The 454,734-nt window shown below is 48.0% G+C and carries 360 protein-coding genes, 1 tRNA gene, 1 other RNA gene and 1 riboswitch (1 of these 363 running past the window's edge); of the genes, 233 read left to right on the top strand and 129 right to left on the bottom strand.

From position 1 onward, the window contains the following. Positions 1-1,462, top strand: partial view of an IPT/TIG domain-containing protein gene (locus KWJ01_RS22410; protein ID WP_224999362.1) — the 3' portion only. Its footprint begins 560 nt before the window's first position; the window shows 1,462 of its 2,022 coding nt (coding positions 561-2,022); the start codon falls outside the window, past its left edge; it ends in the stop codon at positions 1,460-1,462. A gap of 559 nt (positions 1,463-2,021) precedes the next feature. On the opposite strand, the gene KWJ01_RS22415 is transcribed toward KWJ01_RS22410, so the two are convergent. The 4 genes from KWJ01_RS22415 to KWJ01_RS22430 all read right to left on the bottom strand — a co-directional run bounded on the left by KWJ01_RS22415 (position 2,022) and on the right by KWJ01_RS22430 (position 6,491). Then, entirely contained in the window at positions 2,022-2,873 is an 852-nt protein-coding gene (locus KWJ01_RS22415) for a transglutaminase family protein (RefSeq protein WP_224999711.1), read from the bottom strand. Between the two features lie 111 nt (positions 2,874-2,984). Then, positions 2,985-4,634, bottom strand: coding sequence for an acyl-CoA carboxylase subunit beta (locus KWJ01_RS22420; RefSeq protein WP_224999363.1), 1,650 nt, complete (start codon positions 4,632-4,634; stop codon positions 2,985-2,987). 87 nt (positions 4,635-4,721) lie between these two features. Next, positions 4,722-5,663, bottom strand: coding sequence for an MlaD family protein (locus KWJ01_RS22425; RefSeq protein ID WP_224999364.1), 942 nt, complete (start codon positions 5,661-5,663; stop codon positions 4,722-4,724). 15 nt (positions 5,664-5,678) lie between these two features. Further along, the gene (locus KWJ01_RS22430) at positions 5,679-6,491 is read right to left on the bottom strand and encodes an N-acetylmuramoyl-L-alanine amidase (protein ID WP_255651174.1); all 813 of its coding nucleotides are present in this window, start codon (positions 6,489-6,491) and stop codon (positions 5,679-5,681) included. A 16-nt stretch (positions 6,492-6,507) separates the two neighbouring features. On the opposite strand from KWJ01_RS22430, the gene KWJ01_RS22435 reads away from it, so the two are divergent. The 5 genes from KWJ01_RS22435 to KWJ01_RS22455 all read left to right on the top strand — a co-directional run bounded on the left by KWJ01_RS22435 (position 6,508) and on the right by KWJ01_RS22455 (position 14,257). Then, positions 6,508-9,318, top strand: a complete 2,811-nt coding sequence (locus KWJ01_RS22435) for a putative LPS assembly protein LptD (protein WP_224999366.1) — start codon at positions 6,508-6,510, stop codon at positions 9,316-9,318. Between the two features lie 386 nt (positions 9,319-9,704). Further along, positions 9,705-11,765 (top strand): PAS domain S-box protein, encoded by a 2,061-nt coding sequence (locus KWJ01_RS22440; RefSeq protein WP_224999367.1) that lies wholly within the window; start codon positions 9,705-9,707, stop codon positions 11,763-11,765. Positions 11,766-11,811: 46 nt separating this feature from the next. Next, positions 11,812-12,216, top strand: a complete 405-nt coding sequence (locus KWJ01_RS22445; RefSeq protein WP_224999368.1) for a response regulator — start codon at positions 11,812-11,814, stop codon at positions 12,214-12,216. Between the two features lie 122 nt (positions 12,217-12,338). Further along, complete coding sequence (locus KWJ01_RS22450; protein WP_224999369.1) at positions 12,339-13,673, top strand: dipeptidase; 1,335 nt, start codon at positions 12,339-12,341, stop codon at positions 13,671-13,673. A 92-nt stretch (positions 13,674-13,765) separates the two neighbouring features. Next, entirely contained in the window at positions 13,766-14,257 is a 492-nt protein-coding gene (locus tag KWJ01_RS22455; protein ID WP_224999370.1) for an RDD family protein, read from the top strand. Between the two features lie 145 nt (positions 14,258-14,402). On the opposite strand, the gene KWJ01_RS22460 is transcribed toward KWJ01_RS22455, so the two are convergent. Then, positions 14,403-16,583, bottom strand: a complete 2,181-nt coding sequence (locus KWJ01_RS22460) for a carboxypeptidase-like regulatory domain-containing protein (RefSeq protein WP_224999371.1) — start codon at positions 16,581-16,583, stop codon at positions 14,403-14,405. A 261-nt stretch (positions 16,584-16,844) separates the two neighbouring features. On the opposite strand from KWJ01_RS22460, the gene KWJ01_RS22465 reads away from it, so the two are divergent. Then, positions 16,845-17,033, top strand: a complete 189-nt coding sequence (locus KWJ01_RS22465; protein ID WP_224999372.1) for a hypothetical protein — start codon at positions 16,845-16,847, stop codon at positions 17,031-17,033. 82 nt (positions 17,034-17,115) lie between these two features. On the opposite strand, the gene lysS is transcribed toward KWJ01_RS22465, so the two are convergent. Both lysS and KWJ01_RS22475 read right to left on the bottom strand, forming a co-directional pair. Then, positions 17,116-18,852, bottom strand: a complete 1,737-nt coding sequence (lysS, locus tag KWJ01_RS22470; RefSeq protein ID WP_224999373.1) for a lysine--tRNA ligase — start codon at positions 18,850-18,852, stop codon at positions 17,116-17,118. Between the two features lie 257 nt (positions 18,853-19,109). Beyond that, positions 19,110-26,699 carry a choice-of-anchor D domain-containing protein gene (locus KWJ01_RS22475; protein ID WP_224999374.1) on the bottom strand — a complete coding sequence of 2,530 codons (7,590 nt, stop codon included), beginning with the start codon at positions 26,697-26,699 and terminating at the stop codon, positions 19,110-19,112. Positions 26,700-27,721: 1,022 nt separating this feature from the next. Between KWJ01_RS22475 and KWJ01_RS22480 the strand changes: the two genes are divergently transcribed. Then, entirely contained in the window at positions 27,722-28,630 is a 909-nt protein-coding gene (locus KWJ01_RS22480) for a hypothetical protein (protein WP_224999375.1), read from the top strand. A 130-nt stretch (positions 28,631-28,760) separates the two neighbouring features. Here the strand turns inward: KWJ01_RS22480 and KWJ01_RS22485 are convergent, their stop codons facing one another. Then, the gene (locus KWJ01_RS22485) at positions 28,761-29,963 is read right to left on the bottom strand and encodes a proline dehydrogenase family protein (RefSeq protein ID WP_224999376.1); all 1,203 of its coding nucleotides are present in this window, start codon (positions 29,961-29,963) and stop codon (positions 28,761-28,763) included. A 217-nt stretch (positions 29,964-30,180) separates the two neighbouring features. On the opposite strand from KWJ01_RS22485, the gene KWJ01_RS22490 reads away from it, so the two are divergent. Further along, positions 30,181-31,104, top strand: coding sequence for a hypothetical protein (locus KWJ01_RS22490; protein ID WP_224999377.1), 924 nt, complete (start codon positions 30,181-30,183; stop codon positions 31,102-31,104). A gap of 434 nt (positions 31,105-31,538) precedes the next feature. Then, on the top strand, positions 31,539-32,471 hold the full coding sequence (locus KWJ01_RS22495) for a hypothetical protein (protein WP_224999378.1): 933 nt from the start codon (positions 31,539-31,541) through the stop codon (positions 32,469-32,471). Positions 32,472-32,513: 42 nt separating this feature from the next. Here the strand turns inward: KWJ01_RS22495 and KWJ01_RS22500 are convergent, their stop codons facing one another. Both KWJ01_RS22500 and dxs read right to left on the bottom strand, forming a co-directional pair. Then, positions 32,514-33,311 carry an alpha/beta fold hydrolase gene (locus KWJ01_RS22500; protein ID WP_224999379.1) on the bottom strand — a complete coding sequence of 266 codons (798 nt, stop codon included), beginning with the start codon at positions 33,309-33,311 and terminating at the stop codon, positions 32,514-32,516. Between the two features lie 9 nt (positions 33,312-33,320). Then, the gene (gene dxs / locus KWJ01_RS22505; RefSeq protein ID WP_224999380.1) at positions 33,321-35,255 is read right to left on the bottom strand and encodes a 1-deoxy-D-xylulose-5-phosphate synthase; all 1,935 of its coding nucleotides are present in this window, start codon (positions 35,253-35,255) and stop codon (positions 33,321-33,323) included. 302 nt (positions 35,256-35,557) lie between these two features. On the opposite strand from dxs, the gene KWJ01_RS22510 reads away from it, so the two are divergent. Continuing rightward, complete coding sequence (locus KWJ01_RS22510; RefSeq protein WP_224999381.1) at positions 35,558-36,331, top strand: segregation/condensation protein A; 774 nt, start codon at positions 35,558-35,560, stop codon at positions 36,329-36,331. Then, positions 36,332-37,396, top strand: coding sequence for a lysylphosphatidylglycerol synthase transmembrane domain-containing protein (locus tag KWJ01_RS22515; RefSeq protein ID WP_224999382.1), 1,065 nt, complete (start codon positions 36,332-36,334; stop codon positions 37,394-37,396). It abuts the gene before it with no gap. A 121-nt stretch (positions 37,397-37,517) separates the two neighbouring features. On the opposite strand, the gene KWJ01_RS22520 is transcribed toward KWJ01_RS22515, so the two are convergent. Beyond that, entirely contained in the window at positions 37,518-37,940 is a 423-nt protein-coding gene (locus KWJ01_RS22520; protein ID WP_224999383.1) for a nucleoside-diphosphate kinase, read from the bottom strand. Between the two features lie 260 nt (positions 37,941-38,200). On the opposite strand from KWJ01_RS22520, the gene KWJ01_RS22525 reads away from it, so the two are divergent. From KWJ01_RS22525 to KWJ01_RS22580, 12 genes are all read left to right on the top strand, one after another. After that, complete coding sequence (locus KWJ01_RS22525) at positions 38,201-39,232, top strand: bifunctional oligoribonuclease/PAP phosphatase NrnA (protein WP_224999384.1); 1,032 nt, start codon at positions 38,201-38,203, stop codon at positions 39,230-39,232. 3 nt (positions 39,233-39,235) lie between these two features. Further along, on the top strand, positions 39,236-40,159 hold the full coding sequence (locus tag KWJ01_RS22530) for an FKBP-type peptidyl-prolyl cis-trans isomerase (RefSeq protein ID WP_224999385.1): 924 nt from the start codon (positions 39,236-39,238) through the stop codon (positions 40,157-40,159). 71 nt (positions 40,160-40,230) lie between these two features. Then, a complete protein-coding gene (locus tag KWJ01_RS22535; RefSeq protein WP_224999386.1) occupies positions 40,231-41,226 on the top strand; it encodes an FKBP-type peptidyl-prolyl cis-trans isomerase in 996 nt (331 codons plus the stop codon). Further along, entirely contained in the window at positions 41,223-41,804 is a 582-nt protein-coding gene (locus tag KWJ01_RS22540; RefSeq protein WP_224999387.1) for a non-canonical purine NTP diphosphatase, read from the top strand. The genes KWJ01_RS22535 and KWJ01_RS22540 overlap by 4 nt, the downstream gene beginning before the upstream one ends. 15 nt (positions 41,805-41,819) lie before the next feature. After that, entirely contained in the window at positions 41,820-42,437 is a 618-nt protein-coding gene (gene udk / locus KWJ01_RS22545) for a uridine kinase (RefSeq protein ID WP_224999388.1), read from the top strand. Further along, positions 42,434-43,126 (top strand): TrkA family potassium uptake protein, encoded by a 693-nt coding sequence (locus KWJ01_RS22550; protein ID WP_224999389.1) that lies wholly within the window; start codon positions 42,434-42,436, stop codon positions 43,124-43,126. Before udk ends, KWJ01_RS22550 begins: the two co-directional genes overlap by 4 nt. 76 nt (positions 43,127-43,202) lie before the next feature. Beyond that, positions 43,203-43,568 carry a hypothetical protein gene (locus KWJ01_RS22555; RefSeq protein ID WP_224999390.1) on the top strand — a complete coding sequence of 122 codons (366 nt, stop codon included), beginning with the start codon at positions 43,203-43,205 and terminating at the stop codon, positions 43,566-43,568. A gap of 129 nt (positions 43,569-43,697) precedes the next feature. Further along, positions 43,698-46,742: a protein translocase subunit SecDF gene (gene secDF, locus KWJ01_RS22560; protein ID WP_224999391.1), complete on the top strand. Its 3,045-nt coding sequence runs from the start codon at positions 43,698-43,700 to the stop codon at positions 46,740-46,742. Positions 46,743-46,937: 195 nt separating this feature from the next. Next, positions 46,938-49,883: an FAD-binding and (Fe-S)-binding domain-containing protein gene (locus KWJ01_RS22565; RefSeq protein ID WP_224999392.1), complete on the top strand. Its 2,946-nt coding sequence runs from the start codon at positions 46,938-46,940 to the stop codon at positions 49,881-49,883. Positions 49,884-50,227: 344 nt separating this feature from the next. Then, positions 50,228-53,320 carry a SusC/RagA family TonB-linked outer membrane protein gene (locus KWJ01_RS22570; RefSeq protein WP_224999393.1) on the top strand — a complete coding sequence of 1,031 codons (3,093 nt, stop codon included), beginning with the start codon at positions 50,228-50,230 and terminating at the stop codon, positions 53,318-53,320. Positions 53,321-53,338: 18 nt separating this feature from the next. Next, complete coding sequence (locus KWJ01_RS22575) at positions 53,339-54,841, top strand: SusD/RagB family nutrient-binding outer membrane lipoprotein (RefSeq protein WP_224999394.1); 1,503 nt, start codon at positions 53,339-53,341, stop codon at positions 54,839-54,841. 31 nt (positions 54,842-54,872) lie between these two features. Continuing rightward, a complete protein-coding gene (locus tag KWJ01_RS22580; protein WP_224999395.1) occupies positions 54,873-55,403 on the top strand; it encodes a hypothetical protein in 531 nt (176 codons plus the stop codon). A 568-nt stretch (positions 55,404-55,971) separates the two neighbouring features. Here the strand turns inward: KWJ01_RS22580 and KWJ01_RS22585 are convergent. Beyond that, entirely contained in the window at positions 55,972-58,584 is a 2,613-nt protein-coding gene (locus KWJ01_RS22585) for a zinc-dependent metalloprotease (RefSeq protein WP_224999396.1), read from the bottom strand. A gap of 437 nt (positions 58,585-59,021) precedes the next feature. On the opposite strand from KWJ01_RS22585, the gene KWJ01_RS22590 reads away from it, so the two are divergent. Continuing rightward, a complete protein-coding gene (locus KWJ01_RS22590; protein ID WP_224999397.1) occupies positions 59,022-59,966 on the top strand; it encodes a site-specific DNA-methyltransferase in 945 nt (314 codons plus the stop codon). A gap of 20 nt (positions 59,967-59,986) precedes the next feature. Here KWJ01_RS22590 and KWJ01_RS22595 read toward each other — a convergent pair whose 3' ends face one another. Next, positions 59,987-60,970: a hypothetical protein gene (locus KWJ01_RS22595; protein WP_224999398.1), complete on the bottom strand. Its 984-nt coding sequence runs from the start codon at positions 60,968-60,970 to the stop codon at positions 59,987-59,989. Positions 60,971-61,248: 278 nt separating this feature from the next. On the opposite strand from KWJ01_RS22595, the gene KWJ01_RS22600 reads away from it, so the two are divergent. From KWJ01_RS22600 to KWJ01_RS22620, 5 genes are all read left to right on the top strand, one after another. Then, positions 61,249-62,397, top strand: a complete 1,149-nt coding sequence (locus tag KWJ01_RS22600; RefSeq protein WP_224999399.1) for a galactokinase — start codon at positions 61,249-61,251, stop codon at positions 62,395-62,397. Between the two features lie 36 nt (positions 62,398-62,433). Beyond that, a complete protein-coding gene (locus tag KWJ01_RS22605) occupies positions 62,434-63,495 on the top strand; it encodes a UDP-glucose--hexose-1-phosphate uridylyltransferase (protein ID WP_224999400.1) in 1,062 nt (353 codons plus the stop codon). A 152-nt stretch (positions 63,496-63,647) separates the two neighbouring features. After that, positions 63,648-65,522, top strand: coding sequence for a choice-of-anchor I family protein (locus KWJ01_RS22610; protein ID WP_224999401.1), 1,875 nt, complete (start codon positions 63,648-63,650; stop codon positions 65,520-65,522). Positions 65,523-65,732: 210 nt separating this feature from the next. Further along, positions 65,733-67,592, top strand: coding sequence for a DUF3857 domain-containing protein (locus tag KWJ01_RS22615; RefSeq protein WP_224999402.1), 1,860 nt, complete (start codon positions 65,733-65,735; stop codon positions 67,590-67,592). 1 nt (position 67,593) lies between these two features. Next, a complete protein-coding gene (locus KWJ01_RS22620; protein ID WP_224999403.1) occupies positions 67,594-69,591 on the top strand; it encodes a DUF3857 domain-containing protein in 1,998 nt (665 codons plus the stop codon). Positions 69,592-69,620: 29 nt separating this feature from the next. Here the strand turns inward: KWJ01_RS22620 and KWJ01_RS22625 are convergent, their stop codons facing one another. Genes KWJ01_RS22625 through KWJ01_RS22640 form a run of 4 tightly spaced genes read right to left on the bottom strand, consistent with a single transcriptional unit; the run spans position 69,621 to position 72,566 of the window. Further along, complete coding sequence (locus KWJ01_RS22625) at positions 69,621-70,487, bottom strand: EamA family transporter (protein WP_224999404.1); 867 nt, start codon at positions 70,485-70,487, stop codon at positions 69,621-69,623. 20 nt (positions 70,488-70,507) lie between these two features. After that, on the bottom strand, positions 70,508-70,981 hold the full coding sequence (locus KWJ01_RS22630; protein ID WP_224999405.1) for a DUF2721 domain-containing protein: 474 nt from the start codon (positions 70,979-70,981) through the stop codon (positions 70,508-70,510). Between the two features lie 20 nt (positions 70,982-71,001). Beyond that, positions 71,002-71,382 (bottom strand): sensory rhodopsin transducer, encoded by a 381-nt coding sequence (locus tag KWJ01_RS22635; protein ID WP_224999406.1) that lies wholly within the window; start codon positions 71,380-71,382, stop codon positions 71,002-71,004. Then, the gene (locus KWJ01_RS22640) at positions 71,379-72,566 is read right to left on the bottom strand and encodes a D-arabinono-1,4-lactone oxidase (RefSeq protein WP_224999407.1); all 1,188 of its coding nucleotides are present in this window, start codon (positions 72,564-72,566) and stop codon (positions 71,379-71,381) included. Before KWJ01_RS22640 ends, KWJ01_RS22635 begins: the two co-directional genes overlap by 4 nt. A 265-nt stretch (positions 72,567-72,831) precedes the next feature. Here KWJ01_RS22640 and KWJ01_RS22645 point away from each other — a divergent pair, with 265 nt between their 5' ends. The 5 genes from KWJ01_RS22645 to KWJ01_RS22665 all read left to right on the top strand — a co-directional run bounded on the left by KWJ01_RS22645 (position 72,832) and on the right by KWJ01_RS22665 (position 78,850). Further along, entirely contained in the window at positions 72,832-74,304 is a 1,473-nt protein-coding gene (locus KWJ01_RS22645; RefSeq protein ID WP_224999408.1) for an Nramp family divalent metal transporter, read from the top strand. 157 nt (positions 74,305-74,461) lie between these two features. Beyond that, entirely contained in the window at positions 74,462-76,330 is a 1,869-nt protein-coding gene (locus tag KWJ01_RS22650) for a gamma-glutamyltransferase family protein (protein WP_224999409.1), read from the top strand. A 112-nt stretch (positions 76,331-76,442) separates the two neighbouring features. Next, positions 76,443-78,080 (top strand): carboxylesterase/lipase family protein, encoded by a 1,638-nt coding sequence (locus tag KWJ01_RS22655; RefSeq protein WP_224999410.1) that lies wholly within the window; start codon positions 76,443-76,445, stop codon positions 78,078-78,080. 81 nt (positions 78,081-78,161) lie between these two features. Further along, on the top strand, positions 78,162-78,419 hold the full coding sequence (locus KWJ01_RS22660) for a carboxylesterase family protein (RefSeq protein WP_224999411.1): 258 nt from the start codon (positions 78,162-78,164) through the stop codon (positions 78,417-78,419). A gap of 182 nt (positions 78,420-78,601) precedes the next feature. Further along, positions 78,602-78,850, top strand: a complete 249-nt coding sequence (locus KWJ01_RS22665) for a hypothetical protein (protein ID WP_224999412.1) — start codon at positions 78,602-78,604, stop codon at positions 78,848-78,850. 55 nt (positions 78,851-78,905) lie between these two features. Here the strand turns inward: KWJ01_RS22665 and KWJ01_RS22670 are convergent, their stop codons facing one another. Further along, positions 78,906-79,103: a hypothetical protein gene (locus KWJ01_RS22670; RefSeq protein ID WP_224999413.1), complete on the bottom strand. Its 198-nt coding sequence runs from the start codon at positions 79,101-79,103 to the stop codon at positions 78,906-78,908. 3 nt (positions 79,104-79,106) lie between these two features. Beyond that, a complete protein-coding gene (locus KWJ01_RS22675; RefSeq protein WP_224999414.1) occupies positions 79,107-79,418 on the bottom strand; it encodes a DUF4242 domain-containing protein in 312 nt (103 codons plus the stop codon). A 955-nt stretch (positions 79,419-80,373) separates the two neighbouring features. Between KWJ01_RS22675 and KWJ01_RS22680 the strand changes: the two genes are divergently transcribed. Then, positions 80,374-80,940 (top strand): hypothetical protein, encoded by a 567-nt coding sequence (locus KWJ01_RS22680; protein ID WP_224999415.1) that lies wholly within the window; start codon positions 80,374-80,376, stop codon positions 80,938-80,940. Positions 80,941-81,194: 254 nt separating this feature from the next. On the opposite strand, the gene KWJ01_RS22685 is transcribed toward KWJ01_RS22680, so the two are convergent. Further along, on the bottom strand, positions 81,195-81,761 hold the full coding sequence (locus KWJ01_RS22685) for an RNA polymerase sigma factor (protein ID WP_224999416.1): 567 nt from the start codon (positions 81,759-81,761) through the stop codon (positions 81,195-81,197). A 596-nt stretch (positions 81,762-82,357) separates the two neighbouring features. Between KWJ01_RS22685 and KWJ01_RS22690 the strand changes: the two genes are divergently transcribed. Then, positions 82,358-83,647: an ectonucleotide pyrophosphatase/phosphodiesterase gene (locus tag KWJ01_RS22690; protein ID WP_224999417.1), complete on the top strand. Its 1,290-nt coding sequence runs from the start codon at positions 82,358-82,360 to the stop codon at positions 83,645-83,647. An 80-nt stretch (positions 83,648-83,727) separates the two neighbouring features. On the opposite strand, the gene KWJ01_RS22695 is transcribed toward KWJ01_RS22690, so the two are convergent. Next, a complete protein-coding gene (locus KWJ01_RS22695; protein WP_224999418.1) occupies positions 83,728-83,919 on the bottom strand; it encodes a hypothetical protein in 192 nt (63 codons plus the stop codon). Between the two features lie 25 nt (positions 83,920-83,944). Between KWJ01_RS22695 and katG the strand changes: the two genes are divergently transcribed. The 8 genes from katG (at position 83,945) to KWJ01_RS22735 (ending at position 94,400) form a co-directional block, all read left to right on the top strand. Beyond that, on the top strand, positions 83,945-86,251 hold the full coding sequence (gene katG, locus KWJ01_RS22700; protein WP_224999419.1) for a catalase/peroxidase HPI: 2,307 nt from the start codon (positions 83,945-83,947) through the stop codon (positions 86,249-86,251). A gap of 698 nt (positions 86,252-86,949) precedes the next feature. Continuing rightward, entirely contained in the window at positions 86,950-88,212 is a 1,263-nt protein-coding gene (locus KWJ01_RS22705) for a site-specific integrase (RefSeq protein ID WP_224999420.1), read from the top strand. Next, entirely contained in the window at positions 88,209-89,036 is an 828-nt protein-coding gene (locus KWJ01_RS22710; RefSeq protein WP_224999421.1) for a hypothetical protein, read from the top strand. Before KWJ01_RS22705 ends, KWJ01_RS22710 begins: the two co-directional genes overlap by 4 nt. Positions 89,037-89,099: 63 nt before the next feature. Further along, the gene (locus KWJ01_RS22715) at positions 89,100-89,384 is read left to right on the top strand and encodes a helix-turn-helix domain-containing protein (RefSeq protein WP_224999422.1); all 285 of its coding nucleotides are present in this window, start codon (positions 89,100-89,102) and stop codon (positions 89,382-89,384) included. Beyond that, positions 89,381-90,895 (top strand): phage/plasmid primase, P4 family, encoded by a 1,515-nt coding sequence (locus tag KWJ01_RS22720; protein ID WP_224999423.1) that lies wholly within the window; start codon positions 89,381-89,383, stop codon positions 90,893-90,895. Before KWJ01_RS22715 ends, KWJ01_RS22720 begins: the two co-directional genes overlap by 4 nt. Before the next feature lie 100 nt (positions 90,896-90,995). Then, positions 90,996-91,979, top strand: coding sequence for a DUF6371 domain-containing protein (locus KWJ01_RS22725; RefSeq protein WP_224999712.1), 984 nt, complete (start codon positions 90,996-90,998; stop codon positions 91,977-91,979). A gap of 148 nt (positions 91,980-92,127) precedes the next feature. After that, positions 92,128-92,676, top strand: coding sequence for a hypothetical protein (locus KWJ01_RS22730; protein WP_224999424.1), 549 nt, complete (start codon positions 92,128-92,130; stop codon positions 92,674-92,676). A 44-nt stretch (positions 92,677-92,720) separates the two neighbouring features. Further along, on the top strand, positions 92,721-94,400 hold the full coding sequence (locus KWJ01_RS22735; protein ID WP_224999425.1) for a hypothetical protein: 1,680 nt from the start codon (positions 92,721-92,723) through the stop codon (positions 94,398-94,400). A gap of 237 nt (positions 94,401-94,637) precedes the next feature. Here the strand turns inward: KWJ01_RS22735 and KWJ01_RS22740 are convergent, their stop codons facing one another. The 6 genes from KWJ01_RS22740 to KWJ01_RS22765 form a co-directional block, all read right to left on the bottom strand. Beyond that, positions 94,638-94,904, bottom strand: coding sequence for a hypothetical protein (locus tag KWJ01_RS22740; protein WP_224999426.1), 267 nt, complete (start codon positions 94,902-94,904; stop codon positions 94,638-94,640). A 17-nt stretch (positions 94,905-94,921) separates the two neighbouring features. Continuing rightward, a complete protein-coding gene (locus KWJ01_RS22745) occupies positions 94,922-95,503 on the bottom strand; it encodes a DUF6642 family protein (protein WP_224999427.1) in 582 nt (193 codons plus the stop codon). A 38-nt stretch (positions 95,504-95,541) separates the two neighbouring features. Next, positions 95,542-98,748 (bottom strand): type I restriction endonuclease subunit R, encoded by a 3,207-nt coding sequence (locus tag KWJ01_RS22750; RefSeq protein ID WP_224999428.1) that lies wholly within the window; start codon positions 98,746-98,748, stop codon positions 95,542-95,544. Continuing rightward, positions 98,745-99,812, bottom strand: a complete 1,068-nt coding sequence (locus KWJ01_RS22755; RefSeq protein ID WP_224999429.1) for a restriction endonuclease subunit S — start codon at positions 99,810-99,812, stop codon at positions 98,745-98,747. Before KWJ01_RS22755 ends, KWJ01_RS22750 begins: the two co-directional genes overlap by 4 nt. Beyond that, a complete protein-coding gene (locus KWJ01_RS22760; RefSeq protein ID WP_224999430.1) occupies positions 99,809-101,902 on the bottom strand; it encodes a type I restriction-modification system subunit M in 2,094 nt (697 codons plus the stop codon). Before KWJ01_RS22760 ends, KWJ01_RS22755 begins: the two co-directional genes overlap by 4 nt. A gap of 129 nt (positions 101,903-102,031) precedes the next feature. Continuing rightward, entirely contained in the window at positions 102,032-102,508 is a 477-nt protein-coding gene (locus tag KWJ01_RS22765; RefSeq protein WP_224999431.1) for a hypothetical protein, read from the bottom strand. Positions 102,509-102,740: 232 nt separating this feature from the next. On the opposite strand from KWJ01_RS22765, the gene KWJ01_RS22770 reads away from it, so the two are divergent. Next, positions 102,741-102,926 carry a hypothetical protein gene (locus tag KWJ01_RS22770; protein WP_224999432.1) on the top strand — a complete coding sequence of 62 codons (186 nt, stop codon included), beginning with the start codon at positions 102,741-102,743 and terminating at the stop codon, positions 102,924-102,926. Between the two features lie 12 nt (positions 102,927-102,938). Continuing rightward, positions 102,939-103,775 carry a hypothetical protein gene (locus KWJ01_RS22775; protein ID WP_224999433.1) on the top strand — a complete coding sequence of 279 codons (837 nt, stop codon included), beginning with the start codon at positions 102,939-102,941 and terminating at the stop codon, positions 103,773-103,775. A 194-nt stretch (positions 103,776-103,969) separates the two neighbouring features. Here the strand turns inward: KWJ01_RS22775 and KWJ01_RS22780 are convergent, their stop codons facing one another. The 3 genes from KWJ01_RS22780 to KWJ01_RS22790 form a co-directional block, all read right to left on the bottom strand. After that, the gene (locus KWJ01_RS22780; RefSeq protein WP_224999434.1) at positions 103,970-104,707 is read right to left on the bottom strand and encodes a hypothetical protein; all 738 of its coding nucleotides are present in this window, start codon (positions 104,705-104,707) and stop codon (positions 103,970-103,972) included. 119 nt (positions 104,708-104,826) lie between these two features. Further along, positions 104,827-105,000 carry a hypothetical protein gene (locus KWJ01_RS22785; protein WP_224999435.1) on the bottom strand — a complete coding sequence of 58 codons (174 nt, stop codon included), beginning with the start codon at positions 104,998-105,000 and terminating at the stop codon, positions 104,827-104,829. A gap of 203 nt (positions 105,001-105,203) precedes the next feature. Further along, positions 105,204-105,276 (bottom strand) — tRNA-Met (locus KWJ01_RS22790). Between the two features lie 159 nt (positions 105,277-105,435). On the opposite strand from KWJ01_RS22790, the gene era reads away from it, so the two are divergent. From era to KWJ01_RS22830, 8 genes are all read left to right on the top strand, one after another. Beyond that, the gene (era, locus tag KWJ01_RS22795; RefSeq protein ID WP_224999436.1) at positions 105,436-106,401 is read left to right on the top strand and encodes a GTPase Era; all 966 of its coding nucleotides are present in this window, start codon (positions 105,436-105,438) and stop codon (positions 106,399-106,401) included. 160 nt (positions 106,402-106,561) lie between these two features. Continuing rightward, entirely contained in the window at positions 106,562-107,869 is a 1,308-nt protein-coding gene (gene der, locus KWJ01_RS22800) for a ribosome biogenesis GTPase Der (RefSeq protein ID WP_224999437.1), read from the top strand. 257 nt (positions 107,870-108,126) lie between these two features. Then, entirely contained in the window at positions 108,127-108,333 is a 207-nt protein-coding gene (locus KWJ01_RS22805; RefSeq protein WP_224999438.1) for a hypothetical protein, read from the top strand. Positions 108,334-108,395: 62 nt separating this feature from the next. Next, positions 108,396-108,602 (top strand): hypothetical protein, encoded by a 207-nt coding sequence (locus KWJ01_RS22810; protein WP_224999439.1) that lies wholly within the window; start codon positions 108,396-108,398, stop codon positions 108,600-108,602. 420 nt (positions 108,603-109,022) lie between these two features. Next, on the top strand, positions 109,023-109,658 hold the full coding sequence (locus KWJ01_RS22815) for a SprT-like domain-containing protein (RefSeq protein ID WP_224999440.1): 636 nt from the start codon (positions 109,023-109,025) through the stop codon (positions 109,656-109,658). Between the two features lie 75 nt (positions 109,659-109,733). After that, entirely contained in the window at positions 109,734-111,296 is a 1,563-nt protein-coding gene (gene bshC / locus KWJ01_RS22820; RefSeq protein WP_224999441.1) for a bacillithiol biosynthesis cysteine-adding enzyme BshC, read from the top strand. Continuing rightward, positions 111,286-111,867, top strand: coding sequence for a 5-formyltetrahydrofolate cyclo-ligase (locus KWJ01_RS22825; RefSeq protein ID WP_224999442.1), 582 nt, complete (start codon positions 111,286-111,288; stop codon positions 111,865-111,867). The genes bshC and KWJ01_RS22825 overlap by 11 nt, the downstream gene beginning before the upstream one ends. Positions 111,868-111,926: 59 nt before the next feature. Then, on the top strand, positions 111,927-112,526 hold the full coding sequence (locus KWJ01_RS22830; RefSeq protein WP_224999443.1) for a uracil-DNA glycosylase family protein: 600 nt from the start codon (positions 111,927-111,929) through the stop codon (positions 112,524-112,526). Positions 112,527-112,633: 107 nt separating this feature from the next. On the opposite strand, the gene KWJ01_RS22835 is transcribed toward KWJ01_RS22830, so the two are convergent. The 4 genes from KWJ01_RS22835 to KWJ01_RS22850 form a co-directional block, all read right to left on the bottom strand. Then, complete coding sequence (locus KWJ01_RS22835) at positions 112,634-113,194, bottom strand: DinB family protein (protein WP_370634752.1); 561 nt, start codon at positions 113,192-113,194, stop codon at positions 112,634-112,636. A gap of 268 nt (positions 113,195-113,462) precedes the next feature. Beyond that, positions 113,463-114,155, bottom strand: a complete 693-nt coding sequence (gene mnmD, locus KWJ01_RS22840) for a tRNA (5-methylaminomethyl-2-thiouridine)(34)-methyltransferase MnmD (protein ID WP_224999444.1) — start codon at positions 114,153-114,155, stop codon at positions 113,463-113,465. Then, entirely contained in the window at positions 114,155-114,697 is a 543-nt protein-coding gene (gene ispF / locus KWJ01_RS22845; RefSeq protein ID WP_224999445.1) for a 2-C-methyl-D-erythritol 2,4-cyclodiphosphate synthase, read from the bottom strand. The genes mnmD and ispF overlap by 1 nt, the downstream gene beginning before the upstream one ends. Continuing rightward, positions 114,698-115,939 carry a pitrilysin family protein gene (locus tag KWJ01_RS22850; RefSeq protein ID WP_224999446.1) on the bottom strand — a complete coding sequence of 414 codons (1,242 nt, stop codon included), beginning with the start codon at positions 115,937-115,939 and terminating at the stop codon, positions 114,698-114,700. A gap of 296 nt (positions 115,940-116,235) precedes the next feature. Between KWJ01_RS22850 and KWJ01_RS22855 the strand changes: the two genes are divergently transcribed. The 3 genes from KWJ01_RS22855 to ytxJ are packed head-to-tail and all read left to right on the top strand — an operon-like array spanning position 116,236 to position 119,876. Further along, positions 116,236-118,212, top strand: a complete 1,977-nt coding sequence (locus tag KWJ01_RS22855) for a thiamine pyrophosphate-dependent enzyme (RefSeq protein WP_224999447.1) — start codon at positions 116,236-116,238, stop codon at positions 118,210-118,212. A 52-nt stretch (positions 118,213-118,264) separates the two neighbouring features. After that, positions 118,265-119,530: a hypothetical protein gene (locus KWJ01_RS22860; protein WP_224999448.1), complete on the top strand. Its 1,266-nt coding sequence runs from the start codon at positions 118,265-118,267 to the stop codon at positions 119,528-119,530. A gap of 1 nt (position 119,531) precedes the next feature. Further along, positions 119,532-119,876 (top strand): bacillithiol system redox-active protein YtxJ, encoded by a 345-nt coding sequence (gene ytxJ / locus KWJ01_RS22865; protein WP_224999449.1) that lies wholly within the window; start codon positions 119,532-119,534, stop codon positions 119,874-119,876. Here the strand turns inward: ytxJ and KWJ01_RS22870 are convergent, their stop codons facing one another. Continuing rightward, a complete protein-coding gene (locus KWJ01_RS22870; RefSeq protein ID WP_224999450.1) occupies positions 119,877-120,287 on the bottom strand; it encodes an OsmC family protein in 411 nt (136 codons plus the stop codon). A 73-nt stretch (positions 120,288-120,360) separates the two neighbouring features. Between KWJ01_RS22870 and KWJ01_RS22875 the strand changes: the two genes are divergently transcribed. The 4 genes from KWJ01_RS22875 to KWJ01_RS22890 all read left to right on the top strand — a co-directional run bounded on the left by KWJ01_RS22875 (position 120,361) and on the right by KWJ01_RS22890 (position 124,252). After that, entirely contained in the window at positions 120,361-121,092 is a 732-nt protein-coding gene (locus tag KWJ01_RS22875) for a hypothetical protein (protein ID WP_224999451.1), read from the top strand. 85 nt (positions 121,093-121,177) lie between these two features. Then, the gene (gene lipA, locus KWJ01_RS22880; RefSeq protein WP_224999452.1) at positions 121,178-122,056 is read left to right on the top strand and encodes a lipoyl synthase; all 879 of its coding nucleotides are present in this window, start codon (positions 121,178-121,180) and stop codon (positions 122,054-122,056) included. A 234-nt stretch (positions 122,057-122,290) separates the two neighbouring features. After that, the gene (locus KWJ01_RS22885; RefSeq protein ID WP_224999453.1) at positions 122,291-122,878 is read left to right on the top strand and encodes a hypothetical protein; all 588 of its coding nucleotides are present in this window, start codon (positions 122,291-122,293) and stop codon (positions 122,876-122,878) included. A 507-nt stretch (positions 122,879-123,385) separates the two neighbouring features. Beyond that, entirely contained in the window at positions 123,386-124,252 is an 867-nt protein-coding gene (locus KWJ01_RS22890; protein WP_224999454.1) for an alpha/beta hydrolase, read from the top strand. A 19-nt stretch (positions 124,253-124,271) separates the two neighbouring features. Here KWJ01_RS22890 and KWJ01_RS22895 read toward each other — a convergent pair whose 3' ends face one another. Next, complete coding sequence (locus tag KWJ01_RS22895) at positions 124,272-124,790, bottom strand: gamma carbonic anhydrase family protein (RefSeq protein WP_224999455.1); 519 nt, start codon at positions 124,788-124,790, stop codon at positions 124,272-124,274. A 271-nt stretch (positions 124,791-125,061) separates the two neighbouring features. On the opposite strand from KWJ01_RS22895, the gene KWJ01_RS22900 reads away from it, so the two are divergent. Continuing rightward, entirely contained in the window at positions 125,062-125,604 is a 543-nt protein-coding gene (locus KWJ01_RS22900; RefSeq protein ID WP_224999456.1) for a hypothetical protein, read from the top strand. A gap of 190 nt (positions 125,605-125,794) precedes the next feature. On the opposite strand, the gene KWJ01_RS22905 is transcribed toward KWJ01_RS22900, so the two are convergent. From KWJ01_RS22905 to KWJ01_RS22920, 4 genes are all read right to left on the bottom strand, one after another. Beyond that, positions 125,795-126,352 (bottom strand): porin family protein, encoded by a 558-nt coding sequence (locus KWJ01_RS22905; protein ID WP_224999457.1) that lies wholly within the window; start codon positions 126,350-126,352, stop codon positions 125,795-125,797. 543 nt (positions 126,353-126,895) lie between these two features. Next, positions 126,896-129,805 (bottom strand): aminomethyl-transferring glycine dehydrogenase, encoded by a 2,910-nt coding sequence (gene gcvP / locus KWJ01_RS22910; protein WP_224999458.1) that lies wholly within the window; start codon positions 129,803-129,805, stop codon positions 126,896-126,898. Positions 129,806-129,989: 184 nt separating this feature from the next. Next, a complete protein-coding gene (locus KWJ01_RS22915) occupies positions 129,990-130,244 on the bottom strand; it encodes a hypothetical protein (protein ID WP_224999459.1) in 255 nt (84 codons plus the stop codon). A 157-nt stretch (positions 130,245-130,401) separates the two neighbouring features. Next, the gene (locus KWJ01_RS22920; protein WP_224999460.1) at positions 130,402-131,784 is read right to left on the bottom strand and encodes a DEAD/DEAH box helicase; all 1,383 of its coding nucleotides are present in this window, start codon (positions 131,782-131,784) and stop codon (positions 130,402-130,404) included. Positions 131,785-132,054: 270 nt separating this feature from the next. On the opposite strand from KWJ01_RS22920, the gene KWJ01_RS22925 reads away from it, so the two are divergent. The 10 genes from KWJ01_RS22925 to KWJ01_RS22970 all read left to right on the top strand — a co-directional run bounded on the left by KWJ01_RS22925 (position 132,055) and on the right by KWJ01_RS22970 (position 145,099). Then, complete coding sequence (locus tag KWJ01_RS22925) at positions 132,055-134,214, top strand: cation:proton antiporter (protein WP_224999461.1); 2,160 nt, start codon at positions 132,055-132,057, stop codon at positions 134,212-134,214. Between the two features lie 262 nt (positions 134,215-134,476). Next, entirely contained in the window at positions 134,477-136,528 is a 2,052-nt protein-coding gene (locus KWJ01_RS22930) for a cation:proton antiporter (protein WP_224999462.1), read from the top strand. Between the two features lie 162 nt (positions 136,529-136,690). Then, positions 136,691-138,511 (top strand): sodium:proton antiporter, encoded by a 1,821-nt coding sequence (locus KWJ01_RS22935; RefSeq protein WP_224999463.1) that lies wholly within the window; start codon positions 136,691-136,693, stop codon positions 138,509-138,511. 208 nt (positions 138,512-138,719) lie between these two features. Next, on the top strand, positions 138,720-140,156 hold the full coding sequence (locus KWJ01_RS22940; RefSeq protein WP_224999464.1) for a YkvA family protein: 1,437 nt from the start codon (positions 138,720-138,722) through the stop codon (positions 140,154-140,156). Positions 140,157-140,310: 154 nt separating this feature from the next. After that, the gene (locus tag KWJ01_RS22945; RefSeq protein ID WP_224999465.1) at positions 140,311-140,709 is read left to right on the top strand and encodes a hypothetical protein; all 399 of its coding nucleotides are present in this window, start codon (positions 140,311-140,313) and stop codon (positions 140,707-140,709) included. A gap of 92 nt (positions 140,710-140,801) precedes the next feature. Continuing rightward, on the top strand, positions 140,802-141,497 hold the full coding sequence (gene deoC, locus KWJ01_RS22950) for a deoxyribose-phosphate aldolase (protein WP_224999466.1): 696 nt from the start codon (positions 140,802-140,804) through the stop codon (positions 141,495-141,497). 94 nt (positions 141,498-141,591) lie between these two features. After that, a complete protein-coding gene (locus KWJ01_RS22955) occupies positions 141,592-141,858 on the top strand; it encodes an acylphosphatase (protein ID WP_224999467.1) in 267 nt (88 codons plus the stop codon). Between the two features lie 229 nt (positions 141,859-142,087). Next, positions 142,088-143,431, top strand: a complete 1,344-nt coding sequence (locus KWJ01_RS22960) for a cytochrome ubiquinol oxidase subunit I (protein WP_224999468.1) — start codon at positions 142,088-142,090, stop codon at positions 143,429-143,431. A 6-nt stretch (positions 143,432-143,437) separates the two neighbouring features. Further along, positions 143,438-144,439: a cytochrome d ubiquinol oxidase subunit II gene (locus KWJ01_RS22965; RefSeq protein WP_224999469.1), complete on the top strand. Its 1,002-nt coding sequence runs from the start codon at positions 143,438-143,440 to the stop codon at positions 144,437-144,439. A 60-nt stretch (positions 144,440-144,499) separates the two neighbouring features. After that, positions 144,500-145,099, top strand: coding sequence for an SRPBCC family protein (locus tag KWJ01_RS22970; RefSeq protein ID WP_224999470.1), 600 nt, complete (start codon positions 144,500-144,502; stop codon positions 145,097-145,099). 118 nt (positions 145,100-145,217) lie between these two features. On the opposite strand, the gene KWJ01_RS22975 is transcribed toward KWJ01_RS22970, so the two are convergent. The 11 genes from KWJ01_RS22975 to KWJ01_RS23025 all read right to left on the bottom strand — a co-directional run bounded on the left by KWJ01_RS22975 (position 145,218) and on the right by KWJ01_RS23025 (position 161,520). Further along, entirely contained in the window at positions 145,218-146,189 is a 972-nt protein-coding gene (locus KWJ01_RS22975; protein ID WP_224999471.1) for a fasciclin domain-containing protein, read from the bottom strand. Positions 146,190-146,301: 112 nt separating this feature from the next. Further along, positions 146,302-146,838, bottom strand: coding sequence for a PRC-barrel domain-containing protein (locus tag KWJ01_RS22980; RefSeq protein WP_224999472.1), 537 nt, complete (start codon positions 146,836-146,838; stop codon positions 146,302-146,304). 102 nt (positions 146,839-146,940) lie between these two features. Beyond that, positions 146,941-148,302, bottom strand: coding sequence for a PhoH family protein (locus KWJ01_RS22985; RefSeq protein WP_224999473.1), 1,362 nt, complete (start codon positions 148,300-148,302; stop codon positions 146,941-146,943). A gap of 29 nt (positions 148,303-148,331) precedes the next feature. Beyond that, complete coding sequence (locus KWJ01_RS22990; RefSeq protein WP_224999474.1) at positions 148,332-152,087, bottom strand: PAS domain S-box protein; 3,756 nt, start codon at positions 152,085-152,087, stop codon at positions 148,332-148,334. A gap of 112 nt (positions 152,088-152,199) precedes the next feature. Beyond that, positions 152,200-152,910, bottom strand: a complete 711-nt coding sequence (locus KWJ01_RS22995) for a helix-turn-helix domain-containing protein (RefSeq protein WP_224999475.1) — start codon at positions 152,908-152,910, stop codon at positions 152,200-152,202. Between the two features lie 142 nt (positions 152,911-153,052). Then, positions 153,053-154,600 carry a magnesium chelatase gene (locus tag KWJ01_RS23000; protein ID WP_224999476.1) on the bottom strand — a complete coding sequence of 516 codons (1,548 nt, stop codon included), beginning with the start codon at positions 154,598-154,600 and terminating at the stop codon, positions 153,053-153,055. 5 nt (positions 154,601-154,605) lie between these two features. Further along, entirely contained in the window at positions 154,606-155,703 is a 1,098-nt protein-coding gene (locus KWJ01_RS23005; RefSeq protein WP_224999477.1) for a VWA domain-containing protein, read from the bottom strand. A gap of 98 nt (positions 155,704-155,801) precedes the next feature. Beyond that, entirely contained in the window at positions 155,802-156,626 is an 825-nt protein-coding gene (locus KWJ01_RS23010; RefSeq protein WP_224999478.1) for an NAD-dependent epimerase/dehydratase family protein, read from the bottom strand. Between the two features lie 59 nt (positions 156,627-156,685). After that, positions 156,686-157,297 (bottom strand): sterol desaturase family protein, encoded by a 612-nt coding sequence (locus KWJ01_RS23015; RefSeq protein ID WP_224999479.1) that lies wholly within the window; start codon positions 157,295-157,297, stop codon positions 156,686-156,688. A gap of 95 nt (positions 157,298-157,392) precedes the next feature. Next, a complete protein-coding gene (gene bshA, locus KWJ01_RS23020) occupies positions 157,393-158,544 on the bottom strand; it encodes an N-acetyl-alpha-D-glucosaminyl L-malate synthase BshA (protein ID WP_224999480.1) in 1,152 nt (383 codons plus the stop codon). A gap of 3 nt (positions 158,545-158,547) precedes the next feature. Beyond that, complete coding sequence (locus KWJ01_RS23025; RefSeq protein ID WP_224999481.1) at positions 158,548-161,520, bottom strand: glycoside hydrolase family 3 N-terminal domain-containing protein; 2,973 nt, start codon at positions 161,518-161,520, stop codon at positions 158,548-158,550. Between the two features lie 59 nt (positions 161,521-161,579). Between KWJ01_RS23025 and KWJ01_RS23030 the strand changes: the two genes are divergently transcribed. The 4 genes from KWJ01_RS23030 to KWJ01_RS23045 all read left to right on the top strand — a co-directional run bounded on the left by KWJ01_RS23030 (position 161,580) and on the right by KWJ01_RS23045 (position 165,692). Continuing rightward, the gene (locus tag KWJ01_RS23030) at positions 161,580-161,942 is read left to right on the top strand and encodes a hypothetical protein (RefSeq protein WP_224999482.1); all 363 of its coding nucleotides are present in this window, start codon (positions 161,580-161,582) and stop codon (positions 161,940-161,942) included. A gap of 111 nt (positions 161,943-162,053) precedes the next feature. Next, the gene (gene mutL / locus KWJ01_RS23035; RefSeq protein WP_224999483.1) at positions 162,054-163,946 is read left to right on the top strand and encodes a DNA mismatch repair endonuclease MutL; all 1,893 of its coding nucleotides are present in this window, start codon (positions 162,054-162,056) and stop codon (positions 163,944-163,946) included. A 6-nt stretch (positions 163,947-163,952) separates the two neighbouring features. After that, positions 163,953-164,759 carry a rhomboid family intramembrane serine protease gene (locus KWJ01_RS23040; protein WP_224999484.1) on the top strand — a complete coding sequence of 269 codons (807 nt, stop codon included), beginning with the start codon at positions 163,953-163,955 and terminating at the stop codon, positions 164,757-164,759. A 12-nt stretch (positions 164,760-164,771) separates the two neighbouring features. Continuing rightward, complete coding sequence (locus KWJ01_RS23045; RefSeq protein WP_224999485.1) at positions 164,772-165,692, top strand: rhomboid family intramembrane serine protease; 921 nt, start codon at positions 164,772-164,774, stop codon at positions 165,690-165,692. A gap of 179 nt (positions 165,693-165,871) precedes the next feature. On the opposite strand, the gene rlmN is transcribed toward KWJ01_RS23045, so the two are convergent. The 3 genes from rlmN to KWJ01_RS23060 form a co-directional block, all read right to left on the bottom strand. Beyond that, positions 165,872-166,972, bottom strand: coding sequence for a 23S rRNA (adenine(2503)-C(2))-methyltransferase RlmN (rlmN, locus tag KWJ01_RS23050; RefSeq protein WP_224999486.1), 1,101 nt, complete (start codon positions 166,970-166,972; stop codon positions 165,872-165,874). Between the two features lie 65 nt (positions 166,973-167,037). After that, positions 167,038-168,243: a J domain-containing protein gene (locus KWJ01_RS23055; RefSeq protein ID WP_224999487.1), complete on the bottom strand. Its 1,206-nt coding sequence runs from the start codon at positions 168,241-168,243 to the stop codon at positions 167,038-167,040. Between the two features lie 123 nt (positions 168,244-168,366). Beyond that, positions 168,367-169,503 (bottom strand): serine hydrolase, encoded by a 1,137-nt coding sequence (locus KWJ01_RS23060; RefSeq protein ID WP_224999488.1) that lies wholly within the window; start codon positions 169,501-169,503, stop codon positions 168,367-168,369. Between the two features lie 153 nt (positions 169,504-169,656). Between KWJ01_RS23060 and KWJ01_RS23065 the strand changes: the two genes are divergently transcribed. After that, a complete protein-coding gene (locus KWJ01_RS23065) occupies positions 169,657-170,460 on the top strand; it encodes a PIG-L family deacetylase (RefSeq protein WP_224999489.1) in 804 nt (267 codons plus the stop codon). Positions 170,461-170,694: 234 nt separating this feature from the next. On the opposite strand, the gene radC is transcribed toward KWJ01_RS23065, so the two are convergent. Together radC and rpsT are read right to left on the bottom strand one after the other, a co-directional pair. Then, positions 170,695-171,402, bottom strand: coding sequence for a DNA repair protein RadC (radC, locus tag KWJ01_RS23070; RefSeq protein WP_224999490.1), 708 nt, complete (start codon positions 171,400-171,402; stop codon positions 170,695-170,697). 116 nt (positions 171,403-171,518) lie between these two features. Continuing rightward, on the bottom strand, positions 171,519-171,770 hold the full coding sequence (gene rpsT, locus KWJ01_RS23075; protein WP_224999491.1) for a 30S ribosomal protein S20: 252 nt from the start codon (positions 171,768-171,770) through the stop codon (positions 171,519-171,521). Between the two features lie 246 nt (positions 171,771-172,016). On the opposite strand from rpsT, the gene KWJ01_RS23080 reads away from it, so the two are divergent. After that, positions 172,017-172,988 (top strand): zinc dependent phospholipase C family protein, encoded by a 972-nt coding sequence (locus KWJ01_RS23080; protein ID WP_255651193.1) that lies wholly within the window; start codon positions 172,017-172,019, stop codon positions 172,986-172,988. A 160-nt stretch (positions 172,989-173,148) separates the two neighbouring features. Here the strand turns inward: KWJ01_RS23080 and KWJ01_RS23085 are convergent, their stop codons facing one another. From KWJ01_RS23085 to ettA, 3 genes are all read right to left on the bottom strand, one after another. Then, positions 173,149-173,832 (bottom strand): hypothetical protein, encoded by a 684-nt coding sequence (locus KWJ01_RS23085; protein ID WP_224999493.1) that lies wholly within the window; start codon positions 173,830-173,832, stop codon positions 173,149-173,151. 90 nt (positions 173,833-173,922) lie between these two features. Continuing rightward, positions 173,923-174,231: a divalent cation tolerance protein CutA gene (gene cutA, locus KWJ01_RS23090; RefSeq protein ID WP_224999494.1), complete on the bottom strand. Its 309-nt coding sequence runs from the start codon at positions 174,229-174,231 to the stop codon at positions 173,923-173,925. A 183-nt stretch (positions 174,232-174,414) separates the two neighbouring features. Further along, positions 174,415-176,097, bottom strand: coding sequence for an energy-dependent translational throttle protein EttA (gene ettA, locus KWJ01_RS23095; RefSeq protein WP_224999495.1), 1,683 nt, complete (start codon positions 176,095-176,097; stop codon positions 174,415-174,417). Positions 176,098-176,251: 154 nt separating this feature from the next. Here ettA and KWJ01_RS23100 point away from each other — a divergent pair, with 154 nt between their 5' ends. Then, on the top strand, positions 176,252-177,721 hold the full coding sequence (locus KWJ01_RS23100; RefSeq protein WP_224999496.1) for a DUF349 domain-containing protein: 1,470 nt from the start codon (positions 176,252-176,254) through the stop codon (positions 177,719-177,721). A 269-nt stretch (positions 177,722-177,990) separates the two neighbouring features. Continuing rightward, positions 177,991-178,212: a DUF2795 domain-containing protein gene (locus KWJ01_RS23105; RefSeq protein WP_009196519.1), complete on the top strand. Its 222-nt coding sequence runs from the start codon at positions 177,991-177,993 to the stop codon at positions 178,210-178,212. A 54-nt stretch (positions 178,213-178,266) separates the two neighbouring features. On the opposite strand, the gene KWJ01_RS23110 is transcribed toward KWJ01_RS23105, so the two are convergent. Beyond that, positions 178,267-178,986, bottom strand: coding sequence for a 2-C-methyl-D-erythritol 4-phosphate cytidylyltransferase (locus KWJ01_RS23110; protein WP_224999497.1), 720 nt, complete (start codon positions 178,984-178,986; stop codon positions 178,267-178,269). Positions 178,987-179,057: 71 nt separating this feature from the next. Further along, complete coding sequence (gene queA, locus KWJ01_RS23115; protein ID WP_224999498.1) at positions 179,058-180,104, bottom strand: tRNA preQ1(34) S-adenosylmethionine ribosyltransferase-isomerase QueA; 1,047 nt, start codon at positions 180,102-180,104, stop codon at positions 179,058-179,060. Between the two features lie 125 nt (positions 180,105-180,229). Between queA and KWJ01_RS23120 the strand changes: the two genes are divergently transcribed. The 4 genes from KWJ01_RS23120 to KWJ01_RS23135 all read left to right on the top strand — a co-directional run bounded on the left by KWJ01_RS23120 (position 180,230) and on the right by KWJ01_RS23135 (position 184,798). Continuing rightward, positions 180,230-181,492, top strand: coding sequence for an ABC transporter permease (locus tag KWJ01_RS23120; protein WP_224999499.1), 1,263 nt, complete (start codon positions 180,230-180,232; stop codon positions 181,490-181,492). Positions 181,493-181,685: 193 nt separating this feature from the next. Then, positions 181,686-182,627: a serine hydrolase gene (locus KWJ01_RS23125; protein ID WP_224999500.1), complete on the top strand. Its 942-nt coding sequence runs from the start codon at positions 181,686-181,688 to the stop codon at positions 182,625-182,627. Between the two features lie 606 nt (positions 182,628-183,233). Beyond that, positions 183,234-184,286, top strand: coding sequence for a hypothetical protein (locus KWJ01_RS23130; RefSeq protein WP_224999501.1), 1,053 nt, complete (start codon positions 183,234-183,236; stop codon positions 184,284-184,286). A gap of 50 nt (positions 184,287-184,336) precedes the next feature. Then, positions 184,337-184,798, top strand: coding sequence for a hypothetical protein (locus tag KWJ01_RS23135; protein WP_224999502.1), 462 nt, complete (start codon positions 184,337-184,339; stop codon positions 184,796-184,798). Positions 184,799-184,915: 117 nt separating this feature from the next. Here the strand turns inward: KWJ01_RS23135 and recA are convergent, their stop codons facing one another. Further along, positions 184,916-185,944, bottom strand: coding sequence for a recombinase RecA (gene recA, locus KWJ01_RS23140; protein ID WP_224999503.1), 1,029 nt, complete (start codon positions 185,942-185,944; stop codon positions 184,916-184,918). A gap of 236 nt (positions 185,945-186,180) precedes the next feature. On the opposite strand from recA, the gene KWJ01_RS23145 reads away from it, so the two are divergent. The 7 genes from KWJ01_RS23145 (at position 186,181) to KWJ01_RS23175 (ending at position 193,162) form a co-directional block, all read left to right on the top strand. Next, the gene (locus KWJ01_RS23145; RefSeq protein ID WP_224999504.1) at positions 186,181-187,305 is read left to right on the top strand and encodes a hypothetical protein; all 1,125 of its coding nucleotides are present in this window, start codon (positions 186,181-186,183) and stop codon (positions 187,303-187,305) included. A gap of 6 nt (positions 187,306-187,311) precedes the next feature. Then, positions 187,312-188,337 (top strand): aminopeptidase, encoded by a 1,026-nt coding sequence (locus KWJ01_RS23150; RefSeq protein WP_224999505.1) that lies wholly within the window; start codon positions 187,312-187,314, stop codon positions 188,335-188,337. Between the two features lie 43 nt (positions 188,338-188,380). Then, the gene (locus tag KWJ01_RS23155; protein ID WP_224999506.1) at positions 188,381-189,175 is read left to right on the top strand and encodes a DUF3108 domain-containing protein; all 795 of its coding nucleotides are present in this window, start codon (positions 188,381-188,383) and stop codon (positions 189,173-189,175) included. A gap of 114 nt (positions 189,176-189,289) precedes the next feature. Continuing rightward, on the top strand, positions 189,290-189,973 hold the full coding sequence (locus KWJ01_RS23160; RefSeq protein WP_224999507.1) for a response regulator transcription factor: 684 nt from the start codon (positions 189,290-189,292) through the stop codon (positions 189,971-189,973). 82 nt (positions 189,974-190,055) lie between these two features. Next, positions 190,056-191,138: a cell wall metabolism sensor histidine kinase WalK gene (locus tag KWJ01_RS23165; protein WP_224999508.1), complete on the top strand. Its 1,083-nt coding sequence runs from the start codon at positions 190,056-190,058 to the stop codon at positions 191,136-191,138. A 177-nt stretch (positions 191,139-191,315) separates the two neighbouring features. Beyond that, a complete protein-coding gene (locus tag KWJ01_RS23170; protein ID WP_224999509.1) occupies positions 191,316-192,221 on the top strand; it encodes a zinc-dependent peptidase in 906 nt (301 codons plus the stop codon). Between the two features lie 89 nt (positions 192,222-192,310). Beyond that, on the top strand, positions 192,311-193,162 hold the full coding sequence (locus KWJ01_RS23175; protein WP_224999510.1) for a phosphatase PAP2 family protein: 852 nt from the start codon (positions 192,311-192,313) through the stop codon (positions 193,160-193,162). 248 nt (positions 193,163-193,410) lie between these two features. On the opposite strand, the gene KWJ01_RS23180 is transcribed toward KWJ01_RS23175, so the two are convergent. Continuing rightward, positions 193,411-194,076: a 2OG-Fe(II) oxygenase gene (locus KWJ01_RS23180; RefSeq protein WP_224999511.1), complete on the bottom strand. Its 666-nt coding sequence runs from the start codon at positions 194,074-194,076 to the stop codon at positions 193,411-193,413. A gap of 288 nt (positions 194,077-194,364) precedes the next feature. Here KWJ01_RS23180 and KWJ01_RS23185 point away from each other — a divergent pair, with 288 nt between their 5' ends. From KWJ01_RS23185 to KWJ01_RS23210, 6 genes are all read left to right on the top strand, one after another. Beyond that, the gene (locus KWJ01_RS23185) at positions 194,365-195,078 is read left to right on the top strand and encodes an RluA family pseudouridine synthase (RefSeq protein WP_224999512.1); all 714 of its coding nucleotides are present in this window, start codon (positions 194,365-194,367) and stop codon (positions 195,076-195,078) included. Between the two features lie 119 nt (positions 195,079-195,197). Beyond that, complete coding sequence (gene rplM / locus KWJ01_RS23190) at positions 195,198-195,653, top strand: 50S ribosomal protein L13 (protein ID WP_224999513.1); 456 nt, start codon at positions 195,198-195,200, stop codon at positions 195,651-195,653. After that, the gene (gene rpsI, locus KWJ01_RS23195) at positions 195,650-196,030 is read left to right on the top strand and encodes a 30S ribosomal protein S9 (protein WP_224999514.1); all 381 of its coding nucleotides are present in this window, start codon (positions 195,650-195,652) and stop codon (positions 196,028-196,030) included. Before rplM ends, rpsI begins: the two co-directional genes overlap by 4 nt. 29 nt (positions 196,031-196,059) lie before the next feature. Then, a complete protein-coding gene (rpsB, locus tag KWJ01_RS23200) occupies positions 196,060-196,836 on the top strand; it encodes a 30S ribosomal protein S2 (protein ID WP_224999515.1) in 777 nt (258 codons plus the stop codon). 198 nt (positions 196,837-197,034) lie between these two features. Then, the gene (tsf, locus tag KWJ01_RS23205; protein WP_224999516.1) at positions 197,035-197,865 is read left to right on the top strand and encodes a translation elongation factor Ts; all 831 of its coding nucleotides are present in this window, start codon (positions 197,035-197,037) and stop codon (positions 197,863-197,865) included. A gap of 140 nt (positions 197,866-198,005) precedes the next feature. Beyond that, positions 198,006-198,170 carry a DUF1328 family protein gene (locus KWJ01_RS23210; RefSeq protein WP_081786944.1) on the top strand — a complete coding sequence of 55 codons (165 nt, stop codon included), beginning with the start codon at positions 198,006-198,008 and terminating at the stop codon, positions 198,168-198,170. Positions 198,171-198,305: 135 nt separating this feature from the next. Here the strand turns inward: KWJ01_RS23210 and KWJ01_RS23215 are convergent, their stop codons facing one another. From KWJ01_RS23215 to KWJ01_RS23225, 3 genes are all read right to left on the bottom strand, one after another. Further along, positions 198,306-199,061, bottom strand: coding sequence for a hypothetical protein (locus KWJ01_RS23215; protein WP_224999517.1), 756 nt, complete (start codon positions 199,059-199,061; stop codon positions 198,306-198,308). 101 nt (positions 199,062-199,162) lie between these two features. Continuing rightward, complete coding sequence (locus KWJ01_RS23220; RefSeq protein ID WP_224999518.1) at positions 199,163-200,098, bottom strand: hypothetical protein; 936 nt, start codon at positions 200,096-200,098, stop codon at positions 199,163-199,165. A gap of 259 nt (positions 200,099-200,357) precedes the next feature. Next, entirely contained in the window at positions 200,358-201,647 is a 1,290-nt protein-coding gene (locus KWJ01_RS23225; RefSeq protein ID WP_224999519.1) for an aminopeptidase P family protein, read from the bottom strand. Between the two features lie 220 nt (positions 201,648-201,867). Between KWJ01_RS23225 and KWJ01_RS23230 the strand changes: the two genes are divergently transcribed. Further along, positions 201,868-202,719, top strand: a complete 852-nt coding sequence (locus KWJ01_RS23230; protein ID WP_224999520.1) for a DUF1206 domain-containing protein — start codon at positions 201,868-201,870, stop codon at positions 202,717-202,719. 191 nt (positions 202,720-202,910) lie between these two features. On the opposite strand, the gene KWJ01_RS23235 is transcribed toward KWJ01_RS23230, so the two are convergent. Continuing rightward, a complete protein-coding gene (locus tag KWJ01_RS23235) occupies positions 202,911-204,053 on the bottom strand; it encodes a glycosyltransferase family 1 protein (protein ID WP_224999521.1) in 1,143 nt (380 codons plus the stop codon). 233 nt (positions 204,054-204,286) lie between these two features. Between KWJ01_RS23235 and KWJ01_RS23240 the strand changes: the two genes are divergently transcribed. The 5 genes from KWJ01_RS23240 to KWJ01_RS23260 all read left to right on the top strand — a co-directional run bounded on the left by KWJ01_RS23240 (position 204,287) and on the right by KWJ01_RS23260 (position 210,475). Continuing rightward, positions 204,287-205,522, top strand: a complete 1,236-nt coding sequence (locus KWJ01_RS23240; protein WP_224999714.1) for a pitrilysin family protein — start codon at positions 204,287-204,289, stop codon at positions 205,520-205,522. Positions 205,523-205,732: 210 nt separating this feature from the next. After that, positions 205,733-206,371, top strand: a complete 639-nt coding sequence (locus tag KWJ01_RS23245; protein WP_224999522.1) for an O-methyltransferase — start codon at positions 205,733-205,735, stop codon at positions 206,369-206,371. After that, on the top strand, positions 206,368-208,863 hold the full coding sequence (locus KWJ01_RS23250; RefSeq protein ID WP_224999523.1) for a LysM peptidoglycan-binding domain-containing protein: 2,496 nt from the start codon (positions 206,368-206,370) through the stop codon (positions 208,861-208,863). Before KWJ01_RS23245 ends, KWJ01_RS23250 begins: the two co-directional genes overlap by 4 nt. A gap of 211 nt (positions 208,864-209,074) precedes the next feature. Beyond that, complete coding sequence (locus KWJ01_RS23255; RefSeq protein WP_224999524.1) at positions 209,075-209,491, top strand: response regulator; 417 nt, start codon at positions 209,075-209,077, stop codon at positions 209,489-209,491. Positions 209,492-209,554: 63 nt separating this feature from the next. Continuing rightward, entirely contained in the window at positions 209,555-210,475 is a 921-nt protein-coding gene (locus KWJ01_RS23260) for a DUF3078 domain-containing protein (protein WP_224999525.1), read from the top strand. Between the two features lie 317 nt (positions 210,476-210,792). Here KWJ01_RS23260 and KWJ01_RS23265 read toward each other — a convergent pair whose 3' ends face one another. After that, positions 210,793-211,497, bottom strand: coding sequence for a hypothetical protein (locus tag KWJ01_RS23265; RefSeq protein ID WP_224999526.1), 705 nt, complete (start codon positions 211,495-211,497; stop codon positions 210,793-210,795). A 29-nt stretch (positions 211,498-211,526) separates the two neighbouring features. Continuing rightward, on the bottom strand, positions 211,527-212,684 hold the full coding sequence (locus tag KWJ01_RS23270; protein WP_224999527.1) for a DNA polymerase III subunit gamma/tau: 1,158 nt from the start codon (positions 212,682-212,684) through the stop codon (positions 211,527-211,529). Positions 212,685-212,686: 2 nt separating this feature from the next. Here KWJ01_RS23270 and KWJ01_RS23275 point away from each other — a divergent pair, with 2 nt between their 5' ends. After that, a complete protein-coding gene (locus tag KWJ01_RS23275; RefSeq protein ID WP_224999528.1) occupies positions 212,687-212,878 on the top strand; it encodes a hypothetical protein in 192 nt (63 codons plus the stop codon). Between the two features lie 25 nt (positions 212,879-212,903). On the opposite strand, the gene KWJ01_RS23280 is transcribed toward KWJ01_RS23275, so the two are convergent. Then, entirely contained in the window at positions 212,904-213,695 is a 792-nt protein-coding gene (locus tag KWJ01_RS23280) for a DUF481 domain-containing protein (RefSeq protein ID WP_224999529.1), read from the bottom strand. A gap of 121 nt (positions 213,696-213,816) precedes the next feature. On the opposite strand from KWJ01_RS23280, the gene ssrA reads away from it, so the two are divergent. Continuing rightward, positions 213,817-214,189, top strand: a transfer-messenger RNA (tmRNA) gene (ssrA, locus tag KWJ01_RS23285). 278 nt (positions 214,190-214,467) lie between these two features. On the opposite strand, the gene KWJ01_RS23290 is transcribed toward ssrA, so the two are convergent. Continuing rightward, positions 214,468-214,776, bottom strand: coding sequence for a hypothetical protein (locus KWJ01_RS23290; RefSeq protein WP_224999530.1), 309 nt, complete (start codon positions 214,774-214,776; stop codon positions 214,468-214,470). Between the two features lie 247 nt (positions 214,777-215,023). Here KWJ01_RS23290 and KWJ01_RS23295 point away from each other — a divergent pair, with 247 nt between their 5' ends. Both KWJ01_RS23295 and KWJ01_RS23300 read left to right on the top strand, forming a co-directional pair. Then, the gene (locus KWJ01_RS23295; protein ID WP_224999531.1) at positions 215,024-216,199 is read left to right on the top strand and encodes a sensor histidine kinase; all 1,176 of its coding nucleotides are present in this window, start codon (positions 215,024-215,026) and stop codon (positions 216,197-216,199) included. Further along, positions 216,192-216,920: a LytTR family DNA-binding domain-containing protein gene (locus tag KWJ01_RS23300; protein WP_224999532.1), complete on the top strand. Its 729-nt coding sequence runs from the start codon at positions 216,192-216,194 to the stop codon at positions 216,918-216,920. Before KWJ01_RS23295 ends, KWJ01_RS23300 begins: the two co-directional genes overlap by 8 nt. A gap of 38 nt (positions 216,921-216,958) precedes the next feature. Here KWJ01_RS23300 and cobA read toward each other — a convergent pair whose 3' ends face one another. Beyond that, positions 216,959-217,708, bottom strand: coding sequence for a uroporphyrinogen-III C-methyltransferase (gene cobA, locus KWJ01_RS23305; protein WP_224999533.1), 750 nt, complete (start codon positions 217,706-217,708; stop codon positions 216,959-216,961). Between the two features lie 652 nt (positions 217,709-218,360). Between cobA and nirB the strand changes: the two genes are divergently transcribed. From nirB to KWJ01_RS23375, 14 genes are all read left to right on the top strand, one after another. Next, entirely contained in the window at positions 218,361-220,883 is a 2,523-nt protein-coding gene (gene nirB / locus KWJ01_RS23310; RefSeq protein WP_224999715.1) for a nitrite reductase large subunit NirB, read from the top strand. Between the two features lie 70 nt (positions 220,884-220,953). Further along, positions 220,954-221,322 (top strand): nitrite reductase small subunit NirD, encoded by a 369-nt coding sequence (nirD, locus tag KWJ01_RS23315; protein WP_224999534.1) that lies wholly within the window; start codon positions 220,954-220,956, stop codon positions 221,320-221,322. 406 nt (positions 221,323-221,728) lie between these two features. After that, positions 221,729-222,967 carry a molybdopterin molybdotransferase MoeA gene (locus KWJ01_RS23320; RefSeq protein ID WP_224999535.1) on the top strand — a complete coding sequence of 413 codons (1,239 nt, stop codon included), beginning with the start codon at positions 221,729-221,731 and terminating at the stop codon, positions 222,965-222,967. 152 nt (positions 222,968-223,119) lie between these two features. After that, the gene (locus tag KWJ01_RS23325) at positions 223,120-224,424 is read left to right on the top strand and encodes an alginate export family protein (RefSeq protein ID WP_224999536.1); all 1,305 of its coding nucleotides are present in this window, start codon (positions 223,120-223,122) and stop codon (positions 224,422-224,424) included. 74 nt (positions 224,425-224,498) lie between these two features. Continuing rightward, positions 224,499-225,857 (top strand): MFS transporter, encoded by a 1,359-nt coding sequence (locus KWJ01_RS23330; RefSeq protein ID WP_224999537.1) that lies wholly within the window; start codon positions 224,499-224,501, stop codon positions 225,855-225,857. 160 nt (positions 225,858-226,017) lie between these two features. Continuing rightward, positions 226,018-229,545: a nitrate reductase gene (locus KWJ01_RS23335; RefSeq protein ID WP_224999538.1), complete on the top strand. Its 3,528-nt coding sequence runs from the start codon at positions 226,018-226,020 to the stop codon at positions 229,543-229,545. A gap of 186 nt (positions 229,546-229,731) precedes the next feature. After that, positions 229,732-231,228: a rubredoxin domain-containing protein gene (locus tag KWJ01_RS23340; protein ID WP_224999539.1), complete on the top strand. Its 1,497-nt coding sequence runs from the start codon at positions 229,732-229,734 to the stop codon at positions 231,226-231,228. Further along, positions 231,218-231,952: a sulfite exporter TauE/SafE family protein gene (locus tag KWJ01_RS23345; RefSeq protein ID WP_224999540.1), complete on the top strand. Its 735-nt coding sequence runs from the start codon at positions 231,218-231,220 to the stop codon at positions 231,950-231,952. The genes KWJ01_RS23340 and KWJ01_RS23345 overlap by 11 nt, the downstream gene beginning before the upstream one ends. Next, entirely contained in the window at positions 231,952-232,899 is a 948-nt protein-coding gene (locus KWJ01_RS23350; RefSeq protein WP_224999716.1) for a GTP 3',8-cyclase MoaA, read from the top strand. The genes KWJ01_RS23345 and KWJ01_RS23350 overlap by 1 nt, the downstream gene beginning before the upstream one ends. Before the next feature lie 84 nt (positions 232,900-232,983). Beyond that, complete coding sequence (locus tag KWJ01_RS23355; RefSeq protein ID WP_224999541.1) at positions 232,984-233,217, top strand: MoaD/ThiS family protein; 234 nt, start codon at positions 232,984-232,986, stop codon at positions 233,215-233,217. Positions 233,218-233,256: 39 nt separating this feature from the next. Continuing rightward, positions 233,257-233,766, top strand: a complete 510-nt coding sequence (locus tag KWJ01_RS23360) for a molybdenum cofactor biosynthesis protein MoaE (RefSeq protein WP_224999542.1) — start codon at positions 233,257-233,259, stop codon at positions 233,764-233,766. Between the two features lie 14 nt (positions 233,767-233,780). Further along, positions 233,781-234,059, top strand: coding sequence for a SelT/SelW/SelH family protein (locus tag KWJ01_RS23365; RefSeq protein ID WP_224999543.1), 279 nt, complete (start codon positions 233,781-233,783; stop codon positions 234,057-234,059). A 142-nt stretch (positions 234,060-234,201) separates the two neighbouring features. Further along, complete coding sequence (locus KWJ01_RS23370; RefSeq protein ID WP_224999544.1) at positions 234,202-234,783, top strand: molybdenum cofactor guanylyltransferase; 582 nt, start codon at positions 234,202-234,204, stop codon at positions 234,781-234,783. A gap of 388 nt (positions 234,784-235,171) precedes the next feature. Beyond that, positions 235,172-235,546 carry a MerC domain-containing protein gene (locus KWJ01_RS23375; RefSeq protein WP_224999545.1) on the top strand — a complete coding sequence of 125 codons (375 nt, stop codon included), beginning with the start codon at positions 235,172-235,174 and terminating at the stop codon, positions 235,544-235,546. Between the two features lie 19 nt (positions 235,547-235,565). On the opposite strand, the gene KWJ01_RS23380 is transcribed toward KWJ01_RS23375, so the two are convergent. The 6 genes from KWJ01_RS23380 to KWJ01_RS23405 form a co-directional block, all read right to left on the bottom strand. Then, complete coding sequence (locus tag KWJ01_RS23380; protein WP_224999546.1) at positions 235,566-235,763, bottom strand: hypothetical protein; 198 nt, start codon at positions 235,761-235,763, stop codon at positions 235,566-235,568. Beyond that, positions 235,760-236,569 (bottom strand): sterol desaturase family protein, encoded by an 810-nt coding sequence (locus KWJ01_RS23385; RefSeq protein WP_224999547.1) that lies wholly within the window; start codon positions 236,567-236,569, stop codon positions 235,760-235,762. Before KWJ01_RS23385 ends, KWJ01_RS23380 begins: the two co-directional genes overlap by 4 nt. A gap of 91 nt (positions 236,570-236,660) precedes the next feature. Next, complete coding sequence (locus tag KWJ01_RS23390) at positions 236,661-238,340, bottom strand: murein L,D-transpeptidase (protein ID WP_224999548.1); 1,680 nt, start codon at positions 238,338-238,340, stop codon at positions 236,661-236,663. 135 nt (positions 238,341-238,475) lie between these two features. Continuing rightward, positions 238,476-239,474: an SDR family oxidoreductase gene (locus tag KWJ01_RS23395; protein WP_224999549.1), complete on the bottom strand. Its 999-nt coding sequence runs from the start codon at positions 239,472-239,474 to the stop codon at positions 238,476-238,478. 14 nt (positions 239,475-239,488) lie between these two features. Further along, positions 239,489-240,067, bottom strand: coding sequence for a hypothetical protein (locus KWJ01_RS23400; RefSeq protein WP_224999550.1), 579 nt, complete (start codon positions 240,065-240,067; stop codon positions 239,489-239,491). Positions 240,068-240,409: 342 nt separating this feature from the next. Beyond that, positions 240,410-242,158 (bottom strand): glycoside hydrolase family 15 protein, encoded by a 1,749-nt coding sequence (locus KWJ01_RS23405; protein WP_224999551.1) that lies wholly within the window; start codon positions 242,156-242,158, stop codon positions 240,410-240,412. A 324-nt stretch (positions 242,159-242,482) separates the two neighbouring features. Between KWJ01_RS23405 and KWJ01_RS23410 the strand changes: the two genes are divergently transcribed. Next, positions 242,483-243,067, top strand: coding sequence for a hypothetical protein (locus KWJ01_RS23410; RefSeq protein ID WP_224999552.1), 585 nt, complete (start codon positions 242,483-242,485; stop codon positions 243,065-243,067). Between the two features lie 202 nt (positions 243,068-243,269). Further along, positions 243,270-244,631 (top strand): sigma-54 dependent transcriptional regulator, encoded by a 1,362-nt coding sequence (locus tag KWJ01_RS23415; protein ID WP_224999553.1) that lies wholly within the window; start codon positions 243,270-243,272, stop codon positions 244,629-244,631. A 183-nt stretch (positions 244,632-244,814) separates the two neighbouring features. On the opposite strand, the gene KWJ01_RS23420 is transcribed toward KWJ01_RS23415, so the two are convergent. From KWJ01_RS23420 to KWJ01_RS23430, 3 genes are all read right to left on the bottom strand, one after another. After that, on the bottom strand, positions 244,815-247,427 hold the full coding sequence (locus KWJ01_RS23420; protein ID WP_224999554.1) for a response regulator: 2,613 nt from the start codon (positions 247,425-247,427) through the stop codon (positions 244,815-244,817). A gap of 154 nt (positions 247,428-247,581) precedes the next feature. Beyond that, positions 247,582-249,060, bottom strand: coding sequence for a M28 family peptidase (locus tag KWJ01_RS23425; RefSeq protein ID WP_224999555.1), 1,479 nt, complete (start codon positions 249,058-249,060; stop codon positions 247,582-247,584). Positions 249,061-249,225: 165 nt separating this feature from the next. Then, on the bottom strand, positions 249,226-251,046 hold the full coding sequence (locus KWJ01_RS23430; RefSeq protein WP_224999556.1) for a M2 family metallopeptidase: 1,821 nt from the start codon (positions 251,044-251,046) through the stop codon (positions 249,226-249,228). A 135-nt stretch (positions 251,047-251,181) separates the two neighbouring features. Here KWJ01_RS23430 and KWJ01_RS23435 point away from each other — a divergent pair, with 135 nt between their 5' ends. From KWJ01_RS23435 to KWJ01_RS23445, 3 genes are all read left to right on the top strand, one after another. After that, entirely contained in the window at positions 251,182-252,186 is a 1,005-nt protein-coding gene (locus KWJ01_RS23435; RefSeq protein WP_224999557.1) for an amidoligase family protein, read from the top strand. Then, positions 252,174-253,109, top strand: coding sequence for a gamma-glutamyl-gamma-aminobutyrate hydrolase family protein (locus KWJ01_RS23440; protein ID WP_224999558.1), 936 nt, complete (start codon positions 252,174-252,176; stop codon positions 253,107-253,109). Before KWJ01_RS23435 ends, KWJ01_RS23440 begins: the two co-directional genes overlap by 13 nt. Before the next feature lie 172 nt (positions 253,110-253,281). Beyond that, entirely contained in the window at positions 253,282-255,921 is a 2,640-nt protein-coding gene (locus KWJ01_RS23445; RefSeq protein WP_224999559.1) for a glycogen debranching protein, read from the top strand. A gap of 132 nt (positions 255,922-256,053) precedes the next feature. On the opposite strand, the gene KWJ01_RS23450 is transcribed toward KWJ01_RS23445, so the two are convergent. From KWJ01_RS23450 to uvsE, 4 genes are all read right to left on the bottom strand, one after another. Continuing rightward, positions 256,054-259,797 (bottom strand): PAS domain S-box protein, encoded by a 3,744-nt coding sequence (locus tag KWJ01_RS23450; RefSeq protein WP_224999560.1) that lies wholly within the window; start codon positions 259,795-259,797, stop codon positions 256,054-256,056. 341 nt (positions 259,798-260,138) lie between these two features. Next, positions 260,139-261,473: a sigma-54 dependent transcriptional regulator gene (locus KWJ01_RS23455; protein ID WP_224999561.1), complete on the bottom strand. Its 1,335-nt coding sequence runs from the start codon at positions 261,471-261,473 to the stop codon at positions 260,139-260,141. Positions 261,474-261,512: 39 nt separating this feature from the next. After that, positions 261,513-262,022: a peroxiredoxin-like family protein gene (locus KWJ01_RS23460; protein ID WP_224999562.1), complete on the bottom strand. Its 510-nt coding sequence runs from the start codon at positions 262,020-262,022 to the stop codon at positions 261,513-261,515. 209 nt (positions 262,023-262,231) lie between these two features. Continuing rightward, positions 262,232-263,188 (bottom strand): UV DNA damage repair endonuclease UvsE, encoded by a 957-nt coding sequence (gene uvsE, locus KWJ01_RS23465; RefSeq protein ID WP_224999563.1) that lies wholly within the window; start codon positions 263,186-263,188, stop codon positions 262,232-262,234. Between the two features lie 450 nt (positions 263,189-263,638). On the opposite strand from uvsE, the gene KWJ01_RS23470 reads away from it, so the two are divergent. Next, the gene (locus tag KWJ01_RS23470) at positions 263,639-264,178 is read left to right on the top strand and encodes a flavin reductase family protein (RefSeq protein ID WP_224999564.1); all 540 of its coding nucleotides are present in this window, start codon (positions 263,639-263,641) and stop codon (positions 264,176-264,178) included. Positions 264,179-264,180: 2 nt separating this feature from the next. On the opposite strand, the gene KWJ01_RS23475 is transcribed toward KWJ01_RS23470, so the two are convergent. Further along, on the bottom strand, positions 264,181-264,573 hold the full coding sequence (locus KWJ01_RS23475) for a DUF5056 domain-containing protein (protein ID WP_224999565.1): 393 nt from the start codon (positions 264,571-264,573) through the stop codon (positions 264,181-264,183). After that, positions 264,570-265,133 (bottom strand): RNA polymerase sigma factor, encoded by a 564-nt coding sequence (locus tag KWJ01_RS23480; RefSeq protein ID WP_224999566.1) that lies wholly within the window; start codon positions 265,131-265,133, stop codon positions 264,570-264,572. Before KWJ01_RS23480 ends, KWJ01_RS23475 begins: the two co-directional genes overlap by 4 nt. Before the next feature lie 155 nt (positions 265,134-265,288). Between KWJ01_RS23480 and KWJ01_RS23485 the strand changes: the two genes are divergently transcribed. The 7 genes from KWJ01_RS23485 to KWJ01_RS23515 all read left to right on the top strand — a co-directional run bounded on the left by KWJ01_RS23485 (position 265,289) and on the right by KWJ01_RS23515 (position 271,124). Beyond that, positions 265,289-265,744 (top strand): hypothetical protein, encoded by a 456-nt coding sequence (locus tag KWJ01_RS23485; protein WP_224999567.1) that lies wholly within the window; start codon positions 265,289-265,291, stop codon positions 265,742-265,744. A 93-nt stretch (positions 265,745-265,837) separates the two neighbouring features. Further along, on the top strand, positions 265,838-266,173 hold the full coding sequence (locus KWJ01_RS23490) for a DUF6249 domain-containing protein (RefSeq protein WP_224999568.1): 336 nt from the start codon (positions 265,838-265,840) through the stop codon (positions 266,171-266,173). A gap of 82 nt (positions 266,174-266,255) precedes the next feature. Beyond that, complete coding sequence (locus tag KWJ01_RS23495) at positions 266,256-267,920, top strand: FAD-dependent oxidoreductase (protein WP_224999569.1); 1,665 nt, start codon at positions 266,256-266,258, stop codon at positions 267,918-267,920. Positions 267,921-268,069: 149 nt separating this feature from the next. After that, the gene (locus KWJ01_RS23500; RefSeq protein ID WP_224999570.1) at positions 268,070-268,627 is read left to right on the top strand and encodes a hypothetical protein; all 558 of its coding nucleotides are present in this window, start codon (positions 268,070-268,072) and stop codon (positions 268,625-268,627) included. 54 nt (positions 268,628-268,681) lie between these two features. Next, positions 268,682-269,236, top strand: coding sequence for a hypothetical protein (locus KWJ01_RS23505; protein WP_224999571.1), 555 nt, complete (start codon positions 268,682-268,684; stop codon positions 269,234-269,236). Positions 269,237-269,283: 47 nt separating this feature from the next. Further along, positions 269,284-269,856 carry a CAP domain-containing protein gene (locus KWJ01_RS23510; protein WP_224999572.1) on the top strand — a complete coding sequence of 191 codons (573 nt, stop codon included), beginning with the start codon at positions 269,284-269,286 and terminating at the stop codon, positions 269,854-269,856. Between the two features lie 326 nt (positions 269,857-270,182). Then, positions 270,183-271,124 (top strand): ribose-phosphate pyrophosphokinase, encoded by a 942-nt coding sequence (locus tag KWJ01_RS23515; protein WP_224999573.1) that lies wholly within the window; start codon positions 270,183-270,185, stop codon positions 271,122-271,124. Positions 271,125-271,179: 55 nt separating this feature from the next. Here KWJ01_RS23515 and KWJ01_RS23520 read toward each other — a convergent pair whose 3' ends face one another. Beyond that, entirely contained in the window at positions 271,180-272,193 is a 1,014-nt protein-coding gene (locus tag KWJ01_RS23520) for a metal-dependent hydrolase (RefSeq protein ID WP_224999574.1), read from the bottom strand. 147 nt (positions 272,194-272,340) lie between these two features. Beyond that, positions 272,341-273,702 (bottom strand): M20/M25/M40 family metallo-hydrolase, encoded by a 1,362-nt coding sequence (locus KWJ01_RS23525; protein ID WP_224999575.1) that lies wholly within the window; start codon positions 273,700-273,702, stop codon positions 272,341-272,343. 346 nt (positions 273,703-274,048) lie between these two features. Here KWJ01_RS23525 and KWJ01_RS23530 point away from each other — a divergent pair, with 346 nt between their 5' ends. Continuing rightward, positions 274,049-274,615 carry a helix-turn-helix domain-containing protein gene (locus KWJ01_RS23530; protein ID WP_224999576.1) on the top strand — a complete coding sequence of 189 codons (567 nt, stop codon included), beginning with the start codon at positions 274,049-274,051 and terminating at the stop codon, positions 274,613-274,615. Continuing rightward, on the top strand, positions 274,612-275,118 hold the full coding sequence (locus KWJ01_RS23535; RefSeq protein ID WP_224999577.1) for a hypothetical protein: 507 nt from the start codon (positions 274,612-274,614) through the stop codon (positions 275,116-275,118). The genes KWJ01_RS23530 and KWJ01_RS23535 overlap by 4 nt, the downstream gene beginning before the upstream one ends. A gap of 153 nt (positions 275,119-275,271) precedes the next feature. Here the strand turns inward: KWJ01_RS23535 and KWJ01_RS23540 are convergent, their stop codons facing one another. The 3 genes from KWJ01_RS23540 to KWJ01_RS23550 are packed head-to-tail and all read right to left on the bottom strand — an operon-like array spanning position 275,272 to position 276,971. Beyond that, the gene (locus KWJ01_RS23540; protein ID WP_224999578.1) at positions 275,272-275,760 is read right to left on the bottom strand and encodes a cytochrome c; all 489 of its coding nucleotides are present in this window, start codon (positions 275,758-275,760) and stop codon (positions 275,272-275,274) included. Positions 275,761-275,814: 54 nt separating this feature from the next. Further along, positions 275,815-276,429, bottom strand: coding sequence for an SCO family protein (locus KWJ01_RS23545; RefSeq protein ID WP_224999579.1), 615 nt, complete (start codon positions 276,427-276,429; stop codon positions 275,815-275,817). Then, the gene (locus KWJ01_RS23550) at positions 276,426-276,971 is read right to left on the bottom strand and encodes a CopD family protein (protein WP_224999580.1); all 546 of its coding nucleotides are present in this window, start codon (positions 276,969-276,971) and stop codon (positions 276,426-276,428) included. The genes KWJ01_RS23545 and KWJ01_RS23550 overlap by 4 nt, the downstream gene beginning before the upstream one ends. Positions 276,972-277,221: 250 nt before the next feature. Between KWJ01_RS23550 and KWJ01_RS23555 the strand changes: the two genes are divergently transcribed. From KWJ01_RS23555 to KWJ01_RS23580, 6 genes are all read left to right on the top strand, one after another. Beyond that, entirely contained in the window at positions 277,222-278,655 is a 1,434-nt protein-coding gene (locus KWJ01_RS23555) for a trypsin-like peptidase domain-containing protein (protein WP_224999581.1), read from the top strand. Between the two features lie 264 nt (positions 278,656-278,919). Further along, positions 278,920-281,358, top strand: a complete 2,439-nt coding sequence (locus tag KWJ01_RS23560; RefSeq protein WP_224999582.1) for a TonB-dependent receptor — start codon at positions 278,920-278,922, stop codon at positions 281,356-281,358. Between the two features lie 90 nt (positions 281,359-281,448). Further along, entirely contained in the window at positions 281,449-282,621 is a 1,173-nt protein-coding gene (locus KWJ01_RS23565) for a PepSY domain-containing protein (protein ID WP_224999583.1), read from the top strand. Between the two features lie 234 nt (positions 282,622-282,855). Further along, positions 282,856-283,929, top strand: a complete 1,074-nt coding sequence (gene namA, locus KWJ01_RS23570; protein ID WP_224999584.1) for an NADPH dehydrogenase NamA — start codon at positions 282,856-282,858, stop codon at positions 283,927-283,929. Positions 283,930-284,070: 141 nt separating this feature from the next. After that, a complete protein-coding gene (locus KWJ01_RS23575; protein WP_224999585.1) occupies positions 284,071-286,299 on the top strand; it encodes an FUSC family membrane protein in 2,229 nt (742 codons plus the stop codon). 99 nt (positions 286,300-286,398) lie between these two features. Then, positions 286,399-286,650 carry a hypothetical protein gene (locus KWJ01_RS23580; RefSeq protein WP_224999586.1) on the top strand — a complete coding sequence of 84 codons (252 nt, stop codon included), beginning with the start codon at positions 286,399-286,401 and terminating at the stop codon, positions 286,648-286,650. Between the two features lie 68 nt (positions 286,651-286,718). Here the strand turns inward: KWJ01_RS23580 and KWJ01_RS23585 are convergent, their stop codons facing one another. Then, positions 286,719-287,276 carry an SPW repeat protein gene (locus KWJ01_RS23585; RefSeq protein ID WP_224999587.1) on the bottom strand — a complete coding sequence of 186 codons (558 nt, stop codon included), beginning with the start codon at positions 287,274-287,276 and terminating at the stop codon, positions 286,719-286,721. Between the two features lie 629 nt (positions 287,277-287,905). Here KWJ01_RS23585 and KWJ01_RS23590 point away from each other — a divergent pair. Beyond that, positions 287,906-288,223, top strand: a complete 318-nt coding sequence (locus KWJ01_RS23590) for an RNA-binding protein (RefSeq protein ID WP_224999588.1) — start codon at positions 287,906-287,908, stop codon at positions 288,221-288,223. Between the two features lie 318 nt (positions 288,224-288,541). Here KWJ01_RS23590 and pheA read toward each other — a convergent pair whose 3' ends face one another. The 5 genes from pheA to KWJ01_RS23615 form a co-directional block, all read right to left on the bottom strand. Next, positions 288,542-289,618: a prephenate dehydratase gene (pheA, locus tag KWJ01_RS23595; RefSeq protein ID WP_224999589.1), complete on the bottom strand. Its 1,077-nt coding sequence runs from the start codon at positions 289,616-289,618 to the stop codon at positions 288,542-288,544. A 163-nt stretch (positions 289,619-289,781) separates the two neighbouring features. Continuing rightward, positions 289,782-290,189 carry an SPW repeat protein gene (locus KWJ01_RS23600; RefSeq protein ID WP_224999590.1) on the bottom strand — a complete coding sequence of 136 codons (408 nt, stop codon included), beginning with the start codon at positions 290,187-290,189 and terminating at the stop codon, positions 289,782-289,784. 173 nt (positions 290,190-290,362) lie between these two features. After that, positions 290,363-291,799 (bottom strand): chromosomal replication initiator protein DnaA, encoded by a 1,437-nt coding sequence (gene dnaA, locus KWJ01_RS23605; protein ID WP_224999591.1) that lies wholly within the window; start codon positions 291,797-291,799, stop codon positions 290,363-290,365. A gap of 149 nt (positions 291,800-291,948) precedes the next feature. Then, positions 291,949-292,872, bottom strand: coding sequence for a bifunctional UDP-sugar hydrolase/5'-nucleotidase (locus KWJ01_RS23610; RefSeq protein WP_224999592.1), 924 nt, complete (start codon positions 292,870-292,872; stop codon positions 291,949-291,951). Positions 292,873-292,904: 32 nt separating this feature from the next. Then, on the bottom strand, positions 292,905-293,690 hold the full coding sequence (locus KWJ01_RS23615; RefSeq protein WP_224999593.1) for a 5'-nucleotidase C-terminal domain-containing protein: 786 nt from the start codon (positions 293,688-293,690) through the stop codon (positions 292,905-292,907). Positions 293,691-293,762: 72 nt separating this feature from the next. Here KWJ01_RS23615 and KWJ01_RS23620 point away from each other — a divergent pair, with 72 nt between their 5' ends. The 11 genes from KWJ01_RS23620 to KWJ01_RS23670 all read left to right on the top strand — a co-directional run bounded on the left by KWJ01_RS23620 (position 293,763) and on the right by KWJ01_RS23670 (position 309,883). Beyond that, positions 293,763-295,601, top strand: coding sequence for a methylmalonyl-CoA mutase family protein (locus tag KWJ01_RS23620; RefSeq protein WP_224999594.1), 1,839 nt, complete (start codon positions 293,763-293,765; stop codon positions 295,599-295,601). Then, positions 295,591-297,747 carry a methylmalonyl-CoA mutase gene (gene scpA, locus KWJ01_RS23625; protein WP_224999595.1) on the top strand — a complete coding sequence of 719 codons (2,157 nt, stop codon included), beginning with the start codon at positions 295,591-295,593 and terminating at the stop codon, positions 297,745-297,747. Before KWJ01_RS23620 ends, scpA begins: the two co-directional genes overlap by 11 nt. Before the next feature lie 171 nt (positions 297,748-297,918). Then, complete coding sequence (locus KWJ01_RS23630) at positions 297,919-298,356, top strand: hypothetical protein (protein ID WP_224999596.1); 438 nt, start codon at positions 297,919-297,921, stop codon at positions 298,354-298,356. Between the two features lie 247 nt (positions 298,357-298,603). Beyond that, positions 298,604-301,204 (top strand): thiol protease/hemagglutinin PrtT, encoded by a 2,601-nt coding sequence (locus tag KWJ01_RS23635; protein WP_224999597.1) that lies wholly within the window; start codon positions 298,604-298,606, stop codon positions 301,202-301,204. Further along, the gene (locus tag KWJ01_RS23640) at positions 301,201-301,731 is read left to right on the top strand and encodes a hypothetical protein (protein WP_224999598.1); all 531 of its coding nucleotides are present in this window, start codon (positions 301,201-301,203) and stop codon (positions 301,729-301,731) included. Before KWJ01_RS23635 ends, KWJ01_RS23640 begins: the two co-directional genes overlap by 4 nt. 100 nt (positions 301,732-301,831) lie before the next feature. Further along, positions 301,832-302,635 (top strand): ABC transporter permease, encoded by an 804-nt coding sequence (locus tag KWJ01_RS23645; protein ID WP_224999599.1) that lies wholly within the window; start codon positions 301,832-301,834, stop codon positions 302,633-302,635. Further along, positions 302,625-303,407 (top strand): ATP-binding cassette domain-containing protein, encoded by a 783-nt coding sequence (locus KWJ01_RS23650; protein WP_224999600.1) that lies wholly within the window; start codon positions 302,625-302,627, stop codon positions 303,405-303,407. Before KWJ01_RS23645 ends, KWJ01_RS23650 begins: the two co-directional genes overlap by 11 nt. Beyond that, positions 303,391-304,398 carry an MlaD family protein gene (locus tag KWJ01_RS23655; RefSeq protein WP_224999601.1) on the top strand — a complete coding sequence of 336 codons (1,008 nt, stop codon included), beginning with the start codon at positions 303,391-303,393 and terminating at the stop codon, positions 304,396-304,398. Before KWJ01_RS23650 ends, KWJ01_RS23655 begins: the two co-directional genes overlap by 17 nt. A gap of 169 nt (positions 304,399-304,567) precedes the next feature. Continuing rightward, positions 304,568-304,778, top strand: a riboswitch (cobalamin riboswitch). 113 nt (positions 304,779-304,891) lie between these two features. Continuing rightward, on the top strand, positions 304,892-306,802 hold the full coding sequence (locus KWJ01_RS23660; RefSeq protein WP_224999602.1) for a TonB-dependent receptor domain-containing protein: 1,911 nt from the start codon (positions 304,892-304,894) through the stop codon (positions 306,800-306,802). Positions 306,803-306,806: 4 nt separating this feature from the next. Then, entirely contained in the window at positions 306,807-307,865 is a 1,059-nt protein-coding gene (locus KWJ01_RS23665) for a DUF5074 domain-containing protein (RefSeq protein WP_224999603.1), read from the top strand. A gap of 461 nt (positions 307,866-308,326) precedes the next feature. Next, on the top strand, positions 308,327-309,883 hold the full coding sequence (locus KWJ01_RS23670; RefSeq protein WP_224999604.1) for a PAS domain-containing sensor histidine kinase: 1,557 nt from the start codon (positions 308,327-308,329) through the stop codon (positions 309,881-309,883). 21 nt (positions 309,884-309,904) lie between these two features. On the opposite strand, the gene KWJ01_RS23675 is transcribed toward KWJ01_RS23670, so the two are convergent. Together KWJ01_RS23675 and meaB are read right to left on the bottom strand one after the other, a co-directional pair. Beyond that, on the bottom strand, positions 309,905-310,555 hold the full coding sequence (locus KWJ01_RS23675) for a PliI family lysozyme inhibitor of I-type lysozyme (RefSeq protein WP_224999605.1): 651 nt from the start codon (positions 310,553-310,555) through the stop codon (positions 309,905-309,907). A gap of 57 nt (positions 310,556-310,612) precedes the next feature. Then, positions 310,613-311,641 (bottom strand): methylmalonyl Co-A mutase-associated GTPase MeaB, encoded by a 1,029-nt coding sequence (gene meaB / locus KWJ01_RS23680; RefSeq protein ID WP_224999606.1) that lies wholly within the window; start codon positions 311,639-311,641, stop codon positions 310,613-310,615. An 80-nt stretch (positions 311,642-311,721) separates the two neighbouring features. On the opposite strand from meaB, the gene KWJ01_RS23685 reads away from it, so the two are divergent. From KWJ01_RS23685 to rseP, 15 genes are all read left to right on the top strand, one after another. Beyond that, on the top strand, positions 311,722-312,915 hold the full coding sequence (locus KWJ01_RS23685) for an ABC transporter substrate-binding protein (protein ID WP_224999607.1): 1,194 nt from the start codon (positions 311,722-311,724) through the stop codon (positions 312,913-312,915). 103 nt (positions 312,916-313,018) lie between these two features. Beyond that, entirely contained in the window at positions 313,019-314,074 is a 1,056-nt protein-coding gene (locus KWJ01_RS23690; RefSeq protein WP_224999608.1) for an iron ABC transporter permease, read from the top strand. Between the two features lies 1 nt (position 314,075). Then, positions 314,076-315,140: an ABC transporter ATP-binding protein gene (locus KWJ01_RS23695; RefSeq protein WP_224999609.1), complete on the top strand. Its 1,065-nt coding sequence runs from the start codon at positions 314,076-314,078 to the stop codon at positions 315,138-315,140. 57 nt (positions 315,141-315,197) lie between these two features. Then, complete coding sequence (locus tag KWJ01_RS23700) at positions 315,198-316,523, top strand: NAD(P)/FAD-dependent oxidoreductase (RefSeq protein ID WP_224999610.1); 1,326 nt, start codon at positions 315,198-315,200, stop codon at positions 316,521-316,523. A gap of 245 nt (positions 316,524-316,768) precedes the next feature. Further along, positions 316,769-318,325: a 4Fe-4S dicluster domain-containing protein gene (locus tag KWJ01_RS23705; RefSeq protein WP_224999611.1), complete on the top strand. Its 1,557-nt coding sequence runs from the start codon at positions 316,769-316,771 to the stop codon at positions 318,323-318,325. Positions 318,326-318,349: 24 nt separating this feature from the next. Further along, positions 318,350-319,153 (top strand): glycosyltransferase family 2 protein, encoded by an 804-nt coding sequence (locus KWJ01_RS23710; RefSeq protein ID WP_224999612.1) that lies wholly within the window; start codon positions 318,350-318,352, stop codon positions 319,151-319,153. Then, positions 319,150-320,601 carry a cellulose synthase family protein gene (locus KWJ01_RS23715; RefSeq protein ID WP_224999613.1) on the top strand — a complete coding sequence of 484 codons (1,452 nt, stop codon included), beginning with the start codon at positions 319,150-319,152 and terminating at the stop codon, positions 320,599-320,601. Before KWJ01_RS23710 ends, KWJ01_RS23715 begins: the two co-directional genes overlap by 4 nt. A 147-nt stretch (positions 320,602-320,748) precedes the next feature. Further along, positions 320,749-322,221 carry a hypothetical protein gene (locus KWJ01_RS23720; RefSeq protein ID WP_224999614.1) on the top strand — a complete coding sequence of 491 codons (1,473 nt, stop codon included), beginning with the start codon at positions 320,749-320,751 and terminating at the stop codon, positions 322,219-322,221. A 13-nt stretch (positions 322,222-322,234) separates the two neighbouring features. Continuing rightward, complete coding sequence (locus KWJ01_RS23725) at positions 322,235-322,570, top strand: arsenosugar biosynthesis-associated peroxidase-like protein (protein WP_224999615.1); 336 nt, start codon at positions 322,235-322,237, stop codon at positions 322,568-322,570. 110 nt (positions 322,571-322,680) lie between these two features. Continuing rightward, positions 322,681-323,742, top strand: coding sequence for an arsenosugar biosynthesis radical SAM (seleno)protein ArsS (gene arsS, locus KWJ01_RS23730; RefSeq protein WP_224999616.1), 1,062 nt, complete (start codon positions 322,681-322,683; stop codon positions 323,740-323,742). A gap of 155 nt (positions 323,743-323,897) precedes the next feature. Continuing rightward, positions 323,898-324,509, top strand: coding sequence for a TIGR04282 family arsenosugar biosynthesis glycosyltransferase (locus KWJ01_RS23735; RefSeq protein WP_224999617.1), 612 nt, complete (start codon positions 323,898-323,900; stop codon positions 324,507-324,509). A gap of 131 nt (positions 324,510-324,640) precedes the next feature. Beyond that, complete coding sequence (locus KWJ01_RS23740; RefSeq protein WP_224999618.1) at positions 324,641-325,522, top strand: MOSC domain-containing protein; 882 nt, start codon at positions 324,641-324,643, stop codon at positions 325,520-325,522. A gap of 109 nt (positions 325,523-325,631) precedes the next feature. Then, positions 325,632-327,146, top strand: coding sequence for a GH3 auxin-responsive promoter family protein (locus KWJ01_RS23745; RefSeq protein ID WP_224999619.1), 1,515 nt, complete (start codon positions 325,632-325,634; stop codon positions 327,144-327,146). A gap of 160 nt (positions 327,147-327,306) precedes the next feature. Continuing rightward, the gene (locus KWJ01_RS23750; protein ID WP_224999620.1) at positions 327,307-328,485 is read left to right on the top strand and encodes a 1-deoxy-D-xylulose-5-phosphate reductoisomerase; all 1,179 of its coding nucleotides are present in this window, start codon (positions 327,307-327,309) and stop codon (positions 328,483-328,485) included. A gap of 8 nt (positions 328,486-328,493) precedes the next feature. After that, on the top strand, positions 328,494-329,870 hold the full coding sequence (rseP, locus tag KWJ01_RS23755; RefSeq protein WP_224999621.1) for an RIP metalloprotease RseP: 1,377 nt from the start codon (positions 328,494-328,496) through the stop codon (positions 329,868-329,870). 120 nt (positions 329,871-329,990) lie between these two features. Here rseP and KWJ01_RS23760 read toward each other — a convergent pair whose 3' ends face one another. From KWJ01_RS23760 to KWJ01_RS23775, 4 genes are all read right to left on the bottom strand, one after another. Further along, entirely contained in the window at positions 329,991-330,515 is a 525-nt protein-coding gene (locus KWJ01_RS23760; RefSeq protein ID WP_224999622.1) for a cupin domain-containing protein, read from the bottom strand. A gap of 65 nt (positions 330,516-330,580) precedes the next feature. Further along, positions 330,581-330,793 (bottom strand): hypothetical protein, encoded by a 213-nt coding sequence (locus tag KWJ01_RS23765; protein ID WP_224999623.1) that lies wholly within the window; start codon positions 330,791-330,793, stop codon positions 330,581-330,583. Further along, on the bottom strand, positions 330,774-331,277 hold the full coding sequence (locus KWJ01_RS23770) for a hypothetical protein (protein ID WP_224999624.1): 504 nt from the start codon (positions 331,275-331,277) through the stop codon (positions 330,774-330,776). The genes KWJ01_RS23765 and KWJ01_RS23770 overlap by 20 nt, the downstream gene beginning before the upstream one ends. Positions 331,278-331,303: 26 nt before the next feature. Continuing rightward, positions 331,304-333,286 (bottom strand): OmpA family protein, encoded by a 1,983-nt coding sequence (locus KWJ01_RS23775; RefSeq protein WP_224999625.1) that lies wholly within the window; start codon positions 333,284-333,286, stop codon positions 331,304-331,306. A gap of 185 nt (positions 333,287-333,471) precedes the next feature. Here KWJ01_RS23775 and lon point away from each other — a divergent pair, with 185 nt between their 5' ends. The 5 genes from lon to KWJ01_RS23800 all read left to right on the top strand — a co-directional run bounded on the left by lon (position 333,472) and on the right by KWJ01_RS23800 (position 340,496). Then, complete coding sequence (gene lon / locus KWJ01_RS23780) at positions 333,472-335,952, top strand: endopeptidase La (RefSeq protein WP_224999626.1); 2,481 nt, start codon at positions 333,472-333,474, stop codon at positions 335,950-335,952. Positions 335,953-336,015: 63 nt separating this feature from the next. Continuing rightward, complete coding sequence (gene porQ / locus KWJ01_RS23785; RefSeq protein WP_224999627.1) at positions 336,016-337,002, top strand: type IX secretion system protein PorQ; 987 nt, start codon at positions 336,016-336,018, stop codon at positions 337,000-337,002. Between the two features lie 42 nt (positions 337,003-337,044). Further along, positions 337,045-338,460 carry an ATP-dependent protease ATPase subunit HslU gene (gene hslU, locus KWJ01_RS23790; RefSeq protein WP_224999628.1) on the top strand — a complete coding sequence of 472 codons (1,416 nt, stop codon included), beginning with the start codon at positions 337,045-337,047 and terminating at the stop codon, positions 338,458-338,460. A 203-nt stretch (positions 338,461-338,663) separates the two neighbouring features. Then, positions 338,664-339,380, top strand: a complete 717-nt coding sequence (locus tag KWJ01_RS23795; RefSeq protein WP_224999629.1) for an SDR family NAD(P)-dependent oxidoreductase — start codon at positions 338,664-338,666, stop codon at positions 339,378-339,380. A gap of 39 nt (positions 339,381-339,419) precedes the next feature. Beyond that, a complete protein-coding gene (locus KWJ01_RS23800) occupies positions 339,420-340,496 on the top strand; it encodes a DUF4421 family protein (protein ID WP_224999630.1) in 1,077 nt (358 codons plus the stop codon). 185 nt (positions 340,497-340,681) lie between these two features. Here the strand turns inward: KWJ01_RS23800 and KWJ01_RS23805 are convergent, their stop codons facing one another. The 4 genes from KWJ01_RS23805 to KWJ01_RS23820 all read right to left on the bottom strand — a co-directional run bounded on the left by KWJ01_RS23805 (position 340,682) and on the right by KWJ01_RS23820 (position 344,750). Then, entirely contained in the window at positions 340,682-341,176 is a 495-nt protein-coding gene (locus tag KWJ01_RS23805; protein ID WP_224999631.1) for a histidine phosphatase family protein, read from the bottom strand. A gap of 121 nt (positions 341,177-341,297) precedes the next feature. Then, a complete protein-coding gene (locus KWJ01_RS23810) occupies positions 341,298-341,876 on the bottom strand; it encodes an AP2 domain-containing protein (RefSeq protein WP_224999632.1) in 579 nt (192 codons plus the stop codon). 154 nt (positions 341,877-342,030) lie between these two features. After that, positions 342,031-343,038, bottom strand: a complete 1,008-nt coding sequence (locus KWJ01_RS23815) for a glycosyltransferase family 9 protein (RefSeq protein ID WP_224999633.1) — start codon at positions 343,036-343,038, stop codon at positions 342,031-342,033. Next, positions 343,035-344,750, bottom strand: a complete 1,716-nt coding sequence (locus tag KWJ01_RS23820; RefSeq protein WP_224999634.1) for a helix-hairpin-helix domain-containing protein — start codon at positions 344,748-344,750, stop codon at positions 343,035-343,037. The genes KWJ01_RS23815 and KWJ01_RS23820 overlap by 4 nt, the downstream gene beginning before the upstream one ends. Positions 344,751-344,962: 212 nt before the next feature. On the opposite strand from KWJ01_RS23820, the gene KWJ01_RS23825 reads away from it, so the two are divergent. From KWJ01_RS23825 to KWJ01_RS23835, 3 genes are all read left to right on the top strand, one after another. Next, the gene (locus KWJ01_RS23825) at positions 344,963-346,552 is read left to right on the top strand and encodes a hypothetical protein (RefSeq protein WP_224999635.1); all 1,590 of its coding nucleotides are present in this window, start codon (positions 344,963-344,965) and stop codon (positions 346,550-346,552) included. A gap of 90 nt (positions 346,553-346,642) precedes the next feature. Then, the gene (gene pyrR / locus KWJ01_RS23830; protein ID WP_224999636.1) at positions 346,643-347,200 is read left to right on the top strand and encodes a bifunctional pyr operon transcriptional regulator/uracil phosphoribosyltransferase PyrR; all 558 of its coding nucleotides are present in this window, start codon (positions 346,643-346,645) and stop codon (positions 347,198-347,200) included. Positions 347,201-347,202: 2 nt separating this feature from the next. Then, the gene (locus KWJ01_RS23835) at positions 347,203-348,129 is read left to right on the top strand and encodes an aspartate carbamoyltransferase catalytic subunit (RefSeq protein WP_224999637.1); all 927 of its coding nucleotides are present in this window, start codon (positions 347,203-347,205) and stop codon (positions 348,127-348,129) included. A gap of 35 nt (positions 348,130-348,164) precedes the next feature. Here KWJ01_RS23835 and KWJ01_RS23840 read toward each other — a convergent pair whose 3' ends face one another. Continuing rightward, positions 348,165-348,515, bottom strand: a complete 351-nt coding sequence (locus KWJ01_RS23840) for a hypothetical protein (protein ID WP_224999638.1) — start codon at positions 348,513-348,515, stop codon at positions 348,165-348,167. 189 nt (positions 348,516-348,704) lie between these two features. On the opposite strand from KWJ01_RS23840, the gene KWJ01_RS23845 reads away from it, so the two are divergent. The 8 genes from KWJ01_RS23845 to KWJ01_RS23880 all read left to right on the top strand — a co-directional run bounded on the left by KWJ01_RS23845 (position 348,705) and on the right by KWJ01_RS23880 (position 365,432). Next, complete coding sequence (locus KWJ01_RS23845; protein WP_224999639.1) at positions 348,705-350,078, top strand: cystathionine beta-synthase; 1,374 nt, start codon at positions 348,705-348,707, stop codon at positions 350,076-350,078. Between the two features lie 398 nt (positions 350,079-350,476). Then, positions 350,477-352,276, top strand: a complete 1,800-nt coding sequence (locus tag KWJ01_RS23850; RefSeq protein WP_224999640.1) for a HAMP domain-containing sensor histidine kinase — start codon at positions 350,477-350,479, stop codon at positions 352,274-352,276. Positions 352,277-352,279: 3 nt separating this feature from the next. After that, entirely contained in the window at positions 352,280-357,247 is a 4,968-nt protein-coding gene (locus KWJ01_RS23855; RefSeq protein ID WP_224999641.1) for a LamG-like jellyroll fold domain-containing protein, read from the top strand. A gap of 3 nt (positions 357,248-357,250) precedes the next feature. Then, a complete protein-coding gene (locus KWJ01_RS23860; protein WP_224999642.1) occupies positions 357,251-358,165 on the top strand; it encodes a PorP/SprF family type IX secretion system membrane protein in 915 nt (304 codons plus the stop codon). Between the two features lie 15 nt (positions 358,166-358,180). Next, positions 358,181-360,196 carry a carboxypeptidase regulatory-like domain-containing protein gene (locus KWJ01_RS23865; RefSeq protein ID WP_224999643.1) on the top strand — a complete coding sequence of 672 codons (2,016 nt, stop codon included), beginning with the start codon at positions 358,181-358,183 and terminating at the stop codon, positions 360,194-360,196. Positions 360,197-360,574: 378 nt separating this feature from the next. Next, positions 360,575-360,964 carry a hypothetical protein gene (locus KWJ01_RS23870; protein WP_224999644.1) on the top strand — a complete coding sequence of 130 codons (390 nt, stop codon included), beginning with the start codon at positions 360,575-360,577 and terminating at the stop codon, positions 360,962-360,964. A gap of 126 nt (positions 360,965-361,090) precedes the next feature. Next, positions 361,091-361,840, top strand: coding sequence for a hypothetical protein (locus tag KWJ01_RS23875; protein ID WP_224999645.1), 750 nt, complete (start codon positions 361,091-361,093; stop codon positions 361,838-361,840). A 142-nt stretch (positions 361,841-361,982) separates the two neighbouring features. Further along, positions 361,983-365,432 carry a pyruvate carboxylase gene (locus tag KWJ01_RS23880; RefSeq protein ID WP_224999646.1) on the top strand — a complete coding sequence of 1,150 codons (3,450 nt, stop codon included), beginning with the start codon at positions 361,983-361,985 and terminating at the stop codon, positions 365,430-365,432. Positions 365,433-365,498: 66 nt separating this feature from the next. Here the strand turns inward: KWJ01_RS23880 and KWJ01_RS23885 are convergent, their stop codons facing one another. After that, positions 365,499-366,203 carry a 1-acyl-sn-glycerol-3-phosphate acyltransferase gene (locus tag KWJ01_RS23885; protein WP_224999647.1) on the bottom strand — a complete coding sequence of 235 codons (705 nt, stop codon included), beginning with the start codon at positions 366,201-366,203 and terminating at the stop codon, positions 365,499-365,501. Positions 366,204-366,377: 174 nt separating this feature from the next. On the opposite strand from KWJ01_RS23885, the gene KWJ01_RS23890 reads away from it, so the two are divergent. Next, positions 366,378-366,584, top strand: coding sequence for a hypothetical protein (locus KWJ01_RS23890; RefSeq protein ID WP_061990656.1), 207 nt, complete (start codon positions 366,378-366,380; stop codon positions 366,582-366,584). 54 nt (positions 366,585-366,638) lie between these two features. Here the strand turns inward: KWJ01_RS23890 and KWJ01_RS23895 are convergent, their stop codons facing one another. Next, complete coding sequence (locus KWJ01_RS23895) at positions 366,639-367,535, bottom strand: diacylglycerol kinase family protein (RefSeq protein WP_224999648.1); 897 nt, start codon at positions 367,533-367,535, stop codon at positions 366,639-366,641. A gap of 341 nt (positions 367,536-367,876) precedes the next feature. Beyond that, entirely contained in the window at positions 367,877-368,842 is a 966-nt protein-coding gene (locus tag KWJ01_RS23900) for an SUMF1/EgtB/PvdO family nonheme iron enzyme (protein ID WP_224999649.1), read from the bottom strand. Positions 368,843-368,968: 126 nt separating this feature from the next. Between KWJ01_RS23900 and KWJ01_RS23905 the strand changes: the two genes are divergently transcribed. Further along, the gene (locus tag KWJ01_RS23905; RefSeq protein ID WP_224999650.1) at positions 368,969-369,685 is read left to right on the top strand and encodes a YebC/PmpR family DNA-binding transcriptional regulator; all 717 of its coding nucleotides are present in this window, start codon (positions 368,969-368,971) and stop codon (positions 369,683-369,685) included. A gap of 353 nt (positions 369,686-370,038) precedes the next feature. On the opposite strand, the gene KWJ01_RS23910 is transcribed toward KWJ01_RS23905, so the two are convergent. The 3 genes from KWJ01_RS23910 to KWJ01_RS23920 all read right to left on the bottom strand — a co-directional run bounded on the left by KWJ01_RS23910 (position 370,039) and on the right by KWJ01_RS23920 (position 371,903). After that, positions 370,039-370,386 (bottom strand): MmcQ/YjbR family DNA-binding protein, encoded by a 348-nt coding sequence (locus KWJ01_RS23910; RefSeq protein ID WP_224999651.1) that lies wholly within the window; start codon positions 370,384-370,386, stop codon positions 370,039-370,041. An 8-nt stretch (positions 370,387-370,394) separates the two neighbouring features. Next, entirely contained in the window at positions 370,395-370,805 is a 411-nt protein-coding gene (locus KWJ01_RS23915) for a VOC family protein (RefSeq protein WP_224999652.1), read from the bottom strand. 102 nt (positions 370,806-370,907) lie between these two features. Next, on the bottom strand, positions 370,908-371,903 hold the full coding sequence (locus KWJ01_RS23920; RefSeq protein ID WP_224999653.1) for a helix-turn-helix transcriptional regulator: 996 nt from the start codon (positions 371,901-371,903) through the stop codon (positions 370,908-370,910). Between the two features lie 95 nt (positions 371,904-371,998). Between KWJ01_RS23920 and KWJ01_RS23925 the strand changes: the two genes are divergently transcribed. The 5 genes from KWJ01_RS23925 (at position 371,999) to KWJ01_RS23945 (ending at position 376,516) form a co-directional block, all read left to right on the top strand. Continuing rightward, positions 371,999-372,874 carry a cytochrome c gene (locus tag KWJ01_RS23925; RefSeq protein WP_224999654.1) on the top strand — a complete coding sequence of 292 codons (876 nt, stop codon included), beginning with the start codon at positions 371,999-372,001 and terminating at the stop codon, positions 372,872-372,874. 20 nt (positions 372,875-372,894) lie between these two features. Next, positions 372,895-373,524, top strand: coding sequence for a cupin domain-containing protein (locus KWJ01_RS23930; protein ID WP_224999655.1), 630 nt, complete (start codon positions 372,895-372,897; stop codon positions 373,522-373,524). A gap of 35 nt (positions 373,525-373,559) precedes the next feature. Further along, positions 373,560-373,964, top strand: coding sequence for a hypothetical protein (locus KWJ01_RS23935; RefSeq protein ID WP_224999656.1), 405 nt, complete (start codon positions 373,560-373,562; stop codon positions 373,962-373,964). A gap of 457 nt (positions 373,965-374,421) precedes the next feature. Then, a complete protein-coding gene (locus KWJ01_RS23940; protein WP_224999657.1) occupies positions 374,422-375,624 on the top strand; it encodes a right-handed parallel beta-helix repeat-containing protein in 1,203 nt (400 codons plus the stop codon). An 82-nt stretch (positions 375,625-375,706) separates the two neighbouring features. Further along, the gene (locus KWJ01_RS23945) at positions 375,707-376,516 is read left to right on the top strand and encodes a carboxypeptidase-like regulatory domain-containing protein (RefSeq protein ID WP_224999658.1); all 810 of its coding nucleotides are present in this window, start codon (positions 375,707-375,709) and stop codon (positions 376,514-376,516) included. 585 nt (positions 376,517-377,101) lie between these two features. Here KWJ01_RS23945 and KWJ01_RS23950 read toward each other — a convergent pair. Then, a complete protein-coding gene (locus tag KWJ01_RS23950) occupies positions 377,102-377,548 on the bottom strand; it encodes a hypothetical protein (protein ID WP_224999659.1) in 447 nt (148 codons plus the stop codon). 114 nt (positions 377,549-377,662) lie between these two features. After that, positions 377,663-380,455 carry a TonB-dependent receptor gene (locus tag KWJ01_RS23955; protein ID WP_224999660.1) on the bottom strand — a complete coding sequence of 931 codons (2,793 nt, stop codon included), beginning with the start codon at positions 380,453-380,455 and terminating at the stop codon, positions 377,663-377,665. Between the two features lie 567 nt (positions 380,456-381,022). On the opposite strand from KWJ01_RS23955, the gene KWJ01_RS23960 reads away from it, so the two are divergent. From KWJ01_RS23960 to nth, 10 genes are all read left to right on the top strand, one after another. Continuing rightward, the gene (locus KWJ01_RS23960; protein WP_224999661.1) at positions 381,023-382,312 is read left to right on the top strand and encodes a carboxypeptidase-like regulatory domain-containing protein; all 1,290 of its coding nucleotides are present in this window, start codon (positions 381,023-381,025) and stop codon (positions 382,310-382,312) included. Between the two features lie 120 nt (positions 382,313-382,432). After that, positions 382,433-383,539, top strand: a complete 1,107-nt coding sequence (locus KWJ01_RS23965; RefSeq protein ID WP_224999662.1) for a complex I subunit 1 family protein — start codon at positions 382,433-382,435, stop codon at positions 383,537-383,539. Positions 383,540-383,767: 228 nt separating this feature from the next. Next, positions 383,768-385,600, top strand: a complete 1,833-nt coding sequence (locus KWJ01_RS23970) for an NADH-quinone oxidoreductase subunit I (RefSeq protein WP_224999663.1) — start codon at positions 383,768-383,770, stop codon at positions 385,598-385,600. Between the two features lie 61 nt (positions 385,601-385,661). After that, positions 385,662-386,228: an NADH-quinone oxidoreductase subunit J gene (locus tag KWJ01_RS23975; protein WP_224999664.1), complete on the top strand. Its 567-nt coding sequence runs from the start codon at positions 385,662-385,664 to the stop codon at positions 386,226-386,228. After that, positions 386,225-386,530, top strand: a complete 306-nt coding sequence (gene nuoK, locus KWJ01_RS23980; protein WP_255651183.1) for an NADH-quinone oxidoreductase subunit NuoK — start codon at positions 386,225-386,227, stop codon at positions 386,528-386,530. The genes KWJ01_RS23975 and nuoK overlap by 4 nt, the downstream gene beginning before the upstream one ends. Positions 386,531-386,539: 9 nt before the next feature. After that, a complete protein-coding gene (locus tag KWJ01_RS23985) occupies positions 386,540-388,711 on the top strand; it encodes an NADH-quinone oxidoreductase subunit L (protein ID WP_224999665.1) in 2,172 nt (723 codons plus the stop codon). A 207-nt stretch (positions 388,712-388,918) separates the two neighbouring features. Then, a complete protein-coding gene (locus tag KWJ01_RS23990; RefSeq protein ID WP_224999666.1) occupies positions 388,919-390,649 on the top strand; it encodes a NuoM family protein in 1,731 nt (576 codons plus the stop codon). Between the two features lie 16 nt (positions 390,650-390,665). Next, a complete protein-coding gene (locus KWJ01_RS23995; RefSeq protein ID WP_224999667.1) occupies positions 390,666-392,192 on the top strand; it encodes an NADH-quinone oxidoreductase subunit N in 1,527 nt (508 codons plus the stop codon). Between the two features lie 6 nt (positions 392,193-392,198). Then, the gene (locus KWJ01_RS24000) at positions 392,199-394,088 is read left to right on the top strand and encodes an amidophosphoribosyltransferase (RefSeq protein ID WP_224999668.1); all 1,890 of its coding nucleotides are present in this window, start codon (positions 392,199-392,201) and stop codon (positions 394,086-394,088) included. 202 nt (positions 394,089-394,290) lie between these two features. Next, entirely contained in the window at positions 394,291-395,016 is a 726-nt protein-coding gene (gene nth / locus KWJ01_RS24005; protein ID WP_224999669.1) for an endonuclease III, read from the top strand. A gap of 139 nt (positions 395,017-395,155) precedes the next feature. Here nth and KWJ01_RS24010 read toward each other — a convergent pair whose 3' ends face one another. Further along, positions 395,156-395,482, bottom strand: coding sequence for an iron-sulfur cluster assembly accessory protein (locus KWJ01_RS24010; protein ID WP_224999718.1), 327 nt, complete (start codon positions 395,480-395,482; stop codon positions 395,156-395,158). A 181-nt stretch (positions 395,483-395,663) separates the two neighbouring features. Here KWJ01_RS24010 and mce point away from each other — a divergent pair, with 181 nt between their 5' ends. Further along, the gene (mce, locus tag KWJ01_RS24015) at positions 395,664-396,071 is read left to right on the top strand and encodes a methylmalonyl-CoA epimerase (protein ID WP_224999670.1); all 408 of its coding nucleotides are present in this window, start codon (positions 395,664-395,666) and stop codon (positions 396,069-396,071) included. 24 nt (positions 396,072-396,095) lie between these two features. On the opposite strand, the gene KWJ01_RS24020 is transcribed toward mce, so the two are convergent. After that, positions 396,096-396,248 carry a hypothetical protein gene (locus KWJ01_RS24020; protein WP_224999671.1) on the bottom strand — a complete coding sequence of 51 codons (153 nt, stop codon included), beginning with the start codon at positions 396,246-396,248 and terminating at the stop codon, positions 396,096-396,098. Positions 396,249-396,649: 401 nt separating this feature from the next. Here KWJ01_RS24020 and KWJ01_RS24025 point away from each other — a divergent pair, with 401 nt between their 5' ends. The 3 genes from KWJ01_RS24025 to KWJ01_RS24035 all read left to right on the top strand — a co-directional run bounded on the left by KWJ01_RS24025 (position 396,650) and on the right by KWJ01_RS24035 (position 400,258). After that, positions 396,650-397,594: a 3-oxoacyl-ACP synthase III family protein gene (locus tag KWJ01_RS24025; protein ID WP_224999672.1), complete on the top strand. Its 945-nt coding sequence runs from the start codon at positions 396,650-396,652 to the stop codon at positions 397,592-397,594. Positions 397,595-397,738: 144 nt separating this feature from the next. Further along, the gene (gene thiL, locus KWJ01_RS24030) at positions 397,739-398,776 is read left to right on the top strand and encodes a thiamine-phosphate kinase (protein WP_224999673.1); all 1,038 of its coding nucleotides are present in this window, start codon (positions 397,739-397,741) and stop codon (positions 398,774-398,776) included. Between the two features lie 3 nt (positions 398,777-398,779). Further along, positions 398,780-400,258 carry a lipopolysaccharide assembly protein LapB gene (locus tag KWJ01_RS24035; protein ID WP_224999674.1) on the top strand — a complete coding sequence of 493 codons (1,479 nt, stop codon included), beginning with the start codon at positions 398,780-398,782 and terminating at the stop codon, positions 400,256-400,258. Between the two features lie 63 nt (positions 400,259-400,321). Here KWJ01_RS24035 and KWJ01_RS24040 read toward each other — a convergent pair whose 3' ends face one another. Further along, a complete protein-coding gene (locus KWJ01_RS24040) occupies positions 400,322-400,690 on the bottom strand; it encodes a hypothetical protein (RefSeq protein ID WP_224999675.1) in 369 nt (122 codons plus the stop codon). A gap of 188 nt (positions 400,691-400,878) precedes the next feature. Continuing rightward, a complete protein-coding gene (locus KWJ01_RS24045; protein WP_224999676.1) occupies positions 400,879-402,273 on the bottom strand; it encodes a DUF1080 domain-containing protein in 1,395 nt (464 codons plus the stop codon). Between the two features lie 291 nt (positions 402,274-402,564). Between KWJ01_RS24045 and KWJ01_RS24050 the strand changes: the two genes are divergently transcribed. The 3 genes from KWJ01_RS24050 to KWJ01_RS24060 all read left to right on the top strand — a co-directional run bounded on the left by KWJ01_RS24050 (position 402,565) and on the right by KWJ01_RS24060 (position 406,687). Then, on the top strand, positions 402,565-403,914 hold the full coding sequence (locus KWJ01_RS24050; RefSeq protein WP_224999677.1) for a Gfo/Idh/MocA family protein: 1,350 nt from the start codon (positions 402,565-402,567) through the stop codon (positions 403,912-403,914). 112 nt (positions 403,915-404,026) lie between these two features. Then, positions 404,027-405,079 carry a PmoA family protein gene (locus KWJ01_RS24055; protein WP_224999678.1) on the top strand — a complete coding sequence of 351 codons (1,053 nt, stop codon included), beginning with the start codon at positions 404,027-404,029 and terminating at the stop codon, positions 405,077-405,079. Positions 405,080-405,277: 198 nt separating this feature from the next. After that, entirely contained in the window at positions 405,278-406,687 is a 1,410-nt protein-coding gene (locus tag KWJ01_RS24060) for a Gfo/Idh/MocA family oxidoreductase (protein WP_224999679.1), read from the top strand. A 55-nt stretch (positions 406,688-406,742) separates the two neighbouring features. On the opposite strand, the gene KWJ01_RS24065 is transcribed toward KWJ01_RS24060, so the two are convergent. Beyond that, positions 406,743-407,762 carry a dipeptide epimerase gene (locus tag KWJ01_RS24065; RefSeq protein WP_224999680.1) on the bottom strand — a complete coding sequence of 340 codons (1,020 nt, stop codon included), beginning with the start codon at positions 407,760-407,762 and terminating at the stop codon, positions 406,743-406,745. Between the two features lie 103 nt (positions 407,763-407,865). Next, a complete protein-coding gene (locus KWJ01_RS24070; RefSeq protein WP_224999681.1) occupies positions 407,866-409,428 on the bottom strand; it encodes an amidohydrolase family protein in 1,563 nt (520 codons plus the stop codon). Positions 409,429-409,727: 299 nt separating this feature from the next. Between KWJ01_RS24070 and KWJ01_RS24075 the strand changes: the two genes are divergently transcribed. Beyond that, positions 409,728-411,392: an amidohydrolase family protein gene (locus tag KWJ01_RS24075; protein ID WP_224999682.1), complete on the top strand. Its 1,665-nt coding sequence runs from the start codon at positions 409,728-409,730 to the stop codon at positions 411,390-411,392. 28 nt (positions 411,393-411,420) lie between these two features. Here the strand turns inward: KWJ01_RS24075 and KWJ01_RS24080 are convergent, their stop codons facing one another. The 4 genes from KWJ01_RS24080 to KWJ01_RS24095 form a co-directional block, all read right to left on the bottom strand. Further along, a complete protein-coding gene (locus tag KWJ01_RS24080) occupies positions 411,421-412,374 on the bottom strand; it encodes an N-acetylmuramoyl-L-alanine amidase (RefSeq protein ID WP_224999683.1) in 954 nt (317 codons plus the stop codon). Between the two features lie 48 nt (positions 412,375-412,422). Beyond that, a complete protein-coding gene (locus tag KWJ01_RS24085) occupies positions 412,423-413,334 on the bottom strand; it encodes a serine hydrolase (protein ID WP_224999684.1) in 912 nt (303 codons plus the stop codon). Positions 413,335-413,473: 139 nt separating this feature from the next. After that, positions 413,474-414,886, bottom strand: coding sequence for a SusD/RagB family nutrient-binding outer membrane lipoprotein (locus KWJ01_RS24090; RefSeq protein ID WP_224999685.1), 1,413 nt, complete (start codon positions 414,884-414,886; stop codon positions 413,474-413,476). 15 nt (positions 414,887-414,901) lie between these two features. Beyond that, on the bottom strand, positions 414,902-418,006 hold the full coding sequence (locus KWJ01_RS24095; protein WP_224999686.1) for a SusC/RagA family TonB-linked outer membrane protein: 3,105 nt from the start codon (positions 418,004-418,006) through the stop codon (positions 414,902-414,904). Positions 418,007-418,500: 494 nt separating this feature from the next. On the opposite strand from KWJ01_RS24095, the gene KWJ01_RS24100 reads away from it, so the two are divergent. Further along, positions 418,501-419,712: an NlpC/P60 family protein gene (locus KWJ01_RS24100; protein ID WP_224999687.1), complete on the top strand. Its 1,212-nt coding sequence runs from the start codon at positions 418,501-418,503 to the stop codon at positions 419,710-419,712. A gap of 167 nt (positions 419,713-419,879) precedes the next feature. Here KWJ01_RS24100 and KWJ01_RS24105 read toward each other — a convergent pair whose 3' ends face one another. Both KWJ01_RS24105 and KWJ01_RS24110 read right to left on the bottom strand, forming a co-directional pair. Then, positions 419,880-421,181 (bottom strand): D-alanyl-D-alanine carboxypeptidase/D-alanyl-D-alanine-endopeptidase, encoded by a 1,302-nt coding sequence (locus KWJ01_RS24105; RefSeq protein ID WP_224999688.1) that lies wholly within the window; start codon positions 421,179-421,181, stop codon positions 419,880-419,882. A gap of 246 nt (positions 421,182-421,427) precedes the next feature. Next, a complete protein-coding gene (locus KWJ01_RS24110) occupies positions 421,428-421,583 on the bottom strand; it encodes a hypothetical protein (RefSeq protein WP_224999689.1) in 156 nt (51 codons plus the stop codon). A 1,340-nt stretch (positions 421,584-422,923) separates the two neighbouring features. Between KWJ01_RS24110 and KWJ01_RS24115 the strand changes: the two genes are divergently transcribed. The 21 genes from KWJ01_RS24115 to KWJ01_RS24215 all read left to right on the top strand — a co-directional run. Then, positions 422,924-423,457 (top strand): UpxY family transcription antiterminator, encoded by a 534-nt coding sequence (locus KWJ01_RS24115; RefSeq protein WP_224999690.1) that lies wholly within the window; start codon positions 422,924-422,926, stop codon positions 423,455-423,457. 268 nt (positions 423,458-423,725) lie between these two features. Then, entirely contained in the window at positions 423,726-424,514 is a 789-nt protein-coding gene (locus KWJ01_RS24120; RefSeq protein ID WP_224999691.1) for a polysaccharide biosynthesis/export family protein, read from the top strand. A gap of 10 nt (positions 424,515-424,524) precedes the next feature. Continuing rightward, on the top strand, positions 424,525-426,912 hold the full coding sequence (locus KWJ01_RS24125; protein ID WP_224999692.1) for a tyrosine-protein kinase: 2,388 nt from the start codon (positions 424,525-424,527) through the stop codon (positions 426,910-426,912). 68 nt (positions 426,913-426,980) lie between these two features. Continuing rightward, positions 426,981-428,378, top strand: coding sequence for a lipopolysaccharide biosynthesis protein (locus KWJ01_RS24130; RefSeq protein ID WP_224999693.1), 1,398 nt, complete (start codon positions 426,981-426,983; stop codon positions 428,376-428,378). 17 nt (positions 428,379-428,395) lie between these two features. Next, positions 428,396-429,553, top strand: coding sequence for a glycosyltransferase family 4 protein (locus tag KWJ01_RS24135; protein ID WP_224999694.1), 1,158 nt, complete (start codon positions 428,396-428,398; stop codon positions 429,551-429,553). Positions 429,554-429,655: 102 nt separating this feature from the next. Beyond that, complete coding sequence (locus tag KWJ01_RS24140) at positions 429,656-430,684, top strand: glycosyltransferase (RefSeq protein ID WP_224999695.1); 1,029 nt, start codon at positions 429,656-429,658, stop codon at positions 430,682-430,684. Positions 430,685-430,887: 203 nt separating this feature from the next. Continuing rightward, positions 430,888-432,405: a hypothetical protein gene (locus KWJ01_RS24145; protein ID WP_224999696.1), complete on the top strand. Its 1,518-nt coding sequence runs from the start codon at positions 430,888-430,890 to the stop codon at positions 432,403-432,405. Between the two features lie 43 nt (positions 432,406-432,448). Next, positions 432,449-433,555, top strand: coding sequence for a glycosyltransferase (locus KWJ01_RS24150; RefSeq protein ID WP_224999697.1), 1,107 nt, complete (start codon positions 432,449-432,451; stop codon positions 433,553-433,555). Next, on the top strand, positions 433,527-434,720 hold the full coding sequence (locus tag KWJ01_RS24155; protein WP_224999698.1) for a glycosyltransferase: 1,194 nt from the start codon (positions 433,527-433,529) through the stop codon (positions 434,718-434,720). Before KWJ01_RS24150 ends, KWJ01_RS24155 begins: the two co-directional genes overlap by 29 nt. Before the next feature lie 49 nt (positions 434,721-434,769). Then, on the top strand, positions 434,770-435,945 hold the full coding sequence (locus KWJ01_RS24160; protein WP_224999699.1) for a glycosyltransferase: 1,176 nt from the start codon (positions 434,770-434,772) through the stop codon (positions 435,943-435,945). Next, a complete protein-coding gene (locus KWJ01_RS24165; protein WP_224999700.1) occupies positions 435,942-437,162 on the top strand; it encodes a glycosyltransferase in 1,221 nt (406 codons plus the stop codon). Before KWJ01_RS24160 ends, KWJ01_RS24165 begins: the two co-directional genes overlap by 4 nt. 102 nt (positions 437,163-437,264) lie before the next feature. Beyond that, positions 437,265-438,947, top strand: coding sequence for a GMC oxidoreductase (locus KWJ01_RS24170; RefSeq protein ID WP_224999701.1), 1,683 nt, complete (start codon positions 437,265-437,267; stop codon positions 438,945-438,947). Positions 438,948-439,036: 89 nt separating this feature from the next. Then, entirely contained in the window at positions 439,037-440,173 is a 1,137-nt protein-coding gene (locus tag KWJ01_RS24175; protein ID WP_224999702.1) for a glycosyltransferase family 4 protein, read from the top strand. Then, the gene (locus tag KWJ01_RS24180; RefSeq protein WP_224999703.1) at positions 440,170-440,742 is read left to right on the top strand and encodes a DapH/DapD/GlmU-related protein; all 573 of its coding nucleotides are present in this window, start codon (positions 440,170-440,172) and stop codon (positions 440,740-440,742) included. Before KWJ01_RS24175 ends, KWJ01_RS24180 begins: the two co-directional genes overlap by 4 nt. Then, positions 440,732-441,823: a DUF563 domain-containing protein gene (locus KWJ01_RS24185; RefSeq protein WP_224999704.1), complete on the top strand. Its 1,092-nt coding sequence runs from the start codon at positions 440,732-440,734 to the stop codon at positions 441,821-441,823. The genes KWJ01_RS24180 and KWJ01_RS24185 overlap by 11 nt, the downstream gene beginning before the upstream one ends. A 13-nt stretch (positions 441,824-441,836) precedes the next feature. Continuing rightward, positions 441,837-442,937, top strand: a complete 1,101-nt coding sequence (locus KWJ01_RS24190; protein ID WP_224999705.1) for a DUF563 domain-containing protein — start codon at positions 441,837-441,839, stop codon at positions 442,935-442,937. Positions 442,938-442,949: 12 nt separating this feature from the next. Further along, on the top strand, positions 442,950-443,822 hold the full coding sequence (locus KWJ01_RS24195; RefSeq protein WP_224999706.1) for a glycosyltransferase family 2 protein: 873 nt from the start codon (positions 442,950-442,952) through the stop codon (positions 443,820-443,822). A 463-nt stretch (positions 443,823-444,285) separates the two neighbouring features. Then, on the top strand, positions 444,286-445,668 hold the full coding sequence (locus KWJ01_RS24200) for a WcaI family glycosyltransferase (RefSeq protein ID WP_224999707.1): 1,383 nt from the start codon (positions 444,286-444,288) through the stop codon (positions 445,666-445,668). A gap of 173 nt (positions 445,669-445,841) precedes the next feature. Next, positions 445,842-446,798 (top strand): hypothetical protein, encoded by a 957-nt coding sequence (locus KWJ01_RS24205; protein ID WP_224999708.1) that lies wholly within the window; start codon positions 445,842-445,844, stop codon positions 446,796-446,798. Positions 446,799-447,158: 360 nt separating this feature from the next. Continuing rightward, a complete protein-coding gene (locus KWJ01_RS24210) occupies positions 447,159-448,556 on the top strand; it encodes an undecaprenyl-phosphate glucose phosphotransferase (protein ID WP_224999709.1) in 1,398 nt (465 codons plus the stop codon). A gap of 224 nt (positions 448,557-448,780) precedes the next feature. After that, on the top strand, positions 448,781-454,734 hold a 5,954-nt coding region (locus KWJ01_RS24215; RefSeq protein WP_224999710.1), incomplete at its 3' end, for a malectin domain-containing carbohydrate-binding protein.

A 454,734-nucleotide genomic window follows, 5' to 3' on the forward strand; every position in this document is an offset into this window, starting at 1 on the left:
TATTGTACCTCACGGCATATCCCAAAATACCGTACCTGTCTCCGTTAAAGTGGCAGGCAACACAACCACGGCAGCAAATGCATTAACTATGCTTGTGCCTAAAATAGATAGTTTTAGTCCGGCGGAAGGAACTTTTGGTACAATAGTTACCCTAAACGGAGCTAATTTCAGCACGAAAAGTGCTGAAAATATTGTAAAGTTTGGAGAACATGAAGCACAGGTAATAGAAGCCTCTGCCACTCGGCTAAAGGTAGTTGTGCCCGCCACCGTTAGCAGTAAAGGACCTGTTATCACTGTAACTGTTCACCTTATGACAGGGGCAGCAACAGAGCCATTCAATATGCTTCCTCCAAACATAACTTCTGTATCATCAGAAAAGGGTTTTACTGGCAATAGTATTACACTTAGGGGAAATAATTTTAATCCTATACCGGAGGGTAATAAAGTGTTGTTCGGGTATTTGTATGGTACTGTTACCAATGCCAGTGCCACTGAGCTGGAGGTAACTATTCCGGAGGGTATGTATGTTAGCAGATCGTTCTACCTGGATGTGGAGGTGGCTGAACAACATACCTTAAGTACCAAAGAATTCACGCTTTTGGATCCTTGGATAAAGAAAGAAGATGTACCTCATGGGCCATATGGCAGGTATTGGGCAATTGGGTTTGCTGTTTCGGGCCATGGGTATGCAGGGATTGGGCGGGGAAATGATCTTAATTCAGCAAACAGAGATTTCTGGAAGTATACACCCCAGACTAACAAGTGGGAGAAGATGGCTGATTTTGGAGGTGGAGAGCGGTTTGGAGCAACAAGTTTTACCATTGGCAATTATGCATATGTGGGTGGGGGATATTCAGAAAGCGGTTTATCAGAGCCGGCTACTGATTTCTGGCGCTATGATCCTGCTACGAATACCTGGCAGCAAATAGCGAGTATTGAGGAGACTTCTCTTCGTTCTGTAGGCTTATCTGCAAATGGGAAGGGCTATGTAATTAATATTGGTGGAAGCATATATGAGTATGATCCCACGTCAGACAGCTGGTCATACTTTTCCAGTATTGCTTCTGGCTTAGGCTACAGGGGAAGAGTAAGCGCAGGATTTGTGATAGGGAATAAAATGTATCTGCTTTCTTCCCAGTCTACAACAGCTCCGCATGAGCTGTTCGAACTTGACTTAAATACCAGACAATGGACCAGTAAAGCCAGTTTAAGGGAGTATTTCAGCAAATGGAATAACAATGGTTTTGAAATCAATGGCAAGGGGTACTTGATGACAAGCTATTCATTTTATGAATATGATCCTGCCCGTGATAGTTTCACAGAAATTAGCTCCAGGCAAAAATATGACAGGGAAGGAGGCATTTCTTTCGTAGTCGATAACAAAGCATACTATGGTGGCGGCACTATTAATGGTTCTTACAGCGTTGTAGATTTTTGGGAGTTTGATCCGACTTATAAATAACCCACTGAACCTGGTTTTCTGGTTTAAGGACATTAATGATATTTGATTTTGATGTGAGACAAGGCGAAGCCACCTCTGTTGGGGTGGCTTCGCTTTGTGCAGTAGCTGGCTGGGGGCTCTTGTGGTGGAAGTTCTGTCCTGGAGGGTGGAATCTAATGCTAAATGAAATCCGGGGCTGAATAAATCTGCTACTAAACATTACAAAGTCAACCTTGGTTAGCCCCGGATTTCAGTCAGGGGTGCCTTAAAAAGCTTTTTCCTAGAGCCATACATCTCCATCTCTGTGCTGTCACCCCTGACTAGTAGTCTCGTGGAAAAACCTGTGCAGCAGCTTATTTACCTTGCCAGCCTGTTCCCACTGGATAAAGTGGCCACAGTTGCTAATTAATTCAACCTGTGCCTGTGGAATATGAGCGGCAGCTTCCTGTACGAGGCTATTCAGAGAAAGCTGTGGGTGCAGCAGGGGCTGGGTGTGTAGCTGTCCTGCCGGCCAAATAGTACCAGCACAGGCAGTTGTAGCTGTGAGAGCGATGAAAGAACAGCAAAAAACAGCTTTTTATTAAAACTTAGGATCTCCCGGATCGGAGATTTCGTACAGCAGCATGCGTATTTCCTCCACTTTTTCGTGGTCGCCGCCTTTTTCGTAAGAGCCGGCCAGGTTGCGCATTACACGCTTAATGATGGTGAGGTTGTCGCAGGGCTCAAAGTATTTATCCTGTGGTACCAGGTGCAAATGGCTGATGTAATTTTCTATATCCTGCCGGGTAAAGATAAGCCCGCGGTTAAAGGCATTGATGTAAAACTGCACATCGTTTACCTTATAGGTACAGATAAACAGGTTGGGCAGGTTTACGCCCCACACCGGCATATCCAGCTTTTGCGCCACCAGCATGTACAACACACAGAGGCCTATGGGGTTACCCTTTTTGGTCTCCAGCAGGCAGTTGATAAAGGAGTTGTTGGGCGAATGGAAATTACGGGTGTTGGCTGAAAAGCGCAACTTGCCGAAGAGTACGCTGTTGAGCAGTTTTATCTGGTCAAAAGGGTGCAGGTCGGGCTTCATCTCCAGCCAGGCATCGTAATAGATCTGCTCCAGGTCCTGGCGCAGCTTCTGCAGGCTTAGGTCGGGGTACTGGTAGGTAGCTACCAGCCACATGCCCTCCAGCAGGTCCTGGGCACCATTATCTTTATAGGAGATAAGCCGCTTTTTGAGCAGCTCGTATTGCAGCGTATGGATCATATCCTCCAGACGCCGCTGCACTACGGGATTAAAATTTTCCTCCCAGTACTTTTCTAAATAGGGTATTGCCTCATCACCAAGGGCCATGATACGCTCTTCCACATGCCTTAGTACCTCCTGGTCCTCATCGTCCAGCAGCGATACAAGGGCTTTTAGCTCACTATCGGTCATCTGCTCTTTCTTCACACGGTGCGTTTAATTAAAAATCAGCCGCTCTAGGGGCGGCTGGTGGATGGGGCAAGTTACTAAAATTTAGGCTGCCTGTTTACAGGCAGTTTGGTTTTAGGTTTGTATTACTCCCACATTGTAACGCTCAGTAATGGGTGCATGGTTCGCTGCTTCTATGCCCATGCTGATAACTTTTCTGGTTTCCTGCGGATCAATAATACCATCTACCCACAGGCGGGCTGCTGCATAGTAGGGGCTCAGTTGTTCGTTATAGCTATCTTCTATTTCTTTTAAGAGCTGTTGCTCCTCTTCCTTACTAATTTCCCTGCCCTGACCTTTTAATGTTGCCACCCGTATCTGCAGCAGGGTTTTTGCGGCAGAGGCGCCACTCATTACCGCCATCTGGGCTGTTGGCCAGGCGTAAATAAGCCGCGGATCATAGGCTTTGCCACACATGGCGTAGTTACCGGCACCGTAGCTGTTGCCCAGTATAAAGGTAAACTTAGGCACCACAGAATTGGCCATGGCATTTACCATTTTTGCGCCATCTTTAATAATGCCGCCATGTTCGGCACGGCTGCCTACCATAAAGCCGCTTACATCCTGCAGAAATACCAGCGGTATTTTACGCTGGTTGCAGTTCATGATAAAACGGGCAGCTTTATCGGCGGAGTCGGAGTAAATAACGCCGCCCATCTGAATTTCGGTAGACTGGCCGCCGCTCTTTTTAGCCTTTACAATCTGGCGCTGGTTGGCCACAATGCCTACTGCCCAGCCATCGATGCGGGCATGTCCGCAGAGAATGGTTTGGCCGTAGTGCTCTTTGTATTCATCGAACTCCGAGTTATCTACCAGGCGGTGAATAATCTCACGCATGTCGTAAGGCTTGGCCCTGTCGTCGGGGAAAATGCCATAGATCTCTTCGGGGCTTTTGGCCGGGGGAGCGGGGGTAGCGCGGTCGAAGCCGGCAGTATCATATTTGCCAATCTTATCCATCATGCGGCGGATAGCATCCAGGGCAGCCTCGTCGTTGGGGTATTTATTGTCGGTAACGCCGCTGATCTCGGAATGGGTGCTGGCGCCACCAAGGGTTTCGTTGTCTACATCTTCGCCTATGGCAGCTTTTACCAGGTAAGAGCCGGCCAGGAATATGGAGCCGGTGCCATCCACAATCAGGGCCTCATCACTCATAATAGGCAGATAGGCACCACCCGCCACACAGGAGCCCATAATGGCAGCTATTTGAATAATGCCCATGCTGCTCATGCGGGCGTTATTGCGAAACTGGCGGCCAAAATGTTCCTTGTCTGGGAAGATTTCGTCCTGCATGGGCAGGAATACACCGGCACTGTCTACCAGGTAAATAATGGGCAGGCGGTTTTCCATGGCAATCTCCTGCGCGCGCATGTTCTTTTTGGCCGTAATGGGGAACCAGGCACCTGCCTTAACGGTAGCATCGTTGGCTACAATTACACACTGGCGCTTGCTTACATAGCCGATGCCCACCACTACACCACCACTGGGGCAGCCGCCTACATCCTGGTACATGCCTTCTCCGGCAAAGGCACCTACTTCCAGAAAAGGGGAACCCTTGTCAGTAAGATAGGCAATGCGCTCGCGGGCGGTGAGTTTTCCTTTTTGATGCTGGGCAGCTATTTTTTTATCGCCGCCGCCTTTTTGTACTTTATTAAGTCTGGTTTTTAGCTGATAGAGCTTTTGCCTGAGGAGGTCTTCATTTTTATTGAAGGCAAGATCTTGCTGCATGAAAAAATATTTTTTTGGAATGCACCAAATATAATAAAAAAGCGGCACCTGTTTGGGGTGCCGCTCTGTATAAACAAACGTTTGAAATTATTTTTTCCCGCCACCGCCAATCAGCGAAAAGCGCAGATCGATGTAGCGGCCGGGATTTTCCTGAACATCCATCAGCAGCCTGTTAAGGCTTTCGCTGCTCTGGTTAAGGTTGGTGTACAGTGAGTCGTCGTACATAAGCTTGCCCAGGCTGCCCTGCCCCTGCTGCAGGTTTTGGGTAATGGCCTGCAGGTTTTGCATGGCTTCATTGGCCCTGGCTACGGTTTGCTGCAGCTCCAGGTCGTTGAGCGAATCGGCCAGCTGGTTCATTTTTACCATAAAAGGTGCAATGCCGCTGTTAGGATCATTAAGGGTGGCGGTGAGCAGCCTTAGGTTAGAGGCAATGGCATTAATATCGCGACGGTTTTCCACCACAATGTATTTAAGTTCATTGGCAGTAGCCTGAAAATCGCCCAGGGCACCATCTACCTTGCCGCCGCTGCCGGAAAGGTCGTTCAGAATATTATTTACTTTGGTAAGGGTGGTATCTACGCTGGCTATCAGGGGGTCTGCTTTATCCTTCAGCATTTCGCCCAGGGCCTGGTCTACGGAGCCCCGCAGGGTATCTTCTTCATTCAATACACTGCCGGCCTGCCTGATGTTGAGCACAATGGCTTTGCCACCCAAAACAGGATTTTCATCAACCAGCAAAGCCTCGGTACCCTCATAGAGTACCAGGTCGTCGTTAATGTCAAGGCCTACCAGCATGCGGGTTCTTTCACCCTCCTGCAACAGCTGTATGTTGCTGACCCGCCCTACGCGGAACCCATTCACCGATACCGGGTTAGATACGGTTAGGCCGTCTACATTTTCATACACTACATAATAAGTATTGGAGGGATCAAAGAAATCAATACCCTTCAAAAACTTGAAACCCACAAAAAGAATTGCCAGCGCAGCAACGGTGAGCAACCCTACTTTAACTTCCTTAGATAATTTCACAGACTCTTTTTTAAGTTAATTCATTGCCTCCAGCTCATCCTTATAATCCCTGAACGCCCTGTAGAGGCCCGAGGCAATATAAGTTCTGCCCAATTCGTCGTTCAGGTATTTTTCTTCGGTTTTATTAGAGATAAAACCAAGCTCTACCAGCACGCTGGGCATAGTAGTTTGCCAAAGCACCAGAAAACCAGCCTGTTTCACACCACGGCTTGGCCTGCCAACTCTTTTGGTAAACTGGTGGTCTATATTTTCTGCAAGCTGCAGACTGTTTTGCAGGTATGCATTCTGCATCAGGGAAAACATGATGTACGATTCGGGAGACTTCGGATCGAAACCTTCATACTTTTCCTCATAGTTCTCTTCCAGCAAGATAACAGAGTTTTCCCGTTTGGCAACCGACAAGTTTTGTTCATTGACGTGTAAACCCATGATAAAGGTTTCAGTGCCAATAGCCTCGGGGTTGGCTGCGGAGTTCAGGTGAATGCTGATAAACACATCGGCACCAGCTTTATTGGCGATTGCAGCCCTGTTTTCCAGCGGTATAAATGTATCGTCCTTACGGGTATAAATAACCTCTACCTCCGGAAGATTTTTTTTGATAAGTGCTCCCAGTTCAAGCGCCACCGCAAGGGCAACATCTTTTTCTTTCGAAACGCTGCCCAGCGCCCCGGAATCCTTGCCGCCATGCCCGGCATCGATCACTATTTTACGGATTTTATAGTCTGCTCTCCCTGCTGGTGTAAATGAGCCCAACAACAAAAGGAGAGCAGCGCCTGCACAAAAGACAATATTTCTCACGGTCCTTCGGTTGTTATATAGATAAGCCATACCTTTGTACAAAATTGTGAATTTTTCGCAAAATCTGAAAGCGCTGGTGTTTCGTAAGTACGTACTCTTACAGCTATTATTTTGTGTATTTTCTCTTAGCCTCTGGGCGCAGGAGCAGCCAAGACAGGCTCAGCCTGCTCTGCCCACTCAGGAGAATGATACCACAAATCTCCCTCAAGCGGATACTCTGCAAACAGATACCCTGAGGGTTAACCTGCCTGCTACTCCCCAGGCACAGGGAGATATTACCACCACTATCAACTACAATGCCAAAGACAGCATTTTATTTGATGCAGCCAATCGTATTGTTTACCTGTATGGTAATGCAAAGATAGATTATGGCGATATAAAACTGGAGGCTGCACAGATTACCATTGACTGGAACCAGAGTACACTTACTGCTGTGGGTGTAAAAGACAGCCTGGGGCAGGAAACTGGTAAGCCTGTGTTTACCCAGGGTGCCGAAACCTTTGTAACCGATAATATCCGCTACAATTTTAAGAACCGCAAGGCTGTAATTCGCGGGGTGGTAACCCAGCAGCAGGAAGCCTATATTCACGGCAATGTAGTAAAAAAAGATGCGGATAACCAGCTTTACATTCGCGGAGCCCGCTACACCACCTGTAACCTGGAGCATCCACACTTCTATATAGAGGCAGGCAAACTTAAAATGCTGCCGAAAGATAAAATTATTGCTGGCCCCTTCCATTTGCGCATTGCAGATGTACCTACGCCCTTTGGCTTCCTGTTTGGTATGTTCCCGGTGCCGCGTAAGCGGGTATCAGGGGTGCTGATCCCTACCTATGGCGAAGAAAGGCTGCGGGGCTTTTTTCTGCGTGATGGTGGCTACTACTTTGCCATTAACGAGAATATAGACCTGGCCCTTACCGGAGAAATATACACCAAGGGCAGCCGTGGTTTTCAGATTGCCTCTAACTACCGCCAGCGGTACCAGTATGGGGGTAACTTCAGCCTGCGCTTTAACCGGCAAAATGCCGGCAGCGAGAGCAACGACGACATCAGGCGTGACTTTTGGGTTAACTGGAGCCATAATCCCGAAAGCAGGGGCCGCAACAGCCGCTTTTCTGCTTCTGTTAACTTTGGTACCTCCTCCTTTACGCAAAACAACCCTTCCATCAATAACTTTGAGCGGAACCTTAACCAGCAGTTCAGCTCCAGTATTAACTACAGCAACTCACTGCCCGGCACCCCTTTTAACATCAGTGCAAGGGCCAGCATGGTTCAGGATATTGTACAAAGAACTGCCGACATACTTTTGCCCGATATTGGCCTGAACATGCAGCGCCAGTACCCCTTCAGGAGCCTGGGTAAAACCGGCAGAAGCTGGTGGGAGCAAATAAACTTTTCTTACACCGGTGCGGCTACCAACCGCATTACCAACAGGCCACAAACCGCTACCGTTGGTAATGGCGTAACCGTTACCAATGCAGTAGTAAATGAGGATGTAACGCCCCTGAACCTGGATAACGCATCTTACCTGCTGCGCAATGCCAACAATGGCATCAGGCACTCTATTCCGGTTAGTACCACGGTTAACCTGTTTAAGTATTTTGCTTTTTCGCCCTCTTTTAATTACCAGGAGGTATGGTATTTCCGCAAGCTGCAGTACTCCGACTATGACCCGGCTACAAAAGGAATACGGGTAGATACTGTTGATGGTTTTAGCCGCGCAGGCAGCTGGAACTTAAGCGCAGGGCTAAACACCAAAATCTATGGTTTCTTCTATTTTAACAAGAAGAACCCGGAGCCCAAAATACAGGCCATACGCCACCTGATGATCCCAAGCATATCCTTTGGTTATGCACCAGACTTCAGTGACCCGCGCTACGGTAATTTTCAGGATGTAGTTGTTAGGGTGGATGAGAATGGCAACGAGACCAGGCAGGCACTTTCGGTTTACCAGGGCTTTGCCTATGGTGCGCCACAGGCCGGCCGGCAGGGTTCTATCGGCTTTAGCCTTACCAATAACTTCGAGATGAAGGTGCGGGAGAAAAACGATACAGCTGTTACTTATAAAAAGGTGCCCCTGCTGGAAAGGCTAAGCCTAAGCACCAGCTACAATACACTGGCCGATAGCCTAAAACTGCAGCCTATTTCAATTTCAGGTAATACCAGCATCCTCAACAACCTGATCATGATCAACTTTGGGGGCCGGTTAAATCCATACGTTTACCGCAAAGATTCTGTTAATGCCAATAATGAAGTAATACGCCAATCCAGGGTAGACCAGTTTGCCATTGCAACTGGCAGGGGGTTGGGTACCCTGGAGCAGGCATCGATTGGTTTTAGTACATCTTTAAGTTCGCAGGGTCTGAAGGGTAATCCTAACCGCGAAGATGCCGCTACTACTGCCGCTACTGCCAACCGCAGAGGCATGAACGAGGAATTATTAGGACAGGGTGATCCCATTGGGGAGGATCTGGGGCAGCAGGGGCTGGCCTACCGCTATTCAGATCCAAACGAGTATGTAGATTTTACCCTGCCGTGGTCGCTGCGCCTGAACTATACCCTCAGCTATCAGAAAACAGGTTACTTTGCAAGTAATATTACCCAGTCGGCAAACTTTAGCGGCGACCTTAAAATTACCGATAACTGGAAAATAGGCTACTCCAGTGGTTACGACTTCCGCGCACATGAGTTTACTGCTACCCGCCTGAGCATATACCGTGACTTGCACTGCTGGCAAATGAACGTAAACTGGGTGCCTTTTGGCCGTTACCAGAGCTTTTCGCTTGATATAAGGGTAAAAGCTTCCATTCTGCAAGACCTTAAGCTAAGCCGCCGCCGCAATTTCTGGGATAATTAAGAAGCGTCAGGCTCCGGATAAAAGAGGAGCTAAATTTTATATACAACAGGACGAGCCTACCCAACTGATGTTAAAAATACAGCAGGGTAGGCTCGCCCTGTTAACAGCCAAATGCGGATTTATAAAAACAGTGATTATTAAAAGGCCGTTCTTTAACTATCAAAGAAGGCTTCAGCCCCTGTAGACCTGATTCTGACTTAAAATTATTGCCTCAATTAAGGAGAAAGTAGTTTAATTTACATGTATTTTAATGTGGTTTTATGCGCGGTGTACTGGTTTCTCCGGTATAATCAGAGTGGCCAGGCAGCCCGCACAGGATTGTTTCTGTTTGAATTTCCCCCTTCCCGTTGTTAATAAACTTTGTAACTAGACCCTCTGGCCTTTTTATGGATACCCCATCTAGCAAAACTCCTCCGATTGACAAACGGCTAAAGCTACTTTCGGACTTAACTGTTGCCGTAAACCTTAACAACACACTGGAAGGTAAACTGCAAATTATCACCGAAAAGGTGAGGGAGATTATTGGCTGCCACCAGTCAATTACAAGTATGACGAACAATGAGAACCTGGGGCAGGCAATTAATGCAGTTTCACTTTCTGATAAATATGCAAAATGGCGGGATTATAACAACCAGACGGACGGGTCTGGCATCTATTCCCTGATATGCAAATTTAATAAGCCCATGCGCCTTACCCAGGAAGCCCTGGAGACGCATCCTGCCTGGAAGGGGTTTGGCAAAGACAGTACGGTGCATCCGCCCATGCGTGGCTGGCTGGCTGCGCCTTTGGTAGATAAAAGCGGCAAAAACCTGGGTCTGATACAGCTTTCTGATAAATATGAGGGAGAGTTTAGCCAGGAGGATGAACTGATCCTGGTGCAGCTTTCACAGATTGCCTCTATTGCCATAGAAAACTCCCAGTTGCTCCTGAAGCTGCAGGAGGCGCTAGAAGAAAAGGACAAGGTAATCAAGCTCAACAAAACTATTACCGATAATGCTACCTCTGCCCTTTTTATGATGAATGATCAGGGTTACTGCACCTTTATGAATCCGGCCGGTGAAAAGATGTTTGGGTACACTTTTGAGGAAATCAAGCAAAAGGAACTCCATTACATGATTCACCACCACCACCCCGATGGCCGTTTTTACCCGATGGAAACCTGCCCCATAGACAGGGCACTGCCGGAAAATTTCGACATCAGGGCACATGAAGATGTGTTCATTCGCAAGGATGGCAGTTTGGTTCAGGTATCCTGCGCGGCCAGTCCTATTTTTGAGAATGGTATACCGGTTTCTACCGTTATTGAGGTACGGGATGTTACGCAGGAAAAAGCAGCACGGCAGGAAATCCTGGAGAATATGGAGCGGATTCATTTTCTGCTGAATGCCATGCCACAAAAAGTGTGGACTACCACAGCCCATGGAAAGGCCGATTATTTTAACAGGAACTGGGTGGAGTATACGGGTATTCCTTATGAAGAATCGCTTCAGTGGGGCTGGCTGAAGGCTGTACACCCCGAAGACCAGGAGCAAACACGGCTGGCATGGAATGAGTCGGTACGTACGGGTGAGATCTTTCAGCTGGAGTATCGCTTTTTGAAGCACAACGGCGAGTACCGCTGGCACCTGAGCCGTGCCCTGGCCTACAAAGATGCCGAAGACCGTACCATTATGTGGGTAGGCACCACCACCGATATCCATGACCACAAAATAGCACTCGAGAACCTGGCTAAGAGCAATACAGAGCTAAAGAAGATCAATAACGACCTCGATAATTTTGTGTATACGGCCTCTCATGATCTTAAAGCGCCGGTATTGAATATTGAAGGGCTTATGTATGCCCTGCAGCGGGAACTCTCTCCTGAAGCAGCAGAAAGCAAAGATGTTTCCACCATCATGAGCATGATCATGCAGTCCATCAACAGGTTTAAAGGCACTATTGAAAATCTTACGGAAATATCTAAAATCCAGAAAAGCCTGGCCGAAGATGTGGAACAGGTGCCTATTGCCGAGGTGATTGAAGATGTAGTGCTTAGCATCAGCGAGCTTGCCAAAGCCGCAGGTGCCCGTATAAAGGTAGATACTGCTGCCTGTGAATACGTCCGCTATTCAAGAAAAGATCTGCACAGCATACTGTATAACCTTATTTCCAATGCCATCAAGTACCGGTCGCCGGAGCGCCCCCCAGAAGTAGAGGTAACATCATACTGCAATGATGGGGAAATTCGGATTTCGGTAAAAGACAATGGACTGGGCATTAAAAAAGAACAACAGGAAAAGGCATTTGTGATGTTCAAAAGGTTGCACACCCATGTAGAGGGAAGCGGTGTGGGCCTGTATATTGTAAAAAAAATAGTTGAAAATACAGAAGGAAGTATTGTGCTGGAGAGCGAGGCAGGAAAAGGTTCTGTATTTACTGTGTGCCTGAAAAACACAGAGGCTAAATAGCCAGACTCATTATGTTTTCCTTGATTCTACCTTAACAGGTGCAAACATGCATACTATTAGCTGTATTCTTCTGGTTGATGATGACATCATTAATAATTTTATTAACCAGCAGTTGATCGAAGACCTGGAGATTACCGGGCAATTATCAGTGGTAAATAATGGCCTGGAGGCAATCAGGTACCTGGAAAAAAATGCAGGGGAAACTGCAGGACGCCCGGACCTGGTTTTACTCGATATTAATATGCCGGTGATGGACGGCTTTGAGTTCTTAAAGGAATTCCACAGCATGCAGTTTCCAGACAAGGAAAAAGTAAAGATTGTGATGCTTACCACCTCTACAAGCGATAAAGATGTACAGAGGCTTAAGGAGATCCGGGTGGATGGTTACATTCATAAACCGCTTACCGAAGAGAAGATGATGGGCATTGTAAATGAATTCTTTACAAAATAGCATGTGTGGCTTGCTGCCAGGCCAGAAACAGTTTGTTGCCCCCGGGCAGTTGTGGGTAAAGGAGAGTTTTTTAGATTTATAAATTGTACATCAATTTTTCTGGAACTGAATATTTTTCACGCATGAAGCACCACCTGCATTTTGCCTCTAGAAGGAATATTTTATCACTGTTAAGCCTGCTGCTGACCCTTGTCCTCATCAGTTGCCAGCAGGAGACAAAGTCTGGCGCCGGCGAGGAGGCAGTTTCTGTAGCAGATAGCCTTGCTGGTAACAGTATGCCTGCGCAGGAGCCTGATTACACCCCCGCTCAGCGAGATTCTGTATTGCGGGTTAGAGCACAGGCGCTGGCACAAACCTTTATTATTGTGGATGGGCATGTTGATTTACCCTATCGCCTGCAAAATAAAAAGGCAGATATCTCTAAGCGTACAGAAGGTGGCGATTTTGACTGGGAACGGGCCAGAGAGGGTGGCTTGGATGCACCTTTTATGTCTATATACATACCGGCTGCTTATGAAGAAAGGGGTGGTGGCCGGGAGCTGGCCGACAGGCTAATTAGCATGGTAGAGCAAATAGCAAGCGAAAATCCAGACAAGTTTGCCCTGGCTAACTCGCCGGAAGATGTGCGCAGAAATTTTGAAAAAGGCCTTATATCGCTGCCAATGGGTATGGAGAACGGTACCCCTGTGGGCGGTAAGCTGGAAAATCTGGATTATTTCTATAAAAAAGGCATTCGTTACATAACGCTTGCCCACAGCAAAAGCAATCATATCAGCGACTCTTCTTACGACCCGGAAAAGCGCTGGGGAGGTCTTAGTCCCTTTGGCCGCGAGGTGGTGAGGCGCATGAATAGCCTGGGCATTATGGTAGATGTATCGCATATTTCCGATAGTGCCTTTTACCAGGTGTTGCAGATAACAAAGGCACCTGTGGTGGCTACCCATTCATCTGCCCGTCATTTTACCCCTGGCTTCGAAAGAAACATGTCGGACGAGATGATTAAGGCGCTAGCACGCAACAAAGGAGTGATGATGGTTAACTTTGGCTCTGCTTTTATTTCTGATGAGTCCAGAAAGCTGTGGGATAGCGCTAAGACTGTAGCAGACCGCTGGGCGCAGGAGCAGGGGCTTTCGGCGCAGGATGATAGGGTTTCTAAATACAGGGAACAGTATTTTCATGAACAGGGTGGCCGCACAAACGTACAGGCTGTTGCAGATCATATAGACCATGTGGTAAAGCTGGTTGGCATTGAGCACGTAGGCCTTGGTTCTGATTTTGATGGTGTGGGCGATACCCTTCCGGAAGGTTTAACGGATGTTTCTGACTATCCGAACCTGATTTACGAGCTGCTGAAAAGAGGCTACAGCGAAGATGACATCCGGAAGATAGCCTCCGACAATATTTTTCGTGTGTGGCGGGAGGTGGAAAAAGCAGCCGGAAACACCGCTGTTCAGTAGTGATGTAATATATCCTTCGTTTGTGTTTTGTTGCCCAAGAAGCTTTGCCCTAACTTGAGTATGAAAGTTTCTCTCATCAATCCCTCAACCAAATGGAGCCACAAAACATTGATCAGGAATCCTATGTAGCGCCCTATCCACTTACAGATACGCTGGTGCCTGCCTCTGGCGGAAAGCGGTTTGCAAACTTTGTTATAGACTATATAGCCGCTCTCGTATTTGTAATGATCATTTCTGCCAGCATAGGGGTATTTGTTAGCCTGCTGGGCTTTGATGTATTCGAAGAAGAATATCCTCTTGTGGAGAACCTACTGGGCTTCTTCTGGTACTTTGGCTATTATATCTTCTTTGAATATGCCCTGAATGGAAGAACCATAGGAAAAATGATTACCAGAACCCGCGTACTTGACGAAAAGGGCGGTAAGCCTGGTTTTGGCCAGGTGGTAGGCCGTACGTTTGCCAGAATGATTCCTTTCGAAGCGTTTTCTTTTCTTGGCGATAGTTCTATAGGCTGGCACGACAGCCTTCCCGGAACTCTTGTAATCGACGAGAAGAAATCTGTTCTCCGCTCAGACTGGGTGTAGCAGAAGCTGATGGAACAGATGTTCCCGAACCTCATCCAATGCAAATGGAGCTGCAGACAGTTTTCGCTGACAACAGCATAAAATCAAAAAAAGCGACGCAGAGACTTATCTGCGCCGCTTTTTTGTTTCTGTTTGCCAGTAGTAGTTACATACAAAATCCCCGGCACTCCAGGCCGCTGAAATCGAAATACCTGACTCCGGAAAACTTTCCATCTGTAATGGTTACGGTACTTCCGTTGTCTCCTACAAAGGTGCCCGTGAAGGTGCCTTCAATCAAACCACCTACTGTATCATAGCGGGTAATGGTAATATCTACATTAGTATCGCTCATGCCATAGCCGGCCCAGTAATTAATGGTTTTGTTTCCAGACTTCATCCAGATAACAGCACCGGTTTCATCATTTTTTCCGGCCACTCCCGGGGTAGTGCCCAGGAAAGAGAGGGTAACACCAATGGCATCAGATGCATCCACCACAGATAGTTTGGTGGTGGCTTCGTCTCTGTTGAAGTAAACGTAGCTGTCGGGGTAGGGCTTAATGCTTAATGCTTTTTTCACCTGCTGATAGCCATCTCCATTGATTAAGAAGCTGTTTTCTCCTGTAGCTGTTTGGGAGGCACAGAGGTCAACTGGCCCCATGTTAAAGTCTCCGCTGGCCGGGGACTGAAATGTTTTTGTGGCAGCGCCTCTTGTGTGCGTGATACTAGCAGTACCGGATGTGCCAACCGGCATGGAAATGGCAAACAGGCCGAGGTTATCCGTAGTGGCGCTGGCAGAGCCTCCTGCCCATGATACTGTAACGGCTGCATTTTCCAGTGGTGTATTCTGGCAAATGGCCATGCCTGATATCGTTACCAGCTGAGGTCCGGTAAGGTCAATTACTCCTAAGTCTACTGTTTCGCCGGCTGCGTTTGTCTGAAACACTTTGGTTACCACCAGGCCTGATTCGGTAGTTATCGTCATAGAATAGGTAACATCAGCAGCGAGGAAATTCATGGAAAAGTTAGTGCCGGAATAAGGCACAGGAGTGCTGCCTTTATACAGGTTGTTGTTGGTGCCGCCGCTCAAAACTTTTACATTCAAAGACTTTACGGCATCTCCTGTTTTTAACTTAAAACTACCGGAAGCAACAGAAGGGCAGGGGTGAGGCCTGATATCACCTACATCATAGACCTGCTCTGCTGCCAGGGGAGGTACTGGCACCATTACCCAGTGAGGCCGTTCTGTTGAAGCGGTAATGGGAACAGCAGGCGGTGGTACTACGACCATCAGGGCCATTCCGACAGGCACTCTCATGCTAAAGCGGCCTTCCGCTGCTCCATTGTCAGGATTTTGGAGCACCACACCATTATTCAGGTCGTTGGACGACTGACCAATGAATACTTCACCACGTGTAATGTGCCCGCCATTACAATCCACTACCCTTCCAATAACTGTTGCAAATTCCTTGGGGTCATCGCAGTTCCAGTCTGTAAAATGGCTAACGGTGCCAATGTACTTATCTCCCTGGCGTGTAGCAACGCCTTCTTCTATCCAAACTCCTTCCGCTTCATCAAAATACCAGAGTGGTATGGTCTGCGGGGCAGTAGTTAGCTGGCTTTGCGGAATGGCTACCGTAAGGGTAGAGGCTTTGCCTGTGGCCAGCTGCAGCTTTTCTCCGGCACTGCCGCTCAGCAGTACCCGTAATATGCCGTACGAGTAAAGAATGCTGGTGCTTTCGTCGGTTCTGCGGGCCAGCATATCGCCACCTGCTACCAGGGCACCAAAACTAATGGCAGAGGGATCGAGGTAGCGCACGCTCATGTTTACTTCTCCTGTATAGGAAGCTCCCGATTCTGTTACCAGGCCATTGGCCGGAATTTCAACTTTAGAGCCATTGCTTAAGGTTGCAGTGCCCCCGCTGGCTGCATCTATGGTGTGGGTGGTGGCGCTGCTCATTAAGCGAATGCGTACAGAGGTTACAGCATTCCTGAGCGGAATTTCGGCGCGTGTGCCTGTAAAGTAGTTTTCTTTCTCGCAGCTAATTACACAGCGGTTGCCGGGTACCTGTATGTTCTCCAGCTCAAACAAGCCCTCGGCAGAGGTTGTGGTGGTTTCGCCATGAGCCGTAACGGTAACCCCTGCCAGGGGATTTCCTTCTTCATCCAGCACAATGCCGGATAGGGTAGTACGTACATCGGGAGCCGGGCTGAGCGGATCTTCAACATCTCCGCCAACAGGGGCAACGTCTTCTTCATCGGGTTTGCAGCCTGTAAAAATTGTGCAAAAGAACAGAATAAGCAGGTAGGCCATAGACCTGCTGATGAGACTTCTTGAAAAGCTATACATTTGATTTGAGAGATAAACCTTTGTACAAACTCCCCTGTATAGTTGCAAGCAGCATGAGCTACCCTCACACCATACTGAACAGGAGAGGCTGGTGTGTATGTTCTTAAAAAATTGAATGGGAAGACAACAGAAAAGACAGGGCTGTAACTACACTGCACATACCATGACTTTTATAAATATAAGTTTATGGCAAAATATTAGCCTTTTAATAAGGTATGTGATGGCTGGTTAAAATATTATTTCAGCGTAATTAATGTTAGGTTGACTGGTAGAGTAACAAAACAAGGCAGCTTTAGCGCATTGCCAGGAGAAGAAGGCTGCGGCCTGATATTCTTTCTGCAGGTTCGCTGGCTTAGTGATTTCAGAGAGGTACGCCTGCCCCGGGATAATGTGCAGCTTATCAAACTGCTGCTGATTATGCAACACAATAAAAAAGCAGCTTTAGAGTAAATCCAAAGCTGCTTCTATAGTGGATGAATCATGTATTTCTTCCGGCAAGAAGAAAATGAATTTCAAGATTAGGCTGCTAAATCTATTTTCTGATCCAGCTTTCTACTTCTTCCAGGCTAGGGTTTTTCACATCATTGAGCTTCATTTTTTTGCGGGTGCCACAAACATCATTGAAGAGTTTTGTGGGCACGCTGTTCTTCAGTTGCTCAACTGTAAGCACCTTTAGCTCACGCAATACCGGAATCAATTCTGCACGAACGCCACGGTCCAGGTACTCCTGGTCGGTAGCAAACTGTACCTTTTTCTCAGGGCGCATCTGCGGGAAGAAGAGCACATCCTGTATGGAGTTGCTGTTGGTCATGATCATGCTCAGGCGGTCTATGCCAATGCCCAGACCAGCCGTTGGCGGCATGCCAAACTCCAGCGAACGCAAAAAGTCCTCATCCAGCACCATGGCTTCCTCATCGCCACGCTTGCCCAGCTCCAGCTGTTCCTCAAAGCGTCTGCGCTGATCGAGGGGGTCGTTCAGTTCAGAGAAGGCATTGCAGATCTCTTTACCGTTGCAGATGGCTTCGAAACGCTCTACCAGCCCTTCTTTATCGCGGTGGCGTTTAGCCAGCGGGCTCATCTCTACGGGGTAATCGGTAATAAAGGTTGGCTGAATAAGATTTGCCTCGCACTTCTCACCAAAGATCTCATCTATAAGCTTGCCTTTGCCCATGCTTTCATCTACCGGTACGTGCAACTGCTTACACACATCGCGCAGCCCGGCCTCATCCATTTCAGAAATATCGATGCCGGTGAAATGTTCAATGGCCTCAAACATGGTAAAGCGCTTCCAGGGGCGCTGGAAGTCAATCACATTCTGGCCTACCTGTACTTTGGTGTCGCCGTGCAGGTCCAGGGCAATGCGCTCTACCATTTCCTCTACCAGGTCCATCATCCAGGCATAGTCTTTATAAGCTACGTACAGCTCCATCTGGGTGAATTCCGGGTTGTGGAAGCGGCTCATGCCTTCGTTGCGGAAGTCTTTGGCAAACTCGTAAACGGCATCAAAGCCACCAACAATCAGGCGCTTGAGGTACAACTCATTGGCAATACGCAGGTACAGGGTCATGTCCAGCGTATTGTGGTGTGTTTTGAATGGTCTTGCAGCCGCACCACCATACAGGGGCTGCAGTATAGGAGTTTCTACCTCCAGATAGCCGCGGCTGTTCAGGAAGTTTCGCATAGACTGCACCAGCTGTGTGCGCTTGCGGAAGGTTTCACGTACGTGCGGGTTCACGATCAGGTCTACATAACGCATGCGGTAGCGCTGCTCCGGATCATCAAAAGCATCGTGTACGTGCTCCACGCCCTGCTCATCTACCTCACGCTTTACAATAGGCAAGGGGCGCAGCGATTTTGAAAGCAGCCTGAACTCACGTACGTGAATAGAGATTTCGCCGGTTTGGGTGGTGAATACATGGCCCTTTACACCAATGATATCGCCAATGTCCAGCATTTTCTTGAATACAGTGTTATAGAGCGTTTTATCCTCACCGGGACAAATATCATCGCGGCGAATATAAAACTGCACACGGCCGGTGGAGTCCTGAATTTCGCCAAAAGAGGCAGAACCCATAATACGGGTGCTCATCAGGCGGCCGGCAATAGAAATATCTTTATAGTCGGTTTTACGCTTTTCGTAGTTTTCGTGGATATCCTGCGCCGTAACATTTACTTCAAACCCTTCGGCAGGATAGGGCTCTATTCCCAATTTGCGGAGCTCCTCCATTTCGTGGCGGCGCCTTATTTCCTGTTCGCTTAACTGATGCATAGCTTAAGCCTCTGTTTCTATATATAGTGTAATAAGAACTGCAAAGGTAACAAAATAGCAGGAGAAATTGGCGGGTGTAGATGAAGGTTTTGGAAACCAGTGCCCCTGTAAACAGCCTGCCTGCAGGGAAGGCTGGCATTTAACCGGGGTACCAATATCGATGGATGCAAAGCTACAGCTATTTACAGCCATGCCTGCTGAAAATAAAAAAGGCTTTCAGCTATAGCTGAAAGCCCTTTTTGCTTTAGAGAACAGGTTTATTTAACAACCATTCGTTTAGTGGTTACCTTATCTGCTACCTGCAGCCTGTACAGGTAAATGCCTGCGGGAAGCTGAGAAGCATCAAAGGTAAACTGGTGCCGGCCAGCATGCTGTACACCCTCCGCCAGGGTGGTAACCGGTATGCCCAATATGGTAAGTACCTGCAGTTTTACCTGTGCAGCCTCCTCCAGCTGGTAGGAAATGGTGGTTTCCCCCCTGAATGGGTTAGGATAATTTACCAGTTCGCCGCTGTTTAGCAATGTTACCCTGCTGGTATCATCATCAGCAGCAACAGCAGCTGTAGCTGAGCTTTTCTTGACCTTCTTGCCACCTGTTACTTTTACCTGGAATGAAGATGCCGTTGAGCCACCCTTACCATCGCTCACATTAACGGTTACAAAAGTATTGCCAGCACTTAAACCAGTTAGCTGCAGCATGTTACCGGAAACAGCCAGCCCTACTATGCCAGGGTTGCTTGCATTTGCTGTGAAAGTAAGCGGATCATTATCGGGATCCCTGAAGTAGTTGCCCAGGTTTACCGTTTCCGATTTGCCTGCTTTCAGGTTTTTAGACTTGATCTGCGAAGTAATGTATGGTGCCCTGTTTTGATCCGTTACGCGAACCACTACTTTCACCTGGTTCACTTCTCCCAGGTCGTCAGTTGCTTCTACTGTAAAAGTGTAAATGCCACTCTGGTCGTATGCCGGTTTAAAGCTGACTCTGGCAGCGGCAGCGGTATAGCTGAAGTTTACATTATCATAGCTTTCCTGTAAGTTGTACTCCATGATCTGGCCATCTGTATCCGCAGCTTTTACCTCAAACACCAGCTGGCTGCCTTCATTCACCCTTAAGGTATCTGCAGGGTAATCTACAAACTGTGGCAGGCTGTTTATGCGTACCCTTACCGGTATACTGGTATTGCGGTTAAAGGGATCGTTCGAGCTGAAATTCACCCTTGCAAAGTATTCGCCGGCATCCAGCTGAGTGGCGTCCATGATTACGCGCACTTCATCTGTGCTGCCTGCTGCAAGGGTTCCGCTTTCAGGATCGAGGCTTATCCATTCCCTGCTGCTCTGCAGGGCTCTTACTTTAGCTGCAGTATTTGGCAAGTCGCCATCAAATGGAGCCCATGAAAGGCCCTGATCACCGCTGTACCAGAAGATACCTTCAACACCTGTTACATCAAAGTTAACTCCCTGGCTGAAGATCATGCTCGTAGGATAGAAGAAGACTACCCAGAAGGTTTCGCCCGGTGCAAAGGCAATGGGTTCATTCAGGCTGATCAGTTCAAAATCACCTTCTGCAGAACCTCCGCTTACTTCCTGTGATGCTATTTCCGTAGCCGTAGCCGGATCGGTGCCTCCAGCATAAACAGACATGATAATTGACTCTGTGCTGCCTTCTGTTCTATAGAAGTTTCTGACATGCGATAGCGTAAAGCCAGCTTCAGGACTTACAAACCTGGTTGCAGATGCAAAAGGAATGCTGGGATCAGGAATGCCCACAAAATCATCAGCAATATTGCCAGTATCATAAGAAATGGAGTCTGTAAAATCAATATCACTGGCAGGTACTTTGCTAACGCCTGCCCTTACCGCTTTAACGCCTGCACGTGCAACCGGTGCACTGGAAGGCCTGGCAAGTGGTTTTACAGATGCCTGCACATTACTGTTGCTAAAGCCACCTAACAGGTACGATACACGGGCGCTGTACTCCAGCAGGCTGTTACCACTGTTGGAAATATTAATGATATCTACGCCTGTTTCGGTGCTTTTGAGTACAGCCGTAATGGTGTCTCCGGCTGTTGAGGCAGTAAATACTGGCGGTTCTACACCTTCACCCATCAGTGATATGGTGTATTGCTCATCGCTGGCATCATCACTTTCAAAGACCAGCCCGGCCTCCAGGATACCCAGTGTTGTTGGCGCAAAGGTTACATCCAAAGCTGCTTCCTCATTGGGTGCTATTACCAGTGGTGCTTCAAACGCTACGGTAAAGGCATCGGGATTGGTGGTGTAAACGGCAGAAACAGTCAGTGCTTTATAGCCTGTGTTCTTCACCATTACCTGCTGTGTGGCAGTGAATACGGAGTCCTGGTGCACATAAACAGAGCCAAACTCAAGTGTAGCCGGGCTCACTTCAATTTCTGGCATGCCGGAAGTAACCAGTGTAACAGGGATAATTATTAGCGGGTTTACAACATCGTTGCTGTTTACTGTTACCTCATCTGTATAAGTACCATCTGGCAGGCTGCGTGCATCCAGCACAATGGGTACTTTTACACTCTGGCCGGGGGCCACAGAGCCTGTTGCTGGGGCTGTAAATTCAATTGCCAGCCCGTTAACAATGTAGGCACTGTTGAATACAACCTCAATACCATCGGTGCCCGCTGCATTTTCTATACCTACTGTGGAAGCGTTCAGGAAGTTAGCGGTTTCAACATCCTGGTACAGCATTCTGATTTTACCATCAGCATAAAGGATTATCTGGAAAGTAACAGATCCTTCACGGTCGGAGCCATAAGCGCCAACATTTGTAAACTGCACCACAAAATGTTCTGCATTTGCCTTGTAATGCACAGTGCCGCTTACGGTGCCAGGTTCCAGGTCATCCCAGAATCCGGCAATCAGGTTATTGATTCCTTCTGAAACAGGTATACGTTCGTTTGTAAAGGTACTGCCGGGCTGCTCGCCGAAATAGAGTATACCACTTGCCGAAACAAATACAGTTTGGTGGCGACTGCCATAGAAGTTAAAGCCAAAACCAATGGGCACTTCTACAGCACCGTCGGCAAAAGAACCATTGTTCAGGCTTTCTGTTATATCGGTTCCGCTGCCAGTAATATCAGTCCATTCAAAATCTGGTCCGCCACGGTCTTTGTTATCTTCCCAGGTGTAGCCAAATGCTTCGTCGTTGCCTCCGACATAACGTACAGGGGTGCCCTTTCTAAGGTCGGGCTCTCCTTTAGCTGGTAAGCTTTCAGAAGCAGCCAGTGTTTCGGCACTGGTCACAACGGCATCTTTGGGCTTAAACCAGTAAGTGCCTGCAATGGTGTAATCAAGCCTGTAGCTGCCAGAGTTTGAGATCAGGAGCGTATCGTAGGCAAGTTCTCCGGAAGCAGCCTGTGCATTTATTTCCTCGGGCATTACACTGATTACCGGCGGATCTACACCAATGCCTGTCAGCGCTACTTCAACAGGGCTGTCAGAGCCGTCGCTTACAATAATCAGCACAGCTTCTGCTGCTCCGGCACTGGCTGGTGTAAAGGTTACGGGCACTCTTATGCTACTTTCAGGTTCTATGGTTACGGGACCATCAAAATCTACTGTAAAAGCACCGCCGGCAGCTGAAATACTGCTCACTGTCATTTCTTTGGATCCGGTATTCTGAATAGAGATTCCAAGTGTTTTATCCAGACCAACAAACAGGCTGTCGAATGCCAGGGAGCCAGGATTTACAGCAATTTCAGGTGTGCCTATCACTGTTAAGGTAAAAGGTACAGCCAGGGCTGAGTTTACAGGGTCGTTGCTTTCAATGATCAGGTCCTGGCGGTAGGTTCCGTCAAACAGCTCGCGGGCATCGAGTGTTACAGTTACCGTTGTATTGCCTCCTACCGGAACAATGCCTGATAGCCTGGAAACACTGGATATGAACTCCGGGGCAGGGGGCATTATTACTACAGCCAGGTTATCTTTTACATAGCTGTTATTGTAAACCACCTGTGCGCCATCGGTGCCTGCAGCATTTTCAATACCAATGGTGGCACTGCTGCTGCTGGCCAGGGTGCTCATTTCCTTATAGTAGAAATAGATTCTGCCGCTGGGCTGCACTTTTACCTGGAAGGTAGCAGTGCCTGCGTCGGCATAGCTGCCTACCTCATGATACTGAACGGTTAAGCCCTCGGTGTTAAGGGTATAGAAGACCTTACCTGTGTTGCCAAATGGACGCAAATCGTCCCAGTAAGGCGCAATCAGATCGTTAGGTTCCGATGCATCTGGCAGCTGGCTGTTCATCCAGCTGTTACCATCTGTTCCGAAGGTAAGGTATCCGTTGGCGGTAATCAGTATGCTGTTTTTTGTTTCGCCGTAAAACTTCAGGTTAAAGGGCAGGTCAATTTCAACAGCGCCATCGTCGCTGTCGGGTAGTATCTCTGTGCCGGTTTCTGAAATATCTTCCCAGATAAAGGCAGGGCCTCCTTCGGTGTCGCTGTCAATCCAGGTATAGCCAAAGTCAAGATCGGCGCCAGCACCTAATACAACAGGGTGCCCCATGGGCTCCGGACCGCCTTTTTCCTGAGTCTGGCTTTGCTTGGGCAAATCCAGGGGAGAGGTGTTGTTTTTCTTAACAGCAGGATTGGTCAGCAGGCTTTGTGCAGCAAAATCGGGGAAAGAAAACTGCAGCGGATAATTGCCGGTATTAGATATTGTAATTGTTTCTGTGCCTGTTTCCCCGGCATCCAGCGTAGTGCTGATCTGCTCAGGATTTACGCCAATAACAGGAGGTGCAGTGCCGGTGCCGACCAGTGCCACCTGTACAGAAGTATAGTCTGGATCGTTGGTAATGAGGTTAAGCGTTGCATTGATGTTGCCAAGATCATTTGGCGCAAAGATAACCATAAGCGTTGCCTCCTCACCCGGAGCCAGGTTAAGGCTGCTCAGGTCAGTTGTGTAAGCAGGGTGGGATGTGTTGATCTCCTCAATCACCAGCGCACCCAGGCCCTCATTTTTGATGAGTACAGGTAAAGCTTTCTGAGCCCCAACAAACACACTTCCAAACTCGAGCAACTCACTGTCTACAGCAATACCCGGCAGCTGACCACTTACTTCTACAGCAGCAGGTACGCTTACAGTAGGTGTGTTGGGGTCGTCGCTGTTTACCAGAATGTTGAAGAGGTAGTTGCCATTGGCTACATTTTGGGCATCGAAGCTTACAGTTACGTCAACCGTCTGGCCAGATTCCACACTGCCGGATGCAGGATCGAAACTAAGCCAGTCGGCACTGGCACCGGAGGCACTAAGGGCTCTTACTTTAAATACAAAGCCGGATGGGCTGAAGGAGAAGCCTCCATCGCCGCTGAAGAAAAAGGTGTTAGGGCGCTGAGCAATATCAGTGTCTACTCCCTGTGGAAATTCAATATCCAGCGGATATTTGTTTACTACCCAGAAAACATCTCCGGCTGTAAAATTCTGTGCCTGCTCCAGCGGTATTATAAAGAATTCGCCTTCGGTGCTTTCCAGCTGCACCTCCTGCGAGAGCAGCAGCTCGGCAGCAGCTATGTCGCTTCCCCTGTATACTTCTACAATGATGGTGGGACTGCTGCTGAATTCTGTACGCAAAAAATTACGCACATGGGTAAGGCTGAAGCTGGGCTGCTCTACCTCAAAGCGAACGGCACTGGTGTAACCTCCGCCAATTAAGCCCGAAAAGTCTTCGGCTGTAGCGTCTCCGGCATCATAATAAATGGAGTCGCTGGCGTTTAAAAAAGTACTCACCCCGCCCACACTTTTCTTCAGGCCTTTATTTGCCAGCTGCTCGCTGGCATTGGCCTTGCTACCTTTGCCGTATTTAGTAAGATCTACCGATTGCAGGCCATTGCCAGGAAAGAGCAGCCTGGTCTGGCTCTGGCTCACCAGGTTGGAGCTTAGGTTAAAATCAAGGGCAGCACCTGTGCCCTCATTGGTGATGCTCAGCGTTCTGGTGGCCACAGGGTTAGTGGCAGCATCAATGGTTACTTCAAAAGATCCCGGCGTTACGCTAATAACCGGGGCATTTTCTGTTGTGCCGCTGGCAGTGTTGGAAATGGGGGAAGCGTTGCCAAAAAAATCTATGGCTTTCAGCGCAAAGTAATAGGTGGTGGTTGGCGCCAGCCCTGTAACGGTGTGGCTCTGCACTTCGCCAGCACCGGCGGCAGGAGGCATGTCGCTTACCAGCATTGCCTCGTTGAAATTGGCAGCGGTGATTGGCTCAGTAGCGTAACGCATTTCGTAGGAGCTGGCTTTGCCGTTACCAGGGTCTGCGGGGGCAGTCCAGCTTAACTGCAGGGCTGTCTGAAAAGCATCTGTAACGGCAAGATCGGTAATGGCTTCGGGTGCCTGGCCGTCATCTTCCTGCAGCGCATTAAATGCATTTAGCCTGCCGGAGCCAAAGCCATCCGGCATGGTGGCTACTTTATCGGTGGTTTCTACCAGGCGGTCCCACACCTGCTGGGGTGTAATATTGCCTGCAAACTTGGAGATGATGAGGGCCGCTACACCAGATACGTGGGGGCAGGCCATGGAGGTACCGTTAAAGCTTGCGTAGCTATTGCCAGGCACTGTGCTTACTACCCCAACAGCGGGAGCGGTAATTTCAACCCAGGGGCCAAAGTTGGAGCTGGTGTAGCGTGTATCGTTGCGGTCGCTGCCGGCTACTGCCAGTACAGGCTCATAAAAGCCCGGATACCAGTTGTTGTTAGATCCACTGTTGCCAGCTGCAAAAATTACTATGCCACCCTGCATTGGTCCACGGGGGTTGCCATTTTCGTCGTAGCCAGCTTCTGCAATAAAATAGTCAATGGCATCCAGTACAGATTGTTCAAATACACCGGGATTGGTATAGCCCCAGCTGTTCTGCGAGATAACAGCGCCGTTGTCTGCAGCATAGATGTAGGTTTCATCAAAGCCGCCAACACCAACCGCACCAAAGGCAGAGAGCGACATCAGGCGGGCACCATCGGTGCCGTTGCCACTGCCACCGGCTACACCGGCCACGCCAACACCATTGTTTGTTACGCCTGCTACTGTGCCACCTACGTGTGTGCCGTGGTCATCTGCAGGGATGTTGCCGTTGTTATCACCAAAGTTATAGCCATACACATCGTCAACAAAACCGTTGTTGTCGTCGTCGAGGCCGTTACCCGGGATTTCACCAGTATTGATCCACATGTTTGCCGTAATGTCGGAGTGGCTTACATCAATACCGCCATCGGTAACAGCAACAATAACACCGGGATCGCCTGTTTCGCTCTGCCAGGCATCAAACAGGCTTATGTCTGCCCCTGGCGTACCGCCACCCTGGCCGGTATTGTTATAGTGCCATTGTGTGTTAAGCTGAGGGTCGTTGGGCGGGTTGGGCAGCGGGTCGAAAACAGCAGCGGTGGCTTCCTTATGCACCATTGATTCTACACCAATGGTTTTTTCATAAACACCCTCTGCCTGTTCTACATCTGCAAGTTTTGCAAAAGACTTTATGGCATCAAGGGTAGAGGTTCCTTCTGCCAGCTGAAGCTCGTACCACTGGTGCAGACCCCATTTGCGGTGTTTGGCTTCGAACTTGCCTGCAGGCCTGAATACGCGCTTTAAAGAAGTTACTTTATGCTGTTTATTAAGTTTGTCTACAGGTGATAAACCTGTTTGTACAAAGCCCTCTGCTGTTTTCTGTTTTTTACTCTTTTCTATTTTGTCAGCAAAGTTTTTCTTGAATTTAACCCTTAGTACTTGCTGTTGAACTCCATTGACATTTTGGGCATGTACCTGAAGTGTATGGAAGAAAATCAGGCATAGAATTATAGCCCAGGAAGCAAAAGCTTCATAGTAAATTTTTTTCATATGGGAACGCTGGAAAAATTAGAGAAACAAAAAGTGGTAGTAGAAATTGGATCCTGAAAGCAGGTGTTTCAGTAAAAAAAGCACAATGCGAAGCTTGACAGCCAAAATAATGGCTGTAGTAAAACCGGATCAGCTGCCTGCACCCAAAAAAGGTGGGTGTTATTATAAATAATATGGAAAAGCGGCCCTGGTGCTCCCTTGCAGGGAGTATAATGTCGTATTTAAAGGTAGGTTATAACATTACTTATAACAAGTAATTTTAATTATATTATTTTAATATATGAATAATCTAATTAAAGCTTGCTTGGTACTACAGGCTTAAGCTGTTTCTGCAGCATGTTAGGAGGCATGTAAATTTGTTTCAGGTGCAGTAATCGTAGCATAAATATCCTCACAGATGCGGAATTGGCATGCTTTGAAGAAGAAAGAGGTTCAGTTCTGTTGATAGCATGCCTGGTACATAGCTGGTATGTGCTCATGCTATGCTGCATTTTTAAAATTGACTACAATTTATTGTATTGGAAACATTATATTTACAATGTTCAATCATTGAATTGTACTATAAAGCTATGTTGAGCATTATGAGCACTTTCTGTATAAAAGCTGAACGGGAATCAATGATCCGCTCCTCCAGTATGCCGCCAGCAGATGCCAAACATCAAAAGCAGGGTTTAGGTTATTCTGCTGCTCTACATCCTGCACGATGTTGTTGTAATGCAGGCTGATGCTTAACTTTGGGACTCTAGCCAGGATGGGCCGCATGCCAGGTGCTTCAACTTTTCCTGCAGCCCCGAATTAATAAGAAGCTAGGCTGCATAGATGATGAGGGCATGCTGCAGCAGAGGGCCTAGGGGCTGTATCAACAAGCCACCGAATATTTTTGTGTTTCTTACGGAAGTAGAAACAATTTTTAATGAAAACAGTATACAGAAGGTGCAGGGAAACAGTAGGCTGAGCGTGAAAGGTAAAATTCCCTTCAGACCCGTTAACGTAAGCTTTCTATCTTTTTATTTTATCTTTTAATGAACAGATTTTCTTTCTCCTACCTAACAGTGCTGGTTTCGGCGCTAATTTTTGTTGCCACCGGCTGTAAAAAAGATGATGAGGTTAGTGTTGATCCCTCTATGAGTTTTCAAGGGGCGCAGGGCGAATCTATTACGGTAGATCCTGGCCATGAAGTTTCTTTTAATGTGCTAACTAACATGCCTGCCGGCTTCTCTTCGTTGAAGATTTCCAAGGAAGGCGGTATCACAGAAGAGCCAGTGTTAATTACCGGCAGTGACAACCAAACAAGCCACACCTATTCGTTCGCATTCTCACCCTCCATAGAGGAAGCCGGTGAAACCATCGTATTTAAATTTGAGGCAGCAGACAAAGATGCCAGGGAGGTTTCTAAAACCTACAGCATTACTGTAAATACCCCTGTTATAAGCCTGTACAATAATGTTGTAATAGGCGGCAGGTTTAACAAGCACCTTGGCCACTTCTACAGCATGCTGGACAACCAGGTGTATTTTTACGAGGATGCAGTTGAACACCCAGATCGGGCTGACTTTATGTTCTATTATAATCAACATATGGCCTTTACCATGACGGCGCCTTCAGACGAGTACGCCCGAATGGTGTATGGCGACATAGAACTTGAAGGGCTGGACAACAAGACCTACTTTGCCCGCAGCAGCGCGGATTTTAGCGCCATTACTGAGCCAGAGCATATCGTAGATGCCTGGAACAATACAGCTACTGAAGAACCCAAGACTGCAATCCATTTTATAGAAGTGGGCGATGTGATAGTTTTCAAACTGGACCCTACCAGAGGCTCCCGCTATGGTATTGCAGAGGTGGTAGATTTATTCAATGACCCTGCAGATCCTAAAACAAGAAAAGTAACCCTGCGGATTAAAATTACAATGGAGGATCAGAATGGATAGTGCTGCGCCTTTTTAATAAAAGCTGTTTTTGCACTTATGCTATAATTAAAAGCCATGGAACATGCCATGGCTTTTTACTTTTGCAGCTTATTACAGCCCCCTTTATGAAGGTCCATTGCATTTAGGGTTGTTACACCAGCTTAATGCCCCTGCGCTTCATTTCAGTCTGGATGAGAGAAAACTCACGGCTGCTCTGGCCTGCAACGGAAGTATTCTCCTGCGCACGACGAAAGAGGTAAGGCATTACTTTCTCTACCGGCCCGTAGGGTACGTACTTCACCACATTATATCCTGCAGCGGCCAGGGTAAAAGAAAGGTTGTCGCTCATGCCGTATAGCTGGGCAAAATACACCCGATCGTCAGTTCGCTTCAGTCCGTGCTTTTGCATCAGTATGGTAAGCAACTGGTTGCTGTACTCATTATGGGAGCCGGAGCAAAGAGCAATGCGCTGTTTGTTGTCCATGCAATACTTGAGTGCCTGGTTGTAGAGATCGTCTGTAGCCTGTTTGCCGGGATTTATAGGGTCTGGGTAGTTCATCTCTTCGGCACGGGCTCTTTCTTTTTCCATATAAGCCCCCCTTACCAGCTTAGCTCCCAGGTGTATGTTATGCATGGTGGCCATGTGCATGGCATCCTGTAGTAGCTTCAGGCCATCGCGCCGGTAGAGCTGGTAGGTGTTGTAAACAACCGCCCGCTGCTGGTTGAACTTCAGCATCATTTCATAAGCCAGGGCATCAATGGTATTCTGGATCCAGGTTTCTTCTCCATCAATAAACACACGAACACCGGCATCGGCAGTAGCTTTACAGATGCGCTCCACCCGTTCGCGTACACGTTCAAAGGCAGCTTCTTCCTGGGGGTTGAGGGCATCGCCGCGCTGAATTTTCTCCAGCAGGTCAAAAGGGGCTATGCCGGTTACCTTAAATACACATACTGGGAGGTGTGGTGAGTTTTTTGCCTTTGCAATCGTGCGCAGCGTTTCTTCGGTGGTAGCATCAAAAGCCTGCTCTGTTTTCTCTCCTTCTACTGAATAGTCGAGAATGGTTTTGATGTTGTACTCGGCCAGCTTCTGAATAGTTTGCTCACTTTCCTTAATGGTTTCGCCACCGCAAAACTGCTCGAAAACAGTATGTTTTACCACTCCTTTTATAGGCAGCCTTAGCCTGAAAGCCGACTTTAGAAGTGTAGTGCCAGCTCTAGTAAGCAGGTTGTTGTTAATTGATGCAAATATCAAATATTTCTTACGTAGTGCATTATCTGAGAGGGGAGCAAATGCAGTTTTGGTATCGTTAAAGTCAAGCTGCTGTGAGTGTGCTGGTGCTGCTAAATCCATTGATGCAATCGTTTTTCGGAGCAAATATAAGTAGTCTACGGGTGTACCTTATATTAAGCTGTAAAAACTTATGCAACATTAAAATTAGCTTAAAATCATACAATTTCCTTTGTTATATTCTTACATGCTCCACTCCCTTACTGCCGTTTTTGCTGTTTGTTCCATATGTTTTGTACAAATACATTTGTTGCAAATCTCTCAAACAAGTAACCCTTATATGAACAAACTACTGTATTCATTCTGGAGCCTGTTATTTATGGCTTCTATTGTATTAACTACCAGTTGTGGTACTGAAGAAGAAGATGTAACTCCTGCTGCTCCCAGCATTACAGTTACAGGTATTGCAGATCCTGCTGCGGCAACTGCAAATGTTGGTCAGGCTGTAAGCTTTACAGTAAGTGTGGTAGCTCCAGGTGGTTTCAATGTGATTCGTGTAGATAAAACAGTGGGTACAGGCGCAACTGCTGATTATGACGAAAAAGCAAAAGATCCAGGCCAGACTATAACAGCGTATTCTTATTCCTTTACCTATACACCAACTGCTGATGTGGCAGGTCAGGATGTTACCTTTGATTTTGTAATAGTAGACGATAATGGCAAGCAGGTACAACACACATTTGTGCTTACCGTAAATGAGCCTGAAATGCTCAATCGCACTGCTGTATTATTAGGTGGACAGAAGAATACTACACAAGGTAGTTTCTACAATACCATTGACAATGCCATTTATTTGATGGCGGCGGCTAAGAGCAACAAGGAAAAAGTAGACTTCGTGTACTACTACGGTGCAACTAACAAAGCTACTATTGCAGCACCAACCAGCCAGGGTGCAAAAGAAATATACACTGCCACTGACCTGACAGGTATGACAAATACTACGGACCTTGTAAAAGTTACAACAAACTTCGATGCGATTACCAAATCTAGCCACATTACTGGTGTTTGGGCAGAAAAAGTAAATACCAGTGTTGCTGACCAGGTAACTGATTTGAAAGTAGGCGATGTTTTCGCTTTCCAACTGGCAAGTACCAGAGGTTACCGCATTGGTGTAGCTAAAGTGACTACCATCGAGGGTGCAGACTACAACAGCACTGCTCAAAAAATCACCTTGCATATTAAAATGCAGTCAGTAGATAACTAAGCGTTTACGCCACAGAAAATTTGAGCCCCTGAGTGATCAGGGGCTTTTTTGGTTTTAAAAGGGTTAGGTGTAAAAAAAATCGTATCCGGCAATGAGCACTCCCTCCCTAAATGCTCCTTGGCTCCAGAGGCTTTTACTGTAAGTGTACAGTACAATGGGTGGCAGGTGGAGCAGATTATAACGTTGTCGGTATAAAATAAATATTGTTGTTATAGAGCCGTAAAGACTACTTGCCTGCTTATAAAACACTTTTATGCCGGCATAAACAAAGGAGATTGCCTGTTGCGGTGCTGCATGATGTTATGCCAGTCAATTTAAAAACCACCTGTAAGTACAATTTTTTGAGCTAATTTCTAAATAACCTTATTGCTGTTAAACCAGTATGTAATACAGGACCTGTAAATTTTTGTTGTACTACACCCAAATTTTTTATTATGAACAAACTACTCTATCCATTATTCAGCTTCTTGCTGATTGCGTCAGTTGTGCTTACCACCAGTTGCGGAACCGACGACGACGAGGTAACAGCTAACCGACCCTCCTTTACCATTACTGGAATTGATGATGTAACAGGTACCACCGCTGATGTAGGTGAACCAGTAACTTTTACTGTTAATGTTACTGCTCCCGGGGGATTCAATGTTCTCAGGGTTTACAAAACTGTTGGTGAAGACGGAAATCGCGAGATGATCGCTGAAGAATCCCGTACCGCTGGTCAGACCACACAAAACCATGTGTATAGCTTTACTTACACCCCAATAGCTGCAGAAGCAGGGCAGATGGTGTACTTTGATTTTGAGGCGGTAGATGATGCCGGACTCGATAATACCTATGAGTACATTGTAACTGTAAATGAGCAGCCACTGGTAGCGTATGAGCAGGAACTCCTGTATGCACCGCTGGAGTCTGGTGCTTCTGAAACCTGGTTTAGCACCACTAACGGCGAAACCTACACCAGCAATGAAGTAAACAACACTCAGCAAGCTATTTCTAACCTGATAGATTTTGGTTATTTCTATGGCGTAACAAGGGAGGCAACCCTGGCATCGCCAGAAAACTTCCCTACCGCTGCAGGGCAGGCTAGCTGGAATGTGCGTAACAACACTAAGCTGAAGAAAACAGAATTGGCTTCATCAGCCTTTTTTGAGGCTACTTCAGCAGCTACGATTCAGCAGGCCTATGAAAATGCTACTTTTGGTACAAATGAAGAGCAGGCTACTAACCTGGAGGTTGGCGATGTGATTGTATTCATGACTGATCCTGATAATACCGGTGGGAGCAGAATGGGCATGATCCATGTAGCTGATATTGTTGAAGGCGCAGGAAATACAGGCAGAATTATGCTAAATGTTAAAGTGATGCCTTAACGAACCTTCAGCAAGTAAGGCAACAAAAAAACTCCTGAGTAATCAGGAGTTTTTTTGTTGCCTTACTTCCTGTATAAAATCTTTTACAATCTGAATAGATTGTTCCTCCTGCTCCAGCATGCCCATATGGCCGGTATCGTGTAGTATGTGGGCGTCTGCCTGGGGCAGGCTTTCCAGTTGTTGCAGGCTATCCTCCAGCGATACGGAGGTGTCTTTTTCGCCGATGATGTAAAGCGTTGGGCCTCCCCACTTTTCCAGCACTGGCAGTCGGTTGGGGCGCTGTTGCATGGCACGGGTGTAGCTGATTAGTGTATGTTCCGGTGTTGCTGCAGCATCGGCTACTACTACCTCAATCTGCTCTTTAAGCTGCTTCCGGTTAGTATGGTAAAACAGCTGGGGCACAAAGGAGGTGGCAAAAACCTCCACCCCGTGTTTTTCCACAAAATCTATTACATTGTTGCGCGAGCGCCGCTTTTGTGGGCTGTCGGCGTAGGCTGTGGAATGAAAAAGCCCAATGCCAGCTACCAGCTGAGGGTGGTGCTCCAGCATAGCCAGGGCCACATAACCACCCAGGGAGTGGCCTATCAGTATACATTTTGAAATTTGGAGTTGCTCCAGCCAGCCAGCCAGGCGGTGTGCCACCTCACTTAAAGTAAAACCGGCAGGCAGTGAAGTGCTCCGGCCAAAGCCGGGTAAATCGGGACACAGTATCCAGGTTTCCTCACCTAATGCCTGCCTGAACTGATCCCACAGCCTATGGGTTTCGCAAAAACCATGTAGCAGGACCAGGGGCAGGTTATCCGGTTTGTTCCCGCTTTCGGCATAGAACGGATCAGTCATGCAAAGGGGTTATGCCAGGCTTTTGCTTTTTGGGGCTGTTTGCAGGGCAGCCATTTCACGAACAGCCTGTGCTATGCCTTCAGGATCAAAACCACATTCGCGGTGCAGTTCCAGCTGCTCACCATGTTCTATTACCTGGTCGGGTATGCCCAGGCGCTTAATGCGGGCGCTGTAGCCCTGGTCCAGCATCCATTCGGCAACCGCACTGCCAAAGCCGCCCATCAGGCAGCCATCTTCTACGGTAATAACCTTCCTGAATTTTTTGAACACCTGGTGCAGCATGGCTTCGTCAAGTGGCTTGGCAAAGCGCATGTCGTAATGGGCGGGCTGCAGGCCTTCCTCTTCCAGCATCTGGCAGGCTTCTACAGCATAATTGCCAATGTGGCCTATGGTCAGAATGGCCACTTCTTCGCCCTCGGTAATGATGCGGCCGGTGCCATCTTCAATCTTCTGGAAAGGGGTGCGCCAGTTTGGCATTACACCCTGGCCGCGGGGGTAGCGAATGCAGTAGGCGCCTTCGCGGGGCAGCTGTGCGCTGTACATCATGTTGCGCAGCTCTTCTTCGTTCATAGGGGCAGCCACCACTATGTTGGGAATGCAGCGCATAAAGGCAATATCGTAGGCACCATGGTGTGTGGGGCCATCGGCACCGGCAAAACCGGCACGGTCCAGGCAAAGCACTACATGCAGGTTCTGAATGCAGATATCGTGCACTACCTGGTCGTAGGCACGCTGCATAAAGGTGCTGTAAATATTACAGAAGGGTACCAGGCCCTGGGTAGCCAAGCCAGCCGAAAAGGTAACGGCATGCTGCTCGGCAATGCCTACGTCAAAGGCACGCTCAGGCATGGCCTTCATCATAATATTAAGGCTGGAGCCAGAGGGCATGGCTGGCGTAATACCCATTATCTTGGGGTTCTGCTCGGCAAGCTCTACCAGCGTATGGCCAAATACATCCTGATACCTGGGAGCCTGTGGTGTGTCGTATACTTTTTTATAGATCTCGCCGGTAATTTTATCGAAAGTACCGGGGGCATGCCATTTGGTCTGGTCTTTTTCGGCCAGTGCAAAGCCCTTGCCCTTGGTGGTAATGCAGTGCAGTATTTTAGGGCCTGGTATGTGCTGCAGGTCCTTGAAAATATGCACCAGGTGATCCACATCGTGGCCATCTACCGGGCCAAAGTAGCGCAGGTTAAGGCTCTCGAACAGGTTGCTGTGCTTGAGCAGGAAAGACTTAAAGCTGGCTTCTACCTTGCTTACAATGTCCTGGGCAGAGGTGCCAAATTTGCTGAACTTACCCAGCAGCTTCCAGACTTCTTCCTTAGCTTTATTATAAGTAATGGAAGTGGTGATATCTGTAAGGTAGTCTTTCAGTGCGCCAACATTGGGATCAATGCTCATGCAGTTGTCGTTGAGCACGATCAGCAGGTTAGAGTTGCTCACACCTGCATGGTTCATGGCCTCAAAGGCCATACCACCGGTAAGGGCGCCATCGCCAATAACGGCAATATGCTGGCGGTCGCCTTCCTGCTTATAGTAAGAAGCAACTGCCATGCCCAGTGCGGCAGAAATTGAGGTAGAGCTGTGGCCAACGCCAAATGTATCGTAGGGACTTTCTTTTCTTTTAGGGAATCCTGAAAGCCCGCCATATTTACGGTTTGTATGAAACTCTTTGAGGCGGCCGGTTAAGATCTTGTGGCCGTAGGCCTGGTGGCCCACATCCCACACCAGCTGGTCGTAGGGGGTATTGAAAGCGTAGTGCAGGGCGACTGTTAGCTCAACCACACCCAGGCTGGCCCCAAAATGCCCGCCATACACCGATACATTGTCGATTATGAACTGCCTTAACTCTGCGCTAAGCTGCACCAGTTGGGTCTGATCAAGCTTTCGTAGGTCGGCGGGGCTGTCTATGTTGGCCAGCAATTCTCCTGGTTTTATCAGCATTTCCCTGTTTTGTAAAATATTAGAACGCACAAATTTAACAAAAGTTTGTGAAAAGGTATGGGGTGTGGAGCATGAGGTATGGGCTTTTGCACTGTCTCATTTGATATTTTAACTTCACTGGTGTGCTAAAGTAAATTTAATATAGAATAAACTAAAATAATGCAGCGGCCTGGCCTATACTGCAGCGGCAGACCTCCTCATGCTTCATCGCTAACACCTCGTACCCTCCTCAAGAAAGATGCCATAAGGTAGAGAAATATCCGGTATTTCTGCATAATTTTAGGGTTCAGAAATGCCGGTAAGTGAGTTTCGAGATAAAATTACCTCTTTTTGAAGGCCCCTTCGACCTGCTGCTTTTCTTTATAGAGCGGGATGAGCTGGACATACACGACATTCCCATTGCAAAGATCACCCATGATTTTTTGCTCTATATGCGGCAGCTGGAGGGCTTAAACATTGAGGTGGGCAGTGAGTTTATGCTCGTAGCAGCAACACTCATGCGCATCAAGGCAAAAATGCTATTACCCCGGCCCCAGCTCAACGAAGAAGGAGAAGAAATTGACCCCCGCGAGGAGCTGGTGCGTCACCTGCTGGAATATAAAAAGTATAAATCGGTAGTACAGCAGCTCTCCGATATGGAAGAACTGCAGCAGCAAAAGGAAAAGCGGGGCAATGTTGGCAGGGAGTACCAGCACATTGCCAGCCTGCACGATGCCGACCTGGAACTCCAGCAGCTCGATCTGTACAAGCTGATGCAGGTATTTCAGCGGGTAATGCGGCGTTACGAAAGCGCCAGCCAGCAGCCCGTGCACCAGATAGTACCTTACCCTTACACCATTGGCGGGCAGCGCGCTTATGTAATGAGGTTGCTGGAAGATAAAGAGCGGCTTTCCTTTACAGAAATTATTGAGGCAAAGCCTGAAAAGATCACAGTTATTTATAATTTTCTGGCCATTTTGGAGCTGCTGCAGCTAAATGAGGTGCAACTGCGGCTCGGAGAAGGCTTTAATAATTTCTGGATTTATAAACCAGAGGTGTCACCGGCAGAAACCCCTGCTGTTACCGCTGCCAGCTAAATGAATGTAGATACCCAGAAAGTTCTCAAAACGCTAAATCCGCGTAAGGTGTGGATACCTGTGCTACTGGGCATAGGTATCGTGGTGGCCATGATGCTGTTCGACGATAACCTTACTGCCGATAAGTTACTCCTGATCTCCCATGCCGGCGGCGGCTCTATGCTGGCTGCCCTGCTCATTATTCTTTGCCGCGACCTGGGCTATATTTATCGCATTCGCATGCTCACAGGCAAACAGCTGAGCTGGATGAGCAGCGTCTATGTGATTATCCTTTGGGAGTTTTCTTCGGCTGTAACGCCCTCTGTGGTGGGAGGAACAGCAGTAGCCATCTTTATTCTGTATAAAGAAGGGATAAAGCTGGGGCAGTCCATTGCCTATGCCATGCTCTCGGCCATACTGGATAATATGTTTTTTGTGGTGGCGGCCCCAATTGCCCTGTTTCTTTCCGGTGGCCAGGCCTTTCCGCGGCTGGAGGCTGCTAACCTGCAGTTCGGAGGCAGCCTGGAGGTGCTCTTCTACATCAGCTACGGACTTATTACGGTTTATACCCTTGTAATGGGCCTGGCGCTTTTCAGTAAACCCAGGGCTTTTAAGTGGTTGCTTATAAAGTTAACATCCATAGGGTTCTTGCGCCGCTGGCGCCATGGTGCTGTTAACAGGGGCAACGAAATTATTATGGCCTCACGTCAGCTGAAAGGCCGGGGCTGGGAGTACTGGGTAAAGATAAGTGTAGCAACCCTTTTTGTCTGGATTGCCCGCTATTTTACCCTTAATGCTGTAATCAGTGCGTTTGCCGATATGACGGTAAGCCAGCACCTGCTGATATTTGGCCGGCAAATTGTAATGTGGATCACCATGCTGATTTCCCCAACTCCCGGCAGCAGTGGCTTTGCCGAGGGCCTATTCCCCCAGTTCTTCAGTGTTTTCCTGGGCGATTACACCCTTATTGCCAACATTCTCTGGCGCATGGTTACCTATTATCCTTACCTGATCCTGGGTGCCCTGGTACTGCCCCGCTGGTTGCAGCGTGCGTTCTTAACCAAAAAGCCGGTAGAGGAAGCTTAATCCATGTGCTAATTAGCACATTGTACTCCCATCACCGCTGCAGCAGGTTGCCGGATTAAAAAAAAAGAGCCAGCTTTTCAGCAGGCTCTTCATGTTCAGTAAGCTCGATCAGCAGGGCTGTTTAAACAAACATTTCTGTGCCGGCAAAAAAGAAGCTGCCTTCTATCTGGGCGTTCTCGTCAGAATCAGAACCGTGAACGGCATTTGCTTCAATAGACTTTGCAAACTTCTTGCGGATGGTGCCTTCTTCGGCCTGGGCAGGATTGGTGGCACCAATCAGTTTACGGAAGTCAGCCACGGCATTATCTTTTTCCAGAACAGCTGCAACTATTTTGCCACCGCTCATATAGCGCTTCAGGTCGTTGTAGAAGGGGCGCTCTTTGTGTACTTCATAAAACTGGCCCGCACGCTCTTCAGTCAGCTTGGTCAGCTTCATGGCAACGATTTTAAAGCCAGCGTCTTCAATCATTTTAAGTATGGCACCGGTGTTGTTATCAGCAACGGCATCGGGCTTAATCATGGTAAATGTTCTGTTTCCAGCCATGGAGGTCTTTGTTTTCAGTTAGCAGTATGGATTAAATTGCCCGCAAAAATAACAGTTTCTTCCTAAAAGGTACCTGATTTTAAAAATTTGTCAGCGGCAGTATGGCCTGCCAAAATTGTACCTGCCATTTTGTTAACTCATCTGTTATTTAGGCGGCTACTGTTTAAAGCCCGCACCAGCCAATTTTGTTTTCCGGTAAAATATATGCAGTTTTGCAGCTTATCTGAACAGTAGAGAAGGCTGACGTATATTGCCCAGTCATGCAGCAAGTTTTAAATGCATTTAGGGAAGCCCTCAGCCTGCCAAGGCGGGTGGTTATCACAACTCACCATAAGCCAGATGCCGATGCGTTGGGTTCATCGCTTGGGCTAGCCGGCTATCTGAAAAAGAAAGGGCACCATGTCTCGGTGATTTCCCCCACCGATTATCCTGCTTTTTTGGCCTGGATGAAAGGCAATGATGAGGTAATCATTTTCAATGAGGGAAATGAAGCCCGCTCGGCCCAGCTGGTTGCCGATGCAGAGCTTATCTTTTGCCTTGATTTCTCCTCATTAGCCCGGATTAACGAACTCGGTGAACTTGTTCGCCAGTCGCCGGCAGAAAAGGTGCTGATTGACCATCACCTGGAACCGGAAGATTTTGCCAAATATTCTTTCTGGACCACTGAGGCAGCCTCCACGGCAGAGCTGGTTTTCCAGCTTATCCTGGACCTGGGCGATAAAGACCTTATTGATGCTGAAATAGCCGAGGCGCTGTATTCGGGCATCATGACAGATACCGGTTCCTTTAAACACCCCAGCACCACTGCGCGTACCCACGAAATAGTGGCAGACCTCATTAGGGCCGGTGCCAATGTACATAAGGTAAGCAAGCTTGTTTATGATACCAACTCTCTGGAGCGCCTGCGCTTCCTGGGTTTTGCCTTGAGTGAAAAGCTTCAGGTCCTCACCGAGTACAACACTGCCTATATGGCCATATCAGCAGAAGAGCTTCAGCAGTACCAGTCTAAGACCGGCGATACGGAAGGTCTGGTAAATTATGCGCTCTCTGTACAAGGTGTGGTGATGGCAGCGTTAATAGTAGAAAGGCAGGAGGCAATCAAGATTTCTTTCCGCTCTATCGGTGAGTTTTCGGTAAATGCTTTTGCCAGGAATCATTTTGAGGGGGGCGGGCACAAAAACGCGGCGGGCGGTGTTTCATACCAGTCGCTGGAAGAAACAGTGAATAAATTTGTATCGCTCCTGCCGCAGTACAAAGATCAATTACAAGCAAAAGTTTTAATTTACGAATAACCAATGTACAAATCTTTCTTAAAGGCCGGGCTGCTGTTAGCAGTTGCTGGTCTTGCAACTGCCTGTGGAGGCAACAAAGAACGTGAAGTTAGTGATGACTTAAAAACTCGTGAAAGCGGATTACAGTATAAGTTTTTCCGTGTAGGAGAAGAGGCAAATCCTGATAGCACCAAGTTCCTGGTAATGAACATCAGGGCAACAACCGGCAAAGACTCTGTGTTTTTTGATACCCAGGAGAGGGGCATGGATGAGATAATGCCTGTTAACAACCCGCAGTTTAAAGGCATGCTTGCCGAAGGCATTAAAATGCTGCACCAGGGCGATAGCGCACTGATTGTAGTACCGGCAAATAACTTTTTCATTCAGACCATGGGCGCTCCTGTGCCTGCCGGTATCGATGAAAACAGTAAAATGAACTTCTACATTGGTGTAAAAGACGTTGTAGATGAGCAGGTTGCACAGCAAATTCAGATGGAAAGCATCCAGAAAATGCAGGCGAAAGCTGCCGGCCGTCAGAAAGAGCAGTTGCTGAAAGATGTACAGACCATTGATAAATACCTGGCAGAACACAGCATTGTGGCCGATACCACTGCTTCCGGTGTTCGTATTCAGGTAACAGAGCGTGGATCTGGCGATAAGCCACAGCGCGGCGATAACCTGGTGGTGCACTACCGTGGCAAGGTGCTGGAAGGCGAGCAGTTTGATGCTTCTTACGACAGGAATGAGCCTTTTACCTTTGCCGTAGGACAGGGCATGGTAATTCCAGGCTGGGACGAAAGCCTGCTGGAGCTTCCAAAAGGCAGCAAGGCAACCATATTTATCCCTTCGCCACTGGCTTATGGTGAGCAGCAGCGCAGCGAGGTAATTAAGCCTAACTCTATTCTTGTTTTTGAGGTAGAGGTTTTAGATGTTCAGAAAAAGCAATAAGCTTTTATTTAAATACGTTAATCCGGTGCAGCAAAAACTGCATCGGATTTTTTATATCATTATAATTGTATATGAAAAAGAGTTGGATAATCTGGAGCCTGCTGGGGCTCATGACTTTATTTGTGGCAGCCTGCAAGGATGATGATGAAGGACCAACAGAAATAGAAATTGCACAGGCTCGCCTGGAACAGCAGATCGTTGAAATTGAGTCCTTCCTGGCAGCCCAAAACATTAGTGCCGAAAAAGATTCCAGAGGCATTTTTCACCAGCCCCTGACCCTGAATCCCGAAGGTGAGCTTATTGAGGAGGGCGATGTGGCACTGGTAAATTATAAAATCAGCAGGCTGGATGGCACCCTTATCGGGCAGTCGGAGCCGGGTAACCCCGAGCTTATTACCTACTCTCCAAACAGAAGGTATTTCCCTATTGCCATTCGCTATGGTCTGGAAGATGTGCGGGTGGGAGAAACCCACCGCTACTATGTGCCCTCCGGATTCGGCTACACTTCTATCAACAAGAGTTATACCGATGGGGAGCGTTACCTGGAGTTTAGCAACCTTATACTGGAAATGGAAATTGTGGGTGTGTACCACTCGCTGCAGGAGATTTACGATGCAGAGCAGGCCGATATACAAGCATGGCTGCAGGCAGAAGGCAGAACGGCCGAAGAACTGGCAGGCGGCCTGCACAAAATAGTGCTAACAGAAGGTACTGGAGAAGCACCTGTTAACGGCGACAGTGTATTCGTTTACTACAAAGGGTATTTTCTTGATGGACAGGTATTTGATGAGAATACAAGCGGTGCAGGATTTGATGTTAAGCTGGGTACAACTTCCCTGGTAACAGGCTTTACACAGGCGCTTAGAACCATGGTGGTAGGCGAAAAGTCACTCTTTATTCTGCCATCATCCCTTGCGTATGGTACCGGCCAAACAACCGGAGGTGCTTTTGTTTTGCCACGCCAGGATCTGGCCAGCTTTAAAGAGAAAGGCTTTTTGAAAGACGCTAGCGCTGTACCACCATTTAGTACGCTTATTTTCGAAATTGAAATGCTGAGCAAGAAATGAGAATCTGCTTCGCTACCAATAACAAAAAGAAACTGGAGGAAATAAAGAGCTGGCTGGGCCCTGAGTGGGAGGTGCTAAGCCTGGAAGCCATAGGCTGTCAGGAAGAGCTGCCCGAAACCGGCGAAACCCTTGAAGCCAACTCTGCACAAAAAGCCGTATATGTGTGGGAGCATTATGGCATACCCTGCTTTGCCGACGATACAGGCCTGGAAGTAGAAGCCCTGGGTGGTGAGCCCGGGGTATACTCTGCCCGCTATGCCGGCGACCACCGCAGCAACGAAGATAATATGCAGCTGCTGTTGCAAAAGCTGCAGTGGCAGCAAAACAGGGCTGCGCGCTTTCGTACTGTGCTTACCTATATTTCTGAAAAGGGGCAGCATCAGTTTGAGGGAGAAGTGCGTGGTACTATCATAGAAAAGGCAAGGGGAGAGAGGGGCTTTGGCTACGATCCGCTCTTTGTGCCCGATGGACATAACAGAACCTTTGCTGAAATGCCGCTGGAAGAAAAAAATACGATGAGCCACAGGGCCAGGGCTATGAAAAAACTGGTTGATTTTCTGAAGCAGAACACTAATTAGGTTAATTTTGCCCGAATGAAAAAGCCGTACATAGTAGGAATAACAGGAGGTAGTGCTTCGGGTAAAACCTATTTCTTGCGTGAGTTGCTCCAGAATTTCACTCCCTCGGAGGTTTGTCTTGTTTCGCAGGATAACTACTACAGGCCACGCCACGAGCAGCCTGTTGATGAAAACGGTATCAAGAACTTCGATACTCCCTATTCTATAGACCACGAACTGTACGCACAGGACCTTATTGCCCTAAAGGAAGGACGCAGCGTTGTTCGCCAGGAATATACTTTCAATAACCCCAATGCGGTACCCAAGCAGCTGGAGTTTCATCCGGCGCCGGTAATTGTGGTAGAGGGGATCTTTGTTTTTTATTTTCCGGAGCTTACCCGCCACCTCGATCTGAAGGTTTTTATTGAGGCAGAGGAGCATATAAAGCTAAGCAGGCGTATTGTGCGCGATAAAGTGGAGCGGGGCTACGACCTGGAAGATGTGCTCTACCGCTATGAGCGGCATGTTGCCCCTACCTACAACAAATATATAAAGCCCTTCAGGAGCGATGCCGACCTGGTTGTGCCCAATAACCACGGTTTTGATAATGCCCTTGAGGTGATCACTACATTTATAAAGTCTAAGCTGCCATGATTAACCGCTTTGCCGTAATAGGCCTGGGCCAGTTTGGTATGTCTATAGCCCGCACCCTGGCTGCCCGGGGTGCCGAGGTACTGGCCATTGATCTGCTGCTGGATAAAGTAGAGTTTGTGAAAGATGAGGTAGCCCATGCCGTAGCCATGGACACTACGGATGTTAAGGCCCTGATGGCACAAAATATTCAGGATATGGATGCGGTGGTGGTGGCCATAGGTGAGAATTTTGAAGGCCTGCTTCTTACTACGGTGCTGCTGCAGGACCTGGGGGTTAAACGCATTATTGCCCGTGCCGCTTCAACGCAGCAGCGCATGATCCTGGAAAAAATGGGGGTAAGCGAAATACTATCGCCGGAAGAAACAGTAGGCAAAACAGTAGCTGAAACGCTGCTGCACCCCAACATGAAATCGTTCCTGCCCCTTGCCGACGATTACGAGATTGTAGAGATACAAACGCCCAAGCGTGTGGTGAACAGAACCGTGCGCGAAATTGGCCTGCGGCAAAAATACAACCTTAACCTCATTACCGTTAAGCGTGTTTTTGAAGAAGAACGCGATGGCCGGGTTACCGAGGTAGAACACATCATTGGCGTGCCCCAGGGCGATACGGTTTTGTACGATTCTGACATTATGATCTTGCTTGGAAAAGAGCAGGACGTAAATAAATTTATGGAAGTGAACAAATAAGCCTGCTTTAGGTGTTCTTTCTCAAAATTCTTATACTTTTGTAATTGATTTGCGCCAAAGATTAGCGAAGAAGGGCATGATAAGCTGGTTTTGTAAACATAAAACATTCGTACACCGCCTGCCGGTGTTGATGGCCTTGCTGGCAGGGCTTATGTTTACGGCTATGCCTGCCGGTAAAACACTGGCCTTTGGTGCTGCACCCCTGCAGAAAGAGCAGGTGCAAAAGTCAGCAACAGGCGAAGAACTTCCTGTGTTCGAACCGGGCTTTTCTGCCCTGGCCCAGGTAGCGCCGCTGCAGATCTTCTTCTATCAGCCGGCCATTGTACCGGTTATCATTCCTCTTGTAGAAATAGTTGAGCAGGCACCGGCCAATGTTCCGGACCTGGTAAATAGCTATCGTCGTACGCTCTTTAGGCGAATTATCTCGCCCAACGCCCCCTAAGTACTTGTTTGCCTGCCCCAGAGGCTTACCCGGATGCACCGTTTCCGGCGTAGGTGCCGGATCTGTTGTTCCCGGCCTGTGTGCTCTATATTCTAAAATGTAACCCTTACTATTTCTATACTTTAATTCATGAAAAACAAAGGTTTAATAGTGGTGCTTACCGTTGTGGTAACGCTGCTATGCTTGTACTATCTTTCATTTACCTACGTTTCGCGTCAGGTACAGCAGAAAGCCACGGCCTATGCCACCCTGCCCGATGGTAGCATCAGTTATAGCAAAAAGCAGAACTATCTCGATTCGGTTTGGCATGAGCCTGTTTACAACTTCCTGGGTATGGAGTATACCTATCAGGAGGTAAAACAAACCGAACTTAACCTGGGCCTCGACTTACAGGGCGGTATGAACGTTACCCTGGAGATTTCTCCGGTTGAGGTAATCAAAGGCCTGGCTGCAAACCCTAATGATCCTGCCCTGGTGCAGTCCATTAACTATGCCCGCGAAAGGCAAAGAGACAGCCAGGAGAGCTTTGTGGAGCTGTTCCGCCAGGGATGGCAGCAGCATGCTGCAGGCCGTCCGTTAAGAGACGCTTTCTTCACTGCCGCTAACCGTAACGTAATTACTTCGCAGACTTCTGATGATGCCGTTGTTAACTACCTGAATGAAAAGGTAGAAAACGCCATCAATACTTCTTTTGAAATTCTTCGTACCCGTGTTGACCGCTTTGGTACCTCACAGCCTAACATTCAGCGCCTGCAGGGTTCCGGCCGCATTCTGGTAGAATTACCAGGTGTAGACAACCCCGAGCGTGTGCGCAAGCTGTTACAGGGTACTGCCAAGCTGGAGTTCCTGGAAGTAGTAGAAATACAGGAGTACTACCAGACCCTTGCCGAAATCAACAGCCTTATTGTAGAGGAAAACCGTGCTAATGCTGCCACTGCGGGCAACACCCAGCAGCCGGCTGCTACCACTGCTACAGATACTGCTGCTACTGCTGCAACAGATACCGTTGGCGGCAATGACCTTGCCTCTCAGCTGGCTACTGCCGATACTACTGCAACAGCAGATTCGCTGTCCCTGCAGATGTCTCCGCTGTTTTCTCTGAACCGTTCCCAGGCATCGCTGCTGTACAGTGTGCGTGACACTGCCCAGATCAACAGAATCCTGAACCGCCCGGATGTACAGAGCCTGATCCCTTCCAACTTAAGCTTTGTGTGGGATGTGAAAGGCTTCAGGCCTGAAGGTGGCGGAGACCCGATGCTGTCTCTGTATGCGGTACAGCGCGAGCGTGGTGGTCGTGCACCTTTAACCGGTGAGGTTATTGAGCGTGCCCGCCAGGACTTCAACGAGCGTGGCCAGCCAGAAGTGGTAATGGTGATGAACAGCGATGGTGCCCGTACCTGGAAAAGAATAACTGCCAACAACATTGGCCAGCGTATCGCCATTGTTCTTGATAACTATGTATACTCTGCACCGGTGGTTCAGTCTGAGATACCTGGTGGTGTGTCTTCTATTTCAGTATCTGGCGACAGAAACGATCCTACTGCAGCCATACAGGAAGCACAGGACCTTGCCAACATCCTGGAAGCCGGTGCCCTGCCAGCCCCTGCCCGTATTGTAGAGGAGGCCATTGTAGGTCCTACACTGGGAGAAATGGCCCGTAACCAGGGTATTCTATCTATTGTAGCTGGTTTGGGTATGGTGGTGATCTTTATTGTAGCGTACTACTCTAAAGGTGGTCTGGTTGCTAACATTGCCCTGCTGTTCAACATCTTCTTTATCTTTGGTATACTGGCAAACCTGGGCGCAGCCCTAACCCTGCCTGGTATTGCAGGTATCGTGCTTACCATTGGTATGTCTATTGACGCCAACGTACTGATCTTTGAGCGTATACGTGAAGAATTACGCGGCGGCCTTAGCCTGAAAGCAGCAATCAACAAAGGCTATCAGAAGGCTTACAGCTCTATTATAGATGCCAACGTAACAACCCTGCTTGTTGCCATTGTACTGTACGTAATGGGACAGGGTCCGGTTAAAGGTTTTGCCATTACCCTGATCATTGGTATTCTTTGCTCCCTGTTCTCAGCCGTACTGATTACCCGCGTGATCATCGACTGGATGACAGCCAAAGGCGATGCAAGCAAAATGTCTTTCGATACTGCTTTCTCCCGTAACCTGTTTAAGGGTGGCGACATCAACTTTATGGGTATGCGCAAAAAGGCGTATATTTTATCAGGTGTTGTAATTGCTGTTGGTCTGGTTGCGCTGGTGCTGAATAACGGCCTCAACATGGGTGTTGACTTTACCGGTGGCCGTACCTACGTAGTAAACTTCGATGAGCCGGTTTCTCCAACGCAGCTTAAGCTTGACCTTAGCGATAACTTTGCAGGTGCAGGTACAGAGGTGAAAACCTATGGAGCCAACAACGTACTTAAAGTAACCACCAGCTACCTGATTGATGTAGAAGAGGAAGCCTCTGATGCCCAGGTACAGTCTGCACTTGTGCAGGGTATTGAGGAAGCTACAGGCAAACGCTTTGTTCAGGATGGTGCCAGCGTTTCACAGGGTCAGTTCTCCATTGTGAGCTCATCAAAAGTAGGCGCTACCATTGCCGACGACATCAAGGAAGCATCATGGGAAGCTGGTTTGTTCTCACTGATCATTATGTTCCTTTACATCCTGATCCGTTTCCGTGGCTGGCAGTTTAGTGCCGGTGCCATCCTGGCCCTGGTACACGACGTAGCCATTACCCTGGGTGCCTTTGCCATTGCCGGTGCGCTGGGCATGACCTACGAGGTTGACCAGGTGTTCGTAGCTGCGATTCTGACTGTAATTGGTTACTCCATCAACGATACCGTGGTTGTGTTTGACCGTATTCGCGAGGAAGTGGGCAACCGCTACAACAAAGTTACCCTGCTGAATACCTTTAACAGCGCTATTAACAGCACGCTAAACCGTACCCTGATGACTTCACTTACCACCCTGGTGGTAGTACTCATCCTGTTCCTGTTTGGTGGTGAGGTACTAAGAGGTTTCTCTTTTGCCCTGCTGGTAGGTATTCTGGTAGGTACATATTCTTCTATCTTCGTTGCTTCTCCGATTGCCGCAGATTTGCTGGCACGTCAGAAAGACGAAGCAGAAGTAGCCAAGCCTACTACTGTGCGTCAGAAAGCATAATAGTAATTTAAGTACACAAGCATATTTGAAAAGCTGCTCCTGCCAGGGGCAGCTTTTTTGTTTTGGCACCATATTGTTCACAGCATAGAAAAAACTATAATAATCGTGCAGTGCAGGATATTATTCCGGCTTTTTTTTCCAAACATCACAATATTCCTGCAGGCATCTGTTAAATTCATGGCGTGATTTGAAGTTATGATGGAACAAGCTCTGCAACAGCTGTCTACTAAGTTAGAAGGCAGCCTTTTTTATAATGAAACCATGCGGAGGCTCTATGCTACAGATGCCTCTGCTTTCAGGGAAATGCCGCTGGCAGTAGCATTTCCCAAAACCGAAGGAGACATACAACAACTGGTGCAGTTTGCTGCCAATAACAGCAGCTCCCTGATTCCGCGCACCGCCGGTACCTCACTGGCAGGGCAGGTGGTGGGTGGCGGCATTGTGGTAGATGTTTCCAAGCACTTTACCAGTATACTGGAGGTAAACGCAGAAGAACGCTGGGTACGCATACAGCCCGGGGTGGTGCGCGATGAGCTAAACCTTTTTCTGAAGCCTTACGGCCTTATGTTTGCGCCTGAAACCTCCACTGCCAACCGCTGTATGGTGGGGGGGATGGTAGGCAATAATAGTTGCGGCTCAAACTCTCTGGTATATGGCAGCACCCGTGAACACCTGCTGGAGGTAAGAGGCTTTTTGGCCGATGGCAGCGAAGCTGTCTTTGGCGCCTTAACACCTGAGCAGTTCGAGGCAAAACGTAATGGCGAAGGGGTAAACAGCCCGCTGGAGATCAGCATTTATCAGACGGTTGCACGCCTGCTGAGCAATCAGCAAAATGCAGAGGAGATCCGCAAAGAATTTCCAAAGCCCAGCATACCCCGGCGCAACACCGGCTATGCACTTGATATGCTGCTGAACAGCCAGCCATTTACACCCGATGGTGAACCCTTTAACTTCTGTAAACTGATTGCTGGTTCGGAAGGTACGCTCTTGTTCATGACAGAGCTTAAGCTTAACCTGGTGCCCCTGCCGCCACCTGTGAGTGGACTCCTGTGCGTACACTGCAATTCAGTAGATGAATCGCTGCGTGCTAACCTGGTAGCACTTAAATATGATCCCTTTGCCAGTGAGCTGATCGATAGCTATATACTGGAGTGTACCAAGGCTAATATAGAGCAGCGTCAGAACCGCTTTTTCATCAAGGGCGATCCTGGGGCACTGCTGGTGGTTGAGCTAACCGGCCAGTCTGATGTGGAGGTACAGACCCAAGCTGCTGCCCTGGAGGCCGATCTGCGCAGGGAGGGCTACGGCCATCACTATCCGCTGGTTACAGGCGAAGACATTAAGCGCGTGTGGACCCTGCGTAAAGCCGGTCTGGGATTGCTCTCTAACATTAAGGGAGATGCCAAACCTGTGCCTGTAATTGAAGATACCGCAGTAGATGTACAGGAGCTGCCGGAGTATATTGCCGAGTTCAATGAAATTTTGAAGAGCTACGGCCTCTTTTGTGTGCACTATGCCCATGCCGGCAGCGGCGAGCTGCACCTGCGCCCCATCCTTAACCTCAAAACAGAGGAAGGAAACCGCATGTTCCGCACCATTGCCGAAGAAATAGCCCGGCTGGTAAAAAAATACAAAGGTTCTTTGAGCGGCGAGCATGGCGATGGCCGTCTGCGTGGCGAGTTTATCCGCTTTATGATAGGCGAGCACAACTATGGCCTGCTGAAGGAGCTGAAGAAGACCTGGGATCCGCAAAATATCTTTAACCCCGGTAAAATAGTAGATACTCCCTCCATGAACGATAGCCTGCGCTATTGGCCTAACCAGGAGGTGCCTGAATTCAATACTATCTTTGACTGGAGTGAGACAGATGGTATCATTCGGGCGGCGGAGCTTTGCAACGGCTCCGGCGACTGCCGCAAAAGCCATCTGATGGGCGGCACCATGTGTCCCAGCTTTATGGCCACCCGTAACGAAAAAGATACCACCCGTGGCCGGGCCAACATGCTGCGCGAAATGCTGCAAAATTCCACCAAGCCCAATCGCTTTAATCACGAGGAGATTAAGGATGTAATGGAGCTTTGTATTAGCTGCAAAGGCTGCAAAGCCGAGTGCCCCAGCAATGTTGATGTAGCCAAATTAAAAGCCGAGTGGCAGCAGCATTATTACGATGCCAACGGAGTGCCTGCCCGTACCAGGCTTATTGCCAACTTCAATAAAAGCAATGCTCTGGCATCCTTAGCGCCCTTTGCCTATAATGCTTTTACCGGTAAACACTTTGCAGGCAAGCTTATGCGCAAGGCAATGGGCTTTGCACCTGAGCGCAGTCTGCCCAGGCTGCACAAAACCACCTGGCGCAAATGGTTTGAAAAGAATGCGGCAATGCTTAATGCCAGCCTAAATGGTAATCGTAAAGGAAAGGTAATGCTTTTTTGCGATGAGTTTACCAACTACAACGATACGCCTATTGGCCAGACTCTCTGCAAGCTGCTAAGCAAACTGGGGTATGAGCTGATCATGCCCGAGCATGAAGAAAGTGGCCGTACCTGGCTAAGCAAAGGTCTGCTGCGCGATGCACAGCAGATTGCACAGCAGAACATAGATATGCTGGTGCCTCAGCTGCAGGAGGGAGTGTACCTGATAGGCGTAGAGCCCTCGGCTATTCTTACCCTGCGTGATGAGTACCTTAGTCTGTGCCGCCCCGATCAGCGTGAAGCAGCACAAAAGCTCGCAGATGCTGCCCTGCTGGCAGATGAGTTCCTGGCAAAGGAAAAAGAAGCAGGACGTATTACGGCAGCACGGTTCAGCAAAGAAAAGCGAACCATTCGCCTGCATGGCCATTGCCACCAGAAGGCACTTTCCTCTGTGATCTTTACCAAGAAAATGCTCACCCTGCCTGCTAACTACGAGGTGTTGCTCATCCCCAGTGGCTGCTGCGGCATGGCGGGCTCTTTTGGATATGAGGCAGAGCATTACGAGGTAAGCATGCAAATAGGTGAGCTGGTGCTTTTTCCCACTGTGCGTCAGCAGCCTGCTGAAGTGTTGATTGCTGCTCCCGGTACCAGCTGCCGCCACCAGATCCTGGATGGCACCGGTCGCCGGGCACAGCACCCGGTAGAGATCCTTTGGGAGGCTTTGGTTTAGGAGATTCTGCGTTTATATAATTTGAAAGGAGAGCTGGTTTATAAAGCCGGCTCTCCTTTTTTCTTGATTCCATAACAATAATCATATCATGGAAATAGTAGCTACACCGTTTGAAATACGTAAGCAATATACATATGTAATCTCACAACAATAAAGCTACTATGTTGGGGTACTTTTCAAAATAGTCAGGGTGTACAAGAAAAATCATGTAATATATTAAAACAAATAAGGGCTAAAATTAAAATTTCATTAAAAGCTGTTTAATTGAAATTTAATGTGGTTTTTATTGAATAAGGTGCAATTTTCGATTTTTATTTACTGTATTAAATGTACTTTTATTCTGTATGAAGAGATTACTACTTGTGTTTATTTTGTTGGGCTTGGTTGCCGAGGCAGCCTGGGCTCAGCGAACGGTTACCGGTACGGTAACATCTGCCACCGATGGAATTGGAGTGCCCGGCGCTTCGGTTCTTGTTAAAGGAAGCTCCCTGGGTGTAGTTACCGATGTAGATGGTAAGTACAAAATTGAGGTTCCTTCCAATGAAGCTGTACTAGTTATTTCTTTCGTAGGCTATATGACTACGGAAGAAAAAGTGGGAAACCGCTCTGTGATCAATGTTGCGCTGAAAGAGGATGTTGAGCAGCTATCGGAAGTTGTTATTACGGCTATTGGTATTGAAAGGGACAAAAGATCCCTTGGATATGCCACCCAGGAAGTTAAGGGTGAAGCTCTTGCCAACAAATCTACTACAGATGCTGTAAGAGGTTTGGAAGGTAAGATTGCAGGTGTAAACATTACTGGTTCCAGTGGATCTCCCGGTGCTTCTACTAACATCAACATCAGGGGAATTTCTTCTTTTACCGGTAGCAACCAGCCACTGTTTATTGTAGATGGTATTCCTATCAGCAATAACGTAGACAATACCCAAAATACCCTGTTTGGTACACAGCCTGCAAACAGAGCTGCTGATATTGATCCGAATAATATCGAATCGATTACAGTTCTGAAAGGCCCTGCGGCGGCTGTGCTTTATGGTTCACGTGCATCTGCCGGTGCCATTATCATCACTACCAAATCTGGCAGGAATACACAAGGTAAGACCGAGGTTGTTGTAAACTCATCTTACAACATGCAGCAGGTATCCAGCCTGCCTAAGTTCCAGAATCAATACGGCCAGGGTAGCTTAAACGAATATGTTGCTAACTCTACCAACTCCTGGGGACCAAGTTTTGGCACTCCGGGTTATGATTCTGTTACAACCACCTGGGGGCAAAGGGTGCCATACCAGGCCTATCCTGATAACATCAAGGATTTTTATCAGACCGGACAGTTTTTATCGAATAACGTTAGCATTACTTCCGGAAATGAAGTTGCGAACTACCTCTTGTCTTTTGGTAATACCACACAAAAAGGTATCATTCCTAATTCAGGCTATGACAGAACCAACGTTCAGCTGAAAGGAAGCACAACGCTTAATAATGGTTTGATTGCCGGAGGATCTATCAACTACATCAGGAGCAGCCAGGAGGGCATTCCCGGAGGTAACGGCGCCAGTGCGTTTGGTCAGATCACCAGGATTCCGCGTAGCTATGACCTGACAGGCCTTCCTTATTCCAATGCTGCTGGTAACAGCCAGTATTACTCTTTGTCGGCCAACCACCCTTTGTGGAGTGCTAACAATGAGTTGTTTGAGAGCAAGAATGACAGGATCCTGGGTAATATCGATCTTGGCTATAAAATTACAGACTGGTTAAAGGTTGACTACCGACTTGGTCTTGACACCTATTCTGACAGAAGAAAATTAACACTTGCCATCAACTCTGGCAGGGTTCCTTCTGGTGAAATACGTGACGAATCGTGGTTCCGCAGTGAGCTGAACTCTGATCTTTTGGTTACAGCTACAAAAAAAGGACTTCTGCTTGAAGGACTGAATGCTTCGGTTTTGGTTGGTAACAACATTAACCAAAGAAATTCTCAGTCAGTAGGTGTTGTAGGGCAGGGCCTTTCTTTCCCCGGCTTCTTTAACCAAAGCGGCGCATCTTCTTTCACCAACAGCTTCGAAACTTCTTCAATCAGAAGACTGGTTGGCTTTTATGGTCAGGTTAGCTTCGACTATGAAAACTTTGCGTTCCTGGAATTTACCGGCAGAACGGATCAGTCCTCTACGCTTCCTAAAGAAAACAATATGTTCTTCTATCCTTCAGTTACTGCCAGTTTAGTGGTTACTGACATGCTTAAGCTTGATTCTGATATCTTGTCTTATGGAAAAATAAGAGGAAACATTGCTAAGGTGGGTAGAGATGCAGATCCATACTCTACGGAAACTTACTTTGTAAGCCCTTCATTCGGTAATAACGTAGCAAGCGTTAACTTCCCATATTTAGGCCTGCCTGGTTTTGCTTACAGCAGCCAGATTGGTAGCAACACACTCACGCCAGAGTTTACAACTTCTTATGAGGTAGGCGCTAACCTAGGCTTCTTCAGGAACAGTGTAACAGTAGATGTTACTTACTTCTCTTCTGAAAGCAGTGATCAGATTATGCCGGTAGCGGTTGCTAACGCATCTGGTTTCAACTCAAGGTATGCCAACGTAGGTTTGATGACGAACAAAGGTATTGAAGCATTGGTGAATGCTACAGTATTAAGGCGCGGAGATTTTAAATGGGATGTGACAGCCAACTACAGCAGAATCAGAAACATGGTAGTTGAGATCACAGAAGGCGTTAAGGACTTCCCAATTCCTGGTAACGGCTTTGGTGGTATTACACCATCTATTGCAGAAGGACATCCTTACGGTGTGATCATAAGCTCTGCCTTTCCAAGAAACGATGCAGGACAGTTGTTGATCAACCCTTCCACTGGTCTCTTCCAGCCTTCTGTTGCCGGACAGGTAATAGCAGATCCGAACCCGGACTGGTTAGGTGGTATCACCAACACACTTTCTTACAAGGGTATTAACTTCTCTGTGCTGGTAGATACACGCCAGGGTGGTGATCTTTACTCTTTCTCTGCCCAGGATTTGAAAAGCTTAGGTGCCATAGAAATGACTGCAGTAGAAAGAGATCAGCCAAGAATTCTGCCTGGTGTAATTGAGGGAGCAGATGGTACATTTACGCCTAATAACATTCAGATCAGTGCCCAGCAGTACTGGCAGGCGCTGGGTGGCCTGGCTTCTGAGGCTGCTGTGTACGATGCAACAGTATACAGGCTAAGAGAAGTGTCTTTAGGCTACAGCATACCTAAAAACCTGATTTCAAAGTCTCCATTTGGTGATATTTTCATTTCAGTAAGCGGACGTAACCTGCTTTACTACGCGCCAAACTTCTTCATGGATCCTGAAATAAACACCCAGGGTGCAGGTAACATCAGAGGAATGGACCTGAATGGTGCGCCAAACACCAGGTCTTATGGCGTCAACCTTAGATTCACACTATAATATAACTGATCGATGAAAATGCGAATATTTTCTAAATATACACTAGTAGTTGCTGCTGTTGCATTTGCTTCCAGTGGCTGCGAAGACTTCTTAGACGTAAATGAGTCTCCAAACAGTCCGGTAGAGGTAACCAATAAAGTTTTACTTCCGCCTGCGCAGGTAGGTACAGCCTGGGCCAGCCATAATGAGCTCAACAGGTTAACCTCGCCCATTATGCAGCAAATGGCTGGTGCTGCCGGTGCTCCCCTGAGCTATGATGTTTACACTATCACAGCATCAGAAACTGGTCTCACCAATGCCTGGAGGTTTGATTTCTATGGTAGCATGGTAAACCTGCAGGAAATGATCAGAGTTGCAAATGAGACAAATTCTCCTGCATACGCTGGTGTAGCCAAGATCCTGAAAGCCTATAACTTTGCTGTGCTAACCGATGTATGGGGCGCTGTACCTTATTCCGAAGCGCTGGCGGGATCAGACAAAACTACGCCAAGGTTAGATGCACAGCGGGATATTTATCTTGGTAACCAGGCAGAGGGAATTCAGAGCCTTTTTGACCTGGTAAGAGAAGGTCTTGCTGATCTGGACCAGACAACCAATGTTTTTACGCCTGGCGGCGAAGACCTGATCTATGGTGGTAACATCGCAAACTGGAAGCGTTTTGGTAATACGCTGCTGCTCAAGCTGGCGATGCAGATCAGTAATAATCCTGAAGGCGAACCAGTTGCCAAAGCAGTGATTGCAGAGGTACTGGCCAAGGGTGCCGATGCTTACATTACCTCAAATGCCCAGAATGCTCAGGTTAAATTTGGTTCTGCTACTGGTACTCAAAACCCAGTTCACCAGTGGACCAACGTTGGCTCATTTAGCAACGACCTGATTGCTTCTACCCGTTATCTGAATCGTCTGCAGGCTTTAAATGATCCTAGGTTACCCTACCTGATCACCAAGCCTACAGCAAGCTATGTTACAATCGACAATGGCCAGGCAGGATCAAGGCCTACTCCAACCACGAGCTGGTCAAGATTCGGATCATATGTAACCGGGCAATTAACACCCAACACATCTGCCGGTGGAGATGCTCCTATCAAGCTAATCACCAACTTTCAGCGGGCGTTTATTCTGGCAGAAGCCAAGTTGCGCTGGGATATTGGTGATAAATCTGCACAGGAGCTGTATACAGAAGGTGTGATGGCTTCAATGGCAGCAGTGGGTGTTTCAAGTGCAGAAGTTACTGCCTATCTGGCGCAGGAGTCTGTAGGTACACTATCAGCAGATCCTACGGAAGCCCTCAAGCAAATTTTGTTGCAGAAGTATATTGCCTGGACGGGTAATGGTTATGAGCTGTGGAATGACTGGAGAAGAACAGGTTACCCCGAACTACCGCTTGCCCAGAATGCAGCTGGTATAGACGGTACTATTCCTGTAAGATTGCCTTATCCTTCTACAGAGATTTCAAGAAACCCTAACATGCCTAACCCGGGTCCGCAGACAAACGAGCGCGTATGGTGGGATGCGCAATAATTATTACAACACTTTAAAGAACATTCAGATAATGAAAAGAAGTATATTAAATATAACACTTCTGCTCTGCCTTGTGATAGCCTGTTTTTCCTGCGAGGATGATCTGGACTATGGGCAGTTTAGCAGAGATAACCAGCCGGCTATACCTGTGACTTACCAGGGAGCCACCACTTACGGCCATGCTCCTTTCTATACGGTGTCAAAAACGTCAGAAAGTGATATCAGCTTTACCCTTGAAATTCCCGAAAGTTCCGGACGTACCATCAGGGAGATAACAAGAGTAGTAGGTGGAACTACGGCAATCAATGCAGCTACGGTAACTACTGGTGCTACTGCAGCAAATACCATACAGGCAAGCATTGCAGGTTCTGGCACCACTGCTACTTTCACGACCAGCCTTCCTGCCCTGAAAGCTAAGTTTCCTACAGGTGCTGCAAACACTGCGCTGAATGGCCCTACCGGCACAGCAACTTATTCAGAGTTTGCCTTTATGTTTCTTGTTACCCTGGATGATAACCAAACTATTGTTCCGGTGCAGTTGAGACTTAGGATTGCCCCCTGATAACGCTGCTTTCCGTTTTAAAGCGCAGCAATTACTTATCTGTTAGGTGAACCCAAAATCTTAGTTGTAGCTCTGGGGCCGAGCAAAAACTAAAATTTAAGTTGAGCAGGCTCTTTTTCCCTGGATTTAGTGCCAAAACTGATGAGTAGTTGAGAAAACGTGCAGCGCTGTAAAACCTATACAAGCCTCTTTATTTAATTAGTATAACTAAAAAGGTGCAGGAATTTTCTGCACCTTTTTTTGTGGCTTCTTCAATAAATACCAGCTGTACCATCGGTGTGGCATTGGCAAACAGCCTAATTGTTTATTTTTTGGGTGGTAGAGGAAGGAGAGGCTATTTGCTTACCTAAATAAAGCATCTGCAACTGTTGTGCAATAACAGTGGAAACTGATCCTAATCCGGGCAAAAGCTAATTTTAGCAGTTGCTTTACATCCACCAGATGTGTAAGTAATGCCTGATCGTGTGCAGGGTGGTTTTTAATAGTCGATACGACTGTAAACAGCTAAAAGCAAAAAAGACGCTACCGGTGGGGCAGCGTCTTTTTTGTTACAAATTATTTCAACTCCTTAAGACTTTTTCTCAAAAGCCTGGCTGATTTTGTGCTGGAGGTGATCTTTGTGTGCACGGGTAGAAGCATCCGGAGCACCGCTGTTGCGCAGCATGGTCTGGATTGACTTCAGCTGGCTGTGGGCAGCACTCTTGGCAACATGGCTGTAATTAGCCTTGTCTTCCAGGATGTTCACCAGCCTGTCAACATACTCCTGCTGCAGGTTTTGGCGCATGCTGTTTACAGATTTGCCCAGGTCTTCTTTAAAGATAGAATTGGTCAGATCTCCGGCAAAGCTGGTAAGGCCGTACTCGTTACCATACAGTTCAGAGTCGGTAATGCGCTGCCATACGTTCTGGTGCATCAGGTGGTTCAGCACATCGCGCTGAATGTTCAGCACGCGGGCGTGTACCTGCGGATCTTCGTTATTACCGAAGTGATTAAAGCCACGGCGCTGCGACTGCAGGTAAGGGTAAATGTTCTCTGGCATATCAAATGCCTTAGGGCTGAAACCATACTGGGCAATGGCCTTCATGGCACGCTTCTGCTCAGCAGCAGGCACCGGCGTAAATGGCTGGGTTGCACCTTCCTGCTTGTTAAAAGCGCGGTCAACATACACACCGCCAATGTAGCGGCTCATTACCCGAAGGCTGGTTGCATGCTCGCCTGTCAATACAAAGTAAGCGTTGCGCAGCTCCTGGAACGACTGATCATCGGTTACCAGGCGGTCTTTCAGGTTTGGATAAGCCTTTTTCACCATCTCCATGCGTTCAATGGCATAAGATACAGCATCGCCAGACATATCACCGATCATTACGCGCGGATCAATACCTTTACCGGCAGAACGCATGTCGTCGGCATCATTACCAAATGTAAGTGCAGGCTCTGTGGAACGGGCCAGAATTTTATTCAGGCGAGCTTTTTCTGCTCCATCCAGCTGCAGGGCAGGAGAATAACCGAATTCAATGGCCCACAGGTCGTAAGGACCAGGGGTGGTGGTGTAGTACATGCCCTGCTTTTCGCGGTCGGCGCTGTAGTTTACAGCAGGATAGTCCATTACTGAACCGGTCAGGCCGGTCTGTTCGGCTTTAGCGCGGTCATGAATCTCTTTGTGAGAGATCATTTGGCTGGCCTTCATGTTGTGGTTAAGACCAAGGGTGTGGCCTACTTCGTGCAGCACCAGGTAGTAGAGCGACTGCTTGATCAGCTCATCTTTCTCTACCTCTATGCCGGAGCCTAAGGCATCCAGCATCTGCATGCCAAACAGGTTGTTCAGGTGCATTTTATGACCCAGGCTGCAGAAATGCTCATCAGAAGGCAGGGCGGCGGTTTCCTCATCCAGGCCCAGTGCAGCAGTGCTGAATATGCCGCCGGTTTGCAGGCGGTTGGTTACAAACACATACTCCAGCATAATATCGGCACCTAGGATCTGGCCTGTGCGTGGGTTGGTAAAGCTTGGGCCATAGCCACCAAAAGGAGGAATTGGCGAAGAAGTCCAGCGTAGTACGTTATAGCGGATATCACCGGCATCCCAGTCGGCAGAGTCGGGTTGTTCTTTCACAACCACTGCATTTTTGAAACCTGCTTTTTCAAAAGCTTTGTTCCACTCCAGGGTGGCGGCCTTGATAGTAGCCCTGAATTCGCGTGGGGTAGTATTTTCAATCCACCACACAATTGGCTCTACCGGTTCCGATACGGCAGCATCAGGATTTTTCTTTACCAGGTGCCAGCGGTTAATAACATCGCGGTAGGGTGTTACGCTTGCGCTGGTCATGTCGGTAACCTCTTGTGTAAAGAAACCAACACGTGGGTCGTCGAAGCGGGCCTTGAAGTCGTTATTAGGAACTTCGATAAAGCTATGCTGAATTTTTACAGATACGTTGCGGCTATCGGTTACAGCCTGTGAGCCGTAACGGATCGGGTACTGGTTTTCAAATACATACTCTACTACCACATCGGTATTCTGTGGGTAGTTGCGAACAGCAGCGTACTTGCTCTTGTCTTTGCTCTGGCGGCCAAGATCGAACAGCTGGCCGGGGCGGGCCATTGGGTTGGGAGAAGGTTTAACCTGGCCCAGGGCTTCAGTCAGGAAAATGTCATCGGCCTTGATCAGCCATGCAGTTTTATCGTCATTGATTGCCTCTATTTTCTGGCTCACCAGCACAGGGCGGTTAATGTTGGCCTGCTCTGCTTTTTTCAGGGCGTTGCTGCCATCAAAATAGAAAGAAGTGTTTTCGCCAACCAGCTCTATGCGGTCAAAGTACTGGCGAACAGAAAAAACACCTTCGTTACGATAAGCACCACGGAAGAAACCTGCCTCCAGTACACCATCGGCAATCTGGCTGAAGTAGATAAATTCTTTATCAATCTGATCTTTGCGGATCAGCAGATAGGCAGTACCATTGGTGGTATCCTGGTACATGGTAAAGAGGCCGGGGTATTCCTTACACTTTTTAGTGAGTTCGGAAATAGATTTCAGGTCCTCTTTTTTCTGCGGGGCAGCAGCAGCGGCGGCTTCCTTGTCCTTGTCTTTTTTCTTGCGTTTCTGCGCATGGGTATCTGTAACGGGTGCTGCTAATAAAAAAGCAGCCAGAGCAGCCGAACAAAACCCTGTCTTTACGGTAAAATGCATAAAAGGTAGCTTAACGTAATACTGGATGGTTAAATGATGTATTAAATTAAAAACTCATTCTCATTTATCAAACCCGAAGTTATGAGCGGTCTTGTAAAGTGTTGAATGGTAATAATTATTCGTGCTGAAATATAATCCTGAAGATTCAGTGAAAGAATCTTTTCTTTCGATAATTAGTTCGTAGGGCAAAAAACATTTTTTGGTAGGCTAATTTAGCCGGAGATCAGGTGCATCTGTAAATTGTTGGGAGTTGTACCGTGTTTTTTGAAAGAAGGTCATGTGCTGCCCTTGCCATAAATGGTAGCATAGCCGGCTGCTGTGCTAAAGAAGTGGCTGCTAATAAAGATCCTTTTTCTGTTTCATGATCCTGGGCAGTGCCGTATTTTTAGCGATTCATAAACTGGAATTTTTGCCGCTAACCTAAGATATATAAGTTTATGCAGTTTGATCAGATGCTGAACGCCGTAACAGAGGGAGATTGCCTGGAGGTAATGAAGCAGATTCCCGGCGGATCGGTAGATATGATTCTGTGCGACCTTCCCTATGGCACTACCCAAAACCAGTGGGATTCGGTAATTAACCTTGAGGAGCTCTGGAAAGAATACGAGCGGCTTATTAAACCAAACGGCGCTATAGTGCTCACCTCGCAGGGCATCTTCACAGCTAAACTGATACTTAGCAACGAAAAGCTTTTTAAATACAAGATCGTTTGGGAGAAATCAAAGCCAACCAACTTCCTGAACGCTAAAAAGCAGCCCCTGCGCAAGCATGAGGATATCTGTGTGTTCTATAAAAAGCAACCCACTTACACCCCCCAGATGACTGCCGGTGAGCCCTACAACAAGGGGGTGCGCAAAAATCAGCTATCGGGCAGCTACGGCGATTTTGGTCCTGTAGAAGTGAAAAGCGAAGGCGAACGCTACCCAACCGATATCATCTATTTTAAAACAGCAGAATCGGAAGGAGAGGTATACCATCCTACCCAAAAGCCTGTAGCCCTGGGTCGCTACCTGGTCAGGACCTTTACAAAAGAAGGAGACCTGGTGCTTGATAATACCTGTGGCAGCGGCAGCTTTCTGGTAGCAGCCCTGCTGGAGAACCGCCGCTTTATTGGCATCGAAAAAAACCAGGAGTCGCTGTTGTTCAAAAAAGAAGGTATTGACCTGATAGCAGTGTGTAACACCAGGCTGGAGGAGGCACGTAAAAGCATGCTGCTGGAAAATATAGCAACAGTTATCAGGGATAACTACAGTGGCAAGCCCCTGAGCAGAAAAGCCATGGAACAACTACAGCAAAAGCTGCTGGATACCTGCTATGCTGCTCCGGAGGGCTCCTCGGAGCATTTTATTCTGCAGGCCGTTCAGCAGGAGCTGGCCTCCTGATCTGCTAATGTACTGTGGGATCAGTGACTAAACTGCTGATGGTGATAAGCAATAGCACGCTGCAGCAGCTCCGTTACTTTTTCAAATTCTTCCGCTGATCTTTTTCCGGGAAGCTCAAAATTTCTGGCTGCCAGTGTACGAAGCTCCCCATAGGCTCCCTGCAGCAGTTCAATTCTGCCTTTGGTGGCTTCTGGCTTTGTTGGGTAATAGATAATAATGAAGGGGATGTGCTGCTCTCCGCTGCGGCGGGCCAGGTACTGTTGCAGCACTGCCAGCCGGTTGTATTTTCTGCCGTCGGGGTAGGGGTAGTAGTTCTCAAGCTTTTGCTCTGATATGGGGCTGAGGAGGTTATGTTTTTTGAATTCTATGATAGCAGCAGGCTTTCTACGCTCATCCAGCAAAAGCATGTCTACATCTCCGGGATAGAGGCTGTCTGTAGCAGATAAATAACACTCCAGGTTAGAAGTGCCCCAGAAAAGGCCTTTTTGGCCTATTTTTACCTTTCCGCCGGAGTGCATGCGGATAAGGTCCTGTAGCAGCCCTATGGATATTTCACTGCCACTGATGGAAATTTCGCCCCCAACATTCTCCAGGGTGCAAAGCAGCAGCGTACTGCCGGTACTGGCCCAATCATGGTCGTCCCTGAATATCAGCACCTGCAGCTCCATTCCAAAGGCCTGCGCAAAATCTGTGTATAGCTGCAGATAGGGAGCCCCAAGCTCACTCAATAAAAACTCCGGAAGCTTGTTAAGCAGCTGTGCGTAGCTGTGTGATGCTTTTAATATTTTTTTGACCCAGATAAGAGGTGTTAGGGCTGGGGGTACTGTATTCCATTGAACAAAGAAATCAAAAGTAAGGCCTTTGTACCCTTTTTTTGCCAGTAGCTCCGGGCTGAACCATTCTGTTGGCTGACCGCTGCGGGGATGAACAGCTGGCTGTTGCGTGCGCTGGCCACACCTGGCCAGCCGTGGTTCCAGCAGCATCCGCTCATTAGATTGTAACATAGCCCTTAGCAAAACAGGTTTCTACTAAATCAATCAGCAAAGGCAGCTTTTTGTTAATCTGATGTTTATAATTGCTTTGGCTGAACGCTTGTAGTGGGCGTAAGGCAGGAGGAAAATCGCTTCTGGTTTTAAATATCTGGCAGCTGTAATCAATGAAAAGGCCTTTTTATAAGCCAGCACAGCAATTATTGGGTTGGCAATTTTGATATATGCCATTGTAGCGCTAATATACCCGCTGAACTGCTAGATTTGTGTAAGAACTTTATTTTTTAAGGATAATGAACTACAAGTTGATTGAAGATAAGTTCAGGGAGCTGTATGGCAGTAAGCCCATGCTGGTACGCTCTCCGGGTAGAATAAACCTGATTGGCGAACACACCGATTACAACAACGGATTTGTGCTGCCAGCGGCCATTGATAAGGAAATGGTACTGGCAGTAGCTAAGAACGAATCAGAAACCTGCCGCCTCTATTCTTTAGATTATGACGAAGCAGTGGCTTTTAACCTGCAGGACCTGCAGCCTTCTGATAAAGGCTGGCCCAACTATATTTTGGGTGTGGTAGATCAGCTGCAAAAAGGAGGTTACCAGTTAGGTGGTTTCGACTGTGTTTTTGGCGGCGATATCCCTATCGGGGCCGGTTTGTCTTCATCTGCAGCGCTTGAGTGTGGAGCTGCCTATGCACTTAGCCAGCTTTTTGACCTAAACGTAGAAAAGCTGCAGCTTATAAAATATGCACAAAAGGCAGAACATACCTTTGCCGGTGTGCAGTGTGGCATTATGGATCAGTTTGCCTCTGTTATGGGCAAGGAGGCTCATGCCATTCGCCTTGACTGCCGCTCGCTCGATTTCAGCTACTTTCCACTGGAGCTGGGGGCCTACCAGATTGTGCTGCTGGATACCCAGGTAAAGCACTCGCTGGCAAGCTCTGAGTACAATACCCGCCGCCAGGAATGTGAGCAGGGCGTGGCAAAGGTAAAGGAAAAGCACCCCGAGGTAAACAGCCTGCGCGATGTTACCCTGGAGATGCTCGACGAAGTAAAGTCAGCAATTAGCCCGGTTATCTACAAAAGATGCCGCTATGTAATAGAAGAAAATGATCGCCTGCTAAAAGGATGCGATCTACTGGAGCAGGGCAACATCAAAGCTTTTGGCCAGAAAATGTACGGATCTCACCAGGGCCTTTCGGAACAATACGAGGTGAGCTGCCCCGAACTTGACTTTTTAGTAGGGTTGGCCAAAAACAATTCTAATGTAGTAGGGGCCCGCATGATGGGCGGTGGTTTTGGTGGCTGTACCATTAACCTGGTAAAGTCAGATCAGAAAGAGGCTTTTATAGAAGAGGCAAAACAGGCCTATAAGCAGCAATTTGGCATTGAAATGAAAACCTACGAGGTAAAGGTAACGGACGGTACCGGCCGGCGCTGATATACCCCAGTCAAACTGCACAACTTATAAGAGAACATGAGCCAGTTTAATTTTGAAGATCACTCTCACAGAAGATATAATCCCTTAACAGGGGAATGGCTGCAGGTATCGCCCCACCGGGCCAAGCGGCCCTGGCAGGGACAGCAGGAAAAAACTGCCCAGGCCAAACGCCCTGCCTATGACCCCAGCTGTTACCTCTGCCCGGGCAATACCCGTGCAAACGGGGAGGTTAACCCCAATTATACAGGCACCTATGCTTTCAGGAACGATTTTGCTGCTATTACGGATGATGTGCCCGGCGGCGTTATGCAGGAGGGCGAACTGTTTCTGGCAAAGAGCGAGCGCGGCATATGCAAAGTAATCTGCTTCTCGCCCCGCCACGATCTTACCATTCCCGAAATGGAGGTAGAAGCCATTAAAGAGGTGGTGGAACTCTGGAAGCGGGAGTACCTGGAGCTGGGCAGCAAGGACTTTATCAACCACGTACAGATTTTTGAGAACAAAGGCGAGGTGATGGGCGCCTCTAACCCGCACCCCCACGGCCAGATCTGGGCGCAGGAGTCTGTACCCGATGAGCCGGCAAAGAAACAGCAGCACCTTAGCAACTACTACCAGAAGCATGGCAGAACCCTGCTGCAGGATTATATAGAGATAGAACTGCAGAAAGGGGAGCGCATTTTGTTTGAAAACGAGCATTTTGTAGCCCTGGTGCCATTTTGGGCCGTATGGCCTTTCGAGGCCATGATTGTAGCCAAACGCCCGGTACCCAGTGTGGATAAGCTAACAGAAGAGGAGATGCTTGGGCTGGCCGATGCTTATAAGCAGCTTACCATTCGCTACGACAATCTTTTTGAAATTTCCTTCCCCTACTCGGCAGGCCTCCACCAGGCACCAACCGATGGAGCGGAGCACCCCGAGTGGCACCTGCACATGGTGTTTTACCCGCCCCTGCTGCGCTCTGCAACGGTTAAAAAGTTTATGGTAGGCTACGAAATGCTGGGCAACCCCCAGCGCGATATTACACCCGAAACAGCTGCTGCCATGCTAAGAAAGCTTCCTGCAGTACATTACAAGCAGCGTGATGCTGAACAGGGTTAGCCTGCCCCAACAATTGCATAATACTATTTTAATCAATAAAGTAACACAGGCACCTATCGCTAACTTATCCTTAACGTCAACATCACGATAGAGTAACAGGGTGTTTCCAAATTTGGGTTTTAAGCTAAATTTTTAATTTTAAAACCCATTTCATGAAACACTTTTTCCAGTATCTGCTGGCGGGCATGTTTGTTTCTCCACTGGTACCGGTGTATGCCCAACAGGCCGGTGCTTTTAAAGCTGCGGCTGCTCCACAGCAGGAGCTAGAGCTGGCAGTGCTCGATTCTTACCAGGCTGCAGGCAGGGAGTATGCCGGGGGCGCTGCAGAGATTGCAGCCTTTGACCCAAAGACCAGCCAGGTGTTTATAACCAATTTTCAGACCAATGCGCTGGATATCATCAAGATCAGCACGGCCGGTAAACTCACTTTTGTTAAAAGCATTGATCTTTCTGGCTGGGGTGCCGGGCCAAACAGCGTAGCCGTTAGCAAAGACCTGGTTGTGGTGGTGGTAGATGGCTACTACAACGAAGATGCTACCTACAATCCCGGAACAGCCGTTTTTTTTGATGCACATGGAAATTACCTGCAGCAGGTGCAGGTGGGGCATATTCCCGATATGGTTACCTTTACTCCAAACGGGCAGTATGCTGTTGTAGCCAACGAAGCAGAACCTAACGACGACTACACCTTCGATCCCGAAGGCTCTGTGAGCATCATCGATGTAAGCAATTTCTCAGTCAGAACCGCAGATTTCAGGGGCTTCAACCAAAACATCCAGCCCGGGGTACGCATTTTTGGCCCGGGGGCTACGGTAGCCCAGGACCTGGAACCGGAGTACATTACCATCTCACACGATTCGAGAACTGCCTATGTTACCCTGCAGGAAAACAATGCCATGGCAGTGGTAGAACTTAAGTCGGCTATGGTGCGGGAGGTATATCCGCTTGGTACCAAAGACCATTCCCTGGTAGAAAATGCACTGGATGTAAGCGATCGCGATGGTGGCATTCAGCTCAATACCTGGCCTGTAAAAGGGTTCTATTTGCCCGATGCCATTGCATCTTACAAGCATAAAGGCCAAACTTTTCTGGTTACGGCAAACGAAGGCGATGCCCGTGATTATGACGGCTACTCTGAAGAAGAAAGGGTAAAAGACCTTGCCCTGGATCCTGCTGTTTTTCCGGATGCCAAATGGCTCCAAAAGAATGAAAACCTGGGCAGGCTTAAAACCACCACCGCACAGGGAGATGCAGATGGTGACGGACTCTACGAAGAAATCTATACCTATGGCGGGCGCTCTTTCTCTATCTGGAGCGAGCAGGGCGAGCTTATCTGGGACAGCAAAGATGCGTTTGAACGCATACTGGCCGATCTGCTACCCGATGACTTTGGTAGCTCCAACGACGAGAGCCCCTCTTTTGATGGCAGGAGTGATGACAAAGGCCCTGAGCCGGAGGGTGTAACCCTGGGAAAAATCGGCAGCAGCACCTTTGCCTTTATAGGCCTGGAGCGAATAGGAGGGGTAATGGTGTACGACATCAGCAATCCCTACGCACCAGTATTTGTAACCTACACAAACAACCGGAACTTTAGTGCCCAGTTTGATGAAGACAGCCCCGAGGGCTTTCTGCAGGCAAAAGACCTGGGTCCGGAAGGCCTGGTGTTTATTGCAGCCCACAGCAGCCCCACAAAGTCAAACCTGCTCCTGTTAACCAATGAAGTGAGCGGCACCACCACTTTGTTTGAGGTTAAAGCAAGCAAGCCATCAATTGTAAAAGCAGGCATACAGTTTTACCCCAACCCGGTAACAGACAGGCTTACTGTAAACGTAGCAGCACTACAGGAAGAGAGCATTAGCATAGAAATTGCCAGCATGCTCAGTGGTAAAGTTTACCTGTCGGAACACTACCAGCTGGAAGGAGCCTCAACCATAGAGATTCCGCTTCGTCACCTGCCCAGCCAGTTATATGTAGTGAAGGTAAAAGGAGCAACGATTAGTCAGCAGCACCGTTTGCTGAAGAAATGAGAAAATCCAAGATGATGTGTTTATACAACAGCAGAGCCTGAATTCAGGCTCTGTTGTTTTTTTGTGCCTGATTCAGTTCGTTACAATTAACAGGCAGGAGAACAGCTTTGAGTTGCAACTGGTTAACAGCCGCAATAATGCTAATGTAGCCAGCCCGTTTGGAAAATACTGCAGCTACTAATATATTGTTACGGTTATTCCGGAACAGCAATGCTTATACAAAAGCAGTATTCTATTACCATTTTTCTTTTTTTAGCACTGGTTTCGGCTGCTTTTGGGCAGCCTGGTAACGAAGTCATTGAGTACAACACTTTTATCAAAGCAGCCCCGGGAAAGCTAACTGTTGAAACATCCTGCCTGATTCAGGTCAATAATAAGCAGTCGGACTGGATTACGGCCATAGAGATACCCTACAGAGCCGGAGATAAATTAGATGTTCTTGAGGCTACCGTTCTTGATAGAAATGGAAAGGTGGTCAGAAGCCTGAAAAAGAAAGAAATTGTTAGCAGAAGCTTTATTTCTCAGGGTACCTTTTTCGAAGATAGCTATGTCAGTGAATTCGATCTTAAATGGCATGAGTATCCTTACAGGGTAAAATACAGCTACAGGAAAGTAATGGATCAGTTTCTGCATGTGGCCAGCTGGTACCCTGTGTTATATACAAACGTTCCTACCAGAAAAGCATCTCTCGAGGTTCAGCTACCGCTCGATTACAAGGTAAACATACGCTTCCCGGATGCCTTCACCTATAAGGCCGATACCCTGGAGAATAGCTGCGCCCTCAGCTGGCAGATCCTGGGGGTGGAGCCTGTTGCGTCAGAAGTTTTTGCGCCCCCGGTTCAGGAGGGCATTCCACATGTAAAGATCGTTCCCGAAGAATTTAACTACGAGCTTAAAGGTAGCTTTAAAAGCTGGGCCTCCTATGGAGACTGGCTGAACAGGATCAATACAGGACTGGATGTTCTTCCCCAGTCAGAACAATTTGTGGTGGAAAGGCTCACCCGGGGTATCACCGATAAAAGAGAGCTTATCAAAATTCTTTACCACCACCTGCAGGACCATACCAGGTACATCAATGTGTCTATAGATGCTGGAGGCCTGAAGCCCTACCCGGCCTCTTATGTATGCACCAATAAATACGGCGATTGCAAGGCTTTAACCATTTACATGAAGGCGCTCCTGAAACAGGTGGGCATTGAGTCATTCTATACCATTATTCATGCAGATGCAAATCCTGTTCAGTTTGAGCCGGAATTTCCCAGCCACCAGTTTAACCACGTTGTGCTTTGTGTGCCACTGGATGGAGATACCCTCTGGCTGGAAAATACCACCAGCCACCTTCCCTACAATTACCTGGGAACCTTTACCCAGAACCGCTACGCCTTAGCAGTGGGTAATAGTGGCAGCAAACTTGTTAAAACCCCCTCTTTATCGCTTGAGGATGTACTGGAAAATACCACCTATACCTATGCATTAAACCAGGAGGGAGAAGGCACACTGAACATATTGGCAAATTTAAGAGGGGAGGCGTTCGAAAACCTTAGGTACCTGCAACACGAGTACAGCGAAAAGGATCAGCAAAGGGCAATAAGTGAAAGCATTAATGTTACTTATGCTGAAATGCTAAGCTGGCAGATAAACCAGGAGGACCGTGATTTGCCCCTGCTGCAGCTTCAGATGGCCCTTAAGGTAAACAGCCAGCTAAGAAGGCTGGGCAACAGCCTGGTACTTTCACCTAATGCTTTAAAATTGCCCAGGCTGGAAAGCGCCGGCAGCAGAACTGCACCGCTCCGGATAAATTATCCTGTAAATAAACAGGATTCTATCACCTACCTGCTGCCCTTTGCCAACCAGTACAAAACCAAGCTGCCCCTGGATGTAGCCATAGAATCAAAATTTGGCCGATACCGGGAGCAATATCAGGAGGCAGACGGCCGGATTAGTGTAAAGAGAAGTTTTCAGCTTTTTGCCGGTAACTATCCCATAGAAGAGTATCCTCATTTTTATGACTTTATCGAATCTGTAAAGGAGTCGCAGAAGAAATCAGCCATAGTATTAAACCCCAACTAAAATGCGCAGCACTATCGTTACAGTTGCTATTATTTTTTTATTTATCCAGCCGGTTTTAGCCCAGGAATTATCGAGAGAGTTCGGAGTTATCAGCAACAACGAATTTGAATTCAAGGTGTATGAGAAAGATCCTGAAGCAGAGGCAGTAGTGTTGTTCGATATAGGAAAATCTGTGTTTTTTGATACGGAAAGGGGGTACGATATACGGTTTACCCGCAGCCGAAGGGTTAAAGTATTAAGCAGGGCCGGCACTAACCAGGCCGAGGTGTCAATTCCGTTTTATGTAGATGGCTTCGGTAAAACTGAAAAGATTGTTTCCATTGAAGCCTATAGCTATAACTTTGAACAGGGCCAGTTATTCAGGAAAGCAGTAGACCAAAGCGCGGTTTATGAAGAAAAGATTAATGATCGCTGGAAGGCTAAAAAGTTTGTTTTCCCGGATGTAAAAGAGGGTACCATCATTGAGTACAAATACGTGCTGGAAACACCCTTTCACTTTAACCTACCCGACTGGCAGTTTCAGGATAAAATTCCTACACTCTACAGTGAGTATACAGCAAACCTGATTCCCTTTTATGAGTATGTGTTTTTGGCCCAGGGCATCAGCAAATTTGACTTCCAGGAGAGTAAGCCTTCTACTGTGGTCCGTGAATTTGGCAGTGTCAATAAATCTTACGGGCAAAATGTTGGCAGCGGGTTTGAGTTCAAAGATATGATCCACACCTATGTACTGAAGGATGTGCCAGCCTTTAAGGACGAAAGCTATATCACTTCTCGTGAAGATTACCTGATAAAACTGGATTTTCAGCTTGCCAAGTTTCACAGCCCGCGGGGTGGCACTACCAGTATTATCTCTACCTGGCCGGAGCTTACCAAAGAACTGCTCAAAAACGACAACTTTGGCAAGTACACCAAAACTGCAGAAAGGCTGGCTAAAAAGCTGCTGGAGCAGGAAATAGCAGCAGACCAGGCTAATAAGCTGGAAAAGAGCAGGCAGATTATCGAGTATGTGAAAAACAGCTTTAGCTGGAATGGGTACTACTCGAAGTTTTCATCCAAAAGCCCCAAAGATTTTGTAAATCAGAAAACCGGCAACGCTGCCGATATAAATCTTTTTTTAACTGCTATGCTAAGGGCTGCCGGTATTGATGCCCAGCCTGTAATTTTAAGCACCCGCAACCATGGAAAAATCAAGTCTGATTATCCCTTCGAACATTTTTTCAACTATGTAATTGTGCTGGTAAATGCAGGAGATCATGTGTTCCTGACAGATGGAACAGAGGCACTGGTTGCTTACAACAGAATACCACCCCGCTGCATTAATGAAAGAGGGCTGGTAGTAAAAGAAGATGAAGTACCCTGGGTTGACCTATACAGCAGTATCCAGTCGATGGATAATAAAACCATAGGGTTGAGCCTGGATCCGGAAAACCTGACAGCCAAAGCAATGGTAACGGTGCAAAGCACAGAGTTTGAGGCGCTGGGTTATAGAAACCTGTTCAAAAACGACTCTGTAAAGATCAGGGAGAAACTCTTAGAGAGCGGGTTCAGTGATGTCTCCAGGATAAGGACGTTTAACTTCGAGAAAACCAGTTTGCCCTATACCATAGCCTACGAAGGTGTAACGGCACTTGAGCGAATTGATAATAAGATTATAGTATCACCCTTCCTGAATTACCCGATAAAGGAAAATTCCCTTACACAAAAAAAACGTTCCTACCCCGTAGATTTCATCTATCCGAAAAAGGAACTGCTCATCTCCAGGCTGGAAATTCCCGCTGGTTATAAGCTGGTAGGGGTGCCTGAAGCCTTTGCGGTGGATAATGATCTGGCAGAAATAAACCTGAAGTACACCATAACAGATAATGTAGTAGAGGCCAGTGCCCAGTATCACTTTAAAAAGGGGGTGTATGTGTCTGGAGAGTACGCCAGGGTAAAGTACTATATAGATATGATCGTGAAGAAATTTAACGAGCAACTGGTGCTTGAAAAGATCTAAGCAGAACAGTGCAGCATAAATTACATAGTTTAGGAAACAGCAATCAGCACCAGGCCCAGGGTAATAATTAGCAGGCCGATCAGTCTTGTTTTAAAGTACTGTTTCTCGTTCAGGTAAAAGAAAGCATAGAGGATAATCAGCAGCGCACTGGCTCTTTTTATGGCAATAACATAGGCCACCAGTATCAGCTGAATGGCAAACATCTGGCTTAGCACACTCATGGTTCTGAATAAGCCTACCCCAAAGAGAGGCAGAGCCCTGCTCCTGAGCTGCTGCAAAGGCTGCTTTGATTTAATGAACATGATGGGGATCAGGTAGAGCATGATGATGAAATCTTTGGAGAAGGCCCAGAAGACTGGCGATGTTTCTTCTACCCCTATTTTATCGATGTTGGCAGTAATGCTCCAGATAAAGGCTACCATCAGCATGTATCTGGAGCCCTGGTTGGTAATAAGGCTTGCAAAAGGAGCCAGGAAATTACCCCGGCTGCCCCCTATGTTTAAAATATAGGTGCCTGCTACGATGAGGCAAATACCGGCAATGCCTGTTGCATTGGGAAACTGGCCAATCAGCAGCGGCGAGCTGATGAGCATGAAAAGGGGCGTGAGCGTTACCAGGGGTACCGTAACAGAAAGCTCCGACCGTTTAATAGCCTTCATGTAAAGCAGTATTACAGCCAGCTGCAAAATGGTGGAGGCTAAAAGTGCTACTAGAAAGCGGCCGGAAAGCGGTCTGATGCCCATAAAAATAACCACAGGTGCCAGCAGCACAGAAATAGCCAGGTGCATGGAAAAAGAAGCCGTATACTCATCTACATGCCGAAGGTTGTGCTTGCTGAAAATATCTTTGAGCGCCTCGGATAAGGCGGTGATGGAGGCTAAAAAGAATCCAAACATCCTTTCTGTTTCTGTTGCTACTACATTTGCCGGCCGTAGTGCTGGGTGAGATAATCCATTTCTTTTTCAACTGCACCCAGGGCAATTCTGGTTTCGAGAATGAGCAAAACTGTTGCGTACAGGAGCAGGCCTGCACCTGCAAGACCTAAGGCTACGGGTAGCCAGAAAGCCTGCAGGTCCAGGGCTTCCAGCAGGCCTATGGCTACACTGGTACCTACAAATAATGATAAAGCCACGTAGAGCAGGCTCATGGCTTGCTGCAGCTTACGGGAACGGGAGGCTGCCCTTAGCAGGAGCTGGTACAAAAAAGCTTTCTTTTCAGATACTGCGTCATCGGCTGGCTTTTTTGTCAGTTCTTCAAACTGATCGGATAGCTTTCTGGCGCGTTCAATGCTTCTGGCCAGCCGTTGCGAGGTGGTGAGAATGAGCTGTCCGGTGGCTAAAATAAGCACCACCGGTGTAATCATGGCAGATAGTATGTTCAATTCAGACATCGCTTCTATTCTTCTGGGCTTTAGTCTAGCGGAAAGGCCATTGTTCCCATCAGGGCCAGCTTACTTTGCGCTGTGTTTTGTTTGGTGAACTGCACTACTACCGGCACGTTGCTTTCTATAACTCCGGCATAGGCAACACCAAGCGGAATGGCCTGTGGGTCTATGAGATCGTTGATGCGGAATTTCCGTACCCGTTCTGCCTTTACCTCAATCTTAAATTCTCCTACCGGCTCACCATCGGTAAAATAAAGTGTTATATTGATAGTAGCATCTTCTTTGGTGGTATTCAGTACCGATAGTTTATCACTGCTTACAAAATCGGGTTCATGGCCGGTGCTTTGTACAGGAATGTACCCGTCTGAAAATGCCCATTTTTTCATTCCTACTGCCTTGTTGCTCATACGCCCAAAATCTCCTTTAAATATTCATTCAGAAAAACTCCCTCCGGGTCCATTTCCTTTCTGATCTGCAGAAACTCATCCCACTTCGGGTAGAGGGGCCTGAGCTCCTCTGCTTTCAGGCTAAACTTCTTGCCCCAGTGGGGCCTTCCGCCATAGGCCCTGAAAATAGGTTCTATGTCATTGAAGTAGCGCTCATGCTCCAGTACATTGTTTTGTAACACGGCAATTGTAACAGAATCGCGTTTGTGAAAGGGGCTTAAGTAACCTTCATCGGCAGCAATAGTGCGGTAAAATAAGCGCCATGCCACATATTGCCGGTGCTTTTCTTTTACCCTTTTCCTTATCTCCTGAAAACAGGCAGGTCCTGCTTCATAAGGAATGGCATACTCCATTTCATCAAACTTTAGCTTTCGATCACGGGGAAGAATCTGGTACAGCCATCCCTCTTCATGCTTGATCTTATGAGCAAACGACAGCTTATTCATGCCTTCGCCTTCTGGATTACAGAGCCTGAGCTTAACAAGATCGTTGCGGGGATACCAGTAAAAATCGAACATCATGTTTTTATTGATCAGCTCATCCAGGTGTTCCATGCAGGTGTCGATGTGTGTGCAATACTCTTCCCTGGTAAACTTCCTGGCTGTTTCGGTCTGTATGGTAAGCTCTGTGAAAAATCCTAAAGCACCCAGCGACACCCGCAGGGCATTCATCATCTCGGGATTGTTTTCCTGGGTGAATTCCCTGATTCTGCCCCTGCCATCTACCAGGCGGCAGCCTGTGAGCATGCCTGGCAAATTCTGGAGCTTTATTCCAGAGCCGTGCGTGCCTGTGCCAAATGCACCAGCCAGGCGCTGAAAATCAACATCGCCGGTGTTGTGCATGCTTAGGCCCCTGCGGACCAACGCTTCCCCTATTTCCGCAATATGAATGCCCGGCAGTACTTTTACGCGTCTGGTTTCCTCATCATGTGCAATAACACCATTCATTTTTCCCTGCTCAACAAGAATCTGGTCTGTTTTCACCAAGGGAACCGAGGAGTGCCCGGCACCGGCAATTCTTATCTTCTTTTTTTGTTCCAGTGCCTGTGTAACCAGCTGCCTTACTGCTTCTTCATTGTTTGGTCTTTCCACTACTCCCGGGGTGAATCTTAAGCTACCAGACCAGTTAACCCATTCTTCTGCCATTTATGCCTTCTTACTAAGTTGTTCTATGCATAACCCAAAAAGATATGCCTGGTTTGGAGGAGGCATAGTGCAAGAGTGTGCTTAAAGAATCGGGCTTAGGTGTTACGGGTTTATATTTAATGGTGCTGCCCTGCCCATCAGCCGCAGTTTAATGTTCCTTTTTCCTTCTCTTAACAAAACTTTGTGCAACAATACAGGTAAGTAATAGTGGAAGTTATTGTATGTGGCCTTTTGCTGCCACTTTTACTGCGTTTGTGTTAGAATTATGTCTGTTAAAGAGAAAGCAAGAAGAAAAGACTCACCGAAAGCACCTAAAGGATTTGATAGATTAAAATGGTATGGCCCGGGCCTGTTGTGGATGGTATCTGCTGTAGGGTCAGGCTCTGTACTGTTCACGCCACGGGTTGGCTCACGCTATGGCTATGAATTTTTGTGGATGGCCCTGATTTTTATGTTTTTCATGTGGGTGATGATTCGGGAGGTGGGACGCTACACCGTTGTAACCGGAAAAACCATTTTTGAGGGTTACCGCGATATTTCCGGCAGCACTAACTGGCCCCTCTACTTTATTATTATTCCACAGTTTTTAGCTGCTGTGGTTACCATTGCAGGAATAGCAGCCCTGGCCGGAAGTGCCATGATGATTGCCTATCCCTGGCAATACGAGTATTATGCCACCGGGCTTATTCTGCTGTGTCTGCTGCTGGTGGTAACGGGCAAATATGCCACCATTGAAAGGGTAACTTCAATTCTGGGAGGTGTGCTGGTGCTGGTGGTAATTGTAAGCGCTATTGTGGTGCTGCCAGATATAGGAAAGCTGGCACAGGGAGCTGTTCCGTCCATTCCTTCTGATATTGATGTGGATTTTGTAATACCCTGGGTCGGGTTTATTCTGGCAGGTGCATCGGGCATAATGTGGTTCTCTTACTGGGTTGCAGCAAGAGCTTATGGCGGGGAGCTTACTTCTCTGGAGGAGGTTAAAACTTTTAGTTATGAAGATGAAAAGCATGATATCACAGAGCATAAAGGAACCTACAGCCAACTGCGCAGGTGGCTCCGTACCATGACGGTTACGGCCCTGGTGGGAGTAGTGGGCGGTGGCCTTATCCTGATCTCTTTTCTTATTCTGGGAGCGGAGCTGCTCCAGCCCGAGGGGCTTATTCCGGAGGGTATAGATGTGGCAAAAGACCTTACCAAGCTACTCTCAGGCGTTTGGGGCGAGGTAGGCCGCTGGTCACTTATAGTGGGCATCCTAATCGCACTGGTAGGCACCATTCTATCTAACCAGGATGGCTACGGACGCATGTTTGCAGATGGTACCGTTATTCTGGCACTGCCTTATCTTCAGAAGAAAAAACTGGTAGACCCGGAGCTTCCCTTAGCGGCCGAGAACAAAGCCAAACCCACAGATGATTTAAGCGGCAGGAAGAAAAAATTCACCTCTTTTATCTTAAACAAGGAGCTGCTGCGCATTATATATGCAGTTGCCCTGGGAGCTATAGTGCCTATTATTGTATTTTTTATTGTGAAAGATCCTGTAGAGATTCTTTCTGTTGCAGGCACTGTGGCAGCCGTTCATACACCTGTGGTGGTTTTTCTAACCCTTTACCTAAACCGCACCCGCTTGCCGGCACCCCTAAGGCCCGGTAAATTCATTACGGCGGCCATGTGGCTCTCGGGCTTTGCCTATGGAGCTTTTGCAGTTTTCCACTTCGCTACCCTGGGTGGGGGCGGCTAAACTGCATTACAAAGTTGTAAAGCAGCTTACCGGAGAGCAGCTGCGCTCATTGGATCTGCTCCCACTAATTTTCAGCTTTAAGGCATTTGCCGTTTTAAAAAGCACTACCTAAACAAGATTTCACTTATTTTTAGTGGAGAGACCTAATGCCTCCACTATGAGAAAAATATTTATGCTGGTTTGCAGCATTATGGCGTGTGCCCAGCTAAGCCATGCACAGTCGTTTAATAACTTTCCTGTAAGCACCCAGAAGCCGCCTTTGCATGGGCGCCACTGGATGGCTATTACAGGAAAACCATTGGCTGCAACAGCCGGTGCCATGATCTTTCAGCAGGGTGGTAATGCAGTAGATGCTTCCTGTGCCATGTTGGCAGCCACCTGCACCATGTGGGATGTGCTCAGCTGGGGTGGCGAAACGCAGGCACTGATCTACAATCCAAAAACAAAAAAGGTAATTGCCATTAACGCACTGGGCGTGGCACCAACAGGCGCTACACCAGAGTTCTTTAAACGTAAGGGCATGCAGTATCCGCCAGAATGGGGACCGCTGGCAGCCGTAACGCCGGGCACTCCGGGTGGCCTGCTTACCATGCTGGCCGAATGGGGCACCATGAGCCTGAAAGACGTGCTCGCACCTGCCATGCAAATGGCCGAAGGCTATCCCATAGAAGCACAAACAGCAAACAGCATTGAGCGGGGCAAAGAGCGCATCAAAGAGTGGCCCTACTCCAAAAAAGTATTCCTGACACACCTGGGCGAAAGCCGCGAAGCACCAAATGCAGGTGAGATCTTTGTGCAGAAAGACCTGCTGGAAACTCTTCGTAAAATGGTGGAAGCCGAGCAGCAGGCCCTGAAGAAGGGAAAGAGCAGGAAGGAAGCCATCTATGCCGCATACGACCGCTTCTATAAAGGAGACATTGCAAAGGAGTTTGTTCGCGGCTCAAAGGAGCAGGGGGGGCTTATTACCGAGCAGGACCTTGCCCGGTGGCAGGTAAAGATTGAAGAACCCCTGATGACCAGCTACCGGGGCATAGATGTATACAAGCTGCAGACCTGGACACAGGGTCCGGCCATGCTGCAAACCCTGAACATCCTGGAAAACTTTGATCTGAAGAGCATGGGGTACAACTCCACCCGCTACATTCACACACTTTACCAGGCCATGAACCTGGCCTTTGCCGACCGCGATTTCTATTATGGAGATCCTGCTTTTGCCCCGGAAGAACCAATCCGTGGGCTGCTTTCCAAGGAATACGCCCTGGAGCGCAGCAAGCAGATCAACCCCGATATGAACAACCCTAAGGCTGCGCCCGGAGACCCCTACCCCTATGAAGGAAAAGAGAACCCCTACAAAGGACTGCTGCAAAGCTGGGGCAATGCACAAAGCCAGCTGTATCAGCCCGGTAATCCGGCAGCAGATGAAGAATTTTATGCCCGGTTTCAGGCAGGAACCACTACTGTGGAGGCTGCCGATAAAGAAGGCTGGGTGGTATCCATTACCCCCAGCGGTGGCTGGGTTCCTGCCTGCATTGCCGGCAATACCGGTATAGGCATGAGCCAGCGCATGCAGAGTTTTGTGCTCGATGAAAAAGAAAATCCTTTCAATGTGGTAGCTCCCGGCAAGCGCCCCAGGGTAACCTTAACCCCTTCACTGGCCCTGAAAGATGGCAGGCCTTTCCTTTCTTTTGCAAAACAGGCCGGCGATGAGCAGGACCAGCTCCTGCTCCAGTTTTTCCTGAACATGGTAGAATTTAACATGACGGTGCAGGAGGCCACCGAAGCCCCAAGCTTCAAAACCCAGCAGATGTACACCAGCTTTGGAGAGCATGAGAAAATCCCCGGAGGGCTTATCTTAAACTCTGCCATGCCACCCTGGAGCAGAAAAGAACTGGCACGAATGGGCTACAGCATCAGTTACCAGGATAGAACTTCCGGTCCGGTGAATGCCATCTGGTTCGACTGGGAGCATGGTACCTTCTGGGGTGGCTCCAGCAACCATGGCGAAGACTATGGCATTGGCTGGTAATATCTTATAGCTACCTTAGTTACTTTATACTAATATTTTAACTGTTTCAGTTTCACTGAAAAGAAAACATATTAATGTTCACTAGCCCGAATATTTATTTTTATCAGGCCTTATGAAAAAACTTATTCTACTGCTGCTGGCAGTACTGGTAATACCACAGGCATTTGCCCAATCCAATAAGAATTCTTCAGCTGCAAACCGGGTTAAAACAGCCAATGGTGTGGTAGAAGGTGTTACTGAAAAAAGCGGTATCCGCTCCTTTAAAGGTATTCCTTTTGCACAGCCACCTGTAGGAGAGCTGCGCTGGCGGGAACCGCAGCCTCCAAAAAACTGGCAGGGGGTGCTTAAAGCCGATAAGTTTGGCCCAAGGGCCATGCAGCGCCCTATCTTTGGCGATATGAATTTCCGCTCCAATGGCATGAGCGAAGACTGCCTCTATCTGAATGTATGGACACCGGCCAAATCTGGCCAGGAGCGCCTGCCCGTGCTGGTATACTTTTACGGCGGTGGCTTTATGGCAGGCGATGGCTCCGAACCACGCTACGATGGGGAAAGCATGGCCCAAAAAGGTATTGTGGCCCTCACTATTAACTACCGGCTGGGGGTATTTGGCTTTATGGCCCATCCGGAGCTTACCAAAGAATCGCCGCATAATGCATCGGGTAACTACGGGCTGATGGATCAGCAGGCAGCCCTGCAATGGGTGCAGCAGAACATTGCAGCCTTTGGAGGCGACCCCAGCCGGGTAACCATTGCCGGCGAGTCGGCCGGTTCTTATTCCGTAAGCGCCCAGATGGCCTCTCCTTTGTCAAGAGACATGATTGCCGGTGCTATTGCTGAAAGTGGTTCCTTGCTCTCGCTGCAGCCCATCACACCACTTGCCCAGGCCGAGGAGTATGGTGTTAAATTTGCAGGCATTGTTGGGGCTAACTCCCTGGCAGCCCTGCGTGCCATGCCAGCAGAGCAACTTTTGGAGGCTACTGCCAAACCAGAAACTCCCAGGTTTTCGGCTATCCTGGATGGTTACTTCTTCCCCAGTGCGCCGGTAGAAATCTTCAAGAGGGGAGAGCAGGCAAAGGTGCCCCTGCTGGCAGGCTGGAATTCAGAAGAAATGAGTTACCGGGCCCTGCTGGGACAGGATGCTCCAACACCGGAGAACTACCGCAAAACCGTACAAAAACTGTATGGTGAGCGGGCCGAAGAGGTGCTGAAGCTATATCCGGGAACGACTGAAGCGGAAGTGCTGCAATCGGCTACTGATCTGGCAGGCGACCGTTTTATTGGCTACAGCACCTGGAAGTTGATTGACGTACATGCCACTACCAGCAATCAGCCGGTGTACCGCTACTACTACACCCGCCCCCGGCCAGCCATGCGGGCAGAGATGGGCGATGCTGCACCTGGCCTGGCAGGTGGTGTGGTAAAAAGTTCAGATAAGAATGCAGTGAAGGTGCCACCTGCACAGGGCGCCGTACACTCGGCAGAAATTGAATATGCCATGGGTAACCTTTCTACCAACACCGTTTTTGCCTGGACACCCGAAGACTATAAAGTATCGGAGATCATGCAAAATTATTTTGCCAACTTCATTAAAACGGGTAATCCCAATGGTGCGGGTTTGCCAAAATGGCCGGCGGTTAATGGCGAAGAGGGTGCACAGCTAATGCAAATAGATGTAGAAAGCGGGGCAAAGCCCGATCAAAACCGGCCCCGCTACCTGATCCTGGAACAGCTAAGCAGAAATCCTTAGGAATCAGATCTAATCTGGAAGGGTAATAAACTTCCGGATGGGTTATTAATCCTGCCAGAAGTGAGTCTTTTGGCAGGATTAATGTTTTTTTGGTCCCTTCAAACATTACCTTCCTTTGTTAACCGCCGCTGTAAATCTGCAGATCATAAGCTGGCAGCAGTAATTTCATCTTACCGGGCAAACTTCATAAAGTCAGGCGATCGTAATGGCAAAGAGCTGCCGCACTGGCCTGCTTATAAAAGCAGCGAAAAACAGGTTATGGTTTTTGATAAGAAGCCGGAGGCCAAACCCACAACAGATGGTGCAGCCTTAGATTTCCTCAGTACCCAAATCCAATAGGGATTATGTAATCTTGCTTTGCTGTTCATTTTTTGCATAGGGCTGTCAATGAAGTTTTATCTGCTATTGATGGAGCAACTATACTACTGCTCAATTCTGCCTGAATTTAAAATTTTGTGATTTAAATAATGTGTAGAACATTACATTGTGGGAGTATTATAAGGCTTGTGGCTTATTTTACCATGCTGTATATTTCCGGAATGAATCCATTTGAAGACTTCCTCAAAACAGTAAGAGAAGGTGCTGCGAGGAAATTGGAGGCGCAAATCAGCCTGCCCTCCGATCTTATCGATCCGGCAAATGCACTTTCGGCAAAGTTCTATACCAGCGTACCTACAGCATCTCTTCTTGTGTACCTGCAGCGTGCAGAAGAAAAGGAAGATTACATGCTTTGTACCCTTATTCAGGCCGAGCTGGCTAGTCGCAAATAATATAACAGCTAATATTTTGGTGTAGCTTACCAAACAGGCTGAAGGCGAAGGGCTTTTAGCCCCACATCCTGCCCTGATGCCTGTTTGTAAAAGGCACAGCAGGGGAAGCACCACCCGTTTCTTTGTTGTGGCTGGTGCTTCCTCCCATACCTGTATGATAATCCGTGGCTAAAACGCTTCCATAAATGGCAATGATGGGCCATTGTGCCTGATAAGCACCTAAAAGCTGCGTTGCAGCAATAAAAAAGGCCATTAACTAATAGCTGACAGCAGTGTCTGTGCCGGCTTTAGCAGGAACTGTGCTGGTGGTAGGATCAATGGTGGCTTTCACTTGTGATATGCTGTTTGCCGGGAACCCCCCTTTTTGAGCATGTTCCAGTATGGTGTCTTCATCTTCTGCTATGTGCACACAGTAAATCTTGTTTTCTGTTACAAAAGACTCTACCCAGTGGTATGGCTTGCCCAGGTTATTTACCACATCGCAGGAGGCCTGCGCAATAGCCCTAAGCTCATCCTGCGAAAGATTTCCAACACCAGGAATTTCTCTTTCAATGATAAATTTTTTCATGATCGTTGTTCTTTAGGTGAAAAATATACTTTGAGTTGATGCTCTGATGGAGAGGGAATGCCTACACATGGCACTATGGTCTGGAAGGATAGAAGTACATATTTTCCATGGCGGCAAAGGCAGCGTTTAAAAAGTAGGTGTGTGTCCCGGATGAACAATCCTGGTTTAGGGTGTGCGATTCAGCATACTTAAAACATGCTGCAAAAAAAGTCTGGCCTTCTACTGTTTATGAATGTAGTTCAGGTTAAATCCTAAACCACCTGATAAGGGGCTTTCTGTGCTGTGAACAGTTAAAAGTTAATGATTTAGTTGCTGAAGTTTACAGCATGTGAAACATTATTTTTTCTAGAACTTAGGCTGATTCGGTAAAACAGCCTGTTTCTGACTGCTCATGGAGCATTCATTCATCAGCTTTTTTTTCCGTTGCCCTGCCATATTTTGATGCTTACATAAATAGGGCAGAAATTCCATTTAAAAGCTGTGACTTCCTGCCTCCAAAAGCATCTAATTAATAAGAAACACAGCTTGATCAACCTCTTTAGTGTAGCTGAACTGCATTTCATTACTGTCGCTGAAGGGTACTCAAGGGCTGTGAGATAACAGACATTCACAGGACGTCCGATGCCCTGAATTTTAAAGGGCCCCTTCTGCATTACTCCTGGATGCGGATGGTTTAGGAACACTAATCAAAAAAGATAAGACCGTTAGCGGGTGCTGCAAAGCTGAGGCATAAAGTATGCCTTACCAGAATTCCTGTGCTATAACAATAGCAGGAGCTTCTGCAGAACCTCAACATGCAGGTGATTTTCAACTATCGGTCTGTAACTCTTCGGGATTTTGCCTTTGTGCAGTAATGGCAAAATCCAGAAACGTGCTGATGCAGGGCAGAAGGTGCCGGAAAATCAGCTCCAAACTTATAAATCTGTTCTAACAAACCATTTAAAAATCTTAAATCATGAAAAAAGTTAGCTTATCGCTGTTAGTTATATTGATGATAACTGGTACTGCCGTAGCGCAGCAAACAGCAAGTCAGAAACCTGTTTACCAGAAAGTAGAAGCGAGTGCTCCGCAGGCGGTGCTGGATGCCGTGGAAAGGCACAATAAGGGCTTTGAATTCAAGAGTAAAAAAAGAGCTGTGCTTGCTAAAAAATTAGAAACGAAAGAAAGCTATGTGGCCGATGTTAAAAGCAGGTCCCTGGACAAAAAATCACACGCTTTCAAGAGAACCCTGTACAAAGCCGATGGATCTGTTATTTCTTACAGGGAAGAACTGCTGAATCATGCCTTGCCCAAGCCTGTGCTTCGTACTATTGGCAAAGAGTACAATGGCTGGTTATTGGTGAGAACCAGGACCGTAACAGAAGAGCGGGGAGATGCGCGTAAAGTTTTTTATACTGCTGTGCTTAAGAATGGAAGTAAAAAAGAGCGCATAATGCTTAATGAAACCGGGCAGATTGTGAAAAGCAAAAGAGAGCTGAAGGAAGATGCCAGGCGGACACCTAGAATAGTTGTGATGAAATGATCCGGATAAAGAAGAGGAACGGGACTTTCACTGAGCTCCGGAAAGGCTGCACTACTGCAGTTTTCCGGAGCTCTATTGAGTTGAGGTCTGGCGTTTAGTGGCGTATTTTAATCTCCCCAGGAGCAGGACTTTTTTTGTAACGCACATCAACGCCAGATTCAGCTGTATGTCCTGCAACCTTACTGGCAAATCATTTCAGGTTAAGCTGTTTTTATATAAGATATCAAACTGCAGCTATGTGATAACTTAGCTGCTCAGCTGCCGGTAGACTGGTCCAGCAGTTGTGCCAGCCTTTCTTTAGAGCGCTTCAGACGCATTTTAATGGCACTCGCAGAGAGGGAGTATATATCCTGAAGCTCTCTGATGGACTTATTTTTGCAGTACTTTGCAATGAGCAGGCTTTGATCTTCCTTGCTCATCTGTTTAAGGTAAATACTTAAATTCTTCTCCAGCGAACCCAAAAGAAACTGTGTTTCCTGCTCAGGTTCGTCAATGCATATGTGCATTCCTTCCTCCAGCGAAACAGACTGATGTTGTTTTTCCTTTCTGAGGTGCTCCAGGCAGTGGTTGGTGGCTATGGAATAGAGCCAGGTAGAAAAGGAGGCCTGCAACTGGAAGAGCGGCAACTTTTCAATGGCTTTCAAAAGAACATCCTGCGCCAGGTCATCGGCTGTAGCCTTATCTTTTACAATAGACAAGCACCTGTAGGCAACCTTGGGATAGTAGCGTGTGTAAAGCTTGCTCAGAGAACTTTGGTCGCCCTGTACAGCAGCAGCTATCAGAACTCCTTCCTTTGTGGTATGGAGATTCTTGTTACTCATAAAAAATGCCGAGTTATGAGTGTGTGTTTAGCACTTGCTTTCTGCTTACTGTTAAACGTATAGGCAGAGGAGATAAAAAGAGTGGCAAGTGAGCCTCTGTGTATAAAAATAGTGCTCATAGTAGAACTGTATCCTAACAATCATGCTGCTAATATCAGCTTTACAGAATATTTCTACTTACCGTTTATGTAATTGTGCGCCAGGTTCTTGTAATAACAAAAGCAAAGTTTGCTGAGGATGCATGAGGTGGCCTGGGATCAGGCCTCAAAGCGGTGCCTAATATAGATTATTTCAATTTGACTTCTCTTGAGATTAGAACGCCCGGGGAGGCAATAAACTATATTGAGCTACTTAGCCCTGGGCACATACATACAGAAAAGTAAAGCACTGGCTTTCAAACTGCAGCGATGCCAGTCGTTGAATCAAATCCTGTACTTTTTCTACCATGTCTTTCTAAAGGTAATCAGTATAGCTTTTTTAGAACATCCTGCCCGATGGCTAACCTGTACTAGCTACAACGCTGTTTGAACTGCAATTTCAAATAAAGTTAACACCCAAAAGTCCACTCATTAAAAAGGGTAGCTTAACTTAGCCGCATGCAACATTTTGTGACTTTTATATTTTGTCTGCTGTGGGCTTTTTCTGCCTTTGCCCAGGCTGATACCACGCAGCGGGTTATTTACGGAAGAAAGAACAGTCATGTACAAGAAGAGAAGCCTTATGTCATCATGATTTCGGCAGATGGTTTCAGGCATGATTATGCTGAAAAGTATGGAGCTCATACTCTTTTAAGCCTTAGCGAACAGGGAGTACAGACCGAATCAATGATACCATCTTTCCCTTCTAAAACCTTTCCGAACCATTATACCCTTGTTACGGGGCTCTATCCGGCACATCACGGGCTGGTAAGTAATAATTTTTATGACAGACAGCGGCAGGAGTTTTATTCCATTGCCCAAAGAGACAAGGTTCAGGATGGCAGCTGGTATGGTGGAGTTCCTCTGTGGGTTCTGGCAGAACAGCAACAAATGCTTACAGCAAGCTACTACTGGGTTGGTTCAGAAGCTGCAATCAAAGGCATACATCCTACCTACTATTATAGATACAGCGATAAAATTCCAGTTGACCGGCGCATTCAAACGGTAGTTGACTGGCTTAATCTGCCAAAAGACCGCCGCCCTCATTTTATTTCCTTCTACTTTCCGGAAGTAGATTATGCAGGACATCGATTCGGGCCAAATGCTAAAGAAACCAAAGATGCTGTTCTATATATAGATCACTGGACAAAAAAACTTACCGAAGCAGTTGCCACAACAGGACTTCCCGTCAACTTTATTTTTGTATCAGACCATGGCATGACAGAAGTAGACACACAAAATACTTTAACTGTTCCCGTTGAGATTAACCCGTCAAAGTTCACTTTGGTAGAAGGCGATGTAATGGTAGAGCTTCATGCCAAAGACAAAAAAGATATTCGGAAGATGTATGAAGAGCTGAAGAAGAAGGAAGAAGGTTTTGTAACCTATTTGAAATCTGAGGTGCCGTATCACCTTCATTACGGAGCAAAGAACGATTCTCTGAACCGCATCGGAGATATAGTGCTTTTAGCAAAGCATCCTAAGATCTTCAATTTTTCCGGCAACACACCCCTTCCCGGACACCACGGCTACGATCCTGTGGCTGTTAAAGACATGAATACAGTCTTTTATGCCTGGGGCCCGGCTTTTCGGCAAGCGCAGAAGATTGCTTCTTTCGAAAACATTCATGTTTATTCTTTGGTGACAAAACTGCTTGGCCTGCCTTTTTCTCATCATATAGACGGTACCTCCAGACTTGCAGAACTCATACTGAAGCAAGAAGAAAATAAACTTCAGAAGCAGGAATAAATCTTTATTAACAGAAACCAGAAGCAGGGCTGGCCTGCTTAAGTTTGATCTCTTTCTGAAGACAACATGAGCTGTGCTGGCTATTGGCGAGCATACAGCTGGCTTTCATCACATTCCTTTAAAGGAAAATTCTCAAGACAAACAGCCCAATTTTCCATTCTTCTTGCAAAATTATTACCTGAATTTATATAGATTTTATATATGTAAATATAAATAATATCAATCGGATCTATTGAGGTGTTTGATGATTCAAGCAGTAATATTGTGCTCACATCTCAATTATTAAAATTCAGCCAAATGAAAAAGGTAACCGCATTCTACCTGCTGCTGGTTCTTGTTGTTTTGACTCCTGCTTGCCAGGACATCAAAGCAAAGGAAGAAGTTGCAGCGTTTGATGGAAGTTCCGGAGCAACAAAGAAGAGCCAGTTGAACATGAATGCTACCAGCAACATTGACTGGTGGCCAAACAAGCTAAACCTTAGCATCCTTCGACAGAATTCTTCCCTATCCGATCCGATGGATAAGGATTTCAATTACATTGAAGCCTTCAATAGTGTTAATTACGATTCATTAAAAAGTGATATTCGCAAAGTGCTGACCAATTCGCAGGAATGGTGGCCTGCTGATTATGGTCATTATGGTGGATTGTTCATCAGAATGGCCTGGCACAGTGCCGGTACGTATCGTTCTGCAGACGGACGTGGAGGTTCCAGGGCCGGACAGCAGCGTTTTGCCCCACTCAACAGCTGGCCCGATAATGCCAACCTCGATAAAGCCAGACGCCTGCTATGGCCTGTAAAGCAAAAGTACGGCAACAAGATTTCATGGGCAGACCTGATGGTTCTTACGGGCAACGTAGCCCTGGAAGATATGGGTTTCAGAACCTTTGGTTTTGCCGGCGGCAGAGAAGACATTTGGGAGCCTGAAGTAGATGTATACTGGGGTTCTGAAAAAGAATGGTTAGGTAATAAAGAGCGTTATTCCAAAGACGGTGAGCTTGAACTGCCTCTTGCTGCAGTGCAACTGGGATTGATTTATGTAAACCCCGAAGGGCCAAACGGAAACCCTGATCCACTTCTTGCGGCTAAAGATATTCGTATATCGTTCGGCCGCATGGGGATGAATGATGAAGAAACGATCGCATTGATCGCCGGTGGTCATACACTGGGAAAAGCCCACGGAGCCGGAGATGCCTCAAAGGTTGGTCGGGAGCCTGAAGCTGCAGGCATCGAAGAGCAGGGATTGGGTTGGAAGAGCTCTTATAAATCAGGTAAAGGGGCCGATGCTATCACTTCCGGCCTGGAAGGTGCCTGGACCTCCACACCTACAAAATGGAGCCACCTGTACTTCTTCAACCTGTTCGAGCACGAATGGGTGTTGACAAAAAGTCCTGCAGGAGCGCACCAGTGGGAGCCAAAAGAAGCCAAAATGATGGTGCCTGATGCCTTTGATAAGGATAAAATGCACAAACCGATGATGTTCACCACAGACCTGGCACTCATCAAGGATCCGGAGTTTAGAAAGATATCTGAGAAGTTCTACAAAAACCCTGCCTTGTTCGATGAGGCATTTGCCCGTGCATGGTTCAAACTTACGCACAGGGATATGGGGCCGAAAACTACTTACTTAGGTCCTGAAGCGCCTAAGGAAGACCTGATATGGCAGGACCCTATTCCGGCGGTGAATCATGAACTGATCAATGCAAAGGATATTGAAAGCCTGAAATCAAAATTATTGAACTCAGGGCTGACGATTAGCGAAATGGTATCTACCGCCTGGGCATCAGCCTCTACTTATCGCGAATCAGACAGGAGAGGTGGCGCAAATGGTGCAAGAATACGACTGGCTCCTCAAAAAGACTGGGAGGTAAATAACCCGGAACAGCTGAAGAAAGTCCTGGCCGTTTACGAGCAGATCCAGAGTGAGTTCAATAAAAACGCCGGACCGAAGAAAGTATCCATGGCTGACTTGATTGTGCTTGCAGGAGATGCCGCGGTTGAAAAAGCAGCAGCCAATGCAGGTTACCCTGTTAAAATACCTTTCATACCGGGACGTATGGATGCGCTTCAGGAGCAAACCGATGTTGAATCCTTTGCGCTGCTTGAGCCAATGGCGGATGGCTTCAGAAACTATCTGAAAACAAAGTATACACTTTCAACAGAAGAGCTTCTTGTAGATAAAGCGCAGCTTCTTTCGCTTACCGTTCCTGAAATGAGTGTTTTAGTAGGAGGTATGCGTGCCCTCAATGCCAATTACAACGGATCTAAGCACGGTATCTTTACCGATAAAAAAGATCAGCTTACAAATGACTTCTTTGCCAACCTGCTTGATATGAGTACCGAATGGAAAGTAGCTTCAGATGATAAAGAGTTGTTTGAAGGCTATGACAGGAAAACAGGCAAACTGAAATATACAGCAACCCGTGCTGACCTGATCTTTGGTTCTAACTCAGAGTTAAGGGCACTGGCCGAAGTTTATGGCAGTGAAGATGCTAAAGAAAAATTTGTGAAAGATTTCGCTGCTGCCTGGGATAAGGTAATGAAGCTTGACAGGTTCGACCTGGTTTACCCTCAAGGCAATGTCTTGGCTCAAGGAAAAAAGTAGAATGAATTAAACTTTTGATACAGTCAGAAGAGGCTGTATCAAAAGTTTGATATTAATTTTTGATAGCAGATATGCTTTTGCATTTACTTCCAATGTTTTAAACAAAGAAGAATCAGATACTGTGTTAACAGCTTTAAAAAGGCGATAAATTAAATATTTGTCGCCTTTTTTCTTTTGATGAAAAGAAAATCCTGTTGCCAGTCAAGTCGCTTGTTCCATGAAAACTGGACAGCCTATTCCGGAGAATCTCAACCACGATCAGCTTTGGCTTAATGAACGCCTCTACGAAGCAGCATGATTTTATTGATAATGGCTAAGGGTGTATTTTAAATTCCGCATAAATTCCTCCCTCTAGGGCAACTTTAGGATCAATCGGTAAATCTACGCCTGATGCTACCCCCTCCCCAACTTTTCAGTTTGATCCGGGACTGCTAGAAAAAATCAGAAATAAACAACAAAAAAGCCCTTCAGTTTTACCTAAAGGGCTTTACTAGTAGCGGGAGCAGAACTATTACCTATCTATACTGCCCGAACATATCCTTACCTAGAATAGTCATTTAAGCTCTGTATAGCCACTTTTCACTATTACCTGAACATGGCTTGTTCGGGTATCTAAAGAAAATCTATAAACGGTTTTATAAACGCTTTTTATTTTTGTAAATTAAGGTAAGGATTTCTAACACCTTGATTTACAAGCCATGGCAACCGTAAATTTTTACCTCAGAGACCCCAAAGCAAAAAACAAATCCGCCATTTTGTTGCAGTTCAATGCAGGCAAGCCTATCCTGCTTTCTACCGGCAGAAGCATTCCCCCAAAATATTGGAGATCTAATAAGCAGGAAGTACATGGAAGCTATCCCGGAGGCGTGGACATTAACCTGTACCTGGCCGGGCTACGCAAGAGCTGTCTAAATGCCTATGAGTGCATGTTGGAATCGAGTAATCTAGTAAGTATCTCCGATATCGAGGCAAAACTCAAGGATGTGATTAATGGGAAAAAGCCTACTGCAGTGCCGGACCTGCTCACCAACTATGATGAGTTTCTAAAAGAAAAGGCGAGCCAGCTAAAGCCGCTGACGGTAAAAAAATACAACACACTGCGAAAGCTACTGGTAGCATATGCTGATGAGCATAATTTAAAGTTAACACTTGACCAGATCAATCGTAAGTTTGACCTGGCATTCCGGCACTACCTAACAGAAGAAAAGAAGCAGTCTAATAACACTGTTAGCAAGTATTACGACTGCTTAAAGGTATTTATGGCCTGGGCGCGAAAGCAGGGCTTACATGCGGGGACAGATTACAAGGAGTTTGCTGCACCGCGCTCCAAGAAAGATGTTATTTTCCTGACAGAGCCAGAGCTTATGCTGCTATATAATAAGGAGGAGCTGTCGGAGCGTCTGGTAAAGATTAGGGATACTTTCTGTTTTCAGTGTTTTACAGGCCAGCGTTTCAGCGATGTTTGCGCCCTAAAGTGGTCTGATATAAAGGAAACACCGGATGGGCAGGAGTGGCACCTATACCAGATCAAAGGAAATAAGCCAAAGAAGGTGGTGGTACCTCTTATGCCACCGGCAATGGTACTACTGGAGCGGTACCGCAACAATACTTCGTCATCTAATCAGAAGGTGTTTCCTACTATTAGCAATGTCAAAACTAACGAATACATAAAGGAGCTTTGTGAAAAAGCAGGTATCAAGGAAATCACGACGACAGTGCATTACAGCGGCAAACAACGTAAGACCAGAACTGAACCGAAACACAAGTTCATCAGTACTCATACAGCCCGTCGCACCTTTGTAACACTTTCCTTGGAAAAGGGTATGAATCCAGAAACTATTATGGAAGTCACCGGCCATGAAGACTACCGTACAATGAAACAATACCTAAAGATAACCGATAAGCTGAAACGAGCAGAGATGAATAAGGCATGGAACACATATACTTCAACTGAATCATGATTAAATATGAAAGATTGCAAGAGCTAAAGGCAGACTATTTATTAACAGCAAATACTTTCGATGCCTACTTCAGTGGCCAAGATCACTTGTATGAAAATTTGAAGGTTGCTTCCCATTCGAAATTTCTAGAAGCCTTTAGTATCGAGTTTTGGGAAAATGTTCACAACATTAATCTAAATATTAACAGCTACTTACCAGAGATTTATTACAATGGCATAGCGTATCCATATTCACTCTTACAGAACATTCATGAAAGATATAAGGAGAAGATTGCAAAAGTCCGGAATAAGAGATGGTTGTTAATTGAACACATGGCCCCTTTAGCTGTGGTTGCTGAAGAGATTATAGGTGTTGCCCGAGGAAGAGGAATCTATCTAACTCCATTACGTAATATTAAAAGAAGTGATTATGATCTCATAGGAATATACAAAGCTCTAACTATTCAGAATGTGCTTCAAAATTCAAATAGCCAAGGCAATTCTGAGGATTTAAAATTTACTAGTTATTTATCAGAAGATGGAAAGAAAGCCTACCCGATAATCAAGAAACTGTACAAAGGGGTAAGGCCTAGGATAATGGCACAGGCTCTTTATGCTATGAAGGATCTTGGATTATTAGATATTGAATTATCAACCCTTCACAATCAAACGGAATTCACCAATAGTATCTGCAGTAGCTTTGGTAAAATGTCACGACAAAGCTTATTTGAACAGTTAGGGAAGTATGGTGCTCCAACAAAAGAAGAGGAGCTGAAAATTCAGAAACAAAAAGAGAGAATCAAATCAGATGTAGAAAATTCAAATCCTACACTTTTCCTACCGTAGGTTAATTGTCGGGTTTGCAGGTTTTTTCCTCCACTAATTGGCTATATAATTTAATCTATAGCCATGTTAGATAATCCATTTGCAGTATTAGAAAGGAGGCTTAATCGCATTGAAAGCCTCATTACCTCATTAGGGCAAGAACTGCAGAGCCAGCAAAAAGAAGAGGTATTAGAAGTTGAAGATGTGTGTCGAATGTTTGGAGTATCCCGCACCACGGTTTATGAATGGCGGCGCTCTGGCAAAGTCCCTAGTTATCATCGAGGCCGTAGGGTATATTTTAAAAAGTCGGAACTGCTGCGCTTCAGGAAGGACGAAATAGAGGCGCAAGAAAAAGGGGGTGAGATATGAACCACCATATCCATGCCCCCATCAATTCCTCTGGTAGTCCTACTAAAGATAACAAAATCCAGCCAAATTTTGAAGCATCTGATAAGATGCTGGAACAGTTGAGAAGTTTAGCAGACTTGGCGGGAAAAGACCAGCCAACGAGGCATGAGGAGCTGCTTGAGACGTTGCTTCAGCAGATAGAGCCTATTGATTTCAGAGACGTTGCTGGCCTTGGAGAAGAGGATAAAATAACCAGAAAGCATTACCAGGTAATTACCATCGAGCAAATCCTCAAACTGGCAGCAAAGAGTAGCTGGGGACTTTGCCGGCACAACGAAGCGGTGTACCTCTACAATGGATGCTACTGGAGTATGATTGAAGAGGAGCTGCTAAAAAGCTTTCTGGGAAAGGCTGGTGAGAAAATGGGCATGGATAAATTTCAGGCCCGGCATTATATGGAAAAGGATGCTTTGGTAAAGCAATTTTTTGCCTCGGCCTATTTGCCAGCCCCTCTTATTTCAGATGGCAAGGTTTTAGTGAATCTCCAGAACGGCACCTACGAAATTACAGCGGAAGGTAACAAATTGCGGCCTTTTGCAGCAGCTGACTTCCTGATATATCAACTGCCCTTTGCCTATAACTCGTCAGCTAAAGCTCCCAAGTTTCAAGCATATATGGACCAGGTTCTGCCTGATAAGGCCTTACAGGATATTCTTGCAGAATTTCTGGGATATGTGTTTATCCCGACGGGTGTTCTCAAGCTGGAGAAGGTACTTCTGCTCTATGGAAGCGGAGCCAATGGCAAGTCTGTCTTTTTTGAAATTGTCAGTGCCCTGCTTGGTGATGAGAATATCTCAAGTTATTCATTACAAAGCCTGACGAATGATAATGGCTACTTTAGAGCAAAGCTAGCAAATAAGCTGGTAAACTACGCCAGTGAAATTAATGGAAAGCTGGAGACCAGTATCTTCAAACAATTGGCATCTGGTGAGCCTGTAGAGGCTCGTCTGCCCTATGGCCAGCCATTTATGCTCACCAGGTATGCAAAGCTGGTATTTAATTGCAATGAACTGCCCAAGGAGGTGGAGCATACCAATGCTTTCTATCGTAGGTTTCTGATAATCCCCTTTGAAGCAACCATACCAGAGGCAGAGCAGGACAAGGACCTGGCGAAGAAGATAATTGAGGACGAACTATCGGGCGTTTTTAACTGGGCACTCAAGGGCCTGCAGCGCTTGCTTACCAATAAAACATTCACCCATAGCGATGTTGTGGTTCGGCAATTAGCAGACTACCGGAAGCAGGGCGACAGTGTTCAAATGTTTCTGGAGGAGCAGCAGTATGTTAAAAGCTCGTCATCTTATACGCTCATCAAAGGATTATATGCCGAGTATAGGCAGTACTGTGTTGAAGATGGCTATCATCCAGTCAGCAAAGTTAATTTCCGTAAGAGGCTTGAAAGCGCAGGGATATCTGTAAACAAGCATAATGTTGGCAATGTAGCCTACCTGGAAATAGCTAGGAATAAGTAATGCTTTGCACTTTCACTTTTTGCACCTTTTTCACTGGCGTTTTTCCGGGGTGCAAAAAATGAAAAAAGTGCATGTCAGAAACAAACTTAAATTTCACCAGATGTACCGCTATTGTCTAGAGCCTTACAAAGGTATGAGCAGCCGATACCGTTGTCCCCAGTGTGGTAAAGCAAAGGTTTTCACCAGGTACATAGATACCCAAACGGGGGAGCATTTGTCTATCAGGTATGGAAAATGCGAGAGAGTAAATAAGTGTGGCTACTGGCTTAACCCATACAAGGATGGGTTTGTCAATAAGGGAGACACTGAAATTGGAATTCAGAAGTATCCTAATAAGTCTCGACTGCCAGATTTGCAACAAGGCTTAGCTCCTTCCACTGTTCCGGACGAGGTATTTCTAAAGAGCAGACAATCGTATGACCATAACTGCTTTGTCGAGTATCTGCGGACCTTATTCAGTAATGATGTAGTGAGGGAGCTAATCGCCAGTTATCATATAGGCACATCAAAGCATTGGCCTGGAGCGACAGTATTCTGGCAGATAGACGGGCTTGGGCAAATCCGTTCAGGGAAAATAATGCTGTACTGTGCCAGGAACGGGCATAGGGTCAAGTCACCTTACAATCACATCACCTGGGCGCATAAGGTCTGTAAACTGGAGCATTTTAGATTGGAGCAATGTCTTTTCGGGGAGCATCTTTTACCCTTGCATCCTTTAAAGCCCGTTGCTATAGTAGAGAGTGAGAAGACTGCCATCATTGCAAGTGCATACCTGCCAGATTTCATTTGGCTGGCAGTTGGGAGTCTCAATAATCTTAGTGAGAAAAGGTGTTTGCCACTAGCTGGAAGAAAAGCATTTCTATTCCCCGATTTGGGAGCATATCATGCCTGGGCAGAGAAGGCTGCTAAGCTTAGCGATATCTGCCACTTTGCGGTTTCCGACATATTGGAAAGGATTGCAACGGAGCAGGACAGAAAAGATGGTCTGGACATAGCAGACTATTTAATACGATACCCCTTACAGCAATTTCAACGTAAGGGGGAAAGGGCATCAGTAGTAAAATTCCGACGAAGTGTAAACTAGTGGCAGGTGGTAATTAATGGGCATGGGTACCTTGCCTCCTGGGACACAGATTAAGATGATTTGGCTGATTCTAGCTGTTTTAGCCTTTCCCTAACAAAAGAAATTGCAAACACTCTTCTCTAGAAATTTAGGTTAAAATTGTTCGCAAATGGGACGATACTCCACATCTCCAATTCTGTACGATGAAGTTCGTACTATTTCCATTACCAATCTTAAAAAGTGGGGGTACTTAGAGCCTGACCACTGGAAAAGAGGCGCCTTATCTTGGGGGCAGGGAGGGAAAGTAACCAGCAGTATCAGTATAATAGTAGATACAACTGAGAGCATTCCTACTATTATCCTAAGCTATACATCCGCTGGCAGACCAATCAACTATGAAGTGCAGTTGGTTTCTGTGCCTTCCAACTTGGGGGTAGGAGAGCTCTGGTATTTCCGGTGCCCCAAAACAGGGAAGCGATGCAGAAAACTCTATTATATTGGTGGATATTTTCTGCACCGTTTGGCATTTCAGGGCTGCATGTATGAGCGGCAAACGTACTCCAAAGCATACCGGGATTTTGGGAAAGTCCACGGCATTACTTTAGATGATAAATTTATGAAGCTTTACAATGAGTCAAAGAAACCTTACTACAAGGCCTATTACAAGGGAAAGCCAACAAAGCGTTATGAAAGGCTTATAAGGCTTGGTAAGGAATAATTTCATGCTTTGTTTTAGCTTTAAAGGTCTTTAACTATTTTCAGATGTCTGTACCGAAACCTAAGCTGATCCTCGATTATGAAATGTATTTTGGAGAAAAACCTCCGGAAAATAGGATTTCGATAATCAACGAAATTTCTAAGTCTCACATCCTCTGTGAATTTGCAGGTTTGAATTATCGTCTAAAACCGAAAGATTCATTGTCAACAGATATTTCTTTGAAAAGTCAGATAGAAGAATTGAAATATTTTTCTCAAAGACAAGATATATATCTTAGGTACATTAAGCTTTTTCACAGACATACAAAGGATGAAAATGACTTTCCTGCCTTATTTACTAGACAGGCTTGTTTATACGCTATAGAGGAAATTGTTGGATCGGATGAAATCAAAGAAATAGAGGGGTTTCAGATAGAAGGGAGATATGATCTCTGGGAGGCTATCATAATTTATATATTAGCGGTTAATTACGCAGTAACGCAAATCAAGAAAGAAGAAGATGGTGACAGGGCATCAATTGAAACACTGAATCCAAAATTATTGCCTCTAAATGAACAGCTGGTTGAGGTAGACCCTTTCTTTACTATCTATCGAGGCCATAACTTAATTGAATTTTTGCTAAACCGGCCTGGTATATCAGATGAAGTAATTAAGTATTTCCAGGCAACTTACGGTATAGAACCACAGCATTTTATTTTCCATATTTTAAATATGTGTACGGGAAATAATAATGAAGATGCTGATATTGACTTCAACTATCAAGTTTCAGAGGAAGTTGAATGGATATTTGAGATATTAAGTAATAGGGTGCCGAATAGTCAGCTACATAAGCTCATTAGCATCAGAAAGTCTCCTTTTATTAGGTTTGATGTGCGAAGATATGTGCTCGCAGATATTACTTTTTTGGTAGAAAAAGCATATTACCAATTTTTGAACGATTTCTGGTTCGACTGGATTAAATCTATCACTAATGAGGCGGGTAAACCAAAATACTCAATCAAGGATTATAGAAGTGAGTTTGGGTATTTCTTTGAAAGTTATCTATCTAAGATAATAGTAGCGTGCTTTAGTAATTACAGCCATTCTAAATTATTGCTTTTTGATGAATTGAAAGTCCCTACTTCTAATGGTGATAAAGAAATAGCGGATATTTACCTTAGATATGGAAAACGAATTCTTCTTGGGCAGGTGAAATCTGGAAGTATCTATGACAATGAAAAATATGGAGGTGACATAGAGTCATTATATAAACGAGATAGGACTAAGTTCTTTGAAAACTTTGGGGTAAATCAGGTAGTGAATTCTATAGTATTAATGAATAATCACATTCATAAAGTAGATAATAAGTACCCTAAAGGAAAGACTATAGAAGTTTATCCTTGTATCATTGTTAATGATAAAGCACTGCAAACTCCTTTGATGGCTCAAATATTTAACTCTAGGTTCAATGAATTGTTAGAGGGCTTTGAAATCAAAAAAATGCATGTTTACCCTTTGACACTAATACATATAAGTGATATAGAGAAGCTAGAGAATACTCTTACTGAAAAGCCAAGTGAAATATGGAGCTTTATGCGCAGTAATTTCCATAATAAAAAGTTCATACCTCCATTTTACTTCACACTTGATAAGAAGCTAAAGGGGACAAAAAGATATCCTAAGAGAATTTTTGATCTTTTTCATCACCTTATAGGTAAATACAATCCTGCTGGATTAGATAGCTGATCCTATAAAAAGGCACTCTAAATTTAGGTAGCAGAGCCTTGTTTGAAAGATACAAATCCATGTAAAAATTAAGCGCCGCATCCTAACCAAAGCTCGAGTATTGGTCGTAGGTGAAGCCGTATAGCAGGGCAGGATAAAGTGCATGTATATTTCTGCGCCTCATTCTGAGCTGCGAGTTAGAAGGCCTAAATCTAAAGATTTACTAAAATTTCAGTGGTAGATAAAAGTACAGCAAGACTAAAGCTTGTCCTCAAACAAACTATGATTGCCAGTGTAACGCCAATCGCTATCAATAAAATTTCCAGGCTGCTCACAAGGGGTAAGGCCATATTTTTTTGATATGGTTGCCAGCATATTTTTATCTGCAGATTTTATAAAAATGTCCTGAAGGTCATCAGTGGGGCGATACATAAAACCAATTCTTCCTTGAGTGTTAGCATCAAAATTTTGTTTGATAAACTCGAAGAAGGCATTCCATTTAGCGGCAGTTTTGTAGCAGTTCATCTTTTTCTAGTTTAAATCTATGCAACAAGTACCTTATTCTGATGTAACAGATAAAAGCCTAATCTATCAACTAAGCAAGTATAATCTTTTTGGAGTTTGTTGTCTATATAACTGAGCCTATCATACTTCTGTAGCAGAGTAAAATAGGCTATATCGAATAAGCTACTATCTATAAAGTCAATGTTTCTGGTATAACCTGAAACAAGTAAAGCACCGGTGTCATCCATGAATTTATGCAACGTTTTACTATTCGTCCTAAGGGTGCTGCAACTGCCAAAGTGAATAATTTTATTTTCGAATGCTACCTCGAATTCTTTAGCAATCTCAGATAATTTTATCTTAAAACCATTAGCCATATGTATCTTCTGAGACTCTCCATGAAATGCTAAGTTTATAATAGAATATGTATTGAATTTAGATCTAAGGGCTTTATGAAGATAAAAGAATAGGTCGTCTTGCAAGGCTACCTTTCTGAATACATATTTTACTTTGTAGTAACTGTGCTCCATAAACTCTAGAGTTGGTAATATGGAGTTGCGGCTTTTAAGGCTTGCGTCCCATTCACCTTCTAGGCAGAAGATATTCTTTCTGGTTGCCATGATGCTAGTTTTAGCTAGGGTAGATATTAAATATAAGTTTAAGCCGCCTCCGAGCTACCAAAATCAGGATAATGGTCGAAGATAAAGCCATATAGCTGGTTAGACTTTTCTTCTACCTCCTCGGGTGTGAATGATTCCGGTAGGCCTTTCTGCTCATCCCAGAGATAGTTTCTTATAAAGGTCTTTATGTCGGCTTGGGTGGCTTCTTTTTCGCGCCACTGGTTGTAGCGGTCTTTGTTGGCCTTCAGGGCATCCAGTAGTTCTTTGGCTACTCGTTTGATACGCTCCCGCTCGGCTTGGGTAAGGTTTGGCTTTTGCAGCTGATCGAAGAGGGCCAGGTGCTCCTCCTTCAGGCCTTCACTGGCGGCACGCTTTCCTTCCTCGTCCAGGTCCTGCACAAAGCGCATCAGGCGCTCAAACGTTTCTTCTATGATGTGGCGGTCCTTTTCGTAATTGTAGTCGGCAATGATTTCCTGATAACGTTTGTAAAAATCCGTGCGCAGGGGGTTCTGCCGCATCATCTTTGCCAATTTCTGCTCAATGTAGTTCTTCAGGTTCTGTACGGTGGTATTCTTCTTTTTTGATTTTTTAAACTCTTCTTTTAGCTTATTGAAATCAATGCCACTGATGTCGTACAGCGTGTGGGTACCTTCTTCTCCTGCTTCCCAAACAGGCACCACTGCCTCATCAACAATGGCGTGCAGCTCCCTTAGTATGTCGGTAATGTCGGCTTTTTCTTTGTCGCTTTGCAGGCTGCCGTAGATGATGCTGATAGCATCGTGCTCGGTGCGGTAGTCCAGTACGCCCTGCAGGGTAAGGCAGGCTTTGAATTTCTTGAATACCTCCCGCGCAATGATTTCGAAGCGCTTGCGGGTTTCTTCGCTTTGGTTAATAATTTCCTTGGCTGCCATTATTGCAGCAGCTTGGCTGAAAGGGGTGCTTTTATCCTGTACTTGCTCCAGTTCAAAGCCACGCTCCAGGAGAAAAGCGCGTACCATACGGATGCTTTCGGCCAAATCTTTCAGCAGCTCCGGATCGGGTTGTACGGGGTCTTTTGAGCTGCCTTCCTCATCATTCGGTGAGCCTGTGGCAAAGGTGGCCAGGGCTTCACGCAGGCTCTTGAGGATGCCGCAATAATCTACGATCAAACCGTTGTTCTTCCCTTCGTGTACCCGATTGGCGCGGGCAATGGCTTGCATGAGGGTGTGAGCCTTCAGGGGCTTATCAAGGTAAAGGGTGGCCAGGCTGGGCACATCGAAGCCGGTAAGCCACATGGCGCAGACAAAGGCAACGCGGAAAGGGTGCTCGTCCTGTTTAAAAGCTGTCTCCAGGTCTAGGCGTTTACCGTCGGGTGTTTCAAAGCCCCCTTTCATGAGCTGGCGGTGCGGGATGATGTCGAGGCCCCATTTGCGGAAACGCTCTATTTCATTCTGCTCGTCGCTTACCACCACGGCCATTTCAGTTTCTTGCATCCATGCCAGTTGTGTCTTGAGCCGCAGCACTTCTTCCCGATTGTTGCTGGCCTCGCGCTGCGCCTGTAACTGCTGCTGTTTCTCCTGCCAGTAATTCTGCACCAGGTTGTACATGCGTACAGTGGTAACCTTATCGATGCAGACAAACATGGCTTTGCCGCTTTCCCATTGGGTGCTGTAGTGGTCTACAAAGTCTTTGGCAATGGCATCCAGGCGCTTTTCGGCAGTGATGATATGGTATTCCCTGGCCAGCTCTTTCTCCAGTAGGGCTTCCTCGTCGGTGGTGAGGTCTGCGCTTAGCTCATCGAGCTTTTCGGCAATCTTTTCGTTTACCTCGGTGGTGTTGAGCTGGAGTTTTTCGCCCCGGCTGTCGTAGTAAAGCGGTACGGTGGCACCGTCGTCTACAGCACGTTGAAAGTCGTAGGTAGATACGTAATCTCCAAAGATGCGGCGGGTAATTTCATCGTTTTTGAAGAGCGGTGTGCCGGTAAAGCCGATGTAGTTAGCGTTGGGCAAGGCCGTGCGCATGTTCAGTGCTAGGCGCCCGTACTGGCTGCGGTGTGCCTCGTCTGATATCACGATGATATCGGAGCGGGTAGAGTAGGGATTTCCTTCGGTTACATCCTGGTTGAAGAGGTGTACCAGCGTAAACAGGTAGGGCTTATCGGCTAAGAATAGCTCCTGTAGGTGCCGGCCGGAAGACGGGCGACAGGTGTTGGCATCATTGTCTACCAGACCGCTACCGGCGTAGGTTTTATATATCTGGTCGTCTAGCTCTAGCCTGTCAGTGACGATAAGAAAGGTAAAGTTGCCGGTGAGCTTGCGGCGCACTTTCTCTGAAAAGAGGACCATGGAGTAGGACTTGCCCGAGCCCTGGGTGTGCCAGAATACGCCCAGCTGGCCCTTATTGTGCTGGCGGTTGCGTACGGCTTCTACAGCACGGTTTACCCCCAGGAACTGGTGGTTACGGGCCACGATCTTTACCAATCTGCCTTTGCTCTCATCAAAGAGAATAAAGTTCTCAAACAGGTCCATGAAATTGACCTTATTGCATACGCCCCGCAGCAGGAGCTCCAGGCTTACTTTGCCGGCGGCTTCTTCGTCCAGCCGCTTCCAGTCGTTGAAGTGCTCGTACTTGCCGGAAACGGAGCCAATCTTCGCCTCCAGTGCATTGCTGATGATGACAAAGGCATTGGCATCGAAGAGGTGCGGAATGGTGTTTTTGTAATCAGAGAAATTCTTGCTGTAGGCTTCTTTGATGTGCGTGTTGACATTCTTTAGCTCAATGAAGAGCAGCGGAATGCCGTTGACGAAACCAACAATATCGGGGCGGCGATTGTGAATGGTGCCGCTTACTTTTAGCTCCCTAACGGCCAGAAAGTGGTTGTTGGCAGGGGTGCTGAAATCGAAGGCCTGCAGGCGCGGCCTTTTCAGTTCACCGGAAGGGGCGCGATATTCCACCACCACGCCTTCTTTGAACAGATTGTATTTCTCCCGGTTCAGCCGTAGGTCAATATTATAACCTCCGCGTGTTTCGGTAATCTGCCGGATAGCCGCTTCGTAAGCCTCGGCAGGCAGACCGGGATTAAACTTTTGCAGGGCCTGGCGCAGGTAACGTACCAGGTACACCTCGCGCTCCGAGCTGCGGCCCATGGTGCCCTCTGCTCCGAAGATTTCCTCGTTATAGGCATAAACACTTTCCCAGCCTAGCTCCTCCTGGAGCAGGCGAGCGGCTTCGGCTTGTACGAGCTTGTCTTCGTTCAGTGGGTTCATACCGTTATTTCTCCGTTGATGAGTTTAGGTAATAAAATATTGCGAGCTTGTTTCAGCTTTTCGTTCTGAAACTGTAGCTTCTGTATTTGGTCTTGAATAGGTTTTACTGTTTGCTCAAAGCGAGTTACTAAATCAGCTGGTGGTATTATAATTGAAATTGCATGTGCTATCTTCCTGTCTAAGGAAGGAACTGCTGCTCCACCAGCGAATTTTTCCAGACTTAATGTTTGTAGAAACTGATAAGCAAAAAGAGGTCCTCCCTGGTGGTATTTCTTAACCCATAGTGTTGTATTCAATGGCCAGAAGTCAGTCTCGATGTATGAAACTTTGCCGATTGTTCCGCTTCGGCCCGTTACTACCCCCGGGCCTGCAACTTTAGCTTTAGAATGATATCCTACAATGCCTGTAGATGCAAATATTGGAACAGTTCCTTCGGAATCTCTGCTTTGAGTAGGTAAATCAAAGCCTCTTTGTAGTTCGAGGATTTCTTTTACAGTCCCTTTCTCCCACCTTTCCGGCACTCCGTCTACGATTTTAGCTTGTTCATGGCCAGGAAAGCGAAGGCGCACAAACCATTCCTCGTACAGCAGTCTGGCTGATTTTTCCAGCAGGGCAATGCGCTTTAGGTTGTTTTCTATCAGGTCGTCGTAGGTAGAGAGGATAGCGGCTATTTTCTTCTGGGTCGGGAGTGGAGGAATGATAATTTCAATATTATCTAGATTATTCCGATTTAATGTTGGAACAGCTCCCCCACCATTGTAAGACTTAAGATCTAATGTCTGTAGTTTGTAGTATACGAACCTTGGTTCATTATTTTTGAAATCTTTTACCCATAGTGAAGTATTGTGTGGCCAGTACTTTCCTTGAATGTATTGAACTTCTCCTAAGGTGCCAGATCTGCCCGTAATAACACCAGGGCCTTCAACTTTGAATTCTTTATGAAAGCCAATTACAGAATTGGAGCCAACAACAGGAAATTCTCCACCAGCCATACTAGAACGAGTAAGGTCAAAGCCTCTTTGTAGCTGTATGAAATTTTTAAAAGAACATTTCTTCCAGTTCATATCCCCAGCTCCTCGAAATTCTGCTGAATAATTGTTGCCAATTCAGCTGCTTCTTCATTCAAGCCAGCTAGCTCCAGGTGGATGTCTCGGAGGGCTTCTTCAAAGTCAAAGTCTTCGTCTATTTCTTGTGGGGCAACACCTACATAGCGACCAGGAGTGAGGCTCCAGTCGTTGGCTTCAATTTCTGGTATAGGGGTCAGCTTTACCAATCCCTCCACATCGCGCAGCTTCGCTTCCGGGAAGCGGCTTTGTAGCCAACTCACCTGTTTGTGGAAATACTGCATCAGCTTAAGCTGTTCAACTGATTCGTGCCTCTGCGCCTCCAGCGCCTTCCGATGCTGTACCACAGAACCACCGGCGGTTGCAGGAAGGGGTAGGTTAATTTGCTTGCTCAAGGTAGCTGCCAGGTCAAGGCTGCGGCTGGCGAGCTTGTAGAGTCCGTCGAGCTGTTTGGTCAGGCCCTTTGCTTTTGCTGTTAGCGGTTCAAAAGCTTCTCTCGCCTGCAGCTGCCACTCATTACTCTGCAACACATTAGGGCACCAGGTTTCGCGGTAGTGGGCCAGTTCCTGCAGCAGGATATCGCGCTCTTTCAGGTAATGGGTGTAGGCCTGCTGCCATTCGCTAAGGCTGCCTGCAAGACTTTCTCTTTCTCCCTCTGCCGCAGGTGCGGCTTTTAAGAAATTCTCTACAGATGCGTGTAAGCTATTGAGTAGCTGGTCAAAGGCTTGCAGCTGTCCTGGCACCTGTGCGGCTTCTTCGCATACCTTGTTGAGGTAGGTGTTTACCAGCTTCAGGTAGCGCTCCTGCTCTCCGCGGTACAGCCACACAATAGCCGTTAAATTCTGGAGTTGTTCCGGTGAGAAGTCGTACACCTTTCGGGTAACCTTGCGAAAGATGTTGCGGGCATCCAGCATGAGTACTTTATCCCGCTTTTCGGCAGGCTTGCCCTTATCCAGGAACCAGAGCTCGCAAGGCACAGTGCGAGTATAGAAGAAGTTGGAGCGAATGGAAATCATGATATCCACATCGCCGGTCTCCACCAGCTTGCGGCGTACCTCTTTTTCAGCATTGCCAGCACTGGAAGCCTGCGAGGACATCACGAAACCAGCACGCCCCTTCGGGTTCAGGTAGCTGTGGAAATAGGAAATCCAGAGGTAGTTGCCATTGCTTACTTTTTTATTCTTGTTTACCCCCGGCAAGCTGAAGGGCAGGCGCGTGTCATTCTTTATCTTTTCAGCATCTACCTCATCTACGTTAAAGGGAGGGTTGGCCATGATAAAATCCGCGCGGCCTAATAGATTATGCTGGTCTTCATAGAAGGAATTGCCCTCTGCTATGCTGCCTTCCAGCCCATGCACCGCCAGGTTCATTTTGGCCAGTTTTATGGTAGTTGCGGTTTTTTCCTGTCCGTAGAACGTAACAGCCTCGTGCGTCTGCTTGCCTACCTTCTCCAGGAAATGGCTTGTCTGTACAAACATACCACCGGAGCCGCAGGCAGGGTCAGCTACAATGCCATGATCGGGCTCAATAACGTTAACAATGGTTTGTACCAGCGAAGGCGGTGTAAAGAATTCGCCATTGTCCTGAGCGCCCTGCATGGCAAACTTCATCAGGAAGTACTCATAAATGCGCCCGAACATATCGCCGGAGGCAGAGCGCAGCGCCTCATCATTGAAGGTCTTCAGCAGGCTCTTCAGTACATCACTGTCAAAGATTTGGTAATCCTTCGGCAGCACGCTCTGTAGCGGCGCATAATCCTTTTCAATCAGCTCCATAGCCTGAATAATTGCACCTGCAATGTCCTGGCCGGAAGGAAGATTCAGCAAGTATTCATACTGCGCCTCTGGCTGCAGGAATAGGGCACTCTTGCGAGTAAAGTCGTCCTTAGTGATTGGTCTGGTTACGCCACCACGCGAAGGCAGGCTGGCCTCCACCTCTTTCTTTACCACCAGAAAACGGTTGTAGGCATGGCGCAAAAAGATAAGGCCCAAAACGGGCATGGAGTATTCAGTAGAGGTCAGCTTAGAGTTGGAGCGTAACTGGTCGGCCGCAGACCACAGCCGGCGCTCTATTTGTTCGAGGTTATCCACTATATCAGATTAAGTGAAGTATATGGAGCAAAGTATCCAGAAAAGGTAGCTTTTGCAATTTGTGACAAAAGTTAAAACCTTTTCCTTTAGCAGGTCAAAGTGATATATACAGACTAAACCAAGAAGTTCTTACATGTGGTAGCCACAATAAAGTATTTTAATCCTCTGGTTCTCTTTCCTGCCAGAATCGCCAAACTTACTGCTTCTGGGTAGAGGCGTGTTGTTGTTGTCCCATCGCTGATTTGGAATGTAGCCTGGGCCTAGCTCACTTAACTGCGCCGACCTCTTTGCATTATCTCGGTTAACTTCGGTGCTTCTCAGTTTTCTGGATAGAGCAGCTTTCTTCTTAGCAGCTCTAATTTCGTTAGTGTAATTGTAGGTGTCGTAAACCAGTTTGAGCTCTTGGGTAAGGCCGGCTTTTTTGAGGACACCTTTTTGCAGCAGAATGTTTACATAGTACCCACGCATATGTAATTGGCTTATAAATGGTGCGGTACTTATAGCCCAATTTTTAATCTTTTTGCTAGGTACCTGCTGTTGCGCTGCATCTACAAGTTTGTCGATTTGGCGCTTTGAGTTTAAAGGAAAGAAAGAAAAGAGGTTCATAAAATGTTGGGTTAGAAAAAATCCCAATATTTTACTAAAAACAATTGAAATAAACAAATAAAATTTGCAAATCTTGTGAGGCAAAATTTATAACCTGTTAAAGGTCTGTCGGTTGTAAATTTCGAATTACTTCTGTCTTACAACACAAGCCTTTTCATTACAACTTCTATTGCATATTCACGTTCTATATGTATATTTCGATCAACATCAAAAGTTGCATATGAAAGCTAGGATGTCAAAGCGTATAGCAAAGCTAATGGGACGCAGCAATGCTGCAAATAAATTAGTGGATGCTGTTTTAGATGAAAGAATTAAGCCCGGTAGCCAAGCCATACGTATTGTATCAGGTACGACGGCTAAGTCATACAGGCCTATAGGCTATAGGTCTAAAGACCTCAAAGAGCAGGAGCTTGCCTAAAATATAGCATAAGTGAATTTCTTATTTACTACGGTCCTGGTGTTACTCATTGTAGCGCCAGGACTTATCTTTTTCAAGACATATTTTTCTGGTGAATTAAACATCCGGCATACAAGGCTGACGGTTACAGATCAAGCCTTTTATTCGGTGGTTCCTACCATTCTTTTGCACCTTCTTGTAGTTTGGTTAGGCAAAATAACCGGCTATTTTTTTGTTGACTTTAGAGTTCTAGGCGTGCTGCTGATGGGAGCGAAAGATGACTTGACAGTTCAGGCGGCGTTTATCTCAATTTATAATGATCTAGGATATCTTTTAAAATATCAATTTATCATTTGTACACTAGCAGGCATAGCTGGATGGGTGCTGCACCTAAGTGTTCTTCGTTATCGCTGGGATTTGGAATTTGAAATTTTCGAATTTGATAATCCATGGTTTTATCTTGCTAAAGGAGATGAGTTTGGGCGGGAGGTAGAATTTGTAATCGTGGATTTACTGGTAAGAGGGAAAGATAATAATGTTCTCTATACAGGCCTGCTCATGCGGTTCCAGCTAGCTGCTGATGGTGGTTTAGATAGTATTTATATAGGGGGCGCAAAAAGAAAGCTAGCTAACACAGACCCCAGAGTAAAACTGGAAGTGGTTAAGAGTAATGCGTCAGATGCATATGGTCGAATTACACGTTTATTATCAAAGGATGCACCAAAGCAAGAAACGTACAATGAGTATTATCCTGTTGATGGAAACCTTTTAGTGATACCTTATAAAGAGGTAATAAATATTAATTTTACCTATTATGGTGAAGATACTGATATGAGCGATTCGGCAGATGCTTTTGAGATTTCTGTTTAATTAATACAGTTAAATGGGTTGCCTGCTGGCATCAAATAGCCATTTCTCCACTAGAATGCGGTAACAAGATTCTTATACTTTACTCTGTACTCTGTTGTCTAAGCTGTAGAGATATATTAAAGCTCCCTTAGGTAGATTAGATAGCCCATTGGGTACGGCCTCAAACAGGGGCATTCAAGTAGCTACTTGTATAGCTACTGCTCTCTAATCCTTTTTTTAATCATTTTAAGTACCGCATCTACATTCTTAAAAGTTTCGGTGTAATCTTTTGCATTATGGTGCTGACGAATGGCATTCAACTCAATATCTAAAGCTTTATAACCTTTAGATATTAATTCATCATCTACTTCTTCCAAAAATGCTTCTCCTTTTTCAAGGTTAATCTCTATACAATGACCGATGCCTGCTAAACTCGAAGTACCCATGTGAGGATTTTTGGATTTCAACCAATATTGGATCGCATCCATGAAATCACCTATTGCATAGATATGTTCCCCGTCAATCAAATTCGTTCGGCCATGCAAATGGTTCGTCATGGCTTCAAACTCATTAGCATAGTCAGTAAAATTATTTTTTAATTTGGTTATTTCAGCTCTAGATGATTTAATGATTTCATTGATCCGCTGATCATTTCTACTATTAAGCTCTTCTAATTTGTGATTGTAATTCCTATTCTGCCACCACTGGATCAATAATGGAACTATCACGCCTAAAACAGCTCCAGCAACAGCAATAAACCAAATTAGCTTATTCCATGCCGAATCATAAAACCCGTGTACTTGTGTGATGACTTCATTTTGTTTTTGAAGTTGTGCAGCAAGTTGCTCGTATTTAAATGCGAGATGGTCGTATTTATTTACAGTTTGTAAGGAATCCAACTGAGACTGAAATGAATTCAGTTTTTGGTGCAAGGTTTGGAGAGTATCTGGCATTTGTCAATACTAGGATTTATGAATTGATAGTTAATTTTCTAGGAATGGGGTTTAAAAGCCTTTCAGATATTCACTACAAATATTTGAAGTTTAAAAAAATTTAATTTACTCCCATATTATTAATACCCTCTGTACCATTCAAGCTCACCAACCAAGTTTTTTAGCTTGATATATTTTTCTTTACTTGTAGGACTGTTCAAACCCTCTAGAATCTCATTTGGCAAATTTGTACTCCCCGTATGAGCAACTTGATGCACTGCTGTTAAATAAACTTCTGATGGCAGAATTGCCATTATTCTTTCCTAGTTCAGCATATATGGCATCTGAAACAGGCCTCCCTTTACTCTTAGCATCTTTATAAAGTTCGGCAAGTTCCTGTGTGCTAAGTTTAATAATATTATCCACTTCCAAAATTCAAATATAAACGCTTTTATAAACGGTCGTAAAAAAGAAAAGCGTAAAGCGCTGATTATCAGCACTTTACGCTTTCTACTAGTAGCGGGAGCAGGACTCGAACCTGCGGCCTTCGGGTTATGAGCCCGACGAGCTACCAACTGCTCCATCCCGCGATATATCTTTCTCTTACGAGTATTTCGAACTATCGGTTGCTTCTCGTGTTTCTTTTTTGAAACTTTTCTGCTACTTGTACTTGGTTATAGCGGTGAAGCGGATACAAAAGTAGTGGGTTTTTAAATCTTATGCAATACCTTTGCTGAAATTTTTTGAGAATGCAGGAAGAATCACAGCAGATACCAGACAATGCACCTGAACCAACAGGAGAACAGCAGCCACAGCCAGCTGAAATACCAGCCAACCATAAAGCAGGCTTCGTAAGCATTGTAGGCAAGCCTAATGTAGGCAAAAGCACCATCATGAACCAAATGGTGGGCGAGCGGCTAAGTATTATAACGGCTAAAGCACAAACTACCCGCCACCGCATCATGGGCATGATCAACGGAACCGACTACCAGATTGTATATTCCGATACACCCGGTATTCTTAAACCAGAGTATGAGCTGCACAAAAGCATGATGCGCTTTGTGAAAGACTCGCTGGAAGATGCCGATGTTGTGCTTTTTGTAACGGAACTTAATGATACCTACAGCCCCGAAGATGATTCGCTTAACTTATTAAAACGTACAGAAGCGCCTGTTTTGCTGCTCATCAACAAGGTAGACCAGGCAAAAGGCAATGAGGTAGCACAGAAAATCAAGGAGTGGGAGGCCAGTGGCATTGCAACAGAAATAATACCGGTAAGTGCACTGCAGGGGCTGAACATTGGAAAAGTCTTTGATTCTATTATCGGCAGGCTGCCCCAGCACCCGCCTTTCTTTCCTAAAGATGAGCTTACCGATAAGCCCGAGCGCTTTTTTGCCGCTGAAATAATACGCGAAAAGATTTTCCTGAATTATAAAAAAGAGGTACCCTACAGTACCGAAGTGGTGATTGAATCATTTAAGGAAGATGAAGATATCATCCGCATGCGGGCAGAAATATATGTGGAGCGCCAGAGCCAGAAGGGAATCATTATCGGTAAAGCTGGTGAGGCACTGAAAAAAGTTGGCATGCAGGCCCGTGCCGATATGGAGGCATTCTTTGCCAAGCAGGTGCACCTGGAAACTTTTGTAAAGGTACAGCAGGACTGGCGCAAGAAAGAATTATCGCTGAACCGCTTTGGCTACAACTCCCGCTGATGGCTAAACATCATCAGGCGCAGCAGATTTATAAAAATAATTAAAGAGAGATTTTTCATCCAGCGTAGAGAGACCCGCAGATACTCTACCTTTGCACCAATAATGGGTAAGGCTGTCTTTCAGTCTCAATACGCAATAGCAAGTTACTCAATACTGAAAAATGGCAAATATAGTAGCAATAGTTGGCCGCCCGAACGTGGGCAAAAGTACGCTTTTTAACCGCCTGGTAGAGCGCAGGCAGGCCATTATGAACAATGAGCCGGGCGTAACACGGGATCGCCACTACGGCTATGCCGAGTGGACCGGCAAACATTTTACCGTGATCGATACCGGGGGTTATGTAGAAGGCTCCGAAGATGTTTTTGAAGAAGCCATTCGCCGGCAGGTAAAGCTGGCAGTAGATGAGGCCTCTGTAGTACTATTTATGGTAGATGCCCAGCAGGGGCTCACCGGCCTCGACGAAGAGTTTGGAAAAGTGGTGCGGCAGAGCAAAAAGCCGGTGTATGTGGTGGCCAATAAAGCCGATACGGCCGACAGCACCTACCACGAAGGCGAATTTTATAAGCTGGGCCTGGGGGAGGTGTATTCTGTTTCTTCGGCAACCGGCTCAGGTACCGGCGATCTGCTGGATGAGGTGGTGAGCCATTTTCCCGACGAAGGTGTAGAGAACCCCGAAGAAGGAATACCCCGCATTGCTATCCTGGGCAGGCCAAACGTAGGTAAAAGCTCTTTTTTGAATACGCTATTGGGCGTTGAGCGCAGCATTGTAACCGATATTGCCGGTACCACCCGCGATGCCATCAATACGCATTACAAAATGTTCGGCAAAGATTTTATCCTGGTGGATACTGCCGGCCTGCGTAAAAAAAATAAAGAAAAAGAAGACGTTGAATTCTTTTCGGTGCTGCGAAGCCTGCAGGCCCTGCAGGACAGCGATGTGTGCATTATTATGATAGATGCCGATCGGGGTTTTGAGGCACAGGATATGAATATTGTAACACTGGCACACCGCTACAACAAGGGCGCAGTTATTCTGGTAAACAAGTGGGACCTGGTGGAAAAAGACAGCATGACCGCCAAGCGCCTGGAGGATAGCATCAAGGAGCGCCTGGGCCCCTTAAGCTATATACCTATTATGTTTATTTCGGTACATAAGAAACAGCGTATCTTCCAGGCAATAGAACTGGCGGTAGAGGTTTATGAAAATTTACGTAAAAAAGTGCCTACCTCACAGCTCAATGAAGTAATGCTTCGTGAGATTGAGGCGTACCCTCCGCCGGCTACAAAAGGCAAGCACATCAAGATAAAATATCTGACCCAGCTTCCTGGCCGCGTACCAACGTTTGCGCTGTTTTGCAATCTTCCGCAGTACATAAAAGCACCCTACGAGCGCTACCTGGAAAATAAAATGAGAAGCCATTTTAACTTTACCGGTGTGCCGCTAAGGCTCTACTTCCGTAAAAAATAATTCTACTTTTTCTTGACAATCGATAAATACGCGTATATTTGAGCCCTCGGTAATAAAGATCAAAAAGAAAAAAATCCAACCTTTTCCTGAGTACTTCGTTTATTCTGCGGTAAGTGCTTATAAGCAGGTACATAGAAAATTAAACGAATGATTTTACATAGATTTGCATCTATGGCCAACAGGCAGGACGCTGCTTGTGCAAAATCAAATGTTAAATAACTGATTCCTTATTTCCTAACCATAACTAAGCTAAACGTATGAAAAAAGTTTTCATGCTCCTGATGTTCGCTGGCGCTTCTGTAATGTTTACAGCTTGCGGTGGCTCAACTTCTGAAGAAGGTACTGTAGTTGCTACAGATACCACAGATGTACAAACTGAGTACGAAGTAGAAAGAACTACTGTAGATGTGGATACCACTACTGAAACAGAGACAGTTACTACAGATACTACACAACAACAGTAGTATTTAGTACTCTATATTTCCAATTAGAAGGTTACTTAATATCCAATAACCACACGTAACGTATGAAAAAAGTTTTCATGCTCCTGATGTTCGCTGGCGCTTCTGTAATGTTTACAGCTTGTGGTGGCTCAACTTCTGAAGAAGGTACTGTAATTGCTACAGATACCACAGATGTAGAAACAGAGTACGAAGTAGAGCAAACTACTGTAGAAGTAGACACCACTACTGAGACTGAAACTGTTACTACCGATACCACAGTACAGCAGTAATCTTACGCTGCGTTAAGATTCCTTTGTCGGGAATTGTGCTAAAACATTAGTTAGAGCATATTTCATCTCTGATGATTGGAGGCTTAATGTTGTGCCTTCCCTGTAATCTTGGTACTTAAATACTAAGGCTAAAACGGGGGTAATTATGGTAGCAGATATAGAAGTTGCCCGGGTTAGTATCAATAATTCTGTTGCACTTCTTATTAAACCTGCTACATATAGTTACACTGTGGCACTAGATTGATTAGTATTTAATTTTAATTTAAAGCCCTGTCTCCTGCAGACAGGGCTTTTTGTTGCTTTACAGAAAATTATTATCTGGCAGCTGCTATGTTTTTGTTTGTAATCCTCACAGTAACAGTTTTAATTTTGTGCCTTTGGATTAATAGTGGCAGTAGTGCGCCGCATAAAGTTGATGTTGTGAGGAAAGTAGTATACAGCACCGGGAAGAGAGAAAAGAAAGGCTTGCATAGTTACCTGCCTGCAGCAGCTGCAGAGTACTGTGTAGGCCTGTGGCAGCATTACAAATTCATGCTTCGCATAAAGGGCGACCGAAAAACAAAGCTGGGTGATTTCAGGGTAGATCGCACGGGTGGAAAAATATCCATTAGTGTAAATGGCAGCCTGAACCAGTATGCATTTCTGGTTACCTACCTGCATGAGGTAGCGCACCTGCTTACCTGGCAGCAGCATCGCTCCAAAGTAAAACCACATGGTCCGGAGTGGCAGGAAAACTTTCGGCAGCTTATGCGGCCCATGCTTACTACAGAAGTGTTTCCTGCCGATGTTTTAAAGCCCCTGGCGGCCTATATGCAGGCACCGGCCGCTGCTACTGCCTCCAGTCAGCCGCTGTGGATTGCCCTAAGAGCCTATGATGAGAAAACAAATGAGAATGCCCTTTTTCTCTCACAGATTCCGGATGGTTATAAATTTAAATTCTGCGAAACCGTTTACCAGAAAGTAGAAGTTAAGCGAACCCGGGCGCTTTGCCAGAATATGGAAAACGGCAGGCGTTACCTTATTTCTACCGCTGCGCAGGTAGAGCTGGTGGCCTGAGTTTTGCCAGTGGCGGGCTTAAGAGCGAGGTGTTTTTATTTTTATGGCTATATTTGCCGCACACTGCTCATTTTTATGAAGGCCCAATCGCTACCACTTGAACAAACCGGCCATTTTCCGCCGATATTCACCGACTATATACAGCAAGACCCAAAGCTGCAGCCTTTTTACAGCCTGCCGCCCAGGCCGGAGAGCTTTAAGGAGCAAATGCAGGGTAAACGTTTTTCTGCAGAACAGCGGCAATTGCTGCATGAGGTGCTGCAGGAGCAGTATAAGGGTTTAAATTTGCCCGAACCGGTGGCACAAAACCTGCAATCTCTCGGCAGTGCCGATACTTTTACGCTTACCACCGGTCATCAGCTCAACATTTTCACAGGGCCGCTTTACTTTATCTATAAAATTGCTGCTACCATCAAAGCCTGCCAGGAGCTGCGGCAGCAGTATCCCGATAAGCGCTTTGTACCAGTTTACTGGATGGCGTCTGAAGATCACGACCTGGCAGAGATTAACCACTTCCGGCTGTTTGGTGAAATGAGGAGCTGGGAAACCAGTCAGCAGGGGCCTGTTGGCCGCTTTTCCACACAGGGGCTGCCTGAGCTGGCCGATCAGCTGCCGGAAGCAGTGCCCCTTTTCCGCAAGGCTTACGAAAATGCTGAAACGCTTGCAGCGGCCACACGCCAGTATGTACATGAGCTGTTCGGCAAGTGGGGGCTCATTATTCTCGATGCAGATGATAAGCGCCTGAAAGCAAGCTTTGCGCCTGTGTTCCGGGAGGAGCTGCTGGAGCAGCACAGCCAGGCCCTGGTGCAGGATGCTTCTGCAAAGCTGGAGGAGCTTGGGTATAAATCGCAGGTGTTTCCGCGTGAGATCAACCTCTTTTACATGCAGAATGGTTTGCGCGAGCGCCTGGTGCAGGAAGGAGAGGAGTGGGCGGTGCTCAATACCGGGCTCCGCTTCACCAAAGACAGCCTTATGCAGGAGCTTGAGCAGCACCCGGAGCGCTTTAGTCCTAATGTAGTACTGCGCCCGCTTTTCCAGGAGTGGATACTGCCCAACCTGGCCTATTTTGGCGGACCAGGCGAAATAGCCTATTGGCTGCAGTTAAAACCGATTTTTGACCGGCACCAGATCTCCTTCCCCATCTTAATGCCGCGCCAGTTTGTGCTGGTACTGGCAAAGGCCAATGAAAGTCGCCGGCAGAAGCTCGGACTTTCTGTGGAGCAGCTGTTTGAAGATCAGCACCAGCTGAAAGCCCGCCTGCTGCGCGAGTGGAGCGAGCATGAAATTAGCCTGCACGAAGAACGGCAGCAACTGCAACAGTTCTTTGAAGCACTGCAGCAAAAAGCTGCAGCGGTAGACAAAAGCCTTTCCGGCTTTGTAGGCGCAGAGGGCACAAAAGCCGAAAAAAGCCTGGAGAACATTGAAAAGCGCCTGAAGAAAGCAGAGGAGCAACGCCACCAGACAGAAATGCAGCAGCTGGAGAGTTTGCTGGATAAGCTCTTCCCCAACGGCAACCTGCAGGAGCGTACCGATAACTTCCTGAACTTTTACCTGAACGACCCCCAGTTTCTGGATAGCCTGATGGAGCACCTGAAGGGGTTTGACTTCAGCATGAAGGTGCTAAGTTATGAAGACTAAGGAGGCACTGCGGCTCTATTACCGGCAGTTGCGGCAGCAACTCTCCGATGAGGAGCTGCATCAGCGTAGCCTGCAGCTGTGCCGGCAGTTTTTTAGCAATATTCCACTGGATCACATCCATACCCTCCACAGCTACCTGCCTATGAGCAGCCAGCGGGAGCCCGATCCGCAGCCTATACTGGACATACTGCGCCGCGAGCATCCGCACATACGCCTGGTTGTGTCGCGTACCCTTTGGCAGGTGCGCGAAATGGAGCATGTGTACTGGGATGAGAAGCTGCAATTGCAGCAAAACAAGTGGGGAATTCCCGAGCCAGTAGGTGGAGAGGTCTGTCCCGTAGAAAAAATAGATGCTGTGCTGGTGCCCCTGCTGGCCTTCGACAGGTATGGCCATCGCCTGGGCTATGGCGCCGGCTTTTACGACCGCTTCTTGTCTGGCTGTGCCCCTCATGCGTTAAGCATTGGCTTATCGCTCTTTCCCCCCCTTGAAGAACCTATGCCAGGTGTTTTTCCTACCGATGTTCCCCTCACTCACTGCCTTACCCCTGATCAGGTATATAAGTTCATGTAGTCACGAGTATTCTTGCAGTAACGAGGAATTAATGTATTTCAGCAGGTGTTTATTTGCTGATGAATACCCTGCAGGAACTACAGCAGCAACTTAGCCAGTGCCGAATGTGCCAGGACCGTTTTGGCTTTGAGCCTAAACCAATGGTTTGGGGCAGGGCAGAAGCACCAATTATGCTTATTGGACAGGCTCCTTCCCGCACTGTGCATCTTACCCGGCGCCCCTTTAACGATGCCAGCGGCAAAAAGCTGCGGCGCTGGCTGGGCACAGGGGAGGATACTTTCTGGAATCAGTCCCTGCTGTATATCACCGCTGTTGGACGCTGCTATCCCGGAAGCACCGGTAAAAAAGGCGGTGGCGATTTTCCGCCTTCGCCCATTTGCGCCCCTAACTGGCTTGCAAAAGAAATACCCCTGCTTGAGCCACAGCTGTATATTTTAATTGGCAGCCATGCTGCCCGCTATTGCTTTGGCAATAAAAAGCTAACAGAACTGGTGTTTGAAGAGCTTTACTACCGCGGCAAGCCTGCCTTTGTGCTGCCGCACCCCTCACCTCTTAACATTAAGTGGTTCAAAGATCATCCACATTTCGAAGAGATGGTAGTGCCAAGCCTGCAGGCGGCTGTACAACATGCCTTAGGAGACCGGCAGAAGGCGGCTTAGTGGCAGCGCACACACCTGTCGGGTGCTTTAACACCAACAGGTGTGCACAGGCTGCTAATAATTTGGATTGTGTTTCTTTAGTTAAGCTAAAAGTGCTAATCAGGTAATTAGAATAGCTTTTCCTGCGGAGGGGTTACTCCCTTCATGCGAAGGTAAACTGTGGACTGGCCCCGGTGGTGAGTCTGGTGTTCGTGTGCTTTCGTCAGCAGCTGTTCAGCAGGCATCTCAAACTTGAACATCGTAACTGTTTTTGCCAGCTGCTCGTCTGTCATGCCGTTAATTGCATTGATCACATGATCATAGCTGTCCATTACAAATTTAGTGACCGCCTCTTTGGATTTTAGGTTATCCATTTTTTCCAGATCCTGGCCTTCGTAAGGATTCTTGGTGCCTAAAGCAGTAGACGTAAAGAAATAATTAGCGCCGGCAATGTGCAGCATCTGGCCGGCAAAACTTCTTATCTCAGGGGTTGGCTGAAAAGCATAACCATCTTCCGGCATGGCATCAAGATATTCCTTGGTATACTCTTTAGCGCGTTGCCAGTCGGCCAGCATTTGCGCTTTAGATGCAGCAGTAGTTGTAGCAAAAGCTGGCGATAACGCCATCAGGATTGTTGCCAGTGCAGCCAGCAGGCTTCTCCTGACCTGTTTGTCAGATTGTTGGTTCATGGTAGGGTAGAGATTATAGGAGATTGATAAAAATAACAAAGCCTCTGTAGTGCTTCAACGCCAAAAAGTCATAGTAGCTGGCTGCTCAACATCCCTCTCCCTGCCGCCTCCCTGCCAACCGCTATTATGTAAGCTAAGCTGGTGTTAGCAGCGGAAATCTAGTAAAAAAAACTTATTGCTGATGCTTAATGAGCTGATAATAAATCAGGCACTGCAGACTATAGATATTCAGGGAGTGCTTTTTCTGATGATCTCTCCCTGTTGGCTCCTATGCCTTACTCCCCCTTACCATCTCTTTTTTCCCGGGAGCACCGGGTAGGGTCTCTACCTGCAGGCCTGCATCACGCAAATCGCGCTTAAGCTGGCCTTTGGCGCAATAGGTAGTAAGCAGGGCAGCGGGTGCCATAAACCTGATGGTCTTTTCCAGCAGGGCTTTCTCCCAAAGCTCGGGCTGCTTGTTTGGTGCAAAGGCATCAAAAAAAACAACATCGAATGCTGCCTCTGCCAGTGCTGCCTCTTCCAGTTTCTGCTTTTTCTTATGCAATATGAAATAGTCATACAGCAGCACATCTTCCTCCCAGGGAGCTTCATGCAGGCGCAAAAAGTCCTTTTCGCCTTCGGTGAGCTGTGGGTAATTAAGCTGTTTTGCTGTTTCCAGGGAAACTGGATAAGGCTCCAGCGTGGTAAAATGTACCTTTACCTTATGCTGCAACGCCCAATGCAGTGCCAGCAGCGCATTAAGGCCGGTGCCAAAGCCTATCTCCAGCACAGAGAGGCTTTCTGCATGGGGTTGTTTTGCTCGCCAGGCATCAAGCCCCATGCGGATAAACACATACTGCGACTCCTGCAGGGCACCATGATGGGAGTGATAGGTTTCATCCAGTGCGGGGTTGTAGAGGCTGTGGCTGCCATCGCCGGTCTGGATGAGTTGTGGCTGCTGCTGATGTGCCTGCTCTGGCATTATAATCTGTTGTAAGTCTGGTAATCCATATCGGTGCTGGGGGTGGCGCGGTAAAGCATGGCTACGGCATAAGCCGATACACCCTCCTGCCGGCCAACAAAACCAAGCCGCTCGGTGGTGGTAGCCTTAACAGAAATATCCTCCACGCGCACCTTCATCACCTCTGAGAGGGTTTGCTGCATGCTGGCAATGTGCGGGCGCAGCTTAGGTGTTTGCAGGCAAACGGTAGAGTCTATGTTGGCTACCTCATATTTGTGTTCCCTGATCACCTGCATTACCCTTGCCAGTAACAGCTTACTGTCAATGCCCTTGTACTGCTGATCAGTATCTGGAAAATGAGCCCCTATATCGCCAAGATTAGCCGCACCCAGCAGGGCATCGCAAATGGCGTGGATGAGGACATCGGCATCGGAATGGCCTACTGCACCATGGGTATGTTCTATCTGAATGCCTCCCAGCCAAAAAGGCTGCCCTTCGGCAAGTTTATGAACATCGTAGCCCATACCTATTCTGTAGAGGGGCGTGTGTGGGGTATTAATCATTTATGCTTTAGGTTTAGCAATGTAGTGCAGGGTAGTGGAGTTTTCGGGAACCAGAATTTCGCGTGCCATAGCCTGTACCTCGTCGGCCGTAACTGCCTGTATGTACTCAGCCTCCTTGTTCACCAGGTCAGGATCGCCCAGCAGTGCACTAAAGGCCAGGTTCATGGCTCGGTTCAGCAGCTCAATTTCAGAAAATACAAGCGAAGATTCTGCCTGGTTCTTCACCTTCTGCAGCTCTTCTTCTGATACACCCTCCTGCACTTTGCTGATAATGGCCGCAATCTCTTCTTCGGCCTGCTGATGGGTAAAACCTGGCTTTAATTTTCCGCTGATCACCAGCAGGCCAGGTTCCATAGAGCCGGTTACATAGCCCGAGATATCGGCAAACATTTGCGTATCGCGCACCAGCCGCTGGTACAGCATGCTGCTTTTGCCCCTGCCCAGCACATCGCTTAGCAGATCGGCAATGTAGTAGCGCTGGTCGTTGCGGCCGGGCATGTGAAAGGTTTTGTAAAGGGCATTCAGGGGCACATCTGCCTCCACTGTTTCCAGGCGTGCGCTGGTTTGCTTTGGCTCTGCAGGCAGCTGGCGCTTATAAGGCTTTCCGGCCGGAATAGGACCAAACCATTTTTCGGTAAGCCTTTTTACTTCCTCAAAATCCACATTGCCGGCCACCACCATAATGGCATTGTTTGGCAGGTAATACTTAAAGAAGAACTTCCGTACATCATCCAGGGTGGCATCTTCTATATGCTTAATCTCCCTGCCAATGGTGGCCCAGCGGTAAGGGTGTTTCTGGTAGGCCAGGGGGCGCAGCTTTAGCCAGGCATCGCCGTAGGGCTGGTTCAGGTAGCGCTGCTTAAATTCTTCTATCACCACCTTACGCTGCACCTCCAGCACCTTAGGGTCAAAGCTAAGGCTCATCATGCGGTCGCTTTCCAGCCAGAAGGCAGTTTCCAGGTTTTCGGCAGGCAGGGTAATGTAGTAGTTGGTAATATCAGGCGAGGTAAAGGCATTGTTCTCACCACCCACCCGCTGCAGTGGCTCATCGTAATTGCCAATGTTCATGCTGCCGCCAAACATCAGGTGTTCAAACAGGTGTGCAAAACCGGTCTTGTGCTCATCCTCATCTTTAGAACCTACATTGTACAGGATGTTTACTGCAGCCATGGGTGTGGCAGTATCTTCATGTACAAAAACCTGAAGGCCGTTTTGCAGTGTAAAAGCTTTATAGTCTATCATTTTATTTTTTATGGTAAGGGGTATGAGGTTTCAGCTGTGAGATAGAGATCGCCGGGTTTTAATAACGAAAAATGTACTATTAACGTTTGATGCCTGCCATCGGGCATTTAGCATGCCTCGCTGTAAATCTATGGTTCTGCTATATAATATACCGCAGTAGCCCAATAATTAGCACCTTAACTCAATCAGAAATCAGCACAATATCCATCAACCTTACCTGCCCCATACAGCAAAGGTAAAAAATATTTCACAGCTCCGCTTAAAGAGGTAACTTTGACTTGAACTGCACTTTTTATATGACATTCGACAGAACAAATTTTTCGGACGAGGAACTGCTGGGCATCTATGAAGCCCTGCTGTGGCCCCGCATGATTGAAGATAAAATGCTGATCTTATTACGGCAGAGTAAGATCAGCAAGTGGTTTTCTGGAATTGGACAGGAGGCAGTTGCCGTAGGCGCTGCGCTGGCCCTGGAGCCCGATGAATACATTTTGCCGATGCACCGTAACCTGGGCATCTTTACAACGCGCAATGTACCGTTTGAGCGCTTATTTGCTCAGTTCCAGGGAAAAAAGTCTGGTTTTACCAAAGGCCGCGACCGCTCATTTCATTTTGGAACAAAAGAGCATTATATCGTTGGAATGATCTCGCACCTGGGTCCGCAGATGGCCCTGGCCGATGGTATAGCCCTGGCACATAAGCTGGAAGGAGAGAAAAAAGTAGCATTGGTGTTTACGGGTGATGGAGCCTCTTCCGAAGGTGATTTTCACGAAGCCCTGAATGTGGCAGCCGTTTGGGACTTGCCAGTGATATTTGTGGTGGAAAACAATGGCTACGGCCTCTCCACCCCCAGCAACGAACAATTCAGGTTTAAACATTTTATAGACAAAGGCCCGGGCTACGGCATGGAAGCCGTACAGGTAGATGGCAATAATATTCTGGAGGTGTATGGCACCATCAGCAGGCTGGCTACTGAACTGCGCGAAAACCCGCGGCCGGTGCTGGTTGAGGCACTTACCTTCCGCATGCGCGGCCACGAGGAAGCCTCCGGAACCAAATATGTGCCGCAGGAACTGTTTGAGCAGTGGGGCAAAAAAGATCCTGTAGAAAACTTTGAGCGCTTTCTGCTGAATGAGGGCGTGCTTAGCCAGGAGCAGCGCGAAAGCATACGCACTGGTATTAGCAGGGAAATAGAGGCGGGGCTGCAGCAGGCTTTTGCCGAACCCGAACCTGAAGCCAGCACCTTTGAAGAACTGGAAGATATGTATGCGCCTTATGTGCAGCAGGTAATAGCCCCTGCCAGCGACAACAAAGAGGAGCGCAGGTTTATAGATGCCATTTCGGATGGGCTGCGGCAGAGCATGCAGCGCTACCCGGAGCTGGTGCTCATGGGGCAGGATATTGCCGAATACGGCGGGGTGTTTAAAATTACCCAGGGCTTTGTAGAAGAGTTTGGCAAGGAACGGGTGCGCAACACGCCGCTCTGCGAATCGGCCATTATAGGTACAGGCCTGGGCCTGAGCATTAAGGGCCGCAAAGCCATGGTAGAGATGCAGTTTGCCGATTTTGTAACCTGCGGCTTTAACCAGATTGTAAATAACCTGGCAAAGATCCACTACCGCTGGGGCCAGAATGCCGATGTGGTGGTGCGTATGCCAACAGGTGCCGGCACGGCGGCAGGGCCTTTTCACTCACAAAGCAACGAGGCCTGGTTTTTCCATACCCCCGGCCTTAAAGTGGTATACCCTTCCACCCCTTATGATGCCAAAGGCTTGCTGAATGCCGCCATAGAAGACCCTAACCCGGTTATTTATTTCGAGCACAAGTTGCTTTACCGCTCCCTGACAGAAGCCATTCCAACCGACTATTACACCTTACCCATAGGCAAGGCCAAAGTAGTGCAGGAGGGCGACGAGGTAACTATAATTACCTATGGCATGGGGGTGCACTGGGCAAAGCAGGTGGCAGCACAGGTAGGGGTTTCGGTCCATATTCTGGACCTGCGCACGCTTTTGCCCTGGGACCAGGAGGCTGTGGCCGATGCAGTAAAGAAAACCGGTAAGGTGCTGGTGCTGCATGAAGATACGCTCACCGGTGGTGTGGGTGGCGAAATTGCCGCCTGGATTGCCGAACACTGTTTTACCTGGCTGGATGCCCCCGTAATGCGGGAGGCGAGCCTGGATACCGCAGTGCCCTTTGCACCGCCCCTGGAGCAGAATTTTCTGCCAAAAGGGCGATTGGCTGGTAAGCTGGAAGCTCTTAAGGCTTTCTAGGCGAACTAATCAATAAAAGATTCTGTACTTAACAAAGATTAACAATAACGCTTTGAAGCGGCTCCATCCATACCGACTTTCCTTTATCCTGCTGATGTTGCTGGGCTGCCTGCTGCTAAGCCAGGGGGCCAGTGCCCAGATTGGCGATCCCGATAAGGTGCTCAAAACTGAAAAGCAGAAAAAGAAGCCTAAGAAAAAGAAGCAGAAGGATCCGGACCACTCGCCCAGGGATCGGGCCACCGGTGTGCGCGAGCGCCAGCGAAAGGTAAAGCGGGAGCCAGGCGACATGAGCTCGGATAAGCCGCTGCCCATGCGCGATGATTATTATAAAGAGGAGCTGAACGACAAAAGGAACCTGAAACAGCGTGTGAATAAGGGATCACGGCAGGAGCCAGGTACCCATTACACCGATCGTTCTAAAAAAGACGCCAAGCGTGCCAAAAGCGGCAATGGCACACAGAGCCAGGGGAATATATCGGTAAAAGAGAAAGATGTTAGCCAGCCCGGGGTTGTGTATAATGCCAAAGACCGGCAGAAGGCCAGCAAGCGCAGGCAACTTAATGGTACTACCGACCAGGGTAATTTTAAGGTTAAGCAAGAGGATGTTAGCCAGCCTGGCGTGGTGTATAACCGGGAAGATTGGGAGAAGAAAAGCAGGCGTAAAAAGCTGCCGGGTACCAACGATCAGGGCAACTTTACGGTGAAGGAGCGCGATGTGTACCAGCCCGGTAAAGTTTATAATGCTGAGGACCGTGAAAAGGCAGCACGTCGCAGAGATTTACGCGGTACTAACAACCAGGGAAACTATAGCGTTAAAAAATCAGAAATGATTGAACCCGGTACCCATCACAGCGAGCGCAGTGAAAAGGCGGGTCAACGTTACAGCAGCTATAATGCTGCAAGAAGTGCAGGCCGGTTTACCGTAAAAACTAAATATGTGCGCCAACCTGGCGTGCATTGGTCGGAGCGTAAGGCATCTTTCTCTAAGCAGTACAGCAGCACCGAAGCAGCAAGCCATCCCGGAAATATAAGGGTAATGACGCAGCGCGAAAAAATGAGGCACTACGGTGAGTTATCAGAAAAGGTAAACCAGTACGAGGGTAACCTGAAGGTAAGCAGGCGTGAGCAGGATATGCACCCCAGCGTGGTGGCCCGCAAAGCAACAACGATGCGCTCTTTAGAACAAAAAGACAGGGCACGCAACCGTAGCCGCCTGTTGAATCGTATCTTTAAGAATAAGGAACAGCCTAATACAGTGAAGGCTAAAGAAATAAAGCCCCGCTACGATAAAGGCGAAAGCGAAATTTGGTTTGAATAATATGAACTGGAAATCTTTAGATAATAATACTACCCTGGATGAGCTCTCAAACTTAAGCTTTGAGCATCCGGTGGTGATTTTTAAGCACAGCACGCGCTGCCCTATCAGCCATATGGCGTTAAGCTGGTTTGAGCGTTCCTGGAGCCAGGAAGAGATGGGCGCTGTAGAGCCTTATTACCTCGACCTGATCCAGTACAGGCCTGTTTCTAACAGGGTGGCTGAGGTGTTTGGCATTCACCACGAATCGCCACAGCTGCTGCTCATCGATAAGGGCGAATGCACCTACCACAGCTCTCACTCCGCTATCTCTTACAAGGAACTGAAAAAACAGCTCGGCAAAGAATAATTAAAAGCCGAAGGTAACGTTTTGTTTGATGTCTGGATGAAGGCTCAGGGCAACCGGGCAGGTAAGGGCCGCTTGTTTGAGCGCGCTTATTTGCTGCGGGCTAGCTGCAGATGCGCCAGTCCATTCCAGGTGTATATCGATAGCAACAATACGGCGCGGTGGCGCAGGGCTCATATGCTTGGTAACCCTCCAGCTAAGGCCGCTAAGATCAACCTCATGGCGGGCTGCCCAAATACCCATGATCGTAGCCATGCAGCTGCCCAGTGCAGCGGCAACCAGGTCTGTAGGCGAAAAAGCTTCGCCCTTACCATTATTATCTGTGGGGGCATCGGTTATGATGGTGGTGCCGGATTTTTCGTGCACGGCCTGTGTACGTAAATTTCCGCTGTAAAGTCCTGTGCTGGTAGCCATAAACTACTGCTCTGTTTTTTTGTTATCCTATAAATTACTACCTTCAAACATACACAGTTCCTGATATCTTTCCATGAAGGGCACAACTTTTTACCTGTATCTGTTCCTTTTGCTGGGGCTCTCTTCGGCCGCATTTGCACAACAGCGTGAGGAAGAGGAAGATAATTATACCCGCGAATTTGTGTGGGGTATAAATAAAAACACCAATGGTGGCTACATTGGTGGTATCAATGCAAAGTTTACCCGCAGGCTGCAGGGCGAAACTTTCCGCTCACTGGGCATCGAAATTGCCAATGTGAAGCATCCCGAAGAAGCGCGGGTAACCTCCATTTACGGGGGTGGCTATATAATGGGCAAAAGTAATTACCTGTATTCCGTGCGCTTTAGTTATGGCCTGGAGCGCCTGCTCTTCCGTAAAGCGCCACAGCAGGGGGTGCAGGTGTCTATGCTGGCTTCGGCGGGTCCTACGCTGGGTATCATAGCACCATATTATATTGAATATGGTACCGGGGGCCTGGTAACTTCGGAGCAGTACGACCCTGCCAATTCCTACCACACCCAAAACTACATTCATGGTTCCGGCAGGCCACTGGAGGGCATTACTGAAAGCAGCTTTACGGCTGGCCTGCATATTCGCTCGGGCCTGAGCTTTGAGTTTGGCACCTTCAAATCAAATGTAAGCGGCCTGGAAATAGGGCTGATGCTGGAGGCTTTTCCTAGTGAGGTTGTGCTGTTGCCGCGTTCCGAAAACAGGTCAATCTTTCCATCGGCTTATGTAACACTTTTCCATGGCTCACGCCGCTAGAGCAGGGCTGGGTGTTCTCCTAATTATTCGCTACTTTTGTAGCATATAACGCTACCTTTGTAGCCAATCTTAAGGAGGTTTTTCGATGATTGAATTACCCGTTATTTCTGCTGAAGTAACTAAAACAAGAAAGCCCAACTGGCTGCGTGTTAAGCTGCCGGTAGGGAAAGAATACGCCCGGGTTCGCAAGATTGTAGACGAAAATAAACTGCACACCATTTGCGAGAGTGGTAATTGCCCTAATATGGGTGAGTGCTGGGGTGCCGGCACTGCTACTTTTATGATCTTAGGCAATGTATGCACACGCTCCTGTAGCTTTTGTGCCGTTGCCACCGGCCGCCCGCCTGAGTACGACCTGGATGAGCCGCGCAGAGTAGCCGAAGCCATTAAGGTAATGGGTGTTAAGCACGCGGTAATTACCTCGGTGAACCGCGATGAGCTGAAAGACCGCGGTGCCGAAATATGGTACCAGACGGTTCGCCTGGTAAAAGAACTTTCTCCGGAAACCACTATTGAAACCCTGATTCCCGATACAAAGGGTAATTGGGAGGCCCTGGAGCGTATGATCAGCGCCGGCCAGGAAGTGGTAAGCCACAACATGGAAACTGTAGAGCGCCTGTACCGCAGGGTACGTCCGCAGGCAAAGTATGCACGCAGCCTGGAGCAGATCAGCCGCACCAAAGCCTATGGGAAACGTACCAAATCCGGCATCATGCTGGGCCTTGGCGAAACACAGGAAGAAGTGTTCAGGGCAATGGACGATCTGGCAGCGCATGGTCTTGATATCCTGACGCTTGGCCAGTACCTACAGCCAACCCGTATGCACATAGAGGTGGCAGAGTTTATTCGCCCCGAGATATTTGAAATGTACAAGGAAGAAGGTTTAAAAAGAGGCCTGAAATATGTAGAATCTGGTCCTTTGGTACGTTCTTCTTATCATGCCGAACGGCACGTGCATGTGTAATTAGCACTATTCAAAGCCATTTATAAGCCTTTCCTCACCGAAAGGCTTTTTCTTTTTTGTTTTTCCTTACTCTATACAGATTGCGGCAATCCTTGCGTTGTTATTGGCGGCGTCACACGCTAGCTTTGTCTCATTAGGTTTTTCATGTAGCAGTAAAAATCCTTTTCGAGAGTTGAAGAATGTGTAAAGGCTGCCTCTATGAGGCAGCTTTTTCTTTTATAGCAAGTAAGAGAAATGAAGGGAAGAGCTATATTATCTATATTATTGAGTGTAGGCCTGTCATCATGTCTGGAAATTGGTCCGCAGGCCGAAGAAATAAAACTAAAGGTGCAGGGTTCCGGAGAAACCCATTATACAATAGAAGAAGGAGAGCACCATGCAACGCTAACGTACAAGCCTGTGGAGGTAAGCACGCTTGGCTTCAGGGCTAAATTTGACAGCTCTGCTATTTATACCACCAAAGATCCACGCAAGCAGGGCGATATAAACAAACTGATGGGGCTATCTGACTGCAGCGATCAGCACCACACCAACAGTGCCCGCTTTGGCTGGCGCTGGTACAAGGGTGCTTTGCAGATATTAGCGTACAGTTATATCAATGGGGAGCGTAGCATCAAATATTTAGGAGATGTAAGCCTGGGCGAATACCACAGCTACCGCATTTTGCTGGAAGATGGGGAATATGTTTTCTGGCTCGATGACAAGCAGTTTAGCATGCCGCGTGCCTGCAGTGGAAAGGGGGATGGCTATAAGCTTTATCCGTACTTTGGTGGTGAAGAAACTGCCCCGCACGATATTGATGTGTGGGTGATTGAGGAGTAGGCAGCGCTCAGGAACTGGCGATGGTAACTGTTGCAGCTGTTCTGCTGCAGCTGCTACAATTATGCCCAATCTTGATACGCATATTGTTTTGGGTGTTGTTCCGCTGAAGACTTCTGCTGTATTTCCTAAGTATCAGGATTGGCAGAAAATCCCGCTTAAGAAAGTGTGCCTTGGGGTTCACTATAATCAGCTTTTTTACAGACAAAGGGGGCGGCAGGAATGGCTGGATATGTGAGGCCAGCCCTTATTAAGGCTGCGTAAGTGCTACAGCACAGGTTTTGCGGCTAATCGATTAATAAGAAAGCTCAAGGTCAGTAGAATAAGCAATGCCTGATCTGATAAAATCTGCAGCGACAATCCGATAAGTTTATTACTTTAGGATGATGTTTGCTGCAACTACTGCAGGAATTGGTAAAAGACCATCTCCTTAATTCTGTAATAGACTTTTTTACGATGAAACAATTACTGTCGCTCCTGTTTTTTTTCTTTGTTTTGCTTCCGGAAACTATGAGTCAGCATCTAGAACTACCCCTTTGGGAGAGCAATGTACCAAACTACCGCCAGACAGATGAAACAGAAGTGCAGGAGAGCACTGAGATAGTCCGGATCAGTAAAGTACAGCAGCCGGCAATTGAAGTATTTCTGCCCTCGAAACGAAATGCTACAGGGCAGGCAGTGGTCGTTTGTCCGGGAGGAGGCTACGGCGTGCTGGCCTATGACTGGGAGGGAACCGACATTGCCAAATGGCTCAACTCAAAGGGTATTGCTGCAGTTGTGCTCAAATACAGGCTTCCAAATTCTAAATCTGCTGTTGTGCGGCACGAGGTGCCGCTGCAGGATGCACAGCGGGCCATGCGGCTAACCCGTGCTCATGCACAGGATTGGAATATAAATGCGGATAAGGTTGGCATTATGGGCTTTTCTGCCGGCGGGCATTTAGCATCAACACTGGGTACTCATTTCGATCAGAAGATGGCTTCTGATGCTGGCGATGCTGTGGATAAATTAAGTGCCAGGCCAGACTTTATGGTTTTGATTTACCCTGTGATCACCATGAAGGAGACATACACCCACAAAGGCTCAAGAAACTCCCTGCTGGGCGAAAAGCCGGATCAGAAGCTGGTAGATCTGTACTCCAATGAGCTGCAGGTAAAACCAAATACTCCTCCAACCTTTATAGTGCATTCTACTGATGATGGCGGTGTACCCGTAGAGAACAGCCTATTGTTTTACCAGGCACTAAAGAACAACAACATACCGGTGGAGATGCACATTTATCCCACCGGAGGCCATGGCTATTCGCTTGCGCTAAATAGGGGTTATTTACAAACCTGGCCCGACAGGTTGTACGACTGGCTGCAAAACCTGCAGTAAAGCTGCTGCTGCAGCTTTACTACTCTGCTCCCGTAAACCAGCTGCCATACATCACATAGTTGTTGGCTACTTTATCCAGACCGTCAATCTGCTCCTGGCTTAGCTGCTTTACTTTTTTTGCAGGAATACCAGCATAAATAAAGCCCGATTCGCACACTGTTCTTTCCAGCACAATGGCGCCGGCTGCAATAATGCAATTTTTCTGCACCAGTGCATGGTCCATTACTATGGCGCCCATGCCAATAAGCACATTATCTTCTACCGTGCAGCCATGCACAATGGCGTTGTGGCCTATGGATACATTGTTACCTACCGTAGTGGCCGCTTTCTGATAGGTGCAGTGGATAACTGCACCATCCTGTATGTTGGTTTTATTGCCGATGCGAATGGCATTTACATCGCCCCTGATTACAGCATTGAACCATACAGAGCAGTCGTTGCCCATTACAACATCGCCTACAATGGTGGCATTGTCGGCTATAAAGCAGTTTTCGCCTGTCTGGGGGCTAATTCCTTTTACTGGTAATATGAGTGGCATGAAGAATATTCTTTGTAGCTGGCTGAAATTACTGAAGAACTTCTTAAATGCATAATACTGCTGCCGCTAAACAAACGAACCTTTAACTTGTAGCCTTACCGTCTTTTGTTTCGATTTTGAATAGTAGCTATTGAATATATTCAACAAAAAAGGTATGTTGCTGTAACAATGGCTTTTGTGCATTTTAAGCCATATTCAGCCACAGCAAACGTGCTTGTTTTCCCGGATAAAAGCCTGTAGAATTTTATTGCCGTTACCACCCTTTATTGATATGATGAAGAGATACTTCCTGCTGTTATGCCTGGCAATTATGCTTGGGCAGTTTTCTGCTCGTGCCCAGGCTCCACTCAAAGTAAATGTAGACCTGGTGAAGAGTACCATCACCATTGGCAATGTACTTTTTACAGCCAGCTCTACCATAGAAGATTATGAAAAGCTGCTCGGCAAAGCAGATCGCATTGAGCAAAAGAGGGGCATAGACCAGTATTTTGTGTATGATAAACTCGGAATTTCCCTTTCGCTGCTGGATGATGATTCCGGCATTGTAAGCGAAATTTTCTTTACTTATCTGTATGATGGCGATATCAAAATAGCAAAAGAAGTTTATAAAGGAACGCTGGCCGTAAACAACCAGGTAGTGAGTGGCCGAACAACCCACCAGGAAATGGCTAAGCTTGCTAAAATAGAGCTGGTAGAGGTAATGAACGGGTACTTTATAACGCCCAAAAGATCTTTAAATATCCTGATGTATTATCCTGAGGGTTCATACAAAGAGCTTAAGCAATATGCTTTTAGCTTTGCTTCTGCTAAATAGCCTGTGTTATAACTTTATTGTATTGCTAGCTCCTCTACATTATGTGGGGCACAGGTTACATGTTGCCTGATCCCTGGCAGCGGATACATAAGGCCTGGTGCGTTAATCTAACAGAATAAAGGGCGAGTGTTGAATTCTGTTATAGGTTCAACACTCGCCCTTTTTGTATGGCTATGTTAAGCCCGCAATATTATTCTTTACGAGGCAGCAGGTATATTTGCAGGCCAATGTTAAGGTTGATGCCATTAAGATGGCTGTACTCAATGTTTGGCATAGATTCATCGCTCTTGTCGTAGCTTAGCATAAGCTCCAGGCCAACATGTTCATTAACAAAATGAACATAGCCTGCACCTACACCATAGCTAAGGTAACCTTCTGTAACGCTTACATCTGTTTCCTTATTTTTATAAATAGAATAGTTGTAGCCGGCCCTTACCTCCAGCAACATGCGGTTTACAGAAGATCCACCATAAAGCCTGACAAATGGGGTAAGCCCAAAAGCCGAATTAACGGCAACTGATGATGCCGAGACAAGCACCGGAATTGCAGTGCCCAGGGCAAGCTTATCAGATACAAAAAAACCAAAGCGTGGCGAAAGCACCACAAAGGAAGGGTCCCGTTCATCGCCTTCAATGTTTATGTGTAAAGTGCCAGATCCTCCTATAAGTTTAGATCCTGCACTTGTCTGGGCCACTGCAAAGCAGCTCACAAAGGCTACCAGCAAGAGGGTAAGTAAGAGTTTTTTCATGTAGATGGATGTTAATGTATAGTGATTGGGTTGCTAGATGGGTTTGTACCAATTCCCTGCATACAGGGTACTTTTAAATCAACACATTCTGTGCATCCTGCCGGGTATCATTATCATAAAAGTATCAAATGGACATTCTGAAAATTGTTAGGAACTCCCATATAAGCACTTATACTGTTAATGTATACTGAAAAGAAGCAGGTTGATAGCTGTTGTAAAAAATAGCCTCCTGGCAAAAAGTGTGTAAGACTAATGTACTAAATAATCTGCTTTACATGATAGCGAAACCATTGATTATAATTTAAACTATTGTTATGCCACGTTCATGCAAAGCTGCTATAGTTGAAGCCTGGTACTGCGTCAGTAACCCTTTACTGGGTACTGATTGATTTTTAAAAGATATTTGGTTGACTATTGCACTTCCATTTGCCTGATGGCTTTTAGTACCAGGTAAGGATCAAGGTCGTAGCCTTACACTTTTTTGAGCAAAAAAAATGCCGGCCTGTAAAGGCCGGCATTTATATTTATCAGCAAAAGCGTCTGTTAAGCATTTATTTCTGCCTGTTGGTCCTGCTCTTCGTAAGCCGATACAGGAATACAGCTGCACATCAGGTTGCGGTCGCCATAGGCACTGTCTACCCGGCGTACACTTGGCCAGAATTTGCTCTCGCGTGTGTAAGGCAGTGGGTAAGCAGCTTTCTCGCGGCTGTAAGGCTGGTTCCACTCACTGCTCATGATCATTTGGGCAGTATGCGGTGCATTCTTCAGCACGTTCTGCTGCGCATCGGCCTGGCCACTTTCTACCTCGCGAATTTCTTCGCGTATGCTGATGAGGGCATCGCAGAAGCGGTCAAGCTCGGCTACGCTCTCGCTTTCGGTAGGCTCAATCATAAGCGTGCCTGCTACCGGGAAGCTCACGGTAGGTGCATGGAATCCATAGTCCATCAGGCGCTTGGCGATATCTTCCACCTCAACACCAGCCTTTTTAAACTCGCGGCAGTCAACGATCATCTCGTGTGCACAACGGCCGTTGTTGTTGGTGTAAAGGATCTTATAATGCTCGCTAAGCCTTGCCTTAATGTAGTTAGCATTGAGGATAGCCAGCCTGGTTGCCTGGGTGAGGCCTTCCGGCCCCATCATGCTGATGTAGGCATGGCTGATGGTAAGAATGCTGGCGCTGCCCCAGGGAGCAGCCGAAACTGCCGTGATGGCACTGTCGTTGCCCATATCTACCATGGGGCTGCCTGGCAGGAATGGCTGCAGGTGTTTTGCCACACCAATTGGACCCATGCCGGGGCCACCACCGCCGTGAGGTATGCAGAAGGTTTTGTGCAGGTTCAGGTGGCAAACATCGGCACCAATGTTGGCAGGCGAGGTTAGGCCTACCTGTGCATTCATGTTGGCACCGTCCATATAGACCTGTCCGCCATGCTGGTGAATGGTATCGCAGATCTCGATGATAGACTCCTCGAACACGCCATGTGTGGAAGGATAGGTAACCATGAGGCACGATAACCTGTCGCTGTACTGCTGTGCACGTGCTTTCAGGTCTGCTACATCAATATTGCCACGCTCGTCGCACTTTACAATTACAATTTGCAGGCCTGCCATGGCAGCAGAGGCAGGGTTGGTGCCGTGTGCCGAAGAAGGGATCAGGCATACATCGCGGTGGCTATCGCCACGGTGCTGGTGATAGGCACGGATAACCATAAGGCCGGCATATTCGCCCTGTGCACCTGAGTTAGGCTGCAGCGAAACGGCGGCAAAGCCAGTAATTTCAGAAAGCCATGCCTCCAGTTCGCTGAAGAGCTGGCGGTAGCCCTGTGCCTGGTCGGCAGGCACAAAGGGGTGCAGGTTGCCCCACTCCGGCCAGGTTACCGGCTTCATTTCGGCAGTGGCATTCAGCTTCATGGTACAGCTGCCCAGCGAAATCATGCTGTGCACCAGCGAAAGATCTCGGTTCTCCAGGCGCTTGATGTAACGCAGCATTTCATGCTCAATGTGGTAGCTGTTAAATACCTCGTGCTCCAGGAATGCAGAGGTACGCTGCAGGTTTTCCGGGAAGCTGATCTCTACGTCGGCAGCAGTTAGCGCAAGCTCCTGCTTGCCTGCAGCTTCGGCAAAAGCAGCCAGAATATCTTCGGCATCCTGCATGCGCACGGTTTCGTCGAGCGAAAGCGTTACCACCAGGCTGTTAGGGCGGTAGTTAAAGTTAATATAGCGGCTAAGCGCACTCTGGCGAAGCACCTCTATCATCTGAGGGGTTTCCAGCTCTACGGCCAGCGTATCGAAGAAATTCTTGTTCAGTTGTTTGTAACCCAGCAGCTCCAGCCCTGTATTGATCAGGCGGGCATAGCCATTGATGCGGCCTGCAATCTGCTTCAGGCCCTGCGGACCATGGTACACAGCATACATACCAGCCATTACAGCCAGCAGTACCTGGGCAGTGCAAATGTTAGAGGTTGCTTTTTCGCGGCGAATGTGCTGCTCGCGTGTTTGCAGCGCCATGCGGTAAGCAGGGTTGCCGGCAGCATCCTTGCTCACGCCAATAATACGGCCGGGCAGCAGGCGCTTAAACTCATCTTTGGTAGCAAAGTAAGCAGCATGCGGACCACCATAACCCATAGGTACGCCAAAGCGCTGGGTAGTTCCTACCACAACATCGGCACCCATTTCGCCGGGAGGTGTTAGCAGGGTGAGGGCCATTAAATCGGCTGCTACGCCTACCAATATTCCTTTTTCGTGGGCAGCATCAATATAAGGGCGCAGGTCCTGTACATTTCCCCATTTGTTGGGGTACTGCAACAGCATGCCAAAGAGCGCCCCATCTTCCAGGTCCAGCTCTTCCAGCTCGCCAATTACCAGCTCAATGCCCATGGGTTCTGCGCGTGTCTGCAGAATATCCAGAGTTTGCAGAAAGGTATTTCTGTCTACAAAAAACCTGTTGGCATCTTTTTTACTGCCTTTGCGCAGGGCGTAGAACATACCCATGGCTTCGGCTGCGGCGGTGCCTTCGTCGAGCAGGGAGGCATTGGCAATTTCCATGCCGGTAAGGTCCATCACCAGCGTCTGGAAATTGATAAGTGCTTCCAGTCGGCCCTGGGCTATTTCGGCCTGATAGGGGGTGTAGGCAGTGTACCAGCCTGGATTTTCCAGGATGTTCCGCTGAATTACGCCCGGGGTGATGGTGCCATAGTAGCCCTGCCCGATGTAGGAGCGGTACAGCTTATTTCTGGAGGCCAGTTTTTTAAAATCCTGCAGAAAGGTGTACTCGCCCTTAGGCGCAGGAAGGTTCAGTGCTTTTTTAAGCCTGATATTCGCCGGAATGGTCTGATCAATAAGCGCATCCAGCGAGTTGGCGCCTACTGTTTTAAGCATATGGGCGATGCCATCGGGGCCGGAGCCGTTATGACGATCTTCAAAACGTTCAGTTTGCGAAAGCTTTATATTCATCGGAACTGGAATAGAAATTTCAAACGATGGAAATTGGAATACACTGTTGAAAAGCAGTACAAATCTACAACATATTTAGAGAAGAAAAATGCTCCCGGTAGGAAGAGAATTCCTGGAATAAAAACAGAAAAGCGCCACTCCGACAGGATAGGCGCTTTAAACATTTTATATGAAGACGGGAAGATCAGGGTCTGCCAGTTATAGGATCTTTTGAGGCAACAGCCTTCTCTTTAGGAAACTCCTGGTGCACCGATTCAGCATGTTTGCGGCTTTCCCAGTAAGCAGCATGATCTTCAGGCTCATGGTGTGGAGCCTGTGGTCCGTGCACAGAACGAAAGTCCAGGAAACTTACGGCTGCAACAAGCCCTATGAGAATGGCAACTATCCAGAAGAACAAGTTTGCCCCAAACTGTAAATATTCAGTTGCTAATATATACATACCTATCACAAATGGTTAAACAACAGCTCAAAATCCGTGCGAAGTTACCCTAAAAAGGGTAAAATGCTAAGCAATGCCTGGCATATTTCTTACGCCTCTCTAAAAAATTAACGGTAGTATGCACGGAGGGTTGCCTTCTCCCTTTTTGCAGACAAACCTAACCCTTTTTCCGGCGGGCGCTTTTTCCGCCTTTGCCGGCAATTTTGCCCCCTTTGCTGTTCTTGTTTGGTCCCTTCTTCTTAAACTTGGGACCACCGGGGCCGCCCTTGCCTGGCTGCGACTGGCCTGGCCTCGCCTTCTTTTCATGGAATGCACCTTTGAAATCGGGATTATCCTTGCGCTTCTGCCTGTCGAGCTCCCGGGCCATATCCTGCCGCTCTTCAAAGGGGGTTTCTTCTGCTATGGCCTCCTGTGGTACTGCTTCGCGCAAAATGGGCTTGCTTATCAGCTCTTCAATTTTAGTGATATGGTACAGTTCGGCAGGGGTAACAAAAGTAATGGCCTCTCCGCTTTTCTCTGCCCGGCCGGTGCGGCCCACGCGGTGCACATAATCATCATACACCAGCGGCACATCAAAGTTAATCACATGGCTTACATCTGAAATATCCAGCCCGCGCGAGGCAATATCGGTGGCTACCAGTATGTGCGACTCTCCCTCCCGGAAGTCTTCCATGGCATTGTTGCGCGAGTTCTGATCTTTGTTGGCGTGTACCACCCGCACGGGAACCATCAGCTTGCGCTGCAGGTATTTGGCAATATCTGAGGCTGTTTGCCTGGTTTTAGCGAAAACAATAACCCTGGTAAAGCGCTCGCGGTCCTGAAGCAGCTGCAGCAGCAGGTTTATTTTGGTTCTGTTGTTGGGTACCTCGTAAATCAGCTGATCAATGGTTTCTGCCGTGGTGGCCTGTGGGGCCACCTCCACCCGCTCCGGGAAATCCAGAAAGTCGCCGGCAAGCTCTGCCACCCGGTCTGGCATGGTGGCCGAGAAAAGGGCATTCTGCCGCTTGGGCGGTACTACTTCCAGAATGCGGTTAATCTGGCCTTTAAAGCCCATGTCCATCATTTTATCGGCCTCATCCATGATAAAGGTTTTGATAAAACGGGGCAGAAAGGCGCCCGAGGCATACACATCCAGAAAGCGCTGGGGGGTAGATACAATAATGTCTACCCCGGCAGCCGCGGCTTCGGCCTGTGGCTTTATGCCTTTACCGCCAATCAGGGGCAGGCAGCGCAGGTCGGTGTACTTCGCGAACTGGCGCACCACCTCATCTATCTGCATTACAAGCTCGCGGGTTGGGGCCAGTATGAGCGCCCGGGGGTGAATATCCTGGGCGTACTTAAGCTTCATTAAAACAGGCAGCACATAGGCAGCAGTTTTTCCGGTGCCGGTGGGGGCAATACCAAAAAGGTCGTGGCCTGCCAGCATTAGCGGAATAGCTTTTTGCTGAATTTCGGTGGGTTTGGTGTAGCCAGCTTCGGCAACTGCTGTAAGCAACTGCTTGTTGAGTTTGAACTGGCTAAAATCTTGGTCTTCCTGCATAGGCGCAAAGGTAGTCAATAAAGCGGAGGATTACCGCAGTTATAAACATCAACCGGCTGGCAATGGTATGTGTTTGCTGATCACTTGTGCTGCCTCCATTGCAAATTCAATGCCTTGATTTTAAGGCAATTCTTTTCTTTTCGCTTTACACATACAGAAACAGAAGAAAATACCATCTTAGCAGCCTGGTAGAGCAAACACTGTTTCTGCTTCTACGTTTGTGTTGTTTACTGTTTTCTGGTAGATATTGGCTTAAAGATTTTTTAATATATGATCTTGTTAAGTGAACTGAATTTTTCTCTGCCTTTAGAGAATCCGGTACTGATATTTTCAATTATCCTGTTCATTATACTGTTTACCCCCATTTTACTGGCGCGCCTGCGCATTCCGCAGCTTATTGGGCTCATTCTGGCAGGTGCGCTCATTGGCCCAAACGGACTCTACATAATGCAGCGGGGCGAGAGTATAGAACTTTTTGGTACTGTAGGGCTACTTTACATTATGTTTCTGGCCGGGCTCGAGATAGACCTGGGAGATTTTAAAAAGAACAGCCGCAAAAGCATGGTCTTTGGTATGTTCACTTTTTTGATTCCCATGGCGCTTGGTACGCTTGCAGGCATGTATGTGCTTGGCTTTTCGGTGCCAACTTCTGTTTTGCTGGCCAGTATGTTTGCTTCTCACACCCTGATAGCCTATCCCATCGTAAGCAAACTGGGCGTGGCCAAGAACAGGGCTGTAAATATTACAGTGGGGGGCACCATGATTACCGATACCCTGGCCCTTTTAACGCTGGCGGTTATTGTGGGCATGTCTACCGGCGAAATTTCTACCCAGTTCTGGATACGGCTGGGCCTTTCTGTGCTGGCCTTTGGCCTGATTGTGCTCCTGGTATTTCCCATTATCGGGCGCTGGTTTTTCAAGCGCTTCGATGATAATATCTCGCAGTACATTTTTGTGCTGGGCATTGTTTTTATGGGGGCCTTCTTGGCCGAGGCGGCCGGCATAGAAGCGATCATCGGGGCCTTTCTGGCCGGGCTGGCGCTCAACCGCCTGATCCCGCACACCTCGCCCCTCATGAACAGGATAGAGTTTGTAGGCAATGCCCTCTTTATTCCGTTCTTCCTGATTGGGGTGGGCATGCTTATTGACTTTGCTTCTTTTGTAGAGGATTTTGAAACCATTTTTGTGGCCATTGTCATGACCATAGTAGCCACAGTATCAAAGTTTCTGGCGGCGTGGTTTACCCAAAAAACTTTTAAATTCAGCAGTATAGAAAGAAACCTGATATTTGGCCTTAGTAATGCACAGGCAGCGGCAACCCTGGCGGCGGTTCTGGTGGGTTATAATATTGTGCTGGGAGAATCGCCCGGAGGGGAGCCAATCAGGCTGCTGAATGAAAGTGTGCTGAATGGTACTATTCTGATGATACTGGTTACCTGCACCATAGCCTCTTTTGTAACCCAGAAAGGGGCCCAGCAGCAGGCAGCAGCAGAGGCTGTAGAAGGCGCCGATGTAGAAACTGACATTGAGGAGCGCATACTGATTCCCATCAACAACATAGAAAATGTAGAGGAACTGGTAAACCTAAGCATTACAGTAAAATCAAAGCTTAACAGATCGGGTTTATATGCTTTGAATATTATTGATGAGCACCATGCCGGCGGCGTAGTGGAAAAAAATGCCCGCAAGATATTGAACAAGGCAACCGTAGTTGCTGCTGCCACCGATAATGAAGTTCAGGAACTGCTGCGTTACGACCTTAACATAGTCAATGGCATCAACAATGTAGTGAGGGAGCATAAGATCACTGATATGATCATTGGTCTTCACCAGCAACAAGGCATCAGCGATACTTTTTTAGGAAACCTAACCGAGGGTATCTTAACAAAATGTAATACCACAACACTCATTTACAAACCATTTCAGCCGCTCTCTACCATTAAACGGTACATTATAGTAGTGCCCAATAATGCCGAGCGTGAGCTTGGTTTTCCTTTCTGGCTCATCAGGGCCTGGAATATTGGAAAAAACACAGGGGCAAAGCTTATTTTCTTTGGAAGCAACAGCACCCTGGCCTTCCTCAAAGAGGTGCATGCCAAACATCCCATAGAGGCAGAGTTTCATGTATTTACAGACTGGAGCGATTTTTTGATTCTTTCACGGGAGGTGAAGCTGGATGATAACCTGATGATCGTGATGAGCCGCAGGCATTATCCTTCCTTCAATAGCATGATGGCGAAAATACCCAATTACCTGAACAGGTACTTTAAGGAGAATAATTTTATCCTGGTATATCCCATACAATTAGGGGTAGATGGCAGTCGGGATTATGAAGCAAGCAATGCTTCTGTAGCCGACTCCTTGCTGGAAGGTCTGGAGAAACTGGATGAAATAGGCAAGACCATCACAGGCATGTTCCGGCGTAAATAATCTCTGCATGTAATACCATATATGGCATAAAAAGCCTGTTCTACAAAACTATAAATTTCTGTGTTCAAACTTTAGTACTGAAGCTGCCTTCTAAAATTTTGTAAACTTCTTTCTATTCCTTTGTTTTAATAGGGAGTACTTGTAGTGAGCTCAGAATAAGTAAAACCAGGCCAGCCTAGCAAGCCTTAAAATGAACTATTGTTTCCTTCAGCATATAATTGTTTTGCAGAGGGAAATATAAACTGCGATATTAAATACACCTATGGAGCAATTCCTTGAATTACTACATCATGAATTTGAAAGACCTTTTGAGAATTCCGTTCTGATTTTTTCAGTAATTCTGCTAATCATACTGTTGTCACCCATTGTGCTTAGGAAGCTTAGGATTCCGGGTATCATAGGGCTGATTGTATCAGGGGTAATCATAGGTCCGCACGGCCTTTACATGATTGAACAGAACTCTGCGGTTAACCTGTTCTCTACCATAGGCCTGCTCTACATTATGTTCATAGCAGGCCTTGAACTGGACCTGAAGGAGTTCAGCAAGAACAGGCATAAGAGTCTGATCTTCGGTTTTTTCACCTTTATATTACCATTGGCTATTGGTTTACCGGTTTGTATGTATCTGCTGGACTATGGTTTTTTAACCAGTCTGCTCACTGCCAGTATGTTTGCCACGCACACCCTGGTGGCATACCCGATCGTAAGCAGGCTTGGCGTTTCCAAGAACGAAGCGGTGGCTATTACGGTAGGGGGTACCATTTTAACAGATACTGCAGTACTTATTATTCTGGCAGTGGTAACGGGAGCAGTAAGCGGTGGCCTTACCAGCCAGCTCTGGATAAGGCTGGGAATTTCTTTTGCAGCGTTTGTAGCCTTTGTGGTGCTGGTAATACCAACCATATCGAGCTGGTTTTTTAAGCGCTGGGAAGATGAAAAGCATGCGCACTATATTTATGTGCTTACAGTCGTGTTCTTTTGTGCATTTGTGGCAGAAATTGCAGGACTGGAGCCAATACTGGGTGCTTTTGCAGCTGGTCTGGTGCTCAACAAGTTTATTCCGCATACCTCGGCCCTGATGAACCGCATAGAGTTTGTGGGTAATTCTTTATTCATCCCGTTTTTTCTGATCAGTGTGGGAATGCTCGTAGATATAAGTGTGCTGATGCAGGGGCCGATGGCACTTATTGTGGCAGCCGCTTTAACACTTGTGTCCCTTGGCGGAAAATGGATAGCAGCTTATTTAACATCACTCTTCTTAAAATATTCTACAGCCCAGCGTAATGTTATTTTTGGCCTTAGCAGTGCCCATGCCGCGGCAACTCTGGCGGTTATTCTAGTAGGTTACCGCATCGATATCATAGACGAAAACATCTTGAACGGAACCATCATCCTTATTCTTATTACCTGCCTGGTGGCCTCGTTTGTAACAGAAAGTGCTGGTGTAAAAATGGCGCTTCAGGAAGATCAGATGGACCCTACCACATCTCCCGATCATGAGGAAAAGATACTGGTGCCCATCTCTAATCCAGATACCATGGAGCGGCTTATAGATTTTGCACTGACCATTAAAAACCCTGTTTATAACGCTCCTATATATGGTTTGGCCGTGGTAGAAGATGATGAAAAGGCACAGGTAAAGCTTGCAGAATCTCGAAAGATTCTTGAGAAGGCCCTTAACCATGCCGTGTCTTCAGATCAGCATATTGAAGTGATTACCACCATTGACAGAAATGTGAGTGATGGCATCAGGCGGGTAACCAAGGAGGTTGATGCTACAGAAATTGTAATAGGCAGCTCTCCCCAGGCAGCGTTTACAGATGTGTTCTTTGGCAGCTTTACGCAGCATCTTGTAGATTCTACTCATCAGGAGGTAATCATTTATAATCCGTCTCTGGCGCTTAATGTACATAAGGCTATACGGGTGGTGTGCCCTCCGTATTCGGAGCGTGAGTATGGCTTCCAATCGTGGCTGGAAAAGGTAATGCGCCTTGCCGGTGCCCTCACGGTAAATACTTATGTTTATTCCTCTGCAGCTACATTTGAACATATTCAGCGCTATGTTGAAGATAACAAGCTAAGCAATGGTGTGGAGCATGTTAGTACCAGCAGTTGGGAGGATTTCACTACAATGGCAAAAAGTTTTAAGGAAAATGACATAATCGTGGTGGTATCTCCTCGTAAAGGCAGTATCTCCTACCGCCCTATGATAGATGCAATACCAGTAAAATTAAACAAGCGCTTCAGAGACTATAGTTATATAGTAGTATACCCTAAGGTAGAAGTGCCCAACTATTTTACCGAATATGTGTAATCAAGGTAGCACAGTAAGCTGTTATGGCAGTAGGCATGCTACATATTGCAGCACTTTGCAGCAGTGTATTTTGAGGTTAGGATGGGAACCAGGGGAACTAAAAACTTTGCAAATGCTTGGTAGATTAGTTCTGTAACTTTTAAACAGGAATTAACTGGCGGTATGGTTGAACTGGCGAGTATTTTGGTGTTGGGTATCTTTGCTCAGTGGGTGGCATGGAAAATTAAAATGCCCGCAATTATTCCACTTATTTTTATTGGTCTTCTCCTGGGGCCTGTCAGTACCCTTTTTACTGCCGATGGTGAAAAAATTCTGAACGGTGACAGAATTTTCAAGGGAGAGATTCTCTTTGCTTTTGTGTCGCTATCTGTAGGAATTATACTTTTTGAGGGAGGGCTAACCCTTCGGTTACAGGAGATAAAAAAGCTTGCAAGCGTAATCTGGCGTATTTTAACAGTTGGTGTTATGATCACGCTTATTGGTGGTACCGCTGCAGCTTATTACTTGCTGGACCTGAATATTCGAATTGCTTTTCTTTTTGGAGCACTTATCATAGTATCGGGCCCAACCGTAGTGATGCCCATTCTGCGCAATGTTCGCCCAAATGCAAGCACCAATGCCATACTTAAATGGGAGGGCATACTAATAGACCCACTGGGTGCCCTAATAGCAGTTCTGGCTTATGAATTTGTTAAAACCACCAAAACCCAGGGAGAATTCACGGTACTTGCATTCAAGGAATTTTTTCTGACGATTGCCACCGGTGTATTTGTGGGCTTGTGCGGTGCTTTTCTGCTTTATTACCTGCTTTCCAAACATCGGTTACCGGAGTACCTGCGCAATGTAGTAACCCTGGGAGTGGTAGTGCTGAGCTTCACTTTTTCTGAAATGGTGATGCATGAATCCGGGCTGCTTACTGCCACCATTATGGGTATGGTAATGGCTAATCTCAAGATCGAAGACCTTAAAAATATCCTTACATTCAAGGAGGACATCAGCATCATCCTTACCTCCATTCTGTTCCTGTTGTTGTCTTCCCTGATTGAAATAGACCAGATCAACAAGCTTGGCTGGAACAGTCTTTTACTGCTCGGGGTAATCATGCTGGTAATAAGGCCGCTGGGTATTTTCCTGAGTGCATCCGGGAGCAACCTTACCATTAAGGAAAAGCTCTTTATTAGCTGGATAGGGCCAAAAGGGATTGTGGCTGCTGCAGTAGCTTCTGTATTTTCAGTGCAGCTGGCCCAGGTAACAGACTTTAGCCCCGAAGAAGTAGAGGATGCCGCGATGCTGCTTCCGCTGGTGTTTATGGTGATCGTTGGTACGGTGGTTGTGCAGGGGGCTTCAGCCAAACTGGTAGCAAGTATGCTCGGGGTTCAGATGAAAAAGCGTAAAGGCGTGTTGTTTATAGGTGCTAACAAGCCAGCACGTTTTATAGCCCGTTTGCTCTTTGAAAATGGAGTGCCAGTAATTTTAGCAGATACTTCCAGGGATAATGTTGCAGAGGCAGTGCGTCAGGATCTGCCAGCTGTAGAAGGCAATGTGTTGCAGGAACAAGCGTGGTACGACCTGGATCTCACAGACATGGGGCACCTAATGGCTTTTACCCCCAGTACCGACATAAACCTGCTTGCCTGCCAGAAGTTTGCCAAAGAATTTGGTGACAGAAATGTTTACCGCCTTATATCACGCAAAGAGCTGGAGGCCAAAAACATTAGCCTTCCTAAAAATCTGCTCTTCAGGGGTGCAGCCGATTTCCAGACAATGGAACGGGTAGTAAATAATGTAGAAGACCTGAAAGAAGAAACATTTAATTCAGGTGCTGATTTTGAAGCATTTCTGGAGCGGAATGCTGATAAGATCATTCCTCTGATTTTAAGGGCTCCCGATGAGTCGTTTCATTTTATAAGCAATTACCCTATTAAGGCTGCCAAGGGTGACACACTCATTTACCTGACCCACCCCAAGGCTGCTGTTGAGTAGTTTCTTTGGCTGGTAAAGGCTGGTATAGTGATTCTGGGCTTTGGAATACAGAAATTTACTCCTCCTCCGGTGGAACAAAATTCTGTAGATTTAGTAAACTATTAATAGTGGGCTTATACTTACATGCGTATTTATAGATTTAGCGTAATCAGGTTGAGTACAGCTCCTTGATCAAAAACGTATTTTTAAACAGTCAAAATTTTTTAAAATGAGTAGAGAAAGACATCTAGAGAAGCTCAAAGCTTCGCTTCGGGAAAGCCAGGAGATTTTGGGAGAATTAGTTGCCGGTACCAGCCGTGATGCTGGTAAAAGGCTACATAAAGCCAATAAAAAACTTCAGCGTACTTATGACGATGCCAGTACTGAACTGGAAGGCTACCTGGAGGATGCCTCTAAGGATTTCAGGAAGCAGTATGCTAAAACCAGTAAAGACGTAGAGCAGCAGTTCAGAAACTCCAGAAGGGAACTGGAAAAGCGGGCAGTTGTATTTAAAGACGAGTTTAACGACCGTTTTGAGGATACGCGTGCAGCAGCAAAGGCAGCTAAAAGAAGTCTTGGCGCAGGTGCTATTGCAATGGCAGCTAAAGCTGATATTCCGTCGCGCGCTGCTAATGTAGCTGCTTTTCTTGCTAAAACAGGTCTTGCCGCCAAGGCAGCCAGTACAGCAACTAAAGCAGCCGGCTTTGTGGCTAAAACAGGCCTTGCTGCCAAAGCAGCATCGCTGGTGGCCAATACAGATATTAAATCCCGCACAGCAAATTTGCTGGAGGGTGCCGCTACAAGCTTTGCCTCTGCACGCAACAAGCTTAATCCAGATGATCGCCTGATTATTCAGCACGAGAGCGAGGGCCGCAGAATCAGCAAAGCTGGTTATTTTGTGCGCTTCTCCGCACTGGCCATTATCATTATATCCAAGCGCCATAAGTTAATGGAGCTCGGTACCCAGCTGTACAACAAATTGAAAGACAGCGAAGGCAGGGCCTCTATCACGCAGGATGCAAGAGATCAGTTTGATACCATGCGCAGGCTGATGAAAGCGTATGCGAATGGCCAGTACCGTGAATTCCCTTACCGCTCGCTTGTAAAGATTGTAGCGGCAGTAATTTACTTTGTGTCAGTAGCCGACCTTATCCCGGACTTTATTCCAATCTTAGGTCTTACAGACGACCTTGCTATTCTGGCATGGGTGTATAGCTCTGTGAAAGACGATCTGCAGCAATTTGTAGATTGGGAAGCCGCAGAAGAGAAGCGCCGCAGCCGTCTGGCCAAGCAGTCTTCCGGCAGCCAGGGATCAGAAACCTCCGGTGGTTCAACCACCAGCGGTAGCAGCACTACCACTGGCAGTGGCATAGCTAATGTAGGCAATACAGCAGCTGCCGATCGTACGCCAAGCCCTAACGTAACCACCTCTACAGGTTCTGATACAGGCAGTAAGGCAACAGTAACTACTGGTACTACCAGTACTACCGGCAGCACAGGCTCTGCTACCGGTGGCGGTAGCGGCAGCACAGGTAGCTCTAACGATAAAGGTTCTACTACAGGCACAACAGGTACCACTGGTGGCACCTTAGGAGGCGTGTCTGATACAGGTAGCCGCTCTGCTGGCAATACTTCTGGCAGCCAGGGAGGAAATAGCAAAAGCTAATTACTGGCAACCGCTAGTTTACCTTAATGTATAGATGGAAAGGGGAGCGCATGGCTCCCCTTTTTTATTGCTGGCTGCACAATTAAGAAGGGAACTATTCAGTTCTTATTAAAGTAATGTGTATGTTTATTTCAAGTCGGCTTTATTCAGGTGTATGAAGTATAATAGCTTATTAATTGTATTGTTGGTTGCTGCGCTTTCTGCATGCAGTGGCACTAAAAGTGCTGGCGTGGCAGGCAGCTCATCAAACCAGGCAGCGCCCTCGGCTTCTTCCAGGAGTGCAGGTTCCGAATCCGGATCTAATTCTATATTTGGAGGTTCCGGTGGCAGTACCAAAAAAGGGAATAGCAAAGCTTACCAGCGTACCCATGCAGATCTTGTAAAAGAAGCAGAAGAGCGCCAGGTAGAGAATGCCAAGCGACGTGAAAAAGAAGCAAAGCTGGCAGAAAAGCCTCAGTACTCCGACCCCAGCTACTTTGGGCATAAGAAAAAACCAAAGAAACGCCCGGTTGGCAAGCGCAAGATGTGCAAAGAGTGCGGTATCGTGCATTAAGATAAATTTAAGATAAACATTAAGCGGCTGTTGCCGCTTTTTTTTTTGACCAGGCCCTGCCTTATTTTTATACCCGCGAGTTAATTATAGATATGAATAATCTGCACCGTTACATAGAACATACCAACCTTAAGCCAACGCTTACCCATTACGATATTGAAAGCCTGGTAGAAGAAGCCCGGGCACATGAGTTTGTTGGCATTTGTGTGCCACCCTTCTGGGTTAAAAAGGCTAAACGTGATATTGGCGAGGCCAACATACAACTGGTTACTGTTATTGGTTTTCCGCTGGGCTATCACATGACGGAAACAAAGCTGGAAGAAATGCAGCTTGCCATACGCGATGGTGCCGATGAACTGGACATGGTTATGAATGTATCGGCACTAAAAGCCCAGATGTCGTGGGTTAAGATAGAAATTGCCCGTTGTGCACAGCTGGCGCATGAGCATGAGCGTATCCTGAAGGTGATTATAGAAACCGCTTATCTCAATGAAAAAGAACTGGAACTGGCCTGCCGCTGGTGTGCCGATGCCGGAGTAGACTATGTTAAAACCAGCACCGGTTTTGCCCCGGAGGGTGCCAGGGTAGAGGATGTGCGCAAAATGCGGGAGTTACTGCCCAGCAATGTAGGTATAAAAGCCTCTGGCGGTATACGCAGCCTCGATAGTGCTATGCAGCTGATCCAGGCAGGTGCCGACAGGCTCGGAACATCTGCCGGAGTGGCCCTGGTAAAGGAGTCCCGGCAGGGCGGGCAAGCAGCAGATCAAACAGATAGTAGTGCTTACTAGTTTAAAGGTTGGAGCTGTACAGCCTGCTGCCTCCTGCTGTTTTGCAAAAAGAGGCAGCATTTACTAATTTTCGCGTCCTAATAATATTAAGCATATGAAGCGCCTTCGCATTCGGGTTACAGGTAAAGTGCAGGGAGTCTTTTACCGGGCCAGCACCAAGGCAAAAGCCAAAGAGCTTGGGCTAAACGGCTGGGTAAAAAATGCCGAAGATGGCTCTGTTCTCATAGAAGCCGAAGGAGAAGACATGAACCTGGATAAGCTTGTAGAGTGGTGTCAGCAGGGGCCGGGGGCGGCACAGGTAAATGGCGTGGAAACCAATGAGATTGTGCCGGAAGGGGTGAACAGCTTTGAAGTCCGCTAACTAAAGGCTGCGGCTTTCGGTCTTGTCTGCGCCATTGGCAAGCTATTTTTTCCTGCGGCTTACCCATCGGCATGGGGCACTCCATCTTGGCTAAAACTGTCTCTGCTGATGAGGCCCTCATCCATGCTATCTTTTCATGCAAATTCCTGCCCAATCAGCAGTCTGTCTGCTGGTTCTGTTGTAACTTCGGGCAGTTCTTATCTATTGCACCATTTATTTCCTGACAGCTATGGACGATCTGTTGGCAGCCCGCCTGCAAATGGCTGTATCGCTGGGTTTTCATATTATTTTTGCCTGTATAGGCATTGCAATGCCATTTCTGATGGCAGCCTCGGGCTACCGCTACCTGCGCACCCGTGAGCCTCTCTATAAAGACCTTACAAAGGTGTGGTCGGTAGGTGTGGCCATTTTCTTTGCAGTGGGTGCTGTATCGGGCACCGCCCTTTCCTTTGAGCTTGGCCTGCTATGGCCCGAGTTTATGGAGCATGCCGGTGCCATCATAGGCATGCCTTTTAGCTGGGAGGGTACTGCTTTTTTTCTGGAGGCCATTGCCCTGGGTCTTTTCCTCTATGGCTGGGATCGCCTGCCACCCTGGATCCACTGGTCATCAGGAGTTGTGGTTGGCATATCGGGGGTTGCCTCCGGTATATTTGTAGTAGCAGCCAATGGCTGGATGAACTCACCCGCCGGTTTTGATTGGGTTGACGGAAAGGCCTATAATATAGATCCGGTAGCGGCCATGTTTAACGATGCCTGGTTTACCCAGGCCCTGCACATGACCCTGGCGGCATTTGCAGCAACAGGTTTTGCCGTAGCAGGGCTGCATGCCTTTTTACTCTTAAGGCACCCCAACAACCTTTTTCATCAGAAGGCGCTGCGCATAGCCCTTACCATTGGGGCAATAGCAGCGCTCCTGCAACCGCTTAGCGGCGATCTTTCTGCCAAAGATGTGGCAGAGCGGCAGCCGGCAAAGCTGGCAGCACTGGAGGCGCTTTACGAAACCAGCCAGCCTGCCGATCTGCTCATTGGTGGCATTCCCAACGACGAAACCCGGAAGGTAGACTATGCCATTCACCTGCCCGGAATGCTTAGCTTTCTGGCGCATGGCGATTTTAGTGCGAAAGTAATCGGTCTGGATGCTTTTCCGCGTGAGGACTGGCCGCCCGTGCTGATTGTACACGTGGCCTTTCAAATCATGGTGGCCTGTGGGGGGATTCTGGCGCTCATGAGTGTGCTGTTCCTGGTGCTGCAGTGGCGAAAGTCTCCCTGGTTGTTTAAGCGATGGTTTTTATGGACTCTGGTAGTCATTTCACCACTTGGTTTTATAGCCATTGAAGCTGGCTGGACGGTTACGGAAGTAGGCCGGCAGCCCTGGATTATTTATGGCATTATGCGAACTGCCGATGCGGTTTCGCCCATGCCCGGCCTGGTGGTACCCTTTTTGCTTTTTACATTCCTGTACCTGCTGCTGGCCTTTGTGCTGGTGTGGCTCATGTACAGGCAAATAAAAACGCTGCCCGATCGCTATGCCTCTGCTCGCCTTACCTCCAATGCTCCAACACAACTAGAATAGAACAGCATGCTGTTTATTGTAATTGCCTTTTTAGTGATCTCGCTGCTCTTCTACGTACTGTTCGGAGGGGCAGATTTTGGTGCTGGCATCATAGAAATATTTGCCGGGAAGCGCCATTACCAGACCATCAGCAAAGCCATTGCACCGGTGTGGGAGGCAAACCACATCTGGCTGATCCTGGTGGTGGTGATCCTGTTCATGGGCTTTCCGCTTATTTATGCCGATATGTCGCGTTACCTGCACATTCCGCTGCTGGCCCTGCTGGTGGGAATTGTACTCAGGGGATGTGCCTTTACCTTCAGGCACTACGATGCCATAAAAGATCAGTCGCAGGACTGGTACACCTTTATATTCAGGATATCAAGCCTGTTTACACCCTTGTTCCTGGGTATGGTGGCTGGGGGTATGCTGGTGGGCAGAATGCCTGTGACCATGGCTGACGGCTCCTTTTACAGTTTGTTTATTGCCCCCTGGTTTAACCTGTTTTGCCTGGCCGTGGGCGTGTTTACCGTTTGCCTTTTTGCCTTTCTGGCGGCCGTTTACCTGATTGGCGAGGCACGTTCAGAAGAAGAAACCCACACTTTTGTTCGTGCAGCCCGTAACAGTAACATTGCACTTGTGCTTGCAGGTGGCCTCGTGTTTGCAACTGCAGCCTGGGAGGGGCTTCCGCTGGTAAGCCTCTTTATAAACTCTGCAGGTGCCATTGCAGCGCTAGTGCTGGCTACGCTGTCGTTGCCCCTGCTGTGGGTGGCCCTGGTGCGCAAGCATGTAGTTGCCAGCAGGCTGCTGGCGGGCTTTCAGACTCTGCTGGTACTAGGTGCCTGGTTTTGGGTGGAATACCCGGTTGCCCTGCGTTATGAAAACGGCAAAGCACTTACGCTTTTTGAGGCAGCCGCTCCGGCTGCTACCCAGCAGCAACTTGCTCTGGCCCTGATAGTTGGCAGCCTGCTCATCCTGCCCTCACTTTACTACCTGCTGCGCACATTTAAGAAGCCGGTTCGGGTTTAGGAGCCATAAAATACTGTATCTTTGGGGTGCATTTGCTGATGCTATTCCTTTAAAGCTAATATGAAGATAATTCGTGGTGTTGCTCTTGTGCTGGCAGGGGTAATGATTCTGGCACTTATTGCCGCTGCTTTTATGCCTGAAACGCTGCGCGTTGAGCGTAGCATTGTAATTAACCGGCCTGTAGATGAGGTGTTCGACCAGGTGGCCGATCTTAACAACTGGCTTGCCTGGAATCCCTGGTCTGAGCTGGATCCCGAAGCGGTAAACGAAATCAGCACGCCCAGCAGGGGCAGAGGTGCGCAGTGGACCTGGGAGGGAGACAAGATCGGGAAAGGCCACCTGGTGCAGGAGGAGATTGAAGAGGACAAGATGGTGCGTTTTACCCTTGCCTTTGAAGAGCCCATGCAGTCTACCGGAACAGATCTGTGGCAGTTCGATAGCCTCGACAGCAGAACCACCCGTGTAGTCTGGGCAGATGAAATGGCGCTTGATTACCCTGTAGGCCGCCTCTCGGCACTTTTTATAGGTCCGGCAATGGAGGAGCAGTTCGACAAAGGCCTTATGAATTTAAAGCGCCTGCTGGAGAGCCAGCGCAGGGTGGAGCCTGCACCGGCGGCTCCTGCACCCATCAATGATACCGCAGTTATTCAGGGAACCTAAACAGGGAATCTGAATAATACAGGCAAACCATAGCTACATAAGTTTGGCTGCCTGTCAGCTGATATTAAAAGGCGAAGCCCGTGCCATGGCACGGGCTTCGTTATTCACAGACCCTTTTCTATTCGGGGAGCAACACCTGGTTAATGGCATGCACAATGCCATTGATAGCAAGTACATCCTGCTCTGCGGCAATGAGCGCTGCTGCTTCTGTGTTTCCAATACCTTTAACAGTCTTGTTGGTGGCATCAACCTGTACCCTGTTTCCCTGCCGTGTTACAACCTCCTGGTTGCGGAAGGCAAAAGAAAAGCGGTAGGCGGGCAAGAGGTGGTAAGACAGAATATTCTGTAAAACGGCAGGATCTTCATTTGCAATATCTTCGGGGCTGGCATAGCCGGCAGCGGTAAAAGCTGCATTGGTAGGCGCCAGCAGGGTATAGGGTTGGCTATTGCTGTTTAAGAGCGTTGTTAGTCCGGCGCGCTCAATTGCAGCCTGGAGCAGGTTAAACTCGGGGTTTTCAGCGGTTGCTCTTGATGATATGTACTGCCCCAGGGTTTGTGTAGGTGGCGTAAGTACCCCATCCAGGATATGTACAACACCATTTCTTCCCGAAAGATCAGGCTGTATTACCTGGGCCTCTCCGTTCAGCGATATGGAATTATTGCTGTTGTAAATAAAGATTTTTGCTTCGCCGAGTGTGCTGATCAGGCGGGCACTGTCGAGTCGTTCGGCTACATAACTGCCCAGGCCTATGTGGTAATTTACCAGGTTTTCCAGGGCTGCAGCCGGTACCTGATCAAGGCTGCCGTAGCCGTTTGCCTGCAGGTATGCAGCGAAGGCTTCGTTATTTGGGGCAAATACTGTAAACCTGGTGTTTTGATTATTTAGGATAGTGCCAGTGGCTGTACGATTCACAGCATCTGAAAAAGTACTGGTAGATGCTTCTGTTCGTATTACATGTAAAACTGTATTGCCGGGAATAATGGTAGTGGTATTATCATCGCTATCGCAGCTCCATGTTAATAAGCAAAAGATAAATAGTAGGCTCTTAAAAGAGAAGACAGTGGGCAATGCAAAAAGCTTGCTTTTCATAGAATAGGTAGTTTAGCCGTTACAAAGGTACCTTTTTCATTTGTAAGTTCAGCAAAATTAAAAAACCGGCACTAAGGCCGGTTCTCGCATGACAGAATTTTAAGATACTTATTTATTTTTCATCAGATTTACTGATGCCTTTTATCTTATCGTAGTTAAGCTCTTCCCTGATATGGCTGTTACGTTGGCCAGGATAATGTTTTGTAATCTGATGAGATCCTTCATTCGATGGTAAGCGCTCACCCAGATCTTCGCCGGCCCTATAGTTCTGCTCATAAGTTTCCGGATCTTCTGATGGACTTTTCCAGAACTCATCTACACCATAGTAGCTGAAGATAAGACTTAGGGTATCGAAATCACCTTCTCTTACTTTATCAATATCAACCAGGGGAGCGTCTTCTATGGTTTTGCGGTCAGCTTCTACCAACACTTTAAATGTGTTAGGATTTACCTGCAGCATTTGCCAGGGCAGAATAAAATGATCTGCTCCCATGCCCAGAAAGCCGCCTTTTTCAACCACTACCGCCACCACCCTGCGGTGTGAGGCGGAGAGTATGACATCTGATACATTGCCGTACTCCTGTGCCAGTGAGTTTTGTACGGGTTTTCCAATGATATCGCTTATGTATGTGTAGTTTTGATAGTTCATAATATAATTGGCTGGAGTTGTACCAGGATTTTTAATGCCTTTGTAGTACAACTCCAGCCAAAGCTAAAAGTTTATGTTTCTTATGATTCTGTAAAGCAGGCTTTACAGCAGCTCATTGGCCAGGTTAGCCAGTTCTGAGCGCTCACCCTTCTCTAGTGTGATGTGGGCATAGAGGGGCTGGTCTTTCAGCCTGTCTATAAGATAGGAAAGGCCATTACTTTGCGAATCGAGGTAAGGTGTGTCTATCTGGTAAATATCGCCGGTAAACACAATCTTGGTGTTGTCTCCTGCACGTGTAATAATGGTTTTTACCTCATGGGGGGTTAGGTTCTGCGCCTCATCCACAATAAAGAAAATGTTGCTTAAGCTACGGCCGCGAATATAAGCAAGAGGGGAGATCACCAGCTTTTCACGCTCAATCATTTCGGTAATGCGCTGGTACTCCTTATCTGATTCCCGGAACTGGCTCTGCACAAACTTCAGGTTATCGAAGAGCGGCTCCATGTAGGGGTTCAGCTTGCTTTTAACATCGCCGGGCAAATAACCAATATCTTTATTGCTTAAGGGTACAATAGGCCTTGCCAGGTATACCTGCCTGAAAGCCGACCGCTGCTCCAGTGCAGCTGCCAGTGCCAGCAGGGTTTTTCCGGTACCTGCAACACCCTGCAGGCTTACCAGGCGCACCTCGGGATTAAGCAGGGCATGTATGGCAAAGGTTTGTTCGGCATTGCGGGGCTTTATGCCATATACCGGAATTTTATCAACCTTCTCTACCTGCTCGTTAGAGGGGTTGTAGTAAGCTAGAACCGAATTTTTAGGACTTTTAAGGATATGATAACTGTTGGCAAGCGGCTTATCCTTACCCCAGATTTCTTCGCGGTGGCAGCCACCCTTGTCGTAGAATTTATCGATCACCTCGGGTGCTACTTTGTCGAGCTCGGTGCGGCCGGTAAAGAGGGTGTTTACATTTTTGATTTTACCGGTCTCGTAATCTTCTGCCGGTAAGCCCAGCGATTTTGCCTTTAGCCTTAGGTTTATATCTTTACTAACCAGCGTTACCCTTTTACTCTCCGGTTCGTTTACCTGATCTTCCTGCAGCTTAAGGGCGGCATTGAGAATACGGTGATCGGCCTTTTTTTCATCGAAAATACGAATGGCATCCAGCATGCTATCATTTTCCATGAGCACTTTAAAGCGGCCCTTTTTGCTTTTACGGCTGGCATCCAGTGGTATCCAGGTGTGCAGCATATAGCTTTCGGAGAGGCCATCGAGCAGGCGGATAAATTCGCGGGCTTCAAAGTTTTTGTTTTCGTTTCCCTTCTTGAACTGGTCCAGCTCTTCCAGCACTGTAATGGGAATGGCTACATCATGCTCATCAAAATTCATGATGGCATTATGGGCATAGAGAATTACAGAGGTGTCTAGTACAAAAATCTTCTTTTGTCGGTCAGTTTTTGCGGGCATAAAAAATAGTTTAGGAGCTTGTAAAAATATCAGGAACCGAGCACCAGGTTTTCGGTTTCTGCTTTTTGCTGCAGTTTATGCTTAAGGGCTTCCACCAGGCTAATATAATTATCAAGCAGGGGGTTCAGGTCTTCAAAACTGCTGCTTTCATCATGCAGTTGCTGGTGAATGCGCTCGCCAAGAGCAGTCATTTTTTCAATCTTCAGCATAAGCATAGAAGGCCTTAACTTATGAAAAATACGGCGCAATTGCACTCTGTCGCCAGCATTTACTGCGGCTTTAATATCAACAGGAACCTCGGTAAACTGGCGTATGTACAAATTTATTAGCTCCTGTAAGAAAGATCTGTCTCCACCAGCTACTTCCAGAACTCCGGATAAATCAAGATCGTGCGCTATTGGAGTGTTTTGAGGGTAGTGCATACTCTTTGGCGTTTCCTTTACAAAAGGGCAGTAGTGGTTAAGTTTGTAGAGTAGGGTCTCTGGCTTAAATGGTTTCAGTACCATGTCCGTCATGCCGGCTTCTTTTATTTTTTCTTCGATACCGGCTATGCCTGCAGCTGTTATGGCTATAACGGGCGTGTTTTGATAGGCAGCATGGGGCAGGAGTCTGATTTGCCTGGTAGCTTCAAATCCATCCATTTCGGGCATTTGCAGATCCATCAGAACAAGATCATACTTTTTTGAAGCGGCCATTTTCACTGCCTCAATGCCATTTTCGGCAACATCGTAGCAGATGCCCCAGCTTTGCAGAAATTTACCGGCAACGGCCTGGTTGATCTGGTTGTCTTCTGCCATAAGCAGGTGCATTTTGCTAAGGTCTTTTTTAACCTCAACCCCGAATGTATACGCCAGCGGCTGCAGATCGGTTCTGGCAGATATTCTGTAGGGGATGGAAAAACCAAAGCAGCTGCCCTGGCCTACAGTGCTTTTAACCCAGATAGTGCCTCCCTGAATTTCTACCAGCTGCTTGGTAATGGCAAGGCCCAGCCCGGTGCCGCCATAGGTGAAGTTGGTCGTAGTGCTGGCCTGCTCAAATTTGTTGAAAATAGTGTGCAGCTTTTCTTTTGGAATGCCAATGCCTGAGTCTGAAATCTCGAACTGCAGCAGGTATTGCTCGTTATGAACAGATTTTGTTTTGATCTCTACCTTTACCATGCCCTGGTGGGTAAACTTAATGGCATTGCTCAGCAGGTTTGTGATGATCTGGATCAGGCGTACAGGATCGCCCTTCAGTTCATGGGGCACATCGTCGTGCAGGTACAGTTTAAAGTCGAGGCCTTTGCTCTCAGTCTGTGTCTGGAAGGAGTGCTTAAGGCTGTTGAGGATATCCCGCAGGTTGAACTGGATATCCTCCAGGTGAACCTTTCCGGCTTCTATTTTCGATAGGTCCAGTATGTCGTTAATGAGGCTTAAAAGGTTTTCTGCCGAAAATTTAAGAATGCTAAGGTCATCTTCCTGGTCGGGGCGTGGGTTGTTCTGCAGCAGATGATAAGCCAGACCAATAACAGCATTGAGCGGGGTGCGCAGCTCATGGCTTACGGTAGATAGAAAATACTCTTTGATTTCTGCTGAATGTTCTGCCGCTTCTTTGGCATTGCGCAACTCCTGTTCAAAGATTTTGCGCTCACTTAGGTCTGTAAATATAGATACGAACTTTTCTACCTCTCCGGTGCTGTTGCTTACAGGGTTTACGGTCAGAAGCACCCATCTCTGCTCATTACTGCGGTTCCTTAGCAAAATCTCATCTGTAAAAGACCTGCCGGTTTTAAGGCAGTTGTTGAGTTGCTGCAGGGTATTGGCATCGGTTAGTTCCGATACCATAAAGTCTTTAGGGTATAGCCCGCGAATTTCCTCCAGTTCGTAACCGGTGTGGCGCCTGAAGGCTTCATTCACCCACTCCACACGGTGCTTGGGGTCGGAGATCATTACGGCATTGTCGGTATGGCTTGCAACCAGCGAAAGGTTTTTTAGCAAGCCCTCGTTGCGCTTGCGCTGGGTAATATCTGCCGCCATCATAACAGCACCTATAATTTCATCCTGTGCGTTCTTTACCGGACCAACATAAATTTCGGCCCAGGTTTCGCCGGGTGTATTTTCCTGGATGTTATGTTCAAAATGAGTGCTTTCGCCTTCCAGGGCTTTTTTAAAGATAGGAATAAAAGTTTCTGCGGTAACAGGTCTGAGGGTGTTACGCACATCTGTTCCTTTAACCAAATCAATACCCAGCCACTGTTTTAGCTTGGTGGAGCTTACTTTGTTAAATTCCAGTAGTTTGTAATGGCGGTCGAAGATGTAAATGCCAAAGTGGTTGTTATGGTCAAAGGCCGTGCGGATAATTGCTTGCGATTGCTCCAATGCCTCCTGCTGCTGCCGGATTTGCGTTACATCCTGTACAGTGCCAAGTATTTTAAAGTCTCTGCCCCGGTCGTTCTGGATTACCTTACCCTTGCTGCTGAGGTGTTTCCATTCACCATTACGGTTGCTGATCCTGTACTGAAGGTTATAGTCCTCGCCCCTCATGATGGCCTGCAGCAGCACACGGCGTACCTCGTTGCGGTCGTCGGGGTGAATGTACTCCAGGTGATCGTTCAGGCAGATGCTGTTAACCTCCGGAATCTCTAAAATAGCACAGTAGCCTGCAGAATAGCTTATGCGGCTGGAGCTGATGTCTATTTCGTAAAAACCTGCATTGGCAATTTTTTCGGCCTGCTCCAGCTTGGCGGCATTTTCCAGGGCCTCCTGCAGGGCTTTTTTCCGGTGTGTAATGTCCATGGCACTGCCTTCATAGATCAGGCCGCCATTATGTTCATCGGTATGTACGGAGCAGTTAAACTGCATCCAGAAATGACTACCGTCGCGGCGGGTGGCTTCTACCTCCAGGCCTTCTGCAAAGCCCTGCTGGTTAAGCTTACGGGCAATGGCATCCAGCTCCTGCTGCGGAATAAAGGAGAAGTTTTTGCCCTCGCGTATCAGGTCCGAGGCAGAGGCAAAGCCCATCATCTCGGCCATGTGATCATTTACATAGGTAAAACCTTTTGCTCCCTGTATTTTGAAAACACCCTGATGGTTGTTTCTGTGCAGGGTAGTAAGGGCATGCTCGGTAATGCGCAGCCGCTGATTTTTAGCCTGAAGCTGCTCTGTTTGTGACTCTATTTTTTCTGCATTTTCAAAATCGCGCAATTTAAGCTCCAGAATGGTGCGTGAAATGAAGAAGAAGATGCTTAAGAAGATTAGATGGCCTAGTATACTGGAATGGAACAGGGAGGCATCCTGGTAAAGGGTGTAATGGCTTAGCAGGTAGAGAAACTCACCAAGGCCTATGAAGAGGAGCAAACGCCTGGCCGACCAGTACAACAAAGACATCAGGGCACAGCAGCTAAGCAAGAATACCGGAATTGCAGACTGGTGCTCATACACCGCCAGTGAGATAAACAGTGCATGTAATAAAGTGATAAAAATGAAAGATTTTACAAGCAAAACCTTCTTTTCGAGCTTTCGCTCTTCTTTTAGCCACTGCGTTGCTCCATAGAACAAGAGCATAAAGCAGGTGGCGGAGGCTTCCAGAAACAAGAGGCTTACAATGTTGGCAGTCTTATATTCTGTAAATACCAGGCAACGCAATGCATTGGGAAGTAAGGCGAAGATGGTTGTTGCTACAGCCGTGATCAGGGAGAATTTTTCAACCCGCTCCAGGTTCAGGGCAGTAAATTCTGCACGAAAGCGCTGGTACCGGCGGTCGTGTAGCTTGTGGACTAAAAAAATGCGCGACAGTTTGTTAAGCATGGCAAATGGCGCTGGGGCCTTAGCTTAAATTTACTAAGACTCGCAGCGCCAGCAAAAACAAACCTTGGTTTCGTACTATGATGTAGGGTTATACCTAAATTAAATCTTTTTGCTAGAGATGGTAAGGACTGGCCTCCTCAAGGGGCTTGAGGGTATAGCGGTCGCCACCTTCTGCCGGCTGAATATCAAGCACATTGGCCAAAACCAGCCTAATGAGTGTTCTGGAGGCCAGGCTAAGGGGTATGTCGGCTACCTTTGCATAATCTTTAAGGGTGATAAAAGGATTATCCTGCAGGTACTGCATAAGCTTTTGTTCCTTTTCGCTCCACTGAAAGCCAATGTCTTTCGGCTTTTGGCGCCGGCGCAAAATTTCACGCATTTCGCGGCTTGCCTGAATGCTACGGTCTGCCACCCGCACGTAGGTGCGCTTGCGCATGGGGGTGTTCTTTTTCTTTTGCGGAGGGGTGCCTGGCGGCAGGGGCTGATCTTCCAGCACAAAGTGTGGTTTCTGCGGGCTTTCGCTTATATAATACCGCAACACCCACTTATTGGCCGAAAGTGGAATGGTTTCCTGCTGATAGCGGATTTTAGGTTTGCAATTGTTGATGATGGCCTTATTAAGCTCCCAGGCCTCCTCTTCCGGAAAACGCAGGCCGCTAAGTCCGCCATCATCGCCTACTCCTATCAATAAATTGCCTCCCCTGGTATTGGCAAAGGCTACTATCTCCCGGATTATTTTTTCGGGATGGGCTACTTTTTTCTTGAATTCCAGCGTTGCGTGCTCGCCCTCTTTTACCAACGATTGTAGTTCTCGTAGCGTCATATGTACTCTTAATCAGACAAGGACTGTCTCTCTCCATGTGAGAAAGAGAAAGGACAGCCTCCCCTGTGAGGGGAGGCTGTTCACCTGCCCCAAGGCAGGCTACCGGCCCCTTAGGGCAGGTATAAGCTCTGAGTGGCGATGATTAAAAATCTTCGTCCTCGTCCTCTTCTTCCAGGCTATCCAGTCCCGGCATGCTAAACATGCTGCTAAGCAGATCGCTGAACCTGGTACCTGTTGTAAGTCCTTTTTTGCTAAGCATGCTGTACTCTGCAAGCCCGTGCAGCACAAACTCCATCATAAAGAACAGGTCGTCCTGGCTCAGGTCAGGAATTTGCTTCTTTACAAACTCTTTAAGGCCGGGCACTTCTGATAGTGCTCTTTTATAATCTTTTTCAGATGCATCGAGCAGGAGGTCTACTGCATTGCCTTCGCCAAACCAGTCTGTTATGGTTTTATACGGATTTTTTGCTTTCGGAGCCTGCTGTTGCTTACTGCTTTTTTCTGGCTTTGGGTTTGGAAAGTAATTCAGAAACTGGGTGCGGATGGCTTTGCCCAGCAGGTTTTGGGCTACAATGCCGGCACCTTCCTGCTCACCCTCGTACACCAGTTCAATTTTACCGGTTACTGCCGGTACAACACCCACCAAATCATTCAGGCGTATATAAGTTCTGCTTTCGCCATTGAGCAGGGCCCTGCGTTCGGCTGCACTTACCAGGTTTTCGTAGGCCGATATGGTGAGACGTGCAGAAACACCGCTTTTGGCATCTACATACTCACTTTCGCGGGCCTGAAATGCTATTTGTTCAATCAGATCTTTTGCAAGATCATTTACTACTACCATCTCCTGCTGCTCGGGGCTAATTTTAGCTTCCTGCTGGGTAATGGCTTTGCCTATCTCCAGTGTTTTAGGGTAGTGTGTAATAATCTGGCTGTCGATACGGTCTTTAAGCGGTGTTACTATGCTGCCCCGGTTGGTATAGTCTTCGGGGTTGGCGGTAAACACAAACTGGATATCCAGTGGCAGGCGCAGCTTAAAGCCCCTGATCTGAATATCGCCCTCCTGCAGAATATTAAACAGGGCCACCTGTATGCGCGGCTGCAGGTCGGGTAGCTCGTTGATTACAAAAATACAGCGGTTGGAGCGTGGCACCAGGCCGTAATGAATAACCCGCTCGTCGGAGTAGGGTAGCTTTAGGGCGGCGGCCTTGATAGGGTCTACATCGCCGATCAAATCTGCTACAGTTACATCAGGGGTAGCCAGCTTTTCGGTGTAGCGCTCATTGCGGTGCAGCCAGGCAATGGGTGCATCATCTTCCAGGTCGGCTACAATTTCGCGGCCATGGTGGCTGATTGGATTCAGGGGGTCTTCCAGCAGATCGGTGCCCTCCAGGTATGGAATGTACTCATCCAGCAGGTTTACCATCAGGCGGGCAATACGTGTTTTTGCCTGGCCCCGCAAACCCAGCAGGTTAATGTGGTGACGGCTTAAAATAGCACGCTGCAGATCGGGCAGTACGGTTTCGTCGTAGCCTAAAATGCCGGGAAAAGGATTTTCCTTATGCTGTAGTTTGTAGATTAAGTTCTGGCGTAATTCTTCCTTTATGCTGCGTGTGGCGTAGCCGGTAGCTTTCAGCTCACCAAGGGTTTTGATCCTGGTTAGCTTCTCGGCCGGGATATTCTTTATTTGCATGTTTCTTAAAAAGTTTTTCTGCGGTTGCGTCTGTAATCTTCAAAAACAAGGTGCCCCAGTCCCTGCAGGCTGCTGTAGTAAGCGTTGCCGCCGTTTACCTGCGTAAACTCCTGCACAAACTGCTTTAAATAAGGGTCTGAAGCAATCATGAATGTGGTAATGGGCACATGGAGGCGGCGGCATTGCGCGGCCAGGTTAAGGGTTTTATTCAGGATCTTGCGATCGAGCCCGAAAGAATTCTTGTAATATTTAATACCTACTTTAAGGCAGGTAGGTTTGCCATCCGTAATCATAAAGATTTGCTTGTTAGATGTTTTGCGGCGGCGCAGCAGGTCCATGGCCAGCTCCAGGCCGGCAACCGTATTGGTATGGTAGGGGCCTACCTGCAAAAAAGGCAGGTCTTTTACCTCTATCTGCCAGGCGTCGTTGCCAAACACAATTACATCAAGCGTATCCTTCGGGTAGCGTATTTTAATAAGCTCTGCCAGGGCCAGGGCCACTTTTTTAGCAGGTGTAATCCTGTCTTCGCCGTACAGGATCATGCTGTGGCTGATGTCGATCATAAGCACCGTAGAGGTCTGGGACTTATAGTCTTTCTCATATACCTCCAGGTCCTGCTCGGTAAGGAGCGGCCCTTCCAGCCCGTGGTTGATCTGGGCATTGCGCAGGGAGTCTGTAATGGCAATCTGCTCCGGGGTGTCGCCAAACTGGTACTCTCGCTTTTCGGTGCGGGGCTCTTCGCCGGCACCACTGTAAAAGGTGTGGTGATTGCCTTTAGGGCCTTTTTTAAGCTTACCAAAGATCTCTTCCAGGGCACTTTTACGAATGTTCTGCTCACTTTTGGCAGTTACCTCAAATTTACCTTCAGGATTTTCATCAGTGATGTAACCCTTTTCTTTCAGGTCTTCAATAAAATCGCCAATGCCGTAATCTTCGGTAGAGAGGCCGTACTTTTTATCGAGGTTGCTTAGCCAGTGAAGCGCTTCGGAAACATCGCCGGAGGTAATGAGCAGCAACTGCATGAACACCTTCAGCAGGTTTTCAAATGTGGTTGATTCCGGATCGTTCTCGGGTATATAGTCTGTAAATCTGTAGCCAATCATGTTGTAGGGGATTGTACAGTAGTATAACGTTTTTTCGTTAAAAAAATGCCCGTGTCAGGCATTTCTCTATTGCAGTTTATGTATAACAGCTGGATTATTTAACTGTTATCAGGGTTTGTGTAGGGGAATTCCAGCGGATCGGGATAAATAAAATTATAGCCAAGCGCCTGCTGCAGCTTTTTACTGCTGATGGTCTTTTTCTTTTTGGCGGGCACTACCTGTGGTTCCGGCCAGCCAAAGGCTGCTGCATTTTTTTTGTAGATGGCAGCACGGCCGGGATGTTCAGGTGCTACGGCATTATAAACCTCGCCCCACTTTTGCTGTGCGATCAGCTGTACAATAATCTCTACAGCATCATCGCGGTGCAGGTAGTTTACGGGAGTATCTTCCAGCTCGCTGCCCCGGCTCCACTTCCCCGAAATGCGGTCGTAGCCCATCAGACCGCCAAAGCGCAAAATGCTAAGCCTGCTGCCCAGGGCTTCCTGGAGCTTTGCTTCTGCAGTTAGCAGCGTTTTATTGGCACCTTCGGCTTCGGGCTTGGCTGCTTCTTCAGTCAATTCCTCTCCGTTATCAGGATATACGCTGGTAGAGCTGGTATAGAGCACGCGCAGCTGACTGTTTGTGGCAATGGCCTCTAGTATACTATCGATCTGCTGCGGGTGAAAGTCTTCTCCATGCTTATGCACCTGGGGTGGTATGTCTATGATCAGAACGTCGGTATCGAAAAACTCCGCAGCCTTTTGGCCGTTAAGCTCTGGCGTAAGGCTAAGCAGGTAGGGGTGTATGCCTACATCTCTGAGAGATGGAAGCTTTTCTGTACGGGTGGTGCTGCCCTTTACGGTATACCCTTCTCTTAGTAAACGGCGTGCCAGGAAAATCCCAAGCCAGCCGCAGCCTAGTATGCTGATGTTTTTGGTTTTCATAAAAACAGAAAAAAGCTTAGCAGGGTGCTAAGCTTTAAAGTTAAATGTAGACTTAAATGTTATTTAGGCATGGTGCCAAACACATAATCCCAGAGTGGCGAAGATACGCCATAGGCTCTTTCAGGATCTTTGTAATGGTGGATGGCATGGTGTACCCAGAGTATTTTTAGAAAGTTTTTAGGTGGCTGGTAAGCATGTACCGCAAAGTGTACAAACAAATAAGTGGCATAACCCATTAAAAGGCCCGGCACAAAGGCATATACATAATCGCCTAAAGCAAACCTGAATACGATAAAAAAGATGGCTACATACAGCAGGGCCAGTATAGGGGGCATAGCCAGCCGGTCTTTGTCTTTCGGGTACTCATGATGCACCCCGTGTACCGTATACTGGATTTTAGCCTTTACCTTATTGGTAGGCTCCATGTGAAAAACATAGCGGTGGGCCACATACTCCAGCAGGGTTAAGAAAAGGAAGCCAAGTACAAACATCAGTACCATCATACCTGCCTGCAGGCCTATTTCGGTTGCTCCATAGTACAGTAAACCTATTGAGATTACAGAGTAGAGTGTTAATGGTATGGAGATGTGGGTACGGCTCAGGCGTTCAAGCAGAGGATTACTGAAAAGCTGCTTGCTGCCTTTCATTTTTGGTTTCACTGTGTGGTTCATAGAACATTAAAAAATTTACCAGACAATAGCCTAACGTATGCTTATATAAAAGGTTAGGGCTAATAATTGTTTGGCACAAATTTACAAATGCCTGTTTATTGCGGCACGTCAAGGGTAGATAAATCTTTTACCGAAAGTACTTTATCGTATACTGCCTCATAAAGGGGCAAAATATTGCTGATATCGAACTCCTGCGCGCGTGCCAGTGCGTTCTTCTTAAACTGCGGCAGGTTTTCTTCCTGCAGAATAAACAGGGCCCGTTCTGTCATCTGGCGGGTGTCGCCCACAGGGCAAACAAAGCCACATACGCCATCTACTACCAGCTCGGGCAGGCCACCGGCATTAGAGCTTACTACGGGTACCTCGCAGGCCATGGCCTCCAGGGCAGCCAGTCCAAAGCTTTCTTTTTCAGAAGGCATCAGGAACAGGTCTGCAACGCTTAGTACCTCTTCTACGGCATCGAGCTTGCCCAGGAAGCGTACATCATCGCAGATCTTTAACTCACGGCACAGCTTTTCCATGCGGGGGCGTTCCGGACCATCGCCAACCAGCAGCAGGCGGGCGGGCTGTGTCTGGCGTATCTGATGGAATATGCGGATCACATCATCTACCCGTTTTACTTTTCTGAAGTTAGAGGTGTGTACGATCAGCTTTTCACCCATAGGGCTAATAGCCTTTCGGAAGTGCTCCTTTGCCTGCCTTTTAAAGCGATCCAGGTCAACAAAGTTGTGCACAACCTCTATGTCTTTTCTGATATCGAAGTGCTGATAGGTATCCTGCCGCAGCGATTCCGATACTGCCGTGATGCCATCAGACTCGTTGATGCTGAACGTAACTACCGGTGCATAGGAGGCATTTTTGCCCACCAGGGTAATATCGGTTCCGTGCAGGGTGGTAACAACCGGAATGTTAATGCCCTGGCTCTTTAATATCTGTTTTGCCATATAAGCAGCCGAGGCATGCGGAATGGCATAATGTACATGAAGAAGATCAAGCTTTTCATAGCGTACCACATCTACCATTTTACTGGCCAGTGCCAGCTCGTAGGGAGGGTAGGCAAAGAGCGGGTAGGGCTCCATGTTTACCTCGTGGTAATAAAGGTTTTCGCTGAAAAAGTCGAGACGGGTTGGCTGCGAATAAGTAATAAAATGGATCTCGTGGCCTTTTTTAGCCAGTCCTTTACCAAGTTCTGTAGCTACTACACCGCTGCCGCCAAAAGTAGGATAACAAACAATGCCAATTTTCATGCCTCAATGGGTCTGATTATATTTATTAAAGCTCTGCATAGCTTTATAGATTTCATCCATGATACGCGTGCGGGTGCCAAAGCGGATAAGCTTTGTATTATTGGCATCCGGGTGTACACGGTTCGACAAAAATATGTAGACCAGTTCAAATTCCGGATCTACCCAGGCTGCAGTGCCTGTAAAGCCAGTATGGCCAAATGTACCTGGAGAAGCCATGTTAGAGGTGGGGCCGTGCGGACTGTTCATCTCTGGTTTATCCCAGCCCAGCCCGCGTCTGTTGCCTTTAAACTGTGCCTTAGCAAAACGTTCTACGGTACCGGGGGCAAAGTAACGCTTTCCTCCGTAATATCCATCCTGCAGGTTCATTTGCATGAGTACTGCCAGGTCTGTAGCATTGCTGAAAATACCGGCATGGCCGGCAATACCGCCCATCATGGCAGCGCCCTGATCGTGCACCATGCCATACACCAGCCCGTTGCGGAAGTAGTTGTCTAACTCCGTTGGGGCTATTCGTGTTATGCTGTATTTGGAGAGGGGCAGGTAGGTAGTAGATTCAAGTCCCAGCGGCTCGTAAAAGTTCTGGGCCAGAAACTCTGCCATAGGCTGGTTCAGCATCTTTTCTGCAATGCGCTGCATAATGTAGTAGCCTACGTCGCTGTACTTGTACTCCCAGTTCTTTTTACCTCTTGGCTTGGGCAATAGGTCTGATTTTTTGATCCACTGCCAGATAGAATCCTGCATGCTGCGAGAGGTGTAAATATTACCGGCAACAGGCAGGCTGAAATTGTCGTTTTTCGTGCTGCTGTAGTAGGCAGTGTTCAGCTTGGCATCGAGCAGGGTGTTTTTCCAGAAAGGAATATAGGGAACCAGCCCCGACTGGTGAGCGAGTATGTCCCGTAACTTTAGATCGGCCTTGTTGGTGCCTTTCAAGTCCTCGAGGTACTCTACAATAGGTTTGTCCAGGTCTACCAGCCCGCGCTCCTCCATAAACATCATTACCTGCAGTGTTGCGGCAACTTTGGTGATGGAGGCAATGTCGTATACCGTTTCGTTGGTAACAGGATTGAGGCTGTCGTAGGAGAGGTGACCAAAGTTCTTCTGATAAATGATTGAGCCTTTGCGGGCAACCAGGATCTGCATACCCGGTGTGGCGCCCAGTTTAACAGCCTCTTCCGCTATGCGGTCTATGTTTTCCAGCACTTTGGAGTCCATGCCTACATCTTCGGGAGTGGCATAGCTTAAACGGGCCAGGTCCTGGGTGCGCTCGCCCATGGTACGCCGCACCAGGCCGCTTACCGATACCGGCAGCTTTCCTTTTGCGGGCAGGCCTCCGAAAATCACAGAAGGTACAATCTCCTGGGTAAAGCTGTTATCTTCGTAACCCAGCACCAGGGTGCGGGCCTCTTCAAAGTGCTTCAGGCTGTAAGGTGAGCCAAACACTGCAATTACTGCATTGGGGTGGCGGCGAATATCATTGATGAATGAGAGCTGGTTGGGTGCCAGGCCAAAGTTCTTTTCAGGTGCACGCATCATATCATGCACGCCTACAACCACAACATCGTAGGGCTTTAGCTTTTCTTCCAGGGCTTTGAACTGTTCTGCAGAAGCATCTTTAGAGATATGGAAGTGTTCAAAGGGCGCATAGAGCTCCAGGGTTTCCACAAATTTGTTTTTAGCAATGTCGCCCCCTATGGTTACAGCGGCAAAGTTTCGGTCTTCCAGGTGGCGTATGGGCAGCAGGTTGCGCTGGTTGTGCACAATGGATACGGCATGTTCGTATAATTTCTGGCGAACCATATCGCCTACAGGGTCATTAAGCCTCTCAAGCAGGTTGTCTGTATTGATGGGGGTATAGCTATCCAGGTTTGCCCAGTATTTCGACTGCAGGATGCGGCGTGTGTGCTCATCTATGCTTTTCTGAGTTATTTCGCCGCGCTTAACGGCCCTGCGGATTTTACGAATGGCACCGGCTACATCTTCTGAGAACAGCAGTACATCATTGCCTGCTTTCAGGGCTGCCACATCCACATCGCCAGGCTTATAATACTGGCTAACGCCTTTCATGTTAAGAGCATCGGTAAAAATAAGACCGCTGTAGCCCATCTCTTTGCGCAGTAAACCACTAACTACGGCAGGCGAGAGCGTGGTGGCGCGGTTAGGGGTATTATCAAGCGCAGGTACATATAAATGAGCAACCATAACACTGGCAATGCTATCGCCTATGAGCTGCTGAAAAGGGTAAAGTTCTATGCTGCGCAGGCGCTCCATATCGTGTTTGATAACCGGCAGGGAGAGGTGGGAGTCGGCATCGGTATCGCCATGGCCCGGAAAGTGCTTGGCACTGGCCAGAACGCCACCATCCTGCAGGCCGCGCATATAGGCAACGCCTTTGCGGGCTACATCAAACTTGTATTCTCCAAAGGAGCGGGTGCCAATTACCGGATTATTGGGGTTGCTGTTTACATCTACCACCGGTGCAAAATTTATATGCACCCCCAGCAGCTTTAGCTGGCGTGCTACTTCTGCACCCATGGTATAAATAAGCTGGTTATCTTCAATAGCGCCCAGTGTCATTTGTCGGGGAAAGTTTTGGATGCTATCCAGCCGCATGCCCAGGCCCCACTCTGCATCCATGGCAATGAACAGCGGCACACTTGCCTTGCTTTGCAGGTAGTTTGTCATGCGGGCCTGGCGTACGGGGCCACCCTGAAAGAATATCAGGCCGCCAATATGGTTTTCCACCACCAGTTGCTCCAGTTCCTGAAGATGGGCCATGTCGCGGTTCGAGTAAGCAGCCACCATAAACAGCTGGCCAATACGCTGCTCTTCCGTCATACTATTCATCACACTGTCTACCCAGTGGTCACGCTGCTGTGCCCACTTTTTGTAAGAAGTAGAATCGGGTGGCGTGCCAGCCCAGGCGGCTGTTAAACCCATCACACACAAAGCCATTACGGCACAAACTTTTCCGAACATGCGAACGTTACCCTTATAAAGAATCGCTAGATTTGTAGACTTGCAAAATACGCCTAATTATGAAATTACCCTCCCTAATACGGCTGCCAAATAGTAAGAAATTTAACTATGAGCCACGCTTTTATGATCCTATCAAAGAAGAGATCGAAGAGCGGACTGAACGCATACGTCGCGAGATGGAAGCAGAAGCTAAAATCACCGATGAACAACGCATCAAATTCAGAGCAGAGTGGCAGCAAGTGCACGACCGCAGGGAATCTGAAGTAAAGCGTTCCAACGTAAGCCAACTAGTATTAATCCTGCTTTTAGCATTTCTCTCAGTTGGGTATTTATTCTACGGAAATAACGTGCTTTACCTTGGTTTAATTCTTCTGCCGGCTTATATTTTCTTACGTATGAGACAAATGCGTAATAATTCCTGAAATGGCCTAAAGATGGGGTAGTTATATCGCTGCCCCTTTTTTTTCTGTATATTTACAAGCCCTAACCATTAACAGCCCGCCCTATGTACGGGCTCATTCTGTTTATACTGCATGACAGATATTATTAGGCTATTACCCGATGCAATTGCCAACCAGATTGCTGCCGGAGAGGTAGTGCAGCGCCCTGCTTCTATCGTAAAGGAGCTTATGGAAAACAGCGTAGATGCTGGCAGTACCCGTGTGCAGGTGCTGATCCGGGAAGCTGGCAAAGTGCTGGTGCAGGTAATTGACAACGGGAAAGGCATGTCTGAAACCGATGCGCGCATGAGTTTTGAGCGGCATGCCACCTCTAAGATACGTACAGCAGAAGATCTTTTTGCCATTCGTACCATGGGCTTCAGGGGCGAGGCGCTTGCCTCTATTGCTGCGGTTGCCCAGGTAGAAATGAAAACCCGCCAGCATGGTTCCGAACTGGGTGTGCGGATTTGTATAGAAGGATCGGAAGTAAAGGAACAGGAGCCGGTGGTAGCCCCTGAAGGTACCTCTATTGCCGTAAAAAACCTGTTTTATAATGTGCCTGCAAGGCGCAATTTCCTCAAATCCAACCCGGTAGAGATGCGGCACATCGTTGAAGAGTTTCAGCGGGTGGCCCTGGCGCATCCGGAGGTAGCCTTTAGCCTGCACCAGAACGACCTGGAAACCTACCAGTTAGCGGCGGGTAAACTCAGCAACCGCATTGTGCAGCTGTTTACTAAAAACCACCAGGAGCAAATGGCTGCCTGCCGCGAAGAAACCCCGCACCTTAAGCTCTGGGGCTACATCGGAAAACCGGAATTCTCCAAAAAGACACGTGGGGAACAGTACTTCTTTGTAAACCAGCGCTACATCAAAAGTAACTACCTGCACCATGCTATGATGAGTGCCTACGAGGGTTTGTTACAGGCTGATACTTACCCGTTTTACGTTCTTTTTCTGGAAATTGATCCCCAGGAAATCGACATAAATGTGCATCCTACCAAAACGGAAATTAAGTTTGCCGATGAGCGAACTGTGTACGCAATTGTACAATCTGCGGTAAGACAGGCAATTGGCGCCCATAACCTTACACCATCACTCGATTTTGATCAGGACGTAAACTTCACCAGCAGGCTTGCAGCTACCGTAAATATACCCGATACGGCTGCTCACAGCCGGCCCGACAGATCCTGGGAACAGTTCAGGCAGAGCAGCACTCAGCAGCAAAACCTGACGAACTGGGAGCAGTTGTTTGAAGCGAACAGAGGAGGTGGGGGAGGAGCCGGTGCTACTCCGGGCGGGCGGCCGCCGCAAACAATCATACAGCCCAGCAGGGCGTTTACGCAGTCGGTGATGGTAGAGAGCGCTGCCAACCAGCTAAAAACCACTGAATCGGCAGAAGGCTACGATTCCGGGGTCGATGCGCAGCAGTCGGTGTTTCAGCTCCATGGGCGTTACATCATATGCCAGGTTAAATCCGGCATGATGTTCATAGACCAGGAGGCAGCACATCAGCGCATTTTGTATGAGAAATTTTTAAAACAGCTGCAGCATGGATCTGCCGCTTCGCAGCAATCGCTGTTTCCGCAGCAGTTGCAGCTTAACCGGCAGGATATGGAGCTCTTCCAGGAGTATGAGGAAGAAATCAGAAGCCTGGGGTTTGAGCTTAGCCACTTTGGCGGCGATAGCCTGGTGATACAGGGGGTGCCTGCCGATTTAGCCGGTGTAGACAGCCAGCGCCTGCTGGAAGGGCTGCTGGAGCAGCTAAAGCACCACCGAACCGATTTAAGCCTGGGCAAGCGTGAGCAAACAGCCCGTGCCCTGGCCTTAAGAGCTGCCCTGCGCTGGGGACAGCGACTGGAGCTTGCCGAAATGCGCTCCCTGATCGATCAGCTGTTTGCCTGCCAGACACCAGCCTACACACCAGATGGTCGTCAGACTTTCAGGTTGCTGGAACTGGACAAAGTTGCCGAACTTTTTAAACAATAATCCTGCATGTTTAACCTAACCCCTGTTGTAAAAAACCTTCTTCTGATAAATGTAGCTGTTTTTGGCGCATCTTACCTGCTTGGCTTATATGGCGAGGTAATTCAGTTATTTGCGCTTTACTCTATCAATTCAGATAACTTTAGAGCATGGCAGTTCGTTACTTATATGTTCCTGCATGCCGATCTGTGGCACCTTTTCGGCAATATGATAGGGCTGATAATTTTCGGAACATGGCTGGAAGAAGTATGGGGTAGCCAGCGTTTTCTGCAGTATTATCTGATCACAGGCCTGGGGGCGGCTGTACTTTTCATGGGGGTAGAACTTGTGGAGATGCGCGGAATGCGGCAGGATGTGGAGGCTTTTATGCTGGAGCCAGACCCAAATAGTTTTGAGTTAGTGGTTACCGAGCATTTCGAATCTCTCTACGCCAGGAATTATAGCAACATCAATCCTCTGATTCGTGCCTATGGCGATGCTCCGGATGATGGTGAGCTGGAGCGGGCTGCTAAAATAAAAGTAGAGCAACTTTATATGGCAACCGTAAATATACCCATGCTGGGTGCTTCCGGTGCTGTATTTGGTGTTTTGCTGGCGGCAGGTTTGCTGTTTCCTTACCGGCGTATTATGCTGCTGTTTCCGCCTATCCCTATGAGGGCCAGGGTTTTGATCTTTTTTTATGGTGCCTATGAAATTTATGCGCTGTTCCAGCGAACACCTAATGACCAGATTGCACATATGGCTCACGTAGGAGGAATGTTGGTAGGATTTATTTTGTTAAGCATGTGGGGTGAAGCCCGGAACCGTTATCAATAGTGTACTTAAACTATGAACAGCTTTTTTGAAGAACTTAAATATGCCTTTAAGAGACCTAATAATGGTCTTTACAGGATCTTACTGATCAACATCATCATTTACCTGGTGCTGGCGATCTTTAGCGTTATAGCCTACCTGGCCGGAAGCGAAGTGTTCTGGAGTGTTATGCAGTGGATTTCGGTTCCTTCTGAATTTGAAGAGCTGATCGTAAAGCCCTGGACGATCTTTACCTATATGTTTGTGCATGAGGATTTCTTTCACATCCTCTTTAACATGCTGTTCCTGTACTGGTTTGGCCAGCTGGTAATAGAGTACCTGGGCAGTAAGCGCTTTGTAAATACCTATGTGCTGGGCGGACTTGCCGGCGCACTCTTTTTCCTGATCTTCTATAATATTTTACCTCCCTTCCAGGGCAGAACAGGCTTCCTCTACGGTGCATCGGCGGGTGTTTCTGCCATTGTGCTGGCAGCAGCAACCCTGGCACCTAACCATTCTTTCTTCCTGCTCTTTTTAGGGCCTGTTAAAATCAAATACATCGCACTCATCTTTATTGTGCTTAAGTCTTTTCTGGGGCTTAAAGGTGGTAATGCCGGCGGAGAACTGGCCCACCTGGGTGGTGCTGCCATCGGTTATCTGTATATTATGCAGCTTAAAAATGGCCGCGATTTTGGTGCCTGGATCTCAAACAGCTTTAGCTGGATAGCCGGCCTGTTTGACCGCAAGCCTCATATTAAGGTAAGCCACCGCAGGGAGAAAGCTTATACTGCCAGCCGCACTACCCACAGGGCGCAACAGCAGCAACAACCAAGCTCTTTTGGCAAGGCTACCCAGGAAGAAATAGATGCTATTCTGGACAAGATTTCTGCCCATGGCTATGAAAGCCTAAGCAAAGAAGAAAAGCAAAAACTCTTTAATGCCAGTAAGAAAGGGTAAGTAATGAGCTAATGAGGGGCTTAGATGTGGTTACTGTTGTGGGTGAGGTGATGCAATGGATTAGTCATTGGTCTATACCGGCAGCAGAGGCTAAGCACCGGTTCAGTCAATATACCTTGTACAGGAATTGTACAGATACAAAAAAGCCCCGGACCTGATGATCCGGGGCTTTTTTGATATTATGCTGTTGCTGTTTCGGTTGCTGTAGCTGCTTGGTCGGCTGCTTTTTCTCCATCGCGGTTGGCCAGCTGGCCGCAGGCAGCGTCTATATCCTTGCCTCGGCTGCGGCGTACATGCACATTTACACCTTTGTTGCGCAGGTAGTTGCTGAAGGCATCCAGCTTATCCTCGCCTGTATTTACAAAACTAGCTTCTTTGATTGGGTTATACTCTATGATATTTACTTTGCTGGGCACTGCTTTGGTGAAGCGGTAAAGCTCTTCGGCATCCTGCAGGGTGTCGTTAAAGTTATAGAATACAATATATTCGAAAGTAACCGGGTTATGCGTTTTTTTGTAGTAGTACTGCAGTGCCTCTTTCAGCGCTTCCAGGCTGTTGCTTTCGTTGATAGGCATAATCTGGTTACGCTTTACATCATTCGCTGCATGCAGCGACAGGGCCAGGTTTACCTTTACCTCGTCATCGGCCAGCTTTTTGATCATTTTGGCAATGCCGGCAGTGCTTAGCGTAATACGGCGGGCAGCCATGTTCAGGCCATCTTCGGCCGTAATACGGTCAATGGCTTTCATCACGTTCTGATAGTTCAGCAGGGGCTCGCCCATGCCCATAAATACAATGTTGGAAAGTGGATGCCCGAAGTGCTCTTCGGCCTGGCGGCTGATGGTAACCACCTGGTCGTAGATTTCAGAGGCCTCCAGGTTACGCTTGCGGTCCATGTAGCCGGTTGCGCAGAACTTACAGGTTAATGAACAGCCCACCTGCGAAGAAACGCAGGCCGTCATGCGGTCATCTGCCGGAATAAGTACACCCTCCACCAGGTGTGTATCGTGCAGCCGAAAGGCAGATTTTACCGTGCCATCGCTGCTTACCTGCTTGGAAGCAACTGTTAAAGGATGGATCACAAAGCCTGCTTCCAGCTGATCGCGTAGCCCTTTGGAAAGGTTGGTCATTTCTTCGAAGCTACCGGCAGACTTCTTCCAGAGCCACTCCCACACCTGTTTGGCGCGGAAAGGTTTCTCGCCCATCTGCACAAGCGCTTCTTTTAGTTGCTCAAGACTGAGCTTTCTTATGTCTGTTTTAGTAGTAGTTGCGGTAGCCATGTTACAAATATAATAGAAAGGCTTTGATAGCCGATATACAACAGAAGCTACCCGGGAATGGTTCTTTACTTACAGTACTCGGCCAGGAAACCATCGGCCTGGCCATAACCTTTGTCGGCGGCGGCTTGCCAGGAGCGGCAGGCAGCAGGCATATCATGAGCCTCACGATGCTTGATGCCCATTAAATAATAGGCAAGTGGTTCATCCGGACGCAAAAAAACAGCCCATTTCAGGGCAGACTCGGCCTGTTGTAACATGCCCTGCGTGATGTAAACCTTCGCCAGGCCACAGTGCAACTGGTAATGGCTATCTGGTGTATTGGCAGGGTTTACCGTTAAGGCATAGGCTTTGCCATACTCAATTTTATACTGATCTGTTACCAGTTCACTGGCCTGTTGGTAGTACTGCAGGGCAGTATCAAAGTCTTTATAGTGTTCGGCATAGATCATGGCCAGGCGGTTGCGGGCCTCAATGGTGCGGGGCTCCGCCTTAATAACAGACTTATAGGCGCGGATGGCTCCCTCATAATTTTGCATTACCTCATAGCTTGAGATCAGGTGTGCAAATACCACAGGCCGGTATTCCGTTAAATGGTTGGTCAGGAGCTCCAGTTGTTCGGCTGCCTGTTCGTAATTGCCCAGGCTGTAATTCTGTAATCCTTCTTTTTCCAGGGTGTGCAGAATATAGGCTTCCAGCTGACTTGCTTTTTGCGATCCGGGCGCAAAGCTATTTATGTTCTGCAGGAGCTGCAGTGCAAAGCTGTAGTTGCCCTGCCCAAACTGTTCTTTTGCCTGCTGGTATACCTCCTGTACCTCGCGGGCTCTCTCTGCTTCCAGCTGCTCCAGGCGGTGGGTGTTCCAGATTGATACACCTACAACAACCACTGCTATGATAAAGAAGATACCAAATGCCCAGGCTGTGGTGATAATATTATAGCGTGAGTTAAACGCCGGCCTTGGTGCACGCCTGCGGCGGGTGCCGGCTCTTTGAGCCTCGGTTGCAGTGCTGCCTGCGGGTGTGGGCTCCCAACTTGTCTGGGGCTGGGATTGCTGGTAGTTCTCGTACTCCAGTGCCCAGTCGTGTCTGGCTTTTCTGCGTGGGTCAGAAAGTACACGGTAGGCTTCACTTATTTGCTTGAAACGTTCTTCTGCATAACTGCTCCCTCCGTTTTTATCCGGATGGTAGCGCAGGGCAAGTTTCCGGTAGGCGGCTTTCACCTCTACCTGGGTAGCAGTCCGGCTTAATCCTAATATGTGGTAGTAGTTTACCAAATCAATCTTTGATTACAACAAGTGCACTGCCCTGGGGCTGGTGCACTGTACTTAACTAAAATTTTTCTTCCAGAGGTATAACGGCCTGGGCTGTGGTTTTGATGTTTAGTTTTCAGCCTTTGTTTAGTTGCTGTAATGTTCCATCAAATAACGGGCAGTTTCCAGGTACAGGTAAGCATCTGCAGGATGAGCGTTAATATACTCGCTGTCACGTTCGTGCCCCAGCCGTACCAGTACAGCGCGTTCTCTGGGAAAAACAAAAATGTACTGGCCTAAAATTCCGCGGGCGTAGGGAATAAGTTCGCCATTGTAGGGGATAAGCCACCAGTGGTACCCATAGTAATCAACCTGATGGCCCTCCTCGTCAATAAGTTGCGTTTGTGGCGAAAGTGCCTTGCGCAGGTAGGGTTTTGGAACCACTTGTCTGCCCTGCCACTGGCCACTATCGAGTACCAGCTGCCCAATCCTGGCAAAATCACGTGCATTTGAGTTAAAGCAACAGTAGGCTTTTTCAATGCCATCGGGTTCATCCAGGCTCCAGAGTGCATTTTCGGAGGCTCCCAGGGGTTTCCAGAGTCGCTGCGAAGCATACTCGCTAAGGCTAAGGCCAGTGGCCTTCTCCAGGATCATGGCCAGTAGCTGTGTGTTGCCACTCTGGTAGTTCCACACTTCTCCGGGTATATCAACAATGCTTAAACTGTTCAGGAGCTCACGGAGGTTATCTCCATAATAGGCTTTGGTGGTAACGCTGGCAGGAGAGGAGTAGGATTCATTCCAGTCCAGGCCGCTGCTCATCATAAGCAGGTGCCGTATGCTGGCTGGCTGGCCTTTATATGCTGGCAGGTACTGCCCAATGGGGTCATCCAGACTGTTAATTTTCCCCTCCTGAACCGCAATGCCTATCAAAAGGCTAACAATGCTCTTGGCTACAGAAAAAGAATTAGAGTAAGAACTGGGGCCGTACTCCTCCCAGTACTTTTCAAAAACAAGGCTACCGTCCTTTATGAGTAAAAGCGCTACCGGCTCAAGGCTATTAATTTTTTCAAGCAGGGTGTCGGGCAGGCTTACTCTGTTAAAATCTGCACGTTTGGTCCAGGGTTCCTCCTCAAAACCTGCTCGTACCTCTCTGTTTTCAAAAACAGTATAATCATCAATATCTGGAGTGAAATAAGTAAATGCCTTCCGCAAATAGGTAGGCGCAAACAGATAAAAAAGTAATATTACCACTACAGGTATGATAACCACACGGGCTTTTTTCATAATTGCCAGTTATTGAACGGTAAATCTACAGTACGTTTTTTTGGATTTAGAGGTTAAGATATCTGATAATGTTTTAGATAAATACTACCAAACAAAAAGTTTATAGTTTTCTTTACCGTTGTAACACTCCTTACCGTTGCAACACTGTTTATTATGAAGTACTTATACATTTTTCCTCATCCCGACGATGAATCTTTTGGTCCGGTGGCGGCTATGTACCAGCAGTTAGAGCAGGGACATGAGGTACACCTGCTTACCCTTACACGTGGCGGAGCTACAAAACAGCGGCATAAGCTGGGTGTAAGCGTAGAGCAAATGGGCGAGATCCGCTATAAAGAAATGCTGGCCGTAAAGGAAACCGTTGGTTTTACCAGTATGAAGGTGCTGGATTTACCCGATAGTGGCCTTAAAGAAATGGATCCCAGGGAAATAGAGGCTGTTATACAGCAGCATATAGAACAGCTTAGGCCCGATATAGTGGTTTCATACCCTGTACATGGCATCAGCGGTTTTCACGATCACCTGGTGATGCATGCTGTGATCAAGCGCCTGTACCTGCAGATGAAAGACGAAGGTGCCAGCTACCTGAAGCGCCTGGCATTTTTTACGTTAAAAGATGAGGAGGGGCCTGCAGTGCACACTATGGGCATACGCCTGAAGCAGACCATGCCATCGGAAGTTGACTGCGCACTATCCCTAAGGGAGCAGGATATCGAGGTTCTTAAAAAGGCGCTGAACTGCTACGAAACCTACCAGGAGACTATTGAAGAAATTGGTGTGGTAGAAAAAATTGGGAACACGGTATATTTTGAGATCTGGGGAGAAAAACATAACCCTCCCCTGAATGATCTTGCAGCTAAGTTAGCAACTGATCCCAACTCTGCCGGCAAGCCTGGCAGAGGGGCGGAAGATTTGCGTCAGTCTACCCGCCAGACACAAAAACAAAAAGCTAAGTAAACTACTTTTGTGTAATGTTTACTAAAATTATTAAGTAACGATTATACAATTGTAAAGCTGGCAAGACTTTCAGCGCATTTTGTGTTAAAATTTTGTTGTATGTTTTAACATATTGATAATGTTGTCGTTATAGTTTTATAAAATTAATGCCAGCTGAAAAACCAGGCTTTAATAGCATACAATATTGAGGGGAGGAAATGTCCGCAGCTTTCACACAGGCTGCGGAATTTTTGTTTAAAGGGTGCCCTCATCGGCAAAACTGTAGTAGCTGTGGTCGGTAAAGATGAGGTGGTCCAGCACCGGAATATCCAGCATGCTACCGGCTTCTTTCAGCTTCTTTGTAAGCCTAAGGTCGGCTTCACTTGGCTTAAGGTTTCCGCTTGGGTGATTGTGTATGAGAATGATGGCAGAAGCCAGGTGATCAAGGGCCAGTTTGAAAATAATCTTAGGATCGGCAACAGTGCCAGATACACCTCCAAGGCTTGCCTGGGCTTTGTGCATCACCTGGTTTGCCCTGTTTAAAAGCAACACCCAGAACTCTTCCTGCTGCTTATCCCATAGTTCGGGCTTAATGGCATCATAGGCATCCTGCGAGCTGGTGATCTTAATGCGTTTTACAGGATCAGATTCTTTGCGCCGGCGGCCCAGTTCCAGTGCAGCCACAATGGTAATGGCCTTGGCTTCGCCAATGCCTTTAAATTTTTGCAGATCTTTTACCGAAAGCCGTGCCAGCTCATTAAGGTTATTGCCGGCTTTTTGCAGTATAAGCTTGCATACATCTACTGCAGACATGGAGCGTGTGCCGGAACCAATAAGAATGCCCATAAGCTCTGCATCGCTAAGGGCTGCCTTTCCTTTCAATAACAATTTTTCTCTGGGGCGATCTTCTTCTGCCCAGTTTCGGATGCTTATACGGTCTAAGCGGTCTTCGGGGCTTTCCATGCGGCTTTTTGTTTAAAAAAGGCCAGCCACAGCTAAATTGTTTAAAAGCAGCCACTAATAGCAACAAAAAAGGCTGCCAGTGGGGCAGCCTCAAATGCTTTTAGATTATCCTACAATTACAGGGTAGCTACGTGGCGAGCCAGCTTGCTTTTGTTGTTAGCAGCTTTGTTCTTGTGGATAACATTTTTCTTCGCCAGCTTGTCCAGCATTGAAGTTACAGTTTTCAGAAGCTCTTGTGCTTCTGCTTTGTCTTGTGTATTCTTCAATTTCTTGATGAACGTGCGGGTTGTTTTAGCCTGATAACGGTTCCGCAGCCTCTTGGCTTGAGTTGACCGAATTCTCTTCAGTGCTGATTTGTGGTGTGCCATTCCTTATTTCCGTTAGCCTAATCTTCAATTTGAGTCTGCAAAGATAGCATAAGAATTAATATTTACAAAACTATGTGCCAGCTTTAAAATACTGAAGCTCCGTATTTAACAAATCTTAGCCTCTTGCTGTTCCTCCAAAAGAGGGCCCTGTATGCTGTACTGCCCCCTGCAGAAGGAATCATTGGCGCCAGAACAGCTGCAATGAAAAATTTAACTTAATTACTAAGTGCTAAGGTGAGAGTTAGGCTGCTGATCTTGTTTTTGCTGTTTCCACTGGCGGCAGTACCCGGAGACCGTACTGATTTTTGGGGTTTTTTCGGGCACCAGCTGATCAACAGGCTGGCCGTTTTTTCCCTGCCTCCCGAAATGCTTCCCTTCTATAAACACCACATCCTGTTCATTACAGAAAATGCCGTTAACCCCGACCGCAGGCGCTATGCAGTGGAGGGCGAAGCCGAGCGGCACTACATTGACCTGGATGTATACGGAGACAGTGCCCTCTATAAAATGCCTCGCTCCTGGCAAAAGGCAACAGAATTGTATACGGAAGATACCCTGCGGGCCTATGGCATTGTGCCCTGGCATGTGTACAGAACAAAAGGCTGGCTTACAGAAGCCTTTCGCAGGCAGGATGTAGATGCAATTTTACGCCTTTCTGCTGATTTAGGCCATTATGTAGCCGACGCCAATGTGCCCCTGCACACAACCGTGAACTACAACGGGCAACTTACAGGCCAGCGCGGCATACATGGCTTTTGGGAATCGCGGCTGCCAGAGCTTTTTGCAGGGGCGTGGGAGTTCTGGATAGGAAAAGCCCAGTACATAGATAATCCGCAGCACTATATCTGGCAGGGGGTGGCACAGGCACATCTTGCCCTTGATTCTGTGCTAGCCTTTGAAAAAGAGCTTAGTCGGCAATATTCCGAAGAAAAAAAGTGGACCTACGAAGAGCGTAACGGCCTGATGGTGCGCACCTACAGCCGCGAGTTCTCCAGGGATTACCAGCAAATGCTCCGGGGGCAGGTGGAGCGGCAAATGCGACGCTCCATTAAAATGGTGGCAGATTACTGGTATACCAGTTGGGTAGATGCCGGCCAGCCTAACCTCCAGCAACTGCTTAAAAAGCCCCTTACTGAAGAACAGATCCGCCAGCTGGAAGCAGACAAAATCCTCTGGCAGCACAAAGAGCATTCGCTGCAGCGGGAGCATGAATATTGAGGGGGTGTGAGGTTTGGGGTATGAGGTGTGAGCTACTGTAGTGGCTGGCATCAGGCTTTTCTGCGTTTAGGCGTTTTTTCCTGCCACAGTATCTATCAGCCCCTGCAGCTGGTATTGGCCTCCTGGCTCATATCCCAAACCTCCTTTCCCTAACCCACCCTTACAACTTAATTATGTTCTCCAGGCTGTTTGCCTTCCGCGTATCATCCAACAGGTAGCGCTCCAGGGTAACTTTTCGTTTATCGGCACTAAGGGTAGCGTTGCTGTTGCTGATACTCTTAATGGGCTGGTCAAAAGTGTACTCGGTGCGGTATACCATGCTGTTCATCATTTCTTTCATGCTTTTGCCGTTCACGGTCAGGTCCAGGCCATTCAGGTCGCTGCCTGTTTTTTTCCTGATCTCATTCTCAATTTTTAAGGTATTGAGGCGGTGCAGCTGTTTTCCATTCCAGGCAAAGTAAGCCTCCTGCAGTTCGGGCTTGTTGTTTTGCACTACATTAATGGCTTTGTTCAGGGCATCTATGTTGTCATACTCAAAGGTAATGCCGGAGAGCAGTCCGTTATCTGAGCGGATGAGTGCAACCTGGTGTATGCCTTTAACCGACTGCAGGCGCTGGTGAGCATCTTCCATGCCGGTTTTCAGATCGGAGCTTACCTGGTCTGGATTTGCCTCTTCCGAAAAACCCTTTACCATCTCCAGCAGGGGTTCGGCCTCGCTCATATCAACAGTGAATGTAAATTGTCCGGAGCCATTTTCGCGCACGCGTACCTGCTCGGTTATTTCCAGGCAGGAGCTAAGACTTATTAGTAAACAGGCAAACAGGGTGTAGGCAAATCTTTTCATAGCAATGCTTTTTTTAAGCTAGATGCTGCTCGAGAGCTATTGGTTGCATGCCATGAAAAAAAGTGGGTTAAAAGCAGCATGTATGCCTGGTTAAAGGATATCGTTTGTGAGGTAGGAGTGGTAATCAGCATCCAACTGTGTCATGGGCACTGAAAAAATTCTAGGGGTGGGGCTTATGTTCAGGGCCTGTATCCTTTCCTCAATAAGCTTGTAGAGAGTTGCTTTTGTTTTGATGAGCAGAATAGTCTGGTAGGATTTCTGAACCTTTCCTGCACTATACATCATGCACTCATTATTGCGAATGATGTTGATGTGATTGGCGAGCCGCTGCATTAATAGTTGTTCTGCTAACTTGGATGCTTGTGAATCTTCAGAAAGGCTAACGTAGATCAGGACCATACACAGGAGTTAAGGATTTCTTGCTCATCCCTATACTTACAAGGTTGGTATGCCCCTGAATGTTACAGATTCAGCCTACAAAAAAATCCTCCGCGCAGGTGGGCGGAGGATTATGCTGGTTTGATACAGCTATAGATTTAAGGGCCTGATGTTTTAAAACCAGTTCATTAAACAAATAGCAGTTTACACAAGGCTTTTGTACTTGATACGTTTAGGCGTGGCATCTGTACCAAGGCGCTGGCGGCGGTTTTCTTCGTACTGGGTGTAGTTGCCATCGAAGAAGTATACCTGCGAATTGCCTTCAAAGGCCAGGATGTGGGTAGCCACACGGTCGAGGAACCAGCGGTCGTGCGAGATGATCACAGCACAGCCACCAAAGTTTTCCAGACCTTCTTCCAGCGCCCGGAGGGTGTTTACGTCCAGGTCGTTGGTAGGTTCATCAAGCAGCAGCAGGTTAGCACCCTGTTTCAGGGCCATGGCCAGGTGCACGCGGTTACGCTCACCACCGGAAAGAATGCCAACTTTTTTCTCCTGGTCTCCACCGCCAAAGTTAAACTTGCTCACATAAGCGCGGCTGTTTACTTCGCGGTTGCCCAGCATCATCAGGTCGTTGCCGCCGCTGATGTTCTCAAAAACAGATTTACTGGGGTCCAGGTTGCTGTGTTCCTGGTCAACATAGGCAATTTGTACAGTAGGACCCACCTCGAAGGTACCTGCATCGGCTTTTTCGCGGCCTGTAATCAGGCGAAAGAGGGTGGTTTTACCGGCACCGTTTGGTCCGATAACGCCTACAATACCTGCCTGTGGTAGCTGAAAATCGAGGTTTTCGAACAGGAGCTTATCGCCAAAGGCTTTGCTCACGCCATGCGCTTCTATAACCTTGCTGCCCAGGCGTGGCCCCGGCGGTATAAACAGCTCCAGTTTCTGTTCTTTTTCCTTTATATCCTGGCTAAGGAGTTTATCGTAATTGCTGATACGGGCTTTGGATTTGGCATGGCGGCCCTTAGGCGACATACGCACCCACTCCAGCTCGCGCTCCAGTGTTTTCTGGCGTTTGCTTTCTGTTTTTTCCTCTTTCTCCAGGCGTGTTTTCTTCTGCTCCAGCCAGCTGCTATAGTTGCCTTTCCAAGGAATACCCTCGCCGCGGTCCAGCTCCAGAATCCAGCCGGCAACATTATCCAGGAAGTAACGATCGTGCGTTACGGCAATTACAGTGCCTTTGTATTGCTGCAGGTGTTGCTCCAGCCAGTGTACCGATTCGGCATCCAGGTGGTTGGTTGGCTCGTCGAGCAGCAGTACATCGGGCTCCTGCAGCAGCAGGCGGCAAAGGGCTACGCGACGTTTCTCACCACCGGAGAGGTTGGCAATTTTTGCATCGCCGGGAGGGGTACGCAGGGCATCCATGGCACGTTCCAGGCGGGTGTCGAGCTCCCATGCATTATGGGCATCCAGTTGCTCCTGTACCTTGGCCTGCTTTTCTATAAGCTTATCCATGGCATCCGGATCTTCCATTACGGCAGGATCGGCAAAGGCCAGGTTAATTTCTTCAAACTCCTTAAGCAGGGCTACTACTTCGCCTGCGCCTTCTTCCACAACTTCGCGAACTGTTTTTTCAGGATCGAGCTGAGGCTCCTGCTGCAGCATGCCCACGCTGTAGCCCGGAGAAAATACAACCTCGCCCTGGTATTCTTTATCGATGCCGGCTATAATGCGCAGTAAGGTAGATTTACCGGCACCATTCAAGCCTAAAACACCAATTTTGGCTCCATAAAAGAAGGAGAGATAGATGTCTTTCAGGATCTGGCGTTTAGGCGGAATAACCTTGCTGACGCCCGACATTGAAAAAATAATTTTTTCGGCACTCATGCTTTCTGATATATTAGTAGGTCAATATGCAAATTTAATTATTTTTGCTGCCCCAATTGGCCGGAATTAATTATTTTTCGGGAAATGCGGAAGCTAGCGTACTAATGGTGATAGCCTCCGGTGAAATTGTATAACATTATAACCTATTACAAGCGTGGCAGAACATCCCTATGGTTATGTTCAGGACGGTAAGGTTTACCGTAAGGCATTTGGTGAGCATCCGGCACTGGAAATTGGTGAGGTAAAAGATACCCCAGAGGCGGCTTTTTCTTATTACGAGCAGCGTTATCAGCAGTTAGTAGAAAAAATAAATCAGCTGGAGCAGGATATCCAGGAGAAGTCTAACAAAGGCTCTTACCTCATGAAGCTGCTGCACCTGAAAGAAACGCTGCCCCAATACGAGGGCCTGGGCGATTTTGAAGCCCTGCACGAGCGGCTGGAACAGCAGGAAAATTATATTCGCGAAATAATTCAGCAAAACCGTGAGCGAAACCTGGAAATAAAAACTGCGCTGCTTGCCGAAGCAGAGCCCCTGCGGGAAATGACCGACTGGAAAGCAGGTGCCGAGCTGGCAAAAGACCTGAAGATGCGCTGGCTGCGTACCGGCAGTCTCGATCCTGAGCATCAGGATAAGTTTGAAGAAGAATTCAATGACCTGTTGCAGGGCTTTTTCGACAGGCGTAGTGCATTCTTTGCAGACCGTAAGCTAATGCTGGATGAGCGCCAGAAGCAGTACGAAATGCTGATCATTGAGGCCCAGCGTGCTGTAATGCAGCCTAATTCACGCCAGGCACTTTATGATGTGCGTAACATTCAGCAACGCTGGCGCGATATTGGTAAAATTCCGGCAGAGATCTATAAGCCGCTGCTTTACGAAATTCAGCGTATTACCCGCCCGGTAATGCAACAGGGCCGTCCGCAGCGCCATGCTGGCGGCGACAGGCCTGGTGGCAGCCGGCCAATGGGCGGGCGCGAGCGCACCCAGGGTGGCGGCTACTCCGGTGGTCGTAGCCAGGGCAGTAGCGGCAGTTACCAGGGTGGTGGCAGCAGCAGCTATCAGCAGGGGCGCCCACAGGGACAGGGCAGGTCTTACGACCGTCCGCAGGGAGGCCGTTCCTATGGCGATCGTCCGCAGCGGCAGTATGGCAGTACAAGCGGCACAGGCGAGGAGCGCCTGGAAGAACGTCGTGCACTGCTGGAGCGCATGCGGGGCATCGATCCGCACGATCGCAACGCAGTGCAGGCAGTAGAGGCAGTTCAAAACGAGTATAAGGCACTTGGGTTTGCCCGCACGCCTGAGGTGGCGCGTATTTCTGAACAGCTGTTCGATACCGGCAACCTGCTAAGGGAAAAACACTTCCTGAATAAACTGGCCTATGCCAAGATACCCGGTATAGAACAGGAAAGTATACAGGAACAGGCACGGCAAAAAATGCGGCTTCTGCGCGATTTGCTAAGCCGTGACGAAAGGGAGTTGCAGACCTACCAGGAAAATATGGCCATGACAAGCCCCGGCAGCAGCGATGTTGCTAAAATGATGGAAACTAAGCTCCGTTCGCAGCAGAGAAAGGTAAAGATCAAGAAAATGTTGCTGGAAGAACTTCAGCAGCAGGCAAATTCATGATTTTACCCCTTAAACCTGCTTTGAAATAACAAAGCTTTTTACCAAATAGCACAACCTGCCGATTCTCTAGTCGTATAGCCCTACAACTTTAGCACTTAATAAAAAGAGCTAAATCATCAATAAATGGGGATTTATTACGTTGAGTGGCATATTTGCTTAAAAAATTGTTGATTCCCTGAACTTTTAGGCCTGTATTAATTGTACGGTCTACAAACCTGATACTACCAGAGTAAATAACTTAAAACAACAATAATTAAAGGAGGATACGCATGTACTGGACACTAGAATTGGCTTCCTACCTGGAAGATGCTCCCTGGCCAGCAACCAAAGATGAGTTGATCGATTTCTCTATCCGGTCCGGTGCCCCGCTGGAGGTAGTAGAAAACCTGCAGGAGCTGGAAGACGACGGACAACCATATGAGAGCATTGAAGAAATATGGCCCGACTATCCTACTAAAGAAGATTTTTTCTTCAACGAAGATGAATACTAACATGAAGCCCCGCCTAAAGCGGGGTTTAATTTTTTACAGGAACTGCTAAGGATCTTACAGGCTTGGTGCTTCAGTACTGCCCTTTTCTTGTTTCAGCAATGCTTCAGCAAACAACAGGTCTTCGGGCGTTGTAATTTTAATATTCCGGTAGGAGCCCTCTACCAGGAAAATAGCCTGCCCGGCCGCTTCGGCAACGCTGGCACAATCGGTAAAAAGAGTTTGCTCCGGGGCCTGGTAGGCTTTGTGTATGGCTGCAGCACGAAAGGTCTGCGGTGTTTGCATCAGCCTGTATGCCTCCCGCTTAAGGCTCTGGCTACTTCCATCGGCCTGCACTTGCCTAATGCTGTCTTTGAGCGGAACGGCTGCCACTGCTGATCCGTTTTCTGCAGCCACGCGATATGATTCCATGATAATACCCGGACCAATGAGGGGCCGTACACCATCGTGTATGGCCACGAGTGCTTCAGGTGGTACCTGCGCCAGTCCGTTACGAACAGACTGAAAGCGGCTGTTGCCTCCGGCTACCAGCTGGTGAGGCAGAGAAAAGCTATGTTTTTCGCAAAGTTCCTTCCAGAAGCCAAAATCGTTTTGAGGCAGCACCAGCACCAGCTGAAGGCTGGCAGAAGCTGCTTTAAAGGCCTCCAGGGTGTGCATCAATATAGGTTTGCCCAGCAGGGGTAGGTATTGCTTTGGCAGTTGCGACTGCATGCGGCTGCCACTGCCGCCGGCAACAATAATGGCATAGAGCTGGGTGGAGGGAGATTGGAGATTCATGGGGGGAAAATAAAAAAGCTTCGGCAAATTGCCGAAGCTCTGACAGGGTATCTTCAAAAAGGCTGGCTGACTTATATGATCAGCATGGCATCGCCATAGGTGAAGAATCGGTATTTTTCTTCGATGGCTACCTGGTAAGCCTTCATTACATTTTCAAAGCCACCAAAGGCACAGGCCATCATAAGCAGGGTGCTCTCTGGCATATGGAAGTTGGTGATCAGTGCATTACAGATTTTAAAATCGTAAGGAGGGAAAATGAATTTATCCGTCCAGCCTTCGGTTGGCTTCAGGCGGTTATTGGCCGATACGCTGCTCTCCAGTGCACGCATAGATGTAGTGCCAATGGCACATACCCTGCGTTTGTTGTCAAGAGCTTCGTTTACCTTTACGGCAGTTTTTTCGGGCACCTTAAAGTTTTCGGAGTCCATTTTGTGCTTGGTAAGGTCTTCCACATCTACTGGGCGGAAGGTGCCAAGGCCAACGTGCAGGGTAATGGGGTTTACAGAAACACCCTTCAGGTCCAGGCGCTTCAGCAGGTGTGGCGTAAAGTGCAGGCCTGCAGTAGGGGCCGAAACAGCGCCGGTATGCTCTGCATAAATGGTCTGAAAGCGATCGCGGTCTTCAGGCTCCACATCGCGGGTAATTTCACGCGGAAGCGGGGTTTCTCCCAGGGAGTCGATCATTTTATAAAACTCTTCGTGAGAGCCATCGAACAGGAAGCGGATGGTACGGCCACGAGAGGTGGTATTGTCAATAACTTCGGCTACCAGTTCGCCGTCGCCAAAGTAAAGTTTGTTGCCTACACGTATCTTGCGGGCAGGATCTACAAGTACATCCCAAAGGTGCATTTCGCGGTTTAGCTCGCGTAGCAAAAACACTTCAATTTTGGCGCCTGTTTTTTCTTTGTTGCCATATAAGCGGGCAGGAAACACCTTGGTGTTGTTGCTCACCATTACGTCGCCATCATTAAAGTACTCAACTACATCTTTAAAAATGCGGTGTTCGATTTGGCCGGTGTTGCGGTGCAAAACCAGCAGACGCGATTCATCACGGTTTTCGGCCGGATATAACGCTAATAGACCTGCGGGCAAATCGAATTTGAATTCTGATAATTTCATCGGTATTTTTAAAAGCCTGTTGTGCGCTTTTGTTTAAGCTTGCAAAGCTACAAGTTTCAATTACGAATCTCTATGTAAATAGCAAGTTTTCTGCAAAATTGTTTTTAAACACTTAGCCTTAAAGAGTGAAAACCATCCGATTAATTTTTGAAAGCTTTCGCTTTGCGCTCTCAGCGCTAAGGAGCAACCTGTTGCGGACCATACTTTCGCTCCTGGGCGTAACAGTAGGCATTTTTACCGTTATTCTTGTTTTTTCAGTGGTAGATTCACTGGAGGCAGGTGTTAGGCAAAGCCTTTCGTTTGTAGGCGACAAGGTGGTATATGTGCAAAAATGGCCCTGGAGCTTTTCGCCAGATTATCCCTGGTGGAAATACATAAACCGCCCTCAGCCTGTTTATGAAGAATATGAATTTTTACAGGACAAGCTGCAGAATGCCCGGGCGGTAAGTATACAGGCCGGCCGCAGAACCATTGCCAAGTGGGGGAGTAACAGTTCCGATATCTACTTCAATGGCATCTCTTACGATCATAAGGATGTAGCTGACATACCCGTAAATACTGGCCGGTATTTTACGCAAATTGAGGAGCAAACCGGGCAAAGCGTGGCGGTAATTGGGTTTAAGGTGGCCGATGAGCTTTTCGCTACCAAAGACCCTATCGGCAAAGAGATCTCCGTGAAGGGCAGGCGCTTTAGGGTTATAGGGGTTATGAAAGAGGTGGGTGAAAACCTGCTGGATGCACCCAGCAACGATCAGAATGTTTTTATTCCTTATAAAGCGTTTCAGAAGGTGTTTTACTCTGGTAAATATGAGGGTGTGGGTTCCAGCATTGCCATTAAAGGCACCGAACAGGAGGGGCCGCAGCTGGAAACCCTGGAGGCAGAGGTGCGGGGCCTGATGCGGCAAAGGCGTGGCCTAAGACCCAGGGAAGAAGATAATTTTGCACTCAACAAGCCACAGATGCTGGCCGATTTTGTATCGAGCATTTTTGCAGCTATTTCCATAGTAGGTGCCATTATAGGCAGCTTTGCTATCCTGATTGGGGGCTTTGGCATTGCCAATATTATGTTTGTATCGGTGCGGGAGCGTACTAACCAGATTGGTGTACAAAAATCTCTTGGTGCGAAAAATTACTTTATTCTGCTGCAGTTCCTGTTCGAAGCCATTTTCTTAAGCCTGTTGGGTGGTATTGCAGGTCTTGTACTGGTGTTCGTAATTATTAGCCTGGCGCCGCTGGTTTTTGAAATGGGAACCTTTAACCTTATTCTAACAACGGGTAACGTGATTGTTGGCTTACTGGTGGCAGCTATTGTGGGTGTTATTTCAGGCTTGTGGCCTGCCTGGTCGGCTGCCCGTATGGATCCTGTTACAGCAATTCGTACTACTTAGTTTTGGTTTGTTTTGGATAGAAGAGCTCCCCTGCCGAATGAAGGGGAGCTTTTTTCATGTGTAAAGCGTATTGTTCCGGCTATAGATTCTGCAGGAGAGCTACTGAAACCAATGCTTGCCCAGAGATTGATGTTTGTTTATTCTGTTTCCCCAGTCAATTCTCTGTATATTGACTTTAAATCATGAGGTGTTTATGCAGCCTAAACTTCTGTTAATTTTGCTGTTGCTGGGAGGCTTTTTTTACCACAACCTACATGCTCAGCAGCTCCGTGCACCTGGCAGGCAGGATCGGCTACTACAACAAAAGCTGGAGACCTTAGTCAGTGGCTTTAGGGGCGATGTTGGCATCTATGTGCACCACCTTGCTAAAGGTAATACTGCGGCTATCAAAGCTGATACGCTTTTTCCCACAGCCAGCATGATTAAGATTCCCATTGCCATAGGCCTCTTCAAAAAGATAGAGGCCGGAGAGCTAGACCTGAATCAGCCGCTGCTATACAGGGATTCGCTTCTATATGAGGGAGAAGATTTGCTGGGCTCCTTCAAAGATAGTGCAGCCGTAAAGCTTAGCAAGGTGGCGATGCTTATGTTTACTACCAGCGATAACACAGCAAGCCTGTGGGCACAACAACTGGCAGGTACCGGCACTGCTATCAATAACTGGCTGCAGGAAAATGGCTACGTACACACCCGGGTAAATTCCAGAACACCGGGCAGAAAAGCAAACTGGAGCAAAATGGGGTGGGGGCAAACCACGCCCCGGGAAATGGCAGGTCTGCTGGTGCAGATCAGGCAGGGTAAAGTAATAAGCCCCGCCGCCAGTGATCGTTTGTACCGCAATCTCTGTAATATTTTTTGGGATGATGTGGCCCTTAGCCAGCTGCCACCCACCATACAGGCAGCTTCCAAGCAGGGTTCCGTAAACCAAACCCGCGCCGAAGTGGTGCTGGTAAATGCGCCATCCGGTGACTACGTTTTCTGCATCATCACCAAAAACCAGCAGGACGAAAGTTATGAAACAAGCAATGAAGGCTGGGAGTTGATCCGAAAGCTTTCTGCACTCTTATGGAACCACTTTGAGCCAGGATCTGACTGGCAGGCACCACCTGAGGCATTAAAGTGGAGGCATCATTAAAATGCTGCAGTTAATTTAATTCAGCGCCTGTTTTAAAGGCTGTGTCTGACGAACACCCTTCGGCCTGAAAAGGGCCTTTGCCCAGGGGCAAAATTCATCATAGTTCAGATGCAAAAGTATTCATCAGGCACAGTCTGATCGGTAGCATATCCATACAAAAAAGTATGGCCTGATTCAGGGGAGTACAATGTTTTTTGCCTGGCATCATGCTTAGGGCCAGCGTAAAACTCGAATAATCTGTACGAAAAGATCACATTATCTTTCCGCTAATTACAGGAGTAAAACATGCTTTCTTCTGATAATTGAATGCTTTACCATGATTAATTCTCATTAGCCCGGAAACATTATTCAATGTTAAATTTTGCTTTAATGTTTCTGTTGTTATGGTTCTGTTTCAGCTGTTTATGGGCAGGAAATGTATTGAAGCAAGGTGTATCTATTTATAGGTTTTGCTGATATAATACTACTGTTTATGTGCTTATTTATACTTTTATTCTCTTTTTTGTCAAATATTATTTTTTTATTGGATGTAATGGTGTAACCATTTATCAACTTTTCATAACAACACATAAGCATAGTTTTGTGCATCAACTTTAACCTGTTGTTATGATTAAAAAGTTTACTTTAGCTGTGTTACTACTGGTGTGTGGTACAGGTGCTACGTTTGCCCAAAACGTAAAGGATGAGTGGGTGAAGGTACCATATCTGAAGCTACCCCGCCATCCGTTTGCCGGAGAGGTTAGAACCTACGCAAGCCGCATTCTTATCCCCGACGGACTTGCAGCAGATCAGGACCGTAATTCTATTACCTCCTCTTTAGAAGATGCTGCCACACTGCCTGGTTATGAGAAAACAGGCGAGGAGAACGGTATTGTTACAGAAGTATCGCTGGGTTGGTACAACATACCTAACTATCCCGAGCTTAAAACAACAAAGCGTAGCGAAAAGCGTGGCGACAAAAGTGTGGAAGTAGAATACTACTCATACACTATTCAGTTCCGTTACCCTATGCGTCTTCGCGTACTGCAGGGAGAGCAGGTTGTTGAGGATGTATTTGTGCGTAACTCCAACGACTTTGCCTATGCAGAAACCAAAGAGTTTCCTAACAAGGCTGCCCTTTACGAATACTGGAAAAATAGTGGCAGTAGCTTCAAATCTGAAGTGCGTAACCGTGAGCTCACTGCAAATACCAGCGCTATCAAAACTTACCTGGCCGATCAGTATGGCTATGTAAAAACAGAGATGCGCGAGGAGATTAAGTTTGTAAAGGAGAAAAAAGGCGCTACAGATTATGCCAAATTAACCAGTGCATTTGAAATAGTAAACACGGCCACTCCTAAAAAAGTCGAAGGAGATATTTACCCTTCTGCAGATTACATCGCTACCATGGATGGGGCTGTAAAGCTTTGGAAAGAGGAATTGGCAGAATCAGATCCTGATAATCGCAAGGCTCGCATCGACAAAAAAGTTACTGAAGCTATTCTGAAAAACCTGGCAATCTCCTGCTACCTCACTTACAGGTTCAGCGATGCCGAGGAGTTCCTCACCCGCCTGGAAGAAATGAAAGAAGGTGGATGGGCACGTGCAATGCGCGATAAAATGGAAGATGTGCAGTACCGCCTTGCGCAGTACGAAAAATTCTATGCACGCAGTAACTAATCAACAGTCTTGAAAAAAATATTATAACCCTTACCAATAATACAATGATCATGAAAAAAGGTTTACTAGCAGGAATGATGTTAGGTCTGGCGGTGATGAGTGCCTGCTCTGGAACAGAGGAAGAGCCACTGCCAGCAAATGTAATGAGCAGCAACGCAGGTGTTACTGTAGAGCTTGAGTGGACAACTGGTGGCACCAGCAGCGATGCTACAAGATATGCAGACCTGGAGCTTTACCTGATGAAGGGTACTTCAGAGATTGATGTTTCTGCGGCATTTAGCAGCTTCGAATCTGTTTCACTTAGTGATGCTTATGCTGATGCAGAGTACCTGGTGCAGGTAGAAGCCTACAGGGTTGAGAAAAACACATCTTACACGCTGTATGTAAAAGGCGACAACGAAGGTGAGATCAAGTCATACACTGGTGTATTCAACTCTGGTGACTCTGATATAAAAGTAGACTTCCTGAAAATCAAAAAAGCAGGTTCTACCTATACAATTGCTGAACTGTAATCAGTAAGGCAGTTAGCTGATAAAACAAAAGAGCCCCGCCAGCAGGCAGGGCTCTTTTCTATTTTTTTAAAAGCTGGTGTTTACATTATTGGCCAGCTCATAATCTATCGCTATAAACTACTCTGCAGCAGGGATAGGCTCTTCCAGGTGTTCGCCTTTGATTTTGGCGCGGATTTTACCTTCCAGCTCTTCCATCAGCTCGGGATTATCCTTGATGAGTTGTTTTACACCATCGCGGCCCTGGCCAAGCTTCTGATCATTGTAAGAGAACCAGCTGCCTGATTTCTTAATTACCTCCAGTTCTACGCCAAGGTCCAGGATCTCACCGGCTTTGGAAATACCTTCGCCGTACATAATATCGAACTCTACCTGCTTAAATGGAGGAGCTACCTTGTTCTTCACTACCTTCACACGGGTGCGGTTACCTACAATATTGTCGGCACCTTCCTTGATCTGGCCTATGCGGCGGATGTCCAGGCGCACAGATGCATAAAACTTAAGGGCGTTACCACCGGTAGTGGTTTCGGGGTTGCCAAACATCACACCAATCTTCTCGCGCAACTGGTTGATGAAAATACAGGTACAGTGTGTTTTATTGATCGCGCCGGTAAGCTTACGCAGGGCCTGGCTCATGAGGCGGGCCTGCAGACCCATTTTGCTATCGCCCATATCACCTTCCAGCTCTGCTTTTGGCACCAGTGCAGCTACAGAGTCAATCACGATGATGTCGAGCGCGCCGGAACGGATCAGGTGTTCGGCAATTTCAAGTGCCTGCTCACCATTATCGGGCTGCGAAATCAACAGGTTTTGTGTATCTATACCTAATTTTTCTGCGTACACACGGTCAAATGCGTGCTCGGCATCAATGAAAGCCGCCATGCCGCCACGCTTTTGTGCTTCGGCAATGCAGTGCAGGGTAAGGGTTGTTTTACCGCTTGATTCAGGACCATAGATCTCAATTACCCGGCCACGCGGAATACCACCAATGCCCAGGGCAAGGTCGAGGCCAAGCGAACCGGTGCTGATGGCAGGAGTATCTACCACTACCTCGTCGCTGAGCTTCATGATAGTACCTTTGCCATAGGTTTTGTCCAGCTTGTCAATGGTAAGCTGAAGTGCTTTTAATTTTTCCTGATTATCACTCATGTTATGCACTAAAATTTTTAGCTTTGTTGTTGCAGCAGACCTATCGCCTGCACTTTATCAGAAGGAATTTGAGGCCTTAAAAGTTCGCTCTAAATGCTAAAACAACCTCTTTTTTGCTAATGAATTTTGCTAATATTTTTCGCAAAGATAGAAGTCTTTTCGAGACCTCCAAGCCCTTACCTCAATCTATAAATTTTTTTCCGGATGTGCAGGTTTGCAGCCTTCTTTTTAAGCTCTTGATCTTCATTAGCATAATAACGGCACTGCCTGTAAATGCCCAGTTACCCAACCAGGCTTTTTATTTGCCCAACCCCGCGGTGCAGGAGGCCGACAGTGGTAAGCTTACCCTCCACACCTATGCCATGGCTTTTAGCCGAAACAACGAATACTTTGGCCGCTTTGCCGATGGCTACACGCTGTTTGGTTACGAGGTTATGCCCTGGCTAAGTTATCAGCCAGATAAACGGGTGCGCTTATCGGCTGGCTTGTTTGCCCGCGACGATTTTGGTAACCGCTACTACAGTACCATACAGCCCGTATTCAGGCTGCAGGTTAAGTTCGATAGCCTGCAGTTTATATTTGGTACACTGCAGGGCAGCTTAAACCACCGGCTGGTGGAGCCCATGTACGATTTTGAACTGGTAATGCTCGATCGCCTGGAGGAAGGTATGCAACTGCTGTGGGAGCGCCAAAGGTTCTGGCTGGATGTGTGGATAGACTGGGAGCGCACCATTTATACCGGCAGCCCGTTCCAGGAGGTGGTTTCGGGTGGTTTTTCTGCCAGGGCAGACCTGGTAGAAAATGAAAAGATAAAGCTGGTGCTGCCCCTGCAAATGCTGGCCTTTCACCAGGGCGGGCAGATCGATACCGACCCAAACCCGCTGATTACCCGCGTGAATGGGGCTCTGGGCCTGGAGCTGCACAAGCAGGTTGACCGTAAATTTCTGCACAGCTATAGCCTGCAGCCTTATGTACTGGGCTATTCCGATGCCTCTAATGAACTCCTGGTGCCTTTTGAAAAGGGCTGGGGGCTATACCTGAACGCAGCCGCCTACACCAAACTAGGAGGTTTTATGCTTAGTTACTGGAAGGGCAATGGGTACATTCCCATCAAAGGAGGGCCTCTTTTCAGCTCTTATTCTTTTACTTACGACAATCCAGGTGCTACCAGTCGGGAACGGCAAATCCTGATGCTAAGACTGTTAAACGATATACCTATTGGCAGGCATCTTACACTAAGCCTGCGTGCAGAACCGTTTTATGATCTGACGGAAAAAAGCTTTGAATTCTCGCACGGTACCTACCTGAATTACCGCGGCAGTTTTGAGCTCTGGAGCAAACACAATAAGAAAAACAGATAAGGACACATGCTAAAGAAAATTGGTCTGGCGCTGCTATTGGTACTGGTTGTGCTCGCCATATGGCAGCGGGAGCTTATCGGTTATGGTATTATGCAGGGCAGGGGGCAGTTTGAAGTACTCTGGAATGCCCGGCCGCTCGATGAAATAATGCAGGACCCCGCAGTGCCCGACAGCCTTAAGCAAAGGCTTGTGCTGGTGGGCGATGTAAGGGAGTGGGGCGTTGATAGCATTGGGCTGGTAGAAACAGATAACTACACCACGCTCTATGATCAGAAGGGAGAGGATATTCTCTGGGTGGTTACTGCCTGTCGCCCCTATGCGCTGGAAAATAAAGAATGGAGCTTTCCCATAGTAGGTACTGTATCGTACAAAGGTTTTTTCGATTACCAGAAAGCAGAGGCCGAGCAAGCAGCACTCAAGGCAGAGGGCTGGGATACCAACATACGCAGCGTTGGTGCCTGGAGTACCCTGGGCTGGTTCAGTGATCCTATTCTTAGCAACCTGCTGTTTAGGCTGGAGGGCGATCTGGTAAACACCATACTGCACGAGCTTACCCATGCCACTGTGTTTGTTAAAGATTCCCTTACCTTCAATGAAAACCTTGCCTCATTTGTAGGACACGAAGGGGCGCGCAGGTACATGGCCGCTACCTGGGGGCCAGAGTCGGAGCAGTTGCAAAAATACCAGGAGCGCTATGAAGACCGACAGATATTCAGTGAACATGTGCTCAGGGGGTTAGGGCGGCTCGACAGCCTCTACAACAGCTTTACACCACAAACCCCTATCAGGCAAAAAGAAGCCCTGAAACAACAGCTGATTCAGGAAATTATTGCAGAAACCGCTAGCCTGCCGCTGAACAGGGCGGCAGATTGGCAGGCTTTCTTTGCTGCGCAGGAACCGAACAATGCTTATTTTATGTCGTATGAAAGATATAGTAGCGGGCAGGTGGAATTAGAGCAACAGCTGCAGCAACAGTTCAATGGAGATCTAAGTCAATTCGTGGAATATTATAAAGCCCGCTACGGACGTTAATGTTCTGTACCCTTTTGGTACGGATGTTGTACTGCAACCAGATATGAAAAAGATACTGCCCATTTTACTGCTTCCCTTTTTTTTGATAAGTGCCAGGTCTAACGATGGCTACCGGCTCCTGCCGAGCAATGCCTTTGGTACCGGAGAAAAGCTCACCTACAGGGTGCACTATGGGTTTGTAACGGCAGGAGAGGCAGAGCTGCGGATCGATAAAAGGGTGCACAGCATCAACGACCGCCCCTGTTATAAAATAGATGTAAAGGGCCGCACAACAGGCCTGGCAGATAAGCTGTATGGTGTAAAAAACGTCTGGGGCAGCTATATGGATACGGCTGCAGTGGTGCCCCACCAGTTTTACCGCTACATCCGCGAGGGTAACTATCGTAAAAATGAAGTTGTAAATTTTAAGCAGCTAAACCGCAAGGCAGTGGTTTCCACACTCTCTAAAAATGGCAGAGAGGTTGAAAGCAGCGAGGTGTTTGAGGTGCCGGTTTACGTGCAGGACCTGGTGAGTGGCTACTATTATATGCGAACGCTTGATTTTAGCAAAATCAAGCAGGGCGATGTGATCCGGGTAGACGCTTTTTTTGATAAGGAAGTATACGATTTTAAGGTTCGGTTTATTGGCCGCGAAAAAGTAAAAACAGACCTCGGTAAGCTGGATGCCCTGGTGGTTTCTCCGCTGTTACCCGAAAACAGCCTGTTTAAGGGAGAAAATGCCGTTAAAATGTGGCTCTCTGACGATGAGCATAAAATACCCCTGAAGATTAAGGCAGATATGTTTATAGGTGCCATAGAGGTAGATATCCGTGATTTTGACAAAGGAAAAAGAAAGTAAGGTTAAGTGAGTGTTAAGCCTGGTTTAAATAGACTTAACATAGATTTACTTTTTTGGGTACTAGTTGAAAAGCGTTTACTTTTGAGTGTTTTAAGCATATAGTAACAAACCCCTATGAAACAGCAATACAAGGTACTGCTTGTAGATGATGAGCCGGATATTCTGGAGTTGCTGCAGTACAACCTGGAAAAAGAAGGATACCTGGTGCGTACTGCACTGAATGGCAGAAAAGGGGTAGAGGAGGCAAGGGCTTTTCAGCCCGATGTGGTACTGCTCGATATCATGATGCCCGAGCAGGATGGCGTAGAAACCTGCCGCCAGATGCGCGATATGTCCGAACTGCAGAACTCCTATATCATTTTTTTAACAGCCCGTGCCGAAGAATACTCAGAAATTGCCGCTTTTGATGTTGGTGCCGATGACTACATCATAAAACCCATCAAGCCCCGGGCGCTCATGAGCCGGCTTACAGCGCTCTTCAGGCGGGAAACCAAAAAGAAAAAGAACAGCAATAAAATTAATGTGGGCGAGCTGGTGATAGACCGCACCAGCTACACTGTAAACATCGGCGAGCAGCAGGTTACACTGCCCCGCAAGGAGTTTGAGCTCCTGTTCTTCCTGGCCCAGAACCCTAATAAAGTGTTCAGCAGAGACGATTTATTGCATAACATATGGGGCTCAGATGTATATGTGCTGGCCCGTACGGTAGATGTGCACATCCGTAAAGTGCGCGAAAAAATAGGTGAGGGCTACATTACCACTATTAAAGGCGTTGGTTATAAATTTGAGCTGAATTAGTTTCTGTGCCGCCAGCTGCCGCATATCTGTATATTTTAAAAAAAACATATCCGGCACGGCCGCCCATACTTAACCTTCTCCTATGCAGCAAACTGCCCGAGCTGTAGCAATTTTGTTGGCCCTGTCTGTGGCAGGTATAACGGCCGCTTTTCTTTCTTTGGTAGAGGGTACTTCTGCCTGGGCAATTGTGGTGGCTTTTGCTGTTTCTTTTGCCGCCACTTATCTGTTATCCTTTATCACCCTGGAGTTTTTTATTTTCCGGGAGATTAACCGCATTCAGGAGGTTTTACAAAAGCTCAAAAAGAAAAACTTTTCATTTCTGAAAGAAGAAAATGCTGCAAGCTCACGAAACCCCCTGCGCCTCATTAACCAGGAGATTTTCAATTATGCAGAGCTGAAACAGCGCGAAATAGATGAGCTGAAGCGGATGGCAGACTTTCGGCGGGAGTTTCTGGCCGATGTATCGCACGAGCTCAAAACCCCTATATTTGCTGCCCAGGGATATATTTACACCCTGCTCGATGGGGCTGTAAAGGATAAAACCGTTCGCGATAAATTCCTGAAGAAAGCAGCTAAAAGCCTGGATGGCCTCGATGTGCTGGTGCAGGACCTGCTTATGCTCTCGCAGCTGGAGAACAAGCAGATAAAAATGCTTTACTCCTATTTTAACCTTTCGGAGCTAATCCGCGAAGTGTTTGACCAGATGGAGGGAAAGGCCGAATCAAAAGTGATTACCCTGCGCCTGGCACCTGGTTTTCCCGATCAGGTGTGGGTGTGGGCCGATAAGCAGCGCATTCAGCAGGTAATCACCAATCTTACCTCCAATGCCATCAAGTATTCAAAAGAAGATCCGGAAGAAGAGGGTTGGGTAGAAGCAGATCTGCAGGAAGATGGTGACCGCATCAAGGTGCTGATCAAAGACAACGGCAGGGGGATCTCTGCAGAACACCTTAACCGCATTTTTGAACGTTTTTATCGTGTTGACAGGAGCCGTGCCAAGGTTAGCGGCGGCTCAGGCCTGGGGCTGGCTATTGTAAAGCATATTCTGGAGGCCCACAAAACTGTTATCGATGTGCAAAGTGAGGTAGGCAAAGGATCAGTTTTCAGTTTCAGGCTTAAAAAACGAAAAGAGAAAAAGGCTAAGAAAAAGCAAGTCGAGGTTTAAAGCCATTGCTGCGCTGTTCAGGTTAATAGTCACAACTTCTCTCCCGCTGCGAGTTACGGTGCCGGCATGCAAACGTAATTCAGGAAATATCTCCGGCCTGCTCTGCTCTAAAACGCTTTACAAAATTTTACGTATCTAAGGAGCTGTCTTGTGTATCAAAAAGGCAGCTTTCTTATTATGGATACCGCACGCATACTGGCCTTCATAGGGTTTATGGGCCTGATCATTTTTATATATTACCGCTGGGCTACCCGAAAAAAAAGGCTGGCGGAAAAGGTGCTGCAGCAAGGCTTCCCCAAAGACTGGCGGCACCTGCTGGCTACAAATGTGGCTTTTTACAACGGACTGACTAAAAAGCAGAAAAGAGGCTTTGAGCGCAGGCTGTCTGTTTTTCTGGCGCAGGTTAATATAGTTGGAATAGAAACTGAGGTAGATGACCTAAGCCGCCTGCTTATAGGTTCTTCTGCCGTGATGCTTACCTGGGGGTATAAAGACTGGGAATACCCGAATCTGGGAGAGGTATACCTGACCGATGGAGCCGTGGCCGTGCACTCGCCCGAACCAGGCCGACAAAACATTACGGCAGGGCAAGTTAAACCGCAGGGAAACCAGCACATGGTAGTGCTCAGCAAGCAGGCCCTGCAGCAGGGGTTTGCCAACCCAAAAGATAGCCGTAATGTTGGCCTGCATGAGTTTGCCCACCTGCTGGATGAGCAGGATGGCAGTACCGATGGGCTTCCGGATCATTACCTCAGCGGCGGCCTGGCTGAAGCCTGGCAGGAGGTAATGCAGGAAAAAACCGAGCAGATCAAAAATGGTAAAGCAGGAATAAATCCCTATGGAGCTACCAATGGGGCAGAGTTTTTTGCGGTAATGACAGAATACTTTTTTGAGCGTCCGCGCAAGCTGCTACAGCAACACCCCAGGCTGTACCGCCTGCTGGCTCACACCTTCAGGCAGCATCCGGCTAAGAAGGAACCTGAAGAGCTTACCACTGCCGAGGAGCCCGGCAGAAACGATCCGTGCCCCTGTGGGAGTGGTAAAAAGTATAAAAAGTGTTGTTTGGAAGAAGCTACAGCCTGAATTTAGAAACCCTGTTGTATTTTTGGGGTTATATATTATACAACTGCAGAAGCATCTAAGCATCTGTAGTAGAATCAAATTTTTAAGGAATGAAGAACCCGTTATTAATTATTTTAGCGCTGTGGCTTTCTGCAGCATCTCCTCTGTTTGGTCAGTATACAGATGTTTCTACCAATGCTAAGAGATCTTTAGGTAAAGTTTATAACACCACCTGGGCCGATGGTGTGATTTCTGCGGCTGGTATAGGCCTTAGTTACTGGGGCCTTACTGTTATGAATGATAAACCCCCCCTTTCACAAGAGTACCTGGCCTATGTAGCCGCCAACCCGGAAGCAGCCAAAGCACATATTTCTAACTTTGACCGCTGGTCTGCAGGTAATTATAACGATAAGGTTTCAAATTTTACGGATATACCTTTCTATACCTCTTTTGCATTACCACTTCTATTTCTGGCAGATAAAAAAACGCGGAGTGATGCCGGACAAATTGGCCTTCTTTACCTGGAAACCATGGCTATAACCGGTACCTTCTACACCCATTCCGCTGCCTGGATATACCGCAACCGGCCACTGGTGTACAATGCAAATCCTGAAAATGACGATCGCACCGATATCAAGGCAACAAATTCATTTTTTGCCGGACATACCGCAGCAACTGCCAGTGCAACCTTCTTTGCAGCAAAAGTATTCAACGATTATTTTCCCAACAGCAGAGCCAAGCCTTTTGTATGGGCTGGTGCTGCCCTGATACCTGCAGTGGTAGGGTACGGACGTTTAGAAGCAGGCAAGCACTTTTTAAGCGATAACCTTGTAGGCTATGCCCTTGGTGCTTCCATAGGTATTCTGGTGCCGCACCTGCACAAGGTTAGCAAAAACAATAATTTCAGCCTGCAGCCCATTACCGGCCCCTACGATGGCTTCGCCCTCCGCTACCAGTTTTAATTAGGTATCGGGTATGGGGACTATGGACAATAGACGATAGACAATAGAACGGGAGGCGGTGAGCACATTTTACTGCCAGGAATAAAAGTAAAGAGGCTGTATCAAAACTAGTAATGTATACTAGTTTTGATACAGCCTCTTTGAGCATTCTCCTTTCTCACTACCTGATTCACCACAGTGAATCCATCATCTATAATCTATTGTCCATAGTCCCCATACCTCACAGCTTATGCCCGATACCCCAAGCTTCATAAATGGGTAAGCTCAGCCAGCTGGTCCAGCAGCCAGCCGGTAATGCTGTAGCGGTGGCGGATGGCAGGAAGTACCTCATGCTCCAGTAAGTCGCTGCGAAAGCAGATAAGCCGGCCTGCAACGGGTAGTACATCTTTAATGCGTTCTCCGCCCCCCTTTTCGGGCAGGTAAAGTCTTAGTTCTCCGCCATGTTCGGGCAGCCAGTCGTCGTTGAGGTAACAAATTACAGAAAGGCGGCGGTGGTCGTTCAGGCGAAGCTGGTCCAGGTGGCGCTGGTAAAACTTGCCGGGAGGATACACAGTGTAATGTAGCTCTGAGTCTTTCAGGCTTAAGTAAAGGGTGCGGTTTATGTACCCCATCATTTGCTGTAGCTTGGCAAGGTAAGCCTGCGTAACGGGTGCTACCTGCTCTGGTTCTATCCAGCGGATCAGGTCGCCCCTGATGCTGCGGTCTATCTGGTAATCATGGCCGGTACCTATGCCGGCTTTTTTCAGGCGGCCGTTTTCTTCATGCCGGTCAATAATGGCCCTTACTTCGGCGCATTCTTCCTCAGACATGATATTATCCATGATGGCATATCCCTTTTCAGCCAGGCTGTCAACCAGGCTGTCGAAAGCATGTTCCAGCTCAGTGGGGTCTTGTGTGTAAGTGCTATTGTCCATATATGCGGACGCGTGCAAATTTATGCGAAACAAAGCTACGCTGATGCAGGCGCTCCTGATGCTGTACTACGCAGAATATTTTTTTATGGTTCCGCAAAGTTCTATTGAGTAGTATTGGCTGCTGCTTAGCTTGTTGTTGTTGTTATTGTTTGATTGCTGCTTGTTCATGGCTATGCGCTAACATTATCTTTTCTGACTCCGGATCATAGTCTTAATTTGAATAAATAGAACAAAAAGAAGGTGGCTTGTTTGTATTAAAAAGCAGAAGCTCCGAATTTTGGCCTTTCTATGAAAAAACCATCGCTCAAAGAGCTCATCATTTTTGAAAACGAGCACTACCTGCTGCTCAACAAGCCTTCGCATGTGGCTACGCTTAACGACCGTAACGACCCCAACAACCTGCTGGACTGGGTGCGTGAGCTGGTGGCGGATGCGCAGGCCTGCCACCGCCTGGATAAGGAAACCAGCGGTTGCCTTGCCTTTGCCAAGAACCCGGAAGCATACCGGAACCTGGCCATACAGTTTGAGAAGCGGAAGGTGCAAAAGGTGTATCATGCCATAGCCGATGGTCTGCATGAATTTAAAGAAGAGCGGGTGCTGCTGCCCATACTGCAGCTGAATAATGGTTTGGTAACCATAAACAGGCAGGAGGGAAAACCGGCCGAAACTATTTTCACAACCCTGGAGGCCTACAGGTCACATACCCTTATTGAGTGCAGGCCTGTTACCGGGCGCATGCACCAGATCCGGATACACCTGAAGTCGCTGAATGCCCCCATCAGTGGCGATGATGCTTATGGCGGAAAGCCGCTGATGCTTAGTGATATCAAGCGGAATTTCAATTTAAAGAAAGATACCGAAGAGCGGCCGCTGATTAGCCGGGTGGCGCTGCATGCCTATGCTTTATCCTTTGCAGATGTGGACGGCAGCCCAATATCAGTAGAGGCACCCTACTTTAAAGATTTTTCTGTAGCAATAAAGCAACTATCTAAGCACCGATAAGTGTTAGCTCCTTAGGTGATTCCCAAATATTTGCCTACATTTGCAAATTCGTAAGGGATTCTCTATCTTTGTGTCCCTTTTTGTAGGGTTGTTGTATTATTCTAATCATTCGTCTAATCGTGGATACGCTTAGTTACAAAACTGCTTCGTTGAACAAGGCAACTGTCCAGAAGGATTGGGTCGTAGTAGATGCTACCGACATGGTTCTGGGCCGTTTTGCCAGTCAGGTTGCCAAAATTGTTCGCGGCAAGAACAAACCTGGCTACACACCGCACGTAGATTGCGGCGACAATGTTATCGTTATCAATGCCGACAAAGTAAGGCTTACCGGCCGTAAAATGACCGAGAAGGTGTATGTACGCCATACTGGTTATCCTGGTGGTCAGCGCTTTGCCACTCCTCGTCAGCTGATGGAGAAAAATCAGGCATTGGTTGTTGAAAAAGCTGTAAGAGGCATGCTGCCTAAGAACCGTCTGGGTCGCGAGCTTTTCCGCAACCTGTATGTATATGGTGGTGCAGAGCATCCGCATGAAGCTCAACAGCCAAAAGAAATTAAAATTCAAGACCTGATATGATCAATACTATCGGTAGACGCAAAACGTCTGTAGCTCGCCTGTACATGGAAGATGGCAGCGGCAAGATTACCGTAAATGATCGGGAGCTACCTGTTTATTTCCCGACTGAGGTTCTTCAGACCATCGTGAAGCAGCCACTCTCTAAATTAGAGGTTGTTGCTAATTATGACATTAATATCAACGTAGACGGTGGTGGCATTAAAGGACAGGCCGAAGCAATTCGCATGGCCATTGCCCGCGCACTGGTTGAAGTTGATGCTGAAAACCGCCCTGAACTGAAAAAAGAAGGCTTCCTTACCCGTGACCCACGTATGGTTGAGCGTAAGAAGTACGGCCGCAGAAAAGCGCGCAGAAGATTCCAGTTCAGCAAGCGCTAATATTTATTCTTTCTTTGTAATCATTTATAATGGCTGAAATAACCTATAAAGACTTACTGGATGCTGGTGTTCACTTTGGACACTTAACGAGAAAGTGGAACCCTAAAATGGCGCCGTACATCTTCATGGAGAAGAACGGTATCCACATCATCGACCTAAATAAAACCTTAGCAGCTCTCGACGAAGCATCCAACGCTGTTAAAGGGATCGTAAGATCAGGTAAAAAAGTAATGTTTGTTGCCACCAAGAAGCAGGCGCAAGACATCGTAAAGCAAGAGGCTGAACGCCTTAAAATGCCTTTCGTGACTGAGCGTTGGTTAGGTGGTATGCTTACTAACTTCGCTACAATCCGCAAGTCTCTCAAGAAAATGTCTAACCTGGACAAAATGATGAAAGACGAGCAGACTGTGAAAAACATTGCAAAGCGTGAGCGCCTGATGATTGGCCGTGAGCGTGAGAAACTTGAGCGTGTACTGGGTGGTATTGCCGACCAGAGCCGCCTGCCTTCTGCTTTGTTTATCGTAGACATTAAGCGTGAGCATATCGCTGTTAAAGAGGCCCAGAAGCTGAACATCCCGGTGTTTGCGCTGGTGGATACAAACTCTGACCCTACCGAGATAGAATATCCAATTCCTGCAAACGACGATGCATTCAAATCTATCAGCTTACTTGTAAAAGCGTTCGGCCAGGCCATCGAAGAAGGTCTTCAGGAGCGTAAGAAAGACAAGGAAGAAACCAAGCTGAAAGAAGACGAAGCTGAAAAGCGTGCCGTAGACGAAGGCGAGGAATCAACAACCGAAGCGTAACAATCCTACATACAATCTGTTACAAAATTGAACACTGATTCCGGTTGGTGTTCAATTTTTGTTTCATCCAACACCAATTAGTTTATAATAGATACCAGAAGCCGCCCGGATACATTCTGCTACTTAGTATAATTTTAGTTGAGGGCGGTTTATTCTATATTTGCAACGCATTTTTCAACCCAAAAATATTTTATTGTAATGGCTATTACCGCACAAGACGTGAACAAGCTCCGTCAGATGACCGGCGCCGGTATGATGGACTGTAAAAAAGCACTTACCGAAGCCAACGGAGATTTTGAACAAGCTATTGACATTCTGCGCAAAAAAGGCCAGAAAGTATCGGCCAGCCGTGCAGACCGCGAAACCTCAGAAGGAGCTGTTTTTGTGCAAACCAATGCAGATGCTACCGAAGGTGTTCTGGTGGCGCTAGGTTGCGAAACCGACTTCGTGGGCAAAAACCAGGATTTTCAGCAGTTGGGCCAGGAAATTCTGGAAACAGCCGTGAAAAGCAAACCTGCCAGCACCGAAGAGCTGAAAAGCGCAAAAACCAGCGATGGCCGTTCAGTAGAAGAAAAGATCACTGAACTGGTAGGTAAAATCGGTGAGAAGATCGATATACTGGCTTATGAGCGCTTAAGTGGTGAGAAAGTTGTTCCTTACATCCACTCCAACAACAAGCTGGGTGTAATGGTAGCACTTACTAACGCTGGTGGCGACTACGAAGATGCCGGTAAAAGCGTGGCCATGCAGATTGCAGCCATGAACCCTGTTGCCGTAGACCGCAACGGTGTAGATGCTTCTACCATTGAGCGTGAGCTTGAAATTGCCCGCGACCAGGTACGTGCCGAAGGCAAGCCAGAAAACATGATCGATAAAATTGCTACCGGTAAGCTCAATAAGTTCTACAAAGACAACACTTTGCTGGAGCAGCAATTTGTAAAAGACAATAGCGTAACGGTAGAAAAATACCTTGATTCTGTGAATAAAGGCATGACTGTTACTAAATTTAAGCGTGTGCAGATAGGCTAAACTATAGCACATTAATGCAAACAAAAGCCCGGTTTATGCCGGGCTTTTGTTTTATGGTTGTTGTGCATAACAGACGGCATATTAAACAATTTGCCCTTTTCTTGCTTTATATATGCATTATCAACCAAAACAGATGATCTATGATACGTTGGATTGTAATTTTTCTAGTGATTGCGCTTATTGCCGCAATTTTTGGCTTTGGTGGTATTGCCGCCGGTGCCGCAGAAATTGCAAAAATTATTTTTTACATTTTTCTGGTGCTGCTGGTTATTGGTATCATCATGCACTTTGTAAGAGGACGCTGATGAGTGTAACTCTTTAAGAAAGCAAAGCCCGGCTGTGTATACTGCCGGGCTTTGCTTTTGTACAATGTTGCATGTTTAACACCAATGGATAGATTAGTTCTATAAACACTGCTATGCCATACGGCCTCTCAATCACTATTGAATATTGGGGAATGGCAGTCTGTAGGAAATGGTAAACTTCTTGCCATTAATTTCAACGGCATAATCTTCCTTTAACCTGTTCATCAGGTCCAGCAGCTCAGGGTAATGCCTGCTATCGAGGTAAAGGCTGTACAGCTTTTCTGATCGCCAGATTGTATCAGGCGATTTGAGGGTGGGCCATGCAGCAGGCCATTTAATAGTTTGCTCCGGTGTTTTCAGGTAATCGGTAACCAGAACTTCAATTTTTTGGGGCAGCCATTCCCGGGCATGGCTTTCGGAGTAAGCAATCAGGTTGTCGTACACCTTCAGGAAAGCAACAGGGGCTTTTTTTCTGGCTCTTTCATCATTTCTCAGATCGCCATAAACCTGCTTTACCAGCAGGGTATCGAAGTTTAGCACCATTCTATTTACCGGCTGATCATTTGCCGGGGCTGTAGCGGGCTTCTCGGGCAGCCTCATCAGGTCTTGTGTAATAAGAAGGCTGCCAATAAGCTCCTGCAGCTGCTCCTGTGCCAGCTGGGTGTGGTAGTAGCGTTCTCCGCTATTTCCGCTCTGTTTGTAAATAATCTGCCCGCCCTCGTAGAGTGCAAAGGAGGGAACATCTGCACCGGGTACCTTCAGCCCGGGATTGGTCTCGGTAAGTACGAGCAGAGGCTGGCCATACGCTGTGTTTGCCTGTTTAAACTCTTGTGCACTGGCTGTGAATATAAGGCAGACAGTAAGTAGTACTAAGCTCAATATTTCTTTCATCAGAGAATTAACGTATAAACCTGTTTTTGTTACAGTTAAAAGCCATAATAGGTAGTATACGCGTAAAACACTGCTGAAGATGGTTGCACTGCCTTGCCAGATCAGGCCAGCGCTTTAGCTGCAACTGCTTTTTCTTCCATGCTGTAAACAGGTAAGAAAAACCAGGCCAGGTAGGGGTGCCAGTTAAGATCTTTAGAATTATGCACTACTAACTCCCAATATGCGGCTTTGCCCGATGCTATGGCATTGGTGGGCGAATTTTCAGGGAGGCATACAGAAAAACGCAGCCTGCCTTCACTGGGGGTAACTACCTGGCGGTAATCGTGCACAGCAAGAAACATAAGCTTGTTACTGCGGTTTTTGCCCTTGCCGCTACTCACCCACACCTCCTCAATATAGCGCACAGAAATATTCAGTGGCTGTTGCCTGTTCAGTAGTTTTTGGTTGATGAGCTCAAGAGAAAAGGGCACTCCTGGCTCCAGTGGACACTGTTCCCACTTTAGGGTGGTGCTGCCGTGCCGGAAATGGTAATACCAGGCAGTCCGGAGTGAGTAAACCATTAGGCCGATAATCAATACAAAGGCAGCCACAACCACTTTTACCCACAATTCAGTAGTGTCTGCATCTCTAAAGTAAACCAGGTACAGAAAAGGCGCCAGAAAAATAGTGAAGAAGAGCACCTTTATATGCTCGGTTAAAAGCTTTTTTTTGCTGTTGTATACTGCCCCTCTGCTTTGCCAGGGGTAATCCAGCTGCCAGTACGGGCGCCCTTTTGCCTGGGAATAGCGCAAGTGCAGCCTTTTAAATAAAGCCCTGAAGCCATAAAACCCCTGGTGCAGCCCCATGAGTAAAAATACACTGCTGAACCAGTAGAGCATAAGGGTGTCGAATGTGCTCTCCTGCCTGGGGATCTGTATGTAAATGAGAGAAACCATGCCCAGGGTAAAGAGCGAGAGAATGATTGACAGAATGCCCCAGCCACCTCCAAATGTTTGGGTAATGGCGCTGTCCCGGTGAACGTAAGATTCGTTTTTCATCAGGGGCAAGCTATTTAACTGGCTGCTGTTTTTCCCGTTTGATGGTACTTATATGCTACACAGGTATTGTTTAGTCTGTTTCCAGCAGAAAAGCGGGTTTAGAAGTTTGCTCCAGGTGTTAGGGCGCAATGCTGGGGCAAAGCGGAGGCTTCTTTCAGGAATAACCTCCGCACTGGCTCTTGCTCTGCTCTATGGCTGATCTTAACGATGTGTGATGGGTTTAACGAAAAAAAACCTCCGTTGCCGGAGGTTTTCGTTGTTAGCTGTTCATGATATCTTCTATTTCATCAGCCTCTATGGGAATATTCCGCATCAGGTCGAAATTCTCATTTTCCCTGATGACAATGTTGTTCTCCAGCCGAATGCCAATGCCTTCGGCAGGAATGTAGATGCCGGGTTCTACCGTGAAGACCATGCCGGGCTCGAATTTGCGGTATATGCGTCCGTAGTCATGCACATCGAGGCCAAGGTGATGGCTGGTGCCGTGCATAAAGTATTTTTTATAAGCTGGCTTTTCGGGGTTTTGCTTTTGCACATCTTCCCGGCTGATGAGCCCCAGCTTAATAAGTTGCTCTGTCATAAGCTCGCCCACCTGCTTGTGGTACTCTGGTATGCTGTTGCCTGGGCGCAGCAGCTTAACGGCTTCTTTATGTACGTGCAGTACCGACTGGTACACCTCGCGCTGGCGGCTGGTAAAGCGGCCGTTTACAGGTATGGTGCGGGTCATGTCGGCATTGTAATTTGCATAGCTGGCGCCTACATCCATCAGGAGCAGGTCACCATCTTTGCACTCCTGGTTGTTTTCGATATAGTGCAGCACATTGGCATTGGCGCCACTGGCAATAATAGGCGTATAGCCAAAGCCGCCACTGCGGTTGCGCAAAAACTCGTGAATGTACTCGGCCTCTACTTCATACTCCATTACCCTGGGCTTTACAAACTGCAGCACCCGCCTGAAGCCTTTTTCTGTAATATCGCAGGCTGTTTGCAGCAGTTGTATTTCGCTTTCTTCCTTTATGGCGCGTAAGTGGTGCATGATAGGAGCAGAGCGCTCGTACCTGTGGAGCGGGTAATGCTCCATACACCACCTGGTAAAGCGCATTTCGCGGGTTTGCACCACGGAACTATTGCGTAGGTGTTCATTTGAGTTCAGGTACACCTGATCTGCTTCTGCCATCAGGCTGTTGAATACCTGCTCAAATTCACTTAGCCAGTATACAGATTTGATGCCTGATGTCTGCAGTGCCTCCTCTTTGGTATATTTATGTCCTTCCCAAATGGCAATCAGCTCACTGGTTTCTCTTAAAAATAATATTTCACGGTATTTCTCCTCGGGGTGGTCGGGGAATACCACTAATACACTTTCTTCCTGATCTATACCGGAGAGGTAAAAAATATCAGTTGCCTGCCGGAAAGGCATGGTACCATCGGCACTGGTAGGCATAATATCATTGGAGTTAAAAATTGCCATGCTTTTAGGCTTAAGCTGCTTAACCAGCTTCTGGCGGTTGCGGATGAACAACTCCTTGTCTATAGGTAAATATCGCATAGGTTTTTTGCTGTTTGGTACAGAGCTGGGTAAAGGTAAAAAATGCGCCTGTGGAGGCCAAAATAACTACTGCAGAAATTATGGCGAGATGGCCGGGCAGCAAGCCCGGAAGAAACCCCACACAACAGCTTACGTTTAATGGAGAGCAGCTAATATGAGATTAGTTGTTTAAGTCTATTTTTTAATCAGTTGATTATTAATTTTTTAAAAGAGTACAGCTATGAATAATATTAGGTCAGCCGCTCATTCGGCAAGGAACCGCATGCCTAAATGGATTGATACCTTTGCCCGTATAGGCATTGCCTCAAAAGGTACAGTATACATTTTAATTGGTGTATTGGCAGCCATGGCCGCATTTGGTCAGGGAGGCGATTCAAGCGCAGATCAGGAAAGTGTATTTTCCTGGATTTTGCAGCAACCCTTCGGACAGATTCTGCTTGGGCTCGTGATTATTGGCCTGCTTTGCTATTTTGCATGGCGCATGATTATGGCCTTTAAAGACCCTGATGGGAACGGCACCGATACAAAAGGCATCATTAAACGGACAGGCTTTTTCTTTAGTGGCCTTACCTACCTGTTTTTTGCCTTTATGGCAGCCCGTATGCTTATTCCGGAACTGGGTAGCGGTTCAGGCGGCGGTGGCGGCAGCGGTCAGGAAACACTGATTGCAAAAGTGCTGCAGCAGTCTTATGGCCAGATCCTGGTAGGAATCCTGGCGGGTATCGTTATCCTGAAAGGATTTTACGAGCTATACAGGGCCGTTAAGCATAAGTTTGAAGGCCAGGTGAATGAGCGCTCCATGAATCATAAGGAACATGAGGTTTACTCACGTGCAGGCCGCGTAGGCTATGTTGCCCGTAGCATTGTGTTTGTAATTTTAGGTTACTTTCTAGTAAGAGCTGCGGTAGAGTCAGATGCAAGCGAGACTGGTGGCACAGGCGATGCACTTAGCTTTTTATCCAACAGCGGCGGGCCTTATTTATTAGCGGCTGTTGCCCTGGGCCTGGCTGCCTACGGTATCTTTATGTTCATTATGTCTAAATACCGTCACATTCCGAATGTACGGGTATAAAATATAATTCTTATGTGCATGTACATGTACATGAGAAAGGCCACCTGCTAAGGGTGGCCTTTTCTGTTCCTATTCTGGCTTATTGACAGGATGTATGCCCGCTTTTTTCTGCTGCTAAGCCGCTGCGGTAATTCGCTGGCGGCACATGGCCGTTCACAGGTCAGTATGCCAGCGGTTATCATCAAAGGTTGTTAACCATTCAAAACCTTCTTATACACATCCATCAGGTTTTGGGCCACGCGCTCATCTTCAAAACTAAGGGAATGTGCTACACCATCTATGATCATTTTGGTGGCCATGGTAGGGTTGTTGATTACGCGTAGGATGGCATCGGCCAGCTCTTCTGGATCGTTAGGGTTGATGTAGATGGAATGGGGCCCGCCTGCCTCATCGAAACAGGAGCCTTTACTGGTGATAACAGGTACACGGCTGCACAGGGCTTCCAGTATAGGAATGCCAAATCCTTCGAAAACAGACGGGTAGATAAACATGCGGCTAAGCTGGTACAGCTTGGGCAAATCTTCAAAAGTTACATTATGAAGAAAATGCACCTGGTCCAGCAGGTTTTCTTTTCTGGCGTAGGCCACCAGCTCTTCTTTGTACTTGGTGGCTTTGCCAACCAGCACCAGGGGCAGCTGAATCTTGCTCTTTAAATGGGCCATGGCCTGTAAAATCAGCAGGGCATTTTTACGGGGCTCCATGGTGCCTACATTCAGAATAAAATCTTGTGGGAGCTTGTATTTTGAGGCAGTTCTGTCAAGTACATAAGAATCATACTCCACCCTGAAGCTTGGATGGCAGCCTTGGTATACCACATCGATCTTGCTGCTGGGTACCTTGTAAAATTCTATCAGGTCCTGGGCCGTTTGCCGGCTAACGGCCACTATCCTGTCTGCCCTTTTGCAGGCAAATTCTGTTTTCTGCCTGTAAATGCCTAAATCTATCAGGTTGTAGAGGTGGGGGTAGCGTAAAAAGAGCAGATCATGAATGGTAACGATCTGTTTGGCCTTTTTACTCCTGGCCAGGGGCAGTTCGTTGCTTAAGCCGTGGAGCAGTTGTACCCCATCTTTATCGGCCACTTTGCCCAGGGAGTAGCTGCGCCATACCGAGCTGAGTCCCTTCATCGCCATGGTGCCTGCCGGGGCTTTCACCTGCACAGACTGTTCTTCAATAAGAGGCTTTAATTCCGGATGAACCTTGTCTGTACTGGGCGTATAAAGCAGGTACTGGTTATCAGGATAAAATTCAGTGAGCGTACGTATAATAAAACGGCTGTAGTTTCCTAGTCCTGTACGGTTCAGGAAAGCGCGTTTGGCATCAAAACCTATCTTCATATACCTATTTAAGAGCAGCGGCTGGCATGTTTAGCCTGCCAAAGGCAGATCTCTGGCTTCGGCAGTTGAGTTGCTAAGCTAAATATTTTTTAAAAATCATCCCGATGGTGGGCAACATGTATTAAAGCGCCAGACAACGCTGTTTGTTTGGTAAAGGAACGTAAATACTTGTTCGGTAGCTGATTCACAGAGTAATTCTTCTGAAAAAATTAATTATCTTTGCAGTCTTCATGATGCAAGACTTCTATCTGCACGAGCTTTCTAACGGCATTCGCGTTGTTCATAAACAGGTAGTGCACACCAAAATTGTACACTGCGGTTTTGTATTGGATATTGGCAGCAGAGATGAGCTGCCTTACCAAATGGGACTGGCGCATTTCTGGGAGCATATGGCCTTCAAAGGCACGCTCAAAAGAAAAGCCTATCATATCCTCAACCGCCTCGATTCTGTAGGCGGAGAGCTTAATGCTTACACCACCAAGGAAAAGATCTGCTTTTATGCCTCCGTACTGGACCAGTACCTGGAGAATGCACTTGAGCTACTTACGGATATTACCTTCCATTCTACCTTTCCCGAAAAACAAATTGAAAAGGAAAGAGGGGTGATCCTGGAAGAAATGTCGATGTATGAGGATTCTCCGGAAGATGCCCTGCAGGATATATTCGATAGCCTGGTGTTCCCGGACCATCCCCTGGGCCACAACATTCTTGGTACTACTGAAACCCTTAACAGTTTTCAGCGGCAGCACTTCCTGGAATTTGTACAGCAGAACCTCGATACCGGCAGGCTCATTTTTTCCTGCGTTGGTAATATTTCGCCTAAAAAGGCTATTCGCCTTGCAGAAAAATACCTGGGTAACCTGCCTGTATTCAAGGCAGAACGGCAGCGCCGTCCGTTCGATGGTTACAAGCCTGTGCAGCAGGAGCTGGAGCGAAGCATTATGCAGGCCCATTTTTCCATGGGCCGGCCGGCCTTTGCGCTCAGAGACGAGCAGCGCCTGCCCTTTTTTATGCTTACCAATATTTTAGGAGGGCCGGCCAATACAAGCCGCCTGAACATGGCCCTGCGGGAGAAAAAGGGTTTTGTTTATAATGTAGATGCCTCCTATACCCCTTATACCGATACAGGCCTGTTCAGCATAAGCTTTGCCACAGAGCCGGGGCAGCTACAGAAAAGCATTCGCCTGGTGGAGCAGGAGTTCCGTAAACTTTGCGATAAACCCCTGGGTACCCTTCAGCTGCATGCGGCACAGGAACAGCTGATTGGTCAGCTGGCCATGGCCGAAGAAAACAACGCAAGCCTGATGCTGATGATGGGAAAAAGCATTCTGGATATGGAGCGTATTGAGTCGCTTGAGGATATTTTTGCCAGAATTCGTAAAATTTCAGCCTCAGAATTACAGTACCTGGCCCAGGAAATGCTACAGCCACAAAGCTTCAGCAGCCTTACCCTTAAGCCTGCTAAATAATTATTCCTTTTTTTTGCCCCAAGTTAGTTAGCTTCCAGTCAGTACCTTGTACTAATTTTCTTTAAATTAGTGTGCTGTAGGTAGAAGAGAACTTCTACCTTTGTAATCCGGCAGGTTTGTACACTTGCCGGGAGTGGTATTGTTTACGGCCGGGAAGGAACTGCAGTGGTGGTCGCAAGCAAGCCAGGCAATTATAATAATCTCCCATTTATGGAGTTCATAGGAGAAGAACTACTGGCGTATGCAGAAGCTCATACCTCGCCAGAGAATAAGCTTTTGCAGCAAATTAACCGCGATACCCACGCTTACATTCTAATGCCCAGAATGCTAAGCGGGCATTTGCAGGGGCGCTTGCTGGCTATGCTTACCAGTATGATCAGGCCAAAGGCTGTGCTGGAAATTGGCACCTATACAGGCTACTCTGCCCTGTGTATGGCCGAGGGGCTGCATCCGGATGGGGTGCTTCATACCATTGATATCAACGAAGAGCTGGAAGAACGTGTGCGGGGATATTTCGAACAATCTCCCCGGGCAGACCGTATTCACTACCACATTGGCAATGCCCTGGAGGTAGTTCCGGGCCTGCGGCATGCCTGGGATCTTGTGTTTATCGATGCCGATAAACGCAATTACCTCGCCTATTACAAGCTGGTAATAGAACAAATGGCGCCAGGTGGATACATGATTGCTGATAATGTACTTTGGAGTGGCAAAGTGGCGCAGGCAGCGGCAACCGATAAGGATACCGAAGCTTTGCGCTTTTTTAATCGTACGATACAGGATGATGAGCGGGTAGAAAATGTGTTGCTGCCTGTTCGGGATGGGTTGATGATAATCAGGAAAAAATGAGGACAAAGTTTGGCTTTCGCTTCCGTATTTTGATTGCTGTTCTGGCAATGCTGTGGGCACAGCCTTTACTGGCACAGGTGCCCCAGGTGCCGCAGGTGCCACAGGTAATTGAGTTTGCAAACATGAGGCTGCATCTTACCGAACAGGCCCGGCGCGATATTCAGGCCGATGTAGATGCACTGTACAGAAGCCCCAAATACTTTTACATGAAACTGGAGCGGGTAGATATGTACCTGCCCATCATAGAGCCCATTCTTGCTGAGCATGGGGTTCCTGATGATGTCAAATACCTGGTAATTCAGGAAAGTGCGCTGATCTCGGATGCTGTTTCCTCTTCCAAGGCTGTGGGCTTCTGGCAGTTTAAAGAGGCCTCTGCCACAGAAGTTGGTATGCGTGTAGACCGCCATGTAGACGAGCGCATGAACATTGTGGCCTCCACCACGGGCGCAGCCAAGTACCTGCTCAAAAGCAATGCTACTTTTAATAACTGGCTTTACTCCCTGCAGTCTTACCAGATGGGTTTAGGTGGCGCCACACGTTCCTTAAACGACCGCTACTATGGTGCTGACGAAATGCGCATCGATAGCGATACCTACTGGTATGTTAAAAAATTCCTCTCACACCTGGTGGCTTTCAGAGATGCGGTGGGCAAAGAACCACGCAGTCTGATGCTGTATCAGCATAAAAACTGTGCAAATAAAACGCTGGAAGATATTGCCCTGGAGTTTAATACCGAGCACGATTTGCTGGTAGAGTACAACAAGTGGTTAAAAACCAACCGGGTGCCCGATGATAAGGAGTACGTAGTAATAGTTCCGGTGGAGCTGGATGAGGCACCTAACCTGCTTGCCGAAAGTGAAGCAACTGCGCCTGATAAACAAAAGCATAAGAACAAGCGCCAGTCGTTCGAAGATAAAGTGTTCGGGGAGAAGCAAAAGGAACCGGAGCTTGCCCCTGCAGTGCGTGATCAGCTGGTGATTACCAAAATCAATGGCATACAGGCCGCAGTTGCCCGGCCGGGCGATAACTCCCGTGATCTTGCCAAGGCAGGGGGGGTGTCTGTGGCCAGTTTCCTGAAGTATAATGATATCAGGCCGGGAGATGTGCTCAAGCCCGGGCAGGTGTACTACTTCCGCAAAAAGAAAAAGAAGGCTACAGTGTACCGCCATGTGGTGGCAGAAGGCGAAACACTGTGGGATATTTCGCAGAAATATGGCGTTCGTATGGACAAACTGCTGCAGAAAAACAGGATGCGCGAGCGCGATGGTGTAAAACCAGGCCAGGTAGTTTGGCTGCGTTACATCCGCCCAGCTAACGAGCCTGTTGCCTATGAGGCGGTCCCAAAGAAAAAAGCACAGGCAGAAGCAGCCCTAGTGTCGATGGAGCAGGGTGGTAGCAACACAGTGCAATTAGCCAGTGCAGCAGAGCCAGGCCGTGCAGAAGTAAAGCCGGTACGGAACGAAGCAAGGCAAAACAGACCTGTGCAGCAGGCACAGGAAAAGCCCCGGCAGGCTGCCGTAGCAGTAAAGGAGCAGCCGCTAAGAGTTCAGGAGCCGCAAAAAGAGCAAATCCCTGTGCAAAGTAAGCCAGTGGCGGTTCAAAGTCCCGAAAACAGAAATGCACCTGAGCAGAACACTGCTACCCCTGAGCCGGCACCTGCACAAGCTGGAGCAAATGAGTATTCCCAGCCATCAGCTACAGTTGCCATTGCTGCAGATACCCCCGTTATTTCCGAGCCTGCCCGGGCTAAGGTAAAGCCGAAACAGCAAGTAATTGTAATGTTGCCAGAGGCAGAACCGGCTGATTCTCTTGTTGAAGAATCTCATGTATATCCGGCCGACAGCATCGATGAACGTAATATTTTTCCGGAAAGTAAAGAAAATACAGAAGCTGTTGCAGTGCAGGTGACTGAACAGAAAAAAGACGATCCGGATAGTTTTGCAGTGCACGGCCCTGTAAAATTTATAGGAGAAGAAGATCCTTTGCTGGAACAGCAACCCATACGTACAGCTCCAGCACAAAAGCAGGACTTAGCTGCTGCCCAGCCACAGGCCGCAGAAAACGCAGCTGTAGCAACAGCCAGTGCTCCCGATACGGTGCACGTGGTAAAAGCAGGTGAAACGCTGTACGGAATCGGTAAACTTTATGGTCTTAGTGTGCAGGAGTTGCGCGAACGTAATAACATGGCAGCTAATGCTGTGCTAAGTGTTGGGCAGGCGCTGCAGCTTAAGCAGGTACAAAAAGCAGCTGCAGCTTTGGCACAATCAGAAAGCAGTGCAACAAATGCGCAGGAGGGTGAAACTACTGCGTCAGCTGTTGCTACGCCTACCTCTGAAGATGATCGTTACCTCTACCATGCAGTTGCCGAAGGAGAGACGATGTACAGGGTTGCACGTAAGTATAATGTTACAATTAAGGACATCATGGAATGGAACCGGAAAGAAGACTTCAGTATTCGTCCCGGTGAAGTTTTAGTTGTTGGCAGAAAGTAGTGGTGATGTGAATGGATAAACATTATGCGTATGGTTCTTTGGCTTCTGTATTAATTGTCACTGAAGTAATAAAGAATCTGTTTTTCTATCACTACCTATCTGGATTTATTATAATTTTACAAATTCCAGAGCTTTATTAAGGACTATACATCTCCTTAAGCGGTTCCTGGAAATACTATAAATTCAACTGAGTTAATTACAGGCGTTACACATGAATGCTACTACACCTATAGATTTGGTTATGCTGGTAGATGATAATGATACTGACAACTTTATCAGTAAGCGTATCATTGAGATAACCAAATTTGCAAAAGAGGTTGAGATAAAAAACAGCGGTAAAAGCGCATTGGAATATCTGGAGAAGCATAAGGAAAATCCCGGGCGCTTACCCAGCCTTATATTTCTGGATATCAACATGCCAATTGTGGATGGTTTTGTGTTCCTGTATGAGTTTGAGAAGTTTTCAGACACAGTAAAGGATAAATGCAAGGTTATTATCCTTTCATCTTCCGATAACAAACGGGATATCGACAAAATTGTAAACAACGACCACGTGATAAAATTTATCACCAAGCCCCTCACAGAGAGCGCTTTGTCTGATATTAAAATGCACGACCTCGCAAGCTAAAGGCTTTAATATTTCTAATCTATATTTGCTTTCGGGTCTGATGATTCGAAAGCATTTTTATTTATGAACAAGACCATCCAGTTCTCTCTCTCTTTGGCTGTGCTGTTGTTTATAGCAGCGGGAACAGCATCCAATGCGCAAACGGTAGCCCCCGATGCGCCAGTTGGCGATACCATCCGCTACTGGACCACAGGTGGTAGCACAGGCCTTAATTTTTCGCAGGTAATGCTTAATAACTGGGCCGGCGGTGGCGAGAGCTCAATTTCAATTGCAAGCCTGCAGAAGCTTAGAGCACATTATGCCAGGGGCCGCTCCTTATGGGAGAACAGGCTTAACGTTGCTTTTGGACTAATTCGCCAGGGAGATGATGATAACGATAACTTTCGTAAAACAGACGATATTTTCCAGTTGCAGTCGCAGTACAACTACCGGATAAGCCCTGATTCAAACTTTTATGTAACAGCCCAGGCTGATTTCAGAACGCAGATGGCTGCCGGTTACGAGTATTTGGAAGAAAATGGAGAGCAGCGCCGCGAGCTGATCTCTGATTTTCTGGCTCCAGGCTTTCTGCTAACATCTATTGGTGTTACCTATAAAAAGCCAGCCAGGTTCAGTGTTTCGGTTTCTCCGGTAACGGGAAAGTTTACATTTGTACGAAATGAGCGCCTTTCCAATGCAGGTGCTTTCGGGGTTGAGCCGGGTGAGTCTATGCGTGCCGAATTTGGTGCTTCCTTAACCTCATCTTATGAAAAGGAGGTGCTTACCAATATTACTTTTACTACAAATCTTGGCCTTTTTGCCAACTACGACTCTTTCAGTCATATAGATGTTAACTGGGAAGGAACACTGGTGATGAAGGTAAACCGCTTTATCAATTCAACCGTGTCGGCTCAGCTGATCTATGATCATGATGTGCTGCAGAAAACCCAGCTCCGAAATGTCATCAACGTAGGCTTTCTGTATAAATGGCCTAATGCCGGGTAATGGGATAATTATTTAATGTGCCTACATGCTAATGAGGCTGCAGTAGATATTTTCCAATTAAGGGAGATATTCGCTGCAGCCTCTTCGTTTTATGCCTTCGCTCCTGATGAAGTGGGTAGAAGCTACCGCTCCCTAAAGCTGAATGTACTCCCTGCGCCTGTGGGGGGGGGTGCTGTTCGAAAAGTTACCTGCTTAACCAGGAACAAGCGGCAAACCTTCATTTACCCCCCCCTAAAAAGGTGGAAAGCCAGCAGCTCAGTTAATCCGTAACCTACGCTGCAGTAGCTGCTGCGGGCTGGAGAACCTAGCCTTTATTGTTAAAAGTCTGTTTCCAGCCCCAGGCGTTCTTTGAACTCTGCCAGGAGTGGGTAGCGCTCCATCAGGTGTTTGAATTTTTCGCTGTTGGTGTAGAGCTTGCGCGGACCAGATTCCTCCACAAGGATTGGATGCAGGCTTATCTGGCTGTTTTGCAGCTGCTGGCGCAGGTAGTGTTGTAGCTTTGGCCTGAGTCGCTCAAAGGGTTCTTCCTGCAGGGAGCTGCTAAGTAGTACATCTATCTTGTAATTTTCCTCTACCTGCAGGGCAGCACTTGCCAGCATAAGCTCTATTGGGCTGCCATTTTCTTTGAGTCTGATGAAAAAGGCCTGCCAATGCTCCTGTAGCTCCCGCAGGCTAAAATCTCTTTGCTGGTAGGGGGTGGCAGCTTCTTCCTGTGCTGCGGCTGCCTGCTTGCTGGCCTGCTCTGTTTCTTTTGGCTTTGCCTGCAGCGATGCTTTTACAGCCTTCAGGTTCAGGGGTACGCGAAGGGTGCTGCCGGGACCAGTCGAGCCATTTCCATTGCTGGTACCATTGCTTGGATGAACGGGCGCAGCCACTGTGGAAGCAGCCGCTGTGGAAGCAGCCACTGCGGAAGCAGCCGCTGTGGGAGCAGTCGCCGTTGATACAGCCGCTGCAGCCGAACCATTTCCATTACTGCTGTTCTCCTTTGCAGCAGGTGCCGATACAGCCGGACCAGCAGCCACGGGTGAGTGGCTGGGTGCATTAGGCGGCGTTAGGCCAGGACTTTTTTTTTTACTTCTGACTGGTTAAGGTCGCCAATGCTGGCGGCGTTGATTACCGATGGTATGTGCGCCATTTTTAGCAGTGCCAGCTCTACATGCAGGCGCTGGTTTTTGCTGCCTTTATAGCTGCCATCGCATCCGGAGGCGATATTTAGTGCAGAAAGCAGAAAGCTTAAAGAAGCCTGCTGCGACTGGCCTGCATAGCGCTGCTGGATCTGCTGGCTCACCTGCAGCAGCCTGATGGTCGCTTCATCTTTACATACCAGCAGGTTGCGGAAGTGCTCGCTTAAGCCTACTATAAAGTTATGCCCGTCGAAGCCCTGGCGCAGGATCTCATCGAACAGGAGCAGGGCTTCACTCATGTTTTGCTGCAGCAGTGCATCGGTTACTTTAAAGTAGTAGTCGTAATCGAGAATGTGCAGGTTAGAGATGGTCTGCTGATAGGTAACCTTGCTGCCGCTAAAGGTAACAATAAGGTCGAAAATGGAGAGCGCATCGCGCAGGGCACCATCGGCTTTCTGTGCAATCAGGTGAAGGGCCTCCTGCTCGGTTTCAATAGTTTCCTTTTCGGCAATCCACTGCAGGTGGTTAGAGATATCCTCTACCTGAATACGGTTAAAGTCGAAGATCTGGCAACGGCTTAAGATGGTTGGGATGATCTTATGCTTTTCGGTGGTAGCCAGGATAAAGATGGCATAGGAGGGTGGCTCTTCCAGGGTCTTCAAAAATGCATTGAAGGCCGCATTGGAGAGCATGTGCACCTCATCTATGATATATATCTTGTACTTGCCGCTCTGTGGAGCATAGCGTACCTGTTCTACCAGGTTTCGGATATCATCTACCGAGTTGTTTGAGGCCGCATCGAGCTCGTGTATGTTAAAGCTGCTGCTGGCATTAAAGCTTTTACAGCTTTCGCACTCATTGCAAGGCTCAGTATCGGCCTGCAGGTTCTGGCAGTTAATGGTTTTTGCCAGAATTCGGGCGCAGGTAGTTTTGCCCACACCTCTGGGACCGCAGAACAGGAAGGCTTGTGCCAGGTGATTGTTCCTGATTGCGTTCTTAAGGGTGGTGGTAATATGCGATTGGCCTACTACCGATTTAAAGGTAGAAGGACGATACTTCCGAGCCGATACCACAAAGTTTTCCATCAATGCAAGTTACACATTCCGCAGCGGAATTAGGAGTGAGTGGGTTAATTTTTCCTGAAGGTTGGTGGGCAATGGGGTTTGAGGTATGGGGTGTTGGTGTAGCAGGGCCACTGCCTCAGCCCAGGCTCCACGGTTGGAAGGAGAGCGGAAGAAATCTACTGGAGCGTGTAGGCTTCTCCTGCATAAACTGGTGATCTGTAAACTTCATTCCCTACACCTCTAAAACACAAATCTTATACCGTTCTGGAGGCTGTATACCCAGTTTACCACCGGCACTACCGGGCGGGGGTCGTAGCTGGCATTTACGGTGGTGGTGAAGCGAATGCGTCTGCTGATGGTAGCTGCCATGTTGAAGTCAGCGCTATAGCGGTGGCGCCAGGTATCAAACTGCTTATCGTAGCCGTGCTGGTAATACATAATAGTATTCAGGTGCACCATCTCATTAATTTGCCAGCGAAGGCTCAGGTAGTTAGAGTTTTTTGGAATCCGTAGCGTTATGTCCCTTTCTTCATCTTCAGGGTAAGTCCACCGCTCCTGTTCATACATGAGGCCAACACCAAAAGTAAGGGTGGCTTTTTCATCATCCAGTAACTTATAGCGCAGGCCACCCCCGGCTAAAAACCGCTCCCTTAGCCCACGGCCAATATCGTACTGCGCCTGGGCAAACAGCTCTTCGCTCAGGGTTTGGCGCCAGTTAAAGTTTGTGCGGAAGTGGCTGTAGCCTGTGCGTAGAAAAGCATTGCCGGTAAGGGCACTGTAGCTAAGCTGGTTGATGAGGGTATAGCGGTGCCGCACACTGGTGTAGGCTACATCGGCATTGGTACTCAGGCTGGTGTAACGAACGGGCTCATTTACTTTGGCACTTCTGTTGTGCAGTAGCAGGTTAAAATCAACCTGTCCGGTCCAGTAGCGGGTAGTGTCGCGTTTCAGGCGGTTTCGTTCTATGTTCAGGATCTGGCTGAAGGCAGCGTGGCTCATCAGCAGTAGGAGGGAAATCAGTACAATACGCATGGGCACAAAAATAAGCCTCCCGTACTTGCTGCACAACCTATAACAGTTCATGTAACTGATTTATAAGCCGGATCATTAGGAGGGAACTAAATAGGCACTATCTTTGTATTTATAATCACACGGGGCCGACTGGTTTTGACAGGAAGCCGAAGGTGAGTGTAAGCATGTCGGAAGCTGAACGTACCTTCCGTAAACAATGCGTTCAAAACAACAAACGGCGAAGAAAACTACGCCCTTGCTGCCTAATTTAGACTAATTAGCTAGCATGTGTCCTGCCAGGCCCTCGTTCTGCCGGTCTGGCGCCAAGGACATCATCCCGCAGAACTAGTTGCAACAGGGCTGTGATGTTGCAGCGAATTTTATCGCAGATACGGGTAGTTTACAGGTTTGGTTAGCACCTATAACTACCCCGACAATTTAAGCTAAACTAAGCATGTAGAAAGCGCTACATCTTTCTTATCTGGACGCGGGTTCGACTCCCGCCGGCTCCACAAGAAATAGAAAAACACCCGCCATTTGGCGGGTGTTTTTGTTTGTAGCCCAATCTTCCGGGACTTTACAGGAGTCTGTAGCTAATTAGCCGTGAATATTACTTATTCATAATAGCAAAGGCAGCTGCAGATTAGTGGGTATTGAACATACACTTGCTCCTTCATTTCTCCAGCCTTCCTGTTTTTGTTTCTCTAGAAAAAATACACCCGTTGTTTGGCGGGTGTTCAAGCAGTGAGTTGTGTGCTGATTGTTGATTGCTTTTGCTCTTCCAGTGAATAAATCAAAACCTGCTTGTTTTGCGAAACTGGCTTGCGAAGATGCGCTGCTGGGTGAAAATCTTAAGGCTGCGGTCCAGGTACTTTCTGTGTTTGCGCTTTTCTGTATTCAGGTAAAGGCCTTCAATCCGCTCTTCGTATATGAGCGCGTGCTCACTGTTGTAGAACTTTACAATGCTGTAATTTTTTTGATTCAGGTTGGTTTCTACCACCCAGTATGCTTCTCCGCCTGTGCTGGTCTGGGCGCTTATGGTAGGGACTGTAGCTAAAAGTAAGGTGGCTGCTATCAGCAGGCTTCTGAAAAAAGTTTTCATGGCAATAGGTGTTTTTGTTATACAGACCGAAGATAAGGTGCTGAAAAATAGCGTGCTGGTATAGTAGCCGATGGCAGTAAACAGCATAGGATAGCGCCGGATTAAGAGCCTGGATGGCGTTTAAAAGATATATTTGCCGTTTGTCTGCTTAAACTGGTTGCTTGTCGAAATTCAGGCTGATTTTGCTGATACTACAGGCTGATTGTGTATTTTTATACAAGCAGCAAAATCTAAAGGCTGGTCGTTTATGTCGGCAGGCACTTATAATCTGATATATTCAAAGGAGTGGGGCTACCGGATCAGACGGCACTTGCTTTTCTGGCTGGCCTGCGTGTTCTTTTTTACCATTATTTATGGTTCTCTTCCCCTGGGGTCGGGAAAGCTGGTGTCGGCTACTGATGTGGCCAAGGCTTATTTGGTTGCTTTTATACAGGCCATGGTTTTTCTGCCGCTGCACATTTGCCTTAGTTATACTATTATGTATCTGCTGGTGCCCCGTTTCTTTTTTGAAGAAAAGTATCGGCAGCTGGTCTTTTGGGTAAGTCTTTCGTTTTTGTTTACCGGCATTTTTTCTCATGGCTTATCGGTTTGGGTTGCAGGGCCGGCGGTCAATTACTTTACCATTACTACCATTAAGTCTGATTTTGTGCTGGGGCTTTTGGCAGGGCTCAGAGGCGGTTTAACCGTATCTGGTTTTGCGGTGGCTATAAAACTGGGAAAATACTGGTATCACAAAAATCAGCTGAACAAGCAGCTGGAGGCAGAAAAGCTTAAAGCAGAGTTGCAGGTGCTAAGAGCCCAGGTGCACCCGCATTTTTTATTTAACACACTCAACAACCTGTATTCTCTTGCACTGCAGCAGTCAGTGCATACCCCCGAAGTAGTGTTGAAATTGTCGGGCTTGCTGCGGTATATGCTTTATGACTGTAATGCGGCCAAAGTTCCCCTCTGGATGGAGCTGCGGCTTATGTATGACTATATTGAGCTGGAGAAACTGCGTTATGGAGATCGGCTTGATTTTTCCATTGACATAGAAGGAGATCCTGCAGGCAGCACCATTGCCCCCTTGTTGCTGCTCCCTTTCCTGGAGAACAGCTTTAAGCATGGGGCTAGTGAGCAACTCGACCAGGCCTGGATTAGCCTGAGCTTGAGGCTAAGGCCTAATGAACTGCGAATGAAACTGATGAATGGCATTGTTGAAAGCCCGGTCCGGCAGTCAGCGCATGGTATAGGCTTGCAAAATGTGCAGAAGAGGCTGATGCTGCTCTACCCCGATAAGCATGAACTTAAGATTTTCAGAGAGGCAGAAGTATTTATTGTGTCGCTTAGTGTACAGCTGGAGTCAGAGCCTGAAGCAACATTAAATAAAGAACAGGCCGCTGATGCTGTGCTACCTCAAATGCTAACAAGTACTCATGTATAGTGCAACCCGTAAAATCCGCTGTCTGCTGGTAGATGATGAGCCACATGCCCTGGCCGTGCTGCAGGCCTATCTTGCTCATGTAGCAACCGTTGAGGTGGTGGGACAGTGCTATAATGCCATTGCTGCTTTTGGTTTTCTGCAGTCGCAGCCAGTAGATTTAATGTTCCTGGATATAAAAATGCCCCAGTTGCTGGGAACAGATTTTTTAAAGTCGCTTCGCAATCCTCCAAAAGTGATTATCACAACAGCTTACCCGGAATATGCCCTGGAGGGATATGAGCTGGATGTGGTAGACTATCTGCTGAAGCCTATTTCGCTTGAGCGTTTTTTGCGTGCTTTGCAAAAAGTTCAGAACCAGGAACCTGCAACAGTGCCTGTGCCTTCTCATGCCGATTTGCAGGCTCCTGCCAGTGATCCTTTTCTTTATTTTCGGGTAGATCGCAAAATGGTAAAGGTGATGGTGCGGGATATACTGTATGTAGAAAGTCTGAAGGATTATGTAAAAGTATTTACCGGCAGCAAACAGCTGATTACCAAGCAGGCCATTTCCTCCCTGGAGGAGATGCTGCCGGAAGAAAAGTTTTTGCGCATTCACCGCTCCTACATTGTAGCGCTTGATAAAATAGATTCTTTTACCCAGGCCTGTGTAACGGTAGCAGGCAAAGAGCTGCCCATTGGGCGCCACTTTAAGCACGAGGTAGAGCAGGCGCTGAAAAGCTAGAGACCTGGCAATGCGGCTGTGCCCGTTCTTCGTTAGCGCTACCGGCCTACTTCCACCACCCAACCAATGATAATAAGGGCCGGATGGGTGAGTTGGTGGCTGCTGATCATTTCCGGCAGGTCCTTCGCCTTGCCAACAGCCACTTTTTTGTGAGGTAATGAGGCATGCTGCACAATGGCTGCCGGAATGTTGCCATTGCCTGCCTGTATATAGGTGTCTGCAATTTCGGCTGCTTTTTTCATACCCATATAAATCACAACGGTTGCGTTGCTTTGCATGGCAAGCTTCAGGTCGTCAGAAAGGCGGCCATCTTTTTTGGTACCCGTTAGCACCCAAATGCCTTCGCTAATGGCCCTGTGGGTAAGCGGAATATCTTCGAAACCACTGGCCTGCATGCTGGTGATGCCCGGGATGTAGTAGGTGCTGATGCCATGTTGCCTGGCGTACAGCACTTCTTCAAAACCTCTGCCGAATATATAAGGGTCGCCACCTTTCAGGCGTACCACCTTACCCTTACTGAATGCTTTTTCCCTGATGAGCTCATGGATGTTCTCCTGCGGTGTATAATCGCCATAGGGGCGCTTGCCAACATATATCTTCTCACATTCGGGCTGGGTAATATCGAGTAGCTCGCGGTTGGCCAGGTTGTCGTACAGCACCACCTTTGCCTGTTGCAATACTTTATAGGCTTTTACAGTAATGAGTTCGGGATCTCCCGGACCTGCACCTATTACATAGAGCTCCGGGTGTAAGGGTTCGTTGGCATTATCGGTGCTGGAGTGAGTCATACGCATGCAGGTTTGGCAACTCTCTTTTTTGGCTTCTAATATATAGTATATACTTCACAGTTGAGTAGTGGGTTTGAAGGAAGGGTAGTGGCTGCAGATGCAGGCTGCCCTGGCGCTGGTTTGCCTCTCCGGGCTATCAGCGGCTTCACTAGAGTCGAATATTCAGTGTTTAAATTATTGCAAATATCTGTAATTCAAGAGCTTCAGCGCTGCTGCATTCTGCTCTGCTGAAGGTGTGTATTAGATTTATTATATGCATAATGAGAATAATTTAAGTGATGATTGACTGTAGGATTATGGATGTTGATGTATTTAGCACCGGATAGTGCGAAATTTTCAAATACCTCTAAAACAGAACACGTTTTCGGTGAAAAGAATGTAAAAATTCATAACATGCCTTAAAAATTAAGGGTTATATCCGTAAATTTAGATGTAAAACTTAAAAACAGGTATAAAAAATAAGCTGTAATTAAGTTTTCGCGTAATTTTATTCTAAATACAGGTTCAAATTTTAACCTCGCCTGGGAAAAGAGAGATTTTGGAGCAGCGGGCAATATGCCAAATCTGGCATCACCCTTAACTCAGATCAGCCCTTTACCGGGACTTTAATCATCAGGTACCTCTGGTTGATACTTTAAATATAGCAGTTATGATGAATGTAAATCTTGATCCCCTTTTTCAGAAGCCAACGGTAGTTGTGATAGGAAATGGAATGGTGGGCTACAAGTTCTGTGAGAAACTACTGGCGAAAACTGCAGCTTTTAAGTTGGTGGTGTTTGGTGAGGAGCCTCGTCCTGCATACGATCGGGTACATCTTAGCGAGTACTTCAATGGCAAAACAGCAGATGACCTTAGTATGGCATCGCTGGACTGGTACCGTGAAAAAGGTATTACCCTTCACCTGGGCGAAACCATCCAGGAGATCAACAGGGAAACAAAGACTATACATTCATTAAATGGTATTACCCAGTCGTACGATTACCTGGTGCTGGCTACCGGTTCCTCTGCCTTTGTGCCTGATGTGCCTGGGGTAGAAAAAAACGGGGTGTTTGTGTACCGTACCATTGAAGACCTGGAGATGATCGAAGCCTATGCCAGAACAGCCAGAAAAGGGGCTGTGCTGGGTGGCGGTTTGCTGGGGCTGGAGGCTGCCAAAGCACTGATTGACCTGGGGCTGGAGGAAACGCACGTGGTGGAATTTGCCACCCGCCTGATGCCCCGCCAGATAGATTCTGCAGGTAGCAATATGCTGTTCAATAAGCTGCAGGCACTTGGCCTAAAGGTGCACCTGAATAAAAATACCCGCACCATTAGCGGAGAAGATAAAATCAAGGGGCTTGAATTTACTGATGGCAGCAGCCTGGATGTTGACATGCTGGTAATTTCAGCAGGCATTCGCCCAAGGGATGAGCTTGCAAAGCTGGCAGGACTCGAAACCGGCACCCGTGGTGGTGTGGTGGTAAACGAAAAGATGCAAACCAGCGATAAAAGCATATTTGCCATAGGCGAGTGTGCCCTGTACAATGGTATGATCTATGGCCTGGTGGCACCCGGCTACGAAATGGCCGAGGTTGTGGCTACACAGCTTTGTGCCGCCGGTGAGCGTGAGTTCCGCGGCTACGATATGAGCACCAAGTTAAAGCTGATAGGGGTAGATGTTGCCAGCTTTGGCGATCCGTTCGTATCTGAGCCGGATAGCAGGGCCATTGTTTTTGAAGACAGCCATAAAGGTGTTTATAAGCGCATCAACATCAGCAACTGTGGTAAGTACCTGCTGGGTGGTGTGCTGATAGGCGATGCCAATGCATACAACATCTTACTTCAAACAGTAAACAATAAAATAGTACTGCCGCCAAACCCCGAAGACCTGATACTGGGTGCCAGGGGTGGTGAAGCACAGGCAGGGGCCGGCGTTATGAGCCTGCCCGACGAGGCCCTGATTTGCTCCTGCGAATCGGTAACCAAAGGCATGATATGCAGCGCCGTAACTGAAGATGGCGTTACCACCGTAGATGGCATGAAGAAGTGCTGCAAAGCCGGCACCGGCTGTGGGGGTTGTATCCCCCTGGTAAAAGACCTGATCAATGAAACGCTGAAGGCAAACGGCACCTATATTAAAAACGTGGTGTGCGAGCATTTTGATCACTCACGCCAGGAGCTCTTTGACCTGCTTAAAATAAACGACATCCACACCTACGATGAGGCCCTGGACCAGTTCGGAAAAGGCGATGGCTGTGAGCTTTGTAAGCCAACAATTGCCAGCATTCTGGCCAGCCTCTGGAACGATGTAATTGTAAAACAGCAGCCTATACAGGACAGCAACGACCGCTTCTTGGCTAACATACAAAAAGGAGGCACCTATTCTGTAGTGCCGCGCATACCAGGGGGCGAAATTACACCGGATAAGCTCATGGTGATAGGTAGTGTAGCTAAGAAGTACGGCCTTTACACAAAAATTACCGGCGGTCAGCGCATCGATATGTTTGGTGCTCACCTAAGTGATCTGCCAGCCATCTGGGAAGAGCTGATTGCGGCTGGTTTCGAAAGTGGCCATGCTTATGGCAAAGCCCTGCGTACGGTAAAAAGCTGCGTAGGCAGCACCTGGTGTCGTTTTGGCCTGCACGACAGTGTATCGTTTGCCATTGAGGTAGAGGAGCGTTACCGCGGCATACGGGCCCCGCATAAAATAAAAGGTGGTGTGAGTGGCTGTATCCGCGAGTGTGCCGAGGCGCAGTCCAAAGACTTTGGCATTATTGCCACCGAAAAAGGCTGGAATCTCTATGTAGGTGGTAACGGTGGTTCCAAGCCGCAGCACGCCCAGCTGCTGGCGGCCGATATCGACAAGGAAACCTGCATTAAGTACCTGGATCGCTACCTGATGTTTTACATCAAAACAGCCGATGCCCTTACCCGTACGGCCACCTGGCTGAACAAAATGGAGGGAGGCATGAGCTATCTTAAAAATGTGATCATCAACGACAGCCTGGGTATAAACGATGAACTGGAGCGTGAAATGCAGTCGCTGATCAACAACTATAAATGCGAGTGGAAAGAAGTGGTAGACAGCCCGGAGCTGCGCAAAAGGTTTGTGCACTTCGTGAATGCGCCACAGGAGAAGGACCCGAATGCTAAGTTTGAGCCTATGCGCGAACAGGTAAAGGCCAGGGAATGGTAAAAGCCCACTCCATGCCTAAACCAATGCGCAAGCTGATTAATGATTAAGAACTCTAACAAAATACAAGACTATGTTAGTACTGGAAGTAGAAAGCTCGGTTGAATGGATGTTTGTGTGCTATACAGAGGATGTACCTGAGAATGGTGGAGCCTGTGTTAAAGTAGGAGAGGAGCAGATTGCTATCTTCAATTTTAGCCGCAGGGGTGCCTGGTATGCTACCCAGAATCTATGTCCGCACAAGCAGCAGATGGTACTGGCACGGGGCATGATTGGCAGCACCGGCGATACCTGTGAGCCTAAAGTAGCCTGTCCTTTTCACAAGAAAACATTCTCGCTGCTGTCTGGCGAATGCCTGAGCGGCGATGAATACCAGATTAAAACCTACCCAGTGAAAGTAGTGGAAGACAGGGTGTATTTAGGGTTGGAAAAAGGCCAGTAACACATTTTGTTGATTGTTAATAAGCAGCCTTTACTGCTATTGCTGAGATAGTATATTCTGAGTGTCACCAGGCCTGGTGCTGGCTCAGGGGTAATGTCTGCTGGTGTAAACGATAGGTTAATTTTTAATCAATCCTACGACAGGGGGGAAGGGCTTGGAACCACGCGCAAACCGGTAATTGTCGTGAAAGATTTTCTGGAACGCAAGGCCTGAAGGAACGCATTATCCATGCGGGGGTATGGAAAATGCGCAGCCGGCAGACAGCATGCACCGGGGAGTAGCGGGTTCCACAGCCCACGCCCTGATCGTAACCGATTAGTGAGTTGAGGGGCCGTGTAGATTGAGAAGGGTATGGAAAAACCCTGTGTGCTGTACACCAATAAATAGAAAAAAGGGAAATCGTTAAATGAGAACAATTACAACAACTACTACTCTTGCCGATAAAAAACTAGTTAAATACACAGAAGCCCTCCAGCTTATAAATGACCACGCAGGCTCATTCGGGCGCGAACGTGTTGCCCTGGATGATGCAGATGGAAGGGTACTTGCGGAAAATATATTTGCAGACCGGGATTACCCGCCCTTTAACCGCGCTACTATGGATGGCTTTGCCTTTCGCAGCAGCGACTGGGAAGGCGGGAGGCGTGATTACCGCATACAGGAAACACTTTATGCAGGGCAAATTCATGATGCTGAACTGGCCCCTGGCGCCTGTTATAAAGTAATGACAGGTGCTGCCGTTCCTCCCTGGGCCGATGTGCTGGTACACCGGGAGGAGGCACTGGAATACGGGCAGGGTACTCTGCTGTTGCCAGACCAGGTTAAACCATACCAGAATATTGTTCAGAAAGGGGAAGACATCGGTTCGAATGAAATGATTGTACCCGCCCATTCAGCCTGCGATCCTTCCCTGATAGGCCTGCTGGCAGGAGTTGGTAAAAAAACGCTCATGGTAGAGCGAATGCCCCGTGTTGCACTGTTTACTACCGGAAATGAAATTGTACCTGTGAAAGAAGCAGTAAGCGGAGCGCAGGTGCGAAACAGCAACAAGCACCTGCTACTGGCCCTGCTCCGAAAGTGGAAGATCAGGCCAGATGTTTGTGAGCACCTTCCTGATAACAAAACAGTGCTTACTTCTGCCTTACAAAAAGCACTTACACATGACATCATTATCCTGAACGGAGGAGTATCATCCGGAGATGCTGAAATGGTGCCGCAGGTACTCAAGAAGTTAGGGGTTGATCAGGTATTTCACCAGGTGGCCATTAAGCCGGGCAAAGAAGTGTACTTCGGAAAACTTCCTAAGGGAGGTGTGGTGTTTGCATTGCCGGGCAATCCTTTTTCCTGCCTGGTAACCTTTACCCTCTTCATAGAAGAGTTCCTCTATAGCAGCTTTGGCTTAACGCAGCCTGTGTACCAGTCGACCCTGCTGGAGCAACGTGAAAAAAGCCACAGTCTAACAGAATTTTTCCCGGTGAAGATCGATGCAATATCCTCGGGTGTACGCCCTTTTTCAATAAACGGTTCTGGCGATATACGGGCCGGTGTTGGTGCACATGCACTTGGCGTTCACCTGGCGGGGCACCAGGTAATCAAGCGGGGTACAGCTATAAATCTAATTCCGCTCAACACTACCCTGCTTTAGCGCTCTCCCTTCCGCAGGGAAATAGCACGGCAGTAGCAGGTCAATCTACATCCTTTACTGGCAGTTGGTGAGCGGCCAGGCAGGAGCACTATGGCCAGGCAATAGCGACGGGTTTAGCAAAAGGTTACCCAACTAATCTATAAGAATACCTCATGACCAGAAGAAAGAGTCTTATTTTCAACAAAATGCTGATAACAGCAGCGCTGCTGTTCGTTAGTGCGGGTACAGCCCTGGGGCAGTTGGCTGTATCAGCTGAAATAAGACCCAGAGCTGAATTCCGGGATGGGTTTAAAACCGTAATCGGGGAGGGTGAATCACCCGCCTTCTTTGTAGAGCAGCGGTCACGCCTCTACACCAACTATGCTGCAGACAGGATAAAAGTACGCCTTACTCTGCAGGATGTGCGCATCTGGGGCAATACAAACCAGGTGTACAAAGCAGATCCGGCCTTATTCAATGTGTATGAAGCCTGGGGCGAGTATGCCATCTCGCCGCGCCTCTCTGTTAGGGTAGGCCGGCAGGAGCTCGATTACGACAATGCACGCTTCCTGGGTAACCTCGACTGGGCACAGCAGGGCCGCAGCCACGATGCCGCCCTGCTGATGTATGCCGACAGTACCGGCTTAGCCCTGCACCTGGGCGGTGCTTTCAACCAAAACGTACCACTGGAGCCTGTAAACTTAAGCAGCACCTTTTATGGTGGCATCGACAATTACAAAACCATGCAGTACCTCTGGCTGCACAAAAGCTGGGACGAAGGCAAACTGTCGGCCCTGCTCTTTAACGACGGCCGCCAGCGGGCCAGCGACAGTCTTATGTTTTACCGCCAGACCTATGGCCTGGTAGCAGACAGGAAGTTCGGAAAACTAAAGCTGGGTGCAGAGCTGTACTTCCAGGGTGGTAAAGATCCTGCAGGCAACACTGTGCAGGCTTATCTGGCAGCGGTTAGCGCAACCCTGGCTAATAAGATAGCGCCTCTAACACTGGGGGTCGACTACCTCTCCGGCTCCGAGCCTGGCGATGAAAAAAACAGAACATTTGTGCCCCTGTACGGTACCAACCATGCCTTTTACGGCTTTATGGATTACTTCTATGTAGGTAATAACCACGGGCAGGGCGGCCGTACGGCTGGTCTTGTAGATGTTTACCTGAAAACAAGCATTAAGCTGGGCAGGAAAGGAGCCTTGCTTGCACACTTCCATCACTTCGAGTCGCCTGTAACGGTGTATAGTCCTGTAGAGGTAGCGGGTGCTGTATCATCTCGCCTGGGAGAAGAAATAGACCTGGTATATAACCTTAATGTAGCCCCTGATTTTAACCTGAAGCTGGGTTATTCCCAAATGTATGCCACCTCTTCTATGGAGTTGCTCAAGGGAAAGCAGGGCAGAACTTTCAATCAGTGGGCATGGCTCATGCTTACTTTTAAGCCTGTATTATTTAAATCTAAATCTTCTTAAGCCATTTTTTTACCTGTGCCCTATAAAGGGTAGTCTGATCAATTTTTCCAACAAAACCATAACGCCACACAATCATGAATGCATTAAAAGGAAAAGCAACCTCTATTAAGCTATTCAGCCTGAAGTCGATACAGATGCGCACATTCCATCTATCATGGTTTGCGTTTTTTCTGTGTTTCTTTGGCTGGTTCGGCATTGCACCGCTTATGGCAGTAGTGCGCGATGAACTAGACCTTACCAAGTCTGAAATAGGAAATATTATCATTGCTTCGGTGGCGGTTACCATTATTGCCCGCCTGCTGATTGGCTGGCTGTGCGATAAAATCGGGCCGCGTATTTCCTATACGCTGGTGCTGATCCTGGGTGCCATACCCGTTATGTTCATTGGGTTTAGTAACAGTTATGAAAGCTTTTTGCTGTTCAGGCTGGCCATTGGCGTGATTGGTGCTTCGTTCGTAATTACCCAGTACCACACCACCATGATGTTTGCGCCAAATGTGGTAGGTACTGCCAATGCCACCACAGCTGGCTGGGGAAACCTGGGCGGTGGTGTAACACAAATGGTAATGCCGCTCATCTTTGCTGCTTTTGTAGGCCTGGGATTCTTAGAGACACAGGCATGGCGCATGGCCATGGTAGTGCCCGGCATAGCCATGATCATCTGTGGCATTCTCTACTACTTCTACACAACTGATTACCCGCATGGTAATAAATCAGATGTAAAAATCACGGCAGATCAGAAAAAGAAAGAAAGTGTGCCCTTCTGGAAAGCCGCTGCAGATATCAGGGTATGGGCGCTGTTCGTGATCTATGGCGCCTGCTTTGGTATAGAACTCACCATTAATAACATTGCTGCAATTTACTATCACGACTACTTTCAGCTTGATTTGGCAACCGCAGGTCTGATTGCAGGTCTGTTTGGCCTGATGAACATCTTTGCCCGTACGCTTGGGGGATATTTTGGCGATAAAGCGGGCATACGCTGGGGCCTGTCCGGCAGGGTTTGGTTTTTAGGTGCTGTAATCCTGCTGGAGGGTCTGGCGTTAATGCTCTTCTCTCAAATGACGGTGCTGCCTCTTTCCATTGCTGCCATGATCGGCTTTAGCCTCTGTGTACAAATGTCGGAGGGTGCTACTTTCTCTGTTGTGCCCTTCATCAATAAAAAGGCAATGGGTACAGTGGCAGGTATTGTAGGTGCAGGTGGTAATGCCGGTGCAGTAGCTGCAGGCTTTCTTTTCAAGGTGGAGAGCCTTTCTTATCCGGAGGCGCTGTTTATCATAGGCATCGTTGTGGCTTTTGCCTCCAGCCTGGTGCTGCTGGTTCGTTTCTCACCTGCTATGGAAAAAGAAGCAAAAGCAGAGCTGGATTTTCTCAGAACCGGCGAGAAGGTGGAAAAAGCAAGAGCAATTGCTTACGAAACAAGCAAGGCTTAATGAACTATGCTGCCAGCATACACCCAAGAGCACAGGATATTACCGGAGCCTCTGTTCCTGGAATATCCTGTAGCCTTTTTTCTGGCCGTGTGGCTGGCAAACATTACCCTGGCTGCGCAAAGCAGGCGGGGCTTTTGAAATAATACACATTTACGATCCAATGTCGCAGAACACACAACATAAAGAAACCTACACCAGTACCTGCTGCTATTGTGGCGTGGGCTGTGGGGTAGTGGTCTCAAAAGAAAAAGACGGAACGGTAACGGTAGAGGGAGACAAAGACCATCCTGTGAATAAGGGTATGTTGTGCAGCAAGGGCATGAACCTGCAGTACACAGTAAATGATAAAAGCGACCGGCTGCTCTACCCCCAGATGCGCTACAGTAAAAGCATGCCCCTGCAAAGAGTAGGCTGGAATGATGCCCTGGAGCGTACCGCTGCCGTGTTCAAAACCTTCATCGAAAAGTATGGGCCTGAATCGGTGGCATTTTATGCCTCGGGCCAGTGCCTTACCGAAGAATACTATGTGATCAACAAGCTTATTAAGGGCTTTATTGGCAGCAACAACATCGATACCAACTCACGCCTGTGCATGAGCAGTGCTGTAGCCGGTTATAAGATGACGCTGGGCGAGGATAGTGTACCCATCTGCTACGACGATATTGAACTGGCGGACTGCTTTTATGTAACCGGGGCAAACCCTGCCTGGTGCCATCCTATTCTGTGGAAGCGGGTAGAGGCACACAAGGCCGCCAATCCAGGCGTAAAAATTATAGTAGCAGACCCACGGGCTACCGACAGCTGCTCCATTGCCGACCTGCACCTGCAGATTACACCCGGTACCGATGTGGTGCTCAACTATGCTATTGGTCGCCTCCTGATCGAGAATGGCGATATTGACTGGGACTTTATACAGAACCACTGCCAGGGCTTTGAAGCTTACCGCGATGTGGTTTTTCAGCAAAGCCTGGAAGAAGCAGCGCAGATCTGCGGCCTGCGCGAAGAAGACATTCGCCTGGCAGCCCGCTATATTGGCGATGCCAGGGGATTTATCTCCATGTGGACCATGGGCCTTAACCAAAGCTCGGTAGGCGTAGATAAAAACCTTAGCCTGCTTAACCTTAGCCTGATTACAGGGCAAATTGGAAAGCCCGGATCTGGCCCTTTCTCCCTCACGGGCCAGCCTAATGCCATGGGAGGCCGCGAAGTAGGCGGTCTCTCCAACCTGCTGGCAGCACACCGTAACCTCAATGATCCTGCCCATCGGGCAGAGGTGCAGCAGTTCTGGGGTGGTACAACCATTTCAGAAAAGCCAGGCCTCACCGCCACAGAAATGTTTGAAGCCCTGAACGATGGCCGCCTTAAAGCCATCTGGATACTCTGCTCTAACCCGCTCACCAGCCTGCCCAATGCCCGCATGGCCGAAGAAGGCCTCAGGAAGGCAAAGTTTGTGGTGGTGCAGGAAATCAGCAGCAAACCCGAAACCCTGAAATATGCTGATGTGATACTGCCTGCTGCCGCCTGGACTGAAAAGGAAGGAACCATGACCAATTCCGAGCGGCGGATCAGCTACATGAGCAAAATTACAGAGCCACCCGGGGAGGCCCTGCCCGATGCCGAAATCATCTGCCGCTTTGCCCAAAAAATGGGTTTCAGGGGGTTTGATTTTCCAGGCTTTGCTGATATATATGAGGAGCATGCCCGGCTTACGGCTGGTACTCATATTGATGTTACAGGTGTTAATTATGATGTGCTCAAGGCTAAAAAAACACTGCAGTGGCCTTACAGGAGCGAGCAGGACGGCGAAGGAACCAGGCGGTTGTTTATTGATAAGAAGTTCTACACCCCTACCGGAAAAGCCCAGCTGCATGCGCCACCTGTAGTATTCCGGAGCGAGCGTCCGGATGCAGATTTTCCACTGATCCTCACCACCGGCCGCATTCGCGACCAATGGCACACCATGAGTAAGACGGGAAAGGTTAATAAGCTCAAAAAACACATTAGCCAGTCGTTTCTGGAAATACATCCGGCCGATGCCGAAGCCCTGCAGGTTGCAGAGGGTGATGTAGTGGTCGTAAGCTCCCGCAGGGGAGAGGTGCGGGTAAAGGCAAAGCTATCTTCCGGTATAAAGCAGGGGGTGGTGTTTTTGCCCATGCACTGGGGTAAAATACTGGGCAGCGACCTTAACCGCGCCAACAATGTAACCTCCGATCTGCTGGACCCCATTTCTAAAGAGCCTGATTTCAAGTACTGTGCCGTAAAGGTAGAGAAGTACAAAAAGCCTTTTCAGCGCATTGTGGTGGTAGGGGCCGGTGCCGGAGCCTATGGTTTTGTAAAGTCTTACCGCGAGATAAATCCCAACGACCAGATTACCATCTTCAGTAAGGAAGATTTTCCGTTCTACAACCGGGTAATGCTGCCCGACTACATCAGCGGGCAGCAACAGTGGGAGCAGCTGGTAAAGATGAAAGACTCCGAAGAGCCCCAGTACAACATACAGCTGCTGCGTGGTGTGAGTGTTGAAAAGATAGATCGAAAAGAGAAATATGTAGTTGACTCCCGTGGCATCAGAACCGATTATGATGTGCTGCTCATGGCCACGGGCAGTCGTGCAGCCGTACCCCGCCATGTGCCCTCGCTGCCAGGCATATTCACCATGCGCAGCCGTACCGATGCAGATAACTTCAAGAACCACCTGCCGGAAAATCCGCATGTGGTCATTGTAGGGGGTGGTCTTTTAGGGCTTGAGATGGCCGCTTCCCTGCGGGAGATTGGTGTAAAAATCACCATCATTCAGCGTGTTTCCCGCTTTCTCGATCGGCAGCTCGATCCGCTGGGAAGCCAGCTGCTGCACGAAGAAATGGTAGACCAGGGCTGTGATATTTACTACGACGACGAGGTGCAGCTCTACTACGGCCGCTCCCGCCTGACTGGAGTAGGTTTGAAAAGTGGCCGGCGCATTGACTGTGATGCCATGATCATTGCCATTGGTACTGTGCCTAACCTGGAGCTGGCCCGCGAATGCGGCCTTGATTGTAAGCGGGGCGTGCTGGTAAACGAACGCCTGCAAACCAGCGATCCCAACATTTATGCCATTGGCGAAATAGCCGAGTTTAACGGAGTGCTCTACGGCATAACGGCTGCTGCCGAGCAGCAGGCCGAAGTGGTAGCCCAGTACCTGAATGGCGATATTGCCAGCTATTACGAGGGCAGCACCTTCATGAATATCATCAAGATTCATGGCTTCGATTTGTGCAGCATAGGCCTGCCGGAAAGTCCGGATGAGGTGAGCTACGAGGAGGTGGTGTTTATTGACAAGGCTAAGCGCTATTATAAAAAGTGCATCATTCACCAGGACAGGCTCGTAGGTGCCATCCTGATTGGCGATAAATCAGAATTCCTGGAATTCCGGGACCTGATCTCAAACAGGGTAGAGTTAAGTGAAAAACGACTGCAGCTTTTACGCAGCGGAGCAAAATCGGAGCCGGTGCTGGGCAGGCTGGTGTGCAGCTGCAACAATGTAGGCAGTGATAACATCCGCAATAAAATAGCAGAAGGCGGCTGCAGCGACCTTAAGTCTGTTTGTGCACAAACAGGAGCAGGCACAGGCTGTGGCTCCTGTCGTCCGGAGGTAAAAAAGATACTCGACGAAAGCCTGGAGGCTGTCGCAGTGGCAAAGGTGGTGTGAGGCTGTTGAGCGAACCCAGGGTTTAAACCCCAGGCTAATTAAAAAACGCTCAACCATTCTTTATTCTGGTAAAGCAGCTACAAGTACCTATTTACTTAGCCCCGGACTTCAGTCCGGGGTCCGCAAACAAACCAGCCTCAGCCATTAGCCAAAGCCTGCTGCAAAACACTAAAAACAACAAACTCTATGAGCTTAAAAACCCATACCATAAAAATAAACCTCCCTGGCGGTATTGTGCCGGCTGGAGATTTTTACCAGATCCTGCAGGCAGCAGAGAAAGCAGGAGTTGCCAGTTTACGCATTGGTAACAGGCAGCAGCTGTTTTTGGAGGTAGCAGGGGAAAAACTGCAGGGGCTTAGCGAGGAGCTTGTCAGGGCAAACATCATCTTTGAGCTCAATGCTGATGTGCATCCAAACATTGTTAGCTCCTATGTAACGGAAGATGTTTTCTACCATGCCAACTGGCTGCGGGAAGGGGTGTACAAGGATATACTGGATGGCTTCGATTACAGGCCGCAGCTAAAGATTAACCTGGTAGATAATAACCAGACCTTTGTTCCCTTTTTTACCGGCAATCTTAATTTTATAGCATCAGACACCAGCAATTACTGGTACCTGTACATTCGTTTTCCTAAAACCAACATCATATACTGCTGGCCTTCCCTGGTTTATTCAGAAGATATTCCGGGGCTTAGCAGTCTTATTGAGCGCATTATCTTTGCCCATAAAGACAAGTTTTACGATCAGCCCCAGATCAATGGTACCTACTTGCACGACATTGTAAGTGCAGCAGGCAATTTTGTGCTGCAGCCTTTCGAAAGCCCCCTGAAACTGCCGGAATTTACACTTCCCTACTATGAAGGTTTTAACCGCTACGATAATAAGCTGTGGCTGGGGATCTATCGGCGCGATGAGCTTTTTTCACTGCCTTTCCTGAAGGATCTCTGCAGGGTAAGCCTGCAGACGCGCATAGGCCAGCTCTACACCACGCCCTGGAAATCGCTGGTGATAAAAGGAATTGGCGTGGCGGAGCGACATCTATGGGATGGCGTACTGGGCAGGCACCGCATTAATGTGCGGCATGCTTCTAACGAACTTAACTGGCAGATAGAAGATCGCTGCCAGTTTGGGCTGGATCTGAAAACAGACCTGGTAAACAAGTTCAACGAAGAAGATGTGCGCACCTACCGCTTGTGCTTTGCCATTAAAACACAGCCCAAGACAGGCCTTTTCGGATCCATCATTATCAGAACCCAGCATACAGTTGCGGCAGCTACTACCCCCGAACAGGAGCTGTACGAAATCTTGTACACCCGCGACTTTAATCCAAACTCAAAAGAGTTTATATCTTTCAAAAATAGAGTTACGAAAGAAGCACTTAGTGAAACATTGATAGAATTGTGTAACTTCTACTATGAATTGAAGAATGAGCCTGATCTTTTGCTGAACCCGGTATACCTGGATACTGAAGAGGGGGTGGAAAGCACTCCGGTGCAGCAGGTTTATCAGTGCAAACATTGCTTTACTATTTATGATTATAAATTTGGTGATCCTTTAAATAATATTGCCGCCGGTACACCTTTCGAAGCCCTGGATGCCTATCAGTGCACTACCTGCGAAGGGCCTAAAGAAGACTTTGTGCTGGTGGCAGCACCACAACCTTATATCGCCTATGAACCCTGATCTGCTGATCGCCCTGTCTTTACTGATTGTTGGTTTTTTGTATGCATCGGTAGGGCATGGCGGAGCCAGTGGATATTTGGCGGTACTATCTTTATTTGCAGTGCCGGTAATGCTTTACAAACCCATGATTCTGGTGCTTAACATGGTAGTGGCCGGCATTGGCTTTATACAATTTTACAGGGCGGGTTATTTTCGCTGGGATCGCTGCTGGCCTTTTCTGATCAGCTCTATTCCGCTGGCCTATGTAGGATCTATGATTAAGCTGCCGGAAGGGAACTTTCACCTGCTGTTAGGAATTGCATTAGTGGTTCCTGTAATTCGTCTGCTGGGCTTTGGGCCCCGGGAGCAGCAGCATTCGCAACCGGTAAACCTTGCGCTTGCCTTACTGCTTGGCGGAATGATGGGTTTCCTGGCTGGGCTTTTAAATATTGGTGGCGGCATTTTCTTAAGTCCGGTGCTTGTTTTGCTGGCCTGGGCAAATGCCAAAGAAGCAGCTGCAGTAAGCAGTTTGTTTATTGTGCTGAACTCTTTTGCAGGCCTGCTGGGAAATACCGGGCAGGGGTTTGAGCTTAACTATTCCACGGGGCTATGGTTTGTAGCTGCGGTAGCGGGAGGAGCTGTAGGAGCTTATTTTGGAAGTCATCGCTTTGCATTGCCAACCGTGCGCTTTCTGCTGAGCACAGTGCTTTTGCTTGCTTCCGTTAAATTAATTTTCTTTATGTGATGCCGGATATTATTGACAGATACGGAAGAACTTTCAAGACTCTAAGGGTTAGCCTGCTAAGTGCCTGCAACCTTGGGTGTGTGTATTGTACCCTGGGCGAAAACACAGATATGTTTAAAAAAGCACAGGCACCCGTAGAGCGTTTCCTGGATCACATTGCCCGGCTACATAAAGAACTGGACCTGGAAACCATCAGGCTTACGGGTGGGGAACCTCTGCTCTACCACGATCTGCCCCTCCTGATTAAAGGCATAGGGGCTATAGGCATTCCTGAAATCAAAATTACCACCAATGGCTTTCTGCTGGAGCGCCTGGCAAGGCCCCTGAAAGATGCAGGGCTGCAGTCGGTAAACGTTTCGCTAGATGCCGCAGAAGAAGCCACCTTTTACCGCATGAGCAAGCGCCGGGGACTGCAAAAGGTGCTAACCGGCATAGAAGCAGCTATAGAGGCAGGGCTGGATGTGAAGATCAACACTGTGATCATGCGAGACCTGAACGACGATCAGCTCCTGCCACTGGCACGTTTTGCTTTCTCAAAAAATATTCAGATCCGCTTTCTGGAAGTAATGGCCATGGGGCACCTGCACCAGCAGGCCGGGCAGTATTTGTATACCCAGGAAGAAGTGCTTAATTGCATGGCCACCGCTTACAGTTTTGAGCCGGAAGAAAGAAAAAAATCAGCAACGGCCAACTACTGGCGTACTTCCGGGGGCCACAGTTTTGGTATAATTGCTAACGAGAGCGAGCCCTTCTGCCACGACTGCAACCGGCTAAGATTAGATGCCCAGGGCAATATCTACGGCTGCCTGAGCAGTAATAATCCTATCTCCGTTAAAGATGCAGGTAGCAGCGAAGTATTACGCAGCAGGTTAAGCCAGGCATTGCAGCAAAAGCAGGCGCTTAAGTTTACCGGCAGCGAACTAAGTATGCTGGAGATTGGCGGGTGATTTTTTCTGCCCAATGAAGATGGCCAGAGGCACAAGCTGATGCTTGCGCCCTAACATAAAAATAACAGATCTACATTCTATATAATGAAAGTACAGGTTTTTGCATCATTAAAAGAGCATTTTGAGCAGGAGTTTGAGTTAGCGGAGCCTATACAAAATGTTGAAGCACTAAAAGCACATTTAGCCGAAAAGAATGGAGCAGCTGGTGGCATTCTTAGTGTTTGCCGCTTTGCTGTTGACGATACATTTGTGAAAGATGATTACAGGCTGCAGAAGGGAGATACCATCTGTATACTTCCTCCAAGCAGCGGCGGCTGATCGTGTATTGGCCTTAACTGCGATAATGCATTCTGATTCATGACTCCTGATTCCAGACTCAATCATAAAATGACCATACCCTATTTATCCGCCACCTCTCTAGATCTTGTAGGTTTGCTTGCCTCGGCGCATCATCCGCAGGCAGGGGCTGTTGTTTTATTCAGTGGCGATGTTCGGGATAATAACCTGGGTAAAGCAGTAGATTACCTGGATTACGAGGCACATGAATCCATGGCTTCAAAAATGATTGCACAGGTGCTTGAAGAAGCAAAAAAACGATGGAACCTTAGCATAGCCCTTGCCCAGCACCGTACGGGAAAAGTTGGCGTGGGCGAATCGGCCGTGGTGGTGATCACTGCCTCGCCGCACCGAAAGGAGGCCTATGCTGCAAATCGCTACATTATTGATTTTATCAAGCACGAAGTGCCCATCTGGAAATGCGAATACTTTGCCGATGGCACTTATAAGTGGGGCGGCAACTGCAACTGCCAGGAGGTAACCGGCGATGCCAACAAACATATTTACGAATTTGATGAGCCCCGTGCTTAATGTAAATTGGCTGCATGAAACCAACCATAACCATAGAATACTGCCCGAAATGTGGCTGGATGCTACGGGCCGCCTATATGGCCCAGGAACTGTTAACCACCTTTACTGAAGATGTTTATGGTGTGCTCATACAGCCCAGCGAAGTGAGTGGCCGATTCAACATAAGGGTAGATGATAAAGAGCTGTTTGACCGCAAGCAGGCAGGCAGATTTCCTGAAATCAAGGAGCTTAAGCAGTTGGTACGTGACAGCGTAAACCCCGAAAAAAGTCTGGGCCATTCTGATAAGAAGTAATTTTTGCAGGGGAGCTGTTAGTTGAAACAGGCAAATGGATTATGAGCCGCCGCCTGCGCCCTTCCTGCCTTACATTTTTCAAATCCCGGTATTCAGCAGAATGACAACATTTAATCTTTTACTCAGAGCACAGGAATCTTATTTGAAAACTCCTTTGCTGGGGGTAGTGCTTTGTGGTGGAGAAAGTAAACGCATGGGCAGGGATAAAGGCCTGATGCCAATGGGCGATTCCTGCTGGGCTAAACATGTGGCCGAAAAGCTGGAAGCACTGCAGTTACCGGTAGTGGTTTCCGTAAGTGGCGCGCAGTTCAACAACTACAGTAAAATATTTGCGCGGGAGCAGCTGGTGGTAGATGCAGTTCCCGTTGCCGGGCCACTGAATGGCCTGCTGAGTGTGCATCAGCAATATCAGCACTGGGACCTGCTGCTGATGGCCTGCGATATGATCAACATGGAGTTTAATACCCTTTTCAGCCTAATTCGCATTTACCAGGCCAGCACGCTTGCCGATTTCTATGTGTACCATGAAGAGGACTTTGCAGAACCCTTTGGCGGTATTTACACTGGCCGGGGTCTAAGAAAAGTGGCAAGGCAGGTAGAAGAAAAAACGTTGAAGAATTATAGCCTGAGAAGCATTTTGGAGCAGGGCAGAACCAGAAAAGTACCTATTTCCAGCCGTATATCCTTTACAAACTACAACAGCGGCAGCAATCCTGCAGATTAGTACAGCGGAGTTTACCACCAGCTGCATTTTGCTTTGTTTTCAGTGCATTAACGTGAGTTAAGGATGAGCAATGAGTTAAGGAGGAGCATCAGCGTCAGTTGCTCCTTAATCGTCATCCCCGCGCAGGCGGGGAGCTGTCAGCTAAAAACAGGAATGGTGATTCTACCTGTAACAGCAAACAGATCTCCTGCTTCAGGTGAATGAGGACTTGTATTTAGCTGTAGAAGATGATAACAGGTAGATTATCAACAGCTTCAGCCCATAACTCAGGTTGCATTGATGATAACTGGCAGGCAATAGCTTACGGGTGTAAATATTTAATGCAACTATGTTGCGTTTAATTAGGGTATAGTCTACCTTTGCCCCAGTACAAAATTATTTTTTGCTAATGCGGGCCCGTTTTGTCTCTTTACACCTGGATGCATTTGGATTTTTTGCCTCACTTTTATGTGCCGTACATTGCGCGCTATTGCCCCTTCTGTTAGTTTTCTTACCCCTGGCCCAGCGAACTTACCTGCATAGTTCCCTGGCGGAGGGTATTCTGCTGTTGGGGAGTTTTGCCATTGCAGCTATTTCTTTACGGCTGTCTTACCTTAAGCATCGCAGAAAGCGGGTGCTCATCACCATGTTAAGTGGCTTTTGTCTTATTTCAGCAGGAATAATGCTGGCTCCATCCATGTTAGCAGAACTACTCATGACCAGCAGTGGAGGAGGTTTTGTGGCTATAGGACACTACCTGAACTGGCGCTACACACATAAGTAAATTATTCAGTTACTGATTATCATTCTGCCTTGAAAGTTGCTGTTTTTCGCAACAGCCTGCCAATAACGGTTGCCAGACGGCCGTTTTCAAAGCTAACCAACATTGTGCCGTTTTTACCCCTGATGCACTTGCCATCCTTTCTTAAAACTGCATAACAGGGCCTGCCATTTAGTGAAGGATCGGTCTGGCGGTCTCCCAGGTACACATAAGCCCTCATGCAGGAGCAACGTTGAAAGGCATTGTTAGCAGCTGATCCGCTGGCTGATGCTTCCGTACATATGGCACACCAATGGTAATGCTATCCTGTGGCACATTCAGCTTGAGGGTGCCATGTAGCCGGTCCCAGAGATTGAAGATCACGGAATAGTTGCTGTTCGTTTCCTCCTCCACTACAGAATGATGAATGCCGTGCATGCGCGGTGTTACAATTACACTTGCCAGCTGCCGGTCGGCCTGCTCCGGGAGGCGCAGGTTGCTGTGGTGAAAGTTATTAGCCAGCTCAAAGAAAACCTCGTAAATGAGGGTTGTTCGGGGAGATGCACCAAAGAGCAGCACAAGGCCCGCTTTAAAGGGTACAGAGGTGAAAAGCTCACCGATATGAAAGCGCAGGGCTGTGGTTACGTCCATATCAAGATCGGTATGGTGCACCTGGTGAAAGCGCCACATGAGTGGCCAGCGGTGGTTGAGCCTGTGCCAGATGTAGTTTGTCCAGTCCAGCGCAGCAAAAGCCAGTGTGTCCTTCAGCAGCTGCGGCGCTTTAAGGTGTTGCAGCAGGCCTATGCTGTTTTTTTGCCCCCAGGCAGCTGCCCGTACCATGGCCGGAATCAGAATTAGGCGCAGTACAGGTACAGCTGTGCTTACAATGGCTGCATTTGTTTTCAGGCGGTCCGGCAGCGGCATTTTTTGTTTGCGCAGGGCATAGCGCTTTTCAAGTACAAAAAGTACCCCAACGGCAAGGGCTATTAAGGGGCTGCCTCTAAAATCATAGAGGCGGCGGGTAAGACGGGCTGTATTTTGCTTCATCTCCTATACTACCGCAGCAGGCAATGCTATGTTTTGGGCTTAAGGCTTGTTAAAGCGCCACACCCTAAAGAAACAGGGGATACGTACATGCTTAAATCAGGTCAAACTGAGGGGTTAGCCGCTTGTCAAGCTCATACAAATCTTCCCTGAAATTTATATCTCCGTTATCATCAACAAAAGAGGTGAGGTAAAAGATATAAACAGGCACCTCATCCTCCAGGCTCACAATATCCCGGTTAGTGTTGTTCATCTTGTTTTTTACATCCTGCCTTTCGTATTGAGGAAAGAGCCAGTCGGCCAGCCAGGCCGGCTCTTCCACCCGGATACAACCATGGCTGAAAGCGCGGGTGTATTCTTCAAACAGGTGGTCTGCGGGAGTATCGTGCAGGTAAATGGCATAATCGTTCGGGAACATAAACTTGACCCTTCCCAGGGAATTCCAGGGTCCCGGCTTTTGCCGGATACGATACTGGCGCAGGTTGTCCCAGTCTATTTCTGACGGACTGATCACCCGGGCATCATCACCCCAGCCAGTAAGCACCTCATAATGCCTGCTGCTCAGGTAGCCGGGGTTGTTGCGGGCATTGGGCCAGATCTCATCCATGGCAATGCTGTTGGGCACATTCCAGTAAGGAGAAAAAACAGCATACTGAATTTTATCACTGAAGATTGGCGTTGAATTCATTTGCTCGCCTACTACTACCTTCATGGTTTTGACTTTTTCTCCATCGTCAACCACCTGTAGTTTATATTCCGGCAGGTTTACCAACACATAGGTAGGCGGCATGTCTCCGGAAGAAAACCAGCGGATACGGTCCAGGTTAAGGGCAATCTGCTTCAGCCTCGTTTCGGCAGGTACGTTCATGGCTTCAATCATTTCGGCGGTTATGGTTGGCTGTACCTCCAGCCCCATGCGTACCTGAAAGTTGTTTACTGCAGATATAAGGGTAGAGTCGTAAACAGCGGGGCTTGTCCATTCAGATGGGCCCGCAGCCAGATCGCCGCTTATGTGCAGTCGCTGGCGGATTTGTTCTACCTGCTGGCTGGAGTCTCCGGGCTGTAGCTCACCCTTGCTTTCAATATCCGGCCAGCCGCCGTTCTCCACAATCCTGCTGTAGGTATCGATGTACTGCTGCAGTTTTTCGTACTGGTCGAAGCGTGGCCTGAAGTAATCGAGCGAAGCGTTTACCTCTCCGCTTTCCACAGCCTGCTGAAGATGGGTGTAGAGGGTGTCTGGCGCTACAGGCTTAATATGCCAGGAGTTGTAGTAGTTGCCAGGTTTTACTTTACCGGTGGCAATAACATCTGCCAGTTTTAAATAGGTAGCAGAGAGTAGCAGGTCCAGTTTGGCACCTGCTTCAGCGCTGTTTTCCTGCTGAACCTGCTCTATCAGGGTTTGGATAGTATCTACAGGATAAGAATCGGGGTTAAGACCCTCCTGCTCAATATTCCTGATGGTGCTGACAAGGCGTGCTGCAGTGCCGGCGGTCCAGGCAGGGCTATAGTTGCGCTTACTGTAAAAGCTGTAAAGATCTTCGGTAACCTGAGCTTCCTTAATTTTTGGCAGGTTTGTTTTCAGCTCGGCAGAATCAACCCACTGCTCAATAAAACTGCCGGCTTCTTCTCTGGAGTATTGAAAGCTGTTTCCCGCTTCTTCATCGCCAGAGGTGCTGCCTGAAACATTGGGCTGCCTGTTGCTTCCGTCACTGTTGCAGGCGATAAACATTGGTACACACAATAAAAGTAGGAGGTAGTTTGCAATTTTTTTCATTAGTATCAGAATCTTTTACAGGGCAAAGGGGGATTGGAGGGTTATATAAAAAATCCCTTTGCTGTTGTGCTACAAACAGGCTGAACTCCAGCTTTTTAGCGTTCTTCAGCCTGTTTATGCATTAAATTGATCTCTCTATTTCTTAAACACAATGCCAGCAACAATAAGGCCTGCCAGCACGGCTGCTGCAGCTGCCGGAACAGTTTGATGACGCCCCATCCAGCCTACTATGCTTTTATCTTTTGACTTAGCATCAAAGCGGCCATGGGAGCCAAAGTTTCCAGGGGCTGGCTCAAACAGGTTGTCGAGGGGCTCTTTTCCTTTGGGCTCATTAGTTTGCTGTCCTTTATAGCCATTTTTTGCAAGTACCCAGTCGCCCACAATGGGTAGTATTTTATTGCCCAGTACAGCCTGCAGGGTTGGGAAGCCCACTTTATATTCGCGCTCCGGGTGGTAGGCTGCATGGTAAACAGATCTTGCGGCTGCTTCAGGCTGGTAAATGGTACCCATGGGTCTTGGCTTGTTGGGCATCCGGTTACGCATCCAGTCGAACTGCGGGGTGTTCATGGCAGGCATTTGCACCATTGTAATCTGAACGTTGCTCTTGTCGTGAATCAATTCGGAGCGAAGAGAATCGTAAAAGCCCTGGGTGGCATGTTTTGCACCACAGTAGGCCGACTGCAGCGGGATGCCCCTGTACGCAAGAGCAGAACCAACAAAAACAATACAGCCTTTGTCTTTGGGCAGCATATACTTTAGCGCAGCCTGTGCGCCATATACCTGCCCCAGGTAGGTTACGTCTGTTACCCGCTTGTATTCTTCGGCTTTCATTTCCTTTACAGGGCTCAGTACACCCACCATGGCATTGTTTACCCAAATATCAATGGTGCCCCATTTTTCTACTACTTCAGCAGCCACTCTTTCCATTGCTTTTGCATCTGCTACATCTGCAGAAAAAGTAAGGGCCTGGCCACCAAAATCTTCAACCTCTTGTTTTGCCTGTTCCAGGCGTTCTTTTCCGCGGGCAATAAGCGCTATTCTGGCGCCATTTTTGGCAAATTCATTTGCAATAGCCCTGCCAAGGCCGGCAGAGGCGCCGGTTATTACTACTACATCTTTGTTGTTGTCTTCCATATCAGGTTTAATTCTTAAAAAATATTCCACTTTCTTTTTCTACCATAGCTGCCTGCCGGCATGGCATCGTACACCGCACCGGCAGCGGCTGCATATACCGCATGGTGAAGAACGTCGGTAGCTATTTGCTTTGCAGGCCACTTGGTAACAGGCTTGGCGGCTCCTGCAGCTGGTAGCATCAGCAGGGCTGTGCCCCACACAGTACCAAAATGTATCAGGCTTGCAGGAGCTCCACGCAGGCCGGCCAAATCAAGTACACCCCTGGCAATACCCCAGCTGGTACCATAAGCAAAATGCATCAGCTGGCTGAACTGTTCTTTGTTGGCTTCTACCTTTTCCTCCAGCTTTTCTTCCTGCTTATCGTTATTGTCTTCTGCCTTTGCCGTTTCAAGCGCTGCTTTTCCCCTGGGTTCTACTCCCAGGGCTTTTCCGGCTACCTTCATGGGCGCATCGCTGCTGCCCCGGCCGCTTAGCTGCATCTCTATCATTTGAGAGATGGTAATGGCAACGGTACCGGCTAAACCGGCAATCAGTCCCCTGCCAAGGGCTCCGCCAACTTTAGATAAGGAGATAAAAAAATTATTGTCTGACATTAAGATGTGTGTTTTGGTTGCTAAAGGGCATTTTGTGTAACCCCAGCCATCAAACGGCTGCTACACTTTTCGCTCAGTTTAATGCTGAGCCTAGTATTGAAACGTGATCGCAGGCGTTTGGTTAGAACAGCAGCATTGTTCCTGTTTATTTTCTTTAGCAGGATTGTAAACAGTTTTCTGCTGTTAACTTTCCGGACTAATTGATGGATTGTAGGGGTTTTATAAGGTTGCTGTTAGGGAATAAGGCCTGTGCAAAGGGCTTGTATATTGTTTTATGTAGAGGGAAGGCTGGCTTTGTGCTGTATCAGGAATTTGCAAGGGAAGATTGCTGCCGCAGTGCATTTAATCTTCTGTTTTATCTTTATCGTAACGGGCCCGCTTATAATCGATAAGTGTACCAATGAGTGAGGCATGTACAAACGTCTGGGGCAGGTTGCCAAGCCACTCCCCGGTATCAGGATCTGCCTCCTCGGGCATTATGCCAATATCATTCATGTAAGGCAGAATGGCATCCAGACTTGCTTCTACCTTCTGCCAGTTTTTTCTCATTACCCAATATTGAGCAACCCAAAGGCTGCCTGCTAAAAAAACACCTTCCTTTTTAGCATCAAAGTTTATCAGCTGGCGCCTGTATAGATGATTGTAGCAGTAATCGCGCTCCAGCACCTCAACAGTTTTTATAATTTCAGCTGTCTCTGCATCAACAAAACCCCAGATGGGGAAAAGAACAGCACTGACATCAACCGTTTGGGCACCTGCATAGGCAGCATAAGCACCCTCTGGTGTGAGGCAGTTTTCTTCTATGAATAACCTGATTTGGCCTGCAGCCTGCAGCCAGCGTTTTTTTTCCTGTTCGTCCTGGCTGTGTTTGGCAATGTACTCCAGGCTGCAGGAGGCTATAACCTTGCTGGAGGTAAAATGCTTTTTGGTTTTTTCTTCCCACATACCATGGTCGGGCTCCTGCCAGTGTTCGCATACATAGTTGGCAAGCATGCGAATAGTTTCCCAGTGTTCGCGGGTATTAAAGGCATTGTAAATAACCTTTGCGGCAATTAACACATTGCTGCTGGCATCCAGCTGCAGCTGGTTATTAGCATTGTTGCCAATCCGCACAGGACGGCTGTTGCGGTAACCCTGCAGCGGAATTTCCTGCTCATGTGGTGCAGGTTGCTCATCCAGTGTAAAAAACGGCACAACAGGCTCCTTTAGCCTGTGCATGGCCGAGCAGATAAAACTTAGAAACTGCCGCTCTTCCACACCATCGCTGCCAGCACGGGTGAGTGCACTCACAATCATGGCGGCATCGCGCAGCCACACATAGCGGTAATCGTAATTACGGTCGCCCTCCAGTACTTCTGGTAAAGAGGTGGTAGCGGCAGCTATTACGCCACCGTTCAAATGAAAGGTAAGCATGCGCAGCAGCCTAAGGGAATTATGTACCTCTTTTTCGTATGGGCCTTTATAAGAAATATGGCTGGCAACCTTTGCCCAGTTTTCCAGGGTTTGCCGGTAAGATTCCTCTATTAGTATTTCATGACATTCAAAGGTCTTTTCCGCCAATGCAAACCATGCCTTTTCACCTTCCGGAATGTTGCAGCAGACAGCATCTTCCTGAATCTCCAAAGGATGTGAAGCATAGAGATGCAGGTTAAAATCTATGCAGGCATGCTTCTCTTCTCTTAGTTCTAGCACCGCTCTGCTGCGGGCATAATTAGGGCGTGGTGTTAGCCTTAGTGTAACAGGAAGGGGCGCTGCAGAAAGGCGGCGACAAATTCCGTAAAACCTGCCATTCAGGGGCATCCAGTCTTCCAGAACAAGCTCTCCGGCAGGGCAGCTAAGCCGGGTGCGCAGTATGGCACTTTCAGCAATGTACTCCCGCTCCTTAAACGAAAGTCCGTTGCTGAGCAGCTGCCAGCTGCCCCCCTTCTCCGGGTCCAGCAGGTAGGCCAGCATGGCGGGCTTGTCGAACCTCTCGGGGCAATACCATACAACGTTGCCCTGCTTATCCAGCAGTGCGCAACTACGCCTGTCGCCAATGAGGGCCAGATCGGGTAAAGAAACAAAGGCTGCAGAACGAGGGGCTGATTTCATTATGATAGCAGAATAGCTCTTTGGGAAACCAGCCCCTGCTGTAATTGTTAAGCGGCGTGCAGATGAAGGAATAAAAACGGGCCTTCAGCAGGCTGAACAGCACCTGAAAGTGGGTGTAATATAAATGTAATATCCAGGTAAAATTCCACACTTTTTAGCAGAATATATCTACAGCTGTAGAGTCATTCCTCAGGAATTTAGAAAGGGTGAATACAGGAGAAATGGCCTTAGAATTGAATAGATGCGGTTTTTGCAGCTTTGGTGTGTTTTGGCACGGTCTTTTCCTAATACTTTGGCACATACATTTTATAATTGAGAACTAACATGAAAAAGACAGTATTAACCTTTGTAGCAGTAGCTTTTGGTTCATGTGTAGCATTTGCTCAAACAACCCCAGTTGAAGGAGATCAAACCACCAATACAGAACAAACAGAACAATCTATCACTGTAGATAAAATGTCAGACTCACCTGCTGAGGCAGGCCGTCGTGCCATTAAAGTAGAGGAGCTGCCGGAAGCTGTGCAGCGCTCGCTGAAAAGCGGTGAGTTCAAAGAGTGGAAAGTTGTAACGGTAACAGAGCTTCAGTCAACTCCGGGTACTCAGCTGCAGACAGACAATATGTCTAATACAGGTACAGAAGGTGAGGCTGACAGCCAGCCAGAAGCTGAGCAGGCAGCCATGCTTTACGAAGTAGAGCTTGTATCTGAAGACATGCAGGAAGAAATTCAGGATTCGCAGGCACAAACTGAAGAAATCGCTGAAGAGGCTGCAGAAGAAGGTGTAGTAGCCGAAGAGAAAATGGTAGAAGTTAAAGTGCCAGGTGTAGTGCTTCGTTACGACCACCAGGGTAAACTGCTGTCTCGTGTAGACCGTGCTGCAGGAACCACCCCAACAGGCAACCAGGAATAAACTATTCTAGCTAAACCAAAAATTTGATTCTGAACGCAGATCGCTCAATGTCGGCGCCTGAGGTCCCCATAACCTATTTTTTCAGGTAACGGTATTTTTTAAACTTGATTATGACCAAGAATGCGGAGTGCAGCAGTAGCACTCCGCTTTTTTTTGTACAGCTTAATTTGTACCTTAACCCTGTTTAGCCTTTTTTTATAGAATGAACCACGTTCTGGTAGTAGATGACGATCCGATGTTCCGCCTGATGCTGCGGACTTTTTTGAACAAGAACCAGTTTTCCGTAACTGAAGCAGCTACGGGTAAAGAGGGAATGAAGCAGGTACGCGAAGGTACCTTCGATATTTTACTTACCGACTTACGGCTGCCTGATCATGATGGGATTGATTTGTTACAGGAATCCAGAAATTTGCATCCCCAGACACCTGTAATCCTGATGACCAGCTTTGGGGATATCAAAACAGCCGTGCGCGCCATGAAGCTGGGCGCGTATGAGTATGTTACTAAGCCGGTAAATCCTGATGAGATTCTTATGACCATGCAGGCTGCCCTGAAAAGATCGCAGGAAAGCGGGAGAGGAGCAGCCGAGGATGAGCTTGAGTTTGTGCAGGGCCAGTCGGAAGCAGCAGGTCAGATCCGCGAGTTTATTGAACTGGTTGGGCCAACCCGTATGTCGGTGCTCATACAGGGCGAAAGTGGTACTGGTAAGGAATACATAGCCAAAATGATCCACATGAACAGCAAGCGCAGCCAGCGCCCCTTTGTGGCAGTAGATTGTGGCACCCTTACCAAAGACCTTGCTGCAAGCGAGCTGTTTGGTCACCTGAAAGGCTCTTTTACAGGTGCCTATGCCGATAAAAAAGGGCAGTTCCAGGAGGCACATACCGGCACGCTGTTTCTTGATGAAGTAGGTAATTTGCCTTATGAGGTGCAGGTTAAGTTATTGCGGGCTTTGCAGGAACGCAAGGTGCGCCAGCTGGGCAGCAATACCGATCACGAAGTGGATGTACGCATTATAGCGGCCACAAATGAAAACTTACTGCATGCGGTAGAAGAAGGCCGTTTTAGGGAAGACCTCTACCACAGGCTTAATGAGTTTGGCATATCGGCCCCGGCATTACGCGAGCGTGTTGCTGATATTGAACTCTTTGCCAGGCATTTTCTCAAAAACGCAAACCATGAGCTTGAAAAGGAAGTATCTGGTTTTGATGCTGAAGTACTGGAGATATTCAGAAATTACAGCTGGCCGGGCAACCTGAGGGAGCTGAAAAATACTGTAAAAAGAGCTGTATTGCTTACCCGCAGTACAACAATAAGCCAGGAGCAGTTGCCGGAGGAGCTGGTCCTGCAGGCGCAGTCGGCAGAGGCAGAGCCCGCTCCTGTGGTAGCAAGCGGGGGCAGCAGTACAGTAGACCTGAAGGCCATAGCCGAGCATAACGAACGGGAAATGATTCGTAAAGCACTGCAGCAGGCTAACTTTAATAAGTCGAAAGCTGCCCGCCTGCTGAATATCGATCGTAAAACCCTTTACAACAAGCTGAAACTCTATAATATGGAGGTTTGATCCATCATCAGATCATCCTGATGATCAGGAAAATTTCTTACTCTTACCGAATTATCGGGAGACTGATAAAATATAAAAACGGCCCTGGAACTGATTCCAGGGCCGTTTTTATGATAAGGTACCATGGCTTTGATCATGCTGCTTACGATCCTTCTCTTTGGAGAGAAAGATGCGCTTTATGGGCTACCAGCTGCCCTGGCTGGCTGCGCTGGCAGCAGTTTCCTGAAGCTCGGCCTGCACAAAAGACATAATTTGTAGCGCCTCAGTGCGGAATTCTGCCACCCATGCGGTGCGAACTTCTGCCGGAGCTTCCTCCAGCTCCATGCGGCGCAGCAATTTAGCAGCCTTCTCGGCTTTGAATTGCTTTACTGAAGGAAACATCTTATGTGCCAGCTCTTTTAACTGGCCCCAGTTCTGCTGCTGGCAATACTGCTCCATCAGTGGCAGGTACTCATTGGTATTCTCCAGAAAGGTGCACAGCATGAGCTTTAATGCATCGGGATCGCCGCCGGAATATTTTTGATAAATTTCAATGCTATACCCACTCTGTTGAACAGAGGCGGGAGCCGGAGCCTGTACTTTAGTACTTACTTTTTTGCCAGCTTCTGCTGGTGGCGCAGGTGCTGCATCTTTCCAGATGGTAGCCAGGAGCTGCAACAGCTCACTTTCCTGGAAAGGTTTGAGCAGATAGGCTGTCATGCCCAGCTCAAGGTAGCGGGCCAGGTCTGTTTTCATAGCGTTTGCAGTTACCGCTACTACAGGTATCTGGCTGTTATTTCCTGTTAACTGCCTTACTTTCTCTAACAGTTGCAGCCCACTCATACCGGGCATGTTCATGTCGGTTAGCACAAGGTCGTAACGACGGGCGCCCAGTTTGTTTAAAGCTTCCTGCCCGCTGTTGGCTATTTCAGTAGGAATATGCCACTTCTGTAAAATGGTATTGAGCAGGAGTACGTTCAGCGGGTCGTCGTCTACCACCAGTACCTGCATATTTTGCCAGGTTGCAGGAATGCTTTCGGGCTTGCTGATAAGCGGTGCCTGTTCTTCTACCGGCCTGCCTTTAGGGTAAGGAATTGTTATGTAAAATACGGTACCCCTGCCTTCGCGGCTCCTAACACTTATTTCGCCACCCTGCAGGTCAATAAGCCTTTTGGTAATGGCAAGGCCAAGGCCGCTGCCACCATAGCGGCGTGTAATGGAGGGGTCGGCCTGCGTAAAGCTTTCAAAGATCTGTTTGAGCTTTTCTGCGGCAATACCAATGCCTGAGTCAGAAACGGTTATATCTACCAGGTATTTGCCAAAACCGTTATCACGTACCCGGCATTTTAACTTAACGGCTCCGCTATCGGTGAACTTAACGGCATTGCCCAGTAAATTATACAGGATCTGCTGAAGCCTGAAGGGATCGCCCTTTATATAAGCGGGTGCCAGCGGCAGGTCGGGCTTAAACACCAGGCCTTTTTCAGTAGCCCTGCCGTTAATAAGCTGGGTAGTTTGCTGTAAAATCTGGAGCAGGTCAAAATCGATCTTTTCAAAGCTGATCTGCCCTGCTTCGATCTTGCTCATGTCAAGAATATCATTTACAGTTGAAAGCAGGAAGTCTGATGAAAAGCGGATGGCCTCTACCTGCTTACGCTGTTGTGCCGGCAGTGCCTGCTGCCGGAGCTGTTCAGAAAAGCCAACAATGGCATTGAGGGGTGTTCTGATCTCATGGCTCATGTTAGCCAGGAATTGTTCCTTTACCTGGCGTAACTGTTCTTCTTTACGGCGGGCTTTTTCCAGCTGCGCTTTCAGAAAGTTGCTTCGGCTAATATCGCGGATTACCAGTGCAACAAACACAAAGCTGGTAACAAGGCCTGTACAGCTGATCAGGAATATGATGAGCGAAGCTTCATCTACCATATGCTGTGCCTTGCGGATGCGGTTATTCGAGATGGCGGTTTCTTCCTGCTCCATCAGGTGAATAATGCGCCTGATCTGCTCCATTACTACCTGGTCGAATGCCAGTAGCTCCAGCTCCTGCTTGCTAAGCTGCCGGCGGTTACTGGTTTCTTCCCTCTGGATTTCACGCAACATCTTGCGCATTCCGTTTATGAGAGAATCTGCCATTGGCTGTGCCAGCACAATAGTATCTACACTTACTTCTTTAGTGGTGGTAACAAGGCTGCTGTCTCCCATGGTAACCACAGGAGCCTTTTTATCCCTGGCAAAGATCTTGTTGAGTATACCTTTTTTCTCAACCTTTTCCATGCGCACCTTTGGGGGTGGTGGCAAATCTCTTTTTACTTCCCGCTCTATTTTTTTAAGGGTAGTGTTTACCGATACAGGATCATTGGCCTGATCTTGCAGGCGCTTCAGGGCTTTATCAGTAAAAACGGGTCTGTCGAGCTGGGTTTTTAGAACAGTAAAAGAGTTTAAACCTTCAACTTTTTTATTGATCAGGGTGGTGAGGGTATCTAACCTTCTCTGCCAGCGTTCATCCTGGTTTGCTTTTTTCAGGGAGTTAAGCTGCTTGTATACATCAGCCGTATTCTCCTCGTATGCTTTGAGGTAAGTATTATCCTGGGTAAGGCTGTAGGCGCGTAAATGACTCTCTGAGTCTGACAGGCTGGTAAGCAGCTGGCTCAGGTGAACCGGCATGGAGTTAGGCTTTGCCAGGGTTTCGACAGACTGCGAAATTTGCCTGAAACTGGTAATGGCAAAGTACAGGGCAACCACCAGACCGATGGTAAGGAGGCCAAAGGCTAGAAATACCTTTACCTTAGTCGACTTTGTAATGCTTCCGAACGTAGCCAATAGATTCTCTTAATTTTCTTATCAACGAAAAGTTACAAAAAATCATTCATACCAGGGGCTTGTATTAGTGTTAAATAGGGCTTGAGCTGCCTTAAGCACAATTAATGCCCCTGAAAGCAATAATGGAGAGGCAGGCAGCCTCTCCATTAGAAGGCTATTTTCTGTTGTAGAGGGTGTTTCCGGCAGCTTCGTATTTGTCTCCGCCTCTCCAGAATGGAGCCTGTGCGGCGCCGGCAATTTTTTCTGCAGCTAAAATAAACGACTGAATATAGCGGCTAACATAGCTAAAGTTGATGCTTTCGGCCTCATCGGCGGGCTGGTGGTAGTATTGCATAAGCGCAGCATCGAAGGCCGTCATGCCCATGGAGTAGGTGGGTGCCGGTATACCTGCCCTGGCAAAATGTACGTTATCGGAGCGGTCAAAAAGATTTTGCTGAGGCACCGGATCCTGTATGGCCTCCAGGCCAAAAGCCTGTGCCGCAGCCTGAAGGTCGGCTTCCGCCTCGGTACGCTCCAGGCCAATGACGGTTACTTTTGTGGTATCGTTATAGCCGGCACCATCAATGTTCAGGTTGAATATTATCTGGCTGAGGGGAACGGGCGGATGTTCTGCAAACCAGCGGCTGCCGAGCAGTCCTTTTTCTTCGGCTGTCCAGGCTGCCAGTAGCACAGAACGTTTCGGAGGATTTTTTGAAAAATAGTCTGCGGCCATCAGCAAGGCTGTTACACCCACGGCATTATCGCGGGCACCGTTGTATATGCTGTCGCCATTTACGGCACTGCCTATGCCCACATGATCGTAGTGGGCAGAGAGCATAACATACTCCTGCTTAAGTTCAGGGTCGGTACCTTCTACTACTGCCAGTATGTTGGAGCTGCTCAAAACCTGCTCTTCTTTACCTGAAATGCTGAAACTTAGCTGGGGCCGCTTTTGACTTTTCAGGCTCTGATGCAGGCTATGATTGGTATCATTCAACCAGATAAGCGGGAATGTAGAGGGCGTGGCTGCATTACTGCTGCCCAGAATAAATTTGCTGCCAGACAGGTAAGGTGCCAGCTGATTCCAGGATCTTTGCTGGTTGTGGAAAAGCTCAACCAGGCCTAATGCACCAAGCTCCTGTAATTTTTTAAGTTTATCGGCACTTGCTGTAAGCTGTGCCTGGGGGCTTGCGCCTGCTTCTGTTCCGGCTTTGGCTATTACCCATTTTCCCCTCACCTGGTCGGCTGTAACTTCCGCTCCTGTGCCCCAGTCGAGCACCACTGCAGAGCCCTGTAAGCTGCCATTTTGCCCCTGGCGTACCACAAAGTCCTGGCTGAGTGTAAAAGATTGCTTACCAATTTTCAGCTCGCCCTGCAGGGGTGGCTTTGCCTGCAGGAAGGGAACGCGCTGCCGGTAGTTTTCGGCATCGGGCAGGCTTTTTAGATTTCGGGAGCGAAAGTAGGAGGCCAGGTATTGGGCTGCTATTTCTATTCCGGGGCTGCCAACATCACGCCCCTCCAGCTCATCGGCTGCCAGAAAGCGAACGTGCATTTCTACTTCTGGCTGTTCTACCTGGCTTCTTATCTTGGCCAGTGCATCTGTTTGCTGAGCCTGCAGGCTGATGCTGCCCGTAAGTAATACAGTAAATGCCAAAAATGATGAGCGTAACATATAATGATAGTGGTGAAAAGTTTTTGGTGATCAGGACAAAATAGCAATCCGCTAACATAACGAAGTGCTTGAATATAATTATCTGTATTTGTAAAAAGGCTGCCAGTAAATGGTACTGGCAGCCTTTCAGGATTCACGCTGGTAGCATCAGATTGTTTCGGGCAGTGTATGGGTGCGGCCCCTGTTTACTTCTTTCAAATAAGCCATGAGTGGCTCGAAGTAGCTGAGCATGGCTTTGGCGCTTAAATCTTCGCCGGTGGTTTCTCTTAACAGCTCACGCCAGTCGCGGGTTGCGCCCGGCCGCAGCAGGTCTTTGAGGAAGTCTCCTACTTTTTCGTTGCCGTAGTAGTTGGTGCTGCGCGGGTCCTGGTTAAGAATGTTGCGGGCTACATGGTCGTGCAGCTGGAACAGCAGTGCATAGCTGATGGCATAATCGTAGTACTGGGCCGCATCGTTGTTGATGTGGGTTTTAGAGGCGGCGTCGGTATATTCTTCCCCGCGTACTGCCGGTGGCACCATGCCCTGGTATTTCTCTGCAAGCTCCCACCAGCGCTTGTTCAGCTGGTCTGCAGGCAGGTCGTTTGCATATAAATCGTGCTCAAAATGCGTCATCACCCCTGCTGAGAAGGGGATGAACACAATGTAGTTGAGGGCTTCTTTCAGTAGTGATTGTGTTTCATCTGTCTTAGTGTTGGGATCTATCAGGCCCAGGCCGGCAATAAAAGGTTTTTGCATGGCGGCTAATCCCATCATGCTGCCCACAGCCTCATGAAATGCACGGTTGGCCCCTCCGCGCAGGAGTGGTGGTACATCGGGATTGGTATAGCTGATATAGTAGTAGATATGGCCCAGCTCGTGGTGAGTGGTTTCGTACCACTCTTCGTTTGGTATTACACTCTGCAGTGCACGTACATCTTCTTCAAGATCCATGTGCCAGGCAGAGGCATGGTTGTTCTTTTTATAGGTTGCATCGGCAGGAGCAGGGTAAAGGCTGCTCTTTTCCCAGAAAGACTGTGGCAGGGGCTGAAAGCCCAGGCTGATGTAAAAACGCTCGGCCTGTTGTACCAGCCACTCCGGGCCTTTTTCTTCCAGTACAGGATCAAGGTTTATGCCTTCTACTTCTACCATTGGGCTCCAGTCCTGGCCCCAGCGGTTGGGCAGCCAGTGGGCAGGCAGCATAGCTGGCACCTCCTGCACACCATAGCGTTTGGCAAGCTCGTAGCGGGCATAGGTGTGGAGTTCGCGGTACAGCGGCCATATATCCCGAATCAGCTGCTGGTTCAGCGCCATCATTTCATCGGAGGTCATGCCATAGTCGCTTACCTGGTAGGCAAAGTAGTTGTCGTAGCCCAGGGCTTCTACTGTTTCGTTGCGCAGGCGGCGCAGGTTTAACAGGCCCTCGCGCAGGCCGGTGCCCACTTCTTTTGAGGCGGCCCAGGCATTCTGGCGGCTATCCAGGTTCATGGTGCCCTTCAGAATATTATCGATGTCGTTGGTGCTTACCGACTTGTTGTCTACTTTAAAGTCGTAGCCAAACAAAAGTTCGGTTTGCTGTGCTTCTGCTTTTATACGCTCTTTTACCAGGTCTTCTACCGTAGCAGGATTGTTGGCTGCAGTATATAAGATTGTTTGTAGTTGTTTTACCTGTATGGGGCGCAGCAGTGCCTCCTGCTCCAGCAGCTCTCTTGCTTTCTCTATGTTTTCGCTGCTGCCGGTAAAGCGGGCATAAGCTTCGTTAGCTTGTTGTACCTTCCAGGCGTTTGTTGTATCGCCGGGTATTATGCGGGTGTTGGAGGCCCATTCCGCTTCGGCAGATTCGTAGTAAAGCTTTTTAAACTGCTGGGTATAATCATCAATGAAATGCTGTGCCTGCAACTGAGCTTCACTCTCTGTTGTGCTGGTTTCAGAAGGTGACTGGGAACAGGAAAAAGTGCCGGTTGCCAGCACTAACAGTAAAAATTTTCTCATAATTAGTAAGTAAATCCAGATTGTGCTAATGTACTGAAAACTACTTAAAGGTTATAGAGTTGCAACCCTTAAGAGGCTACAGCGTTATTTTAATTACTTTTTAAACTGTTGGTAGAGGCGAATTTTTTTAAGATTATGGGATTTTTACAACCTAAACGTTTACACAACTCCAAGGGAGAGGTAAGAAAAGTAGGAATTGAAATAGAGTTTGGTAATGTGCCAATTGAAAAAACGGCCGATATTATCATGGAACTCTATGGCGGGGAGCTTAAGCGCGAAAACCGCTTTATGCAGAAGGTTGAGAATACCAGTCTGGGCGATTTTTCCATAGAAATGGATGCCCGCATGCTTACGGAAAAAGCTTACCTGAAACCCCTGCAAAAGCTTAACATTGACATCAGCAAAATACAGCTGGGCGATTCGAACCTTGAATCGGGCCTGGAGGATATGCTGGAGGGGGTGGTAAGCATGGTGGTGCCATACGAGGTTGGTACACCACCGGTGCCCATTACAGAACTGCACCAGCTGGAGCGCCTGCGTGAGAGCCTTTTCAGGCATGAGGCAAAAGGCACCCGGGCTTTTCCTACCAATATATTCGGAACGCACCTGAACCCCGAGGTTCCTGATGAAGCGCCGGGCACCATATTAAATTACCTGAGGGCCTTTCTGCTGATCTATCCCTGGATGCTGCGCAGTGCCGAGATTGATATTGCCCGCAGGCTGTCTCCTTATATAGACCCTTTCCCGGAATCTTATGCCGACCTGATTCTGCACATGGGATACAACCCCACCACAGATCAGCTCATAGAAGATTACCACGCCTACAACCCCGACAGGAACCGTCCGCTGGATATGTACCCGCTATTTGCCTGCCTTAATAAGGAGAAGGTTTCTGCATATCCGGATATGGGCATTGTGAAGGATAGACCAACTTTTCATTACAGGCTGCCAAACAGCCAGGTTGAGGAGGAAGACTGGTCTCTTGAAAAGGTATGGAATAACTGGGTAATGATTGAAAACCTGGCAGAAGATAAAGAAAAACTAGAAGAACTGGCCCGGCAGTACTTAAGCATGAAGAAAGACACTTTCATTGGCTTTAATGGTAAATGGGCCAAACAATCAGATAAATGGCTATTATAAGAATAAACAGAACTACTCCTACTATTGGTATTACAGGCCCGGACAAGGGCGGTGGCATGGCCTGGTTTTTTACAGCCCTGGCCGTAAGAATTGCCGGCGGCAGGCCTGTGCGGATTACACCCTCACGCCCGCGTACAGCAGATGGTCTGCAGGCGCTCATCATAGGTGGTGGTGCAGATGTTGATCCGGATGCCTATCAGCAGGAGCATGTAGTGCAGGAGTACCTGAACCAGACCATTAAACATCCCCGCAAAACACTGCTTCAGCGAATTGGACGTTTTGCCCGCATGGCATATTACCCGGCCCTGTTCTTTATGCGCAAGCTGCTGAGCCGTTCCAAAGAGAGGGGCTGGTCGCTGGATAAAGCCCGTGACCACCTTGAGTTTCAATTAATAGACCAGGCAGTGAAAAAAGGTCTGCCCATCCTGGGTATTTGCAGAGGCTCTCAGCTGATCAATGTGTACTTCGGAGGAACACTCTACCAGGATATCAATACATTTTATAGCGAAGAGCCCAATCCATCGAGTGTATTTCCGGTTAAAAGAATACATATTAAAGAAGGCAGCAGGCTGGCGCATGTGGTTGGTGAACATCAGCTTAAAGTAAATGCACTCCATAACCAGGCGGTAAAAGATCCGGGCCATGGTGTGGAGATAGTAGCCAGGGAGGTAAATGATGTGGTGCAGGGAATAGAGCTCACACAAGCGCCATTTGTAATAGGCGTTCAGTGGCATCCTGAATATTTGCCCCAGCGCCGGCAGCAGCGCCGCATATTTAAGGCAATTGTAGAGGCAGCCAAATATGTAAACAGCCAGATTGAAGCGCCGGATATGCATGAGGCACTATCCAGTCCGGTTGATGGAAGGCTTAAGGCCCTGGACAGAGAGGAGTTAGAGGCGCTGGAACAAGGCTACAATACTTAGCGCTTAAGCAAGGATAAACAAAGGTAAGCCATATGCATGCAGCAAGCAGACGTATGGCTTGCAGTTATTTTCCTGTCCTGAGGAGAGGGCACTCCTGCACAATGTTAGTTTAAGTCTTTTTAAAATCTATTATAACAGCGCCAACCGGCCTGTTCGCTTGCAAACAATAGGTATGGAACCATTGCAGTCATCATCAGAACGAGAACTTTATGAATCAGGTGCTTTTACAGTTTTTGGAAACCGGGTAAAGCAGGGCCTGTACGAGGCTGTTGCACTTTCGCCCACCTCTATGGTATCTAATTACCAGAGCCCTGCCAACGACAGGCACAGCCGCGGAATTAGTTTTAAATTTAGCCTGAACGGTAAAGACAATGAGTTGCCGGTAGGTATCAATCATTTTGTGGTGCTGTACCCCGAGCGTGGAAAAGCAGAAAGCCCGCTGATTACCTTTGGCCAAACCTATACCGATACGAAACCAGTACCAAAAGATGATTTTCTGGAACCTAATACCGCTTTTCGCATCAGGCTGGATATGCGGCCAGTATTGCAGCAGTTCGAAGATCATGGATTTTATACCGATTATGCCGGAAACAGGGTGTACAGGCAGGACTTCAGCGGCGTATATGTAGCAGGCGATGCCGAACCCCTGAGCTGGGATTTTGAAAATTTACCTGCCCGTGAAGGTGCACAGCTGACAGACCATGACGGGAATGGTATTTACGAGATCACCATTATTTTAAACCAGTATAATCCCGCAGACTTTACAGCAAATCACTGGGAACTAGAGGAAGATATATCTAAATACCCGCAGTTTTCTTCAAATCTGCCCCTCATCGACGCCCTTTATAACTTATCCCTGGAAGAAATAAATCTTGATACGGAGAGCGACGGTACCTTCCGCACAGGCAAGGAATGGGAAGGGGTGTGGACACGTGATATCAGCTACAGCATTGTGCTGGCCCTGGCGGCCATAGAGCCGGAAATCTCCAGGAACAGCCTTATGGCAAAGGTTCGGGATGGCCGTATTATTCAGGATACAGGTACCGGCGGCTCCTGGCCTGTTTCTACCGACCGCACCACCTGGGCCCTGGCCGCCTGGGAGGTGTATGCAGTAACAGGCGATGAGGGCTGGCTGAGGGAGTCTTACGAGATTATTAGAAAGACTGTAGAAGAAGATCTGCTGGTAGCCTCTAATGGGCAAACAGGCTTGTTTAAAGGAGAGTCGAGCTTTTTAGACTGGCGCATTCAGAGTTACCCGCGCTGGATGGGACCTGTTGCTATTTACATAAGTGAAAGCCTGGGGACCAATGTTGTGCATTTTGAAACATACCAGATCCTGGCCCGCATGGGGCAAAGGTTGGGAGAGCCTACAGAGCGCTGGCAACACCTGGCACAACGGATAAAGCAAGGGATAAACGAACGGCTGTGGCAGCCCGAAAGGGGCTTTTATGGTCAGTTTCTGTATGGCAATGCCCACCTGGTGCAATCGCCGCGTGCAGAGGCCCTGGGGGAGGCGCTTAGCGTGCTGTACGGGGTTGCAGATCAGCAGCAGTCAGCCTCTATTGTAAGCCGGATGCCGCTTACAAAATTTGGCGCTACCTCTATCTATCCGCAAATACCCGATGTGCCCCCTTATCACAACCAGGGAATTTGGCCGTTTGTGCAGGCCTACTGGAACTGGGCAGCTGCAGCACTTAAAAACGAGCCGGCACTTTTGCATGGCTTGGGGGCCCTGTACAGGGCAACAGCGCTCTTTCTTACTAATAAGGAAAATCTTGTAGCCAACAGCGGTGACTATAAAGGCACCGAAATAAACTCCGACCGCCAGTTGTGGAGTGTGGCAGGGACCTTAGCCATGGTGTACAGGATTTTTTACGGTATGCACTTTGAACCGGAGGGCATACGCTTAAACCCGGTGGTACCGCAGGCATATGCCGACAGCCGCAGGCTTAGCAACTTTCGTTACAGGAATGCGGTGCTCACGCTCGAGATTTCCGGCTGGGGTACCCAGGTTGCTGAGGTGCTCCTTGATGGAGAACGCCTGCAGGAGGCGCTGATACCTGCAAACCTGCAGGGCGAACACCAGGTGGAGATACGGCTGGCTAACAACAGCTTCGAGAACCAAGCCTTTAGTCTTGTAGCCAACCACACTTCCCTGGCTACGCCAGAGGTGCAGGTGAATCAGCAAAGTCTGGAATGGGAGCCTGTAGAAGGGGCTGTAGCATACCAGGTGTGGTGCAATGGCGCGTTATTGCAGGAGGTAAGCAGTAACCGTTTCGAACTTCAGGCCCCTTTGGATGTGTATGCAGAATATATGGTGGCTGCCGTAGATGCTGCCGGATGGCCTTCTTTCCATAGCGAGCCCCTTAGCTTGGTTTCTCACGACCGCCTGCTGATTATTGAGGCTGAGCAGATCGTTACTCCGGCAGATCTTTCTTATGAGGGGTACAATGGTAAGGGATTTATAGAGCTTAGTAAAACAGCCAATACCTACCTAAGCTTTAATGTAGAGGCTCCGGCGGCGGGTGAATATTTGGTCGATGTGCACTTCAGTAATGGCAGCGGGCCTGTTAATACAGATAATAAAGCGGCAATCCGGAGCTTGTATGTAGAAGATACCTATGCAGGCCCCCTGGTGATGCCACAGCTGGGAAAGGAAGAGTGGTCGAACTGGGCCTTTAGCAACCCTTTGGGGGTAAGGCTGAGGCAGGGCTCAAACCAGCTGCACATACGCTTTATGCCCTGGAACGAAAACATGAATGGAGCAGTAAACAGGGCTATGCTGGATTTTGTAAGGCTCATTCGATTATAGGCCCCACAGCTTTGGCAGAGCAACAGGGTACAGGCCCGGGTTGTGCCTAAGCATGCTGCAATGCGCTTGCAGCTGCATACAGTACAAAAAACGAAAGCCGGCACAAACTGTGCCGGCTTTCGTTTTTGATTATCATTTGGCAGTGATCGTGTTTTGTTCACTTAGCCAAGCCTGCAACTGCTCAATTACTGTTTGCAGGCAACTAATAAAATTCTCAACGCTCTTCCATCCATCGGGGGTCTGCATTTCGCTAAGCTCTATTTGCTCCAGTTTACGCACACTTTGTTTCTGGCATCGAATATCAAAGAGATCGATGCTTGGTTTCAGGCGGTGGGCCACTTCGCGCAGGCTTGCTGCCTCACCCTGTTCAAGGCAGTCATGCAGCGTAATGAGCTGGTCACTGCAGGTTTTAACAAACAGATTTACCATCCGTTCTACAAAAGCCGGGTTATTGTTGCTCTGCTGGTAAAGTTTATGCAGGCTGTAAAGCTGCCCCGAAGCTTTTACAATATCAGCAGAAGCCGCTGCAGGAGCCGTTTTAGCTGGAGTTACTTCATCGGCACAGGTATTTTTGGCCTGGCTTATGTACTTCATAACTGTCTGGAAGAGATCTTCGGGCTCAAACGGCTTGCTAACGTAGTCGTTCATGCCGGCTTCTACCACCTTTTGCCTGATGCCGGGCAGTGCGTTGGCAGTTAAGGCAATGATTGGCAGGTCTGTAAGCCCCAGTTCTTCCCGTACATATTGTGTTGCTTCTATGCCATCCATTTCTGGCATGTGCAGGTCCATCAGCACAACATCGTAGTTGTTTTCTTTTATTTTGCTAACTGCCTGCAGTCCGTTTTCTGCCACATCGGGGTGTATACCCCAAATCTCAAAAAACTGAACCAGTACCAGCATGTTCAGGGGGTTATCTTCTACCAGTAGTACAGAAGCCTTTTGCAGGTCTTGCCGGGGAGCAGTTTTTTCTGTCTGTTGGGGCAGGGCTGGCAGTTTCTCATCTGCCAGGTCAAAGGCCAGGTCAAAGCTAAAGGTGCTGCCCTTGCCCGGACTGCTCTCTACCTCAATTTTACTCTCCAGTAAATCCAGCAGACGTTTGATGATGGCAAGGCCTAAACCGGTGCCACCGTATTGCTGCTTATTTCTTTCGTGCACCTGAGTAAAGGCTTCAAATATGCTGCTTAGCGATTCCGGGTGTATGCCAATGCCTGTATCACTAACCCGGAACCTAAGCACTGCACTGTTGCCGGCCTTTTTCAGTAAGTTAATGGAAAGCGCTACCTTGCCCTGGTGGGTGAATTTTACGGCATTATCCAACAGGTTGTTCAGGATCTGGGTAAGGCGGGTGGAGTCACCAATAATGCTTGCAGGCACCTCCTCGTCTATATTCAGGTCCAGGGCTACTCCTTTTTCATCTGCCTTCAGGCTAAGCGATTTTTGCAGGCTGTGGCAAAGCTTTCGCAGGTCGAAGGAAGCTTTTTCAATGGTTATTTTGCCAGATTCAATTTTGTTGAAATCAAGAATATCGTTTATGAGCGACAGCAGGTTTTCACCTGAAAACTTAAGCATGCGCAGGTTTTCTTCCTGGTCGGGGCGGGGCTGCTGCCGAATGAGCAGGTGCGAAATACCCAGCATGGCATTAAGGGGCGTTCTGATCTCGTGGCTCATTACAGAAAGAAACTGCGCCTTAGCCATAGAGGCTTTTTCTGCAAGTTCCTTAGCCTTGATAAGCTTATCCTTGATAATCTGCTGTTCGGTTACATCGGTAAGGGTACCGCTAAGTCCCTCGGCCTGCCCCCATTTACCTTCTATCAGGCGGGCAAACACTTCTACATAGCGAATGCTGCCATCTTTTATGCGAATACGCATTACCTGGCGGCAAAAATCTATTTTATGCTCAAAGAGCAGCACCTGTAAAGCCCGGAACTCGTTCTGATCTTCGGGAAGCAGGTAGCTGGTAAGGCTCATGCCCAGGCTTTCATCAGGGCTGTAGCCGGTAATTTCCTGCCAGGCAGGGTTCAGAAAGCTGATCTCGCTCTGCGAGTCAGTTTGAAAAATTACTTCGGTGAGGTTGTCTACCAGGCTGCGGTAGCGCTCTTCGCTCTGCAATACTTTGTACTCGGCCTGCTGGCGCTCAAAGATGTTGCCTATCAGGTTGGCAAAGGTTCTGAGTAGCTCTACATCGGCAGACTCCCACTGGCGGTGCTGTGCGCAATCATCAAAGCCTACAAAACCCCGGAGTTCATCCTGCACATAAAAAGGCATGATCATGAGTGACTTCACGCCCTTCTTGCTAAGTAAACTTTGAACAACAGGAGCAATGCTGCTAAGGTCTGAGGCAACAATGCCTTGCTTTTTCAAGGTTCTCTGAAAAGTCTGCAGGGCAGAATAGGGAACATTCTGCAAAGTTTCTATCAGTGGAGCCACTCCCGGTTTGCACCACTCAAAGGTGTTGGAGGCAAAAACACCATCTGAAGAATTCTCAAAAACATATACCCTGGAAACACCGGAGTGCTTGCCAATAATGCCTATAGCTTCCTGTATGGGCTGCTCAAAATCTTCGGCTACAGAATTGAACATAAATGAAATCCTGGAGAGGATTTTCATCTGGTCCATGCTGGTAAGGAGCTTCCGTTCTGCTTCTATGCGTTGGGTAAGATCGGTAATGGCTCCAACCATTCTCACAAGCTCTCCCTGCTCATTGCGCAGCATTACACACCTGCACATCATGTGCCGCCAGTTTCCGTTCCGGTGCTTTATCCTGAACTCATAGCTAAGTTTGTGCTTGGGCACTGCAGGGCTGTTGATAAACAGCTGCTCCAGGTTCTTGCTATCTGCCGGGTCAACAAAACGGGTAAAGTTGTCAAAGGTGTTTTCCAGCTCATCATCTTCAAACCCGATGAGTGATTTCCACTGGGGGGATAAATAAACGCTGCCACTCACCATGTCCCAGTCCCAGATGCCATCGTTCATGCCCTGCAGGGCAAGCTGGAAGCGCTCCTCGCTTTCGCGGAGCTGCTTTTCGGTAAGTCGTAGTTCGGTTACATCCAGCGAGGTACCTACGATGCGGTTTGGCACACCCTTAACCGTTTCGGTTTTAACCGTAGTGTATAAGTGGCGTAAGCTACCGTCTGCTCTGATGATGCGCTGCTCAAACTGGGCATAGCCGGTGTCCATGGCCTGGGTCAGGCCCAATTGTGTATTGAAAAGATCGTCGGGATGTACAAACTTAAAAAAATCTCCGCCATCGGGCTCCTTTTCAGCAAGATCAATTCCAAGCTGCCGGTAAAGCTGCGGAGACCAGCTAAAGGTGTTGTCCTTCAGGTTAAATTCCCAGCGGCCCAGGTTCCCAAGCTCCTGGGCTTCCAGCAGGGCTGCCTGGCTTTTATGGATAGACTCCTGGGCCTGCTTTTGGGCGCTGATATCCCTTGCCAGGATGTTAATATATCCATACTGCTCAACGGCGCTGAACTGTACAGACCAGTTGCGGCCACCTAAATCAAATTCTGCTATGTGAGAATTACTTTCTAAAATGGCTTTATCTATGGCTTCTTCGAAAATGGCAGGATATGGAGAACCTTCCTCCATGGCCAGGTATGGCCCCCAGTGCTGCTTGTATGCGCTGTTGGTATAGGTAATAATGCCAAAGCGGCTAATGCGCATTACCGGATCGGGAATTTCCTCGGGTAAGCGGGCCAGTATTTCGCTTTCTTCAATGCGGCTGTGTACTTCCTGTTCCAGCTGCTTGTTCAGCCTCAGAAGTTTTTGGTTAGAGGCATGAAGCTCAGCAACTTTTTGCTCAACGAGCTCCTCAGCTGCTTTCCGTGCCTGCTGCTCTCTCTCCAATGCTTTTTTTAATTCTTCCAGTTCGCTCATCCTTATTCTTCTTCTCTACCAGAAAAGCCCTTTACTGCCACTGCTTACCAGGCCTGTACGCATATTTTTCACAACCTTGTTATTAGCATGCCTGCCACTACATCCTGCTCCAAGCCTGTCCGGCTTTTACGCTCAACCGATGCCTGGCTGTCTATTCTGAAATGCCTGGCTAAAGGCATTCTGCACAATCGATTTTACGCCAATTTGATGAACTGCTCTGTTAAATTAACCCCTGCAGCTTTTTCAGCATCAATGAATAATTTTACGAACAGGGGCTCACGCGCCCGAAATAACATATAGATGTTTTGTTAAAGTTCGGTAAAATCGCAGGAAAATACAAATTATAACTGGTTCTCCTGCAACAGGCGATAGATGGTCGATTTGCCAACCTGCAGCTTTTTAGCTACCAGTAATACGTTTTGATCATAACGATCGAGGTAGCGGCGTATGATGCGGTTAGTATATTCTTTTAGCGAAAGTTCTTCAGTTAAAAGCGCATCCAGGGGGGAGGAGTGCATTTGCTGAATATGTTCACTTTCAAGGGTGTTGCTGTCTGTCATAACACAGGCCAGTTCAACCACGGCCTTTAACTCCCGTACATTTCCGGGCCATGCGTATGCCATCAGCTTGCGCTGTGCATCAGGGCTTAAGCTAATGGGCTCCAGCCCGTTTTCCCGGCAATAGTTTTTAATGAAATGTTTCGCCAGCAGAAGAATATCTGTGTTACGTTCGCGCAGTGGCGGCAACTGTATGGGTAGGCCCAGCAGCCTGTAGTACAGGTCTTCTCTGAAACGCCCTGCCCGAACCTCCTCACCAAGGTTTTTGTGGGTTGCTACCAGCAGGCGTACATCAACAGAAACCGGCTTGTTGCTGCCAACGCGCTTGATCTCCATTTCCTGCAGTGCCCGCAGTAGCTTAGACTGCATGGCAATGTCCATATCAGCAATCTCGTCGAGAAAGAGAGAGCCGCCATGGGCCTCCTCGAACAAGCCAATTCTGCGGGCCTCAGCTCCGGTAAAAGATCCCTTTTCATGCCCGAACAGCTCACTTTCTATCAGGTCTTTGGGGATTGCAGAAATATTAACAGCCACAAATGGCTTACCGCTGCGTGCAGAGTTGTAATGAATGGCTTTGGCCACCAGTTCTTTACCGGTCCCCGTTTCGCCACTAATGGAAACCGTTATTTTGCTTTTTGCAGCTTTTTCAATGATAGAAAAAGTTTTACGGATAGCAGGGCTGCTACCTACAATCGACCTGTCGATGCTGTATTTTCTGCCTACCTCTTCCTGCAGGTTGTGAATGGTTTTCTGCAGTCCTTCCTGGTGGCGCAGGTTGGTAAGGCTGATCCAGAGCCGCTCGCGGGTGTCGTCGTCTTTAACAATATAATCTGTGGCCCCCATCTTCAGCAGGCTAATTGCCGTTTGTATATCTTCCTGCCCGGAGATGATGATTACCCGCACATCTGGGTTGGTAACCTTAATCTTTTTCAGTACTTCTTCGCCGCTTAAATCGGGTAGGGAGTAGTCCAGGCAAACAACGCTTGGGTTCAGGTACAGGTTGTTCAGGCACTCGCGGCCAGTGCCCCACTGGAGTACCTCATCTTCGGAATTTTGCGACAAGTGATACGCCAGCAACTCAGCATAAAACGGATCATCTTCTACTATGAATATGCGCATATTCCCAAAGATACAAAATTTCCAGATTTGGGAATGGCTTTAAGATTCGCCGCGGGGCGGATAATTCTCATCAATGATGTAATCAAAGGTCTGGAGCATGTCCTGTATGTTGGGGCGGCCAAACGGCATACTTTGCACAATTATGCTGTAAAGGGTGCTGTCGGGTTTTACAATCAGTACGGCAGGTTCAAAAAACAGCTCGGGCTCATGCAGTTTAATGCCCCTGGAAATGTACAGTCCGAGCTGTCTGGCTCTCTCTACTGGATAATCGTAGCCAATGGGCAAACGGCCGGTGCGCCATTCTGTTTGCGACTGCAGGGCTTTTTCTCTTGTATTAGAGCTTATGGCTATAACATTGATACCCCGGGCCTCAAATTCGCTTAGGTGTGTGCTTAGGCTGTTGAGGTAAAAGCGGCAAACAGGGCAGTGATGCCCCCTGTAAAAAATAATAAGGGTAAACTGCCGGGGTTTTTGAAGGTGGAGGTCCCAGGTGCCGCCGCTTAAGAGGGGAATAGTAATGTTAGGAACTAACTGATTGGGCTTCAGCATGTAGATCGCTTGTTTTCTTGTTGAAAAATGGGTTTAAGCTTGTGCTTTTTTATTTTTTTACGTAATTTTCTTCTACAGAGATGATTGGAGACGGCCAGGCCGTTGGAGGGGAGTCCGCGACTACCGTTGGCACCCACTCGCCAATTTACCAAGGGCTGCTTTAGGCGGCCCTTGGTGTGTTAAGGGCTTTGCTTATTATATAAACCTTGTTATATAAACGGTGTGGGCAGGCTGTTAAAAAGTGTTTCCTGCAGCTGGCCTTCTTCCTCTTTTTCCCTGTAGCGTATTAGCGCACATTCTTTTTGCTTTGCCTCCAGCATAACATCAAAATCCTGCCCGTAGTCTGGTATTTCATGCTCTATGAAATCGGCATGTGCGCGTATCAGTTTCTTTTCTGTGAAAGATTTAGGCTCTGAGTAGTGCACAACCGGCAGAATGCCGGCAGGCCAGGTGCCGGTGGCAATGAGAATTGCTTCCTCTTCGCTCAATCCACCCGAGTGGCAGTAGTGGTGGTGAAAATCGAATACCAGCGGTATACCAATAGGCTTATGAATGCCGGCATATAAATCGCCGGTATGGAACATGCTGCCCTTATCGTCATTTTCTACCGTAAGGCGGGATTGGGTGCCGGCAGAGAGCTTCTCAAAGTTCCTGCAGAAGTTATCCATAGCCTTTTGCTTGTCGCCCTGCAGTGTGGTGCCTATGTGTATGTTGATCTTGTTGAATGGAGTCCGGCTAAGACCCATCAGGTCCATGATCTGGCTGTGCTGGTTCAGCTCTTTGATGGTTTTATTTACTACCTGCTCATTTTCCGAGGCCAGCACATTAAAAGGTCCGGGATGATAGGTAAGGCGCTGGTCGTACTCTGCTGCCAGCTGGCCAATATTTTTCAGCTGTGCATAGATCTTTTCAAACTGCGGAAGCTCTTCAATTTCATATTCGCTCATCCAGGGAAACATATCGCTGCTAAGACGATAGAAGCCGATGGCGTGCTGGTGATTCCAGCTGATAACTTTGCTGAGATCTTCCAGATTCTGTATGATGAGCTCACTGGCATAAGCGGCTCCTTTTTCCAGAAAAGTTTTACGCACCATGCCCCGGTTAACAGAAAATTTTTTATTCGAAAGAGTCTGGTTAAGGCATGCATAGCCTATTCTGTTGATCATAATATTTGATAATCAGAGGGTTAAGTTGTGCTGGTGGCCACTTAAAAAAGATATTAATTTTTTACCGGGCTGGCGTAACCTTTCCCTGTGTGCAGGAGTATACTATAACGTGTTTCATGGATGGCAAACTAGGTTGCTCCCATAAAACAACTTTTTAAGCTTAACCGATTTTTTTAGCAATAGTTATTTTGCTTTATTTTTTAAACAATATTTTTTCAACGAAAGCAACAGATTTTTTTATTTAGATATGATGTGTTTAGTAGTGTGCGTTGGTTACTAAATGCAAAGCTTTTTGGACTTTTAAGCCTCTCTCCCCTCGGGTTAGAGGCTTTTTTTTTGCCTTTATTTTTAATGAGGCGCGCTTTTGCCTGCGATCAGTAAATAAGAATAATGTTGTAAACCATCGCTCCCCGGGAAGGTTAAGAAAGTACAGTTTTTAAATTTTTAGCTATGAAACGAGATATGGAGCGTACGGTAGGCAAACACGATCCGCTTGCCATTGCACTTAAGAAAATCACATACGGTTTTTATATTTTAACAACACGCCAGGATGGTGAAAAGCTAAGCCAGCGTGCAGAAGATTATTATGCGGCTGGCCTGGTGAGCTGGGTAACCCAATGCTCTTTTGATCCGCCAATGATTTCTGTTGCGGTGCAAAAACAGAGCGACCTGAATGAGACCATTTCAAAAAGCAGGGTGTTTGCCCTGAATATATTGGGAAAAGCAGATTTACCCATGATCAGTCCTTTCTCAAAAAAAACAGCCGTAGAGCCCGGCAGGCTAAACGGCTTTGCTTTTGAAGAAGGAGAGAAAACAGGGGTGCCTGTTTTTAAATCAGTACCGGCTTATCTGGAGTGCCGTGTAAAGGAAATTATTCATTCCGAGGCAGACCATGTTATTTTTATGGCAGAAGTAGTGAACGTTGAGGTGCTTAACCCCGATGCCGAGCCACTTATTGAATGGGAAACCGAATACCACTACGGAGGATAGTTTTAACCCTCCATGCGGTTGAGCATGCGTTTCAGTAAGCGGTCAAGTACTATTAGCAGCACAATTGCCACCGAAAAGGCGCCAATGGTTGGCAGGGTTGCCGGAGAGCTGCCCAGCCAGCTAAGGCTGCTGTCGAGCCATTGCTGCATGGTAAGGTACCAGCCCGATGAAGACTGGCCACTGCCTTTCAGGTTATAGAGCAGCAAAGCCAGTACCACCAGCAGGCCAGCCAGCGAAGCAGCAATTCCTGGAGAAAGCAGCGGTTTCTTCAGGGCCTCAGACAGAGGACTGTGCTGTGGCAGGTTTTGCATAATGAAATCAGAGAAGCCCTCAGGGGCTTCTTTTTTGCTGTCTTGCCAGAACTGGCGTAGCATATCGTCGGGAAGCTGTTTCATAAGGCTTCTTTTGCTTCTTGGTTTAGTATAGAACTAAGAACGTTGTAAAGTTTTTTCCGTGCCCGGTGCATGCGCACTTTTACGGTGTTTTTATCCAGGCCGCTGATCTCAGCCGTTTCATCCATCGATACTTCTTCTAAGTAGTATAACGAAAGCAGCAGGCGGTCGTTTTCATCAAGCTTTGCCAGGGCCAGGTGCAGGAATTTACTTCTTTCTTCCTGGCTCATGTTATCGGGCTGGCTATCGCCGGTCTGTTCGTCAGATGCAACATAACGGGCATCCTCCAGGGGTTCGGCGCGTTTTTTACGCCTGGCTTTTCCCAGTGCCATGTTAGAGGCAATGCGGTAGAGCCAGGTAGAAAACTTACTGTCTTCCCTAAAGCTGCCCAGCACCTGGTAAACCTTTATGAATGTTTCCTGGGCTGCATCTTTGGCCTCATCCTCATCCAGCAGTATTTTATAGCAAAGGTTGTACACCATGTCCTGGTAACGCTCTACCAGGGCACGATATGCTTCGGCCTTTCCGGCCTTTACCATCCGTATGAGGAGATCATCAGTCATTCGTACCCCTTTGATGCAACAACTGCAGTGCCGGTTACAGAAACTTACAAATATTTTCGAACAGCTCTATTGCTTCAGTAAAATAAACAGGCAACCGGGGAGTCTGTACCTCCTGTGCCAGTCTTTCTACTTTTTGGTAGCAAAGCCCACAGGCAATGTATCTCATTTGCTTGGCGGGCTTAGCTTATAACCAGCCCGGGCTGAGCTACTTTCCGGTCCTGGCTACTGTGTACAGCGCTGTTTTGCTCCCGCAGATCGTCGATGCTGAGTATGTATACAAAGGCCTGAACTTTATATATGGCACACATCCGGACCATAACCTCTCGCTGGTATCTGGTGTGGGTACAGACTCTAAAGCAGTTGCCTACGGTAACAACCGGGCCGACTTTTCCTTTATTGCCGGTGGTATTGTACCGGGTATTCTTATCCTGGCACCCGATTTTCCCGAAAACAACGAGGAATGGCCATTCTTCTGGGGCGAAAACGAATATGTGATCAATGTGGGTGCCAGCTATATTTTTCTGGTGAATGCTGCCAATGAGCTGCTAAACAGCAGTACGGCAGCAGGCACTCCCGCCAAAATGCCTGCTAAAGTTAAAGGATCGAGATAATTATTCGGAATTTTAAAAAATATTTTTTTGAGCCTGTAACCGGCCCTTTTGTTCAAGCATCAAATGGGCAAATAACACTTAAACTAAATAGCCATGCAAGTTGAAATTATAGTTCCCGTTACACTCTTTGTGTCGATAGCAGTAGTGCTTTATACGCTTATCCAGGCCCGTAACAGGGAGCGGATGGCTATGATCGAAAAAGGCTACGATGCCAGCCTGCTGGAGGGTAACCCACATAACCGTACCGGTAAATTTGGTGCGCTTAAAGTAGGGATTGTTGCCATTGGTATAGGTCTTGGTTTTCTGGTGGCCAGTATCCTGGAGGCATCTACCAGAATTGACAGCGATGTTGCCTACTTCTCCATGATCTCACTTTTTGGTGGTGTTGGGCTGATTGTGTATTACCTGCTGGTAAAAAATAAAGACTGATATAAATCCAAAGCTTTCTTCTCTGCTGCAAACATTCGGGCAGGCTATCTGAGTTGTATCAGGAGCCTGCCCATTTTTAATTATGAAGCAACCCATTATTCTGGCGCTCGATGACGATGAACAAGTTTTGCGCGCAGTTGTGCGCGATCTTCGCAAGCGTTATGGCAAAGATTACAGGATCATCAGTACCGAATCTGCCGGCGAGGCGCTGGAGGCTCTTGAAGATATAAAGAAAAAAAAAGGCACCATAGCACTTTTTGTAGTAGACCAGCGCATGCCGGAAATGCTGGGGGTCGATTTCCTCAAAAAAGCACTACCGAAATTTCCCGCAGCAAAGCGGGTGCTGCTTACTGCTTACTCCGATACCGAAGCGGCCATTAAGGCAATCAACGAAGTAAAGCTCGACTATTATTTTGTGAAGCCCTGGGATCCGCCGGAAGAAAAGCTGTACCCGGTGCTCGATGGCCTGCTCGAAGACTGGCAGGCTAATTACCGGCCACCTTACCAGGGGCTCCAGATAATAGGCTACCAGTTTTCGCCAAAATCGCATGAGCTGAAAGATTTCCTGGCGGGTAACCTGGTGCCCTATAAATGGCTGGACGCAGAAAATAGCAAAAGAGCAAAGCAGCTGATAGAGGAGCATGGCTGTGGTAGTCAGCAGCTGCCGCTGGTTGTTTTTGAAGATGGCAGCGGCCTGTGCAATCCAGATCCTAAAGAGGTTGCAAAAAAAATTGGTCTTCAGCTGCAGCCTACCGCTAACCTGTATGATGTGGTGATCATTGGCGGTGGCCCCGCCGGGCTGGCGGCATCTGTTTATGGTGCCTCCGAAGGATTGCGCACCCTGCTGATAGAAAAAAGAGCCCCTGGCGGCCAGGCAGGCACCAGCAGCCGTATAGAAAATTACCTTGGCTTCCCCAATGGTTTAAGCGGATCGGAACTGACCAGAAGAGCAGTATCGCAGGCTACACGTTTTGGTACTGAAATACTGGCTCCACAGGAGGTGGCCGAAATTAAGGTGCAGGAGGGGGGCTATAAAGTATTAACCCTTTCTGATGGCAGCGAGGTGAAAACCCGTAGTGTTATTATTACAACCGGTGTTGATTATAGAAAGCTGAAGGTTGACGGGCTGGAGCAATATAATGGGGCGGGCGTTTATTACGGAGCAGCCATGACCGAAGCCAACTCCTGCAGCCAGCGCAGGGTTTTTATTGTGGGTGGTGGCAATTCTGCAGGCCAGGCAGCTGTTTACCTCTCCAGGTTTGCCAGTGAGGTGGTTATTCTTATCCGCAATGAGTCGCTTACGGAGAGCATGTCGCAGTATCTTATAGATCAGCTCGATGAGCTGAAAAATGTAGAGGTATGGCCTCATACAGAAGTGCTGGGAGCAATAGGCGAAGAAAGGCTGGACAAGCTTCGCCTGCACAACAGCGAGAGCGGAGAAGAGTGGGAGGTAGATGCCGAAGCGCTATTCGTGTTTATAGGGGCCAGTCCCTACACTCATTGGCTGCCCATCAACATCATCAAAAACGACGAAGGTTATATTGAAACCGGTGCAGACCTGAAGCGCTACAGCGATTACAGCAAGTTCTGGAAGGCCGACCGGGACCCTTACCTGCTGGAAACCTGCAGCCCGGGCATTTTTGCAGCAGGCGATGTAAGGGCCGGCGCCATGAACCGGATAGCCTCTGCTGTGGGCGAGGGAGCCATGGCCATCAAATTTGTGCACCAGTATTTAAGTGAACATTAAGGGGGTACACCAAACCGGCACGCTTTTCGTTGTGTAAGTTAATGTTGCATCTGCAGCAGTAGTTGTGGGGCTGTGCTTTCGGTACCAGGTATCGGATGGCCCGCACAGCCTGCAGCGCTTTACACATTAATTTTTTAAGTGCAGGTTTTATGAAAAAGATAGTGTTATATGTGGCGGCTTGCCTGTTTGGTATTTCTACGCTGCAGGCACAGGTAGGGCAGGTGTTTCCCGACTTAAAAGGAGAAACAGCAGAAGGTAAAACCCTGCAGCTGCCCGCTGCTGCCAAAGGAAAGTATACGCTCCTGGGGCTGGCCTTTTCTACCAGGAGCGAGCAGGCCCTGCAGAGCTGGTTTGAGCCGGTTTATACCCGATTTATGGCTGATAAAAGTAATGCCGGCCTTTTTGCAGATTTTGCCTACGATGTAAATGTATACTTTGTGCCCATGTTTACCGGTGCCAACAAAGTAGCAGCGGGCCCTGCCCGTAAAAGAATGGTGAGAGAGGTAGATGCCGATCTACACAAGCACGTGCTGATTTATGTAGGTGAGCTGGATCCCTACGAGAGCAGGCTGGGCCTCGCCAATAAGGATGAACCTTATTTCTTTGTGCTGGACGAAAACGGCAAGATCGTTTATACTACCCGTGGTGCGTATTCAGAGAAAAAGATGGACCAGGTAGAAGACATTCTGAGTGAAGATGATTGGTAATAAAAATCAATTTCAGAATTTAGTGTTCTTAAACTATTTCTGAAGGAAAAAGCAATGAAGAAGATTGTGTTAGGTTTTGTGCTGTGCATGCTCAGCATTGTAGGAGCGCAGGCACAGGTTGGTCAGCAGTTTCCGGTGCTCGAAGGAGAAACCGCAGAAGGCGAAGCAATGGTACTGCCCGAAAGTGTAGAGGGAAAATATACCCTGCTGGGGCTGGCCTTCTCGAAAAAGAGCGATGATGCCCTGAAAACATGGTTTCAGCCTGTGTACAGCCAGTTTATCAGGAAGCCCTCCAGCGAAGGCCTTTTTGCAGATTTTGGCTACGATGTTAATGTATACTTTGTGCCCATGTTTACCGGCGTAAATAAAGTGGCTGCAGGCCCTGCCCGTAAAAAAACTTTAAAAAATGTTGACGCCGAACTGCACCCACACATACTTTTTTATGTTGGGGAACTGGCAACCTACCGCGACCAGCTGGGGCTGAAAGAAAAAGATGAGCCTTACTTTTTCGTGCTCGATAAAGAAGGTAAGATCGTATATGCCACCTCTGGTGCCTATACCAGGAAAAAGATGGAGCAGGTAGAAAACATCTTAAGTAAAGAAGAATAGCAAAAAATAAATTTAAAGCTGATAAAGCTGTTTGTGAGAGAAAGCATATGAAGGGAAGATTTGTAAAAGCATTATTAGTAGCAGTGCTGGTATTATCGGGCTTTATGGCCAATGCGCAAAACCAGCGCCCGTTAGATCCGCAGAAGTTCAATGCAGCCCTGCTCGAAGAGCTGATTGTGCAAAGAATAGACAGCCTCAGAAAAGCGCATAAGAAAGCATCTTTTGGTAACGATGCTATCCTTAAAAAAGCCGCGGCAGATCATGCAGCTTACTTGGCTAAAAAAGGAGAGCTCTCCCACTTCCAGGAGAAGGGCAAGCGGCACAATCCGCAAGACAGGGTGCTCTATTATGGTGGCAAGGGGTATTATGCCGGCGAAAATGTGGCAGAACACCCGGTACAGGTGCTCCTGCATAAAATTAAAGGCCAGCGGTTCGATAAGGTTACTACCTACGAGCAGTCTGCCGAGCTGTTTGTGCTGCAGTGGGCTACCTCAAAGCCGCATATGGAAAACCTGATGCGCGATAATTTCGATCTGACTGGTGTTGCTGTTTCTATGGATAAGAAGAGCGGGCGAATCTATGCTGTACAGGTGTTTTCTCCCAAGCCGCAGGCGCAGTAAAAAGTATTGATAGCAGCACTGAAAAAAATCCCCTGCCGATTGCTAAATTGGCAGGGGATTTTTGTAGTAAGGCGGGCGGGCCCTTTGTTAATATTTCTTTAGAAATACATACCAAAAAAGAAAAAGCTATACTTCCTGCCAAAGGCATTCCGTATAGCTTTCCTCTCTCTCCTCAACCAAAGATTTTTATATCCCTTGATCTAATAGCTATAACGCAAAGCATTTACTGAGGTTCCTATTAGTTGTAAAAATTTTTAATATTTTTTTATATTACCTAAATTATAGGTATACCGTTAACTTTCTTATTGTACTATTCCTTAAAAACAATGATAAACAAACCCTTCAAAGTTTTTGCCACAAGTTCTGCATTACAGCTGGGAAGTACCATTGCCACTGAGCTTGGCCAGGAGCTTGGCGATTTTCATTCAGAGACTTTCTCCGATGGCGAAAAGTTTGTAAGTTTTGGGGAGAGCATTCGGGGCAGACTGGTATTTATCGTTTCGCAGATAAACATGCCTTACGAAAACCTGTTTGAGCTTTTCCTGGCTATTGATGCTGCCCGTCGTTCTTCTGCCGAGCAGGTAATTGCGGTACTGCCTTATTTGCCCCATAGCCGGCAGGAGCGCAAGGGTAATTCAAGAACGGCTATTGCCTCCCGCCTGGTGGCAGACCTTATGCAGCAATCGGGTGCCGACAGGGTAATTACGCTCGATCTTCATTCAGGATCCATAGAAGGCTTTTTTAAAATACCGGTAGATCACTTATTTATGAGCCAGATCTATATCAGGCATATCCAGGACCTTGGTTTGCCTAATCTTTGCCTTTGCAGTCCTGATTTTGGCGGCCTAAAACGCATCAAGCTCTACAAGCAGGCCCTTAACTGCGATATGGCTGTAATACATAAAGAGCGCCTTAAGCCTAACCAGGTAAGCCACATGGAAATTATCGGCGATGTGGCAGATAAGCACGTGGTGCTGATCGACGACCTGATCGATACAGCGGGTACTATCTGCACTGCTGCCGACCTGTTAATGGAGCAGGGTGCTGCATCCGTAAGAGCGTATTGTACGCATGGCATATTCAGTGGCAGTGCCCTGCAGCGCATCGAAGCATCCGCGCTGGAGCGGGTGTATGTGAGCGACTCTGTAAACTATGTGCAGCAGGATGGCAAAATAGAAGTGGTAAGTTGTGGCCACCTGATCGCCCAGGCCATCAAGCGACTGCTTGAAAACGGCAGCCTCATGGAAATAGCCAACCATGGTATATAGATCCTGATGGCGAACAGGTTTGTTAAGAGGGAGGGGCAGGCCTTAACAGCAAGGCCTACTCTCCGAAAATTCTGCTTACATAAGCCATCAGGTACTCTTTGTCGGGGCGCCAGTTAAATTCTCTTTGCCCGATTTTCAGTTCTTCTTCTGTTGGGGTGAGGGTGTATACAAAAACAAATTGGCCCCGCCCATCCTGCCAGCCGTTAAATTGCCCAAAGCGCTGGTCGTTAACCAGCAGGGCGGCGCTGCCGGCAGTGTCTTTTTCTACAGTATAGTAGCCTTTGGTTACATATAAGAGCTTTTGCAGCTCGTTACTTTCCAGGTAGGGCTGCAGTAATTCCTTTTGCTGGGGCAGGTAGGTGAAATCAACCTTTTTGTCCCTATCAAGAATTGAGTAAAAGCCATTGTAAAACCCACTTTCTGCCTGGGCTGTACCAGACCAGAATAAAATGTTAAAGGGTGTGGCCTTGGTAATCATACCTTCTACCTCAACACCCTGTGCCTGCAGATTCTTGCGGAAAACACCATCAGCAACCTGCTGAAACACCAGTGATAGCCCCAGGTAAGCGGTGCTGATGCACAGGCTCCACCAAAGCAGGCTGCGCCTTTGCCTGCTTTCTTTCGGGTAAAAAGCAGCAATAGCTAGCAAGATCAGGAAGGGCAGGGTGTAGAGCGGATCAATCACGAAAATATTGTAGAAAGCTACGCCATAGCTGCTGAAGGGCCAGAAAAGCTGTGTGCCCCAGGAGGTAAAACTATCGAGCAGGGCATGGGTGGTAAAGCCCAGGAAAAACAGCCAGAACCACTGCCACCAGCTGGCCCTGCCCTGCCATCGGTAGAGCAGTGAGGCCAGTAGTGGTGAAGCTACAGTTGCAAACAGCAGGCTGTGGGTTAAGCTGCGGTGAAAGGTGAGTTCGCCAACCGTATCCAGAAAAGGATTGGCCAGTACATCCAGATCGGGAATAGTGCCCGCTATGGCTCCCCAGAGCAGCGCCCTGTTGCCCAGCTGTTTTCCGGCCACAGCTTCTCCAACAGCGGCACCCAGTACAATTTGAGTTAATGAATCCAAGGAGATTTATTAGATATAAAGAGTCAGGGTATGAACTAGTGCAAGGGCCATTGCTTAAGGGCTGATAGCCTCATTAACAGGGATAGTATGCTGCATAATCAGCGCACTAGCCACCGCGGCAACCAGTCGCATTAAGGGTTTGGCACATTATTCAAGATTCTTATCCAGCAGGTAGAGCAGGGAAGTCATGGCGGCTGCGCCCAGTTCCAGTTCCCGCTTGTTTACCTTCTCAAAGGTGTCTTCTGCCGTGTGGTGAATATCAAAATATCGCTGTGTATCCGGGCGGTAGCCAATAAGGATAGTGCCTTGTGGCTTTAGCGGGCTTATGTCTGCTCCGCTCCCGCCGGCACCAAACTCATTTACCTGGTATTTCTTGAAAAGAGGGGCTAGTGCTTCAATGGCTGCAACTGCCTCCTGTGTGGCATCAACAGTAAAGCCTATTGGTGTAAAGCCGCCATTGTCCGATTCCATGGCTGCTATATGTTTTTCTCCTTTGCGGGCAGCCTCTTCTGCATACTTCCTGCCACCGCGCAGCCCGTTTTCTTCATTCATGAACAATACTGCCCTGATGGTGTGGCGGGGCTGGTACCCTAAAGCTTTAAGAATACGCAATGCTTCGATAGACTGTACAACACCGGTGCCGTCGTCGTGGGCACCTTCGCCAACATCCCAGGAGTCGAGGTGGCCGCCAATGGTAATGATTTTATCTGCTTGTTCGCTGCCCCGTATTTCGCCTATTACATTATAAGACCGGGCATCGGGCAGGGTTCGGCTGTGTGTTTCAATGTAAACATTTTGTGTTTTTCCGCTCTTCAGCTTTTTGCTAAGCATTTCGGCATCCAGTGTGCTGATGGCCAGGGCGGGAATAGGCTTAACGCCCGCCTCAAATATGGTAGTGCCGGTATGGGGTACATGGTCCAGGGCAGTAGTGAGAGAACGTACCAAAGCGCCCACCGCTCCTAATTTTGCGGCTATTGAGGGGCCGTGGGTGCGGTAGGGCGATGCTTCGCCATAGGCCTGGCCGGTTTTAATGAGCGATGGATTCATAGGGAAGTTGTAAAATACAATTTTACCCTCTACTCCCTGGCGGCCTAATTGCTCCAGTTCGTCAAAATTATTGACCATCACAACAGGGGCAGTAACTCCCTTGGGGCCTGTGCCGGCACTGCTGCCCAATGCTAAGGCCTGCAGTTTCAGGCTTTTATCTTTGCCGCTGCCCAATAGTGTAACCTTCTCTGCTTTGCCGCGCTCCCAGTGCGGAACTGTTACTTCTTGTAGCCAGACCGTGTCGAACCGGAGCTCCTGCATTACCTGCTGCCCCCAGTCTACAGCCTTTTGGGCACCGGCAGAACCGCTCAAACGATGGCCAACATTTTTGGTTAGTTGCCTTAATAACTCATAGCTTTTTCCATGTACCAGTGCTGTATCGTACACCTGCCGGATGAATTGTTCTTCTTCTGTTTGGGCCAGTGTGGTGCCGGGTGTGAGTGCTGTTGCTATGAGAAGCACAGGGGCAAATAAAAATGGGCTTTTTCTAAGAAAATTCAAGACTTTATGTTTCATTTAAAAGATAATTTTGTAATATTCGTGACAGTTGAATGTCTTAGGAGAGGGATGATTATTGTGAGCATCCATTCCATGCCAGCCGAAAGAAAGCAATTTTTGGATAATTTTCCACTATCCGTATCGTTCCAGAAGGATAAGAGGCTAAGCATTAAGCGCTTGTTTTTTTTGTGTGTTAATTGTGATTGAACAAATTTGAGAATATATTGCATGAATTATGCAACAAACTTCTCTGGTTTGAGTATTTGAATATATAATTATACTTAATACGGTGTATGGTGACCTATTTTTTATGAACGAGGAGATTGTGTATATAAATAATATGAGTTCGCCACGCGATATTTTGCTGGTGAGCCAGGCACTTGAGCATTTAGGGCTTCGGGTGAAAGAAATTGAAATAGGCGCCGCCGCTTATATGAATCCTGAAGAGGTTGAAAGGGGCACTATCAGTAGAGCGCTTGAGAATATAGGCTATGCTCTTATCGACCCCGAGGCTAAACTTTTTGCAGAACGGATCAGAAGTTTAATATCATCTTTTATCGATGAAATGCTTCGCAGGCCCCAGCATATGTCGCTGGAAGAGTTCCTGGAGCAGGAATGCAAAGAAAGCTTTGGCTTTATATGCCAGCGTTTTCAGACCATAAGCGGCCAGCGCTTACGCATCTATTACAAAAGAATGCGGATTGAACGCGTAAAAATACTCCTGAACCATTCCACCCTCACGTTGCAGGAAATAGCAAGGAAGCTTGATTTTAAAAGTGGTAAGAATTTGTCACGTACTTTCAAAGAAGTAACAGGTCAGCCAATTTCTGCTTATACAAAGCGACAGTTGGTAACAAGCATGCAGAAGATAGTATGATGCGTACTGGTGGAGTGTTGTTAGTGCTGTTTGTGCTTTTAGCTGCCAGTGCGTGTAATGAAAATAAACCAGTAGAAGAGCAGAGGGTTGTAGTGATGGAAGAACCTGCTCCGGCTGTTGATTCGGTGCAGCTGCAAATAGCTGCATACGAAAGTCAGTTAAACGAGGCAGAAGAAGATATTGGAAAAACGATACGCCAGCTTAACCGCCTGAGCGCACAATTGCAGGATAGTATAGATGGTACCAGGGTACCTCCGCAGATACAGGAAGAAACAATTGATAATTACCGCAACAGGCTCCATGAAGTTAAGCAGGTACAGGCTGCACTGTTGCAATGGCAGCAAAGAGAGTTGGCTCCGGCCAATGATTCGCTCACTACAGTAGAGCGGAAAGAGTTCCTGGAAAAACAGCTTCAGCAGCTGGAGCAGCTTATGCGGGAAACCAGGTATGTGCGCCAGGAAGCAAATGAGGCCATGCAGGAGTCTGATGGCGAAGAGTACTAGGCTTCAATATAAAGTATTTACAGTGTTGATAATGCAGAAGCAGCTTCTATCCGATGATAGAAGCTGCTTCTTTTTTTAGTACAACACATCTTTGGTGCAGCAGGTAATTGTACTTACTGCCTGTTGATCCTGTAATTGCAGCCTGCCAAAAGGCTACTGCTTTTCCGGGCAGGTATTGAGTATGGAGTCAGCCTGCTGAACGCTCACAAAGCCTCCTTCATTGCCCCAGGCATTGAGAATGTAGGTTGCAATTTCGGCAATATCCAGCGCCTGTAGCTGTGGGCTGGCCGGCATTACGCCATCATAGGTAATGCCATTTACCACTACTTCTCCCTGCTGTCCATGTTTGATGATACAAATCACCCTTTCCCTGTTCTCCAGAAAATCTGCTCCTGCCAGTGGAGGGATCAGCTGGGCAAGGCCACTGCCATCGTTCTGGTGGCATCCGATGCAGTGCTGCTTGTAAAGCCTTCGTCCGTGGGTCCAGTATTGTTTGAATTTCATTTCTGTAGCATCATCCAAACCCGCAGGAACAGATGGGCCGGTGCCTTGTTGTTGCTCCTGCTTACCCGAATCTCCGGAGCAGGCTGTAAGGCAAAACCAGCCCAGGAGAGCCGGTACTATATAATGGTAAAGAGACATTGTACTAAATCAGGTTATGCAGGTGAATGGGCTGGCACGGGGCTGGTATGCGGCTTAGTTCAGCAGCTTATCTATATCCAGCATCAGTTTGTCTACTTCGGCCGGATCGGTGCCATCGTATACACCACGAATGCGGCCCCTGCCATCAATGAGAATAAATGCGCCACTATGCAGTACCCCGCCTGGCGCTTTTTCGTTTTTCTGTGCTGTTACAAAATACCTTTTCTCTCCCAGTGTAAAAACGTCTGTTTCTCCTCCTGTTAGAAAGTGCCAGTTGCTGCTATCAGCAACGCCCAGTCTGCTGGCGTACTCTTTTAGTACCGGCACGGTATCGTAATCGGGATCTATGCTGTGAGAAAGGATCATAAAGTCTGAGTTGTTGCCGTATTTATCGTACACCCTTAGCATTTCTTTTGCCATGGGTATGCAAATGCTGGGGCAGGTGGTAAAAATAAAATCTGCAACATATACTTTACCGGCTACGGTCTCATCAGTAATCAATACACTATCCTGGTTGTAAAATGCAAAGTTGCCAATGGTATGGTAGGTAGTGTCGGTTTCGGTGGTAATGGTTTCGCCGTAAACAGGCAGCTCGTCTTTAGGCTGTTTCTGTTCACTGCAGGCAAATGCCCCCAGTACTAACAGCATCAGCAATACTGATTTATTCATCCTTTCGCCTCCCGTATTTTTTTATACAACGTAATTGCCAGCATCAGTAGTACGGTAAAAACTACCAGCCCAAGCAACCCCCAGAGTACGCTTACCATATTTTTAAGAATTACCAGGAACACAATGGCAAAGAGCAGAATGGTGGAAACCTCGTTCCAGAACCTAAGCTTCTGGCTGCTCCAGACCTGCTCCCCGCGTTGCAGCTTTTTAAACATGCCATGGCAGGCCAGGTGGTAAGCATAGAGTGCTGTTACAAACCCAATCTTAATCCATAGCCAGCTGGGCATGTTATCCTGATAGCTGGAAGTAAAGATCAGGCCTAAGCCCATGCCAAGCGTAATAATGGCAGAGGGCCAGGTAATGCCGTACCAGAGCAGTCGGGTCCATCGCTGCAGCTTCTCCAGTAAGATGCTCCGCGCTGGTTCAGCTTCTTTTTCATATACCTCCATAGTATAAATAAACAGGCGGGGCGCATAAAACAAGCCTGCAAACCAGGTTACTATGAAAATTATATGTAGTGCTTTAATGTACAGAAATGCCATATGCCCGCAAAGGTACAACCGAAACTGCCACCATCAAACGTTCTCTGCTGCGCACAGTTAATAAGATACAGCTCTAAAAGAGTGCCCGTTGTAAATCTTAAGTCTACATTGGGCAAAACCTACATGCAGACTTGACCCTGTAATTGCAGGTTTGTAATTTTTGGCCTGAAAAATAGGGGGCTTATGTTTTAAAATACTGCTATACATAAGCCTGCATTTGTGCGTTTAGAAAACACTAACCTTACGAGCTATGCGATTTGTGTTTAAATCTCTTCTGCTGCCCTTTGGTGCCGGCCTGGCTGGTGCTGCTGTGTATGTAAACCTGTTTATGGCTACGCCAATGCCTGTTGCATCTGGCGATCAGCAACAGCAGGGTACCATGCCCATACACCAGACCAACTGGCAGTTGCCGCCGGCAGCCCTGGAGGCTAATGCCTTTGCCGATGCCGCCCGGCGCAGTACCAACTCGGTTGTGTTTGTGAAGACCCTTTCCGGAGATGAGTATGCCCCCACCAGCTACTTTGATCTGCTCTTTGGTCGCAGGAGTGGTGCTGTAGCCAGCTCTGGCTCAGGGGTAATCTACTCCCAGGATGGCTACATCATTACCAATAACCATGTGGTGGAAGGCGCAAAAATAGTAGAAGTAGTACACCAGCGGCGTACCTACAAAGCCGCAGTGGTAGGTACCGATCCGGCTACCGACCTGGCTGTGCTGAAGGTAGATGCAACAGGGCTGCCCGCCATTGCATTAGGCCATTCTGCAACTGTGGAGGTGGGCGAGTGGGCGCTGGCAGTTGGTAACCCCTTTAATCTGACTTCTACCGTAACGGCAGGCATAGTTTCTGCCAAAGGCCGGGAGATTAGTTTTGGAAAAGGCCTTTTTCCGCTGGAGAGCTTTATACAAACAGATGCTGCCATTAACCCGGGTAACAGTGGCGGTGCGCTGGTGAACAGCCGTGGTGAACTAATAGGGATCAACACTGCTATCCTAAGCCAGACTGGCTCTTATGCAGGTTATGGTTTTGCTGTTCCGGTAGATGTGGTGCGTAAGGTGGTAGAAGACCTTATTCAGTATGGCGAAGTGCAGAAGGCCTTTGTGGGGGCAGAGGTAATAGACCTGGACCTGAACAAGGCTGCAGAGCTGAATGTAAAAGCCGACAGAGGGGTGGTCGTGAGTCATGTGCCGCAGGAGGGCGCAGCAGCCCGGGCAGGCCTTAAAGCAGGCGATGTGATCACGCGCGTAAACGATATTCCTGTAGAGAGCCGGGGTCAGTTCGACGAAATCATCAGTTACTACAGCCCGGGAGATAACATCAGCGTAGGTTATATACGCCGCAACCAGCCGCATCAAACTACCCTTACCCTTACCAATCGCGAAGGAGGTACGTCTATTTTGCGCAGGGAGGTGTTTACTTCCGAATCGCTCGGTGCAGACCTGGAGAAGGTAAGCAAGGTTGAGCGTGAGGTGCTTAATATTGGGCAGGGCGTAAGGGTTACCAATATTCGCAGGGGCTTTATGCGCAGGCTTGGTATTCAGGAGGGCTTTGTAATTACCAGCATTAACGAAGCTCCTATTGAAGATCCCGAAAGGCTTGTAGCAATACTTTCAAAGATCAGGGGCCGGGTAATTATAGAAGGTGTAAACACCAAGGGGGTTAAAGGCTACTACCAGTACTACTTCTAAAAAGGTTTCTGCTGTACAGCAACATGCTTTAGCAGTATAGGCCCCAGGCGTGGGGCTGTATGCTATGATTAAAAGAGCGGCTTAAGGGCTGCTCTTTTGCTTTTGTTTTGCACATGGCCTTGCCAGCCTGTGGTTTTTGATCTGCTTAAGGCATAAGAAGAGGTGTTAACAATTATTTTATTTAGAATAGTTCTAAACAGGCTTGCAATTCTTAATAAGTAAGAATAAGTTTGTTTCGTTATTTATAATTAGTCTAAATAAGGCATGAAATTTTTACCTCTACCACAATCAAATTTTATATCAATACTTGCACTGGCCCTGCTATTACTACCTTTTGTTGTTAAAGCGCAGCAGCCTGTTAAATATGGCGCAATAGAAGGTCATGTAATCAGTACAGACAGCCTGCCAAGAGAGTTGGTGGCTATTAGGTTGAAGAATGTACAAATGGGCACTACATCAGATGCCAATGGAGCTTTCCATATTTCACAGGTTCCTGCCGGTAGCTACCAGTTAGAGGCAACGCTGGTGGGTTACACAAAGATCAATAAAGAAATTCAGGTAAATGCCGGAGAAACAACTTACCTGACACTGGTTGTAAATGAGAACCTGGAGCAGCTGCAGGTTGTGGAGGTTTTTGGTGTGCCAGATGAGCAGCCGGTAAAACTCTCGGCCATTACACGTTTACCCCTTAAGCCAAGCGACCAGATACAGAGCATTTCCATCATCTCTGATGAGCTGATCAAAAAGCAGGGAGCCCTGACCATTACAGAGGCCATCCGTAATGTGCCTGGTGTGTATTCTTTTGCTACCTATGGCAACAAGCGTGAGAGCTTATCTTCGAGAGGGTTCAGGGGTATACCCGTATTGAAAAACGGGGTGCGCGTAAATTCCGATTTCAGGGGTATTGGCTTTATCACTGATATGGAAGGTGTGGAAAGCATCCAGGTTATCAAAGGTGCCAATGCCATTACCCAGGGTGGCAGCTACGACATAGGCAGTGCCGGTGGCGTTGTTAACATTGTAACAAAAACTCCAAAATTCTACCAGGGTGGTTATGCCGCCCTGCGTGTTGGCAGCTGGGAGCGGGTGCGGCCCAGCTTTGATGTGTACGGCCCCATCAATGAGTCAAAAACAGTAGCCTTCAGGCTTAACGGAGCCTACGAGCGTGCCAATAGCTATCGTACGGGTGTTTCCCTTAATAAAGTATATGTGAACCCATCGCTGGAGTGGCGCCCCGATGATAAAACCAGCTTAACCCTGGAAATGGATTACCTGAACGACAGCCGTACGCCCGATCTGGGTACTATTGCTCTGTCAAATGATGAATACTCTATTTATGAGCTGCCGCACGATAAATTTTTAGGTTTTGAAACCGACCGCACCAACACTTTAAATACTACCTACGCTGCCCGTTTTAACAGAACAATTTCAGATAATCTTTCTGTGCGTGCCGCCTACTTCCATTCTACACTTGATGTGCAGGATCTTTACACCAGCCTGTCCAGTGGAAACAGGAGAAATCCGCTGCCGGGCCATACGCGCCAGCGGGCGCTGGCCCAGTCGGGTCGTCTGGATAAAAACTCTGTGGTGCAGTTCGACCTGGTTGGCCAGGATGTAACAACTGGCCTGCTGAAGCATACTTTCCAGGTGGGGGCAGACATTTCTACCTTCAGGCTGGAGACACCTACTTACGCTTCTACTATTATCGATACCATCAATGTGTATGAAGGTATCTCCAACAGGTTACCTGGTGAGGCACCTGCCTCTGCACTGCTTTCAACAACCAGCAGCAATGGAACCCGCCTGGGGCTCATGGCACAGGATGTGATCTCCATCAGCGAATGGGCAAAAGTTACCCTTGGCCTTCGTTACAGCACCCAGGAGAGCACCAGTTCAGCAACTGCAGAGGTTGTGCAGGGCGAGGGTTTTACCCCACTGGCAGGTTTAATTGTAACACCTGTAAAAGGACTTAACCTGTTTGCATCCTACACCAACACCTTTAACCCAAGAAGTGCCTCCCGCCTGGATAAGGATGGTAATGAGCTGGGCAACGAACGTATAGACCAGATAGAAGCAGGTGTTAAATCTGACTGGTTCTACAACCGCCTTCGCTTTAACCTTACCCTCTACAAGATCAACAACAAGAACATGAACCTTCAGGCCGTGGAACTGGATGAGAATGGGGTGCTGGTGTACCTGCCCTATTACATACAGGGAGGTAATGATGAGCGCAAAGGTGTGGAAGTGGAACTGCTGGGTCGTGTGATGGATAATTTAGAACTGGTGGCAGGCTACAGCTACATCGATGCACAATACAAAGAGCATACTACCTATGTAGAGGGCTCTGCCCCTTTAAATACACCCAAGCACACGGCCAACCTCTGGGCGAACTATACCATAAAAACCAGTCTTTTCAGGGGTGTAACCCTGGGAGCCGGTGCCTACTATATTGGCGAGCGCCCTATCAACGACTGGACCAAAGAGCAGGTGGAGTACCATGGCATAACCCCTGGCTTGAAACCTTTTAACGTAAAAGCGTATACGCTTGTGAATGCCTCTGTAGCATACCAGATTAAAGACATAAGTGTGCGCCTGTTGTTTAACAACATTTTTGATGAGGTTGGCTACAATGCTTACCGCACCAGTTTTATCAATCCGGTAGATCCACGTAATTTTGCCGGGGTGCTTACTTATAGATTTTAAAAAGCTGTAATTACAGCTTATTAGCTGCCGGTGTGTGGACCGGCAGCTTCTCTGTTTTCCTGAACCTGCACATTTACCATAGTTGTCAGCATGAAAGAGAAGTATAGCCTAAGAAAACTTTTTAACGACCTGCACCTCTGGATGGGGATCGGAAGTGGGATTATTCTGTTTGTTGTGTGCCTTACCGGCACCCTGTACACATTCAGAACAGAGGTGGAAGAGGCGCTGGAGCCTTCTAAATACCACGTAACCGCACCAGCGCAGGCAGTGCGCCTTACTCCAGAGGAAGTACTTGAAAAGTTTAAGGCAAAGCAGGAGGGTAAAATTACCGCTATTGAGGTGCCTCACGACAGGAGCAGGGCTTACCAGGTAATCGTTAAAAAATCGGCAGAAGACCGCAGAGGTACCCCTTACTATGTAAACCCTTATACTGCAGAAATCTTAGGAACCTCTAAAGGGCCTGCTACAGATTTTTTCATGGGTGTTTTTAAGCTGCACCGCTGGCTGCTGCTCGATACTGAACTGGGCAGGCCAATTGTGGGAGGGGCTACCATTGTGTTTGTTTTCCTGATTCTTTCCGGACTGGTGCTCTGGTGGCCAAAAAAACTCAAGAACTGGAAACAGGGATTCAAGATTAAAGCAACAGGGAACTGGAAGCGCATTAACCACGACCTGCACAACAGCCTGGGTTTTTATTCTTTTTTGCTGCTGCTGCTCATGGCCCTTACAGGCCTTTGCTGGTCTTTTGAGTGGTACAAAGATGGCCTGGGTAATGTGATTGGTACCGAAGTGTTTGGCGGCAGGGGAGGAAAGCCAGTGGCTATAGCGCCTCCGGCAGAGGCTGCTGAACCCTTCACTTTATCGGAGCTGCTGATTTTAGCGGACAGTGAGCTCCCCTACGAGGGCAATTACAGAATTATACCCGCTGAAGATTCCAGTGCCATGGTGGTGCTGAACAAGTATAAAACCGGTTTTTTTGCCCTTGCAGCCACAGATAAAGTTCAGATAAACCAATATACCGGTGATGTGCTGAAGGTAGAACGTTTTGCTGATAAGCCCCTTAATGAGCAGATAGCATCTTCTATCAAACCACTGCACACCGGCGAAATATTCGGCACCTTCTCCAAGATCCTGTACTTTATTGCATGCCTCATAGGTACCAGCCTGCCTGTTACGGGTACTATCATCTGGATCAACAAGCTGAGAAAAGGCTCGAAAAAAACAAAAAAAGAAACAGCGCAAAAAGCAGTGCTTGCACGTTAAGCTGCTTATCGCCTGCCGCACAGCTTTGCAGTTTTTAGTTAAATTAAAAACATAAGGGCGCTGATGCCGTACTTGCTTATGGTTTACCCTGGCTAAGCCGATGCGGCTGGCACAAGTATTCCTAAAGCCGTACATGATACAATTGGACGCCTTATACCTTTAATTACAGTGTAACATTGGATAAATTCCATGTTACACTGTTTTTTTGTTTTTACAGAAGATAGATTATCAAAGATGATTTCACAGGCATTATTCAATCCGTTTACTATAAAAAAGGTTCAGTTCAGGAACAGGATAGCCGTATCGCCCATGTGCCAGTACTCCAGTGAGGATGGATTTGCAAATGACTGGCACCTGGTTCATTTAGGTAGCAGGGCAGTGGGAGGTGCCGGCCTTGTAATTTTTGAAGCTTCGGCAGTAGTACCTGAAGGCCGCATAACGCCTGATGATCTGGGTATCTGGAAAGAAGAACACATCCCCGGCCTCCGGAGAATAGTTGATTTTATAAAAGCACAGGGTTCAGTTGCGGGCATTCAGCTGGCCCATGCCGGCAGAAAGGCCAGTCATCAGAGCCCCTGGAAGGGCGGTAAACTGATCCTGCCGGCCGACGGTGGCTGGCAAACGCTTGCACCCAGTGCCATACCCTTTCAGGAAGGCGAAGCTGCACCAGTTGCTTTAAGCCAGGATGGGATCAGGAATGTTATTGATAGTTTCAGGCAGGCGGCAAACAGAGCCCTGCAGGCAGGTTTTGAGGTTATTGAGATTCATGCCGCACATGGCTACCTGATCCACGAGTTTCTTTCGCCGCTAAGCAATAGCAGAACCGACAATTATGGTGGGTCTTTTGAAAACAGGACAAGACTGCTGCTGGAGGTTGTTGCTGCTGTTCAGGAGGTGTGGCCTGGCGATCTGCCGCTCTTCGTGAGGATATCGGCCACCGACTGGACCGAAGGCGGCTGGAGTGCAGATGATTCCGTAGCTTTGGCAAAACTCCTCAAAGCAAAGGGTGTAGATCTGATAGACTGCTCTACAGGCGGCAATGTGCCCCGGGCTAATATTCCGGTAGCGCCAGGTTACCAGGTGCAGTTTGCTGAAAGAATAAAAAAAGAGGCCGGTATTTTTACTGCTGCCGTGGGCATGATTACCACAGCCCGTCAGGCAGAGACAATTATTACAACAGAGCAGGCCGACCTGGTGCTGCTGGCCAGGGAGTTTTTAAGAGATCCATACTTTCCGCTGCATGCCGGCCACGAACTTGGCGCAGAGGTGGTGTGGCCGCAGCAGTACGAGCGGGCAAAGCCCAGGTAAAGCCCCTTCGGTAATGAATATCAGCTTATAAAAACTTACCTTGCGGGCAATTTAGCAAGGACCTGTTTTTGATGAATAAGAGCTTACTGTTCTTCAGGCCGCTTGTCCGGACATACACTTATTGGTTTAGGCACAATGGAAATGGGTAATCAGGTACGGGAAATTCAGTACTTTTTTTCCGGTCAGCATTTTTCCGATGGCCTTAGGGTTACACTGGGTATTCTCCTGCCTGCCCTTGTATTTACCTGGTTTGGCCATCTGGAGCTGGGAGTACTGCTTTCTTTTGGTGCTTTAAGCGTGAGTATATCCGATTTTCCGGGGCCGCCGGTGCACAAGCGCAACGGTATGCTCATTTGCTGCCTGTCTATTTTTGTGGTTGCCCTCATTACAGGCTATGCCCGTATGCACCCCCTGATCATGGGGGCAGAGGTGCTGCTGTTCTGCTTCTTTTTCTCTATGCTGGCTGTTTATGGTAACAGGGCTGCAGCTATTGGCACGGCCGCCTTACTGGTAATGGTGCTCCTGATGGATGAGCCACAGCAGCCTTCTGAAGTGCCGCTCTACAGCGGGCTGGTACTGGCAGGCGGGGTCTGGTACATGTTGCTAAGCCTGCTGGTGTACCAGATCAGACCCTATAAACCCGTGCAATATGCCCTGGGGGAGTGCGTAAGGGAGGTGGCCCGCTTCCTGAACCTGAAGGCAGGCTTTTACAGCTCTGGCGAAAGGCTGGAAGAAAGTTACCAGAAGGTGGTGGCCCAGCAGATTGTGGTAAACGAAAAGCAGGAGGCTGTACGGGAGCTGCTCTTTAAAAGCAGGCTGCTGGTGAAAGAGTCTACCAATACCAGTCGCAGGCTGTTGCTCATTTTTGTTGAGGTGGTAGATCTGTTTGAGCAGGTAATGCTTATCCATTACGATTATGCCTCTTTAAGAGAAAGATTTGAGCACAGCGGCATACTTGATAAAATTGCCGGGGCAATCAGAGCAGTGGCTACCGAACTAGATGTACTGGGGCTGGCCATTCAGTCAAATACCCGATATAAAAATCAGCTGGACCTGAATGCACAGCTGGAGGAGCTAAAACAAAGTATTGATGGATTAAATGCCGCCTATGCCGGCAGCAGTACCACGTACGGGGGCGAGGGTGTTATCCGCAAGGAAGAGAGTACGCTGGTGTTAAAAAAGGTGCTGATCAACCTTAAAAATATTACAGAACGCTTTCGGGGAATTGTTTCATTTATGAACAGCGATGCCCGGCAGCCTGTGAACAGTGATCACCTGCAATACACGCGTTTTGTAAGCCACCAGCGCTTTGACCGCAAAACCTTTTTCGACAACCTGTCGCTAAATTCTTCTATTTTTAAACACTCTGGCAGGGTGGCGCTGGTGTGTCTGTTTGGTTTTGTACTTACAAAAGTGCTCTCGTACGGAGAGCACAGCTACTGGGTGTTGCTCACTATTATTGTAATCTTAAAGCCAGCTTTCAGTATTACTAAGGAGCGAAACTACCAGCGTTTGGTAGGTACCGTTATCGGAGGTACTATTGGTTTCTGTATCCTGCTCATTATAACAGATCCGCTGGTGCTGTTTTTAATGCTGGTAGTGCTTATGATAGGCACCTTTAGCTTCATCAGGATCAATTATGTGGTAAGTGTAAGCTTCATGACTCCTTTTATCCTGATTATTTTCAGTTTTTTAGGAGCAGATGGTTTCAGCCTGGTGCAGGAGCGTATTATCGATACACTGCTGGGTTCTGCTATTGCATTCACTGCCAGCTACCTTATTTTCCCAAACTGGGAATCGGCGCAGCTTAAAAAGCATATGCTTGAAGTGATAGCAGCAAATGAAAAGTACCTGATGAAGCTTGCCGACAGGCTCAGGGGAATGCCTGTTGATACCGCAGATTATAAACTGGCGCGGAAGGACGTGTACGTAAGCTCAGCTAACCTTTCTGCGGCATTTCAGCGTATGCTGTCGGAGCCCCGGAGCAAGCAGAAAAACAGTGGAGAACTGCACAGGTTCGTGGTGCTGAACCATATTTTATCATCCAACATTGCCACTGTAGCCATTGCTGTTTCTTCCAATGAGCAGCTGCAGTATTCTCCCGATAGCCTGCGCGCTATCAGGAGGGCTTTAGCGGTACTTGAGAGTACCAGGAAAAAGCTTTCTGAAAGTTCGGCTGCAGCATTGGCGGTTGCTGCGGAACCAACATCCAGTACTGCAGAGCTGGCGGCTGATGATCAGCCTGTAAGGCAGGAGGAAAAAGCTGCACCAGGCTTAAGTTCAGAAGATATGCTGCTAAAGGAGCAGTTTGGTTTTATCAACAGAATTGTTCTGGATATCCGCAAAAGTGCAGAGGCTGTAGTGGCTTAAGCTGATTATTTTCTCCTTCAGCCAGGCAAAAATCAGGAACTTAAGCAGAAAAACAGCTTTGGCTGTGTACTTCTTCTAAATGTCTTCGTACTGCAGAATATGAAGCTAAGAGAAGAACTGATCACCAAACTAAGCAAGACTTACGAGCCTGCCGCCATGGTGCACATGCACTACAAAGGCAAAGATATGGCCTTCAAAACCGATAGAGAGGGGAATCCCATTCTGTTGTTTATAGGCAAGGAAGATGAAGAAGGCACAGTGAAGGGTGAGCGTTACGCCCGTACCTTAAAAAAAGATGCCGCCGGAAATGTGATCAAAGATCACTGGGAGCTGAAAGGAAAAGCAAGCTAAAAGAAGTGCAATAAAAAAACAGCTCCGGCTTAAAGCCGGAGCTGTTTAGAAATTAGTCTCTGGTTCTATTATCTCAGGCGATCACGATCCCGGTCAATACGTTCGCGGTCGGCACGATCTCTCTCAGAAGGAACGCGGGTATCTGCGTTAGATCCCATTGCTGGTCTGTCTACTGGTCTGTTGGTGCTGTTATCTACAATTGTAGCATTTGTGCGACTTGTAGTGGCAGTACCAGTTGTAGTACGAGCATCAGCATTGTTAGCTGTATGGTGCGGATGAGTATCCGGTACTTTCTTTGTAAACAAACCGGCGCCTATTTCAGCAATACCTAAAATCAGGTGCGGTAGGTAAACATACTCATCAAAATCAAATAACCAGGGCGAAACCGCAAGAAAGGCACCAGCCAATACATCCATCCAAAGGTGTGTTGGCATAGATATTTTGCGTGAAACGCTAAGCTCATAGTCGGTAAACAGGCTGATCAGGATCAGGCCTGCACCCAGAATAACGGGTATCCATGTTTCGGCTCCTCCGCGATTAAAATTAAATATCCATGGAGAAGCGATCAATAGTAAGCCCATCAGGTAATCTACCATCCCATGTATACGTGTTGGTATGAATCTCATAACTTTAAAAAGTTTAATTACACATAAAAAATACTTGTGTTCAAGCTGTTTATTATACGTCATAGTTCAGGAATGTTTTCATAAATACTGAAAATAGTTGTTTAAAAGCGCATAGATAACTGTTAGAAATAGAGTGTTTTAAAGAGTAAAAGGCTTTGCCGGGGCAGGAACAGCGAAGAGATAAATCGCATTTTAAATGCTTGTCAGATCTGTTTTATAGTATTAAGTAGCAGGGGAAGAAGGTAAGGCGATTTTTAATAAAAAAAGATTGTTATATCAGTTACAGGGCCGGAGCTACAGCCTGTAATATATTATACTTTATATAATAGTATCTTTAGAATATTTGCAGGCTTTGATGCCTGCTTTGGTAAAATTTTAGCCCACAGGTGGTATGGTTGCACAGATATTAACAGCAGTTTTACAGGTGCCGGCAGTATTGAAGGTTAATAGTTAAAATTTTATTTTAAAAAATGATCTTGAGATTGTTGTAACAAATCAATATTTTATGCGTACCTTGCTATGGATTGACAAGGATCATTTTTGACATGCGGTAGGCCTTATCCTCTAAGCCTTATTTAGCCCCCAGAAAACCTTGATCAATTAATTATTCAGATCAACAAATTTTAGTGATGAACATTTTCGTAGCAAAATTGAATTTCAAGACGAAAGAGGAAAACCTCCGCCGCCTGTTTGAGGAGTATGGTGAAGTTAGCTCAGTGAAAATCGTTACCGACCATGAGACTGGTAAGTCAAAAGGTTTTGGTTTTGTAGAAATGCCTAACGATGACGAAGCACAGAACGCCATCGAAGATCTTAACGAGACTGAGTTTGAGAACGCCACTATCGTGGTTAACAAAGCCCGTCCAAAAACTGAAGGTGGAGGAGGCGGCGGCCGTCCACGTAGCAACGATGGCGGCGGCTGGGGTGGTAACAAACGTCGTTATTAATCTACCTGCTGCTGTTTCAAGCAACAGTTATCTATAAGTACTGGAAACCATTCTGATTCGTCAGAATGGTTTTTTTGTTGCCGGTCATGTGCCAGGCTCTCTCCTGGCAACAGACAGGTGAGGGTATATGCGGATCTTTTGCTATACAGTCAGGCTGGTACAGTAGTTAATGTGCAGTACTTGCCGGCTTATAAATATGGGCTGACGGCGAAAAAAAAATCCCTGCAGCACTTTAGTATTGCTACAGGGATTGTGGTGTGGTGTGGTGTGGTATGCTGTGCTATTTGTGCTATTTTTATAACAGTGGCTGGCTGCTGCTTACAGGGCTTTTACATAGCTGCCGAGCCATATTAGCCTGTCGTCATACTTTTTAAGGATCTCCTGAACAGGTTCGTCATCGCGGTGCCCGTCGAACTCTATATAGAACCAGGTGGCAAAGCTTCTTTCGCCGCGCACGGGCCTGCTTTCTATTTTTGTGAGGTTTATATTCCGCTGGTGAAAATCCTGCAGGAAATTAACAAGGCCGCCCGGCTTATCCGGCAGCTTGGCCAGAATGGTGGTCTTGTCGTGCTTTCCCTTCTGATTGATGAAATCCTTTGCCAGAATCAGGAAGCGGGTAAGGTTATAGTCGGCATCTTCTACATTATCGAACAGCACCGGTAGTTTGTATATTTTGGCAGCTACAGAAGAACATAGTGCTGCTGTTTCCGGGCCTTCCTTCAGGGCCATTCTTGCTGCCTCAGAGGTAGAGTTTACCGGTATCATGTGCACATCCTGGCCGCGCAGGTACTTGCTCATGAAATTCTGGCACTGCCGGAAAGCAATGTCCTTTGAATAAATCTTTCTGATACTGGAGATGCTGTCGGCAACGGTAGCCAGGCAAAAGTGAATAGGCTGCGCTACTTCAGCTACTATCTTCAGGTCGAAGCGCTCCAGGCTATCCATGGTTTCGGCTACCACGCCCTCCTGGTTGTTTTCGATAGGTACCACGCCAAATCGCGCTTTACCTGTTTGTACAGCCTCAAATATGGTAGAAATGGCAGGCATAGCCAGGTACTCACTCATGGCGCCAAACCTGCTCTCTGCTGCTGCATGCGTAAATGAGCCTTCGGGTCCAAGATAAGCAATCTTCTCAGGTAACTCCAGGTTACGGCTGGCGGCAAAAATTTCCAGGAAAATAGCCTCCAGCGCCTGCTTGTTCAGCAGCCCGGCTGTTTTATGGTGCAGCCGCTCAATGATCTGCATCTCCCTTTCAGGGCGGTAAATTACCGAGTTCTCGTTCTTTTTAAGTTTTCCAACTTCTTTTACAATCTCCATGCGGCGATTCAGCAGGTCCAGCAACTGATCATCGATGCTGTCGATCTGCCGCCTAAACTCTTCCAGCGGTTGGCTCATAACCCTCTCTTAAAATAATTTTTTAAAGAGAAGAAATAATTGTTTGCCTTTCAAAGAAAAGCATCAAAATTTTACTGCAAACGATGTCATACAGCAATAAATCTGTTGCTAAAAGTCAACAAGCTTAAGGTGTTGTCAGTGGAGAAGCTGGCGCTGGCGACCATTACCGAATAGGATTTTTCTTTTCAGGGTAAGCCGGAGCTGCCGTGGCGGTAAACAGGGCTGCACCAATTTCTGCCACTCCCAGCAGCACATGGGGGAGGTACACATAATCGGCAAAGCCAAAAAGCCAGGGCGATGCTGCAAGAAACAAACCTGCCAGTGCATCTATCCATAAATGCGTTACCATGGGTATTCTGCGAATGGCCCCAAACTCGTAGTTGGTGAAAAGTGCCAGCACCATAATGCTGATGCCTAAAAGAATTGGAATAATGGACATTGGGTTGGTACCCGGCACTGCCTGTGGATCGGCTCCCTGCGCGGCAAAACCAAAGATCCAGGGAGATAACAACAGAATAATACCTATGCCGTAATCCAGCATGCCGTGAACGTAAGTTGAAATAAATCGCATATCAGCGCTTATTAAAGGCTTAAAAAATAGTTTCCAGACTTACTATCTTAAATAAAAAGAGGGGGTTTAGGTTTAGTCAGAACTGCAAAACTTTATGAGGAACAGAAGTTTTGGAAAAGAATGCAGCGTAAGGGAGTTGCGGGAAAGCAGGTTAAAAGCAGAAGTAGCTGCCTTTAGGCAGCTACTTTACTTTTTAATTTTTTGGTGAGCTCCTGTATCGAGCCTTTAAACTTGCTGTCGGTTTCCATCAGGTCGTTCACGGCCTGTACAGCATGTATAACCGTGCTGTGATCGCGGCCGCCAAAGTGGGCGCCAATAGATTTGAGCGAGTGTGTGGTGTATTCTTTAGCAAAATACATGGCTACCTGGCGGGCAACTACAAACTCACGCTTACGGCTCTTGCCTTTCATTTGCTCCGGCGTAATGCTGAAGAAAGCCGAAACGGTTTTCTGAATATAATCGATGTTTACTTCGGTATCTATCTCCTGCACGATGTTTTGCAGGGTAGATTTTGCCAGCTCCAGGTCAATGTTGCGGCGATTGAGTGAGGCATGTGCCAGCAGCGAAACCAGTACGCCCTCCAGCTCCCGCATGTTGGTATCTACACTGTTTGCCAGGTATTCCACCACATCGGTAGGAATAAAGATGCCATCGGCTTCCATCTTACGCTGAATGATGGCCATGCGGGTTTCCAGATCAGGCGCCTGTAAATCTGCGGTTAGGCCCCACTTAAAGCGGGAAAGCAGGCGCTCCTGCAGACCCTTCAGCTCCCGAGGGGGGCAGTCGGAGGTCATGATGATCTGTTTGCCACTCTGGTGCAGGTGGTTAAAGATATGGAAGAAGATCTCCTGTGTTTTTTCCTTACCGCTCAGGAACTGCACATCATCAATGATGAGCACATCTACCTGCAGGTAAAAGTTGCTGAAGCTCTGAACGTTGTTGCCTTTCAGGGCTTCTATAAACTGGTTGGTAAAGTTCTCGGAGGTAACATAGAGCACGAATTTATCATTAAGGCCGTGCTTGATTTCGTTACCAATGGCCTGCACCAGGTGCGTTTTGCCTAAGCCAACGCCACCATAGATCATCAGGGGATTAAAGGAGGTTGCGCCGGGGCGTTCTGCCACCGCCATGCCTGCAGAGCGGGCCAGGCGGTTACAGTCACCTTCAATGTAGGTGGTAAAGGTATAAGTAGGGTTCAGGTGCGATTTCTGCTGCACCTCATCTATGGCTCTTAAAGAAAACGGGCTTTTATAGTCACGGTCGTAGTTGGTGCCATTAGGCGTAACCGGCTGGCGCGACGATGCCTGCTTCATGGCCGGCAGGCTTACCGTTTTAGGCTGAAACTGCTCGTTGCCACGATCTACAATAACCGAATACTGCAGGCGGCCCTGCGGCCCCAGCTGCTGCATAATAGCCTGCTTGAGCAGGTGAACGTAATTCTCTTCCAGCCACTCATAAAAAAATTGGCTGGGTACCTGAATGGTAAGTACGTAATTATCCAGGCTCATGGGCACAATAGGTGCGAACCAGGTCTTAAAAGACTGCTCGCTTGTGTGCTCTCTGATGAGCTCAAGACAACTTGACCATACGGTATAGCAATTCTGATGCATTGGCCACTAAGGCTTTGGCTAATGGAAAAAACGGGTTTTAAAGTTACATAAGAATATCCAATATTCAAGAAGCCTTTTCGCTTCCTGTGAAAATTAGAATCCTACATTCCCCTGTGATCAGTTTGTTAGAACATGCTTCTCAGGAAAGTTCAACTCTGCTCAGTCGGAGCGTCTACCGGAACTACTTTCCAGCTAACACCGGTTGTACGGCCTGCGCTATCGAAGCGGTAGTCCATTCTGCCCAGGCGAATGCCCGACCAGCCAGCCTGGTTGATGAGCACTTCTTTGCCTGCAGGGTTTAGCACCCGTACCGGCTCATCTAAAAAGGTGTGGGTGTGGCCGCCAATGATCAGGTCTATGCCCTCTACCTGTTGGGCAAGGCGCACATCCGATATCTGGGGCACATCATACTCCAGCCCCAGGTGCGAGAGGCAAACAACCAGGTGGCAGCCCTGGGCGCGTAACTCCTGCACCATTTCACGGGCAACAGGCACAGGGTCCAGGTATATGGTTTGTCCCCGGCGCTTATCGGCAACAAGGCCTGCCAGCTTAATGCCAAGGCCAAAAACACCTACTTTTACTTTGCCCTTATTAAAGATTTTATAGGGTGCAAACTGGCCTTTTAGCATGGTGCGCGAAAAGTCATAGTTAGCACTGATGAACGGGAATGTAGCATGCGGCAGCTGCCGGGCTATGTTCTCCAGGCCGTTATCAAAATCGTGGTTGCCAAAGGTGGCTGCATCGTAGCGCATCTGGCTCATGAGCTTGTACTCCAGCTCCCCTTCATAAAAATTGAAGTAGGGTGTGCCCTGCCAGATATCGCCGGCATCGAGTAGCAGCACATGTTCCTCCTGCTGGCGGATTTGTTCAATCAGGGTGGCTCTTCTGGCCATACCGCCGGTGCCGCCCCACCTGCGCCCGTCGTTGGGGAAGGGCTCAATGCGGCTGTGCATATCGTTGGTGTGCAGTATGGTGAGCTTCTGTTCTTTGGCAGCCTCAGCTGCCAGGGGTCCCAGTGTAAGCAGGGCACCAGTACCAAGGGCTACATTTCTTATAAATTCTCTTCGCTGCATGCTGGCTGTTTTCTGGCAGAAAAAATCCGGGTCTAGTTAATTACTTCAATTCGTCCCTCCAGCCGGGCATCAATCTTTTGCCCGGCCTGCTGAAGCGCCTTTATTTTATCAATAATTGCCGTGCGCAGTAATACATCCGTAGCGTTTACTACCTCGGCATCTTTGAAAAACGTCATATTGTCGCCGCCACCGGCTAAATAATCAGAGGTGGCTACAGTATAGCTCTTCGACTCATCGAAGGGTTTGCCATCAATGGTAATGTTAACCGGCTTGCCATCCCGTACCTGCATTTTGCTGTTAGAGATGGCTACTATTTTTCTGGCTGCTGCAAACTCAAAAAGCTCCCTGGTTTGCGGGCCGCTAAGCCTTAACACCACCAATAAATTTTCAAATGGCATTACCTCGTACATATCACGTGTTCTGATGGGACCTTCGGGAATAGGCATGCGCAGGCCGCCAATGGTTACTACACCCATGTCTACCGGAATATTGCTTACCTTTTGGGCGGCTTCACGGTTAATGTCAGCCACAAAATTTCCCAGTGGAGATTCAACTTCGGCTTTTGTAAGCTCACGTGCGGCGTAGCCAATAATGCTGTCCAGGCGTTCTTCTAACTTTAGCTTATAGGGTTGTATGTAGCTTTCTACGGCCGGGTCTGCCGCTATAAGCGAATCTATCGAAATAAAGCTTGTGCTGCTCTCAGCGTGCTGTGGGGCTATTTTGGCGCTGCCACAGGCAATAAACAAATAGCTTAGGAACCAAAAGTTTAGCAGGTGCAGGTACCTTTTAAATTTACTTTCAGGAGTAGATCCGGGCATAAAATATGGTGCGGCTTTATAAACAAACGCAAATAAAGCTAACTTTACCCTAAAACCACCATCAATTTTTTCATGCAATTTCTCTTTTCAGATTTTAGTGCTGCCGATAAAGAACAGTGGAAGAAGCAGGTGCTTCAGGACCTGAAAGGAAAGTCATATGATAGTGTTCTATGGACACTTCCCGAAGGTTTTTCACTGGAACCTTACTATACAGCACAGGATATTAAAGATGGTGCTGCAGCTGGTATTAACCTGAACCCGCCGGTAACTGAGCCGGGCGCAGAAGCGCGCCAGTGGGTAAATATGCAGTACCTGCCCGTTAGTGAAAATGTAGCGGCTGCCAATGCGCTGGCCTTAGAGGCCCTGAATGGCGGGGCCGACGGCCTGCTGTTCGATTTACGGAAGCTAAAGGACTTACCCGATTTTCATGTGTTGCTGCGGGGTGTTCTCCTGGAGCATTGCACTGTGTCTTTTCAGGTAGAGGAGGTGGGCCATAAAGTGCTTGCCGCCTATTTGCAATACATTAGCCATATGGGATTAAGCCCGGGGCAGCTCCAGGGCTTTATTGCCTTCGATCCGCTGGGCTATTTATCCGAAACAGGCCTTATTGATAACGACCGGCTACGGGAATGGGCTCAGGCGGCTGAAACAACACTTCCATATCCTGCCCTTAAGGGCATAATGCTGGATAGCGGCAGTTACCACAATGCCGGCGCCCATGCCGTTCAGGAGGTAGCCTTCCTGCTTAGCCTTACGGCAGAATACATGCACCGCCTTACCGAGCTGGGGGTTAGTCCTGAACAGGCTTTCTCTAACCTTGGCTATTCTGTAGCACTGGGGGGGAGGTATTTTGTAGAAATTGCCAAGCTAAGAGCACTGCGTTACCTGGTTACCCAAATGGCTCATGCCTACGGCCTGGAAAACTTTAGCGATGCAGATGTGTATGTCCATGCCTATACTGGCAGGTGGTCTAAAACCCGCCTGGATGTACACAATAATATGCTGCGCAATACAACCGAAGCCATGAGCGGCATCCTGGGTGGCTGTAATGCCCTAACGGTAATGCCCCACAATGCGCTGGTAAACAAAACAGATTCTTTTTCGCTGCGCATGGCCCGTAACATTGGCACTATTTTGCGCGATGAGGCCTACTTTGGAAAAGTAAACGATCCTGTAGCGGGTGCTTATTATCCCGAAGTGCTTACCCAAAAGCTGATCAGCGAAAGCTGGAAGCTCTTTCTGCAGCTGGAAAAAGAAGGCGACTACACAAAGCTTGTGGAAAAAGGCAGGCTGCAGGAAATGATTAAAAGTGTACGCAAGCAGCGTTATGAAGATATTGCAAGCCGCCGCCAGCGTATTGTGGGGGCAAATGTATATGCCAATGTTGCCGATGAGCTCGAGCTGCCTAAGATAGCAGCAGGCGCAACCGCAAACAGTCTGCTGTTAAAGCAGCAGGGGCAGGCCGATGCTTTTGAAGCCCTGCGCCGCCGCACACAGGAGTTCCGCCGGCAGCAGGGCCGCTTGCCGGTTGCCTTGCTCCTGAAGTTTGGCGACCCGGCCATGAGCAGGGCCCGTGCCGGTTTTGCCGATGAGCTGCTGAAAGTGGCTGGCTTTAAAATTATTGAAACCTACCTGCAGGCCGGGGAGGCTGTGATAGACAAGCTGTCTGGCCTGCTGCCTGATGTGGTGGTGCTTTGCGCTGCCGACGAAGATTATAACCAGCAGGCTGTGTGGCTCACCGATCAGCTCAGGCAGGCTTTTGGCGGCGTGTTACTGGTGGCAGGAAATCCCGATCAGCTGGCGCCGGATGTTAAAAGAGGCGCCCTCGATGGATTTATCCACCTGAAGTCCAATGCGATTCAGGTCCTTACCGAAATTCAAGACAAGACTTTTTTTACGAATGAAGCCTGATTTCACCAAGCTTAATATAAAAGGCGGCTTTCGCAGCTCAGGTACACCAGGAAGCTCTGGCGCAGCCGGAGAGGAGCAGGCTTCGGTCTGGACCTCTGCCGAAGGTATCGGGATACCCGCTTTCCATGCGCCCGGAGCAGTAAAAAAGCTGGAGCACCTCCGCTTTGCCGCCGGTTTACCGCCCTACCTGCGCGGCCCTTACGCCAGCATGTATGTGAACAGGCCCTGGACCATCAGGCAGTATGCAGGCTTTAGCACCGCCGAAGAAAGTAATGCCTTTTACCGCCGCAACCTGGCTGCCGGCCAAAAAGGCCTAAGTGTGGCCTTCGATCTGGCCACCCACCGCGGCTACGACAGCGACCACCCCCGCGTAGAAGGCGATGTTGGTAAAGCCGGTGTTGCCATAGATTCTGTGCTGGACATGAAGATTCTTTTCGATGGTATTCCGCTCGACCAGATGTCGGTATCCATGACCATGAATGGTGCTGTAATCCCCATTATGGCCTTTTTTATTGTGGCGGCCGAGGAGCAGGGCGTAAAACCGGAGCAGCTAAGCGGTACCATCCAAAACGATATTCTCAAGGAGTTCATGGTGCGGAATACCTATATTTATCCGCCCGAACCAAGCATGCGCATCATTGCTGATATTTTCCGGTACACCTCGGAAAAAATGCCACGCTTTAACTCTATCTCCATCAGTGGCTACCACATGCAGGAGGCCGGTGCCACTGCAGACCTGGAGCTGGCTTACACCCTGGCCGATGGCCTGGAGTACCTGCGTACCGGCATAGCAGCGGGCATCCCGGTAGATAATTTTGCGCCACGCCTTAGCTTTTTCTGGGCCATTGGCATGAACCATTTTATGGAGATTGCCAAAATGCGCGCCGGGCGTATGCTGTGGGCTAAAATTGTAAAACAGTTCAGCCCTAAAAATCCAAAGAGCATGGCCCTGCGCACCCACTGCCAGACCAGCGGCTGGAGCTTAACCGAACAGGACCCTTTTAATAATGTGGTGCGAACCTGCGTTGAAGCCATGGCTGCAGCCTTTGGCGGCACCCAGAGCCTGCACACCAATGCCCTGGACGAAGCCATTGCGCTGCCCACCGATTTTAGTGCCCGTATAGCTCGTAACACGCAGCTCTACCTGCAGGACGAAACCGGCATCACCAAAGCCATAGACCCCTGGGCAGGCAGCCATTATATAGAAACACTTACCCATGAGCTAAGCCAGAAGGCCTGGGAACTGATTGAAGAGGTGGAAAAGCTGGGAGGCATGGCCAAAGCCATAGAAACCGGCCTGCCTAAAATGCGCATAGAAGAAGCTGCCGCCCGCAAGCAGGCCCGAATCGATGCCGGCCGCGATGTTATCGTGGGCATCAACAGGTACCAGACAGAAGAAAAATCAGATATAGAATTACTGGAGGTAGACAATGCCGCTGTGCGTGAATCGCAGCTGCGCCGCCTGCAGCAGTTGCGGGAAAACAGGAACGAACAGGAGGTGGAGGATGCCCTGGAAGCCCTTACCCGTAGTGCCGAAGATGGCAGCGGAAACCTGCTGGAGCTGGCTGTAAATGCTGCCAGGGCCCGAGCTACGCTAGGCGAAATATCAGATGCCATGGAAAAAGCGTTTGGCCGACACAAAGCGCCGGTACAATCTATCAGCGGCGTATACAGCAGCGAAGCAAAAGAAGATGCAGACTTTATTGCCGCAATAGCACTGGCCAACAGCTTTGCAGAGCTGGAGGGGCGCCGCCCCCGTATTATGATTGCTAAAATGGGCCAGGATGGTCACGACCGCGGTGCCAAGGTAATTGCCACCTCCTTTGCCGACCTGGGCTTCGATGTGGATATTGGTCCTCTTTTCCAGACGCCGGCAGAAGTGGCCCGGCAGGCCGCTGAGAATGATGTGCACCTGGTTGGCGCCAGCAGCCTTGCCGGCGGCCATAAAACCCTGGTGCCCCAGCTGATTGAGGAGCTCCGTAAGCTGGGGCGGGAAGATATTATGGTGGTGGCCGGAGGCGTAATTCCGGCCCGTGATTATGATTTTCTCTACCAGGCAGGTGTAGCCGAAATCTTTGGCCCGGGTACCATTATAGCGCAGGCTGCCCAAAAGGTGCTTAGGCGCTTAATGGAAGATGAAGCATAGTTTCTAGCAGACGCCACAGTACAAATATTCAGCACAGGCAGATAGCATAAGCTCAGGTGCCTGTGCTTTTTTGTAGCCGCTCCCGGGGCTGCCAGGTCTGCAAACCAAACTTTGTTGCCTGCAAACTGCTTTTATAGTAGAAAGTTTTTTTGCTATTGCCCCTTTCGAGAAATGAGAACCAGCTACCTGATACCTATATTCATCATACTCCTTTTTTCATGTAACCGCCGGCAAATTACCAGTGCCGATTTTAGAACAGAAAGGTATAAGGCCCGCAAGATCAACGTAATTAACATCAGCGATGAGGTTTTTTTCAAGCCACAGTCCGGTGATTTGATCATTGAAAGGGTAAGCCAGGATTTCAGGGAATTATTGTCTTACCTGGCAGCAAACCCTGATACAGAGGTGGAAATTCGGGTAAGTCATGTTTACAAATCACAGGAAAATTATGAAGAAGGGCTGCGAAAGAGCCAATATCTTAAGAATTTCTTTACCAATCAGGGGATATCAGAATCCCGCATAACCAACAGCACCTTCTTAGACAGGCGTAGTAAGTATCCCTATAACTCCGAATTCAGAAAAGTACTGCTAGTGGTTACCAACATATAGAGCTGCCAGGGCCGGGCTTCCTGTTTTAACATAGCCATTATGGAGCTGTGCGCTCTCCATTCAGCATAAATCCCTCTTTCAGGCAGGCACTCTGTCCTTTCAGAAGTATTTTTTTACCATTCATCCGCAAATTCTGTTAGTTCAAACAAAACTTGCAATAAGCCAATTCAATATCAGTATTCTACCTGCTACCTTTGCAAAACTTTAGGGTTCAACTAAAGCCACACTTCACACTCTTTTATTAACCATGCGTAAATTTTTTTTGCTGTTAGCTGCACTTTTGTGCGGTGCAGCAGTGGTTCAGGCCAGGCAGGTGCCTGTGGAAGATGCCCAGCTGGTAGCGCTTAATTACCTTATTGCCGCAAAGCCGGGGGCGAACCTGCGTTCGGCGGCCTCTCTTCAGTTAGCCTATCAGGAGGTTTCAAAAGCCTCTGGTGCAAATGCTCGTGTTGCGCCGCTCACTTACTTCTATGTATTTAATGTAGGAGAAAACGGAGGCATGATTTTAGTGTCTGGAGATGATAAGGTAACTCCCATCCTGGGGTATACCGATAGCGGAAGTTACGATCCGGACCGCATGCCGCCACATTTCATGAAGTGGCTGGAGTACTACAAAAACCAGATACGTTATGCCATTGAAAGCCTGCCCCAGAATACTGCCCTGGAGCAGGAGTGGGACGGACTTCTGAAAGGAGAAGTAGCCCGCAGTAAAACAGCTACTGCAACAGCCTCTGTAAATGGTGTAAATCCGCTAATTGCCACCAAATGGGATCAGTCTCCATTCTATAACCAGTTGTGCCCTGTTGATAGTGATGCACAGCAACAAACTGTAACAGGCTGTGTGGCCACTGCCATGGCACAGATCATGCGCTACTGGCAATATCCTGCCAAAGGCAGTGGATTTCACTCCTACAACCACGAGCGCTATGGCACCCTTAGCGCCAATTTCAGCAACACCACCTACGACTGGGCAAATATGCCCCTGGAGCTAACAGGCAATAACACGGCTGTGGCTACCCTTATGCAGCACATTGGGATTAGTGTAGACATGAATTACGATATTGCCGAGCGCGGTGGCAGCGGTGCCTATGTGGTTTCGGATGCAAGCCCGGTGCAGCATTGTTCTGAATATGCTCTGAAGACTTATTTCGGCTATAAAGATGTTAAAGGTGTGCTGCGTGCTAACTATACCGAAAGTGCCTGGATTAACCTTCTGAAGCAGCAGCTGGATGCTGGTAAGCCAATTTTGTACGCCGGCTTTGGCAGTGGCGGCGGCCATGCCTTTGTTTGCGATGGTTATAACGACAGCAACCTGTTCCATATGAACTGGGGCTGGGGTGGCTACGCCGATGGCTACTTTGCCATCAACGCACTTGACCCTGCAGGTGTAGGAACCGGTGGCGGCACCGGAGGTTTCAACAGCGGCCACCAGGCAGTGATTGATATTGAAGCTCCTGATGCACCTGTGCAAACCACCGAGCTGCAGCTGTACGACAATGTAACCCTCAGTGCTTCTAAAATCTATTACACCCAGGAGTTTTCCCTTCACACAGACATCATCAACAAAGGAACCGCTACTTTCAATGGTGAATACGCAGCTGCCGCCTTTGATGCCGAAGGCAATTTTGTGGAGTTTATCGAGACCTTCAGCGATATTGAGCTGCCGGCAAATTATCACTACACCGAGGGCGTAACCTTCTCTACCGAAGGCATGGCGAGCCTGCTGCCGGGCAACTACACCCTGGCAGTGTTTTACAAGCCTGTTAATGGAGAGTGGCAGCAGCTTAGCGGCGGTTCTTACACCAGTGTGGCCAGCCTGGAAGTGGTCTATCCTAACGATATAGAGCTGGGCTCTAACTTCACGATCAACAATGGCGACGACCTCTACAGCGGGGGGCAGGTAAATGTAAATTTTGCACTGAAAAACGATGCTACTACGGCTTTTAGCGGAGTAGTTGATGTAAGCCTTTTTAACCTGGATGGCAGCTTTGCCTATACCATTGAAGAAAAACAGAATGTTAAGATTTGTGCCGGTTGTAAAAGCGCCAGCCTTACTTTCAGCAACAGCACTGTAGAAGTGGAGCCCGGAACCTACCTGGTGGCTGTACTTTTTCATGCCGATAACAGCACTCAGTGGGATATTGTAGGTTCTTCCTACTTTACCAACCCGGCAAAAGTGATTGTTAAAACAGCGCCACTGGCAGGCGATGCTTACGAAAACAACGATGAGCCGGATGTGGCTTACCTCCTGCCTGTTACCTATTCCGATACCGAGCGCAAGGTTGCTACCAACGGCTCCAACATTCACATCGGCACCGATTACGATTTTTATAAGTTTGGCATTCCTGACGATGGCAGGTACCAGATGAACCTCCGTGTACACGATGGCTACAGCAGCAACGATGGCAATGAGTACAGCAACGATGTGTTATTCTCCTACTCAACAGATGGAGAAAACTGGTCGGATGTTTATGATGATGTAATGCCCGAAGGCATTGAACTGGAGGGAGGAGAAACGCTCTATGTGTTTGTTGCCTCGTACTTTCAGGGCGAAACCGGCTCTTACAGCCTTGAGGCTGCTGTACGCCGTACCAGGCCAAACGGCATAGAGGATGATCAGATGCCCGAACTGGTAGAGGTGTACCCCAACCCCACCAACGGGCAGTTAAGCATCACGGCCCGCCGCTCGTTCGATTCCCTGGAGGTGTTAAACCTTTCGGGGCAGGTGCTGAAGCAGTTTGGTAAGGAAGCAACCCAGCTGGATTTAACAGGCCTGCCTGCCGGAATGTACCTGGTGCGGGCACGTGCTGGAGCCGATCTGCAGATTAAAAAAGTAATAAAACAATGAGAGTAAGCCTGCCCTTTCTGCTGATTGCAGTAACTATATTTTGTGCTGCCTGTAAAAATAAAATGATGACAGACCAGAACAATACACCGGAAACCAGACCTGTTTTTACGCCAGGCCCTCCGGCTATAGTATATAAAACACGAGCAGATTATACTGATAAAGTTGCTGTTACCCTGAATGAAGATAAAACAGCAGTAGTAGCTTACCCGCATCCTTCAGATATAAACCGGGCAGCTGGTTTGCCCCTGCCGGCCAGACTGGAGCAGGGCTACCTGCTCGATAACCAGGGTATTAATGCACAGGTAGCTTTTACCAGCTACACCATGCAGGAGTATGCTGCTTTACCGCAGGCCCCCACGCCGGCAGAGCTTTGGGCGAAGATTATCGATAAGGACCCGCTGGTGTATATGTGTAACTGCGGCAACCGCAGGCAGTACAACAGTGTTGAAACAGCCATGAACCAGTTTATCGGCCAGGGCCTTAGTACCTGTAAACCGGTAGCCGGAAATAAGCCTGCAGATAATTAAACTGCACCCACACCTACAGAAAGCCCTGCCCCTGTGCAGGGCTTTTTTTTGTCCGTTCATAACCATTTGGGCTCTGTAACGGTTAATAGAGAACAATTTTTTGTACTACCAAAGCATAGAGCCTTTGTTTTCCAATAGCCGTAGTAGCCGTCTTAACAGCTTTTTTGTAAACCTCGCCAGCATTTACCGTTTTGTGGGGCGCACCTTTCGTAATGCCGTGCTCCCACCTTACGAAACCAAAGAAATTCTTCGCCAGTCTTACCAGATTGGCGTAAGAACGTTTGCCCTGGTAGGGTTTACCGCTTTTATTGCCGGCATAGTTTTTACCCGGCAGAGCCGCCCCTCACTGCAGGAGTTTGGTGCCGAATCATGGCTGCCATCCCTGGTATCTATTGCCATTGTGCGTTCACTGGGTCCACTCATTACAGGTCTTATCTGCGCGGGCAGGGTGGGGTCCAGCATTGGAGCCGAACTAAGCTCCATGAAGGTAACCGAGCAGATCGATGCCATGGAGGTATCGGGCACAAAGCCTTTTCATTACCTGGTGGTAAGCCGTGTTACAGCTGCTGCTGTTATGGTGCCTATACTGGTAATTTATGCCGATGTTATTGCCCTGCTGGGGTCTTTTGTAGCCACTAACTATTTCTCCCAAACTTCTTTTGCCCTTTACTGGACACAGGCCCTGTCGTCGCTCACCCTGCTGGATGTAATCTCCAGCGTAGGCAAAGGCGTATTGTATGGGCTGGCCATTGGGCTGGTAAGCTGTTACACCGGCTACAATTCCGGTGGCGGAACAGTAGGTGTGGGTAAAGCAGCCAATACAGCAGTGGTTACCTCTATGTTTATGATTTTTATTTTAGACCTTTTATCGCTTCAAATCATTGAATTCTTCCGTGGAACATAAAGAAACCGGCAGGGAAGAGGTTATCCACATCAGGGGACTCCACAAATCTTTTGAGGAGCTCACCATTCTGCGTGGTATAGACCTTTCGCTGTACCGGGGAGAAAACCTGGTGGTACTGGGGCGTTCCGGTACGGGTAAGTCGGTGCTCATTAAATGCATTGCGGGCCTCATTACCCCCGATGCCGGCACGGTGGAAGTGCTGGGAAAGAATGTGCCGGATCTGGGGCCCGATGAGCTCAATGTGCTGCGCCGGCAGGTTGGGTTCTCTTTTCAGATGAGTGCACTCTACGACTCCATGACCATACGTGAAAACCTGGAGTTTCCGCTAAAGCGCAATCTTAAGATCCACGATACTAAAGTACTTGATGAAAAGGTAATGAGTGCTTTGGCTGATGTGGGGCTGGAGCGTACGGCCAACCAGTTTCCGGCAGAGCTTTCCGGTGGTCAGAAAAAGCGTATTGGCATAGCCCGTACCCTTATCCTTCAGCCGGAAATAATGTTGTATGATGAGCCAACCTCCGGCCTTGACCCTATTACATCTGAAGAAATAAACGAACTCATGGTAGAGGTACAACGTAAATATGGTACCTCTTCCATCATTATTACCCACGATATAACCTGTGCCAAAACCACGGCCGACAGGGTTATTTTTTTACACGAAGGCGAGGTTGGGTATGACGGGCCTTTTGAGAGCTTGTATACTACCAAAAACCCGCTGCTGAGCACTTTTATGCAATATTTCAATTTAAAAGAACATGAGCGAGCAAGATAATAGACGCAATGCCCGGTTGGGCTTTTTTGTACTGATTGGAGTAATTGTGTTTCTAATAGGTATTTTCTTTATCGGAAGTGCCCGTAACCTGTTTAGCTCTAATATTACCCTGTATGTTCTCTTTAATAACGTTAGCGGCTTACAAAGGGGAAATAACATTTGGTTAAGCGGTGTTAAAATAGGCACAGTAAGCGATGTTGATATCGCTACAGACTCCCTGGTGCTGGTAAGCCTGAAGGTTCGCGAAAGGGACCAGAAGTTTATCAATAAAGATGCCAAGGCTTATTTAAGCAGCGAAGGTCTGGTAGGAAACTCCATTATTGTTATTGAACCGGGCCAGATGCGCATTCCGGTAGAAGATGGCGATACCATTGGCACCAAATACACCACCAGTACAGAAGATATCATCAACCTGGCGCAATCGGCAGGAGAGCAGCTGATAGAGGTGGCAGGCAACCTGGGCGAAGTTACCCAGCAGTTGCTGGATGGTAACGGTACTATTGGTATGTTACTTTCAGATACCACTGTTGCTGATGATTTCAGATCTACACTCACCAACCTGGAGGCCACCAGCCAGCGCACCCGCAGTTTAAGTAACGAAGTGGGGCGTATGGTAAACAGGCTGCAGAACAACGAGGATGGGCCTGTCTACACCCTCATGAACGATACCACTTTTGCAGATACCTACAGCACGGCCCTTTCTAATATAGAGGAAACCACTGCCAATGCAGCACAGGTAACACAGGAGCTGCAGCGCCTGTCTGAGCAGCTGCAGCGAGAAGATAATGCCGTTGGTGTACTCCTGAAAGACCCTGAGTTTGCCCGCGACCTGCAGCGCACCATGGATAATGCCGCAGCCGCCAGCCGAAAGCTGGACGAGAACATGGAGGCCCTGCAAAGCAACATTCTTTTCAGGGGCTTCTTCCGCAGAAGAGCGCGTGAAGCCGAACGTGCCCGCAAGGATTCTCTCGAACAGGTAAACCAGCGGTAAGCATAAGCCCGCGCAGTAATTGGTATTCTGCCGCAGTCTCAGGGCTATGGTAAACCTGCACCTGCAGTATACTTCCTGTTTTACAGGGTAATAGCTCTTGTATGCACTAGCAGGAGGCTGTTCAATAATTCGTATATTTTCCCATTAGCACATTAAACAATTAACTGCTATCTTTGCGCCAGATTATGGTTCTGGCCGGGCATTCGCCCTTAGCCGGATTAAAAGGGAATCCCGTGTAAATCGGGAGCTGTCCCCGCAACTGTAAGCGTTATATAAACCTGTTGCCAAACCACAGGCCACTGTTCCGGAATAATCAGGAATGGGAAGGCAGAGCAGCAGGAACGCAAGTCAGGAGACCTGCCAAATCTAAACTTCAAGGCTTTCGGGTGAAAGGCTGAGAAAATGCTCTGATGCTTTTTCGCGTCCCTGCCTTTCTCATGTTCTTACAGCCGCAGGCTTTGCATTAAATCATGGTATTTAATCTGGCTGTTGCGTGAAACTTAAGCTGCTTACCTGTTACTGCCTGCTGCTGCTGCTGCTCTGCTGCACCCCTTTTCTTGCCCTGGCGCAGGTAGAGGCAGACTCTCTGTTGCCGGCCGTAGAGATTACCGGCCTGCTGCACCAGCCTTTCACAGCAGGGGTAAAACGGCAGCAGCTCGATTCGCTAAGCCTGCAGCTGCAGCGGGGGCAGTCGCTTGCCGGCCTGCTGCAGGAGCGCAGCCCCCTTTACCTGCGCGAATATGGCCCCGGTCAGCTTACCACCGTAAGTTTCAGGGGTACCAGCAGCAGCCACACTGCCGTGCTGTGGAACGGCCTCAACATTAACAGTCCTACCCTTGGGCAAACAGATTTCTCCCAGATCCCGGTTTTTGCCATAGAAAATGTGCAGGTGCAATATGGCAGCAGCAGTGCGCTCTATGGCTCCGATGCTCTGGGTGGCAGCATTCAGCTGCAAACAAAGCCGCAGCAGTGGCGGCAGGGCTGGGGTGCAAGGCTGAGGCAGGAGGCTGGCAGCTTTGGCTCCTACTTTACAGGGCTGGGGGGCAACTGGGCAAACCGGCAATGGCAAACAGATGTGCGCCTCTACCGCCGCTCTGCCGAAAATGATTTTCCCTACACCAATACTTTAAAACGCTCACAGCCACGCGAGCGTAACGTGCACAGTGCTTTCTGGCAGCAGGGCGGGGTAGCCCAGGTGGGCTTTAAGCCAGCCCCGGAGCACGAGCTGTGGCTGCAGGGCTGGTGGCAGGAGGGATGGAGGCAGGTGCAGCCACCTATTGGCAGCAGTAGCGGCTCCGACGAGCAGCAGGATAAGGCCCTGCGCCTAAACCTGCAGTACCGCCGTGTGCTGCCGCTGGGCGAGTGGCAGCTGCAGAGCGGCTGGATCGACGAGGAGATGATCCACAACGGCTCCGGCTTCAGGGCCCGGCAGTTTATAGCCAAAACCGACTGGGAAACAGCGCTTACCCCTGAGCTGCTCCTGCAGGTGGGAGGGCAGTGGAACCGGCGCCAGGCAACCAACGAAAATTATAAAAGAGAAGAAGACCGCCTGGAGGCATTTACCCGCCTGCGCTGGCAGCCTTTTGATGCCTGGGTAAGCAGCCTGAACTTAAGGCAAATTGTAACCGACCAGCTGTGGGGGCCTTTATCGCCCTCCTTAGGTACAGAGATAAGGCTGTTGCCCAGACTTAAAATAAAAGCTTCGGGAGGCAGGCATTACCGGGTGCCCACCCTTAACGACCGTTTCTGGCCCTGGTTTGGCCAGCCCAACCTAAAGCCTGAAATAGGCTGGAACACTGAGGCAGGGCTGGTAACAGAAGGCCTGAATATGTTTGGCGGAAAACTCAGGGCAGATGTTAATGCCTACTGGCTCTGGATTGATGACTGGATCATGTGGCGGCCTACAGTTGCTGCAGGACCAGATGGAGAACCAGTCTCAGGCTGGGGACCTAAGAACCTGCGCAGCGTGTTCAGCCGCGGTTATGAAACAAGCTTAAACTGGAAGCATAACATACTGGAAATCGGAGGTAATGCTAGCTACACCCGCTCTGAAAATAGGGTGGCCCTTAATGAATACGACCGCACTGTAGGCCAGCAGCTGCCTTTTGTGCCACTCTGGAAAGCCAATGGCTGGATAAGGGCAGCAAAAAGCGGCTGGATGGGCGAGCTTAACGGGCAGTACACCGGCCGCAGGTACACCACAGGCGTAGAAGACAAAGTAACAAGCCTGCCTCACTACTACCTGCTGAACCTAAGCGCAGGTAAAACCTGGCAGCTGCAAAACCACAGGCTGGGCCTGCTGCTGCAGGTACGCAACCTGCTCGATCATCAGTATCAGAATTACGAAAACCGGGCCATGCCTGGCAGAAGCTATAACCTAACACTAAACTATATTTTTAATTAATAGAATGATGAACAAGTTGAACAACCTATGGCTGATATGCTTCAGCTGCCTTGCTTTTGTATTTGCGGCCTGCGATGACGATGCTCCCGAGGCTCCTGCGCAAATTGATGGCATGATCCTGGTGAACCAGGGTAACCTTTCTCAGGGCAACGGTACCATAGACCTGTATGATCCTGAAACCAGTGTAATGCAGCAGGGAGCCTATAGGGCTGTTAATGGTGTAGGAGTAGAAGGAATTATTGAAAGTGTGACCACGGAAGGTGAAGACATGTTGATAATGGTAAATCAGTTTAGTGGCCCGGGTAAAGTAATTTTTGCCGATGCTGCTTCGCTGGAAAATGAGCATGAATATAGCAGTGCTGCGAACCTGTACTCTCCGCGTTATGCAGCTTATACCAATGATAGGGCGTTCGTTTCTGTTTGGGGTCCTTATGAGCCAGATTATTCTCTGCTAAATAGTAGTGTGGCCGTGTTTAACCGCAGTTCTCATGAGCTGGAAAAAAACATACCTGTGCCTTCAGGTCCGGAGGGTGTGCTTGTGGATGGAACAAATCTGTGGGTAGCAAACTCTTTTACAGATTCCATAACCATTATTAACACCGGTACCCTGGCGGTAGCCCGAAAGTTTAAAGCAGTTAGCGGTACATCCAAAATTATGGAAGCACCCAATGGAAGGATATGGACACTGGCTGGTGATACCATATCACGCTACAACCCTTCTACTTTTGCACTGGAAAGCAAGGTGAAGTTACCTGGAAGTGCTACCAAATGGCAGTTTGTAGGCAACACCCTCTACTTCCTTACCCAGTCTTACAGTCCCGATTATTCTACCACTTACAATAAGCTTTACAAACTGGATATTAGCCAGGAGGCCGGACAGCCACAGCAGGTATTGGAAATGGACGATGCCAGGCTGTTCTGGGTAAATCCCATCACCAGCGAAATTTACCTGGGTGTGGCTGCCGGTGCAGATCCGGGCACGCTGCTTAGGCTAAGTGCAGATGGTACAGAGCTGGATCGTGAACCGGCCGGCGTATTTCCACACCAGTTTCTGGCCCGTTAGTAGATCTATGTAAAGTATAATCTTCAGGAGCAGCGTTCTTTTTCGCTGCTCCTGCTGTTTATAGAGAAGTTTGTGCTGTTTAAATGCTGCTGAATTCGCTACGGTCGGTTCAGCATTCATGGTGTGAAGTGTACATTAGGGGCATATATTTATAATTATCTAATAAAATAAATCTATTCCGTACTAGAAAGCTTTTCTTTTTGCAGAATCAGCCGTATGATTGGCTATCATCACGATCTTCCTGTATTTCGTAAATAAATTAGATACCGTTTCTTGTTAATTATTTATAAGTGCTGCTCGGAAAGTCTTGCAGTCTCCTATGCCCCGGAGCTTTATCAGGATTTACATTGAGCAGCCATTCAGTAAATAGAGGAGTATAGGCCAGTTTCAGCCCATATGTTTGTTGCTATACAGGTTTTCTTCTTTATTCTGCCTTACTGTATATGTATAAAAGCTGTTAAATGACCGAAAAAGCCATACGAGTATTCTTTGTAGAGGATAAACAGCAACATTACAGCACGGTGCTGGCTGAGCTGGGTAAGGCCGGCCTGACTATAGACCTGCTGCCACTGCAAGATAGAAATGGTTTTATGAAGGAGGTACAAACGCTACTTCCGGATGTTGTGCTGATCTGTTATCAGGAGGAGGGTTTCGCAGGTGCTGACTGCCTGAATCTGCACAAAAAGCTTGCGCCGCAGGTACCCGCTATCATAATAGCCCCTGCCATGGGAGAAGAGTGGGTGATAGATATGATGCGTGGCGGCGCCTGTGATATTGTACTGCAGCATAAACTTTATAAGTTGCCCGAAGCAGTTAGCAGAGCCCTTGCCGACGCCTCGTTCAAATACCAGCAACAGCAGAGGGAGCAATCGCTGCAATTAAGCCAACTGCACTTACAGGATATTCTTCGCATGACTCCGGTTGGGGTATTTCGTTGCGACAGTCAAAAGAACTGCTTTTATGTAAACGAAAGGTTCTGTGAATTAACAGGACTGAAACCCGAAGAGGCCTTTGGTACAGGCTGGACCAGTGCACTGCACCCCGAAGACAAAGACTTTGTCTTGCGGCAGTGGTATGATAAAAAAGAGGTAGTAGAGGAGACTAAGGCTGTTTACAGGTATCAGAAGCCGGGCACAGGTGAAACAATATGGGTACTGGGGCAAAGTAAGTCTGAACTAGATAGCCAGGGAAGGGTTATTGGCTATCTTGGCTCTGTTACAAACATCACGCGCCTAAAACTGGTGGAAGATACCCTGAAGGAGAAAAACGAATATTTGACCAAGGTAAATAAGGAGCTGGATAATTTCGTTTACAGTGCCTCCCATAACATACGGGCTCCCTTAACCTCGCTAATGGGGCTTATAAACCTGCTAAAGCTGGAGTCGGGCAGGCCACATGAGTTGTATAAGATATGTGGCATGATGGAAAACAGCCTGCACCGCCTGGATGGCTTTATCAGGGATATCTTAGATCATTCCCGCAACGCCAGGCTGTTTTTGCAGTTTGTTGAAGTAGACATTTATGCACTTATTTACGGAGTGCTGGAGGAGTTTAGCCTGCTAGAAGATTTTAAGCAGATCGATGTAAATGTAAATGTGCACCAGGAATCGCCCCTGTATACAGATCCGGCTCGTTTGCGCATAGTTTTTCGTAACCTGCTGTCTAATGCCATACGTTACCAGAACAAAGTACTACCGCCGCAAATTGTCATTACCGGTCGTATAACGGTACAGGAAGCTGTATTTCAGGTTTGTGATAACGGAATAGGGATCAGGCAGGAGCATCATGCGCGGGTGTTCGATATGTTTTACAGGGCAGATGAACACAGGAGTGGCTCTGGCCTGGGCTTGTACATTACCCGCGAGGTAGTAGATAAAATGGGTGGTAAAATTGAGCTTAGCTCGCAACCAGCCAAAGGTACAGTTGTTAAAATTGTGCTGCCAAACGAGCAGGCACATAAGGCAACTGACTACTACCATGCAGAAACAAAAACAACAGCAGGCTGGCTGCCGGACTAGGAAAAGCAAGGCTCCCGCACCTTACTGGCTGTCCTCGGTACTTTCAAATTCAGTTACGATCAGCTGATTATTATCGAGCTCGTACACGATCCGTTTTACAGTTTTATCCTGCACTGCGGTATCAAAATTAACAGTTCTGAATTCCCTGACGATTTGCCCCGTTTGTGGGTAAAAAATATCACCACCTTCATAATCAGCTCCCAGCTGCTCACTTAGCGGTTGCATATCTATGGTTTCAAACGCAGAATTTCTGCCAAGCTCGTGCAGGCGCATTTGCCCGGTTTTGCGCTGGTTCTGGCTGCGGGTAACAATGCCTATTTCTGGCAGGCTGTCCCGGTCAAAATCATTGATCCAGGTTTGTACTACAGAGCCCTGCTGGTGCATCGAAAAGGAGGTGTAATTGCCGTTGGCACTGTCGGCCAGTAATATGCTGTAGCTGCCAATGCTGTCGGAGCCCCAGCTCATCACCAGAAAATAGAGGCTGTCGCCCCACTGGTGTATTTTTTTGTACCTGATGTAATCGTTCAGGTTCAGGCGGGTATCCTGGGTGGTTTGTTCGGGAAATTCCTGGTCAAGGCTTGGTTTCTCCTTTGGCTTTTCTTCCTGGCAGGAGCTTACAATTGCACATATCGATAAACATAAAAATAGTGTCGCAAAAAAATGACGTACCATAGTTGCCTGGCAAAATTCGTTGGTCAGTAGGTTTATTGCTGATACGCTTTAGGCGCATCAGGAGTTATTAACGTTAGTATCGGAGCTGAAATTACCCTTAAAAACAGAAAATAAGAAGCGTGCTGCACCAACAGCGCCGCTGCTTCCGGCCATTACCTCCTGCTCCAGCTGCTTTCTGTGCTGTGCCACAGCAGGATGGCTGTAAAAATGCTGCTTCAGCATATCTTCTATGGCTGTGTGCATCCAGCTAAGGTTTTGCTCCCGCCTCCGTTGTTCAAAAAATCCTTTTAGCCGGGTGTGCTCCCGGTACTGGCAAATCATTTGCCACACTGCCTCCAGCCCTTCATTGGCTTGTGCGGAGCAGGTAAGTACTTTGGGAATCCAGCCGCTTTGGGTAGGAGGAAACAGGTGGAGTGCATTTCTGTAGGCTGCCTGTGCCTGTTTGGCAGGCATTTTATTATCGCCATCGGCCTTGGTGATTGCCAGGCCATCGGCCATTTCCATAATGCCTTTTTTGATGCCCTGCAGCTCATCGCCGGCTCCTGCCAGCATAAGCAGCAGGAAGAAATCTACCATGTTGCGAACAGCAGTTTCGCTCTGGCCTACACCAACGGTTTCTATAAAGACTACTTCAAAACCGGCTGCCTCGCAAAGCAGCATGGCCTCGCGGGTACGGGCAGCAACGCCGCCCAGGGCAGTGCCGGCTGCTGAGGGGCGTATGTAGGCCAGTGGGTTGTGCGAGAGCTGTTCCATGCGGGTTTTATCGCCCAGAATGCTGCCCCCGCTGCGCTGGCTGCTGGGGTCTATGGCCAGCACCGCCAGTTTTTTGCCAAGTCCGGTCAGGTAGGAGCCAAAGCTTTCGATAAAAGTGCTTTTTCCAACACCCGGTACTCCTGTAATGCCAATGCGGATAGATTTGCCGCTATGGGGTAAAACAGCATCCATCACCTCCCGTGCCAGCTCCTGGTCTGCAGGCAGGCTGCTTTCTACCAGGGTTATGGCACGGCTTAGCACCATGCGGTCGCCGGCCAGCACACCTTCTATATAAGCCTGGAGAGATAAACGGGATCGGCGCTTGCTGTTCATTAGCCTAAAACTAGTTATATAGGGGCACAATCACAACGCATTGGCTTTGCACCCCTAATTTCAGTGCTTACCTTAGCCCCATGAAATGGAACTACAGCACAGGCAGAATAAGCCTGTTACTCCCGCTTATCTTATCCTTAGTACTTACCCACTGGTCCTGCAGACCAGAGCGTTCAGAAAAAGAAACTTCTGAATTAAGCAACAGTACTGCTGCCTGGCACCGCACCCAGACCGAATATGCTCAAACATTTGAGCTGGAGTATGGCGATGGTTATAAACTGATTCATGTAAAGCAGCCCTACCCTGGCGCCACCAGGCCTTACACCTATTTGCTCTTGCCCCATGGCCAGCCGCAGCCCGATTCCATCATGGCCGATGCGGTGGTAAGAGTGCCTGTGCAGCGCATCATCAGCCTTAGCACCACCCATTTGCCCGCCCTGGATATGTTGGGCGAAAGTGATAAGCTAACAGGCTTTGCGCAGGCAGGCTTTATCTCCAGCCCTGCTCAACGCAGCCGCCTGGAGCAGGGCGCACTTACCGATATTGGCAGCACACAGGGCTTAAATCCAGAGCAGATCCTCTCCCTGCAGCCCGACCTCATCATGGCCTATGGCATGGGGCCAGACGATGGCACCCTGCAGGTACTGGACAGGACAGGCGTACCGGTGCTCCTCAATGCAGATTTTCTGGAGACCAGCCCCCTGGGGCGTGCCGAGTGGATAAAATTTACCGGAGCCCTGCTGAACAAAGAAAGAGAAGCTGATTCTGTTTTTCAGCAAATCGTGCATCGCTACGACTCCCTCAAATCTTTAACCCAGAATGTTGCACAGCGCCCGGAAGTATTCAGTGGCATTGTGTATGGTGATATCTGGTATGTGCCTGGCGGTAAGAGCTGGGCAGCTCAATTTCTGGCCGATGCCGGCGCCAGTTATCTCTGGAGCGATACCGAAGCAAGCGGCAGTGTGCCCCTAAGCTTTGAGCAGGTGTTTGCCAAAGCCCATGATGCCCCCTACTGGATCAATACCGCCGATTTTAGTTCATTACAGGCGCTTACGGCAGCCGATGAGCGCTATAAACGTTTCAGGGCCTGGCAGCAGGAGCAGGTTTACACCTACACCAATAAGATTAACAACACCGGTGGTAACGAATACCTGGAGCTGGGCTATGCCCGCCCAGATATGGTACTGGCCGATCTGATCAAGATTCTGCACCCGGAGCTAATGGAGGGGCATGAGCTGTATTTTTATAAAAGGTTACCCCTGACTCAGCAGTAAGAGCTTATATACAGAAGGGGGCAGTAAGTAAATACTTTATTAATTAAGAGCGATTCTTTGACTGCTTTTGCCCTCTGCCTGCTATTCGCTAATTTGCCGGCTGATGCAAGAAGCTTCTCAACCACTTTTATGGATGCCCAAAGGCTGGGGCTGGCGCCTGCTGCTGCTGGTGCTGGTACTGGCGCTGCTGTTTGTGGTAGACCTAAGTCTTGGTGCCGTTGCTATTCCTTATGGATCCATTCTTGAAATTCTTACAGGTACGCCAGCCGAAAACAAGGTCTGGGAGCAGATCCTGTGGGAGTTTCGCCTGCCCAAAGCCTTAACAGCACTGGCGGCAGGCAGTGCACTGGCTGTATCGGGCCTGCAGATGCAAACGCTTTTTCGTAACCCGCTGGCAGGTCCTTTTGTACTGGGCATTAGTTCCGGTGCAAGCCTGGGGGTTGCTGTTTTGCTGATGGCTGGCAGCATTGGCTGGCTTATTGTGCCGGAGTGGATTCCCTGGCTTACTGCCGGGGCAGCAGCCCTAGGTGCTGCAGGAGTACTGGTGCTTATTTTTCTGGCAGCCCTGCGCCTGCAGGATAGCATGGCCCTGCTCATCCTGGGTCTGATGGTGGGTAGCCTGGCCGGAGCCGTAGTAAGTGTGCTGCAGTTTTACAGTGGTGCCGAAAAAGTGCAGGCCTATATGATCTGGACCTTCGGGAGCCTGGGTGGTGTAACCTGGCCCGAGCTGCAGGTAGTGCTACCGGTGGTAGTGGTAGGGCTGGTGCTGGCCCAGGCACTGGCCAAGCCCCTGAATGCCCTGCTGCTGGGAGAGCGCTATGCCAGCAGTGTAGGTGTATCTATGGGCAAAGTGCGCCCCCTCATTCTGATAAGCACAAGCCTGCTGGCGGGCAGTATCACAGCTTTTTGCGGTCCTATTGCTTTTGTAGGTTTGGCAGTACCCCACCTGTGCAGGTTGCTGTTTCATATTTCCGATCATCGTTTATTGTTGCCCGTGGTTATGCTGGGAGGCGCTATTTTACTGTTGCTTTGCGATATTCTGGCTAATATTCTGGCAGCAGGTGGAGCCCTGCCGCTCAATGCCATTACTACGCTGTTTGGCGCGCCGGTGGTGTTGTGGCTTATCCTAAGGCAGCGGGCAATTGGTAAAATGTTTTAAGATGAAAGCAGTACTGCAGGCCCATAACCTTAGCATTGGCTACCGCTACCGCCAGGAAACCCTGGTGCGGGCCAATATTGAGCTGATGCTGGAGCCGGGCCGGCTCGTTTGCCTGATGGGACCGAACGGGGCCGGAAAGTCTACCCTGCTGCGTACCCTGGCGGGGGTACAGCTGCCACTGGCGGGAGAGCTGCTGCTGCAGGGCACCCCCATCGAAAAGCTTTCGCAGCAGGAAAAAGCAAAGGCTATCAGCCTGGTGCTCACCGATCCGGTACATTCTGCAAACCTGCGGGTGCTGGAGGTGGTGCAGCTGGGGCGTTACCCCCATACGGGCTGGTTTGGTGGTATGGGCGAGGCAGACCGTAAAGCAGTGGAACAAGCCCTGGATAGCACCGAAACCCGCCACCTGGCCGATCGCAAGCTGTATACCCTAAGCGATGGCCAGCGGCAGAAGGTGCTCATTGCCCGCGCACTGGCACAGGGAGGGCAGCTGCTCCTGCTCGATGAACCCACCGCCCACCTCGACCTGGTACACCGCATCCAGATCATGCACCTGTTAAGGCAGGTGGCACAGGAGCAGCAAAAGGCCGTGGTGGTGGCTACCCACGAGCTTGATTTGGCCCTGCAGACCGCCGATCGCCTGCTGCTCATGCCCCACAATGCCCATGATCCCCTGGCCGAAGGCTTGCCTGAAGACCTGGTGCTGAATGGATCACTTGAGAAAGCCTTCGGCAGGCCACCATTTATGTTCGATATGCAGACAGGCCGCTTTTACCAGCCACTACCGCACAAAGCCAGTGTATATTTAAATGGTGCAGAGCCAGCCCGTTACTGGACAGAACAGGTGCTGCGCCGCCATGGTATTTTTACTATAACCGATGCGGGGGCAGCTAATTCCGCAGCAGCGGCTGGCGCAGCAACGGCTGCCACAGCAACGGCTGGCGCAGCCACCATAGAAGTGCAGCAAAATGCTGTAGGCTGGATGTGGCATTACCAGCAGGGGGTATTTGAACAGCAATTCTTTTCCCTGGCCGGTCTGCTGAGGGAGCTAAGCAAGCGGTATTAATCTAAATGTCTGCAGCCAGACAATCCGCAGCATACTTATTTCCGTATATTGGGGCGCATGAAACACGTGGTCATCATTGGAAATGGCATTGCAGGCATTACGGCAGCGCGGCACATCCGCAAAGGCAGTGATTTCCGCATTACCGTTATTTCCGGCGAAAGCGACCATTTTTACTCCCGTACTGCCCTGATGTACCTCTACATGGGGCAAATGGAATATAAGAACCTCAAGCCTTATGAGGATTGGTTCTGGCCCAAAAACAGGATTGAGCTGGTAACGGACTGGGTGGAAAAGGTGGATGTGGCACAAAAGCAGCTAGTGCTTCGCCAGGGAGAGCCACTTTCCTATGATGAGCTTATTATTGCTGCCGGATCACGCTGGCGAAAGGGGGGCTGGCCGGGCGAAGGTGCCAAAGGGGTACACGGCCTCTACAGCCTGCAGGACCTGGAGGCCATAGAAGCATCAACTGCTGGAATTGAAAGGGGAGTAATAGTTGGTGGTGGCCTTATTGGCGTGGAACTGGCAGAAATGCTGCACAGTCGAGGTATACCGGTAAGCCTGCTGGTGCGGGAAAAGGGCTACTGGGCAAGCGTTCTACCTCCTGAAGAAGCCAGGCTGGTTGGAGATCATTTACGGCAGCACCACATCGAGCTTCGCTTCAGCACCAGCCTGAAAGAAGTGGAGCAGGATGCAGCAGGCAGGGTGCAGGCAGTTGTCACCAGTGCAGAAGAGAGAATCTCCTGCCAGTTTCTGGGTATCACCATTGGCGTAGAGCCTAATATTGATTTTCTGAAAGGGAGCGGCATTGAGACAGACAGAGGTGTGCTGGTAGATGAATATTTCAGGACCAGCGTTAGTGGAGTATATGCCATAGGCGACTGTGCTCAGTACCGCAAGCCTCCCATCGGCCGAAAGGCTGTAGAGCAGGTCTGGTATACCGGGCGTGAACATGGGCTGCTGGTGGCACAAACCATTTGCGGCAAGCCGGCAGCATACAAGCCCGGACCCTGGTTTAATTCAGCTAAGTTTTTTGAGGTGGAGTACCAGGTATATGGCGATGTGCCCAGTAGGCTGCCGGAAGGGTGGGAGTGGTTTTACTGGCAGCATCCGCAAAAACATCAGGCGCTAAGGCTGGTGTGGGAAAAGGAAAGCGGCAAGTTCAGGGGAGTAAATCTCCTGGGTATCCGTTACCGGCAGGAGGTGTGCGAGCAATGGATTATCAGCGGCACTAAAATAGAGGAGGTAGTGGGGCAGCTGCACAGGGCTAACTTTGATCCCGAATTTCATAGCAGGCATGAGGGGGAGATCAGGAACGCTTTTTCCACACAAACCGGCAGAACCATCAAAGAGCAGAAGAAAAAGTGGTGGGTGTTTGGGGCCTGATTTAATATTATAGACAATAGACCGCAGCGGCGGACCGTAATAGACAATAGACAATAGACAATAGACAATAGACAATAGACAATAGATTTAGAATTAATTGCAGTGGTAGCTTGTTCTGAAGCAACCAGGTGTAGGGGGGAGGAGCATCAGGATTTGCCTTATAGCCTCAACACTTTCAGGATCTGTAACAGTTGATTTATACCCTGTGGAGAGGGTTTGCCTGTGCAAGGCAGAGAAGCGGAAAAATGCCGACTATAATACGCGATACGCGCTTTACAAAAATAAAGAAGCACCCGGTACAGCAACTGGGGCTGGTTTTGCTCTTAATGGGCTTTGCTGTGCTCATTGGCATGTTAAGCATGGGCGATTATATACTGACACCTTCAATTGTAGAACGCTCGGTGGTAGACAGCACCCACCAGGCAGTGCTGAAATCACTGCTGGAGCCTCTGTACAACAAGCCAATCGAGAGCGACTGGGCGCTTTCTGCTGTGCTTGATGATGCTTTTGAAAATGCAAACGAGCAGTTAACAGAAAAGCCCATAGATGATTACTGGGGAAGGAGCTATAAAACCTATCTCATCAAATATAGTACTGTTGGCCTGCCGGCAGAACGGCCGATGCTGCTATTCTGGCTTAGCATTGGGCTGGGTGTATTAGGTGGCCTGCTCTATATTTTGCCGAAGCTGCAGCTCATTCCGGGCATCAAAAACAACCACATATTTCACAGCGCCACTACCAACAGGGGCTGGGTTGGCTGGTTGCTGGGTTCATTCCTCATCCTGTTCTACATCCTGCTCTATTTCTTTCCCTACTACATCACCACCTGGATGCTTATCTGCGATCCGCTTGCCTTTTGGCTAAAGGGCAGTGGAGCTACAGAATGGTTCTTTTATGGGCTGCTGTATACGCTGGCCATCCTGGTTATGGGTGTGCGCATGATGATCAAATACCGCCACAGCAAGTACCATAAACTCCGTACCGGCAGTGTTATGTTTTTTCAGCTGGCTTTCGCTTTCCTGATTCCGGAAATACTGGTAGCCCTTAACAGGCCCTACTACGACCTGAAGAACATCTGGCCACTTAATTACGACCTGTTTTTTGAATACAAGATCAATGAGTTTTTAAGCAATGGCACGCTGGGCATGTTTATGCTTGTATGGGGCATTGCCCTGGTGGTGCTGGGTGTGCCGCTCATGACCTACTTCTATGGCAAACGCTGGTATTGCAGCTGGGTGTGCGGCTGCGGTGGTCTGGCCGAAACCCTGGGCGATCCTTACCGACAGCTTTCCGACAAACGGTTAAAAGCCTGGAAAATAGAGCGCTGGATGGTGCATAGTGTGCTGGTGCTGGCTGTAATCATGACGGCTGCCGTGCTTATTACCTTCTTTACCGGCCACAGCAGCCTGCTGGGCATCAGCTCCTACGATTTACGCTACTGGTATGGCTTTGGCATTGGCTCTATCTTTGCAGGTGTGGTGGGCACTGGTTTTTACCCCCTGATGGGCAACCGGGTGTGGTGCCGTTATGGTTGTCCGCTGGCGGCTTACATTGGCATTGTACAGCGATTTAAGTCCCGTTTTCGTATCACAACCAATGGAGGCCAGTGCATTAGCTGCGGCAACTGCTCTACCTACTGCGAAATGGGTATCGACGTACGCTGGTACGCCCAGCGCGGCCAGAATGTGGTGCGGGCCAGCTGTGTAGGTTGTGGGGTGTGCTCCTCCGTATGCCCCAGGGGTGTACTTAAGCTGGAGGATAGGGGCGATGGCAAAGCCAGGTTTGGTGAGGTGAAGTTTTAGCGGGTATCAGGAATAAGTAATGCAATGAGTTTAGATAAAGAAATAAATGTGAAGGAGGGGCTTCAGCTTGTGCCAGAACAGGAAGGGGTAAAGGGAGCTCCATTCCATCGGTTTACTGCAACTGTTAAACAAGCTGGTATTCCTTTTATTGCTGTTGTTATTCCCGCCCACGATGAGGCAGAGGGTATTCTGAAAGTAATTCAGGCCCTGCCGAAAAGCTGGGTGCATGAAGTGGTGGTAACAGATAATGCCTCAAACGACGATACTGCTGGCGTAGCAGAAGCCCTGGGTGCTACTGTGCTGCGCGAAGACCGCAAAGGATACGGATGGGCATGCCTCAAAGGGCTGGAATACCTGGCGCAGAAAGCTGAACAACCCGATATCGTTGTGTTCCTGGATGCCGATTATTCTGATTATCCCGAAGAACTGCCGCTTTTAGTAGCGCCAATCCTGGAAGGAAAAGCTGACCTGGTGATTGGCTCCCGCGCGCTGGGTAAGCGTGAAAAAGGCTCCCTAACCCCGCAGCAGGTGTTTGGCAACTGGCTGGCAACCCGTTTGCTTCGCCTTATCTATGGTGCCCGTTTTACAGATCTGGGCCCTTTCCGGGCCATTAGCTGGGAGGCCCTGCAAAAAATAAATATGCAGGATAAAACCTATGGCTGGACGGTGGAAATGCAGCTAAAAGCTGCTAAACTTGGGCTGCTTGCCACCGAAGTGCCCGTTAGGTACCGCCGCCGCATTGGCCATTCTAAAATAAGCGGTACCGTAAAAGGTGTGTTGGGGGCAGGCTACAAAATCTTGTGGACACTCTTTCGCTATAGCCGATGAGCTGGCTGATTGCTATCTTATACTGTAGTAGTTTACTCTTTCTCTTCCTCTTTAGCCTGGGTCAGCTGCACCTGACCTGGCACTACCTGCGCAGCCTGCGTAAAAAACAGGCTGTACCCCTTGCCCTTCCCGAAGAGCTGCCGGTGGTAACGGTTCAGCTCCCTATTTACAACGAACGCTATGTGGCCGAACGCCTGCTGGATGCCATTGCCCGCCTGCATTACCCTGCCGATAAACTGCAGATACAGGTGCTGGATGATTCGACCGACGATACTGTTGCCCTGATCTCAGCAAAAGCAGCAGCCCTGCAAGGGCAGGGGCTTTGGATAGAACATGTACGCCGCCCTAACAGGCAGGGCTTTAAAGCAGGAGCCCTGCAATGGGGTTTACAAAAGGCAAAAGGAGCATTTATTGCCATTTTCGATGCCGACTTTTTGCCTCCTGCAGATTTCCTGATAAAAACACTGCCCTATTTTCAGGCTCCTGAAACTGGGGTGGTGCAAACGCGCTGGGGCCACCTGAATCGGACCTACAACCTGCTCACCAAGCTTCAGGCTTTTGGGCTCGATGCCCATTTTACCATTGAGCAGGGCGGTCGCAGTGAAGCTGGCAGCTACATTAACTTTAATGGCACCGGAGGCATCTGGCGCCGCAGCTGCATAGAAGATGCCGGCGGCTGGAGTGCCGATACCCTTACCGAAGACCTGGACCTAAGCTACAGGGCGCAGATGCGGGGCTGGAAGTTCCGGTACCTGGAGGAGGTGGAAAGTCCTGCAGAGCTCCCTGTTATTATGCCAGCCGTTCGCTCACAGCATTTCCGCTGGAATAAGGGCGCGGCAGAGTGTGCCCGTAAAAACCTGTTGAAATCGCTGCGCAGCCACGGTAGTTTTTTCAATAAGCTCCATGCTTTTTTTCACCTCACCAACAGCAGCATTTTTATAGTAATACTCATAGCAGCTTTGCTGAGTGTTCCCATGCTTTTTGTTAAGGAATTACTTCCGGAGTTTGAACGGATTTTCTATTTTGGGAGAGTGTTCTTTTTTGGATTTCTGGCCATTGGCGTTTTTTACTGGGTAGCCAGCTACCGGCTTCATCCAAAAGGAAGTGTACTATACTTCTGGAGCTTGTTTCCACCATTTCTGATAGTTTCACTGGGTTTGTCTGCGCATAATACCATGGCAGTTGCAGAAGGCTGGCTGGGAAAGAAATCGCCTTTTTTGCGTACGCCCAAGTTTAACATTACAGGAAAGGAGGGGGCCTGGAAGGGCAATGTGTACCTGAGCCGTAATTTCAGCTGGATGACCCTGCTGGAAACCATCCTGGCTGTTTACTTCGTATTTGGCATTGGTGCTGGTTTGTACTTGCAGGATTATAGCTTATTGCTATTTCACAGCATGCTGGCCATAGGCTTTATACTGGTAATTTATTATACCTTAAGTGGCAAATAGCTGTTTGCTGAATGTTGAATATAAAGATGCAGTGTGCCACCAGGGCAAAATGCTCTTTTTCAAGGCTGAATAAAGCGTCTTATGACTGTGGCTCCTGAACTTTAACCTAAACCTGATAATTTGATCCATCCCGTTACAACATTAAGAATGCGCTTTATCATAGCTACTTTTGTGGCTGGGGTGGTGTATTTAATAGTGTTGGCACTCATGGTGTATGGGGTGGAGCGTTACCAGACAGGCCCTTTGCTGGTTGGCTTTGGCTTGTTGTTCGGCTTGTACCTGATGCTGGTCTGGGGAGCAAAAGAATTACCATTCTGGTCTTACTTGCTGCTGGCCGCTGTGGCTCGCCTGCTGCTCCTGCCTTCGGTGCCTTCACTTTCTGACGATTTTTACCGCTTTCTGTGGGATGGGCACTTGCTGGTGGGTGGGCTGCATCCTTTTTCACATCCGCCGGACTGGTACATGCAGGCTGGGGTGCCCGCTGTAGAAAACATTAGCCAGGAACTCTACCAGGGGCTCAATTCAAAATCTTACTTTACTATTTACCCCCCACTGGCACAGGCTCTCTTTGCTTTTGCTGCCTGGTTAGGAGGTGGTAATATGCAGGCAGGAATCATTTTGTTGCGCCTGCCACTATTCCTGGCAGAGTGTGGTACCGTATGGCTCATGCTTAAGCTGCTAAAACAGTATGGACTGTCCCGCCGCAGGGTGCTGCTCTATGCCCTTAATCCATTGGTAGTGCTGGAGATAACAGCCAACCTGCACCTGGAGGGGCTGGCTGTTTTCTTCCTGCTGTTGCTGGTGTGGAGCCTGGTAAGGATTGAAAAGAGCCGTTTGTCAGGAGAAAAATCAAAACCTTTCTGGACAGCAGTAGCCTTCGCCGGTGCGGTAGCCAGTAAATTATGGCCTTTATTACTGGGGCCATATTTGCTTCTGAAGTTAGAGGGGAACAAACGTTGGCAATGGCTGCTGTTATCTGCCGGCATTTTATTGGTTCTGTTTGTACCGCTCTTTGGTAAGCCACTGCTGGAAGGAATGCTGCAGAGCCTGTCGCTCTACTACCAGCGCTTTGAGTTTAATGCCAGCCTTTATTATTTACTGCGTGAATTAGGGTACTGGATCTTTGGATTCAACCTTATTGTACAGCTGGGGCCTGTGCTGGCGGTGCTGGCGGCCGGGCTGATTCTGTTTTTCAGCAATCGTTCGGTTAAAAGGGGGTGGGATATTTCCAAAACCTTGCTGCTCCTTTACGGGTTATTTCTGCTCTGTGCCACCACGGTGCATCCCTGGTATGTAATTCCGCTTTTAGCCCTGATGCCGCTAACTAATTTTCGCTTTCCGCTTATCTGGAGTGCACTTGTATTTCTTACTTATGCCGGCTATACCCAAGCTGGCTACGAGGAGCCCATGTTCCTGGTTGCCCTGGAGTATGTGGTGGTAATACTGGTGCTGTGGTGGGAGCTGAAACATCCAAAGCCTTTGCCTAATCATGCAAATGGGGGTGCCGGAAGTTCTTCGGCACAGGAGCCCGGGATTATAGTGGGTGTGGCAGAAAGGGAAATAAGGCCGGCAGCAGCACCTGCAAAATCACATCTTAAGAAAAAAACAAATAACTACTAATACAGAATCAAACATGGAAAAGACATATTACAACCCTGCAGACCTGGCAAAATTTGGAAACATTGCAGAATTCAGCCCCGATCTGGCCAAGAAATTTTTCGATTACTATGGCGATGTTTTCAAAGAGGGAGAGCTGTCGGAACGTGAGAAATCCCTGATTGCCCTGGCTGTAGCACATGCCATTCAGTGTCCCTACTGCATTGATGCCTACACCACGGATGGTCTTGAAAAAGGAGCCTCGGAAGGGCAGATGATGGAGGCCATTCATGTGGCCGCTGCCATTCGCGGGGGAGCCTCCCTGGTGCACGGCGTGCAGATGATGAACAAGGTGAAGGAAATTACTATGTAGCATTTAGTGTTCTTTGCTAAAAGAAGGCTTAAGGGCTTATTCTTATAAAATCACTTGTGGGCATTACCCGTACCATAAAGTAGTGCCCACTACCCAAATACTGCTGCTGCATGAAATCACTCAAAAGACAGGAACATAAATTTTCAGACTCTTTCATTCAACTGGAAGTACTGCAGGCGCCACGCCCTGGCGGCGAAAATTTTCATCGCTTCGAAGATAAGCTCGATACCATCGGCCTGTTTCCGCTTAGGCCTACCCAGCTGGAGATCTTCCAGGTTAATGTGGGAAAAATGTGTAACCAGACCTGCAAGCACTGCCATGTAGATGCCGGACCGGACCGCAAGGAGATCATGACACCTGAAACCATGCAGCAATGCCTGGATGCACTGGATGGGGCCGATGCAGCCGGCTACCCGGTAAAAACAATTGATTTAACAGGAGGTGCCCCTGAAATGAATCCCGATTTTCGCTGGTTTGTGCAGGAGCTGCACAAACGGGGCAAGCATGTGATGGTACGCTGCAACCTTACCATTATTCTGGCTAATCCAAAATACCACGATCTGCCCCAGTTCTTCAAAGCACATGGCGTAGAGGTGGTAAGCTCGCTTCCGCACTTCTCAGCCCGCCGTACCGATGCACAACGGGGCGATGGCGTGTTCGAAAAATCGATCAAAGCACTGCAGATGTTAAATGCAGTAGGCTATGGGCAGGAGGGCAGCGGACTCCAGCTGCACCTGGTCTACAACCCCTCGGGCGCGTTTCTGCCGGGCTCACAGGTTTCGCTGGAGAAAGAGTTTAAGCAGCAGCTGAAGCGTCAGTACAATATTGATTTCAACAGCCTCTTTGTGATCACCAATCTGCCCATCAGCCGTTTTCTGGACTACCTGGTGCAAAGCGGCAACTACGAGGGCTATATGGAAAAGCTTGTGAACAGCTTTAACCCGGCTGCCGCTGCCAATGTGATGTGCCGAAACACCATTTCCGTAGGTTGGGATGGCCAGCTCTATGACTGCGACTTTAACCAGATGCTGGACCTGACAGTAGCAGGCGCACCCAGCCACATCAAAGATTTCAGTGTAGAGCAGCTCAGCCAGCGCGAAATCGTCCTCAACCAGCACTGCTACGGCTGCACTGCCGGAGCCGGTAGCAGCTGTGGCGGACAGACGGCTTAGGATGAGGTTTCGATGCTAAGGATGCGTAGCCCGGACTAAGTCCCGGACTGATTATTTGATAACCTTCAGCTACATTTACCAAACATCAAACTTTAGCAGTTTAGTTATTTAGCCCCGGATTTTAATCCGGGCTACGCAGCTAAAGAAATTCAACAATGACCCCAAACCACCTGATCATATTTGTCAAGAACCGGATTCCCGGCCGCACCAAGACAAGGCTGGCGCAATCCATAGGCGATGAGGCGGCGCTGCAGGTATATGATGAATTATTGGTACACACCCATGCAGCCACGCTGGAGCTAAAAGCTCATAAATGGGTGTTTTTTTCTGATTACCTGGAAGAGAAAAATAGCCTGTGGCAACAGGGGTATGAACTGCAGGTGCAACAGGGAAAAGACCTGGGGGAGCGAATGCAGCTGGCATTTGAAAAGTGTTTTTCAGAGGGCGCTCAGCGTGTATGCATCATCGGTTCCGACTGTTTTGAGCTGGAAACAAGCCACCTGAAAAAAGCTTTTGAGGCACTAAAGCAGAAAGATGTAGTGCTGGGGCCTGCCGCCGACGGAGGTTATTACCTGCTGGGCTTGCAGGAGCAGCAGCCAGAACTTTTTAAAAATAAAATCTGGAGCACGCCTGATGTATTATCCGATACGCTGCTTGATTGTAAGCGGCTGGGCCTGTCGGTGCGGCAGCTGCCGCAGTTATATGATCTGGATGATGTCAGGGATTTAAAGCGTTACCGGCAAAAGCAGAATGGTATGCAGGGTTAAGCATAATATTTTAATCAGGTAATTGCTGTAAAAGCCTTGTATTGAGGCTGTAACCTCTTTAAATTGGGGAATTAATCTACAGAAAGCAGCTGGCTTTTTGCATTGATAATTTTTCTTTCATACTTTGTTGCATGGCGCAAAAAAAGCTCGCGATCAGTGAACTTTGGGTGTACCCCATAAAATCCCTGGGAGGTATTTCATTAAGAGAAGCAAAGCTTAGTCCCCGCGGCTTACAATGGGACCGGCGTTGGATGCTGCTGGATGAAGAAGGAAATTTTCTGACACAGAGGCGGTTTCCTGAAATGGCCCTGCTGCAGGTTAACCTGCATGCCCACGCGCTGGAGGTGTTTCACCGGCAAAAAGATTTATCTCCTTTAATGATTCCGCTGCAGATGCAGGATACCGGCGAGCATGTGCAGGCTCCTGTGTGGGACGACAGTGCCCTGGCCTGGTATGTGGGGCGGGCGTATGACCAGTGGTTTAGTGAAGCATTGGAAACACCCTGCAGGCTGGTGTATATGCCCGATGAAAGTGAGCGCGTTGTCAGTGGTAAATGGAGCGGGCGCCAGCAGAAGGTTTCCTTTGCAGATGCCTACCCGATTTTACTGATCAGCCAGGCCTCGCTCGATGACCTGAACTCCCGCCTGCAGGAAACCATACCCATGGATCGCTTTAGGCCTAATATTGTAGTTAGGGGAAGTGCTCCCTTTGCTGAAGACAAATGGCACGAGTTCTGGGTAGGCGACCTGCATTTCTGGGCAGAAAAGCCATGTGCCCGCTGTGTGCTTACCACCATAGACCAGCTTACGGCACAGAAGGGAAAAGAACCCCTGCAAACACTCTCCCGCTACCGTCGCATAGGGTCTAAAGTGCTTTTCGGTCAGAACATCATCAGCGACATAGACGGCAGCCTCTATGTAGGTGATACTGTAGTGGTAAAAAGTTATAAGCCCGATCCTATGCATGCCGCTGTACCTAACAAAGGAGCGCTGCATTCTTCGAATAATGATTAAGACTTTAGTACAGCCATTCTAACCCATCGCTAGCTGTTTTCAGTATTAAATTACACCTGCTACATCTCTGGAAGGCAGAAGAGCTGTTTTTTCTTTATATTTACAGCCTATGGGTATTCGTTCTGTACTAAGCAAACCCCTGGCTGCCTGGGTGGCAAAAGAGCAGCGTCAGTGGTCTTTACAGCCTGCTGAATCACAACGAAACGTTTTTCGTCAGTTAATAGAATCTGCCAGAAACACTGCTTTTGGAAAAGATCATGGCTTTGGCGACATCAAAACCTACCGGGATTTTCAGGAGCGCGTGCCGGTTGCCGATTATGAAGATCTTAAAAAATACATAGAACGGGTAAAAGGAGGAGAAAAAGATGTTCTCTGGCCCGGCCAGCCACTCTATTTTGCTAAAACAAGTGGTACCACTTCAGGTACTAAATACATACCTATCTCAAAAGAATCAATTCCTTACCACATCAACGGTGCCCGCAATGCGCTGTTGAACTATGTGCACAGCACAGGAAGCAGCAAGTTTCTGGATGGAAAGCTTATGTTTCTGAGTGGTAGCCCTGAGATGAAAAAAGAAAATGGTATTTACATAGGCCGCCTTTCCGGCATTGTAAACCATCATGTGCCCGGCTATTTGCGCACCAATCAGATGCCCAGCTGGGAAACCAATATCATTGATGACTGGGAAACCAAGGTAGATACCATTGTAGCCGAAACCCTGGATAAGGACATGACCCTCATCAGCGGTATACCACCCTGGGTACAAATGTATTTCGATAAGATCGTAGAACGCACCGGCAAAAAGATCAAGGATGTTTTCCCGAACTTCTCGCTCTTTGTGTACGGTGGCGTAAATTTTGAGCCTTACCGGGCAAAGCTGTTTGAAACTATCGGCAAACACATTAACAGCATTGAGACCTACCCTGCATCGGAAGGTTTTATTGCCTACCAGGATTTGCAGGCAGATCTAAGCCAGGGCAACCCAGGCTTGCTGCTCCTGCTGAATCATGGTATCTGGTATGAATTTATTCCGGCCGATCAGTATTTTGAGAAAAATCCGCCCCGTTTAACGATAGAAGATGTAGAGCTTGGCGTGAACTACGCCGTGGTTATGAATACCAATGCAGGCCTTTGGGGTTACAGCATTGGAGACACGGTTCAGTTTGTGAGCAAAGACCCCTACCGCATTATTGTAAGCGGACGGATCAAGCATTTTATATCGGCCTTTGGCGAACATGTGATTGGTTCTGAGGTGGAAGGAGCCATGCGTGCGGCTGTAAGCAAATACCCTGAGGTTGAGCTGATTGAATTTACAGTTGCTCCCCAGGTAACACCTGCGGAAGGACTGCCCCTGCACGAATGGTTTGTGGAATTTGCCACCCCGCCTAAAGATTTGGCAGCCTTTGAAAAAGAACTTAACTTGCAGCTTCAGCATCGGAACACGTATTACGATGACCTGATTACCGGCAGCGTGTTAAGGCCGCTGGAAATTAGGCCTTTGCAGCGTGGTGCTTTTCAGCAATACATGAAAAGCCAGGGCAAGCTGGGAGGCCAGAACAAGGTGCCACGCCTTAGCAATGACCGCAAGCTTGCAGATGGTTTGCAGGCGTATGTGGTGAAGTAGTAGTTTGCAGAGAGCAGTTTGAAAATATTGAAATAACAGAGCGCGGAAATTTATTCCCTTGTGAATAAAGATTCCTCCCCCTAGGCCCCTCTAAGAGGCGGACAATCGGTGGGAGATTTCCCTCTTTTGGAGGTTAGCCCTTAAAGGCTAGGGAGGTATTTTGAAAGAAACAGAAAAGAAACACATTGCCATCCTGGGCTCTACCGGTTCAATTGGTACCCAGGCGCTGGAGGTAATAGCACAGCATCCCGAAAGGTTTGCAGTAGAAGTGCTGACGGCCCAGAATAATGCACGCCTGCTCATTGAGCAGGCTTTGGCGTTTAAGCCCAATGCGGTAGTTATTGGCAATGACGAGCATTACGAACAGGTACGGGATGCCCTGCTGCCACACGATATAAAAGTGTATGCCGGCGAGCGTGCCCTGGTTTCCGTTATGGAAATGGAGACCATAGACCTGGTGCTTACCGCACTGGTAGGGTATGCAGGCCTGCAGCCAACCCTAAGAGCCATAGAAAGCGGCAAGCCTATTGCACTGGCCAACAAAGAAACCCTTGTGGTTGCCGGTGAGCTGGTAACGGCAAAGGCCCGCGAAAAGGGCGTGAACATCTACCCGGTCGATTCCGAGCATTCTGCCATCTTTCAGTGCCTGGTGGGGGAGTTTCATAACCCGATTGAAAAAATTATACTAACGGCATCCGGTGGTCCTTTCCGGGGTAAAAGCAGGGAAGAGCTGGCAAAGGTAACCAAAGCACAGGCCCTTAAGCACCCAAACTGGGATATGGGCGCAAAGGTAACCATCGATTCGGCCTCCCTCATGAACAAAGGACTGGAGGTGATTGAAGCCAAGTGGCTGTTTGGCCTTAAGCCGGAGCAGATCGATGTGGTGGTGCACCCGCAGAGTATAATTCACAGCCTGGTGCAGTTTCAGGACAGCTCTATCAAAGCACAAATGGGCCTGCCCGATATGCGCCTGCCCATACAGTTTGCACTGGGCTTTCCGGATAGACTACCGGCGCCCTTTCCACGTTTTAACTTTCTGGATTATCCGCAGTTAACCTTTGAGCAGCCAGATCTGGAGACTTTCCGGAACCTGGCGCTGGCATTTGAGGCAATGAAGCGGGGTGGGAATGCACCCTGTATCTTAAATGCAGCTAATGAAATAGCAGTGGCTGAATTTTTAACTGATAAAATCCGTTTCCTGGATATGCCCGACCTGGTAGAAGCCTGTTTGGCCAAAGTAAACTTCATTGAAAAGCCTTCTTTGGAAGATTACGTACAAACAGATGCCGAAACCCGAAGATTGGCACGCGAATTGAGTAAATCCAATACAGTTCATTAATACCATAAATGGAAAACATTGTAATGATTGGCCAGCTGTTGCTGGGCTTGTCTATCCTGATAGGCCTGCACGAAATGGGGCACATGCTGGCAGCAAAATTCTTTGGGATGCGGGTGGAAAAATTTTCCATTGGCTTCCCTCCTAAAATTGTAGGATTCAAATCAGGCGAAACAGAATACTCACTGGGTGCTATTCCGCTGGGTGGTTTTGTAAAGATCAGCGGCATGATTGACGAATCGCTGGACATGGACCAGATGGGGGCAGAACCTCAGCCCTGGGAGTTCAGGGCAAAGCCGGCATGGCAGCGACTTATTGTAATGATGGGTGGCATTATCGTCAATGTTGTGCTGGGTATTATCATTTTCGTATTCCTTACCTACCGCTATGGCGATACCTATATTCCGCGCGAGGAAGTGGTGGAGCATGGTATTGTGGCCCTGGAGTATGGCCAGCAGATCGGTCTGAAAACAGGCGATAAAATTCTGAAGGTGAATGGCCGTGAGTATGATCGCTTTAATGATGTAGCCCGTGGAGCAGATGTAATTCTGGGAGAAGGCAGCTACTATACAGTAGAGCGCAACGGCGAGATCCTGGATATTCCAATTCCATCTGACCTGCTGGAGATCTTTACCGACAAAAATACCGCAGATCAGTTTATTACCATCCGCATGCCTTTTAAAGTGGGTGAGGTAGTGAAAGGCTCCAATGCCGATAAAGCAGGCCTGCAGGCCGGCGACAGGATTGTGGCTGTAAATGGTAAGCAGTTTACCTACTTCGACGAGTTTGCAGAGATGCTCTCCGGCCAGTCTGGCGGAGAGGTACAGTTTACTGTACAGCGCGGAGAGACCCCTGCTACACAACAGGGGGTTGAAAACCAGGTTATGGTTGAAGATCAGAATGCCAGCACTGTGCAGCTAACAGCACAGGTAGATGAAGAAGGCCGCGTAGGCTTTTACCCTGAGCCGCTGTTAGATGTGCGCAGGGAGCAATTTGGTGCTGTAGAATCTCTTGGAAAAGGCACTGAAAAAGCTTTCGAATCTGTATGGCTCAACATCCGTGGCTTCGGCAAAATATTCAGTGGCGATGTTAACGTATCTAAATCTGTAAAAGGCCCCATTGGTATTCGCGAGATATATGGTGGTACCTGGGACTGGACCCGTTTCTGGACCATTACCGGTCTGCTTAGCATGTGGCTTGCCTTTGTAAACTTCCTGCCAATTCCGGCACTGGATGGTGGCCACGTAATGTTCCTGACCTACGAAATGGTAAGCGGAAGCAAGCCTAGCGATAAATTCCTGGAGGTAGCACAAAAGGCCGGCATGATCCTGATCTTTGCCATCATGGGTCTGGTGCTCTTCAATGACATCTTTAACCTCTTTGTGTAGGAGAGGGTAGAGGATAGAAGTTAGATAAAAGAATACAGGAGCTGCTCTTAACGGGCAGCTTTTTCTTTTTGAAGCCTTACACCTGACAGGTTTTAGAACCTGTCAGGTCTGCATACAAGTCTATTGCAGGGGGTAACGCCATTCTTTCATCAGCGGTCCGCTTTTACCACCAACAGGATCTGTAGCAGGCAGGGCTACCTGCTCAATATTATCCCTCTTTTCTTCCGGATTATCCTTTTCGGTGCAAACATCATAATCTTCCTGGCCTTTGGGGTAGGCGCCTACCACTTTAAAATCAGCAGATGCCCATTTTCGGCAGTGCCCTACACCGGCAGGAATCACCACCATATCTCCACTTTCAACATCTACCTCTTTGCCGCCCGGCCCACCAAAAATGATGGTTGCTTTACCGCTGTACACCCCCAGTACTTCATGGGCGGTGCTGTGGTAATGGTGGTAATCATATACGCCATTGGTCCAGCTGCCACCCCAGCTATTTTCTTCAAAAGCATGTTTAAACTTGTTTAATATTTCTTCAGCAGGTGTATATACCTGCCGGTACAGGAGCAGGGGTAGTTTTGGGTTGTTTGGGATATTGCCGTGCTGGCTTGTTAAGGGGTAGAGGGTAACATTATAACTGGCCATCGTACTTATATGAATTCATTAAAAATCATAAAAGGGTTATAGCCTGTTTTGTTTCAAAATAGTGGTTACACCAGCCCCCGGATAAACATATAGAAAAATATAAAGAAGGAAAGCAGTGAAAGAATCTGGGGCAGCCATTTCCTTTCTTTGATACAGTCCTCATAGTCCGCCTGCTTCTGCTGGTCTACATAGACGATTATCCCCCTTAATTTCAGAAAACTGTACAGACCTGAAAGCGCAGGTATCAGGGGGAGTGCTTTATACAAGAGACGTAGCATGCTCTTTTTGCTTAGATGCCAGAAAGATCTTGATCCTATCGTATTGTTCTATTTCTGCAGGTATGAAAATAATACCCGATTCAGAGGTAAGGCGGTATTTGCTGAAGTAATAATTAACTGTTGTGAAGAAACTGTCATCTATAACGATCAGACCATAGGACTTTTCTTTGATATCCCTGATTGCGCTGTATTTGATGCGTACAGTTAATAATCCTTCGCCTTTGCGGATGATTTCATGATCTGTTATGCTGATAGCAGTATTGGATAAGGCAAATGGCATTAGCAGGCGTATAAACCATACTATTGCTGCTATGAATAATATAATAAGTGTGAACGTGCCCATTACCCACAGGTCTGGTTGACGGAAGAGCATCAGAATAATAAAGATTGCGTAAACGCTGAACAATGTTTTGATGGCACCCCAATTGAATGCTGCCTTGAGCTTATCCTGTGCCTCTACAGTAAGGAGGTAGGTTCCTGTCATAAGGGTGTTGTGGTAGCGTTATGACTTTACTTCATCGCCTCTTCCTCGCCGGGCCTGATGAGCTCGAACTCAACGCGGCGGTTCAGCTTTTTGTCTTCTTCGGTTTTTTCTTCAGGTACTATGGGCTTGGAACTGCCATAGCCAATGGCTTCAACCTGTGCTTCGTTAACATTGGCAAAGTGTACCAGGTACTCCATAATGGCCAGTGCCCTTTTTTGCGATAGCTGCTTGTTGGATTCTTCGTCCCCATCAGAATCAGTGTGGCCTGAAATTACCAGCTTCACGTCAGGGTTATCGATCAGGAAGTTCGCCAGCTTGTTAAGGTCGGGGTACATTTGCGGAGTAACCGTAGAACTGCCACTGGAAAAGTCAATGGTTGTAAACTCCAGCTTTTTGCTGATGCTCTGGGCTTTGCGATGGATTTCCAAGTCGTCATCCAGGTGAAAGATCTCCTCTATGCGAAAGAAATCATTTCCCTGGATTACCAGCAGGTAGTTCCGGTCTTTGATCAGGTCGAACTCGAAGCTGCCATTTTCGCGCAGGAATTTTGGTTCAATCTCCACGCCCTTGTCTAGGTCTATTACACTTACTATGCCCTTAAAGGGCAGGCCGGTATCCTGGTCAGACAATGATCCTTTGAACTTGGTGGTAGCCAGCGGCTGGGCACCCATGGGCAGCGGGAAGGAGTAAAGGTCCAGGTTAGCCATTTTGTCCTGTTTGCTGGCGGCGTAGTAAAGGTCTTTCGATTCCGAATCGATGGTAAAGTAAAACTCACTGCCCTTGCCATTTACAAGTGGCCCTATGTTTACAGGCTCTCCCCAGCGAGGCGAGTTGCCGCGGCCGGCATGCCAGTAGCTCTTGTATATATCGAACTCACCAAAATTGAGCATATGCCCGTTAGAGCTGAAGTATAAAATGTTATAACGGGGGTGAATAAAAGGGCTAACCTCGTTATTGCGGGTATTTACCACGGGGCCGGCATTGCGGGCCGGCATCCATTCACCGTTTCCTTTTTTATAGGTAAACCATATGTCTGACATGCCAAAGCCGCCAATGCGGTCGGAGGCAAAGTAGAGTGTATCTTCTGTGTGGGAGAGGGAGGGGTGCGAGTCCCAGCCAATAGAGTTTACATTGATGCCCAGGTTGCGAATGCCGCCCCAGGTGCCGTCGGCCTGTTGTTGGGCTACAAAAAGATCGCAGCTGCCGTAGCTGTCGGGAGAGTCGCAGCGGCTGAAGTAAATGGTTTTGCCATCGCGGCTGATGGTGGCAGAACCTTCGTTGTACTGGGTGTTAATGCCCTGGAATGATTCTGATGTGCTCCAGACGCCATCCTGAAATTCGCTGAAATACAGATCTTCGTTCACGGTTTTTTCAAGGCCCCGCCGCTTCATGTTCCGCTTGGAGGTGAGGATCATGAGGTTGTTCTGCAGGTTGAGGGCCGGGCCGTAATCTTCGGATTTTGAGTTAATGTTATTGCCCATGTTCAGGAGCACACTGCGCGGTGGCATCAGCGTATCTACCTGGCGGCGGTATTCTACCAGCTCATAATAATACTCAAGAGGTACGTACAAGTCTGCCTCATTTTTGTTAAGTTCGTTGTAATGCAGCTCTACTTTACGAAGGTCAATATCGCTGCGGTGGTGCTTTAGCACCAGCCGGTAATACATGCTGGCTTCTTCCGGGTTGCCCAGCAATTCGGTAAGTTTGGCAAGCCTCCAGAGATAATAAGTATCTTTGTAAAAGTTCTGAATACCAAAATTGCTGATGTAGGCCTTCAGCACTTTATGGAGTTTGGGCCAGTCTTGTTTCTGCTCCAGCTCCTTGATTAATTGCTGCTGCTTACGGTCGGTATAATAGGCGGAACGGTTAACGTTCTTGAAAAGTGCGATGGGCTGGTTTCGCAGATCGGCAGAGTCTTGTTGCAGTTGTGCATGGGCTGACAGTCCCGGCATCAGCCATGCTGTCAGGTACAGTGCCAGTGAACAAACAAGCCCGGAAACATTTTTCATCTTAAAACCTCTCTTAAAGCAAAGAGTGTAAAGCTAATGGGGATGAGAGACAGCGAATTGTATCTATTAAACAAAAATAAGCTTTTTCTGCATACTTTTGGCATTTGCCTTGCAGAATGTAAGATTGCTTTGGGTTTAGAGTATTTTGTAGAAATGATGCCATATTGGCATAAATATAGTCGTGCATGAGCAATAAATATAGCCCTATCAAAGGGTCACTATTCCTTGATAAATACAGCGGAGACGAATCCGACGATCTGGTGCAATTGATCACCCCGGATGCGGGTGGTGAATTGGATGAAAGCAGCGTGCCGGACGAGCTACCCATTCTGCCGGTGCGTAATACCGTACTTTTCCCCGGTGTGGTGCTTCCTATTACAGTAGGCCGCCAAAAATCAATCAGGCTTGTAAAAGAAGCTTATAAAAAAGAGCGTCTGGTGGGGGTAATAGCCCAGAAGAAAGATACCTCCGAAGAGCCCTCCTTTGATGAGATATACAAAACAGGCACTCTTGCCAAAATTATAAAAATGCTGGTGCTGCCCGATGGCAACACTACCATCATTATTCAGGGCAAGCAGCGCTTTGCCATTACCGAAAATGTGCAGGAAGATCCTTACCTGAAGGCAAAGGTGCGGCTCATCAAAGAGAAGTTTCCTTCTAAAGAATCAAAGGAGACCAAAGCACTGGTTACTTCCCTGAAAGATGCAGCCACCAAAATCATTGAGCTAAACCCTGAGATACCACAGGAGGCACAGGTTGCCCTCGATAATATTGAAAGCACTCCTTTCCTCACGCATTTTCTTTCTTCTAACATCAATGCCGATGTGGCAGATAAGCAAAAGCTGCTGGAGATAGACGATGGCATACGCCGTGCTACTTTGTTGCTCAAGTACATGCTCAAGGACATCCAGATGCTGGAGATCAAGCAGGAAATACACCAGAAGGTGCATACCGATATTGACCAGCAGCAGCGCGATTATTACCTGCGCCAGCAGATAAAGGTGCTGCAGGATGAGCTGGGCCAGGAATCTCCAGACCAGGAGGTGGAGGCGCTGCGCCTGCGTGGTGAGGGTAAAAAATGGCCTGACAGGGTTGCCAAACATTTTAACAAAGAGCTTGACAAGGTGCTGCGCATGAACCCTATGGCAGCAGAGTATCCTGTTGCACTCTCCTACGCAGAGCTGCTGGTAGAGCTGCCCTGGGAAGATTATTCAAAAGATAATTTTGACCTGAAGCGTGCCCGCAAGGTGCTCGATAAGGACCATCATGGGCTTGAAAAAGTAAAGGAGCGCATTCTGGAATACCTGGCCGTGCTTAAGCTCAAGCAGGATATGAAAGCGCCCATTCTCTGCCTCTATGGCCCTCCGGGTGTGGGTAAAACCTCGCTTGGTAAATCGGTGGCAAAAGCCCTGGGCCGCGAGTATGTGCGCATGAGCCTGGGTGGCGTGCACGACGAAGCCGAAATACGCGGACACCGCAAAACCTATGTGGGTGCCATGCCGGGTAAAATTGTGCAGAACATCAAAAAGGCAGGCACCTCTAACCCGGTGTTTATCCTGGATGAGATAGATAAGGTTAGCTCTGATTTCAGGGGAGATCCTTCTTCGGCCCTGCTGGAGGTGCTGGACCCCGAGCAGAACGATTCCTTCCAGGACAACTACCTGGAGGTAGAGTACGACCTGAGCAAGGTGCTCTTTATTGCTACTGCCAACTCTCTGGATACCATTCAGCCTGCCCTGCGCGACCGGATGGAGATTATTGAAGTGACCGGCTACACGCTGGAAGAAAAGGTGCAGATTTCCAAAAAGCACCTGATCCCAAAGCAGAAGAACGATAACGGCGTGCCTGCAAAAGAACTGCAGATCACCGACGAGGCTGTTGCTGCCATTGTGGAGGGGTACACCCGCGAATCTGGTGTGCGTAGCCTGGAGCGGCAAATAGGCAAGGTGGTGCGTTATGCTGCCAAGTCTATTGCCATGGAACAGGAGTACCACAAGAAAGTACAGCCGCAGCACCTGAAAGAAATTTTAGGAGCCGAGATATTCGATAATGAAGAATACCAGGAGCACGAATCTGCAGGGGTGGTAACCGGCCTTGCCTGGACACAGTTTGGCGGCGAAATTCTTTTTGTAGAAAGCAGCCTTAGCCGTGGCAAAGGCAAGCTTACCCTTAGCGGCAAGCTGGGCGATGTAATGAAAGAATCTGCCATGGCTGCCCTAAGCTACCTGCGTGCCAATGCAGAAGAAATTGGCATAGACCATCGCCTGTTCGATAAGTACGATCTGCACGTGCACGTACCGGCTGGTGCAGTGCCCAAGGACGGCCCCAGTGCAGGTATTACCATGCTTACCTCCATGGCCTCAGCCTTTACCCAGCGCAAGGTACGCAACCGCCTGGCCATGACGGGCGAAATAACCCTGCGTGGTAAGGTGCTGCCGGTGGGTGGTATTAAGGAAAAGCTGCTGGCGGCAAAACGTGCCGGTATTACCGACCTGATCCTTTGCTATAAAAACCGCAAGGATATAGAGGAGATCAATGAACGCTACCTGAAAGGCCTGAATATTCATTATGTGGATTATGCTGCCGAGGTGCTGGAGTTTGCCCTTTTGCCGGATAAGGTGAAAGGAGCAAAGAAGCTTGAGGTAGAAGATGTAAAGAAAGATTAAGTACATAAAAGCGGTACCGGAACGTTTTATATTCCGGTACCGCTTCTTTTTTTTCCAGGAAACGTGCCCCTACGCTTTTTAACCCTGTTTATTGCCCTGCTAAGCCTGGGAGTAGCCAAAGCTACAGCGCAGGTGGGCGGGAGGCATTCTTTTAGTTTTCTGGAGCTGCCACCTACGGCAACGGTAAGTGCCCTGGGCGGTGCTGCCACGGCTGCGCCATCGGGCGCTGGCTTCTGGCAGTATAATCCCGCCCTGGCCGATTCTGTTAGTGCCCAAACCCTGCACCTGAGCTACCTGCCCTATTATGCCGATATCAGGCAACTGCAGCTGGGCTGGGCGCAGCCTTTTAAGGGTGGTTATCTGCTGGGTGGGGTGCAGTACCTCAATTATGGCGATATGCAGGGCTACGATCCTACAGGGGTAGCGGAAGGGGAGTTCTCTGCCAGTGACTGGGCCATATCGGCAGGTTACAGCCGCAGCTTTAAGCATTATGCGGCGGGTGCTGTATTGAAGTGGGCCTCTTCCGGCATAGAGGGCTACAGGGCCTCTGCCCTGGCAATTGATGCAGGGGGTAGGTTCAGGCATCCATCAAAAGATTTAACGGTGGGCTTCCTGATCAGAAATTTAGGTTTGCCCCTGAGCCGTTATGCTGAAGAAACGCCGGAGCTGCCCCTGGACGTGCAGCTGGGCGCCAGTTTTAAACCGCAGTTTATGCCGTTTCGGTTTTATGTGCAGGCGCATCATTTACAGTTGCCAAGACTTTGGCAGGAAAGCAACAAAGAAGCACCTGCTGTGTTTGGTAAGGTGATGCGGCACGTTACGCTGGGCACAGAGCTTGTGGTCAGCCGCAACATAAACCTTCGGTTTGGCTATAACTATCTGCGCAGGCAGGAGCTAAAGCTGCCAGAGACCTCCGGTGGCGCTGGTTTTTCAGCAGGTTTAATGGTGCAGAGCAGGCGTTTTCGCTTCGATTACAGCCGTGCCTGGTACCATGCAGCAGGAGGACGCCATCAGCTAAGCCTGATGTTCAATATGAAACAATTGCTTTAGCGCTCCCCGGGAGCGCAGTTTTTAAGCTTACTACTATTAATTATGCTAAACGAAAATTCATATCTCACACCCCGACAGATTGTCGAAGAGCTTGATAAATATATTATTGGCCAGAACGATGCCAAACGTAACGTTGCCATAGCCCTGCGTAACCGCTGGAGGCGCATGAATGTAAAGTCGGAGATCCAGGGCGATATTGTGCCCAATAACATCCTGATGATTGGCGCAACGGGTGTTGGTAAAACCGAAATTGCACGCCGCCTGGCCCGCATTGCAGATGCGCCCTTCACCAAAGTGGAGGCCTCTAAATTTACAGAAGTAGGTTATGTTGGCCGCGATGTGGAAAGCATGGTGCGCGACCTGGTAGATCAGTCGGTAAACCTGGTGAAAGCCCGCAAGCAGGAGGAGGTAAAAGAAAAAGCCGAGCGCATGGTAGAAGATACCATCCTCGATATCCTGATCCCGCCGGTGAAGGGCGTTGGCCGTACCAATACGCCAAGCGGTTTTACGCTGGAGCAGGATAACGATGAGGTGCCGCAGAGCGATGAAGAGCTGAACGAGCGCACGCGCGAGCGTTTCCGGGCTAAGCTGCAGGCCGGCGAGCTCGATGACCGTAAAATAGAGATCAACATCAAAAAAGCTGCCGGTGCCAATGTAGGCATGGTAGGCGGCGGCATGATGGACGAGGTAAGCATGATGAACCTGCAGGAAATGCTCTCCAACATGATGCCCAAAAAGAGCAAAAAGCGTAAGGTAACCATTGCAGAGGCTCGTAAGCTATTGGTAGAAGAAGAGGCTGCCAAACTTATCGATATGGATGAGGTAAAGGAAGAAGCCATCCGCAAAGCAGAAAATACCGGTATTATCTTTATTGATGAAATAGATAAAGTTGCCTCCAGCTCCGGCAGTGGTGGTAAAGGCGGCGGACCCGATGTAAGCCGCGAAGGTGTGCAGCGCGACCTGCTTCCTATTGTAGAGGGTAGCACTGTTTCTACCAAGCATGGCGTGATCAATACAGACCACATCCTGTTTATAGCGGCAGGTGCCTTTCATGTAGCCAAGCCCAGCGATCTTATTCCGGAGCTGCAGGGTCGTTTCCCAATTCGTGTAGAATTGGAGAACCTCACCGAGGATGATTTCTACCACATTCTGAAGGAACCAAAGAATGCGCTTACCAAGCAGTATGTAGCACTCTTTGATTCAGAAGGAGTTAAGCTGGAGTTCCAGGACGAATCGCTGCGGGAGCTTGCCCGTATGGCCTTCAGGCTTAATTCAGAAGTAGAGAACATTGGTGCCCGCAGGCTGCATACGGTAATGAGCCAGCTGCTCAACGATTTTCTTTATGATGTGCCGGATAAAATTGGCCCTAATGCCCAAATTCTAATCACCCCCGATATGGTTCGGGAACGCCTCACAAAACTGGTTCAGAACAAAGATTTAAGTCAGTATATTTTGTAACTTAATCGGGTACTCTTTAAAAACAGGAGTACCCGTTTTTTTACCCGGGCTTATTGCAGGCTGCCTTACAGGTGCAGCATTCAGTCCTATGCTGGCTAAAACAACTTTACAACAGGCATTTAGCCATTAGAAAATAAAGGGACATCAGGTTTTACTTCCCTGTTTTAAAACAGGCTGCTAGGCACAGGGTCAATTATACTTATATGAATAACATCGCTTATATAACAGGTACCAGCCGGGGCATTGGTAAGGCGCTGGCAGAAGTGTTGCTGGAAGAGGGCTGGTCTGTTACCGGAATCAGCCGTCAGCAGACAGTAGAACATGCTGCCTACAAACACCTGTCATTAAACTTAAGCGATCCCTGGCAGCAGTGGCTGCCCCATGTATTTGCTCAGCATGAAGGGGCCAAGCGTTTGCTGCTCATCAACAATGCAGGTACGCTGGGAGAGGTTGGCTATGTGGGGCACATTTCTCCGGAAGCTATTGCAAATGCCATTGCTGTTAATGTTACAGCACCTGCTTTGCTGATGAATGAGTTTGTTAAAAGCTATCCACAGCAGCAGAAGCTGGTATTGAATATCAGTAGTGGTGCCGCACAGTATCCTGTAGATGGCTGGAGCATTTACTGCAGCAGCAAGGCTGCCCTGGATATGCTTAGCGAAGTGGGCGCTCACGAGGTTGAACTGGCTAAAAAGAATAATTTGCATGTTTTCTCGATCTCTCCCGGGGTGGTAGACACCAATATGCAGGAACAGATCAGGCATACGGAAAAGAAAGCATTCAGCAGGGTGGCTTACTTTCAGCAGCTCAAGAGTGGCAAGCGGCTGGCCGATCCTACAGAGGTTGCCCGCCAGCTGATGATGCTTATCAATCATCCAAAGGAGTTTAAAGGTGTAAAGCAGGATGTGAGAAAAATGTAATACGCTAACCCTCTGCGACTGCATTACGTAGAAAAAAGGGTGAAGAATACTATTCCATCTATTTTTACAGCTTTCTTATCCCTGCTTTTATTAAGTGGACTGTCTGCGTTCGGGCAGGAGGAGGACTCCCTCCGGCGAAAGGGTGATTATTTTTATTCCTACCCCCATAAATTTGCTGTTAGGCTTGTGTACCAGCAGCGGCAGCTGCCTTTTATACTGGATCCGCTTCCTGGCGAGGGTCGTGCAGTTTATCAGTCAAACAGCAGGCGTACCTTTGGGGTAGGAGGCTCTCTTTTTGGTGTTAGTTTTACTGTTTCTTTCCTGCTGCCGGAATCGCTGCAACGCCATTCGGCGCAGGCAGATAACAGCATCAAACAGCGTGATATGCGGTTAAATGCTTTTCATAATCGCTTTGGGGTGCAACTCGACAGGCAGGATTACACCGGCTATTACCTGAACAATGTTGATGAGCTGGATAGCGGCTGGCAGGATGGTGAGGCCTATCCTTACCGGCAGGATATGCGGGTAAAGCGCTTTGGTGTAGGTGTTTTTTACCTTTTTCAGCCAGATAAATTTTCCTACAGTGCTGCACTGAACAATAAAAAGAAGCAGCACACCAGCGGGGGGACTTTTTTTACCGAGCTCTATGGCGGTAGTTTATTAATCAGCGGCGATTCTCTTTTGCTGCCCAGCAGGTATTTTAGCGAATCTGGTGCTGCAGGAAGGGTGGAAGAGGTAGATGTATACCATGGTGCTATACTGGCTGGCTATGCCCACACATTTGTTCTTGGCAGGTTTTACCTGATGGGCAGCATGGCCATAGGGCCTGAGATACAGAGAAGAAATGTATTTCAGGAAAACATTCCGGATGCGGATGTGCAATGGTCGGCAGAGGGGCGAATGCAGATACAGGCAGCAGTAGGCTACGACGACCACACCTATTTCTGGAACATTGCCTACAATAGCCAGTTGCAGCAGTACGAGGTTAATGATTTAGGTGTTAGCGTAAACACCAACGGGATTCGCTTTTTATTCGGACGCAGGTTCGATGAGTTTGGCTTTATGAACCGCTTCCGCAAATGGCGCTTTTACCGCAAGTTAAGAGGTGTGGAGTAAAACCCAGATCGCCTGAAGTGTCTTCTATATCCAAAAGGAACCGGGACAAAAGACATAAGTCATTGGAGGGGGAGGAGTGGTGGCGCTGCTGCCGGTCTACCTGCTAGCTTCTACCATCCTAATTCCTAATACTGATTACCGCAAGGGCGGCCACTTTAGGCCGCTCAATTTCAATTACGGCCAGGCTACAGGTTCTTTGGAAACTGGTAGGTTTCAAATGCTGCTTCGTTGGCTTCGGCCTCTTTCCAGTGTTTTATATCGAAGCTGAATGCTGCAAATCCGCTGGTAGGAATGTTTTCGGTTTCAAAAGCTTTGCAGAGGCTGTTGGCAAATTCTGTGAGGCCCGGATTGTGCCCTACAAGCATCAGTATATCTACATCATCACTGCAGCTTTGCACCAGGTCCCAGAGTGTTAAAGTATTGGCGTGGTACAGGCTGCTTTCAAACTGAAGTACCTCTTGTGGCAGTTGCCAGGCTTCCATTACCGGTTTTATTGTGGCACGGGTGCGTGCTGAATCACTGCAAAGAATCAGTTGTGGCGGTTTTACATTGTCGGCAAGCCATTTTCCCATTTTTGGAGCATCTGTTTTGCCACGCTCATTCAGCGGCCGTTCGTGATCGTCAAGTGCCTGGTTATCCCAGCTAGACTTAGCATGGCGTAACAGGTAAAGGATTTTCATGGCTGTAAAAAGGTTTATGCTTAGTTGAAATAACTAAAAAAGCACACCCTTGTCTCAAGGCGTGTGCTTTTTTTATTTTAAACAAAAACTGTTCGATACTCTGATCTGCACCTAGGGCAGCTTAGTCCTGCACGTTGGCAGTTGTATCAACTTCTTTTTGCTTTTCTTTATCAATTACGTTTAAGCTACGGGTTTTGCCAAAAAGCTCGATAGACTTTTTATTGTATGCCAGCGCTGCTTCTTCGGGGGTATCGTACAGGCCGAGGTTGTAGCGTTTGCCATCTTTGTAAATAACAGCACGGTACTTCTGGTTGTCTTTTACAATACCGCGATAGCCCAGTGGGTTATCAGTTTTACGGGTATTGCGGGTAACGTGGCTAAAGGTAGTCCATTCCAGGTTTTTAACGCGGCAATCCAGTCTGTCGCCATTTTTCAGGATTACAAACAGGCGCTTGGAAGTTTCTGGCTTCTCTACGAATTTCTCTGCTACCAGTTTGTGCAGGTAGATCGTTTCGTTGCGGTAAGAGCCATCTTTGTTTAACCAGTTTTTCTGGAAAAAGGCATACCCGCTTGAGTGTAAGCGAAGGTGCTTTAAGAAGCCTACCGTGTTAAGATATTCATTGTTGGTGATATACTCGTAGGTTTTGTCATCAACAATAGCTGTCTTGTCAGAATTCTTGAGTTTTAGTCTGTATAACATAGGGTTACAGAAAAATGATGTGTCGTGAATGTTTTAATTGGCTATATCAAATAGGAATGGAATTGTAGCTGCACTCCTAGTAACGGGCTTTGCCGGATTGTTTTACGGAAATGCTTTTTAAGCTTTCCGCATATTCAATGTTGTAACAAAGCACTTACGGCAGATAGAAATCAAAATCTATGCCATTCATACAAAGGAAGTGTCCCTGGGGGCATTTGCTATAGCCAATCTTTGAGCAGGGCCTGCAAGAGAGCCCTTTTTTTTCAAACACGGTAAATTGGGTGCGGTAGGGATACATTCCAAATTCTGGAATTGTGTTCCCCCATATGGAAAAAATAGGTTTCTTATAAGCAGCAGCAATGTGCATAAGGCCTGTATCGTGGGTAAAAACATATTTAGCCTGCTTTACCAGCGATGCACTCTGGTTGAGGTTAAATTTGCCGCATGCATTGAAGATAACGGTTCTCTTGTTTAGCTCCTTCAGGCCCTCCTCATAAGCTTCGGAGCCCTGTTGCTGGCGGAAGAAAGCTTCAATCTGCTCCCCGTTGGCGGCATCTTCTTTGCCGCCCAGTAAAATCACGGGTTTGTTGATCTTATCGCAGAGTTCAATCATGCGGGGGAGGGGCAGTTTTTTAGTGTTATGCTGGGCACCAATGGCATAGGCCACGTAGTCGCCCCGGTGGGTTTCGGGCAGCCACTCCAGGGGTACTTCATCCTGTTCTGGTATAAAATAGTCCAGGCCCAGCTCATCGCCTTTAATGCCCAGGGGGGCGGTAGTTTCCAGGTTACGGTCTACAATATGTACATTAGGCAGGCGGTTAATTTTAAAATTCACCATCAGCCACTTTTCAAAATTCAGTTTATCAAAGCTGAATGCCTTTACCCCTAACCTTTGCTTTATGATGGTGGTGCGCAGGTTGTTGTGCAGATCAATGATGTAATCAAAACGTTCCTGCTTAAGCTCCTGCACCAGGTCGTTTAGTTTATCTTCCAGCAGGTGCAGTTTATCTATATATGGGTTTGCCTTAAACATGCCGGCATAAGCTTTTTTAGTGCAGTAATGCACCTGAGCATCTTGCAGCTGTGTTTTTAGTACCCGTACTACCGGAGTCGTCAGCACAATATCACCAATGGAAGAAAAACGTATTACGAGTATTTTCATGTTTGTTGCAGCGCTTTTTGTTTACGTTGCTCAAAATGTTTAGCTATTACCTCAAGTGGCTGTGCATTAAAGCAGCGTTCTGCTGTTAATCCGCCTTTTCTGCCTGCCAGCATGCCAAAGTACATATCATGATAACCTGCAGTTTCATGTGCATCAGGGTTTACGCTAATCCACACACCTTGTTCGAGTGCATAGCTTACCCAGCGCCAGTCTATATCCAGCCGCCAGGGGTTTGCATTTATTTCTATGACTACACCATGGGCAGCACAGGCATCAATTACAGCCTTATGGTCTATGGGATAACCTGCCCTGCGCAACAGCAGCCTGCCGGTGGGGTGGCCTAAAATTGTGGTAAAAGGATTGGCTATGGCGGTAAGCAGCCTGTCGGTGGCCTTTTGCAGGCTCATGTTCAGGTTACCATGAATTGAGGCTACAATAAAGTCAAACTCCGCCAGCTGATCGGCAGGGTAATCCAGGCTGCCATCGGCTAATATATCGCTCTCAATGCCCTTAAAGATCCTGAATGGGGCCAACTCCTGGTTTAAGGCATCTATTTCCTTATGCTGTTGGCGCACCCGCTCTATCTGCAGGCCACCGGCATAAAAGGCAGACTGGCTGTGATCCGACATGCCCACATACTGAAAGCCAAGCTCCCGGCAATAGGCTGCCATCTCGCGCAGGGTATTTTTGCCGTCGCTGTAGGTGCTGTGGTTGTGCAGTATACCTTTGAAGTCAGGGTACTGAATGAGCTGGGGCAGCTTATCTTCTGCGGCTAACTCCAACTCGCCACGGCCTTCACGCAGCTCGGGTGCTACCCATGCCAGGCCGGCTTCCTGGTAAATGGCCTCTTCCGTTGTATACTCTTTTTCGCGTGCCAGTTGCAGCAGGGTGCGGCCGTTGGCCAGTGGGCTGCCTATGTGTGCGTCGGTTCCGGTAAAAATAAGCAATGCGCTGGCAAAGTGGGCCGGTGCTGCAACGTGTACCTCTACCGGCAACTGTATTTCCTCAAGCTTGCCCCTCCAGGCATAAGGTCCGCAGCAGGAGGTTTCGGCCTGCAGTTCGCTGAAATTGTTAAGTTCTTCCCAAACCTCGGTGGCATCCTCGTGCCCCACTACCAGGCACAGGTTGGTTATTACCTCCATGCAGCGGCGCATTTCGCCGGCCCATTCCACATTTGGGAATTTTTGCAGCAGCAGCCCCTTTAGCTTTTCAGCAATGGGCAGGCAGTCGGCATAGCGCAGGCGGCCCTGGTTCTCCTTTGCAAAAAGCAGGGCTTCTTTTATGGTTTCCTGTGTTTTGGCACCAAAGCCCTTTACTTTTGCCAGTTTATTTTCTTCGCAAGCCTGCAGTAGTGCCTCGGGGTCTTCAATGCCCATTTCCTGCCAGATCTGTTGCACTTTTTTAGGCCCCAGCCCTTTAATGCCCAGCATGCGCAGTATGCCTTCGGGAGTTTTGGCCAGGAGCTCTTCCAGCAGCGGGAAAGTACCGGTTTCCAGTATTTCCTGTATGTTAGCGGCGATGCTTTTGCCAATGCCCTGCAGGTTGCTTATTTCTTCCCGGGACATCTGGTACAGCGGCTGTTCCAGGCGCTCCAGCGGGAATACGGCATTTGTATAGGAACGTATTTTAAACTGGTTTTCTCCGTGCAGCTCCAGCAAAGTGCCTGCGAGCCGCAACTGGCGTATGATGGTTTTATTATCTGTTTTTTCCAAGACTAAGCGTTCTAAGCGTAAAAAATGCTCTTTAACAAAGGTACAACCTATGCAGGGAATTAGGGAGCCTGGCTATGATTTTTACAATAGCAGCTGCCAAAGTGAATTTATATTGACAGAAATATGTAAAATAGTACTATACTTTTATGCTATTACTCTGTATTCTGTGTTAACTTAATAAGAAAGAGTAAGGCGGTTTTTTAAGTACCCATATGAAATTTATATATACTTTCCTTCTGAGTATTTCTGTGCTGGTGGTTTTTGGATCATTGGCACAGGCGCAGCTAAAGCAGCCCGCAAGGCTGGAACTGGAGTTAAAACGTGAGACTGATGAATACTCTGTTATTCCTGCCGGAACAGACGGCATATTTATCCATCAGCATAACATCAAAGAAAGTACCTTCAGTAAAAATGTGTATGACCTCTACCTCTATGATACCACGCTGACAGAACGCTGGAAAAGTCGCCTGGAGGTGGGCAACCAGGCGGTGTACCGGGGCTGGGAGTATCGCAAGGGCAAGATTTACCTGCTCTTTGCAGAGCCAAAGAACCGTTCTGTTGATTACCTGCTGTACACCATCGATGCCGAAACCAGCTTCATGCGGGGGTATACCATCAAAAATGATCTTCAGATAGACTTAACCGAGTTTACTGCCCTGGAAGACCTGGTAATCCTGGGGGGCTATGTAAACTACAGGCCAGCTGTGTTTGCCTATGACCTCAGAAATGAACACTTTAAAGTGCTGCCGGGCCTTTACATGAATAACAGCGAGCTGCTGGAGCTGAAGGTTTCGCCCGAACAAAAAACATTTACCGTACTTTACTCCGACCAGACGCAGGATAAACAGCAGACCATCGGCTCTAAAACCTTTGGTGCTGATGGTGAGCTGCTGTTTGAGTATAAGCTAAAGCCTGAAAAGGATCGCTACCTGCTCTATGGCCGTACCACCTCCTTTGGTGATGAGGCTGTTTATATTGCAGGAACCTACTCAAACAGCAACTCAAAATACAGCAGGGGCATCTATATGGCCAGGATAGCCCCCGATGGTACCCAAAAAATCAATTACTACAACTACGGCGAGCTTACCAACTTTTTCTCCTATATGAAGGAAGGACGTCAGAAGCGCATCAAGAAGCGGGTGAGCAGGCGTATGGCACAGGGCAAAAAAGTTAAGTTCAATTACAGGCTGCTGGTACACGATGTGGTAGAAAGCAATGGCAACCATATTTTGCTGGCCGAGGCATTCTACCCTAAATACCAGAACAGCTCTTCTCCAGGCTCTTACTTCAGGAATTCCCGCTGGTCAGGCATTTCATCTTACCCAAATCAGTACCTGGAAGGCTATAAATATACCCATGCCGTGTTGGTTGGTTTTGATGATGACGGTAAGCTGCTTTGGGATAACAGCTTTGAGATTAACGAGGTGTTTAGCCCGCAGCTCGATAAGCTGGTGCAGGTGATGCCTAATGAAGATTATACCGTTTTGCTTTACACCTTTGATGATGCCATTCGCACAAAGATCATTAAAAATGATAAAGTGCTGGAGGGTAAAAGTGAGGAAAAACTGGTGCTTGGGCACGAAGCGGATCAGCTTAGCAAAATGGAGCATGAAGAAACTACGCTCCTGCCCTGGTATGGACCTTATTTCTTTGCTTATGGTACGCAGCGTATCAAAAATTCATCTAAAGAAAGCAGCCAGGCCAGCCGAAAGGTGTTCTTTATCAATAAAATAGTTTATCAGCCAGATCCTACGCTGCTGGAAAATGCACGCAGCGATGCCCGGCCGGCAGTTGATAAATAAAGTTAAACCTTAAGCAATAAGAGAAGGGGCTTCTGCAGAGCCCCTTTTTTTATATATTTGCCAAAGCGCTGAAGGCATCAACAGGCACATATGCAAACACGAATTCTAATGGAAGGCGAGCGGCTTACCATAACCCTTCGCCGGCTGTGTGAGCAGCTCATCGAAAATCATGGAAACTTCAAAGATTCTTGTATTCTAGGTTTGCAGCCCCGGGGCACACTGCTGGCACACCGCATTCACCAGAGGCTGCAGGAAAAAACCGGCCTTAACATTCCATACGGAGAGCTGGATGCTACTTTTTTCAGGGATGATTTTCGCAGAAGAGAAAAGCCTCTGAAGGCAAATACCACCCATGTGCCCTTTATCATAGAAGATAAGAAAGTTATACTGATAGACGACGTGCTCTATACCGGCCGCAGTGTAAGAGCCGCACTTGATGCCATGACCGCCTTTGGCCGCCCCAGTAAAGTAGAGCTCCTGGTGCTGATTAACCGGCGCTATGCCCGCGATTTGCCCATAGAGCCTATGTACGTGGGGAGTCATGTTAATACCATCAGCAGCCAGAAAGTGCTGGTAGAGTGGCAGGAAGAAACTGCCGCTCCCGACAGCGCAGGCCACAACCGTGTATCATTAATAGAAATTGCCTGATCATGCAGCAGCAACTAAGTGTTAAGCACCTGTTAGGGATCAAAAACCTCACGGCCGATGATATACGGCTTATACTGGAAACTACTGATGATTTTAAAGAGGTAATTAACAGGCCCATTAAAAAGGTGCCATCCCTGCGCGATATTACCGTAGCCAACGTATTTTTCGAAAACTCAACACGCACCCGCTTAAGCTTTGAGCTGGCCGAAAAGAGGCTTTCTGCCGATATTATAAACTTTGCTGCCTCCAACAGCTCGGTAAAAAAAGGCGAAACCCTGCTGGATACCGTTAACAACATTCTGTCGATGAAGGTAGACATGATTGTAATGCGCCACAGCAGCCCGGGAGCACCTCATTTTCTCTCACGCCATATAAAAGCCAATATTGTAAACGCCGGCGATGGCACCCACGAGCACCCTACACAGGCCCTGCTCGATGCCTATTCCATTCGCGAAAAGCTGGGAGAGGTAGCCGGTAAAAAAGTAGTGATCATTGGCGATATTCTACACTCCAGGGTAGCGCTCTCTAACATCTTTTGCCTGCAGAAGCTGGGCGCAGAGGTAATGGTGTGCGGACCAAACACGCTGTTGCCCCGCTACATTAAGGAACTGGGGGTAAAGGTAGAGCTGGATGTAGACAAGGCCCTGCAGTGGTGCGATGTGGCAAACGTGCTGCGCATACAGCTGGAGCGCCAGCAGGCAAAGTACTTCCCTTCCCTGCGCGAGTACTCTCTTTACTTTGGCTTAACCAAAGAGCGCTTGCAAAGAGTAGGCAAGGAGATTATTATTATGCACCCGGGCCCTATCAACAGGGGTGTGGAGCTTTCTTCGGATGTAGCCGATGCTAAAAACGCCATCATCCTGGACCAGGTGGAGAATGGGGTGGCTGTGCGTATGGCGGTGCTTTACCTGCTTGCACAGCAGCATTAAAAGAAATAGCCCCGCTGCTGGTGGGGCTATTTTACTTAATATGCACTTCTGTTGTGTTTATCAATATCATTCATTCTTTTGATCACCTCGTCGGTATCGCCATCGGCATAGGTACCGTATGCATTTGAGATGTAGCCTTTGGTGCCACCTTTGTCAGAAACGGCATAAAGAATACCCATGTACTCCGGATCGCTCTGGCCTTCAAAGCGAAACATACTATCAACAGTCATATTGGTAGGATCAAACTCCTTGCGTTCCCGGTCATGCAGTTTTCCGTTCGTAACGAATAATTCTGTGGTATAGCCTGAGCCGCGCAGGTCTTCAATAACTTTCATCATGGGGGAAAGGCGCCCGGGCTTGGTTTCCATATTATCATCTTTGGACATAGTCTTATTGGGTTAAGTGAAAAATAAAAGACAAGTAGTTGCTATCTCTCTGTTTAAGAAACTACTTTATGTAAGGCTATGTTTGAAGACTGAGCACTTAAGGTGCGTGCCTCTCTTATGTACAGCCTAACAACTGTATGGTTATTACGAGCAAGTGCTTAACTTTGTGGCAGGAAAACACCTAAAAGAATGTATTATAATTCCATCATCGATACCATTGGGGATACTCCGCTGGTAAAACTAAACAAAGTAACGCGCGGCATTAAAGGCACCGTGCTGGTAAAAGTAGAGTACCTGAACCCTGGTAACTCTATGAAAGACCGCATGGCCATTAAAATGATTGACGACGCTGAAAAAGCAGGAATCATAAAGCCGGGCGGTACAATTATAGAAGGCACCAGTGGTAACACCGGCATGGGGCTGGCACTGGCCGCCATTGCAAAGGGCTATAAATGCATTTTTACCATGGCCGATAAGCAATCGATGGAGAAAATTAACATCCTGCGTGCCATGGGCGCAGAGGTGGTGGTGTGCCCTACCAACGTTACGCCTGAGGATCCGCGCTCTTACTACTCGGTAGCCAGAAAGCTCAACAAAGAAATTGAGAATTCTTTTTACCCCAACCAGTACGATAACCTAAGCAATACGGCTGCCCATTACGAAACCACTGGCCCTGAAATCTGGCGCGATACAGAGGGCAAGATTACCCATTACGCCGCCGGTGTAGGTACCGGAGGTTCCATGAGCGGCACTGCAAAATACCTGAAAGAGCAGAATTCCAACCTGGTTACAGTAGGTATTGATACCTATGGATCTGTTTTCAAGAAATACAAAGAAACTGGCGAGTTCGATGCAAAGGAAATCTACCCCTACCTCACAGAAGGTATTGGCGAAGATATTCTGCCCAAGAACGTAGACTTTAGCCTGATCGATTATTTTGTAAAGGTTACCGATAAAGACTCTGCCATCATGACCCGCCGCCTTGCCCGTGAGGAAGGCTTGTTTGTGGGCTGGTCTAGCGGCTCAGCGGTATTTGGTGCGCTGGAGTGGGCGCGTCAGCACCTGAAGGAAGATGATATGATGGTGATTATTTTACCAGATCATGGTACCCGCTACCTCAACAAGATCTATAACGATGAGTGGATGCGTGCCCACGGTTTTCTGGAGAGCCAGGAGTTTGCAACAGCTGCGGATATCATTCACAGCCAGAATGGCCATGGTAAATTAACTACCATCGAACAGGATGCAACAGTTGCAGAGGCAGTGCGGCTCATGGACGAAAAGGGCATCTCACAGTTGCCGGTTATTTCAGAGGGCACTTTTGTGGGAAGTCTCACCGATAAAATTTTGCTCTCCAAGATACTGAATGAGCCAAACCTGAAACAAAAGAAAATAAAGGATGTGATGGATGCTCCCTTCCAGTTTGTTGGTCTTAACAATACGCTTGATGTGTTGTCGTCTGCTTTAAAAGACAGTCATCAGGCAGTAATGGTGCGGGATGAAAATGATGAGCCACACATCATAACACAGCACGATATTCTAAGAACACTAATGGAGAAGTAAACAGACCTGCTAAAGCCCCGCACCTGCGGGGCTTTTAATTTCAGGGTTTACCATTAGGTTAATTTTCCTGATTTATTACAAGTACATAAATATGTTGTATAAGACCAGGTGCCCCATCTGGCAGCATTCTGAATATTTCCGTGATTCAATAGCAATTACAGTGGAATGCATTGATGTTTAATTGCGTATTGTTAAGGGAAAAGCCTTTCTACAGCACTAAAATTAGCTGTTGCCAAATCATCATCAGACGTAGGGGATTTTGTGATAGTTGTAATCTTTGGCGGTAAAAGTCTAGCAAATGCTGAAATTGTTAAAATGCCCCTGTTTTCTTACGCCGCACTTTTGTCTGCTTTTTTTTGCCAGTCTTATAAATTCTTTCTAAGGTGTAATATTGTGTTGTGAACATCAGAACAGCCCACATATTATTGCTGGTTCTCGGCATTTTTACCCAACTTACTGCTACTGCGCAGAAAGCGCTGGAGATCCTTGTGCAGGATCAGCAGTCTAGGATGGTGCCTGGTTTACGTGTTTCTGTACAAAACAGCGATTACTACACAACCGATAAGCAGGGCAAGTTCACCCTAGAATTGGAGCGGCCATTCCGCATGCCGGTTAGGGCTGAGCTGGAAGATGAGCGCTGGGAGGTAATCAAAGCAGAATATTATGAAGATGCCAACAGGGCCGTTGTACATGTTCAGCGCCTGATCATGGCTGATGAGATCACCACAGTGCAGGTTTCTGATACCCTGGGCCAGCCTTTGGAAGATCTGCAGCTTGTGATTGATGGGACTACTGTACGAACCGACAGCAAAGGATCCATCAGGCTTAATAGCCCTGCTTCTGCTTTCGCTTCCATACGCCTGCCCGCTAATTACCTGTTGCACGACAGGCGGGTGAATACAGCAAACCACCAGCTGGTACTAAGTCTGTATGAAACAGGCGTTGTGGCCAGTACTGTTGATTTACACAAAGCCGACCCGCTGGTAAAGGCCTATGAAGAAGACTTTGAGCGAATTACCGTACAAATAGAGAACGACAGAATTCTCTATGAACTGAAAAATGATGAAATCAGGAAAGAGATTCTGAAAATTCAGGATAAGCTGCTGAACGAAGATGATATTACCGAGCCCCAGCGCGAAGAGCTTAGAGGGTACCTGTCGGGCCTGGAGAAAACCCTTGATGAAAACGCAAAGGCGATAAAACGCACCGAGGAGCGTACCAGAGAAGCACTCGGCAAGCTTAAGAATTTGTTGGTTGAAAAAGATTCTATCAACCGGGTAGCCCTGGGGCACATTCAGCGAATAGAAACAGAAAAAGCTGCGGCAGAAGCTGTGTTCAGAAAGAAGCTGGTGGTGTTTGCCGGATTAACCATTGCCCTGCTGTCTGTTTTAGGAGTGGTTTATTTCTTTGCCTTTAAATACCGCAAGCAAAAAGAGTGGCTAAAAGAAGTGAACAAGCGGCTTAAGATTGCTCAGGCAGATCTTACCAGCAGTTTAAGAGAGCTTGGTAATAAAAAAGCACAGATCGAAGATCATAACCAGCAGCTGGAGCTTTTCGTGTACAAAGCCTCGCACGACATTAAAGGGCCGCTTCGTTCTATCATGGGCCTTACCCAGATAGGCCTGGCAGATGTAAAGGATACAACTGCAGTAGAGTATTTTCAGCATATCTATAAAAGTACCCGCAGGCTCGATAACCTGCTGATGGACCTGCTGAAGCTCACTAAAGTAAAGCAGGCCGAGGTTGAAAACCAGCAGTTAGACCTGCCTTCCATGATGCAGGAAATCATCCAGAGCTTCAGTAATATCCGTCATTTCGAGCTGATAAAGATTGATCTGAACATTCAGGAGGGCTTGCAACTGGTGAGTGATGAAAAGCTGCTTTACTCAGTATTGCAGAACTTTACTGAAAATGGCATTAAATACTGCGATCCTTACAAAGCACAGCCTTTCCTTAAAATTGATATTACTCAGGACGAGGAAAGTACATGCTTTACCTTTACCGATAATGGTTTAGGTATACCAGCGGAGCAGTTGCCTAAGATATTTGATATGTTCTATAAAGTAGACCCCTCATCAGATGGAACGGGTTTAGGTCTGCACATTGTTAAATTGACTATTGAGAAGTTGGGTGGAAAGCTGCGGGTCCGCAGTAAAGTACGGGAAGGGTCTACATTTATCCTTACGTTTCCCCGATAATCTATGCGTAAAGCTGTACTATCAATACTCCTTTTATTTTATGCCTGTTGTGCCCTGGCCCAAACGGTTAGCACGCGCAACAACTATTCCGGCCTCTGGACCCACCAGTCTACCTGGAACCAGATCTGGGGCGGGATATCAAACCCAACCCCTTTGCCTGCAGCGCAGATCAATATCTATGGCTATGTTGCACTGGGCACATATGCTACCTCTGCCAGTCTGGACCTACCCTCAGTTGCCGGTACAGTACTCAATGTGCATGATACCCTGCGTATACATGGTAGTCTTATTGTAGGTAATAGCGCGCTTGTAAATATTGAGCCAGGGGGCGTACTGATCGTTCACGGATTGTACAATCAGTACAATACAGCCATGCTCAGTAATAAGGGCACAATGATCATCATAGGTGATTTCAGCATCGGCAACAACGCAGGGCCAACTGAAAGCACAGGAAAGATATATGTAGGAGGAAAAGTATCGCCGGGTGCAAGGTTCCTTAACCCGAATACCATGGAGGAACTGGCACTGGCAGATCCTGCCAGCCATTCCTTTGCGCTGTCAAACGTAGTATCCAGCCAGTGTGCAGGCAGTAACAACGGTACCCTTACCTTTTCTGGCACCGCCAGCAGTATTGTGCGCTGGGAGTCCAGCACAGATTACTTCCGCACAAATGTAAAGCAAATTGCCAATACCGCTGCCCAGCTGGTCTATTCCAATTTACTCAAAACAACCACCTACCGGGTTTATTACGATGCCGGTAATGGGGTTTATCTGTATTCTAACGGTGCTACTGTTTTTGTTGAGCAACCCTCTTCAGGAGGTTTAATCAGCGGAACTACTGAAGTATGCGTGCCGGGAGCAGAAGCAACGCTCACACTAAGTAAACATGTTGGAGCTGTTAAGCGCTGGGAGTTGAGCACCGATAATTTTGCAACAAGTCCGGAATTAATAGTTACCGCAGCAGAATCTATTACCACTACCCCGATCTACACGACTACTTATGCGCGGGCAGTTGTGCAGAGCGGAGCTTGCAGTGAAGTGTTTAGCCCGGTTTTTAAAATTACAGCATACCCTTCTGAGGGTGCAGGTATCATCAAAGGTACTGCAATTACATGTCCTGGAAATAACAGCGGCACCTTAACCCTTGAGAACAGAAATGGAAACCTGCTTCGGTGGGAGGTATCCGGCGATGCTTTTGCAGCAGACATCCGGCCTGTTTCCAATACTCAGGATGTTCAATCCTTCACAAACATTAGTGCTAACACCTGGTACAGGGCAGTTGTGGCAACCAGTGCATCGTGCCCACCAATCTATTCGGCACCTTTCAAAATTACCTACCTGCAGGAGCTTGCCGATGATCAGCTGGTGAGGGTAAGTAACCAGCAGCCAACAGCAGGGCTTGTGGCGCATTACCCCTTTATAAAAAATGCAAACGATGCCTCCGGAAGCCAGAATCATGGCATTGTATTTGGCGCCACACCTGCTGCCGATCGTTTTGGGGTACTTAATAATGCTTATCTATTTGATGGAGTTGATGATTACATCACCACTACAAATCAGTTTGCGGCTCCCGGCCCAAATGAATTTACCCTAAGCATCTGGTTTAAAACAGGCAGTACAAATGGCGGCAGGCTAATAGGCGCAGGCTCAAAGCAAAACGGACTCAGCAGCCAGTTCGACCGCCATCTTTATCTAAACAATCTGGGGCAGCTTTTCTTTGGGGTATTCATATATGAAACTGCCGATAAAAATATAGTTGTAAAAACTGAAGAAAAGTATAACGACAATCAGTGGCACCATGCGGTAGCAACACTTTCTGCCGAAGGCATGCAGCTGTTTGTAGATGGTGTGCTCAAGGCTTCCGACAGTCGTTACACCCATGGAGAAAACTATAGCGGCTACTGGAAGATTGGTTCTGGAAATACTACTGGCTGGCCGGAAGCGCCATCTAGCCACTACTTTGCCGGTAGCCTCGACGATATTTCGATCTTTAACAGAAGATTGAGTGCTACCGAAATCACTAGCCTGTATTCTGCCGGGAGTGCTCCTTTCTGCGAGGGTGCAAATGTTCAGCTTGCTGCCGCTACTGTGCCTGGCGCCACCTATCAGTGGTCGGGGCCTGGCGGTTTTAGCTCTACGCAGCAAAACCCGCTGATAACAGGTTTGCTTGCTGCAAAGGCTGGTAAGTATTCTGTTAAGATCAATATGAACGGCTGTGAGCTTACAGGCAGCACCAATGTAGAAATGGTTCAGTCAGTGGCAGGAACTATAACGGCCAGCCAGCAGCGTGTGTGCAGTGGTACGAATGCAGGTACATTAAAGCTGGAGCATCACGACGGGGAGATCATTCGCTGGGAAAGTTCAACAGATAACTTTTCCAGTAATAAGAAAGATATTATACATGCCGGTGCTGAACTCACTTTTGAGAACCTAACCGTCACTACCAGCTTCAGGGCAAGGGTAAAGCATGCAACATGTGGTGAAAGGTATTCGGCTGTTACAACAGTAGAGGTTGTTGAGCCAAGCCAGGGTGGTACACTTACCAGCAGCGCTGCCAGTGTCTGCAAAGGAACAAACAGCGGAACTTTAACACTCAGCGGCTACAGAGGACAAATCCTGCACTGGGAGTCTTCCAATGATGGCTTTGTAAGCCACAGCGAGACAATTGCTCATACCACAGCAGCACTTCCCTTTAGTAATCTTAGTGCGGATCGTTGGTACAGGGCGGTAGTGCAGCATGGCCCCTGCAGTGTTGCAAACAGCACAGTTGTTAAAATAGGGGTAACTGAGGTAATTGCAGGCAGTGTAAGTGGGCCGGCACAGGTATGTGCTGAATCAAATAGCGGACAGCTGCAGCTGGAGGGCTACACAGGTACCATCAGGGGCTGGGAATGGAGTAATGATGGATTCCATAACCACAAACAGACAATTGCCCATACTCAGGCACAATACTCATTCAGTAATCTTAGTGGCGATACCTGGTTCAGGGCCGTGGTAGGCAATGCCGAGTGTGCCGACCAGTTTTCTGCAGTTCATGTAGTGAGGTTTGATCAGGCGAGTGCCGGTGGTACTATAACAGGTACCAGCAGCGTATGCAAGGGAACAAACAGCGGCAGCATGAGCGTATCGGGCTACTACGGCAAAATTTTACGATGGGAGTATTCTACGGATGAATTTGTTACCCACATCCAGCAGGTAGCAAACACCAGCACCATGCACACGTTCAGCAACATTAGCAGCAACCGCTGGTACCGTGTGCTGGTTCAGAATGGCAGTTGTACTGCCGTATACAGCCCCCTGTTCAAAGTAAGCATAACAGAACTTGCCGGAGGCTTTATCAGTGGTCCGCTGCAGGTTTGCCAGGAGGCTAACAGCGGCGAGCTTAGTCTCATGAACTATACTGGCAATGTTATCCGCTGGGAAAGCAGCACAGATAATTTTGCCCAAAACATCCAGTCTGTTGCTCACACCTCAGCCACTTATAGTTTTAGCAATATTACCAGCGATACCTGGTACAGGGCTGTGGTTGGTAATGCCGAGTGTGGCGAAATATTTTCTGCAAGCTGGAAGGTAGAAACAGAAGAAGCTACCCTTGGCGGTACACTTGCCGGTACCACAAGCTTTTGTTCAGCCACCAACAGTGGTACAATACAGCTTTCGGGGCAGTTGGGTACTATTCTTCGCTGGGAGGCTTCTGCAGATAATTTCAGTTCAGACATTAGAATCATTGACCATACGGCGGCCACCTTTGCCTACAGTAATCTTGCACAAACTACCGCTTACCGGGCAGTGGTGCAAAACGGAGGCTGCTCACAGGCTTATTCTACTGTTGCCACTGTTACGATAGATGAACCATCAGCAGCAGGAGCGGTTTCCGGTGCTGCCATGGTATGCTATGGCGAAAACAGCGGTAGCCTGCTGCTCGAAAGCAAAACTGGTAACATCATCAGGTGGGAAAGCTCTACTGATAACTTCGCAACAATCATCCCAATTGCCAGCACCGAAAGTACCATTACCTACCAAAACCTCACGACCACAACCGCCTACAGGGCAGTGGTGCAGAATGCTACCTGTGCGCCAGCTTATAGCCAGCAGGCAACCATTACGGTAAAGCCGCAGCTACAGGCAGGCAGGGTAACGGGCAGCCGGGTGGTGGTGAGCGGCTCCAACAGTGGCGAACTGCTGCTGGAGGGCTATAGTGGCAGTATACTCTACTGGGAGTCCTCTACAGATGGGTTTGTTTCGCAGGCAGTGCGTATCAGCAATACAACTGCTGTTCAGGGCTATGAGAATCTAACGCAGTCTACCTGGTACAGGGCTGCCCTGCAAAATGGTGATTGTGCACCAGTATATGCCGAGCCGGCAAAAATAAGCGTGAACCACGCACCTGCTGCCGAACCCGACCATTTCGAGGTAGAGGAGGAGCAGTATACGCCTTCGGTATCGGTTCTACAGAACGATACAGATCCCGATGGCAATGGATTAAGCGTGGTGCCGGGCATGCTGCAAAGTCAGGCCGGCGGAACGGCAGAAATTAACGCGCAGGGCATTTTCACATACCTGCCTCCTGCACATTATGTTGGCATGGATACGCTGCGCTATACTGTATGTGATGGCGTTCCCGGTGCAGAACTCTGCTCGGAAGCTGTAATTGTGCTGGATGTGCGCCTGCCACCCCCGGGACTTATTGTTTACCAGGGCATATCTCCTAACCAGGATAGCAGCAACGACTACTGGCGCATAGAGCACATTGAGCGCTATCCGGAAAACCTGGTACGGCTGTACGATCGTTTTGGCGCACTTGTGTTTGAGCAGCGGGGCTACAACAACAGCGATAAAAAATTTACAGGAAAGGGAAATAAAGGACTGCGGCCCGGTGGTAACGAGCTGCCGGAAGGTACCTACTTCTATAAAATCAGCACATCGGCCAATGCTCCGGTGCTGCAGGGATACATTGTGCTTAAGAAGTAAAAAGTGAAACAGCTTATATTTTACATATCTGTTTTTCTTCAGCTATGCTCAGGCAATATACTGGCGCAGGTGCAACCCCTGTTTTCGCAGTACATGCACGATGCCTCTGTGATCAATCCTGCCTATGCCGGTAGCAATGATGCCATGGTAATAAGCCTGCATGGCAGGGTACAGTGGCTAAGTGAAATGGGTGGGCCGAGCACCCAGGTGTTGTCTGCACATACCCCTTTGCCTGGCGTACCCTTAACGGCAGGCGTTCGCCTGTTGAACGAATCCATTGGCAGTGGTAACCGTATGGCGGTATCACCAGCTTTAGGATACCGCATGCCGGTAGGAAAAGGCAAAATAACCGGGGGTCTTTCCGCAAACATTAACCACTATACCCCCGGCTATCAGAACCTGCTGCTCTACAACCAGAATGACGAAGTTTTTGCACTGCGGGAAAGTATGTGGGTGGTAACCCTTGGGGCAGGCCTGTATTATTCAACAAATAAATTCTACGCCGGCTTTGCTGTGCCTGAGATAGTGCCTGCTACGGCACCAGATCCTGAAAAAAATATTTTCCGACGCCATCTGCGCCAGTATGTATTCCATACAGGCAAGGTTTTCTCCATTAACCACGATGTGCTGCTGAAGCCAAACATACTGGTAAGCGTGCCTGAGCAGGGTGTTGCCTATACAGATTTTAACATGAATGTGCTGTTCAGGGAAACCCTGTGGCTTGGCGCATCTTACAGAACCCTTAATTTGCTGGCTGGCCTGGTGCAGGTGCAGCTCAGTTCACAATGGCGCTTTGGTTACTCCTGGGATATGCCCCTTAAAAAAAGCCAGGTTTACGGCAGCGACTCGCATGAGATCAGCCTGCAGTACTCCTTTACATTTGATCGCACCGCAGTACGCTCACCACGCTATTTTTAGATTGCCTTGAAGAGGATGCAAAACATATTAAGCTGCCTGCTGTTTTTGCTGCTGCCTTTTGTTGGAAGCATTCCGGCGGCGGCACAGTATGATAATGTTTTTTTTCGCCTGAAGCCTTCCCCTCAGAAAGGCCTGTTGCTTTACCAGGCAGGTGCTTATGAAAAAGCAATTCCCTTCATAAAACAGGCCATTGAGCAGGAACACAACAGCCAGTTTGTGCTGATGCTGGCTCATTCCTATGCACTAACAGGTAAAGCAAACGATGCAGTGCGCCTTTACAGGCAGGTAGGCGATCCGCAGCAGCTGGAAGCCCGGCACCTGCTTGCCTACACCCTGTGCCTGCAAAGCCTTGGCCGTACAGAGGAAGCCCGCAGCAGCTTTTACGCCTACCTGGGTAAAATAGGAGAACAAACCGAGGTGGCTGAAGACCTGGGTAAATCAGACCTGTACAGAACGGCTATACGTTATTCTGTGCATCCGCTTTCCATCAACTCGCGGCAGCATGAGTTTGCGCCGGTTTTAACCAAAGAAGGTATCCTCTTTGTCTCCGACAGGAAAAGGGGTGGCATTGTAAAACGAAGTTTCTCGAGCCATGTAACCGACCTGGATGTATACAAGGCAGAGGCAAGAAGCAACACCCGCTTTGTTAACTACACCAGGCTGGAGCATACCGTAAACAGCAGCCTGCACGAAGGGCCTGCCACACTGGATACTGTCGGGAACATATACTTCAGCCGGTCAGAGCGTAACGGACAGTTGTCGCTGTGGTTTGCCAAAGCCAGGGCAGAGAAAGATGCATGGCAGGAGGCTCAAAAAATCAAAATTCCTGTTTCCGGAAACATGTTCCATCCGGCAGTGAGTGCCGATGGGCGGCTCATGTTTTTTGTGTCTGACAGAACCGACGGCTTGGGCGGAACCGATATCTATTATTCGGTGCTGCAGGATGGGGAGTGGAGCGAGCCTGTAAATGCAGGCCCTAAGGTGAATACGCCCGGTAACGAATCTTTTCCTGTGCTACAGGAAAGTAAGCTCTATTTTTCTTCAGATGGACGCATAGGACTGGGGCGACTTGATATTTATGAGGCACTGCTAAGCGGCACAAGGGTAATACATGTGCGCAACATGGGAGCTCCGCTTAATTCTTCTGAAGACGACTTTGGGCTGGTGTGGCTGCCTGATGGTAGCGGGGGGTATTTTGCATCTAACCGTAAAGGCAGCCGGGGCGGAGATGATCTCTACCGGCTCGACTACCATGTAATACACCTGGAGGGCACCGTACTCGACAGCACCAATCAGAAACCACTGGCAGGTGCCAGGGTGGAATTACTGAACCCCGATGGCAGCACCCGCCAGGTTGTTACAAACAGTGCCGGCGCTTATAATTTTACCCTTTACCCCGGAGAGAGCTATAAGCTGAACATAGAGGCCAAGAGTTACAGATCGCGCACACTCAGCTATTCTACCCTGCAGGGAAAGCAGTACGGCAAGCGCCAGTTCCAGGTGGCCCTGGAGCGCAAAACTAAAATATTTGTATTGGGCAATGTGCGGCTGCCAAACAAAAAACGGGCCTCGCACACCCAGGTTATTGTTTATGATATGGCCGGGGGTAAACCAGATACCCTGCAGGCTAACGAACGCGGCAGCTTTGAGGTAGAGCTGGATACTGAAAGCACATACTCCTTTTTATTAGGATGCGATGCTTTGGGAGGAGTGGCAGAGTTTACCACATCTTCCAGAACCGATGCCTCACTATCGCACTATCTGAACATTGACCTGACCGAGCAGCAGCAGTACAAAGTAACAGGCCGTGTAGAAGGGGCAGAAGCCGGCAAACCGCTGGTGCTCTGGCTTACCAACAGCATTAGCAACGAACAGCTTTTATTGTGGCCCGAAAATGGGCGTTTTTCCTTTGATGCAACCTCTCTTGCAGGTTATGAACTTTGCCTCCAGCAGGGCAGTAAAAGCCGCACGCTTTACCTGAGCCAGGGATGGAAGGAGCCACAGCGGGAAGTTGTGCTTAGCCTGCAATAGAAGCCTGGCCTGAATGTTTTATCCCTCCAAAGCAAAGAAACAGAAGGTGAATTTAGAAGCACACAAGCAGACGCTCCACAAGGCTCATCAATATTCATTCTAAATTTCAATGAATTGAGCATCAGGCCTTTGTTTTATAAAAAGAATCGTAGATATTTTTACATGAAAAGGAGCTCTCCAGCCCCTTTTTTAGCTGTATAAAAAAATTTTTATAAAAAATTAGCCCTAAAGCATTGCCTGATATGCGCTAGCTTTGTTTTTTTATGATCTGAAAAGGAATAGGAAGCAAAAGCTATCTGCACGTAACTAAGGTAAAGTTATCAACGTAGTGCCCAAGTAGAACTGCACCCCTCCTGATCAAAATCACTTTACAGCATTATGCCACAACCAACAAACTCGAACAAGAAGCGTATCATCAAGGACTACGATAATCTTCCCGAAGACATTATCTCCAGGGTTAAGATGGAGTATCCATATGGCTTTGCCAATAATCTAGTAACTTTCACAAATAAGGAAGGTAAAAGGGTTTCAGCGCTGCCGTTCGAAACAGAAGACATCTATTACCTCATTCGCATGACGGTGCAGGAAGCCCGCCAGATTATCAGCGATGATGATGATTATGATGATGAAGGTAACCTGCGCGACAGCTTTGCAGGCGATGATGCAGCTGCAGATGCTGATGATAGTTTTGATGATGAGGCAGAAGAGAAAAGTCCTTATGCGGATAAACCCGTTGATGACGACGACGATGACGATGATGAATATTGATTATAAAGAAAAAGCAGCCTATGGCTGCTTTTTTATTGTTCTTCCTGTTGTTAGTTTATAAGCGCTAAGCTTATTGCCATTTACAGCACTTTGCTTCCGGCAAAAATCTCTAAAAATTCAAATTCCGTGAAAATCCAGCTCTGTGTACTGCCTCTGCTTTTTACTCTTTTTTTGTTTGGCTGCGGAAATTCAGGCGACAAAACTGCCGAGCAGCAGACAGCAATAGATACTTCCCAGACAGAAGCTCCGGAAGGAGTGGGTATCGTCACTGACGGGCCTACCCAGATAACAGGCCTGCTGCAGACCAGCGGCCTGCAGCCCGATGAGGCAAAGGCGTTGGGGCTGCCGGAGAGGGGGTATCAGCTTGTTTCCCAGAACGCTTATTTTTTGAAAGGTTCCGATACCCTGGCCGCTTACCTGGGCCAGTGTGTAACCCTTAGCGGGCAAATGCAGGAAGACTGGCAGCCGGAGCAGCATGGGGGGCAAATTACCTACAACCGCGGCTTGTTTGTGGTAGAAGAGGTGCATCCGCAATTATACAGCTACTGCCACTATACCGATACCCTGGAAACACAACCGCAGGGAAGAGAAGTTAACTATACCGGCCAGGTAGAGCGTATGCAGCGGCCTGCTCCTGATATAGCCTACGATTACCAGTTGCGCCTTCAAAAGCCATATCGAGATCAGAATCATCCTGTAAGCCCGGGTAAGCTGGTGCAAACCCTGCCCCTGGTGCCAGGCAGTTTTAGTGTGCTTAGCACCCTGGAGGCTGCAGTGCGCCAAAACAGGCAGCTGCGGGTTGAGGGTATTCAGCACCAGGGCTATGCCGAAAGCCAGGCAGTTTGGGTAACTGCTGCAGACAGCCTGGCCCTATAGGGCATTTTTTTATTTCAACAGGCTTATTTATTTTTAAATATCTATATTTTAGCTTCCGCAAACGTTGGCATAGCCTGTAGAGGCCTTTTTTATATGCTCGTGCCTGCTGTGTTTGTATTCATTTTTTAATTTAACTATCCTCATGAACCGAGACGAAATCCGCAAAATTAACAAGATCCTGGTAGCCAACCGTGGCGAAATTGCCATACGTGTGCTGCGCGCAAGCTCAGAAATGCGCATTCGCACAGTTGCAGTTTACACCTACGAAGACCGCTACTCCCTGCACCGCTACAAAGCCGACGAAGCCTACCAGATTGGCCGCGACGACGATCCCCTGAAGCCCTACCTGGACATTGAAGAAATCATAACCCTGGCCAAACATAAGGGCGTAGATGCCATTCATCCCGGCTATGGCTTCCTAAGCGAAAATGTGCGTTTTGCGCGCCGCTGCGAAGAAGAAGGGATCATTTTTGTGGGTCCGCGCTCCGAGGTTATGGATCTGCTGGGCGATAAGGTAAAAGCCAAAGAAGTAGCGCGTGCAGCAGGTGTACCGCTTATTGAGGATAGCCGCGAGCCGCTTACCGGACTGGAGGTAGCCAGGGCAGAGGCCAACCGCATTGGCTATCCGCTCATGATAAAGGCTGCTGCAGGCGGCGGTGGCAGGGGTATGCGCGTGGTAGAAGACGATCAGCAGCTGGAGAAGCTCTTTAGCGAAGCCCGCAACGAAGCCCGTACTGCCTTTGGCGACGATTCTGTTTTTCTTGAAAAATTCATTCCCGATCCCAAGCACATAGAAGTGCAGATTATGGGCGATAACTGGGGTAACCTTATTCACCTCTACGAGCGCGATTGCTCCGTTCAGCGCCGCTTTCAGAAGGTGGTAGAGGTAGCGCCTTCGGTATTGAGTGAGGCTACCCGGCAAAAGCTCTACAACTATGCGCTTAGCATTACCCGCCATGTAAATTATAACAATGTAGGCACGGTAGAATTTCTGGTAGACCGGCAGGAGAACATCTACTTTATTGAAGTTAACCCCCGCATACAGGTAGAGCACACCATTACAGAAGAGATCACAGGCATTGATATTGTGCGCTCGCAGATCCTGATTGCGCGTAACATACCACTCGATGATCCGCGCCTGCTGGTAGGCCGCCAGGAGGATATTCACTGCAACGGCTTTGCCATACAGTGCCGCATTACCACCGAAGATCCCGAAAATAACTTTCAGCCCGATTACGGCACCCTTATTGCCTATCGAAATGCTGCAGGTTTTGGTATCAGGCTTGATGAAGGTTCATCCTACCCGGGCATGACCATCTCGCCTTTCTTCGACTCCATGCTGGTGAAGGTTTCTGCCTCGGGCCGTACCCTTAAGGGCGCAGCACAGCGCCTTAACCGTGCCCTGCGCGAGTTCAGGATCAGGGGTGTAAAAACAAACATTGGCTTTCTGGAGAATGTGGTACAGCACCCAACCTTCCAGGCTGGCGAGGCTACTGTTGGCTTTATTAAAAATCACCCGGAGCTGATGAAGGTACCCCTGCGCCAGGACCGGGGCACCAAAATGCTGCGCTTTGTAGCCAACACCACCATCAACGGAAATCCTACCGTTAAAAATTTCGATCCTAACCGCCGATTCCGTACTCCAAAAGTGCCGGTATGGGACCGCCTGGGGGAGTTTCCAACAGGCACTAAAGACAGGCTCAGCGAATTAGGGCGCGAGGGTTTTGTGCAGTGGCTAAGGGAGCAAAAGAGCATCCAGTATACCGATACCACCTTCCGCGATGCGCACCAGAGCCTGCTGGCTACCCGCATGCGTACCATCGATATGCTAAAGGTGGCAGAGGGCTTTGCCCATCAGCATCCGCAGGTATTCAGCATGGAAGTGTGGGGCGGTGCTACCTTCGATGTGTGCATGCGCTTTTTGCAGGAAGACCCCTGGGAGCGCCTGCGCTTGTTCCGGCAGCATATTCCCAACATTCTGCTGCAGATGCTCCTGCGCGGCTCCAATGCAGTGGGTTACAAGGCTTACCCCGATAACCTGATTGAAAAGTTCATTGAAAAGAGCTGGGAAACCGGCATCGACGTATTCCGCATTTTTGATTCGCTGAACTGGGTAGAGGCCATGAAGGTAAGCATACGGGCAGTACGCGAGCGTACGGGCGCCCTGGCAGAAACTGCCATTTGCTATACCGGCGATCTGCTGAACCCCAATGAAACCAAATACAACCTGCAGTATTACCTGGATCTGGCCCGCAGGCTCGAAGACGAAGGTGCTCACATACTGGCCATAAAAGATATGGCAGGGCTGCTGAAGCCCTATGCCGCCGAGGTGCTGGTGCGTGAGCTTAAAAAGGCAGTTAGTATGCCCATACACCTGCATACACACGATACCTCCTCCATACAGGCAGCCTCTTACTTAAAGGCAATAGAGGTCGGTGTAGATGTGGTAGATGTGGCGCTGGCTTCCATGTCGGGTCTTACCTCGCAGCCAAACTTCAACTCTGTGGTTGCTTTCATGCAGGGGCACGAGCGGGAGCTGCCCATTAACCTGCCTTCACTGAACGAATTCAGCAATTATTTTGAAGATGTGCGGGAGTACTACTACCCCTTTGAGAGCGGCCTGAAGGCAGGCACAGCCGAGGTATATGAGCATGAAATTCCAGGCGGGCAATACTCCAACCTCCGCCCGCAGGCTACTGCCCTGGGGCTGGAGAAGCAGTTTGAAGAAGTGAAAAAGAATTATGCGGTGGTAAACCGCATGTTTGGCAATATTGTAAAGGTAACGCCTTCCTCAAAAGTAGTGGGCGATATGGCCATTTTCATGACCTCCAATAAGCTTACAGAGCAGGACGTACTTGAGCGGGGGCACAACCTTAGCTTTCCTGAATCTGTGGTAAACCTGATGAAGGGCGACTTGGGACAGGCACCAGGCGGTTTTCCGCAAAAGTTGCGGGAAACAGTGCTGAAAGGGCAGGAACCCTATAACGATCGCCCCAATGCACACCTGGAGCCGGTAGATTTCGATAAGGAGTTTGCTCTTTTCCAGGAGCGTTTCGGGTCTGATACTTCTTTCCTGGACTTCCTTTCTTTTCAGCTCTACCCCAAAGTTTTTGAAAGCTTTAGCCATCACCGCAAGCTTTATGGCAATGTTATGAACCTGCCAACACCTGTCTTTTTCTATGGACTTCGCAATGGCGAAGATACGCTGGTAGAGATCGATGAGGGCAAGAACATTATTATTAAGCTACTGTACATCTCCGAGCCAGATGAGGAGGGCATGCGCATGGTATCGTTTGAGCTGAATGGCCAGAGCCGCCGCTTTAAGGTGCGCGACGAAGGGCTTACCGCTACCAAAGTTTATAATCGCAAAGCCAGTGCCGCTGGCGAAGTGGGTGCTCCGCTGCAGGGGCGAATTGCCCAGCTGATGGTAAAGGAGGGTGATCAGGTAAAAGAAAACCAGCCGCTCTTTGTGGTAGAGGCCATGAAAATGGAAACCACCATAGCTGCGCCTGCTCCTGGCACCGTTAGCAAAATACACCTCAATGCAGGCACCATGGTAGAACAGGACGATCTGGTTGTGGAACTGGGCTAGTCTAAAAAGAAAACCTCCAGGATTTAAAAGTTCTGGAGGTTTTTTAGAAAATCATTAGTGTTGCACCTATACCCTGCTGGTGGCCTGTGGCCTGAAGTAGGTATCGTGCAGTTCCTGCAGCTTGCTTTCCATGGCGCTGTGTACCTGGGCTTTGAGCACCGGAACATCGGAGGTGCTAAGCCCATCTACCCTTACCGGGGGCATTACTTGTACCCTAATCGTTCCGGGCCTCATGAGCAGGGATTTGGCTCCCATCAGGCGGTTAGCCCCCGCAATGGCAACGGGTACTAGTGGCGCACCTGTTTCAAGGGCAATTCTAAAGGCGCCATCATAAAATGGGTTTAGCAGGTTGGTGGTTTTATTTACTGTGCCTTCAGGGAAAATCATGATAGAGGTACCTCCCGCCAGGGCTCTTCTCATCTTTACTACACTATTTCTGCGGCTGCTCGCATTGGAGCGGTCTACCATTACTGTAATAACACGTGCAAGCCAGCCAAAGACAGGAATCCTGCCCACTTCCTTTTTAGAAAGTGGTTTAAAGGCGCCTTTGGTGATGAGGGGCAGCAGGCATATATCCAGAAAAGAGGTGTGGTTGGGAATAATGATGTAAGATTCCCGGCTGTTTATGTTCTCCAGGCCCTTAACATCGTACCATATCCCGGTAAAAAGTCTGAAGCTCTGAGCCCAGAGATGAAAGCCCCAAAAGCTAAACCTGTTGCCTTCCTTTTTAAACAACAGGGGCAAAAGCATCAGGGGAGAATATAAAAACATAAAAAAAGCGAACACTAGCCCCGCATATAGAGTATATATAGGCAACAGCGGATTTTTCCTCATCTGAATTTTTTTATCACAGTAATCATATAAATCGTCCAAAAAATTTCCGTATTTTCCTAATTACTTACATACGTATAATTTTGGGCGATTGGCAATATAATAGTTACGGAGATGCAACCACAGAAAGCCAAAGATTTTGTAAAGAACCTACGAGAGCTTAATGACGCCCTTGCGGGTCTGATTAAGAACCTGCGCAAAGATATCACGATACTGGAAAAAAGTATTGAAGATAATCGCAAGTACCTGAAAAAGCCATTTTTGGATAAGCGCCTGCGCGGCAATGACCTCATCCAGGGGCTGCGCGAGCACTTGAACTAAGCAATTAAACATGTAGCCTGCAATATTTTTATCAGTGCAGGCGCCTCCTTTAGGTTATTCCTTATTTGTCGCTGGTACTACTACCTTCAGGCATTGAGGAATAACTTTTACTTCCAGAGATTTTTCCATTTGCAGAAATTCCCCATCCAGGTGCATGCAGTCGCTTTTGCTGCAGCTTATCCTGATGTGCTCACCGCGTAGTATCTCTACGTACTCGCTCTGGTGAATGCTGCGCTGAAAAAGCCTAAGGCCCATTGGTAATGCCATCAGGGCAGGGAAGGGGCGCATCAGGCAAAGGTCAATCAATCCATCCTGTATGTTGGCTTCAGGCGAAATATAGGCGTTATTGCCATACTGTCCGGCATTGGCAAGGGTAACGACAAAGCACTTTCTGCGCAGCTTTTTGCCATCTATTTCAATGGCATAGCGTTGCGGCGAAAAGTTAACAAACTCCTGCAGGGCCAGGCGTACATAGCTGCCAAAGCCCCGCTGGCTACCGCCTGCAAACAATTTACCAATGTGTGCATCGAAGCCCATGCCGGCGGTGCAAAAGAAGGGCCGGCCATTGGCCAGTGCACCATCTATGGTGATGGTGTGCAGCTTGTTGAGCAGCTGAATGGCAGCGGTAGTGTTTACGGGAATGCCCAGGTGCCTGGCCAGTCCGTTTCCGGAGCCAAATGGAATAATACCCAGGGCTGTTTGTGTATGTAGTATACCGGCTGCCACCTCATTTACAGTACCATCGCCACCCACTGCAACAACGGCTGCAGCACCAGCCTCTGCGGCAGCACGTGCAAGCTCTGTAGCATGCAGCGGGCGCTCGGTAAGGGCTATGGTGTGGGTGTAACGGTTGCTGTTCAGCAACTGCTCTGCCAATTGCGGTACCTGCTCTTTTTTGCGTGTACCGCTAATGGGATTCATAATAAAAACAAGGTGTTTTTTTTGTGTCAAGGTTGCTGCTTCTGTGGGAACTTTGCTCTGGCTACAAACGTATAATACATTGGATAGACGGCAAAATTTGTCGTATATTTGTTTAAATCTATTTATTAACCTCTTTGCTTGCACTTGGCCTGTTTTGTCGGTACGCCGGCGGCAGGCCTTTTTTTATGCACTAGAGTCGCAGGAGGAGGATGCCCGGGCAGGTGAGGGAGCAATGCCAATCCTTCCGTTTCCAACACTTATTAACAGCTTGTAAACTTCTTTAGTTTTGATTGTCAGGTGGTCTCGCAGTCTTGTGAGCCGGCAGTGTGGTTTTTCGTGGACAGGCTTAGCGGTGGCTGACTGGCAAATAGCTAAAAGTCGCTGACGCCATCGCTTTCCTGAATTACGGGCATTTCCGGGTCTACCACCCTGATGGTAGCTACGTAACGCACGCCCAGCCAGGGAGTAGCTTGCTCGTAAGCCTGCTTTTCAGAGATCTTGCTGTCTTCGAGCTTATGCATAAAGCTGCCGCCTTTGGCAATGCCCGGGGTGGCTGTCATTTCAGCTACATTCCCGATCATATTAATCATGCCCTGTTTATTGCTGGGGCCGTCGGTTATGGCTTTTGGATATTCAGGCGCCAGGTAAAAATCGTAGGGTAGTTCTGCTACTACCTGAAATTGTGGAATACGGGCTTTAACAATGTCTTTTCTAAAGCTGGAGAAAGAAGGGCGTGGCTCATCCAGTTGTTTGTATGCCTGCTCCGGATTCAGGGAATTACCCCCTTTTTTCAAGTATCTTTTTTGCCCGAAGGGGTATTTCTCCTTCGAGAGCTTACCGGCAGCAGCGGCTACCCACTCCTCTTCGGTAGGCAGGCGGTATTTTACTTCCACCCTTTTTCCTGCGGGAATTCCTAATTTTGCCAGCTGTTCTGGCTGATTCATCAATTCGCTTACTACCACAGACCGCCATCGGGCATAGGCCTGTGCCTGCTCGTAATTGATGCCTACCACCGGGAAAAGCTGGTACTCCTTTTCGCGGAAATACTCTGTTGTAAGCTTAATGCTGGTGGTCTGTGGCTGTGCCAGGTTACGCTGAAACCATACGCTTGTGTCTGGCAACATTTCTCTGTAGACAGCCTCTCCTGAGTCGCGCTGTACATAGAAAAGAAACTCCCGCCAGTGCACATTGGCTACTTCGGTTTTATCGATGTACAGGGTATCCATAAACTGGATGGTGCCCGGAGGTGAAGGAAGCGGGGGTTGTTGTGCAGAGGTGGCAGTGCAGATGCTTCCAAGCATCACCAGCACCAGCAGGTATTTGAGTGAATATGGCATAGACCTATATAGAACGCATCCAATATATGTTTGTAGTATTGAATTGCAAAAAACTTGGATGAAAAGTGGCTTGTATTTTATAAGATTGGGCTATTTTCGTAAATTTGCAACGCAAAATTATACGAAATGGGAAGAGCGTTTGAATACCGTAAGGCGCGCAAGATGAAGCGCTGGTCATCGATGGCCAAAGCCTTTACCCGCATCGGGAAAGATATTGTGATGGCGATCAAAGAGGGTGGTCCCGATCCGGAATCAAACTCAAGGCTGCGGGCTGTGTTACAAAACGCTAAAGCAGCCAACATGCCTAAAGATAATGTTGAGCGGGCTATCAAGCGTGCCACCGATAAAGATACCTCCAATTACGAGGAGAAAGTGTTTGAAGGCTATGCGCCACATGGCATTGCTATTCTGATTGAAACTGCTACCGACAATAACAACCGCACGGTGGCAAACATCCGCAGCCATTTTAACAGAACGGGAGGCAACCTGGGCACCAGTGGTTCGGTAGATTTTATGTTTGAGCACAAATGCCATTTTAAAATTGCCAACACCGGCCAGGATATTGAAGAACTGGAGCTGGAGATGATTGATTATGGTGTAGATGAGATCTATGCCGATGAGGATGGCATTATGCTGTATGCCCCTTTTTCTGAGTATGGCCATGTGCTGAAAGCAATAGAAGACCGTGGTTTTGAAGTTTTAAGCTCTGGTTTTGACCGTTTCCCAATGGATACCAAAGAGCTTACCGAAGAGCAGCGTGCAGATGTAGATAAGCTGCTGGAAAGGCTGGAAGAAGACGACGACGTGCAGCACGTATATCACAACATGAAGGAAGAAGAGTAGTTTTTTCTGATTTGGTAGCCTAAACCGCTGCAGGAGTACTCGGAACTGTCAATAATATAGAAACATGAATCATCCCGAATTTTGATTTGGGATAAAATAAGCAAAAACAGCCTTGGATGCTATTCCAGGGCTGTTTTTGCTTAAAGGTACTAGTTTTTGCGAGGAGGCACGACGAAGCAATCTGGCGTCTACGCGCATAGAAGCCAGATTGCCACACTCCGCTTCGCTGCGTTCGCAAAGACTGTACTGCTAATAGAAGTGGCCACTGGAGATCTCCAGTGGCCACTTCTATTAGGAATGCTAGCTCTTTAAAAATTTGGGATGATTCATGTTTTGCTTTGCAGTTGTGGTGATCATTGCATGTGGAGCTGCTTCTTAATTTTTGCCGGCAGTTTTTCTCTTACCAGCTGGTAGGAGTGCAGGAGGTAACGTTCCCAGGCTTCGGCGCGTAGGCTGTTAGGTTTTTCAATCAGTACCCATTTATAGCGGGCCAGGTAGGGGGCGGGGCTAATATCTGGCAGGGAAGTAAGCTGGCCAAACGCTTCGTCTGTTACTTTTAGGGAGGCAGAAAATGGCTGATCAAGGCCGGTAACGCAAAACATTTTGCCACCTATCAGAAAGCAAAGGTCTTTTTCCCACTTAATCTCTTCTGTGGCGCCGGGCAGCTGCAGGCAAAAGCTGCGTAATTTTTCTATATCCATTTCTGAACTTAGCTGGAGAGTTGGCAATTCAGCATCCAGTGCACGCCAAATTTATCGGTAAGCATACCAAAGCGCGAGCCCCAGAAGGTATTTTCAAGCGGCATGCTTACTTTACCTCCGGCTGCCAGTTTATTAAAAATGATATCCTGTTCTTCAGTGTTCTGAAAGGCAAGATTGAAAGTAACAGCATTGCCCTTTATAACCTGGTGCTGTGGTGAGCCGTCGGACCCCATCAGGTGCACCGGGTTAGCCTCCAGCTCTATGTGCATGATTTTATCTTTGTGGCTGTCGGGTACGGGCATTGGAGAGTCGCCAAAGCGCTGAATAATGCTAATCTTTCCACCAAAACAGTCCTGGTAAAATTTAAAGGCTTCCTCACAATCTCCGTTAAAGGTGAGGTATGGGTTAAAGGCGTGCATAAGCAGAATTTATATTATGATGTAGGAGGTTGCGCCCGGAACAGGCGTAAAATGTATGCCTGTGAACTGGTGTTGGGCAGCGCTCCATTTTTAAATTACTGCTTATTTATCTGCCAATGCAAATTTTCCGGGGCTTACACCAAACTGCTTTTTATAGGCAGTGGAAAAATGCTGTGGGTTGGCATAACCAAGGGCATCGGCTGCTTCGCTTACCGTAAGGCCGCCTTCCATGATCAGGAGGCGGGCGTGCTCCATGCGCAGCTGTTGTATGTAACCAAACACAGTAGTGTTAAACAGCTGTTTAAAACCCTTCTTCAGGGTAAATTCATTGAGGCCAAATTCGCGGCCCAGGCTGGCCAGGCTAAGCTCAGGCTGCAGGTAATGGCGGTGCAGGTATTCACGCAAAGCATAAAGTTTATCTACGTCATTACGCTTGGGGAGCTTGTTCAGGGGCATATAATAGCTGGCGTAGCCATCCAGCAGCAGGCAGAGCAGCTCTGTTACTTTGGCCTCCAGGTAAAGGCGGCGGGTGTGGCCCTGCAGGCTGCAGTTTTTCAGATCGGCAATTGCTGCCTGCATAGAGGGGGTAATATTCAGGGGTTGGGGGCTGGCTGAAAATGCTTCTCTCTTTTCAAGCTTTAGAAGTAAATTATTCCCTAGCGGAGTACTCTCGTCCAGAAAGCGGCAAAACTGCTCGGGTTTCAGGCTTAGGTGAAACATCTCCAGTTGGTCTCCTGCTTTTATAACATGGTACCCGCCCGGTTCTGATGTTAAAATCAGGTTATGGCGGCCAGGCTGCATATCCAGGGGATTGGCCAGGCAGTTGAACTGAGTATAGAGACTTCCCTGCAACTGCAGGTTAATGTTGATGTCGTCGGAATGGGTTTGGTCTTCGAAGCGCAAATGGTGTTTGCCAACCTGCCATTGTACCTGAGATATGTGTAAGCCGGGCAGGAAGTAGCTCTGCAGCCCTACAGCTCCAATTTCTTTATTCACCACCCTGGCAACGGGGTTCACACCTGTAGGCTGTGCACTCCTGGTTTGCTGGCCTACAAGTTCCTGCATGATGTTCTCGAAGGATATATCCAGTAGCTGCATGCAATACTCCGTTTTGCGTAGGTGGTACTCCGTTTGGCGTAGGAGCCTGTGGGAGGTTTAGGTATAATTTTGTTTTAAAATTAAATCTAAATAAAATGCTACGAAAAATTTTTAGGTGGGCGGCAATAATTTTGTCTGGACTGCTGGCTGTTGCGCTTTTAGTCTATGTTGTAGCCCACTTTAGATTGGAATGGCAGCAAAAGCAGGTAATGGAAGTGGCCGTTCAATCGCTGGAGATCCCCACAGACAGTGCGGCCATTGCAAGGGGAGCTCACCTGGCGGCTATCAAAGGCTGTGCAGAATGCCATGGCGAGGATGGCAGCGGAAAAGTAATGCTTGATGACCCCGCTATGGGACTGATTGCAGCCTCTAACTTGACAAGAGGCAGGGGCGGCCTGCCCAATAGCTACACCAATGCCGACTGGGTGCGGGCACTCAAACATGGTTTAGGCGCAGATGGTACGCCCTTGCTGGTGATGCCATCGCAGGAAACAACCTTGCTCTCCGCAGAGGATATGAGCGCCATTATTGCCTATTATAATTCGTTGCCTCCTGTAGATAAGCAGTCACCACAAATGTCAGCCGGGCCGTTGCTAAAAGTGCTTGCTCTTTTTGAAATGGTTCCTCTGTTTCCTGCGCATGAAATTGATCATGGACGTACACTCACAGCCAGTGTAGAAGCAACTGTAGGGGCCGCTTATGGGCAATACCTGTCCATTTCCTGTACGGGCTGCCACGGCACAGACATGAAGGGAATGGAGCCGCCTGCACCGGGTATGCTTGCCCGGCCGGATGTTACAGCCTCTGGCAATGTAGGAAAATGGACTGAAGCAGAATTTATCAAAACCCTGCGTACGGGTGTAACCCCTGAAGGAAAAGTGCTGAAACAGCAGGATATGCCCTGGCAGATGACTGCACGCTATACCGATGCCGAACTGCAATCTTTATATCAATACCTGAAATCAATATAAATCCTAACTCATCTTAAGCTATGCTTGCTTATATCTCATCTCCGGCTGTTCCGGAGAACAAATCAGCTCTTACCCCCGCCGGCTTGTCCCGTACAATCAGCTCCAGCGCGGGCGGCTACGATATGGAATTCATTCGAACCCCGGAAGAAACCAGTGGGCAATACCTGGAGGTAGAAGTAGTAATGAAGCCAAAAGGGGGCAACGATATGCACTACCACACTACTTTTATTGAAGAGTTTATTGTGGTAGAAGGCATTTTGGGCATACAGGTGGAAAAAGAATTGTTGCACCTGATTCCGGGAGAAAAGGCCGTAGCGCCTCTTTACAAGCTGCACAGGTTTTTCAATCCAAGCGAAACTGAGCCTGTTCGTTTCAGGGTGCTGGTAAAGCCTGCCCGTTTTTTTGAGGCTACTTTGCGCATTGCCCATGGCCTGGCAAACGATGGCCTTTGCAATAAAAAAGGCTTGCCTAAAAGCATATGGCACCTGGCACTGCTGTTTGAAATGGGCGAAAGCTACGCACCCATACTGCCTCACAGCCTGCAAACAGGGCTTTGCAGCATACTGGCCGGTATAGCCCGCTGGCTGGGTAAGGACAAAGAGCTGGAGAAATACTACAAAGCCACTGCAAGTACACTGGCCCGGCAATAAAGGGTTTTCAATGTATATTTTTTCCAGTTCTATCCATGAAAAGGTACTACAAATCCACATTTTTTCTGCTGACAGTAGCATTCGTTGTTTCTGCTGCCTACCAGTATTACAGGTCTATACTGGCCGAGGTGCCAGTGCATGACGATTTCGGTATGAAGGGTGTTGCATGGTATGCTATTGCAATAAGTTTTGGAGCAGTATCGCTGTTCAACAGCAAATGGTCCGATCTGTTTATCCTGTTTTTCTGCTCATTGCTGTACCTGGCTGCTTTTCTTTACTACTTCCCGGTGGTCTATTCCCTCAGAAATAATGGACTTATAGATATTGCAGAGGCAGTGCTGTACATGGCACTTATTTTTATGGCAGCGGTGCTTGCAGTGCTTTCTTTAAGAGCACGTGCTAAAAAGCCCCTGGGAACAAAGCCTGAACAGAAACAATAGCGGGGCTAAAATCATCATGGGTTTCAGGATTACCGACAACTGAAGCTGATTTAACAAGAGGCATGTACTTATGTGCTTCGTGAGCTGGTTACGTGTAACAGTACCTGATCAAGGTTCTAACTGACCAGCATCATCACACAACAGCTATAAGCAGCAACTCCACATCAGGCTGTTTTAAACCCCTGCTTTATCCAAATCAACCACAGCATGTGCTGGCTGAAGGACTTAGTGATTTGCAGAGAAGACTGCTTGTGCCAGGTTTACAGCGCCAAACAGTAAAAGTACAGAATCAATAGAAGCAGGAAACACTACAGGCGCAGCTGCCTTAGTGCGGCCGCTGCTGCCTTAGACTGGCAGGAGTTGTCAGCTTAATATTGTGGACCTACCTATAGATCGTGTCAAAGAAATTAAAAACAAGAAATACCAGATCACCTAATCATTTTCTTCATCTATCATCATGAAAATCAAGTATCTTTCTATTGTGGCAGCCCTTGCTGCCCTGCTTGTTACAGCTTGTACCGACGATTCAGCTGATCCGCTGCCAGCGCCGACACCCGAGCCTCCAAAGGAAACACAGGAGCTGGGCAACATCAGCACCAATACTGTACTGGACGATATCTTTACAGATCCTGCTACCCCTGATTATAGGGTAAGCACTGACATAGAGATCAGCGCCACTCTTACCATCAGACCAGGGGTAGTCATAGAAGTAGCAGGGGGTAAAGGCATTGTAGTGAATGCACCCGGCTTTATCTCGGCTGTAGGTGAGCAGAACAAAAAGATCATCTTTAGGGGCAAAACACAGGCTGCTGGCTTCTGGAAAGGCATGATCATCTACTCCAGCAGCCAGGCTACAGTACTGGAGCATGTAGAGATTGCCCACACAGGAAGTGCTTTGTTGTTTGACGGTGTGAAAGCAGCCATCGGTTTGTTTGGAGCAGGCGGCAGTCCGGCCAAGCTAAGCATCAGGAACAGCACTCTGCACCACAATGCTGGCTATGGCATCTATGTTGCCAGCAACGCCCAGTTCATCGACTTTGCCAGCAACACCTTTAGACACCATGCAGAAGCTGGACTATACATGACAGCCAACCAGGTGCAAAAGCTTGATGCAGCCTCTCAATTTACAGATAATGCCAAAGCAGGTATAGAAGTCTTCTCCGGTACCATAGAAGGAACTGGAGAGGTGGTGTGGCCGGGGTACCACTACCGCTATAGCAGTGGCTCTCTTTCAGTGAGAACAGGCTGGAAGGTAATGGCTGGTGCTGTTATAGAAATGGCAGATGATCAGTACATAGAAGTAGCCGACAGGCCAGGGGCATACATCCATGCAGCAGGTACTGCAGAAAAGAAGGTAACTTTCACCAGCGTTAGCAAACAGGCAGGAGCCTGGCAGGGCATCAGCATCTTTACGGCCAATGCTGCCAACCTGCTGGAGCATGCGGTGGTAGAGCATGGCCATGGCGGCAGCGCCATCAGCTATGGTGTTAAAGCCAACATCTATGTGCCCTTCTCCAACAGGCTTAGCATCCGCAACAGCAAAATCTCCAGCAGCGGTGGCTATGGCATCTACTACAGAAGCTCTGCTGTGCTCAATGAAGATATTGAGCAGGTAAACACTTTTGAAGCAAACCCCTCCGGTAACCTCTACAGAGACTAAACCAGCACTAACTTAATCTTTACCTGATCAATCAATAAGAACAAAAGTTTATTATTCCAACCTTATGTTTAAGCACATTTTTTTGAAGCTTTCCTTAGGTGCATTTCTGATGAGCGCCTGTATGCTAACGGCCTGTGAAAAGGATGGCCCTATTGATGAGACTGATCCAAACCCACCTGTAGAAGAACCCGCAGACACTAAGGCAGGCACTGTAAGTGGTAGCGTAGTGGATTCCCAGGGCAGGCCCATAGCAGGAGCCAGGGTAAGAATAGAAAACGACTGGTCCTACTACGATGTCTCTACCAATGCAGCGGGTAAATATACTTCTCCAACGCTTCCCCCGGGAGGCTTCAGAGCAGTAGCCTGGGCTACCATACCTTACCAGGGCCAGGACTACACCCTGCGCATGGGCATGCCCCAGGCAAGCGACTACGACTACTTCGATGCTAAGAACGGGGTGGTGAGAAACTTCAAATGGCAGATCAGCGGACCTATTCCAGACAGAGAAGGCGCCTATTTTGGGGCCACCCTGGAGCTGATGAGCGGCACAGGCAGCATCTGGGATGAGCGCATGAATCCCGGAGACAATGTTTACGTAACGCTGAAGCCCACCATCCCGCTCATCGATGGCAGCATAGGTGAGGTAATAGAACGCTCCTTTACCATCCAGAGCGGCAACGATACCTACCTGCTGCACGACATTCCTGCAGGGCAGTATGAGATCAGTTGTATCCGGGTAACCCCTGATAATTACCAGGAACAGCTGCTCATTGGCACCTTCAGCCAGCAGTGGGAGGCTGCCCTGATCACCTTTCAGCCAGGTGAATATGGCATCGGTACCTATGAGAATGGGCTGAAAAGACTAAGCCTGTACATGAACCTGAACAGGTAGAAAAAAGGTATTCATAAACCAGCTCAATATGCTAAGATGAAAAACATCAGAAGGTTCTTAAATATATAGTGGTGTGATTAGCAGGGTGAAACAAATAGCCCCGATCTCACTTGTAGTAAGGTTCCGGATCTTGCTCTGGGATACTTTTTTCTGAATTCTTCCAAGGATATACCCCGCTTCAGGTCTGCTTCTGCTTGACGTACATTTCCTTTGTTTAAATGCACATAGTGTGCTCTGGCCTGTGCCTTGGCGTAATATATTTTATTCAGGTCACAGCTCTTAAATTTCAGGTTTAGCGAATCAACAATCTTTTGCAGCTGACCCATGGTCCTGGGGCTGTAGATCAGACCATTCTCGTACGTAGTAAATTCATAATTTTGCCCAAAGCATGGCAGCAGCAAACAGAGCCATGCAGCTAAAATCAAGAGTGGCTTTTTCATAGTCTGTGAGGGTTTGGTTGTTGTCTACAAAACGGAAGTTTTATAACAATTCTTATACTGTTGTTGGTGAAAACTCGGCCAGACCCAAACAAAAAAGCCCGCCAACCGGCGAGCTTTCGTAAAGTGCTATTAATCAGGTGCAACATTAGCGGCTATCTTTTTGGGAGTTACCTCTCTTGCCGCGCTGAGCTCTGCGCTCCTGCGCTTTTTCTTTGCGGATCTCCTGCAGCTTGGCAAATTGCTCTTCAGAAAGAATTTTCTGCAGCTCGGTTTGTCTGGCCTGGCGCATGGTTTTCATCTGAGCCTTTTTTTCTTCCTGCGACAGGCTGGTGTTCTCTTTAAGCGCCTTTATTTGCTGTTTGCTGCTTTCGTTAAGGGTTTCCCACTGGGTTACTTGTGCAGGCGTAAGGTTAAGCTGTGCTTCGTATTCCTTTACATTTTCCTGTAAGCGGCCACCTCTTTTATGGCCCTTGCGGTCGTGCTGTTCTGTTTTGTTGTGGTCTTTCGTTTTAGCACCTTCTGTCTGGGCGTTTACAGCTGTAACCGACATCAACCCAAAGGCCGCAGCCACTATCCATTTCCCGTTTTTCATCTTTCTTTTCCTTTTTAAGTGATGTGTATTTATTAAAACTTGCTCTTGCTTAACTGAAAGCCAACTACCATGCCAGCTTTCAATTCTGATTGTTAAAGAAGGTTAAAAGAGGCCTTACATATTGCCGGCATTTTTAAAGTTCCGGATGTTGTAGGTAAAGCGCAGCATCAGGTAGCGGTTCAGCACATCTGTCTGCACGCTTTCTATGTAGGCCTCGGTAATATTGCGCTGTATGTCTGTATTCTGATTGAGCAGGTCGTAGGCATAGAGGCTTAATTCGCCCCTGTTGTTGAACATGCGTTTGCCTATGCCTGCATTGAGCAGCATATAATTCTGGGCATCGCTGCCGGCAAAACTGCCGTAATACTGGTGTGCGAGGTCGCTCTCCAGGCTTAGGCCAAAGGGTAGTATCCATTTAAAGGAAGCCCTGCTGGTCTGGTTCATGTAGCGGTTGTTCAGGCTCTCCTGCAGGCTGTTGGTGGCAATGGTGTAATTGGCCTGGGTGCTGAGTGTAAAATCAATTTTTTCGCTGATGTTGCTGCTTAGTACCACACCGGCGCCAAAACCGGTATTGCCGGTATAGGTTTCTGCTCCGTTGATCAGGCCCGGGATATGGCTGTAGGAGGCAGTGGCATTTACATTCAGGTTAGATTTAAGCAGCTGCACCGGCACACCATACGATACAAAGGTGCGCATGTTCCAGTAACCCTCCAGGTTTTGAGGCTGCGTTAGCTGCACCCCGGCGGGTACGGTAAAGCCTGTAGCCAGTATAGTATCCTGTGCCGGCAGCAGCACACTGTTACCAATGTATTGAGCAGAGTAGCTTCCGGAGATCAGGGCAAAAAAAGTGCTTGCCTTTTCCGGATTGTTGGCAGAATAGCGGGTAAATAAAGTGTGCTGATAATCCTGCCGCAGGGCCGGGTTGCCGATGGTAAGCTGCAGCGGATTGCTGTTGTCTACTGCATAAAGCAGCCGCTGCGCCGACGGAGGGTTGGCGCTGGTACGGTACATTACCCGCAGGTTTTTTTCCTTCGAAAAGTTATGGCGGTACATGGCCATAGGCAGTATATTCTCAAAGGTTCTTTCTATGTCACCTTCCAACGGAAAGCGAAGGTTGTTGTCGAGCCTGGAGGCCTGGTAGTTAATGCCTGCCATCAGCATGCCTTTTTCGCTCCTTAAGCGGTAGCTGCCACCCAGGCTGTTGGTGCGGTAACTGCTGGTAAGCTGGCTGCTAAGAGCAGGGTTCAATTCGGCTTCAGACTCATCATTCTCTAAATCGGTGGTAAGCTTGTAGGGCCGGGAGTACTGGTAGCCTGTTCTGTAGTTCAGCATCAGCTGGCTCTTTTGGCTAATGGGTTCGGTATAGCGTACATCAGCACTTAAGCGCCAGCCTTTATCCTGCAAATCCGACTGCTGCAGCAGGTTTTCAGTTACCGGGCTTTCGTCCAAGTATTCATTTTGAGAGTTAAGCTCGCTGGTGCCATCGCGGTTATCTATGCTGGTGCCTATGTTGACGGATAAGGTACGCCCCCGTTTGGCAAAGCTATGCCGGTAAAGCAGGTCGTTGCTAAAGCTAAGCGCGCCGTAGGAGGAGTTAAACTGGTTAATAGTACTGCTTAAGGTTTCAGAACCCAGCCTGGTGAGCCCCACCAGCGATGAGTTGCCGCTGTAGTCCTGCAGGCTTAGCCTGGGGCGTATTTGCAGCGAATTATTTTTATCGATGTTATAGTCTAACCGAAGGTTAAAACGGTGATTGCTGTTGGTGCTTTCTGCCTTGCTTTCCTCAGTATAGGTTTGCCCGCCCAGCCTGGAGCCTAGGTATTCCAGCTGGGTGTTTTGTGTGGATAATAAGCTGGAGTGGTTAAAGAAATAACTGCCGCTTACTTCTACCTTTTCGCCCCACTGGTCAGTATAGTTGATACCTACTGCATTTGTTGTGGCAATACCGCCCTGCTGGCCTACCATAAACTCTCCGGCGCCACCGCCACCACCAAACCCACCACGACCGCCGCCGCCTCTACCGCCGCGGCCACCTCTGCCACTGCCGCTGGCTACACCGGCCAGATCTTCGGTGGCAAAATTCTGCTGATTGATGTTATTGCTTTGGGCAAGGATAGAAATGCGCTGATCGTCATTAAATATATTTAGGTTGCCTCCCGCCATATAGCGGCCATCCAGGCCATAGCCGGAATAAACCCGCCCAAACTGGCCGTTGCGCATTTCTGGCTTTGTTACAATGTTGATGGTTTTGGTTGTTTCGCCATCGTCGAAGCCACTGGCACGCGCCTGTTCGCTCTGCTGGTCAAAAACCTGTATTTTATCGATAATTTCTGCAGGCAGATTTTTAAGAGCAGCAGTAGGGTCATCGCCAAAAAAAGGTTTGCCATCTACCAGCACCCGCCGCACCTCTTCGCCCTGTGCCTGCACCTTACCATCCTGCACCACCACGCCGGGCATCTTGCGGATCAGGTCTTCGGCATTGGCATCAGGGGTGGTTTTAAAGGCATTTGCCCTGAAGGAGGTAGTGTCGCCCTCCTGTGTGGCCAGGGGCTGCTGGCGTATAATTTCTATTTCGTTCAGCTGCTCGGCATCCTCCTTAAGCGCAAGAGAGCCCAGCTCCAGGCCTTCTTCGGGCAGGGTAAGCTCACGAAGCTGGGTGGTATAGCCCACAAAGCTAATCCGTAGCTGGTACTCGCCGGCAGTAAGATTATTAAACCTGAAGTTCCCCTCTGTATCTGTAGCCTGTGCCACCCTGGCTGAATCTGCCAGGCGGGTAAGAACAACAGAGGCGCCAGGCAGCGTTGAATTATCGGCAGCACTGCTTACCGTGCCGGAAAGAAAAGCACTCTGGCCAAAAGCCAGTACGCTTATCAGTAAAAAAGCAACAACCAATAGTAGCTTGTTCATTATGTGTCTTTAAAGTTAAGGGTAGTGCGAGAGAGCGGCCGGTGCAGAATGTTTAAAGAAGTGACCTGCCAGTTTTATTTGGGAAATCCTGCTGTAACCAGACTATTATTTGCCGCAGTTAAGCCTTTGATGCACAAGTGGCTTTAAGGTTTAATCACATATCTGGCTTTTGTGTATAGATACAGACAGTGGCTGTAAGCTGGTGGGGTAAAAGTATTTTCATAGGTGTGGCTTCAGGTAAAGAACATGCTGCAGCAGCGCAGCGCCACAAGGTATCAGGACGAAACAGCAGGAGAAGCTCGTTTTGCTGTTGTTAACAGGTTATTTTAAGGAATAATGCTGTTTTGGAATGGGGGTAGGGCAGTGCTTTTTTAGTTGGAATGGTGTGATGATTTTTATGCTTTTAGAGATTTTCTGGACAGAAGGTGCTGTTTGAATTGTATTCTTCCTGCTTTAAGGTCTGGGTGTGCAAGCAATCCTCTGAATTGTGATAGTAATAGTTTGTGAGGTGTGCGGTTTTAAGTGGCACCTAATGCATGTTCCTTTACAATATAAATTGCAAATAACATGCGAAACACAAATCTGATGATGCTGGCCTTTGTGCTGTTGGTGGCATGGGGGTGTAAAAAAGACGATGAGCCGGTAACAACGGGTGTGCTAAGTGGTACAATTACCGATGCTGATACAGATGCCGCACTGGATGGGGTACGTATCATTGTGATGGAATCTAATACCAATGCGCCTGTAAAATCACTGACAACCGGTGCCGATGGTGCATATAAAACTGAGCTTTCTGGTGGCAGCTACTACCTGAAGCTTTATCGCCAGGGCTACGATCAGGTACCGCCCAAGGGCATGAGTCCTTTGCCTTTTACCGTATCAGTGGGTACCGATGTGGCAAAACCATACGAAATGAACCCAAGTGCTGTTCAAAACGGCGGCTATGTAAAAGGAAAAGTGACCGAAGCAGGCACAGGTGTGGCAGGCGTGTTGGTGGTAGCCGAAAAAGACGGCCAGGGATATTCTGCAGTAACTGATGCTGCGGGAGATTATTACATCTACAATCTGCCAGCTGGCAGCTATGCCCTAAAGGGATGGATTAGCGGCTATAGCTCCGAGCAGCCAACAGTTTCTGTTACAACATCGGCAGAAAGCACCCAAAACCTACAGCTAAGCAGGGGGGCTGCCGGTTCAGTTAGTGGTACTGTTACCTTTTTGGCATCTAACGCTCGTGAGGTAGATATTACCCTCACGCACCCCTTAACAAAGGAGGCAATTCCAGGACTGCTTACCAGTTCCTCTCAAAACTATAGCATTGCCAATGTTCCGGCAGGTACTTACATTGCGCGTGCTTCCTACCAGAACGACGAGCGCGTTGTAGATCCCGACTGGATCGTAAAAAATGGCGAACCTGTTGTGAATGTAGATGGTGGCGCAGTGTCGCTTGACTTCAGCCTAACCGGATCTGTAAGACTTACAACACCCACAAACCTGGCTACCACTACAGAACCAATAGAAGTGGCCTCTGCTACCCCGCGTTTTACCTGGGCAGCATACTCCAGCACCAGCGATTATGTATTGGAGGTATCTGATGCTAATGGCAACGTAATCTGGGGCGGCTTTGGCATCGGCACTATAGCCAATGGTACTACCGGACCTGTTAAAAAGGTAATTGTACCCTCCGGCCAGACTTCTGCAGATTACAATTTTGATGGATCTGCCTTAAGAGCATTGGAGCCTGGCAAGGTATACCGCTGGAAGGTGTATGCCAGTAAAGACGACAACAAAGAAAATACTGGCTGGAAGCTTATCTCTGTAAGCGAAGACCAGATGGGTCTGATCAGGTTAGCCGAATAATATACATTCTTCCCTCTCAACCAAAGAGAGCCCCGGCCTGTGCATAGTGCATGGTGCCGGGGCTTTTGTGTTGTGATGCCAGGCTTGTTTTAAAGTCTATGCCGCCTATCTTTGTAATGCATGACTACCCTACTTTTCTTTCTGCCCTTTTTGCTCCTTTTTGTGGTGCTGGCTGTATGGGCCGAGCGAAAGGTATCGGCTTTGATCCAGGACCGCCTGGGGCCGATGGAGGTAGGGCACTGGGGCTTACTGCAAACTGTGGCCGACCTGCTGAAGCTGCTGCAGAAAGAAGACATTGTGCCGGCTGCGGCCGATCGTAAAATGTTTCTGGTAGCGCCCGTGATCATTTTTGTGGCGGTGTTTGCCGGTTATGCCGTGCTGCCGCTTACCAATGGCTGGGCAGGCTCTGCCACAGCGGTAGGCGTTTTCTACCTGATCTCCATTATTTCTTTGGATGTTATTGGTATTCTGATGGCCGGCTGGGGCAGTAACAGCAAGTACTCCCTCTATGGTGCATTGCGTTCGGTGGCACAGATCATATCATATGAGGTGCCCCTGGGGCTAACTATATTGTGTACCGTAATGCTGGCTGGCTCCCTTAACCTGCAGGAGATCAGCTTTCAGCAGGGTATTTGGGTTAACGATGTGGTGGGTGCAGAAGCGGAGCGGCTGTGGCTGTTTGGCTTGCCTGCCCTGGGTGTAGAGCTAACAGAGGTAGGTGGCTTCCTTACCTGGAATGTGGTACGCATGCCCCTCTTTTTCTTTGTGTGGCTTATTTTCTTTATAGCCTCCCTGGCCGAATGTAACCGTGCCCCCTTCGATTTGCCTGAAGCAGAATCTGAAATTGTGGGTGGTTACCATACCGAATACAGCGGTTTTCGCTGGAGCCTGGTGTTCCTGGCGGAATATAGCATGATGCTGCTGGTCTCCTTCCTGGGTGTTATCCTCTTCTGGGGCAGCTGGAATACCCCGCTGCCCAATGTAGGCCCGCTGCGCCTGGCCGAGTGGACAAGCGGAGCACCTGGCACAGTAGCCGGACACCTCTGGAGTGGTTTTTGGCTGATCAGCAAGGCCTTTCTGATGATACTGCTGCAGATGTGGATACGCTGGACCTACCCCCGACTGCGTGTAGACCAGCTGATGTCGCTTTGCTGGAAATACCTTACCCCTGCAGCCATTATCCTGCTCTTGCTTACCGGCGTATGGCGACTGATCGGGATTGGTTAATGAGCGAATCCGGAGCTGGTGTGGGAAAACAGGTACATACACTCAAATCCGAATTGGGCAGGGGATTCAAAAATCTTTTAAAGCTTTTTTTGTAGTTTTAAGTTTAATATTTGGCAGAAGTCGTTTTATATGAATGGTGCATTGGTAGAGGAGATTGCTTTTTGCTGTTGTTGTAGTTTCTAAGCAGAAACTACAGTAAGAAATCATGCACTAATACAGACTCCCAAAATGGCAACAGAATTCCCGAAAGAGCAGCCTCAGCAGGGGCCGCAAATCAATAGAAATACATACTTCGGCAACATGGGTACTGCTACCCGTACGCTGCTGCATGGGCTAAAGCTTACCTGGCGGCATTTTCTGGAATCCCGCCAGAGCCGTAAGCCGGTAGGGGTGGAGCAGGATAATTATTTTGAGCAGCAGACCGGTATCTTTACCCTGCAGTACCCAAAAGAGAGCCTGCCGGTGCCGGATAATGCCCGTTACCGCCTGCACAATGAAATAGAAGATTGCATTGTATGCGATAAGTGTGCAAAGGTGTGCCCGGTAGATTGCATTGAAATAGAACCCATCAAAGCGGTAGAAACCAGTGGCCAGACCTCTGATGGTACACCCAAACGCATACACGCTGCCAGGTTCGATATAGACATGGCTAAATGCTGCTTCTGCGGCCTCTGCACCACTGTGTGCCCCACCGAGTGCCTTACTATGACGAAGGTGTACGACTTCAGCGAATTTGATGTAGCCGACCACACCTATGCCTTTGCCGAAATGAGTCCGCTTGAAATTCTGCAAAAGCGAAAAGAACTGGAGGAGCACCAGGCACAGAAAGAAGCACAAAAAGCTGCCAGACCAGCCGCTGCTGCAGCTAAGCCGGCAGTAGCAAAACCAAGCGTGGCGCGGCCGGCTTCGGCGCGGCCGGCATCGGCGCGGCCAGTTCCGTCTGCCGCCCGTCCTGCCGCACCTAAGCCGGTCGCACCTAGCCCGGCCACACCTAAGCCGGCCGCACCCAAGCCAGCAGATGCTGAAGCTAATGCTCCCGAAACTGCACAAGACACTGCCCGTAAGCTGATGGAGCAGAAGAAAGCAGCCGAGGCAGCAACTGGAATGAATTCTGCAGCAGAAGCACCCAACCCAACCATGAAATCTGCACCCACACCAGCGGGTACAGAAGATTCGCCGGCGCCTGGAGCGGAAAAGCCTAAGTTCAGGCCACGCCCCATGATGAAGCCAAAAGCTGCTACATCTGATGCAGGCGAAGCCAAGCCATCGGCCAGCGAGGAGGCATCTGCAGCACTGCCCGCAAGCAGTACAACAGGAGCGGCGCCCAAGCCTCGCCCTGTAATGAAGCCGGTTGTGAAAAAGGCAGCACCACCGGCAGGGGAGGAGAAGGGGCCAGCGCAGCAAGCCTCTGCTGCGCCAGCCAGACCCAGGCCAGTGATGAAGCCAGTGGTGAAAAAAGCCAGCCCTCCGGAAAATATTGAAGCTTCAGCCACTGATCAGCCTAAGGACAATTCAGTGGCTCCGGAGGCACAACAAACTGCTACGCCTCCCAGGCCACGGCCGGTAATGAAGCCAAAGCCGGTAGTTAAAAAGGCAGATCCGGCAGCAGCCAGCACAGATGCGAACGTGCGGACGGAGACTGCCGGGGCCAGCCCGGAAAATAGCACCAAAGGATCTGCAGAAGACCCTTCGCAGGCCGATGCCCCTGTGCAGGCTAAACCAGCTTCTGCCAGGCCACGCCCGGTGATGAAGCCTGTAATCCGTAAAACGGAGACACCGGAAGCTACAAATCAGCCTTTATCTGATGAGCCTATGGAGACTTCAGGGGGAGAAACTAAAAAGCCACGACCTGTTATTAAACCAGTCATACCAAAGCAGCAAGCTATGCAAGCAGATGAAACACCCAGTCAGAAAGAGGCAAATGAGCAGGAAAATAAGGGGCCAAAGCCAGTAGTAGATAAAAAAGTAGTAATCCGTAAACCAGAGCGCGAAGCGCTTTCCGAAGAAGAAAAGCGCCAGGACGATAGCCAGCGTCCCGAACCACCCGGCAGGGCAGGCTAGCACAGCGTGTTGGTTTAGGCTTTCTTCTTTATCTTTCCTCCATCTTAGGTTTTACCTGCTCATGGTTTTGTTCCTGTTCTATGCCTTCGCAGCGCTAACACTGGCATCGGCCCTGGTGATCCTGTTTACCCGAAACCTGCTGTATGCAGCTTTCTCACTTATCTTTTGCTTTTTAGGCGTGGCGGCCATTTATGTGCTAAGTGGTGCCGATTTTATTGGTGTTACCCAGATTGTGGTTTACGTAGGCGGAGTGCTTATCCTGCTTATTTTCGGGGTAATGCTCACCAACCGTATTTCCACCAGCCCGGTTATTACTGATTTGCATAACCAGTTCTGGGGTTATTTGCTGCCTGCAGGTTTATTGGTATTGCTGATTGGCACCCTGGGGCAGCTTGCCCTGCCCGACTGGGCAATGCGTGCGCAGGAGAATGCTACCCTTGTGCAGGCCTCAACAGTAGAGCCCCTGGGCGTACACCTCATGACACAATATGTACTGGCTTTTGAGCTCGCTGGTATCCTGCTGCTGCTGGCACTGGTAGGGGCAGCCACCCTGGCAAAGCCTGCAGCACCAGAAAGCATAGCAGTTACATCAACAGGAATCAATACACAAAATCCAGCACAACCATGATTCCGCTCTCACATTACCTGATACTGGCCACCCTGCTGTTTTGCATAGGGCTTGCGGTAACCATTACCCGTAAAAATGCCATTGCAGTGCTCATAGGCCTTGAGCTGATGCTGAATGCCGCCAATATAAACCTGGTTGCTTTTAGCCGCTACGATGGTGTGCAGTTGCAGGGGCAGATGTTTGCACTCTTTGTAATTGTGGTGGCGGCTGCCGAGGCGGCTGTGGCACTTGCGCTGGTGGTGCGGGTGTACGGTTATTACAAAATTGCCGATCTGGATAAGTTGAACAGATTAAAAGGATAACTTAGGGCCGTGAATTCTGCCGATCTCCTACAGCCACTCCCGTTTAGTCCGCTTACTGCCATGGCAGCAGGTGTGCTCCTGCTTCCTTTGCTGGGAGCGCTGCTGGTGCTCCTGCTCCGGGGGCGTGGCCATTGGCTCATGATTGGATTTCAGGCAGTAGCACTGCTTATTTCAGTTTATCTTTTTAGCAGGCTCTGGCCGGGCAACAGCGATGCTGCAACTATATCGCCAGCGCTTACGCATGCCCGCTGGAACTGGTTTACACCAGGGGCAGGCTATCCTTTTACACTGGGTATCTGGCTTACCATTCCTGCCGCCCTGTTACTGGTGGTGGTAAATGGCGTGGCCCTGCTGGTGCAGCTGTTTTCGGTGGTGTACATGTGGAAAGATCCGGGCTTTAACCGCTATTTTTCTTTCCTGGGTTTCTTTGTGTTTGCCATGCTGGGCATTGTGCTGGCCGATAACCTGTTTCTTATTTTCTGCTTTTGGGAGGGGGTAGGACTGGCCTCCTACCTGCTCATTGGTTTTTGGTTTAATAAGCCCCAGGCCGCAGCCGCCGCTAAAAAAGCATTCCTGGTAAACCGGGTGGGCGATATTGGCTTTTTGATCGCACTCCTCATTTTCTACGCCCAGTTCCGTACCCTCGATCTGGCTGCGCTCTTTCAGCTAATGCCCGCCAGCTACATACAAAGCGGCGACTGGCAGGCGGTATGGTCGGGTGCTGCTGGTGCACTGCCCGCTATTTTGCTAACTGTAGCAGGTTTTGGGCTGCTAATGGGAGCTATTGGTAAATCGGCACAGTTTCCCCTGCAGATATGGCTGCCCGATGCCATGGAGGGCCCAACGCCTGTTTCGGCGCTGCTGCATGCGGCTACCATGGTGGCGGCCGGGGTATACCTCCTGAGCAGGGTATTCCCGCTGCTTACCCCAATGGTGCTGGATATAACAGCTTTTATTGGCGCCACAACGGCCTTTATGGGTGCTTTTGCAGCCTTTGCACAGCACGATATTAAAAAAGTTCTTGCCTTTTCCACCATTTCGCAACTGGGGTATATGGTAATGGGCATGGGTGCCGGCGCTTACGATGCAGCGCTTTTTCACCTGCTCACCCATGCCTTCTTCAAAGCTGGACTTTTCCTGTCGGCAGGCGCCGTTATTTATGCGCTGCATGAGGCAGCCCACCGCCGCCATACCCACTTCGATGCCCAGGATATGCGTAACATGGGCGGTTTGCGCAGAAAGCTGCCTTTTACCTTTGTCATCTACCTCCTGTGCATGCTGGCGCTGGCTGGCTTGCCTTTTCTTTCAGGTTTTCTTTCCAAAGATGCCATCCTTACCGGTACTATGGGCTGGGCATCAGTTGCCAGAAAGCAGTGGGGTATTTTAGCCTGGCTGGTGCCCCTGGCAGGCTTTACCACCGCCCTGCTTACGCCCATTTACATGGGCCGGCAGCTATTCCTGGTGTTCTTTGGCTACAACCGCCTTTCCGATGGCAACGAAGTATCCTATGGCGCCATCCGTGAAGTGCCCATGCTCATGCGCTTTCCACTGCTGGTGCTGGCCCTGCTCTCGCTGGGTATCTGGTTTAGTTTCGATGCTTTCGATTTTCAGGGAGCATGGCCCATGCGCCTGCTGCAGCTGCCCCAGGTGGCAGTGCCGGGCTCTTTAACAGAATACCAGGCGGCCAACAGGCTTTTTGACATCAGAGAGGCTGCCTTTCGCTACCACACATTCACAGGTGTTGTTTCTGCCATCCTGGTGCTGATGGGGCTGTTGCTGGCTTACCTGATCTATCACCTGTTCAACGGCAGGGGTTCCTTCTATAATAATAAGTTTGTATTCCGGAGCCGCATTACCAGGCTCTCGTACAGTAACTGGCACCTCGATGCTATTTATCGGCGTACCGTAATCGCTTTTGGGCTGGGGCTGATGCACTTTGCCAACTGGCTCGACAGAAAAGTAATAGACCGGCTGGTAGACCTGCTGGGGATGTCGGGCGTGGTATTCGGGCATGTGGTGTACTGGTTCGACCGTACTTTTATAGATGGGGCCGTTCAGGTGAGCGTGTGGGTAGCGGGGCAGGCAGGGCATTTTAGCCGTTCCATGAGCGGACGGGTACAGCAGTACCTGCTCATTATGCTGGCTTGTATGATGGCAATCATCTTATGGATGTTCTTTTAACAAATTGAAAATTAATACAAGGTATTTAATATCTGGGCTTTGGGCTTAAAGAAACGGATTGAGAAGATGTTAAAACACATGTCCTATACCTGATACCCATACCTTTTTATATCTTGCAGCCGAATTGCGGCCAGGCGTTTTCCAAAGAAGCCTGCTGCAGATCTGCTGCTTCTGTAGCGCCGGTTTAACCGGTAAAAGCTGTTTTGCATGGAGCTTACTGAACACTTACTTTCGCTGCTCATATTTGTGCCGCTGCTGGCTGCCCTTGTGCTGTTGCTGATTCCGGCAAGGCTTAGCGGGGCCGGCCGATGGGTTGCACTGGCTGCCACCGCCTTACAGGTACTGCTGGCTGTTGCATTATGGTCTGGCTTTCGCTCCGGTGCTGGTGCTCCCGCCGGCGTGTTTTCCCCGCAGGGCTACCAGTTTGTGGAAAAGCTGGATTGGTTTAGCCTGCCGCTGGGGGAAATCGGCTACCTCTCTGCCGATTATTTCCTGGGCGTAGATGGCCTTAGTGTAGGCCTGGTGCTGCTGGCAGCCATCGTGATGTTCATCGGCGTTATCAGCTCCTGGAACATTCATCAGCACCAGAAAGGATATTTTCTGCTGTACCTGCTGCTTAGCAGTACGGTGGTAGGCTGTTTTGTGGCCCTGGATCTGCTGCTGTTTTACCTCTTTTTTGAGTTTATGCTGCTGCCCATGTACTTTCTCATTGGTATGTGGGGTGGTCCCAGAAGGGCATATGCTTCCATCAAGTTTTTCCTCTACACCCTGGCAGGCTCGCTCTTTATCCTGATTGCCATAGTAGGTTTATATATTTCCGGCATTGACCCGGTAGCTACCGCCCTACATGCAGGCGTGGAGGAGGCCGGCAGGGTGCAGGTAATGCTGCAGGAGGGTGCCCTGAATACCCGCGATATGGTGCATACCTTCAACATGCTCCACCTGATGGATGGAGGTAATCTAATTCCGGGAAGTCTGCTAAGCCTGAAGGGCGGCGGTGAACTCTGGGGGCATTCCATTCGCCTGCTGGCTTTTCTGGCCCTGATGCTGGGCTTTGCCGTTAAGCTGCCGGCCGTGCCGGTGCACACCTGGCTGCCCGATGCACACGTAGAGGCACCCACGCCTGTTTCTGTTGTGCTGGCAGCTATTTTGCTGAAGATTGGCGGCTATGCCATTTTGCGTATCCCCTACAGCCTGTTCCCTGAGGGAGCCATTTATTATGCACCGCTGGTGGCAGGCGTAGGGGTGCTCTCCATTCTGTATGGTGCCTTTAATGCCCTTGCCCAGTCCGATCTTAAAAAAATGATCGCCTACTCTTCTGTTTCTCATATGGGTTATGTGCTGCTGGGGCTGGCGGCCCTCACGGTTGAGGGTGTTAGTGGTGCACTCTACCAGATGTTCAGCCATGGCCTTGTTTCTGCTGCGCTATTCCTGCTGGTTGGGGTACTCTATGACCGTACCCATAACCGCATCATCGATAATTATGGTGGCCTTGCCAGGCGTATGCCTGTTTTTACCGTGGCGGTTACCATTACCTTCTTTGCATCCCTGGGCCTGCCTGGCTTCTCTGGCTTCATTGCCGAGGCGCTGGTGTTCCTGGGTGCCTTCAGAAGCCCTTCTGCCAATGGTTTACTACCCTATTGGATGGTAATTCTGGCAACACTGGGGCTGGTAATTACAGCAGCCTACTACCTCTGGACCCTGCAGCGTATGTTCTTCGGCCAGTTTTTTGTGCGTGAGCTGCATTGGGAGGGGAGTCTTACTGATCTTACCCCCAGGGAATATTTTCTGCTGATACCGCTTATAGCCGGTATGCTGGTGATGGGACTGTTCCCTAACCTCTTGCTTGACTCTTTTACCCCAGCTGTAGATGCTTTTGTGCAGGGGGTGCTGGAGCGTGGCAGAAGTAACCTGGTACTTTTAACCCGCTTCTTATAGACTACGGACCCTTCTGGTGGAAACACAAGCCCCAACCATAGCGCCATTAAAAGCCAGCCTGCAGGCAATTCTGCAGGATTTGCCCCTGCTGTACCCTGAGCTTACCTTAGGCCTGGGCGTATTGCTGGTGTTGCTGGGAGCTCTGCTGATTCCTCGTAGCTGGCGTAACGAAGGCCTGGCTGTGCTAAGCCTGCTGGTAATTGCCGCATCGGCTTATATGCTGCTGTATAAAGGACTGCCAGCCGAGCCCGTACACCTGCTGGCCCGTACCCTACAGCTCGATAAAATGGCAGTAGCCTTTCGACTGCTGGTGCTGCTCTCGGGCCTGTTGGCGGTACTGCTTTCTTTTCGGGAAGGGAAAAAGCTCGCCGGGGAGTACTATGCCCTGCTGCTGGGCCTCCTGATGGCTGCCATGCTCATGAGCATGGCCTCAAATCTTCTGCTCATTTACCTAAGCATAGAAACAGCCTCAATTTGTGCTTACCTGCTCACGGCTTTTTCAGGAGGGCGTGAGGGTGCCGAAGCAGGCTTAAAGTACCTGCTGTTTGGTGCTGTGGCATCGGCCATTATGCTCTATGGCATGAGCCTGCTATATGGTTTTACCGGCACGCTGGATATTACCGCTTATGGGTTCAAAAGCGGCCTCATGAGCCTTAACATTCCCATACTGCCGGTGCTGCTGGCGGCTTTTCTGGTGCTTGCGGGCTTTCTCTTTAAAATATCAGTGGTGCCCTTTCACCTCTGGACACCAGATGCCTACCAGGGAGCACCCCTGCCGGCGGCAGCACTTTTTTCTACTGCACCAAAGCTGGCGGGGCTTGCCCTGATGATGCGTTTCTTAAGCCATTTCCTGGAGGCGGGTATTATCTTTGCCGGCCTGCGCTTTGACTGGCAGTTTATCCTGGGCCTGCTGGCCATTATCACCATGCTGGTAGGTAACCTCGCAGCCGTGTGGCAGCAGGATGCACGCCGCCTGCTGGCTTACTCTTCCATTGCCCATTCTGGCCTGCTGCTGGCAGCTGTACTTGTTTTCAGAGCACTGGGCTATAAGGCTTTGCTTTTTTATGGCTTTGTCTATATACTAATGAATTTTGCGGCCTTCTTGCTTGTTAGTATGCTGAAGGCCGAAACGGGCAGCTACAAAATTGCTGATTACAGGGGATTGGGTAGCCGTTTGTCGTACAGCAGCGTGCTGATGGTGGTGGTAATGATAGCCTTAACCGGTTTGCCGCCCACAGCAGGATTTACAGCCAAATTGCTGGTGTTTTCGGCCTTGTGGGAGGGATATAGCAGTGGCGGATCGAGCATGTTGCTGTACCTCTTATTAACAGGCCTGGCAACAACGGTTGTGGCTTTGTTTTACTACTTGAAAATACCCTATTATCTTTACCTCAAAAAGCAGCCCGAAGCGGTTGTGCAGGTAGAGGGGAGTACTGTACTGGAACGTATACTGGCGGGTGCCCTGGCGCTGCTGCTGGTACTGTTCTTCTTCAGGGCCGATTGGGTAATGAACTGGATAGAAGCATTTACGATAAGTCAATAGATCAGGATGAGCGAGCAGATTAAACACGAGTGTGGTATTGCCCTAGTGCGCCTACGTAAGCCTTTGCAGTACTACATCGATAAGTACGGTTCTCCAACGTATGCGATCAATAAGCTGTATCTCCTGATGGAGAAGCAGCATAACCGCGGCCAGGATGGTGCCGGTGTTGCCAACATCAAAATCAATGTACCGCCCGGTCACCGCTACATCAGCCGTTACCGCTCTAACGAAAACCAGCCCATTGCCGACATCTTCAGCAAAATTGCCAAGAAGATGAAAAAGGCTAAAAAAGAGGGCGGAGATCGTTATTACGATGCCGAATACCTGCAGGAAAACCACGCCTTTACCGGTGAGGTATGGCTGGGCCACCTGCGTTATGGTACCCACGGTAAAAACAGCATTGAAAGCTGCCACCCCTTTCTGCGTCAGAACAACTGGAGGAGCCGTAACCTGGCCGTTGCAGGTAACTTCAACATGACCAACGTGGATGAGCTGTTTGATATTCTCCTGAAAATTGGCCAGCACCCCAAGGAAAAAGCCGATACCGTTACGGTAATGGAAAAGATAGGCCACTTCCTGGACGAAGAAAACCAGATCCTGTTCGATAAGTACAAATACGACCGTACCAACCAGGAGATTTCCGATATTATTGAGAAGGAGCTAGACCTGGGGCGTGTATTACAACGTGCCTGCAAAGATTTTGACGGTGGCTATGCCATGGTAGGTTTAACCGGCTTTGGTTCTTCTTTTGTAGCCCGCGACCCTGCCGGTATCCGCCCCGCCTACTGGTATGCCGATGATGAGGTGGTGGTGGTAGCTTCAGAGAAGCCAGCCATCAAAACTGCCTTCAACGTAGCCTACGACCAGATAAAAGAAATTGAACCGGGCCATGCCCTGATTGTTGACAAGGAAGGTAACTACAAGCAGCATCAGTTTATTGAGCAATTGCCTAAGCGCAGCTGTTCTTTTGAGCGCATCTATTTCTCGCGCGGTACCGACCCGGATATTTACCAGGAGCGTAAGTCACTCGGACACCTGCTGGTTCCCCAAATACTGGATGCTGTAGATTACGACCTCAAGAATACAGTGTTCTCTTTCATTCCCAATACAGCAGAAGTAAGCTTTCTGGGCATGATCGATGGCATGGAAAGCCACCTGGTGAATGAAAGGAAAAAATACCTGCAGGACAAAGGTGCCTTCAATGATGATGAGCTGCTGCAGCTGCTGTCGTTCCGTCCGCGTATCGAAAAGCTGGTAATCAAGGATGCCAAGCTGCGTACCTTTATTACCGACGATGAACACCGCAACGACCTGGTAGCACACGTGTATGATACTACCTACGAGGTGATCAAAAAAGATGTGGATACCCTGGTGGTGATAGATGATTCTATTGTACGTGGTACCACGCTGGAGAAAAGCATCCTCACCATGCTGGACCGCCTGAATCCAAAGAAAATCATCATTGTATCATCAGCCCCACAGATCCGTTACCCCGACTGCTACGGCATTGACATGAGCCGCCTGAAAGATTTTATCGCTTTCCGTGCTGCCATTTCCCTGCTGAACGAAACGGGGCAGAACCATATTCTGGATAATGTGTACGATAAATGCGCAGCCTCTGTAGGCAAGCTTGATGCCCCTAACTATGTTCAGGAGGTATATGCACCTTTTACCGATGAGCAGATTAGTGCCAAGATTGCCCAGCTGATCAAAACAGAAAAGATTAATGCCGAGGTAGACGTTATCTACCAGACGGTAGAAAACCTGCACATTGCCTGCCCTAACCATATCGGTGACTGGTACTTTACCGGTAACTATCCTACCAAAGGAGGTAACCGCGTGGTAAACCGTGCCTTTATGAACTACATGGAAGGCAAAGCCGTAAGAGCTTATTAAGCATACAAAGAAGCATCTGTTGCCCAATAGAAGAGCAGTTCCGATTTTTCGGGGCTGCTTTTTTGTTAATGAACTTTGCCTGCGCAAGCATCCGCTTGTGCTTATTATATGAAAGCAGGTGGTTTAGCCTGCTTAACCAACCTGTTTCTCATCCTCTTTACCAGTGCGAACATTAGCTTTGCCTGCTTCGTTAGCTGACAGTATGAGTCCGTCAGAAAAATTGCAGGAGAGCCGTCAGCGCTTGCTGTCCCTGTGGGGGCCACAGCAGGCGCATTCCAAGCGGGAACCGCTGCAGGAACTTATCATGACTATTCTTTCACATCGAACAGATTACGTTAGTGAAAAGAAAGCTTATGAGCGGATGTGGGAGCGCTTTGGGAGCTGGGAGGGCATTCGGGATGCGCCGCTGGAGGAACTTATAGAGATGATCAAGCCTGCCAGCTATCCGGAGGTAAAGGCTCCTTACATCAAGCAAACCCTGGCACAGATTATTGCAGAACGGGGAGCGCCAAGCCTGGATTTTCTGGAAGCCATGCCCACCCAGGAAGCAATGGACTGGCTGCTGCGCCTGCCGGGTGTCGGACCCAAAACTGCAACACTCCTGCTGCTTTTCAACTTTAAGAAGCCGGTGCTGCCGGTAGATACCCATGTGCACCGGGTAAGTATACGTGTTGGCATACTGCCGCCCCGCACCTCTGCCGATAAAGCGCACAAGCTGCTGCTGGCACAGCTGCCTGCCGATGCAGATGCACTCTTCACATTCCACAAGCATTTTTTCTGGCACGGACAGCGGGTTTGTCATGCAGTTCAGCCTAAGTGTTACCAGTGTGTGCTGAATGACTTTTGCAGCTTCTATCAGGAAAAAGCACCACCGCCTAAGCAGCAGGGCCGCATTGCTGCTAGTGGTAAAACAGATTTATCTCTATAATATCATCATTTACTCCTTATATAACAGTTTTTTGATAGCCCTGCCCGGGTGAAAGCGGATGTTTGCGCCAGGGAGGGGCTGAAAAACAAAAAGCCCCTGCCAGCGGGCAGGGGCTCAATATCTCTATCAGCATATCCTTTTAAACAGAAAAACTCTCACCACAGCCACAGGTACGGCTGGCATTTGGGTTGATGAACTGGAAGCCTTTGCCATTGAGGCCGTCGGAAAAGTCCAGTACAGTACCTAAAAGGTAAAGCAGGCTCTTTTTGTCTACCAGGATTTTAACGCCTTTGTCTTCAAACACTTCATCTGAAGGCAGTACGGCAGCATCGAAGCTAAGGTCGTACATCAGGCCTGAGCAACCGCCACCTTTCACTGAAACACGAATGTTCTGATCGCTGGAACGGCCTTCTGTTTCGCGCAGTTCCTTGATTCTGTCTATTGCTTTATCGGTAACGCTTATCATAGTCATTTAATCTTCTCTATTTCCGGGTGCAAGTTAGGCAACAAAGCCGAAATTTTCTCCTGTTAAGGCTATAAAGCTAAAAGTGTCTTTAACGATAGAAGCCTGCTCACCCACAGTCTGGCTGTAAAAGCTAACCTGTTTTTTAGCAGGAAAGTTCTCTTTTTTGCTTTATTTGCTGCTCATGAAGCATGTAGAACACATAGGAATTGCTGTTCGTTCCCTGGAGGAAGCGAACAGCCGTTATGAACGTTTGCTCGGACAAAAAGCCTATAAAACGGAAGAAGTTGAAAGTGAAGGCGTAAGAACGGCCTTTTACCAAATGGGAGAGACCAAGATAGAGCTGCTGGAATCTACCCGTGCAGATGGTCCTATTGCCAAATTTATTGAAAACAGGGGAGAGGGCATCCACCATATTGCCTATGCAGTAGATGATATCCGCGCAGAAATGCAGCGCCTGAGCCAGGAGGGCTTCAGGTTACTTAACCAGGAGCCCAAGCCCGGAGCCGATAATAAAATAGTGTGCTTCCTGCACCCAAAAGATGCCGGTGGGGTACTGGTAGAGTTGTGCCAGGAGCGACCTGTCCGTTAAAAGGCTGGTGACGGATGGTGCCGCTTAAGGCTTAGGCTGTGGTTGTTCGTACTGCACAGAGTTGTAGTACTTCAACTTCCGTTTTCCTTCGGCAGTTTTGTACTGAGGCTTAGGGCCACACGCATCCAACAGCAGCAAGCCTGCTGCTAGCAATAACAGCTGAGATATTTTTTTCATACTACTAAGTTAGAGGTGTTGCTTCGCCTGTACCTACCGTTAGTTCATCCATTCCTACCTATGTATGGTTTACCTGGAATTTTAAGGTCTGTTTCGGGGATACTACTGGCTAACTCTTTTTTTGCAGTAGCGTGCTGGCTGTATTTGGTCTTTTCCCGGAAAATGACCCCACACTGGCTAAATACCGTAACATGCTTTATTCCATAAAGCCCGTTTATTACAGGGCTAATAAGTAGTTAACAGTAGATCACTATAAACTACTTGTTAACCACATAAGGTGAAGCGCTAAATTGTTATTACCTTTGTGCAAAATTTGTAAACCTCCCTTTGCAATTAGGGTTGTTGAATCAAGAGCTGAACAGAAGTTTTAGTGTTGGCGAAGAGCTGAAAATTTTTCCTGCATGTACTTAAATGCCATAGGTGCCTACCTGCCTGAAGCGGTTGTAGATAACCAATATTTTGAAGAACTGAATAACCTGACAGACGAGTGGATTGTGTCTCGTACAGGCATCAGGGAGCGGCGCAAAGCTGCACCGCACGAAAATACCCAAACCATGGGCATTGCTGCTGTACAGGAAGCACTGCCCCGACTACCCTATGGTGTTGAGGAGGTAGATCTGATTGTAGGCGCAACCTACACCCCGCATGATACCATCGTTACCCTGGGCCATGCCATTCAGCACAGCATTGATGTGCACGATATACCAGTGGTGACCATTTCTGCTGCCTGCAGCTCGCTGGTAAATGCTGTTGAGATAGTGCAGGGTTATTTTGCCCTGGGCAAAGCTACGAAAGCGCTGGTGGTGGCCTCCGAGCACAATACCGCCTACAATGTAGAAACAGACGAAAAAGCCGGCCACCTCTGGGGAGATGGTGCCTGTGCCCTGTTCATCAGCAAAGAGCGGCAAACCGACAGCGACATTCACATAGTAGATGTACTCACCGGCGGTGCTGCCACCCGGGGCAAAGCCACCGAAAGTGTTACGCTTAAGCCACTGGCAAAAGGCATTATCATGCCCAACGGACGCGACGTATTTATTCATGCCTGTCAGTACATGCCAAAGGCCACCATCGACATTATGGAGCGCAACAGGCTTAATATGGATGATATCGATTACGTAATTCCCCACCAGGCCAACCTGCGCATTACGAATAATGTAGCAGAAACGCTGCGACTTCCTGCTCATAAGGCTGTTTCTAATGTGGAGTATCTGGGGAATACAGGCTGTGCCGGCTGTGGTATAGGCCTTTGGGAGAAAAAAGAGAAGCTCCAAAAAGGCCAGCGGCTGATCATTACCGTATTCGGCGGCGGCTATTCTTACGGAGCCATGTTGTTAGAAGTGTAGTTGTTGGGAGGGTGTGGTTTGGTGAGGTATGAGCTGCCTGCTCACGGCTTTCAACCCTGTTAGTCATCTATCACCTTTCGTCCCCCAGTTTACTCCTGAACAGCTGCGGTTCACCGTCAGATCCTTTACCAAAAACTATTAATTATGGAAGAACCAAAACGAACCGAAATAAGTGAAGTTGGGGAATTTGGTCTGATTGACCTGCTTAGCCAGAAGGTAGAGCACTACCACCAGAGCAGTGTAAAGGGAATAGGCGATGATGCCGCCGTGCTGGCTGCCACAGATCTTCAGCGTGTGGTAACAACCGATCTGCTGCTGGAAGGTATCCACTTTGATCTTCGCTATATGCCCCTGCAGCACCTGGGCTATAAAGCTGTGGCGGTTAATGTATCTGATGTGGCGGCCATGAATGCTATCCCTACCCAGATCACAGTGAGCATAGGCCTGAGCAACCGTTTTTCCGTAGAGGCCGTGGAGGCATTGTACGAGGGTATAAGAGCGGCCTGCACCAATTATAAAGTAGACTTGATTGGGGGTGATACAACCGCATCGGCTGCAGGTCTTGTGTTGTCCATAACTGCCATTGGAGAGGTGGCTTCTGATAAAGTTGCCCTGCGTAATGGTGCCAGGAAAGGCGATATTATTTGCGTAACAGGAGACCTGGGAGCCGCTTACATTGGGCTGCAGGTGCTGGAGCGTGAAAAAGCCGTTTACCTGACTGATCCCGAAGCCAAGCCAGAGATCAGCAAGTACAAATATATTGTGCAGCGGCAGTTAAGGCCCGAGGCACGTATGGATATTGTACATGAGCTGCGTGAGCGCCAGGTGGTGCCCACCAGCATGATTGATGTTTCTGACGGCCTGGCTTCTGAACTGCTCCACCTGGCCAGAAACTCCGGGGTAGGCCTGCAGGTGTACGAAGAAAACCTGCCAATCGACAAAATGACTTACGATACCGCCGTTGAGTTTAATGTAGACCCTGTTACCTGCGTAATGAACGGTGGCGAAGATTACGAACTGCTCTTTACCATCAGGCAGGAAGATTACGAGAAAGTAAAAAGTCATCCGGATATTCATTTTATTGGCTATGCTACCGATCTTGCCGGTCAGGCCCACCTGATTACCAAAGGCGGAACGGTGGTACCGCTCAAAGCACAGGGTTTTAATCACTTCAAAGAATAGTCAATGACAAAACACCTCTCTCTCCTCCTGATTATGTTCATGCCTGCAATGCTCTTTGGGCAGGATGTATTCATGACCAAGTTAAAAGACAAAACCTGCAGCTGCGTAACAGATTACGTTGCCTCTGTTGAGTCGCCCGACCGTGAGGTACTGCAGACCGCCCTTCGTGACTGCCTGATGGCAGTAGCCAATCAGAATGAAAAAGAGCTGCAGCAGTACATTAAGAAGCAAAAGATAGAAGCCCGTGAGGTAGGCCAGCGTGCCGGTGCCGAGCTGGCAAAGGAATGTAAGGCGCTGGCTTCGCTGGGTAATGTTGACCCCGATGCCAAAAGAAAATACGAGGAGGCGCAAAGCTATCTGCAGGCAGGCGAGTACGGTAAAGCGCAAAGTGTTTTTACTGAATTACTGGCTGCTTATCCCGCCTCGGCCCTCTATTTTAACGATAGGGGCGTAAGCCGGGAGAATATTGGCGATACCTGGGGTGCCCTGGCAGATTACAGAAGAGCCATTGATCTGGATGCTACCTTTGCCATGGCCCATTACAACCTGGGCAACCTGCTCTACAAACAGGAGTACTACAAAGATGCGCTTCCGCTTTTAAGAAAGAGCATTGTGCTGAACCCAAAAGATGAAGATTTTTGGGTGGTAACCCTAAAAACGTTCTATCAGCTTGGTGAGTACGACAGCGTGCAGCATTATGCGCTAAGAGCACTGGCGGTAGATCCTAAAAATGTGGGTGCACATAACTACCAGGGGCTGGTGCTCTACCAGCAGGAAGATTATAAGGGTGCCATGGTCCATTTCAGGAAAACCATAGAACTGGACCCAACCTACATTACCGGCTGGCAAAATGTTTCCTCAACCTATGAGGTTCTGGAAGAAAATGATAAGGCGGTATCTGAGTACAAGCGTTACCTCAAAGAGGTAGACAAGGAAAATGCCGCCATCAAGGAGAGTCTTGCCGATCTGTTGTTTAAGCTGCAGAAGTGGGATGAGGCAGAACCACTTTACCACCAGCTGATCAAAGGTGGGGAAGATGTACTGGCGCTGCAAAACCAGGTAGGTCGTATTTACCTGGTGAAAAAGGATTTCAGGAAGGCAAACCAGTGGTATGAAAAGCTCCTGAAGCAAAGTCCAGAAGATCCAGCCCTGCTCTTTAACCGTATTACAGCGATGGTAGAGGTAGGGGAGGCCCAGAAAGCCCTGCCCCTGGCCAACCAGCTGCTGGAGCTGCAGCCAAAAGATGCAGCCAATTTTGATGTGAGGGCAAGTGTATGGGAAAAGCTGAACAATCCTGAAAAAGCCCTGGAAGATCTGGAAGCCTCCATTCGCCTCTACCCTCAGGATGCAAAGGTGTATGTGCGCAAGGGCGATATTTTAAGAGCCTCCGGTAAAACAGCTGATGCCTGCAATGCCTACAGAATGGCCCTTAGCTGGGACCAGGAAGCCGGCACCAAAGCCCTGGCAGACCATTGTAAGTAACATTGTGGTCACAAGCTTTCTTTAAAATGCAAAAAGCCACTCTATGAGCGGCTTTTTGCATTTTTAGTCTTCCGGATAGGGTACGTACAGGAAATTGGTGAACTCCTTGTCTACCACAAAAAGGCAGCAGAATTCATCTGGATTTTTGTAGACCTCCGTAAAGTTCTCCACCTTATCCTTTTCAATCAGCTTTCGCTGCACAAACTCATCCAGGAAGGAGGCGTAGTAGTTCCATTCCAGGGAGAGCGAAGGCCTATCCAGCAGCAGCTGCCCTATCGGAATTGCCGTTTTGCTGATAGGAAATATGGGATGCTCCGAAAAGCCGCGTTTACGGATCTGGTAGGAGGCTTCTTTCAGGGTGTCGGCTACTTTGGCAAAATCTGCCGTAATGGTTCCTAAATATTTGCCGTTTAGTTCAGGATCGTTTTGCATGTTCTGCCTTAATTAATCTACTAGCATTTGTTAACGCAGGTAACACTATGTTCTTTGTGTGCTGCGTGTGTATAGCCAGTTTTTTGGAAAGTTTATTCTTTGTTTGGGTGTAACTGGCTTTTGCCTACTGAAGCCAGGCTTACTGTGGCTCTAATTCTATGCGCAAATTTACTGCTTTTGCCTGTGGTTTATAACTCTTTGATCTTGATACTCCTGAAAGAAACAATGTTGCCGTGGTCCTGCAGAAGAATGTGGCCCTTTTCTGCTTCGCCAAAGTTTTCCCAGTCTTTGTACTTGCTGATGGCCACCAGGTTACGGAACTCCTCGGAGCCCCGCTCGTACTCCAGCACTTTTACACCATTAAGCCAGTGCTCAACCCTGTTATCGGGCTGCACCACCAGGCGGGCATGGTTCCACTGGCCTACGGGCTTTAAAAAACGTATGTCTTTTTTAGCAGTTTTCAGGTCATAGAGGGAGGCAAGGGTGCGGTTGCCTTCACGGCCCATTTTGGCATCTGGGTGCTTTTCATCATCCAGCAGCTGGTACTCCAGGCCAATGGCAGAGGCATTCTCTACTTTTTCGTTTTCGGTTACAAAGTACTTGATGCCGCTGTTGGCACCCTCTGTAAGCTTAAACTGAAGCTGGAGGTCAAAGGCACCGTATTCTTTTTCGGTTACAATGTCGCCCCCGTTCACTGCTTCGCCACCGCCGGATTCCAGCACCCTCAGCACGCCATCTTTCATTTCCCAGCCTCTTTGCGGAAAGCTGTTCTGATGCGCTCCACGCCAGCCGCTGGCAGATGCACCATCCCAAAGCAGTGCCCAGCCCTGTTCTTTTTCTTCGGAGGTTAAGGTATTGGGCATAAAGTTCATGACAAAGGCTGTATGATTATCCTGGTGCTCCAGGCCTGTGGTTTTGATGCGGATGTTACGCCACATAATTTCCTTGCCGGCATCGCTGTCTTTACCGATGGAATGTACCTGCAGGGCTATAAGTCCTCTATCTGTAAGGGTATCAACCAGGTTTGCTACAGGCACGCCGTTAAGCCAGGTCCTGATCTGGTTGCCAATGGCTTCTATGCGTGCCTTATTCCAGTCATTTTTTTTCAGCGCAGTTTGTGCATCGGGATTCAGCGATACCGGGTAGAGCCAGCCACGCCGGGATTCATCATAGATGCCACCTGTCCATTGCCTGGCCGAGGGGTCCATCTCAAACTGGTAGCCATGCACCCTGCCTTCTGCAACGGCCGGATCGTATTTGCTGCGAAACTGTACCCCGCTGTTAATGCTGGTATCCTGCTTAAACTCGAATTCAAGTATAAAATCGCCGTACTCCTTATCGGTAGCCAGAAAGCTGTTGGGTGTATTGGTGGCAGTGGTGCCAACGATGGCGCCATCCCTTACTTCATAATGGGCACTTCCGTTTACCTGCTTCCATCCACTAAGATCAGTACCGTTAAAAAGCTCAACCCATTCATCGGTCTGTTGATCCGGCAGCTCATTTGTTTTTTGCTGGCAGCCGGTGGTAGTGAGGAACAACAGCATTGTTCCGCTAAGAAAGCAGCTTAAAGCGAGTCGTTGCATAGTATAAATCATTTTAAATCGATTGCTAAGGCTGGTAATCAATATGACGAAATAATTGGAATCTGCAAGCTATGAGCATGAGTAGGTCATTTCCGGTAGCTGCACAAAAAAACCGGCATCAGTAAAAAATGTATGACAAAAATTTTCAATCTGCAGCTAAACTGCTGTGTCAGGTCCGGAAAATTATAAATATATAGCGAAAGTTACAGTTCTTATCAATAAATTAAGCTAAGGATGCTCCTGTAGTTTCTGCATCTGAATTTTTAACAGCCGCTCACAAAAAAACTGAACATGATTACAAGCAATAATTTTAAAGGCAGGCGAGATTTTATCAAAAAGGCAGCACTTGGCACCCTTGGGCTGGCAGTTGGTTTTAGTAGCAGGAGCTATGGTAAAATTCTGGGTGCCAATGATCGGGTAAGGGTAGGAATTGTGGGTTTTTCCGACAGGGCCAGGCATACCTTGATTCCTGAATTTATCAGGCATTCTAAAGAAATGAATTTTGAACTGGTGGCTGTTTCTGATATATGGAACAGGCGCAGGGATGAGGGGGTGGCCTATTTGAAAGAAAACACCGGCGCCCGCAAGATAGTAGCTGCGCGGAACAACGATGAATTGTATGGCCTGAAAGATCTGGATGCCGTGATCATCAGCACGGCAGATTTCCAGCATGCCCTGCATGGCATAGAAGCGGTGCAGGCAGGTAAAGATGCTTATATAGAAAAGCCAATGGCCGAATCGATGGAAGATGCCCGTGCCATACTGAAAGCTGTGGAAGCATCGGACCGTATTGTACAGATTGGTTCCCAGCGCCGCAGCGGCGATAATTATATGCAGGCCAACGAATACATTATATCGGGTAAGTTTGGCCCTATTACCATGGTAGAAATGACCTGGAATGTAAACCAGCCCGGCAGGTGGCGCAGGCCCGAGCTGGTAAGCAGCATCAGGAAAGAAGACGTTGACTGGCAGAGGTACCTGCTTAACCGCACTCCCGGCGCGGAATGGGACCCCCGGAAATACCTGGAATACCGGCTGTTCTGGCCTTATTCTTCCGGCATACCCGGCCAGTGGATGTCGCACCAGATCGATACCGTGCACTGGTTCAGCGGTTACGATCATCCCAGGAGTGTGGTAGCCAACGGTGGGGTATATGTGTGGAAAGACGGGCGCGAGAATGCCGATACCATGACGGCTGTTTTTGATTATGGCCCTAAAGATGATAAGACAAAGGGTTTTCAGGTGGTGTACTCCTCCCGCATGCACAATTCGGCAGGAGGCGTCAAGGAACTTTATTTCTCCAATGGTGGCATGCTCAACCTAGATACAAATAAAATCTCTCCGGAAGGCGGGCTAAAAGAAGATATGGCAAAGGCCATGGGCATGGAGGCAAACTTGCTGGAAGAGCGCTCCATTGAAACCAACTCCAAGGCCGCCACCGATGCCAACATGGGTTATGATACCCTAACCAGTGCCCACATGCGCAACTGGATGGAGTGTATCCGCAGCAGGAAAACTCCAAATGCTGATATAAGAGCAGGCTACAACCATTCTGTGGCTAATATCATGTGTACCACCGCCCTGCACACCGGCAAAAAAATAACTTTTGATGATCAGACCCAGGAGGTAGTGGTAGGGTAACAGCTGCTGCTGAACCTTCTTCAAAGTCTGCTAACAGTGGAGACAATCAATGTTCCCGGAAAAAGTAAGAAGAATAAGAAAAGAGAATAGCTGTTGGGTGCTGCCGGCAGTCTTGCTCCTCCTGGTAGCCTGTGGCAGGCAAACTGCCAGCCATGATTCTGCAACTACTGTAGAGAATGAAACTACTATGCCTGCTATTTCCCTGTTGCATGATGAGCAGCGTAAAAAAGTAGAGGTACGGGTAGACGGAGCGCTCTTTACGGCTTACCTCTATGGAGAAAGCCTCAAAAAACCAATCCTCTATCCTCTAAAGTCCAGCTCGGGTATGGAGGTTACCAGGGGTTTTCCTTTAGCACCACGGGCAGGGGAGCGGGTGGATCATCCGCACCAGGCAGGGCTGTGGTTTAATTTTGGCGATGTAAACGGGCTTGATTTCTGGAATAACTCTGATTCAGTAAAAGGGGAGCGGCTGCAGCACATGGGTTTAATCCGGCACCGGGAAATTGTAAGCCTTGCCGGCGGCTCCGGGGCGGAGCTGCAGGTGCGCATGGACTGGCTAACACCCCGGCATGAGCCCCTCTTAGCGGAAACAGCCCGCTTTGTTTTTACTGCCACCGAAGATGCCCGCATTATTGATAGGATAAGCACTTTAACAGCCCTGGAAGAGCAGGTGTTTTTCCGGGACAACAAAGAAGGCATGCTGGGCATCAGGGTGGCACGGGAAATGGCGCAGCCAGATACAGAAGCCGTATTGCTGACAGATGCCAGCGGAAGGCCTGCTAAGCTCAGGCAGGTGAACAACAATGGGGTTACAGGAAAGTACAGGGGCAGCAGCGGACTGGAGGGTGATGCCGTATGGGGCACCCGCAACCAGTGGGTGCGGCTCGATGGCATACTGGAGGGAAAAGAAGTAACCATTGCCATCATTGATCATGTAGCTAATCCCGGGCATCCGGCGCACTGGCATGCCCGTGGCTATGGCCTGTTTGCAGCCAACAACTTTGCCCGCAAAGCCATGGGCGGCGGAGAGGAGGAGCAGAACTTTACACTCGAGCCCGGAGCGTCGGCAACCTTCAGGTACCGGATTATTATACAGGAGGGAGGGCAATTAACTGATAGTGTGCTGAACAGCTATGCTACAGCATTTGCCCAACAGTACCAGTAGTGCGAGGTGAAAAGCCATGAGACAACCAGTTGTTTACCTGCAGTATAGATGGTGTAGCGGCAATGAACAGGCAGCATGCTGCAGTACAAATAGCCCAATTTGCCTGCCATTGCAGAAGCATCGTGAGGCAGTAGTAAATCCGGATTTTATTTATCATATTTATTTAAGCGTCTACCCTTTACCTTAAACATCAGAAAAATGAAAAGAAGAGATTTTATCAGCCATACTGGAGCAGTTCTAGCAGGATCTTTTTTTGTCAATCCAGTGCAATCGATTGCGCAAATGCAGGATGCTGGTGCTAAAAAGCGAATTGCCCTGGTCGGAACCGGCATCAGGGGCAACACCTTCTGGGGGCGTAACCTGGTAGAGCAGTATAGCGATAAAGTCGAGTTTGTAGGCCTGTGTGATATTAACCCCGGCCGGCTTGCGTTTGGCAAGCAGTTTATTGGTGCCAGGTGCCCCACCTTCACAAACTTTGAGGAAATGATGCAGCGCACCAAGCCCGATATGCTTATTGTAACAACCGTAGACTCTACCCACGATGAGTTTGTGGTAAAAGGGCTGGAAATGGGGGTGGATGTGATCACCGAAAAACCCATGACCACCGATGAGGAAAAATGCCAGCGCATACTGGATGCTGAAAAGAAGAGCGGCAAAAAGGTTATAGTAGGCTTTAACTACCGCTTTAATCCACACTATACAAAGATTAAAGAACTGCTTAGCCAGGCCCGTGTGGGTAAAATCACTTCAGTAGATTTTGGCTGGTACCTGAATACCTACCATGGTGCTTCTTATTTCAGGAGATGGCATGGGCTAAGGGACAAAAGCGGCACCCTGCTGGTGCACAAAGCTAGTCACCACTTTGATCTGCTCAACTGGTGGCTCGATTCTGATCCGGTAGAAGTATATGCTACAGGTGCGCTGGAGCATTATGGTGCCAATCATACAGCCTTCAGGGGCGATAAATGCCGTACCTGCCCGCACAAAGACAAGTGCCGGTTCTACTACGACATTACCAAAGACGAGATGAACATGAAGCTGTACGTAGCCCATGAGGAGCACGATGGCTACATCCGCGATAACTGTGTGTGGCGGCCGGAGATTGATATCTATGACAAGATGGGGGTGCAGATTAAATATGCCAATAATGTGCAGGTAAACTACTCGCTTACCACTTACTCGCCCTATGAGGGCATGCGCATTGCCTTTAACGGTATGGATGGCAGAATAGATGCCTGGGATGGTATTCCCTGGAGAAAGGAAGAAAAGCTTAGCCAGGCCGAACTACATGCCAGGGAGATGTCGCAGGGTGGCGAGAAGGAAAATGCCAATTATGAGGAAATCATCGTGGCAGATAACTTTGGTGATCATGAGCTGATCAAGATACCCATGACGGGTGCCGGCCATGGCGGGGGCGATGTGCGCCTGCAAAATAAAATATTCAGAAACCCCGAGATGGAAGATCCACTTAAACACTCAGCAGGATCAAGAGACGGGGCCATGGCAATTCTGATCGGCATTGCCGCCCGCAAGAGCATAGAATCTGGCAAGCCGGTAAAAATATCAGACCTAACCTCTATTAAGCCGCATATTGCAAGAATGTCGTAGTAGCACAGGATTCCCGGGCACACCAGGCCCGGGATATCTCTGAATTTTGTATTTACTAAACATCGGCCAGCAGGGTGGCGCCTGTGCCGTTTACGGTGCTGTAGCTTATCTTTCCAGTTTGAATGCTCACACCCGTGGCAATGTCTTTGCTTAGCAGCAGGGGGCCATCCATATCCACATAATCCAGCAGGGGCAGCAGTTGGGCAATGCCCGAGATGCCTATGGTAGATTCTGTCATGCAGCCTACCATTACTTTCATGCCTAGCTGTTTGGCCTCGGCAATCATACGGCGGGCGGGTGTAAGGCCACCGCACTTCATCAGCTTTATGTTAACACCATGAAAATGGCCTGAACATTTTGCCACATCCTCTTCTGTGATGCAGCTCTCATCAGCAACAAGCGGTAGTACCGAATGTTGGTACACCTCTTTCATCTCCTCCCGGGCACTGGCAGGCATGGGCTGCTCTATAAACTCCACACCCAGCGGCCTGAGCAGTTTGGCGTTTTCAATAGTTTCTGCCACGCCCCAGGCGCCGTTGGCATCTACCCGGAAGATAGCATCGGTGTGCTGGCGCAGGGCTTTTACAATGGCTACATCATCAGGTGTACCCAGCTTGATCTTGTACAGGGGCCATGGAACTTCCTGAAGCTTTTTCACCATGTTCTCTACCGTATCAATACCAATGGTGTAATTGGTAAGGGGCATGTTTTTAGCTTCCAGTCCCCACAGCTTATAGAGAGGCTTTCTGTGCATTTTTCCCCACAGATCGTTGGCAGCCATGTCTAAGGCGCAGAGCGCAAAGGGATTGTCCTGCAGCAGCGGCTGCATTTTAGACCAGTACGCTTCGGGGCTGCTTAGCTCAGTATTTTCAATTTGTGGGCGGATGTTTTCCAGGGCTTCCGTCATGCTGCTGATGGTATAGCCATAGTAAGGGTTACGGGTGGCTTCGCCCCAGCCTTTATGTTCTCCCTCCTGCAGTTCTACGATAAGCGTTAGCTGTACGTCGCGGGCATCATAGGCTATTCTGAAGGTATGCCTGAGCGGAAGTTCAAATGAGCGGATGGTAAGTTTCATAGAGCAGCAGAAAAGGCTTTTTTCATTTGAAAGATAAGATTTTTGCTGAAGTTTTGCATGCCGGTATCAGTACGAACACTACCATAAAAAAGCTTCAGCCGGCTTAGCGGGCATTGTTTTGCGCATTCTTTTTCAACATTCTGCCGGCTCTTTCGGGGGTAAAGTTTTCGCCCCGCTTTATAACTTTTCCATTTACAACTACATACTGGAAGCCGGAAGCCAGCTGGTAGGGATCTTCGTAGGTAGCACGCTCCCGGATGGCTTTGGGATCGAAGAGGAGTATATCTGCTTTGTAACCTTCCCTGATCAGGCCACGGTCGGTAAGGCCAAGGGTCTGGGCGGGGAGTCCGCTCATTTTCCTGACAGCCTCCTGCAGGCTTAGTAAGTTTTTTTCCACTACATAGCTTTCAATCACTTTGGCAAAGGTGCCGTAGCCCCTGGGGTGGTTCATGGTGGGGCTACCATCGGTAGAGATCATGATGTGGGGATCTGTTAAAAAGGCATCCTGAAGGGCGCTATCCATAATAAAATAGGCACCGCTCGCACCATAGGGGCCAATGTCATCGATAAGCACCTCCTCAAAAGGCTTGTTGGTTTCAGCAGAAATCTGGGCAAGGGTTTTTCCTTTGTAAGGTCCTGACCCAATGAGGGTCGCCTCGGGGCCATTGCGCTTCCAGATCTTCTTTACAAGAAACTGGCTCAGTTCGGCTCTTCTGCTGCTTAGCACCTGCTGGTAATTGTTAGGCTTTTTTGCCCAGTCGGGAAACAGGATGGCAATGCCGGTGTAGCTGGCAGTGTAGGGATATAAATCGGCGGTTAGCTGTATGCCGCTGCTTCTTGCACTATCCATCAGCTGCAGTATTTCGGCGGCACGCGCGCTTCCTTTACCATACACTACTTTAATGTGCGAGATGTGGACGGGGCAGTATTTTCCCTGAGCCAGCAACTCCCGAATGGATTGGTCTACCACCGAATCGTCTTCGTTTCTCATGTGGCTCATGATGATGCCTCCCCGGGCACCTGCCACCCTGGCAAGCTGGTTCAGCTCTGCGCTGTCGGCATAGTAGCCTGGGGTATATTCCAGTCCGGTAGTCAGGCCAAAGCAGCCCGCTTCTATGGCCTGATGCAGCAGCCTTTCCATGGCAGCTATATTTTCGGCAGAGGGGGTAGTGGTATAGCCCGTACCTGACAGCAATCTTAAAGTGTTATGGCCGGCAAAGAGGGCAATGTTGGTTCCGGGTTTAATGGCGCTCACAGAATCCATCCATACCTCCGGGTTTTCATGCTCGGGGCTGAAACCATCCTGTCCTAAGGAAATGGTAGTAACCCCCATGGAAAGAAAGTTTTTGAAGTCGGGGGTTTTGAGCGGGTCTCCATGGGCGTGGGTATCGATAAAGCCCGGACTCAGGACCAGCCCCTGAGCATTGATGGTTTCTTTAGCCAAATAAGCAGCTGTGGTGTCATGGTCTATCAGGACAATAGAATCGCCACTGATCACCACATTTGCTACATAAGGCGCTTCGCCTGTTCCATCTACAACAGTAGCCTGTGTAATCAATAGGTCGTAGGCTGTGGCTGTTTTCTGCGGCGTACAGGCACTTATGGTCCACAGCAGCAGCAGGCAGCTTAAGGGGTGCAGTAGTACTATCTTAGGGAGTTGTGTCATCTTTGGTGATCAGTCTAAAATTAGAGCTGGATATAAAAATACAGCAGCAACAGCTCATCCAGTTTTGTAAAAAGCGCCAGGCAAACTCCATTTCCTACTATGCAGGTCTTTTTCAACAAATCTCCTGTGTTACCTGGGATGCCAATAAGTTAGTACAATTACCGAAGAAGTAGATTTTAGCTCACACAAGCTTGGAAAAAATATGCCCATCTGTTCGTGTAAACAATTTAGAATTCTGGAACTGCCTGGTTATATTAAGCTTATTAATTACTTCCTGCAATTTTTTTCTCCTGAAGTTAATGCGCATCAACCATCATTCAATTTTTCTTTACATACTGCTGCTTTGTGCAGGCTTTACCTCCTGCAGACCTGCTTATGATGTTATCATCAGTAACGGCAACATTTATGATGGAAGTGGTTTGCCTGCTTACAGCTCCGACCTGGCTATTAAGGGAAACAAGATAATGGCCATTGGAGACCTTTCCAAAGCTACGGCGAAGACTAAGATAGATGCTGCCGGCTTAGCTGTAAGTCCCGGGTTTATCAATATGCTAAGCTGGGCAAACAGGCCGCTGCTGAGCGATGGCAGGTCTATGAGCGATATTAAGCAGGGCGTAACATTGGAGGTGTTTGGAGAGGGCTCTTCGATGGGGCCTTTGAGCAGCAGTATGAAGCAGGAGATGAAAGATGCACAATGGACTTCGCTGGGGGAGTACCTGGACTACCTGGTTCAGAAAGGGGTTTCTACCAATGTAGCTTCTTTTGTAGGCGCCACCACCGTAAGAATCCATGTGCTGGGTTATGATGACCGTAAGCCAAGCCCGGCAGAGTTGAAGCAGATGCAGGAACTGGTGCGGCAGGCCATGCAGGAGGGTGCTATGGGCCTGGGCACCTCGCTTATTTATCCGCCTGCATTTTATGCCGATACAGAGGAACTGGTTGCGCTGGCTCAGGCCGCAGCAGAGTATGATGGCATGTACATCTCTCATTTGCGAAGCGAGGGAAATAGCTTTCTGGAGGCTGTAGATGAGTTTATGACCATCGCAGATAGGGCAAAGATCGATGCCGAAATCTACCATTTGAAAGCAGCCGGTAAAAACAACTGGCACAAGCTGGACCTGGTGGTGCAAAAAATAGATTCTGCACGTGCAGCAGGTCTTTCTGTTTCTGCTAATATGTACACTTATCCGGCGGCCTCTACAGGCTTGGATGCTACCCTGCCTCCCTGGGTGCAGGAGGGCGGCAAAGAGGAGTGGCTAAAAAGACTTCGGTCTCCAGAGATCAGGCAAAAAGTGTTAGAGGAGGTGAACAGCTCCTCAAATGCCTGGGAGAATTTTTACCAGATGGCCGGCTCTCCGGATAATATTATGCTGGTTGGGTTCGATACAGATTCACTGAATCACCTGGTAGGAAAAACGCTGGCAGAAATTGCCACCAGCAGAAATGCAGATCCTGCTGAACTGATCATAGATCTTATCCTGGCCAATGGCGGAGACATTGATGCTATTTACTTCCTGATGTCTGAAGAAAACGTGGAAAAGAAGATCAGGCTTCCATACATGAGCTTTGGCTCCGATGCCGGATCAGTAGCCGCAGAGGGCAAGCGGCTGGAATCCAGCACGCATCCGCGCACCTATGGAAATTTCTCGCGTTTACTTGGCAGGTACGTCCGGGATAAGAAACTGATTTCTTTAGAAGAAGCAGTAATGAAAATGACCTCACTACCTGCAGGGAAGCTTAAAATTAAGGACCGCGGGAGACTTGCGCCCGGCTACTACGCCGATGTTCTGGTCTTTGATCCGGCCCAGGTGGAGGATAAGGCTACTTTCGAAAACCCGCATCAGTATGCAACTGGTATGCTGCATGTATTTGTAAATGGCAGGCAGGTGCTGAAAGATGGCTCACATACCGGGGCTACACCTGGCATGGTGGTGAGAGGGCCGGGGTACAAAAAGGAGAAATGAGGCTGGTAGCTCCACAAAACAACAGCACTCACAAACTCCGCTTATAAACATTGTAAAGCACTATTTTATCCTCATCCGTAAGAGGGGCATGAACATCTTTCTGGATGTAATGAAGTTTAAAGGCTCTTACTGCTGCACCTATATCGCTTATATCATAGCCAATGATGCGTAGGGCTTCTTCTACAGCTATAGCATCCACTATTCTTTTGCTAAGTATTTCTCTCAGTGCATCATTATCCGTTATCTGTTCACCTGCAGGCATTGGGATGTTACTCAAAAGCGCAATACTTTGTACCACCAGGGCACTATCCTGGCTTAGGGCTTCAGCGAAGTAATCTTTATAGGGCCAGAGCCCGTACCCCTGCTCTGCCAGCCTTTTCCAGGGAAAGAGCGGACCTGGATCCACTTTGCGGGTAGGTGCAATATCAGAATGGCCTATGAAATTCCCGGCCGGGATGCTGTATGCTTTTTTCAGCCTGGCCAGCAGCCTGAGCAGGCTCTGTATTTGTGCTTCTTCGAAAGGCTCTGTACCGTTATTATCAAGCTCTATACCGATAGAACCTGAATTGAGATCTGTTGTGTTGCCCCATTTGCCTGCGCCACCATGCCATGCCCTGAAATAATCGTTCAACATCTGGTATACTTTCCCATCGCCCCCGATTACATAGTGTGAACTTACACTTGTTGCTGGTTCTGTAAAGGTGTTAAGCGTATGCTCTGTGGATTCCTGCGCTGTGTAATGAATCACAACATAGTTTGGCTTACGCAGATTAAAGTTAGTGGTGCCAACCCAGTAATCTCCCTGCAGAATGGAATCTTCCTGTGCATTTTTAAGTGGCAGGTCTTTTAGCGATCGTATGTAGGCTCTTACCTGTTTTTTATGCGCTCTATTAGTAGCTGCATAGGGATTTCGGGAGCAGGAAATTAGGGAGAGTACTGCTGCCAGCAGCAAGAAAAATGTCAGAACACCATAATACTTCATTAGGAAAAGAAGGTTTTTGGAGGTTTTCAGATGTAAAGGAATGCAGCCTTAGTAGCTATGCTTTTTCATCATATGGTCATAGACCAGGCGCGAAACCTGCGAGAGCATTTTTTTACCGGCTTCAGCATCTTGCAGTTGCTTTGATAGCAGTACCAAAACGTATTTTCTGCCATCTGGCAGGTATACAATCGCAGAATCGTGGTGCACGCCGCTGATAAAGCCGGTTTTATTGGCTACTTTAACCGCTGCAGGAAGCAAAACAGGAATTACATCTTTGTGCGTTTGCTGCAAAAGAATCTCAACCATCTCCTGGCTGTCCTTTTTGCTCACCACCTCTTCTCTGGCTAATGCTTCAAATATCCGCATAAGGTCATAGGCTGTGGTGCTGTTGTTCAGGCCAGCATCATAGGCTTTCATGTCTTCCACACCACGCAATACCTGTATGTCGTTAGCCCCCAGCGAACGCATGGTTTTGTTTACCTCATCTGCTCCTACCAGCTCTATCACTATGTTAGTTGCCAGGTTACTGCTGTAGATGATCATATCTACCACCAGTTCTTTTACACTTCTCTTTTTGCCTATGTTGTCATAGAGGTGCTCACCGTCGTCCCGGCCAATTTCCATGCTGTAGGGGCTGCCATCCACAATGCTTTTAAACTCATTTTTTACCAGGAGCGAGTCCTGAAGTGAAAACCTGCCGGCTGCAGCCTGCCTGTACACCTCTATCATTACGGGTGTTTTCATGGTGCTGGCTGCATGAAAGGCCTCCCGCTCATTTATCAACAATTGATGGTCTGCGGCAGAAAGATCTTTGAATGCAAGGGCAAACGTACCCGGGGTAGCATCGAAAAGTAATTCAATATCTGATTTCAATGTTTCTGTGTTTTTCATAGATGGCTGGGCTGTTGCTACATTAACATTGATCAGGATCAGTAGAAGGAGGAAGAAGAGCTTTACCATAACAGGAGGCTTATTAGTAAATCAGGTAGTGTAAACGCAAGTTGAAACACAGTGGGCATAATATGCGATGATTGGAAAAAAAAGAATTTCCCGGCAGCTACCGGGAAATTCAAATTATTTTTGGATTTAAATGAGATGTTTACTCATCCCACCAGATTCTGTCTGTTAAGCTTACATCCGGTACATTTCTACCATTGCGGCTTACCTCTGAATCAGGATAGGCCAGGCGGCGGATAAACTCTCCTCCCAGTGCCGAGTTGGCGTTTTCTGGAAGGGTAAAACCTTCATACTGATAATCGTATCTTCGGGCATCTACCCAGGCCTCGGGGTGTAAAAACATGGCTACATATTTTTCGCGGAAGATATCATCTATCGTGAAATCAGCCATGCCCATGCTAACCAGGGGGTTATTGATGTAAGCATCTATGGCTTCCTGTGCCACGCCTAACTTCCGCATGTGAGCACGAATGCCGGCAAGGTACGCCTGGTAAGACCTCTCCTTATCAACGGTAAAAGCAGCTTCTGCTTCTATAAACTTCTGCTCGGCATAGGTGGCTATCAGCACAGGAGATTGCTCTGAAGAATAAAAGTCTCCGGTTACAAGTGTAGAGCGCGCACCTGCTGCAGGTGCATTACCCCTGCCAGCACCGTTAACTGTGCCTACATACTCTCCATCGTCAGTAGCACCTACCATGTAAGGAAGCCGTGGATCAACTACACCAAAGGTGGTGCCATCAGTAGCCTGTATAAACTGCTCGGAGATCCAGCCACCCAGCACAAGATCTGCATTGTTGATGGCTACATTTGCCCAGGGGTTAAACTCTTCTTCAAAATAAACCACCTGTGCATCATCTTCATTTCCCTCAAAGCCCTGGTCTACGGCTGCCAGAATTTCAGTAGGATTGTAGGCTGCGGTTTTGCTCAAATGATTCAGATAACGTGCTTTCAGCATGTTGCCAAATTTTATCCACTTATCAACGTCTCCTCCGTAAATAAAGTCATCGTTGCCCATGGATATGGTTGTTTCTGAAGAAAGATTACTGATTCCTGCATCAAGTAACGACAGAACTTCTGTATAAAGGGCCTGATCGTCATCATATGCCGGCGTGAGGGTTTCAAAATTAAAGGCCTCACTGTAGGGTACATCTCCCCACACATCCACCATCATGCCCAGGTGAAGTGCCTGCAGGATCTGCCCAGCCCCCTGGTAATGACTGGCACCGTTGCTTTCAGCCTGCTCAATCATCACGCTTAGGTCTGTCATGGCATTGTACATGTTAAGCCAGGTATTGTCATGGCTCACCTCATCCATGATATCTGATGAACTGCCCTGGTTGGGAGATGCCAGGTATTGTAAGTAATTAGAGGTAATACTTCCTAACCTATAGGTATTCTGTGCAGTTTCAAAAGTAGAATTCACTAACAGGCCGCTTACCGAGGCTTCTGTAGGATTGTTCGGATTATCGTTTATATCTAAAAAGTCTTCGCAGGCGCTGGTTACAAGCAGGCAGGGAAGGGCGAGGTAGATAGCATTTTTATATATTCGTTTCATAAGATATCTATATAATTAGAAGCCAAGATTTAAGGTAAATAACAAGGAACGCACGCCCGGGTACCCCAGACCGGTAAAGCCTACAGCATTGCCACCGGCACCGGCGCTGAAAGATTCAGGATCGAAACCATCCCATGGTGTGTACAAAATAATATTGTTGGCAGTAACAGCAATTCTGGCAGATCTGAAGGGAGTAGCATCTAACAGTCCCGGCTGAAGATTGTAGCCAAGCGAAATATTTCTAAGCTTAATGAAAGAAGCATCGTGCACAAAGTTTTCACTTACACTTCTGTAGTGGTTTCTGTAATAACCAGCTCCATAATCTACGCCATCAGGTCCAACGCCCTGTCCTAACCATACTTCTTGTGTGTTTGGGCTTCCTTCTGCCGTTACACCGTTAAACACCCTGGTCTCGTTTCTGGCTAAGGTATATTCTGCTATACCAAAGGCCGAAAAGAAGTTATCGTACTGGTTGTACTGTTCTACATCGGCCCGGAAGTCAACCAGGAAAGAAAAATCCAGGCCTTTATAGTTGAGTGTGTTTCTTACGCCTCCAAACCATTTAGGTATGGCATTCCCCAGGATCAGCTGATTTCCATTACGAATGGGAAAACCATTTGCGCCAATTACCAGTGGTCTGTCGGCATCCAGGTGTGTCAGGTTTTCGGGCGTACCATCGGGATAATACCTTTGGTAGCTGCTGCCGTAAATATTTCCATAAGGTTCACCTTCAACCAGTTTCATGGTAACGGTACTGCCTACATAACCAAACTGGCTTCCTACCACAATTTCGTCAATACCCTCCCGGATGTTCACTACTGTGTTGTTATTATTGGAGAGGTTAACAGTAATGTCCCAGCTAAAGTCGGAGCTTCTGATCGGAGATCCGGTGAGCATCAGTTCTATCCCGCGGTTTTCAATTTCTCCGGCATTGGTGATATATACCGAATAGCCGGTGGCATCAGAAATTGGCACTGGTATGATCTGATTTCTACTGTTTGACTTATACCAGGTAAAATCAACACCCAATCTGTTAGACAGGAACTGGAGGTTGGTGCCAAACTCTACAGAATAGGTTTCTTCTGGTTTTAGCTCTGGATCACCAAACCTGCTTACTCTCGAAAAGCCAACCTGGCCATTAAGTGGATACACATCAGATGCAGCATAGGTTGCTCCAAGCAAATGAGGATCTGTGTCTTTACCTACCTTTGCCCAGGAGGCTCTAAGCTTGCCAAACGACAGGAACCTGGGAAAATCGAATGCTTCGCTGAAAACAAAGCCGAGGTTTACAGATGGATAAAAGAATGAGTTATTTGCTTCAGGCAGGGTAGAAGACCAGTCGTTTCTGCCGGTTACGTTAAGGAACAGAAAGTTGTCGTAATCCAGCATTAAATCGCCATATAAACCTACAAGCCTTCTTTTTCTTTTGTCCTGTGAGTTAGAAATTTGGCTTGCATAACTGAGATCATAAAAGTTAGGGATTACAAAATTTTCGCCATAAGCATCTACCCGCTCGTAGTCCCTTTCAAATATGTCATTGCCAACCCTAAGGGTAGTGCGGAATTTTTCGCTGAATTCATTATTTAAGGTCATGAAAAGGTTAGAATTCAGGTCCCTGCTGTTTATCCTGGTCTCACGAATGAAGCCTATTGAACTTAAAGGTAACTCACCATCAATACCCATAGGGCCTGGTGTTATTTCTGTACGGCTGTCGCTGTAGTAGTCTGTACCAACCCTGTAAGTAAAGCTAAGCCACTCGGTTGGCTTGTAATTCAGCATCAGGTTACCAATAACGCGGTTTACATCATCCTGAAAGGTACTGAACCTTGCATCATAAATAGGGTTGGTATTGCCATAGGTCTTCATGGTACCATCAGGGTTAATGTAGTCGGTTACATCCTGGGTTGCAGCCCAATAAACCATGCGTTCCATAAAACGATCATGCGGAACCCTGTTACCACCGGAGTTGATATAGTTAACAGAACCTGAGAAATTAAACTGATCGCTGATCTTTATGTCTCCTGATAGTTTGGCCGTGCTTCTGTCCCATTCGCTGAAGGGTATGATACCTTTCTGATCCAAGCGGCTAAAGGAACCATAAAAAGTAGCATTCTCATTGCCTCCGGAAACACTTACAGAATTATCAATCTGCCTGCCGGTATTCATGGCATCCTCCCAGTTATTTTCAAACTGGTAGCCGGGAACGGTATCTGCAACGGCAGCGATAGGTGCTCCCCAGCTGGGCCAGAAGTCATTGGGGTTGTACTGTCCGCTAAACCCCTGTCCGTACACCTCCTGAATCCTAGGATAGCGGTTAACTTCTTCAAAGCCTACAGTACTGTTTATATTAACCCTTACGGCACCTGCTCTTCCCTTTTTGGTTGTGATGATAACGGCTCCGTTGGCAGCACGTACACCATAAAGTGCGGTGGCCGCTGCTCCTTTCAGTACAGTCATCGATTCAATATCATTGGGGTTGATATCGGCAGCCCTGTTGCTTAAGCCACGGGGTGTTCTGTCGCTGTCTTCTATGGTGGAGTTGTCGATAGGAACACCATCTACTACAAACAGGGGCTGATTATCCGCACTGGGATCCAGTGAGTTTACACCCCGGATAATAATTCTGGCACTCTGGCCGGGTGCTCCACCTGCATTGGTAACCTGTACACCAGCTACCTGGCCCTGCAGGGCACTAACAACATTTTGCTGCTTGGTTTTGGTGATTTCTTCAGATCCAAGTTCCTGAACAGCATATCCCAAAGACTTCTTCTCCTGCTCAATACCAAAAGAAGTAACAACAACCTGGGCCATTTCAGTGTAATCAGGCCTTAAAGTAATGTTTATCACAGCCCTGTTTTGGGGTTGAACTTCCTGTGTTTCAAAGCCTACAAACGAAAATACAAGTACGGCATTTTGGTCAGGAACGCTTAATCTAAACTTTCCTTCTGTATCAGTAACAGTACCCTCGCTGGTGCCTTTAATAAGAATGTTAACACCCGGCAAACCAGTGTTATCCTCAGCAGAAATAACCCTTCCGGAAATGGTTCTTTCCTGAGCATGTGCCTCCATAAAATGAAAGACTGCCATAATAATGGCAAAAGCAGTAAAAATTCTCCTCATAACTGATTAGTATTTAAAGTTTACAGTCGCATGTCAAAGAAGTTGAATGGGTGAAAAATGGAGCCTGATTACAGTGCTTCAATACACCTGAATTTCAAAAAACTTAAAGATTAAAATTTAGCTAATATTAGCTACAAAAAGTACTTTTAGATTAAATAATGGTTGCTCTGATAGTACCATGTTTATAATATTGGCGCTACTTAGTTCAAAGAAAGATGTTAAGGAGCTGGGCGGGGGTTTGTTGAAGTAAAGTTTTTTTTGCTACAAAATCAATAGTATATATTGTAAGATGTTAGTTCAATTGAGATAAGTGCTGGAAGAAGTACAGCCGTTAAGCCTCTTCAGTATCTTATATGAGCAGCTTTTGCAGGAACTATTTACCGGGACTGCGGCTTTCTGGAGCAGAAGAAATCTAACATCATTTATACCGGACCTTTACTTTGGCTTCCGTAGCAGAACCTGATTTTTTGTCTTAATTGTAATCGTCAAAGCACATGAAAGTATTCAGACTTAAAAAATACACTGCGGTAGGCTTGCTGCTGCTGCTGGGGTGTGCCACTGAGAATGCCACTATGGTTCAAAAAGAAAAAGACACTGATCCTGCTGCTGCAGTTGTTTCTGCTGTTAAAGCAGCATACGCACCAGATAAAAGAGTGGCCCTTTTTGATGTGGAGGCAGCGGCAGCCGGAGAGCAGCTGGTGCTGCGCGGGGAATCTAACCTGCCGGCTGCTGTAGCGGCCCTTAAGTCTGAGCTGGATGCACGTAAGATGGCGTACATCGATAGCATACAAATGCTGCCCCATGCAGACCTGGAGGGAAAAGTACGTGGCCTTGTTACCATATCGGTAGCAAACCTGCGCTCTAACCCGCGGCATTCTGCAGAGCTTGCCACCCAGGCAACCCTGGGTACCCCGCTTAAGGTGCTGAAGAAGGACGACGGCTGGTACCTGGTGCAAACACCCGACGACTACCTCGCATGGGTTGATTATGGCGGGCTTGTAACTTTAAATGAAGAAGATTTTGCAGCATGGCATGCTGCAGAAAAGCTGATTTACCTGAAGCCCTACGGTTTTTCTTATGAGCGCCCTGATGCTGCGGCTCCCACGGTTTCTGACCTTGTAATGGGCAGTATCCTGGAAATATCAGAAGATGGAGGGGACTTTTATGGCGTGAAGTACCCCGATGGTGCCACGGCCTGGATAGCCAAAAATGATGCACGCCCTTACCAGGAATGGCTGGCCTCCCTTAACCCAAGCGGAAGCTCTTTGGTAAGTACCTCTTTTGCCTTCAAAGGCCTGCCCTACCTGTGGGGAGGTACCTCTTTTAAGGGCGTAGACTGCAGCGGCTTTACCAAAACCGTTTATTTCCTCAATGGCATGGTTATTCCGCGCGATGCCTCGCAGCAGATCCATACCGGCGAGCTGGTAGATGCCACCAGAGACTTTAGTAAACTGCTGCCCGGCGACCTGCTTTTCTTCGGCAGGCCTGCTACCGACTCCAGCCCGGAGCGGGTGGTGCATGTAGGCATGTGGATTGGCAACAATGAGTTTATTCACTCTGCCGGTAAAGTCCACATCAGCAGTGTGGATAGTACCGCAGAGAATTTTGATCGCTACAACTACAACCGCTACCTGCGCACCAAAAGGCTCCTGCAGCAAAACGACCCGCGCCTGATACAATTAAGCAACAGCACGATTTTTAAGTAAGCCTGATAAAGTACCTTGCCAGGCTTCCCATCAAAGTTCTTCATAACAAAAACAGCCACAGAAAAAGATCTGTGGCTGTTTTTGTTAAAGTATTTATCTAGCAACCCCTGGAAGCTGTATGCTTTTCGGATGCCAGGACTTATGCAACTGCGGCTTGCAACATCTCATTAATAAGTGCTGTGTATCTGCCACAGGATGCGTTCCATTTCACTTCGCAGGGCCGAAACAGGAATTACATAATTGTTATGCATAAAGCTAAAGTAAAGCTTTTTGCCGCTTTTAGTAATCAGGTAGCCGCTAAGACAGGAAACGTTACTTAAGCTGCCGGTTTTGGCATGTACATAAGGAGTCTCTGCTTTGTAGGAGTTTTTTAAGGTGCCTGTTTTTCCACCTGTTGGCAGGTAGTTCAGTATCTTTTCATCGGGGTACTCCCGGTCTATTTTTTGCAGCAGCGCAATAATACTCCTGGGGGTAAACAGGTTGTGTTTGGAGAGGCCGGAGCCATCTGCCCACTGTGGTTCGTCGGGCAGATCTGCCAGGAAATTCTTCTTCGCATATTTAATAACCGCATCAATATCCAGGGAATCAAAAAGCTTATCTGAACTTAATATCAGCAGCTGTTCTGCTATAAAGTTATCGCTGTTTTGCAGCATTCTTTTGTATAGCGAATCAGCGGCAACGGTTTTCAGGGTTTGAGGTGCCTGCCTGTAGTAGTCCCTGAAGGGAACTAGCTGGATCTGCCGCTGCAGTGTATCCTCCAGCAACCTCACCACCAAACTATCGGATAGGATAAAGGGTCTGTCGATTTCAAATTCCAGCGAAGGGTCTTTGATGGAATAAGTGTAGTAGTTGCGCTGAAACTGCCTGCTGAAGCGGTAACTGGGAGTTGCCAGGGTGGTATCTTCTGTTATGTAATCTCTGAACTGGTAGGGAGAAACGGTGAATGCCGTATCTGCAGGGTCTTTACTGATTCTGATCACATTCCCAAATACCGGGAAGGAGGATCGTTCGGTGGCAAAGTAGTAGTTGTACCAGTCCCACGACCAGCCAGGCCCCAGGGCTACCACCTGGTCGAAGTTGTTGGCGTAGTACAGCGCTTTGGGATGGTTCTTCAGGAAATCATAAGCAGCAGAACTCTTCAGGTCTGCATGGAGAAAGGAGGGGTCGCCGGTACCCCAGAATATCAGGGAATCCCCCCGCTCAGTATATTTCAGTCCAATAACCGAATCTCCCAGTATCTTCTGCGCTACATAAAAGGTAAACAGTTTGGTGTTGGAGGCGGGTATAAAGTATTGATCTTCGTTGCTGCTGTATACAGTTTTTTGCTTTTCGGGGTCATAGAGCATAAAGCCGGTGTGGCCCTTGGCAAAAGTATCGGAGTTTTTAAATGATTTTTTCAGCGCTGCTCTTTTAGTCCCCATGCAGGATACAAAACAGCACAGGAGCAACAGAAAAAAAGTATTCTTCATATAGAATCGGCTGGCAGAACAATTCAGAAATAAGTGGTGCTTAATTTAAGCATTGGTCTGCAATTAGGCTCTGTCTGCTCCTGATTTATTCGTGTTTATTTTGTTTTCCAGCTTTTATCCCCTATTGCCTTCTGTATTTTTCTATTTCAGTATCAGCCTGTGACTTCCGGAATTACCCGGATACTATATAGTATAAACCAGGGAATAGTATAAACCAGGGAACACATGCTTGGCTTTGGCGGCACTTTAAGGAGCAGTAAACTTCTCGGGAGTAATGTTATAGCCAGGTGGTTGCCAGCTTAACTGAATGCACAGCGATTTTAGTGCCCCTTCGGTAATATGGTTCTGGTTCAAACAAGATACCGTTTCTGTTCCGGCTTCTTCTTTAGAAGCTTGCGTCATTGAAATTTATGTACTTATTGGCGTGTGGTATTCAATAATTGTGTTCAAACATTGGTTAACTGCAATTCTTAGTGTTAGCAGTCAGGTGTGTTGGGAGCGAATTATAACGATTTAGAAAAAAAATAATAAAAATTTAAGTAGTTAGGATTGCATTAAACTGAAAGTCCTGTTAATTTAACATCTGTTGTGGGATCATTTATAGAATTTATGGATGAAACCTCTAACTCTGTGATTTTGACTTCTTCAAGATTTATTTTTGCCTAGCTAATATTTTTAAACCAGGAAAGTTGATTATGGTATCTTTTCTAGTTTAATTTACATTGTGCTTCCTCTGTTAATGGTAATTAAAAGAGGCTTGCCTTTCGGTAACATTATGTGTGATGAGGTTCATTAACCTGTTAATTTTTCACCTCTAATGTTTGACTGAAGCTTTTTAACTTTTTAACAACGCATTAATGTTTCCCTGTCCTGAGCTTTCTGTAGATGATGCTGTTACAGGGTATCGTTTTGAGGTAAATAGTCTGAAAAGGTTTTAGCACATCTGGCACTGGGTTTTAAGCTACAATTGTTTGTACCTGTAATGGGTGAGGCTTGTAGCTTCAGTTAATGGTTCTGGCCAATCTTGCTAACTGTACTTAAATATGTTGGTACAGGATCAGGAAAGTTGGAACAAACGTACTTTTTACCTCAAAAGGATAAGTGTAGTTTACGCCATACTACTTCTTTAGCAGGTACTGATTAATAGTTTTTTTAGCACTCTGATTTTTTACAGACTGAGCCGTCAGCAATAAGTTCTAAGTTACAGCATAACCAATGGTAACTGAAAGAGCGAAGCTGTATCCGGAAATTAGTGAACCTATCTTCAGAACAGGGATTGATGATCAGTTCTGCTGAAGAAGGTACTGAATGCCAGCTGCAGGCTCACTGCTATCTTCTGACTACTCTTTTTTTGCACACTTCCTCCCTGGTTATTCTTAGTTATAATTGCTAGTCAATCTGTTGCATAAACCGTTGTGCATACTTCCCATTTATAATTTTCTGAAATAGAATATCTGTGTTGTGCCTGCACAGCATAAGATATTGATAAGAATGTTTTCCAGGCCAATTAAAAAATTAGCAATACCGGCGAAGAAACATTTTACAGAAGTGATAGGCTTATCACCAAAAAGGTTAAAGGATGTGCTTTAGGAGTAGATCCTAACAAGACACATGGTGCCCACATTTGAAGTTATACTGAAAAAAATGAGGTGTAACTTAAAGAGCGAAGCTATGCCTTTTTTCTGCTCTTCTGAATAAAAATTAAGAAACATCTTCCTTAAGTGTTTTCCAATAAATCAGGAATGAATACATTTTTTAAGCAAAATCCGAATTGGTACGCAGTGTACACCAGATCGAGGGCAGAAAAAAAACTACAGGCTTTGCTTACCCAGAAAAAAGTAGAGTGCTTTCTGCCGCTAAAAAAAACGGCCAGTCAGCGTACAGATCGCAAAAAGATCATTGAGCTGCCGCTTATTCCTTCTTATCTGTTTGTAAGAATCACAGAAAAAGAACATTACGAGGTGCTAAACACCCAGGGCGCAGTGTGCTATGTAAAGTTCGACGGACAACCTGCAGCTATTCCTGATGAACAGATCAATTCTCTGAAGCAGCTGATGATGACGAAACCACAGGATCTGACAGTGCAGTATGACAATTTTTCCAGAGGAGACATAGTACAGGTATGCTCCGGACCTCTGAAAGGAATAATAGCAGAGGTAGTTCAGATCAGGGGAAAAGACAGGTTGCTGCTGCGTTTTGAATCTCTTGGGTACTGCGTTCATGTAGAGTTAACAGTAGAAGAACTTACTGCATGCAGAGATTTGGCAGTGTGTTAGGCTGTAGCTGAAAAACTGCCCACTGTTAAGCTTCGCCGCTTTTTGCTTTACAATGGTACTGCAACAGGATGCTCCTTCAATTCTTTTGTCAGCAGGCACAAAGCAGGGAGCAGGCGAAATGTTAGTTCTGATATAGCCTAACATCAGGAAATGTGGACCAGCGTGGGGTTGCGCATGCAGTTAGGGTAACAACACAGATTGTATGTCCTGCTACAGTTTATTCAGCAAAACGGAAAGCATCATTCAAGACTAATCTTACTAAATGAAAATGAAAGTCAATATAATATACCTACTCGTGCTGATGGTAATGGGATCCTGCATGCAGAGAAACCTTACGTATTTGAGTGATCTGGAAGATGAAGCTATGTTGTATAACAAGAGAGTTTACACCGAAGAAGTTACTAACCTGCCGGATCCATTGTTTCAGCCAAATGATTTGATCAGTATATCTGTAACCAGCCTTAACTACGAATCTAATACGCTGTTCAACAGAGGTGAAATTGTGCCGGTGCATAATGCTACAAGCAATGGCAGCCCGGGTGTTTACCAGGAGGGCTATCTGGTAGACAAAGAAGGCTATATAGATTTCCCTGTTTTAGGAAGATTGAAGGTAGGAGGTCTTTCAAAGTCTGAGCTAAAGGCTAACCTTACCCAAGAGTTAAAGCAGTACCTGAAAGACCCGATTGTAAACATCCGTTACCTCAACTACAGAATTACAGTAATAGGAGAAGTTAACCGGCCTGGTACATTTACCATACCCTCAGAAAACATTACCGTACTGGAGGCTCTTGGTATGGCCGGCGACATGACTGCCTTTGGTAAAAGAGAAAATGTACTGATCATCAGGCACGAAGATGGTGTACGCAAAGTCACCAGGCTGAATCTAAACAACAGCGATGTGCTTGACTCCCCTTATTTCTTTCTGAAACAGAACGATGTGCTGTATATAGAAGCCGTAAGGTCAAAGGCAGAGCAGGCCAGCACAACCAGAAGCAACATTTCTCTTGGGCTTTCGGTGGTCTCAATCATCACACTAATATTGACAAGATTCCTATAAGCTTAAAGGTATGACAGAAAGAGAAAACTACAGTGGTGGCACAGAATATGGCGAGTTAGACCTGAAAGCTACCCTATTAACATACCTGCGTTACTGGTATCTGTTTTTAATTGGTGTGAGTGTTTCACTGGGCATTGCTTATGTATACCTGATGCAGGCAGTGCCCGAGTACAACATAGAAAGTAAAATACTGATTAAGAGCGACAAGAATGCAGCAAATCTTTCTGGTGGAGATCTTTTCAGTGAACTGGATATGTTCAAAACCACCACTAATATAGATAATGATATAGAGATCCTGCGGTCAAACAGCTTAATGCATAGGGTGCTGTCGGAGTTGTCCTTGCATACAAGCTATTATGTTCAGGGGCATTTCCGAGATACAGAAGTATATGGTGCAGACAACCCAGTTAAGATTGTGGTAAATGAACTGGACTCTTCGGCCTATGGAAAAACCATTATGCTGCATATCAGTAACCAGAATTCGTTTAGCATAGAAGAGGAAACGGCAACAGGAAGCACTATCAGCAAGCATCATTTCGGTGAAACTGTAAAAAAATCCTATGGTACATTCACAGTGCATGCTTCTGCAGAATACAGCAAGCCAGGCTATAGTGGACCCATCCTGGTGAAGTTTCATAACATAGAAAAGCTTGCAAAAAACTACGCCCAGAAACTTACCATTTCACAATCAAACAAAATGGCAAGTGTGCTAACGCTAAGCTTAACAGATGCAGTAAGAACAAAGGGAAGAGATATTCTGAATAAGCTTATTGAAGTGTACAACAAAGAAGCCGTAGAAGACAAAAACCAGATAGCTTCCAATACTCTAGCTTTTATAGATGAACGTTTAAGGTATCTTAATACCGAGCTAACCGATGTTGAAAAAGATGTTGAACAGTATAAACGACAGAACGCTGTAACAGATGTAAGCTCGCAGGTACGCCTTTACATGGAGCAGGCCAGCGATTACAATAAGCAGTTATCAGACCTGGGTGTGCAGATAGACGTGCTGGAGTCAATAGAAGATTATTTGCAAAAGCAGGGTAACGAATTTCAACTGGTGCCCAGTAGTTTGTCTATTCAGGATGCTACTTTGCTTGGGCTGATAACCAGGTTTAACGAGCTGAAGCTTGACAGGGAGCGTATGCTGCGGACTACAGAGGCAAACAACCCACTGGTAAGGAACATGAGTGAACAACTGACTAACTTGCGGGTGAACATTCTGGAGAACTTACGAAATATCAAAAACGGCCTTGTGATTGCCCATCGTAACCTGCGGAACAAATCACAACAGTTTGGCTCAAAAATTCAGCAGGCGCCCACCATAGAACGCGATTTGCAGGAAATTGGTAGGCAGCAGGGTATCAAGGAAGCACTTTATTTGTACTTGCTCCAGAAGCGGGAAGAATCCGGGCTTTCGCTGGCGGCTACTATTTCCAGTTCCCGGGTTATAGATCCTGCAACCCCGGATGATTATCCTATCAGCCCCAAAAAGTCTACAACCTATGTAATTGCCATTTTACTGGGCTTATGCATACCCTTTGCAGGCATTTACATCAAAGAGATGTTAAATGATAAGGTGCAGATCATCAAAGATGTGCAGTATGCTACCGATACCCCAATTTTAGGAGAAGTAATTCATAATGGATCGGGTGATACCCTGGCTGTAACCGAAAAACAACGTACGCCCATTGCGGAAATGTTTCGTCTTATTCGTACCAATCTGCAGTTTGCAACTGCAGGCAAGCAAAACAAGGTGATTCTTATTACCTCCAGCATGAGTGGCGAAGGCAAAACATTCTTTAGTATCAATTTGGGTGCAAGCTTAGCGCTTATAGGAAAAAGAGTAGTAATTCTAAGCTTTGACCTGCGCAAACCTAAGCTTATGCACGACTTAGGCTTATCTAATGAAGTCGGGATTACAAATTACCTTATTTCAGGCAAAATGACTGTTGATGAGGTTATTATTCCCTCCCAGAGTGTATCGGGTCTTTTCCTGATCGGTTCTGGCCCCATACCACCAAACCCGGCAGAGTTGATGATTAGCCAGAGGGTAACTACCTTTTTTGATGAACTAAAAGAACGCTTTGACTATATCCTTATAGATACAGCTCCGGTAGGGCAGGTGGCTGATGCATTTACACTAACCCACCTGGTAGATTCGTGCATCTACATTGTACGCTATGGCTATACCTATAAGGCGCAGTTAGATATTGTAGAGGATATCTATAAAACAAAGAAGATCAGCCACCCCATGATAGTACTCAATGATGCCAAACGTAAAAACAGCTATGGTTATGGCTATGGCTATGGATACGGGTATGGCTATGGTTACGGCAGTGGAAACGGAAATGGTAAAGCCAGTCATAAAGATAAAACCGCACTGGCAACCAGCTAAACACTTCACAGAAATCAGGTAATCAGTCTATAATTTCCCCTTCCCAACTAAATCTTTTTTTCCTGCGAATGTCAGTTAAACTTAGTCTTCTGCGCAATATGGGGGCCGGAGCCTGGGGCAATATCTCCAATGTTTTGATTCGCCTAGTTCAGGTTCCCTTGTTACTAGCCTTTGTAGGCGTGGAAGATTACGGAAGATGGCTTGTTCTTAGCTCACTTCCTTCCTGGTTAACCCTGGCTAACCTGGGTTTTGGCAGTGTAGCGTCAAATGAAATGACCATGGCCGTTGCTGCCGGAGATATTCCAAAAGCCCGAAGTCTCTATTCTACCACCTTTTTACTTATTACAGGGATTGCGGTTGCAGGCTTTTTGCTAAGTCTGGCTCTGGTCCCTTTTATTCCCTGGGAAGATTTTCTCAAGGTATCATCCAGCAGGCACCGTGAGCTGTCTGCTGCCATGATCTGGCTGGTAATGTCTGTGTTCGTTTCTTTCTATGGTGAATTATTCGGTGGCAGGTACCGGGCAGCACAAAAGGCGCACCTGGGCATGTTGCTTTCAAGCTTAAAGCCCTGGATATCTTTATTGCTTCTGTTTTTGGTGCTCAACTTCAGCACAAGGTTCGATTACATCGCCTTTGCAACATTCTGTTCTCTGCTTGTTTATTTGCTGTTGCTGCAGTGGTTAAGTTTTCGAGCCTTGCCAGAGTTAAATTTTTCATTGTTGCATGTTCAAAAGAAGTGGTTCAAAGATTTATTTAAAAAAGGAGTAGCTTTTCAGGCATTTCCCTTGGGGAACGCCCTGCTTTTTCAGGGAAATCTGTTGGTGGTGCAGTTTGTGTTAGGGCCTGCAGCCGTAGCACTTTTTGGTACTGCCAGAACTTTGGTGAGATCTGTTAACCAGGTTATAAGTTTGATCATGCATTCCATCTGGCCGGAACTGAGCTACAGGTTTGGCTCCGGAGATATGGTAAGTAGCGCCAGGCTGCATCGCATAGGGGTTGGTTTATCGGTATTGGCTGCAGGCTTTGGGGTGCTGGTTCTTGCCATAATAGGCCCTTATATGTATGAATTATGGGTAGGCAAAACAATATCACTTCCACTGCAGCTGTTATTGGTTTTTCTGCTGCCCATTCCTTTTAATGCCCTCTGGATTACGAGCAGTGTGGTTCATTCGGCCTGTAATCAGCACGAAGGTCTGGCTAAACGATATCTGGTCGCCACAATCCTTAGCCTGTTATCATGTGTTGTTCTGGCCCACTTTCAGGGCATGGAAGGCGCTGCGCTTTCCACGCTGGTGGTAGATGTATTGTTGATTCCATATGTTTTCACCAGGTCACTGCAACTCACAAACGATACCTGGAAAGCTTTTATTCCCGGTCTGGCAGAAGAGGCTACAGCCGCTATAGCAGCTGTGCGTAAACTACGGACCTTGCTACCATTAGGGGGTAAGGCAAAGCAAAAGGTGTAATACACAATTAAATACAAATGAGCACAAGCGTAACGCAGATTACAATAGGGAGATTTCATCATTTTCACCTCGCCAGGCAAATGGAAAAGCATGGGCTGCTGGATAGTATCTGGACCGGCTATCCCCGTTTCAAACTGCGCGATGAGCAGGGTGTTCCCCCTGAAAAAATTCAGACTTTTCCCTGGTTACAAACCTTCTACATGTCGCGCTGGCGCTTAGGATTGGCAGATTGGAAATGGCTGGGTAAAGAATGTGCCTGGTGGGGACATGAAACCCTGGACAGACACGTAGCCGCTAAGATTAAAAAGCCTACAACCCTGATTGCACTTTCCGGTAGTGGATTAAATGCCGGTAAAGCGGTAAAAAGAACTGGCGGCTACTACATCTGTGACAGGGGCTCTTCACACATTCGCTATCAGAATCAGATCTTAAATGAAGAGTACAAGCGCTGGGGGCTTAGCTTTCAGGGAGTAGACCCTCGAATTATGCAGAAGGAAGAAGAGGAGTATGCATTAGCCGACAGGATCACCATTCCATCTGAATATGTAAGGCAATCCTTTATAAAGTTAGGCGTACCACCTGATAAACTGGTGAAAATTCCCTACGGTACACGCCTGGAACGCTTCAATAAAGTAACAGATCCTCCAGCAGACAGGTTTAGGGTCCTATGGGTAGGCAGTGTGAGTATTCGAAAAGGCTTTTTTGATTTATTGGAAGCATTTCAGCAGCTAAAACACCCTAAAAAAGAATTGGTGGTGGTTGGAGTTGTCTCTGCCGAAGTTAAAAGCAGACTTTCATCATTCTCTTTGCAGGGAGTACAATTCAGGGGCTTAGTACCCAATGCCGAACTAGCCCGGATTTATAGCAGTGCCCATGTTTTTGTGCTGTCGAGTATTGAAGAGGGCCTGGCCATGGTACAGGGGGAGGCACTTGCCTGTGGCTGCCCGGTAATAGCTACAAGCCATACTGGCTGCGAAGATTTATTTACCGATGGCATAGAAGGTTTTGTTGTTCCTATCCGCACCCCAAAAGCAATCTGTGACCGCCTGCAGCAAATAGCCGACGATCCAGCCCTGCAGGCCAGAATGTCGGAGGCAGCTTTGGAACGAGTGAAAGCGATGAAAGGCTGGGACAGCTATGGAAATGCCTTTGTAAATATGATGAAGACACTTTAAAAGCATCAAGGGTAGAGGGCATTAAAGCTGCGAAGGCTAACAGCGGGTCTGCATCATCAGAGATTATACCTTTTTTGACTTTTCTGATATAGATACACAAGAATGATAAGTGCAGCAGATCTAAAATCTCCTACAAACCTTAAGACCAATGAAGGTCTGTTCAATTTTGTAATTGAATGTAATGACTCGGAATTGGAAGGGTTTTTATCCCTAACACCAAATGACCGGGTAGAGGTATTCAGCAGGGGCAGGGGAGATTTGTGCTGGTGCCTTCAAACATACTACCTGTTGGCGCAGCATGGAAAGCTGTCCGTGCAATGTTCAAATCATCTGCAGGAAGGTTGTATAAACATTGTGCATTCCAGCCAGCTGCTAAAAGTAAAAGGGAGTGCACAGGAGTTTATTGTTTGTGTACAGGCTGATTATCCCCACCGGCCATGGGCACAGTATCACATTGTTCAGAATGGAAACAGGCGCACTGCAAATGCCTCCTATATACCACATTGGGTACAGCCTGGCTTAATCAGGCGAAACCCCAACCGTAAGGGAGTAACAAGGGTGGCATATGCAGGGGCTCCCATTAAGGGAAATCTGGCGGGGCCCGAAAACAGCTGGCAGAATCTACTCAGGCCACATGGCATCGAATTTGTGTTGCTTACCAGCGGTTTTTGGCACGATCTCAGTGCTGTGGATGTACTGGTTGGCATCAGAAGTTTTTCAAAAAAATCTTATGATCTAAAACCGGCCAGCAAGCTTTTTAATGCCTGGCATGCTCAAATACCTTTTATAGGGGGATATGACTCTGCCTATAGGGAGGTTGGTGCACCCGGTGAGGATTACCTGATGGTTACTACGCCTGAAGAATTTGTAACAGCTGTGTTACGCCTGCGTGATGAACCGGAGCTCTATGCCAGACTGGTGCGGCAGGGAGAAGAAAAAGCCAGGCTTTATACCCAACAGGCCATTACAGAGATCTGGGAAAAAACACTAAGCCAGGCTATCATTGGCAGATACGAGCAATGGAAACGCAGGCCGGGCCTTGAGCATCTTCGGTTTAGCATGATGTACGACCTGGGCTTGTTTGAACACAACACCAAACAGCTGGTGAAGAGAGCTCTGAAAGCTTTTTAAATTATTCATCAACACAACATAGCTTAGGTATGTATCACAACCATTCACTTACAAGGATTAGGAAAGCAACAGCCGATTCTAAGGCGGCTAGGTTGCAAAGTCCTGATAAGGGAGGGTTCTTGTCGAGCTTTATACGAGGGTCCTGGCTTGTGCTGATACTGTTTTCTGTATTGCAGCTTGCTTTTTTCTGGAGCCTCCCAAACATGGTGGCGGTAGTGTGTGTGTTTATAGTCTGGCTTTTGTTTACCAGGTTCTTTCTTCAGTTGCCAGTACTTAACACATATCCTATTTCCAGCTTTCTGGTACTGGGGTTTGCCACCACACAGTTTTACTTTCCATTAGTGTTTACCCTGCTGGAGGGCAAACCAATCATATTTAACATGGAGCTCCCTTATGAGGTTTTCGTGCACTCGCTTGCAGCATTTGTGGTGGTGTTGATTACCCATGTTCTCTATCGCTCCTTTAGCAGAAAACATCTGAAAAGGCCCCGCTCCTTGTTGATAAAGGCCGGGTTCTTTATTACCCCAACAAATTTGCAGCTTTGGATAATGGGCTTTATGGGACTGGCTGCAATGTTTTATGTTTATTTTTATTCTCCTTCTGTTGGCCATCAGATATCAGGTGCAGGAGATAAATTCGTACAGGGGCTTATTACTTTTTCGTATGCTCCATTTTTTATTCCTTTTAGCAAGTTGTACGGAAAGCATGAGGTTAACCTGAAGAAAGTTGTACCCCTGCTGATTATTTTCACTATTCTTCTTTTTATAGTAAGCCTAGGGCGCAACAGCAGGGGAGCTTTTATGTTAGGCTTCACCTCTGTTGGATTTACCTTTATACTGGCACTCTTGCTTGGAAAAATAAGAACACGACTGTTTACTGCACGAAACCTGGCTCTGGCAGCCTTAGGGCTTTGGTTTTTTACCGGTCCTCTGGCCGATCTGGCCACGGCAATGGTGATTGTGCGTGGGCAACGCGATGAGATTGGCAGAACAGAGCTGATTTCCCTAACACTGGAAGCTTTTCAGGATAAGGAATCGATCCGGAGGTATAGGTTGGAAGGCATTACACAGGAGCGGGAATGGGACGAACAGTATATGGATAACATGTTTCTGGCCAGGTTTTCAAACATCAAATACATTGATGCCAGTTTGGTGGAGGCTTCTAAAATAAACGAACAGGATCCATCTCTATTCAACTTTTCCATCGATCGCCTGTTTGCTTCACTTCCTTTGCCTGTACTAAATGTTTTTGGAATAAACGTAGATAAAGAAAGTGTAATCAGCTATTCGTTCGGAGATTACCTGCATTATAAGGCAGGATCAGGAGCGGTGGTATTGGGTGGCTATAAAACAGGGCATTTTGCTGGCACTGGCATGGCTGCCTTTGGCCTGTGGTATTTGCTTATTCTTGGCGTAGGTATGTTAGGCTCTTTTTATGTTTTTGACAAGCTAAGGCTAGTAAAACAGGCAACCGGCACAGTGGCAGGAAAAGGTAAGGAGCCAGTCTTTAGTTTTTGCGGCCTGTTGGTGCTTAGCTCTGTATTTATGTTTCTGCCTGCTGAAAGTGTAACAGAACCTTTCGAATTTTTAATAAGAGGCAGCATTCAAATGCTGCTACTCTATTTTCTTGTTTTTCATCTCACCCGCTTCCTGAGTAGTTTATACAAAGGCCTGTTACCTGTTGGGCTGCTAAGACACAGGAGAAGAAGAGCATTTCAATAAGCGGAAGTTTTGATAACAACAATATAGAACAGTACCCCAGCAGATGGCAAAAATTCTCTATTTTGGAAGCAGCAGCCCTGGTTCTACAACTGCCCACCGTGCAAAAGCATTGGAGCGGATGGGCCATGTGGTGATGAGTTACAATCCCGCAGGGGCAATTACAGGTTTGCTGTCCTCCCACTGGCTGAACCCTGTACACTTCCGGACAGGATACAGGCTTGTACAGGCCCAGTTGTCGCGGTGGATGGGGCAACTCTTGTCGTCAATACCATCGCCAGATCTGGTTATAGTAAACAGCGGAGAGTTGCTGGGGCCGGCGTGCCTGGTAGCCTTAAAGCAGTTAAACTGTCCTGTAGTGCTCTACAACAACGATGATCCAACAGGAGGCCGGGATGGCAACCGTTTTGATATGCTGCTACAGTCAGTTCCCTACTATGATCTCTGTGTGGTAAGGCGTAAAGAAAATGTTGAGGAATACAAGGCACTTGGTGCAAAGAAGGTGCTGTTGGTGCGGATGTCTTACGATGAAGTAGCCCATAAACCTTTTGCAGACAGCTCAGAGATTCCTGCAATTTACCAGTCGGATGTAGCCTTTATTGGTACCTGGATGCGCGGCGAAAAGCGGGATGAATTTTTGTTAGCGCTCAAACAGCAGGGCATAGCTGTAAGTATTTGGGGCCATCGCTGGGAGAAATCACCCCTATGGAAAGAGCTTAAGCCTAACTACCGGGGAGGTGCCCTGAATGGCCCCGCCTATGTAGCTGCCATACAGGGTTCAAAGCTGTGCCTCGGGTTTCTCTCTAAAGGAAACCGCGATTTACACACCAGAAGATCTGTGGAAATTCCTTTTGCAGGCGGCTTGCTCTGTGCAGAAAGAACTTCTGAACATTTGGAGATGTACGCAGAAGGAACAGAGGCCCTTTTTTGGGCAGATGCTGCGGAGTGTGCTGCAGTTTGTAAAAAAATGCTGGCAGATGATACGCAGCGAGAAGAAATCAGGCAAGCAGGTATGCGCAGGGTAAAGGCACTTGGTGTAGGTAATGAAACAATTTGTAATCTCATTATTCAGGCATCACTAAGCCTAAAAGACTTTAGAAAACCTACGTCTTCACATCCTTTTTATGAAATCGCCACAACTACTAGTATTTGATTCGCATCCGGTACAGTACAGAGTGCCTGTATGGCAGGCACTGGAGGCTCTTCATCCGGGATGTGTTCATGTTGTCTATGCTTCAGACTGCTCAGTGCGTGGGTTTGAAGATAAAGGATTTGGCTGTACCGTGGCCTGGGATGAACCTATGCTCTCTGGCTACTCCTACACTATTCTTAACAGCGAAAAGGGAACCCCGCTATCGGGGTGGGGATCTTTAAGTGGAGAAGGTGTGAGCGAGATTATAAAACGGTTGAAGCCTGCTGCAATACTCTTAACCGGTTTTAATTATCGCTTTGATCTGGTAGCCTATATGCAAGCCATTTACAAGGGTATACCCGTGTGGATGCGCTGTGAAACCCAGGATCAGGCCAGCAGTCGTTCAAAGACAAAATCGCTGTTGCGCTCGCTGGTATACCGTACAGCTTACATCAGTTTGGATAAAACCTTTTATATAGGTGAACTTAACAAGTACCACTACCTTAAGCATGGCATTTCCCTTAAAAAGTTAAGACCGGCCCGTTATGGCACTGTAGATCGTTTTTCTGGATTAACAAACACAGAAAAGGAGCAAATACGTAATTTGGCCAGAGCCCAGGCAGGAGTTGCTCCATCTGCTTTTGTAATCGGCTTTTCAGGTAAATTCATTGCTAAGAAAAATCCAGATATTTTATTTGAAATGTTAAGATACCTGCCGGATAAAATGCGCCGCAATATACATCTGTATTTTATGGGAAGTGGGGCTATGGAAATAGACCTGCAGTGTCTGGCAGAGGGCGCATGTGAACAACTGGGTGTGAAGAGCCATTTTGCAGGTTTTGTAAACCAATCGCAGTTAACAAGCCACTACCTGAGCATGGATTTACTGGTTTTGCCTTCCCGCAGGCAGGGCGAAACCTGGGGATTGGTAGCCAATGAAGCCCTACAGGCAGGTTGTGGAGTGATTGTGAGCAATGCCGTTGGCTGCAGTGCGGATTTTGCAGGTTGGGAGCGGTTTAGGGTGTTTAAGGAAGGAAGTGCAATGGAACTAGCGGCTTGTGTTTCTGAGTTGGTGGCCTATCCCCGGGAGTATGGCTGGGCTTTACAAAAACTCACAGACTACTCAATAGACGCCACAGCATATGCTCTTCTGCAGGAGTTAAAATCACTATGTCAGCCTGCATAAAGATAACGCCTGTTTTCTTTAGCCTAAACCTCCCCATTACCCGTCAACTATGAATTTGGTATTTTTTACCCATCCATCTTTCCTGAACTCGAAAAGCATGCCTCGCTTTGCACTGATGTTATCTGCTGGTATGAAAGAACGGGGCCATCAGGTAGAACTTTGGTCGCCACACCCCCGCTTTTTTCAGGTGCCTTTTCCGGCAGGCATGAAAAAGTGGCTGGGCTACATCGACCAGTTTGTAGTGTTTCCCGAAGAGGTACGAAAGCGGCTGAAAAAATGCTCACCCGATACCCTGTTTGTGTTTACTGATCAGGCGCTGGGCCCCTGGGTACCCCTGGTTGCAGACAGGCCCCACGTGATCCATTGCCATGATTTTTTAGCACAGTTTTCAGCATTAGGGCAGATTCCTGAAAATCCTATCAGCTGGACCGGCCGTCACTATCAAAGCCTGATACGTCGTGGCTACTCAAGGGGACAATTCTTTATTTCTGGTTCAAATAAAACCAGAGACGATCTGCATCAGTTTCTTCCGGTTTTTCCACAGGGTTCTGAAGTGGTGTATAACGGATTTAACCAAAGGCTGGAACAAATAGACACGGAGCAGGCAAGATCCCTGCTTGAGAACGAAACCGGAATTACACTCTCATATGGATACCTCCTGCATGTTGGCGGTAATCAGTGGTACAAAAACCGAACTGGCGTAATTGAAATCTACAATGCATGGCGTATGTTAAGTGGCGTGCAGCTTCCGCTACTTCTGGTTGGCCTGCCTCCCAGCGATGCAATCATAAAGATGCGGGCCAAGTCTCCCTTCAAAGCAGATATACATTTTCTTAGCGGGCTACCAGACCGTTCTGTACAGCTTGCTTATGCAGGAGCAACAGTGTTTATATTCCCTTCCCTGGCCGAGGGCTTTGGCTGGCCAATTGCAGAAGCCATGGCAATGGGTTGTCCGGTAATAACCACCAACGAAGAGCCCATGAAAGATATAGCAGGCAAGGCAGGCTTTTTGATACCACGCCGGCCCTACATAGATTTTAAGGCAGAAGCATGGGCTCTGGCAGTAGCCAAGGTGGTTGATCAGGTGGTAAAGCTCACTCCTGAAGCACGGCAAACAGCTATTGAGGCGGGCTTGCTAAATGCAAAGCGATTTGATACCAGACTAGCTTTGGATAAGATTGAAGATATCTATCATAGTATTATGCAAAATGCGGCTGTGTCATGAAAATGCTTCGTGTTATCGCCAACATGACGCCAACTTCAGGGGGACCTTGTCAGGGTTTGCGAAACTCTATACCGGAACTGAAGAAGCTGGGGGTTGATAATGAGGTGGTGAGCCTGGATGATCCTGCCGCTCCTTATCTTAATGGTGATGAATTTCCGGTACATGCCCTTGGTTTAGGCACAGGGCCCTGGTATTATAATCCAAAGCTTGTTCCCTGGCTCCTGAATAATTTTGCCCGTTTCGATGCTGTGATTGTACATGGCCTCTGGTTGTACCCAAGCTATGCTGTTTTACAGGCCATAGAACTGTTCAGGAAGCAAGCTGAGGCACAAAAGCAAAATGCAGGCAAAATTCCAAGGTTTTTTATCATGCCTCATGGCATGCTGGATCCTTACTTTCAAAAATCTCCGGATCGCAAAATAAAAGCACTTCGCAATATTGTGTACTGGAAGTTAATAGAGGGTAAGGTGGTGAATAAAGCCGATGCACTGCTTTTTACCTGCGAAGAAGAACTCCAGCTTGCCAGGGAACCATTCAAGCCTTACTCCCCCAAGCAGGAAATAAATGTAGGCTATGGTGTTGCGGCGCCTCCGGCTTATACACAGGCTATGAAAGCTGCCTTTATTCAAAAGCACCCTGAACTAGCGCATGAGCCTTACATTCTATTTCTAAGCAGAATTCATGAAAAAAAAGGCGTAAACCTGTTAATAAGTGCTTATGCCACCCTGCTGGGAGAGATGTACAAGCAACAGCAGAAAATACCAAAACTTGTAATTGCGGGTCCTGGCCTGGATACAACTTATGGTAAAAAAATGCAGTTGCTTGCCTCCAGAACCTCCCTATTGCAGAACTCTATTTTTTTTACTGGCATGTTGCAGGGAGATGCCAAGTGGGGTGCTTTTTATGGAAGTGATGTTTTTGTATTACCAAGTCACCAGGAAAATTTTGGCATAGCTGTAGTGGAAGCAATGGCATGCGGAAAACCTGTACTTATTTCAAATCAGGTGAACATATGGAGAGAGATCATGGCTGGTGGTGGAGGTATGGTAGCACCAGACTCTCTGGAGGGTACGGTAGATATGTTATCAAAATGGATACATAAATCACCTGCAGAAAAACTGATCATGGGAAAAAATGCCTTCCATACCTATGAGCAGAAATTCAGTAATGGTAAAGCAGCAAGGCATTTTCTGCAAAAGCTAAAGCCTCTTTTATAGCAACCCACCCCCTGCTTTGTTTAGGATGCTCCTCAAAATGATAAATATCAATGTATAGACTACAATCATTCTGCATTCTTAACCGCATTACTACCAGACAAAATGAGCGCCCAAAAAACAAACCAGGTAGAATACGACCTTTGTATCATTGGTAGTGGACCTGCCGGAATCATTGTTGGGCTGGAGTACAGCCTTGCAAACCCACATCATAAAGTGCTGTTGGTTGAGTTTGGGTCAGATCAGCCAACGGGGAAAAACAGTCTTGATAATTCTATCAGGAATATGAATCCTCTAAATCACCACAATCCCTATGAAACTACAAATAAAGGCATAGGGGGCTCAACTGCCAGTTGGGGTGGGCGGTGCGTAATGTTTGATGAAGTTGATTTTATTGAACGTCCGGTACATGGCGGTGGCTGTACCTGGGATCTTACCATACTTCAGGAACTCAGGCAGCATACTGAGCGGGCCGCAGGATACTTTGAATGTGGAAGGCCGGTCTTTAACCTGAATGAATACGCACAGTTTAAAGGCGCTAGGATTGCTGAATATTTTGAGGAGGGAGACGTAACAGATTCTGTTCTGGAGCGCTGGAGCATGCCCACCCGCTTTGGGCAAAGGTATAGTAAAGAACTGGCAGAACTCTCTAACCTAACGTTGATGGAATCGCACGAGGTAAGAGAGTTTTCTAAACCGGATAACGAGGGGAACGTTAACTGGATTTCTGTTCGTAAAGTAGGATCAGCCAAATGGATCAGGATAAAAGCAAAAGCGTTTGTAATTTCGGCAGGAACCCAGGAAACCACCAGGCTGCTACTACGCAACAAACAGCTGTTCTCCCGGCTTAAAGCAGTGCCTGCGGCCCTGGGCAAGTACTACCAGGGGCATATTTCAGGCAAAATTGCTACGGTTAAATTTTATGGCAATCCCAAAAAAACAGACTATGGGTTTATCCGGGATACAGACGGAACATACCTGCGCAGGCGCTTTCAGTTTTCAAAAGAGTTTCTGTTAAAACAAAACCTGCTGAATGCAGCAATCTGGCTGGATAACCCGCTGTATTTTGATCCCAAACACAGGAGTGGCGCTATGTCTTTTATGTACCTGGCTATGCTCATCCCTTTTCTTGGGAAGAGACTTGCGCCACCGGCTATTGCTCACTCTATTACAAAAGGTAAAAGAAATGAGGTTCGCAAGCATTTTTTTAACGTGATAAAAGACCTGCCAGCTTCGCTGGCCAAACCTGCGGCTATTTTTTATAAAAGATACTGTCTGAAGCGTAAATTACCTGGTGTGTTTCTTTACAGCCCGCAGAATAACTATGCACTTCATTTTCATGCAGAGCAGGTGCCTGATGAAAAGAGCCGGATGGTTTTAGGGGCAGATGGCGAAACACTGGAAATTCACTACTCAATCAATGACATAGATATTCAGTCGGTTATTCTTTTGCACGAGGCACTGGACAGCTGGCTGCGCAAATGTGGCTGCGGAGAACTGCAATTCTGGTACAAAAAGGAGGAGTTAGCAGAAGCCATACGCAACATGTCTTGCGATGGCATACACCAGACAGGTACTACCCGCATGGCCGATACGCCCGAACTGGGGGTAGTAGACCGGAATTTAAAGCTGTGGGGTACCAGCAATGTATATGTTTGCAGCTGTTCTGTTTTCCCTACTTCGGGCCAGGCAAACCCAACATTTTTGTTAGGTGCTTTTGCAGTAAGACTTTCCAGATATTTAACAAGTAAGGTTCCTAAAATTCACCAGGACAAACAATATGCGTGAGAGCAGGTACTTGTAACCTGTCTGATGCAAACTACTCTAATTAGGCTGATAACAACTGCTGTTTATCAGAGAGGTAAAAGCTATTTTTAATGAAAATTACGATTCTACAGGGAGCTTTTTTGCCCGTTCCACCGGTGATAGGCGGTGCAACAGAAAAAATGTGGTATGCTCTGGCACTTGATTTTGTGCGGAAAGGCCATGAGGTGGTGTATGTGTCACGTAGTTTTCCTGGCATGCCAGATGAAGAAATCAGTGACGGAATTATCCATAGAAGGGTAAAAGGCTACGATTGGCCTGGATCTATTTTACTGTTAAAGTGGCTGGACTTATGCTACACCCTCCGGGCAAGAGCAGTAGTGCCGCCTGATTCTGACATTGTGGTTACAAATACATTCTGGGCTCCTGTGGTATTACCCTCCCGTTTGCGAAAACGCTGTGTGGTAGATGTAGCACGTGTTCCCAAAGGACAGATGAAATTTTACCATGAGGCTGCCCGTTTGCGGGCAAACTCCAGCCCTGTTGCGGGGGCAATACAGGGTGAAATTTCATCCGATCAGCAGCACCGGATTGTAACCATTCCTAACCCGCTGCCTTTTCAGAATCTGCCAGAGGTTGATTTATACGATAAAAAATCTGTACTGCTCTACACCGGAAGGCTACACCCCGAAAAAGGGCTGCACCTGCTCATCCAGGCTTTCAGGCAACTTAACACAAGCTGGACACTTAAGATCGTAGGGCCATGGGATAAATCTGCGGGTGGCGGTGGCGATAAATACCTGAACACGCTAAAACAGCTGGCAGGAGATGCTTGTGTTGAATTTACAGGTCCTACCCATGACATAGAGAAGTTAAACCATTACTATGCCGAAGCTTCTGTATTTGTTTACCCATCAGTGGCAGAGAAAGGAGAAACTTTTGGACTGGCACCCTTAGAGGCAATGGCCTGGGGAGCGGTTCCCATCGTATCAGATCTGGCATGTTTTCAGGATTTTGTGGTGCACGAAAAAAATGGCGTAGTTTTCAATCACCGGGGAGAGCAGGGCATTGAAATGTTAAAAATGGCTATGGAGAAGCTTATTGCAAATGCCGATGACCGTTTTAAGCTGTCAAAAGAAGCTTTGAAGGTAAGAAGGAGCCACTCTACTTCCTTCATTGGTACCTGCTTTCTGGAGGAGTTTCAGGCTGTTGTAAATGAACTGAAAGTTGGAAATACAGTGCTGATATGAAGGTACATAGACAGAAAACTGCTGCACATAGTCCCTGGACCACCACTGAGCGTATTAAAATGCTTCTGTGGGAATTGTGCTGGACATTTTTATGCTCCTGGACACCTAAACCGCTGAACCCGTGGCGCCTCATTTGGCTGAAGATCTTTGGGGCCAAGATATACGGTTACCCCTTTGTTCATCAGAGGGCCCGTATTAAAATACCCTGGAACCTGATTCTGCACGACCGTGCCTGCCTGAGCGACAGAACCAATGCCTATAGTTTGGGCCTGATTGAATTACACGAACATGCTACGGCGGCGCAGGAGGCTTATTTGTGCACAGGTACTCACGCATTTAATGAGCCTGCCAAAAACCTGATCACAGCACCCATAGTCATAGGGGCACATGCCTTTATAGGCGCCAGGGCCTTTGTTATGCCGGGTGTTGCTGTAGGTGAGTATGCCATTGTAGGAGCCTGCAGTGTGGTAACCAGGTCTGTAGCAGCAAAGACCACCGTAGCAGGAAATCCTGCCCGGCCCCTCGGGGAACATAAGGTGCTAAGAAAACTGCTGCATTATGAAGCATAAGATCTACAAGTACTGCCTTACCATGCTGCGCCTGCTGGCCAGGTTTGTTCAGCTGGGCAATCCTGCAGGAAAGGCTCCTACACTGCTCAGGGAACCGCTGGATATTAAAAAGATTGATGTAGCATCACAGGTGTCTGATAACATATCAGTTTGGCAATTGTACAATACGCTCTGCAGTGGGTTGTACGGAGGTGCCGTTATTACAGCGCAGAACCAGGTGATGAGCCGTTTTCTGATTTATCCCTGGGGTAAGGAGCTGCATCCAAGCTTATCTTTTCCTTACCTGGGCAGAAAAAGGGCTAACATTGATAAAGCAGTATTTCTAATTACCGTAGCTACTAAAGGCAACTACTATCACTGGGTTGCCGATCTGTTGCCCAGGCTTTTGCTTGTTCAGAAATGTAGTTTTACAGATTTTCATCAGCGTAATATTATACTGCATTCTCCTGCTAAAGGCTATGAGCGTGAAACTTTGCGTTTACTGGGCATTGCCGATGAAAAGGTAATCAGACTGCAGGCTTTTGAAACCATTGCCATACAAGATGTATTAGTTGCTGATTACCTGCACAGCCGCGACGGACGAATTTTCCCGGAATGGAAGAAGGAATTGCTCGATGAGTTTAAGCAAAAGATTTTAGGATCGGTGCAGGTGAAACCACAGCGAAGGGTATACTTGCTTAGAGGCAGGCAGCGCACCAGAAAGCTGCTCGGAGAGGATCGCCTGGTGCCTATTCTCCGGGAGCAGGGCTTTGAAATTCTGGACCCCCAGCACTTGACTTTAGTTGAACAGATGAAAACGCTCTCTGAGGCGGCAGTTGTAGTGGCCCTGCATGGAGCAGCATTAGCCAATATTATTTTTTGCCAGGAGGGTACCCAAATTGTAGAGCTGCGAAGTAGCCATAAACCGCCAGAATATTATTCTGAAATAGCCAAGACTTATAAGCTACAGTTCGAGACTTTAAGCCTGGAGCCGGAGCGCCTGCTCGACCCGCGGCATTTAGCCAATGAACAGAACCTGATTTTATCAGAAAAAGCTATAAATGATCTGCTGTTTAAGCTACAGCAAACAGTAGCTGCTTAATTATTTCCGCAAGATGAAACATCAACTATTCATGCAAAGCCTTAAAGCTTTGCGCAGGCTGGCTGTTTTTGTGCAAATTGGCAACCCTGCCGGCCGAGCACCGGAAATAGAGCTTGAACCCCGGGAAGAGGAAAAGATCTATGGCCCTCTGGCAGAATCTCACCAAATATTTACCTGGAGGCTTAAAAATGCACTTTGCTGTGGGCTGTATAGTGGTGGGGTAATCAATCAACGGAATAATGTTTATCTGCGCTTAACAGCCTTTCCCTGGGGTAAAGAGTTGCACCCCAGCTTATGCTCACCCTATCTGGGGGTAATGCGTGCCAGTGTGAATAAGGCTGTTTTTCTGCTTACGCCAAGGGCAAAAGGTAATTATTACCACTGGCTGGCAGATCTGCTGCCTCGTCTGCTGCTGGTACAGCAATCCGGCCTGGCAGATTTTTCAGAGCGTATCATTGTTCTGCACCAGCCCTCCCGGCGCTACGAAAACGACACGCTGCGCCTGTTGGGAATTCCGGAAGAGCAGGTAATGCGCTTACATCCTTTTGATACTCTTTCGGTTAATGATCTGGTGGTAACAGACTATCTGCACAGCCGCGACGGACAGTATTTTCCCTCCTGGAAAAAGTGGCTGCTCGATGGCTTTAAGGAAAAGATGCTTGGCGCAGTACCACAAAATCCAACGAGAAAAATTTATCTGCTTCGCGGAAAGCAGCGCATCCGACAGCTGTTAGGCGAAGAGCGGCTGGTTAAGATTTTAAAAGGACTTGGCTTTGAAATCCTGGACCCCCAGCAACTCACGTTGTTGGAGCAAATGCAGGCACTTTCAGAAGCCGCAGTGGTTGTTGGTTTACATGGCGCTGCTTTAACAAACATTATTTTCTGCCAGCCCGGAACATTGGTGGTAGAATTAAGAAGTAGCTACAAGCCACCAGAGCATTACGCCGAAATTGCCAAAACATATCAGCTGCAGTTCGAAACTGTTAGCCTGGAACCAGAAAAGATAGTTGAAAAGCCAAACCTTGCGCTTAAGCAGCATCTCCTGTTGTCAGATCAAAAAATAGAAAAACTTCTCTCTAAGCTTCAGCTTCTTGAAAACTGGCTACAACACTAAAAGGCAATTTTTATGATTTCTGTAGTGATACTGACAAAAAATGAAGAGAATGATCTGCCCACCTGCCTCAACTCTGTCAGCTGGTCTGATGATGTGCATGTTCTGGATTCTGGCAGCACTGATAGAACGCAGGATATTGCCCGGGCCTGGGGAGCAAAAGTATCTCTACATCCATTTGAAAGTTTTGGCAGTCAAAGAAATTATGCACTGGAAAAGTTAGAGATCCGGCACGAGTGGATTCTGTTTCTGGATGCTGATGAAGTAGTAACACAACAGTTCCATAAGGCAATGCTTGAGGCTATAAACTTAGCCACTGCAGATGTAGCTGGTTATTATTGCTGCTGGAAGATGATGCTGGAAGGACGGTGGCTCAAGCGCTGTGATAATTTCCCGAAGTGGCAGTTCAGACTGCTCAGAAAAGACAAAGCCAGGTTTACCGACTTTGGTCATGGGCAAAAAGAAGCGGAAGTGACTGGTGAAATCCTGTATATCAAAGAGCCCTACCTGCACTATAGTTTTTCCAAAGGATGGACACAGTGGATGGAACGGCATAATAGATATTCGAGCCAGGAAGCCATGGCCAGACTTACTAACACTCCGCCGCTGAAGAACATATTTGCCCGCCATAGTAGTGTTCGTAATCCGGCCTTAAAATCATGGCTAAGTAAGTTGCCGGGCTGGCCGTTGCTAAGGTTTTTTCAGGCGTATTTTCTAAGTCTTGGTTTTCTTGAGGGCTCGCAGGGCTTTATTTACTGCATAAATATGGCCTACTATGAATTTTTAATACAAATCAAATCGAGGGAAATTATTAAAAGAGGTGATGAGTTATTACAAATTGATTTGCATCACGCTCCGGCAAAAAGAGAACTGGTCAGATCTGCCTGAAGATTTTAGTGTTATAGTATCTGTTAATACTGAAGTACCACGCTGTGCTTGTTAAGCTTTCTTTACTGGAGTATAAGGAACCGGTGCTATAGCGCCGGGCATATGCCAGTTTAGCCTTTGCTATTTTAAATCAACTGCATTCACTAATCTAATCCTTTTTTATACTGCCTGGCATATAAACTGATTGTAGATGTAAATCCATTGAATTACCGTAACCAATGGAGTCCAGTCCTGAAATATCTGCCTGGTATTTTTTTTATCATCCAATTGTTCCTTTCGCTAATTAAAGGAAGGATATCCAGTCGTTCAAACCGGCTTTTCTGATCTGCAACACCCTACCTGGGAAAAGCCTCTATCCAATTGTAATTCTACACACATCCCGGCTATGATCAGGCTTTGTTCAAGTCTGATCATTCTAGAATTACGCTTTCAAAAATATATGACTTTTCTAATTTTTTATATTATGAAAAAAATTCTTCTAATAGGGTACAACTATTCTCCGGAGCCAACAGGCATAGGAAAATACTCCGGAGAAATGGTTTTATGGCTTGCCAGGCAAGGGTATGAATGTACTGTAATTACAGCTTATCCTTATTATCCTTATTGGAAGGTGCAGGAACCTTACCACGGGGGGAGGTTCTGGTATAAAAAAGAAACTCAGCATTTTGAAAGTGGTGGTAAAATTAGGGTGTACAGGTGCCCCATGTATGTGCCTGATAAACCATCGGGCTTAAAAAGGATGCTGCTGGATTTAACTTTTTCCATTACAGCATTTTTTAAGCTGCTGCAACTGCTACCCGAGAGAAAGTTTGACTTTGTAGTGACTGTAGTACCTTCATTTCAGTTTGGCCTGTTAGGCATATTTTATAAGAAGCTACGGAGCTCAAGACTCTTGTATCACATACAGGATATGCAGATAGAAGCAGCAAGAGACCTGCAAATGATCAAGTCAGAAGGATTGATCAATACTCTTTTCAAGGTTGAAAAATACATCTTCAGCCAGTGCGACTCAATCACATGCGTGGGCGAGGGTATGGTACGCAGAACTCAGGCGAAAACAGATAAAACCATTGCACATTTCCCAAACTGGGTCGATACATCATTTTTTTATCCGCTCAACAACCGGTCTTCTCTAAAGGTAGCATTAGGCTATCAGCCAGATGAAAAGCTTATCCTCTATTCAGGAGCCATTGGTGAAAAGCAGGGACTGGGCTTGCTGTTACAGGCAGCAAAAGCATTAGAAGAAAAGCAAAACTGGAAGTTCTTGATTTGTGGATCCGGACCATACAAGGAAAAACTTCAAAGGGATGCAAGCGACTTAAAGCTAAATAACTTAGTCTTTTGTCCACTACAGCCAACAGAGACTTTTAATATGTTTTTGAATGCAGCAGATTTACATCTGGTGATTCAACGAGCCGATGCCTACGATTTGGTAATGCCTTCAAAACTCACCACCATACTGGCAGTTGGGGGTTTAGCACTTGTTACCGCCAATAAAGACACAGGCCTGAACTCTATGATTACCCGGCACAAGATTGGCATTGCAGTGGAAGCTGAAAACACGCAGGCGCTGATAAACGGAATTTGTAAAGCACTGGAGGAGGATCATGAACAGACCAGAAAAAACGCCAGATTTTTTGCCGAAGTATTTTTATCTATAGATGGCATTATGGGATCATTTGAGAGTACGCATATTCTACAGGAAGCGTCACAGAAAACTACGCCCCAACCAGCGCTCGATTTGCTACCCTTACCCTCTTATCAACAGGACCGCTCTGCCTGGAAAACATATAAAGGCGCAGTAACAGATTCAAGTCTGGATACATCCAGTACCAAAGTTTTCTAGTGCTCCTGGATAGGAAGACTTCTATCCTTTGTAAAATTCAGCTTGCAGAATGATTTAAAACTACCATCATAAATGCTGTACTAGCGGCCCTGCTGCATACAGGATTGTTAAATTTTAAACTAATCAGGCACAGTATTTTAAGATGGTTGAAGATTCATAAAATGTTAATTAATATGCTTAAAAGATCGATTCTAATAGGAAGTATACTGCTGCTCATGTTCCTGCTTGCCGGCGAACTCATTGGCAGGTACTATGGCTTAACCTCTTTTCCACTTTATCAAGCCAGTGATGCTTATGAGTACATTCACGTGCCAAATCAAAAGGTAAAGATCTACGGCAAATTGTACCAGACAAATGAGTACTCCATGAGGAGTAAACCTTTATCGGAGTCAGATTCCACTGTGATTTTGCTGATTGGGGATTCGCTGGTAAATGGCGGAAATGCCACAGACCAGGATAGCCTTGCTTCTACAATTTTAGAAAATCAGTTAAGTCATTTCTTTAACAGGAGCATTAGGGTGCTGAACATTGCAGAAGGTTCATGGGGCCCCGATAATGCTGCCGCCTACATTCAGGAGCACGGGGTATTTAACGCCGATTTGATACTACTGGTGTTTAGCAGCGCAGATGCTTTTGATAATATGAAACATGAACCGGTAGTGGGCGTCCACGGACAGTACCCTGATAAGCAGGCTTCACTTGCCTGGGAAATGATTGTAAAGAAGGGGTGGGGAAGAGTTAAGGACTACCTTTCTATTAAAGCAGATAAAAGCGATACTAATACAGCGTTGAAGATAGAGGTTGCAGATGAGTTCAATCCGGGATTTCAAAAATTCAAGGAGCTTTCAGACACTACCGCAATTCCGCTGCACTTTTACCTGCATGTTGGGCAGGACGAACTACAAAACGGCAGGCTCGATGATGATGGTTCGCTTATTATTGACTTCTGCCAGGAAAACGGTATACCTTATACCATTGAGCTGGGCAAGAAAATAGATAAATCACACTACATGGATAAAATCCATTATAATGATAAGGGGCAAAAATTTTTAGCAGATAATCTCTTTCCTATCATCAAAGATAAAATTCTGGAGCGGTCAATACTTGCCTCCACGAAGGAAGTGCCATAAGTGTGGATCCAGGTAGATAAGCAGGGACCTGTATGCCATGCAGTTTAACCAATAAATTATTTTTCAATCAAAGAAATGTAACAGGCACTTCTGCCATCAGGAGGAACCAAGGAGGAAAAAGGTGTATGTCTGATAATATTTTAACAAAAGATGAGTATAGAAAATATGTGTTTGAAATTTGAGAAGGCTTAATAACAACTTCAGCAATCATGACGGCTATACAGGCTGGATATCCTAAATAACATAACTTTTTCAGGCTTCTAAACTTCAGTTTTTGCTGTAGCCCTTAACAATGCACCCGGTGTGTTTTCCCAGCGCTTAATGTTAAAAGTTGTTGTATAACTCTTTCTACCTCACTCCATGACTTACAAATATGTAACTTTATTTAAGTGGATAAATGTAGTAACTGACTACTTTCTGCTGAACCTGTCTCTGTACCTAAGCTTTATGCTGGTTAGTCCTAATTCGTTCTGGGACAGTAACTCTGATATATACAGACTGGTCTTTTTGCTGTTAAACCTGTTCTGGTTTTATGGTTCTACCTTAACTAACCTCTATAATAATGTGTTAGTGAGAGATGCCGTGGCAACGCTGATAGCCTGCCTGAATGCTACATTGATTTTTATAGGAACCCCACTAGCTTTAAGTTTTGTATTACCTAAATACCAACTGTCGCTGGATTTTATTTTTCAGGCATACATATTGTTTACTTTTTCCCTGATTGTCTGGAAGGTTGCATTTCTATTTGTGAGAAAGTACAGGCGAAAGTATTGGGTTGCCACGGAAAAAGTGGTGATTGTGGGGGCTACCACCGTTGGCCTGGAACTACAGAAATATATAGAGGCCAATCCGAATCTGGGCTATAAGGTAATGGGCATATTTGATGACAACTATGGCCAGATGAGAGACAGTAACCAGCATGTAATTGGTAAAATAGAAGATTGCGTTGACTATGTGTTGTCTAATGGAGTAAGCGGAATTTTTTGTGCCTTGCCAATTCATGAATTTGAAAAAGCAAAGTGGCTGTTACAATTGGCTGATAAGCACATGATCCGTTACAGACTGGTACCTGACATGAAGGCTTATTTCGATAAGAACGTTTTACTGGACCAGTACGGTGATTTACCAATTCTTACTAACCGTCGGGAGCCTTTGGAAAATAAAGCAAATGAGATTATCAAACGGGCTTTCGATATTTCCTTTTCACTTTTAGTGATCGTACTTATTTTAAGCTGGTTAATGCCGCTTTTGGCAGTCATCATTAAACTGGATTCTAAGGGGCCTGTTTTGTTCAGGCAACTGCGGTCTGGCAGAGGTAATAAACCATTTTACTGTTATAAGTTCCGTAGTATGCGGGTTAATACAATTGCTGATATACAGCAAGCCAGTAAAGGAGACCCCAGAATTACCAGAATAGGCGCTATACTCAGAAAAACCAGCCTTGACGAATTACCACAGTTCTTCAATGTGCTGAAAGGCGAGATGTCGGTGGTGGGGCCACGCCCTCACATGCTAAAGCATACACAGGATTATTCGGGTCTCATAAATAATTTTATGGTGCGGCATTTCCTAACTCCAGGTATTACAGGCTGGGCGCAGGTAAATGGCTATCGTGGAGAAACAAAAGAAACCACCGCCATGACAAAGCGTGTGGATGCAGATATCTGGTATCTGGAGAATTGGACGCTTCTGTTGGATCTTAAGATCATTTTTCTAACTATCTGGCATGTATTCAGGGGAAACATCAATGCTGTGTAATCCCCCTCAACAGAGATAATTTTTTTGATTTATCTGTGGTTTCCTTAGTGTAATAGTTGCAATCTCTTCCCTCTGCTGACTTCTCAGCTCTACATTCAACAAATCCCACCCTTCCCTGTCTGGAACTACTGCAAATGTGTAGAGAGGATAGTGCTTGCTCCTCTGAAATGCAGTTTTCCCGGCATGGTGTCATAACCATTCTGAATCTCATACTTATTAAAATCATGGATAAGCTATCCTCTTTCGTTTTTGTAGCCTGTTTGAAGGTAATCTTCCTAAAGCTATCGTGGCTTTCACTGGTTGCAGTACTTTTTTTCCCTTTGCTTACATCAGCACAGCTTCCAACTGCTTTTCAAAAAGTAGAGCTGTTAACCGGCCTGAAGAATTCTGTGAATTTCGAATTTGCACCAGATGGCCGCATTTTTATTTTGGATAGGTATGGTAAAGTCATCATTTACAAACCAAACACTCAAACAACCGTAGAAGCAGCAACCCTGGATGTATTCCACAGTCTGGAGGATGGCTTGCTGGCGATTGCTTTCGATCCTAACTTTCTCACAAACAAGTACATTTACCTGCATCACTCTCCATCATCTACCTCGGTAAACAGGGTTTCCAGGTTTCAGATGAACGGAGATCTGATAGATCTGTCTTCTGAAGTAGTTGTGCTGGAGTGGCCAACCCAGCGTCAGTGCTGCTTTCATGCAGCGGGCGATATGGATTTTGATTCTAAGGGTAATCTCTACATCGCCACCGGCGACAACTCTAATCACTCGGCCTATGCTACTTTGAACGAAACAGATCCAAACCAGAGCTCAGAAAACACCTCTTCCAACACCAACGATCTTAGGGGTAAAATTCTTCGTATTAAGCCACAGGCAAACGGAACTTACACCATTCCCGAGGGAAACTTGTTTCCCGGTGGTGTAGAGGGCCGTCCGGAAATCTATGTAATGGGTGCCCGAAATCCATATAAGATTTTTGTGGATAAAGCAAATAGTGACTGGCTATTCTGGGCAGAAGTGGGGCCTGATGCCAACGTTGCTAGTGATTTGGGACCCGAAGGCAAAGATGAAATAAACCTGGTGAAAAAGGCAGGCAACTACGGCTGGCCCTATTTTGGCGGTAAGAATGAGCCTTATTTGAACACCTATGCAGCCCCAAACTTTTACTACGACCCAAACAACCCGGTTAACCTTTCTAAATGGAATACAGGCGCTACCTACCTGCCACCTGCCGTACCTTCCTGGCTGGACTTTTTCCATGAGTGCTATCTGGCAGGCCCCAGGTATTACTACAATCCATCTGTTGTAAATCCCAAAAAGCTTCCTGTTCAGTTTGATAGTGCCTTCTTTTACTATGATTTTAATAACAGCAAGGTGTGGGCTGTTAAGATGGATGAGAATGGCGGTGTGCGATCAACCGAACAAATGGCACCATCAGTAGTGACAGGCTCAGGATTTATTGATTTAAAGGTAGGTCCTGACGGGCAGTTATACATTCTGGAGTATGGTGCTGGTTGTTGCTCCACAAATACTGGAACTGGTAAACTGGTAAGGATAGATTATATAGGTATTGATCCAAACCGTACACCACAGGTGAACATCAGTGCTAACAAAACTTCTGGGTCTCTACCATTATCCGTTAGTTTTTCGAGCGAGGGTACCTTTGACCTTGATGGTGATGCTCTTACATATGCATGGGACTTTGAGTCTGATGGTGTTGTAGATTCCAATTCCAAAAATCCATCTTTTACCTACAACCAGGCAGGCACTTTTCAGGCCCAGTTACGTGTAGATGATTTGAAAGGAGGGGTGAGCGCTAAATCTGTAATTATTTATGCTGGTAACAACTCCGCTACTTTTGATTTTGTGTACCCGCCCGATGGTGGTATGATGGCATGGGGAGACGACATGAACTTTCATGTGGTTGTGAATGACCAGGAAGATGGATCTACTGCAGATGGGACTATCGACTGCAGTGCGCTAAGCCTGACTCCTTCATTTGGCCACCTTAACCACTCTCATGACGGACTTGCTTTGCACCAGTGTGAGGGCACTTATCATCTGGATGCTACAGGACATGATACCGATGGGCAGGATGATATCTTTATGGTGTTTAATGCCAACTATACCGATGCAGGCGGTTTAACATCGTTCGATCAGGTTATAGTGCATCCAAGGCTGATGGAAGCAGAGTTTTACGATACGGAATCTTACACACACCAGGTAGATAATACTGATCAGCTGGGGGGAGGGAACCATGCCGTAAGGGCACTGGCACATGGCGCTTACATCATGTACTCGGGCAGAAATCTGCAAGGTATCAACTCGGTAGTATACAGGGTTGCTTCTAACACAGGAGGTACTATAGAAATACGGGCAGATTCTCCCGGTGGCGCGCTGCTTAGTATTGCACAGGTTCCGGTTACAGGTGGCCTTAGCAGTTGGGTAAATGTTCAGGTGCCTGTAACCAATCCCGGCGGCAAGCACGATCTGTACCTGGTGTTTAAGAAAAGCGCAGGAGATGTTAATCTCTTCGATCTAAACTATGTTGAATTTAAAGGCACAGGGGTATCCACAGACAATACGCCTGCCAAAATCAACACTATTCAGGCGCTGTCGCAAAACCAGGTGAGCATTAAGTATAATGAACCAGTTAAAAAAGCTTCTGCAGAACAGCTTAGTAATTACGCACTAAGTCCCGGCATTACCATTACCTCCGCATTGCTTAGTGAAGACAGAAGAACACTAACACTTACTACATCTAATCTGTTGCCACAGGTAAACTATTCTTTAACTGTCAGCAATATTGAGAACGAAGCAGGTGTTGTCCTCACCCAAAATATCGTGGTAAACTTCCTGTACAAAGATGCCTTGTTCAGGATTAACTCCGGTGGCAATGCCATGCGTGTAAACGAGGTAGACTGGGAGCAGGATGGATACCATAATGGCAATAAAACATCCTCTATTACATCACTGGCAATTAGTAATACTACCTCCGATGAGATATACTGGACGGAAAGGTATGGCAATTTCTCATACAACATTCCTGTTCCGGAAGATGGCTACTATAATGTGGCGCTGCATTTTGCGGAAATTTATCATGGTGTAAAAAACAGCAATGGAGTTGGTGCCAGGATATTTAATGTAAGTGTGGAAGGTGGCCAGTTTAGCCTCAATAACTATGATATCATTGCAAAAGCAGGAGGCCCCGCAACGGCTGTTATAGAACGGATAACCGGTATTAATGTAACAGATGGTAACCTGACAGTTACTTTATCATCGGTAAAGGATTATGCCAAGATTTCGGCCGTAGAAGTCTCTTACGGACAGGCACCGCTGCCAACACCTTCTATCACCATTAAAAGTCCTGTAAGCGGCGCCAGGGTGGCACAGCCTTTTAATGTAACTTTTGAGGTAAAGAACTGGGAAGTAGGAAACGGAACATCACACATTCACAAAATTGTAGATGGCGTGGTACTGGGTGGGGTGTATACCACCGATCCCATCACCTTTAGCGATCTCACGCTTGGCAACCACACCATAAAACTGGAGCTTGCCAATTCAGATCATACAGCCAGTGAATACAGCGACGAGATTACGGTAAACGTGCAGGAAGAAGTAGCCTGCAACGATACACCATTCCCACAGCAATGGACAGAAAAAATCATTGGCAATGCAGTTGAATATCGTTCTCCTTACATCCTTGCTGAGGATTTGGATGGAGATGGCTTCAAGGACATTGTAACAGGCGGCTGGTGGTATAAAAATCCGGGTACTCCGCAGGGCACCTGGACCCGAAAGCTGATTGGTTCTCCAATGAACAATATGTCGCTCATACATGACTTTGATGGCGATGGCGACTACGACATTTTTGGTACGCAGGGCCAGTACATTAGTGCAGAAATGGCCTGGGCAGAAAATGACGGCAAGGGTAACTTTACCATTCATACCAATATTCCGGCAGGTACCTCTAGCTGGCAGGAAACTTTTATGGCCGGTGTTGCCATAGGTAACTTCAATGGCGTAGCCAACACGCAAATAGCAGTTGTGTGGAATGGTGCCGAGGGTAGTAAGTCGTGGGTGCAGATGTTAACGGTGCCGGCAGATCCTAAACAACCCTGGACGATTGCTTCCATTAGCCCGAACTCTGTTGGTGAGGCCATTAGTGCAGGCGATATCGATAATGATGGTGACCTGGACCTGTTTCAGGGGGCAAACTGGTTAAGGAATGAAGGGAATGGAACCTGGACGACGTTTTCTACAGGTATTACACTAGCCACTCACTTCGATAGAAATGCCCTTGCTGATTTAGACGGAGATGGCTTCCTGGATGGTGTTGTAAACCAGATTGGTAATGATCAGGATGTAAGCTGGTTTAAGCCTGGTTCAGATCCTACCAAACCCTGGATGAAAACAACAATTGGTACAGGAGTGGATGGTGGCTTAAGCCTCGACTTGGTTGACATAGACTTTGATGGCGACATTGATGTACTGACCGGAGAATGGAAAGAAGCACACCGGCTATTGGCCTATGAGAACGATCTGTGTAATTCCGGTACCTGGATTGAACATGTGCTGCATCCTGGTGGGCCAATTGATCACCACGATGGTGCAATAGCGGTAGATATTGACAACGACACTGATCTGGACTTGCTTTCCATGGGTTGGGACCAGCGTATTCCCAGGTTTTATATTAACAACAGTAGTGCCGGATCTAACGCTGCGCCTGTGGCTGCTAATCCTATTCCAGGCCAGATCGCAACAGCAGGAACAGCATATTCCTTCACTTTTGCCCAGAACACATTCTCAGATCCTAATGGTGATGCGATGAGCTATACGGCAACGCTGGCTAATGGAAACCCACTGCCAGCATGGCTAAGCTTTAATGTGAATACGCGTACCTTTAGCGGTACATCGCCCCAGGCAAACATTGGCTTACTAACGGTAAGGGTTGTTGCTACTGATAGTAAGGGAGCATCCGGGAATCATGATTTCAGCCTGGTGGTGAAAGATGTTGATGCCGCGGCTCCCTACCGGATAAATGCAGGTGGAGCAGCAATTACAACAACTGCTGGCCTTATCTTTTCAGTAGACCAGTATTATAGCGCGTCGAACACCGTTACAAAATCGGTTGAAATCAATAAAACAGCAGATGATGCATTGTACCAGAGCGAACGCTATGGTAAAAACTTCAGCTACAGCATACCGGTAGCAAACGGAACTTATGCGGTAAGGCTCCATTTTGCAGAAATATATTTCCTTTCTGCAGGGCAAAGAGTCTTCAATGTAACGGCAGAGGGTACTCCTGTTTTAACTAATTATGATATCCTGGCAGATGTTGGCTTTGGTACTGCTTCTGTAAAGTGGGGGCAGGTATCGGTGAGTGATGGAACACTCAATATTGCTTTGTCCGGATCAGTTGATAACGCTAAAGTTTCTGCCATTGAGGTAATAGGAATCAGCGCAGGGGTAAATCAGCTACCTGTAGCCAATGCCGGTCCGGATAAGCAGGTTACCCTGCCTGCAAGCTCTGTAGTACTGAATGGATCTGGTACTGATAGTGATGGCAGCATCACCGCCTATAGCTGGAACCAGGTAAGCGGACCAAACACAGCTGTGTTTAGCAGTAAAACCATCAATGAGCCAACCGTTAGTGGGCTGGTGGCAGGTACTTATACCTTTAGCTTAACAGTTACCGACAATAAAACAGCTGTTAGCCCTCCGGACCAGGTTTCGGTAGTGGTAATCGATCCAAATGTAAACCAGGTTCCGGTGGTGAGCAATGCCATACCAGACCAGCAGGCCAGTGTAGGTACAGCCTTCAGTTTTACCTTTGACATTAATACTTTTACTGATGGCAACGGAGATGTTTTAACCTACACTGCCAGCCAGGCTAATAACACGGCCCTGCCATCCTGGCTAAACTTCAATGCAGGTACACGCACATTTAGTGGTACTCCTCCCAGCGGCGGTTCATCCAGTCTTACCTTAAAAGTAACGGCAAATGATGGCAAACAAGGCACTGTTAGTGATGAGTTTCTATTATCTGTCCAGGACCCATCGCTGGTAGCCTACCGGATCAATTCAGGGGGAGGAGACATCAGTACCTCAATAGGTGTGTTCAATGCCGATGCTTATCACAGCGGCGGAAACGTGGCCAATAAGTATTCAGC

This window comes from Cesiribacter sp. SM1 (genome assembly GCF_020178975.1).
Lineage (GTDB): Bacteria > Bacteroidota > Bacteroidia > Cytophagales > Cyclobacteriaceae > Cesiribacter.

Excerpts from the sequence above, each read along its gene's own strand:
- KWJ01_RS22780 (WP_224999434.1), bottom strand. The coding sequence starts at position 104,707 with ATGCCAGATACTCTCCAAACCTTGCACCAAAAACTGAATTCATTTCAG.
- KWJ01_RS23135 (WP_224999502.1), top strand. The coding sequence starts at position 184,337 with ATGAAAAAAGGTTTACTAGCAGGAATGATGTTAGGTCTGGCGGTGATG.
- cobA (WP_224999533.1), bottom strand. The coding sequence starts at position 217,708 with ATGACTCACTCCAGCACCGATAATGCCAACGAACCCTTACACCCGGAG.
- KWJ01_RS23915 (WP_224999652.1), bottom strand. The coding sequence starts at position 370,805 with ATGCACGCCTTTAACCCATACCTCACCTTTAACGGAGATTGTGAGGAA.
- KWJ01_RS23515 (WP_224999573.1), top strand. The coding sequence starts at position 270,183 with ATGATAAACAAACCCTTCAAAGTTTTTGCCACAAGTTCTGCATTACAG.
- KWJ01_RS23935 (WP_224999656.1), top strand. The coding sequence starts at position 373,560 with ATGAAAAGGTACTACAAATCCACATTTTTTCTGCTGACAGTAGCATTC.
- KWJ01_RS23235 (WP_224999521.1), bottom strand. The coding sequence starts at position 204,053 with ATGAAGATAGGTTTTGATGCCAAACGCGCTTTCCTGAACCGTACAGGA.
- arsS (WP_224999616.1), top strand. The coding sequence starts at position 322,681 with ATGAAATCACTCAAAAGACAGGAACATAAATTTTCAGACTCTTTCATT.
- KWJ01_RS24195 (WP_224999706.1), top strand. The coding sequence starts at position 442,950 with ATGATTTCTGTAGTGATACTGACAAAAAATGAAGAGAATGATCTGCCC.
- KWJ01_RS22675 (WP_224999414.1), bottom strand. The coding sequence starts at position 79,418 with ATGAAAAAATTTATCATTGAAAGAGAAATTCCTGGTGTTGGAAATCTT.
- pheA (WP_224999589.1), bottom strand. The coding sequence starts at position 289,618 with ATGAGCCAACCGCTGGAAGAGTTTAGGCGGCAGATCGACAGCATCGAT.
- KWJ01_RS22530 (WP_224999385.1), top strand. The coding sequence starts at position 39,236 with ATGTACAAATCTTTCTTAAAGGCCGGGCTGCTGTTAGCAGTTGCTGGT.
- KWJ01_RS23435 (WP_224999557.1), top strand. The coding sequence starts at position 251,182 with ATGGGATTTTTACAACCTAAACGTTTACACAACTCCAAGGGAGAGGTA.
- KWJ01_RS24140 (WP_224999695.1), top strand. The coding sequence starts at position 429,656 with ATGATAAGTGCAGCAGATCTAAAATCTCCTACAAACCTTAAGACCAAT.
- KWJ01_RS23225 (WP_224999519.1), bottom strand. The coding sequence starts at position 201,647 with ATGCGATATTTACCTATAGACAAGGAGTTGTTCATCCGCAACCGCCAG.
- KWJ01_RS23545 (WP_224999579.1), bottom strand. The coding sequence starts at position 276,429 with ATGAATAAATCAGTATTGCTGATGCTGTTAGTACTGGGGGCATTTGCC.
- KWJ01_RS23250 (WP_224999523.1), top strand. The coding sequence starts at position 206,368 with ATGAGGACAAAGTTTGGCTTTCGCTTCCGTATTTTGATTGCTGTTCTG.
- KWJ01_RS23835 (WP_224999637.1), top strand. The coding sequence starts at position 347,203 with ATGCAGCAGCAACTAAGTGTTAAGCACCTGTTAGGGATCAAAAACCTC.
- KWJ01_RS22570 (WP_224999393.1), top strand. The coding sequence starts at position 50,228 with ATGAAGAGATTACTACTTGTGTTTATTTTGTTGGGCTTGGTTGCCGAG.
- KWJ01_RS22835 (WP_370634752.1), bottom strand. The coding sequence starts at position 113,194 with ATGAACCAACAATCTGACAAACAGGTCAGGAGAAGCCTGCTGGCTGCA.
- KWJ01_RS23450 (WP_224999560.1), bottom strand. The coding sequence starts at position 259,797 with ATGAGCGAACTGGAAGAATTAAAAAAAGCATTGGAGAGAGAGCAGCAG.
- KWJ01_RS23675 (WP_224999605.1), bottom strand. The coding sequence starts at position 310,555 with ATGGTACGTCATTTTTTTGCGACACTATTTTTATGTTTATCGATATGT.
- KWJ01_RS23175 (WP_224999510.1), top strand. The coding sequence starts at position 192,311 with ATGAAGAACCCGTTATTAATTATTTTAGCGCTGTGGCTTTCTGCAGCA.
- KWJ01_RS22430 (WP_255651174.1), bottom strand. The coding sequence starts at position 6,491 with ATGGCTTATCTATATAACAACCGAAGGACCGTGAGAAATATTGTCTTT.
- KWJ01_RS22955 (WP_224999467.1), top strand. The coding sequence starts at position 141,592 with ATGAAGCGCCTTCGCATTCGGGTTACAGGTAAAGTGCAGGGAGTCTTT.
- KWJ01_RS22525 (WP_224999384.1), top strand. The coding sequence starts at position 38,201 with ATGCAGCAAGTTTTAAATGCATTTAGGGAAGCCCTCAGCCTGCCAAGG.
- katG (WP_224999419.1), top strand. The coding sequence starts at position 83,945 with ATGAAAAAGGTAACCGCATTCTACCTGCTGCTGGTTCTTGTTGTTTTG.
- KWJ01_RS22620 (WP_224999403.1), top strand. The coding sequence starts at position 67,594 with ATGCGCAGCACTATCGTTACAGTTGCTATTATTTTTTTATTTATCCAG.
- KWJ01_RS23640 (WP_224999598.1), top strand. The coding sequence starts at position 301,201 with ATGAGAGTAAGCCTGCCCTTTCTGCTGATTGCAGTAACTATATTTTGT.
- KWJ01_RS22595 (WP_224999398.1), bottom strand. The coding sequence starts at position 60,970 with ATGTTACAATCTAATGAGCGGATGCTGCTGGAACCACGGCTGGCCAGG.
- KWJ01_RS22750 (WP_224999428.1), bottom strand. The coding sequence starts at position 98,748 with ATGAACCCACTGAACGAAGACAAGCTCGTACAAGCCGAAGCCGCTCGC.
- KWJ01_RS23215 (WP_224999517.1), bottom strand. The coding sequence starts at position 199,061 with ATGAAAGAAATATTGAGCTTAGTACTACTTACTGTCTGCCTTATATTC.
- thiL (WP_224999673.1), top strand. The coding sequence starts at position 397,739 with ATGGAAGAACCAAAACGAACCGAAATAAGTGAAGTTGGGGAATTTGGT.
- KWJ01_RS23975 (WP_224999664.1), top strand. The coding sequence starts at position 385,662 with ATGGTTTTGTTCCTGTTCTATGCCTTCGCAGCGCTAACACTGGCATCG.
- KWJ01_RS23960 (WP_224999661.1), top strand. The coding sequence starts at position 381,023 with ATGCGAAACACAAATCTGATGATGCTGGCCTTTGTGCTGTTGGTGGCA.
- KWJ01_RS24040 (WP_224999675.1), bottom strand. The coding sequence starts at position 400,690 with ATGCAAAACGATCCTGAACTAAACGGCAAATATTTAGGAACCATTACG.
- KWJ01_RS23415 (WP_224999553.1), top strand. The coding sequence starts at position 243,270 with ATGAACCACGTTCTGGTAGTAGATGACGATCCGATGTTCCGCCTGATG.
- KWJ01_RS23330 (WP_224999537.1), top strand. The coding sequence starts at position 224,499 with ATGAATGCATTAAAAGGAAAAGCAACCTCTATTAAGCTATTCAGCCTG.
- KWJ01_RS23155 (WP_224999506.1), top strand. The coding sequence starts at position 188,381 with ATGAAAAAGATACTGCCCATTTTACTGCTTCCCTTTTTTTTGATAAGT.
- KWJ01_RS22455 (WP_224999370.1), top strand. The coding sequence starts at position 13,766 with ATGGAGCCACAAAACATTGATCAGGAATCCTATGTAGCGCCCTATCCA.
- KWJ01_RS22420 (WP_224999363.1), bottom strand. The coding sequence starts at position 4,634 with ATGCAGCAAGATCTTGCCTTCAATAAAAATGAAGACCTCCTCAGGCAA.
- KWJ01_RS22705 (WP_224999420.1), top strand. The coding sequence starts at position 86,950 with ATGGCAACCGTAAATTTTTACCTCAGAGACCCCAAAGCAAAAAACAAA.
- der (WP_224999437.1), top strand. The coding sequence starts at position 106,562 with ATGGCAAATATAGTAGCAATAGTTGGCCGCCCGAACGTGGGCAAAAGT.
- KWJ01_RS22720 (WP_224999423.1), top strand. The coding sequence starts at position 89,381 with ATGAACCACCATATCCATGCCCCCATCAATTCCTCTGGTAGTCCTACT.
- KWJ01_RS22630 (WP_224999405.1), bottom strand. The coding sequence starts at position 70,981 with ATGTCTGAATTGAACATACTATCTGCCATGATTACACCGGTGGTGCTT.
- KWJ01_RS23110 (WP_224999497.1), bottom strand. The coding sequence starts at position 178,986 with ATGAATCTCCAATCTCCCTCCACCCAGCTCTATGCCATTATTGTTGCC.
- KWJ01_RS23105 (WP_009196519.1), top strand. The coding sequence starts at position 177,991 with ATGTACTGGACACTAGAATTGGCTTCCTACCTGGAAGATGCTCCCTGG.
- KWJ01_RS23705 (WP_224999611.1), top strand. The coding sequence starts at position 316,769 with ATGCCGACTATAATACGCGATACGCGCTTTACAAAAATAAAGAAGCAC.
- ettA (WP_224999495.1), bottom strand. The coding sequence starts at position 176,097 with ATGAGTGCCGAAAAAATTATTTTTTCAATGTCGGGCGTCAGCAAGGTT.
- KWJ01_RS22940 (WP_224999464.1), top strand. The coding sequence starts at position 138,720 with ATGAGTAGAGAAAGACATCTAGAGAAGCTCAAAGCTTCGCTTCGGGAA.
- KWJ01_RS22680 (WP_224999415.1), top strand. The coding sequence starts at position 80,374 with ATGAAAAAAGTTAGCTTATCGCTGTTAGTTATATTGATGATAACTGGT.
- KWJ01_RS23045 (WP_224999485.1), top strand. The coding sequence starts at position 164,772 with ATGAACAGCTTTTTTGAAGAACTTAAATATGCCTTTAAGAGACCTAAT.
- KWJ01_RS23990 (WP_224999666.1), top strand. The coding sequence starts at position 388,919 with ATGGAGCTTACTGAACACTTACTTTCGCTGCTCATATTTGTGCCGCTG.
- KWJ01_RS22515 (WP_224999382.1), top strand. The coding sequence starts at position 36,332 with ATGAATGTAGATACCCAGAAAGTTCTCAAAACGCTAAATCCGCGTAAG.
- KWJ01_RS23565 (WP_224999583.1), top strand. The coding sequence starts at position 281,449 with ATGAAAGAGAAGTATAGCCTAAGAAAACTTTTTAACGACCTGCACCTC.
- KWJ01_RS23770 (WP_224999624.1), bottom strand. The coding sequence starts at position 331,277 with ATGACAGGAACCTACCTCCTTACTGTAGAGGCACAGGATAAGCTCAAG.
- KWJ01_RS22765 (WP_224999431.1), bottom strand. The coding sequence starts at position 102,508 with ATGAACCTCTTTTCTTTCTTTCCTTTAAACTCAAAGCGCCAAATCGAC.
- KWJ01_RS23695 (WP_224999609.1), top strand. The coding sequence starts at position 314,076 with ATGAAAGCAGTACTGCAGGCCCATAACCTTAGCATTGGCTACCGCTAC.
- KWJ01_RS23480 (WP_224999566.1), bottom strand. The coding sequence starts at position 265,133 with ATGACTGATGATCTCCTCATACGGATGGTAAAGGCCGGAAAGGCCGAA.
- KWJ01_RS22645 (WP_224999408.1), top strand. The coding sequence starts at position 72,832 with ATGTCTGTTAAAGAGAAAGCAAGAAGAAAAGACTCACCGAAAGCACCT.
- KWJ01_RS22460 (WP_224999371.1), bottom strand. The coding sequence starts at position 16,583 with ATGTATAGCTTTTCAAGAAGTCTCATCAGCAGGTCTATGGCCTACCTG.
- KWJ01_RS23950 (WP_224999659.1), bottom strand. The coding sequence starts at position 377,548 with ATGAAAAACGGGAAATGGATAGTGGCTGCGGCCTTTGGGTTGATGTCG.
- KWJ01_RS22735 (WP_224999425.1), top strand. The coding sequence starts at position 92,721 with ATGTCTGTACCGAAACCTAAGCTGATCCTCGATTATGAAATGTATTTT.
- KWJ01_RS23930 (WP_224999655.1), top strand. The coding sequence starts at position 372,895 with ATGCTTGCTTATATCTCATCTCCGGCTGTTCCGGAGAACAAATCAGCT.
- KWJ01_RS24105 (WP_224999688.1), bottom strand. The coding sequence starts at position 421,181 with ATGAAGAATACTTTTTTTCTGTTGCTCCTGTGCTGTTTTGTATCCTGC.
- KWJ01_RS23955 (WP_224999660.1), bottom strand. The coding sequence starts at position 380,455 with ATGAACAAGCTACTATTGGTTGTTGCTTTTTTACTGATAAGCGTACTG.
- KWJ01_RS23240 (WP_224999714.1), top strand. The coding sequence starts at position 204,287 with ATGCAAGACTTCTATCTGCACGAGCTTTCTAACGGCATTCGCGTTGTT.
- KWJ01_RS22540 (WP_224999387.1), top strand. The coding sequence starts at position 41,223 with ATGAGAATCTGCTTCGCTACCAATAACAAAAAGAAACTGGAGGAAATA.
- KWJ01_RS23230 (WP_224999520.1), top strand. The coding sequence starts at position 201,868 with ATGAATAATATTAGGTCAGCCGCTCATTCGGCAAGGAACCGCATGCCT.
- KWJ01_RS22665 (WP_224999412.1), top strand. The coding sequence starts at position 78,602 with ATGCTGTATATTTCCGGAATGAATCCATTTGAAGACTTCCTCAAAACA.
- KWJ01_RS23365 (WP_224999543.1), top strand. The coding sequence starts at position 233,781 with ATGAAACCAACCATAACCATAGAATACTGCCCGAAATGTGGCTGGATG.
- KWJ01_RS24110 (WP_224999689.1), bottom strand. The coding sequence starts at position 421,583 with ATGACGCAAGCTTCTAAAGAAGAAGCCGGAACAGAAACGGTATCTTGT.
- nuoK (WP_255651183.1), top strand. The coding sequence starts at position 386,225 with ATGATTCCGCTCTCACATTACCTGATACTGGCCACCCTGCTGTTTTGC.
- KWJ01_RS23620 (WP_224999594.1), top strand. The coding sequence starts at position 293,763 with ATGCAATTTCTCTTTTCAGATTTTAGTGCTGCCGATAAAGAACAGTGG.
- mutL (WP_224999483.1), top strand. The coding sequence starts at position 162,054 with ATGACAGATATTATTAGGCTATTACCCGATGCAATTGCCAACCAGATT.
- KWJ01_RS22890 (WP_224999454.1), top strand. The coding sequence starts at position 123,386 with ATGAGTCAGCATCTAGAACTACCCCTTTGGGAGAGCAATGTACCAAAC.
- KWJ01_RS23040 (WP_224999484.1), top strand. The coding sequence starts at position 163,953 with ATGTTTAACCTAACCCCTGTTGTAAAAAACCTTCTTCTGATAAATGTA.
- KWJ01_RS24180 (WP_224999703.1), top strand. The coding sequence starts at position 440,170 with ATGAAGGTACATAGACAGAAAACTGCTGCACATAGTCCCTGGACCACC.
- KWJ01_RS23260 (WP_224999525.1), top strand. The coding sequence starts at position 209,555 with ATGAACAAGACCATCCAGTTCTCTCTCTCTTTGGCTGTGCTGTTGTTT.
- KWJ01_RS23180 (WP_224999511.1), bottom strand. The coding sequence starts at position 194,076 with ATGGACAATAGCACTTACACACAAGACCCCACTGAGCTGGAACATGCT.
- KWJ01_RS22490 (WP_224999377.1), top strand. The coding sequence starts at position 30,181 with ATGAACAAACTACTGTATTCATTCTGGAGCCTGTTATTTATGGCTTCT.
- KWJ01_RS23060 (WP_224999488.1), bottom strand. The coding sequence starts at position 169,503 with ATGAAAAAAGCCCGTGTGGTTATCATACCTGTAGTGGTAATATTACTT.
- KWJ01_RS23350 (WP_224999716.1), top strand. The coding sequence starts at position 231,952 with ATGCCGGATATTATTGACAGATACGGAAGAACTTTCAAGACTCTAAGG.
- KWJ01_RS23500 (WP_224999570.1), top strand. The coding sequence starts at position 268,070 with ATGAAAAAGATAGTGTTATATGTGGCGGCTTGCCTGTTTGGTATTTCT.
- KWJ01_RS23970 (WP_224999663.1), top strand. The coding sequence starts at position 383,768 with ATGGCAACAGAATTCCCGAAAGAGCAGCCTCAGCAGGGGCCGCAAATC.
- KWJ01_RS22625 (WP_224999404.1), bottom strand. The coding sequence starts at position 70,487 with ATGTTTGGATTCTTTTTAGCCTCCATCACCGCCTTATCCGAGGCGCTC.
- KWJ01_RS22690 (WP_224999417.1), top strand. The coding sequence starts at position 82,358 with ATGCAACATTTTGTGACTTTTATATTTTGTCTGCTGTGGGCTTTTTCT.
- KWJ01_RS24085 (WP_224999684.1), bottom strand. The coding sequence starts at position 413,334 with ATGGTAAAGCTCTTCTTCCTCCTTCTACTGATCCTGATCAATGTTAAT.
- KWJ01_RS22590 (WP_224999397.1), top strand. The coding sequence starts at position 59,022 with ATGCAGTTTGATCAGATGCTGAACGCCGTAACAGAGGGAGATTGCCTG.
- namA (WP_224999584.1), top strand. The coding sequence starts at position 282,856 with ATGATTTCACAGGCATTATTCAATCCGTTTACTATAAAAAAGGTTCAG.
- KWJ01_RS24060 (WP_224999679.1), top strand. The coding sequence starts at position 405,278 with ATGAAAAGAAGAGATTTTATCAGCCATACTGGAGCAGTTCTAGCAGGA.
- KWJ01_RS24025 (WP_224999672.1), top strand. The coding sequence starts at position 396,650 with ATGTACTTAAATGCCATAGGTGCCTACCTGCCTGAAGCGGTTGTAGAT.
- deoC (WP_224999466.1), top strand. The coding sequence starts at position 140,802 with ATGAATAATCTGCACCGTTACATAGAACATACCAACCTTAAGCCAACG.
- KWJ01_RS23910 (WP_224999651.1), bottom strand. The coding sequence starts at position 370,386 with ATGGATATAGAAAAATTACGCAGCTTTTGCCTGCAGCTGCCCGGCGCC.
- KWJ01_RS24175 (WP_224999702.1), top strand. The coding sequence starts at position 439,037 with ATGAAAATTACGATTCTACAGGGAGCTTTTTTGCCCGTTCCACCGGTG.
- KWJ01_RS23775 (WP_224999625.1), bottom strand. The coding sequence starts at position 333,286 with ATGAAAAATGTTTCCGGGCTTGTTTGTTCACTGGCACTGTACCTGACA.
- KWJ01_RS23580 (WP_224999586.1), top strand. The coding sequence starts at position 286,399 with ATGAAGCTAAGAGAAGAACTGATCACCAAACTAAGCAAGACTTACGAG.
- rseP (WP_224999621.1), top strand. The coding sequence starts at position 328,494 with ATGGAAAACATTGTAATGATTGGCCAGCTGTTGCTGGGCTTGTCTATC.
- secDF (WP_224999391.1), top strand. The coding sequence starts at position 43,698 with ATGAAAAACAAAGGTTTAATAGTGGTGCTTACCGTTGTGGTAACGCTG.
- KWJ01_RS22985 (WP_224999473.1), bottom strand. The coding sequence starts at position 148,302 with ATGCCCGCAAAAACTGACCGACAAAAGAAGATTTTTGTACTAGACACC.
- KWJ01_RS22995 (WP_224999475.1), bottom strand. The coding sequence starts at position 152,910 with ATGACGCTACGAGAACTACAATCGTTGGTAAAAGAGGGCGAGCACGCA.
- KWJ01_RS23530 (WP_224999576.1), top strand. The coding sequence starts at position 274,049 with ATGAACGAGGAGATTGTGTATATAAATAATATGAGTTCGCCACGCGAT.
- KWJ01_RS22605 (WP_224999400.1), top strand. The coding sequence starts at position 62,434 with ATGAGCCAGTTTAATTTTGAAGATCACTCTCACAGAAGATATAATCCC.
- KWJ01_RS23590 (WP_224999588.1), top strand. The coding sequence starts at position 287,906 with ATGAACATTTTCGTAGCAAAATTGAATTTCAAGACGAAAGAGGAAAAC.
- KWJ01_RS23130 (WP_224999501.1), top strand. The coding sequence starts at position 183,234 with ATGATTAAAAAGTTTACTTTAGCTGTGTTACTACTGGTGTGTGGTACA.
- KWJ01_RS22965 (WP_224999469.1), top strand. The coding sequence starts at position 143,438 with ATGCTGTTTATTGTAATTGCCTTTTTAGTGATCTCGCTGCTCTTCTAC.
- KWJ01_RS22810 (WP_224999439.1), top strand. The coding sequence starts at position 108,396 with ATGAAAAAAGTTTTCATGCTCCTGATGTTCGCTGGCGCTTCTGTAATG.
- KWJ01_RS23400 (WP_224999550.1), bottom strand. The coding sequence starts at position 240,067 with ATGTCAGACAATAATTTTTTTATCTCCTTATCTAAAGTTGGCGGAGCC.
- KWJ01_RS23845 (WP_224999639.1), top strand. The coding sequence starts at position 348,705 with ATGTATTATAATTCCATCATCGATACCATTGGGGATACTCCGCTGGTA.
- KWJ01_RS22445 (WP_224999368.1), top strand. The coding sequence starts at position 11,812 with ATGCATACTATTAGCTGTATTCTTCTGGTTGATGATGACATCATTAAT.
- scpA (WP_224999595.1), top strand. The coding sequence starts at position 295,591 with ATGAAGCCTGATTTCACCAAGCTTAATATAAAAGGCGGCTTTCGCAGC.
- uvsE (WP_224999563.1), bottom strand. The coding sequence starts at position 263,188 with ATGATCAACAGAATAGGCTATGCATGCCTTAACCAGACTCTTTCGAAT.
- KWJ01_RS23470 (WP_224999564.1), top strand. The coding sequence starts at position 263,639 with ATGAAACGAGATATGGAGCGTACGGTAGGCAAACACGATCCGCTTGCC.
- KWJ01_RS23740 (WP_224999618.1), top strand. The coding sequence starts at position 324,641 with ATGGCGCAAAAAAAGCTCGCGATCAGTGAACTTTGGGTGTACCCCATA.
- KWJ01_RS23715 (WP_224999613.1), top strand. The coding sequence starts at position 319,150 with ATGAGCTGGCTGATTGCTATCTTATACTGTAGTAGTTTACTCTTTCTC.
- KWJ01_RS23940 (WP_224999657.1), top strand. The coding sequence starts at position 374,422 with ATGAAAATCAAGTATCTTTCTATTGTGGCAGCCCTTGCTGCCCTGCTT.
- KWJ01_RS22550 (WP_224999389.1), top strand. The coding sequence starts at position 42,434 with ATGATTAACCGCTTTGCCGTAATAGGCCTGGGCCAGTTTGGTATGTCT.
- KWJ01_RS22970 (WP_224999470.1), top strand. The coding sequence starts at position 144,500 with ATGAAGATAATTCGTGGTGTTGCTCTTGTGCTGGCAGGGGTAATGATT.
- KWJ01_RS23690 (WP_224999608.1), top strand. The coding sequence starts at position 313,019 with ATGCAAGAAGCTTCTCAACCACTTTTATGGATGCCCAAAGGCTGGGGC.
- KWJ01_RS23655 (WP_224999601.1), top strand. The coding sequence starts at position 303,391 with ATGAGCGAGCAAGATAATAGACGCAATGCCCGGTTGGGCTTTTTTGTA.
- KWJ01_RS24020 (WP_224999671.1), bottom strand. The coding sequence starts at position 396,248 with ATGAAAAAAATATCTCAGCTGTTATTGCTAGCAGCAGGCTTGCTGCTG.
- KWJ01_RS22870 (WP_224999450.1), bottom strand. The coding sequence starts at position 120,287 with ATGGCTACCAGCACAGGACTTTACAGCGGAAATTTACGTACACAGGCC.
- KWJ01_RS23255 (WP_224999524.1), top strand. The coding sequence starts at position 209,075 with ATGAATGCTACTACACCTATAGATTTGGTTATGCTGGTAGATGATAAT.
- KWJ01_RS23965 (WP_224999662.1), top strand. The coding sequence starts at position 382,433 with ATGACTACCCTACTTTTCTTTCTGCCCTTTTTGCTCCTTTTTGTGGTG.
- KWJ01_RS23015 (WP_224999479.1), bottom strand. The coding sequence starts at position 157,297 with ATGAACCACACAGTGAAACCAAAAATGAAAGGCAGCAAGCAGCTTTTC.
- KWJ01_RS23170 (WP_224999509.1), top strand. The coding sequence starts at position 191,316 with ATGGATACCGCACGCATACTGGCCTTCATAGGGTTTATGGGCCTGATC.
- KWJ01_RS23745 (WP_224999619.1), top strand. The coding sequence starts at position 325,632 with ATGGGTATTCGTTCTGTACTAAGCAAACCCCTGGCTGCCTGGGTGGCA.
- mce (WP_224999670.1), top strand. The coding sequence starts at position 395,664 with ATGAAGCATGTAGAACACATAGGAATTGCTGTTCGTTCCCTGGAGGAA.
- KWJ01_RS23710 (WP_224999612.1), top strand. The coding sequence starts at position 318,350 with ATGAGTTTAGATAAAGAAATAAATGTGAAGGAGGGGCTTCAGCTTGTG.
- KWJ01_RS22915 (WP_224999459.1), bottom strand. The coding sequence starts at position 130,244 with ATGTATATATTAGCAACTGAATATTTACAGTTTGGGGCAAACTTGTTC.
- KWJ01_RS23085 (WP_224999493.1), bottom strand. The coding sequence starts at position 173,832 with ATGAAAAGATTTGCCTACACCCTGTTTGCCTGTTTACTAATAAGTCTT.
- KWJ01_RS23490 (WP_224999568.1), top strand. The coding sequence starts at position 265,838 with ATGCAAGTTGAAATTATAGTTCCCGTTACACTCTTTGTGTCGATAGCA.
- KWJ01_RS23510 (WP_224999572.1), top strand. The coding sequence starts at position 269,284 with ATGAAGGGAAGATTTGTAAAAGCATTATTAGTAGCAGTGCTGGTATTA.
- KWJ01_RS24115 (WP_224999690.1), top strand. The coding sequence starts at position 422,924 with ATGAATACATTTTTTAAGCAAAATCCGAATTGGTACGCAGTGTACACC.
- KWJ01_RS22975 (WP_224999471.1), bottom strand. The coding sequence starts at position 146,189 with ATGAAAAGCAAGCTTTTTGCATTGCCCACTGTCTTCTCTTTTAAGAGC.
- KWJ01_RS23725 (WP_224999615.1), top strand. The coding sequence starts at position 322,235 with ATGGAAAAGACATATTACAACCCTGCAGACCTGGCAAAATTTGGAAAC.
- KWJ01_RS24150 (WP_224999697.1), top strand. The coding sequence starts at position 432,449 with ATGGCAAAAATTCTCTATTTTGGAAGCAGCAGCCCTGGTTCTACAACT.
- KWJ01_RS23855 (WP_224999641.1), top strand. The coding sequence starts at position 352,280 with ATGCGTAAAGCTGTACTATCAATACTCCTTTTATTTTATGCCTGTTGT.
- KWJ01_RS22655 (WP_224999410.1), top strand. The coding sequence starts at position 76,443 with ATGAAAAAACTTATTCTACTGCTGCTGGCAGTACTGGTAATACCACAG.
- KWJ01_RS23765 (WP_224999623.1), bottom strand. The coding sequence starts at position 330,793 with ATGCTACGTCTCTTGTATAAAGCACTCCCCCTGATACCTGCGCTTTCA.
- KWJ01_RS23270 (WP_224999527.1), bottom strand. The coding sequence starts at position 212,684 with ATGGAAAACTTTGTGGTATCGGCTCGGAAGTATCGTCCTTCTACCTTT.
- KWJ01_RS22920 (WP_224999460.1), bottom strand. The coding sequence starts at position 131,784 with ATGCAGGAAGACCAAGATTTTAGCCAGTTCAAACTCAACAAGCAGTTG.
- KWJ01_RS24120 (WP_224999691.1), top strand. The coding sequence starts at position 423,726 with ATGAAAGTCAATATAATATACCTACTCGTGCTGATGGTAATGGGATCC.
- KWJ01_RS22580 (WP_224999395.1), top strand. The coding sequence starts at position 54,873 with ATGAAAAGAAGTATATTAAATATAACACTTCTGCTCTGCCTTGTGATA.
- KWJ01_RS23805 (WP_224999631.1), bottom strand. The coding sequence starts at position 341,176 with ATGAAAATCCTTTACCTGTTACGCCATGCTAAGTCTAGCTGGGATAAC.
- KWJ01_RS23430 (WP_224999556.1), bottom strand. The coding sequence starts at position 251,046 with ATGAGAAAATTTTTACTGTTAGTGCTGGCAACCGGCACTTTTTCCTGT.
- KWJ01_RS24050 (WP_224999677.1), top strand. The coding sequence starts at position 402,565 with ATGATTACAAGCAATAATTTTAAAGGCAGGCGAGATTTTATCAAAAAG.
- KWJ01_RS23535 (WP_224999577.1), top strand. The coding sequence starts at position 274,612 with ATGATGCGTACTGGTGGAGTGTTGTTAGTGCTGTTTGTGCTTTTAGCT.
- KWJ01_RS22640 (WP_224999407.1), bottom strand. The coding sequence starts at position 72,566 with ATGGCAGAAGAATGGGTTAACTGGTCTGGTAGCTTAAGATTCACCCCG.
- KWJ01_RS22660 (WP_224999411.1), top strand. The coding sequence starts at position 78,162 with ATGTTTTTTTGGTCCCTTCAAACATTACCTTCCTTTGTTAACCGCCGC.
- KWJ01_RS22415 (WP_224999711.1), bottom strand. The coding sequence starts at position 2,873 with ATGACCGATAGTGAGCTAAAAGCCCTTGTATCGCTGCTGGACGATGAG.
- KWJ01_RS23405 (WP_224999551.1), bottom strand. The coding sequence starts at position 242,158 with ATGAAATCAGCCCCTCGTTCTGCAGCCTTTGTTTCTTTACCCGATCTG.
- KWJ01_RS23245 (WP_224999522.1), top strand. The coding sequence starts at position 205,733 with ATGGAGTTCATAGGAGAAGAACTACTGGCGTATGCAGAAGCTCATACC.
- KWJ01_RS22520 (WP_224999383.1), bottom strand. The coding sequence starts at position 37,940 with ATGGCTGGAAACAGAACATTTACCATGATTAAGCCCGATGCCGTTGCT.
- ispF (WP_224999445.1), bottom strand. The coding sequence starts at position 114,697 with ATGATTAATACCCCACACACGCCCCTCTACAGAATAGGTATGGGCTAC.
- KWJ01_RS23460 (WP_224999562.1), bottom strand. The coding sequence starts at position 262,022 with ATGCTGAAGCCCAATCAGTTAGTTCCTAACATTACTATTCCCCTCTTA.
- KWJ01_RS24045 (WP_224999676.1), bottom strand. The coding sequence starts at position 402,273 with ATGCAACGACTCGCTTTAAGCTGCTTTCTTAGCGGAACAATGCTGTTG.
- KWJ01_RS22850 (WP_224999446.1), bottom strand. The coding sequence starts at position 115,939 with ATGATAGACTATAAAGCTTTTACACTGCAAAACGGCCTTCAGGTTTTT.
- KWJ01_RS23275 (WP_224999528.1), top strand. The coding sequence starts at position 212,687 with ATGCAAGTTACACATTCCGCAGCGGAATTAGGAGTGAGTGGGTTAATT.
- KWJ01_RS24100 (WP_224999687.1), top strand. The coding sequence starts at position 418,501 with ATGAAAGTATTCAGACTTAAAAAATACACTGCGGTAGGCTTGCTGCTG.
- KWJ01_RS23760 (WP_224999622.1), bottom strand. The coding sequence starts at position 330,515 with ATGGCCAGTTATAATGTTACCCTCTACCCCTTAACAAGCCAGCACGGC.
- KWJ01_RS23700 (WP_224999610.1), top strand. The coding sequence starts at position 315,198 with ATGAAACACGTGGTCATCATTGGAAATGGCATTGCAGGCATTACGGCA.
- KWJ01_RS23160 (WP_224999507.1), top strand. The coding sequence starts at position 189,290 with ATGAAACAGCAATACAAGGTACTGCTTGTAGATGATGAGCCGGATATT.
- KWJ01_RS23025 (WP_224999481.1), bottom strand. The coding sequence starts at position 161,520 with ATGTTCGGAAAAGTTTGTGCCGTAATGGCTTTGTGTGTGATGGGTTTA.
- KWJ01_RS23670 (WP_224999604.1), top strand. The coding sequence starts at position 308,327 with ATGACCGAAAAAGCCATACGAGTATTCTTTGTAGAGGATAAACAGCAA.
- KWJ01_RS23325 (WP_224999536.1), top strand. The coding sequence starts at position 223,120 with ATGACCAGAAGAAAGAGTCTTATTTTCAACAAAATGCTGATAACAGCA.
- KWJ01_RS22875 (WP_224999451.1), top strand. The coding sequence starts at position 120,361 with ATGAAGGGCACAACTTTTTACCTGTATCTGTTCCTTTTGCTGGGGCTC.
- KWJ01_RS24160 (WP_224999699.1), top strand. The coding sequence starts at position 434,770 with ATGAATTTGGTATTTTTTACCCATCCATCTTTCCTGAACTCGAAAAGC.
- KWJ01_RS22585 (WP_224999396.1), bottom strand. The coding sequence starts at position 58,584 with ATGCATTTTACCGTAAAGACAGGGTTTTGTTCGGCTGCTCTGGCTGCT.
- KWJ01_RS22990 (WP_224999474.1), bottom strand. The coding sequence starts at position 152,087 with ATGCTTAACAAACTGTCGCGCATTTTTTTAGTCCACAAGCTACACGAC.
- KWJ01_RS23355 (WP_224999541.1), top strand. The coding sequence starts at position 232,984 with ATGAAAGTACAGGTTTTTGCATCATTAAAAGAGCATTTTGAGCAGGAG.
- KWJ01_RS22495 (WP_224999378.1), top strand. The coding sequence starts at position 31,539 with ATGAACAAACTACTCTATCCATTATTCAGCTTCTTGCTGATTGCGTCA.
- KWJ01_RS22770 (WP_224999432.1), top strand. The coding sequence starts at position 102,741 with ATGTCAAAGCGTATAGCAAAGCTAATGGGACGCAGCAATGCTGCAAAT.
- KWJ01_RS22745 (WP_224999427.1), bottom strand. The coding sequence starts at position 95,503 with ATGGCAACCAGAAAGAATATCTTCTGCCTAGAAGGTGAATGGGACGCA.
- KWJ01_RS23185 (WP_224999512.1), top strand. The coding sequence starts at position 194,365 with ATGAAAAAACCATCGCTCAAAGAGCTCATCATTTTTGAAAACGAGCAC.
- KWJ01_RS23280 (WP_224999529.1), bottom strand. The coding sequence starts at position 213,695 with ATGCGTATTGTACTGATTTCCCTCCTACTGCTGATGAGCCACGCTGCC.
- KWJ01_RS23720 (WP_224999614.1), top strand. The coding sequence starts at position 320,749 with ATGCGCTTTATCATAGCTACTTTTGTGGCTGGGGTGGTGTATTTAATA.
- KWJ01_RS23345 (WP_224999540.1), top strand. The coding sequence starts at position 231,218 with ATGAACCCTGATCTGCTGATCGCCCTGTCTTTACTGATTGTTGGTTTT.
- KWJ01_RS23390 (WP_224999548.1), bottom strand. The coding sequence starts at position 238,340 with ATGAAAAAAATTGCAAACTACCTCCTACTTTTATTGTGTGTACCAATG.
- bshC (WP_224999441.1), top strand. The coding sequence starts at position 109,734 with ATGAAGGCCCAATCGCTACCACTTGAACAAACCGGCCATTTTCCGCCG.
- KWJ01_RS22440 (WP_224999367.1), top strand. The coding sequence starts at position 9,705 with ATGGATACCCCATCTAGCAAAACTCCTCCGATTGACAAACGGCTAAAG.
- KWJ01_RS22980 (WP_224999472.1), bottom strand. The coding sequence starts at position 146,838 with ATGAACTATCAAAACTACACATACATAAGCGATATCATTGGAAAACCC.
- KWJ01_RS22650 (WP_224999409.1), top strand. The coding sequence starts at position 74,462 with ATGAGAAAAATATTTATGCTGGTTTGCAGCATTATGGCGTGTGCCCAG.
- KWJ01_RS22730 (WP_224999424.1), top strand. The coding sequence starts at position 92,128 with ATGGGACGATACTCCACATCTCCAATTCTGTACGATGAAGTTCGTACT.
- KWJ01_RS23505 (WP_224999571.1), top strand. The coding sequence starts at position 268,682 with ATGAAGAAGATTGTGTTAGGTTTTGTGCTGTGCATGCTCAGCATTGTA.
- KWJ01_RS23880 (WP_224999646.1), top strand. The coding sequence starts at position 361,983 with ATGAACCGAGACGAAATCCGCAAAATTAACAAGATCCTGGTAGCCAAC.
- KWJ01_RS23005 (WP_224999477.1), bottom strand. The coding sequence starts at position 155,703 with ATGATTGGCTACAGATTTACAGACTATATACCCGAGAACGATCCGGAA.
- KWJ01_RS23610 (WP_224999592.1), bottom strand. The coding sequence starts at position 292,872 with ATGCAGCGAAGAGAATTTATAAGAAATGTAGCCCTTGGTACTGGTGCC.
- KWJ01_RS23000 (WP_224999476.1), bottom strand. The coding sequence starts at position 154,600 with ATGCAAATAAAGAATATCCCGGCCGAGAAGCTAACCAGGATCAAAACC.
- KWJ01_RS22710 (WP_224999421.1), top strand. The coding sequence starts at position 88,209 with ATGATTAAATATGAAAGATTGCAAGAGCTAAAGGCAGACTATTTATTA.
- KWJ01_RS22785 (WP_224999435.1), bottom strand. The coding sequence starts at position 105,000 with ATGGCAATTCTGCCATCAGAAGTTTATTTAACAGCAGTGCATCAAGTT.
- KWJ01_RS22555 (WP_224999390.1), top strand. The coding sequence starts at position 43,203 with ATGATAAGCTGGTTTTGTAAACATAAAACATTCGTACACCGCCTGCCG.
- KWJ01_RS22740 (WP_224999426.1), bottom strand. The coding sequence starts at position 94,904 with ATGAACTGCTACAAAACTGCCGCTAAATGGAATGCCTTCTTCGAGTTT.
- KWJ01_RS22535 (WP_224999386.1), top strand. The coding sequence starts at position 40,231 with ATGAAAAAGAGTTGGATAATCTGGAGCCTGCTGGGGCTCATGACTTTA.
- cutA (WP_224999494.1), bottom strand. The coding sequence starts at position 174,231 with ATGGTCCTGATCTACGTTAGCCTTTCTGAAGATTCACAAGCATCCAAG.
- KWJ01_RS23010 (WP_224999478.1), bottom strand. The coding sequence starts at position 156,626 with ATGAAAACCAAAAACATCAGCATACTAGGCTGCGGCTGGCTTGGGATT.
- KWJ01_RS23665 (WP_224999603.1), top strand. The coding sequence starts at position 306,807 with ATGATGAACAAGTTGAACAACCTATGGCTGATATGCTTCAGCTGCCTT.
- KWJ01_RS22450 (WP_224999369.1), top strand. The coding sequence starts at position 12,339 with ATGAAGCACCACCTGCATTTTGCCTCTAGAAGGAATATTTTATCACTG.
- KWJ01_RS23380 (WP_224999546.1), bottom strand. The coding sequence starts at position 235,763 with ATGAGGGCTTATGTGTACCTGGGAGACCGCCAGACCGATCCTTCACTA.
- KWJ01_RS22610 (WP_224999401.1), top strand. The coding sequence starts at position 63,648 with ATGAAACACTTTTTCCAGTATCTGCTGGCGGGCATGTTTGTTTCTCCA.
- KWJ01_RS23840 (WP_224999638.1), bottom strand. The coding sequence starts at position 348,515 with ATGTCCAAAGATGATAATATGGAAACCAAGCCCGGGCGCCTTTCCCCC.
- KWJ01_RS23440 (WP_224999558.1), top strand. The coding sequence starts at position 252,174 with ATGGCTATTATAAGAATAAACAGAACTACTCCTACTATTGGTATTACA.
- KWJ01_RS23475 (WP_224999565.1), bottom strand. The coding sequence starts at position 264,573 with ATGAAACAGCTTCCCGACGATATGCTACGCCAGTTCTGGCAAGACAGC.
- recA (WP_224999503.1), bottom strand. The coding sequence starts at position 185,944 with ATGAGTGATAATCAGGAAAAATTAAAAGCACTTCAGCTTACCATTGAC.
- KWJ01_RS24185 (WP_224999704.1), top strand. The coding sequence starts at position 440,732 with ATGAAGCATAAGATCTACAAGTACTGCCTTACCATGCTGCGCCTGCTG.
- KWJ01_RS24155 (WP_224999698.1), top strand. The coding sequence starts at position 433,527 with ATGAAATCGCCACAACTACTAGTATTTGATTCGCATCCGGTACAGTAC.
- KWJ01_RS22670 (WP_224999413.1), bottom strand. The coding sequence starts at position 79,103 with ATGGCCTTTTTTATTGCTGCAACGCAGCTTTTAGGTGCTTATCAGGCA.
- KWJ01_RS22480 (WP_224999375.1), top strand. The coding sequence starts at position 27,722 with ATGAACAGATTTTCTTTCTCCTACCTAACAGTGCTGGTTTCGGCGCTA.
- pyrR (WP_224999636.1), top strand. The coding sequence starts at position 346,643 with ATGCAAACACGAATTCTAATGGAAGGCGAGCGGCTTACCATAACCCTT.
- KWJ01_RS23735 (WP_224999617.1), top strand. The coding sequence starts at position 323,898 with ATGACCCCAAACCACCTGATCATATTTGTCAAGAACCGGATTCCCGGC.
- KWJ01_RS23210 (WP_081786944.1), top strand. The coding sequence starts at position 198,006 with ATGATACGTTGGATTGTAATTTTTCTAGTGATTGCGCTTATTGCCGCA.
- KWJ01_RS23290 (WP_224999530.1), bottom strand. The coding sequence starts at position 214,776 with ATGAAAACTTTTTTCAGAAGCCTGCTGATAGCAGCCACCTTACTTTTA.
- KWJ01_RS24165 (WP_224999700.1), top strand. The coding sequence starts at position 435,942 with ATGAAAATGCTTCGTGTTATCGCCAACATGACGCCAACTTCAGGGGGA.
- KWJ01_RS23300 (WP_224999532.1), top strand. The coding sequence starts at position 216,192 with ATGTATAGTGCAACCCGTAAAATCCGCTGTCTGCTGGTAGATGATGAG.
- KWJ01_RS22755 (WP_224999429.1), bottom strand. The coding sequence starts at position 99,812 with ATGAACTGGAAGAAATGTTCTTTTAAAAATTTCATACAGCTACAAAGA.
- KWJ01_RS23150 (WP_224999505.1), top strand. The coding sequence starts at position 187,312 with ATGCTAAAGAAAATTGGTCTGGCGCTGCTATTGGTACTGGTTGTGCTC.
- KWJ01_RS23340 (WP_224999539.1), top strand. The coding sequence starts at position 229,732 with ATGAGCTTAAAAACCCATACCATAAAAATAAACCTCCCTGGCGGTATT.
- lon (WP_224999626.1), top strand. The coding sequence starts at position 333,472 with ATGAGCAATAAATATAGCCCTATCAAAGGGTCACTATTCCTTGATAAA.
- KWJ01_RS22600 (WP_224999399.1), top strand. The coding sequence starts at position 61,249 with ATGAACTACAAGTTGATTGAAGATAAGTTCAGGGAGCTGTATGGCAGT.
- KWJ01_RS22725 (WP_224999712.1), top strand. The coding sequence starts at position 90,996 with ATGTACCGCTATTGTCTAGAGCCTTACAAAGGTATGAGCAGCCGATAC.
- KWJ01_RS23865 (WP_224999643.1), top strand. The coding sequence starts at position 358,181 with ATGCAAAACATATTAAGCTGCCTGCTGTTTTTGCTGCTGCCTTTTGTT.
- KWJ01_RS23495 (WP_224999569.1), top strand. The coding sequence starts at position 266,256 with ATGAAGCAACCCATTATTCTGGCGCTCGATGACGATGAACAAGTTTTG.
- KWJ01_RS23540 (WP_224999578.1), bottom strand. The coding sequence starts at position 275,760 with ATGTCTCTTTACCATTATATAGTACCGGCTCTCCTGGGCTGGTTTTGC.
- KWJ01_RS23795 (WP_224999629.1), top strand. The coding sequence starts at position 338,664 with ATGAATAACATCGCTTATATAACAGGTACCAGCCGGGGCATTGGTAAG.
- KWJ01_RS23870 (WP_224999644.1), top strand. The coding sequence starts at position 360,575 with ATGCCACAACCAACAAACTCGAACAAGAAGCGTATCATCAAGGACTAC.
- KWJ01_RS23455 (WP_224999561.1), bottom strand. The coding sequence starts at position 261,473 with ATGCGCATATTCATAGTAGAAGATGATCCGTTTTATGCTGAGTTGCTG.
- KWJ01_RS24075 (WP_224999682.1), top strand. The coding sequence starts at position 409,728 with ATGCGCATCAACCATCATTCAATTTTTCTTTACATACTGCTGCTTTGT.
- queA (WP_224999498.1), bottom strand. The coding sequence starts at position 180,104 with ATGAAATTATCAGAATTCAAATTCGATTTGCCCGCAGGTCTATTAGCG.
- KWJ01_RS24170 (WP_224999701.1), top strand. The coding sequence starts at position 437,265 with ATGAGCGCCCAAAAAACAAACCAGGTAGAATACGACCTTTGTATCATT.
- KWJ01_RS24065 (WP_224999680.1), bottom strand. The coding sequence starts at position 407,762 with ATGAAACTTACCATCCGCTCATTTGAACTTCCGCTCAGGCATACCTTC.
- KWJ01_RS22905 (WP_224999457.1), bottom strand. The coding sequence starts at position 126,352 with ATGAAAAAACTCTTACTTACCCTCTTGCTGGTAGCCTTTGTGAGCTGC.
- KWJ01_RS23165 (WP_224999508.1), top strand. The coding sequence starts at position 190,056 with ATGCAGCAAACTGCCCGAGCTGTAGCAATTTTGTTGGCCCTGTCTGTG.
- KWJ01_RS22885 (WP_224999453.1), top strand. The coding sequence starts at position 122,291 with ATGAAGGGAAGAGCTATATTATCTATATTATTGAGTGTAGGCCTGTCA.
- KWJ01_RS22935 (WP_224999463.1), top strand. The coding sequence starts at position 136,691 with ATGGTTGAACTGGCGAGTATTTTGGTGTTGGGTATCTTTGCTCAGTGG.
- KWJ01_RS24130 (WP_224999693.1), top strand. The coding sequence starts at position 426,981 with ATGTCAGTTAAACTTAGTCTTCTGCGCAATATGGGGGCCGGAGCCTGG.
- nirD (WP_224999534.1), top strand. The coding sequence starts at position 220,954 with ATGTTAGTACTGGAAGTAGAAAGCTCGGTTGAATGGATGTTTGTGTGC.
- KWJ01_RS23555 (WP_224999581.1), top strand. The coding sequence starts at position 277,222 with ATGCGATTTGTGTTTAAATCTCTTCTGCTGCCCTTTGGTGCCGGCCTG.
- meaB (WP_224999606.1), bottom strand. The coding sequence starts at position 311,641 with ATGAACAGCAAGCGCCGATCCCGTTTATCTCTCCAGGCTTATATAGAA.
- KWJ01_RS24145 (WP_224999696.1), top strand. The coding sequence starts at position 430,888 with ATGGTGGCGGTAGTGTGTGTGTTTATAGTCTGGCTTTTGTTTACCAGG.
- KWJ01_RS24070 (WP_224999681.1), bottom strand. The coding sequence starts at position 409,428 with ATGACACAACTCCCTAAGATAGTACTACTGCACCCCTTAAGCTGCCTG.
- KWJ01_RS23635 (WP_224999597.1), top strand. The coding sequence starts at position 298,604 with ATGCGTAAATTTTTTTTGCTGTTAGCTGCACTTTTGTGCGGTGCAGCA.
- KWJ01_RS24080 (WP_224999683.1), bottom strand. The coding sequence starts at position 412,374 with ATGAAGTATTATGGTGTTCTGACATTTTTCTTGCTGCTGGCAGCAGTA.
- mnmD (WP_224999444.1), bottom strand. The coding sequence starts at position 114,155 with ATGCCAGAGCAGGCACATCAGCAGCAGCCACAACTCATCCAGACCGGC.
- KWJ01_RS23360 (WP_224999542.1), top strand. The coding sequence starts at position 233,257 with ATGACTCCTGATTCCAGACTCAATCATAAAATGACCATACCCTATTTA.
- KWJ01_RS22895 (WP_224999455.1), bottom strand. The coding sequence starts at position 124,790 with ATGCCACTCATATTACCAGTAAAAGGAATTAGCCCCCAGACAGGCGAA.
- dxs (WP_224999380.1), bottom strand. The coding sequence starts at position 35,255 with ATGCTGATAAAACCAGGAGAATTGCTGGCCAACATAGACAGCCCCGCC.
- rlmN (WP_224999486.1), bottom strand. The coding sequence starts at position 166,972 with ATGGCTACCGCAACTACTACTAAAACAGACATAAGAAAGCTCAGTCTT.
- KWJ01_RS24010 (WP_224999718.1), bottom strand. The coding sequence starts at position 395,482 with ATGATAAGCGTTACCGATAAAGCAATAGACAGAATCAAGGAACTGCGC.
- KWJ01_RS24095 (WP_224999686.1), bottom strand. The coding sequence starts at position 418,006 with ATGAGGAGAATTTTTACTGCTTTTGCCATTATTATGGCAGTCTTTCAT.
- rpsI (WP_224999514.1), top strand. The coding sequence starts at position 195,650 with ATGATCAATACTATCGGTAGACGCAAAACGTCTGTAGCTCGCCTGTAC.
- KWJ01_RS22930 (WP_224999462.1), top strand. The coding sequence starts at position 134,477 with ATGGAGCAATTCCTTGAATTACTACATCATGAATTTGAAAGACCTTTT.
- KWJ01_RS23575 (WP_224999585.1), top strand. The coding sequence starts at position 284,071 with ATGGGTAATCAGGTACGGGAAATTCAGTACTTTTTTTCCGGTCAGCAT.
- KWJ01_RS24210 (WP_224999709.1), top strand. The coding sequence starts at position 447,159 with ATGACTTACAAATATGTAACTTTATTTAAGTGGATAAATGTAGTAACT.
- KWJ01_RS23685 (WP_224999607.1), top strand. The coding sequence starts at position 311,722 with ATGAAATGGAACTACAGCACAGGCAGAATAAGCCTGTTACTCCCGCTT.
- KWJ01_RS22830 (WP_224999443.1), top strand. The coding sequence starts at position 111,927 with ATGAATACCCTGCAGGAACTACAGCAGCAACTTAGCCAGTGCCGAATG.
- KWJ01_RS22685 (WP_224999416.1), bottom strand. The coding sequence starts at position 81,761 with ATGAGTAACAAGAATCTCCATACCACAAAGGAAGGAGTTCTGATAGCT.
- gcvP (WP_224999458.1), bottom strand. The coding sequence starts at position 129,805 with ATGAATATAAAGCTTTCGCAAACTGAACGTTTTGAAGATCGTCATAAC.
- KWJ01_RS23320 (WP_224999535.1), top strand. The coding sequence starts at position 221,729 with ATGAGAACAATTACAACAACTACTACTCTTGCCGATAAAAAACTAGTT.
- KWJ01_RS23615 (WP_224999593.1), bottom strand. The coding sequence starts at position 293,690 with ATGCCCGGATCTACTCCTGAAAGTAAATTTAAAAGGTACCTGCACCTG.
- KWJ01_RS23335 (WP_224999538.1), top strand. The coding sequence starts at position 226,018 with ATGTCGCAGAACACACAACATAAAGAAACCTACACCAGTACCTGCTGC.
- KWJ01_RS23065 (WP_224999489.1), top strand. The coding sequence starts at position 169,657 with ATGAAGTACTTATACATTTTTCCTCATCCCGACGATGAATCTTTTGGT.
- KWJ01_RS23395 (WP_224999549.1), bottom strand. The coding sequence starts at position 239,474 with ATGGAAGACAACAACAAAGATGTAGTAGTAATAACCGGCGCCTCTGCC.
- KWJ01_RS23295 (WP_224999531.1), top strand. The coding sequence starts at position 215,024 with ATGTCGGCAGGCACTTATAATCTGATATATTCAAAGGAGTGGGGCTAC.
- radC (WP_224999490.1), bottom strand. The coding sequence starts at position 171,402 with ATGGAAAGCCCCGAAGACCGCTTAGACCGTATAAGCATCCGAAACTGG.
- KWJ01_RS22575 (WP_224999394.1), top strand. The coding sequence starts at position 53,339 with ATGCGAATATTTTCTAAATATACACTAGTAGTTGCTGCTGTTGCATTT.
- udk (WP_224999388.1), top strand. The coding sequence starts at position 41,820 with ATGAAAAAGCCGTACATAGTAGGAATAACAGGAGGTAGTGCTTCGGGT.
- ytxJ (WP_224999449.1), top strand. The coding sequence starts at position 119,532 with ATGAACTGGAAATCTTTAGATAATAATACTACCCTGGATGAGCTCTCA.
- KWJ01_RS22925 (WP_224999461.1), top strand. The coding sequence starts at position 132,055 with ATGATCTTGTTAAGTGAACTGAATTTTTCTCTGCCTTTAGAGAATCCG.
- KWJ01_RS22900 (WP_224999456.1), top strand. The coding sequence starts at position 125,062 with ATGATGAAGAGATACTTCCTGCTGTTATGCCTGGCAATTATGCTTGGG.
- KWJ01_RS22960 (WP_224999468.1), top strand. The coding sequence starts at position 142,088 with ATGGACGATCTGTTGGCAGCCCGCCTGCAAATGGCTGTATCGCTGGGT.
- KWJ01_RS22475 (WP_224999374.1), bottom strand. The coding sequence starts at position 26,699 with ATGAAAAAAATTTACTATGAAGCTTTTGCTTCCTGGGCTATAATTCTA.
- KWJ01_RS22615 (WP_224999402.1), top strand. The coding sequence starts at position 65,733 with ATGCTTATACAAAAGCAGTATTCTATTACCATTTTTCTTTTTTTAGCA.
- KWJ01_RS23815 (WP_224999633.1), bottom strand. The coding sequence starts at position 343,038 with ATGAAAATACTCGTAATACGTTTTTCTTCCATTGGTGATATTGTGCTG.
- KWJ01_RS24035 (WP_224999674.1), top strand. The coding sequence starts at position 398,780 with ATGACAAAACACCTCTCTCTCCTCCTGATTATGTTCATGCCTGCAATG.
- KWJ01_RS22500 (WP_224999379.1), bottom strand. The coding sequence starts at position 33,311 with ATGACTGATCCGTTCTATGCCGAAAGCGGGAACAAACCGGATAACCTG.
- KWJ01_RS23630 (WP_224999596.1), top strand. The coding sequence starts at position 297,919 with ATGAGAACCAGCTACCTGATACCTATATTCATCATACTCCTTTTTTCA.
- bshA (WP_224999480.1), bottom strand. The coding sequence starts at position 158,544 with ATGAAAATTGGCATTGTTTGTTATCCTACTTTTGGCGGCAGCGGTGTA.
- nirB (WP_224999715.1), top strand. The coding sequence starts at position 218,361 with ATGAATGTAAATCTTGATCCCCTTTTTCAGAAGCCAACGGTAGTTGTG.
- KWJ01_RS22825 (WP_224999442.1), top strand. The coding sequence starts at position 111,286 with ATGAAGACTAAGGAGGCACTGCGGCTCTATTACCGGCAGTTGCGGCAG.
- lipA (WP_224999452.1), top strand. The coding sequence starts at position 121,178 with ATGATTGAATTACCCGTTATTTCTGCTGAAGTAACTAAAACAAGAAAG.
- KWJ01_RS23810 (WP_224999632.1), bottom strand. The coding sequence starts at position 341,876 with ATGTTATACAGACTAAAACTCAAGAATTCTGACAAGACAGCTATTGTT.
- KWJ01_RS22805 (WP_224999438.1), top strand. The coding sequence starts at position 108,127 with ATGAAAAAAGTTTTCATGCTCCTGATGTTCGCTGGCGCTTCTGTAATG.
- KWJ01_RS23825 (WP_224999635.1), top strand. The coding sequence starts at position 344,963 with ATGAAATTTATATATACTTTCCTTCTGAGTATTTCTGTGCTGGTGGTT.
- KWJ01_RS22945 (WP_224999465.1), top strand. The coding sequence starts at position 140,311 with ATGAAGTATAATAGCTTATTAATTGTATTGTTGGTTGCTGCGCTTTCT.
- KWJ01_RS22855 (WP_224999447.1), top strand. The coding sequence starts at position 116,236 with ATGACATTCGACAGAACAAATTTTTCGGACGAGGAACTGCTGGGCATC.
- KWJ01_RS23600 (WP_224999590.1), bottom strand. The coding sequence starts at position 290,189 with ATGCGATTTATTTCAACTTACGTTCACGGCATGCTGGATTACGGCATA.
- KWJ01_RS23890 (WP_061990656.1), top strand. The coding sequence starts at position 366,378 with ATGCAACCACAGAAAGCCAAAGATTTTGTAAAGAACCTACGAGAGCTT.
- KWJ01_RS24205 (WP_224999708.1), top strand. The coding sequence starts at position 445,842 with ATGCTTAAAAGATCGATTCTAATAGGAAGTATACTGCTGCTCATGTTC.
- rpsT (WP_224999491.1), bottom strand. The coding sequence starts at position 171,770 with ATGGCACACCACAAATCAGCACTGAAGAGAATTCGGTCAACTCAAGCC.
- KWJ01_RS22485 (WP_224999376.1), bottom strand. The coding sequence starts at position 29,963 with ATGGATTTAGCAGCACCAGCACACTCACAGCAGCTTGACTTTAACGAT.
- KWJ01_RS23905 (WP_224999650.1), top strand. The coding sequence starts at position 368,969 with ATGGGAAGAGCGTTTGAATACCGTAAGGCGCGCAAGATGAAGCGCTGG.
- KWJ01_RS23885 (WP_224999647.1), bottom strand. The coding sequence starts at position 366,203 with ATGTTTTTATATTCTCCCCTGATGCTTTTGCCCCTGTTGTTTAAAAAG.
- nth (WP_224999669.1), top strand. The coding sequence starts at position 394,291 with ATGAGTCCGTCAGAAAAATTGCAGGAGAGCCGTCAGCGCTTGCTGTCC.
- rpsB (WP_224999515.1), top strand. The coding sequence starts at position 196,060 with ATGGCTGAAATAACCTATAAAGACTTACTGGATGCTGGTGTTCACTTT.
- KWJ01_RS23385 (WP_224999547.1), bottom strand. The coding sequence starts at position 236,569 with ATGAAGCAAAATACAGCCCGTCTTACCCGCCGCCTCTATGATTTTAGA.
- KWJ01_RS23585 (WP_224999587.1), bottom strand. The coding sequence starts at position 287,276 with ATGAGATTCATACCAACACGTATACATGGGATGGTAGATTACCTGATG.
- KWJ01_RS24190 (WP_224999705.1), top strand. The coding sequence starts at position 441,837 with ATGAAACATCAACTATTCATGCAAAGCCTTAAAGCTTTGCGCAGGCTG.
- KWJ01_RS23900 (WP_224999649.1), bottom strand. The coding sequence starts at position 368,842 with ATGCCATATTCACTCAAATACCTGCTGGTGCTGGTGATGCTTGGAAGC.
- KWJ01_RS24090 (WP_224999685.1), bottom strand. The coding sequence starts at position 414,886 with ATGAAACGAATATATAAAAATGCTATCTACCTCGCCCTTCCCTGCCTG.
- KWJ01_RS22635 (WP_224999406.1), bottom strand. The coding sequence starts at position 71,382 with ATGAGCAACAAGGCAGTAGGAATGAAAAAATGGGCATTTTCAGACGGG.
- KWJ01_RS23375 (WP_224999545.1), top strand. The coding sequence starts at position 235,172 with ATGCGGGCCCGTTTTGTCTCTTTACACCTGGATGCATTTGGATTTTTT.
- KWJ01_RS23925 (WP_224999654.1), top strand. The coding sequence starts at position 371,999 with ATGCTACGAAAAATTTTTAGGTGGGCGGCAATAATTTTGTCTGGACTG.
- KWJ01_RS23550 (WP_224999580.1), bottom strand. The coding sequence starts at position 276,971 with ATGGCATTTCTGTACATTAAAGCACTACATATAATTTTCATAGTAACC.
- hslU (WP_224999628.1), top strand. The coding sequence starts at position 337,045 with ATGCTAAACGAAAATTCATATCTCACACCCCGACAGATTGTCGAAGAG.
- KWJ01_RS23030 (WP_224999482.1), top strand. The coding sequence starts at position 161,580 with ATGAAATTACCCTCCCTAATACGGCTGCCAAATAGTAAGAAATTTAAC.
- KWJ01_RS24200 (WP_224999707.1), top strand. The coding sequence starts at position 444,286 with ATGAAAAAAATTCTTCTAATAGGGTACAACTATTCTCCGGAGCCAACA.
- tsf (WP_224999516.1), top strand. The coding sequence starts at position 197,035 with ATGGCTATTACCGCACAAGACGTGAACAAGCTCCGTCAGATGACCGGC.
- KWJ01_RS23410 (WP_224999552.1), top strand. The coding sequence starts at position 242,483 with ATGAAAAAGACAGTATTAACCTTTGTAGCAGTAGCTTTTGGTTCATGT.
- KWJ01_RS24000 (WP_224999668.1), top strand. The coding sequence starts at position 392,199 with ATGAGCGAGCAGATTAAACACGAGTGTGGTATTGCCCTAGTGCGCCTA.
- KWJ01_RS22715 (WP_224999422.1), top strand. The coding sequence starts at position 89,100 with ATGTTAGATAATCCATTTGCAGTATTAGAAAGGAGGCTTAATCGCATT.
- KWJ01_RS24135 (WP_224999694.1), top strand. The coding sequence starts at position 428,396 with ATGAGCACAAGCGTAACGCAGATTACAATAGGGAGATTTCATCATTTT.
- dnaA (WP_224999591.1), bottom strand. The coding sequence starts at position 291,799 with ATGCATCAGAATTGCTATACCGTATGGTCAAGTTGTCTTGAGCTCATC.
- KWJ01_RS24125 (WP_224999692.1), top strand. The coding sequence starts at position 424,525 with ATGACAGAAAGAGAAAACTACAGTGGTGGCACAGAATATGGCGAGTTA.
- KWJ01_RS22565 (WP_224999392.1), top strand. The coding sequence starts at position 46,938 with ATGATGGAACAAGCTCTGCAACAGCTGTCTACTAAGTTAGAAGGCAGC.
- KWJ01_RS23920 (WP_224999653.1), bottom strand. The coding sequence starts at position 371,903 with ATGCAGCTACTGGATATATCCTTCGAGAACATCATGCAGGAACTTGTA.
- KWJ01_RS23485 (WP_224999567.1), top strand. The coding sequence starts at position 265,289 with ATGTATCTCATTTGCTTGGCGGGCTTAGCTTATAACCAGCCCGGGCTG.
- KWJ01_RS23560 (WP_224999582.1), top strand. The coding sequence starts at position 278,920 with ATGAAATTTTTACCTCTACCACAATCAAATTTTATATCAATACTTGCA.
- KWJ01_RS23220 (WP_224999518.1), bottom strand. The coding sequence starts at position 200,098 with ATGAAAAACGAATCTTACGTTCACCGGGACAGCGCCATTACCCAAACA.
- KWJ01_RS23125 (WP_224999500.1), top strand. The coding sequence starts at position 181,686 with ATGCAGCCTAAACTTCTGTTAATTTTGCTGTTGCTGGGAGGCTTTTTT.
- era (WP_224999436.1), top strand. The coding sequence starts at position 105,436 with ATGCAGGAAGAATCACAGCAGATACCAGACAATGCACCTGAACCAACA.
- KWJ01_RS23445 (WP_224999559.1), top strand. The coding sequence starts at position 253,282 with ATGGAACCATTGCAGTCATCATCAGAACGAGAACTTTATGAATCAGGT.
- lysS (WP_224999373.1), bottom strand. The coding sequence starts at position 18,852 with ATGCATCAGTTAAGCGAACAGGAAATAAGGCGCCGCCACGAAATGGAG.